General features: G+C 39.6%; 462 protein-coding genes, 1 tRNA gene, 1 other RNA gene, 9 pseudogenes, 4 riboswitches and 2 other annotated features (1 of these 479 running past the window's edge). Of the genes and pseudogenes, 416 read left to right on the top strand and 57 right to left on the bottom strand.

Annotated features, from left to right (window positions below; all coding sequences use genetic code 11):
• From thiC to NSR00_RS07610, 3 pseudogenes are all read right to left on the bottom strand, one after another.
• Window positions 1–1,358, bottom strand: a pseudogene (thiC, locus tag NSR00_RS07625) (phosphomethylpyrimidine synthase ThiC); it reaches 385 nt to the left of the window's first position.
• A 135-nt stretch (window positions 1,359–1,493) separates the two neighbouring features.
• A riboswitch (TPP riboswitch) is annotated at window positions 1,494–1,609 on the bottom strand.
• 197 nt (window positions 1,610–1,806) lie between these two features.
• Window positions 1,807–2,916 (bottom strand): annotated as a pseudogene (locus NSR00_RS07620) (IS4 family transposase).
• A 314-nt stretch (window positions 2,917–3,230) separates the two neighbouring features.
• Window positions 3,231–4,356, bottom strand: a pseudogene (locus tag NSR00_RS07610) (IS4 family transposase).
• A 272-nt stretch (window positions 4,357–4,628) separates the two neighbouring features.
• On the opposite strand from NSR00_RS07610, the gene NSR00_RS07605 reads away from it, so the two are divergent.
• The 23 genes from NSR00_RS07605 to NSR00_RS07495 all read left to right on the top strand — a co-directional run bounded on the left by NSR00_RS07605 (window position 4,629) and on the right by NSR00_RS07495 (window position 27,177).
• Window positions 4,629–5,912 carry an NfeD family protein gene (locus tag NSR00_RS07605; protein WP_340787943.1) on the top strand — a complete coding sequence of 428 codons (1,284 nt, stop codon included), beginning with the start codon at window positions 4,629–4,631 and terminating at the stop codon, window positions 5,910–5,912.
• A 16-nt stretch (window positions 5,913–5,928) separates the two neighbouring features.
• Complete coding sequence (gene floA / locus NSR00_RS07600; protein ID WP_063388037.1) at window positions 5,929–6,921, top strand: flotillin-like protein FloA; 993 nt, start codon at window positions 5,929–5,931, stop codon at window positions 6,919–6,921.
• A 28-nt stretch (window positions 6,922–6,949) separates the two neighbouring features.
• Window positions 6,950–7,327 carry a hypothetical protein gene (locus tag NSR00_RS07595; RefSeq protein WP_066247542.1) on the top strand — a complete coding sequence of 126 codons (378 nt, stop codon included), beginning with the start codon at window positions 6,950–6,952 and terminating at the stop codon, window positions 7,325–7,327.
• A 63-nt stretch (window positions 7,328–7,390) separates the two neighbouring features.
• Window positions 7,391–7,675: a sporulation protein YqfC gene (gene yqfC, locus NSR00_RS07590; RefSeq protein ID WP_063388039.1), complete on the top strand. Its 285-nt coding sequence runs from the start codon at window positions 7,391–7,393 to the stop codon at window positions 7,673–7,675.
• 10 nt (window positions 7,676–7,685) lie between these two features.
• The gene (yqfD, locus tag NSR00_RS07585; protein ID WP_340787936.1) at window positions 7,686–8,879 is read left to right on the top strand and encodes a sporulation protein YqfD; all 1,194 of its coding nucleotides are present in this window, start codon (window positions 7,686–7,688) and stop codon (window positions 8,877–8,879) included.
• Between the two features lie 3 nt (window positions 8,880–8,882).
• A complete protein-coding gene (locus NSR00_RS07580; RefSeq protein WP_339196858.1) occupies window positions 8,883–9,845 on the top strand; it encodes a PhoH family protein in 963 nt (320 codons plus the stop codon).
• A gap of 59 nt (window positions 9,846–9,904) precedes the next feature.
• Window positions 9,905–12,037: an HD family phosphohydrolase gene (locus NSR00_RS07575; protein WP_063388042.1), complete on the top strand. Its 2,133-nt coding sequence runs from the start codon at window positions 9,905–9,907 to the stop codon at window positions 12,035–12,037.
• Complete coding sequence (gene ybeY, locus NSR00_RS07570) at window positions 12,034–12,510, top strand: rRNA maturation RNase YbeY (protein WP_063388043.1); 477 nt, start codon at window positions 12,034–12,036, stop codon at window positions 12,508–12,510. Before NSR00_RS07575 ends, ybeY begins: the two co-directional genes overlap by 4 nt.
• A gap of 2 nt (window positions 12,511–12,512) precedes the next feature.
• Entirely contained in the window at window positions 12,513–12,872 is a 360-nt protein-coding gene (locus NSR00_RS07565; protein ID WP_063388044.1) for a diacylglycerol kinase family protein, read from the top strand.
• A 98-nt stretch (window positions 12,873–12,970) separates the two neighbouring features.
• A complete protein-coding gene (locus tag NSR00_RS07560) occupies window positions 12,971–13,369 on the top strand; it encodes a cytidine deaminase (protein WP_063388045.1) in 399 nt (132 codons plus the stop codon).
• Window positions 13,362–14,267, top strand: a complete 906-nt coding sequence (era, locus tag NSR00_RS07555; RefSeq protein ID WP_063388046.1) for a GTPase Era — start codon at window positions 13,362–13,364, stop codon at window positions 14,265–14,267. The genes NSR00_RS07560 and era overlap by 8 nt, the downstream gene beginning before the upstream one ends.
• A 112-nt stretch (window positions 14,268–14,379) precedes the next feature.
• Window positions 14,380–14,520, top strand: coding sequence for a YqzL family protein (locus tag NSR00_RS07550; RefSeq protein WP_065095532.1), 141 nt, complete (start codon window positions 14,380–14,382; stop codon window positions 14,518–14,520).
• 30 nt (window positions 14,521–14,550) lie between these two features.
• On the top strand, window positions 14,551–15,303 hold the full coding sequence (gene recO / locus NSR00_RS07545; RefSeq protein ID WP_066247548.1) for a DNA repair protein RecO: 753 nt from the start codon (window positions 14,551–14,553) through the stop codon (window positions 15,301–15,303).
• A 115-nt stretch (window positions 15,304–15,418) separates the two neighbouring features.
• Window positions 15,419–15,592 (top strand) — a binding site (T-box leader).
• A 69-nt stretch (window positions 15,593–15,661) separates the two neighbouring features.
• On the top strand, window positions 15,662–16,552 hold the full coding sequence (glyQ, locus tag NSR00_RS07540; protein WP_063388048.1) for a glycine--tRNA ligase subunit alpha: 891 nt from the start codon (window positions 15,662–15,664) through the stop codon (window positions 16,550–16,552).
• Window positions 16,545–18,608: a glycine--tRNA ligase subunit beta gene (gene glyS / locus NSR00_RS07535; RefSeq protein WP_144596771.1), complete on the top strand. Its 2,064-nt coding sequence runs from the start codon at window positions 16,545–16,547 to the stop codon at window positions 18,606–18,608. The genes glyQ and glyS overlap by 8 nt, the downstream gene beginning before the upstream one ends.
• A gap of 765 nt (window positions 18,609–19,373) precedes the next feature.
• Window positions 19,374–20,012: a helix-turn-helix transcriptional regulator gene (locus tag NSR00_RS07530; RefSeq protein ID WP_094246231.1), complete on the top strand. Its 639-nt coding sequence runs from the start codon at window positions 19,374–19,376 to the stop codon at window positions 20,010–20,012.
• Window positions 20,013–20,027: 15 nt separating this feature from the next.
• A complete protein-coding gene (locus NSR00_RS07525) occupies window positions 20,028–20,837 on the top strand; it encodes a pyruvate, water dikinase regulatory protein (protein WP_063388051.1) in 810 nt (269 codons plus the stop codon).
• A 260-nt stretch (window positions 20,838–21,097) separates the two neighbouring features.
• Entirely contained in the window at window positions 21,098–21,586 is a 489-nt protein-coding gene (locus tag NSR00_RS07520; RefSeq protein ID WP_340789186.1) for a YaiI/YqxD family protein, read from the top strand.
• Between the two features lie 24 nt (window positions 21,587–21,610).
• Window positions 21,611–23,407, top strand: coding sequence for a DNA primase (gene dnaG / locus NSR00_RS07515; RefSeq protein ID WP_340787930.1), 1,797 nt, complete (start codon window positions 21,611–21,613; stop codon window positions 23,405–23,407).
• Window positions 23,408–23,439: 32 nt separating this feature from the next.
• Window positions 23,440–24,567 carry an RNA polymerase sigma factor RpoD gene (gene rpoD / locus NSR00_RS07510; RefSeq protein WP_340787928.1) on the top strand — a complete coding sequence of 376 codons (1,128 nt, stop codon included), beginning with the start codon at window positions 23,440–23,442 and terminating at the stop codon, window positions 24,565–24,567.
• 322 nt (window positions 24,568–24,889) lie between these two features.
• The gene (gene cccA / locus NSR00_RS07505) at window positions 24,890–25,255 is read left to right on the top strand and encodes a cytochrome c550 (protein WP_340787925.1); all 366 of its coding nucleotides are present in this window, start codon (window positions 24,890–24,892) and stop codon (window positions 25,253–25,255) included.
• 89 nt (window positions 25,256–25,344) lie between these two features.
• A complete protein-coding gene (locus NSR00_RS07500; protein ID WP_340787922.1) occupies window positions 25,345–26,055 on the top strand; it encodes a tRNA (adenine(22)-N(1))-methyltransferase in 711 nt (236 codons plus the stop codon).
• Window positions 26,056–27,177 carry a Nif3-like dinuclear metal center hexameric protein gene (locus NSR00_RS07495; protein WP_340787920.1) on the top strand — a complete coding sequence of 374 codons (1,122 nt, stop codon included), beginning with the start codon at window positions 26,056–26,058 and terminating at the stop codon, window positions 27,175–27,177.
• Window positions 27,178–27,239: 62 nt separating this feature from the next.
• On the opposite strand, the gene NSR00_RS07490 is transcribed toward NSR00_RS07495, so the two are convergent.
• Together NSR00_RS07490 and vrrA are read right to left on the bottom strand one after the other, a co-directional pair.
• Entirely contained in the window at window positions 27,240–28,187 is a 948-nt protein-coding gene (locus NSR00_RS07490) for a 4-hydroxy-3-methylbut-2-enyl diphosphate reductase (RefSeq protein WP_327863377.1), read from the bottom strand.
• A gap of 226 nt (window positions 28,188–28,413) precedes the next feature.
• Window positions 28,414–28,618 (bottom strand): annotated as a pseudogene (gene vrrA / locus NSR00_RS18060) (VrrA/YqfQ family protein); the annotation flags it as partial.
• Window positions 28,619–28,930: 312 nt separating this feature from the next.
• Between vrrA and NSR00_RS07480 the strand changes: the two are divergent.
• Both NSR00_RS07480 and NSR00_RS07475 read left to right on the top strand, forming a co-directional pair.
• Entirely contained in the window at window positions 28,931–30,232 is a 1,302-nt protein-coding gene (locus NSR00_RS07480; protein ID WP_340787917.1) for a DEAD/DEAH box helicase, read from the top strand.
• A gap of 23 nt (window positions 30,233–30,255) precedes the next feature.
• Window positions 30,256–31,149, top strand: coding sequence for a deoxyribonuclease IV (locus tag NSR00_RS07475; RefSeq protein WP_066247561.1), 894 nt, complete (start codon window positions 30,256–30,258; stop codon window positions 31,147–31,149).
• A gap of 39 nt (window positions 31,150–31,188) precedes the next feature.
• Here the strand turns inward: NSR00_RS07475 and NSR00_RS07470 are convergent, their stop codons facing one another.
• Complete coding sequence (locus NSR00_RS07470) at window positions 31,189–31,455, bottom strand: DUF2624 domain-containing protein (RefSeq protein WP_063388062.1); 267 nt, start codon at window positions 31,453–31,455, stop codon at window positions 31,189–31,191.
• Window positions 31,456–31,600: 145 nt separating this feature from the next.
• Between NSR00_RS07470 and NSR00_RS07465 the strand changes: the two genes are divergently transcribed.
• The 5 genes from NSR00_RS07465 to NSR00_RS07445 all read left to right on the top strand — a co-directional run bounded on the left by NSR00_RS07465 (window position 31,601) and on the right by NSR00_RS07445 (window position 35,257).
• Window positions 31,601–32,482 (top strand): YitT family protein, encoded by an 882-nt coding sequence (locus NSR00_RS07465; protein WP_340787915.1) that lies wholly within the window; start codon window positions 31,601–31,603, stop codon window positions 32,480–32,482.
• 114 nt (window positions 32,483–32,596) lie between these two features.
• Entirely contained in the window at window positions 32,597–33,355 is a 759-nt protein-coding gene (locus NSR00_RS07460) for a metal ABC transporter ATP-binding protein (RefSeq protein WP_066247563.1), read from the top strand.
• 15 nt (window positions 33,356–33,370) lie between these two features.
• Window positions 33,371–34,210, top strand: coding sequence for a metal ABC transporter permease (locus NSR00_RS07455; RefSeq protein ID WP_063388065.1), 840 nt, complete (start codon window positions 33,371–33,373; stop codon window positions 34,208–34,210).
• Window positions 34,207–34,629 (top strand): Fur family transcriptional regulator, encoded by a 423-nt coding sequence (locus NSR00_RS07450; protein WP_063388066.1) that lies wholly within the window; start codon window positions 34,207–34,209, stop codon window positions 34,627–34,629. The genes NSR00_RS07455 and NSR00_RS07450 overlap by 4 nt, the downstream gene beginning before the upstream one ends.
• A 241-nt stretch (window positions 34,630–34,870) precedes the next feature.
• Window positions 34,871–35,257, top strand: coding sequence for a DUF4190 domain-containing protein (locus NSR00_RS07445; RefSeq protein ID WP_340787912.1), 387 nt, complete (start codon window positions 34,871–34,873; stop codon window positions 35,255–35,257).
• A 35-nt stretch (window positions 35,258–35,292) separates the two neighbouring features.
• On the opposite strand, the gene ispG is transcribed toward NSR00_RS07445, so the two are convergent.
• Both ispG and NSR00_RS07435 read right to left on the bottom strand, forming a co-directional pair.
• On the bottom strand, window positions 35,293–36,399 hold the full coding sequence (ispG, locus tag NSR00_RS07440; RefSeq protein WP_094246222.1) for a flavodoxin-dependent (E)-4-hydroxy-3-methylbut-2-enyl-diphosphate synthase: 1,107 nt from the start codon (window positions 36,397–36,399) through the stop codon (window positions 35,293–35,295).
• Window positions 36,400–36,494: 95 nt separating this feature from the next.
• Window positions 36,495–36,797: a hypothetical protein gene (locus tag NSR00_RS07435; RefSeq protein ID WP_063388069.1), complete on the bottom strand. Its 303-nt coding sequence runs from the start codon at window positions 36,795–36,797 to the stop codon at window positions 36,495–36,497.
• Between the two features lie 494 nt (window positions 36,798–37,291).
• On the opposite strand from NSR00_RS07435, the gene NSR00_RS07430 reads away from it, so the two are divergent.
• Window positions 37,292–38,506 (top strand): MFS transporter, encoded by a 1,215-nt coding sequence (locus NSR00_RS07430; protein ID WP_340787909.1) that lies wholly within the window; start codon window positions 37,292–37,294, stop codon window positions 38,504–38,506.
• 77 nt (window positions 38,507–38,583) lie between these two features.
• Window positions 38,584–40,281 (top strand): methyl-accepting chemotaxis protein, encoded by a 1,698-nt coding sequence (locus NSR00_RS07425; RefSeq protein ID WP_340787907.1) that lies wholly within the window; start codon window positions 38,584–38,586, stop codon window positions 40,279–40,281.
• A 52-nt stretch (window positions 40,282–40,333) separates the two neighbouring features.
• Here the strand turns inward: NSR00_RS07425 and NSR00_RS07420 are convergent, their stop codons facing one another.
• Window positions 40,334–41,116, bottom strand: a complete 783-nt coding sequence (locus NSR00_RS07420; RefSeq protein WP_340787905.1) for a DUF1189 domain-containing protein — start codon at window positions 41,114–41,116, stop codon at window positions 40,334–40,336.
• 361 nt (window positions 41,117–41,477) lie between these two features.
• Between NSR00_RS07420 and NSR00_RS07415 the strand changes: the two genes are divergently transcribed.
• From NSR00_RS07415 to phoU, 10 genes are all read left to right on the top strand, one after another.
• The gene (locus NSR00_RS07415; protein WP_340787903.1) at window positions 41,478–43,109 is read left to right on the top strand and encodes a Na/Pi cotransporter family protein; all 1,632 of its coding nucleotides are present in this window, start codon (window positions 41,478–41,480) and stop codon (window positions 43,107–43,109) included.
• A gap of 56 nt (window positions 43,110–43,165) precedes the next feature.
• Entirely contained in the window at window positions 43,166–43,648 is a 483-nt protein-coding gene (locus NSR00_RS07410) for a DUF456 domain-containing protein (protein ID WP_063388073.1), read from the top strand.
• A gap of 56 nt (window positions 43,649–43,704) precedes the next feature.
• Window positions 43,705–43,778, top strand: a tRNA-Ile gene (locus NSR00_RS07405).
• Between the two features lie 138 nt (window positions 43,779–43,916).
• Window positions 43,917–44,525, top strand: a complete 609-nt coding sequence (gene sodA, locus NSR00_RS07400; protein WP_063388074.1) for a superoxide dismutase SodA — start codon at window positions 43,917–43,919, stop codon at window positions 44,523–44,525.
• 1,044 nt (window positions 44,526–45,569) lie between these two features.
• Complete coding sequence (locus NSR00_RS07395; protein WP_340787900.1) at window positions 45,570–46,850, top strand: MFS transporter; 1,281 nt, start codon at window positions 45,570–45,572, stop codon at window positions 46,848–46,850.
• Window positions 46,851–47,010: 160 nt separating this feature from the next.
• Window positions 47,011–47,997 (top strand): PstS family phosphate ABC transporter substrate-binding protein, encoded by a 987-nt coding sequence (locus NSR00_RS07390; RefSeq protein ID WP_340787898.1) that lies wholly within the window; start codon window positions 47,011–47,013, stop codon window positions 47,995–47,997.
• A gap of 73 nt (window positions 47,998–48,070) precedes the next feature.
• Window positions 48,071–49,012, top strand: a complete 942-nt coding sequence (gene pstC / locus NSR00_RS07385; RefSeq protein WP_063388077.1) for a phosphate ABC transporter permease subunit PstC — start codon at window positions 48,071–48,073, stop codon at window positions 49,010–49,012.
• A gap of 1 nt (window position 49,013) precedes the next feature.
• Window positions 49,014–49,892: a phosphate ABC transporter permease PstA gene (gene pstA, locus NSR00_RS07380; RefSeq protein WP_340787895.1), complete on the top strand. Its 879-nt coding sequence runs from the start codon at window positions 49,014–49,016 to the stop codon at window positions 49,890–49,892.
• 84 nt (window positions 49,893–49,976) lie between these two features.
• Window positions 49,977–50,768, top strand: coding sequence for a phosphate ABC transporter ATP-binding protein PstB (pstB, locus tag NSR00_RS07375; RefSeq protein ID WP_269467022.1), 792 nt, complete (start codon window positions 49,977–49,979; stop codon window positions 50,766–50,768).
• Window positions 50,769–50,809: 41 nt separating this feature from the next.
• Entirely contained in the window at window positions 50,810–51,463 is a 654-nt protein-coding gene (gene phoU, locus NSR00_RS07370) for a phosphate signaling complex protein PhoU (RefSeq protein WP_063388079.1), read from the top strand.
• A gap of 546 nt (window positions 51,464–52,009) precedes the next feature.
• Here phoU and NSR00_RS07365 read toward each other — a convergent pair.
• Both NSR00_RS07365 and NSR00_RS07360 read right to left on the bottom strand, forming a co-directional pair.
• Window positions 52,010–52,555: an endolytic transglycosylase MltG gene (locus tag NSR00_RS07365; RefSeq protein ID WP_340787892.1), complete on the bottom strand. Its 546-nt coding sequence runs from the start codon at window positions 52,553–52,555 to the stop codon at window positions 52,010–52,012.
• On the bottom strand, window positions 52,552–52,917 hold the full coding sequence (locus NSR00_RS07360; protein WP_339193061.1) for a DUF6115 domain-containing protein: 366 nt from the start codon (window positions 52,915–52,917) through the stop codon (window positions 52,552–52,554). Before NSR00_RS07360 ends, NSR00_RS07365 begins: the two co-directional genes overlap by 4 nt.
• Before the next feature lie 219 nt (window positions 52,918–53,136).
• Here NSR00_RS07360 and rpmG point away from each other — a divergent pair, with 219 nt between their 5' ends.
• From rpmG to ltrA, 10 genes are all read left to right on the top strand, one after another.
• On the top strand, window positions 53,137–53,286 hold the full coding sequence (gene rpmG, locus NSR00_RS07355) for a 50S ribosomal protein L33 (RefSeq protein ID WP_063388082.1): 150 nt from the start codon (window positions 53,137–53,139) through the stop codon (window positions 53,284–53,286).
• Window positions 53,287–53,353: 67 nt separating this feature from the next.
• Window positions 53,354–53,923: a 5-formyltetrahydrofolate cyclo-ligase gene (locus tag NSR00_RS07350; protein ID WP_063388083.1), complete on the top strand. Its 570-nt coding sequence runs from the start codon at window positions 53,354–53,356 to the stop codon at window positions 53,921–53,923.
• Window positions 53,920–54,711 (top strand): DUF92 domain-containing protein, encoded by a 792-nt coding sequence (locus tag NSR00_RS07345; RefSeq protein WP_130156347.1) that lies wholly within the window; start codon window positions 53,920–53,922, stop codon window positions 54,709–54,711. Before NSR00_RS07350 ends, NSR00_RS07345 begins: the two co-directional genes overlap by 4 nt.
• 310 nt (window positions 54,712–55,021) lie before the next feature.
• On the top strand, window positions 55,022–56,551 hold the full coding sequence (locus NSR00_RS07340) for a rhomboid family protein (protein WP_063388085.1): 1,530 nt from the start codon (window positions 55,022–55,024) through the stop codon (window positions 56,549–56,551).
• An 86-nt stretch (window positions 56,552–56,637) separates the two neighbouring features.
• Window positions 56,638–56,868 carry a YqgQ family protein gene (locus NSR00_RS07335; protein ID WP_066247571.1) on the top strand — a complete coding sequence of 77 codons (231 nt, stop codon included), beginning with the start codon at window positions 56,638–56,640 and terminating at the stop codon, window positions 56,866–56,868.
• Entirely contained in the window at window positions 56,858–57,826 is a 969-nt protein-coding gene (locus NSR00_RS07330) for an ROK family glucokinase (RefSeq protein WP_130156351.1), read from the top strand. The genes NSR00_RS07335 and NSR00_RS07330 overlap by 11 nt, the downstream gene beginning before the upstream one ends.
• Window positions 57,827–59,604: 1,778 nt before the next feature.
• Window positions 59,605–61,515, top strand: a complete 1,911-nt coding sequence (locus tag NSR00_RS07325) for an LTA synthase family protein (RefSeq protein ID WP_340787882.1) — start codon at window positions 59,605–59,607, stop codon at window positions 61,513–61,515.
• Between the two features lie 108 nt (window positions 61,516–61,623).
• The gene (locus NSR00_RS07320; protein WP_340787879.1) at window positions 61,624–62,745 is read left to right on the top strand and encodes a M14 family metallopeptidase; all 1,122 of its coding nucleotides are present in this window, start codon (window positions 61,624–61,626) and stop codon (window positions 62,743–62,745) included.
• A gap of 69 nt (window positions 62,746–62,814) precedes the next feature.
• Window positions 62,815–63,933, top strand: a complete 1,119-nt coding sequence (locus NSR00_RS07315; RefSeq protein ID WP_117016741.1) for a YqgU-like beta propeller domain-containing protein — start codon at window positions 62,815–62,817, stop codon at window positions 63,931–63,933.
• Window positions 63,934–64,601: 668 nt separating this feature from the next.
• Window positions 64,602–65,861 carry a group II intron reverse transcriptase/maturase gene (gene ltrA, locus NSR00_RS07310; RefSeq protein ID WP_339199937.1) on the top strand — a complete coding sequence of 420 codons (1,260 nt, stop codon included), beginning with the start codon at window positions 64,602–64,604 and terminating at the stop codon, window positions 65,859–65,861.
• A gap of 73 nt (window positions 65,862–65,934) precedes the next feature.
• Here the strand turns inward: ltrA and NSR00_RS07305 are convergent, their stop codons facing one another.
• Window positions 65,935–66,108 carry a DUF2759 domain-containing protein gene (locus NSR00_RS07305; protein ID WP_065095533.1) on the bottom strand — a complete coding sequence of 58 codons (174 nt, stop codon included), beginning with the start codon at window positions 66,106–66,108 and terminating at the stop codon, window positions 65,935–65,937.
• 245 nt (window positions 66,109–66,353) lie between these two features.
• Here NSR00_RS07305 and NSR00_RS07300 point away from each other — a divergent pair, with 245 nt between their 5' ends.
• Window positions 66,354–66,998, top strand: coding sequence for an MBL fold metallo-hydrolase (locus NSR00_RS07300; RefSeq protein ID WP_063388091.1), 645 nt, complete (start codon window positions 66,354–66,356; stop codon window positions 66,996–66,998).
• 54 nt (window positions 66,999–67,052) lie between these two features.
• Here NSR00_RS07300 and NSR00_RS07295 read toward each other — a convergent pair whose 3' ends face one another.
• The gene (locus NSR00_RS07295; RefSeq protein WP_063388092.1) at window positions 67,053–67,298 is read right to left on the bottom strand and encodes a DUF2626 domain-containing protein; all 246 of its coding nucleotides are present in this window, start codon (window positions 67,296–67,298) and stop codon (window positions 67,053–67,055) included.
• A 316-nt stretch (window positions 67,299–67,614) separates the two neighbouring features.
• Between NSR00_RS07295 and comGA the strand changes: the two genes are divergently transcribed.
• The 9 genes from comGA (at window position 67,615) to NSR00_RS07250 (ending at window position 73,261) form a co-directional block, all read left to right on the top strand.
• Complete coding sequence (comGA, locus tag NSR00_RS07290; protein WP_130156359.1) at window positions 67,615–68,682, top strand: competence type IV pilus ATPase ComGA; 1,068 nt, start codon at window positions 67,615–67,617, stop codon at window positions 68,680–68,682.
• On the top strand, window positions 68,675–69,706 hold the full coding sequence (gene comGB, locus NSR00_RS07285) for a competence type IV pilus assembly protein ComGB (RefSeq protein WP_340787874.1): 1,032 nt from the start codon (window positions 68,675–68,677) through the stop codon (window positions 69,704–69,706). Before comGA ends, comGB begins: the two co-directional genes overlap by 8 nt.
• Window positions 69,707–69,710: 4 nt before the next feature.
• Complete coding sequence (comGC, locus tag NSR00_RS07280) at window positions 69,711–70,022, top strand: competence type IV pilus major pilin ComGC (RefSeq protein ID WP_063388095.1); 312 nt, start codon at window positions 69,711–69,713, stop codon at window positions 70,020–70,022.
• The gene (comGD, locus tag NSR00_RS07275; RefSeq protein ID WP_066247587.1) at window positions 69,991–70,452 is read left to right on the top strand and encodes a competence type IV pilus minor pilin ComGD; all 462 of its coding nucleotides are present in this window, start codon (window positions 69,991–69,993) and stop codon (window positions 70,450–70,452) included. The genes comGC and comGD overlap by 32 nt, the downstream gene beginning before the upstream one ends.
• Entirely contained in the window at window positions 70,436–70,762 is a 327-nt protein-coding gene (locus NSR00_RS07270) for a hypothetical protein (RefSeq protein WP_063388097.1), read from the top strand. Before comGD ends, NSR00_RS07270 begins: the two co-directional genes overlap by 17 nt.
• A complete protein-coding gene (comGF, locus tag NSR00_RS07265) occupies window positions 70,692–71,183 on the top strand; it encodes a competence type IV pilus minor pilin ComGF (protein ID WP_327856456.1) in 492 nt (163 codons plus the stop codon). The genes NSR00_RS07270 and comGF overlap by 71 nt, the downstream gene beginning before the upstream one ends.
• Entirely contained in the window at window positions 71,180–71,551 is a 372-nt protein-coding gene (gene comGG / locus NSR00_RS07260; protein ID WP_327874156.1) for a competence type IV pilus minor pilin ComGG, read from the top strand. The genes comGF and comGG overlap by 4 nt, the downstream gene beginning before the upstream one ends.
• Before the next feature lie 227 nt (window positions 71,552–71,778).
• Window positions 71,779–72,894, top strand: coding sequence for an IS4 family transposase (locus NSR00_RS07255; protein WP_340786899.1), 1,116 nt, complete (start codon window positions 71,779–71,781; stop codon window positions 72,892–72,894).
• Between the two features lie 187 nt (window positions 72,895–73,081).
• Entirely contained in the window at window positions 73,082–73,261 is a 180-nt protein-coding gene (locus NSR00_RS07250) for a YqzE family protein (protein WP_063388100.1), read from the top strand.
• Window positions 73,262–73,351: 90 nt separating this feature from the next.
• Here NSR00_RS07250 and NSR00_RS07245 read toward each other — a convergent pair whose 3' ends face one another.
• On the bottom strand, window positions 73,352–74,149 hold the full coding sequence (locus tag NSR00_RS07245; RefSeq protein ID WP_340787871.1) for a YqhG family protein: 798 nt from the start codon (window positions 74,147–74,149) through the stop codon (window positions 73,352–73,354).
• A 51-nt stretch (window positions 74,150–74,200) separates the two neighbouring features.
• The gene (locus tag NSR00_RS07240; RefSeq protein WP_066247594.1) at window positions 74,201–75,868 is read right to left on the bottom strand and encodes a DEAD/DEAH box helicase; all 1,668 of its coding nucleotides are present in this window, start codon (window positions 75,866–75,868) and stop codon (window positions 74,201–74,203) included.
• 284 nt (window positions 75,869–76,152) lie between these two features.
• Window positions 76,153–76,240: riboswitch (glycine riboswitch) on the top strand.
• A gap of 213 nt (window positions 76,241–76,453) precedes the next feature.
• Here NSR00_RS07240 and gcvT point away from each other — a divergent pair.
• The 3 genes from gcvT to gcvPB are packed head-to-tail and all read left to right on the top strand — an operon-like array spanning window position 76,454 to window position 80,382.
• Window positions 76,454–77,569 (top strand): glycine cleavage system aminomethyltransferase GcvT, encoded by a 1,116-nt coding sequence (gene gcvT / locus NSR00_RS07235; RefSeq protein WP_082829399.1) that lies wholly within the window; start codon window positions 76,454–76,456, stop codon window positions 77,567–77,569.
• 18 nt (window positions 77,570–77,587) lie between these two features.
• Window positions 77,588–78,931, top strand: coding sequence for an aminomethyl-transferring glycine dehydrogenase subunit GcvPA (gene gcvPA / locus NSR00_RS07230; RefSeq protein WP_340787868.1), 1,344 nt, complete (start codon window positions 77,588–77,590; stop codon window positions 78,929–78,931).
• On the top strand, window positions 78,922–80,382 hold the full coding sequence (gene gcvPB, locus NSR00_RS07225) for an aminomethyl-transferring glycine dehydrogenase subunit GcvPB (protein WP_130156377.1): 1,461 nt from the start codon (window positions 78,922–78,924) through the stop codon (window positions 80,380–80,382). Before gcvPA ends, gcvPB begins: the two co-directional genes overlap by 10 nt.
• Window positions 80,383–80,422: 40 nt before the next feature.
• Here the strand turns inward: gcvPB and NSR00_RS07220 are convergent, their stop codons facing one another.
• Window positions 80,423–80,797: a rhodanese-like domain-containing protein gene (locus NSR00_RS07220; protein WP_063388106.1), complete on the bottom strand. Its 375-nt coding sequence runs from the start codon at window positions 80,795–80,797 to the stop codon at window positions 80,423–80,425.
• Between the two features lie 193 nt (window positions 80,798–80,990).
• On the opposite strand from NSR00_RS07220, the gene NSR00_RS07215 reads away from it, so the two are divergent.
• The 3 genes from NSR00_RS07215 to NSR00_RS07205 all read left to right on the top strand — a co-directional run bounded on the left by NSR00_RS07215 (window position 80,991) and on the right by NSR00_RS07205 (window position 86,337).
• Window positions 80,991–81,827, top strand: a complete 837-nt coding sequence (locus tag NSR00_RS07215) for a lipoate--protein ligase family protein (protein WP_063388107.1) — start codon at window positions 80,991–80,993, stop codon at window positions 81,825–81,827.
• A 323-nt stretch (window positions 81,828–82,150) separates the two neighbouring features.
• Window positions 82,151–84,712: a vitamin B12-dependent ribonucleotide reductase gene (locus NSR00_RS07210; RefSeq protein WP_063388108.1), complete on the top strand. Its 2,562-nt coding sequence runs from the start codon at window positions 82,151–82,153 to the stop codon at window positions 84,710–84,712.
• Window positions 84,713–85,458: 746 nt separating this feature from the next.
• Window positions 85,459–86,337 carry a patatin-like phospholipase family protein gene (locus NSR00_RS07205; protein ID WP_063388109.1) on the top strand — a complete coding sequence of 293 codons (879 nt, stop codon included), beginning with the start codon at window positions 85,459–85,461 and terminating at the stop codon, window positions 86,335–86,337.
• On the opposite strand, the gene NSR00_RS07200 is transcribed toward NSR00_RS07205, so the two are convergent.
• Together NSR00_RS07200 and NSR00_RS07195 are read right to left on the bottom strand one after the other, a co-directional pair.
• The gene (locus tag NSR00_RS07200; protein ID WP_066247602.1) at window positions 86,334–86,705 is read right to left on the bottom strand and encodes an SA1362 family protein; all 372 of its coding nucleotides are present in this window, start codon (window positions 86,703–86,705) and stop codon (window positions 86,334–86,336) included. The two genes, NSR00_RS07205 and NSR00_RS07200, sit on opposite strands and share 4 nt — an antisense overlap.
• A gap of 57 nt (window positions 86,706–86,762) precedes the next feature.
• Window positions 86,763–87,701 carry a DUF1385 domain-containing protein gene (locus NSR00_RS07195; RefSeq protein WP_066247604.1) on the bottom strand — a complete coding sequence of 313 codons (939 nt, stop codon included), beginning with the start codon at window positions 87,699–87,701 and terminating at the stop codon, window positions 86,763–86,765.
• 243 nt (window positions 87,702–87,944) lie between these two features.
• On the opposite strand from NSR00_RS07195, the gene NSR00_RS07190 reads away from it, so the two are divergent.
• From NSR00_RS07190 to NSR00_RS07170, 5 genes are all read left to right on the top strand, one after another.
• Window positions 87,945–88,439, top strand: a complete 495-nt coding sequence (locus NSR00_RS07190) for a YqhR family membrane protein (protein WP_063388112.1) — start codon at window positions 87,945–87,947, stop codon at window positions 88,437–88,439.
• A gap of 140 nt (window positions 88,440–88,579) precedes the next feature.
• On the top strand, window positions 88,580–89,032 hold the full coding sequence (aroQ, locus tag NSR00_RS07185; protein WP_340787865.1) for a type II 3-dehydroquinate dehydratase: 453 nt from the start codon (window positions 88,580–88,582) through the stop codon (window positions 89,030–89,032).
• The gene (locus NSR00_RS07180) at window positions 89,022–90,083 is read left to right on the top strand and encodes a M24 family metallopeptidase (RefSeq protein WP_340787863.1); all 1,062 of its coding nucleotides are present in this window, start codon (window positions 89,022–89,024) and stop codon (window positions 90,081–90,083) included. Before aroQ ends, NSR00_RS07180 begins: the two co-directional genes overlap by 11 nt.
• Window positions 90,084–90,133: 50 nt before the next feature.
• Window positions 90,134–90,691 carry an elongation factor P gene (efp, locus tag NSR00_RS07175; protein ID WP_063388115.1) on the top strand — a complete coding sequence of 186 codons (558 nt, stop codon included), beginning with the start codon at window positions 90,134–90,136 and terminating at the stop codon, window positions 90,689–90,691.
• A gap of 514 nt (window positions 90,692–91,205) precedes the next feature.
• Entirely contained in the window at window positions 91,206–92,579 is a 1,374-nt protein-coding gene (locus NSR00_RS07170; protein ID WP_044899598.1) for an IS1380-like element ISGsp2 family transposase, read from the top strand.
• Window positions 92,580–92,908: 329 nt separating this feature from the next.
• On the opposite strand, the gene NSR00_RS07165 is transcribed toward NSR00_RS07170, so the two are convergent.
• Both NSR00_RS07165 and NSR00_RS07160 read right to left on the bottom strand, forming a co-directional pair.
• On the bottom strand, window positions 92,909–93,268 hold the full coding sequence (locus tag NSR00_RS07165) for a sigma-70 factor domain-containing protein (RefSeq protein ID WP_340787860.1): 360 nt from the start codon (window positions 93,266–93,268) through the stop codon (window positions 92,909–92,911).
• 196 nt (window positions 93,269–93,464) lie between these two features.
• Window positions 93,465–93,935: a hypothetical protein gene (locus NSR00_RS07160; protein WP_340787858.1), complete on the bottom strand. Its 471-nt coding sequence runs from the start codon at window positions 93,933–93,935 to the stop codon at window positions 93,465–93,467.
• Between the two features lie 191 nt (window positions 93,936–94,126).
• On the opposite strand from NSR00_RS07160, the gene lepB (NSR00_RS07155) reads away from it, so the two are divergent.
• From lepB (NSR00_RS07155) to spo0A, 27 genes and pseudogenes are all read left to right on the top strand, one after another.
• Window positions 94,127–94,690 carry a signal peptidase I gene (gene lepB, locus NSR00_RS07155; RefSeq protein WP_340789182.1) on the top strand — a complete coding sequence of 188 codons (564 nt, stop codon included), beginning with the start codon at window positions 94,127–94,129 and terminating at the stop codon, window positions 94,688–94,690.
• 290 nt (window positions 94,691–94,980) lie between these two features.
• Window positions 94,981–96,099 (top strand): hypothetical protein, encoded by a 1,119-nt coding sequence (locus NSR00_RS07150; RefSeq protein WP_340787855.1) that lies wholly within the window; start codon window positions 94,981–94,983, stop codon window positions 96,097–96,099.
• 14 nt (window positions 96,100–96,113) lie between these two features.
• Entirely contained in the window at window positions 96,114–97,082 is a 969-nt protein-coding gene (locus NSR00_RS07145; protein WP_340787852.1) for a hypothetical protein, read from the top strand.
• 765 nt (window positions 97,083–97,847) lie between these two features.
• Window positions 97,848–98,264 (top strand): annotated as a pseudogene (gene secA2 / locus NSR00_RS07140) (accessory Sec system translocase SecA2); the annotation flags it as partial.
• A gap of 177 nt (window positions 98,265–98,441) precedes the next feature.
• Window positions 98,442–99,359, top strand: a complete 918-nt coding sequence (spoIIIAA, locus tag NSR00_RS07135) for a stage III sporulation protein AA (RefSeq protein ID WP_063388116.1) — start codon at window positions 98,442–98,444, stop codon at window positions 99,357–99,359.
• A gap of 2 nt (window positions 99,360–99,361) precedes the next feature.
• Window positions 99,362–99,874: a stage III sporulation protein SpoIIIAB gene (gene spoIIIAB, locus NSR00_RS07130; protein ID WP_066247606.1), complete on the top strand. Its 513-nt coding sequence runs from the start codon at window positions 99,362–99,364 to the stop codon at window positions 99,872–99,874.
• 27 nt (window positions 99,875–99,901) lie between these two features.
• Window positions 99,902–100,108, top strand: a complete 207-nt coding sequence (gene spoIIIAC, locus NSR00_RS07125; protein WP_063388118.1) for a stage III sporulation protein AC — start codon at window positions 99,902–99,904, stop codon at window positions 100,106–100,108.
• Window positions 100,109–100,114: 6 nt separating this feature from the next.
• Window positions 100,115–100,513, top strand: coding sequence for a stage III sporulation protein AD (gene spoIIIAD, locus NSR00_RS07120; protein WP_340787847.1), 399 nt, complete (start codon window positions 100,115–100,117; stop codon window positions 100,511–100,513).
• A gap of 13 nt (window positions 100,514–100,526) precedes the next feature.
• Window positions 100,527–101,744: a stage III sporulation protein AE gene (gene spoIIIAE, locus NSR00_RS07115; RefSeq protein ID WP_094246192.1), complete on the top strand. Its 1,218-nt coding sequence runs from the start codon at window positions 100,527–100,529 to the stop codon at window positions 101,742–101,744.
• 12 nt (window positions 101,745–101,756) lie between these two features.
• Window positions 101,757–102,374 (top strand): stage III sporulation protein AF, encoded by a 618-nt coding sequence (spoIIIAF, locus tag NSR00_RS07110; protein WP_063388120.1) that lies wholly within the window; start codon window positions 101,757–101,759, stop codon window positions 102,372–102,374.
• Window positions 102,367–102,999, top strand: a complete 633-nt coding sequence (spoIIIAG, locus tag NSR00_RS07105) for a stage III sporulation protein AG (protein ID WP_340787844.1) — start codon at window positions 102,367–102,369, stop codon at window positions 102,997–102,999. Before spoIIIAF ends, spoIIIAG begins: the two co-directional genes overlap by 8 nt.
• Before the next feature lie 15 nt (window positions 103,000–103,014).
• Complete coding sequence (locus NSR00_RS07100; protein WP_340787841.1) at window positions 103,015–103,635, top strand: SpoIIIAH-like family protein; 621 nt, start codon at window positions 103,015–103,017, stop codon at window positions 103,633–103,635.
• Between the two features lie 186 nt (window positions 103,636–103,821).
• On the top strand, window positions 103,822–104,313 hold the full coding sequence (gene accB, locus NSR00_RS07095) for an acetyl-CoA carboxylase biotin carboxyl carrier protein (protein ID WP_066247610.1): 492 nt from the start codon (window positions 103,822–103,824) through the stop codon (window positions 104,311–104,313).
• A gap of 10 nt (window positions 104,314–104,323) precedes the next feature.
• On the top strand, window positions 104,324–105,673 hold the full coding sequence (accC, locus tag NSR00_RS07090; protein ID WP_340787838.1) for an acetyl-CoA carboxylase biotin carboxylase subunit: 1,350 nt from the start codon (window positions 104,324–104,326) through the stop codon (window positions 105,671–105,673).
• A gap of 17 nt (window positions 105,674–105,690) precedes the next feature.
• Window positions 105,691–106,092, top strand: coding sequence for an Asp23/Gls24 family envelope stress response protein (locus NSR00_RS07085; protein ID WP_063388124.1), 402 nt, complete (start codon window positions 105,691–105,693; stop codon window positions 106,090–106,092).
• 158 nt (window positions 106,093–106,250) lie between these two features.
• Window positions 106,251–106,649: a transcription antitermination factor NusB gene (gene nusB, locus NSR00_RS07080; protein WP_063388125.1), complete on the top strand. Its 399-nt coding sequence runs from the start codon at window positions 106,251–106,253 to the stop codon at window positions 106,647–106,649.
• A 10-nt stretch (window positions 106,650–106,659) separates the two neighbouring features.
• On the top strand, window positions 106,660–107,514 hold the full coding sequence (gene folD, locus NSR00_RS07075; protein ID WP_340787836.1) for a bifunctional methylenetetrahydrofolate dehydrogenase/methenyltetrahydrofolate cyclohydrolase FolD: 855 nt from the start codon (window positions 106,660–106,662) through the stop codon (window positions 107,512–107,514).
• 22 nt (window positions 107,515–107,536) lie between these two features.
• Window positions 107,537–108,883 carry an exodeoxyribonuclease VII large subunit gene (gene xseA, locus NSR00_RS07070; protein ID WP_063388127.1) on the top strand — a complete coding sequence of 449 codons (1,347 nt, stop codon included), beginning with the start codon at window positions 107,537–107,539 and terminating at the stop codon, window positions 108,881–108,883.
• Window positions 108,880–109,119, top strand: a complete 240-nt coding sequence (locus NSR00_RS07065) for an exodeoxyribonuclease VII small subunit (protein ID WP_063388128.1) — start codon at window positions 108,880–108,882, stop codon at window positions 109,117–109,119. Before xseA ends, NSR00_RS07065 begins: the two co-directional genes overlap by 4 nt.
• Entirely contained in the window at window positions 109,119–109,997 is an 879-nt protein-coding gene (locus NSR00_RS07060) for a polyprenyl synthetase family protein (protein ID WP_130156396.1), read from the top strand. Before NSR00_RS07065 ends, NSR00_RS07060 begins: the two co-directional genes overlap by 1 nt.
• A gap of 761 nt (window positions 109,998–110,758) precedes the next feature.
• Window positions 110,759–111,379 (top strand): hypothetical protein, encoded by a 621-nt coding sequence (locus tag NSR00_RS07055; RefSeq protein ID WP_340789177.1) that lies wholly within the window; start codon window positions 110,759–110,761, stop codon window positions 111,377–111,379.
• Window positions 111,380–111,389: 10 nt separating this feature from the next.
• Window positions 111,390–113,291: a 1-deoxy-D-xylulose-5-phosphate synthase gene (gene dxs, locus NSR00_RS07050; protein WP_063388130.1), complete on the top strand. Its 1,902-nt coding sequence runs from the start codon at window positions 111,390–111,392 to the stop codon at window positions 113,289–113,291.
• Window positions 113,284–114,117: a TlyA family RNA methyltransferase gene (locus tag NSR00_RS07045; protein WP_340787831.1), complete on the top strand. Its 834-nt coding sequence runs from the start codon at window positions 113,284–113,286 to the stop codon at window positions 114,115–114,117. Before dxs ends, NSR00_RS07045 begins: the two co-directional genes overlap by 8 nt.
• Window positions 114,118–114,184: 67 nt before the next feature.
• Window positions 114,185–114,634 carry a transcriptional regulator AhrC/ArgR gene (gene ahrC / locus NSR00_RS07040; protein WP_063388132.1) on the top strand — a complete coding sequence of 150 codons (450 nt, stop codon included), beginning with the start codon at window positions 114,185–114,187 and terminating at the stop codon, window positions 114,632–114,634.
• A 21-nt stretch (window positions 114,635–114,655) separates the two neighbouring features.
• Window positions 114,656–116,380, top strand: a complete 1,725-nt coding sequence (gene recN, locus NSR00_RS07035; protein ID WP_340787828.1) for a DNA repair protein RecN — start codon at window positions 114,656–114,658, stop codon at window positions 116,378–116,380.
• 115 nt (window positions 116,381–116,495) lie between these two features.
• Window positions 116,496–117,785, top strand: a complete 1,290-nt coding sequence (gene spoIVB / locus NSR00_RS07030; RefSeq protein ID WP_340787826.1) for a SpoIVB peptidase — start codon at window positions 116,496–116,498, stop codon at window positions 117,783–117,785.
• 1,037 nt (window positions 117,786–118,822) lie between these two features.
• Window positions 118,823–119,617: a sporulation transcription factor Spo0A gene (gene spo0A / locus NSR00_RS07025; protein ID WP_063388135.1), complete on the top strand. Its 795-nt coding sequence runs from the start codon at window positions 118,823–118,825 to the stop codon at window positions 119,615–119,617.
• Window positions 119,618–119,637: 20 nt separating this feature from the next.
• Here spo0A and NSR00_RS07020 read toward each other — a convergent pair whose 3' ends face one another.
• Window positions 119,638–119,886 (bottom strand): DUF2627 domain-containing protein, encoded by a 249-nt coding sequence (locus NSR00_RS07020; RefSeq protein ID WP_340787823.1) that lies wholly within the window; start codon window positions 119,884–119,886, stop codon window positions 119,638–119,640.
• A 212-nt stretch (window positions 119,887–120,098) separates the two neighbouring features.
• Here NSR00_RS07020 and lpdA point away from each other — a divergent pair, with 212 nt between their 5' ends.
• The 6 genes from lpdA to NSR00_RS06990 all read left to right on the top strand — a co-directional run bounded on the left by lpdA (window position 120,099) and on the right by NSR00_RS06990 (window position 126,407).
• The gene (gene lpdA / locus NSR00_RS07015; protein WP_340787821.1) at window positions 120,099–121,520 is read left to right on the top strand and encodes a dihydrolipoyl dehydrogenase; all 1,422 of its coding nucleotides are present in this window, start codon (window positions 120,099–120,101) and stop codon (window positions 121,518–121,520) included.
• 17 nt (window positions 121,521–121,537) lie between these two features.
• Window positions 121,538–122,530: a thiamine pyrophosphate-dependent dehydrogenase E1 component subunit alpha gene (locus tag NSR00_RS07010; RefSeq protein WP_340787819.1), complete on the top strand. Its 993-nt coding sequence runs from the start codon at window positions 121,538–121,540 to the stop codon at window positions 122,528–122,530.
• A 13-nt stretch (window positions 122,531–122,543) separates the two neighbouring features.
• Complete coding sequence (locus tag NSR00_RS07005) at window positions 122,544–123,527, top strand: alpha-ketoacid dehydrogenase subunit beta (protein ID WP_063388139.1); 984 nt, start codon at window positions 122,544–122,546, stop codon at window positions 123,525–123,527.
• Window positions 123,528–123,557: 30 nt separating this feature from the next.
• On the top strand, window positions 123,558–124,793 hold the full coding sequence (locus tag NSR00_RS07000; RefSeq protein ID WP_340787815.1) for a dihydrolipoamide acetyltransferase family protein: 1,236 nt from the start codon (window positions 123,558–123,560) through the stop codon (window positions 124,791–124,793).
• Window positions 124,794–124,914: 121 nt separating this feature from the next.
• Complete coding sequence (locus NSR00_RS06995; protein ID WP_063388141.1) at window positions 124,915–125,352, top strand: BrxA/BrxB family bacilliredoxin; 438 nt, start codon at window positions 124,915–124,917, stop codon at window positions 125,350–125,352.
• Between the two features lie 77 nt (window positions 125,353–125,429).
• Entirely contained in the window at window positions 125,430–126,407 is a 978-nt protein-coding gene (locus NSR00_RS06990) for an aromatic acid exporter family protein (RefSeq protein ID WP_340787812.1), read from the top strand.
• Window positions 126,408–126,831: 424 nt separating this feature from the next.
• On the opposite strand, the gene prli42 is transcribed toward NSR00_RS06990, so the two are convergent.
• The gene (gene prli42 / locus NSR00_RS06985) at window positions 126,832–126,927 is read right to left on the bottom strand and encodes a stressosome-associated protein Prli42 (protein ID WP_153028099.1); all 96 of its coding nucleotides are present in this window, start codon (window positions 126,925–126,927) and stop codon (window positions 126,832–126,834) included.
• 150 nt (window positions 126,928–127,077) lie between these two features.
• Between prli42 and NSR00_RS06980 the strand changes: the two genes are divergently transcribed.
• On the top strand, window positions 127,078–128,199 hold the full coding sequence (locus tag NSR00_RS06980; protein ID WP_340787804.1) for a tripeptidase T: 1,122 nt from the start codon (window positions 127,078–127,080) through the stop codon (window positions 128,197–128,199).
• A gap of 190 nt (window positions 128,200–128,389) precedes the next feature.
• On the opposite strand, the gene NSR00_RS06975 is transcribed toward NSR00_RS06980, so the two are convergent.
• Window positions 128,390–129,292, bottom strand: a complete 903-nt coding sequence (locus NSR00_RS06975; protein WP_340787802.1) for a LysR family transcriptional regulator — start codon at window positions 129,290–129,292, stop codon at window positions 128,390–128,392.
• A gap of 128 nt (window positions 129,293–129,420) precedes the next feature.
• Here NSR00_RS06975 and gltB point away from each other — a divergent pair, with 128 nt between their 5' ends.
• The 7 genes from gltB to NSR00_RS06940 all read left to right on the top strand — a co-directional run bounded on the left by gltB (window position 129,421) and on the right by NSR00_RS06940 (window position 141,930).
• Entirely contained in the window at window positions 129,421–133,980 is a 4,560-nt protein-coding gene (gene gltB / locus NSR00_RS06970) for a glutamate synthase large subunit (protein ID WP_340787799.1), read from the top strand.
• Between the two features lie 45 nt (window positions 133,981–134,025).
• Window positions 134,026–135,507: a glutamate synthase subunit beta gene (locus NSR00_RS06965; protein WP_063388146.1), complete on the top strand. Its 1,482-nt coding sequence runs from the start codon at window positions 134,026–134,028 to the stop codon at window positions 135,505–135,507.
• A gap of 268 nt (window positions 135,508–135,775) precedes the next feature.
• Window positions 135,776–136,996, top strand: coding sequence for a DNA polymerase IV (locus tag NSR00_RS06960; protein ID WP_063388178.1), 1,221 nt, complete (start codon window positions 135,776–135,778; stop codon window positions 136,994–136,996).
• A 110-nt stretch (window positions 136,997–137,106) separates the two neighbouring features.
• Window positions 137,107–138,519, top strand: coding sequence for an NADP-dependent phosphogluconate dehydrogenase (gene gndA / locus NSR00_RS06955; protein ID WP_063388147.1), 1,413 nt, complete (start codon window positions 137,107–137,109; stop codon window positions 138,517–138,519).
• Between the two features lie 227 nt (window positions 138,520–138,746).
• Window positions 138,747–139,298: a hypothetical protein gene (locus tag NSR00_RS06950; protein ID WP_063388148.1), complete on the top strand. Its 552-nt coding sequence runs from the start codon at window positions 138,747–138,749 to the stop codon at window positions 139,296–139,298.
• A gap of 161 nt (window positions 139,299–139,459) precedes the next feature.
• A complete protein-coding gene (locus NSR00_RS06945) occupies window positions 139,460–140,962 on the top strand; it encodes a hypothetical protein (RefSeq protein ID WP_063388149.1) in 1,503 nt (500 codons plus the stop codon).
• A 296-nt stretch (window positions 140,963–141,258) separates the two neighbouring features.
• Window positions 141,259–141,930 (top strand): ABC transporter ATP-binding protein, encoded by a 672-nt coding sequence (locus NSR00_RS06940; RefSeq protein ID WP_063388150.1) that lies wholly within the window; start codon window positions 141,259–141,261, stop codon window positions 141,928–141,930.
• A gap of 194 nt (window positions 141,931–142,124) precedes the next feature.
• On the opposite strand, the gene NSR00_RS06935 is transcribed toward NSR00_RS06940, so the two are convergent.
• Window positions 142,125–142,592, bottom strand: coding sequence for a CBO0543 family protein (locus tag NSR00_RS06935; protein WP_327019718.1), 468 nt, complete (start codon window positions 142,590–142,592; stop codon window positions 142,125–142,127).
• Window positions 142,513–143,664, bottom strand: coding sequence for a DUF2515 family protein (locus NSR00_RS06930; RefSeq protein WP_063388151.1), 1,152 nt, complete (start codon window positions 143,662–143,664; stop codon window positions 142,513–142,515). Before NSR00_RS06930 ends, NSR00_RS06935 begins: the two co-directional genes overlap by 80 nt.
• A gap of 90 nt (window positions 143,665–143,754) precedes the next feature.
• On the opposite strand from NSR00_RS06930, the gene shc reads away from it, so the two are divergent.
• From shc to NSR00_RS06895, 7 genes are all read left to right on the top strand, one after another.
• Window positions 143,755–145,617 carry a squalene--hopene cyclase gene (gene shc / locus NSR00_RS06925; RefSeq protein ID WP_340787781.1) on the top strand — a complete coding sequence of 621 codons (1,863 nt, stop codon included), beginning with the start codon at window positions 143,755–143,757 and terminating at the stop codon, window positions 145,615–145,617.
• 210 nt (window positions 145,618–145,827) lie between these two features.
• Entirely contained in the window at window positions 145,828–146,943 is a 1,116-nt protein-coding gene (locus NSR00_RS06920; RefSeq protein WP_340787778.1) for a sugar-binding protein, read from the top strand.
• Window positions 146,940–148,373: a sensor histidine kinase gene (locus NSR00_RS06915; RefSeq protein ID WP_340787775.1), complete on the top strand. Its 1,434-nt coding sequence runs from the start codon at window positions 146,940–146,942 to the stop codon at window positions 148,371–148,373. The genes NSR00_RS06920 and NSR00_RS06915 overlap by 4 nt, the downstream gene beginning before the upstream one ends.
• Window positions 148,366–149,640, top strand: coding sequence for a response regulator (locus NSR00_RS06910; protein WP_066247636.1), 1,275 nt, complete (start codon window positions 148,366–148,368; stop codon window positions 149,638–149,640). Before NSR00_RS06915 ends, NSR00_RS06910 begins: the two co-directional genes overlap by 8 nt.
• Window positions 149,641–149,861: 221 nt before the next feature.
• Window positions 149,862–150,950 carry a D-xylose ABC transporter substrate-binding protein gene (xylF, locus tag NSR00_RS06905; RefSeq protein ID WP_063388155.1) on the top strand — a complete coding sequence of 363 codons (1,089 nt, stop codon included), beginning with the start codon at window positions 149,862–149,864 and terminating at the stop codon, window positions 150,948–150,950.
• A 91-nt stretch (window positions 150,951–151,041) separates the two neighbouring features.
• Window positions 151,042–152,541: a xylose ABC transporter ATP-binding protein gene (locus tag NSR00_RS06900; protein ID WP_130157813.1), complete on the top strand. Its 1,500-nt coding sequence runs from the start codon at window positions 151,042–151,044 to the stop codon at window positions 152,539–152,541.
• Window positions 152,542–153,723 (top strand): sugar ABC transporter permease, encoded by a 1,182-nt coding sequence (locus NSR00_RS06895; protein ID WP_063388156.1) that lies wholly within the window; start codon window positions 152,542–152,544, stop codon window positions 153,721–153,723.
• Between the two features lie 351 nt (window positions 153,724–154,074).
• Here NSR00_RS06895 and NSR00_RS18055 read toward each other — a convergent pair whose 3' ends face one another.
• Entirely contained in the window at window positions 154,075–154,143 is a 69-nt protein-coding gene (locus NSR00_RS18055) for a LuxR C-terminal-related transcriptional regulator (protein ID WP_412674568.1), read from the bottom strand.
• Window positions 154,144–154,541: 398 nt separating this feature from the next.
• Between NSR00_RS18055 and NSR00_RS06890 the strand changes: the two genes are divergently transcribed.
• Window positions 154,542–154,814, top strand: coding sequence for an acylphosphatase (locus NSR00_RS06890; RefSeq protein ID WP_094246179.1), 273 nt, complete (start codon window positions 154,542–154,544; stop codon window positions 154,812–154,814).
• A gap of 85 nt (window positions 154,815–154,899) precedes the next feature.
• On the opposite strand, the gene zwf is transcribed toward NSR00_RS06890, so the two are convergent.
• Window positions 154,900–156,375 carry a glucose-6-phosphate dehydrogenase gene (zwf, locus tag NSR00_RS06885; protein ID WP_340787773.1) on the bottom strand — a complete coding sequence of 492 codons (1,476 nt, stop codon included), beginning with the start codon at window positions 156,373–156,375 and terminating at the stop codon, window positions 154,900–154,902.
• 177 nt (window positions 156,376–156,552) lie between these two features.
• Between zwf and rnz the strand changes: the two genes are divergently transcribed.
• Window positions 156,553–157,482 carry a ribonuclease Z gene (gene rnz, locus NSR00_RS06880; RefSeq protein WP_130157788.1) on the top strand — a complete coding sequence of 310 codons (930 nt, stop codon included), beginning with the start codon at window positions 156,553–156,555 and terminating at the stop codon, window positions 157,480–157,482.
• Between the two features lie 263 nt (window positions 157,483–157,745).
• On the opposite strand, the gene namA is transcribed toward rnz, so the two are convergent.
• The gene (gene namA, locus NSR00_RS06875; protein WP_340787770.1) at window positions 157,746–158,771 is read right to left on the bottom strand and encodes an NADPH dehydrogenase NamA; all 1,026 of its coding nucleotides are present in this window, start codon (window positions 158,769–158,771) and stop codon (window positions 157,746–157,748) included.
• 128 nt (window positions 158,772–158,899) lie between these two features.
• Window positions 158,900–159,736: a pyrroline-5-carboxylate reductase gene (gene proC, locus NSR00_RS06870; protein ID WP_130157792.1), complete on the bottom strand. Its 837-nt coding sequence runs from the start codon at window positions 159,734–159,736 to the stop codon at window positions 158,900–158,902.
• 325 nt (window positions 159,737–160,061) lie between these two features.
• Here proC and NSR00_RS06865 point away from each other — a divergent pair, with 325 nt between their 5' ends.
• From NSR00_RS06865 to NSR00_RS06850, 4 genes are all read left to right on the top strand, one after another.
• Window positions 160,062–161,030: an MBL fold metallo-hydrolase gene (locus tag NSR00_RS06865; RefSeq protein WP_130157794.1), complete on the top strand. Its 969-nt coding sequence runs from the start codon at window positions 160,062–160,064 to the stop codon at window positions 161,028–161,030.
• On the top strand, window positions 161,031–161,825 hold the full coding sequence (locus tag NSR00_RS06860) for an SDR family NAD(P)-dependent oxidoreductase (protein ID WP_094246172.1): 795 nt from the start codon (window positions 161,031–161,033) through the stop codon (window positions 161,823–161,825).
• Window positions 161,826–162,164: 339 nt separating this feature from the next.
• Complete coding sequence (locus NSR00_RS06855) at window positions 162,165–163,421, top strand: Y-family DNA polymerase (RefSeq protein ID WP_340787763.1); 1,257 nt, start codon at window positions 162,165–162,167, stop codon at window positions 163,419–163,421.
• Window positions 163,422–163,459: 38 nt separating this feature from the next.
• On the top strand, window positions 163,460–163,789 hold the full coding sequence (locus tag NSR00_RS06850) for a YolD-like family protein (protein ID WP_340787760.1): 330 nt from the start codon (window positions 163,460–163,462) through the stop codon (window positions 163,787–163,789).
• 478 nt (window positions 163,790–164,267) lie between these two features.
• On the opposite strand, the gene NSR00_RS06845 is transcribed toward NSR00_RS06850, so the two are convergent.
• Together NSR00_RS06845 and NSR00_RS06840 are read right to left on the bottom strand one after the other, a co-directional pair.
• Window positions 164,268–164,639, bottom strand: a complete 372-nt coding sequence (locus tag NSR00_RS06845; RefSeq protein WP_130157796.1) for an iron chaperone — start codon at window positions 164,637–164,639, stop codon at window positions 164,268–164,270.
• Window positions 164,640–164,661: 22 nt separating this feature from the next.
• A complete protein-coding gene (locus NSR00_RS06840) occupies window positions 164,662–165,033 on the bottom strand; it encodes an iron chaperone (RefSeq protein ID WP_130157798.1) in 372 nt (123 codons plus the stop codon).
• A gap of 402 nt (window positions 165,034–165,435) precedes the next feature.
• Between NSR00_RS06840 and NSR00_RS06835 the strand changes: the two genes are divergently transcribed.
• The 4 genes from NSR00_RS06835 to NSR00_RS06820 all read left to right on the top strand — a co-directional run bounded on the left by NSR00_RS06835 (window position 165,436) and on the right by NSR00_RS06820 (window position 167,217).
• Window positions 165,436–166,218 carry a class I SAM-dependent methyltransferase gene (locus NSR00_RS06835; protein ID WP_340787758.1) on the top strand — a complete coding sequence of 261 codons (783 nt, stop codon included), beginning with the start codon at window positions 165,436–165,438 and terminating at the stop codon, window positions 166,216–166,218.
• Window positions 166,219–166,426: 208 nt separating this feature from the next.
• On the top strand, window positions 166,427–166,750 hold the full coding sequence (locus NSR00_RS06830) for an iron-sulfur cluster biosynthesis family protein (RefSeq protein ID WP_066247658.1): 324 nt from the start codon (window positions 166,427–166,429) through the stop codon (window positions 166,748–166,750).
• A gap of 10 nt (window positions 166,751–166,760) precedes the next feature.
• Window positions 166,761–167,003 carry a DUF2552 family protein gene (locus NSR00_RS06825; RefSeq protein ID WP_063388346.1) on the top strand — a complete coding sequence of 81 codons (243 nt, stop codon included), beginning with the start codon at window positions 166,761–166,763 and terminating at the stop codon, window positions 167,001–167,003.
• Between the two features lie 34 nt (window positions 167,004–167,037).
• Window positions 167,038–167,217 (top strand): DUF3886 domain-containing protein, encoded by a 180-nt coding sequence (locus NSR00_RS06820; protein WP_340787755.1) that lies wholly within the window; start codon window positions 167,038–167,040, stop codon window positions 167,215–167,217.
• Window positions 167,218–167,619: 402 nt separating this feature from the next.
• On the opposite strand, the gene cyoE (NSR00_RS06815) is transcribed toward NSR00_RS06820, so the two are convergent.
• Window positions 167,620–168,537, bottom strand: a complete 918-nt coding sequence (cyoE, locus tag NSR00_RS06815) for a heme o synthase (protein ID WP_340787753.1) — start codon at window positions 168,535–168,537, stop codon at window positions 167,620–167,622.
• A 170-nt stretch (window positions 168,538–168,707) separates the two neighbouring features.
• Between cyoE (NSR00_RS06815) and NSR00_RS06810 the strand changes: the two genes are divergently transcribed.
• Complete coding sequence (locus tag NSR00_RS06810) at window positions 168,708–169,313, top strand: TetR/AcrR family transcriptional regulator (protein ID WP_327873324.1); 606 nt, start codon at window positions 168,708–168,710, stop codon at window positions 169,311–169,313.
• A gap of 264 nt (window positions 169,314–169,577) precedes the next feature.
• On the opposite strand, the gene NSR00_RS06805 is transcribed toward NSR00_RS06810, so the two are convergent.
• Both NSR00_RS06805 and mciZ read right to left on the bottom strand, forming a co-directional pair.
• Window positions 169,578–170,498, bottom strand: a complete 921-nt coding sequence (locus NSR00_RS06805; RefSeq protein WP_311066299.1) for an aldo/keto reductase — start codon at window positions 170,496–170,498, stop codon at window positions 169,578–169,580.
• A gap of 5 nt (window positions 170,499–170,503) precedes the next feature.
• Window positions 170,504–170,683, bottom strand: a complete 180-nt coding sequence (gene mciZ, locus NSR00_RS06800) for a Z-ring formation inhibitor MciZ (RefSeq protein WP_145976098.1) — start codon at window positions 170,681–170,683, stop codon at window positions 170,504–170,506.
• Between the two features lie 78 nt (window positions 170,684–170,761).
• Between mciZ and NSR00_RS06795 the strand changes: the two genes are divergently transcribed.
• From NSR00_RS06795 to lysA, 18 genes are all read left to right on the top strand, one after another.
• Complete coding sequence (locus NSR00_RS06795) at window positions 170,762–171,316, top strand: NUDIX hydrolase (RefSeq protein ID WP_063388341.1); 555 nt, start codon at window positions 170,762–170,764, stop codon at window positions 171,314–171,316.
• On the top strand, window positions 171,313–172,482 hold the full coding sequence (locus tag NSR00_RS06790) for a TIGR00375 family protein (RefSeq protein WP_311066297.1): 1,170 nt from the start codon (window positions 171,313–171,315) through the stop codon (window positions 172,480–172,482). Before NSR00_RS06795 ends, NSR00_RS06790 begins: the two co-directional genes overlap by 4 nt.
• Window positions 172,483–172,578: 96 nt before the next feature.
• Window positions 172,579–173,217 carry a stage II sporulation protein M gene (gene spoIIM, locus NSR00_RS06785; protein WP_066247667.1) on the top strand — a complete coding sequence of 213 codons (639 nt, stop codon included), beginning with the start codon at window positions 172,579–172,581 and terminating at the stop codon, window positions 173,215–173,217.
• Between the two features lie 111 nt (window positions 173,218–173,328).
• Window positions 173,329–173,787, top strand: coding sequence for a ferric iron uptake transcriptional regulator (gene fur / locus NSR00_RS06780; RefSeq protein WP_311066296.1), 459 nt, complete (start codon window positions 173,329–173,331; stop codon window positions 173,785–173,787).
• Window positions 173,788–173,894: 107 nt separating this feature from the next.
• Window positions 173,895–174,122, top strand: a complete 228-nt coding sequence (locus NSR00_RS06775; RefSeq protein ID WP_063388337.1) for a YqzK family protein — start codon at window positions 173,895–173,897, stop codon at window positions 174,120–174,122.
• A 6-nt stretch (window positions 174,123–174,128) separates the two neighbouring features.
• On the top strand, window positions 174,129–175,022 hold the full coding sequence (gene xerD / locus NSR00_RS06770) for a site-specific tyrosine recombinase XerD (protein ID WP_063388336.1): 894 nt from the start codon (window positions 174,129–174,131) through the stop codon (window positions 175,020–175,022).
• Between the two features lie 99 nt (window positions 175,023–175,121).
• The gene (gene deoB, locus NSR00_RS06765; RefSeq protein WP_327873322.1) at window positions 175,122–176,312 is read left to right on the top strand and encodes a phosphopentomutase; all 1,191 of its coding nucleotides are present in this window, start codon (window positions 175,122–175,124) and stop codon (window positions 176,310–176,312) included.
• 3 nt (window positions 176,313–176,315) lie between these two features.
• Entirely contained in the window at window positions 176,316–177,134 is an 819-nt protein-coding gene (locus NSR00_RS06760) for a purine-nucleoside phosphorylase (RefSeq protein WP_327873321.1), read from the top strand.
• A gap of 15 nt (window positions 177,135–177,149) precedes the next feature.
• Window positions 177,150–178,454, top strand: coding sequence for a pyrimidine-nucleoside phosphorylase (locus NSR00_RS06755; protein WP_311066294.1), 1,305 nt, complete (start codon window positions 177,150–177,152; stop codon window positions 178,452–178,454).
• Between the two features lie 182 nt (window positions 178,455–178,636).
• Window positions 178,637–179,803, top strand: a complete 1,167-nt coding sequence (locus NSR00_RS06750; RefSeq protein ID WP_063388332.1) for a D-alanyl-D-alanine carboxypeptidase family protein — start codon at window positions 178,637–178,639, stop codon at window positions 179,801–179,803.
• Between the two features lie 97 nt (window positions 179,804–179,900).
• Entirely contained in the window at window positions 179,901–180,254 is a 354-nt protein-coding gene (spoIIAA, locus tag NSR00_RS06745; RefSeq protein ID WP_063388331.1) for an anti-sigma F factor antagonist, read from the top strand.
• Window positions 180,251–180,691, top strand: coding sequence for an anti-sigma F factor (gene spoIIAB, locus NSR00_RS06740; protein ID WP_063388330.1), 441 nt, complete (start codon window positions 180,251–180,253; stop codon window positions 180,689–180,691). The genes spoIIAA and spoIIAB overlap by 4 nt, the downstream gene beginning before the upstream one ends.
• A gap of 12 nt (window positions 180,692–180,703) precedes the next feature.
• Window positions 180,704–181,462, top strand: a complete 759-nt coding sequence (gene sigF, locus NSR00_RS06735) for an RNA polymerase sporulation sigma factor SigF (RefSeq protein WP_063388329.1) — start codon at window positions 180,704–180,706, stop codon at window positions 181,460–181,462.
• A 101-nt stretch (window positions 181,463–181,563) separates the two neighbouring features.
• Window positions 181,564–182,181, top strand: coding sequence for a stage V sporulation protein AA (locus NSR00_RS06730; RefSeq protein ID WP_063388643.1), 618 nt, complete (start codon window positions 181,564–181,566; stop codon window positions 182,179–182,181).
• A complete protein-coding gene (locus tag NSR00_RS06725) occupies window positions 182,171–182,593 on the top strand; it encodes a stage V sporulation protein AB (protein WP_063388663.1) in 423 nt (140 codons plus the stop codon). The genes NSR00_RS06730 and NSR00_RS06725 overlap by 11 nt, the downstream gene beginning before the upstream one ends.
• Before the next feature lie 37 nt (window positions 182,594–182,630).
• Complete coding sequence (spoVAD, locus tag NSR00_RS06720) at window positions 182,631–183,638, top strand: stage V sporulation protein AD (protein WP_340789174.1); 1,008 nt, start codon at window positions 182,631–182,633, stop codon at window positions 183,636–183,638.
• 55 nt (window positions 183,639–183,693) lie between these two features.
• Entirely contained in the window at window positions 183,694–185,169 is a 1,476-nt protein-coding gene (locus tag NSR00_RS06715; RefSeq protein ID WP_327855896.1) for a spore germination protein, read from the top strand.
• 74 nt (window positions 185,170–185,243) lie between these two features.
• On the top strand, window positions 185,244–186,566 hold the full coding sequence (lysA, locus tag NSR00_RS06710) for a diaminopimelate decarboxylase (protein WP_340787744.1): 1,323 nt from the start codon (window positions 185,244–185,246) through the stop codon (window positions 186,564–186,566).
• Window positions 186,567–186,609: 43 nt separating this feature from the next.
• Here the strand turns inward: lysA and NSR00_RS06705 are convergent, their stop codons facing one another.
• On the bottom strand, window positions 186,610–187,476 hold the full coding sequence (locus NSR00_RS06705) for a DUF1002 domain-containing protein (protein WP_066247675.1): 867 nt from the start codon (window positions 187,474–187,476) through the stop codon (window positions 186,610–186,612).
• A gap of 164 nt (window positions 187,477–187,640) precedes the next feature.
• On the opposite strand from NSR00_RS06705, the gene NSR00_RS06700 reads away from it, so the two are divergent.
• The 6 genes from NSR00_RS06700 (at window position 187,641) to NSR00_RS06675 (ending at window position 192,702) form a co-directional block, all read left to right on the top strand.
• The gene (locus tag NSR00_RS06700) at window positions 187,641–188,078 is read left to right on the top strand and encodes a peptidylprolyl isomerase (RefSeq protein ID WP_063388640.1); all 438 of its coding nucleotides are present in this window, start codon (window positions 187,641–187,643) and stop codon (window positions 188,076–188,078) included.
• 392 nt (window positions 188,079–188,470) lie between these two features.
• A riboswitch (FMN riboswitch) is annotated at window positions 188,471–188,622 on the top strand.
• A gap of 152 nt (window positions 188,623–188,774) precedes the next feature.
• The gene (gene ribD / locus NSR00_RS06695) at window positions 188,775–189,890 is read left to right on the top strand and encodes a bifunctional diaminohydroxyphosphoribosylaminopyrimidine deaminase/5-amino-6-(5-phosphoribosylamino)uracil reductase RibD (protein WP_311066292.1); all 1,116 of its coding nucleotides are present in this window, start codon (window positions 188,775–188,777) and stop codon (window positions 189,888–189,890) included.
• Entirely contained in the window at window positions 189,863–190,507 is a 645-nt protein-coding gene (gene ribE, locus NSR00_RS06690) for a riboflavin synthase (RefSeq protein ID WP_094246158.1), read from the top strand. Before ribD ends, ribE begins: the two co-directional genes overlap by 28 nt.
• Before the next feature lie 13 nt (window positions 190,508–190,520).
• The gene (locus NSR00_RS06685) at window positions 190,521–191,714 is read left to right on the top strand and encodes a bifunctional 3,4-dihydroxy-2-butanone-4-phosphate synthase/GTP cyclohydrolase II (RefSeq protein WP_063388637.1); all 1,194 of its coding nucleotides are present in this window, start codon (window positions 190,521–190,523) and stop codon (window positions 191,712–191,714) included.
• Between the two features lie 21 nt (window positions 191,715–191,735).
• A complete protein-coding gene (gene ribH, locus NSR00_RS06680; RefSeq protein ID WP_063388660.1) occupies window positions 191,736–192,206 on the top strand; it encodes a 6,7-dimethyl-8-ribityllumazine synthase in 471 nt (156 codons plus the stop codon).
• 127 nt (window positions 192,207–192,333) lie between these two features.
• Complete coding sequence (locus tag NSR00_RS06675; RefSeq protein WP_063388636.1) at window positions 192,334–192,702, top strand: GNAT family N-acetyltransferase; 369 nt, start codon at window positions 192,334–192,336, stop codon at window positions 192,700–192,702.
• Here NSR00_RS06675 and NSR00_RS06670 read toward each other — a convergent pair whose 3' ends face one another.
• A complete protein-coding gene (locus tag NSR00_RS06670) occupies window positions 192,703–193,227 on the bottom strand; it encodes a DUF309 domain-containing protein (protein ID WP_063388635.1) in 525 nt (174 codons plus the stop codon).
• A gap of 183 nt (window positions 193,228–193,410) precedes the next feature.
• Here NSR00_RS06670 and NSR00_RS06665 point away from each other — a divergent pair, with 183 nt between their 5' ends.
• The 15 genes from NSR00_RS06665 (at window position 193,411) to NSR00_RS06595 (ending at window position 206,693) form a co-directional block, all read left to right on the top strand.
• A complete protein-coding gene (locus NSR00_RS06665; RefSeq protein WP_063388634.1) occupies window positions 193,411–194,175 on the top strand; it encodes a segregation/condensation protein A in 765 nt (254 codons plus the stop codon).
• Window positions 194,156–194,740: an SMC-Scp complex subunit ScpB gene (gene scpB / locus NSR00_RS06660; RefSeq protein ID WP_063388633.1), complete on the top strand. Its 585-nt coding sequence runs from the start codon at window positions 194,156–194,158 to the stop codon at window positions 194,738–194,740. Before NSR00_RS06665 ends, scpB begins: the two co-directional genes overlap by 20 nt.
• A 124-nt stretch (window positions 194,741–194,864) precedes the next feature.
• Window positions 194,865–195,995: a D-alanyl-D-alanine carboxypeptidase family protein gene (locus tag NSR00_RS06655; protein WP_063388632.1), complete on the top strand. Its 1,131-nt coding sequence runs from the start codon at window positions 194,865–194,867 to the stop codon at window positions 195,993–195,995.
• On the top strand, window positions 195,992–196,582 hold the full coding sequence (locus NSR00_RS06650) for a nucleoside recognition domain-containing protein (RefSeq protein ID WP_063388631.1): 591 nt from the start codon (window positions 195,992–195,994) through the stop codon (window positions 196,580–196,582). Before NSR00_RS06655 ends, NSR00_RS06650 begins: the two co-directional genes overlap by 4 nt.
• Before the next feature lie 2 nt (window positions 196,583–196,584).
• A complete protein-coding gene (locus NSR00_RS06645) occupies window positions 196,585–197,115 on the top strand; it encodes a spore maturation protein (RefSeq protein ID WP_063388630.1) in 531 nt (176 codons plus the stop codon).
• A 99-nt stretch (window positions 197,116–197,214) separates the two neighbouring features.
• Entirely contained in the window at window positions 197,215–197,952 is a 738-nt protein-coding gene (locus tag NSR00_RS06640) for a pseudouridine synthase (protein ID WP_063388629.1), read from the top strand.
• 171 nt (window positions 197,953–198,123) lie between these two features.
• Window positions 198,124–198,645, top strand: a complete 522-nt coding sequence (resA, locus tag NSR00_RS06635; RefSeq protein WP_063388628.1) for a thiol-disulfide oxidoreductase ResA — start codon at window positions 198,124–198,126, stop codon at window positions 198,643–198,645.
• Window positions 198,646–198,661: 16 nt separating this feature from the next.
• Window positions 198,662–200,293 (top strand): cytochrome c biogenesis protein ResB, encoded by a 1,632-nt coding sequence (gene resB, locus NSR00_RS06630; protein ID WP_130157473.1) that lies wholly within the window; start codon window positions 198,662–198,664, stop codon window positions 200,291–200,293.
• Between the two features lie 24 nt (window positions 200,294–200,317).
• On the top strand, window positions 200,318–201,493 hold the full coding sequence (gene ccsB, locus NSR00_RS06625; RefSeq protein WP_144598193.1) for a c-type cytochrome biogenesis protein CcsB: 1,176 nt from the start codon (window positions 200,318–200,320) through the stop codon (window positions 201,491–201,493).
• A gap of 90 nt (window positions 201,494–201,583) precedes the next feature.
• Window positions 201,584–202,306 (top strand): response regulator transcription factor, encoded by a 723-nt coding sequence (locus tag NSR00_RS06620; RefSeq protein ID WP_340787741.1) that lies wholly within the window; start codon window positions 201,584–201,586, stop codon window positions 202,304–202,306.
• Complete coding sequence (locus tag NSR00_RS06615) at window positions 202,303–204,069, top strand: ATP-binding protein (RefSeq protein WP_094246154.1); 1,767 nt, start codon at window positions 202,303–202,305, stop codon at window positions 204,067–204,069. Before NSR00_RS06620 ends, NSR00_RS06615 begins: the two co-directional genes overlap by 4 nt.
• Window positions 204,070–204,119: 50 nt before the next feature.
• A complete protein-coding gene (locus tag NSR00_RS06610) occupies window positions 204,120–204,704 on the top strand; it encodes a cob(I)yrinic acid a,c-diamide adenosyltransferase (RefSeq protein WP_094246153.1) in 585 nt (194 codons plus the stop codon).
• A gap of 92 nt (window positions 204,705–204,796) precedes the next feature.
• Window positions 204,797–205,387, top strand: coding sequence for an RNA polymerase sigma factor SigX (sigX, locus tag NSR00_RS06605; RefSeq protein ID WP_094246152.1), 591 nt, complete (start codon window positions 204,797–204,799; stop codon window positions 205,385–205,387).
• Window positions 205,362–206,474 carry a GerMN domain-containing protein gene (locus NSR00_RS06600; protein WP_340787735.1) on the top strand — a complete coding sequence of 371 codons (1,113 nt, stop codon included), beginning with the start codon at window positions 205,362–205,364 and terminating at the stop codon, window positions 206,472–206,474. Before sigX ends, NSR00_RS06600 begins: the two co-directional genes overlap by 26 nt.
• Window positions 206,475–206,558: 84 nt before the next feature.
• Window positions 206,559–206,693 carry a hypothetical protein gene (locus tag NSR00_RS06595; RefSeq protein WP_261308724.1) on the top strand — a complete coding sequence of 45 codons (135 nt, stop codon included), beginning with the start codon at window positions 206,559–206,561 and terminating at the stop codon, window positions 206,691–206,693.
• Here the strand turns inward: NSR00_RS06595 and serA are convergent.
• Window positions 206,684–208,255, bottom strand: a complete 1,572-nt coding sequence (serA, locus tag NSR00_RS06590; protein WP_340787733.1) for a phosphoglycerate dehydrogenase — start codon at window positions 208,253–208,255, stop codon at window positions 206,684–206,686. The genes NSR00_RS06595 and serA overlap by 10 nt on opposite strands.
• 170 nt (window positions 208,256–208,425) lie before the next feature.
• Window positions 208,426–208,923 carry an inorganic diphosphatase gene (locus NSR00_RS06585; protein WP_063388619.1) on the bottom strand — a complete coding sequence of 166 codons (498 nt, stop codon included), beginning with the start codon at window positions 208,921–208,923 and terminating at the stop codon, window positions 208,426–208,428.
• Window positions 208,924–209,063: 140 nt separating this feature from the next.
• A riboswitch (FMN riboswitch) is annotated at window positions 209,064–209,215 on the top strand.
• A gap of 157 nt (window positions 209,216–209,372) precedes the next feature.
• Between NSR00_RS06585 and NSR00_RS06580 the strand changes: the two genes are divergently transcribed.
• Complete coding sequence (locus tag NSR00_RS06580; RefSeq protein WP_082829402.1) at window positions 209,373–209,954, top strand: ECF transporter S component; 582 nt, start codon at window positions 209,373–209,375, stop codon at window positions 209,952–209,954.
• Between the two features lie 134 nt (window positions 209,955–210,088).
• Here NSR00_RS06580 and NSR00_RS06575 read toward each other — a convergent pair whose 3' ends face one another.
• Window positions 210,089–210,337 (bottom strand): ferredoxin, encoded by a 249-nt coding sequence (locus NSR00_RS06575; RefSeq protein WP_063388618.1) that lies wholly within the window; start codon window positions 210,335–210,337, stop codon window positions 210,089–210,091.
• A gap of 273 nt (window positions 210,338–210,610) precedes the next feature.
• On the opposite strand from NSR00_RS06575, the gene NSR00_RS06570 reads away from it, so the two are divergent.
• From NSR00_RS06570 to NSR00_RS06535, 8 genes are all read left to right on the top strand, one after another.
• Window positions 210,611–211,672 (top strand): helix-turn-helix domain-containing protein, encoded by a 1,062-nt coding sequence (locus tag NSR00_RS06570; protein WP_340787729.1) that lies wholly within the window; start codon window positions 210,611–210,613, stop codon window positions 211,670–211,672.
• Entirely contained in the window at window positions 211,669–213,165 is a 1,497-nt protein-coding gene (locus NSR00_RS06565; protein ID WP_340787727.1) for a RecQ family ATP-dependent DNA helicase, read from the top strand. The genes NSR00_RS06570 and NSR00_RS06565 overlap by 4 nt, the downstream gene beginning before the upstream one ends.
• A gap of 4 nt (window positions 213,166–213,169) precedes the next feature.
• Window positions 213,170–213,793, top strand: a complete 624-nt coding sequence (locus tag NSR00_RS06560; protein ID WP_066247708.1) for a CPBP family intramembrane glutamic endopeptidase — start codon at window positions 213,170–213,172, stop codon at window positions 213,791–213,793.
• Entirely contained in the window at window positions 213,768–214,418 is a 651-nt protein-coding gene (locus tag NSR00_RS06555) for a LysM peptidoglycan-binding domain-containing protein (protein ID WP_157728008.1), read from the top strand. Before NSR00_RS06560 ends, NSR00_RS06555 begins: the two co-directional genes overlap by 26 nt.
• A 70-nt stretch (window positions 214,419–214,488) precedes the next feature.
• Window positions 214,489–214,941, top strand: a complete 453-nt coding sequence (locus NSR00_RS06550; RefSeq protein WP_063388613.1) for a DUF2663 family protein — start codon at window positions 214,489–214,491, stop codon at window positions 214,939–214,941.
• Between the two features lie 130 nt (window positions 214,942–215,071).
• Window positions 215,072–215,653 (top strand): genetic competence negative regulator, encoded by a 582-nt coding sequence (locus NSR00_RS06545; protein ID WP_094246149.1) that lies wholly within the window; start codon window positions 215,072–215,074, stop codon window positions 215,651–215,653.
• Between the two features lie 235 nt (window positions 215,654–215,888).
• Window positions 215,889–217,145, top strand: coding sequence for a Glu/Leu/Phe/Val family dehydrogenase (locus NSR00_RS06540; RefSeq protein WP_063388611.1), 1,257 nt, complete (start codon window positions 215,889–215,891; stop codon window positions 217,143–217,145).
• A gap of 90 nt (window positions 217,146–217,235) precedes the next feature.
• On the top strand, window positions 217,236–218,204 hold the full coding sequence (locus tag NSR00_RS06535; protein ID WP_066247690.1) for a YpdA family putative bacillithiol disulfide reductase: 969 nt from the start codon (window positions 217,236–217,238) through the stop codon (window positions 218,202–218,204).
• Between the two features lie 257 nt (window positions 218,205–218,461).
• On the opposite strand, the gene NSR00_RS06530 is transcribed toward NSR00_RS06535, so the two are convergent.
• Entirely contained in the window at window positions 218,462–219,430 is a 969-nt protein-coding gene (locus NSR00_RS06530) for an asparaginase (RefSeq protein WP_340787723.1), read from the bottom strand.
• Between the two features lie 225 nt (window positions 219,431–219,655).
• Here NSR00_RS06530 and prsW point away from each other — a divergent pair, with 225 nt between their 5' ends.
• The 16 genes from prsW (at window position 219,656) to spoIVA (ending at window position 234,121) form a co-directional block, all read left to right on the top strand.
• Complete coding sequence (prsW, locus tag NSR00_RS06525) at window positions 219,656–220,327, top strand: glutamic-type intramembrane protease PrsW (RefSeq protein ID WP_066251976.1); 672 nt, start codon at window positions 219,656–219,658, stop codon at window positions 220,325–220,327.
• Between the two features lie 92 nt (window positions 220,328–220,419).
• Window positions 220,420–221,373, top strand: coding sequence for a spore cortex-lytic enzyme (gene sleB / locus NSR00_RS06520; protein ID WP_094246145.1), 954 nt, complete (start codon window positions 220,420–220,422; stop codon window positions 221,371–221,373).
• A gap of 14 nt (window positions 221,374–221,387) precedes the next feature.
• Window positions 221,388–222,731, top strand: coding sequence for a germination protein YpeB (ypeB, locus tag NSR00_RS06515; RefSeq protein WP_340787721.1), 1,344 nt, complete (start codon window positions 221,388–221,390; stop codon window positions 222,729–222,731).
• Window positions 222,732–222,826: 95 nt separating this feature from the next.
• The gene (locus NSR00_RS06510; protein WP_340787718.1) at window positions 222,827–223,474 is read left to right on the top strand and encodes a flagellar brake protein; all 648 of its coding nucleotides are present in this window, start codon (window positions 222,827–222,829) and stop codon (window positions 223,472–223,474) included.
• A gap of 44 nt (window positions 223,475–223,518) precedes the next feature.
• Window positions 223,519–223,704, top strand: coding sequence for a DUF5359 family protein (locus tag NSR00_RS06505; RefSeq protein WP_232515564.1), 186 nt, complete (start codon window positions 223,519–223,521; stop codon window positions 223,702–223,704).
• A 79-nt stretch (window positions 223,705–223,783) separates the two neighbouring features.
• Window positions 223,784–224,455 (top strand): (d)CMP kinase, encoded by a 672-nt coding sequence (gene cmk, locus NSR00_RS06500; protein ID WP_063388604.1) that lies wholly within the window; start codon window positions 223,784–223,786, stop codon window positions 224,453–224,455.
• A gap of 3 nt (window positions 224,456–224,458) precedes the next feature.
• Window positions 224,459–225,043: a lysophospholipid acyltransferase family protein gene (locus tag NSR00_RS06495; RefSeq protein WP_340787715.1), complete on the top strand. Its 585-nt coding sequence runs from the start codon at window positions 224,459–224,461 to the stop codon at window positions 225,041–225,043.
• A gap of 150 nt (window positions 225,044–225,193) precedes the next feature.
• Window positions 225,194–226,339 (top strand): 30S ribosomal protein S1, encoded by a 1,146-nt coding sequence (gene rpsA / locus NSR00_RS06490; protein ID WP_094246143.1) that lies wholly within the window; start codon window positions 225,194–225,196, stop codon window positions 226,337–226,339.
• Between the two features lie 846 nt (window positions 226,340–227,185).
• Complete coding sequence (locus NSR00_RS06485; RefSeq protein WP_063388601.1) at window positions 227,186–227,782, top strand: YphA family membrane protein; 597 nt, start codon at window positions 227,186–227,188, stop codon at window positions 227,780–227,782.
• Window positions 227,779–228,681 (top strand): YIEGIA family protein, encoded by a 903-nt coding sequence (locus tag NSR00_RS06480; protein ID WP_063388600.1) that lies wholly within the window; start codon window positions 227,779–227,781, stop codon window positions 228,679–228,681. Before NSR00_RS06485 ends, NSR00_RS06480 begins: the two co-directional genes overlap by 4 nt.
• Window positions 228,672–228,860 carry a capping complex subunit for YIEGIA gene (locus tag NSR00_RS06475; protein ID WP_066251964.1) on the top strand — a complete coding sequence of 63 codons (189 nt, stop codon included), beginning with the start codon at window positions 228,672–228,674 and terminating at the stop codon, window positions 228,858–228,860. The genes NSR00_RS06480 and NSR00_RS06475 overlap by 10 nt, the downstream gene beginning before the upstream one ends.
• A 189-nt stretch (window positions 228,861–229,049) precedes the next feature.
• Window positions 229,050–230,360, top strand: a complete 1,311-nt coding sequence (der, locus tag NSR00_RS06470; RefSeq protein ID WP_063388598.1) for a ribosome biogenesis GTPase Der — start codon at window positions 229,050–229,052, stop codon at window positions 230,358–230,360.
• 19 nt (window positions 230,361–230,379) lie between these two features.
• Window positions 230,380–231,423: an NAD(P)H-dependent glycerol-3-phosphate dehydrogenase gene (locus NSR00_RS06465; RefSeq protein ID WP_340787711.1), complete on the top strand. Its 1,044-nt coding sequence runs from the start codon at window positions 230,380–230,382 to the stop codon at window positions 231,421–231,423.
• Window positions 231,424–231,537: 114 nt separating this feature from the next.
• The gene (locus NSR00_RS06460; protein ID WP_063388596.1) at window positions 231,538–231,738 is read left to right on the top strand and encodes a DUF2768 domain-containing protein; all 201 of its coding nucleotides are present in this window, start codon (window positions 231,538–231,540) and stop codon (window positions 231,736–231,738) included.
• Window positions 231,739–231,758: 20 nt separating this feature from the next.
• On the top strand, window positions 231,759–232,472 hold the full coding sequence (locus NSR00_RS06455) for a hypothetical protein (protein ID WP_082829632.1): 714 nt from the start codon (window positions 231,759–231,761) through the stop codon (window positions 232,470–232,472).
• Window positions 232,473–232,642: 170 nt separating this feature from the next.
• Window positions 232,643–234,121, top strand: a complete 1,479-nt coding sequence (gene spoIVA, locus NSR00_RS06450) for a stage IV sporulation protein A (RefSeq protein ID WP_063388595.1) — start codon at window positions 232,643–232,645, stop codon at window positions 234,119–234,121.
• Between the two features lie 606 nt (window positions 234,122–234,727).
• Here the strand turns inward: spoIVA and NSR00_RS06445 are convergent.
• Window positions 234,728–235,411 (bottom strand): annotated as a pseudogene (locus NSR00_RS06445) (CotH kinase family protein); the annotation flags it as partial.
• 724 nt (window positions 235,412–236,135) lie between these two features.
• Between NSR00_RS06445 and hbs the strand changes: the two are divergent.
• From hbs to ypjB, 29 genes are all read left to right on the top strand, one after another.
• Entirely contained in the window at window positions 236,136–236,414 is a 279-nt protein-coding gene (hbs, locus tag NSR00_RS06440; protein ID WP_063388591.1) for a non-specific DNA-binding protein Hbs, read from the top strand.
• Window positions 236,415–236,630: 216 nt separating this feature from the next.
• A complete protein-coding gene (folE, locus tag NSR00_RS06435; protein WP_063388590.1) occupies window positions 236,631–237,197 on the top strand; it encodes a GTP cyclohydrolase I FolE in 567 nt (188 codons plus the stop codon).
• Window positions 237,198–237,214: 17 nt separating this feature from the next.
• Window positions 237,215–237,442, top strand: a complete 228-nt coding sequence (gene mtrB / locus NSR00_RS06430) for a trp RNA-binding attenuation protein MtrB (protein ID WP_063388589.1) — start codon at window positions 237,215–237,217, stop codon at window positions 237,440–237,442.
• Window positions 237,443–237,555: 113 nt separating this feature from the next.
• The gene (locus NSR00_RS06425) at window positions 237,556–238,332 is read left to right on the top strand and encodes a heptaprenyl diphosphate synthase component 1 (RefSeq protein WP_158640198.1); all 777 of its coding nucleotides are present in this window, start codon (window positions 237,556–237,558) and stop codon (window positions 238,330–238,332) included.
• Between the two features lie 3 nt (window positions 238,333–238,335).
• Window positions 238,336–239,061 (top strand): demethylmenaquinone methyltransferase, encoded by a 726-nt coding sequence (locus NSR00_RS06420; RefSeq protein ID WP_063388587.1) that lies wholly within the window; start codon window positions 238,336–238,338, stop codon window positions 239,059–239,061.
• Window positions 239,062–240,024 (top strand): heptaprenyl diphosphate synthase component II, encoded by a 963-nt coding sequence (gene hepT / locus NSR00_RS06415; protein ID WP_063388586.1) that lies wholly within the window; start codon window positions 239,062–239,064, stop codon window positions 240,022–240,024.
• An 84-nt stretch (window positions 240,025–240,108) separates the two neighbouring features.
• Window positions 240,109–240,555, top strand: coding sequence for a nucleoside-diphosphate kinase (gene ndk, locus NSR00_RS06410; protein ID WP_063388585.1), 447 nt, complete (start codon window positions 240,109–240,111; stop codon window positions 240,553–240,555).
• 68 nt (window positions 240,556–240,623) lie between these two features.
• Window positions 240,624–241,400, top strand: a complete 777-nt coding sequence (locus tag NSR00_RS06405; RefSeq protein WP_063388584.1) for a CheR family methyltransferase — start codon at window positions 240,624–240,626, stop codon at window positions 241,398–241,400.
• Between the two features lie 105 nt (window positions 241,401–241,505).
• The gene (aroC, locus tag NSR00_RS06400) at window positions 241,506–242,678 is read left to right on the top strand and encodes a chorismate synthase (protein WP_063388583.1); all 1,173 of its coding nucleotides are present in this window, start codon (window positions 241,506–241,508) and stop codon (window positions 242,676–242,678) included.
• Window positions 242,679–243,773 (top strand): 3-dehydroquinate synthase, encoded by a 1,095-nt coding sequence (aroB, locus tag NSR00_RS06395; RefSeq protein WP_144598136.1) that lies wholly within the window; start codon window positions 242,679–242,681, stop codon window positions 243,771–243,773.
• On the top strand, window positions 243,770–244,135 hold the full coding sequence (gene aroH / locus NSR00_RS06390; protein WP_063388656.1) for a chorismate mutase: 366 nt from the start codon (window positions 243,770–243,772) through the stop codon (window positions 244,133–244,135). The genes aroB and aroH overlap by 4 nt, the downstream gene beginning before the upstream one ends.
• 237 nt (window positions 244,136–244,372) lie before the next feature.
• Complete coding sequence (trpE, locus tag NSR00_RS06385; RefSeq protein WP_066251940.1) at window positions 244,373–245,887, top strand: anthranilate synthase component I; 1,515 nt, start codon at window positions 244,373–244,375, stop codon at window positions 245,885–245,887.
• Window positions 245,884–246,900, top strand: a complete 1,017-nt coding sequence (gene trpD / locus NSR00_RS06380; RefSeq protein ID WP_063388580.1) for an anthranilate phosphoribosyltransferase — start codon at window positions 245,884–245,886, stop codon at window positions 246,898–246,900. The genes trpE and trpD overlap by 4 nt, the downstream gene beginning before the upstream one ends.
• Window positions 246,893–247,660: an indole-3-glycerol phosphate synthase TrpC gene (trpC, locus tag NSR00_RS06375; RefSeq protein ID WP_327873672.1), complete on the top strand. Its 768-nt coding sequence runs from the start codon at window positions 246,893–246,895 to the stop codon at window positions 247,658–247,660. Before trpD ends, trpC begins: the two co-directional genes overlap by 8 nt.
• Window positions 247,657–248,295, top strand: coding sequence for a phosphoribosylanthranilate isomerase (locus NSR00_RS06370; RefSeq protein WP_117016815.1), 639 nt, complete (start codon window positions 247,657–247,659; stop codon window positions 248,293–248,295). The genes trpC and NSR00_RS06370 overlap by 4 nt, the downstream gene beginning before the upstream one ends.
• Window positions 248,295–249,491 (top strand): tryptophan synthase subunit beta, encoded by a 1,197-nt coding sequence (gene trpB / locus NSR00_RS06365; protein ID WP_412674490.1) that lies wholly within the window; start codon window positions 248,295–248,297, stop codon window positions 249,489–249,491. The genes NSR00_RS06370 and trpB overlap by 1 nt, the downstream gene beginning before the upstream one ends.
• A complete protein-coding gene (gene trpA, locus NSR00_RS06360; RefSeq protein ID WP_445659559.1) occupies window positions 249,481–250,275 on the top strand; it encodes a tryptophan synthase subunit alpha in 795 nt (264 codons plus the stop codon). Before trpB ends, trpA begins: the two co-directional genes overlap by 11 nt.
• 21 nt (window positions 250,276–250,296) lie before the next feature.
• Window positions 250,297–251,379: a histidinol-phosphate transaminase gene (gene hisC, locus NSR00_RS06355; protein WP_066251925.1), complete on the top strand. Its 1,083-nt coding sequence runs from the start codon at window positions 250,297–250,299 to the stop codon at window positions 251,377–251,379.
• A gap of 55 nt (window positions 251,380–251,434) precedes the next feature.
• On the top strand, window positions 251,435–252,535 hold the full coding sequence (locus NSR00_RS06350; RefSeq protein ID WP_063388575.1) for a prephenate dehydrogenase: 1,101 nt from the start codon (window positions 251,435–251,437) through the stop codon (window positions 252,533–252,535).
• Between the two features lie 16 nt (window positions 252,536–252,551).
• Window positions 252,552–253,847: a 3-phosphoshikimate 1-carboxyvinyltransferase gene (aroA, locus tag NSR00_RS06345; protein ID WP_340787701.1), complete on the top strand. Its 1,296-nt coding sequence runs from the start codon at window positions 252,552–252,554 to the stop codon at window positions 253,845–253,847.
• 75 nt (window positions 253,848–253,922) lie between these two features.
• Window positions 253,923–254,834 carry a hypothetical protein gene (locus NSR00_RS06340; RefSeq protein ID WP_340787699.1) on the top strand — a complete coding sequence of 304 codons (912 nt, stop codon included), beginning with the start codon at window positions 253,923–253,925 and terminating at the stop codon, window positions 254,832–254,834.
• Between the two features lie 21 nt (window positions 254,835–254,855).
• The gene (locus tag NSR00_RS06335) at window positions 254,856–256,121 is read left to right on the top strand and encodes a tetratricopeptide repeat protein (RefSeq protein WP_340787697.1); all 1,266 of its coding nucleotides are present in this window, start codon (window positions 254,856–254,858) and stop codon (window positions 256,119–256,121) included.
• Window positions 256,122–256,193: 72 nt separating this feature from the next.
• Entirely contained in the window at window positions 256,194–256,736 is a 543-nt protein-coding gene (locus NSR00_RS06330; RefSeq protein ID WP_340787694.1) for a ReoY family proteolytic degradation factor, read from the top strand.
• 83 nt (window positions 256,737–256,819) lie between these two features.
• Window positions 256,820–257,263 (top strand): YpiF family protein, encoded by a 444-nt coding sequence (locus NSR00_RS06325; protein ID WP_063388570.1) that lies wholly within the window; start codon window positions 256,820–256,822, stop codon window positions 257,261–257,263.
• A 140-nt stretch (window positions 257,264–257,403) separates the two neighbouring features.
• Window positions 257,404–257,916, top strand: a complete 513-nt coding sequence (locus NSR00_RS06320; RefSeq protein WP_063388569.1) for a QcrA and Rieske domain-containing protein — start codon at window positions 257,404–257,406, stop codon at window positions 257,914–257,916.
• A gap of 3 nt (window positions 257,917–257,919) precedes the next feature.
• Window positions 257,920–258,594 (top strand): menaquinol-cytochrome c reductase cytochrome b subunit, encoded by a 675-nt coding sequence (gene qcrB / locus NSR00_RS06315; RefSeq protein ID WP_063388568.1) that lies wholly within the window; start codon window positions 257,920–257,922, stop codon window positions 258,592–258,594.
• A gap of 64 nt (window positions 258,595–258,658) precedes the next feature.
• A complete protein-coding gene (locus NSR00_RS06310; protein ID WP_063388567.1) occupies window positions 258,659–259,426 on the top strand; it encodes a menaquinol-cytochrome c reductase cytochrome b/c subunit in 768 nt (255 codons plus the stop codon).
• A 70-nt stretch (window positions 259,427–259,496) separates the two neighbouring features.
• Window positions 259,497–260,096 (top strand): DUF1405 domain-containing protein, encoded by a 600-nt coding sequence (locus tag NSR00_RS06305; RefSeq protein WP_327856242.1) that lies wholly within the window; start codon window positions 259,497–259,499, stop codon window positions 260,094–260,096.
• 64 nt (window positions 260,097–260,160) lie between these two features.
• Complete coding sequence (ypjB, locus tag NSR00_RS06300; protein WP_063388562.1) at window positions 260,161–260,940, top strand: sporulation protein YpjB; 780 nt, start codon at window positions 260,161–260,163, stop codon at window positions 260,938–260,940.
• 109 nt (window positions 260,941–261,049) lie between these two features.
• Here ypjB and NSR00_RS06295 read toward each other — a convergent pair whose 3' ends face one another.
• Entirely contained in the window at window positions 261,050–261,919 is an 870-nt protein-coding gene (locus NSR00_RS06295) for a YitT family protein (RefSeq protein ID WP_094246122.1), read from the bottom strand.
• A 141-nt stretch (window positions 261,920–262,060) separates the two neighbouring features.
• Between NSR00_RS06295 and NSR00_RS06290 the strand changes: the two genes are divergently transcribed.
• From NSR00_RS06290 to NSR00_RS06215, 16 genes are all read left to right on the top strand, one after another.
• Window positions 262,061–262,384, top strand: a complete 324-nt coding sequence (locus tag NSR00_RS06290; RefSeq protein ID WP_063388560.1) for a nucleotide pyrophosphohydrolase — start codon at window positions 262,061–262,063, stop codon at window positions 262,382–262,384.
• Window positions 262,385–262,399: 15 nt separating this feature from the next.
• Window positions 262,400–263,179: a 4-hydroxy-tetrahydrodipicolinate reductase gene (gene dapB, locus NSR00_RS06285; RefSeq protein WP_094246121.1), complete on the top strand. Its 780-nt coding sequence runs from the start codon at window positions 262,400–262,402 to the stop codon at window positions 263,177–263,179.
• A gap of 11 nt (window positions 263,180–263,190) precedes the next feature.
• Entirely contained in the window at window positions 263,191–263,595 is a 405-nt protein-coding gene (gene mgsA, locus NSR00_RS06280) for a methylglyoxal synthase (RefSeq protein ID WP_063388558.1), read from the top strand.
• A gap of 44 nt (window positions 263,596–263,639) precedes the next feature.
• Window positions 263,640–264,782 (top strand): N-acetyl-alpha-D-glucosaminyl L-malate synthase BshA, encoded by a 1,143-nt coding sequence (bshA, locus tag NSR00_RS06275; RefSeq protein WP_340787688.1) that lies wholly within the window; start codon window positions 263,640–263,642, stop codon window positions 264,780–264,782.
• The gene (locus NSR00_RS06270; protein ID WP_340787683.1) at window positions 264,779–265,990 is read left to right on the top strand and encodes a CCA tRNA nucleotidyltransferase; all 1,212 of its coding nucleotides are present in this window, start codon (window positions 264,779–264,781) and stop codon (window positions 265,988–265,990) included. Before bshA ends, NSR00_RS06270 begins: the two co-directional genes overlap by 4 nt.
• Window positions 265,960–266,940: a biotin--[acetyl-CoA-carboxylase] ligase gene (locus tag NSR00_RS06265; RefSeq protein ID WP_340787680.1), complete on the top strand. Its 981-nt coding sequence runs from the start codon at window positions 265,960–265,962 to the stop codon at window positions 266,938–266,940. The genes NSR00_RS06270 and NSR00_RS06265 overlap by 31 nt, the downstream gene beginning before the upstream one ends.
• A 247-nt stretch (window positions 266,941–267,187) precedes the next feature.
• Window positions 267,188–268,021 (top strand): 3-methyl-2-oxobutanoate hydroxymethyltransferase, encoded by an 834-nt coding sequence (gene panB / locus NSR00_RS06260; protein ID WP_340787677.1) that lies wholly within the window; start codon window positions 267,188–267,190, stop codon window positions 268,019–268,021.
• Window positions 268,018–268,866 carry a pantoate--beta-alanine ligase gene (gene panC / locus NSR00_RS06255; RefSeq protein WP_340787674.1) on the top strand — a complete coding sequence of 283 codons (849 nt, stop codon included), beginning with the start codon at window positions 268,018–268,020 and terminating at the stop codon, window positions 268,864–268,866. Before panB ends, panC begins: the two co-directional genes overlap by 4 nt.
• A gap of 15 nt (window positions 268,867–268,881) precedes the next feature.
• Window positions 268,882–269,265, top strand: coding sequence for an aspartate 1-decarboxylase (gene panD / locus NSR00_RS06250; RefSeq protein ID WP_063388552.1), 384 nt, complete (start codon window positions 268,882–268,884; stop codon window positions 269,263–269,265).
• 278 nt (window positions 269,266–269,543) lie between these two features.
• Window positions 269,544–269,714 (top strand): YpmA family protein, encoded by a 171-nt coding sequence (locus tag NSR00_RS06245; protein WP_065095534.1) that lies wholly within the window; start codon window positions 269,544–269,546, stop codon window positions 269,712–269,714.
• Between the two features lie 12 nt (window positions 269,715–269,726).
• The gene (locus NSR00_RS06240) at window positions 269,727–270,230 is read left to right on the top strand and encodes a cell wall elongation regulator TseB-like domain-containing protein (protein ID WP_063388550.1); all 504 of its coding nucleotides are present in this window, start codon (window positions 269,727–269,729) and stop codon (window positions 270,228–270,230) included.
• A gap of 18 nt (window positions 270,231–270,248) precedes the next feature.
• Entirely contained in the window at window positions 270,249–271,433 is a 1,185-nt protein-coding gene (locus tag NSR00_RS06235; protein ID WP_340787671.1) for a pyridoxal phosphate-dependent aminotransferase, read from the top strand.
• 125 nt (window positions 271,434–271,558) lie between these two features.
• On the top strand, window positions 271,559–272,851 hold the full coding sequence (asnS, locus tag NSR00_RS06230) for an asparagine--tRNA ligase (RefSeq protein WP_340787668.1): 1,293 nt from the start codon (window positions 271,559–271,561) through the stop codon (window positions 272,849–272,851).
• 104 nt (window positions 272,852–272,955) lie between these two features.
• On the top strand, window positions 272,956–273,648 hold the full coding sequence (locus NSR00_RS06225) for a DnaD domain-containing protein (RefSeq protein WP_340787665.1): 693 nt from the start codon (window positions 272,956–272,958) through the stop codon (window positions 273,646–273,648).
• 41 nt (window positions 273,649–273,689) lie between these two features.
• Window positions 273,690–274,340, top strand: a complete 651-nt coding sequence (nth, locus tag NSR00_RS06220) for an endonuclease III (RefSeq protein WP_063388548.1) — start codon at window positions 273,690–273,692, stop codon at window positions 274,338–274,340.
• 3 nt (window positions 274,341–274,343) lie between these two features.
• Complete coding sequence (locus tag NSR00_RS06215; protein ID WP_133309192.1) at window positions 274,344–274,859, top strand: YpoC family protein; 516 nt, start codon at window positions 274,344–274,346, stop codon at window positions 274,857–274,859.
• 109 nt (window positions 274,860–274,968) lie between these two features.
• On the opposite strand, the gene NSR00_RS06210 is transcribed toward NSR00_RS06215, so the two are convergent.
• On the bottom strand, window positions 274,969–277,593 hold the full coding sequence (locus tag NSR00_RS06210) for a transglycosylase domain-containing protein (RefSeq protein ID WP_340787662.1): 2,625 nt from the start codon (window positions 277,591–277,593) through the stop codon (window positions 274,969–274,971).
• Window positions 277,594–277,633: 40 nt separating this feature from the next.
• Window positions 277,634–278,230, bottom strand: a complete 597-nt coding sequence (recU, locus tag NSR00_RS06205) for a Holliday junction resolvase RecU (RefSeq protein ID WP_340787659.1) — start codon at window positions 278,228–278,230, stop codon at window positions 277,634–277,636.
• A 106-nt stretch (window positions 278,231–278,336) separates the two neighbouring features.
• Between recU and NSR00_RS06200 the strand changes: the two are divergent.
• The 3 genes and pseudogenes from NSR00_RS06200 (at window position 278,337) to NSR00_RS06190 (ending at window position 280,234) form a co-directional block, all read left to right on the top strand.
• Window positions 278,337–279,281 (top strand): annotated as a pseudogene (locus NSR00_RS06200) (DUF2515 family protein).
• Window positions 279,282–279,590: 309 nt separating this feature from the next.
• The gene (locus NSR00_RS06195) at window positions 279,591–279,818 is read left to right on the top strand and encodes a hypothetical protein (RefSeq protein ID WP_066251875.1); all 228 of its coding nucleotides are present in this window, start codon (window positions 279,591–279,593) and stop codon (window positions 279,816–279,818) included.
• A 50-nt stretch (window positions 279,819–279,868) separates the two neighbouring features.
• On the top strand, window positions 279,869–280,234 hold the full coding sequence (locus NSR00_RS06190) for a YppE family protein (RefSeq protein WP_063388542.1): 366 nt from the start codon (window positions 279,869–279,871) through the stop codon (window positions 280,232–280,234).
• Window positions 280,235–280,478: 244 nt separating this feature from the next.
• On the opposite strand, the gene yppF is transcribed toward NSR00_RS06190, so the two are convergent.
• Window positions 280,479–280,664 (bottom strand): YppF family protein, encoded by a 186-nt coding sequence (gene yppF / locus NSR00_RS06185; protein ID WP_063388541.1) that lies wholly within the window; start codon window positions 280,662–280,664, stop codon window positions 280,479–280,481.
• 158 nt (window positions 280,665–280,822) lie between these two features.
• Between yppF and NSR00_RS06180 the strand changes: the two genes are divergently transcribed.
• Window positions 280,823–281,149 carry a YppG family protein gene (locus NSR00_RS06180; protein WP_340787657.1) on the top strand — a complete coding sequence of 109 codons (327 nt, stop codon included), beginning with the start codon at window positions 280,823–280,825 and terminating at the stop codon, window positions 281,147–281,149.
• A 739-nt stretch (window positions 281,150–281,888) separates the two neighbouring features.
• Here NSR00_RS06180 and NSR00_RS06175 read toward each other — a convergent pair.
• A complete protein-coding gene (locus tag NSR00_RS06175) occupies window positions 281,889–282,356 on the bottom strand; it encodes an Hsp20 family protein (protein ID WP_144598152.1) in 468 nt (155 codons plus the stop codon).
• A gap of 147 nt (window positions 282,357–282,503) precedes the next feature.
• Between NSR00_RS06175 and NSR00_RS06170 the strand changes: the two genes are divergently transcribed.
• The 9 genes from NSR00_RS06170 to NSR00_RS06130 all read left to right on the top strand — a co-directional run bounded on the left by NSR00_RS06170 (window position 282,504) and on the right by NSR00_RS06130 (window position 292,633).
• Window positions 282,504–284,786, top strand: a complete 2,283-nt coding sequence (locus tag NSR00_RS06170) for a DEAD/DEAH box helicase (protein ID WP_340787654.1) — start codon at window positions 282,504–282,506, stop codon at window positions 284,784–284,786.
• A complete protein-coding gene (locus tag NSR00_RS06165) occupies window positions 284,777–286,036 on the top strand; it encodes a ribonuclease H-like domain-containing protein (RefSeq protein ID WP_063388537.1) in 1,260 nt (419 codons plus the stop codon). Before NSR00_RS06170 ends, NSR00_RS06165 begins: the two co-directional genes overlap by 10 nt.
• A gap of 359 nt (window positions 286,037–286,395) precedes the next feature.
• Window positions 286,396–286,623 carry a CotD family spore coat protein gene (locus NSR00_RS06160; protein ID WP_340787650.1) on the top strand — a complete coding sequence of 76 codons (228 nt, stop codon included), beginning with the start codon at window positions 286,396–286,398 and terminating at the stop codon, window positions 286,621–286,623.
• Window positions 286,624–286,774: 151 nt separating this feature from the next.
• The gene (gene gpsB / locus NSR00_RS06155) at window positions 286,775–287,074 is read left to right on the top strand and encodes a cell division regulator GpsB (protein ID WP_063388535.1); all 300 of its coding nucleotides are present in this window, start codon (window positions 286,775–286,777) and stop codon (window positions 287,072–287,074) included.
• Window positions 287,075–287,139: 65 nt separating this feature from the next.
• Window positions 287,140–287,515, top strand: an RNA gene (gene rnpB / locus NSR00_RS06150) — RNase P RNA component class B.
• A 76-nt stretch (window positions 287,516–287,591) separates the two neighbouring features.
• Window positions 287,592–288,737, top strand: coding sequence for a THUMP domain-containing class I SAM-dependent RNA methyltransferase (locus NSR00_RS06145; protein ID WP_340787648.1), 1,146 nt, complete (start codon window positions 287,592–287,594; stop codon window positions 288,735–288,737).
• A 58-nt stretch (window positions 288,738–288,795) separates the two neighbouring features.
• A complete protein-coding gene (locus tag NSR00_RS06140) occupies window positions 288,796–288,969 on the top strand; it encodes a hypothetical protein (RefSeq protein ID WP_157728005.1) in 174 nt (57 codons plus the stop codon).
• A 200-nt stretch (window positions 288,970–289,169) separates the two neighbouring features.
• Entirely contained in the window at window positions 289,170–291,083 is a 1,914-nt protein-coding gene (locus NSR00_RS06135; RefSeq protein WP_445659558.1) for an ATP-dependent DNA helicase, read from the top strand.
• Window positions 291,084–291,109: 26 nt separating this feature from the next.
• The gene (locus tag NSR00_RS06130; protein WP_340787645.1) at window positions 291,110–292,633 is read left to right on the top strand and encodes a carboxypeptidase M32; all 1,524 of its coding nucleotides are present in this window, start codon (window positions 291,110–291,112) and stop codon (window positions 292,631–292,633) included.
• A gap of 144 nt (window positions 292,634–292,777) precedes the next feature.
• Here NSR00_RS06130 and NSR00_RS06125 read toward each other — a convergent pair whose 3' ends face one another.
• Window positions 292,778–293,683 carry a COX15/CtaA family protein gene (locus NSR00_RS06125; RefSeq protein ID WP_063388531.1) on the bottom strand — a complete coding sequence of 302 codons (906 nt, stop codon included), beginning with the start codon at window positions 293,681–293,683 and terminating at the stop codon, window positions 292,778–292,780.
• A gap of 383 nt (window positions 293,684–294,066) precedes the next feature.
• Here NSR00_RS06125 and cyoE (NSR00_RS06120) point away from each other — a divergent pair, with 383 nt between their 5' ends.
• The 6 genes from cyoE (NSR00_RS06120) (at window position 294,067) to ctaG (ending at window position 300,743) form a co-directional block, all read left to right on the top strand.
• Entirely contained in the window at window positions 294,067–294,984 is a 918-nt protein-coding gene (gene cyoE / locus NSR00_RS06120; protein ID WP_445659557.1) for a heme o synthase, read from the top strand.
• A 105-nt stretch (window positions 294,985–295,089) separates the two neighbouring features.
• Window positions 295,090–296,172, top strand: a complete 1,083-nt coding sequence (coxB, locus tag NSR00_RS06115; protein WP_340787642.1) for a cytochrome c oxidase subunit II — start codon at window positions 295,090–295,092, stop codon at window positions 296,170–296,172.
• 31 nt (window positions 296,173–296,203) lie between these two features.
• On the top strand, window positions 296,204–298,072 hold the full coding sequence (gene ctaD, locus NSR00_RS06110) for a cytochrome c oxidase subunit I (RefSeq protein ID WP_340787639.1): 1,869 nt from the start codon (window positions 296,204–296,206) through the stop codon (window positions 298,070–298,072).
• Window positions 298,072–298,695, top strand: coding sequence for a cytochrome c oxidase subunit III (ctaE, locus tag NSR00_RS06105; RefSeq protein ID WP_340787636.1), 624 nt, complete (start codon window positions 298,072–298,074; stop codon window positions 298,693–298,695). Before ctaD ends, ctaE begins: the two co-directional genes overlap by 1 nt.
• A 2-nt stretch (window positions 298,696–298,697) precedes the next feature.
• On the top strand, window positions 298,698–299,027 hold the full coding sequence (ctaF, locus tag NSR00_RS06100; protein WP_063388526.1) for a cytochrome c oxidase subunit IVB: 330 nt from the start codon (window positions 298,698–298,700) through the stop codon (window positions 299,025–299,027).
• 816 nt (window positions 299,028–299,843) lie between these two features.
• On the top strand, window positions 299,844–300,743 hold the full coding sequence (gene ctaG / locus NSR00_RS06095) for a cytochrome c oxidase assembly factor CtaG (protein ID WP_063388525.1): 900 nt from the start codon (window positions 299,844–299,846) through the stop codon (window positions 300,741–300,743).
• A 33-nt stretch (window positions 300,744–300,776) separates the two neighbouring features.
• Here the strand turns inward: ctaG and NSR00_RS06090 are convergent, their stop codons facing one another.
• Window positions 300,777–301,136, bottom strand: coding sequence for a YugN family protein (locus NSR00_RS06090; RefSeq protein ID WP_063388524.1), 360 nt, complete (start codon window positions 301,134–301,136; stop codon window positions 300,777–300,779).
• A gap of 200 nt (window positions 301,137–301,336) precedes the next feature.
• Between NSR00_RS06090 and NSR00_RS06085 the strand changes: the two genes are divergently transcribed.
• The 7 genes from NSR00_RS06085 to NSR00_RS06055 all read left to right on the top strand — a co-directional run bounded on the left by NSR00_RS06085 (window position 301,337) and on the right by NSR00_RS06055 (window position 304,990).
• Complete coding sequence (locus NSR00_RS06085; protein WP_094246106.1) at window positions 301,337–301,693, top strand: CBS domain-containing protein; 357 nt, start codon at window positions 301,337–301,339, stop codon at window positions 301,691–301,693.
• A 135-nt stretch (window positions 301,694–301,828) separates the two neighbouring features.
• On the top strand, window positions 301,829–302,860 hold the full coding sequence (locus NSR00_RS06080; protein WP_340789163.1) for a CAP domain-containing protein: 1,032 nt from the start codon (window positions 301,829–301,831) through the stop codon (window positions 302,858–302,860).
• Between the two features lie 82 nt (window positions 302,861–302,942).
• The gene (locus NSR00_RS06075; protein ID WP_340787631.1) at window positions 302,943–303,317 is read left to right on the top strand and encodes a YlbD family protein; all 375 of its coding nucleotides are present in this window, start codon (window positions 302,943–302,945) and stop codon (window positions 303,315–303,317) included.
• A gap of 5 nt (window positions 303,318–303,322) precedes the next feature.
• Window positions 303,323–303,559, top strand: coding sequence for a YlbE-like family protein (locus NSR00_RS06070; RefSeq protein ID WP_063388520.1), 237 nt, complete (start codon window positions 303,323–303,325; stop codon window positions 303,557–303,559).
• Between the two features lie 181 nt (window positions 303,560–303,740).
• On the top strand, window positions 303,741–304,178 hold the full coding sequence (locus NSR00_RS06065) for a hypothetical protein (RefSeq protein ID WP_063388519.1): 438 nt from the start codon (window positions 303,741–303,743) through the stop codon (window positions 304,176–304,178).
• 64 nt (window positions 304,179–304,242) lie between these two features.
• On the top strand, window positions 304,243–304,683 hold the full coding sequence (locus NSR00_RS06060; RefSeq protein WP_063388518.1) for a YlbF family regulator: 441 nt from the start codon (window positions 304,243–304,245) through the stop codon (window positions 304,681–304,683).
• A 34-nt stretch (window positions 304,684–304,717) separates the two neighbouring features.
• Window positions 304,718–304,990 (top strand): YlbG family protein, encoded by a 273-nt coding sequence (locus NSR00_RS06055; RefSeq protein WP_063388517.1) that lies wholly within the window; start codon window positions 304,718–304,720, stop codon window positions 304,988–304,990.
• A 30-nt stretch (window positions 304,991–305,020) separates the two neighbouring features.
• On the opposite strand, the gene NSR00_RS06050 is transcribed toward NSR00_RS06055, so the two are convergent.
• Complete coding sequence (locus tag NSR00_RS06050) at window positions 305,021–305,410, bottom strand: DUF7147 family protein (RefSeq protein ID WP_130156241.1); 390 nt, start codon at window positions 305,408–305,410, stop codon at window positions 305,021–305,023.
• A gap of 409 nt (window positions 305,411–305,819) precedes the next feature.
• Here NSR00_RS06050 and rsmD point away from each other — a divergent pair, with 409 nt between their 5' ends.
• Together rsmD and coaD are read left to right on the top strand one after the other, a co-directional pair.
• Entirely contained in the window at window positions 305,820–306,371 is a 552-nt protein-coding gene (gene rsmD, locus NSR00_RS06045; RefSeq protein WP_066251986.1) for a 16S rRNA (guanine(966)-N(2))-methyltransferase RsmD, read from the top strand.
• Between the two features lie 21 nt (window positions 306,372–306,392).
• Window positions 306,393–306,887 carry a pantetheine-phosphate adenylyltransferase gene (gene coaD, locus NSR00_RS06040; protein WP_340787628.1) on the top strand — a complete coding sequence of 165 codons (495 nt, stop codon included), beginning with the start codon at window positions 306,393–306,395 and terminating at the stop codon, window positions 306,885–306,887.
• Between the two features lie 40 nt (window positions 306,888–306,927).
• Here coaD and ylbJ read toward each other — a convergent pair whose 3' ends face one another.
• On the bottom strand, window positions 306,928–308,148 hold the full coding sequence (gene ylbJ, locus NSR00_RS06035) for a sporulation integral membrane protein YlbJ (protein WP_340787626.1): 1,221 nt from the start codon (window positions 308,146–308,148) through the stop codon (window positions 306,928–306,930).
• 153 nt (window positions 308,149–308,301) lie between these two features.
• On the opposite strand from ylbJ, the gene NSR00_RS06030 reads away from it, so the two are divergent.
• Window positions 308,302–309,096, top strand: coding sequence for a patatin-like phospholipase family protein (locus NSR00_RS06030; RefSeq protein ID WP_063388513.1), 795 nt, complete (start codon window positions 308,302–308,304; stop codon window positions 309,094–309,096).
• Window positions 309,086–310,108: a SepM family pheromone-processing serine protease gene (locus NSR00_RS06025; RefSeq protein WP_094246099.1), complete on the top strand. Its 1,023-nt coding sequence runs from the start codon at window positions 309,086–309,088 to the stop codon at window positions 310,106–310,108. The genes NSR00_RS06030 and NSR00_RS06025 overlap by 11 nt, the downstream gene beginning before the upstream one ends.
• On the opposite strand, the gene NSR00_RS06020 is transcribed toward NSR00_RS06025, so the two are convergent.
• A complete protein-coding gene (locus NSR00_RS06020; RefSeq protein WP_340787622.1) occupies window positions 310,105–311,331 on the bottom strand; it encodes a nucleotidyltransferase in 1,227 nt (408 codons plus the stop codon). The genes NSR00_RS06025 and NSR00_RS06020 overlap by 4 nt on opposite strands.
• Before the next feature lie 131 nt (window positions 311,332–311,462).
• Between NSR00_RS06020 and NSR00_RS06015 the strand changes: the two genes are divergently transcribed.
• Window positions 311,463–311,987 carry a YceD family protein gene (locus NSR00_RS06015; protein WP_063388510.1) on the top strand — a complete coding sequence of 175 codons (525 nt, stop codon included), beginning with the start codon at window positions 311,463–311,465 and terminating at the stop codon, window positions 311,985–311,987.
• Window positions 311,988–312,015: 28 nt separating this feature from the next.
• On the top strand, window positions 312,016–312,189 hold the full coding sequence (gene rpmF / locus NSR00_RS06010; protein WP_063388509.1) for a 50S ribosomal protein L32: 174 nt from the start codon (window positions 312,016–312,018) through the stop codon (window positions 312,187–312,189).
• A gap of 302 nt (window positions 312,190–312,491) precedes the next feature.
• Here the strand turns inward: rpmF and NSR00_RS06005 are convergent, their stop codons facing one another.
• Together NSR00_RS06005 and tnpA are read right to left on the bottom strand one after the other, a co-directional pair.
• A complete protein-coding gene (locus NSR00_RS06005) occupies window positions 312,492–313,772 on the bottom strand; it encodes an RNA-guided endonuclease InsQ/TnpB family protein (RefSeq protein ID WP_094246128.1) in 1,281 nt (426 codons plus the stop codon).
• The gene (gene tnpA, locus NSR00_RS06000) at window positions 313,773–314,189 is read right to left on the bottom strand and encodes an IS200/IS605 family transposase (RefSeq protein ID WP_094246129.1); all 417 of its coding nucleotides are present in this window, start codon (window positions 314,187–314,189) and stop codon (window positions 313,773–313,775) included.
• A 328-nt stretch (window positions 314,190–314,517) separates the two neighbouring features.
• On the opposite strand from tnpA, the gene NSR00_RS05995 reads away from it, so the two are divergent.
• Window positions 314,518–315,060 (top strand): RsfA family transcriptional regulator, encoded by a 543-nt coding sequence (locus tag NSR00_RS05995; RefSeq protein ID WP_340787619.1) that lies wholly within the window; start codon window positions 314,518–314,520, stop codon window positions 315,058–315,060.
• 149 nt (window positions 315,061–315,209) lie between these two features.
• Here NSR00_RS05995 and NSR00_RS05990 read toward each other — a convergent pair whose 3' ends face one another.
• The gene (locus NSR00_RS05990) at window positions 315,210–315,689 is read right to left on the bottom strand and encodes an N-acetyltransferase (RefSeq protein ID WP_063388507.1); all 480 of its coding nucleotides are present in this window, start codon (window positions 315,687–315,689) and stop codon (window positions 315,210–315,212) included.
• A 187-nt stretch (window positions 315,690–315,876) separates the two neighbouring features.
• On the opposite strand from NSR00_RS05990, the gene NSR00_RS05985 reads away from it, so the two are divergent.
• The 51 genes from NSR00_RS05985 to NSR00_RS05735 all read left to right on the top strand — a co-directional run bounded on the left by NSR00_RS05985 (window position 315,877) and on the right by NSR00_RS05735 (window position 368,839).
• On the top strand, window positions 315,877–316,761 hold the full coding sequence (locus NSR00_RS05985; protein ID WP_340787617.1) for a 2-dehydropantoate 2-reductase: 885 nt from the start codon (window positions 315,877–315,879) through the stop codon (window positions 316,759–316,761).
• Window positions 316,761–317,144 carry a DUF3397 family protein gene (locus tag NSR00_RS05980; protein ID WP_340787614.1) on the top strand — a complete coding sequence of 128 codons (384 nt, stop codon included), beginning with the start codon at window positions 316,761–316,763 and terminating at the stop codon, window positions 317,142–317,144. Before NSR00_RS05985 ends, NSR00_RS05980 begins: the two co-directional genes overlap by 1 nt.
• Window positions 317,145–317,211: 67 nt before the next feature.
• Window positions 317,212–318,867 carry a bacillithiol biosynthesis cysteine-adding enzyme BshC gene (gene bshC, locus NSR00_RS05975; protein WP_340787611.1) on the top strand — a complete coding sequence of 552 codons (1,656 nt, stop codon included), beginning with the start codon at window positions 317,212–317,214 and terminating at the stop codon, window positions 318,865–318,867.
• Window positions 318,868–318,990: 123 nt separating this feature from the next.
• The gene (mraZ, locus tag NSR00_RS05970; RefSeq protein ID WP_063388503.1) at window positions 318,991–319,422 is read left to right on the top strand and encodes a division/cell wall cluster transcriptional repressor MraZ; all 432 of its coding nucleotides are present in this window, start codon (window positions 318,991–318,993) and stop codon (window positions 319,420–319,422) included.
• A gap of 54 nt (window positions 319,423–319,476) precedes the next feature.
• Entirely contained in the window at window positions 319,477–320,412 is a 936-nt protein-coding gene (rsmH, locus tag NSR00_RS05965; RefSeq protein ID WP_340787609.1) for a 16S rRNA (cytosine(1402)-N(4))-methyltransferase RsmH, read from the top strand.
• A gap of 10 nt (window positions 320,413–320,422) precedes the next feature.
• Complete coding sequence (gene ftsL / locus NSR00_RS05960; RefSeq protein ID WP_340787607.1) at window positions 320,423–320,782, top strand: cell division protein FtsL; 360 nt, start codon at window positions 320,423–320,425, stop codon at window positions 320,780–320,782.
• 5 nt (window positions 320,783–320,787) lie between these two features.
• Window positions 320,788–322,944, top strand: a complete 2,157-nt coding sequence (locus NSR00_RS05955; RefSeq protein WP_340787604.1) for a penicillin-binding protein — start codon at window positions 320,788–320,790, stop codon at window positions 322,942–322,944.
• A 148-nt stretch (window positions 322,945–323,092) separates the two neighbouring features.
• A complete protein-coding gene (locus NSR00_RS05950; RefSeq protein ID WP_340787602.1) occupies window positions 323,093–325,030 on the top strand; it encodes a stage V sporulation protein D in 1,938 nt (645 codons plus the stop codon).
• A gap of 109 nt (window positions 325,031–325,139) precedes the next feature.
• The gene (locus NSR00_RS05945; RefSeq protein WP_327847741.1) at window positions 325,140–326,618 is read left to right on the top strand and encodes a UDP-N-acetylmuramoyl-L-alanyl-D-glutamate--2,6-diaminopimelate ligase; all 1,479 of its coding nucleotides are present in this window, start codon (window positions 325,140–325,142) and stop codon (window positions 326,616–326,618) included.
• 102 nt (window positions 326,619–326,720) lie between these two features.
• The gene (gene mraY / locus NSR00_RS05940) at window positions 326,721–327,695 is read left to right on the top strand and encodes a phospho-N-acetylmuramoyl-pentapeptide-transferase (protein ID WP_340787599.1); all 975 of its coding nucleotides are present in this window, start codon (window positions 326,721–326,723) and stop codon (window positions 327,693–327,695) included.
• Entirely contained in the window at window positions 327,696–329,051 is a 1,356-nt protein-coding gene (gene murD, locus NSR00_RS05935) for a UDP-N-acetylmuramoyl-L-alanine--D-glutamate ligase (protein WP_445659556.1), read from the top strand.
• Window positions 329,052–329,092: 41 nt separating this feature from the next.
• Entirely contained in the window at window positions 329,093–330,193 is a 1,101-nt protein-coding gene (gene spoVE, locus NSR00_RS05930) for a stage V sporulation protein E (RefSeq protein WP_340787596.1), read from the top strand.
• Between the two features lie 109 nt (window positions 330,194–330,302).
• Window positions 330,303–331,409: an undecaprenyldiphospho-muramoylpentapeptide beta-N-acetylglucosaminyltransferase gene (gene murG / locus NSR00_RS05925; protein WP_340787593.1), complete on the top strand. Its 1,107-nt coding sequence runs from the start codon at window positions 330,303–330,305 to the stop codon at window positions 331,407–331,409.
• Window positions 331,410–331,425: 16 nt separating this feature from the next.
• Window positions 331,426–332,337 (top strand): UDP-N-acetylmuramate dehydrogenase, encoded by a 912-nt coding sequence (murB, locus tag NSR00_RS05920; protein WP_340787591.1) that lies wholly within the window; start codon window positions 331,426–331,428, stop codon window positions 332,335–332,337.
• Window positions 332,338–332,509: 172 nt separating this feature from the next.
• Window positions 332,510–333,301, top strand: coding sequence for a cell division protein FtsQ/DivIB (locus tag NSR00_RS05915; protein ID WP_063388493.1), 792 nt, complete (start codon window positions 332,510–332,512; stop codon window positions 333,299–333,301).
• Window positions 333,288–333,995, top strand: a complete 708-nt coding sequence (locus NSR00_RS05910) for a DUF881 domain-containing protein (RefSeq protein WP_063388492.1) — start codon at window positions 333,288–333,290, stop codon at window positions 333,993–333,995. Before NSR00_RS05915 ends, NSR00_RS05910 begins: the two co-directional genes overlap by 14 nt.
• A 49-nt stretch (window positions 333,996–334,044) precedes the next feature.
• Window positions 334,045–334,767 (top strand): DUF881 domain-containing protein, encoded by a 723-nt coding sequence (locus tag NSR00_RS05905; protein WP_232515562.1) that lies wholly within the window; start codon window positions 334,045–334,047, stop codon window positions 334,765–334,767.
• Between the two features lie 2 nt (window positions 334,768–334,769).
• Window positions 334,770–335,141: a small basic family protein gene (locus tag NSR00_RS05900; protein ID WP_063388491.1), complete on the top strand. Its 372-nt coding sequence runs from the start codon at window positions 334,770–334,772 to the stop codon at window positions 335,139–335,141.
• A gap of 129 nt (window positions 335,142–335,270) precedes the next feature.
• Window positions 335,271–336,557, top strand: a complete 1,287-nt coding sequence (ftsA, locus tag NSR00_RS05895; protein ID WP_094246090.1) for a cell division protein FtsA — start codon at window positions 335,271–335,273, stop codon at window positions 336,555–336,557.
• 41 nt (window positions 336,558–336,598) lie between these two features.
• Window positions 336,599–337,732, top strand: coding sequence for a cell division protein FtsZ (ftsZ, locus tag NSR00_RS05890; protein WP_340787586.1), 1,134 nt, complete (start codon window positions 336,599–336,601; stop codon window positions 337,730–337,732).
• A 716-nt stretch (window positions 337,733–338,448) separates the two neighbouring features.
• Complete coding sequence (gene spoIIGA / locus NSR00_RS05885) at window positions 338,449–339,387, top strand: sigma-E processing peptidase SpoIIGA (RefSeq protein ID WP_340787583.1); 939 nt, start codon at window positions 338,449–338,451, stop codon at window positions 339,385–339,387.
• A gap of 38 nt (window positions 339,388–339,425) precedes the next feature.
• Window positions 339,426–340,145 (top strand): RNA polymerase sporulation sigma factor SigE, encoded by a 720-nt coding sequence (sigE, locus tag NSR00_RS05880; RefSeq protein ID WP_327856267.1) that lies wholly within the window; start codon window positions 339,426–339,428, stop codon window positions 340,143–340,145.
• Window positions 340,146–340,276: 131 nt separating this feature from the next.
• A complete protein-coding gene (gene sigG / locus NSR00_RS05875; protein ID WP_063388486.1) occupies window positions 340,277–341,053 on the top strand; it encodes an RNA polymerase sporulation sigma factor SigG in 777 nt (258 codons plus the stop codon).
• Between the two features lie 95 nt (window positions 341,054–341,148).
• Window positions 341,149–341,400, top strand: coding sequence for a YlmC/YmxH family sporulation protein (locus NSR00_RS05870; RefSeq protein ID WP_063388485.1), 252 nt, complete (start codon window positions 341,149–341,151; stop codon window positions 341,398–341,400).
• 82 nt (window positions 341,401–341,482) lie between these two features.
• The gene (gene pgeF / locus NSR00_RS05865) at window positions 341,483–342,310 is read left to right on the top strand and encodes a peptidoglycan editing factor PgeF (protein ID WP_063388484.1); all 828 of its coding nucleotides are present in this window, start codon (window positions 341,483–341,485) and stop codon (window positions 342,308–342,310) included.
• 3 nt (window positions 342,311–342,313) lie between these two features.
• On the top strand, window positions 342,314–342,985 hold the full coding sequence (locus tag NSR00_RS05860) for a YggS family pyridoxal phosphate-dependent enzyme (RefSeq protein WP_063388483.1): 672 nt from the start codon (window positions 342,314–342,316) through the stop codon (window positions 342,983–342,985).
• Window positions 342,986–343,007: 22 nt separating this feature from the next.
• Complete coding sequence (locus tag NSR00_RS05855) at window positions 343,008–343,469, top strand: cell division protein SepF (RefSeq protein ID WP_063388482.1); 462 nt, start codon at window positions 343,008–343,010, stop codon at window positions 343,467–343,469.
• Between the two features lie 9 nt (window positions 343,470–343,478).
• Entirely contained in the window at window positions 343,479–343,742 is a 264-nt protein-coding gene (locus NSR00_RS05850; RefSeq protein ID WP_063388481.1) for a YggT family protein, read from the top strand.
• A 78-nt stretch (window positions 343,743–343,820) separates the two neighbouring features.
• Window positions 343,821–344,597, top strand: coding sequence for a YlmH family RNA-binding protein (locus NSR00_RS05845; RefSeq protein ID WP_063388480.1), 777 nt, complete (start codon window positions 343,821–343,823; stop codon window positions 344,595–344,597).
• 95 nt (window positions 344,598–344,692) lie between these two features.
• On the top strand, window positions 344,693–345,202 hold the full coding sequence (locus NSR00_RS05840) for a DivIVA domain-containing protein (RefSeq protein WP_063388479.1): 510 nt from the start codon (window positions 344,693–344,695) through the stop codon (window positions 345,200–345,202).
• Between the two features lie 51 nt (window positions 345,203–345,253).
• Window positions 345,254–345,478, top strand: a binding site (T-box leader).
• A gap of 53 nt (window positions 345,479–345,531) precedes the next feature.
• Window positions 345,532–348,306 (top strand): isoleucine--tRNA ligase, encoded by a 2,775-nt coding sequence (ileS, locus tag NSR00_RS05835; protein WP_144597715.1) that lies wholly within the window; start codon window positions 345,532–345,534, stop codon window positions 348,304–348,306.
• A 300-nt stretch (window positions 348,307–348,606) separates the two neighbouring features.
• Window positions 348,607–348,897, top strand: coding sequence for a hypothetical protein (locus NSR00_RS05830; protein WP_063388477.1), 291 nt, complete (start codon window positions 348,607–348,609; stop codon window positions 348,895–348,897).
• 109 nt (window positions 348,898–349,006) lie between these two features.
• Window positions 349,007–349,468, top strand: a complete 462-nt coding sequence (lspA, locus tag NSR00_RS05825; protein WP_412674429.1) for a signal peptidase II — start codon at window positions 349,007–349,009, stop codon at window positions 349,466–349,468.
• 3 nt (window positions 349,469–349,471) lie between these two features.
• The gene (locus tag NSR00_RS05820; protein WP_327847739.1) at window positions 349,472–350,386 is read left to right on the top strand and encodes an RluA family pseudouridine synthase; all 915 of its coding nucleotides are present in this window, start codon (window positions 349,472–349,474) and stop codon (window positions 350,384–350,386) included.
• A 163-nt stretch (window positions 350,387–350,549) separates the two neighbouring features.
• Complete coding sequence (pyrR, locus tag NSR00_RS05815; RefSeq protein WP_063388474.1) at window positions 350,550–351,095, top strand: bifunctional pyr operon transcriptional regulator/uracil phosphoribosyltransferase PyrR; 546 nt, start codon at window positions 350,550–350,552, stop codon at window positions 351,093–351,095.
• 143 nt (window positions 351,096–351,238) lie between these two features.
• A complete protein-coding gene (locus NSR00_RS05810) occupies window positions 351,239–352,534 on the top strand; it encodes a solute carrier family 23 protein (protein ID WP_063388473.1) in 1,296 nt (431 codons plus the stop codon).
• Between the two features lie 154 nt (window positions 352,535–352,688).
• Entirely contained in the window at window positions 352,689–353,603 is a 915-nt protein-coding gene (locus tag NSR00_RS05805; protein ID WP_340787575.1) for an aspartate carbamoyltransferase catalytic subunit, read from the top strand.
• Window positions 353,587–354,864, top strand: a complete 1,278-nt coding sequence (locus NSR00_RS05800; RefSeq protein WP_063388472.1) for a dihydroorotase — start codon at window positions 353,587–353,589, stop codon at window positions 354,862–354,864. The genes NSR00_RS05805 and NSR00_RS05800 overlap by 17 nt, the downstream gene beginning before the upstream one ends.
• 1 nt (window position 354,865) lies before the next feature.
• Window positions 354,866–355,957, top strand: a complete 1,092-nt coding sequence (locus NSR00_RS05795; RefSeq protein WP_063388471.1) for a carbamoyl phosphate synthase small subunit — start codon at window positions 354,866–354,868, stop codon at window positions 355,955–355,957.
• A complete protein-coding gene (carB, locus tag NSR00_RS05790) occupies window positions 355,950–359,138 on the top strand; it encodes a carbamoyl-phosphate synthase large subunit (protein ID WP_066246575.1) in 3,189 nt (1,062 codons plus the stop codon). The genes NSR00_RS05795 and carB overlap by 8 nt, the downstream gene beginning before the upstream one ends.
• A gap of 13 nt (window positions 359,139–359,151) precedes the next feature.
• Entirely contained in the window at window positions 359,152–359,928 is a 777-nt protein-coding gene (locus NSR00_RS05785; protein ID WP_063388469.1) for a dihydroorotate dehydrogenase electron transfer subunit, read from the top strand.
• Window positions 359,922–360,857, top strand: a complete 936-nt coding sequence (locus NSR00_RS05780) for a dihydroorotate dehydrogenase (protein ID WP_063388468.1) — start codon at window positions 359,922–359,924, stop codon at window positions 360,855–360,857. The genes NSR00_RS05785 and NSR00_RS05780 overlap by 7 nt, the downstream gene beginning before the upstream one ends.
• Window positions 360,826–361,542: an orotidine-5'-phosphate decarboxylase gene (pyrF, locus tag NSR00_RS05775; protein ID WP_063388467.1), complete on the top strand. Its 717-nt coding sequence runs from the start codon at window positions 360,826–360,828 to the stop codon at window positions 361,540–361,542. Before NSR00_RS05780 ends, pyrF begins: the two co-directional genes overlap by 32 nt.
• Window positions 361,539–362,174 carry an orotate phosphoribosyltransferase gene (pyrE, locus tag NSR00_RS05770; RefSeq protein ID WP_063388466.1) on the top strand — a complete coding sequence of 212 codons (636 nt, stop codon included), beginning with the start codon at window positions 361,539–361,541 and terminating at the stop codon, window positions 362,172–362,174. Before pyrF ends, pyrE begins: the two co-directional genes overlap by 4 nt.
• A gap of 277 nt (window positions 362,175–362,451) precedes the next feature.
• On the top strand, window positions 362,452–363,165 hold the full coding sequence (locus NSR00_RS05765) for a phosphoadenylyl-sulfate reductase (protein ID WP_340787571.1): 714 nt from the start codon (window positions 362,452–362,454) through the stop codon (window positions 363,163–363,165).
• 475 nt (window positions 363,166–363,640) lie between these two features.
• The gene (sat, locus tag NSR00_RS05760) at window positions 363,641–364,783 is read left to right on the top strand and encodes a sulfate adenylyltransferase (RefSeq protein ID WP_340787567.1); all 1,143 of its coding nucleotides are present in this window, start codon (window positions 363,641–363,643) and stop codon (window positions 364,781–364,783) included.
• 12 nt (window positions 364,784–364,795) lie between these two features.
• Entirely contained in the window at window positions 364,796–365,392 is a 597-nt protein-coding gene (gene cysC, locus NSR00_RS05755) for an adenylyl-sulfate kinase (RefSeq protein WP_340733938.1), read from the top strand.
• 23 nt (window positions 365,393–365,415) lie between these two features.
• Window positions 365,416–367,041: a nitrite/sulfite reductase gene (locus tag NSR00_RS05750; RefSeq protein WP_340787563.1), complete on the top strand. Its 1,626-nt coding sequence runs from the start codon at window positions 365,416–365,418 to the stop codon at window positions 367,039–367,041.
• Window positions 367,013–367,261, top strand: a complete 249-nt coding sequence (locus NSR00_RS05745) for a DUF3906 family protein (protein WP_445659555.1) — start codon at window positions 367,013–367,015, stop codon at window positions 367,259–367,261. Before NSR00_RS05750 ends, NSR00_RS05745 begins: the two co-directional genes overlap by 29 nt.
• 28 nt (window positions 367,262–367,289) lie before the next feature.
• On the top strand, window positions 367,290–368,069 hold the full coding sequence (gene cobA / locus NSR00_RS05740; protein WP_063388460.1) for a uroporphyrinogen-III C-methyltransferase: 780 nt from the start codon (window positions 367,290–367,292) through the stop codon (window positions 368,067–368,069).
• Window positions 368,066–368,839 carry a sirohydrochlorin chelatase gene (locus tag NSR00_RS05735; protein WP_340787559.1) on the top strand — a complete coding sequence of 258 codons (774 nt, stop codon included), beginning with the start codon at window positions 368,066–368,068 and terminating at the stop codon, window positions 368,837–368,839. Before cobA ends, NSR00_RS05735 begins: the two co-directional genes overlap by 4 nt.
• A gap of 142 nt (window positions 368,840–368,981) precedes the next feature.
• Here the strand turns inward: NSR00_RS05735 and NSR00_RS05730 are convergent, their stop codons facing one another.
• Window positions 368,982–370,688, bottom strand: a complete 1,707-nt coding sequence (locus NSR00_RS05730) for an Rqc2 family fibronectin-binding protein (protein ID WP_063388458.1) — start codon at window positions 370,686–370,688, stop codon at window positions 368,982–368,984.
• Window positions 370,689–370,816: 128 nt separating this feature from the next.
• On the opposite strand from NSR00_RS05730, the gene NSR00_RS05725 reads away from it, so the two are divergent.
• The 15 genes from NSR00_RS05725 to spoVM all read left to right on the top strand — a co-directional run bounded on the left by NSR00_RS05725 (window position 370,817) and on the right by spoVM (window position 387,276).
• A complete protein-coding gene (locus NSR00_RS05725) occupies window positions 370,817–373,489 on the top strand; it encodes a calcium-translocating P-type ATPase, SERCA-type (RefSeq protein WP_340789157.1) in 2,673 nt (890 codons plus the stop codon).
• Between the two features lie 94 nt (window positions 373,490–373,583).
• The gene (locus tag NSR00_RS05720) at window positions 373,584–374,459 is read left to right on the top strand and encodes a YicC/YloC family endoribonuclease (protein WP_339192956.1); all 876 of its coding nucleotides are present in this window, start codon (window positions 373,584–373,586) and stop codon (window positions 374,457–374,459) included.
• 22 nt (window positions 374,460–374,481) lie between these two features.
• The gene (gene remA / locus NSR00_RS05715; protein ID WP_063388456.1) at window positions 374,482–374,745 is read left to right on the top strand and encodes an extracellular matrix/biofilm regulator RemA; all 264 of its coding nucleotides are present in this window, start codon (window positions 374,482–374,484) and stop codon (window positions 374,743–374,745) included.
• 12 nt (window positions 374,746–374,757) lie between these two features.
• Window positions 374,758–375,381 carry a guanylate kinase gene (gene gmk / locus NSR00_RS05710; RefSeq protein ID WP_063388455.1) on the top strand — a complete coding sequence of 208 codons (624 nt, stop codon included), beginning with the start codon at window positions 374,758–374,760 and terminating at the stop codon, window positions 375,379–375,381.
• Window positions 375,381–375,581, top strand: coding sequence for a DNA-directed RNA polymerase subunit omega (gene rpoZ, locus NSR00_RS05705; protein WP_063388646.1), 201 nt, complete (start codon window positions 375,381–375,383; stop codon window positions 375,579–375,581). Before gmk ends, rpoZ begins: the two co-directional genes overlap by 1 nt.
• A 73-nt stretch (window positions 375,582–375,654) precedes the next feature.
• On the top strand, window positions 375,655–376,866 hold the full coding sequence (gene coaBC / locus NSR00_RS05700) for a bifunctional phosphopantothenoylcysteine decarboxylase/phosphopantothenate--cysteine ligase CoaBC (RefSeq protein ID WP_130158138.1): 1,212 nt from the start codon (window positions 375,655–375,657) through the stop codon (window positions 376,864–376,866).
• A 3-nt stretch (window positions 376,867–376,869) separates the two neighbouring features.
• A complete protein-coding gene (priA, locus tag NSR00_RS05695; RefSeq protein ID WP_339192955.1) occupies window positions 376,870–379,281 on the top strand; it encodes a primosomal protein N' in 2,412 nt (803 codons plus the stop codon).
• Between the two features lie 77 nt (window positions 379,282–379,358).
• A complete protein-coding gene (fmt, locus tag NSR00_RS05690) occupies window positions 379,359–380,294 on the top strand; it encodes a methionyl-tRNA formyltransferase (protein ID WP_063388452.1) in 936 nt (311 codons plus the stop codon).
• A complete protein-coding gene (gene rsmB / locus NSR00_RS05685) occupies window positions 380,291–381,637 on the top strand; it encodes a 16S rRNA (cytosine(967)-C(5))-methyltransferase RsmB (RefSeq protein ID WP_327847732.1) in 1,347 nt (448 codons plus the stop codon). Before fmt ends, rsmB begins: the two co-directional genes overlap by 4 nt.
• On the top strand, window positions 381,637–382,698 hold the full coding sequence (gene rlmN, locus NSR00_RS05680; RefSeq protein ID WP_340787549.1) for a 23S rRNA (adenine(2503)-C(2))-methyltransferase RlmN: 1,062 nt from the start codon (window positions 381,637–381,639) through the stop codon (window positions 382,696–382,698). The genes rsmB and rlmN overlap by 1 nt, the downstream gene beginning before the upstream one ends.
• Before the next feature lie 4 nt (window positions 382,699–382,702).
• The gene (locus NSR00_RS05675) at window positions 382,703–383,461 is read left to right on the top strand and encodes a Stp1/IreP family PP2C-type Ser/Thr phosphatase (protein WP_340787547.1); all 759 of its coding nucleotides are present in this window, start codon (window positions 382,703–382,705) and stop codon (window positions 383,459–383,461) included.
• Complete coding sequence (gene pknB / locus NSR00_RS05670) at window positions 383,455–385,422, top strand: Stk1 family PASTA domain-containing Ser/Thr kinase (RefSeq protein ID WP_327856280.1); 1,968 nt, start codon at window positions 383,455–383,457, stop codon at window positions 385,420–385,422. Before NSR00_RS05675 ends, pknB begins: the two co-directional genes overlap by 7 nt.
• An 18-nt stretch (window positions 385,423–385,440) precedes the next feature.
• Window positions 385,441–386,325: a ribosome small subunit-dependent GTPase A gene (gene rsgA / locus NSR00_RS05665; protein ID WP_340787544.1), complete on the top strand. Its 885-nt coding sequence runs from the start codon at window positions 385,441–385,443 to the stop codon at window positions 386,323–386,325.
• A gap of 2 nt (window positions 386,326–386,327) precedes the next feature.
• A complete protein-coding gene (rpe, locus tag NSR00_RS05660; RefSeq protein WP_327847729.1) occupies window positions 386,328–386,975 on the top strand; it encodes a ribulose-phosphate 3-epimerase in 648 nt (215 codons plus the stop codon).
• A gap of 220 nt (window positions 386,976–387,195) precedes the next feature.
• Window positions 387,196–387,276 (top strand): stage V sporulation protein SpoVM, encoded by an 81-nt coding sequence (gene spoVM, locus NSR00_RS05655; protein WP_063388445.1) that lies wholly within the window; start codon window positions 387,196–387,198, stop codon window positions 387,274–387,276.
• A 676-nt stretch (window positions 387,277–387,952) separates the two neighbouring features.
• Here the strand turns inward: spoVM and rpmB are convergent.
• The gene (gene rpmB, locus NSR00_RS05650) at window positions 387,953–388,141 is read right to left on the bottom strand and encodes a 50S ribosomal protein L28 (RefSeq protein ID WP_063388444.1); all 189 of its coding nucleotides are present in this window, start codon (window positions 388,139–388,141) and stop codon (window positions 387,953–387,955) included.
• Window positions 388,142–388,379: 238 nt separating this feature from the next.
• Between rpmB and NSR00_RS05645 the strand changes: the two genes are divergently transcribed.
• From NSR00_RS05645 to fabD, 6 genes are all read left to right on the top strand, one after another.
• Complete coding sequence (locus tag NSR00_RS05645) at window positions 388,380–388,742, top strand: Asp23/Gls24 family envelope stress response protein (protein ID WP_063388443.1); 363 nt, start codon at window positions 388,380–388,382, stop codon at window positions 388,740–388,742.
• A 17-nt stretch (window positions 388,743–388,759) separates the two neighbouring features.
• Window positions 388,760–390,427, top strand: a complete 1,668-nt coding sequence (locus tag NSR00_RS05640) for a DAK2 domain-containing protein (protein ID WP_066246543.1) — start codon at window positions 388,760–388,762, stop codon at window positions 390,425–390,427.
• A 127-nt stretch (window positions 390,428–390,554) separates the two neighbouring features.
• A complete protein-coding gene (recG, locus tag NSR00_RS05635) occupies window positions 390,555–392,600 on the top strand; it encodes an ATP-dependent DNA helicase RecG (RefSeq protein WP_340787540.1) in 2,046 nt (681 codons plus the stop codon).
• A gap of 91 nt (window positions 392,601–392,691) precedes the next feature.
• A complete protein-coding gene (gene fapR, locus NSR00_RS05630) occupies window positions 392,692–393,294 on the top strand; it encodes a transcription factor FapR (RefSeq protein WP_063388440.1) in 603 nt (200 codons plus the stop codon).
• Window positions 393,278–394,279, top strand: coding sequence for a phosphate acyltransferase PlsX (gene plsX, locus NSR00_RS05625; protein ID WP_340787538.1), 1,002 nt, complete (start codon window positions 393,278–393,280; stop codon window positions 394,277–394,279). The genes fapR and plsX overlap by 17 nt, the downstream gene beginning before the upstream one ends.
• 2 nt (window positions 394,280–394,281) lie before the next feature.
• Window positions 394,282–395,238: an ACP S-malonyltransferase gene (fabD, locus tag NSR00_RS05620; RefSeq protein ID WP_339196579.1), complete on the top strand. Its 957-nt coding sequence runs from the start codon at window positions 394,282–394,284 to the stop codon at window positions 395,236–395,238.
• Window positions 395,239–395,365: 127 nt separating this feature from the next.
• Here fabD and NSR00_RS05615 read toward each other — a convergent pair.
• A pseudogene (locus NSR00_RS05615) lies at window positions 395,366–396,593 on the bottom strand (IS110 family transposase).
• Between the two features lie 432 nt (window positions 396,594–397,025).
• Here NSR00_RS05615 and fabG point away from each other — a divergent pair.
• From fabG to NSR00_RS05270, 70 genes and pseudogenes are all read left to right on the top strand, one after another.
• On the top strand, window positions 397,026–397,769 hold the full coding sequence (gene fabG / locus NSR00_RS05610; protein ID WP_063388437.1) for a 3-oxoacyl-[acyl-carrier-protein] reductase: 744 nt from the start codon (window positions 397,026–397,028) through the stop codon (window positions 397,767–397,769).
• A gap of 63 nt (window positions 397,770–397,832) precedes the next feature.
• The gene (locus NSR00_RS05605; protein WP_063388436.1) at window positions 397,833–398,066 is read left to right on the top strand and encodes an acyl carrier protein; all 234 of its coding nucleotides are present in this window, start codon (window positions 397,833–397,835) and stop codon (window positions 398,064–398,066) included.
• 113 nt (window positions 398,067–398,179) lie between these two features.
• Window positions 398,180–398,920: a ribonuclease III gene (rnc, locus tag NSR00_RS05600; protein WP_340787533.1), complete on the top strand. Its 741-nt coding sequence runs from the start codon at window positions 398,180–398,182 to the stop codon at window positions 398,918–398,920.
• Window positions 398,921–399,006: 86 nt separating this feature from the next.
• The gene (smc, locus tag NSR00_RS05595) at window positions 399,007–402,573 is read left to right on the top strand and encodes a chromosome segregation protein SMC (protein ID WP_340787531.1); all 3,567 of its coding nucleotides are present in this window, start codon (window positions 399,007–399,009) and stop codon (window positions 402,571–402,573) included.
• 15 nt (window positions 402,574–402,588) lie between these two features.
• A complete protein-coding gene (gene ftsY / locus NSR00_RS05590; protein WP_327873756.1) occupies window positions 402,589–403,572 on the top strand; it encodes a signal recognition particle-docking protein FtsY in 984 nt (327 codons plus the stop codon).
• A 94-nt stretch (window positions 403,573–403,666) separates the two neighbouring features.
• A complete protein-coding gene (locus tag NSR00_RS05585; protein ID WP_063388432.1) occupies window positions 403,667–403,999 on the top strand; it encodes a putative DNA-binding protein in 333 nt (110 codons plus the stop codon).
• An 11-nt stretch (window positions 404,000–404,010) separates the two neighbouring features.
• A complete protein-coding gene (gene ffh / locus NSR00_RS05580) occupies window positions 404,011–405,351 on the top strand; it encodes a signal recognition particle protein (protein WP_066246533.1) in 1,341 nt (446 codons plus the stop codon).
• Between the two features lie 96 nt (window positions 405,352–405,447).
• Complete coding sequence (gene rpsP / locus NSR00_RS05575) at window positions 405,448–405,720, top strand: 30S ribosomal protein S16 (RefSeq protein ID WP_063388430.1); 273 nt, start codon at window positions 405,448–405,450, stop codon at window positions 405,718–405,720.
• 12 nt (window positions 405,721–405,732) lie between these two features.
• Window positions 405,733–405,963, top strand: a complete 231-nt coding sequence (locus tag NSR00_RS05570; protein WP_063388429.1) for a KH domain-containing protein — start codon at window positions 405,733–405,735, stop codon at window positions 405,961–405,963.
• A gap of 184 nt (window positions 405,964–406,147) precedes the next feature.
• Complete coding sequence (locus tag NSR00_RS05565) at window positions 406,148–406,528, top strand: YlqD family protein (RefSeq protein ID WP_063388427.1); 381 nt, start codon at window positions 406,148–406,150, stop codon at window positions 406,526–406,528.
• A gap of 10 nt (window positions 406,529–406,538) precedes the next feature.
• A complete protein-coding gene (gene rimM / locus NSR00_RS05560; RefSeq protein WP_066246531.1) occupies window positions 406,539–407,060 on the top strand; it encodes a ribosome maturation factor RimM in 522 nt (173 codons plus the stop codon).
• Window positions 407,057–407,791 carry a tRNA (guanosine(37)-N1)-methyltransferase TrmD gene (gene trmD, locus NSR00_RS05555; RefSeq protein ID WP_340787527.1) on the top strand — a complete coding sequence of 245 codons (735 nt, stop codon included), beginning with the start codon at window positions 407,057–407,059 and terminating at the stop codon, window positions 407,789–407,791. Before rimM ends, trmD begins: the two co-directional genes overlap by 4 nt.
• 129 nt (window positions 407,792–407,920) lie before the next feature.
• Window positions 407,921–408,262, top strand: coding sequence for a 50S ribosomal protein L19 (rplS, locus tag NSR00_RS05550; RefSeq protein WP_063388424.1), 342 nt, complete (start codon window positions 407,921–407,923; stop codon window positions 408,260–408,262).
• A gap of 211 nt (window positions 408,263–408,473) precedes the next feature.
• Window positions 408,474–409,025 carry a signal peptidase I gene (lepB, locus tag NSR00_RS05545; RefSeq protein ID WP_063388423.1) on the top strand — a complete coding sequence of 184 codons (552 nt, stop codon included), beginning with the start codon at window positions 408,474–408,476 and terminating at the stop codon, window positions 409,023–409,025.
• Between the two features lie 9 nt (window positions 409,026–409,034).
• Window positions 409,035–409,889, top strand: coding sequence for a ribosome biogenesis GTPase YlqF (gene ylqF / locus NSR00_RS05540; RefSeq protein WP_063388422.1), 855 nt, complete (start codon window positions 409,035–409,037; stop codon window positions 409,887–409,889).
• A 277-nt stretch (window positions 409,890–410,166) separates the two neighbouring features.
• The gene (locus tag NSR00_RS05535) at window positions 410,167–410,949 is read left to right on the top strand and encodes a ribonuclease HII (RefSeq protein WP_094246058.1); all 783 of its coding nucleotides are present in this window, start codon (window positions 410,167–410,169) and stop codon (window positions 410,947–410,949) included.
• A 5-nt stretch (window positions 410,950–410,954) separates the two neighbouring features.
• Window positions 410,955–412,442 carry a hypothetical protein gene (locus NSR00_RS05530; RefSeq protein ID WP_340787524.1) on the top strand — a complete coding sequence of 496 codons (1,488 nt, stop codon included), beginning with the start codon at window positions 410,955–410,957 and terminating at the stop codon, window positions 412,440–412,442.
• The gene (locus NSR00_RS05525) at window positions 412,439–412,708 is read left to right on the top strand and encodes an EscU/YscU/HrcU family type III secretion system export apparatus switch protein (RefSeq protein ID WP_063388419.1); all 270 of its coding nucleotides are present in this window, start codon (window positions 412,439–412,441) and stop codon (window positions 412,706–412,708) included. The genes NSR00_RS05530 and NSR00_RS05525 overlap by 4 nt, the downstream gene beginning before the upstream one ends.
• 118 nt (window positions 412,709–412,826) lie before the next feature.
• A complete protein-coding gene (sucC, locus tag NSR00_RS05520; RefSeq protein WP_063388418.1) occupies window positions 412,827–413,987 on the top strand; it encodes an ADP-forming succinate--CoA ligase subunit beta in 1,161 nt (386 codons plus the stop codon).
• Between the two features lie 17 nt (window positions 413,988–414,004).
• A complete protein-coding gene (gene sucD / locus NSR00_RS05515; RefSeq protein ID WP_066246522.1) occupies window positions 414,005–414,907 on the top strand; it encodes a succinate--CoA ligase subunit alpha in 903 nt (300 codons plus the stop codon).
• Complete coding sequence (dprA, locus tag NSR00_RS05510) at window positions 414,885–415,850, top strand: DNA-processing protein DprA (RefSeq protein ID WP_340787521.1); 966 nt, start codon at window positions 414,885–414,887, stop codon at window positions 415,848–415,850. The genes sucD and dprA overlap by 23 nt, the downstream gene beginning before the upstream one ends.
• A gap of 160 nt (window positions 415,851–416,010) precedes the next feature.
• Window positions 416,011–418,089 carry a type I DNA topoisomerase gene (topA, locus tag NSR00_RS05505; protein ID WP_340787519.1) on the top strand — a complete coding sequence of 693 codons (2,079 nt, stop codon included), beginning with the start codon at window positions 416,011–416,013 and terminating at the stop codon, window positions 418,087–418,089.
• Window positions 418,090–418,206: 117 nt separating this feature from the next.
• A complete protein-coding gene (gene trmFO, locus NSR00_RS05500; protein WP_340787517.1) occupies window positions 418,207–419,514 on the top strand; it encodes an FADH(2)-oxidizing methylenetetrahydrofolate--tRNA-(uracil(54)-C(5))-methyltransferase TrmFO in 1,308 nt (435 codons plus the stop codon).
• A 63-nt stretch (window positions 419,515–419,577) separates the two neighbouring features.
• Window positions 419,578–420,489, top strand: coding sequence for a tyrosine recombinase XerC (gene xerC, locus NSR00_RS05495; RefSeq protein WP_094246052.1), 912 nt, complete (start codon window positions 419,578–419,580; stop codon window positions 420,487–420,489).
• Window positions 420,490–420,503: 14 nt separating this feature from the next.
• On the top strand, window positions 420,504–421,046 hold the full coding sequence (gene hslV / locus NSR00_RS05490; protein ID WP_082829323.1) for an ATP-dependent protease subunit HslV: 543 nt from the start codon (window positions 420,504–420,506) through the stop codon (window positions 421,044–421,046).
• Between the two features lie 10 nt (window positions 421,047–421,056).
• Window positions 421,057–422,460: an HslU--HslV peptidase ATPase subunit gene (gene hslU / locus NSR00_RS05485; RefSeq protein ID WP_340787511.1), complete on the top strand. Its 1,404-nt coding sequence runs from the start codon at window positions 421,057–421,059 to the stop codon at window positions 422,458–422,460.
• Between the two features lie 32 nt (window positions 422,461–422,492).
• Window positions 422,493–423,272: a GTP-sensing pleiotropic transcriptional regulator CodY gene (codY, locus tag NSR00_RS05480; protein WP_066246516.1), complete on the top strand. Its 780-nt coding sequence runs from the start codon at window positions 422,493–422,495 to the stop codon at window positions 423,270–423,272.
• A 346-nt stretch (window positions 423,273–423,618) separates the two neighbouring features.
• Window positions 423,619–424,008 carry a flagellar basal body rod protein FlgB gene (gene flgB / locus NSR00_RS05475; protein WP_063386658.1) on the top strand — a complete coding sequence of 130 codons (390 nt, stop codon included), beginning with the start codon at window positions 423,619–423,621 and terminating at the stop codon, window positions 424,006–424,008.
• Entirely contained in the window at window positions 424,008–424,451 is a 444-nt protein-coding gene (gene flgC / locus NSR00_RS05470; RefSeq protein ID WP_066246514.1) for a flagellar basal body rod protein FlgC, read from the top strand. Before flgB ends, flgC begins: the two co-directional genes overlap by 1 nt.
• A gap of 16 nt (window positions 424,452–424,467) precedes the next feature.
• The gene (fliE, locus tag NSR00_RS05465) at window positions 424,468–424,764 is read left to right on the top strand and encodes a flagellar hook-basal body complex protein FliE (protein WP_066246512.1); all 297 of its coding nucleotides are present in this window, start codon (window positions 424,468–424,470) and stop codon (window positions 424,762–424,764) included.
• A gap of 46 nt (window positions 424,765–424,810) precedes the next feature.
• Window positions 424,811–426,415 carry a flagellar basal-body MS-ring/collar protein FliF gene (fliF, locus tag NSR00_RS05460; RefSeq protein ID WP_340787506.1) on the top strand — a complete coding sequence of 535 codons (1,605 nt, stop codon included), beginning with the start codon at window positions 424,811–424,813 and terminating at the stop codon, window positions 426,413–426,415.
• Between the two features lie 13 nt (window positions 426,416–426,428).
• Window positions 426,429–427,430 carry a flagellar motor switch protein FliG gene (gene fliG, locus NSR00_RS05455; RefSeq protein WP_063386662.1) on the top strand — a complete coding sequence of 334 codons (1,002 nt, stop codon included), beginning with the start codon at window positions 426,429–426,431 and terminating at the stop codon, window positions 427,428–427,430.
• Window positions 427,423–428,175, top strand: a complete 753-nt coding sequence (fliH, locus tag NSR00_RS05450) for a flagellar assembly protein FliH (RefSeq protein ID WP_340787503.1) — start codon at window positions 427,423–427,425, stop codon at window positions 428,173–428,175. The genes fliG and fliH overlap by 8 nt, the downstream gene beginning before the upstream one ends.
• Before the next feature lie 5 nt (window positions 428,176–428,180).
• The gene (gene fliI, locus NSR00_RS05445) at window positions 428,181–429,497 is read left to right on the top strand and encodes a flagellar protein export ATPase FliI (RefSeq protein WP_311066231.1); all 1,317 of its coding nucleotides are present in this window, start codon (window positions 428,181–428,183) and stop codon (window positions 429,495–429,497) included.
• The gene (gene fliJ, locus NSR00_RS05440) at window positions 429,494–429,937 is read left to right on the top strand and encodes a flagellar export protein FliJ (RefSeq protein ID WP_063386665.1); all 444 of its coding nucleotides are present in this window, start codon (window positions 429,494–429,496) and stop codon (window positions 429,935–429,937) included. Before fliI ends, fliJ begins: the two co-directional genes overlap by 4 nt.
• A 9-nt stretch (window positions 429,938–429,946) precedes the next feature.
• Complete coding sequence (locus tag NSR00_RS05435) at window positions 429,947–430,570, top strand: MotE family protein (RefSeq protein ID WP_063386666.1); 624 nt, start codon at window positions 429,947–429,949, stop codon at window positions 430,568–430,570.
• Window positions 430,571–430,614: 44 nt separating this feature from the next.
• Window positions 430,615–431,886, top strand: coding sequence for a flagellar hook-length control protein FliK (locus NSR00_RS05430; protein WP_340787495.1), 1,272 nt, complete (start codon window positions 430,615–430,617; stop codon window positions 431,884–431,886).
• Window positions 431,887–431,895: 9 nt separating this feature from the next.
• Complete coding sequence (flgD, locus tag NSR00_RS05425) at window positions 431,896–432,339, top strand: flagellar hook assembly protein FlgD (protein ID WP_063386668.1); 444 nt, start codon at window positions 431,896–431,898, stop codon at window positions 432,337–432,339.
• 35 nt (window positions 432,340–432,374) lie between these two features.
• Window positions 432,375–432,437: pseudogene (locus NSR00_RS18050) on the top strand (hypothetical protein); the annotation flags it as partial.
• Window positions 432,438–433,904: a flagellar hook-basal body complex protein gene (locus tag NSR00_RS05420; protein WP_445659576.1), complete on the top strand. Its 1,467-nt coding sequence runs from the start codon at window positions 432,438–432,440 to the stop codon at window positions 433,902–433,904.
• Between the two features lie 25 nt (window positions 433,905–433,929).
• Complete coding sequence (locus tag NSR00_RS05415; RefSeq protein ID WP_063386670.1) at window positions 433,930–434,148, top strand: flagellar FlbD family protein; 219 nt, start codon at window positions 433,930–433,932, stop codon at window positions 434,146–434,148.
• Window positions 434,141–434,569, top strand: a complete 429-nt coding sequence (gene fliL, locus NSR00_RS05410; RefSeq protein WP_066246495.1) for a flagellar basal body-associated protein FliL — start codon at window positions 434,141–434,143, stop codon at window positions 434,567–434,569. The genes NSR00_RS05415 and fliL overlap by 8 nt, the downstream gene beginning before the upstream one ends.
• Window positions 434,570–434,602: 33 nt before the next feature.
• Complete coding sequence (fliM, locus tag NSR00_RS05405) at window positions 434,603–435,601, top strand: flagellar motor switch protein FliM (protein WP_340787489.1); 999 nt, start codon at window positions 434,603–434,605, stop codon at window positions 435,599–435,601.
• The gene (fliY, locus tag NSR00_RS05400; protein ID WP_327862752.1) at window positions 435,594–436,673 is read left to right on the top strand and encodes a flagellar motor switch phosphatase FliY; all 1,080 of its coding nucleotides are present in this window, start codon (window positions 435,594–435,596) and stop codon (window positions 436,671–436,673) included. Before fliM ends, fliY begins: the two co-directional genes overlap by 8 nt.
• A 21-nt stretch (window positions 436,674–436,694) precedes the next feature.
• Window positions 436,695–437,057, top strand: a complete 363-nt coding sequence (locus NSR00_RS05395; protein ID WP_063386674.1) for a response regulator — start codon at window positions 436,695–436,697, stop codon at window positions 437,055–437,057.
• A gap of 12 nt (window positions 437,058–437,069) precedes the next feature.
• On the top strand, window positions 437,070–437,711 hold the full coding sequence (locus tag NSR00_RS05390) for a flagellar biosynthetic protein FliO (RefSeq protein WP_340787484.1): 642 nt from the start codon (window positions 437,070–437,072) through the stop codon (window positions 437,709–437,711).
• A complete protein-coding gene (gene fliP, locus NSR00_RS05385; RefSeq protein ID WP_063386676.1) occupies window positions 437,708–438,373 on the top strand; it encodes a flagellar type III secretion system pore protein FliP in 666 nt (221 codons plus the stop codon). Before NSR00_RS05390 ends, fliP begins: the two co-directional genes overlap by 4 nt.
• A gap of 17 nt (window positions 438,374–438,390) precedes the next feature.
• The gene (gene fliQ / locus NSR00_RS05380; protein ID WP_063386677.1) at window positions 438,391–438,660 is read left to right on the top strand and encodes a flagellar biosynthesis protein FliQ; all 270 of its coding nucleotides are present in this window, start codon (window positions 438,391–438,393) and stop codon (window positions 438,658–438,660) included.
• 5 nt (window positions 438,661–438,665) lie between these two features.
• Entirely contained in the window at window positions 438,666–439,442 is a 777-nt protein-coding gene (fliR, locus tag NSR00_RS05375) for a flagellar biosynthetic protein FliR (RefSeq protein ID WP_066246491.1), read from the top strand.
• Complete coding sequence (gene flhB / locus NSR00_RS05370; protein WP_063386679.1) at window positions 439,439–440,521, top strand: flagellar biosynthesis protein FlhB; 1,083 nt, start codon at window positions 439,439–439,441, stop codon at window positions 440,519–440,521. The genes fliR and flhB overlap by 4 nt, the downstream gene beginning before the upstream one ends.
• A 23-nt stretch (window positions 440,522–440,544) precedes the next feature.
• Window positions 440,545–442,578 (top strand): flagellar biosynthesis protein FlhA, encoded by a 2,034-nt coding sequence (gene flhA, locus NSR00_RS05365; RefSeq protein ID WP_063386680.1) that lies wholly within the window; start codon window positions 440,545–440,547, stop codon window positions 442,576–442,578.
• Window positions 442,578–443,666 (top strand): flagellar biosynthesis protein FlhF, encoded by a 1,089-nt coding sequence (flhF, locus tag NSR00_RS05360; RefSeq protein ID WP_094246036.1) that lies wholly within the window; start codon window positions 442,578–442,580, stop codon window positions 443,664–443,666. The genes flhA and flhF overlap by 1 nt, the downstream gene beginning before the upstream one ends.
• 6 nt (window positions 443,667–443,672) lie before the next feature.
• Window positions 443,673–444,548 (top strand): MinD/ParA family protein, encoded by an 876-nt coding sequence (locus tag NSR00_RS05355; protein ID WP_340787479.1) that lies wholly within the window; start codon window positions 443,673–443,675, stop codon window positions 444,546–444,548.
• Window positions 444,549–444,553: 5 nt separating this feature from the next.
• Complete coding sequence (locus NSR00_RS05350; RefSeq protein ID WP_340787477.1) at window positions 444,554–445,606, top strand: protein-glutamate methylesterase/protein-glutamine glutaminase; 1,053 nt, start codon at window positions 444,554–444,556, stop codon at window positions 445,604–445,606.
• 19 nt (window positions 445,607–445,625) lie between these two features.
• Window positions 445,626–447,686: a chemotaxis protein CheA gene (locus tag NSR00_RS05345; protein ID WP_340787475.1), complete on the top strand. Its 2,061-nt coding sequence runs from the start codon at window positions 445,626–445,628 to the stop codon at window positions 447,684–447,686.
• 25 nt (window positions 447,687–447,711) lie between these two features.
• Window positions 447,712–448,185, top strand: a complete 474-nt coding sequence (locus NSR00_RS05340; protein ID WP_063386685.1) for a chemotaxis protein CheW — start codon at window positions 447,712–447,714, stop codon at window positions 448,183–448,185.
• Window positions 448,169–448,795, top strand: coding sequence for a chemotaxis protein CheC (locus NSR00_RS05335; RefSeq protein ID WP_066246481.1), 627 nt, complete (start codon window positions 448,169–448,171; stop codon window positions 448,793–448,795). The genes NSR00_RS05340 and NSR00_RS05335 overlap by 17 nt, the downstream gene beginning before the upstream one ends.
• Before the next feature lie 4 nt (window positions 448,796–448,799).
• On the top strand, window positions 448,800–449,297 hold the full coding sequence (locus NSR00_RS05330) for a chemotaxis protein CheD (RefSeq protein ID WP_063386687.1): 498 nt from the start codon (window positions 448,800–448,802) through the stop codon (window positions 449,295–449,297).
• A gap of 35 nt (window positions 449,298–449,332) precedes the next feature.
• Entirely contained in the window at window positions 449,333–450,103 is a 771-nt protein-coding gene (locus NSR00_RS05325) for a FliA/WhiG family RNA polymerase sigma factor (RefSeq protein WP_063386688.1), read from the top strand.
• Between the two features lie 21 nt (window positions 450,104–450,124).
• Entirely contained in the window at window positions 450,125–450,604 is a 480-nt protein-coding gene (locus NSR00_RS05320; RefSeq protein WP_340787471.1) for a DUF6115 domain-containing protein, read from the top strand.
• Between the two features lie 149 nt (window positions 450,605–450,753).
• Entirely contained in the window at window positions 450,754–451,455 is a 702-nt protein-coding gene (gene rpsB, locus NSR00_RS05315; RefSeq protein WP_063386690.1) for a 30S ribosomal protein S2, read from the top strand.
• Between the two features lie 76 nt (window positions 451,456–451,531).
• A complete protein-coding gene (gene tsf / locus NSR00_RS05310; RefSeq protein WP_063386691.1) occupies window positions 451,532–452,413 on the top strand; it encodes a translation elongation factor Ts in 882 nt (293 codons plus the stop codon).
• A gap of 109 nt (window positions 452,414–452,522) precedes the next feature.
• Window positions 452,523–453,245 (top strand): UMP kinase, encoded by a 723-nt coding sequence (gene pyrH / locus NSR00_RS05305; RefSeq protein WP_063386692.1) that lies wholly within the window; start codon window positions 452,523–452,525, stop codon window positions 453,243–453,245.
• 2 nt (window positions 453,246–453,247) lie between these two features.
• Entirely contained in the window at window positions 453,248–453,805 is a 558-nt protein-coding gene (gene frr / locus NSR00_RS05300; RefSeq protein WP_063386693.1) for a ribosome recycling factor, read from the top strand.
• A gap of 118 nt (window positions 453,806–453,923) precedes the next feature.
• Window positions 453,924–454,697, top strand: coding sequence for an isoprenyl transferase (locus tag NSR00_RS05295; protein ID WP_340787469.1), 774 nt, complete (start codon window positions 453,924–453,926; stop codon window positions 454,695–454,697).
• A gap of 14 nt (window positions 454,698–454,711) precedes the next feature.
• Window positions 454,712–455,524 carry a phosphatidate cytidylyltransferase gene (locus NSR00_RS05290; protein WP_063386695.1) on the top strand — a complete coding sequence of 271 codons (813 nt, stop codon included), beginning with the start codon at window positions 454,712–454,714 and terminating at the stop codon, window positions 455,522–455,524.
• Complete coding sequence (gene dxr, locus NSR00_RS05285; protein ID WP_063386696.1) at window positions 455,521–456,669, top strand: 1-deoxy-D-xylulose-5-phosphate reductoisomerase; 1,149 nt, start codon at window positions 455,521–455,523, stop codon at window positions 456,667–456,669. The genes NSR00_RS05290 and dxr overlap by 4 nt, the downstream gene beginning before the upstream one ends.
• Window positions 456,670–456,913: 244 nt before the next feature.
• A complete protein-coding gene (locus NSR00_RS05280) occupies window positions 456,914–458,140 on the top strand; it encodes an IS110 family transposase (RefSeq protein ID WP_044897903.1) in 1,227 nt (408 codons plus the stop codon).
• A 136-nt stretch (window positions 458,141–458,276) separates the two neighbouring features.
• Entirely contained in the window at window positions 458,277–459,536 is a 1,260-nt protein-coding gene (rseP, locus tag NSR00_RS05275) for an RIP metalloprotease RseP (protein ID WP_063386697.1), read from the top strand.
• Between the two features lie 35 nt (window positions 459,537–459,571).
• On the top strand, window positions 459,572–461,272 hold the full coding sequence (locus NSR00_RS05270) for a proline--tRNA ligase (protein ID WP_066246473.1): 1,701 nt from the start codon (window positions 459,572–459,574) through the stop codon (window positions 461,270–461,272).
• Window positions 461,273–461,373 lie beyond the last annotated feature (101 nt).

Below are 461,373 nucleotides of genomic sequence, written 5' to 3'. Positions count from 1 at the left end.
AAATGCTCTTTCGGAGTTACATAACATAGCATGGCCGTTCCGTACCAGCCGATCATGGCTGCTCCAATGGCTGACGTAATATGATCATAGCCGGGAGCAATATCGGTCGTTAATGGACCGAGGGTATAAAAAGGAGCCTCCTTGCAAATTTCATTTTCTAAATCAACATTTTCTTTAATTTTATGCATCGGAATGTGCCCAGGGCCTTCGATCATGACTTGGACATCATGTTTCCAGGCGATTTTCGTCAATTCACCGAGCGTTTTCAATTCGGCAAATTGCGCTTCATCATTGGCATCTCGAATAGATCCGGGACGCAAGCCGTCACCTAATGAAACGGCAATATCATATGTTTTTAAAATTTCGCAAATCTCTTCAAAATGAGTGTATAAAAAGTTTTCTTGATGATGCGCCATACACCACTGCGCCATGATCGAACCGCCGCGGGATACGATTCAGGTCGGCCGTTTGACGGTCAAAGGGATATAGCGAAGCAGCACGCCGGCATGTATAGTAAAATAATCGACCCCTTGTTCTGCTTGCTCAATTAATGTATCACGGTAAATTTCCCATGTTAACTCTTCAGCAACGCCATTTACTTTTTCGAGCGCTTGGTAAATCGGGACGGTTCCAACCGGCACGGGCGAGTTGCGGATGATAAATTCTCTTGTTGCATGAATATTTTTTCCTGTTGACAGGTCCATAATTGTGTCAGCGCCCCAGCGGATGGCCCAAAGCATCTTCTCAACTTCTTCTTCGATTGACGATGTTACAGCTGAATTGCCAATGTTGGCATTAATTTTTACATGAAAGTTCCGGCCGATGATCATCGGTTCACTTTCCGGGTGATTAATGTTGGACGGAATAATGGCCCTGCCGGCAGCGACTTCTTGACGAACGAATTCAGGATCCATGTTTTCACGAATCGCCACAAACTCCATCTCTGGGGTGATGATCCCCTTTTTTGCATAGTGCATTTGTGTAACGACAGCACCTTTTTTTGCTTTGAAAGGCTTTCGATGAAAAGGTGTGGCAATATTGTGATCTTCCCAATTGCGAAATCCATTATCTTCAGGCTTTACCTGGCGCCCATCATATTCTACAACATCATGACGGTCTAAAATCCACTGTTTGCGCACAGCCGGCAAACCTTTATGAATATCTGCCTGAAAATCAGGATCTGTATAGGGACCGCTCGTGTCATAAACCTTTACAGGTTCATTTTCAAACGTTCCCGCTTCCGTTTTCGTGGGAGTTAATTGAATTTCCCTCATCGGAACCCGAATATCGGGTCTTGACCCAGTCACATAAATTTTTTTGCTTGCTGGAAACTGCATGTTTTCGAAATAATGTTTCATTTTTCTCCTCCTCCATTTTTTTATCTGAAGATGTGCATAGAAAAATAGGAGGGGAGATGGGATGTGAAAAATAAAAACGGGTTCGCTTTAGCACGAACCCGATCAATTCAATATAGAAAAAGAAGGCAATACAAATACTCCCGCTACCTACTTCCCTACGCTGGCATCATCCAGATCAGGTTCAAAGGGTTGAAGAACTTCAGGCGCGTTCTTCTCTCAGTCCAGCTAATTGGACACCCCTAGTAGATGGTTATATATTTTTTTTAATAGTAACCAGTAGCGTTGCATAAAAAATAAAAACATTTTATGCAGAATTTTCTGAATAAAATATTTTATGATAAACGAAAAACAAGGCAGTAACCAACTAAAGGTGATCACTATCCATTTGGTAATAAATGTATTTGTTTTATTGTTACATGGCTACTGCGCTTCGCCGACTTTTTTCAACTCATTCCCGTTGAATTCGTTCCACCCACACGGTACTTGGTTTCCAAAGAAAAACGCGAAGCCAACGATAAATCTGGGTGAGAGAATGTTTCGATTTCATTTCAAGTTGAATAAGAATGAGTAAACAGTAAGAAATCAGAGCTAAGTAAACCTGATTTTCTACAGCTTCTGGACTCGTTCCATAAAGATGTTTGAGTGTTAAACGTTGCTTAATCCACTTAAAAAATAGTTCAATGGCCCATCGAGAACGATAGATATCACCAAGTTCTTCTGGATCTAGGTCGAATCGGTTCGTAATGATTCGAATTCGATTCCCGTCCGAATCGAATGTTTCGATTAATCGAAAGACATTTTCCGTTCGTTTTTGTGGTGTCCCAATGACCACCATCGAATCAGATAAAATAGAGGAATTGGATGGGACAGAGAACGATTCAAGAAATCGAACATAGGCATTCTTTTTCAGACGGGAGGCGAAAAAGAGGCCTTTATCACAGTAATAATCGAACTTTTCGTAGTCTACATAACCACGATCAAACACGTACATGGCATCTGTTTCGTCGATCAGTTGTTCCATTTGTGTTCGATCATTGTTCCCTGCTGGGGTCATGACCATTTTTTCCGGATAAACCGTATCTTCATTGACAAACACCAGTCGTAAATGAACCTTAATTCCCGACTTCGTTTTGCGAAACGTAGCCCATTGATATTTTTTCAGATTCAGTGAAATGGTCGTAGAATCCACGATTTTTAAGCCACTCACCTGACTGGAGGAATTCGTGGACATCTGGCGGATTTGATTCACTAAATCCAGAAAGATTTCTGCGGGTCATTCGGGTTTTACTTGGCGATGTTTTCGAGAAAGTTGTGAAGCACTAATAGATGTCAATCCTAATTCTCGCTGAAAATCATCCAGTAACGCATCATCGGCGATGGCGCGCAGTCCTTCTCGTTGTTGAAGTTGAGCATGCAAAAACAAAAGTAAATACGCTTTTGTGGTTAATTTTTTCGTATATTTATCTTGTTTCATCTCTTCAATTCTTTGTGTAAATTTAACAGAATTGAGAGGAGTGACCCATTTACCAAATGAAGAAAATAGTGTATCCTTGTCCATAGGCTTCATCCTTTATATTGGATTTGGACAGGGACCACCTGTACCATCCATTATAAAGGATTTTTTTATGGACTTTTTTCAATTCGGAATTTTCGAATTAAATTAATGCAACGCTAGTGAATAGTAACATAATATGAAAAATAATGAAAATATTTTTTCGTTTCATGATCACTACCGTCGCATAAATGATGTCTGAATTTTCAGTTTTATTTTTTCTGGACTTTAGAGAAAAAACGAAAACACCTAAGCGAGGGTAGTAAACATCCATTTTTTTACTATAACCTATGACTTGTGCAACAACGACTGGCAAACCTTTATGGGACGCCGTTTCCTTCGATTTTTCGTAACCAAATGTGAGCGGATTTCCACAAAGAAGCCTTCAAATAGCGACTAATTTGTAAGTAACTGCGTTCGCTATTTGTGTTCAACTGAGCTAAAACATTCAGACAGTACACTATCATGGCTACGTACACTTGATTGTGTACAGCTTGTTCACTGTGACCAAAAAACTTTTTAATGTTCAGATGTTGTTTCATCCATTTGAAAAAAAGTTCGATTGCCCAACGTGATTGGTAGGTTTCTGCAATTTCATCTGCGTCCATGTCAAACCGATTTGTCAGTAAATGAAGCTCATTTCCTTTTGTATCATGCAATTTGAGTAAGCGAAACACGTTTTCAGAACGATTTTGTGGTGTTCCAATGACAACCATTTCATCAGAGAATACGGGTGAATCTTCTGGTAACGAAAAGGATTCTAACACTCGGACAACAGCGTTTTTACGCAAACGGGTCACAAAGAAATAGCCATCTTCCGTCATTTGATCAAAGCGCCCATAATCCAAGTAACCACGATCAAACACGTACATGCATTCTTTGTCATCCACGAATACTTCTAGTTGACCACGATCATGTTCGTTGGCATTCGTGAGTACGGCTTGATCTGGATAGGAGAGTCCTTTTTCCATAAAAACAAGTCGTAAGTGAAGCTTTACTCCTGATTTTGTTTTTCGAAACTCTGCCCACTTAATGATTGGTCAAATTAAGCGGTAATGTACTCGAATCAATGATTTTCAAAGGCGTTGTCACTTTTCTTCTTGTTTGGAAATTGGTTTTCCGATGAATTTGTGCCACTAAATCGAGAAAAATCGTTTGAAAGAACTCAGTTGGGATGGTATTGATTCGTCTCCCTAACTGTGAAAAACTAATCGATTCCAATCCCGTTGCTTGTTGTAATTCTTCTAAAAAGACAGCGTCACTCAACGCCCGTAAACTCTCGGTTTCATGGAGTTGGGCATACAAAAGCAGTTTCATAAATGAAGCCATATAAAGTTTCTTGGTATAGTGATTTAATTGATGTGTTTTCACTAGGTCGTCAAATAATGGACGATTAATCGGTGAAAACCATTGTTCAAATGATGTTTTTCGTGTAAACTTATCCATGGTTTTGTCCTTTGTATTGGATTTGGATGGTTTACTACCACCCAACCATTATAAAGGATTTTTTTGTGTTTGGATTATATTTCAGAAAATTCTGTTTATTTTAAGGTGTTAAATTACTTTAATGCGACGCTAGTGTTTCATGATGTTTGTAGAATTGTTGATTTTTGAAACTTTCTGCGCAATTGTCCGTAATAATATTAGGCAAAAAATAAGGGGGGAGAGGCCTGAAATCAAACAATAAGTTTTTCGCTATTTGCGCTCTGCTGCTCATCTTGTCGATTATTTGTGCGTCTTTTGATGCCAAATCAGCTGAAGGGAAAACCGTTTATTTTATTCCGATTGAAAATACAATTGAAAAAGGATTGGTGCATTTTATTAAACGATCCATTCAGGAGGCGGAAAAAGAGAAGGCGGATGTCATTGTTTTTGAATTGAACACTCCTGGCGGTGCTTTAGAGGCAGCGATAGAAATAGGCAAAATGATTATGGATACAGATATCAAAACAATCGCTTATGTAAATAAACATGCGATTTCTGCAGGGGCTTATATGGCATTAAGGGCTGATCAAATATATTACCATCCTGGCGGTACCATTGGGTCAGCGGCTGTCATTGACTCCAATGGCAATGCTGCAGAAGTAAAAGTGCAATCGTTTTGGAAAGCAGAGATGAGAAATGCTGCTGAGGTTCATGGCAGAGACCCTATGTTCGCTGAGGCGATGGTAGACAGCAGCTTGGATATGCCCGAATATGGTGCAGAAAAAGGAGAATTACTAACATTAACAGCAAAACAAGCGATGGAAGTCGGGTATGGTGAAGGCATCGCCAAAAGCCGGGCAGAGCTTTTGAAATCGATCGGAATGGAAGGTGCAAAAGTCCAGGAGACTGAGGAGACGTTTGCTGAAAAAATAGCCCGTTTTGTAACAAACATGTATACCATTCCGATATTATTAACGATTAGCGGTTTAGGGTTTGTGTTAGAATTGTACACTCCTGGGTTTGGCATTCCTGGTTTTATTGGACTATTGGCACTGTTTTTGTTTTTCTTCGGTCATTTTATTGCAGGGCTTGCGGGATTGGAAACGGTTGTTTTGTTCGTGCTTGGGGTTCTGCTTATAATTGCAGAGTTGTTTGTTCCAGGAGGAATTATTGGAGCAATCGGTTTTCTTTCAGTCCTTTTAAGTTTATTTTTAGCAGCTGATCATATAGGACATATGGCGGTTTCTCTTTTTATTGCCGGTTCCATTTCGATATTCACAATATTCATCATGTCAAAGGTGATTGGTAAGCGTATGAAATGGTTTAAAAAAATTATTTTAAATGATTCAATCAGCACGGAGAAAGGTTATGTATCCAATCAAAATCGTACAGATTTAATTGGGAAAACGGGTGTAACTGTGACTGCTTTACGACCGGCAGGAACAGTAATGACCGATGGAGAGGAAAGATTGGATGTTGTGACAGAAGGAACGTATATTGAGAAAGGAAAAAAAGTGAAAATTGTTAAAGTAGAAGGCTCACGAATTGTTGTAAGAGCTATTAATGAAAATGAATAGGAGGTAGGTATATCACATGGATGTATCATTTTTTCTTTTACTAGGTCTTATTGTATTAGGTCTTATTTTGCTTGGCATCTTGTTCTCTTTTGTGCCGATTATGCTCTGGATTTCCGCTCTGGCAGCTGGCGTTCGCATCAGTATTTTGACTCTTATTGGAATGAGGCTGCGCAGAGTCATTCCAAGTCGAGTGATCAATCCGTTAATTAAAGCGCATAAAGCCGGCCTTGATGTCACAACAAATCAATTGGAAAGCCATTATTTGGCAGGGGGAAATGTCGATCGAGTTGTCAACGCATTAATTGCAGCTGAAAGAGCTAATATTGAATTGAGCTTTGAACGTTGTGCTGCGATTGATTTAGCGGGAAGAGACGTGCTTGAAGCCGTTCAAATGAGCGTAAATCCGAAAGTAATCGAAACCCCGTTTATTGCAGGGGTTGCCATGGACGGAATTGAAGTGAAAGCAAAAGCCCGCATCACGGTGCGAGCCAATATCGACCGGCTTGTTGGCGGTGCCGGGGAAGAAACGATTATCGCACGTGTAGGTGAAGGAATTGTCAGCACCATTGGTTCTTCTAATGATCATAAAAAAGTGCTGGAAAACCCTGATATGATTTCGCAAACAGTTTTAAACAAAGGACTCGATTCAGGAACAGCCTTTGAAATTTTATCCATCGACATCGCGGACGTTGACATCGGCAAAAACATCGGTGCGATCCTGCAGACAGATCAAGCGGAAGCAGACAAAAACATCGCGCAAGCTAAAGCGGAGGAACGCAGGGCGATGGCGGTGGCAAGAGAGCAGGAAATGCGCGCTAAAGTTGAAGAAATGCGGGCAAAAGTTGTTGAGGCGGAAGCGCAAGTTCCGCTGGCAATGGCGGAAGCTTTAAAATCAGGAAATATTGGAGTTATGGATTATATGAACATCAAAAACATTACCGCTGATACAAATATGCGTGATTCTATCGGAAAAATGACAAAAAACTCTGCTGGTGATGAAGAAGAATGATCTTTCTGTCCATCAAAGGAGGTGTCATATGGAAATATTTGAAAATCCGCTGTTCATTGTTATTTTAATCGGGATTATTTCTTCTTTGTTTGGCAGAAATAAAAAAGATCAAGAGCAGCAGAAAAAAAGGAAACAAGCTGCAAAACAAATAAAACAAAGGGTTAAAAATGTTTCGACAAGCCCTCCAAATGAATGGAATCAAATTCAAAATGTACACACAGGCCTATCCAGCCAAATAAAAAAAGCTGAAAAAGACAAATCGAATATGAAATCTTTTCATAATAAAAATAAAAAACAGAAACCATCAGCTTTACACATGCATTCAGCTGCAAAAGGAGTCATTTGGAGCGTCATTTTAGATGAACCCCGATCCAAAAAGCCCCATCGGTCGAATTTCATAAAATAAATGAATTAATGGTGTTAATCCCCTTTTGTCTCTCATAAATATGAGGATGGAGGGGGTTCTTTTATGGGCAAAAAATGGCATCAGCGAATAAAAAGCATATTGACAGAAGGATTGCAAATACCAGCTGACGTCATGATGGATCTTCCCCGTGTTACGATGATCGGTACATTGCATATATATATAGAAAATCATAAAGGACTGCTTTCCTTTACAGATAAAGAGATTCGAGTTTTGCTGCAGCAAGGCCAGATGCTCATTAAAGGAAGCGATTTTGTGATGAAAGCGATATTGCCAGAAGAGCTCCTTGTAGAAGGGAAAATTGAACAAGTATTATATATTGATCAGTAGGGGGATCGGGATGCGGAACAATTGGTTGTTATATTTTACAGGCTTCGTTCAGGTAATAGCGGAAGGAACCGGCTCAGAAAGAATGTTGAACGATTGCACGCGGCTTGGCATTGTCACAATAAATGTAAAGCGGCTGGAAAACGGTGCAATTTCTTTTTTTATACGCCTTAAAGATGTACAGGCTTTACGAAAAGTAGTTCGTAAACATGAATGTAAGTGCACCTTTCACCAAAGGATAGGATTTCCATTTTTATTAAAAAAATCATGGAGAAATTTTGGATTTGTTATTGGAATTGTTCTGTTCATTGCCATTACATTTCTTTTATCCAACATGATTTGGCATATTGAAATAAAAGGGGCTAGTCCGAAAACAGAGCATTTAATACAAAAAGAATTGGACAAAATAGGAATTAAAAGAGGGACGTTTCAGTTTTTGACATCGAGCAATCAAACAGTTCAAAATCGTTTGATGAGCCAAATAGATGATATAACATGGATCGGTGTCAAATTAAAAGGAACGACATATTCTCTGGAAGTAGCCGAAAAGAAAAAAGAGCAAAAAAGCAAAGTGGAGGGGCCGAGGCATTTAGTGGCCGCGAAGGAAGCTGTTATAGCAAAAATGTATGTTGAAAAAGGACAACCTTTAGTAGACGTTCATGATTTTGTGAAAAAAGGACAAATATTAGTTTCCGGTGTAGTTGGAGAAGGTGATAAAATACGAAAAGTGGCAGCAGACGGAGAAATATTAGGCGAAACTTGGTATATTTCAACAGTGGAGGTGCCGCTTCAAACAACTTTCCAGTTATTTTCAGGAAGGTCAGTCACGAAGCATTTTCTCTCCTTTCGTTCTTTTTCCCTTCCTATTTGGGGGATGTTTCGCAATGATGAATCGGAATATCCGCAATATGCGGTGGAGCGAGACGAGCGTCCATTAAAATTTTTAAAATGGGATCTTCCAGTTAACTATAAGAAAGAAACGATTCGTGAGACGGAAACCTTTCACAGAAAATATTCTGTGGATGAAGCGAAACGGCAAGCGATTGCTGCCGGGAAAAATGACTTATTTCGAAAACTTGGAAAAGATGTCAAAATTGTTGGCGAAAAAGTTTTGCACGAAGACGTCGAGAATGGTAAAGTAAGATTGAAAATACACTTCCAAGTTATTGAAAACATTGTAAAAATAAAACGGGTTCAGGGAGATTAGAGAATGACAGAAGATTTAGTCACAATCAGCCAGAGTTTAGAAAATCCGAATGAAGCCATTAATTTATTTGGGATTCATGATGTTCATTTAAAAAGAATTGAAGAAGAGTTAAACGTATCGATTATTTCGCGCGGTGAAGCGGTATATGTTTCAGGAGATAAAGAAAAAGCTGAACTGGTTGAAGACATCTTGAAATCCCTTCTTTCGGTTATTCGAAAAGGAATTTCGATTAACGAACAAGACGTGCTTTATGCAACAAAAATGGCGAAAAGTGGGAAGATCGATGAATTTGAATCCCTATACGATGAAGAAGTTGCGAAAAATGCAAAAGGAAAAATCATTCGTGTAAAAACGCTAGGTCAACGAAAGTATTTTCAAGCAATTAAAACGCATGATTTAGTATTTGGAATCGGTCCAGCAGGAACAGGAAAAACGTTTCTCGCTGTTGTCATGGCCGTCCATTGCTTGAAAAATGGGCTTGTAAATAAAATCATATTAACGCGGCCGGCCGTTGAAGCTGGTGAAAATTTAGGTTTTTTGCCCGGCGATTTAAAAGAAAAGGTAGATCCTTATTTAAGACCTTTATATGATGCTCTACACGATATTTTAGGCGTGGACCATACAGAGCGCTTATTAGAAAGAGGAGTTATTGAAATTGCTCCATTGGCGTATATGCGCGGAAGAACACTTGAGGATGCGTTCGTTATTTTAGATGAAGCGCAAAATACAACAACTCAGCAAATGAAAATGTTTCTAACCCGTTTAGGCTTTGGATCCAAAATGGTCATTACAGGCGACCTGACACAAGTGGATTTGCCCAAAGGAGTAAAATCAGGACTGCTTGAAGCGAATGAAAAATTATCAGGCATTCGAGGCATTTCATTCGTATATTTAAAGGAAACTGATGTCGTGCGGCACCCGCTCGTTTCAAAAATTATTGAGGCTTATGAAAAAGATGATCAGTAAGACCCGCTCATCATGACCGGGTCATTTTTGCATAGAATTGATCGGAGGTGCTGTGACAAATGAAAAGAAAAATGGATCGCAAAGACAGGAAACAGCCGATATTCCATTTTTTGAAAAAAATGCAATCCCTTCATCTTTTCTTATATCCCGTTATTGGAGTAATTTTGTTTACCGTTTTATACAGCAATGTAGAACCGGACACGTTTGATGCCAAATTATTTTCAGTATCCGACCAAACGATTTACGCACCTGTTACCGTTGTCGATAAGGAAATGACGGAAAAGAGAAGAGAAGAAGCTGCTGAAAGCGTGGAAGATCAATATGTGCTAAAAAAAGAATATGCGGACAACAGTGTGGATTTGGTCGAATCTTTATTTGATGCCATCATGGAGGCTTCTTCTAATGCCGAAATGAGCAGCAAAGAGAAGCTTGACAGGCTTAAAAGCAGTTTAGGAGATATGTATGATAAATATCCTGAAAGCGTATATACATCGTTGTTAAGTGCAAATGAAGGACAGCTTACGCTGGCGAAAGATGCGGTTGTTACGGCTGTCAATGAAACGATGAGCGAGCCGATTCCGGCTGAAAAATTAGAAGAAGCGAGAAACAAAGTGAAAGAACGGCTTCAAAACGTGAATTTGCCGGATAAGATACGCTCAGCAGCTGAAGAGATTGGACGCAGCGCAATTATTTCCAATTATGTATTTGACCCTAAATCAACAGATGAAAAGCGGGAAGAAGCAAAAGAAAAAGTGCAGGAGGTTCAAATTAAGCAAGGTCAAATTATAGTCGAAGAGGGCCAATTAATTGACAGGGAAGTATATAGAAAGCTGGAATTGTTGGGCCTTTTAGATAATAAGTACACATTTCAGCCGATCATTGGTCTTTTCATTTTAGTCTTATTAGTGATGATCTATCTTGCATATTTTTTTGAAAAAGAAAAGAACTCGTTCTTTACGAGTAAAAACCAGTCATTGCTTCTCTTTACCATCATCCTGGCGATAACGTTAACGGTCATGAAGATTATCAGCTTATTTCAAAAAATGGACTATTCTCATATCGGCTTTATTGTCCCGGTGCTGATGGGAGTCATGTTGACAAAGCTTTTGATTAATGACCGCCTTGCGTTCGTGACAAGCATTATATATGCTTTTTGCGGAAGCTTGATTTTTAATGATGGAGTCACTGGCACATTTAATTTTACAATTGGTCTTTACTACTTATGCGGGTGCATCGCAGCCATTCTGTTTCTAGGGGAACATAACGTCCGTTCGAAAATTTTACAAGCTGGTCTTTTCGTTTCGGCTGTTAATATTGTTGTGATCACCGCTATTTTATTCATTCAAAATGGAATTTATTCGAATCTAGAGATCGGTTCTTATTTTCTTATGGCGATTGTATCAGGTGTTATCTCTTCCGTCTTGACAATCGGTTTAATGCCTTTTTTTGAATCAGGTTTTGGCATTTTATCGACGATGAAGCTGATTGAACTGTCGAATCCGAATCATCCTTTATTAAGGAAAATATTAACGGAGGCGCCTGGTACTTATCATCACAGTGTAATGGTGGCCAATCTAGCCGAGGCTGCTTGCGAAGCGATCGGTGCGAATGGATTGTTGGCAAGAGTTGGAAGCTACTATCACGATATCGGCAAGACGAAACGGCCGCGCTATTTTATTGAAAACCAAATGAACATGGAAAATCCGCATGATAAATTGTCCCCTCAGCTAAGCAAAAACATTATTATTGCTCATGCTGAAGAGGGAGCAGAAATGTTAAGGAAGCATAAAATGCCGAAAGAATTTATCGATATTGCTCTGCAGCATCATGGAACATCGCTTTTAAAATTTTTCTACCATAAAGCCCAAGAAAATAGTGATCAGCCTATTTTGGAAAGTGAGTTTAGATATCCGGGTCCGAAGCCGCAAACGCGGGAGATTGCCGTTATTTGTATCGCTGACAGTGTAGAAGCAGCTGTTCGTTCAATGAAAAATCCGATGCCCGAAAAAATTGAAAAGCTTGTTCGTTCCATCATAAAAGATAAACTTCAAGACGGGCAATTCGACGAATGTGATATAACGTTTAAAGAGCTTGAAACGGTGGCAAAAATATTGTGTGAAACATTGAAGGGGATTTTTCATTCAAGAATTGAATATCCGGAATTTCATGAAAAGAAGGTGAAGAAAACATGACATTATCCATTGACATTTTCGACCAGACGGAAACACTCTCTTCTGAGGAAATAGAAACGATCGAAAATTTGCTGCAATTTGCTGCTTTAGAAGAACGTGTTCCCAAAGATTCGGAAGTATCTATAACCTTTGTTACTAATAAAGACATTCAAGAGATCAATCGGGATTACCGGGGAAAAGATCAGCCGACAGATGTGATTTCATTTGCGCTTGAAGAAACAGGAGAAGATGAAGTGGAGATCCAAGGTGCTGATCTCCCCCCTCATTTAGGGGATATCATTATCTCAATAGAAAAAGCGAAAGAGCAAGCAGAAGAATACGGCCACTCATTTATGAGAGAGCTCGGATTTTTATCTGTTCACGGCTTTTTGCATTTATTAGGTTATGATCATATGACAAAAGAAGAAGAAGAAAAAATGTTTTCAAGGCAAAAGGAAATTTTAGAGAAATTTGGATTGAAAAGAACAGGATAAACATGAAGACTTTGTTGAAAAGCTTTTATTTTGCCGTACAAGGAATAGCTGCAGCCTTCCAATCCGAGCGGAACTTTAGAATTCATGTGACAGCTGCGATCATCGTGATCGCAGCCGGATTATTTTTCAACATTAGCTTAATTGAATGGATTGTCATTCTCCTATTAATTGGCGGAATGTTAGCTTTAGAGCTGGTCAATACTGCCATTGAGCGAATCGCTGATGCTGTGTCGAAAGAATTTCATCCTCTGCTTAAAACTGCAAAAGATGCAGCTGCAGGAGCAGTATTGGTTTATGCAGCCGTTTCGGTTGTTATCGGATTCATCATTTTTGCCCCCAAAATAATTGAAGTTTTTTCGTGAAAAATGTAGAATTTTCTGAAAAAATAAACGTGAAATTAAATGAAAAATGATGTAAAATAATGAGTATAAGCTGCAACGTAAACGAAAGGAAGGAAGCTATGGACTCCCATCAACTAATTGAAGAAGCAAAAAGAGCAAGAGAATTTGCTTATGCACCTTACTCTCGATTTAAAGTAGGTGCAGCACTTCTGACAAAGGATGGAAAAGTATACAAAGGATGCAATATTGAAAACGCAGCTTATTCCATGTGCAATTGTGCCGAGCGCACTGCTATATATAAAGCGGTTTCAGAAGGTGAAAATGAATTCGCAGCTATTGCCATAGTTGCGGATACAAAGCGCCCTGTATCGCCATGCGGCGCTTGCAGGCAAGTCATAGCAGAGCTCTGTCCTAAAAATATGAAGGTGATTTTGGCGAATCTTAACGGAGACTATAACGAGCTAACAGTTGAACAACTATTACCAGAAGCATTTACATCGGAGGATTTACATGAATAAGACAAAATTTAAATCAGGATTTGTATCAATCATCGGCCGTCCGAATGTCGGCAAATCGACTTTTATTAACCGTGTAATCGGTCAAAAAATTGCGATTATGAGCGATAAACCTCAAACAACGAGAAACAAAATACAAGGGGTTTATACGACGGAAAACTCACAAATTATTTTTATCGACACTCCCGGTATTCATAAACCAAAGCATAAATTGGGCGATTTTATGATGAAAGTCGCTCAAAATACGCTCAAAGAAGTGGATCTAATTCTGTTTATGATTAATGCTGAAGAAGGATTAGGCCGCGGTGATGAATATATCATGGAACGATTGAAGGAAACCGATACTCCTGTATTTTTAGTTGTCAATAAAATCGATCGGGTTCATCCTGATGATTTATTGCCGCTTATTGACCAATACAGGGAAAAGTTCGAGTTTCAGGAAATTGTTCCAATTTCTGCCCTGCAAGGAAACAACATTGAAACGTTGCTAGGGCAAATTGAAGCGTATTTGCCGGAAGGTCCGCAATATTATCCTAGTGATCAGGTGACAGATCACCCGGAACGTTTTATCATTTCTGAACTAGTTCGCGAAAAAGTATTGCATTTGACAAGAGAAGAGATCCCGCATTCTGTCGCAGTTGTTGTTGATTCTATTGAAAAAAGAGAAAACCATGCAGTATATATAGCTGCAACAATTGTTGTGGAACGCAACTCTCAAAAAGGTATTATCATTGGGAAGCAAGGAAGAATGTTGAAAGAAATTGGGAAAAGGGCAAGGGTTGACATTGAAAACTTGCTCGGATCAAAAGTCTTTTTAGAGCTGTGGGTCAAAGTGCAAAAAGATTGGAGAAATCGCCTGTCGCAATTGCGAGATTTTGGATTTAGGGAAGACGAATATTAATTGACTTGAAGGAAGTTAGAAATATTTTCAAAACATGAAAATGAGTCAAAAAGGCTATGATAACAATGAATTGGATATAGCTTAGGAACAACGACAGAAAGGTGGGGACAATATGTTAGATTTTACCTGGAAAGTATTCACGTTTACAGGTAATATTGACACATATCTCCTTTTTAAAGAGCTTGAAAAGGAGCGGACGAAAGATTGTCAAATGAAGGAAGAAGAGCGGACTGAGGTTGATCTCCCTGTTTAGTAGTGCTGTATCCAATAGGATGGTGGAGAAATGCTTGTAAAGACGGAAGGAATTGTCATTCGTACAACGGAATATGGTGAGACCAATAAAGTTGTTACAATATATACAAGGGAGTTTGGGAAAGTTGGTGTAATGGCACGGGGCGCAAATAAACCGAACAGCCGCCTCGCAGCTGTTACCCAACTTTTTACGTATGGAAATTTTTTGTATCATCAATCTTCTGGATTGGGCAATTTAAGCCAAGGAGAAATCATTTCCGCTTTTAGAGAGATTAAGGAAAATATTTTTTTGACTGCATATGCTTCATATATTGTAGAGCTCCTTGATAAAGGAACAGATGAAAAAGACAGAAACCCTTTTTTGTTTGAGCTCTTATTTCAAACACTTCATCTGCTGAATGAAGAAAAGGATGCGGAAATTTTGACCAATATATTTGAAATAAAGATGCTCAACGTTCTCGGTTTATATCCCGAATTAAACAAATGTGCAGTAAGCGGCGAAACAAACGGACCGTTTCATTTTTCATTAAAAGAAAACGGATTGATTTGCAGCCGCTGTTTTGAAAAAGATCCTTACAGGCTCAATATTTCTCAGAAGACAGTGAAGCTGTTGCGGCTGTTTTATTCTATTGACTTAAACCGCATTGGTCAAATATCCGTCTCCGCTGAGACAAAAAAAGAACTGAGATTTGTTCTTGATCAATATTATCAGGAATATGCAGGTTTATCGCTGAAATCGAAAAAATTTTTAAATCAGCTTGACAGTTTAAAAGAAATGTTGTAAACCATATACATGGATGTGAAACCTTTCAAATGAAGGATTTATCCCCCCTCATGCTGTTAGAAAAAGCGATTTAATGTCATGTAATGAGCGGAAATGTACGTGTCAAATTGAATAATAAAATGCGATGAAGGAAAAGAGTACCTGCAATCTTCATAGAAAGCGACCTTAGGATGGTGCGAGCTAAGGTATGAGGATGCAGGGAACGGCGTTCCAGAGCAATAACGGTTTACGAGAGGCTGAAACGTTTTTCAGCAAATAGGGTGGAACCGCGGGTCATCCCGTCCCTATGCAACTTTGTTGCATTAGGGACGGTTTTTATTTTGTTCGAACATAACTTAATTGTGGAGGTGCATGATGAATGAACATTCAAGAAATGATTTTGACGCTGCAAAAGCATTGGGCCGATCATGGATGTATTTTGATGCAGGCATATGATGTAGAAAAAGGTGCCGGAACCATGAGCCCATACACATTTCTTCGCTCCATCGGGCCAGAACCGTGGAATGTTGCTTACGTGGAGCCGTCAAGAAGACCTGCTGACGGAAGGTATGGGGAAAATCCGAACCGCCTTTATCAACACCATCAATTCCAAGTCATTATGAAGCCGTCTCCGAAAAACATACAAGAAATTTATTTAGATTCATTAAAGGCTCTTGGAATTGATCCGCTTGAACATGACATCCGCTTTGTGGAAGATAACTGGGAAAATCCTTCTCTCGGCTGCGCAGGGCTTGGCTGGGAAGTTTGGCTTGACGGAATGGAAATTACTCAATTCACGTATTTTCAGCAGGTCGGAGGACTGGAATGCAAACCGATTTCTGTTGAAATAACTTATGGAATTGAGCGTTTGGCGTCTTATATTCAAGAAAAAGAAAATGTATTTGACCTTGAATGGACAAACGGATTTACATATCGGGACATTTTTTATCAGCCTGAATATGAGCATTCCAAGTATACGTTCGAAACATCCGATACAAACATGCTATTTGAACTGTTTAATACGTATGAAAAAGAAGCGCACAGACAGATGGAATTAGGTCTCGTTCATCCAGCGTACGACTACGTTTTAAAATGCTCGCACACATTTAATTTGCTTGACGCAAAAGGAGCTATTTCTGTTACAGAACGAACCGGATATATTGGCAGAGTGAGAAAGCTGGCAAGAAAAGTTGCCAAAACGTTTTATGAAGAACGGGAAAAACTCGGTTTTCCAATGCTGAAAAACAAGGGGGCCGAAAATCATGAATAAACGGGATTTACTTATCGAAATCGGGCTTGAAGAAATGCCTGCCGGCGTCATCCTGTCTTCGATTGATCAGCTGGCTGACAAAGTAGGAGCTTGGCTGGATGAACATCGCATTTCTTACGCCAAAATAAAAAAATATTCAACTCCTAGACGTCTTGCCGTCCTTGTAGAGGATGTAAATGAAAAACAGGAAGATTTGCTTGGCGAAGCAAAAGGACCGGCAAAAAAGATTGCGGTTGATGAGAATGGAAATTGGACAAAAGCAGCGTTAGGCTTTGCACGGAGCCAAGGAGCTTCCACAAACGACATATCCTTTAAAGAAGTAAACGGTGTTGAGTACGCTTTTGTTCAAACATTTCAAAAAGGGAAAGAAACGAAAGAACTGCTCCCAGGGTTAGAAGAGATTATTCAAACCATCCATTTTCCGAAAAATATGCGTTGGGGAAATTGGAATCTTCGCTATATCCGTCCGATCCAATGGTTAGTTGTCTTATTTGGACAAGACATCATTCCGTTTTCCATTACCGATGTTCCGACAGGAAATGTTACGTATGGCCATCGCTTTTTAGGAACGAAAGCGGAAATTTCCACTCCACGCGATTATGAAAATACTTTGTTGAACCAGTTTGTTGTCGCCGATTATGAAAAACGAAAACAAATGATCATTCAACAGCTGGAGGAACTGGAAAGAAAGGAAAACTGGATCATCCCTGTTGATGAAGATTTGCTCGAGGAAGTTACAAACTTGGTGGAATATCCGACCGCCCTGTACGGTTCATTCGAAGACCAGTTTTTAACATTGCCTGAAGAAGTGTTAGTGACGACGATGAAGGAGCATCAGCGATATTTTCCTGTCAAAAATAAAGATGGAAAGCTGCTTCCGTTTTTTGTTACCGTAAAAAACGGGAATGATCAAAACATTGAAACGATTGCCAAGGGGAATGAAAAGGTCCTTCGGGCAAGACTTTCCGATGCAAATTTCTTCTACGAAGAAGACAAAAAGCTTGCCATCGATACCGCACTGGAGAAGCTTGAAAAAATTGTTTTTCATGAAGAACTGGGCTCCATCGGTGACAAGGTTCGCCGAATTGTAAAATTATCAGAAAAGCTTAGCGAAAAGCTTGAATGCTCCAATGAGGAGAAAGCTTATATTAAACGGACTGCTTCCATTTGCAAATTTGACATTGTTACGCAAATGGTTTATGAATTTCCTGAGCTTCAAGGAATTATGGGAGAAAAATACGCTCTTTTAAAGGGTGAACAGGAAGAGGTTGCAAAAGGAATAAATGAGCATTATATGCCGCGGCATGCTTCCGACAAGACGCCTGAAACGTTGAGCGGAGCCATTGTAGGGCTTGCGGACAAGCTGGATACAATTGCAGGATTTTTTTCGATCGGTTTGATTCCAACTGGCTCACAAGATCCGTATGCATTAAGAAGACAAGCAAGCGGCATTGTTCAAATTCTTCGAGCTAAACAATGGCGGCTTGAATTGGAGGAATTGTTCGACCTTGCTATAAATGTATATGGTTTAGAAAATAAAGACAATTTGAGAAAAGAATTGCTGTCGTTCTTCCAAATGAGAGTCAAATTTGCGCTTCATGAAGAAAATGTCCGCCATGATATAATTGAATCGGTATTACAATCCAATTACCATGAAGTTAATGCATATTTTGAGCGGGCTGCCGTTCTGTCAGAAGAAAGCCAAAAGGGTGACTTTAAAGAAGTAATTGAATCGCTGTCTCGTGTTGTCAACATCTCGTCTAAGGGCCAAGAGGGCAATATTAAAGAAGAGCTGTTCGAGAAGGAAGAAGAAAAAACATTGTATCAAGCGTATTTACGGCTTGAAGAAAATTTTGTAAAATTGCAAAAAGAGGGTAATTTTAAAGAAGCATTTTTGGAAATGAAAGCTTTAAAGCCGGTGATTGATCGTTATTTTGATAATATTATGGTAATGGCAGAGGATGAGTCGGTTAAACAAAACAGGCTGTCCCAAATGGTACAATTAACAAAGATAATCACATCTTTTGCCAAAGTGAATGAAATTATCGTAAAATAAATGCAAATGGACGATTATCCCGAGGATAATCGTCTTTCCTTGTGCGCCCGGCATGGGTGTAATCTATAGGGTGAAAGTCCCGAGCTGCGAAGGCAGAAGTAGCAGTTAGCTTAACGCAAGGGTGTCCGTGGTGACGCGGAATCTGAAGGAAGCGAGCGGCAAACTTCCGGTCTGAGGAACACGAACTTCATATGAGGCTAGGTATCACTGGGTGAGTTTGCAAGACAAAACAAAGCCCTTTCTGCCGAAGGTGATACAGAGTAAATGAAGCAGATGGATGGAAGGAAAGATTACACTCTTACCCGGGGAGGTCTGGCTGGCACGCCAAGTAACCTTGGTAACCTATCTAGTGATAGATAGCTGAACAGTCAGAAGTCAGCAGAGGTCATAGTATTAGTTGGTCTAGAACAACTAAGAAGGACCGAACAATTAAGAGAGAATAGCCCTTGGCATTCAGTGAGTCATGATGAACACAGAAAACGTAGTACCTCACTTGAGGGAGGAAGCGGTGAATCCCGTGGGAGATCTCTTGGAGGGTGGAGTGACCACTGGCATAAAGAGAACAGCTATTCACGGAAGTTATAAAGACTTGCGTCAATTATCTTAATTGAACCGCCGTATACGGAACCGTACGTACGGTGGTGTGAGAGGACGGGAGTTAATCGCTCCCTCCTACTCGATTCGCCGTAATGAGCAATAGAAAACCTTTTCAAAATATTGAAATCATATATAATATTTTTATAATGCAGCCTCTTTTTCAAGGTGGTGAGGACAATAGAGCTTAATAAACGGCAAGAACAAATATTGCAAATCGTTAAGGAGCATGGGCCAATTACAGGTGAGCATATTGCAGATCGTTTAAACTTGACAAGAGCTACGCTAAGACCTGATTTAGCAATTTTAACAATGGCTGGATACCTTGACGCAAGGCCGCGAGTCGGCTATTTTTATACAGGGAAATCAGGCGCCAATTTGCTTGCAGAGAAATTAAAAAAGCTCCAAGTAAAAGATTTTCAGTCGATCCCAGTCGTTGTCAACGATAATGTTTCTGTTTATGATGCAATTTGTACAATGTTTTTGGAAGATGTCGGGACATTATTTGTGGTAGATAATCAATCGTTGCTAGTGGGAGTGCTGTCGAGAAAAGATCTCCTCCGGGCAAGCATCGGCAAACAGGAATTAACCCAAATCCCCGTCAATATTATTATGACTAGAATGCCAAATATAACCGTATGCAAAAAGGAAGATCTTATTATTGATGTAGCAAGGATTTTAATTGAAAAGCAAATCGATGCACTGCCCGTTGTAAAAGAAGTGGACGGCGGTTTTGAAGTGATAGGAAGAATTACGAAAACAAACATTACAAAAATATTGGTAAGATTAGTTGATGACGATATTATGTAAGAATGGGGGATCCGAATGAATAATCGTACGATCTATATTGTTTCAGACTCAGTCGGGGAAACGGCAGATCTCGTTGTAAAAGCAGCTATCAGTCAATTTAACGGCTCTCAATATGAAACGAATGTGAAAAGGGTGCCTTATGTGGAGGATGCAAATACAATCAAAGAAGTTGTCGCATTGGCGAAAATGGATAATGCGATCATTTGCTTCACAATCGTTGTCCCCGAACTTAGGAATCTTCTTATTCAAGAAGCGGAAAAAGAAGGTGTGATCTACCACGATATCATTGGTCCTTTAATTGATAAAATGGAAACGTCATATGGAATAAAAGCGAAGTATGAGCCCGGAAGAGTTCGGAAGCTTGATGAAGACTATTTCAAAAAAGTAGAAGCAATTGAGTTTGCTGTTAAATATGATGACGGCCGCGATCCGAGAGGAATTTTGAAAGCCGATATTGTTTTGATCGGTGTATCGCGGACTTCCAAAACGCCTTTGTCGCAATATTTGGCGCTAAAACGATTAAAAGTAGCTAATGTTCCTATTGTTCCAGAAGTAGAACCCCCTGAAGAACTTTTTAAAGTTTCCAAAGAGAAATGCGTCGGTCTAAAAATCAGTCCGGAAAAGCTGAATTATATCCGAAAGGAAAGATTAAAGCAGCTCGGGCTTAATGATCAGGCTATATATGCCAATATAGACAGAATTAAAGAAGAATTAGCTTATTTTGAAAAAATTGTTCAAAAAATCGGCTGTCCAGTTATAGATGTATCGAACAAGGCAGTTGAAGAAACAGCCAATCATATCCAAAATTTATTCTTAAAAAAATAACATGTGATAAAACCTGCTTATTCCGATCTTAAGAATATAGTAGGTTTTTTTCATGGTGAAAGATAAAATGATGGAATAATGCAGTGTATTGTATTATAATAAAAAATTGTGATAAAATTATGCTTTTTAGGTTTAGACTAAAAAAAATACGAATAAACTATTTACAGGAAGATGTCAAGGGGGTTGGAGAAAGAAAATTCGACAAATCACTTTTTGTAAAAAGTTTAAATTGCTGGCAGGATTCTTTGAGGTGATGAAGAATAGAGAAATATGATGGGAAAAATATCACTATTTTTGTCGATGCTGATGCATGCCCCGTCAAAGAAGAAATTGCATCAGTCGCAAAAAAATATAAAGTCCCGGTTTGTTTCATTGCATCATATGCTCATGTAGGTAAAAAGGATGACGGGAATAGCTGGGTATTTGTCGATCAAGAAAAGGAATCTGTCGACTTATACATTTTTAACAACTCAAAAAAACATGACATCATCATTACACAAGATATCGGACTAGCCGGTATGCTGCTTAAGAAATGCACACATGTTCTCTCTCCAGGAGGAATGCTGTTTACAGAAGATACAATCGACTCTGTTCTCCATCTCCGGTATATTTCGGCAAGGGAAAGAAGAAACGGCAATTATATCAAAGGGCCAAAAAAATTCCAAGATAAAGATCGTCATCATTTTATCACAGCACTTGAAAAAATATTGTCGAATTATGCAGGAAATTTTAAAATTCATATTGAATAAATTTTAAGGCACGGAGTTGTTCATATGGGGAAAATGCTTCCCGAGGAATTGATAGAAAAAGTGCAACATGCTGTTGATATAGTAGATGTTGTGAGTGAATATGTTCAATTAAAGAAGCAGGGTCGAAACTTTTTTGGACTATGTCCTTTTCACGGCGAAAATACACCTTCATTTTCTGTTTCACCTGAAAAACAAATTTTCCACTGCTTTGGCTGCGGTTCTGGCGGAAATGTTTTTACCTTTCTCATGCAAATTGAAGGATGCAGCTTTACAGAAGCTGTACAAATGACAGCAAAAAAAGCTGGTTTGGACATTCCAGGGGGCTCGGCACTTTCTCAAGAATCGACATACCCAAACAACAGCGAAGCAGAGAAAATGATTAAAGTGCATGAACTGCTGAAAAAAATGTATCATCATTTATTACTAAATACAAAAGAAGGGCAAAACGCGTTAAATTATTTGCTTCATCGGGGTTTTACGAAAGAATTAATCGATCAATTTGAGATTGGCTACGCTTTAGATTCTTGGGACTTTTCTTTAAAGTATTTGCTGAAAAAAGGTTTTGAACTTCCGTTGTTGGAAAAAACAGGGTTAATTATCCGAAGCGAATCTAACGGTTCTTTTTTTGATCGGTTTCGCAATCGGATCATGTTTCCGGTTAAAGATGCACAAGGCCGTACAGTCGCTTTTTCCGGAAGGTCGCTAGGAAACAAACAGCCAAAATATTTAAACAGCCCTGAGACAAAAATATTTAACAAAGGACGGATTCTTTATAATTTCCACCAAGCAAGACCTTTCATTAGACGAAAACAGGAAGCGGTGTTGTTTGAAGGGTTTGCGGATGTTATATCGTCCGTTCACGCAGGAATCGAGCATAGTGTAGCAACAATGGGAACAGCGCTGACGGAAGAACAGGTCAAGCTCTTAGCCAGAAGCGGAGGAACAGTTGTCATTTGCTACGATTCCGATTCCGCTGGAATTGAAGCTGCCTTCAGAGCTTCTAAATTGCTTGTTGAAGCAGGATGTAATGTAAGGATTGCTAAAATGCCTGAAGGGTTAGACCCTGATGACTACATTCGGACATACGGAAAGGAAAAATTCAAAAACGATGTAATAGGGGCAAGTCTCTCATTAATGGCATTTAAGATGGAATATTTTCGAAAGGGGAAAAATCTCCAGGATGAAGGGGACCGAGCGAGATACATTCAAGAAGTGCTTAACGAATTAAGCGGCCTTCCGAGCGGGATCGAACAAGAACTGTATATTACGCAGCTTTCTGAAGAATTTTCCGTATTAAAAGAAACGTTAATGGCAGAGCTTCGAAGCATAAAAAAACGGAAAAGAAGAAGACCTGAAAAAAACAGCCTCAAAACGGATGTATTGCAACGAAATGCACTGATGCCTGCCTATCAAAAGGCAGAACGCCTTCTAATTGCTTACATGTTGAAAAGCAGGGAAGTGACAGAAAAGGTTCTTCATGCGATTGGTGGAAACTTTAACGTGGAGGAGCATCGGGCTATTACCTCCTATTTATACGCCTATTATGAGGAAGGGAATGATCCGGACATAAGCCACTTTTTAACAAAGCTCAAAGATCCTTCATTAAGCCGAATCGTATCCGAAATTGCCATGATGACAATTGGCGAAGAGATCACTGAACAAGAGCTTCAAGACTATGTAAAACATATCTTGAACCATCAAAAAATGCTCATCCTAAAGGAAAAGGAAGCTGAGAAGAAAGAGGCTGAAAAACGAAAAGATTATGTAAAAGCTGCCCAAATTGCAATGGAAGTAATTCAGCTGAAAAAAGGATTAATGTGAAAGCTTGTATAACTCTGGAAGGAGGGGATCCAATGGCTGAAAAACAAGCCCATTCAAAAGATTTAGAAGCTGATGGAACTGTTGAGGAAGTGAAAAATCAGCTTATTCAATTAGGAAAGAAACGTGGAGTATTAACATATGAAGAGATTGCTGAGAAAATGGCAAATTTCGATATTGATTCAGATCAAATGGATGAGTTTTATGAATACGCTAATGAGCAAGGAATCGAATTAATGAGCGAAAACGAAGATGTTGATTCCAATTTGCCGGATTTAGACAAAGAAGATGAAGAAGAATTTGATCTAAATGATCTTAGTGTACCGCCGGGTGTGAAAATAAATGATCCGGTTCGAATGTATTTAAAAGAAATCGGCCGGGTTGATCTCTTATCGGCTGATGAAGAAATCGAACTTGCCAAGCGTATTGAACAAGGGGACGAAGAAGCGAAAAGAAGGCTTGCAGAAGCCAACCTGCGCCTAGTCGTCAGCATTGCAAAACGCTACGTCGGCCGCGGAATGCTCTTCCTCGATCTCATACAGGAAGGCAACATGGGGCTGATGAAAGCTGTTGAAAAATTTGATTATCGAAAAGGATACAAATTCAGCACATATGCAACATGGTGGATTCGCCAGGCAATTACACGGGCAATTGCAGATCAGGCGAGAACGATCCGCATCCCTGTCCATATGGTTGAGACAATCAATAAGTTAATTCGAGTCCAACGCCAATTGCTTCAAGATTTGGGTCGTGAACCGACACCAGAAGAGATCGCTGAAGATATGGATTTGACTCCTGAAAAAGTTAGAGAAATCTTAAAAATTGCCCAAGAACCTGTATCATTAGAAACGCCGATTGGCGAAGAAGACGATTCGCACTTAGGTGATTTTATTGAAGACCAAGAGGCTACTTCTCCATCAGAGCATGCTGCATATGAATTATTAAAGGAGCAGCTTGAAGATGTTCTCGATACCCTTACAGACAGGGAAGAAAACGTTCTGCGCCTTCGTTTTGGACTGGACGATGGAAGAACTCGGACTCTGGAAGAAGTAGGAAAAGTTTTCGGTGTCACTCGAGAACGCATTCGACAAATTGAAGCGAAGGCTCTGCGAAAATTGCGCCATCCAAGCCGAAGCAAGCGGCTGAAAGACTTTTTGGAATAAAAATAAAAATGTCTTTTTCTTTCCTTGGGCAGACTTATTCGTCTGCCTTCCCTTCAATATATGTAAACGCTAACAACAATAACTATTTGTACTATATTTTACTGAATCTTCTTTCATTTTGCAAATGACATTTGTTGAAAAAACATAAGATCTTTTTAAATTGTTTTTTTGTCTAATTCGTGAACATCACAAGGAACTTATATAGAAAGACTTTTCCTTCAAAGAAAATTCAAGTACAATAGAGATTGTTTAGGTTAGTTTCAGCTCGTCCATGTTGAGCGAAAAAAGCAAATGTACGGTTATACATAAGGGAGGTTACAAAATGAATCGTAATCCGCTTATTCCATTTGCATTAATCATTGTGTTTGGAATTGGACTAATGGTTGCATTTTCTTTCATCGGACTGGATAATATGAAAGAGATGGCTGAAGAAAAAGAGGGGGGCGGACAAAAAACGGAAGACGTCGCTAATGCAAAGCCGGAGGATATATTCAAGCAAAGCTGTGCAAGCTGCCACGGTCAAAACTTTGAAGGCGGAGCAGGTCCTTCATTAAAAGGTGTTGGCGACAAATTGTCTGTTGATGAAATTAAAGAAATAATTAAAAACGGCCGCGGTGCGATGCCTGGCGGGCTAGTACCTGAAGAAAAGCTTGATGAAATGGCCGAATGGGTTTCTAAAATTAAATAATAAAAAACATATTGGTTGAAAAGTCTTCCTTTTGGGGGACTTTTTTCGTATTTTCATGTTTACCAAATTGGAATAAAGGGTGAAATAAATTGAACAGTGTCCAACTTTCAAAAAGACTGTCGGCTGTGGCAGAATTTGTTCCGAATAATCAGGTGACAGCAGATATTGGATCAGATCATGCATATTTGCCATGTTATTTAGTGCTTGCCAAAAAAACAGTGAAAGCGATTGCCGGTGAAATCAATGAAGGCCCTTTTCAAGCGGCAAAAAAGCAAGTGGAAAAAAACGGGCTCCAGCATGTAATTTCCGTTCGGAAAGGGGACGGATTGTCCGTATTACAAAAGGATGAGGCAACATGCATCACGATCGCTGGCATGGGCGGCTCGCTTATTAAAACGATTTTGGAGGAAGGAAAAGAGAAGCTCGGGAAGGTTGAACGGCTTGTACTTCAGCCGAATATTCATGCAATTGAAGTTCGAAAATGGCTGATTGACAATGGTTGGGAGCTCGAAGGAGAAACAATTCTAGAAGAGAGCGGAAAAATATATGAGGTGCTGTCCGCTAAGCGTGGAAATGCAATGAAACCGTACGAAGCTTTGCCATTTGAAGCAGCTTTGTTAATGGGTCCATTTTTGTTAAAAGAAAAGAACAACGTTTTTTTAAAAAAATGGAGACACGAGCTTTCTCATCGGAAGGACATTCTACGGCAGCTGGAGCAATCCAATGGAAATGAACAGCTTATGCAAAAAAAAGAAGAAATAAAAAAGGTGATCGAGATCATTGAGGAGGTCATAAAATAAATGAAGAAAATCGCTAACGGCCAACATATTATTCAATTATTTGAACGGTTTTCTCCAAAGCATTATGCATTGGAAGGAGACAAGATCGGGCTGCAAATCGGCACATTAAACAAGCCTGTCCGAAAAATTATGGTCGCTCTGGATGTTTTGGAGGAAGTCGTTGATGAAGCAATCAATCAAAAGGCTGATTTAATTATCGCTCATCATCCTCCCATTTTTCATCCTTTAAAGCATATTAGAACAGATGATCCGGCAGGACGTATTATAGAAAAATGCATCAAGCATGAAATTGCCGTTTATGCGGCCCATACAAATTTGGATGTGGCTCCAGGCGGAGTGAATGATCTTTTGGCCGACCGCTTACAACTGGTGAATCAAAAAATACTTGTCCCAACTTATCAAGACCCATTAAAAAAGCTTGCTGTATTTGTACCAAAAGACTATGAGGGGGACGTTCGGGAGGCGCTTGGCAAAGCGGGTGCTGGATTTATCGGCAACTACAGTTATTGCACTTTTTCCTCGGCAGGAACAGGAACATTTTTACCTTTGGAAAATGCAAATCCCTTTATCGGAGATACTGGAAAGCTTGAAATGGTTGAAGAAGTCAAAATTGAAACGATCTTCCCGCAGTCAATCCAAAAGAAAGTCATTCAAGCGATGTTGAAGGCTCATCCTTATGAAGAAGTTGCTTATGACATCTATCCATTAGAAAACGAAGGGAAACAGCTTGGATTAGGGAAAATAGGAGAGCTTGAAAAAGAAATGACATTGAAGGAATTTGCAGAGCATGTTAAGAAAGCTTTAGAAGTGGAAAAAGTAAGAGTAGTCGGGGATTTACAGGCAACTATAAAAAAAGTAGCCGTTTTAGGCGGAGACGGAAATAAATACATTTATCAGGCAAAAATGAGAGGCGCAGATGTTTATGTAACTGGTGATGTATATTACCACACAGCTCACGATGCTATGATGATCGGCTTACATGTAGTTGATCCAGGCCACAACATTGAAAAGGTGATGAAAGCGGGAGTGGCGGAAAAACTAACAAAGCTGTGTGCTGAAGAAAATCTGGAAGTAGAAATTATTCCTTCCCTTGTTCCTACAGATCCGTTCAAGTTTCTATAATTAAATGGGGGATCAGTCCTTTTTAGCGGACCGATCCCCTTTAAGCATTAAAAAGGTTTTGTCTATGATTTTTTGACTTTTACCTTTGGCAATATTTTTTCAAGAGGGACATTTGAAGTTAAATCCCATGTTTCTGGATTTTCTGGATCATAATTCTCCAAAAATCGAATGACCTCTTTGACAATCGGCGTTGGGGTTGATGCACCGGCTGTAACGGCAACTTTTTTAACGCCTTTAAGCCATTCCAGTTTGATTTCACTTACATTCGCCACACGATAAGCTTTCGTGCCCGCAATCTCTTCAGATACTTGCGCAAGCCGGTTTGAATTGTTGCTGCGCGGATCGCCGACGACAATGGTTAAATCAGCTTCTTTTGCCTGTTCGGCCACAGCTTCCTGGCGAACTTGTGTTGCGAGGCAAATTTCTTTATGAAACTCGACATGCGGATATTTTTCCTTCACTTTTTCCATTATATCAGCTACGTCCCATTGGCTCATTGTCGTTTGGTTCGTAACAATGATTTTGTCGTTGGAAATATCGAGCTCTTCAACATCGTTGACAGTCTCGACTAAATGAACGATATCCGGCGCTACACCAACTGCTCCTTCCGGTTCTGGATGCCCTTTTTTTCCAATATAAATGACGTCATACCCTTCTTCTTTTTTTTGTTTAATAAGTTCATGGGTTTTTGTGACGTCAGGGCATGTAGCATCGATCGTGACAAGCCCTTTTTCCTTCGCTATTTTGCGCACTTCTGGCGAAACGCCGTGAGCAGTGAAAATAACGGTTCCTTTATCAACTTTTTTCAAAATCTCAAGTCGATTTTTTCCGTCTAACGTAATAATCCCTTCTTTTTCAAAAGCATCTGTTACATGTTTATTATGAACGATCATTCCTAAAATATAGATCGGTCTAGGCAGTGATTTATCCATTGCTGCATTTTTGGCTATCACCATTGCATCAACAACACCATAGCAGTATCCTCGAGGGGAAATTTTAATAACCTCCATGTTTTTTCCTCCTGATATTTAGTAAAGGAAAATAAAAAAGCCGTCAAGCGGCTTGACTATCTAACATCATTATACCTAACATGGAGGAAGAAAACAAAACACAATTAAATATAAAGCTTAGGTTTTGATTCGCCCGACGTATTTTCATCTGAAGGGCTGTCATCGGCTGTCTGTTCCTTCAATCTTTTAGAAGACGAATTTTCTTTTATATCATCTTCTTCGCTACTGTCTGTATCAGCATTTTTTAATTCTCTATAAATTTTGAACATTGCCGGGAGATTACGGATTAGAGGACCGTATTGCTGAACCATCGGTGTGACTTGCTGAGCGACACCGAGAACTTTTTGGACATTCGTCAACATGTTTGAAAGATTGGCAGGGTTTGTTAAACTTTGAACAGCACCGCTTGACGGTATACTTCCTGCATGCATTGTGCTCGATGGAAGAAAACGCGAAAAAAGCGATTGTAATCCTCCCCTAGGCGGAATCGGCCATTGCTGAACAGGTGGCTGCCCCCAAAAAGGATGGTAGCCTCCGCCAAAAAAAGGGCGGATCAATGGCTGCTGCCGGAAGGGAGGAAAAGCTCGATAAGGATGCATAAACTTTTCCCCTTTCTTTTCCTGTTTTACCTACATTAAACTATGCGGCGTTTTAGGAAAATGTTTTATTAAAATTGGAGTTTTTCCATTATATTGTTTATAATCAAAAAATGGGTTGATTGATTATGAAGGAGTTGTTTTGCAATGGCAGCTGACTTTAAAGATTTTCCATTTCAAGATTTTATTATAGATGCCGTTCAGTCGTTAGGTTTTAAAGAACCGACTGAAATTCAAGCACAAATGATCCCAATCATATTAAGAGGAGCAAGTGCCATCGGCCAATCACAAACAGGTACAGGCAAAACACATGCTTATTTGCTACCGTTAATCAACAGCATTTGCGGAGAGGAAAAGCGTGTTCAAGTTGTTGTTTTAGCACCTACGAGAGAGCTTGCGACTCAAATTTACGAAGAAACGTTAAAAATCATAAAATTTGCCCCGCCAGAAAAAGAATTACATGCAAAACTTTTTATTGGCGGTACAGATAAAATGCGGGCGATCGAAAAGCTAAAAACTCAGCCCCATCTTGTGATCGGAACACCTGGCAGAATTCTTGATCTTGTCAAGGAAGGGGCGCTAGATTTATATTCGACCAAAAGCATAGTTGTGGATGAAGCCGATTTAATGCTAGATTTAGGCTTTATTTATGAGGTCGACCAAATAGCTAGCCGCATGAAAAAAGAACTGCAAATGCTTGTGTTTTCTGCCACCATTCCTGAAAAATTAAAGCCTTTTTTAAAAAAATATATGGAAAATCCTGAGTATGTTCATGTATCTCCAAAACAAGTACATGCCAAAAACATCACGCATGTTCTTGTTCCGCTGAGGCATCGAAACAAAATAGATCTTTTATACAATATGGTAGTTTCCTTAAACCCTTATTTAGCGTTAATTTTTGTGAATACAAAAGCGAATGCCCAAGATGTGGCATACGGTCTTGCCGAAAAGGGATTAAAGGTTGGGCAAATCCACGGCGGTCTTACCCCGCGTGAACGAAAAAAAGAAATGCGTCAAATAAAGGATCTTGCCTATCAAGTTGTAGTAGCTACTGATTTAGCTGCAAGAGGAATTGATATTGAAGGTGTTTCCCATGTAATCAATGCCGAGCTGCCGACTGATTTAGATTTTTATATTCACCGAACCGGAAGAACGGCTCGGGCTGGCTTTTCAGGATTTGCCTATACAATCTATGAAGACGATGATGAACAAATGCTGCAAAAGCTTGAAAAAATGGGGATAATCTTTGAAAATCGAGATATTGAAAACGGAATATGGAAAACGCTCGATGACCGAAATCGCAGACAAAAAAGAAAAAAACAACCAATGGAAACAAACGCGTTTATCGGAATCATCAAAAAGCCAAAATCGGTAAAACCAGGATACAAAAAAAAGATGAAAAAACAAATCGAAAAGCTAAAGAAAAAGCAAGCAAGAAAAAATAAATAAAAGGTTGTAAGGAGAGGAAAAACATGTTAAAAATTGGCTCGCATGTATCGATGAGCGGCAAGAAAATGTTGCTTGCGGCAAGTGAAGAGGCAGTTTCATACGGCGCTAATACGTTTATGATTTATACAGGAGCCCCGCAAAACACGAGAAGAAAAAAAATTGAAGATTTAAATATCGAAGCAGGTTTGGCGCATATGAAAGAGCATGGCATCGAAGAAATTGTCGTCCACGCACCATATATTATTAACATTGGCAATACAACAAATTTAGCGACCTTCCAGCTTGGCGTTGATTTTTTAAAATCGGAAATTGAACGCACGGAAGCAATCGGTGCAAAACAAATCGTGCTCCATCCGGGAGCTCACGTTGGAGCCGGTGCAGAAGCCGGAATCAAAAAAATTATTGAAGGTTTAAATGAAGTGCTGGAGAGGGGGCAAAAAGTGCAAATCGCCCTTGAAACGATGGCCGGCAAAGGTTCAGAATGCGGAAGAACGTTTGAGGAGCTTGCGATGATCATTGATGGTGTTACCTACAATGAACATTTGTCCGTTTGTTTCGACACTTGCCATACTCATGATGCCGGTTATGATATTGTCAATGATTTTGATGGGGTTTTAAATCAATTTGATAAAATCATCGGCATCGACCGTTTAAAAGTTGTTCATATAAACGACAGCAAAAATCCGCGCGGGGCCCAAAAAGACCGTCATGAAAATATCGGATTCGGCCATATAGGATTTAAAGCAATCAATTATATCGTCCACCATCCGCAATTAAAAGACTTGCCAAAAATTTTAGAAACTCCGTATGTCGGTGACGACAAAAAAAATAAAAAGCCGCCTTATAAATTTGAAATTGACATGCTGAAGAACAAGACGTTTGATGAAAATGTTTTGGAAAAAATTGCAAATCAATAAAAAAAGGACAAGCTCCCTTTTTTAGGGAACTTGCCTTTTTTATTTCCAATTGCCATTGAAGAATTGCAAAAATAATTGATTTGCTTTTTTGGCTGTTTCCGGCGAAGTGATTTTGGCAATTTGTTTTAACAAAGCAATTCTTTCTTCTTCATGAAACACGTTGATTTTTTTTCCCTGTACGAGTTGAAGCAGCTGTTTTGCTTCGTTAATCGAAATGGATATATCATATTGCTTTGCATATGACACAAGTTCTTCAGGTTTTAAACTGTTAATTTTTTGTTGAATAATTTTTTCAAATAAAATCAAAGATCTCGCCTCCCCTCTTATTCGTATGAACAGAGGGGGAGATAGTTGCCTTTTTTTAAAAAAAATGGGTGGAGAAAATCACATAAATATCGTCTCAGCAAAATTTTTATAATACAATATGATTAAAAAAAACTAGGAGGAGAAGATGAGTAAAAAACATCATAAAAAAGAAAGCTTAAGACACATCATTTATCGATTGTTAATGATTGTGATCGGAGCTGTTCTGGCAGCCGTAAGCATCAAGCTGTTTTTAGTCCCAAATCATATGATTGATGGCGGTATCATCGGTATTTCGCTTATTTTAGACCACATATTTTCGAATCATATTAAAATCATCAATTTCGCTACATTAGTTATTGTGTTAAACCTTCCTTTTATGTATTCCGGTTATAAGCAGATTGGGAAGACATTTATGTTTTCGTCCATATTTGGCATCATTTGTTTGGCCATTGCGGAAAGGCTGGCCCATGATTTTGAGGCCTTTACTACAGAGCCTTTGCTAGCCACTGTATTTGGTGGTTTTTTGCTCGGTGCAGGAGTGGGACTTGTCATCCGACACGGAGGATCTCTGGACGGGACAGAAATTTTAGGAATTCTTTTAACGAAAAAAATTCCCTTTTCCGTTGGTGAAATCGTGATGTTTTTGAATATTTTCATTTTTGGAAGCGCAGCGTTTGTCTTCGGGATTGAGCAAGCCATGTATTCCATCTTTACATATTATATTGCCTTTAAAACAATTGATGCGGTTGTTCAAGGTCTTGATGAAACAAAGGCCGCCATCATTATATCTGATCATTACGATGAAGTGTCTGATGCCATATTGTCACGCTTAGGACGCGGAACGACAAAATTAAAGGGAAAAGGCGGATACACGGATACGGAAAAAGACGTCATTTATGCAGTTGTTACAAGGCTTGAAGTGGCAAAATTAAAATCGATTGTACATGAGATTGACCCTAACGCGTTTATTACCATTATGAATACACAAGAAACGAAGGGCGGAAAATTTAAATCTGCCATCCATTAATCAACACATTGAAGTAGAGGGAGAACACATTTTTCTTTACAAATGTGCTCTTCTCCTGTATACTTTAATGACAAAAATAAATCGTAATGATTCCTAATAAAATAGGTGAGAAGCATGGGGGAAAAAATAGTAGAAGTAAAGAACCTTTTTTTTCAATATGAGAGAAAATATGTGCTCGAAAATATCAATATTTCCATTGAAAAAGGAGCATTTTTAGGTTTAGTTGGGCCGAACGGCTCCGGAAAATCGACATTATTGAAATGTCTGCTCGGGCTTTTAAAGCCTCAGAAAGGGACGATTCATTTATTTGGTGAAGATATTCATCAATTTAACGATTGGCATAAAATTGGCTACGTTTCTCAAAAGGCAAACAGCTTTAACTCTTCGTTCCCAGCTACTGTTTTTGAAGTAGTAGCGAGCGGCTTGACTCCCAAACTCGGTTTGTTTAAAAAAATGAAAAAAGCTGATCGGGAAAAGGTAATGGAAGCGATCCGGGCAGTTGGAATGGAAAAGGCAGTTCACCAAAATATTGGTGAGCTTTCAGGAGGACAGCAGCAACGGGTATTTATTGCTCGCGCACTTGTCAGTGAACCTAAATTATTGATTTTAGATGAACCAACTGTAGGTGTAGATAGTCAGACAGTCAATCATTTTTATCAGCTTTTGCATCATTTGAATAAAGAATTGGAAATCACACTAATACTTGTTACCCATGATATTGGAGCTATTACAGATAAAGTTACGCATGTTGCTTGCTTGAACAAACAACTTTATTTCCATGGAAATAAAGACGAATTTGAACGCCTGAAAGAAACGGAATTGACCTCATTGTACGGGCATCCAGTTCAGTTAATAACACATGATCATGAGTAGATGGAGGAAATGAAGATGTTTAGCAGTATTTTACAATTTGAGTTTTTGCAAAATGCATTTCTTTCAGGTATTTTAATCGGTTTTATCGCACCTCTTTTAGGTGTTTTTGTGGTGGTCAGACGATTATCACTAATTGCAGATGCACTGAGTCATGTGACCTTGGCTGGAATTGCGGGCGGTCTTTTTTTATCTTCAAAAATATCCTTCTTTTCTTCATTGAATCCAATTTATGTCGGAATGGGTTTTTCTGTTTTAGGCTCACTTGTGATTGAAAAGCTGCGAGCTTTTTATAAATTTTATGCGGAATTGGCCATTCCGATAATTATGTCGGCTGGAATCGGTTTTAGCGTTGTATTTATCTCTTTGGCAGACGGGTTTAATACAGATCTTTTTAATTACTTATTTGGAAGTGTTAGTGCGGTTTCTAGGACGGATTTATATATTATTACTGGTGTTGCAGCATTGGTTATTTTATTGATCGTATTGTTTTATAAGGAATTGTTTTTACTGTCGTTTGATGAAGAATATGCATCTGCATTAGGTCTGCCGGCAAAAGGTTTGCATCTTTTGTTTATTTTAACAGTTGCTTTAGTGATAAGCGTTTCCATGAGAGTTGTTGGAATTTTGTTAGTTTCCTCGCTTATGACCCTTCCTGTTGCTGCAAGTATTAGAATAGCAACCGGTTTTAAAAAGACAATTTTTCTTTCCGTTATAATAGGAGAAGCTTCCGTTTTAATCGGTTTAGTATTATCTTATTATTTAGATATTGCTCCGGGAGGAACAATTGTCATTTTAGAGGTATTGGCTTTGATTTTTTCCATTATTTTGTCAAAAGCTAGGAGGGGCAAAATATGAATGTCGAACAAGCTTTACAATATTTAAAAGAAAAGGGATATAAATATACATCCAAAAGGAAAGAAATGCTTCAACTAATTGCCGATTCTGATAAATATTTGACAGCTAAAGATGTTTTGGAAAAAATGAATAAGCGCTATCCCGGTTTAAGTTTTGATACGATTTACCGGAATTTATCATTGTTTGCAGAGTTGGGTATATTGGAAACGACAGAGCTTTCAGGTGAAAAGCACTTTCGCTTTCATTGTGACTTAGGACATCATCACCACCATTTTATTTGTATGGAATGCGGAAAAACGAAAGAGATCGAATCATGCCCAATGAATACGATAGAGGAGTATTTGGACGGATATAAAATTAATGGACATAAATTTGAAATTTATGGGTTATGCCCGAATTGCCATGAACAAACCTTGTGAAATTTGATCACAAGGTTTGTTTTTTTATGGGAATTCGTGATAAGAAGGGATGAACTCGAGTTTTGTCATTTCTTAAAAAAAGAATAAAATTTCACAAATAGTAAAAAAATAAAGGATCAACATATTGCTTCCCGTCCTCTGATCCAACATTAGATCCTATTTGAAAACATTTCCATAATAATGGGAATTGATTTGCTTATACTATAAATGCTCCTATCTTTTGAAAGCGAGGGATATGGCAATGGCAAACAAAAATTTCCCACATGCCGGCAAATCAACTGAAATAAATGCCATTCAGGAAAACCGAAATTTTGAAAACCGGAATAATGAAAACCGAGATTATCTAGAAGAAACTGCAGCAGAAGCTGGAGCAGTTGAATCTAGAAATACAAATGAAACATATAATTATAATAATGACGCCGATGAAGCTGGCGGCCGCAATTTAGGATGGCTGGCGCTGGCACTATCGATAATTTCTTTATTTGTTTTGCCCGTTTTATTAGGAGCAGCGGGTATCATTATTGGGTTTATCGCCCGTCGTCGCGGTGCGGAAAATCTGGGAGCATGGGCGATCGGAATAGGTATCGTTTCCTTGCTGCTTGGAATTTTCGTATTGCCGTTTTTTTAACAAAAACAAAAAGCTTGGGGCATCCGCTCCAAGCTTTAAACTTTTTCCTTTTCTTGTTTTTTGAAATATTCTTCAGCGATTAAATCCACTTCTTTTTTTAATTCTTCGACCATTGTTTCTTCCGGAACTTTCCGAACAATTTTTCCTTTTCTAAAAAGCAATCCTTCGCCTCGTGCACCAGCAATTCCAATATCGGCTTCTCTCGCTTCGCCTGGACCGTTTACTGCGCATCCTAAAACAGCTACTTTGATTGGCGCACGAATTTTTGAAATATATTCTTCGACTTCATTCGCGATTTTAATGAGATCTATTTCAATTCTTCCGCATGTAGGGCATGAAATAAGTGTTGCTGCATTGGCAGCCAGGCCGAATGATTTCAGCAATTCCCGGGCAACCTTCACCTCTTCGACGGGATCAGCGCTTAATGATATACGCAAAGTATTGCCGATGCCTTTGCTTAAAATGGCTCCAAGGCCGGCAGCGCTTTTGATTGTTCCCGCAAACAAAGTGCCAGATTCGGTAATCCCTAAATGGAGCGGATAATCAAACGCTTTTGCAGCTTTTTCATATGCTTCGATTGAAAGCCGTACATCAGACGCTTTTAAAGAAACGATAATATCGTGAAAATCAAGGTCTTCTAAAATTTTTATGTGATGCAATGCACTTTCAACCATTCCGTCAGCAGTAGGATAGCCGTACTTTTCTAAAATCCTTTTTTCAAGTGAACCGGCGTTTACTCCAATTCTGATTGGAATGTTTCTTTCTTTCGCAGCCTTCACAACGGCTTCTACTTTTTCCCTTCGCCCGATGTTCCCCGGGTTAATCCGTATTTTATCTGCTCCGCCTTCAATCGCTTTTAAAGCGAGCCGGTAATCGAAATGTATATCGACAACTAGAGGAATGTTAATGCGTTTTTTGATTTCTGGAATTGCATTTGCAGCCCGTTCATCAGGACAAGCAACACGAACGATTTGACAACCTGCTTCTTCCAGTCTGTGAATTTCTTTTACTGTGGCTTCAACATCATGCGTTTTCGTTGTGGTCATGCTTTGAATGACTACTTCATTATTTCCGCCAATTTGAATGTTGCCTACTTTGACTGGACGTGTTTTCGTACGATGTGTGATTTCGCCCACGTTTATCGCTCCTTAAATATAAATACGTTTGATGGAACATTTGCCATCCTATGATATTGTACCAATCATAGCCAAGCAATGACAAGAATTAAAAACTTTAACTAATTGTTATATAAGGGGAATTTGTATGTTTTTCCTGCTTGTATACTGTACACATCTTCATTTGAATTTAATTCCCCAAAATCTTTAATAATCTCTTCAATGCTTGCTGGAACAGGCTTATTGTGTATTTTTTCAACAATGGAAAGAACCGTATCTCCTTCCTTCACTTTTACCTCCATAAATTGTTCTTCAGCATGCTGTTCATTTTGTATGGAAGATACAGGTAATGTACCGTTTTTTAAATCATAATAAATAACAAAACTGAAAAAGATAACTAGTAAAGCGGAAAATAAACGTTTCATCTCTATGTTCCCCCGTTTTGTTCTTTATTAACATATATGTTTTTTTATGTACAAACATACCAATTATGTCTTTGCTGGCATACACAAGTGAAAAGTTAGCAAGTTCGGAGGACCTGGGGAGAAATCAACATCTCTTTTCTCGCTTGAGACAAGCTGCTGAAGCTGTTGCAAAGCGAGTTCGCTGCTTTTTTCGATCTTTCTTCCTTCTCGAATGGAAAATTTATACAGATTAAAGCTTTCAGGCAATGCGGGCTCAAATTTATGAATTCAGATCCTTTCCAGCTATTCTTTCCGAAAATATGTTCAAGCTGAAGCCAGTGCCTGAATTAATGCGAGAGGGAAGCTCAGTTAAACCTAAAGGGTAGAAGAGGCTGCTTTACGATCGAAGAGCATTTTGAAAACGTCCAAGATATTCTTCGGTTTAACGCATTCCCTGCTGTCAACAATGAATTCATGCATCAATTCGAAATTCGAGTAAACGAAGGGAGATAAATATGAGAGAGCATATCATCATTATGTTATTAGGGATGCTTCCGTTTATGATGGTGCTAGGGAATTCGATGCTGATCCCGATATTGCCGGAATTTGGACAAGCGCTTGAAATTACAGCTGCACAGACGAGCTTTATTTTAAGCATATTTAATATACCTGCAGCGATCATCATCCCAATCGTAGGTTTCCTTTCCGACCGTTACGGCCGAAAAACATTTATTTTATGGTCGCTTTTATTGTTGATCATAGGGGGGGCTATCTGTTTTTTCAGCGGTTTTGTCAACAAATCTATTGCTTTTTGGACATTGTTAGCTGGACGTTTGGTGCAAGGGCTTGGCACAGGAGGAATATCGTCTCTAGCCATGTCATTAGCAGGAGACATGTTTACGGGCGAAAAACGGGATCGAGCTCTTGCCGTTTTAGAAGTGTTCAACGGAACTGCAAAAGTAGCCGCTCCCATTTTAGGGGCTTTGTTAGCCCTTGTAGCATGGTATTTTCCATTCATTCTTTTCCCTATTATTGGAACTCTCTTGCTTTTTTTCATTCTTTTTTTTATAAAGACTTCTCCATCAGGCGAGGAAAAAATATCGCTTCACGAATATGTGCAAAGAATAGCTGATGTGTTAAAGGTGCAAAAAGTGCGATTGTTATCTCTTTACCTGTATGGCGGTACAAGTATGTTTTTGCTTTTTGGGCTGCTGTATTATTTAGCCTATTTAATTGAAGAGTTATATCATATCGATGGATTCTTTAAAGGATTTGTATACTCTTTTCCGTTAGGCGCATTATCTATATCGTCTTATTGGACAGGAAAGCGATTGGACTATGTAAAAAACCGTTTTCTTTTTTTATTGGTAGGGATGTTCATGACGTTTTTATCATTTTTCAGCTTTTTGATTTTTCAACAATTTTCGCTATTTTTGTTTTTTATCACTATTTCATTTGGCGGCTTAGGTTTTGTGCTGCCGGTTATTAATTCGTTGATTATATCAAGTGTTGATGATGCAGAAAGAGGGATTGTAGTTAGCTTATACGGGATGGCGCGTTTTTTAGGGGTTGCGCTCGGACCGGTTGTTTTTAGCTTGTGGATTGGCAATGAACAGTTGTTGTTTAAGCTTTTATTTTTTATGTTGGCACTCGTTCAATGTATAATCTTATTTGTATTTAAGAGAGAGTGGAAAATATTATATATTAAAATGTGGAGGAATTTACAATAAAAATAAAAAATCATTAAATTCCCTTAATATTCTTTTGGCATAATGCTGTTAAGCTTATAAAGGGGGAAATAACAATAGTGAAGAAGAAGAGAAAGAACATGTCGATGGGAGAGCGAATACCTCTATCTGTGAGATTGATTTTGTTTGCGCTCATACTTCTTATTAGTTCGATAACTGTTGTCGGTTATACTGCCTACAAAAAAGCGAGTGAAACAACTTTTAATTTGATAGAGGATCGATTAAAAAGGGAAGTATACATGACAGAGATTGCTGCCAGTAATCTAATGTATGCTTATGTAAATAGCTCTGATGACTTTTTCGAAAGATTTGATAAAGAAGTTGTTCAAAGGCAATCCTCGCAGCTGATTCAGGACGGTTTGAACGCTGACTTTTTTTTCGTACAAAATGAAAAGGCCACACCATTTTCGGTTAGTAATAAAACAAAAATTCAAATATCAGCTGCAATTGTAAAGGAAATAACGAAAAAAAATGAAGGAATTATTCATAAATCCATCAATGGACAAGATTATACGTTGGCTTTTAAAGAGATGCAGGAACTGAAAGGGATTTTTTTGCTCGTCGTTCCGACAGAAAGCTTTATAAAGCCTGTGCATGAACTAGCTTACAATACAATCTGGATTGGAATAATCAGCGTCCTTTTTATGATGGGAATTTTGTTTTTAGCTGTCAGAAGTATGACAAAACCGTTGACGATTTTGAGGGAAAAAATGAGAAAAATGCGTGAAGGAGATATTCAGCTTGATTTAAACATAAATACAAATCTTCCAGAAATCCTTTCGCTCATCAAAAGCTTTAAGCAATTGGCAGGCTATTTGGGGATGATGATTCAAAGGATTAATACCACAACAGAAAATTTGTTTTCGACAGGCCGGAAGCTTAAACACTCTTCTGATGACGTATTAACATTACATACGAATCTTGTTGAAGCGATTGAAATGGTGAAAAACGGTGCGCAGCAAACAGCTTCAAGCTCTGAAGAAAGCGCAAAAGTATTTCATTCCATGAAAAATACAGTTCAAACTGTGCTGGAGAGAATAGAGCGCCTTTTCTCAAGCGCACAAGGCATGAACCGATCAGCCAACACGGGAGAACAAAATATGAGACAGATGATCGAATCGTTAAATCGCTTTGAAAAAGAATGCAAAACTATGTCTAAAACGATCCAAAGTGTTCGGGATCATTCGACGGCGATTGAAAAGGTTGTGGAAATGATATATGCAATATCTGAGAAAACAAAGCTATTGTCATTAAATGCAACAATTGAAGCAGCAAGAGCTGGAGAAGAAGGCAAAGGATTTGCTATCGTTGCTGAGGAAGTCCGAAAATTAGCTGAACAGTCATCCAAAGCGACGGAAGACATAGCACAGTCTGTAAAAATGATGGATGATATTTCTCAGAGCGCTTATCAGCAGTTTAAGCTAATTTTGGAGCTTGTACAAAACCATTTAGAAGTTGCAGGTAAATCGCGGCTTTCATTTGATCAACTGGTAGATGAGATTGGAAAAGTGAATGAAATATTGTCTGAAACAAGACACAGCTTACATACTTTAGATGATTGGCTGCCTAAAATGGAGCAATCTGCTGAAAATTTTTTATCAGTCTCTCAAGAAACGTTTGCCAGTGCAGAGCAAATGCAGTCTGTGGCAAAAGTACAGATGGAACAAATTCGCGAAACCCATGCTATTGGACTAACTTTAATGGAACTGTCCGAATCTCTAAAGTCCACTACAAACAAATTTCAGTTTAAATCATAGTGTTAATAACCCCCTTAAGGCAGAGTTGGAAATTCTGCCTTAAGGGGGTTTTCTATGCAGCTTTTATTGGCTGTTTCGGGCTCGGGATTTCTTTTAATACAAGATATAAAACAGTTATATGTACAAACCAGTTTATATAAAGAGCAAAGGATATATCGATGAGAAAAAAGTTCATAATGGCAAAAAACACGGTTGCAAGCGTGACGCTGTAGGCTGAAATAGTCCAAAGCTGTTTAAAATTTAATCTTTTTCCCATCCTTTTTTTAAACAACAGCCCGACAATAGCTAAAAACGTAATTTCCACAAATTTAGAAGTGGCTGACATCACAAATAGTGTGATAGATATCACGGGAATGATAATCGGAGCAACTTCAGACAGCTGTTTGATGGCAGCTGTCAAATCCTCTTTTGTTATCTCTGTTTCCTGAAAAAAGTTATACTCGAGCTGCTGCATTGTGCCATTGGAAACGAAAACAAATTCATTCGATAAGATGCCGATGACGTTTTCCTGCCATTTCAAGTCATCCCTTGTGAAAGTTCCTTTTGGGTCAAAAATAATTGTATATTGATCATGCTTTGCTTTCACAACCGCATTTTCCTCGGATTTTAAAGTTCCGTTATGAATGGTGAATTCAGGGATTTTTTCATTTATCGTTTGGTCAAGCCCGTTTATAGCATTTACAATAGCTAAGTTTAAATATATGCAATTGGGCAGGGCGGCAAGAAAGGCCAATAAAAATCCATAAAGAATGGGTTTGCCGATTTTTTGAAATCTAGTAAGAGCGATCGTTTTTGGAGAGTATATGCTTTTAAAAAGGAGGACAAATAAATTCATTGATCGAAACACTTCCTTTTATAACATTTCTATTTGATTGTACCAATGAAACAAAAATAATGAAAATAAGTTATATAGGCGATTCGGCAATAAGAATAACAATTGTGAACAAAATGTAAAATTTTTTTGTTAAATTTAAAATATAAAAGTAACATGTGTGGGAGGAACATGTTAAAAATTAATTTTGTTTGCGGGGCATATCGGCTTCATCCATTATTATAGATAGAAGCTGCAGGAGCCTGCACCGATTGCAAAATAAAAAATTTGATTTGAAGGAATTTGGTAATGGGAAATGTAAACGTTTCTTTTTCAAAAATGATTGAACCGTTAATATATTTGGAAAAATAAGGAGGTGAAACGAGTGGATGTAGATGTTCAAAAAATATTATTTGAATTTCTTGGCGGGATTGGAATTTTTTTATTTGCGATTAAAAGTATGGGAGAAGGTATGCAAAAATTCTCCGGAGATAAATTACGAGATATTTTGGATAAGTTTACGACAAACCCTATTATGGGTATTTTTGCTGGAATGTTTGTGACAATGTTAATTCAATCGAGCAGCGGTACAACTGTTTTAACGGTTGGTCTCGTTTCTGCCGGCTTCATGAGCTTAAAGCAAGCAATAGGCGTGATCATGGGAGCAAATATCGGAACGACTGTTACGGCATTTATTATCGGATTCGATATCGAAGCTTATGCCTTGCCAATTTTATTTATAGGTTCTGTTCTTTTATTTTTTTCTAAAAACAAAAAAATAAACAGCATCGGGCAGGTGATCTTTGGATTTGGCGCTTTGTTTTTTGGGCTTGAATTGATGGGAGACGGCATGAAGCCGTTAAGATCATTAGAAATTTTTCATGACTTGACTGTCAGCATAAGTGCAAATCCGCTGCTTGGCGTTGTAATTGGAACCGTTTTTACAATCATCGTTCAAAGTTCAAGTGCGACGATTGGGATTTTACAAATGATGTTTTCACAAGGGTTAATTGATCTCAACGCTGCGCTGCCTTTATTATTCGGTGATAATATCGGAACAACCATCACAGCAGTTTTGGCATCAATTGGAGCATCGATTGCTGCCAAACGGGCTGCTTTGACGCATGTAATGTTTAATTTAATCGGAACGGCAATTTTTCTAATTATTTTACCAATTTTCAAATATTTTATCGAATCATTGCAAGCTCATTTGTATTTAAATCCTGAAATGACCATTGCCTTTGCTCATGGAATATTTAATGTTGTCAATACGATCGTTCAAGCGCCGTTCATCGGTGCATTTGCACTGCTTGTCACAAAAGTTATACCTGGTGAAGATTTAGCGATAGAGTATAAAGCGAAGCATTTGGATCCAATTTTTATTGAACAGTCACCAACCATTGCTTTAGGGCAAGCGAAGGAAGAAGTGATTCGGATGGGTCAATATGCATCATTAGGGCTAGAGGAAACGAGACAATTTTTGATGACAAATCAGCAGAAGCACGCACAAATGGCGATGCAGCTTGAAGAGGCGATCAATAATTTAGATAGGAAAATAACAGATTATCTCGTATTGATTTCTGGAAAAGATATGTCGCAAAATGATTCACGCCGACATTCCATTTTAATGGATACTGTTCGAGATATTGAACGAATCGGCGACCATTTTGAAAATATAGTGGAGCTGATTGATTATAAAAATAATAATAAAGTCACCATTACTGAGCAGGCATTGGAAGATTTATTGGAAATGTTTGAAATTACCTTGCAAAATGTGAAGGATGCGATCGACGCTTTAGATGATAACGATGTTGTATTAGCAAAAAAAGTATTGAAATCTGAAGAAAAAATCGATAGAATGGAACGCACTTTACGCAAAAAACATATTATCCGCATTAATGAAGGGATTTGTACCGGACAAGGCGGAATAGTATATGTAGATATTATCAGCAACTTAGAACGAATTGGCGACCACTCGGTGAATATTGCGGAAGCTGTTTTAGGATACCGTCAATAATCGCTTCAAGTGGATTAAATTGTTCATTGATTTCTAATTTCTAGGAGGATAAGCAAATGGATGTAATCATTTGGATTTTGATCATTGCTCTTTTTATCTTATCTTTTGTCGGGCTGCTTTTCCCCATTTTACCGTCAGCGTTATTGATTGTAGCAGCCTTTTTTATCTATGGGATTTGTTTTAGCTTCAGCCAGTTAACCATTTCATTTTGGGTTGTTGAAAGTATGTTCATCATTCTTTTATTCCTATCGGATTATTTGGCAAATATGGTAGGAGTTAAACGGTTTGGTGGAAGTAAAGCAGCCGGATGGGGAAGTACGATTGGTTTAATTGCCGGGCCATTTATCATCCCGTTTGTTGGCATTATTTTAGGCCCTTTTTTAGGGGCTGTTGCGGCAGAGCTTCTCGTACACCGCAAAACATTTAGCGAGGCTGTAAAGGTTGGAGTCGGTTCTTTATTGGGGTTGTTGGCGAGCACAGTAGCAAAAGGGCTGATTCAGCTGTTGATGATCATTCATTTTCTTTATACAATATTCTAAATTAGCCATTGACTTCAACCGCTATTTAGTGATAATTTACTTATGTGTTTGGAAAAGGACCCTTAGCTCAGCTGGTTAGAGCAGACGGCTCATAACCGTCCGGTCGCAGGTTCGAATCCTGCAGGGTCCATAAAATTAGTCGAATAATGTAACCGCTTTTTTTATTGCACATTAATTGCATCATTTTAATAAGTTTGGTAATCTGAATATGAAAGCTTCAAGGCAGAAAGCATTTAGTACATATTAATCATTAAGGAGGAGATTCATTATGGCTTATGAATTACCTAAATTGCCATACGACTATGATGCATTGGAACCTCATATTGACAAAGAAACAATGACGATTCACCACACAAAACATCATAACACATATGTGACGAACTTGAACGCTGCTTTGGAAGGTCAAACTGAACTTTTATCTAAAAGTGTAGAAGACTTAATCTCTAATTTAGACGCTGTTCCTGAATCTGTTCGTACAGCTGTTCGAAATAATGGTGGAGGACATGCAAATCACAGCTTGTTCTGGACCATCCTCTCACCGAATGGAGGCGGCGAGCCAACTGGAGAATTAGCAGAAGCAATTAACAAAAAATTTGGAAGTTTTGAAGCTTTTAAAGAAGAATTTGCTAAAGCTGCTGCTGGTCGTTTTGGCTCCGGCTGGGCATGGTTGGTTGTAAACAACGGCGAGCTTGAAATTACAAGCACTCCAAACCAAGACAATCCTCTTATGGAAGGGAAAACTCCCATTTTAGGTCTTGATGTTTGGGAGCATGCTTATTACTTAAAATACCAAAACCGTCGTCCTGAATATATTGCAGCGTTTTGGAATGTTGTGAATTGGGACGAAGTGGCAAAACGCTACAGCGCTGCAAAATAAACTGTAACAAGAGGCTGAGATATTCGAATCTCAGCCTTTTTTTATGTGCGCCCGGCATGTACATGAACTATAGGGTGTAAGTCCCGAACCCCGAAGACAGAAGTAGAGGTTAGCTCAACGAAAGGGTGTCCGTGGTGACGCGGAATCTGAAGGAAGCTGGAGGCAAAACACCGGTCCGAGGAACACGAACCTCATATAAGGCTAGGTATGATTGAGTGAGTTTGCATAACAAAACAAAGCTCTTTCTGTCGAAGGTCATATCGAGTAAATGAGGCGGATAGATGGTGTGAAAGTGCATGTACTTACCCGGGGAGGTCTGGCGGATATGTGAAGTACTCTTCATAACCTACTTAGTGATAAGTAGCTGAACCGTCAGAAGTCAGCAGAGGTCATAGTATTAGTTGGTCTAGAACAACTAAGAAGGACCGAACAATTAAGAGAGAATAGCCCTTGGCATTCAGTGAGTCATGATGAACACAGAAAACGTAGTACCTCACTTGAGGGAGGAAGCGGTGAATCCCGTGGGAGACCTCTTGGAGGGTGGAGTGACCACTGGCATAAAGAGAACAGCTATTCACGGAAGTTATGAAAACTTGCGTCAATTATCTTAATGGAACCGCCGTATACCGAACGGTACGTACGGTGGTGTGAGAGGACGGGAGTTAATCGCTCCCTCCTACTCGATTTGCCGCGCCCAGCTAAGCTGTTATCTGCTAGTTGGTGCAAGTCCAACCCAAGTAAATGGCAGGAAGCTCGGTAGCTGACAGGCAACTGGTGGAGAAACTAGACCTTGAAATCAACAAAGAAAAATCCAAACTGGTCAGCCTATGGGACGACACAAACGGATTTGACTTTCTGGACAGCCCCTTGAAATCAGTTTTCTACTCTACTATTTTTTGGAAATGACTGACCTAATTCGCGTTTCAGCGGTTTCTGTGCATTTTTTTGAGGTTGATCACTGAAAGGTAACGAAAACACCTTTCTTTATACATAACTCCCCTTTAGCTAGGAAAAATAGTAGTAGCAAGTAAAGGGGAGTTTTATATGATAAACGTCAAAAAATGGATTGGATCAAGAAAAACAGACCATGATTTCATGCTGCTGTTGATGATCGGCGGTTTTTATTCATTAAGCATTGCACTTTCGAATACGTTCGTAAATGTTTATTTATGGAAACAGTCAGGGGAATTGATTGATTTAGGATTATACAATTTATTTATTGTCATTTTTCAGCCGCTTGCTTTCATTATTGCTGGGAAAGTATCCAAAAAAATTGATCGAGTCGTTGTACTTCGCCTAGGAGTGTCCTTTTTAGCCGCATTTTTTCTAACCGTTTTAGTTTTAAAAGATCAAGCTGTCAACTACATGTATTTGTTAGGTGCAATCATTGGCATCGGCTACGGTTTTTATTGGCTGGCCTTTAATGTGTTGACATTTGAAATTACTGAACCGGAAACACGGGACTTTTTTAATGGCTTTCTTGGGATATTAACTTCCCTTTCAGGGATGATTGGACCGATGTTAGCTGGTCTGATTATTTCAAGACTTACAAATACTATTGGGTATAAAGTGATTTTTGCAGTTTCGTTAATGTTATTTACTGTTGCTGTCATGTTGAGCTTCTTTTTTACGTCTAGAAAAGCTCACGGAGATTACATTTTATTGAAAATCATTCAAGAAAGAAAAAGAAATAAAAATTGGCGATTAATTACAAACGCTCATGTGTTTCAAGGATTGCGTGAAGGAACATTTACATTTTTCATTAATGTGTTTGTATACATCGTGACCAAAAGTGAGATGGCTTTAGGTACATTTAGTTTTCTAAATTCTTTCGTAGCCTTTTTCACTTATATTGTGGCTTCTCGGTGGATCACGAAAAAAATGAGGAAAAAAGCTATTCTAGCCGGCGGGCTTATGCTATACTTTTCCTTGTTTCTCATTTTATTTCAAATTTCCTATGAAAGATTGTTAATATATGCTATTGCAATCGGAATTGCCTATCCAATTTTGCTTGTTCCGTACTCTTCGATCACGTATGATGTGATTGGAAAAGGGTGGAATATTGCGCAAGCAAGGATCGAATATATTGTTGTTCGAGAAATTTTTTTAAATGCAGGAAGAATCCTATCGATCCTCTTTTTTATTTTTACAGTTGCTTTGACAAATGAAACAAAAACCATTCCTTTTTTATTGCTCTTAATAGGTTCAGGCCATGCGTTCATATATCTGTTTGTTAAACAAATTAGGCTGAAAGAAAGCAACCGCCTGTTAAAACAAGAAAAGCGCATACACAGGCCAAATCTAGCGGATGGAGAGAAGGGATAAAATAAATGCGGAATGCCGTTTACGCAGCATCATCTGTTTTTTATACACACAAAAACAAGCTTTACAAAAGCTTTACATTCTATTAAAACTTGTTTAATACTTGAAAGTTAATCTTATATACGTAAGATGAGATCACGAAATAATAGGGGGAAGTAACCGAATGAAAAATTTTAAATTTTTGGCGTCATCTATTATGATCAGTTCTGTATTAGCTTTTACAGCAGCCTGTGGTAATTCGGATGATGCAAACACAAATGGTTCAAACTCCGGACAGCAATCATCTTCAGAAAGCGGATCAAGCGAGCAAAAATTAGAAGGTGAAATCGCTATTGATGGATCATCAACTGTTGGTCCGATAATGGAAGCTGTTTCTGAAGAATTTGCTGCAGAACATCCTGATGTAAAAGCTCCAATTGGAATTTCAGGAACAGGCGGGGGCTTTGAAAAATTTACAGCTGGTGAAACTGATATTTCTAACGCATCTCGCCCAATTAAAGACGAAGAGAAAAAAGTTGCTGAAGAAAATGGTATTGAATATACAGAATTCAAAATTGCTTTTGACGGTTTATCCGTTATTGTAAACAAAGAAAATGACTGGGTCGATAAACTTACGATCGAAGATTTAGCAAAAATTTGGAAAGGCGAGCCGAAAAAATGGTCTGACATCAACCCTGAGTGGCCGGATGAACAAATTAAATACTTCTCGCCTGGTACAGATTCCGGTACGTATGATTATTTTGATGAAGTTGTTTTAGGCGGTGAGCCGATTGTAAAAGATGCGACATTGTCCGAAGACGATAACGTACTTGTAAAAGGAGTCGCTAACGATAAAAATGCAATAGGTTATTTAGGCTATGCATACTATTTAGAAAATAAAGACCAGTTGAAAGTTGTACCGATTGTAAACTCTAAAGGGGAAGCAGTCGAGCCGACAAATGAAACGATTGAAAAAGGAACTTATGAACCGCTTTCCCGTCCGCTATTCTTTTATGTGAACAACAAATCATTAAAAGAAAAGCCGCAAGTGTATGAATACGTGAAGTTTGCCTTGGAAAACGCTGGGCAATTGGCAGAGGAAGTTGGCTATGTAAAACTTCCGCAAGAGCAATATGATGAACAGTTAAAAACGCTTGAAGGTTTAAAATAAAAATAAATAGACTGGTTGGATGAGAAGCATCCTTGCTTCTCATCTTCCTATTGGCATGAAAGGGGTTTTCATGATGGCTTTATCTGCAGGAAAATCGGTTCGGGAAATGATCAAAGAGAAAAAAACAAAAAAATCCACGCGCGATTTTATGGAAAAAATGGTCCCAGCCGTTTTATTTGTTGCAGCAGCTATTTCCATCTTAACAACTATCGGAATCATTGCTACTCTTGCTACAGAAACAATCATGTTTTTTTCACGAGTTTCTTTTTTTGAATTTATCACTGAAAAAGAATGGTATCCGTTTTTAAAAGATGATGCCTCATATGGAATCATGGCTCTTGTTTCTGGCACGCTTTTAGTAACGGTTATTGCCATGATTGTTGCACTTCCAGTCGGTCTTGCATCTGCTATTTTTTTGAGTGAGTATGCGTCAGATCGGACAAGAAGGATTATCAAACCGATTTTAGAGGTTTTGGCAGGAATTCCAACTATTGTATATGGTTTTTTTGCTCTGACGTTTGTTACTCCTCTCTTGCAAAAATTGATCCCTGATATTGGCTTTTTCAATGCATTAAGCCCGGGCATTGTTGTTGGAATTATGATTATTCCGATGATTGCTTCCCTTTCAGAAGATGCGATGAGCTCTGTTCCGAATTCCATTCGCGAAGGCGCACTTGCTTTAGGTGCGACAAAATTTGAGGTGGCTTTAAAAGTAGTACTTCCTGCTGCCACATCGGGAGTCGTTGCCTCGTTCGTACTAGGAATTTCCCGTGCGATTGGCGAAACAATGATTGTCACATTGGCTGGAGGAGCCACTCCAAAATTAACGTTTGATCCAACTGAATCTATTCAAACGATGACGGCTTATATCGTTCAAGTCAGCACGGGCGATGCGGGATACGGAACAACAATCTACTACAGCATTTATGCTGTTGGTGCCACGCTTTTTGTCTTTACAATGCTGATGAATTTATTAGCTCAATTTATCTCGCGCCGATTCAGGGAGGAATATTAACATGAAGTACATTGATCAAACGGTTGTTCGAAAAATGATGGGCAAAAGGACTTTAAAAAATCGTTTTTTTCAAACGCTGTTTTTTATATCGACCATCTTCGCTTTAGTAGTCCTTGCCATCCTGTTATATCGGATATTCACTCAAGGAATTAGTTATGTAACACCGGAGTTTTTCCAAAATTTTGCCTCAAGGAGAGCTTCTGCTTCAGGAATAAAAGCTGCTTTGATCGGCTCGATCTGGGTTATGGGAGTGGTCATTCCAATTTCCCTCCTGCTTGGTGTAGGAACAGCTATTTATTTGGAGGAATACGCGAAAAAAAATAAATTCACAAATTTTATTCAAGCAAATATTTCGAATTTGGCTGGTGTCCCATCTATCGTCTTTGGTTTGTTGGGACTTACAGTATTTGTTCGGGCGATGGATTTAGGCAGAAGCATTTTGGCAGGCGGTTTAACGATGAGTTTATTAATATTGCCTGTTATTGTCGTGGCGGCACAAGAAGCGATCCGTTCGGTTCCGAAAGAACTGCGTGAAGCTTCTTATGGAATGGGAGCAACGAAATGGCAAACAATTTATCGAATTGTTCTTCCAGCTGCAATTCCTGGAATTCTTACCGGAAGCATTTTAGCTTTTTCACGAGCTATTGGAGAAACAGCCCCTCTTCTTGTGGCGGGTGCATTTGTATTTGTTAACTATTTACCAGAGAATTTATTAAGCTCCTATACGGTTATGCCGATTCAAATTTACAATTGGGCGTCGCGACCTCAAGCAGAATTTCAAAATGTAGCAGCTGCCGGAATCATTGTGTTGTTTATTTTCTTAATAGTAATGAATTCGGTTGCGGTGTTGATTCGAAACAAATTTCAAAAGCGTTATTAAATGGGTTTTCCTAAAAGGATGAAGGAGGTTTTTATTTTGGCAATTACTGAATTGAAAAAAACTGAACTGAAAAAAGAACAAGAAATTGTTTATGAACAAAATAGCGAAGACAAGAATGAAAAGAAAATCGTCTATAAAACGAACGGCTTAAATTTATGGTACGGTGATGATCAAGCTCTAAAAAACATTGATTTAGACATTTATGAAAATGAAGTAACTGCAATCATCGGTCCTTCTGGGTGCGGAAAGTCGACTTATATCAAAACATTGAATCGAATGGTCGAGCTGATTCCATCCGTTCGAATCAACGGTGAAATATTATATCGTGGAAAAAATATATTTGATAAATCTTATCGTGTTGAAGAACTGCGCACTCAAGTCGGCATGGTTTTCCAAAAGCCGAACCCGTTTCCGAAATCTATTTATGATAATATTGCGTATGGACCGAGAATACACGGCATCCGTGATAAAAAAATATTGGATGAAATCGTCGAAAAAAGTTTAAGAGGCGCGGCTATATGGGATGAAGTAAAAGATCGGTTGAAGGAAAACGCGTATGGCCTGTCAGGAGGACAACAGCAGCGTTTATGTATTGCGCGTTGTTTAGCAATTGAACCTGATGTGATTTTAATGGACGAACCAACGTCAGCGCTTGATCCGATTTCTACGTTGAAAATTGAGGAATTGGTTCAAGAATTAAAGAAAGATTACAGCATTATTATTGTAACGCATAACATGCAGCAAGCTGCACGTATATCTGATAAAACTGCCTTTTTCTTAAACGGAGAAGTTATCGAATTTGGCGAAACCGACCAAATTTTTTCTAATCCGTCAGATAAGCGGACGGAAGATTATATTACAGGACGCTTCGGATAATAATTGTTTTGAATAACACGGTTCATGTTGGAGGAAAAAAAATGAGAGAAAAATTCGAACTTGACTTGAACACGTTACACACCAAGTTAATTGAAATCGGCAGTTTGACGGAAGTTGCATTAGGCAAATCAATCCGCGCATTAGAAAAGCAGGATATCGATTTGGCTATTGAAGTATTAGAGCAAGATGTGAATGTCGATCAGCTCGAAGAGGAAATTAATGACTTTGCAATTCTTTTAATTGCAAAGCAGCAGCCCGTTGCGATTGATCTAAGAAGAATCATTGTTTCCATTAAAATAGCTGCTGATATCGAACGAATGGCAGATAACGCAGTCAACATCGCAAAATCAGCAATTCGAATTGGAAATGAACCGCTTATAAAACCGCTTGAACAAATCACAAAAATGCACAAGCTGGCATCAGAAATGCTGTCTTTATCGCTGAAAGCTTACCATGAGGAAGATGTTGCATTAGCAAGAAAAATAGCCGAAATAGACGATGAAGTAGATGATTTATATGGTGAAGCAATTAAGGAGCTTTTGCAAATTATTCCTGAGAACTTAGAGTATATGAATCAAATTACCCAGCTCTCTCTTGTAGCAAGATTTATTGAACGTACTGCTGACCATGCGACGAATATCGCGGAAAATGTTTTATATTTAGTTAAAGGCCGCCATTATGCTTTAAATGATTAAAGGTTTGCCGTGTTTTCAGGCAAACCTTTTTTATATAAATAAAATCGCTATGTTATTCGTAAATGGTTCCGCGATACTAAAAAGCCCCTCCTAGTGCTAAAATAAATTTTGGTTCGCCGCCCAAATTTATCTAAATAGGAAGGGAACTTTTTATGTCTTTCGATTTAAATAGTTTATCGCATATAAAATGGAATTGTAAGTTTTATATCGTGTCTATGTCTGAAATATAAGAGACAAGTGTTATGGAAAAATTTCGGGCAGACCATAAGGCAATTTTGTGAAAGAAAAGGCATGGAATTTTGGTGGGCTTTTATAAGTACTATTGATTAAAAAAAGACAATTTAAAAGCCGAGAAAAGCACAAAATTGAGGCTGGGACAATGATCTTGGAATGACAATAATCAACACGGTCGGGAATGGGAGAAAAATGATAAGGGCAATCTTTTTGTGGTTCTGAACTTCACCATTTTGAGTTTTGAAAAACTTCCTTTTTTTACAAACGGCTGGTTTCAAACCTTATTTATAAAAAAACGGATCGCAGCCCCTTTTATCTTGTAAGGGCTTCTGCGATCTCGTAGTAGCTCATCCCTTTTTTTACTTCAAAAGTTCCAATTTGTACACGCTTATGATAATCGTGTTTAATTAAGTATTGATTAAATTTGGAGGCGGAATCAATAATGCCCGATTGTTCAAGTATTTTTGATACGTCGCTTGTCGTCATTCCTTCTTTAATATTTACTTTTACAGGTTTTACCTCAGCTTGTTGGTTATTGTTCTTTTGTTCTTGGTTTTGATTTTGTGAATTTTGGTTTTGTGCATTTTGATTTTGCTGCTTCTGCTGCTGTTCATTTTGTTGAGGGGTTTTATTCAGATTTTTTACTTTTGTATCTTTGTAAGAAAGAAATTCTTCATATTCTTTATTGGATACAGCAATTTTATTATTTTGAGCTAAATACTCGTTAACTGATTTGTCCGTCAACTCTTTTTCAGCCACAACCTTTTGATCATAGTTCCCTAAATAAAAAGTGAGGGTCAAAATTGAGGTGGAAACGATCATCCCTGCTGAGAATGCTTGTAAAATTCGTTTATTCATGATAGTTCCCTCTTATTTTGTTCGATTATTAGCTTTACTTCATCGGTTGTGGCATTTTCCGATTTTGCAATTTCAGCAATTGACATGCCTTGCTGATATTTTGATAGAATTTTGTTTTTCGTGTAATAATCAAAGTGTATAACGGACTGTGTGTCTTGCGAAACAGGTTTTGTGTTTGTTCCTTGCAGCAATTCTTCTTCCAATACCCTCATTTTCTTTTTCATTTTGTATATTTCTTGCATCGCAGAAACGGATAAATGCTCAACTTCTTGTTCCAACTCTTTTATATCGTCACGCTGAGTATAAGCAATTCCTAATAAAGCAATGCTGACAAGGAAAAGAATAATAATCACAACTTCCATGCATCTCACCTTCCATTAGTTGTCCCTTTATTGTTATATCATATATTTTAATAGAACAAAACGGCTTTTAACGAAATTTCATGTTAACTTAAAAAAAATGTAATTTGAAACGACTTGAAACTTTGTGTTCAAAAATAAACATAATGTAGATTTTACAATGCAAAAATGATATTATATAAAAGTCTGAATTTGAACATGAAATAGTTTGGAGGGAAAGATATGCGTGTAAATATTACTCTTGCTTGCACAGAATGCGGCGATAGAAATTATATCTCTACAAAAAATAAACGTACAAACACAGAACGCATCGAATTGAAAAAATATTGTCCAAGATGCAAAAGTCATGCTTTGCATCGTGAAACGAAGTAAAAGCAGTGGGAAGATATTTCCTGCTGTTTTTTTATTATAAAAAAGGTAAATGGGAGGAATTTTTAAGTTGGAAAAAAAATTTGAAATCAGAAATGAAGTGAAACGGATGTTAAAAAACATGGGGCATGAATTGCATGCGGACTGGTCAAACAAAATTGCTGAAACTCTTTTTGAAACAGACTATTGGCAGGAGGCGAATACCATTGGCCTTACAGTATCCAAAGGCTTCGAGGTCGATACAAAAAGTTTATTTTTTCGCTGCTGGCAGGAAAAGAAAAAAACAGCTGTGCCTAAATGCGACCCAAATATAAAAGAAATGGAGTTCAGGGAAATAAAATCGTTTGATCAATTAGAGAATGTTTATTTAGATTTACAGGAGCCGATCTTTGAGCAAACAACACTCATAACGCCAAAAGAAATTGACTTGCTCATCGTCCCTGGCATCTGCTTCGACCGGCGTGGGCACAGGATCGGATATGGCGGGGGTTATTTTGATCGTTATTTACATAAATACGCAAATGTAACTATTGCGCTTGCTTTTTCCTTTCAAATAGTTGAGGAAGTGCCGATTGAATCCCATGATATTCCGGTTGATATCATCATTACTGAAAAAGAATTGGTGGAGTGCAGGAAATGATCATTCCTTTATTGTTCATTATTTTTATTGCGACTATCGCTTATATTTCCTATAAGTCAAAAGCTTTGTCGATTTCTGGAGCAATAAGCTCCGTATTTGTTGGCGCCAGCATCTATTTTAGTTTTGGTTTTCCAGGGCTGGTCCCCCTTGGATTATTTTTTGCGTCATCAAGCATGATCAGTAAATGGAAGAAGGAACGAAAAGCGCAAATGGCATCAATTCTTGAAAAAGGGGAAAGACGCGACTATGTTCAAGTGCTGGCAAATGGCGGGATTCCAGTATTGATCAGCATTTTCAATATAGTGGATCATGATGACCGCAATTTTTGGTTCATTCTTTTAACCATTTCATTCGCTTGCGCCAACGCGGACACATGGGCTTCCGAAATTGGCAGCTTAAGCCGAATAAAACCGATTCTTTTATTTCCTCCAAAATTTGTCGAAAAAGGAACATCAGGTGCTGTTACCGTTCTCGGAACTTTTGCTTCCATCCTCGGTTCTTCGTTTGTTGCGCTGGGGAGTTCTTTTTTTATAAAAAATGATGCTCAAATTTTACCTTTCATTATATTATTTGGATTTATTGGAGCTTTGATTGACACGCTGTTCGGATGCTTTTTTCAACGAAAAAATAAATGTCTCGTCTGCCATGCTGAAACGGAAAAAAGAATACATTGCGGGGAATATACGGTAAAGACGAAAGGTTTTGTCTGGATGAATAATGACGCAGTCAATTTTTTATCAATTTTCATTGCAACAGTAATTGCGTATTTTATTTTGGATAAAAATTGAGCAAAAAGTTTATTTTAATTAATGGAGGGATTAAATTATGAAGCGATTAAAAAGAATTCTTCTAGTATTCGGCATTTTCTTCATATATTCAAATCGATACAAAATTATGAACGTATGCCTAAAAAGCAAATGGATGCGTGAGAAATTTATTCAACTGACAATGCAGATACCGCTAATTGGCAGGAAATTTCTCCAAGGTGCTTTTAAATAGGTGGAAATGGAAAGCTGAATCGTTTTTGATTCAGCTTTTTTCTTCAAACTGCCCTTCCACATTGGTATAATAAAGGAAAAACATGCGGAGAGATTTTAAATGGGGACTCAGCTAGATTTTATTTTTTGGAAAATTTTGCGAAGTCTTGTGGTGGAGCATAATTACAGGCTAATCAATATATCCGGCGATCATTCGGAGGTTTGGCTTGAGCCGTTTCGCAACAAATATTTTCAGCTTGTACGATTTGTCAGAAAAGATATTGACTGGGGAAATTGGATCTCTCAAGACATTGAACATACGGCGCATATTTTTGAAACGATCCGAAAACAATCTATGAGAAGGGACTTAAATATTCTTAACATTTATGTGACCACATTTCCTCCTGTTGATGATTGGGAATTTCGGATTAAAGAACCTTTTGCGCATGGGAAAACAGTCGTCAAAACAATGCTGCTGGATCAAGAGCATATAATGGAAAAAACAGGTGATTTGGAAGATGCTCTTTCGGCTTCGTTGAAAAAACTTGATTATGCAGCAGAAGAATCAAATTTTGAATCAGTTGAACGAATAAAAGAAGAAATATTTTCTTATATAAAAAGGCAGGAAAGGCTGGAACGCTCCTTTTTTGAAAATGGCAGGCCTTTCTTTACATATGTTTTTTTAACAGCACAAATTGTGATGTTTTTTCTTCTTGAATGGTACGGGGGAAGCACAAATTCTGATACTCTTATAAAATTTGGAGCGAAATACAATCCTGCCATTTACGATGGCGAATGGTGGAGATTTTTTTCACCAATTTTATTGCATATCGGTTTTTTGCATTTGATTATGAACTCTTTAGCCCTTTATTATATTGGAATGACTGTTGAAAAAATGTATGGTTCGATTCGATTTTTGCTTATATACTTGTTTGCCGGATTTACTGGTTCGCTTGCAAGCTTTGCTTTCAGCCCCTTTTTGTCCGCAGGTGCATCAGGTGCGATATTCGGCTTGTTCGGTGCGCTCTTGTTTTTAGGAGTGTTAAACCCTAAATTGTTTTTCCGTACAATAGGACCCAACATCTTGATTGTAGTTTTAATTAACTTAATGCTTGGCTGGGCGATTCCGAATGTGGACAACGCTGGTCATATAGGCGGTTTAATTGGCGGATTTCTGGCAGCTTTTGTTCTTCAGATTCCAAGGATGTCAAAATTTTTCACGAGAGCAGTGGGGCTTATTTTATCGATCATCTTCGTTTTCGGTCTTGGGTATTATGGATATGAAATAGCCCCTAAGCGCAATTCGGAAATGGCTTTAGCAAGGGCGCAGGCACTAATTGAGAACAAGGAGTTCCAAAAGGCTTCCGAAGTGCTTTCGGAAGCGAAGGAGCTTGATGATGCAAAAGTTGAAATCATCTATTTACTTGCTTATACGGAATATCGTTTGAACAATGTGGCAAGCTCAATTGAATATTTAAACAATGTATTGGAAAAAGATCCGACATTTCATCAAGCTTATTATGTACTTAGCCTAATATATGCGGAACAGAATGATGTTGTGAAAGCACAAGAAGCGATTGATAAGGCATTGAAGCTTGATCCGGGAAAAGCGGAATATCAGCAGCTAAAACAACAGCTTGACAATCTATAGCTCGATGACTTGTTCGGAAGTTTTCAAAAAAAGAACTTTAGCAATATGTGCAGCTTATCCGCATTTTTATTTAGAAGGTGATGTTTTTGAAAACGATTTACGACATACAACAGCTTTTAAAACGTTTCGGTACTATCATATACATCGGAGATCGTGTGGCTGATCTTGAATTAATGGAGGAGGAGGTCAAGCAGCTGTTTGAGTCGCAGCTGATTGACGCAAAAGAATTTGAAATGGCCATGCTATTGTTAAGACGAGAAATAATGATAGAAAAAGATAAGAGAAAAAGAGTAAAGGATGAAAAATATGATCGATAATTGGCTAGTTGGTGTGGACTTAGGGGGAACTACGATAAAAATTGCATTTATCAATATAAATGGAGATATTATTGAAAAATGGGAAATCCCTACCGATAAATCAGGAAAAAATATTGTTAGTGATATTTCTCAATCTATATACGAAAAGTTGAAAGAACTTGGTGAATCGAAGCAAAAGCTGATTGGAATCGGCATGGGGGCGCCTGGCCCTGTCGATTTAACAGAGGGAATCATTTCTAGAACTGTCAATATTGGATGGGAAAATAATTATCCGCTTAAGAAAAATCTTGAAAAAGAAACTGGTTTGCAAGTAATCGTTGATAATGATGCCAACCTTGCAGCTCTTGGTGAAATGTGGAAAGGAGCGGGGAATGGAGAAAGGGATTTAATATGCGTCACACTCGGAACGGGAGTCGGCGGAGGAATCATTGCAAATGGAGAAATAATCCATGGGAAAAATAGCGCAGGCGGAGAAATCGGCCATATAACTTCCGTTTTGCATGGAGGTTTTCCGTGCAACTGCGGAAAAACGGGCTGCCTGGAAACGGTCGCCTCTGCAACTGGAATAGTTCGAATGGCTATAGCCAAAATGGAAGAGTTTAATGGGAGATCAACGCTGAATCGAGAATTGGAAAGAAAAGGATCGATCACTGCAAAAGATGTGTTTGATGCTGCGAAAAACGGCGATGAGATGGCATTGCAGGTTGTCGACGACATGACGATGCATCTTGGTCTTGCTCTTGCCAACTTGGCTACTGCTTTAAATCCTTCCAAAATTATCATTGGCGGTGGAGTATCAAAGGCTGGGGAATTTTTAATAAAAAGAGTTAAAAATGTTTTTCAACAGTTCGTTTTTCATGAAGCTTCCGCAGCAGATATTGCTCTTGCAACGCTTGGCAATGATGCAGGTGTAATTGGCGGCGCATGGCTGGTTAAAACGTACATACTTGAAAATTGAGAAAGACTAAAAAGGAATTGTCCGATAAGGTCCCTAAAATGAAGTAAGTGGAGAAAAACAATGTGTTTCTCTCCACTTGCTTGTGCGCCCGGCATGGGTGTAATCTATAGGGTGAAAGTCCCGAGCTGCGAAGGCAGAAGTAGCAGTTAGCTTAACGCAAGGGTGTCCGTGGTGACGCGGAATCTGAAGGAAGCGAGCGGCAAACTTCCGGTCTGAGGAACACGAACTTCATATGAGGCTAGGTATCACTGGGTGAGTTTGCAAGACAAAACAAAGCCCTTTCTGCCGAAGGTGATACAGAGTAAATGAAGCAGATGGATGGAAGGAAAGATTACACTCTTACCCGGGGAGGTCTGGCTGGCACGCCAAGTAACCTTGGTAACCTATCTAGTGATAGATAGCTGAACAGTCAGAAGTCAGCAGAGGTCATAGTATTAGTTGGTCTAGAACAACTAAGAAGGACCGAACAATTAAGAGAGAATAGCCCTTGGCATTCAGTGAGTCATGATGAACACAGAAAACGTAGTACCTCACTTGAGGGAGGAAGCGGTGAATCCCGTGGGAGATCTCTTGGAGGGTGGAGTGACCACTGGCATAAAGAGAACAGCTATTCACGGAAGTTATAAAGACTTGCGTCAATTATCTTAATTGAACCGCCGTATACGGAACCGTACGTACGGTGGTGTGAGAGGACGGGAGTTAATCGCTCCCTCCTACTCGATGTGCGCCCGGCATGGGTGTAATCTATAGGGTGAAAGTCCCGAGCTGCGAAGGCAGAAGTAGCAGTTAGCTTAACGCAAGGGTGTCCGTGGTGACGCGGAATCTGAAGGAAGCGAGCGGCAAACTTTAAGGTCTCTCGGAACACGAACTTCATATGAGGCTAGGTATCACTGGGTGAGTTTGCAAGACAAAACAAAGCCCTTTCTGCCGAAGGTGATACAGAGTAAATGAAGCAGATGGATGGAAGGAAAGATTACACTCTTACCCGGGGAGGTCTGGCGGATATGTGAAGTACTCTTCATAACCTACTTAGTGATAAGTAGCTGAACCGTCAGAAGTCAGCAGAGGTCATAGTATTAGTTGGTCTAGAACAACTAAGAAGGACCGAACAATTAAGAGAGAATAGCCCTTGGCATTCAGTGAGTCATGATGAACACAGAAAACGTAGTACCTCACTTGAGGGAGGAAGCGGTGAATCCCGTGGGAGACCTCTTGGAGGGTGGAGTGACCACTGGCATAAAGAGAACAGCTATTCACGGAAGTTATAAAGACTTGCGTCAATTATCTTAATTGAACCGCCGTATACGGAACCGTACGTACGGTGGTGTGAGAGGACGGGAGTTAATCGCTCCCTCCTACTCGATTTATATTTGTTCGATTTTCATCTGAAAGTAGCTGGCGGATGCCGGCTACTTTCAGTATGTGTGCGCTAAAGCCACAATCCCAAACTCGACATGTACCTTGTCGTAGTCCAGCAAAGAAAATCTGATAGCTCTTTTAAAAAAGGTGCTATTTTTTTGGCAGCCCAATTTGGATTATAACAAATTCTGTTTATATGAAACTTTTTTAATTTTTGTCCGTCTAAACATAATAGGTACTGAGATAAAATAATATATAAAAAGCTAGCATCTTATTGTAAATATATTGTAAAAAAACATTGATTTTTTTTGGAAGAAGTATTAAGATAATCTTTAGTTATTCACTAAGATGCCTAAAAAATGGAAAAAAACACTTAAGTGTAGAAATGCGCAGGTCCACCGTTTGAGGAGGTAAAAAAAATGCGTAAAAGCACATTTTCAAAAATTTCTTTTTTGTTATTAGCGACATTTTTTATGTGGATTAAAACGTACATTGTCTACAAAACTAGCTTTGATATAAAAATAGAAAATTTTAAGCAAGAGATTATTTTATTCATCAATCCGCTGAGCTTTTTGCTGTTTGTTTTTGGTATTGGATTATTTATGAAAGACAAAAACCGGAATCGCTGGGTGATCGGTGCCAGCATTGTGATGACCTTTCTCTTATTAGCTAATGTTGTTTTTTATCGGTTTTATAACGACTTTTTGACTATTCCCGTGCTCTTCCAAGCTAGCAATATGGGAGATTTGGGAAGCAGCATAACCGAGCTGATTCAGCCTGTCGATATATTAATGTTTGTTGATATAGCCATTTTAATTTGGCTTTCACGGAGACCTGTTTTCCGCAAACAGGAAAAATTAATGCGCAAAGAAAAAACAGCATATTATTTAATGGTTGCAGCTGTGTTTTTCTTTAATCTTGGATTGGCTGAAACAGAGCGTCCGCAGCTTTTAACAAGAACGTTTGACAGGGAGATGCTCGTCAAAAATATCGGTGTATACAATTTTCATATTTACGATTCTTTGCTGCAGTCCAAAACGTCTGCACAACGTGCGTTAGCTGACAGCAATAACTTGGTCGAAATTCAAAATTATTTAAATGCGAACAAAAAAGAACCTAGTAAAGAAATGAATGGAATTGCAAAAGGTAGAAATGTCATTATCGTCTCTATGGAGTCGTTCCAAAACTTTGTTATCAATCAGAAATTGAACGGACAAGAAATTACTCCGTTTTTAAATGATTTTATTAAACAAAGCTACTATTTTGATAATTTTTACCATCAAACAGGACAAGGCAAAACGTCAGATTCAGAATTTTTATTGGAAAATTCTTTGTATCCGTTGGGAAGAGGCTCAGTCTTCTTTACAAATGCGAACAATGAGTACAATGCAACTCCGGAAATTTTAAAGGATTACGGTTATTACTCAGCTGTATTTCATGCAAATAACCGCACATTCTGGAATCGCGATGTGATGTATAATTCTCTTGGATACGACCGTTTCTTTGATGTCAGATATTATAATGTGACGGAAGAAAATTCGGTAGGATGGGGATTGAAGGATATTGACTTCTTTAAGCAGTCGGTACAATTATTGAAAAATGTTCCTCAGCCTTTTTATACGAAATATATTACATTAACGAACCATTTTCCGTTTGAGTTGGGTGAAGAAGATAAATTGATTGATGAATTTGATTCCGAAGATGGAGTCGTGAATCGCTATTTTACGACGGTTCGTTATACAGATGAAGCCTTGAAAGTGTTCATCGAAGATCTAAAAAAAGCTGGACTATATGAAAATTCAATTATTATATTGTACGGCGACCATTACGGTATTTCCGAAAACCATAACAAAGCGATGGCACAATTTTTAGGAAAAGAGGAAATTACGCCGTTTGATACGATTCAGCTGCAAAGAGTTCCGTTAATTATCCATATTCCGGGGGTTACCGATAAAAATCCGAAAGTGTTCCATCAAGTCGCCGGGCAAATTGACTTGAAGCCAACTATTTTAAACCTGCTAGGCATTGATACGAAAAACGATATCGAATTTGGTACAGATATTTTTTCAAAAGACCGTATTCCGTTTGCTGTGTTAAGGGACGGCAGCTTTATTACGGATCAATATGTGTATACAAGAGGAATATGCTATGACAAATCAACAGGCGAAGCTGTTGAGGATAAAAATGCATGTGAACCATATATGGAAAAAGCGAAAAATGAGCTTGATTATTCGGATGAAATTATTTATGGTGACCTGCTGCGGTTTTTTGACAAAGAGGATGAATCATCTCCGAATTCAACCGAGCAGCAAGCTGCAAAAAAACAGTAAAAGGCTCTGGCCATTAGGTCAGAGCTTTTTTATACGTTTTATTAATGAAACATGATGTCGTTCATATAATATGTTATGTACTGAATAAAAAGGGGAGAGGGGTTTTTTATGGAAATCTGTATGAATGAAACAGCGGATTTGGAGCACTTGGGAAAAAAATATCAACTTTCAAAACGATTGTTGTTGGATTCAAATCCCTTCTTCGAAAACGAAAAAATCTTTAAAGGGGAAAAAATCGTCATTCCCGGATGGGGTTTCGTACAAAATAATCCGTTTCATCCTTCATCAAGCTTGACTAAAAATACATACAATGCTGTCCCAATTTCATGGCCTGTAATTGATCCAAAACGGCCCTATCATTTTTTTGCTTTGACAAGCGATATTGCGGTGTTAAAAAAAAATTACCCGTTTATTAAAGAGAGGATTATCGGCCGCAGTGTTCTAGGGAATCCTTTAGTTGAACTTCTTATCGGTTCCGGAACGAAAAAAGTTCATATGAACGGTTCGTTTCATGCAAATGAGTGGATTACGACAGCCATTATGATGAAATGGCTCAATGAGTATGTTCGGAAGCTTATTTTAAACGAATCGATTAATGGAATTTCTGTAAGACAGCTTTATGAGCAGATAACTTTATCGTTTGTTCCGATGGTGAATCCGGATGGAGTGAATCTTGTTTTAGCAGCCGAATCGTTTGATCCTCAAGTGAAAGAACAGGCCGTCAAGTTAAATAATAACTGTGAAGATTTTTCCGATTGGAAAGCAAATATTCGCGGCGTTGATCTGAACAATCAATTTCCTGCCTTTTGGGAAATTGAAAAAGAAAGAAAAAGCCCAAAATCCCCGGCTCCTCGTGATTATCCAGGTGATTATCCTCTCTCAGAGCCGGAAGCAATTGCTATGAGTGAACTAGTCAAGCAGTCTCAATTTGATCTCATCGTAGCCTTCCACACACAAGGAGAAGAAATATATTGGGGGTATTTAAACTATGAACCAGAGGAGTCGGAAGAAATCGTAAAAGAGTATGAGTTGTTAAGCGGATATAAAGGAATCCGAATGATTGATAGTCATGCCGGCTTTCGCGATTGGTTTATTAAAGAATACAGAAAGCCGGGATTTACCGTTGAATTAGGCAGAGGAAGGAACCCTTTGCCGCTTGACCAATTTGATGAAATTTATCGGAAAGCAAAGGGAATATTTTGGGCGTCGCTATATTTGCTGTGCAAATAAATTTTTTGAAACATTTTTTTGAAAAATTCGTAAATTATAAGTGAAAATCGGATGAGAAGGATGAGGGTGATGAGGGCAGCCTTTTTTTTCGTCATGTGCTTTCCGATTCTCCTTTTGTCGTCTTGTGAATTTCATCAGCTTACGAATGAAAAGAAACAAGTGACAAAAGAGAAAAAAATGGAAAATGAGTTTGAAAACTTTAAAGCAGAACAGAATCTTTTAGAGAACATTCAACCGATTGAAGCAGAGGAAAATACCTTTCAAAATATTACTGGATGGTTTCATGAAACGGCTGTGCTTTACATTAAAAATCTTGAAGACCGTTCGGAAGTTATTTGTCACGATCTTCAAAGCGGAAAAGATGAACTATTTTTTCAGACAAAGCATCCGATTATTCAAACAGTGCCCAATGATCGCCGAACAATTTTTCTCATTCATTCAAGCCCTGAAACCAATCAAGCCATCCTAACATTTGTAAACACCGAAGGAGAGGAATTATTTCATTGGGAAATCAATGCGTTTGAACTTCAATACACATGGAATCCCTATAATGAAAACGAGCTGATGGTTACAGCATTTGCTGAAGATTGGTCATATAAGACTTATTTGCTTGATTTGAAAGAGAAAAAAGTTGTGGATAGTCCCTATCAAATACCTTTTTTTCAATGGACAGATGAAGATCGCATTACATATGTAAAATGGAATAACGATGAGCCTGAGTTAAGCGCTCCGCTTTATGAAGCAAACTTAATGAAACATCACGAAAAAAAAATCGCTGATCATGTCATCGGAAATGGAAATTTTTCATCGATTGTCATGTATTTGCAGGAAAATCAACAGGAAAAAGGATTCGGTCAATATGTTTTTATAAATTCTTCATCAAAAAAAGTGTTGTCTACATTTCGTGTCCCTTTGGCTTCCGATTACTCTCAATGGATTTTTCCCTACTATGACTTCAATGCTCAAAATCAGCAGTTTTATACATTTGTGCCCGTTGCCAAATCCCAGGACGGTTCCTTTGAACTGCAGAGATTTAACCTTATCACTAAGAAAAAAGAAACCATCTTCAAAAACGTGACAAACGATCCTATCCTCATTTCGCCATCCGGTCATTATGCTTTGTATGGGCCGAGATTGGAAAAAATCATGGATTTAAGTAAGGAAAAGATTCAGGAGATTGTAAAATAAACAGGAGTGAAAGCATCTTTTTTGGCAATATGAAGCGGAGGTTAAAAGACGGGTGTGTGACAACTGAATGTTTATTTATTCATAAAAAAAAGAATGGCCCCGCCATTCTTTTTTTGTGCGCCCGGCATGTACATGAACTATAGGGTGTAAGTCCCGAACCCCGAAGACAGAAGTAGAGGTTAGCCAAGAGCAAGGGTGTCCGTGGTGACGCGGAATCTGAAGGAAGCTGGAGGCAAAACACCGGTCCGAGGAACACGAACCTCATATAAGGCTAGGTATGATTGAGTGAGTTTGCGAAACAAAACAAAGCTCTTTCTGTCGAAGGTCATATCGAGTAAATGAGGCGGATAGATGGTGTGAAAGTGCATGTACTTACCCGGGGAGATCTGGCTGGCACGCCAAGTAACCTTGGTAACCTATCTAGTGATAGATAACTGAACAGTCAGAAGTCAGCAGAAGTCATAGTACTCTTTTCGAGCTCGAGACGAAAGAGGAAGGACTGAACAATTAAGGAGAACGAATCGCTAGGCGTTCACCTTCTGTGTGGAAGCAGACAATCCGATAGGACTTACTTGAAGGAGGAAGTGGTGAATCCCACGGGGGACTTCAAGAGGGTGGAGCAGAAGATGGCACAAATAGAAGAATTCGTTCACGTGGAGAGGATATCAATGTTGATGGAAATGATTTTGTCACGGGAAAATCTCCTGGCGGCACTGAAACGAGTCGAACAGAATAAAGGAGGTCACGGAGTAGATGGCATGTCCGTAAAAGACCTACGAAGACACCTCTACGAAAATTGGGACTCCATTCGACAGTCGTTGAGAGAAGGAACCTACAAGCCCTTACCCGTCCGTCGAGTCGAAATCCCGAAACCGAACGGTGGAGTAAGGCTTCTAGGGATCCCTACCGTGACGGATCGTTTCATCCAACAAGCGATTGCCCAAGTGTTGACGAAAATCTTTGATCCGACCTTCTCGAACCATAGCTATGGTTTCCGCCCAGGTAGAAGGGGACATGATGCGGTTAGGGAAGCAAAGGGTTATATCAAAGAAGGATATCGTTGGGTAGTCGATATAGACCTAGAGAAATTCTTTGACAAGGTGAATCACGACAAACTGATGGGGATCTTGGCGAAAACGATCAAAGATCGAATTCTACTGAAGGTAATCCGCCGGTATCTTCAATCAGGCGTGATGATCAATGGAGTGGTAATGGAAACGAACATGGGAACGCCTCAAGGCGGCCCGCTTAGTCCACTTTTATCAAACATCATGCTTCATGAATTGGATAAGGAGCTTGAGAAACGTGGACATAAGTTTGTTCGGTATGCGGATGACTGTAACATCTATGTGAAAACAAAGAAAGCAGGAATTCGTGTCATGAACTCCATTACGAACTTTATAGAGAAGGAGTTAAAGCTCAAGGTAAATAAAGAGAAATCGGCGGTAGACCGTCCTTGGAAACGGAAGTTTCTCGGTTTCAGCTTCACACTCAATAAGACTCCAAAGGTACGGATTGCGAACGAAAGTGTGAAACGTTTGAAGAACAAGATCCGTGAAATTACATCAAGGTCGAAACCGTATCCAATGGAGAAAAGGATTGAGAAACTGAATAAGTATTTAATGGGATGGTGCGGATATTTTGCCTTGGCAGAAACACCAAGTAAGTTCAAAGAATTTGATGAATGGATTAGACGAAGGCTTCGGATGTGTTTGTGGAAAGAATGGAAAACCCCGAAAACAAGAATTCGGAAACTCAGAGGATTAGGAGTTCCAAGCCATAAAGCATTCGAATGGGGCAATACACGCAAGAAATATTGGCGGATTGCCTGCAGTCCCATTCTACACAAAACCCTCGACAACTCCTATTGGAAGCGTCGAGGGTTAAGAAGTCTATTCGAAAGATATCAAGCACTACGTCATACTTAATTGAACCGCCGTATACCGAACGGTACGTACGGTGGTGTGAGAGGTCGGGGGTTAGTCACCCCCTCCTACTCGATTAGTGTGGCACTGGTATACCGTGGTGAACAATCGTTTTATAGGTAAACCATCCAAAAACAGCGACTGTTCCAAGCGCAAACAAAATTCCCAATATGTTTTTTTGTTTTAAAGAACGGAAAATAGCATAGATACCAAGCAAAGTTACTAAAGTAAAGATAATGACAGTACCCATTGTATAGCCCCCAATCTTTTATACGTTGAAGTGCGGCAAATATCTTCCCCTTCATATTTTAATCTCTTTTACTAGATTTGTCGAGGTAGGAACGGTACGTTTGCATAAAATGACTATGTCAATTTTATGAACGGTATGTCCTGCACATTTTAGGTTTGGCCAAAAATTTTCTAACTATTCCTTTTGCGCCAAAAAAGAATGTTTTGTATGATGGAAATGAAAAGAAAATGACCTGAGGTGAGAGCATGAAATGGATGAGAATCCCGCTCGGATTGCTGCAAACAAATGCGTATATTTTAACAAATGACAAAAATGAGTGTATTTTATTTGATCCAGGCGATGAAGGAGAAAAGCTAATTGAAGTATTGCGCAAACATCAGTTGACTCCCCTTGCCATTTTGTTGACACATGCACATTTTGATCACATCGGAGCGATTGATGATGTTCGAAAAGTTTGGAATATTCCAGTATATGTCCACGAAAAAGAACAAAAATGGCTTGGCGATCCTTCTTTAAATGGATCTGGTCATTTTATGAATGGAAAAAATGTAACGGTAGAGGAAGCGGACGAAATCATTCGGGAAGAAGGAAGCTTGACAATTGGTTCTTTCCAGTTCTCTTTATTTGAAACACCGGGGCATTCTCCTGGAAGCATCTCCTACTATTTAGAAGAAGCAAATGCTGTTTTTTCAGGCGACGTATTATTTAAAGGAAGCATTGGCCGTACGGATTTGCTTGGAGGGAATCATGAAGAACTGCTGAAAAGCATTCATGAAAAACTGCTAGTGCTGCCGGAAGAAACCATTGTGTTGCCTGGCCACGGTTCAGAAACAACCATTATAGAAGAAATGGAAACAAATCCTTTTTTAAATGGATTTTCGCTTTCGTAAAAATTGAAGAAGGCCAAAAAACAGGCAATTCCATTGCGGAATTGCCTGTTTTTATTAATGGCCGCCTTGTCCAGGGACCATCATAAACGTCGTCCAATATGTAAACCCGACGAAGAAAATGGTCAAATATGCTCCGAAAATATAAATATACATACGTTCAGTTAATTTTAAATAAGATAGTAAAACAAAAAATCCAGTTTGACCAAAGAAAAGTAAAGACGTCGTCTTCATATCGCCTAAATAAAACATAATAGCAAAAATACCTGTCCAAAAACCGAGTACACGGAACATGCGATCCATTGTGTTTCCCTCCTTTTCCCTCAATCGGTCGCTTTTTATATTATAATGTACAGCTTGATACATTGTAAATATACCGTTTCCAATTGTTATTGTATCCACTTTGTTTTCAAACATGTTGTAAAAAAATGTTCAAAAATTATGAGTTTATAGCAAAAAATTGTTTTCTAAACAGTCTTTGCAAACAATTGTTATTTTTCGGTTATGCTCAATTAAATTTTGCAAAAGGAAAGGGAAAAGAAAAATCCATTATCTACGTTCGCATTTTTCTCTTCAATTCGTTAAGATGAATCCTAAGAAAAGAAAGGGGGGATATGGAATGATTGAAATTGAAAAGCTTAGCGAAAAACTGATTGAACTGGCGTGTTCATTTAGTGCCTCAGACATCCATATTGTTCCGAAAAAGAAAAAAGCAGTTATTCAATTTCGAATTGACGATGACATCAAAGAAATATTTCATCTGCCAAAAGCTATTTGTGAACGCTTAATTTCTCATTTTAAATTTATGGCCCAAATGGATATTGGCGAAAAAAGGCGTCCGCAAAACGGTGCTTACTCCTTCCATACGATTTACGGAGAGGTGCATCTTCGTTTATCGACATTGCCTACAGTATTCGATGAAAGTCTAGTCATCCGAATATTGCTAGAGCAATCGATTCAAACGCCTGAAAAACTTTCATTGTTCCCGTCAGAATCCAAAAAAATGCTTTCATTTTTAAAGCATTCTCACGGTCTCCTGATCCTTACCGGTCCGACCGGTTCGGGAAAAACGACCACTCTTTATTCGCTTCTCCATTATGCAAAAAAACATTTTAAAAGAAACATCATCACACTTGAAGATCCTGTGGAAACGAAAAGCGATGAAATGCTTCAAGTGCAGATCAATGAAAAAGCTGGAATTACGTATGCAAATGGGTTAAAAGCAATATTAAGACACGATCCCGATGTGATTATGGTCGGTGAAATTCGAGATCATGAGACAGCAAGGATTGCGGTCCGGGCTGGGCTTAGCGGACATTTAGTACTGACCACCATGCATACGCGGGATGCAAAGGGAGCTATTTACCGATTATTAGAATTTGGTGTAACCTTTTCCGAAATTGAGCAAACTTTGATCGCTGTTGCTGCGCAGCGTCTCGTTCATTTAATATGCCCGTTTTGCAAAGGGAATTGCCCGCCTTATTGCAAAAAATTAAAGGAAATTAGGAGAATTGGGGTCTATGAACTTCTTTACGGCAAAAATTTAACCGCCGCTATTCGGGAAGCAAAAGGAGAGGAGCAGAGTGAGTTAGATTATATGAAGTTAAAAGATGTAATTAAAAAAGGAATCGCTCTTGGATATTTATATCCGGACATATATGATCGTTGGGTGTTTGAATATGAATAGGCATCGATGGAACAAAAAGATGCAGGCACAATTTTTGAAGAAAGTGAGTGAGCTGCTTTCAGAAGGGTATGCATTAAATGAAGCTATTCGCTTTATGAGTTTTCATGTAAAAGAAAAATACCGACAAGATATTGAGGCTTGTATACAGATGTTGACAAAAGGAGATTCACTATACACGGCTTTTGAGAAGCTTGGATTTCATCGAGATGTACTAAGCTATCTTTTCTTTGCTGAAAAGCATGGTGATATACATTTTGCTTTAAAAGAAAGCTCAGTAATGCTGGAAAAACAACTCCTCCATTTGGAAAAATTTATTCAAGTTCTCCGTTATCCGCTCTTTTTAATTGCTCTTCTTTTAATTATTTTATTTGTCATCCAAGCAGTTGTTACCCCGCAATTTTCGTATATGTATGAAGCAGTTGATTTGAACGCCTCCTTCTTTCTGACATTTGTCATGTTTACCATTCAAGGGATCAAAACGTTTTTTTTCATTTTGTTTAGTTTCTTATTGCTCCTTTTTTTCTACTATTGGGTCTCTTTCAAAAAAAAGCCTCCGCTTGAAAAACAGAAGCTGCTTATGAAAATTCCGATCGTGTCAAAAGGTTTGCGGTTATTTCACAGCTACTATTTTTCTTTGCAAATGAGCAATTTGTTGAAGGGAGGATTGTCCGTTTTTGAATGCTTTACTCTGTTTCAAGAACAACATTTTCTCCATTTTTATAGGGAAGAGGCCAATCTGTTTATCGAGAAATTAAAGAAAGGAGAATCGCTAGAGATCATATTTGCTGAAAGTCCATTTTTTGAACAGGAACTTTCCTCTGTTGTTCAACATGGACAAGCCGTCGGTCAATTGTCTAAAGAGTTGTATATGTACAGCCGGTTCGTATTGGAGCGGATGGAACAAAAAATAATGAGAATCATTAGTTATATTCAGCCGGTCGTTTTTCTGATGATCGGGGTCTTCGTATTGATCATTTATTTATCGATTTTGCTTCCAATGTACCAAATGATGGGTCAAGTATAGGAGGATGAAAATAGTGAAAAATGAGCATGGATTTACATTGGTGGAAATGCTGGTTGTACTGTTAGTGATCTCGATTTTGCTTATTATAACGATTCCGAATGTTATGGCTCATAATAAAAATATTCAAAATAAAGGGTGCGAAGGTTTAATTGATATGGTGCAGGGTCAAGTCGTCGCATATGAAATGGAGTTTCATCAAACACCAACAATTAATGATTTAATCACGAAAGGGTACTTGCCGAATAATTCTGGAAAATGTCCAAATGGTGATGAGATTGAAATTGATGCAAATGGAAACGTCATTAAGAGCAACTAGGCAAAGTGGTTTTACTGTTCTGGAGATGCTTCTTGTTCTTTCGATCTTTTTGTTGATCAGCTCTTTTATATGGATTGGAGCAGCAAATATTTACAGAGAAAAAGTCATCGATCAATTTTTCGTTCAACTGGAAAAAGATTTGCTATATGTACAACAGCACGCATTCGTTAATAAAGAAAAAATTTATTTGTTTTGGTATCCTGACAAACATTACTACGAAGCTGAACGATCCGGCTTTAAAGGGGAACTGTTTGAAAGAGCATACGATCAAAACATAAAAGTCGAATCAGGAAACATAAAATTTCCAATCGAGTACTCTCCTTCCGGCTATTTTTATCAAGCTGGAACAATCTTCATTTCGTATGATAAAAAAACGTACAAAATCATTTTTAATTTAGGGAGAGGAAGGTTCCGTGTGGAAAAATTATAGCGGATATACGATCACAGAAATATTAATAGCATTTTCCATATGGTGTTTGCTTTCGCTGACGCTGGTCCCTGTGTCAACAGCCTTATTGAAACAGCAAAAAGAAGCAGCAGCATCTGTGCTGGCTTATCAACTGCTCAAAGAAGAACTTGAACGTTTTGTATTTGAAAAGAAAAAAACAAATGGCCAAGTTGAGCGGCAAGGGATGATGTTCGAACTGGTGTGGGGAAAGGAGGGGCAATTTGCTGAATTATGTGTTCTTTCGGATGAAAATGCAGAACAAAAGGTTTGCGGCTACATTTATGAACAATAAAGGATATACGGCAGCAAACATGCTGATAGCCTTTCTAGCGACAACCATTATCATCTCTTCCTTTGCACCCATGCTCTCATTTTTTCTCAAATTGAATGCGAGACAGCAAGATTTACATCCAAGCGAGTGGAATTTATTTCTAATTGAGCTTCATCGTGAAATCAAAACATCTCAACAAATAATGGTGAAGCAAAATGTTTTACAATATAAAAATCAAAAAGGAGAAGTAGTCACACTCAGCCAATATAATGATTTGCTGCGCTATCAAGTTGACGGAAAAGGACATGTTATTGTGCTGCGCGGTGTTCAAGCCTCTCATTTTATTCCAATAACACATGGTGTGAAAATTGAAATCACAAGCTTAGAAGGTAAGCGGTTTGAAGGAACCATTCGCGATGTGAAAGGAGTGATTCCTGATTGAAAAATGAAGATGGTCATATTTTTCCAATGACGATCGGCATATTTCTGCTTTGCATAATGATTCTTACCGCATATGCTTCCTCATATATTCAAGAGCAAAGATTTCGGCATGATGCGAAAGAGTTTTATTTGCAGGAAACGTTAATGCTTGCCGGTGTTCAATATTCGCTGAAAAAAGCTGACTATTCTGATACCCAGGAAATACTTGAACTCCCAAATGGAACCATTTCGTATAAACGAACGAAAAAAGAAAACGGAATCGTCAATATTTCCATTACATGCAAGACGATAAAAGGAACGGAGTATACGGCAAACTTTCATTATGATTTGAACAATCAACAGATTATGAGCTGGAATGAATATTCATAGCTTTCATCGTTCAGCGCCTTATCAAAGCTTCAACCAATCGTTTATTTGCCAGAATGTCTGTTTAAATGAACAGAGTTTAGGAAATAACACTAGCATTGCAGTAATTAAATCTGATGATTCAAAATACTAAGAATGTTCAATTTTTTATTGATTTCGAAACAAAAAAATCCTTTACAATGGAAGTACAGGTGGTTCCTGTCCAAATCCAATCGTAAAGGATAACTATTATGGACAAGAATACACTAATTTCATCATTTGGTAAATGGGTTTCACCCATAAATATTCAAAAACTTAGCGAACAAGTCAAAGAATTGAAACAGGACTATTACACAAAAAAGCTGACAACAGAAGCCTATATTAAACTTTTATTGGTAGCCCAACTGCTCGAATTTAAGAGCTTAGAGGAAATGAGTGATGCACTTGTAGACGAAGATCTTCAAAAAGCACTCGGATTTGAATCGATAAGTGCCTCTCAGCTATCCCGAAAAAACCATCAGATCAACCCACTAATTCTTGCAAATTTGTTCTTGGATCTTGTTTGGAAAATTCAACGGTACCATTATCAAAACGGAAAGAATATGCCACTGAAAATCATTGATTCCAGTACACTCCCGTTGAATTTGACCCATTATAAATGGGCAAAATTCCGTCAAACAAAAGCTGGTGTAAAGCTACACTTACGGCTCGTTTTCATGGATAAAGACACCGTCTATCCTGAAAAAGCAGTGATTACGACAGCAAAAGAACATGACCGAAATCAACTCGAAGTCCTAGTGGATGATCAAGAAGCCATGTATGTGTTTGACCGCGGTTATGTGGACTATGAACGTTTTGATCGGATGACAGATGATGGCTATTTCTTCGTTTCAAGACTGAAGAAAAACGCAGTCATTCGTGAAGTCTATACATTTTCACTTCCTGATGATTGTCACGTTCTATCCGATAAAATGGTCTACATTGGTACCACACAAAATCGTACTGAAAATGTCTTTCGTCTACTAGAAGTTATGGACACAAAAGGGAACTTACTTCGTTTCATCACCAACCGATTTGATTTAAAACCAGAAGAGATAAGTGATATTTACCGATCTCGCTGGGCTATTGAGCTCTTTTTCAAATGGCTCAAGCAACACGTGGAAATTAAGCACTTTTATGGAATGAGTGAAACAGCTATTCAAAATCAAATTTTCTTAGCCCTTATCACGTATTGCTTACATGTTCTCATTCAATTGGAGATGAAAAGTAAGAAATCCCTACTTCGAATTACTCGTTGGTTAAAGAGAGCTCTGTGGAAACCAGCTTATGTTTGGTTGCGAAAATTTGATGGGCGAGCCAGTCCATAATCTCCCTTTTGTCGTTGTCGCTCTGGTTTAACTGTATATATTTACCAAATGGGCAGTGCCACCTTTCTTTAGGTTTTGTCTTTTTGGCACAAATTCACAAAAAATAATTAACAGAAAATTCTAACTATATTTATGCAATGCTAATGAGGAAATAATATAAAAAAATTTTATTTCGAGGTGCCCGCTTATGTCTGGTAATGATTATGTGAAATATGTAACCGAACAGTTTGTAAAGTTTATTGACACCCCAAAAGAAGCAAGGAAACAAAGGCGTGAGGAACGGAAAAAAGATCGTCTTCCATTATCAATGAGATGGTTTGGATTTTTGCCGATGGCGTTTTTAATTTTGATCAAGAAAAAGAAATAAAGGAAAAGGAGCCGTTCACCAGCTCCTTTTTTAATGAAAAGTGATGAGATCATCCAATTTCTTGTGTATTTTCTGCGTCTTGATTTTATTTTAATGAATCAAAGAATCCGATGATAAATAAAAAATTCCTCCATTGTGGACTTCTATTTCAATGCGCGGTTCATACAGCTCTTGAATCGCCTTCTTTTCTGTCCAATAAACAGAAGGTTTTTCATCTAGATCTTCATAAAAATGCTCCAACAATGCTAAATCGGCATTCATTCGTTCTCTCGCTTCTTCCGCCCACCGATGGTCATCTTCTTCAATTTTTTTTATCACGTAATGCTTCAATCGAGTTAATCCGCTTTTTGGTGTAATTAATGGTGTAATGGTAAAACAAAAATCAGGAATTTTCGGTGTCAATTGAATTTTTTCTAGCAGCTCCTGAAAATTTTCAACAATCCTTCCGTTGATTAAATGCAGTCCTAATGAATAAGTTTGATCCTTCTTTTTGTCACAAATATACGAAATCGTTACATTCATTCCAATCCAAGGGTGAAGCGGCACGTTTGTTTTGGAAGCTGCTGTCTGTTCATATAACCGAATATAAGAAGACATTTTCTTCGTTGCCGCAAAAATTTGGTGCAGTCTCGGCGATCCGAAATGAATCCATTCACCTTTTACATCTTCCGGAGCCTCCTTTGAATCCGTGATGAAAGTAAGTTTCATCGGATTTGGAGTTCCACCGGTTTTTTCTAAATAATGCCAGTAAAAAGGCCGGTTCATTAATTCTTTATCCATTTCAACAGTTAATTGAACGGTAAAATATCCGTTTTTTTCTTCAATAATTGGACAATTGGTCGCCTGAAAAAAGCGTTTTAAAAATGTGGAAATTTGAGCCTGCTGCATCATTCCGCCTCCTATTTAAAAATTTTGCAAGCAGCTATGAAAATAAAGAAATTAGTTATTCTCGGCCTGTTGTAATTGTTCACCAAAGTTAAGAATAGCCGCTAAATTTTCCATTTTAATTTTCATTTCTCCTTCCGAACTCGACTGAATCATAATATCTTCTATATGTTCATGAATATTGCGGAGGTCAAGTTTTGCTAAAATACTGTCCAATTCCCCAATAACACGTTCAAACAGATTTATTTTTTCATATAATAGCTTTAAGATATGCTCCTCTACTGTATTTTTTGTCGCCATGTTATAAATGAACACGTCTCGTTCTTGTCCGAGACGGTGGATGCGCCCGATTCGCTGCTCCAAACGCATCGGGTTCCAAGGCAGATCATAATTAATGATATGATTGCAAAACTGCAAATTTATCCCTTCCCCTCCTGCCTCTGTCGCGATCAGTACTTGCGCCCTATTTTTAAATAAATCCTTCATCCAATCCTTTTTGCCGCGTTTAAATCCGCCGCGGAACGGAACAGATGTTATGCCGTGCTGTTTTAAAAACCATTGTAAATATAATTGTGTTGCCCGGTATTCGGTAAAAATAATCACTTTATCGTTAATGTTTTGAATGAGTTCGACCGTTTTTTCTGCTTTCGAATTTTTTGTTACTTGATCGATATAGCCCATTAGATTGCGAATGATCTTTTCAGGCAATTGTGGAGCTTCATCCTTTTTATCAAGCATTTTTTTTAATGTTATGTACACTGCTTCTCTGCTCGAACATGCTTCACGCTGAAGCGTTAAAATGGAGAAACTGCTTGTCGGAATAGAGAATGACGACCGAATTTGGCTGATGGCATCATATAAAGCCTGTTCAGCTTCCGAAAATTGAATCCAAATCGTTTCCACATGTCTTTTTGACCATTCAATTCCTGTATCAATGCGGCGGTTTCGTATCATAACTTTATTGACAAGTTCTCGTAAATGCTCATCGTCACGAATATTCCGTCCTTTTTTCTTAAACATATCGTGAAAGAGCTGTTCATTGCCGAGATGTCCAGGTTTTAAAAGAGAAACAAGGTTGAAAATTTCTTCAATGCGATTTTGAATAGGCGTTGCCGTCAATAATAAACAAAATTTTTTCTTTAAATTTTGAACAAACTCATAGTTTTTTGTTTTGTTATTTTTTAATTTATGCGCTTCATCAATGATGACCATGTCATAATCCAATCCGTGAATAATTTCTTTATGGGGGCTTCTTTTTGCTGTATCAAGGGAAGATACGACAACATCGCATTGCTCCCAAACATAGCTTTTCTTTTGCTCAACGGCAGGAATGTAAAATTTTTCATTTAATTCCCTCACCCATTGGGAGACGAGTGAAGCTGGAACTAAGATGAGCACTTTTTTGACAAGTCCGCGAATCATATATTCTTTTAATATTAATCCGGCTTCAATTGTTTTGCCGAGACCGACTTCATCAGCTAATATTGCTTTTCCGTTTAATTTTTCTACTACTGTTTGTGCGACCTCCAATTGGTGGGGAAGAGGGGTTACATGATCAAGATGCAAAGGAGCTACTAAACCTTCAAATGATGGAATGGTCAAATAATTCGTAACTTCATAAGCTAATTTGTATAATTCCCAGTTTGCCCACGGACCGTCTTCCTTTAATCTTTGCAAAAATTCTTCTTCCCATGTTGTTTTATAGCGGATGTTTATATTCATTGCCCACACCCTATCCTTTATTTTTATATTCAAAGTGAAATGTTCATTTTTTTTATCGCTAATTCAAAAACCGTCCCGTTTTTTGATTATAAATTTTTATAAACACGAACAATTAACAATGATTTTTTTAAAATTATTTGGGAAAGGTATTGCTGAAACCGTTTAAAGATGATACCATTAAAATACGTTTGAAGTCTTTTTCTTTTGTTTTCTACTCATCTTTTTCCTTTTTGTCGAATATGTCATTTGTTATTTTTTCACAATTTACAAGAAAATATGTGCGGATGAGAGCAAGGGGAGAGACCTCCTTTGTGAGGCGCCGAAGGAGCAAGCATATGTGAATCTCTCAGGCAAAAAGACTCTTGTTTGACGCAGCTCTGGAGAGTGTTTGCATATTGTGCAAACCACCAAAGGGGAAAGCCTTTATAAGGTAAACTTTCAGGTGCAAGGACAGAGACGGTGTAGCAAAATCTTGTCGATTGGAATAGACAAGACGATACTAGGCCGTTTTCTGTCCTTTTTTCTGCTTTTTAAGCTGAAAAATTTTGAGAGAAACTAGATGCAAAAAATAGATCAGGAGGGGAAATGATGAATGAATTAAAACGCACTCCTCTTTTTGAAGTGTATAAACAATATCGAGCAAAGACGATCAATTTTGGAGGATGGGAATTACCTGTGCAATTTACTTCCATTAAAGAGGAGCATTACGCTGTCCGCACCAATGCAGGTCTATTTGATGTTTCTCATATGGGAGAAATCATTGTAAAAGGGAAAGATAGTCTTCAGTTTTTGCAAAAGGTATTAACTAATGATGTTTCAAAGCTTCGGGATGGAAAGGCTCAATACACAATTATGTGTTATGAAGATGGAGGCTGTGTAGACGATTTAATCGTTTATCGGCTAAACGAGGAAAAATATCTTTTAGTAGTCAATGCAGCGAATATTCAAAAAGATTTTCAATGGCTCATGTCTCAAAAACACGGAGATGTTGAATTGCAAAATATTTCTGAAAGCTGTGCTCTCCTTGCATTGCAAGGCCAGAAAGCGGAAAAGGTGCTGCAAACTTTAACAGACGTACACTTATCTGAGTTGAAATTTTTTGAATTTATTGAAAGTGCTGAGATCGCAGGTAAAAAAGCGCTCATTGCCCGAACTGGTTATACCGGGGAAGACGGCTTTGAAATCTATTGCCAAAGTGAGGACGCCGTTTATTTATGGGAGAAGATTTTGCAAGCAGGAGATAAAGAAAAAGTTGTTCCATGCGGATTGGGCGCTCGTGATACTTTGCGGCTGGAAGCAGCTTTGCCGTTGTACGGTCAAGATCTTTCGGAAGACATTACTCCGATAGAAGCAGGAGTCGGATTTGCAGTGAAGCTTACGAAAAAAGAGAATTTTATCGGAAAAGATGTATTGCAAATACAAAAAGAACAAGGGGTATCGAGGCTGGCGGTCGGCTTGGAAATGATCGAAAAAGGCATTCCCCGTTCAGGCTATAAATTGTTTTCTGGAAATCAACAAATTGGAGTTGTTACATCAGGGACGCACTCTCCTACTTTGAATAAAAGCATCGGGATCGCTCTCGTCAAGAAAGAATTTTCGGAGATCGGGAATGAAATCGAGGTGGAAGTTCGGACAAAACGATTAAAAGCAAGAGTAGTACCAACTCCATTTTATAAACGACCAACAAAAAATGGAAAATAAAGAAAGGAGAAGCTTTCGATGAAGCATCGCTATTTACCGATGACAGAAACTGATCGAAAAGAGATGTTGGAGGCGATCGGAGTCGAATCGATCGATGACCTGTTTGCCGACATTCCAGAAAGTGTACGGTATAAAGGAAAATACAACATAAAGGCTCAGAAACCGGAAACCGAGCTGTTTCGCGAGCTATCTCAACTTGCTGCTAAAAATAAAGATGTAAAAACAAACGTTTCCTTTTTGGGAGCTGGAGTGTATGACCATTATATTCCGGCAATTGTCGATCATGTCATTTCCCGATCAGAGTTTTATACGGCTTATACGCCATACCAGCCAGAAATTTCTCAAGGCGAGCTCCAAGCAATATTCGAATTTCAAACAATGATTTGTGAATTGACAGGAATGGATGTCGCCAACTCGTCGATGTACGACGGAGGGACAGCTTTAGCAGAAGCTGCATTATTAGCTGCAGGTCAAACAAAAAAGAAAAAGGTGCTCGTTTCGCAAACGGTGCATCCTGAAACGAGAGATGTGCTAAAAACTTATGCAAAAGGACAAAACGTTGAGGTAGTGGAAATCCCTTACCGAAACGGAGTGACCGATGTAGAGGCATTAAAAGAAATGATGAACGCCGAAGTAGCATCAGTCATTGTACAGCATCCAAATTTTTTCGGCCAACTTGAACCGCTTCACCAAATCGAAGAGATCTCCCATTCCGAGAAAAGCTTATTGATTGTTTCAAGCAATCCTCTTGCTTTAGGTGTGCTTTCACCGCCTGGTTCATTTGGTGCGGATATCGTAGTAGGCGATGTTCAACCGTTTGGAATTCCAATGTCTTTTGGCGGTCCAACTTGTGGATATTTCGCCGTAAAAAAAGAGCTGATGAGAAAAATTCCTGGGCGACTCGTCGGTCAAACAGTAGATGAAGAGGGGAAACGAGGCTTTGTTCTCACTCTGCAGGCAAGGGAGCAGCATATCAGAAGGGATAAAGCTACATCAAACATTTGCTCCAACCAAGCGTTAAATGCTCTTGCCTCTTCTGTTGCCATGACTGCTCTTGGAAAAACAGGTGTAAAAGAAATGGCTTATCAAAATATCCAAAAAGCAAACTATGCGAAAAAGATGTTTGAGAAGAAAGGTTTTTCCATTCCGTTTCAAGGTCCAATGTTTAATGAGTTTGTCGTGAAGCTGTCCAAACCAGTTTCTTTGGCCAATAAAAAGCTGCTCGAAAAGGGAATCATCGGCGGCTACGACCTTGGCAGAACGTATCCGGAACTTGAAAAACATATGCTTGTAGCGGTAACAGAGCTTCGTTCGAAAGAAGAAATCGATTTATTTGTGAACGAGTTGGAGGGATGGCAATGAAGGATCAACCGTTAATTTTTGAAATATCAAAACCAGGACGGATCGGATACAGCCTGCCTGATTTAGACGTACCGGAGGAAAATATTGATCAGCTGATTCCTAGTGACTATTTGCGGACAGAAGATGCCGAGCTGCCGGAAGTATCAGAACTTGACATTATGCGCCATTATACTGCTTTGTCGAAGCGGAACCACGGTGTGGATTCCGGTTTTTATCCGCTTGGTTCCTGTACAATGAAATATAATCCGAAAATAAATGAAAATGTGGCAAGATTAACTGGCTTTTCTTATATTCATCCATTACAGGATGAAGCGACGGTTCAAGGAGCAATGGAATTAATGTATGATTTATCAGAACATTTAAAAGAAATTACAGGTATGGATGCTGTTACATTGCAGCCGTCTGCAGGGGCGCACGGAGAGTGGACGGGGCTCATGATGATTCGCGCCTACCATGAGGCAAATGGAGAAAAACATCGAACACAAGTGATTGTACCTGATTCAGCCCATGGAACAAATCCTGCTTCAGCGACCGTTGCCGGTTTTGAAACTGTCACGGTGCGATCTGATCAAAACGGACTTGTCGACTTAGACGACTTAAAGAGAGTGGTAGGAGAAAATACAGCTGCTCTTATGTTAACAAACCCAAATACGCTCGGTTTGTTTGAAGAGCATATTGTAGAGATGGCGGAGATTGTTCATTCAGTTGGAGGAAAATTGTATTATGACGGAGCGAATTTAAATGCAATTTTAGGCAAAGCGAGACCAGGGGATATGGGCTTTGATGTCGTTCATTTAAATCTTCATAAAACGTTTACAGGCCCCCACGGGGGAGGGGGTCCCGGTTCAGGACCTGTCGGTGTCAAAAAAGAGTTAATTCCTTTTTTGCCGAAGCCTGTGCTCGTCAAGGATGAAAATGGATTTCGTTTCGACGAAGACAGGCCGCAATCGATCGGACGAGTAAAATCATTTTATGGAAATTTTGGAATCAATGTGCGGGCATACACATACATCCGCTCCATGGGTCCGGACGGTTTAAAGGCGGTTTCTGAAAATGCGGTATTAAATGCGAATTATATGCTGAAAAAATTAGCGCCTTATTACGAAATGCCGTATGACCGCATTTGTAAACACGAATTTGTCTTGTCTGCGAAACGGCAAAAGAAGCTCGGTGTCCGTGCGCTTGATATTGCAAAAAGGCTTCTCGATTTCGGGTATCATCCGCCGACAATTTATTTTCCGCTCAATGTTGAAGAATGCATGATGATTGAACCGACTGAAACGGAATCAAAGGAAACATTGGATGCTTTTATCGAAGCGATGATTCAAATTGCTAAAGAAGCGGAGGAAGAACCGGAAATCGTTCAAGAAGCTCCTCATACAACAGTCGTCAAAAGGCTCGATGAAACACTCGCAGCAAGAAATCCGATATTAAAATATGAAAAAAAGTAAGGATTCGCGTTTTGCGAATCCTTATCTTTTATACTTCATTTTATTTCCCTTTTTTAATTTTTCCAGTCCACTTTTTAAAGCCGCCCTTTAAATAATAGAGCTCCTGATAGCCTTTTTTCTTCAGCATTTGTGCGGCTCGCCCGCTTCTTGCACTTGACTGGCAATATAAATAAACCGGTTTGTCTGGGCGGATTTCTTTATAGCGCTGTCTCAATTGGGAAAGGGGAATATTTCTTGCTCCTAAAATGTGGCCACCTTCAAATTCATTCGGCTCCCGCACATCGATGAGCTGCGCTTTCCGATAGCCGGCTTTAAATTCTTCCTCCGTTAATCCTTTCATAATCTTTTTTTGATATAAAAATGTGGCCAAAAAATAAATGATAATAGCTGCAAGAATGAGCAATGACCATTCCACGCTTGTTCGACTCCTTTTTATTTGTTTGAATTTATTTGTTTGAAGTTCATGTGAACATACATACGAATGTTGGACAACATTTATTATATAAAACAAGAATGGAAATGTCATTTCTTTTCGGGCGTTTTATTTAACAATATCCTCTTCATTTGATAGACTAAAAAAGCAAATATAAAATAAAGAGGGTTGCGATATGGGAAAAGAAATATGGAATTATATTGATTCTGGCTTTTCATCCCCTTTTTACAATATGGCTCTTGATGAAGCTTTATTGGACTGGCACAGTGAAGGAAAAATCGCTCCGACGATTCGTTTTTACGGATGGAATCCGCCGACATTATCCATCGGCTATTTTCAAAAGGTTGAAAAAGAAATTGATATGGATGCTGTAAGACGGCACGGCCTTGGCTTTGTACGAAGACCAACAGGCGGAAGGGGCGTGCTGCATGACAAGGAGCTTACATATAGTGTCATCGTATCCGAAGATCATCCGCGAATGCCCAAAACCGTGACAGAGGCTTATCGTGTAATTTCGGAAGGAATTTTGCATGGATTTCGCTTGTTAGGCTTAGACGCTCATTTTGCAATTCCAAGAACGGATGAAGAAAAACAGCATTTGAAAAATCCGCGGTCATCTGTATGCTTTGATGCACCGTCTTGGTATGAGCTGGTAGTTGAAGGAAGAAAAGTTGCCGGGAGTGCCCAAACTCGCCAGAAAGGCGTTATCCTGCAGCACGGCTCGATATTGCTAGATTTAGATGAAAAGCTGCTGTTCGACTTGTTTAAATATCCTAATGAGCGAGTCAGGGAAAGATTAGAGAAAAACTTTAAAAATAAAGCGGTGGCGATCAACGACCTTAGAGAAACTCCAGTCACAATGGAAGAGGCATGGAGCGCCTTTAAAAAAGGGTTTGAATACGGGCTTGATATTGAGTTGAGACCGTACCAATTGTCTAGCGAACAAGAAGAGTATGTGAAAAAACTGGCTAAAGAGAAATATGAAACTGAAGAATGGAATTTTAGAAGATGAAGCGGCGAACATGCCGTTTTTTGTATGATCAAAATGAAATGGATCGTTGCTTGTAAATCAAGGTGCCGATGTGTTTTCAAAAACTGCAACTGACAAATTTCTTCAAATACCGCCGGAATGATTCTAAGATCATTAAATTTCTTTTCCTTGCTTCTTTTTTTGGTTAGTTTTACATTTGACATTTTCATAATGTAGTGTATATCATACAATATATAGAGCAAACAAATGTTCTTTAGCACAATATATTGTTATTTTTTCGTTGATAATATCATCTAAATGTGGTAACGTATATCAAGTACGATATTTTTAAGGGAGTTGTGAATATGACAGTGGCGCTGAATGAGAAAATGAAAATTGATGTGGAGAAGCTGAATAAAGATATCAGCCTTTTCCCGCAGGTGCATCCGATTACGGAAGATATGAAAATCACGCACAAAGGTGTTTCGCGCCTTGTAATGCTGGACAGGTATTCATTTAAAGACACTGAAAAAATTACGCTATCTGAAGGCGATTTTGTAGTGCTGACGATCAAGGAAGATCCAAAATTTCCTGCAAGAGGGCTAGGCTACATTAAAGAAATTGATTGGGAAAATAAAAAGGCAAAGGTTCAGGTCGAAGAAGAGTTTCGTCATACTCTTGAAAAGCCTGAAGAACGGGAGACGGGAATCATCGTTCGCTCTTTAGATGTCATCGAAAAACCGCTTGAAATTTTTTATGAACAAATTGCCAAAAGAAATGCAACAGGTCTTGCTGCTGTTGAAAAAACAGAAGAAAAAAGAAAAGAATGGTTTGAAAAATTTTATCAAGAGCTCGTCAATCTGCATTTTATTCCGGCTGGCCGGGTTCTTTACGGCGCAGGAGCAGGAACCGAAGTGACGTATTTTAACTGCTATGTCATGCCCTTTGTAAAAGATTCCCGTGAAGGGATCTCTGAACACCGCAAACAAGTAATGGAAATTATGAGCCGCGGAGGCGGTGTCGGCACGAACGGTTCAACATTGAGACCAAGAAACACATTAGCTCGTGGTGTAAACGGCAAATCATCAGGATCTGTGTCGTGGCTGGATGACATTGCAAAATTAACCCATCTTGTTGAACAAGGTGGCTCACGGCGAGGAGCCCAAATGATTATGCTGGCCGACTGGCATCCTGACATCATTGAATTTATCGTTTCCAAAATGCAAAACCCGCGCATTTTGCGCTACTTAATTGAAAATACAAATGATGAAGGAATTAAGAAGGCGGCTGAAGACAAGCTCAAATTTGTTCCTCTTACACAGCAAGAGCGCGACATGTATCAAGGAATTGTCAACTTTAAAAATGTTCCGGGCAAAGGAGGCTTTTCAGACGCTGTTATTAGAGAGGCGGAATTAAAGCTTCGAGTCGGAGGAACATATACTGTTCATAATCCGGAATTTTTAACTGGCGCTAACATTTCTGTCTGTTTGACGAAAGAGTTTATGGAAGCAGTGGAAGAAGATCGGGAGTATGAGCTTCGCTTCCCAGATGTGGAAAGCTACAATGATGAAGAAATGAAGATTTACAATGAAGAATGGCATAAAGTTGGCGATGTGCGCGAGTGGGAGAAAATGGGGCATCGCGTGCGCGTGTACCGCAAAATTCGCGCAAGAGAGCTTTGGAAGCTGATTAACATTTGTGCAACCTATTCAGCGGAGCCAGGTATTTTCTTCATTGACAATGCCAATGATATGACGAACGCAAGAGCATACGGTCAAAAGGTTGTTGCAACAAATCCGTGCGGTGAACAGCCTCTTGCACCATATTCCGTCTGCAACTTAGCAGCAGTAAACTTGGCGAAGATGGTCGACAAGGAAAAGAAAGCTGTTGACTATGAAAAGCTCAAACGAACTGTGGAAATCGGCGTCAGAATGCAAGATAATGTCATTGATGCTACGCCTTATTTTCTCGAAGAAAACAAAAAGCAAGCGCTGGGTGAACGGCGCATCGGCTTAGGCGTTATGGGTTTGGCGGACTTGCTTATCTACTGCGAAAAAGAATATGGAGCAGAGGACGGCAACAAGCTTGTTGATGAAGTGTTTAAGGTAATTGCAACGACCGCATACCGGGCATCAATAGAACTGGCAAAAGAAAAAGGCAGCTTCCCGTTCCTAGTCGGCGAAACGGAGGAAGAGACGCAAAAATTAAGACAAGCCTTCATTAATACAGGATATATGAAAAAAATGCCGGAAGATATTCGCGAAAACATTTTAAAATATGGTATTCGCAACTCGCATTTGCTGACGGTAGCACCGACAGGATCAACTGGCACTATGGTTGGCGTTTCTACAGGTCTTGAGCCATATTTCTCCTTCTCGTACTACCGAAGCGGGCGTCTTGGCAAATTTATTGAAGTAAAAGCGGATATCGTTCAAGAATATTTAAACGAACATCCGGAAGCTGATCCGAATCATTTACCGCATTGGTTTGTGTCAGCGATGGACTTGTCGCCTGAAGCTCATGCCGATGTGCAATGTATCATTCAACGATGGGTCGATTCAAGCCTTTCCAAAACAGTAAATGCGCCGAAAGGCTATACAGTTGATCAAGTGCAAAAAGTATATGAGCGCCTATGGAAGGGCGGAGCAAAAGGCGGAACTGTTTATGTAGACGGAAGCCGTGATACCCAAGTCCTGACATTAAAAGCGGAAGAAAATGTATTGAATGACGACATTCCGGAATCGACGAAAGAAAATGAAGGTAAAGTTGTGTTAATGAACACTGTTCAAGATTTGCGCTCAACTGATGTCACATATGGCAACGAAGTCGGCAATACATGTCCTGTTTGCCGGGAAGGAAAGGTTCAAGAAATCGGCGGCTGCAATACTTGTACAAAATGCGGTGCCCAATTGAAATGTGGATTATAATAAAGCGGCAGACTTGTTCTGCTGCTTTATTCTTGTGCGCCCGGCATGGGTGTAATCTATAGGGTGAAAGTCCCGAGCTGCGAAGGCAGAAGTAGCAGTTAGCTTAACGCAAGGGTGTCCGTGGTGACGCGGAATCTGAAGGAAGCGAGCGGCAAACTTTAAGGTCTCTCGGAACACGAACTTCATATGAGGCTAGGTATCACTGGGTGAGTTTGCATGACAAAACAAAGCCCTTTCTGCCGAAGGTGATACAGAGTAAATGAAGCAGATGGATGGAAGGAAAGATTACACTCTTACCCGGGGAGGTCTGGCTGGCACGCCAAGTAACCTTGGTAACCTATCTAGTGATAGATAGCTGAACAGTCAGAAGTCAGCAGAGGTCATAGTATTAGTTGGTCTAGAACAACTAAGAAGGACCGAACAATTAAGAGAGAATAGCCCTTGGCATTCAGTGAGTCATGATGAACACAGAAAACGTAGTACCTCACTTGAGGGAGGAAGCGGTGAATCCCGTGGGAGACCTCTTGGAGGGTGGAGTGACCACTGGCATAAAGAGAACAGCTATTCACGGAAGTTATAAAGACTTGCGTCAATTATCTTAATTGAACCGCCGTATACGGAACCGTACGTACGGTGGTGTGAGAGGACGGGAGTTAATCGCTCCCTCCTACTCGATTGAAAACAAACTTCTAAACATCGTTTTCCCTTCTTAAAATGTAGTAACGGAATAGTAAGGAGGGAATGCTTTGAAAATTGACGGTGTTTTTTCTGGTGGAGGGATCAAAGGCTTCGCTTTTATTGGAGCATACAAGGCCTTGGAGGAAAAAGGATTTGAATTCGCCAGGGTTGCTGGCACGAGCGCCGGTTCGATCATTGCCGCTCTCATTGCAGCCGGCTACAAAAGTGATGAAATCCTTTCTTTGATGGACAGCTTAGAGCTGCGAAAGTTTTTAGATAAAAGAAAAGGAATTATGTCATTTATGCTCATGAAATGGATCAGTGTTTATTGGCGGATGGGACTATATAAAGGACAATTTTTAGAAGAATGGATGGAAGAAAAATTAAAAGCAAAAGGAGTTTCAACATTTGCAGATTTGCCGAAAGGAAAGCTTCGTGTGATTGCCTCCGACCTTACGAACGGAAAAATTGTTGTATTGCCGGACGATTTAAGCAAATATGGAATCAATCCTAATAGATTTTCTGTTGCAAAGGCAGTCAGAATGAGCTCATGCCTCCCGTATTTTTTTGAACCTGTCAAACTATGGACGAAGGATGGCGTCAGTATTGTTGTCGATGGAGGAGTGCTCAGCAATTTCCCGATTTGGCTTTTTGATGGAAAAATAAAAAAAAGACCGATCCTCGGTTTTCAGCTTAGCGCGCATATAGAGGAAAGGCCAAAAAATGAAATAAAAAACGCTTTATCAATGTTTCATGCGTTATTTGAAACGATGAAAGAAGCGCACGATGCAAGGCATATTGCTACAAGGCATGAACGCAGCATCGTTTTTATTCCGGTTGAAAATATTTTAACGACGGAATTTAAAATTACGAATGAGAAGAAACAGGAATTAATTCAGCTCGGCAAAGAAAAAACGGAAACCTTTTTAAAAAAGTGGTCCTATTAGAAAAGAGCTCTATTTTTCTTTTTTCCTTTTTTACCTTCGATGACTGTCAAATGATTGTTTTCTCTCCGCCTTTTAGCAGAGATAGCCGTTTTGTTTTTTTTGTGGAGTACGTGCTTTTGAGCATAATGTATCTTTTTGTCTTTAAATCTTTTTTTCGATCTTTTCGCAGCTTTTAAAAACTGTGAATACTCATTATTTGTACGTTTTTTCATCACTAAGCGATAAATGAGGATGATGATCCCGATGACAACCGCCCAAATAAACAATTTGAAAAAAGTCTTTGGATTGAAAAAGAGCATATAAATAAGCCCTAAACCTCCTAAAGTAGCGATAACGGCGAATACGGGATGGACGGGAAAACGATTCATCTAAAGGCCACCTCCATCAGTCATTTTCAAGAAAAAGAAAAGCTCTCGTTTATCAAATCAACCAATACGCTCCATTTTTTCCGTCTCTTCTTCCAATAAAAGCAGCTTTTGAAAGCTTGCAATCGCTACTTCCACTTGATCGTCTGTAGGTTCTTTTGTCGTCAGCAGCTGAAGCCATAGTCCTGGATAACCAAGATATTTTAAAACAGGCTTATGCCGCAGCTTATTTGTAAACTGCAATACTTCAAATGAAATGCCGAGAACAACCGGTATAAGAGCGATTCGGTCAACAACGCGAAGCCAAAGCGGGTCTGTCGGAACGAGCAGATACACAAATACTCCAACAATAACCGTAAACAAAATGAAACTGGAACCGCATCGATAATGAAGTCTTGATTGTTTTTGTACATTTTCAACAGTTAAAGCGAGCCCGTTTTCATAGGCGTTAATCACTTTATGCTCAGCCCCATGGTATTGAAAAACACGCTTTACTAAAGGAGTCATCGAGATGAAATAAATATAAGCAAGCAACAGCAAAAGCTTAAAAAAGCCTTCGAGCAAAATTTGCCCCACATCCGATGAGATGATCGGCCTGAACCATTCTGCGATAAACACTGGAATTAAAGTAAAGATAAATTTGCCAAGCAAAAATGACAGCACTCCGACAGCAGCAGCTCCTAAAATGAGTGAAAGCTTAGACTCTTTTTTTTCTTCTGACAATAATTTTTCATCATCGGCTGGATCAACATCGTATCGATCTGAAGAATAGCTTAAATGCTTGGAGCCGTTTGCGCTTGCTTCAATAATGGCGGCAATTCCGCGAATAAAAGGAATTTTTTTAAAGCGGGATAATATAGGATGTTTTTTTCGCGGCAATTGAAAAAAATCAATTGAATTGTCTTTTCTCCTGATCGCTGTGACGAAATGATGCTTCCCTCCAAACATAACTCCTTCAATTACCGCTTGCCCGCCATACATAGTCTTTTCGTTTTTCATGACGCACCAACCTGCCTATCTATATAATAAAAAAGCTATTGAAAAGTTTTATTTATTACTATTCTACAAAAAATTAGATGAAACCTCTAGGTTGGATGTGTCTTTTTTCCAATAGAGCGGCGTGAAAAACTTTATCATTATTTAGTATGAATGAAATAAATTTTTTTATACAAAAAATAAACTTTTCATGAAAAATTCATCAAGAAAAGAAAAGTGGACATATTAAAAAAGGGAGGTGGACGGATGCTTAACAGCGAAAAAAAGAATTCTACTGGTAAGGAAAAGAAAAAAGAACCATTCCGATCCTTTTTTCTGAAAATTGTTGTCATTGGTTTTACTGGCGGAGTATTATGGAGTTTGATAGGATATTTAGCGTATGTGTTGAACTTTACGAAAATCGGGCCAAATCGAGCTCTCATGTTATTTGCCTTTGATAATTGGAAGAACGGAGTCGCTGGGCATTTTGCGGGAGCTGCATTCATAGGCATCATTTCTATACTTACTGCATTTTTATATTATGTTCTGTTCAAAAAAGTTCGGTCAATATGGGGAGGCATTGTTTTCGGAGTCGCGCTGTGGGCCGTTGTTTTTTGCTGGCTGGGACCGGCTTTTCTAAAAATCGATCCGCTCGGTCGGCTTGGTACAAATACCATTGTCACCTCCATCTGCTTGTATGTGCTGTTTGGTGTTTTTGTCGGGTATTCCATTTCCTACGAATATGGGGAGCGTCAATCATAAACTAAATGATGAGATTATAGAACTGTGTCAGGGTCACAAGATCCAATCATAAACTAAATGATGAGAGATCAAGAATCTTATGGTAGAATGTTCATAATACTGGACATTCTTTTTTAATACATGATAGAAAGGTGTAATCGATGGAGAGAATACTTGTGATCAATGGCCCGAATTTAAATTATTTAGGCGTGAGGGAGCCGCATATTTACGGAAAAAAAACATTGGCAGATTTGGAAAATGAATTGAAATCTCTCGGTGAAAAAAAACAAGTTCAATTTTCTTTTTTTCAATCGAATCATGAAGGAGAGATTATCGATAAGCTTTATGAAGCCGATCAACAATTTGATGGAGTGATTTTAAATCCAGGAGCTTTTACTCATTACAGCTATGCGATACGGGATGCAATTGCCAGCATTTCAAAACCGGTAATTGAAGTCCATATCTCCAATACAAATCAACGGGAACCGTTCCGGCATCATTCTGTCACAGCACCGGTGACACAAGGGCAAATAATTGGCTTAGGGTTTTACGGCTATCAATTGGCAGCTTTATATTTACTACATTTGATCAGGGAGGAAACACATGAAGCTTGAAAAAGTTCGTTCACAAATGGAACAGTTAAATATTGACGGCATGCTCATTACAAACGAATATAACCGCCGCTATTTGACGGGATTTACAGGTACGGCCGGGGTCGCACTAGTGGCAAAAGAGGATGCATGCTTTATTACCGATTTCCGGTATGTAGAACAGTCAAAAAAACAAGTAAAGCATTTTAGAATTGTGCAGCATTCAGGATCGATTTTTGAAGAAGTCGCTGCGCAGGCGAAGAAAATGGGGATCAAAACGCTCGGGTTTGAGCAGGATCATCTTTCTTATTCAACATACACATCGTACAAGGATGTTTTAAAAGGGATTGAATTCGTTCCTGTCTCAAATATTGTGGAAAAGTTGCGCTTGATAAAGACTGATGAAGAGATTAAGATATTAAAGGAAGCCGCTGAAATCGTTGATGCTGCCTTTACACACATTTTACATATGATCCGTCCAGGTGTGAGAGAGATTGAACTAGCGAATGAGCTCGAATTTTTTATGCGAAAAAAAGGAGCAGCTTCCTCATCTTTCGATACGATTATCGCGTCAGGCTATCGGTCAGCCCTTCCCCATGGTGTAGCAAGTGAAAAACCAATTGAAAAGGGAGAGCTTGTAACGTTTGACTTTGGCGCCTATTATAAAGGATACTGTTCAGATATGACGCGGACAATTGCTGTTGGAGATCCTGGAGATGAAATGAAAGAAATTTATAACATCGTGCTTGAAGCACAAAAGAAAGGCGTGCGCGAAATCAAGTCTGGAATGACTGGAAGGGAAGCGGATGCTGTTACACGTACCTACATTGAGGATAAAGGGTACGGGGAATATTTCGGTCATTCAACTGGACATGGAATCGGACTTGAAATCCATGAAGGACCGACACTATCAGCTCGCTCTGATACCGTTCTTCAGCCAGGCATGGTGGTCACGGTTGAACCTGGTATATACCTTCCAGGAAAAGGCGGGGTAAGAATTGAGGATGATATTTTGATCACTGAGCACGGAAATGAAGTGTTGACTCATTCGAAGAAAGAGCTCATCATTCTCTAGCGAGTGCTCCAAACAATGTTGTTAAAGAAAATGTAATAGGAGGACCAAATATGATTTCTGTAAATGATTTTCGTACAGGTTTAACGATTGAAGTCGATGGGGGGATTTGGCGCGTTCTTGAATTCCAGCATGTAAAGCCTGGTAAAGGGGCGGCGTTCGTTCGTTCAAAATTGCGCAACCTTCGGACAGGTGCCATCCAAGAAAAAACGTTTCGGGCTGGCGAAAAAGTAGCACGTGCTCAAATTGACACCCGGAAAATGCAATATTTGTATGCAAATGGCGATCAGCACGTTTTCATGGACACAGAATCGTATGAACAAATTGAGCTTACTTCAAAACAAATTGAATATGAGTTGAAGTTTTTGAAAGAAAATATGGAAGTATACATCATGATGTATCAAGGCGAAACAATCGGAATTGAGCTTCCGAACACGGTTGAATTAACTGTTACGGAAACAGAACCTGGCATTAAAGGGGACACTGCATCAGGCGGCTCTAAACCGGCTACGCTTGAAACAGGGCTTGTCGTGCAAGTGCCGTTTTTCGTTAATGAAGGGGACGTTATTATCGTCAATACTTCTGACGGTTCTTATGTTTCCCGTGCGTAATTATTCTTAAAAAAAATAATGAAAAAAGACAAAGAAAACGAAAAGACCCGCAGAATTCATAACTGATTTCTGTGGGTTATTTTTTTGAAAAGAAAGATTTTATAGCTATTTTCGTAATCGTTTATAAAAGATGAGAATACACAAGCTTTCCAACCTGGCCTTTTTTTGAACAGGATTCAATTACAGCTTGTCCACCTTTAATGATCCATCCACGCTTTTTTCTTTTTCCTCAATTCATTGAAAACGGCAAAAGGTATAACAATATAAATAAAAGCCGCAAGAAGCCATACAAGTCCATCATAAATTTGAACCAACATTCACTCACCACCCCCTAACTCCATTATAACTGTTAAAATCAGAAAATTCTATCAAATTCTATTGAAATGATAAATGCAAAAAAAAGGAAAATATAATAAATCCTGAATCCGTGACAAAACATCTTTACAATGGTCGCAAACCGTTGATACGATAAGGGAAAACGACGTTGACGATTCTTCATCAAGTAGGTGATGTGATGAAAGATTTCCCGATTCGGTTTGTATTGACAGATGAAGCGATTACCCCAAGTGCTGGGCTTGCTCTCGTTGGCTACTTACTCCATCGAACGAAACTGGATAAACGGGTAAACGCACTTCGGCTTCCAACGGTTCGTCGAGAAGTGCACATTTCCCATAGCGATGTCATTCGCTCGATGATTGGCTTGCTTGCCACAGGAAAAACGGATTTCGATCATATCGAAGCGTATCGTCAGGACGATATCTTTTCGGCATCGATGGGGATTCAGCACGTGCCTTCCTCTCCAACCTTGCGACAACGACTCGATCAGCTCGCTTGTCTTCCGATGACCGAAACGATTCTTTGGGAGGAGTCCATACGTCTGTTGATTCAACGACATGCCACTTTGTCCCCTTGTTGGACCAAAGGAAAGACGACATGGCTTCCCCTTGATATAGATGGTTCCCCATTTGACAACTCCGATACGAAAAAAGAAGGAGTCAGTCGAACGTATAAAGGATTTGACGGTTTTACACCGTTGTTTGCGTATGCAGGGAAGGAAGGGTATCTCGTTCATGCCGAGTTGCGTCCAGGGAAACAACATGTGCAAGACAACATGCCCTCGTTTTTAGTCACCGCTATCCGTCGAGCTCGTCAACTGACTTCATCTCGTCTGCTTGTTCGCATGGATGCAGGAAACGATGCAGAAGCGAATGTGCACGTATGCCTAAAGGAAGACGTGGACTTTGTCATCAAGCGAAACTTACGCCGAGAATCGAAAGCGCTTTGGTTCCAGATCGCTTCGCAAAAGGGCAAACGTGTCGATGATGGACAAAGCGAAGGAGTACAAACCTATGAGCTATGCCTTCCACAGAAGGCAGCGATCGATGGAAACACGTATACGTACGTTCAAGTCACCCAAGTGACGGAACGGACGATGGAACGCAATGGACAGCTGATGCTCGTTCCTGATTATGAAGTGGAAAGCTATTGGGTGCGGCTCAAAGGATACGAGCATGTTCGAATGAGCGATGTGCTCGCGTTGTATCATGACCATGCGACATGCGAACAGTTTCATAGCGAACTGAAGAGCGACTTAGATTTAGAGCGGCTTCCATCTGGGAAGATGAAAACGAATGCGCTCGTGTTGGTCATGGGAGCCTTCGTTTACAATCTTCTTCGTCTGATTGGACAAGATCTATTAAGCGATCCGAGACATCCGTTGCACCACAAAGTGAAACGCCGCCGCATCAAGACGATTATTCAGACGGTGATCACGATGGCAGGGCGACTCGTCCGTCGATCACGACAGATCTGGATGAAACTGACGCGAAGGAGTGGCTATAGCGAGCCCCTACTGAACGTCTATCAGAAATGGAGAGAGGCAAGATAACGAACGAATGTTCGGGCACTGATGTCCAACGTCACTCCCTGTGCTTTTTTGTCTATTTTTTTGGTTCGTATACCTAAAAAAGAGATTTGTTCCATTTTCGGAAATAGAGATGACATAGGTCATAAGCATAAAAAGGGTTTTATGGATTATCAATCCATCAAAATTACAACAAAATCAAAGTCGATTTCAATTCATCACGGATTCAGGTAAATCCAATGGTTCGATTTTCATCAAGTTCTGCTTCTTCCTTGGCTTTATGCAACAAATGAGTCATGTAATGTTCTTTATTATCAGGAATGACGGGTACAGCTAAAACAGAAGAGCAAGAATCATTCATCGCCTTCAGCAGCTCTAAGCGCTAATTCTTTTTCTTCTTCTTTTGTTAATAAATCGAATTGTCCTATAGTTTGAAGATACATTTTAATACTATCGGTTAGTAACTCGTCAGGAATATTGAAATCATCTACGATATCTACATCTTCGAAATCTTCCTCTGAAAATTCATTGTCTGTTTCAAATTCTGCTATATCCGCGTCCTCTTCATAATCATCTTCTAAATCAATTTTTATCAAAGAGGTACAGTCTGGTTCTGCCAAATTTCTTGCTTCCAGGTCTAAATCATAAAAAGATAATTGTTCGTAACTGATTGGTTCATGATACAGAGAATCTTCTACCACTCTTAATGACATCCGCTTTCCCTCCAAACCTTATAGAGCAGTGTCCTATGTAATCAAAAAACCCCAAACCAATACTCTTACTCCAAACAAGTAAGAATATGATTTGGGGTTTTCCCTTTGAAAACAAGATTTTCAGTTTTTCAGTTTAAAAGGTTTATTATTAACTACTCTATTATAACATAAATATGCCTCTTTTGTTAAGATTTTATTAAAAAAAAGACAAATTTTCAATTGAAACGACTTGATCTGTATCGGTTTCCATTAAAACAATGAATTCTTTCTCATTTACAGTGACTAAATAGAATGGTAGATTTACGTTTATTTCGCTATTTTCTCTTGTACATTTGAAAAAGACTGTGATGATATCTACTACATAGTCTCCAACTTGTTGCCCTTTAGGAACAAATAGATAGCGGATACTATCTTCTATAACATGGTCATATCCAAACTTGCTAGGATCGAATAAAGAATGAACCTGTAAGGATTCTAAAAGAATTCGATTCATTTTCCCTTCTACTTCAGTTGCGACAGAAAGAAGCGAATCATCCTCCATCGCCGCGTTTAACTTGCTGAATAAAGTATGAGTTTTCAATAAAGGTTCTTTAATTTTGACCGGTAACGATACTCTTTTGGCTTCATCTTTCATACCTTTCAATACTTGTTCATCGTAAATAATCAACTCATCCACCTGCTTTCAAAGTCTTATTTCTCATAAAATGCCTCTGCTTATATAATTAATATTACCCATTCGTTATGGATTGGCAAATGAGAGTTTATGATCTATTAAAATCTCCATCATTTGAATGTAAAATATCAGAAATGTTTTGTACAACAGGAGTGATATGTTTGAAAGGGATAGCAAAAACATTTATGTTGGAATTATTCGATTTCGGAAAAACAGTTCTCTTTTTTATGGTTATTGTTGTGTTGTTACGGGTGTTTGTTTTTGCTACATACGATGTGAGCGGGAAATCTATGGAACCTAATTTCCATGATGGAGAACGTTTAATTGTTTCTAAATTGTCCTATCAAATTGGAGAACCAGAACGATTTGATGTTGTCGTTTTTCATGCAACCAAAGGTAGTGACTTTATTAAACGGATCATTGGTTTACCGGGGGATGAAATTCGATATGAAAATGACGTTTTATATGTGAATAATCAACCAATAGAAGAGAATTTCATAGATGATATGAAAGAACAAACAGATGGAAATTATACAGAAGATTTTACCCTTGAAGAAATTTTACATCACAAAAAGGTTCCTGAAGGGTATGTCTTCGTGATGGGAGATAATAGACCGAACAGCGTGGATTCCCGGTATGCTCCATTAGGCTTCATACCTATTGATAGTATTGTGGGTGAAGTTGTCATTCGATTCTTACCACTAAACCAATTTGATATCCGTGTAAGTGGAAATAAAGCTCTATATTAAGAAAAGCTGTCCATAAGAGGATTTTTCTCTAAGGACAGCTTTTTTATGTGCATATTTTTTGTTTCTACTAAGTACCACCTCTTTGACAAAATAAAAAACTCCCTCGCATTTTCGAGGAAGCGTTTATTTTTGCAACCATTTTTTGATTTTATTGCAATACAAAGGAATACCGCCTCAACAACTTACCCTCTTAATAAAAAATATATTCAAATTTTTCCTTATATTGTTAAACTATTTATTTAAAAAAACCGATAATAATAATGAATACCATTTTAGGAGGGAAGTATGAAATGAATTCATTTTTTGGAAAATCAGGTAAGGTATTGTTGCTGGTTTTCACTCTAATTTTCACTTTGGTGATGATTGGAGTGCAGAAAAGCTATGCGAATGAATTACTTGGAACCAAGCCAAACATGAATTCTATCATTGAACTCCAAAAAAGTCTGGAGTTTACCGAAGAATCATTAGCGGTAGACATTGATAAAGCGAAAATAGAAACAGAAATAAAAATCAACAAAGATGAAGCTATAAAAATCCAAAGCGATAATAAATTCAAACCTCAATCCCAATATGGTGTAGACGGATTAATCTTAAATACGCAGGATTCCTTAACAGAAGAGGATCCGATGGATTTATTTTTCTTTAGTCCGACTTCCGATAAAATTTTAGTTTCTAGAATATTATCTGGGAACGAAGATTATATATTGCAACTTTATGTTGTAGATTATGAAAATGGACTAGCGTATCCAACGGAATTTACCACTTCACCGGGAAAACTAATGCTAATCAATATACCGGCAGGTGATTATGCATTAGGTGTGTTATCAAAAGGAACTTTGGGAGATTCATACACCATTCAAATGAATGCTTCCAATCCTGCTAATTTTAATGAAGCATTATATATTTCACAAGATCTCACAAAATTCGTTGCAAAATATAGTGATGGTTCTTTGTATTCAAACGGCCAATTTGTGTTGAATGTAAACGGAATTAACAACGAACATCTTAATTGGGAAAGAAAATATTATTTTTCATACAATGGGGGATATTCACAAAGAACACATTCCCTATCGGATATAAAAATATCTTCCATTTCAAGTCCGATTTCCTACTCTTCCAATTATGCAAGTTCTGATTTTGCAATTATGGTATATCTAGATGTGGGGACGCTTTTCACATACCATGAGTCGCAATATCAATCTGGTCCAAACCCTTACTACTACAGTTCATTTGTCGATACTTTAGGTAAAGAGACACCACGTAGACTGGAAGCTGACGATTTTAACTATGGTGATCACATCTTAATCGTCGATTTAACAACGGGGAAATCAATCGACTTCTTCAGTGTGTTGAATTTTTACTATGCAAGTGGTGTAGAACCATTACCTTCTATTGATTATTTAGAATAGGAGGGTATGACCCCATGAAAATTGATCTTGGATATATCGGAGCGATGATCGCCCGAAATGATGCCAGAATGCCATCCATACATGAAATCAAAAATCCATTAGCTGGAAAGCAAGTAGAAGTCATCAGAAATGGAGAGGCTTATAAAATCACCCTTTCGGATGAAATCAAACAGGTTCAAGGCCTGATGAGCATGACGGTAGAAGAGTTTTTTTCAAAAGATATTAACGTACAAAACGCAGACCCTACCGATATTTTTTCTTATCGGCCACAGGATCAATGGCTCGTTTTCAGTCAATATTTACATGAGTCCAAATACTTTGATTCGCTAAGCGATGAAGAATTGAAGAAAGTGGAATCCATCTTACAACACATTACGGATGGCATGGATAGTTTAGCGAAATATGCGGGGATTAACCTTTTTGGAATAAAGAAGCAACAGCTTAACTCTTATGAAGCACATCTTGAACTTGCTTCTTCGACAGCTGCGCTTCAACACTTCAGTGATACGTTTTTAAGTGGCGACGTAAAAGCTGGATTTGATCAACTGATTCAAGATTATGTTCGTCACAATACGAAAAAAGTGATGGATTATCAATCCGTAGAGGAAAGATTCTATGCAGCACGAGCCAAAATCAAACCGCTGAATGTTCCTCTGACATACGAACAATCACGTCATTTATCTATGACAAACAAACTAGGAAAAACCATTTATACACACAAAGAAATTGAATTGGTAATCAAAAATTATCAAGAAATGTTTAAGGAAATTAAAAATGAAGAGGATTTATCCTCTGTTCTATTAAAAGTTAAAGAACAGCTGCTCGAATTTGTAACGAAAGGTATCTCACCAAAGGATGCGGATTACCAATTGGCAAGAGATTTTGTTACACAGCGTTCCGATGACACATTTAAACGAATCGAGAATTACTGGAAAATGATATGGCAAGGAAAACAAGAGTTACATAGTGCTTTTCAGAGATAGCCAATCGGCTATCTCTTTTTTTATGTGCGCCCGGCATGTACATGAACTATAGGGTGTAAGTCCCGAACCCCGAAGACAGAAGTAGAGGTTAGCCAAGAGCAAGGGTGTCCGTGGTGACGCGGAATCTGAAGGAAGCTGGAGGCAAAACACCGGTCCGAGGAACACGAACCTCATATAAGGCTAGGTATGATTGAGTGAGTTTGCATAACAAAACAAAGCTCTTTCTGTCGAAGGTCATATCGAGTAAATGAGGCGGATAGATGGTGTGAAAGTGCATGTACTTACCCGGGGAGGTCTGGCGGATATGTGAAGTACTCTTCATAACCTACTTAGTGATAAGTAGCTGAACCGTCAGAAGTCAGCAGAGGTCATAGTATTAGTTGGTCTAGAACAACTAAGAAGGACCGAACAATTAAGAGAGAATAGCCCTTGGCATTCAGTGTGTCATGATGAACACAGAAAACGTAGTACCTCACTTGAGGGAGGAAGCGGTGAATCCCGTGGGAGATCTCTTGGAGGGTGGAGTGACCACTGGCATAAAGAGAACAGCTATTCACGGAAGTTATGAAAACTTGCGTCAATTATCTTAATTGAACCGCCGTATACGGAACCGTACGTACGGTGGTGTGAGAGGACGGGAGTTAATCGCTCCCTCCTACTCGATAAGAACCTCTTAGAATATTAAGATTTTCAAAGTACCATATTTAAGACTGAATCAAACCATACGAAAATTTATAAGTAAATGATGAAATAGGAGTGAAATTTATGGGATTATCTATGGGATTATCTGCATATTTTGATAGACGATATCGAAAAAAACTAGAAAAAATTGCACAAAAGGTAATGGCGTTGGAAGAAAAGTTCAAACAATTATCGGATGAGGAACTGAAAGAGAAAACAGAGTATTTTAAAAATGAATTAAGAAACGGTAAAACGATTGATGATATAAAAATTGAAGCATCTGCTACCGTACGCGAAGCCGCATACCGTGTTCTCGGAATGCGGCATTATTTTGTCCAAATTGTGGGCGGTTTAGCTTTATTAGAAGGCGATATTGCCGAAATGGCAACGGGAGAAGGAAAAACATTAGTCGCCTCTATCCCAAGCTATATTCGTGCTTTAGAGGGAAAAGGGGTTCATGTTATCACATCAAATGAATATTTAGCAAAACGAGATAAAGAACCCGGTTTCATCTTTTTTTAGTTTTTTCTTAAAGGATTCTAATATCACCAGAAATAAAGATGTTATTACCTGACAAAACGTATTTTGTATAATACATGTTTAAGAGAAACGGTAGTCATAAAGTGGCCAAGCTTGCATACATTGAAAATAAATAAGGTATTAAAGGGGGAAGGAAGATTGAAAGAAATCATCTCAATTTTTCCCGAAACAATTGCAAATGAATTAAAGCAGCTTCCTTCTTCTTTTTTTGAACAGATGGAAGAAATTCGCATACGTTTGTACAAGCCGATTGAAATCATCGCATTCGGCAAACCGCACTTTCTTCACTACGAGGCGACAAAAGAAGACGGGATGATGATTTTAAACAAGATCAGCCAATATTCGATTTACACACTGGAGGAAGAATTAAAGAGAGGTTTTATTACGATTGGAGGAGGGCACCGGATCGGCCTTGCTGGAAAAGTGATTACAGAAAACGGCAATGTCAAAGCCATACGGCACGTTACATCTTTTAATATTCGGATAGCAAGGGAGAAAATAGGCCTGGCTGAGCAATATATTCCTTATGTATATGAAAAAAAATGGTTAAATACGCTTATTTTTGGACCTCCCCAATCAGGAAAAACGACGCTGCTGCGCGATTTTGCCCGGATCATAAGTACTGGGGTTAAAACGATCCCGCCTCAAAAGGTCGGCATTGTGGATGAAAGATCAGAAATAGCCGGCAGTGTAAAAGGAATTCCGCAATTTACTTTTGGTCTTCGCATTGATGTATTGGACGGATGCCCGAAAGCAGAAGGGATGATGATGTTGATCCGTTCGATGAGCCCTGACATCATTATTGCTGATGAAATAGGGCGTAAGGAAGATACCGATGCATTAATGGAAGCTGTGAACAGCGGTGTTCAGCTGTTTGTGAGCGCTCATGGCGAATGCTTTGAAGATTTGCTGCACCGTCCGACCTTAAGAGAACTTATTCAATTAGGCATTTTTGACCGATACATGGAATTGGAGAAAAAAGGTACTCCAGGGACGGTTTCCCGTATATTTGGAAAAAAAGAAAAAGAGATTGTGTATAAAGCAGGTGTGAAATAGCGATGAAATTGCTAGGGTCTTTATTCATCTTATTAGCAACAACATGGATTGGGTTTGATTCGGCTAAAAGATTGACAGAGCGGACAAGACAATTGCGGCAATTAAAGGTTTCTTTGCAAAGCTTGGAAGCTGAGATCATGTACGGCCACACACCATTGCAGGATGCATCGCTTCATATTGCCAAACAGGCAGCCCCTCCGCTTTCTAATCTATTTACATTATTTTCTGAGAAATTATCGCAAGGCGACATGGATGTGAAAAGCGCATGGGAAAGCAGTCTGCTTGAAATATGGCCTTATACATCGCTGAAGGAAGGGGAATTGGAAGTTTTAAAGCAATTTGGAGAAACATTGGGGCAGCATGATTTAATCAGCCAGCAAAAGCATATTAAATTGACAATGGCTCATTTGGAAAAAGAAGAAAAAGAAGCGCTGTTTAATCAAGAGCATTACGGAAAAATGACGAAAAGCTTAGGATTTTTAGCGGGATTGCTCATTATCATTCTTTTGATGTAGCGATATAAGCTGGGAGGAGAAAGGGACATGGGTGTTGACGTCAACACAATTTTCCAAATCGCTGGAATCGGAATTATCGTTGCGTTTCTTCATACCATTTTAGATCAAATGGGGAAGAAAGAGTACGCCCAATGGGTTACATTGTTGGGATTTATTTACATACTTTTTATGGTTGCTTCCATTGTCAACGATTTGTTCCAAAAAATTAAAGCGGTTTTTCTTTTTCAAGGATAGGAGGTTTTGGAGATTGAAATTTTTCAAATTGTCGGGCTAGGATTGATTGCAACTTTGCTCGCTCTTGTCATAAAAGAACAAAAGCCGACCTTTGCCTTTCTATTAATGGTCTTTACCGGTGTCTCCATTTTTCTTTTTTTAGTGGATCAAATTTATGAATTGATTCGAATGGTCGAAAGAATTGCGAATGAAGCAAGCATTGATTTGATTTATGTCGAAACCATTTTAAAAATCATCGGAATTGCCTATATTGCTGAATTTGGTGCGCAAATTACGAAAGATGCCGGACAAGGCTCTATTGCATCCAAAATTGAATTGGCAGGGAAAATTTTAATCTTATCTATGGCAATTCCGATCATGACGGTGATTATACAAACGATGATTAAGCTTCTCCCAAATATATAAGTTTAAGGGGGTGATGGGGATTCAGTCATCATTTTTTCGCGGCATCCTTTTTTTGGCGTTTTTTGCTTTCGCTGTGCCAAACATGGTACAAGCCTCTCAAGAGCAAAATTCCTCGGCAGATCCTCCAAAAGAAGAAGCGATTCAACAAGAATATATGGCAGAACAAATGGACGAGCTTGGGATTGAGGAAATTAAAAATTTTTGGAATGACATTATGACGACATACGGAGGACTTCTTCCGGAAAGCCAGAAGGGAAGTTTGATGGATTTTATTAAAGGTGAAAAACAATTTTCTATAAAAGAGTGGGCCGTTGGCATTTTGAAATTTCTTTTACATGAAATCTTGGCAAACGGAAAGCTTCTTGGAACCATTATCATTTTAACGATATTTAGCGTTCTTCTCCAGCATTTACAAAACGCTTTTGAAGAAAAAAATGTAAGCAAAGTTGCTTACTCCATTGTTTATATGGTGCTTGTCATTTTAGCTTTAAACAGTTTTCACGTAGCCATTTCCTATGCAACGAATGCGATTAACGGGATGACAAGCTTTCTTCTAGCCTTAATTCCGATGTTAATAGCTTTAATGGCGTCATCTGGAGGAGTTGCTTCGGCTGCATTTTTTCACCCCATTACCATTTTCTTGATGAACGGAAGCGGTTTGTTGATTGAAAAAATTGTTCTCCCTCTGCTGTTTTTGTCTTCTTTGTTATTTTTAATCAGCACGATGACGGATCAATATAAAGTTACTCAGCTTGCTCAGCTGTTCAGAAGCATTAGCATCTGGCTTTTAGGCATTTTCTTAACCATTTTTTTAGGAGTGATCTCTGTCCAGGGGGCGACGGCAGCTGTGACAGACGGGATCGCCTTGCGGACGACAAAGTTTATAACGGGAAACTTTATACCTGTGCTTGGAAAAATGTTTACGGAAGCGGCTGATACGCTCTTCAGCGCATCGATGCTGTTAAAAAACACAATTGGCGTCATTGGTGTTGCCATTCTCTTTTTGATCACCATTTTTCCGGCAATGAAAGTACTGGCGATTGCCTTCATCTATAAATTTGCCGCTGCCGTTTTGCAGCCTTTAGGGCCGGGAGAGATTATCTCCTGTTTAGACATCATCTCCAAGAGCATCATCTATATACTAGCGGCACTGATCCTTGTATCGTTCATGTTTTTTTTAAGCATTACAGTTATTATCGCAGCGAGCAATGTCACCATGATGGTTCGATAGGAGTGGTGGTATATGTCATTCATCACCGAATGGGTCACTAATATCATATTATTTATTTTTATTGCCATTATTTTAGATATGCTGCTGCCGAGATCCGCAATGCAAAAATATGTAAAAGTCGTTGTTAGTTTATTATTAGTGTCTGTCATTCTTACGCCAATTTTAAAAATATTTTCCTATGATTTCCCGAACTTGTTATCCGAGGAGCTGCTGAACTCGGAAGCAAAAGAAGATTCAATAAAAAAATCAATAGAATTTAAGAAAAATGAAATACAAGCTAACAACCGTGCATATATTTTAGAACAAATGGCTGTCCAAATGAAAAATTTAGCGGAAGAGGAGCTGGTAGAAAACTATGGTTTAAAGGTTCAAAAAATTCATCTTTCGGTTGATGAAACAAAAGAGAAGATTGAATCAGAAAACGATTTAAAGCAAGTTACAGTTTTCGTGGAAGAAAAAGATCTTCCCCACACGGTTGAAACGGTTAAACCGGTTGAAATCAACATGAACGAAGAAGACAAAAAAATGCTCGCAAATGAAAACGAAATAATTGCCCAGCTTGCAGAAACATGGGGAGTATCGAAAGAAAAAATTTCGATTGAAATGGAAGGAGGCGGCCTAAGTGAATGATAGGAAAAATTTTTTGCAGCGACTAGCCTCTCTTCTTCCCGGACGAGATATGCTCAAAAAATCAGCCACCTATCCATTCATGCTTATACTTTTGACGCTTGGAATCGCTTTTATGCTGATCGGCAGTTTTTTATCCGGCGAAAGCAAAACAGTAGAAACGATAAACACCGCAGAAGAAGAGGATGTTGAGCCCGCATTTAAACAAACAACAAGTGAAAAAGGAACAATTGAACGTTATGAACAGCAGTATGCAAATGAGCTAAAAGGAGCGCTTCAGTCCATTTCAGGCGTAGGTGAGGTAGAAGTTATTGTCAATGTTGACTCTTCATCTGAAAGTGTGTTGGAAAAAAATCGCTCGATTCAAAACCAAACGACAGATGAGACGGACCGTGAAGGCGGAAAGCGGCAGGTGGAAGATAAATCTGTTGACGAACAAGTGGTAATCATTCGAAAAGGGGATCAAGAATCGCCCATCGTTGTAAAAACCGAAAAGCCGAAAATACGCGGAGTGTTAGTAGTAGCAAAAGGTGCTGAAAACGTTCAAATTAAAAAAATGATCACCGATGCAGTTACAAGGGTGCTTGATGTTGATAGTCATAGAGTAGCCGTATTGCCAAAAAAGTAAAGGAGGATGCTTGACATGTTAAAAAAACAAACTGTTTGGTTATTAACCATGTTAAGTTTAGTTGTTGTGCTGTCCGTTTATTACATTACATCTCCTGAAGGAGGATCTTCCCCTGATGTGGTGTTGACGGATACAGAGACGAATTCGAATGAAAAAGAAAGCGGAAATGACAATAATAAAGAACAAACAGAGCAACAAAAAACTGATGCGAAGCAGCAAGAAAAAGAACAATCGAGCAAGCAGTCCAGCGCAGAAGATGGATCGGTAGTCTCCACAATAACGGACGATGATTTATTTACTGCGCTGAGAATGGAAGTGGAAGATGAAAGAAGTGAACGCAAGCAGGAGCTGGAGACAATTATTGGGTCCAATGATGTCTCATCTGAGGAAAAAAACAATGCATATGAGGAGATGCGCGAATTATCCAAGCTGTCAGAGAAAGAGAAGGTATTAGAAACACTTATCAAAACAAAAGGCTACGAGGATGCATTAGTTCGCGCTGATGGAGACAAGGTGAGAATTACCGTAAAAGCGAAAGAACACTCCCCGCAGCAAGCAAACGAACTGATTCAATTGGTGAAGGATGAAATCCAGTCCATGGAAGATGTTGCCGTAACATTTGAAATAGCAAAGTAACATGACTCCCCGAGAAAAATCGGGGATTTTTTTCATGTAAAGAAAAAGCTGCTTTGAATTGTTTGCTCATATTTTTAATAGTTATTGAATTTTAGCAAAAAGTTATCGTATCATAAATGATAGTTACTTTTAATACTTGATGATAATATCTAGCAAATTGGAATTCATTTTAAGGAGTGTTTTTTCATGTTAAATTTTAAGGAAATAAAGGAAATCATCAAATTGATCGATGATTCATCCATTGATGAATTTACATATGAAAGCGAAGGGGCAAAGGTCCAATTAAAAAAAACTGCGGCTCGCGCTAATCAGCATGTTGTCTATAACAATGCTTCTGAAATTCAAGCTTTGCCAAAGCAGCCAGCTGCTGAATCTTTAGAACAGCCGAAAAAAGAGGTGCATTTGCCGAAAGAAGAAAGCGAGCAGAAAACAGAAAATTTACATAAAATTACTTCGCCGATGGTCGGCACATTTTATGCTGCTCCAAACCCAGATGCAGATCCTTATGTTACAATAGGATCAAAAGTAAAAGAGAATACCGTTGTTTGCATTGTAGAGGCAATGAAATTATTTAATGAGATTGAAGCGGAAGTAAAAGGCGAAATTGTCGACATTTTAGTTGAGAACGGTCAGCTTGTTGAATACGGACAACCATTATTCCTTGTAAAACCAGAGTGAGGGAAAGAAAATGTTTAAAAAATTGCTGATAGCAAACAGAGGAGAAATTGCAGTAAGAATCATACGCGCCTGCAAGGAATTAGGGATCGAAACAGTCGCCGTATATTCTGAGGCGGATAAAGACTCCTTGCATGTTCAGCTTGCAGATGAAGCGTATTGCATAGGACCGACTGCATCTAAAGACAGCTATTTAAACTTTACGAACATCGTGAGTGTAGCGACGCTGACTGGATCAGAAGCCATTCATCCAGGCTACGGATTTTTGGCAGAAAACGCTGATTTCGCCGAGCTTTGCAATGATTGCAACATTGTTTTTATAGGCCCTAGTCCAGAAGCAATCACAAAAATGGGAAAAAAAGATGTTGCTAGGGAAACAATGCGGCAGGCGGGTGTTCCGATTGTGCCTGGGTCAAAAGGGATCATTAAAAGCGAAGAGGAAGCAGTTGAGATCGCAAATCAAATCGGTTATCCAGTCATTATTAAAGCAGCCGCCGGAGGCGGAGGAAAAGGAATACGCGTTGCGAATGACGAAGAAAGCTTGCGGAAAGGGATCCAAATTACTCAGAAGGAAGCGCAAACAGCATTTGGAAACCCAGGCGTTTACATTGAAAAATGTATTGAAGATTTCCGCCATGTTGAAATCCAAATTCTTGCCGATCACCATGGAAACGTCGTTCATTTAGGTGAAAGGGACTGCAGCATTCAAAGGCGCTTACAAAAGCTGGTGGAAGAAACTCCTTCTCCTGCACTATCTGATAAAATGCGACATAAAATGGGGGAAGCGGCTGTAAAAGCAGCCAAAGCGGTGCGTTATTCCGGTGCAGGTACAGTGGAATTCATTTTTGATTATAAAAATGAACAATTTTATTTCATGGAAATGAATACCCGCATTCAAGTTGAGCATCCTGTTACTGAAATGGTCACAGGCATTGATCTGATCAAAGAGCAGATCAAGATTGCAGCAAACGAACCACTAAGCTTTGAACAGAAAGACATTACATTTAACGGCTGGGCGATCGAATGTAGAATTAACGCAGAAAACCCAGAAAAGAATTTTATGCCTTCAGCTGGTAAAATCGAAATGTACCTGCCTCCGGGCGGACCGGGTGTCCGCATTGATTCTGCCTGCTACCCTGGCTATTCCATTCCGCCATATTATGATTCAATGGTCGCAAAGCTGATTACACACGGAGCGACAAGGGAAGAAGCGATAGCCAAAATGAAAAGAGCTTTAAGTGAATTTGTTATAGAAGGAGTGCATACAACCATACCTTTCCACCTGAAATTAATGGATCATGAAAAATTTATCAGCGGGGAGTTCAACACTAGATTTCTTGAAAATTATAAAATCATGTCATAATTTTGGAGGTGTACTATTTGAAAGATACAGGATTGGAAATGAATCATGAAGCAAGTTTTGGAAAAGTGGAAATCGCTCCGGAAGTCATTGAAGTCATCGCCGGAATTGCCGCATCTGAAATAGAAGGGGTAGCCCAAATGCGCGGCAATTTCGCTTCAGGAGTCGCAGAACGCTTTGGCAAAAAAAATCATGGTAAAGGCGTAAAAGTAGACTTAGGTGAAGAAGGCATTGTCATTGATGTATATTGTGTCATGAATTTCGGGGTTTCCATTCCGGCTGTTGCACAGAAAGTACAAGAAAACATTCGTCAAACGCTTTTAACGATGACGGCGCTTGAAATCAACGAAATCAACATTCATGTAGTGGGCATTCAGTTTGAAACGAAGACGGAAGAGCCTGAAATTCAAGAGGAAATGTAAAGGCGGAGGATATCCTCCCCTTTTTTGTTTAAAATAAAGAATAATAAGAAAGATTCTGAAATTTCTTTTCGGATGAACTTTCATATGTGATACAAGAGACAGTTATGATATGATTCATATATGACATTTCGACATAGTTTGAAAAAAGGAGCAAAAAGATGAAACGGAGAACAGCTAGGAAAAAGGCATTGCAGGCACTGTTTCAAATTGACTTGGCTGAAGCGCTTCCTGAGGAAGCCATCAATCATGTTTTGGACGGTAATGAACATGATCCATTTTTAAATAAGCTTGTACTCGGAACGGTTGAACATCAAAACGAAATTGACGAATTGATAAAAAGGAATTTAACCAATTGGAAATTGGAAAGATTGGCTAACATTGACCGTGCCATTTTGCGTTTAGCTGTATATGAGATGAAATATGAACCGGATATTCCGTTCAATGTAACAATTGATGAAGCGATTGAACTTGCTAAAATGTTCGGAGATGTTCAGTCGAGCAAATTTGTAAATGGTGTCCTCTCAAGTATAAAAGAAGAGTTAGAAAAAAAAGCTTAGGAGGAAAAAGATGGTGGCGACGATTATTGACGGAAAAGAATTGGCAAAAGAAATGCGAAGCGAGTTAAAGAAAGAAGTGGAACAATTAAAGGAAAAAGGGGTAACACCTGGCCTTGCCATTATTTTAGTTGGGAACAATCCTGCTTCCCTTTCTTACATTAAGGGGAAGCAAAAAGCTTCGGAGGAAATCGGCGTTTCTTTTAAGCTGGAACATTTGCAGGAGTCGATTTCACAAGAAGAACTGCTTGAAGTGATAGAAAAATATAATCAGGACGATCGTTATGACGGAATTCTTGTTCAGCTTCCGTTACCTGACCATATTGATGAAACAGCAGTCATTGAAAAAATTTCTCCAGAAAAAGATGTGGATGGCTTTCATCCGATTAATGTTGGACGCATGATGACGGGACAGGATGCGTTTTTGCCGTGCACACCGGCCGGAATTGTTGAAATGATCAAATCTGCAAATATCGAAATTGCCGGAAAGCATGTTGTCGTTGTTGGCAGAAGCAATATTGTCGGAAAACCGGTCGGACAATTGCTTCTAAACGAAAATGCGACGGTTACATATTGCCATTCGAAAACGAAAAATTTACGGGAGCATACGATCCAAGGAGATATTTTAATCGTTGCTGTCGGGCGTCCTCATTTCATAGGTGCTGATCATATTAAAGAAGGTGCAGTTGTAATAGATGTTGGCGTCAATAGACTTGAGAACGGAAAACTTGTAGGCGATGTAAAATTTGATGAGGCAAAAGAAAAAGCAAGCGCCATTACTCCTGTTCCCGGCGGAGTAGGTCCAATGACGATTACGATGCTGGTTTATAATACGGTTAAATCCGCAAAGAAGCGGGTACGTCCATAAACTTGCTTTAAAGGAGTTGTTCATGAGTAACAAAAAATTTGTAACCGTTTCGGCGTTAACAAAATACCTTAAGCGAAAATTTGATGTTGATCCACATTTGCGCGATATTTGGGTAAAAGGCGAATTATCAAACGTAAAAATTCATGACAGCGGACATATTTATTTTACGTTAAAGGACGAGCATGCCAGAATACAGGCGGTTATGTTTTCAAGTTTTAACCGTTCTCTTCCATTTCGCCCAGAGGACGGGATGAACGTATTGGTACGCGGTGAAATTACCATTTACCAGCCCGGAGGAATATACCAAATTTATGCAAAGGAAATGGAGCCTGATGGAGTAGGAGGGCTTTATCTTGCATTCGAGCAGCTGAAAAAAAAATTGGAGCAAGAAGGGCTGTTCGATGTCAAGCATAAAAAAACGATTCCTGCCTTTCCAAAGACGATCGGTGTGATCACATCGCCGACAGGTGCAGCCGTCAGGGATATCATCACAACGATCAAACGAAGATACCCTGTGGCAAAAGTGGTGGTTATTCCCGCAATTGTTCAAGGTGTACAAGCGGGAAAATCGATTGTGAATAAAATACAGCTTGCCAACTCCCTCGGTTATTTCGATGTCCTCATTGTTGGAAGAGGAGGCGGATCGATTGAAGAGTTGTGGGCTTTCAATGAAGAGATGGTGGCAAGGGAAATTTTTAAATCAAAAATACCCGTTATATCTGCTGTAGGCCATGAAACAGATTATACAATCGCAGATTTTGTCGCCGATCTTCGGGCGCCGACTCCAACCGGAGCAGCAGAGCTGGCTGTTCCTAATATAACGGATTTAATCGAAAAGATTCGGGAACGGAACATTAGAATGACGAACGCTTTAAAGGAACGGATCAAAAAGGAAAAGCTCAAGCTTTTCCGCTTAACCAACTCATATGCATTCAAATATCCGAAAAAGCTTTATATGCAAAAGGAACAGGAGCTGGACATTTTATTCGAAAGGTTTAAAAAAGCAGGAAAACGTTACTTAAGCGATCAAACGAACCGATACTTGTTATTGACGAATCGTCTTAAAAACGAACTTCCATATGACCAAATTGAGCGGGCGAAGACAAGAATGAAGGATCTGGACAAAAAAATGCTGCGCGAGATGACAGCTTTATATCAACAGAAGCTGAATCGCTTTCAAGCATTGGCTTCTAAACTTGATGCGCTCAGCCCATTAAAGATTATGGAACGTGGATACAGCCTTGTGTATAAACAAGATAAGCTGGTAAAGAGCGTAAAACAAACGGCTGAAGGGGATTTTATTCAAATTAAATTGCAGGACGGGACCATCCATTGTGAAGTATCTGAAATTGAGGAGAGAAGATCATGAATGATCAAAAAGAATTAACGTTTGAAGAAGCGATGAAAGAGCTGGAAGCAATTGTTTTAAAATTAGAAGACGGGGATGTTCCATTAGAACAGGCTATCCAATATTTTCAAGAAGGAATGAAGCTTTCAAAGCTTTGCCATGAAAAATTAACGCAAGCTGAAAAGCAATTGGATTTTATTCTTGATGAAGATGGAACGATCAAACCTTTCCAAGCACAGGAGGAAGAACAAAAGTGATGTCTTTTCCGGAATACTTAAAAACGCGCAAAGCTGCCATTGATTCCGTTCTTCCCACATATATTGAAAGATTAAATGCCCCGAAAATTATTAAAGAATCGATGCTTTATTCCTTAAATGCCGGCGGGAAACGTCTGCGCCCTATGCTCTTGCTTGCCGTTCTCCATTCGTATGGAAAAGAAGAGAAAATTGGTTACCCGGTCGCATGTGCGGTGGAATTGATTCATACGTATTCGCTCATTCATGATGACCTTCCATGCATGGACAATGATGATTTTAGAAGAGGAAAGCCGACCAATCATAAAGTATATGGAGAAGCCATAGCCGTGCTGGCAGGTGACGGATTACTGACTGAAAGCTTTCGGCTGATTGCTGATGCTGAAGAGCTTTCAGATCGCGTAAAATTGACGCTCATTTCAGAGCTTTCAAAGGCGGCTGGTGCAGAAGGAATGGTTGGCGGACAAGTTGCCGACATGGAAGGAGAAAACAAACAATTAACTTTAAAACAGCTTGAATATATTCATGAGCATAAAACAGCAAAGCTTCTGGCTTTCAGTATTATTGCAGGTGCCATCATTGCTGAGGCGTCGATTGAAGAAATAAATAAATTAAAGGAATTCGCATACCATATAGGCATTGCCTTCCAAATTAAAGATGACATATTAGATGTTGAAGGAGACGAAGAAAAGATCGGAAAGCCTGTTGGTTCCGATGAAGAGAATAAAAAAACAACGTATTTGTCCGTACTGTCTTTGGAAGGCGCAAAGAAAAAATTGTCGGAGCATATTGAAACATCAAAGGCTATTTTGCAAACATGCTCCATAAACAATGAGCTTCTATTATCGTTTTGTGATTTAATTGGGGAGCGCGAACATTAAACGATGAAAATTCGGTGCACCTCCAACGGGTCGACAAAATGAGGAACGGGATTCGCATTTGAATGTGTGCATTCTCCAACAAGTTGAGGAAAACACTCTTATATGATATAATTCTGTCAGAAAACATGATGGAGTGGTGCAGTATTCTAGTCAGCCCTCCGGTTCTGAAGGCGGGCCTAAAAATCCGCTAAAGGGCACATCGATGAAGTTCCTGGTGTTGGCTTGAGGCGCCCAGCCTTGGGTTGATGCTGGGGGTTAAGGTTAGAGGGCGATCCACAATGGCATGTGGGCGTTGACCCTCTTTCCGCGGAGGCCCATTTTATGTGCAAAATGGGTATGAACCTGTCTACGCGCTTTATAGTGCAATGAGGCGCGGACAGCGTAGCCTGCCTTGAGTGGAGGCCGAGGGGATTATGGAAACAAGGAACTTTTTCATATGGCCAATGAAAGAGTTTCTTATGTGACATATGAAATCGGCTCTGCAAAAGAGGCTAGGAACCGGCTAAAGGCTGTTTGAGGAAAACTCCTAGACTGTTCACATGACATATATAGAGGATTGTAGTACGGACTAAGTGGCAATCCAGTCTAGCGTTTGGCGACAGCGCTAAGTCAGGTTTAAAGGGAAACCGCCGGGGCGGCAACGCCTGGTACTTGACTGGGAAAACCTACTGGACCTAAGCCGTAATGTTTACTCTATATATGACCACTCCATTTCGTTATATATAGTTTTTACATAGAAATCAGGTGTTATGCATTTCATGATGAAAGAGCTAATTCGATATTCAATACGATGGAGTTTAGGAATTGCCGTTATCACATTCGTGTTAGCGGCTCTTTTTTCAATTGTATCAACTGTTCTCCTGGAAGGCGTCGGATGGGCTGCCGGTATGATGATCGTTTTTGTGATCGTTTTAATCGGCATTTTTTTTGATATGCTCGGCATTGCTGCGACATCAGCAGATGAGGTACCGTTTCATGCGATGGCGTCAAAGCGTGTGAGCGGTGCCAAGCAGGCCATTCAAATTATCCGAAATGCCGATCGCTTTTCGAACTTTTGCAACGATGTTATTGGCGATATTTCCGGCATAATCAGCGGAACAGCTTCAGCTGTTGTCGTAGTGCAGCTGGCGGTGACGTTTGCCGACCGTCAAACTTCGGTGCTTGAGTTTACGATTTCAATCGTATTCACAAGCATTGTAGCCGCTCTTACTGTCGGAGGAAAAGCGTTTGGAAAGGCGTTTGCAATCCGTTTTTCAACTCCGATTATTTTTTATGTCGGAAAGATATTTTATTTTTTTGAAAAAAGATTTAATATTGTTTTGATGAAAGAGAAAAAAGGAAAGAATCATAAAAAAGCAAGCATATCTAAAAAGCGAAAGTGAGTGATCCGTTTTGGATCTATTGTCCATCGAAAATCCAAAATTTCTGAAAAAGTTTTCAATAAAAGAACTGGAGCAATTGAGCGCGGAAATTCGCCAATTTTTAATTGAAAAGCTGTCAGTGACCGGCGGACATATTGGACCAAATTTAGGAGTAGTTGAGCTGACAATATCTTTACATAAAATGTTTGACAGCCCGAAAGATAAATTTATTTGGGATGTAGGTCACCAGGCGTACGTTCATAAAATTTTGACAGGCAGGGCGAAAGAGTTTGATACGTTGAGGCAGTATAAAGGATTGTCCGGTTTTCCGAAGCGTTCAGAAAGCGAGCACGATGTTTGGGAAACGGGGCACAGTTCAACTTCACTTTCTGCGGCAATGGGAATGGTTATTGCCCGCGATTTAAAAGGAACGGATGAATATATTGTGCCGATTATCGGCGATGGTGCTTTAACCGGAGGCATGGCGCTTGAAGCATTGAATCACATCGGCCATGAACAAAAGGATATTATTGTTGTGTTAAACGATAATGAAATGTCTATTGCTCCAAACGTCGGTGCTCTTCATCATATACTTGGAAGATTAAGAACAACGGGCAAATATCACTGGGTAAAAGAAGAGTTGGAATACTTGTTAAAAAAAATTCCAGCTGTCGGAGGAAAGCTTGCCTCAACAGCAGAACGGCTTAAAGACAGTCTGAAATATTTATTCGTTTCGGGCATGTTTTTTGAGGAGCTTGGCTTTACCTATTTTGGCCCGATTGACGGACATGATTTTCAGGCATTGATGGAAAACATTAGTTATGCCAAAAAAACAAAAGGCCCTGTTTTGCTGCATGTTATCACGAAAAAAGGAAAGGGCTATTTGCCTGCCGAAAAAGACAAGGTTGGAACATGGCATGGAACAGGCCCATATAAAATTGAAACAGGCGATTTTGTTAAACCGAAAATATCGGCTCCGTCTTGGAGTGAATTAGTAAGTGAAACAGTTCGAAAATTAGCGAGAAACGATGAAAGAATTGTTGCAATTACACCAGCCATGCCGGTTGGTTCGAAACTTGAAAAATTCCGAGAAGAATTTCCGGACAGAATGTTTGATGTCGGTATTGCCGAGCAGCATGCGGTGACGCTTGCAGGAGGACTTGCTGCTGCCAATATGAAGCCGTTTTTGGCAATCTATTCAACCTTTTTACAGCGCGGTTATGACCAAATGGTTCATGACATTTGCCGACAAAACTTAAATGTGTTTTTCGGAATTGACCGCGCAGGACTCGTCGGAGCTGACGGAGAAACCCATCAGGGAGTATTTGACATCGCTTTTTTGCGCCATATACCAAACATTGTATTAATGATGGCGAAAGACGAAAATGAAGGACAGCATATGGTTTATACGGCTCTGAAGTACGATGAAGGGCCGATCGCTCTTCGCTATCCGAGAGGAACAGGATTGGGTGTGCCTCTTGATCCTGAGCTGAAAGAAATTCCGATCGGTACGTGGGAAGTTCTTTTACAAGGTAAAGATGCTGTCATTTTAACATTTGGAACGACGATTAAAATGGCATTGGATGCAGCGAAAGCACTTGCCAAAAATAATGTTTCCGTTCGAGTCGTCAATGCCCGCTTTTTAAAGCCGCTTGATGAGAAAATGCTTCTTGAGATTTTCAACGAAGGAATACCGATTTTAACAGTAGAGGAAGCAGTTCTTGAAGGCGGTTTTGGCAGCTCGGTATTAGAATTTGCTGAAAAGCATGGCTTTACAAATCTTACAATGAAAAGAATGGGAATTCCAGATCGCTTTATCGAGCATGGAAGCGTGGAAAAACTGTTAGAAGAGATTGGATTAACAAAAGAAGGAATAATCAAAAATGTGCTCGAAGTAATACCAAAAAAAGAAAAAGGAATCAAATATGGGTAAAAAGGAACGTTTAGATGTATTGCTTGTAGAAAGAGGACTTGCAGAAACGAGAGAAAAAGCAAAAAGGGCCGTTATGGCCGGGCTTGTTTATTCAAATGAAAAACGATTGGATAAGCCTGGCGAAAAAATTGATCGCGACATCCCGTTAACTGTAAAGGGAGATGCGATCCCTTATGTTTCAAGAGGCGGTTTAAAGCTGGAAAAGGCGTTGAAACAATTTGAAATCAGTGTGGCAGGAAAAATTATGGTAGATGTCGGCTCTTCTACGGGAGGATTTACCGACTGCGCCTTGCAGAACGGCGCAAAATTATGTTATGCGGTGGATGTCGGGTATAATCAATTGGATTGGAAGCTGCGTCAAGATGAACGTGTCATCGTGATGGAACGGACAAACTTCCGTTATGTAAAGCCGGAGGATTTTCAAAAGGGGCTTCCGGAATTTGCTACCATTGATGTATCGTTTATCTCTTTAAAATTGATCCTCCCTGTTTTAAAAACCATTTTGGTGCCCACTGGTGAATGCGTAGCGCTAATTAAGCCGCAATTTGAAGCAGGAAAAGAAAAAGTCGGGAAAAAAGGAATTGTGAAGGATGCTCGGGTTCATGAGGAAGTTTTGCATGACATAACGGCCTTTGCAATCAGTGAAGGATTTGATTGCTTACATTTATCGTACTCTCCGATTACTGGCAGCAACGGGAATATAGAGTTTTTGCTCCATTTGTATTGGGGAGGGGCAAAAGAAAAAGGTAACATAAAATTTACGGAAACAATTGAAGAAATTGTGAAAAACGCTCATTCGACGTTAAAAATAAAGAGACAGGGATAACGAATACAAGTTATTCCTGTTTTTCTATGAGATATCATAACAGGAAAGAGAATAGGGGTGGTCGCTAATGACAAAAGGACAGCGTCTTATTAAAATTAGAGAGCTTGTCACAAATTACGAAATCGAAACGCAGGATGAACTAGTTGAAATGCTGAAAAATTTAGGTTTTAATGTCACCCAAGCAACCGTATCCCGCGACATCAAAGAGCTCCATTTAGTGAAGGTTCCGACATCTGATGGACGTTATAAATACAGCTTGCCCGCAGATCAGCGCTTCAATCCCCATCAAAAGCTGAAAAGAGCATTGATGGATGCATTTGTTAAAATCGATTCTGCCGGACATTTGCTTGTGATGAAAACAATGCCGGGAAATGCTCATGCAATCGGTGCATTAATTGATAATTTGGACTGGGAAGAAATATTAGGGACAATTTGCGGCGATGACACGATTTTAATTATATGCAGGAAGAATGAAGACACCAAAACGTTGACGGAAAAATTTTTGGACATGCTTTAACAAGTTTGGGGTGAAAATGCGATGTTAGCGGAATTGTCGATTAAAAATTTTGCCATTATTGAATCCCTATCTCTTTCTTTTGAAAAAGGGCTGACAGTGCTGACGGGAGAAACAGGTGCTGGGAAATCGATCATTATTGATGCAATATCTCTTCTTGTAGGAGGACGTGGTTCTTCTGAATTTGTCCGAGCCGGTGAAAAGCGCGCTGAATTGGAAGGGTTGTTTATATTGGAAGAAGAGAACCATCCGTGCTTGAAAAAGTGCCATGAATTAGGAATAGATGCTAGTGAAGGCATGATTGTTTTAAACCGGAATATCTCCGCTAACGGAAAAAGCATTTGCAGAATTAATGGAAAGCTTGTCACAATCGGAATTCTCCGGGATATTGGGAGCACATTAGTCGATATACATGGACAGCACGATCATCAAGAGCTGATGGACGAGCAAAAGCATCTTCATCTTCTCGACGAATATGGCGGTGAAGAAGTGAAAAAAGCAAAGGATGCATACGTAAAGCTTTATAAAAAATACACGGACTTAACAAATCGGTTAAAAGCCCTTTCAGAAAATGAGCAGCAGATGGCGCATCGATTGGATTTATTGAAGTTTCAATTAAAGGAAATTGACGATGCCGATTTAAAAATGGATGAAGATATAAAGCTTCAGGAAGAACGGCAGGAAATGTTAAATTTTGAAAAAATTTATGAAGCCTTGAAAAATAGCTATGAATCGCTGCAGGGAGAGCAGCGCGGGCTTGATTTTTTACGACTTGCCATGAATCATTTAGAAGAAGCAGCAGAATTTAATAAACAGTTAAAAGAAATGTCCGAAACACTGTCGAACAGTTTTTACGTTGTAGAGGATTTAACATTTCAGCTTAGAAATGAATTAGAACGCATGGAATTTAATCCTGATCGGTTAAATATGATAGAGGACCGCCTCCATGTCATTCATCGGTTAAAACGAAAGTACGGGCAATCAATCAAAGACATTTTGCAATATAGAGATGAAATTGAAAAAGAGATCGATACGATTGAAAACCGTGAAAGCCATATTCAAATGCTTAGAAATGAGCTTAAATCTGTCGTCGAAGAACTGCTGACAAAATCCCAACATTTAACAGCAATAAGAAAAAAATACGCAAACAAGCTAACCGCTCAAATCACATCTGAATTAAAACAGCTGTACATGGATAAAACTACATTTAAGGTTCAATTTTCGCAGAAAGAGGCCCAAGATTCCGCTTTGATCGATGGAATTCCAGCGAAATTTGGAAGTGACGGTATGGATTTTGTGGAATTTTACATTTCCACCAATCCAGGCGAACCTCTTAAGCCTCTTGCGAAAATTGCTTCCGGCGGGGAATTATCAAGAATCATGCTTGCCTTAAAAACGATTTTTTCCAAGCATCAAGGAATTACTTCCATCATATTTGACGAGGTGGATACTGGTGTAAGCGGCCGTGTCGCCCAAGCGATCGGAGAAAAAATTTATCAGGTGTCGATTAACTCTCAAGTGCTATGCATCACGCATCTTCCTCAAGTTGCAGCGATGGCTGACAACCATCTATTAATTGCTAAGGAAGTAAGCAAAGAGGGAAGAACGAAAACAAAGGTTATTCCGCTTTCTGAAAAAGAAAAAATTGCAGAAATCGGCCGGATGATTGCTGGAGCGGAAGTGACGGAATTGTCGAAGCAGCATGCAAAAGAGCTGTTGGATCTGGCTATATCGGTGAAATCCTCCTAGCGGAAATAATTTCTTTAAGAAAAAGTTATAAATGGCCTCGCTCAAGGAAAAATTATTAGATGTAGCCATGTGAAATAGTCATATGGTGTGGGTTAGGAGCGAGGAGAGTGAAGAAATGACTTTAGAATACATCAGAAAAATAATTGGTACGATTCTCCTTGTTTCTTTAATCAGTTTAGGCTTTTCAAAAGAGGTGCGACAATATTTACACATTCCGAAAACAATCACCATTTTTGAACATGACGTTTATACAATAGAAAAAAATGTTATTCCAGCTCAAGCTCAAGTTCAGGATGTTCAGAACGCTTTAAAAGTGTCGGAAAGCGGGGACGAATTGCTGCTAAAAGGCACGAAATCTGGAGATGGACAAATTCTCTATGAAATAAAAGGCATGCCGGTTAAAAACGTGAATGTCAAAGTTCTCCCGGAATTAAAGGTAATTCCTGGAGGCCAATCGATCGGTGTTAAGTTAAATACACTTGGTGTTTTAGTAGTCGGCTTTCACCAAATTGAAACTGAAGCCGGAAAAAAATCACCGGGTGAATCGGCAGGTGTAGAAGTCGGCGATATGATAACAAAAATTAATGGGACAAAAATAGAAAAAATGAGTGATATTATTCCATTTATACAAGAAGCAGGAAGAACAGGCCGCCCTTTAGCGATCGAAGTAAAACGCAACAACAAAGTTCTCAACACGAAATTGACACCAGTCAAAGACAAAAGCGACAAAACGTATCGTATCGGTCTCTATATACGGGATTCTGCAGCAGGCATTGGAACGATGACGTTTTATGATCCGAAATCAAAAAAATACGGTGCTCTTGGGCACGTTATATCAGATATGGATACAAAAAAACCGATTGTGGTTGAAAACGGAAAAATTGTCCGGTCTACGGTAACGTCGATTGAAAAAGGAAGAGGCGGAAGTCCAGGTGAAAAATTAGCAAGATTTTCAGAAAAACATGAAGTGATCGGCTCTATTTCAAAAAACAGTCCATTCGGCATATTTGGCAGGCTGAATCTAGAAGTGAAAAACGGAATTATGGACAAACCGATACCAGTTGCTTTCTCACATCAAGTAAAAGAAGGTCCTGCACAAATTTTAACAGTGGTAGATCAAAATAAAGTGGAAGCATTTGATGTGGAAATTGTCAGTACAGTGAATCAAAAGTTTCCTGCAACAAAAGGTATGGTCATAAAAGTGACAGATAAGGAATTGCTTAAGAAAACAGGAGGCATTGTTCAAGGAATGAGCGGCAGTCCAATCATTCAAGATGGAAAACTGGTTGGCGCTGTGACTCATGTATTTGTCAATGATCCGACATCTGGTTACGGTGTTCACATTGAATGGATGCTGCAAGACGCAGGGATTAGTATGGACGAAAAGCAGCAAAAAGCGAGTTAACGCACTCGCTTTTTCTTATGTGCGCCCGGCATGTACATGAACTATAGGATGTAAGTCCCGAACCCCGAAGACAGAAGTAGAGGTTAGCTCAACGAAAGGGTGTCCGTGGTGACGCGGAATCTGAAGGAAGCTGGAGGCAAAACACCGGTCCGAGGAACACGAACCTCATATAAGGCTAGGTATGATTGAGTGAGTTTGCATAACAAAACAAAGCTCTTTCTGTCGAAGGTCATATCGAGTAAATGAGGCGGATAGATGGTGTGAAAGTGCATGTACTTACCCGGGGAGGTCTGGCGGATATGTGAAGTACTCTTCATAACCTACTTAGTGATAAGTAGCTGAACCGTCAGAAGTCAGCAGAGGTCATAGTATTAGTTGGTCTAGAACAACTAAGAAGGACCGAACAATTAAGAGAGAATAGCCCTTGGCATTCAGTGAGTCATGATGAACACAGAAAACGTAGTACCTCACTTGAGGGAGGAAGCGGTGAATCCCGTGGGAGACCTCTTGGAGGGTGGAGTGACCACTGGCATAAAGAGAACAGCTATTCACGGAAGTTATAAAGACTTGCGTCAATTATCTTAATGGAACCGCCGTATACGGAACCGTACGTACGGTGGTGTGAGAGGACGGGAGTTAATCGCTCCCTCCTACTCTTATTACATGATGCAGCGTTCTGACATAAATCCTTTTGCGAAAAACGTCACGTTCACATAAAGGAATTTTGTGAAGTGGGCTGTTTGCTTTAAAAGCAAGGGAAGTGTACTGGCTGAATCAAGCGAAAATTTATGTATAAACTTATTTAATTCGACATACATATTTATTACAAAAACGCTGTTTATGTTTGTTAGAGGAGAAATTTGGTTGAAATCTAAGACTTTATTCATAATAAATAGAAGAAAAAAGAAGAACTTTGAAAAAACACATAATTTTTCATTTTTTTTTAAAAAAGGAAAAGGATTCTCTGTAAAGTTGTCGAAAATATCTTGTAGATCAAACAATGTATAATTTTGTAAAGAGGATTGGGAGGAGTGCGTGTGGAAAAAATTAAAGTATGTATTGTTGATGATAACCGAGAGCTTGTTGCCCTTTTGGATGAATATTTATCCAGCCAAGAAGATATGGAAGTGATCGGTGTTGCTTACAATGGTCAGGAATGTTTAAATATTTTAAATGAAAAAAGCCCGGACGTTCTTGTATTGGATATTATAATGCCCCATTTAGATGGTTTAGCAGTGCTGCAAAAGCTCAAGGAGCTAAACAAAGCGAAAAAACCGAACGTAATCATGTTAACTGCTTTTGGCCAGGAGGATGTAACGAAAAAAGCGGTCGACCTAGGGGCTGCTTATTTTATTTTAAAACCGTTCGACATGGAACAGCTGGCTGGAAATATTCGTCAAGTGAGTGGAAAACCTTCACCTTTAATGAAAAATATATCTTTACATAAATCTGGCTCTGCTGTTTCTGAAAATAAAAATGACAATCTAGACGCTAGTATTACAAGCATTATTCATGAAATCGGGGTTCCTGCGCACATCAAAGGATATTTATATTTAAGAGAAGCGATTTCCATGGTTTATAATGATATCGAGCTGTTAGGATCGATTACAAAAGTGCTTTATCCAGATATTGCGAAAAAATTTAACACAACGGCAAGCCGTGTGGAACGTGCTATCCGCCATGCTATTGAAGTAGCATGGAGCCGCGGCAACATTGAATCTATCTCATCGCTGTTTGGCTACACAGTCAGCATGTCAAAAGCCAAACCGACGAACTCAGAATTCATCGCAATGGTGGCAGATAAATTGAGATTGGAGCATAAGGCCTCCTGAAAAAAAAGTAACCGCTGAGCCTAACGGCGGTTACTTTTTTTCTGAAAACGCGGCTGAACTCGATTGCGTTTTCTATCTCTATGCAAAATAAATCCTCCTATAAAGAACAATCCTGCTAGGAAAAATAATAAACCCATTAAAAATTGCAGCCATAAGTAAGGAAACGGGGGCTGTAAAATGCCAAAAAGCATGTCTCTCATTAATTTAATTCCGTAAACCGCCAGAATCCCTGGAATCACCATAATCATCAATGCAATAAGCCTTATCATTTGACTTTATATCCCTTTCTGTTAAAATAGTACGGATCAATTTCATTTTTACGGTCATCTAACAATTTGTCAATACAAATAAACATGTTATGATGAAGGTATGCCATTTTATTAATGGTGAATGGACAAATAGCAGACGTCTTTTCTATTTAAATATTTATAAAAATCGGTTTTTTAGCATACATAGAAGAGATTAAAGGAAGGAGAGTTTCATGGCCAAGGAATATGATGTAGTGATTTTAGGAGGAGGAACAGCAGGATATGTCGCAGCGATCCGGGCATCCCAGCTCGGTATGAAAACAGCTATTGTAGAAAAATCAAAGCTTGGGGGGACCTGTTTGCATTCGGGCTGCATCCCGAGCAAAGTTTTATTGCGAAGCGCTGAAATATTTGCTCAATCAAAAAAAAGCAGCGACTTTGGAATCGAGCTGTCCAATGTTCAAGTCAATTTTGATAAAGTGCAGGAGCGGAAGGAAAAGATAGTTTCTCAACTTTATCAAGGGGTCAGGCAATTAGTCAAAAAGGGAAAGATCGATGTGTTTCATGGCATCGGACGAATTTTAGGTGCGTCCATCTTTTCTCCGCAGCCTGGAACAGTTTCTGTAGAGATGGAAAACGGGGAGGAAAACCAAATTTTACTTCCGAAATACGTTATTATTGCAACTGGATCGCGCCCTCGTGAATTGCCTGGATTAACGATTGACGGCGAGACTGTTTTGACGTCAGATGAAGCATTGCAATTACAACGCCTTCCTTCATCTATGATCATTGTGGGCGGCGGAGTGATTGGAATGGAATGGGCATCTATGCTCTCTGATTTCGGAGTTGAAGTCACGATCCTTGAAATGGCGGATCGAATTTTGCCGTCAGAAGATATTGAAATAAGTAAAGAAATGGAACGGCTAATGAGGAAAAAAGGAGTCCGCATTTTTACGAATATATCGATTTTGCCTGAAAAAACAGAAATACAAAACGGAATCACAGTGTTCATCGAACAGGATGGACAAGAAATCAGTTTGCACAGTGAAAAACTGCTGTTGTCAATAGGGAGAAAAGGGAACACAGAAGGAATTGGATTGGAAAATACCGAAATTGAAATCCATAATGGCTATATTGTGACAAACGAGTTTTATCAAACAAAGGAATCAAACATCTATGCAGTCGGTGATGTCATCGGCGGTCTTCAGCTTGCCCATGTCGCATCGCAAGAAGGAATACGCGCCGTAGAACATATTGCAGGAGAGAATGTTTTGCCAATTGACTACAAAAAAGTCCCTAAATGTATTTATTCGAATCCTGCAGCTGCAAGTATCGGTTTAACAGAACAAGAAGCGAGGGAAAAAGGCTATACCGTCAAAATCGGAAAATTTCCTTTTCAAGGAGTTGGAAAAGCGCTCATTTATGGAGAACCGCAAGGGTTTGTCAAAATTGTCGCAGATGAAAAGACCGATGATCTTTTAGGAATTCATATTATCGGACCAAATGCAACAGAGCTGATTTCTGAAGGAAGTTTAGCAAGCTTTCTCGATGCAAGCTCTTGGGAACTCTCCCGTACGATTCATGCCCATCCAACATTGTCAGAAGGGATAATGGAAGCGGCTCTTGCGGTAAATGGCAAAGCAATACATATATAAGCTAGGGAGGTCTTGTCATGCCCAAAAATCGTCATCAGTCTTTAGGTTTAACGGATCAGGACGTATTAAACATGTATGAAACGATGCTTCTTGCAAGAAAAGTGGACGAACGGATGTGGCTTTTAAACCGAGCAGGAAAAATCCCATTTGTCATCTCATGTCAAGGGCATGAAGGCGCTCAAGTTGGTGCAGCCTTTGCCTTGGACAAAACAAAGGATTATATTTTGCCTTACTACCGTGATCTAGGCATTGTCCTGCACTTTGGAATGACCGTGAAAGAATTAATGCTGTCAGCATTTGCAAAAGCGGAAGACCCGAATTCCGGGGGCAGGCAAATGCCGGGACATTTCGGCCAAAAGAAAAATCGGATTGTAACTGGTTCATCCCCTGTTACAACTCAAGTTCCTCATGCAGCTGGAATCGCCTTAGCAGGAAAAATCGATAAAAAGGATTTTGTCACATTTGTTTCCTTTGGGGAAGGATCTTCGAACCAAGGAGATTTTCATGAAGGGGCGAATTTTGCTGGAGTACATAAATTACCTGTCATTTTGATGTGTGAAAATAACCAATACGCCATCAGCGTTCCGATTCAAAAGCAATTAGCTTGCGAAAAAGTGTCAGACAGAGCAGCAGGGTACGGCATGCACGGGGTGACTGTAGATGGAAACGATCCTCTTGAAGTGTATAAAGTTGTGAAGGAAGCGAGAGAAAGAGCTGTCCGAGGAGAGGGACCGACATTGGTTGAAACGCTTGTGCACCGCCTTACACCCCATTCGAGCGATGATGATGATCGGAGCTACCGGACAAAAGAAGAAATCGAAGAAGCTAAGAAAAAAGATCCGATTTATACGTTTGCATCCTATTTAAAAGAAATTGGATTGTTAACAGAGGAATTGGAACAAAATATGCAGACGAAAATTGCAAGCGTAATCGATGAAGCAACTGATTATGCAGAAAATGCGCCTTATGCGGCTCCGGAACATGCACTGAAACATGTGTATGGAAACTGAAGGAGGAAAAAAGATGCCAATTATGTCATATATCGAAGCAGTTACAGCTGCACTTCGTGAGGAAATGGAGCGAGATGAAAAAGTATTTCTACTAGGAGAAGATGTCGGGAAAAAAGGAGGAGTTTTTAAAGCGACTCAAGGGTTATATGAACAGTTTGGAGAAGAGAGGGTAATCGATGCTCCCCTTGCTGAATCTGCTATCGCTGGCGTTGGAATAGGAGCGGCCATGTACGGAATGCGCCCTGTTTGTGAAATACAATTTGCTGATTTTATTATGCCGGCTGTCAATCAAATTATTTCAGAAGCAGCGAAAATACGGTATCGCTCCAACAATGACTGGAACTGTCCGATTACGATTCGGGCGCCGTTTGGCGGAGGAGTGCACGGTGCTTTATACCATTCTCAGTCTGTTGAGGCGGTATTTGCCAACCAGCCTGGTTTGAAAATTGTCATACCTTCTACGCCGTATGACGTAAAAGGATTATTAAAAGCAGCGATACGCGATGATGATCCTGTCTTATTTTTTGAACATAAGCGGGCATACAGGCTCATTAAAGGGGAAGTTCCGGCAGATGATTATGTTTTGCCGATTGGAAAGGCGGATGTCAAGCTGGAAGGGGATGACATTACCGTTATTACATATGGATTGTGCGTTCATTTTGCTCTGCAGGCAGCTGAACGATTAGAAAAAGATGGAATTTCTGTCCACCTTTTAGATTTAAGAACGGTATATCCGCTTGATCAGGAGGCTATTATTGAGGCCGCTTCAAAAACCGGCAAGGTGCTTCTCGTGACTGAGGATAATAAAGAAGGCAGTGTAATGAGCGAGGTATCCGCCATTATTGCAGAGCATTGTTTGTTTGATCTTGATGCACCAATTAAACGGCTTGCAGGCCCGGATGTACCTGCAATGCCATTTGCACCGACAATGGAAAAATTTTTTATGATGAATGCAGAAAAAATTGAAAAAGCGATGAGAGAATTGGCAGAGTTTTAAAGTTGACCCTAATCTCAAGGAGGAATCAACGTGCTAATCGAAGAAATGAAAATGCCTCAATTAGGAGAAAGCGTGACAGAAGGAACAATCAGCAAGTGGCTCGTCTCCATCGGCGATAAGGTCAACAAATATGATCCCATTGCAGAAGTTATGACGGATAAAGTAAATGCAGAAGTTCCTTCATCATATACAGGTGTAATTAAAGAGCTTGTAGCTGAGGAGGGAGATACTCTCCAAGTTGGCGAAGTTATTTGCAGAATTGAAGTGGAGGCTGTGGCGGTTGAACAAGAAAAAAAAATTCAGCCAAAAGACAGTCTTTATGCTAATGACCATCAGCCGGCTGAAAAAGAAGAAACGGAAAAGAAGACTATGAAAAACAGGTATTCTCCGGCAGTGCTCCGGCTAGCTCAAGAACATGATATTGATTTAGAAAAAGTCAACGGAACGGGAGCTTTCGGAAGAATTACCCGAAAAGATGTGTTGAAACTGATTGAAGCAGGTAATATACCGAAAAAGGGCTCCTTGATCCAAGAAACGAAATCCTATAAATCACCTAAAACAGCCGGTGATACTGAAATTCCTGTTTCTGGGGTGCGCAAAGCCATTGCTCAAAATATGGCGCGAAGCAAAACAGAAATTCCCCATGCTTGGATGATGATTGAGGTCGATGTAACTGGGTTAGTTGAATTAAGAAATTCGATCAAGGAAGAATTTAAAGCAAAAGAAGGTTTTCCTTTAACATTTTTCCCGTTTTTTGTGAAAAGCGTTGCAGAAGCGTTGAAAGAATATCCGCAAATGAATTCGACTTGGGCGGGGGATAAAATTCTTCAAAAGAAAGACATTAATATTTCGATCGCTGTTGCAACAGATGATGCGCTTTATGTACCAGTTATTAAACATGCTGATGAAAAATCCATTAAAGGAATTGCTCGAGAAATTAACGAGCTTGCTTTAAAGGTTAGAACGGGAACGATAGAAGCGAAGGAAATGGAAGGCGGCACATTTACCGTTAACAACACAGGTTCATTCGGCTCTATTCAATCAATGGGAATTATTAACTATCCACAAGCGGCTTTGCTGCAAGTAGAAACGATTGTGAAAAGATTAGTTGTCATGAAAAACGGAATGATCGCCGTGCGCGATATGGTGAATCTCTGCCTTTCTCTCGATCATAGAGTATTAGATGGGGTAGTATGCGGAAGATTTTTGCAAAGAGTAAAACAAATATTAGAAGGTATTTCGAAAGAAACGACATCCGTATATTAGTCCTTTGAGTTATTAGAAATAATGCTTAAGCAGAATTGAATTGGTTAACATTTGCTTCAAAGATTGCTGTTATTGTAAGATAACAATATAATGGTGAAAAAAGGGAAAGGGGTGCGAATGAATGAGCATCGATTTTAATTTCTTCATGAACGACATAGTTCGCCAAGCGCGTGAGGAAATCGTCGCCGCTGGCTATACGGAATTGAAAACACCGGAAGAAGTGGATGAAGCTTTAACGAAAAAAGGAACCACTTTAGTAATGGTTAATTCTGTTTGCGGCTGTGCAGGCGGAATCGCAAGACCGGCTGCATATCATGCGCTTCATTATGATAAACGTCCTGATCAATTAGTGACTGTATTTGCAGGTCAAGATAAAGAAGCTACGGAACGAGCTAGATCTTATTTTACCGGTTATCCGCCGTCTTCTCCATCTTTTGCGCTGCTCAAGGATGGAAAGCTCGTTACCATGATTGAACGCCATGAAATCGAAGGACATGAGCCGATGTCTGTTGTCCAAAAATTACAAGAGGCATTCGAGCAATATTGTGACGAAGTATAAAAAGAAAAGGCTGCCATTTTTAGATGTGGCGCCTTTTTTATTTCGAAAAGAGAATAGGCAAATGATGGTGATGAGTAATGAGAAAATTTAAAATCGGTTATCGTACGTTAAAAACAGCGATAGGTGCTCCTCTAGCGATATTTTTAGCACAGCTGATGGATTTAAACCATTTTGTTTCCACCGGCATCATCGCGATTCTTTGTATTCAAGTAACAAAAAAGAAATCATTGAAAAGCGCTTGGTCCAGGTTTTTTGCTTGTATAACGGGAATGATGTTTTCTTTTCTTTTTTTTGAAATTTTTGGTTATCATCCAATTGTCATTGGATTTCTGTTGCTTTTTTTCATACCGACAATGGTGCTTTTTAAAACGACAGAAGGCATTGTAACGAGCGCTGTTATTATTTTGCACTTATATGAAGCAGGTCAAATAACGCTGGATATTGTTCAAAACGAACTTTTGATTATTGTGACAGGGATCGGAGTAGCGCTCTTAATGAATCTGTATATGCCGAGCCTGGAAAATGACCTTAATGTTTATCGAAAAGAAGTAGAAAAAAACTTTGCGGTTATTTTTGAAAAAATTGTAGCTTTTTTAAGAGAAGGCGACTATACGTGGGATGGAAAAGAAATTCCTGAGACAGCCGATCTCATTGAAAAAGGGAAAGGATTGGCGCTCCGAAATGTAGAAAATCGTTTGCTAAGACATGAAGACCAATATTATGCATATTTTAAAATGAGAGAAAAACAATTAGAAATCATTGAACGAGTGCTGCCGACGTTCACGATGATCACCGCAAACGTAGAACAAGCGCACCTTATTGCACAGTTTATTGAAGAGTTAAAAGACAACATTCATTCCGGAAATACAGCAAAGAAATTTTTAAAAAAGCTAGATGACATCAAAAAAGAGATGGAAAGGGCACCGCTTCCGAAAACAAGAAAGGAATTTGAAACGAGAGCGAGGCTTTATCATTTTTTATATGAAATGGAGCAATATTTAATTATTAAAAGCCAGTTTAAAGGTCTTGCCGACGGCAAAAAAGGAAAAGGATGAAGCGCTTGTCATTGAGCACAATAAAACGAGAGATCGTGTCAATGCTTTTTTCATACATATGTTTAGAAGAAACGCCTTTACGAGCTGCACTTTTCAAAATACAAACAGAAGAATGGACCGTGTCTGCTGAAAAAAATCGGCTAAGAATGTTCACCATATCGGTTCGCATGATCTGAAAATATTCGTGAACAGCTATGGAATAAATCAGCGTGATCTGTAAAAAAATTCTCGGCAACGATGCCAAAATTCCGCAGCGGACGAGATTGATTTTCGAAAATGAATGTGCGGAATTCATGGACTTTATCGGAAAATATGTAACAAAAGGTAGTATGAGGACGAGCAATCGAGAGGAGGAAGCACCGATTTGAAAGAAATTGTTTTTCACCAAACAGCCTATGTGGTGTAAAAAGTGCATGTTGAATTTTTAAAGCCACATAGTGATGCCTGTTAAAATTGAGGTGATCAGCAATGAACCTAACATAATATAAACAACCCACTTTTGCATTTTTTTGCTTGTCATCATGATTCCCTCCACATACATGATTTATAAAACATTGTACAACGATTTTTTAGAGGGGACAACCTTCATCGACAGCTTCTTTTTGATTTCACAAGCGGAATCAAAATCGGTTACACTAAACATGAATACATAATTAGGAGGAAAGACAAAATGGTTCAGGAAAACCGGCTAGTGAATGAATTTTTAGAACTCGTGAAAATTGATTCAGAAACAAAATTTGAACGGGAAATAGCAAATGTATTAAAGCAAAAATTTACCGAGCTTGGACTACAAGTAATAGAAGACGAATCAATTGAAAAAACAGGACATGGAGCAGGAAATTTAATTTGTACGCTAGAGGCGACGAAAGAAGGCGTTGATACGATTTATTTTACCTCTCATATGGATACGGTCGTACCTGGAAAAGGGGTAAAACCTTCTATACAAAACGGATATATTGCGACGGACGGAACAACGATTTTAGGCGCTGATGATAAAGCGGGCCTTGCCGCAATGCTGGAAGCGGTGCGTGTATTAAAAGAAAATAACATTCCTCACGGGAAAATCGAGTTTGTCATTACGGTTGGAGAAGAATCAGGTTTAATTGGGGCAAAAGCGCTTGATTCAAAACTGATTACCGCGCAATACGGGTATGCATTGGACAGTGACGGAAAAGTTGGAGACATTATTGTTTCGGCGCCGACACATGCAAAAATTAAAGCGACGATTCACGGAAAAACCGCTCATGCCGGGGTTGCGCCAGAAAAAGGAATTTCCGCTATTACGGTTGCAGCAAAAGCAGTTGCCAATATGCCTTTAGGCCGAATCGATGAAGAAACAACGGCAAATATCGGCCGTTTTGAAGGGGGAACGCAAACAAATATCGTATGCGACCGCGTTGATATTTTAGCTGAAGCGCGTTCACTTGTACCTGAAAAATTGGAGCAGCAAGTACAAAAAATGAAGGAAGCTTTTGAAACAGCTGCTGCCGAAATGGGAGCAAAAGCAGAAGTGGATATTAACGTAATGTATCCCGGATTTACGTTTACCGATGAAGATAAGGTCGTTCAAATTGCTAAAAAAGCTATCAAAACAATCGGCAGAGAGAGCAGATTGTTAAAAAGCGGGGGCGGAAGCGATGCGAATATTATCGCTGGCTTCGGTATTCCGACTGTTAATCTTGCTGTTGGTTATGAGGAAATTCATACAATAAATGAAAAAATGCCGATTGAGGAGCTTGTCAAAACAGCAGAATTAGTTGTCGCCATTATAAAAGAGGTAGCAAACCAATAGAGCTTTGAAAATTTGAAGCCGGAAGCTTGTCACTCAGCAAACGATCCGATGTGCCAGGCCTTAGGCTTCATAATAAGAATTGACAGCTCCAAAACATCTGCAAGACCTCTGATAGTTTTTACAACCTCCGGCTTCTATAATATTGACAGCCGTTCCGCTCTTCCGGCATCATGCTGGAAGAGCATCTTTTTTATTGATATTTTTCTAATACAGAGAAAAACTCTTTTGCAAATTGATAAAACACTTTAACGGACGGGGCCAGCTCGTAATTTTTCGATATAATAATGCCGACATTTCTGCTTACACGAGGCATTTCAATCGGAATTTTTACCGTAAAACGAGGCATTGTTTCATAAAAAGTGCTTTCAGGCAGCAATGTTACGCCAATTTCTGCCGATACGAGCCCTTTGATGGCATCTAAATCTTCCCCTTCCGATGAAATAATTGGGGAAAATCCAGCCTGTTGACACGCTTCATGCACGATTTTATGCAAAATATAACCTTCTGGAAACGTCACAAACGGTTCATTACGTAATTCAGTCAGCACTAAGCTTTTTTTGTGCGCAAGCGGATGATTGTGCGGCAAAAGGGCTGCAAAGGATTCCGTAAATAAAATATCCCCTTTCACATCGTTGTCATCCGTCGGAATAGGACCGAGAAAAGCTAAATCGATTTCTCTTTTTTTGACGGCTTCAATTAAATATTTATAAGAACCTTGTCGCAAATGAAAGGAAACGTTCGGGTGTTTTACTTTAAAAGCGGAAATAACAGTCGGCATTGTATGGCTTGCCAAGCTGGTCGGAAAGCCGATTTTAACTGTTCCTCTTTCCGGATCCAAAAATTCTTCAATTTGCTGTTTGGCGTGTTCGATCGCTTTTAAAGCCGTCTCGACATGGGGCAAAAAATGACGTCCAATTGGAGTAAGCTTAACATTCCTTCCTTCCCTTTCAAAAAGCTCCACTCCGAGCTCCGCCTCTAAATTTGCTATTTGCCTGCTGATAGCCGACTGTGCGACATGAAGGGCTTCAGCAGCTTCTGAAACATGCTCCCGCTTTGCAACCTCCCAAAAATATATAAGCTGTCTCAGTTCCATTTGACTCACCCCCAAGTAATTTATATCAAAATGAGATTATTATTATCTAAATTATATATTGTTAATATTATTTTTGAAAACTACAATTAAACATACAGACTTATCGGCATGAGAATGGGGGAGAAGAGATGAAACAGATAGGATTACCAAAGGCACAAGGTCTCTATCGTCCTGAATTTGAACATGATGCATGTGGGATCGGTTTATATGCTCATCTGAAGGGGAAACCTTCTCATGATATTGTCAAAAAAGGCCTTCACATGCTTTGTCAATTGGAGCACCGCGGTGGACAAGGAAGCGATCCAAAAACTGGAGACGGTGCAGGCATTATGGTTCAAATTCCGCACAATTATTTTAAAGTTGCTTGCGAACGAATGAACCTTCCAGAAAAAGGACGATATGGAGTCGGAATGGTCTTTTTGCCGAGTCGTGAACATGATCGGATACATTATGAAACAGAAATCAACAAAATCATTGAAAAAGAAGGACAAATATTATTAGGTTGGAGAACTGTGCCGGTAAATTCTGAAAAGATCGGTTCGCTTGCAAAAGAGAGCAAACCTTTCATCAGACAAGTATTTATTGGGGCGAGCGATGATATTCAAGACGAGCTTACTTTTGAGAGAAAGCTGTATGTTATTCGGAAACAAGCAGAACGTCTTGTTCAAAATAATGAATTTTATTTTGCAAGTTTATCAAGCCGGACAATTGTTTATAAAGGTCTCTTGACGCCTGAACAATTAGATGAATTTTATGTAGACTTGCAGGACGAGAGATTTCAATCAGCTTTTGCTCTAGTCCACTCCCGATTCAGCACCAATACGTTCCCAAGCTGGGAAAGAGCGCATCCAAACAGATATTTAATCCATAATGGCGAGATCAACACATTGCGCGGCAATGTGAATTGGATGGCTGCAAGGGAAAAGCTGTTTGTTTCAGACGTTTTCGGGGATGATTTGACAAAAATCACACCTATTTTAGATATGAACGGAAGCGATTCATCCATTTTAGACAACGCTTTTGAATTTTTTGTGTTGGCAGGGAAAAAGCTGGCGCATGCGGCGATGATGCTTATTCCTGAACCATGGTTTTGGGATGATGAAATGGATGATGATAAGAAAGCATTTTATGAGTTTCACAGCTGTTTTATGGAGCCGTGGGACGGTCCAACGGCCATCTCGTTTACAGACGGAAAGCAGATCGGAGCTATTTTGGACCGCAATGGACTTAGACCAGCCCGCTACTATGTGACGAAAGATGATTACATTATTTTCTCATCAGAAGTCGGTGTGATTGATGTTGAACCGGAAAATGTGCTTTATAAAGACCGGCTGAGTCCAGGAAAAATGCTGTTGATTGACTTGGAAGAAGGAAGAATCATTTCTGATCAGGAAATCAAAGAAGAAATCGCCAAAGAAAAACCGTATCGCCAGTGGATCAATGATCAGATAATTTCTATTTTCGACATCAATGTTCCTGAAGATGTTGAAAAGGTTGACGATCTAACCAAACTCCAAAAAGCGTTTGGTTATACGTATGAAGATGTTGAAAAAACAATTGCAGCAATGGTGATCGATGGAAAAGATCCGATCGGCGCAATGGGAAATGATACTCCTCTTGCAGTGCTGTCAGATCGCCCGCAAAGCTTGTTTAATTATTTTAAACAATTGTTTGCCCAAGTAACGAATCCTCCGATTGATGCGATTCGTGAATCGATCGTCACTTCTACGATGACACTGTTAGGAAAAGAAGGAAATATTCTCGATCCTGATCCATCAGCAGCACGACGCATTCGCTTAGAATCTCCAATTCTTTCGAATGAAGAACTCGCTGCTTTGAAAAATAATCCGTATCCTGAATTTAAATGCGTCACTTTGCCGGCTTTGTTTAAAGATGATTTGAAAAATGCATTAGATCAGCTCTTTCAAGCTGCTGATGAAGCGGTGGAAAACGGCGCTACACTTCTAGTTTTATCAGATCGCGGAGTAAATGAAGAATATGCAGCAATTCCAGCACTGCTTGCCGGAAGCGCTCTGCATCAATATATGGTGAAAAAAGGAACCCGTACGAAAGCAAGCATTATTGTTGAATGCGGAGAAGCGAGAGAAGTGCACCATTTTGCGGCTCTAATAGGATATGGTGTAGATGCGGTCAATCCTTATTTAGCTTTAGAAACAGTGCGAAATGCTGTTCAAAAGGGAACGATTCCATATTCATATAAAGAAGCAGTAAAAAGATTTAAAAAAGCGGTGACAGACGGGGTCGTCAAAGTCATGTCAAAAATGGGAATTTCTACGATTCAAAGCTACCGCGGAGCCCAAATTTTTGAAGCGGTCGGCATTGGAGAAGAAGTTATCGAGGAATACTTCACTGGAACAGCCTCGCAAATTGGAGGAATCGGATTAAAAGAAATTGAAAAAGAAGCGAAAATGCGTCATGCTCAAGGATTTAAAACAACTTATCGAGATGAAACGCTCGATCCAGGCAGCGAATTTCAATGGAGAAGAAACGGAGAACACCATGCATTCAATCCGAAAACGATCCATACGCTGCAATGGGCATGCCGGAAAAACGATTATAAGTTATTTAAAGAATACTCGAAGATGGCCAATGAAGAGCAAGTGACGTTTTTGCGCAACTTGTTTGAATTCAATGAATCTAGAAAACCGATTCCTATTGAAGAAGTTGAGCCGGTGGAATCGATCGTACGCCGCTTTAAAACAGGAGCAATGTCCTTCGGTTCCTTAAGCAAGGAAGCGCATGAAGCATTGGCGATTGCGATGAACCGCATCGGTGGAAAAAGCAACAGCGGTGAAGGTGGAGAAGATCCGAACCGCTATGTTCCAGATGAAAATGGTGATTTGAAGCGAAGCGCCATAAAACAAGTAGCTTCCGGCCGCTTCGGCGTGAAAATCCATTATTTAGTCAATGCTGACGAGCTGCAAATTAAAATGGCTCAAGGAGCAAAGCCAGGTGAGGGCGGACAGCTGCCAAGCAAAAAGGTGTATCCTTGGATCGGAAAAGTTCGCGGCTCTACACCGGGTGTGGAATTGATTTCACCGCCTCCGCACCATGACATTTATTCAATTGAAGACTTGGCGCAGCTTATTCATGATTTGAAAAACGCGAATAGAGATGCCCGAATCAGCGTCAAGCTTGTTTCAAAAGCTGGAGTAGGAACGATTGCTGCTGGAGTTGCGAAAGGTGCAGCGGACGTTATTACAATCAGCGGCTATGACGGCGGTACCGGGGCATCTCCAAAGACGAGCATTAAGCATGCCGGACTTCCGTGGGAGCTCGGCCTTAGTGAAACACATCAAACGCTTATGCTCAACGGATTGCGTGACCGAGTCGTTCTTGAAACAGACGGCAAGCTGATGACAGGCCGTGATGTTGTGATGGCGGCATTGTTCGGGGCAGAAGAATTTGGTTTTGCAACCGCTCCTCTAGTCGTTCTAGGATGTGTCATGATGCGTGTATGTCATCTTGATACATGTCCAGTCGGAGTGGCAACGCAAAATCCTGAACTTCGTGAAAAATTTATGGGCAAGCCAGAGCATGTTGTTAATTTCATGTATTTCATCGCGCAGGAAGTTCGCGAAATCATGGCAAGCCTCGGATTCCGAACTATTGATGAAATGGTTGGAAGAGTAGATGTATTGAAGGTTAGCGACCGTGCAAAAAAACATTGGAAAGCAAAGCATCTTGACCTATCCCGCTTGCTTTATCAAGTGGAGGGTCCGCGAACATTTGCACGTCCGCAAAACCATAAAATCGACCAGTCATTAGACGTGAACGAAGTATTGCCGAAAGTTGAAGAGGCAATTAAACGGAAAGAAAAAGTTGAACTCCATTTGAACATTAAAAATGTGAACCGCGTCGTTGGAACCATTACAGGCAGCGAAATTGCAAAACAATATGGCGAAGAGGGGCTGCCGGAAGATACGATCAATCTTCATTTCTACGGCTCAGCAGGTCAAAGCTTTGCTGCGTTTGTACCGAAAGGAATGACGATGACGCTTACTGGCGACGCCAATGATTACATTGGAAAAGGCTTATCCGGCGGAAAAGTAATTGTCCGTCACCCGAAAGAAGCATCTTTTGCATCAAGTGACAATGTCATTATTGGAAATGTGGCGTTCTACGGTGCAACGAGCGGTGAAGCATATATTCAAGGGCGAGCCGGCGAAAGATTTTGTGTAAGAAACAGCGGTGTGAATGCTGTTGTTGAAGGTGTCGGCGATCACGGTTGTGAATATATGACCGGAGGACGTGTTGTCATTCTCGGATCTGTCGGCAAAAACTTTGCAGCTGGTATGTCCGGAGGCATTGCTTACGTATTGGCGGATGATCAGGAGAAATTCAAACGAACAGCCAATAAGGAATTAGTGTTATTTGAATCTCTTGAAGATGAAGAAGAAATCCGCACTGTATATGACATGATTTCGAAGCATTTCCAATATACAGAAAGTCCAAAGGCCCGGCATATATTAGATCACTGGGAAGAGTATGTCGGAAGATTTATTAAAGTGATACCTAGAAACTACAAATTAATGATCAGCACGATTGAAAAAATGGAAAATTCAGGTCTTACGAAAGAAGAAGCTGTACTTGCAGCATTTGAAGCGGTTGCGAATGAGAAAACAACCGCCGGTGAACCATTCGCTTTACAGGCTGTTGCAAATTAACCTCATTGCACACCTAGTGAATGGATGAAAAGGAGGGGGAGACTCGTGGGAAAAGCAACAGGTTTTATGGAGTATGTACGCGAAGAAGAGAAAAAACGTGATCCGCTTTCCCGCCTTGATGATTGGAAGGAATATTCATTCCCGTTTTCAAATGAAACACTTGCCAGACAAGGTGCCCGCTGCATGGACTGCGGGACTCCTTTCTGTCATATGGGAATGGAGATCAACGGCTTAACATCAGGTTGTCCGATTCATAATTTAATCCCTGAATGGAATGATCTTGTTTATAGAGGTAGATGGAAGGAAGCGCTGGACCGTCTTTTAAAAACAAATAATTTTCCTGAATTTACCGGAAGGGTTTGCCCTGCACCGTGTGAAGGATCTTGTACGGTTGCGATTTCAGATCCTGCTGTTGCCATTAAAGGCATCGAGCGCGCAATAATCGATAAGGGCTTTGACGAAGGATGGGTTCAGCCGAGAATTCCTGAAAAGCGCACAGGTAAAAAAGTCGCTATTGTTGGGTCAGGTCCTGCCGGTCTGGCATGTGCGGATCAATTGAACCAAGCGGGACATTCCGTTACGGTTTATGAGCGGGCTGATCGAATCGGCGGGTTATTAATGTACGGTATTCCGAATATGAAGCTTGAGAAGGAAATTGTTGAAAGAAGAGTGCGTCTTTTAGAAGAAGAAGGAATTACGTTTATAACTAATACGGAAGTAGGCAAAGACATCACCGCTGATGAGCTTCGCTCCCAATATGATGCTGTTGTTTTATGCACAGGAGCGCAAAAGCAGCGTGATCTTGTGATTGAAGGAAGAGAATTAAACGGCGTGCACTTTGCGATGGATTATTTAACAGAAACGACGAAAAGCCTGCTCAATTCTAATTTTGCAGACAAAAAGTTTATTGATGCAAAAGATAAGCATGTCATCGTCATTGGCGGCGGTGATACAGGTGCTGACTGTGTAGCGACAGCATTGCGGCAAAAGTGTAAAAGCGTTGTGCAATTTGGTAAACATCCAGCCTTGCCGAAGGAGCGGGCAGAAGGCAATCCATGGCCTCAAGCTCCGCTGGTTTTTACGTTAGATTATGCATATGAGGAAGCCAAAAGCAAATTCGGACAGGATCCTCGTCAATTTTGCATTCAAACAAAGAAAATTGTCGGCGATGAAAATGGCAATGTAAAAGAATTGCATACGATTCAAATGGAAAAATCATTTGATGAAAACGGCAATGCGGTGTTTAAAGAAATACCCGGCACAGAAAAAGTATGGCCGTGCGATTTAGTCTTTATCGCAATCGGCTTTGAAGGGCCGGAACAGCCTGTTCTGAAGCAATTTGGCGTTGAAACGGTAAACCGGAAAGTGAACGCTCCGTACGGCAAATTTACAACAAATGTAGAAGGCGTATTTGCCGCAGGTGACGCAAGAAGAGGACAGAGCTTGATTGTCTGGGCGATTCATGAAGGAAGAGGTGCCGCAAGGGAAGTGGATCGTTTCTTAATGGGAGCGACGAATTTACCTTAAAATTATATTTTGAAATCCCGGGGCTGTCTAGAAAGTCCAATCGCCATTGAAAATAAAAATCATAAACACCGATATATCAACGTTTCTAACACATTAATGGGGGCGTCAATAAGCCGTAAAAACGACTTATTAGACACCCCCTTTCCTTTATTTTTAAAGCATTTGCATAGCAGGCTGCAAGAAATGCCAGCTTCATTCAGCTCTGTCCGCCCATTCAAAAGAACAAGGGAGCCTCTTTTATTTATGTATGGTACAATGATATTGGGTGATGTGTATGAGCCGCGTTATTTTGCATATTGATATGAATAGTTTTTACGCATCTGTTGAGGCTGCCTTTGATCCGTCGTTAAAAGGGCTGCCGCTTGCGATAGCTGGCAACCCGGAGGAGAGGAAAGGAATTGTTGTGACTTGCAGCTATGAAGCTAGAGCGTTTGGGGTAAAGACGACCATGCCAGTATGGGAGGCAAAGAAGCTTTGCCCGAATTTAATTGTCAAAAAGCCCCGTTTTGATCGTTATCGAAAAGCATCGAAAGCAATGTTTGCGATTTTATCTTCATACACACCGATTGTAGAGCCGGTTTCTATAGACGAAGGATATATGGATGTCACAGACGTCGCAAGACATCCGCTCGATCTGGCAAAAGAAATTCAACAGCGGCTTCTTGATGAGCTGGAGCTGCCGTCCAGCATCGGAATTGCCCCGAATAAATTTTTGGCTAAAACAGCTTCTGATATGAAAAAGCCTTTAGGCATAACGGTTTTAAGGAAGAGGGATATTAAAGAGAAATTGTGGCCTCTTGATGTAGAAGAGATGCATGGCGTAGGGGCGAAAACAGCTGAAAAATTAAAGAAGATCGGAATTCGGACAATCGGTGACCTTGCAAGAGGAAACGACGTTCAACTAGAAAAAATAATTGGCATTAATGGATTAAGGTTAAAAGAAAAAGCAAACGGCATTGACCATCGCCCGGTTGATCCATCGTCCGTTTATGATTTTAAAAGCGTCGGAAATCAGATGACGCTGCCCGAAGATGCAACAAATGAAGAAGAGTTAAAGAATGCCCTGAAAAGTTTGGCGAAATCGGTAAGTCTCCGATTGAAGAAAAAAGAGGCGGTAGCGACAAAAGTTGCAGTGATGCTTCGCTATAAAGACCGGACGACTGTAACAAAAAGTATGAAATTAGAAAACCCAACCGATGATGAAAGAACGATTTTCCAGCATGCTTTGATTGTTTTTCAAAAGCTGTGGAAAAACGAGCCTGTGCGCCTGCTCGGCATAACAGGGCAGGATGTGATGCACAAAAAAAATGCTTTTAAACAGCTTGATCTATTTACTTTTGAAGAAGAAGCGAAAAATGAACCGCTCCATCAGGCGATAGAAAAATTGTCTGAAAAATATGGAGAAGGAATTATCAAAAAAGGACTGAGCATGCATAAAGAGATTGATTCTTTCGGCTCGAGCTTCGGGAAAGATTTTTTCTTTAAATAAGTTTTTTAAGCCTGTACTTTGTATATGGCTTTGACTTGAAAACAATCTATTAATTATGGTATTTTCAGTTCTGTAGAATAGTTATTCGAAATAGAAAGGGACGTATTCATATGTCAAAACAGCAAATAGGTGTTATCGGATTAGCAGTAATGGGAAAAAATTTAGCATTGAATATTGAAAGCAGAGGCTACAGTGTTTCTGTCTACAACCGTTCTTCAGAAAAAACAGACGAAATGCTAAAAGAAGCAGCAGGAAAAAAAATCGTCGGAACGTATAGTATAGAGGAATTTGTCAATTCTCTTGAAAAGCCTCGAAAAATTTTACTGATGGTTAAAGCGGGTGCTGCGACTGATGCAACTATTGAACAGCTTCTTCCATATCTCGATGAAGGAGATATTTTAATTGACGGCGGAAATACATATTATAAAGATACTCAACGCCGCAGCAAACAGCTCGCTGAACGCGGCATCCATTTCATTGGCACAGGGGTTTCCGGCGGAGAAGAAGGAGCTTTAAAAGGCCCTTCCATCATGCCGGGAGGACAAAAAGAGGCTCATGAGCTGGTGCGTCCAATTTTTGAAGCGATCGCCGCTAAGGTGAATGGTGAGCCGTGCACCACCTACATTGGTCCAGACGGAGCAGGACATTACGTAAAAATGGTGCATAACGGCATTGAATACGGAGATATGCAATTAATTTCCGAAGCTTACTTCATTTTAAAACATGTTCTTGGGTTAAATGCTCAAGAGCTTCATGAAGTGTTTGCTGAATGGAATAAAGGAGAGCTCGACAGTTATTTAATTGAAATTACAGCAGATATTTTCACAAAAATCGATGAAGAAACAGGAAAACCGCTTGTCGATGTCATTCTTGACACCGCCGGGCAAAAAGGAACAGGAAAATGGACAAGCCAAGACGCGCTTGATTTAGGAATCCCTCTTCCGATCATTACTGAATCGGTATTTGCCCGTTTTATTTCCGCCATGAAGGAAGAGCGTGTTAAAGCAAGCAAACTGTTGAGCGGACCGAATGTACGGCCTTATGAAGGAAGCAAGGAAGAACTCATTGAAGCCGTTCGAAAAGCGCTGTACATGAGCAAAATTTGTTCTTATGCTCAAGGGTTTGCGCAAATGAAAGCAGCAAGCGAAGAGTATAATTGGAATTTAAAATACGGCGATATTGCCATGATCTTCCGCGGCGGCTGCATCATCCGCGCAGCGTTTTTGCAAAAAATCAAAGACGCTTACGATCGCGACCCTGATCTTCCAAACCTACTGTTGGACCCTTATTTTAAAGAAATTGTTGAAAGCTATCAAGGAGCTTTACGACAAGTTATTGCGATTGCCATCGAAAGAGGAATTCCAGTGCCGTGCTTCTCTGCCGCTCTTGCTTATTATGACAGCTACCGCACTGAAACATTGCCGGCAAACTTAATTCAAGCACAGCGCGATTATTTCGGCGCTCATACGTATCAGCGCGTTGACAAAGAAGGCATCTTCCATACAGATTGGCTGAATAAATAACGATAAAAAGCATCGGTTTTAACCGATGCTTTTTCATTTCGCCTGATTTTCCTTTCTCGTGAGCACCGTTCTGCTATTTTTCATTTTGAAAAAGGAAAATACAAAATTTTTCTTGATAAAAATTTCAACATAAATTACTATAAATTCAAATAAAGGTTATATATTCCATTAAGATATAAAACTAGACTTATAATTCATTTGCTAAAAAGCGAGATGAGTGATAAAAAATGATCCAATGGATAAAGGATAATAAATTTTCCAGCTATGTATTGTTTTTTATTGCTTTTACATTGTCGTTCATTTCGATCATTCTGTCCATCTATATATCGATGGGCTCAGAGGCGGAAAATATTCCAATCGTGCTGAAAAAAGAAGGGGCGCCGGCTTATGCAATTTTCGGAATTGTCCTCGTGTTTATTATATTATCAGTCATAATGCAATTATTTGTAGGAGCTTCCATTACTCATTTTTTCGTAAAATTTCTATTTAGAATTCCTTTACAATTTTCTTTATTTTATAGAGTTTATCTTATTTTCACTTCTTTTTTAGCGCTATCGATTATTTGGCAATTGTTTATGTTCCGAGATACTTCGAATATTTTTTTCATTGTAGCCAATCCGTTTTTACTCTCAGGTCTTTTTGCTCTTTTTATTCTATTGAAAAGAATGGCGAATTTAAGCTGGAAAAAGCCGCTCCTTTTCACCATTTTTTCTTTATTCGTCTATTTGGCTTTTACATTTTTAGGAGGTTACGTATTTGATGAAGAATACATTATGTGACGTGATCTTTTCTAATATGGCATCAGGATGAAGTTATGCAGTTTATTATAAAGGGTGCCCTAAAAGCGGCTTTTAAAATTTAGTGCTCTTAAAATATCACATGATTCATCCTTATTCACGAGAAAACCGATCTAAACTTGTGTAAGCGAGTATGATAAGACATGTATTTAAAATTATGCTATTTATTAACGAATAAAATCATCAAAGTATTTATAAACAGGCTTTTTTATTTAAGCGATGGAATTGGATTGAAGTCTAATATTTTTAATCCGATCCTTCAAATACTGAAAAGATATGCTGTTTTTGTATGTTTGGCTGCTTATATATTCTGGTTTGTACTTGCGGTCTTATTCCAAATCTTGTTTCACCATATTTCCTTGCCCATAAAAACATTGAATTTATTGATTATCTTATATATTTTGCAGCTGTGTATAATTCAGGCTGGAAGCGGTGTTAGCGATGAAATTCGCAATTTTGCAATTGAAAGCAGATTTTCAGCAGACATAAAGAAGAAATTGATCATCACTAATGAATTTTTAGGCTTCTTTTTAATATGGCTGTTTCTTTTGCTCATGTCATTGCCTTTTTTTATCGTACAGACATATTACAACTCCTATGCAGGCTTTGTTTTTCTTCTGCAAATCTTTTCATTTTTGTTCTTCTATGGGTTTGTGCTGGCATTTATAAAATTTTTATTATTTGTGTTCAAGCGAAGCTACCCCTTTGGAAGCAATCGGTTCATTATTTCTTTCATTTATTTGCTTCTCTGTTTATTCATCAATGGAAAAAAAGAAGATCTTGAATTTTTTGTTGGTTCTGCCGTTCGTTATTTTATTCACGGAGATTTTGCGGATTTTGTAATAAAATTTGTCCCTACCGAAGTCAATTTATATGAGTTGAGAATACATGGATGGCTGTTTTGGCTGGGCATTGTTTTAATAGGAATTTGCTTGTTTTTCTTTCATAAAGCCTGCGATTATTTATTCATTGAAAAGCAAGTAATACGATCTTTTTCTAAATACCATTTGCCTAAAAAGAAGTCATTATATATTTTTTTCAATTATATAAGATCAAATGGGATCATCAACAGCCATTTTTTCGTGACGTATACATTAACTGTTCTGCTGTTTCTATTTGCCGAATCTCTTCCTATAAGGGTGAATGATATATCTCTTTTTACAGTTTTTCTATTTATTTCTCTATTCATGAATCATAATCATTCGAATATCATTTTGCTTTGTAAAAGACATAAACTTTCGATCATTCAAACGTCTGTTATGTTTTCGTATATTTTATGGGTTCAATACTTCATTGTGGTGATTTTACTAATTTCTGCGAAGTTGATATCAGCTGATCTGGCAGCATTATCCTTTATTTTATTAGGATTTGCCTTTATATTTTCCAGTCTAATCATTTATTGTACGTTTATTTATCAATTTGAAAAATATTTTATTGACGAAAAAGCGTTTGAAAAATTAGGCGGGATTTTAATCGTTCTCTTTTTTGCCTTCGTTGCTTCTATAAAATCCTTGCTGCGTCTAATAGGTTTAAACAATTTATTTTTTGGAGAAATGCTAAGTCTCATTTGTGTTTGTACAATTTTATTTTTAATTTTTCATAAAATCGATCGAATAAGAGTCTTCTTTTATGAGCGATTTCATTGATTTTTGAATTATGGCGTGCTTGGAATTTACCTAAACAATTTGCTTCTACGAAAATCTATTTGATGAACGCACCATTTTTGTCGCATTATTCACTATGCTAATTTTTGCTGCTTTTTCAACAGGATCGGTCATGGACAGCTTATCAACATTTCGCTTCATTTTATATAAGCTAAGAAGACAGCGGTCGCGTTGGCTTGCAGTCAGCTTCAATTAAGAATCAACAATGGGATTATTTTGTCTTCTCTTTAAATATAGAGGGGAATGTTAAAAATTAACATAAAGTAGGGTTGAAAAAGATGATTCAAGTTGCGGATTTAAAAAAGTCGTATCGGGCGAAAATGGAAATATTAAAAGGAGTTCAATTTACATTAGAACCAAATAATATCTATTGTCTATTAGGGAGGAATGGTGCGGGAAAAACGACATTGATGAAAATTTTGTCCGGCATTCTAGCTTATGATTCCGGCACGATTATAGTAAAAGATAACAAAAAGCTTAATGAGCTTGTTCATTATGTTTCAGAGAAGCCAAATTTTCTAGATTTTTTATCTGGCTTTGACAACTTAGATTTTATTCAAAAAATCTATCATTTGAATATGTCGAAAGATGAATTGGAAAGGTTTTGTGAAGAACAAGGAATTCAGTCGTTTATCCACGAACTGGTCATCAATTATTCGCATGGAATGAAGCACCAGTTGGCTTTAGCCGTTGCTTTTTTAATAAAACCGAAGGTATTGCTGTTGGATGAGCCGCTAGTATCTTTAGACCCGATTAACATTGCTGAAACTTATAAGAAGCTCGTTTCTTATGCCAGAAGGGGAAATATTGTTCTTCTTTCCACGCATATGATCCCGATCGCCCATAAATTGGCCGATGAAATATTATTGCTGAAAAACGGGAAAATTCATCAAGTTGCCAATCAATACAGCGAAAGCGAACTGGAACATTATGTGTTAAATCAAATATAAAAATATTTTTGCTAGATGCTTCAGCCATTTCAAAATCGATGCCGTTAATTATGCTGTCGGGCATAAAACATCAATTATTGTCAAGACCGAAAAAATCACCGATTTATCATTCTCCAGAAAGATCTCATTGATCCTTTTATTGGGAGCCTCTTTTCCCGTAATCGACAGCTTCAAAAGGGCTGAACGTTGCAGCCCTAATTGTTTTGGGGAGAATTCACCAGTATGCTGTAAAATCTCCATATAATTATAAAGAAAAGGATATATCCAAAAAAAGAATAGAAATGATTCCAATTAGAAGAATGGATAAACACGCCCGCTCGTTCAGCGGCTTGTTCAAAAATGCAGGCTAAAATACCAATCAAGCAAAATAGGATTGGGCGAACAAAAGGACGGATTTTATGCATGACGATTAAAAATGAGACGGTGATAATAGGTAGAATGACGAGCGTAAACAAGATGTTAATAGAGAAGATTTTCGGGAACAATCGTTTTGGAAAGGCGTAAAATCTGCATTCAACAAAAATCAAATCTAAGTATGTTCCAAGTAAAGAGGCAAAAAGTGTTGCAGCAAGTAAAGCAATGTTATTCCTTTCTAAGAAAAATTGCTTTTTTCGCCATGATGGTAAGTTCAATTTTTTCGATTGTTTTACAATAATCTTCATAAATATCCCCGCCTGAAAATGTTTCTTCTTTTAAATAGTGGATGACCTTCCAATCATGGAACCAATCTCCACTGTCCGCGACTTCGTGTTTGATATTTCCCCAAGCGAATTTTAATTGAGGGCTGTAAATGCGCGGCTCTCCATTTTTCAACTCGCACTTTTTTGTCCTTCGTTTATAGATTGTGCCTGGCAATGATTCTTTCACATGATGAAAGAGGTGCCCCCAGTAATCTGCTCTCGAACCTGTATGCTTATTTTTTTTGGCCCAACGCAGCACTCCTTGTAAAACGTTCTCTTGGTGAAAAAGCAAAGAATATAAACGTTTTCCTAACATAATTCGTTCATGAAGCGATGCAAAATGCTGCAGCGTCGCTCCGATTAAAGCAGGCTTTGTTTCATTTTCAACATACGGAAAGATGATGTGATTAAATCGCAAAAAATCATAAAGCTTGAAACCAATTGTGTTTAATACGGTCTTTTGAAAATGATGATTTTGAATAACATGTTTTTCTAAATAGTTTTGTTCATTGATGACCGTTGCGATTGCCAGTAAATAATAGTTTCTGTTTTCCCAATAGTGATTCCAGATTGTTTCCATAAATGTTGATACGTTTAAATAGGGGAGGAGGTAAAATAAGTTTCGTTTCATGCGTAAGCTGTGGTGATAAAGTAAAAATTGCGGGAATACATCTTGAAAGATTAACCAATTTCCACGTTCTAAAAATAAAAAGTAGTTTTTTTGCTCCTTTTCTGATATTAGCCTTGTTAACAAGTCTCCTTTTAAATCGGTCATATGCCATCCTCCATTCCGGGAAACCATATGTCCTAAGAGCGCCCAATGGATGTCTGGATGCCTGATATAAAAATTTAAATATGCAGCTGTTCTAGTTACGTTGTTAGTGTTGAGTGTATTTGTCACGTTCACAATGGAATCAATGATGTTTTGTTCCCATGTTTGTAAAGGAGGCATAGGCTGATTTACGTTATATTTCATTTTTTCGACGAGATCTTCCTTAATTTTCAAAAGCTGTTGATCAATCAATTTATTGTTGTTCAACCATGGAAAGACCATCCTATTCCTCCCTCATCGAATAGCTTCCATAAAAGCTGAATATGTATAGGAATAAGCTAAAACTTACTACATGAAGTGGTGGTGAATAGGATGCAACAACGAATTGAAGCTGAAATCAATCGATTGGCGGAATTCATCCTAAAGAGGCAAAATTTTGACGGAGCTTGGGATTTCCCATTTGAAACGGGTATTGCCACAGATTGTTATATGATTATCTTATTACGAACATTGGAAATTCATGATGAACAATTCATTCAATCACTCGTTGAAAGGATATTAAGTAAACAGGAGAAAAACGGAGCATGGAAGCTGTTTTACGATGAAGAGAAGGGAAATCTATCCACAACAGTTGAAGCATGCTATGCTTTACTTTATTCGGGATTCATCGATCAAAACAATACAAACATGCGACTAGCTAGGAAGTTTATCATAAACCATGGTGGCATTGGAAAAGTAAATATGTTTACGAAAGTCATGCTTGCTTTAACGGACCAAATCAAATGGCCTAAATCCTTTCATCTGCCGATCGAATTCATTTTATTTCCAACTACTTTTCCTGTAAATTTTTTTGACTTTTCCGTTTATGCAAGAGCCAATTTAACACCGATATTGATTGCTGCTGATCGCAAGTTTAGTATAAAGACAAAGCATACTCCTGACTTATCAGACTTATATGTTCATAGAAATGAAGACCTTTGGGACTTTGACTCTTCTGAATGGCGTTCTTTTTTTTCGTTTATATATGACGGCATGAAACAATTAGTAGGTACTCCTTTTGAGCTTCATCGATTGGCATTACATCGAGCAGAACAATATATGTTAAATCGAATTGAACAAGATGGTACCTTTTATAGCTACTTTAGTTCAACATTTTTAATGATTTTTGCTCTGATGGCTCTAGGATATTCGAAAAAGCATCCAGTTATTGTTCGGGCTGTTCAAGGGCTAAAGTCAATGAAGACAACAATAGATGGGCACACTCATATTCAATACACGACGGCAACTGTTTGGAATACGGCATTATTAAGCTATTCATTACAAGAAGCTGGTGTGCCATCTGCGTCAGCTGCTATTCAAAGAGCAAATCAATATTTGCTTTCTCGCCAGCACTATCTATATGGTGATTGGGCTGTTCATAATCCGTATCAAATACCGGGGGGATGGGGATTTTCAAATATTAATACGATGAATCCGGATATTGATGATACAACAGCGGCTTTACGCGCGTTGCGAAAAGAAGCATTAAATAATCGCTCCTTTTGGGATCGAGGAATGAAATGGCTCCTGTCTATGCAAAACGATGATGGGGGCTGGGGATCGTTCGAAAAAAATGTCAATAAGTCATTGCTATCTTGGCTTCCGATAGAAGGCGGGGAAAAAATGCTTCTTGACCCATCAACTCCTGATTTAACGGGAAGAACGTTGGAGTTTTTAGGGAATTTTACACGATCAAGCTACAATCAAACGTTTATAAAGCAAGGGGTAAAGTGGCTTTTAAAAAATCAACGAAGCGATGGTTCTTGGTATGGACGATGGGGAATTTGTTATATTTATGGATCATGGTGTGCATTAACAGGCTTAATCGCAGTAAAGGTGAGAAGAGATCACCCTGCCGTACGAAAGGCTGTGAAATGGTTATACTCCATTCAAAATGACGATGGGGGCTGGGGAGAGTCTTGTAAAAGTGATATGCAGAAAAAATTTATCCCTTTACCAGCTAGTACGAGAGTGCATACCGCATGGGCATTAGACGCTTTGGTAGCGGCAGAAGAAACGGTTACACCACAAATGAATCAAGCAGTGAACTATTTATTAAATTCAAAAGATGAAAATTCATGGACAATCACATACCCAAAAGGTCAAGGCTTACCTGGCGGATTTTACATTCATTATCCAAGCTATGAATATATTTTTCCTTTGCTGGCATTGGCTCATTATGTAAAGAAATGGTGATTAGAGGATGGAAATTTGTACGCAAAAAGCTGCGGCCGTAACATTTTTGATAATTAATTTTTAACCTTTCTACCGAAAAATAGTAGAACGATGTTTCAATGGAAAGCTATCCTCATTTAAAGTGAAATTCGCGAGACTCCTAAAAAAGCGATCAGTGTAAGACAAAAGCTATGAATTATTTCCCTATGAGGAGTCATACATGAGAAATTTATGAAAAATAAAAAGGAAATCGCACTAGTTTATAATAATATTAATAGATATAAGGCTTGTAGATTATCAAAATATTTAATCGGATTAACTGTAAACGATTACAATTTATTTGAGCTAAAGGTGAAATATATGTCAAACAAAAGATGGACATTAACTTTTTTATTCTTAATTATTTTGTTTCTATATGTTTTTATTCAATTTATATGGACGTCAAAGCAGATGGAAGAGACAGTGGAAGCTCTTGACAAAAGGGTTTCCCTACATGAAGAACCTCCGCATTTTATTCTTATTGCTCAAGAATTCGATAATCCATACTGGCGGAAAGTAGAAAAAGGTGCTCAGGATGCTGCAAAAAAGTTTCAAGTAGAAGTTGAATATGTCGCTCCGTTACGAACAAGTATTGAAGAACAGATTAAGCTATTAGAAAAAGCAATTGCTTCTAAAGTAGATGGAATCATTGTTCAAAGTTTGGATGAAGAAACATTTACTCCAATCATTAATAAAGCAATATCCAAAAATATTCCAATTATCACAATTGATACAGATGCTAAAGCGAGCCGTCGTCTTTCCTATGTAGGGACAGACAATTTTGCAGCTGGTCAATTGCTTGGGAAAACCGTGGTAGATATGACAACAGGGCAGCATAAAATTGGGGTTATTATTGGGAGTGAATCATCTGACAATCAACTGGAGCGGCTAGATGGTTTTTTGTCAGTTATTAAACAACATCCAAGGTTAGAAGTAGTGGAAGTCCAAGCATCCAATATTTCAAGAATACAAGCGTCCATTCAAGCTGATATTATGTTAAGAAAATATCCCGATATTTCAGTGATGGTTGGGACAAGTGCTTTAGATGCAATTGGTATGACAGTGGCTGTGAAAAATTTGCAACGATCCGATATTCAAATTTTTGGATTTGATGACGTCGAAGAAACATTATTGGCAATAAAAAAAGGAGAGATTACAGCAACCATCATTCAAAAACCATATGAAATGGGTTTTATTGCTGTTCAATTAATGTCCAAGCATTTGCAAGGACAACCTATTCCAAACGTATATTTTACTTCAAGCAAAAAAGTAGATGCATCAAACGTACAAATGGAGGTAACACCGTGAATATACGGACAAAATTGTTTATCTTTATTCCATTGCTCGTCATTTTACTCAATACTATAGCATTTTTTATTTTTGATAGTGGAAAAAAAGTTCAAAAGAGCTATGACTTCATGGTCCATCGTATTTACTTATACAAACAAATTTCCAATGAAACTCAAGAAAATCTTCGCTATTTAAGCAGCTATCTCATATATCAAGATAAAGAAAATCTTAACTTGCTAATTAAACATAAAGCTAATTTAGAAGCTCTGCAAAGTAATTTAAGCAACAATTCGGCCAGTAATGCTTTAGTAGTTGATAATTACAAAAATATGATCAATACTTTTCTCCAACTGGAAGAAGCTATTTTAACAAACTTAAAAGAAAAAAAATTTCTGGATCAAGCTGATCAATTCAAAGAAATAGAAAGAGTTGCTTCTTTCATTCGGGAGGATAGTCAACAACTAGTAGACATGGAATTGAGTGAATACCAGCCTGTGTATAATAGTATGTTGGCAATTAACGAAAATATGAATAAATGGGGAGGAAGTTTGTTTATTGTAACCACAGCATTAAGTATCGTATTTGCTATCTGGCTGTCTCGAAGTATCGTCATTCCCATTCAGCAGCTTGTTCAAACAGCTAAACAAGTCGCTGCGGGAGACTTAAATACGAACGTGCCGATATACCAGCCAAATGATGAGGTTGGGGTACTAGGAAAAGTGTTTAATCAGATGATTGAAAATTTACGAAAATTAATCTCTAAAAATATGGAAATACTAGAAAAAGAAAAATTAATGAGAGAATTAGAGTTAAAAGCACTTCAAAGTCAAATTAACCCGCACTTTTTATTTAACACATTAAATGTGATCTCAAAGCTTGCATATATTGAAGGAGCTGAAAAAACGAGTGAACTAACCATTTCTACTTCCAATTTATTACGATATAATTTGCGAAAATTAAACGAACCTGTCATGCTGCGTGAAGAAATTGAAAATGCAAAAGAGTATTTTGCCATACAAAAAGCACGATTTCGTGACCGTATTTCATTTCGAATGGAGATTGATAATCATTGTTTAGACCAATCAATACCAGCTCTTACGATTCAGCCTTTGCTTGAAAATGCTTTTGTCCACGGGATCGAATCAATGGAATCAGGAGCCGTTATTGAGTTAAGCGTCAAAGAAAAAGAAGGAAGAGTGTTGGTGAAAATTTCGGATAATGGTGTAGGGATGGATGAAAAGATTGTGAAAACAATACTCGAGTCACCATCTTTTTCAATTAAAAAATCAACAGGACATTCAACAGGATTAGGAATGGAAAATGTATTTCGACGTTTGCGATTATTTTACCAAGTACATGATATCGTGGATATTAAAAGCAAGCAAGGTCACGGCACCACGATTTTGTTGTCATTACCAAGAGTAAGGGGGGAAAAGATGCATGTATAAACTTCTCATTGCAGATGATGAACCTCTAGAGCGTGAAGGGTTAGAATTGATGATTCAAAAATGTTTGCCCAATCAATTTCAAATTTTTCATGCTGAAAATGGCCGATTGGCGATACAACAGATGGAAAAGCATCAGCCGGAAATTATATTTATGGATTTAAAAATGCCTGGTATTCAAGGACTGGAGGCGATTGAAGAAATAAAAAAACAAAATCCTAAGATTAAAATCATTATATTAACTGCATTTGATTATTTTTCCTATGCAAAAGAAGCCATTGAACTCGGTGTGAATGATTATATTTTAAAACCAGCTAAAAAAGAGAAAATTGTCTCTGTGTTGAAAAAATGTATATCAGAATTAGAAGAAGAATTGCTAAATCGTGAGAAGGAACTGAAAATGAAAGAAAAGCTGGGACACCTTTTTTCAATTAGTGAATCCGAATGTGCCCTAATGATTATGATGGATGCAGTATCAGAAACAGACGTGGATGAATTGCTTTCTCTGTTAAAAATCCCTCACCGAACTAGTGTAGCCTTTGTCATTGAATTTTCCGATATAAAGATGGAAGAGAAACAAGATTTATACCAAATTGTCAAAAGGTATATGAAAAATAAACAAGAGTGTATATGCAGTCCTTTAATCGATCATCGTATGACGATATTTTCTTTTCCTTCCGATCAGGATATGACGAGAAATCAATGGATTACTCTTTCCATGAAATGGTTGAAGGAAATCGAAAAACGAACAAACAAAAAAATTAAAATAGGAATTGGTACTTTGCAAAAGGATATTCAAGGCTTTAAAAAGTCGTATCAAGAAGCTCTTCTGGCTGTAACATCTCAACCGTATTTTGGACGGGTAAAACATATTTCAGAAGTAGAGGCTGCACACGATTCAGACAAGAAAGAAAAGAATCGAGCTTTACTAAATTCAGAGAATACGAAGGGACTAGATATAGCACTTCAATTTATTTCTGATCATTTTCACGAAGATATTACATTAGAGGAAGTCGCTCAATTGATGAATTTTCATCCACACTATTTTAGTAAACGATTTAAACAGGAAACGGGCCAAACGTTCTCTGATTTTTTAACACATATGCGTATTGAAAAAGCGAAAGAACTGATGAAACAATACCATCTTAACGTAAAAGAAATCTCTTATTATGTTGGTTATAACGATCCTAACTATTTTAGCCGAGTTTTTAAAAAAGTTACAAAAATGACGCCAAAAGAGTATCGAAACCAACTGCAGAAAAATAAATGATAAATTCGATCACTTCTCCTATACGTGCAGGAGGGGTGATCTTTTTTTAGCACTTTTTTGACAAATATTAAAAGAATCCTATTTTGGTAGTCAGTAAAATTTTTACAGGTGAAAAATGTCTCTTTATAAGTCGAAAAAGTGAAGGAAATAAGAAAGAAATCGTTTTCATATGCGTGATAGGCTTAAAAATGAAAGCGTAAACATTACGAGGGGGGTTTCAAATGAAGAAATGGTGGAAAACTTTATCGATGGCAGCTGCATCACTTGTTTTAGCTTCTGCTTTAACAGGATGCGGCGTTGTTTCATCGGGAGGCGAGGACAAAAGCAGTCAAGCAAAAGAAGATGGCGACAAAATTGTGGTTGGTTTCTCAATGGATACGTTAAAGGAGGAGCGCTGGCAGCGCGATAAAGACCTGTTTGAAGCAAAGGTAAAAGAATTAGGAGCAGAAGTAAAAACGCTTGCGGCTAATGGCGATGATGCCGCTCAATTGAATCAAGCAGAACAATTAATTTCCGAAGGGGTAGATGTGTTAGTTGTTGTACCACATAATGCAGAAGCTACAGCAGCTATTGTTGACAAAGCGCATAAAGAAGGAATTAAGGTTATTTCGTATGACCGCCTGATTAAAAATGCAGATGTAGACTACTATGTATCTTTTGACAATGTTCGAGTTGGGGAAATGCAGGCGAAAGAGATTGTTAAGCAAGCACCGACTGGAAACTATGTATACATCGGTGGTGCCGATACAGATAATAATGCTCACCTATTCCGTGAAGGAGCTATGAATGTGTTAAAACCGCTTGAAGAAAAAGGGGATATTAAGATTGTTTATGATCAGTTCTCAAAGGACTGGAAGCCTGAAGAAGCATTGAAAAATATGGAAAACGCTTTAACAGCAAATAAAAATAATATTCAAGCAGTTATAGCAGCAAATGATGGCACAGCTGGCGGCGCCATTCAAGCATTAGCGGCTCAAGGACTGGCAGGGAAAATCCCTGTGTCTGGTCAAGATGCAGAGCTGGCTGCGCTGCAACGCATCGTGGAAGGAACGCAAACAATGACGGTTTATAAACCAATTCATGCTATTGCCACGAAAGCGGCTGAAATAGCTGTAGCTGTTGCAAAAGGAGAAAAAATCGAAACAGATCAAAAAATACCGAACGGTAAAATCGATGTTCCATCTGTCCTTCTCGATCCTATTGCTGTAACGAAAGAAAATGTTCTAGATACTGTCATTAAAGATGGATTTCACAAATTAGAAGATGTCTATCAAAATGTTCCAAAAGATCAATGGCCAAAACAGAATTAAATGTTATAAAGGCTGACTCTTACAAAAGAGTCAGACCTTTCTCATTCTATCATGCTGCGAATGGGAGGGAAGATGGTTGTATTCGTTAGAGATGGATCAAATAACAAAAGAGTTTCCCGGAGTGAAAGCATTAGACCGTGTAACATTTAAAGTGAAAAAAGGTGAAATTCATGCGCTCTGTGGTGAAAATGGAGCGGGTAAATCGACGTTAATGAAAGTATTAAGTGGATTATATCCAACTGGAACATATTCAGGAGAGATTCGTATAAACGGAACCCCTGTACATTTCCGCAATATTAAAGATGCAGAAAAGGCAGGGATTGCAATTATTCACCAAGAACTTGCACTCGTTAAAGATTTGACAGTTGGAGAGAACATTTTTCTAGGAGCAGAACCGAAAAAATATGGCGTCATCCAATGGGATCAATTGTTTTATGAGTCATCCGAATGGTTAAATGCAGTAGGTTTAAATGTGGCTCCTCAAACGAAAATCTATTCACTTGGCATCGGGCAGCAACAACTTGTGGAAATTGCCAAAGCTTTGTCTAAAAATACGAAGATATTGATTTTAGATGAACCGACAGCTGCTTTAACAGAGAGTGAAGTCGAAATATTAATGGGAATTTTAGAGGAATTAAGAAAAAAAGGGGTAACATGTATTTACATTTCTCACAAAATGCCTGAAGTTTTTCGTTTAGCTGATTCCATAACCGTCTTACGTGATGGAAAATCCATTGCAACTCTATCCAAAGATGAAACAAGTGAAGATGAAATTATTTCTTTAATGGTCGGCAGAGAATTAACGGAACGATATCCGCAAGCTGAACGAACTCCAAAAGAAACGATTCTTGAAGTGAAAAACTATTCTGTCTGGCATCCAGATATGCCAAAAATGAAGGTAAATGATAATATTTCCTTTTCACTTAGAAAAGGAGAGATCCTTGGAATAGCTGGATTAATGGGGTCTGGTAGATCAGAGCTTGCCACAAGTCTTTTTGGAGCATATGAGGGAAAACGGGAAGGCGAGGTATGGATAGAAGGTAAAAAGGTTCACATTCGCAACGTTCAAGATGCTATTAATGAAGGGATAGCATTAGTGACAGAGGATCGAAAACGCTTTGGTCTTGTTTTAAGTATGGATGTGAAAACAAATACCACTCTTGCCAGTTTGAAAAAAATTAGCAAATGGGGCGTTATGAACCATAATGAAGAAATGAAATCAAGCCAACAGTTTGTCCAGAAGTTAAAAACTAAAACGGCATCTCTTGAAACGAAAGTTGGAGCATTATCGGGAGGGAATCAGCAAAAAGTCGTTATTGCCAAATGGTTGATGTCTAAGCCGAAAATTTTAATTTTAGATGAACCTACACGGGGAATTGATGTAGGGGCAAAATATGAGATTTATCAATTAATGAATCAGCTGGTTAATGAAGGAGTCGCAATCATTATGATCTCATCAGAGCTGCCTGAAATACTTGGTATGAGCGATCGAATTCTGGTCATGAACGAAGGCAGATTTGTGAAAGAGCTGACGAAAGAAGAAGCCACACAAGAAAAAATTATGTCAGCAGCAACGGGAGGAGGGAAATAAATGGAATTAAAAGTGACGGCTCAACAAAAGACAAATGTCAAAAAAAAGTCGTTGAAAGATATAATCGGAAAAATTGACGTACGGGCTTATACGATGATTGGTGCCATAGTTGCGATTTGGCTGTTCTTTGGAATTTTGAACGATACATTCTTAACAGCGCGTAACCTTTCAAATTTATTCACTCAAATGTCTGTTACTTCTATTTTAGCGATTGGAATGGTCCTCGTTATTGTTGCCGGACACATTGACTTATCTGTCGGATCCATTGTAGGTCTTACAGGAGGTATTGCTGCCATATTTAGTAACTGGATGGGAATGCCAACGATTGTTGTCATTGTTGTCACGTTAGTTGCTGGTGCAATTGTTGGCCTACTTCAGGGTTGGCTAGTTGCCTATCAGGCAATTCCTGCATTTATTGTCACTTTAGGCGGTATGATGGCATTTCGCGGCATTTTAATGGGAATAACGAAATCAACAACCATTCCTATTTTTGATGCGAATTTTATTGCCCTTGGAAGTGCCTATTTTACAAATATGTTTGGGATTGTGTTGGCCATACTAGCAGTAGTCATTTTGGTTATTTTAACAATAAGAAAACGAAAAACTCGCTTAAATTATGGATTTGAAGTAATGCCTCTTTCATTGGAAATCATGAAAATACTTTTTCTTAGCTCACTCATTGTTTTATTCGTCATCACGATGAACAGCTATAAAGGAATTCCGTTTCCCATTATATTTGTTATCGGTTTGGCAGTCATTTTTTCATTTATTGCGAATAACACAACATTTGGCCGTCATATTTATGCAATTGGCGGAAATTCAGAAGCTGCGCGTTTATCAGGAATTAATATTAAAAGTCGCACGATGATGCTGTTTGTATTTAGCGGATTGTTATCAGCCGTTGCAGCAATTGTGTTAACAGCTCGTCTTTCTTCTGCTACCATTTCGGCTGGCCAGATGTATGAATTAGATGCTATCGCTGCATGTGTCATTGGCGGAACCTCTTTAATGGGCGGATCTGGAACGATTATTGGTGCGATTATAGGGGCCATGGTCATGACATCGCTCGATAATGGAATGTCCCTTATGGGGTTGGACACCTATTGGCAGTACATTGTGAAAGGAAGTATTCTTGTACTAGCAGTCTGGATAGATATTGCAAGCCGTAAAAAAAATAAGTAGTTAAAAATCTGCGACAAAAGGGCTGAACTTTGGATATCATTCATAGTTTCAGCCCTATTTGTGTTGGTAAAAAATGTACCAGTATGCTGTAAAATTTCCATATAATTATGAAGACTATATCAAACTATGCAAAGCTTGGAATAAACCTCGTTTCATTTCCTATCCTTGTGGTCATTTAGGCATCGTGTTTCAACGAAGGAAAATCACTAAGGACGGAATGTGATTTATTAAATGTAAAATCACATAAATAAAAAAGCCTATTGGTAATTCCAGAAGCAATTAAGAAGTTCGATAACTAAACTTACCTTTTAAATAAGCCTAATTTTTTTGCTGCTTTTTTCTTCCATTTTTTTAAATGTTGTTGACATGGTTTTTGACCGTTCGGATGGAAATGAACATTTCATCTGCAATTTCACGTATTATCTATGAACTCTAATATTTTTCATTCGGTTGGCGTTAGTTGTGATTGGATTTTTCCCATCTTATATTGATTTTCTATCTTTTTAACTTGCAAAATTCTTTGGTCAAGTCCAAATTATTGTGTAAATTCCCCCCTATGAACTTTACTTTCTATAATTTGGATGGGGATGTTTAATAAGTCGTTTTTCGGCTTATAGACGCTCTTTTAATGTTTTAGAAATGTTGATAGATTGATATTTTTCAATGAGGATTTGACTTTTTAGACAGCCTCTATTGGATATATTTTTTAACTATCACTTTTTTGATTAATTCTTTCACAAACCGTTTCGTTTATATCTAAATTCGGTAAAAAATAAATTAAGATAGAAATGAAGAATATTTATGAAAGGAGTGAAAAAATGAAGCAATACCATATCATTGTTTCAGGACGTGTGCAAGGAGTGGGGTTTCGATATTTTACGCAATCAAAAGCGGTCGAGCACCAAATTTCCGGTTGGGTTCGAAACAAGATGGACGGAACGGTTGAAATCGTTGCAGAAGGAGAGGAGCAAAATTTACAGAACTTTCTTGCCTCTATTCAAAAAGGTAGTCCTTTTTCAAAAGTTGAAAATATACAATTAACGGAACATGATGAAGTGGAAGGCTTTCAAAAGTTTGATATTCGTTATTAATTATTAAAGCATTAATATGATAAAACACCCCTATTTGTACAAGGGGTGTTTTAATAAGGCAACACTTTTAAATTGAAAAATGTCATTAGATCGGCCACCAATGGAAGCCGTCTTTGGCAAGAAGTTCATCCGCTTCTTTAGGACCCATCGAGCCTGCCTCATAGTTAGGGAAGGCCGCTTTTTTACGGGACCATGCATTTGAAATCGGATCAACATATGCCCATGATAAGGCGACTTCATCCCAGTGGGTAAAATTCGTGGCATCGCCTTGCATGCAATCATATAGCAATCTTTCATATGCCTCCGGAGTGTTCATACCGTCGATGCCGTTATTGTTGTAAGAAAGCTTAATTGGTGTAGCCTCTGAGCTTACTCCCGCTTTTTTGGCATTGAGATGAAGCGTAATCCCTTCATCAGGCTGGATATGGATGACAAGCAAGTTTGGAACGCGGTCGCTTTCCTTTTTAAAGTATAGGTTCATTGGAATATCTTTAAATTCGACAACAATTTTTGTTGATTTTTCTTTCATCCGCTTTCCTGTGCGAATGTAAAAAGGAACGCCTGCCCAACGGTAATTGTCAATCAAAATCTTTCCGGCCACAAACGTTTCTGTATTGGAATCGGGATCTACATTTGCTTCTTCTCGGTAGCCGATAACCTCTTTTCCATTAATTATTCCCTTTGTATATTGGCCTTTTACAAAATAGCTGTCGACTTCATTTTCCTGAATTGGCCGTAAAGCACGAAGCACTTTAATTTTTTCGGAACGAATTTCGTCAGTCGTTAATTTAATTGGCGGTTCCATCGCAAGCAAGGCCACCATCTGCAGCATATGGTTTTGCACCATATCTCTGAGCGCACCGGATGTTTCATAATAGTTGCCCCGGTCTTCCACGCCGAGTGATTCGCTTGAAGTAATTTGAATATTGGAAATAAAACGGTTATTCCATAAATGTTCAAAAAGCGCATTGGCAAATCGAATGACTTCAATATTTTGCACCATTTCTTTTCCTAAATAGTGGTCGATTCGGTAAATTTGCTCTTCATCGAATGCGGCGCGGATTTCATCGTTTAATTTTTGGGCGGAAGCTAGGTCATGGCCGAACGGCTTTTCAATGACAAGTCTTGTCCATCCGTTTGTATCTTTTAAACCGTGCTCTTTTAAATTGTTAGCGATGATTCCGAAAAATTCAGGCGCCATCGCCAAGTAAAAGACTCGGTTCCCTTCCGTTTGATATTTTTCATCCAAGTCGGAAAGTAAGCTTTTTAAGCTGTGATACGAAGACTGGTTCGATACATCAAACGGATGATAATAAAAATGCGAAGTAAAGGATGTTAGATCGCTGTTGACGGAAACTGCATTTTCAACGGAATCTTTAACATTTTCCCTGAACGTTTCGTTCGTCCATGGTCTTCTTGCCACGCCAACGACCGCGAATTCTTCGCTGATCTTACCGCTTTGATATAAACGGTAAATGGATGGGAATAATTTCCTTTTCGCTAAATCTCCTGTTGCTCCGAATATAATGATGATTGCTTTTGGTAACTGGATTGTATTCACTGAACGTACCTCACTTTATCGTTTTGCTATAAATTTTGCTAAAAATATGTACCCGTTCAAATATTTAATTTTAAAGGTAAACGTACTGTAACGCAAATAATATTTGCTGATTTTTCTGCTAAATATTGAATGAATGTATTATAATAACAGATAAAAAGACATTTGGAGGAGCGAACGTTGAATCTTTATTTTTTAGGAACAGGTGCTGGTCTGCCGGCCAAACATCGAAATGTGTCTTCCATTGCGCTTGAATTGCTTGAAGAACGCGGTTCTATTTGGCTGTTTGATTGCGGCGAGGCGACACAGCACCGGATTTTATATACGAACATCAAACCGGCAAAAATTGAAAAAATTTTTATTACGCATTTGCATGGTGATCATATATACGGACTTCCCGGTTTGTTAGGAACAAGATCCTTTCATGGCGCCGAGAGCCCGCTCGTAATTTACGGTCCTCCCGGCATTAAAGAATTTGTGGAACAAACTTTGAAGTTAAGCTTTACTCATCTTAAATATCCGCTTATTACAAAAGAAATATTTGACGATGAAACCGTTTTTGAGGATGATCAATTCATCGTTAAGGTAAAGAAATTGGAGCACGGTATCCCTTCATTCGGTTATCGGATTATAGAGAAGGATCTGCCCGGAACACTTTTAGCGGATCGATTAAAAGAAATTGGAGTAAAACCTGGACCTATATACAAAAAATTAAAAAATGGCGAAACAGTCCAACTTGCTGATGGAAGAGTTTTGAATGGAAAAGATTTTTTAGGTCCTGTCAAAAAAGGACGGATTGTTTCGATTTTGGGTGATACAAGATATTGCAAGCAAAGCGTCGAATTATCAAAGGATGCGGATGTTTTAGTGCATGAGGCGACATTTGCAAAGGATGAAGAGCTTTTGGCCTACAATTATTTTCATTCGACAACAGTTCAAGCAGCGCAAATTGCTTTAGAGGCAAACGCAAAAACGTTATGGCTGACGCATATTAGCTCGCGATATCAAGGCGAAGAGGATTGTCAAATGCTTCTTGCTGAAGCAAGGGCTGTATTTCCAGAAGCAAGCCTTGCCCATGATTTTTTATGTGTCCCAATTCCTAAAAAGTAGAAAATGGTATGGGGATGCCAAAAATGAAACTTTCGCCGCCTTTTTTACATAGAATAAAAGAATCGTCTACAGGCATATTTAGTCCTATAATCGGGCAAAAAAATCGTCGACATGATTCTTGCAGAATCTCTGAACTTTCAAAATTTTTTCGGTTGCGGCAATGAAAGAATTATATGTTGATTCAACACTCACTGTATGCTTTGGAAAATGCAATATGCAAACAAAAGCTGCCTCAAAAGGCTTTTTTGAGACAGCTTCTTCTTTTATACGCGCCATCCGCGTTCATATTGTGTCGGCGATTCAATTTTTGCGTTTAGTTCATTAGCTGCATGGTAAGGCCAATATGGATTTCTCAATAATTCGCGGGCGACAAAAATAAGATCCGCCCGGTTGTTTTTTAAAATCTCTTCCGCCTGCAAAGGTGAAGTAATTAAGCCGACTGCCCCTGTCTTGATGTTTGCTTCCTGTCTGATTTTTTCGCTAAATGGCACTTGGTACCCGGGATAAACATCTATATTTGCCGGGACAAGCCCTCCTGAGCTGACATCAATCAAATCGACACCATCCTCTTTCAGCCATTTAGCAATTTGTACGTAATCATTTATCGTCGATCCGCCTTCAACATAGTCACTGGCGGAAACACGAACAAACAACGGGCCTTCCCACACTTTCCTTACGGCTTGGATAACCTCTTTTAAAAACCGGTAGCGGTTCTCTAAGCTTCCTCCGTACTCATCATTGCGCTTGTTTGATAGCGGAGATAAAAATTCGTTAATGAGATAACCGTGGGCTGCATGGATTTCGATGATATCAAAGCCTGCGTCCTTAGCTCGTTTTGCTCCTAATTGAAATTTTTCAACCGTTTCTATTATTTGTTCTTTTGTCAGTTCTTTCGGTGTACGGCTGTTTTGATCAAAAGGAATTGAAGATGGGGCGAATATGTCTCCGCTCACATTTGACTTTCTTCCTGCATGAGCAAGCTGGATGCCTGTTTTCGCTCCGTATGATTTGATTTGCTGCACAAGTTCAGCCAATTTTATAATATGGTCATCTTCCCATATACCGAGGTCCAATTCAGAAATTCTGCCTTCCGGCGAAACAGCTGTTGCTTCAAGAATGATGAGGCCCACCTGTCCCACCGCTCTTGAAATGTAATGTGTGAAATGAAAATCTTCAAGAAATCCTTTTTTATTTGCGGCTGAGTACATGCACATCGGCGACATGACAATTCGATTTTTCAATGTGACATCTTTAATCGTAAATGGAGAAAATAATAATCGGTCTTTCATCTTTTATTCGCCTCCCTAAATATTTCCTTTAAAATTTTAGCAATTATGATTATTTTTGTCATATGATCTGCTTGGTAAATATAAAAAAGGGTTCAGTATTGCTCGCTGAACCCGAGTCCGATTTCAGATTATTGTTCGTTCACCAGTTTTTCCTCCAAAGCGCTGTTTAATTCTTTTGACCGTTCGACTGCCCGTTTCACACAGCTTATAATAGCTTCATCTACGTGATGATTGTTTAGGACGCTTAAGCCGGCTTCAGTTGTGCCGCCTGGGCTCATTATTTCTTTTCTTAGAGTAGACGGCTCTTTGTCAGACGTTTTTAACATTAATGCTGCCCCATAAAGTGTTTGAACAATGAGGGAGCGCGCCATGGACTTTTCTAAACCGATTTCTTCTGCTGCTTTTTCCATTGCTTCTACTATGTAATAAATATAGGCTGGTCCGCTTCCTGCCAGTCCTGTGACGGCATCGAGCTTGTCTTCTTCAACAATTTCAACTGTTCCGATCAATTGAAACAGTTCAACAGCTGCTGACAGGTCACCATCCGTTGCATATTGTCCTTGTGCCAAGGCGGTTGCTGATTGTCTGATGGTAGCGGACGTATTCGGCATTGCTCGAATGACGGGAATACGTTTGTTGAATAATGTTTCAATTGCTTTCGTTGAAACGCCTGCGAGCATGGAAATAACAAGATGGTTTTCTGTTGCGTATTCGCGGACTGTTTTTACTGCCTCGTCAACGTCCTTCGGCTTCATCGCGAAAAAAATCGTTTTTGTGTTGTCAAACAAATGCTTTTTATCTTTTGTAATCGTGACGCCGTATGTTTTTTGCAGCTCCTCGAGCCGCTTTTCATTGGAACGGTTTGTCACAACGATCTCTTCTCTCCGGCACTTGTTCCCGTTGATCAATCCGGATATAATAGCTTCCGCCATAGATCCGGCTCCGATAAATCCAAACTTGTACATAAAAAGAGACTCCTTCCTGATCGTTTTATATGTTTCTTTTGAACTTCTTCCCTATAAACTTAGTTTAAAAGAGAAGAGATTCAGTGGGAAAGGTAGCGAGAAAACGTTTTACCATTCATCTGTTAAGCAACAGAAGCGCATGCTTTGGATGGGCTTGTATGATGAAATGTTTCCCTGCCTTAAATTCTAAAAGCGTTGTAGAATTAATTTTTTATCAGTTCCAACGGCTTGTCAAGTATACTTATGAATTATTCGAATAAAATGACAAATTGATTTATCATGTGTAAAATAAGTTATATTAAAAAATTAAAGGCGGTTTGCAAAAATGTTCAGCAAAGATGCAATTTATAAAATAACGATCCCTATACCTTATCCGATTAAAGATGTGAACGTGTATGTTGTAAAAGGGGACGCATTGACATTAGTGGATGCAGGGATGAAAACGGAGGAAGCGTGGAGAGTTTTTGAACATAAGCTGAAGGAAATAGGGCTTGTGCCTGAGGATATTGAGCAAGTCATTCTTACCCACCATCATCCTGACCATATCGGTTTGCTCGATTTTTTTGATGGCGATCTTCGTGTTTTGGGCCATCGTTTGCTTGCTCCTTGGCTTTCTCATGATGTGCGTTTTTTTGATCGGCAAAAGGAATTTTTTTTAGAATTATTGAAGCAGTTTGCTGTCCCGGAGTCGTTTGCGTCACACTTAGATCATCTTGATCTTTCCTTATATCCACGCAATCATCCGCTGACCTCCTCCATTCAAGAAGGAGATGAAATAGACGGGATGCCTGGGTTTACAGTCATTGAGACTCCTGGACATGCCCAAAGCCATATCGTTTTGTACAATGAGGAAGACTGCCGAATGATCGGCGGCGATCATTTGCTGAAAACCATTTCCTCCAATCCTGTTCTTGAAATGCCGTATGAAGGAAAAGAGCGTCCAAAACCTCAGCTGCAATATAATGAATCTTTGAAAAAGCTTTTGCATATTCCGATTTCTGTTGTCTTTCCGGGTCATAAAGATGAATTTTTCGATCCTCACCTGTTGATTCGGAACCGTTTAGACAAACAGCATGAACGCGCGCTCACCGTATTAAAGCATTTAGAAAAACAGGAAATGACGGTGTTTGCTCTTTGCAAGCTTCTTTTTCCGTCTGCTTATCAACAAGAGCTTTTATTTGCTATATCAGAAACTGTTGCTCAGCTTGATTATTTAGAACAATATGGAAAAATTAACAAAAGAATAGAAAATGGCGTTTTACTTTTTTCCGCGCAACGAAGAGGTGACAAATAAATGAATTCGCGGCTTAAAGATCGATTGGTAGTTATTACGGGGGCATCGAGCGGGATCGGGGAAAAAATCGCAAGGATCGTTGCAGAAAGCGGTGGACATTTAGTTTTGCTGGCTAGGAGGAAGGATCGTCTCAAGAAACTTTCGGATGAGCTTCAAGCCTCTCACTCTATTTCTTGTACATATTACGAACTGGATGTCAGTGACCTTGACGCAGTTTCCGAAGTATTTACGGACATCACAGAGAATTTTGACCGAGTGGATGTTTTAGTCAATAATGCTGGTTTTGGTATTTTTCGAAATGCAGAGGAAGCAACATTCGAAGAGATGCAGCAAATGTTTAAAGTAAATGTGTTCGGATTAATTGCTGCGACAAAGCTGGTTCTTCCGAAGATGCTGGCCCAACGGGAAGGGCATATTATTAATGTCGCCTCTCAGGCTGGCAAAATAGCTACTCCGAAATCAAGCATCTATTCTGCTACAAAACATGCTGTTTTAGGCTTTACGAACAGCTTGCGGATGGAAGTGGCGGACCGCGGGATTTTTGTAACATCTGTCAATCCGGGTCCAATTGAAACGGATTTTTTCAATCTTGCCGATACGTCAGGGGATTATGTGAAAAACGTCCAACGCTGGATGCTTAATCCGGAAGCTGTTGCACAAAAAATCGTGAGCGTGATGCTGACAAATAAACGGGAAATTAATATGCCTGTTTGGATGGAGCTTGGCGGGCTTGTTTATCGTCTCATGCCCTCCCTATTTGAAAAAGTTGCCGGAAATTTGTTTCGGCAAAAATGACCGGGAGCATTATGCAGGAAATGAACAGAAAGCTTAAGGCGGACTTTTCGCTAAAATCTCCGCTCTCACTTCTGAAAAGGCGCGTCAAGCGTCTTTTTATTTTGATAAAAAATTCAGCTCTTTCACCGATTTGTCTCCAACTTAAATCTTCTAAAAAACGCGGCTGTATTTTGAATAAGCTTTCCAAGCTTAATATCTGTTTTTCGATGCCGTACTTCGTTGTTATGCTCCTTTTGTACCGCGAAAAATGGCGCAAATTCCCATTGAAACCGAACGTATATTCCCATACAATAAAAATAAAATAAAACCGAACATACATTCTCATGAGGGGATGATGGAATGAATTATGAATCGTTTCCAAACCGGCATATATTATGCATCGATATGAAAAGCTTTTATGCGAGCTGTGCGGCGGTCATACTTGGGCTTGATCCTTTAACAGCCCACATTGCTATCGTTGGGGACAAAGAGCGGACAGGAAGCATTGTATTGGCCGCTTCACCAAAACTGAAGGAAGATTTCGGAATTCAAACCGGATCCCGCTTATTTCAAATTCCAAACGACCCCCGCATCCGCCTCATCACTCCGAAAATGGCGACGTATTTACGGATTTCTGCTGAAATTACTCGGCTGCTGAACCGCTATGTTCCGAAAGAAAACATCCATGTTTACAGCGTAGATGAATGTTTTATTACTGCAGATGGAACAGAAAGACTTTGGGGGGATGCGCATAGTCTGGCCGAAAAAATTGTGGAAGATTTACGAAATGAATTTTCTCTCCCATGTGCGGTCGGGATCGGTCCAAACATATTGATGGCGAAGCTTTGTCTAGATTTGGAGGCGAAAAAGAAAGGTATAGCGGAATGGACGTATGATGATGTCAAAACGAAGCTGTGGAGCATCAAGCCGTTGCGTAAGATGTGGGGGATTGGGGCAAGACTTGAAAAAACGTTAAATCGAATGGGAATTTTTACAGTCGGTCAGCTCGCAAATTATCCGTTAGAGCTCCTTGAAAAGAAGTTCGGCGTCATGGGGAATCAGCTTTATTACCACGCATGGGGAATAGATCTTTCCGACATAGGCTCTCCGATTATGCTGGGGCAAATCAGTTTTGGAAAAAATCAAATATTGCTTCGCGACTATCCGGACCCCGAAGAGGTGAAATGCGTCATCTTAGAAATGTGCGAGGAAGTGGCAAAAAGAGCGAGGGAACACCGGATGGCGGGGAGAACAATCAGCCTTGGAATCGGCTACAGCCAAAAGGAAGGCGGAGGAGGATTTTACCGTTCAAAAACGATGGATGTCTCAACAAATATTACGATGGATCTTTATCGAGCCTGCCTTTCGCTGTTTGATCGTTTTTATGAGGGAAAGACAGTCAGAAAAATTTCCATCTCTCTTTCCAACGTGGAAAAAGACAGCGGCATGCAGCTTGATTTGTTTAGGCCGAACCGCATAAAAGAGCATCGTTTAGGATATGTAATGGATGCGATTCGGAACAAGCACGGCTCCAATGCACTGCTGCGCGCTGTTTCGTATACGAAGGCAGGAACGAGTCTTCACCGCAACAAGCTGATCGGCGGGCATTATGCGTAACGAATATGAAGAAAAGAAAGCAAAGGATGGGATAAACAATGATTCAGGATCGTGGAGGCATAAAATGGACAGCTATGATGCTGCCCGAGCATGTGAAATTACTAAGGGAATACAATGAAAGTTTAGATAAAGTCGAAAAACCGGTTTTAGATGAACAAAAATATGAAGAATTTAATGAAGTTATCTGTGAGGCTATGGAAGAGAACATTACTCTACAATTCACCTATTATCAAAAAGGTGAAATAAAGAAGCTTGTCGGCAATATTCATTATATCGATCAGCTAAAAAGAGAATTACGAATTGTTGATTACTTGACTAAAAAACATGTTTTAAAATTAGGAGATATTATTGAAATTGAGCAATACTAAGAAAACAGCATTAGAAATACAAATTTAATAGGGGTAGCGTAAGGTCAGGAAAATGCAGATTTACAACGCTTAGAAAATGACGATAATTAACAGCCCAATTTCTAAAAATTTGAGAAATTGGGCTTTTTGCGTGCGCCCGGCGGCGCCCTATAATGGAATAACTAAAACATAATCTCAATCTTAAAATCAATTAATTTTTCTTTCACTAAAAAAGCACCCGTTAGTGAATAAGTGAAATTCACGGTTAACTAAAAACAATTAAGTTTCACTCTGCCACTATAGGGTCATTTTCTGGAATAAGTAAGAGAATTATTTTCTTAGCTCCTGTAATAATTTACACTTATTAAAAAAGCTTTGACATTAGCTGTGTCAGGGCGTCCACAACAAGAGTGTTGGGGCATGAAAAAGCGTTTTTGTAGCTATCAACTTCTTAAAGCCTCTCAGAAGCCCTCACAGGCTTTCTAAGGGCTATCCTATTCTATTTCCGCCAAAAAGTTGAACAGTCTGCTTTATCCTGAATATTAAATTCAATCATTTTCTCAAGCAATTCGTAATTTACCGGCTCATTCCACGGAATTCGAAACAAGCCTTTGGTAGCGCTGTAGCCAGCTTGGGCGATTTCATCGGCAAAATGCATCATTGTCTTTTCTTCAGGTGAAACGCTCAAATGATGCTTCGCTGTGGAAAAGCCGATGATAAATGTGCCGTGATCGGTAAACATTGGCGTATTCCACTTGATTTGCGGTTTCAAATTTGGGAATTTATTGGCAACCCACGCCAAAATTTCCTCTGTTCGGTCGCGGTGGTCGGGGTTATCGATACCTGCTAAATATTTTGCAAAAACTTCCATGTCTTCCTCCTTCGATATTATGCTATTTCCGCCAAAAATTCGAATTCTCAGCCTTATCCTTGATATTAAATTCAATTATTTTCTCAAGCAATTCGTAATTAACTGGTTCAGACCATTGAATTCGGAACAAGCGTGAAGAAGCGCTGTAGCCAGCTTGAACGATTTCATCAGCAAAATGCACCATTGTTTTTTCTTCGGGTAAAATGCTCAAATGATTCTTTGCTGCGGCAAACATAATGATGTATGTGCCGTGATCGGTAAATGTGGGTTTGTTCCACTTGATTTGCGGTTTCAAATTTGGAAATTTATTGGCAACCCACGCCAAAATTTCCTCTGTTCGGTCGCGGTGGTCGGGGTTATCGATACCTGCTAAATATTTTGCAAAAACTTCCATGTTATTTCCTCCTAAAATAAAAATCGTTCAGAGAAGTTCCTCAAACCCATTCGTCGTTAAAACTCCTCACAGAACCGCTCAGAACACGACACCTATTTCCACTATATATTTTACAACCTGAATAGTCAAAATGGCTTAAAATGCAAATTAGTTTTGAAATTTTCCATCCGAATGTAGAGTTAAAAAAAGGTTCGACCATTTAAAGCAAAACTTGATTATTTATAATAAAGATTGATAAAACCATGATATTGTGAAACAATTTACTTAAACTGAAGGAAAGGATACAGCACCAAATTAAATGAATATTAGTTTAATTTATGCTGTATCTTTTCGCTAGTCAACTACACGAGCCGTAGCAATTCAATGACCGAATTGCTACGGTAATCAGTTTATGATTTAAGGATGGCTGATAACTTGAAAACAAATGCTAGGTATCAAACTTGGATTCGAATGAATAAACTACTAATTTTTTTGCTTTTTTCACTTTTATTCATTTTGTTGACATTCTTACCTATTAATTTATATCTGCGAGTTTTGTCAGGTATTATAGCGTTACCATTAATTTATATTGCATTTATCCTTTCTTATTCTTATTACCAATTCGCAGCATTTGGGGGAAATTATCAGTCAAAAATACATGACTTAATTGTTGCCAAGGTGAATTGGGATGGGCAAGGAAAAATACTGGATATAGGAACAGGCAGCGGTTCACTGATTATAAAACTTGCAAAGGCTTTTCCTGAGTCCCTATTAACTGGAATTGATTATTGGGGCGACGATTGGGAATATTCGAAAGATCAATGCCAACGAAACGCTGAAATTGAAGGGGTTTCTGATCGAATAAATTTTCTGAAAGCAAGTGCCACAAAACTGCCTTTTAAAAATGATGAATTCGATATAATTGTAAGTTGTCTAACATTTCATGAAGTTAAAGATGAAAGAAATAAAACAGAAGTAATGAAAGAGGCATTAAGAGTGTTAAAACCTGGTGGTAGATTTGTCTTTTTAGATTTGTTTATGGATGAAAAAATATTTGGGGATGAAAAAGAGCTCTTAAATTCCTTAAAGAAACATGGTGTATCTGAATTGAAAAGCTACAAACTCGCTAAAGTAATGAAACTGCCAAAGCTTTTATTGAACAAAAAAGTATTAGGGAATGCAATGATATTGATTGGAAGAAAATAGACGTGTCATCATTTGCTTGTGAAAATAACGCTGATTTCTTACAAATAAAAACAACACTTTATTCAACTAACCCGGCTAATAGTTTGTCAATATTTCTCTATAAATGTTTAAAAAACGTTAATCGGTTATGTTCATTCTGCTTCAATAAGCGGAGAGAGCTAAAATATGATAGAATGGAGGCAAAATTAAAAAAGGATGATTTTAGCCTATGAACATTTCGTTTACAAACGCAGCGAAAGCAAAACTTAAAGAGATATTGGAAATGAACGAAAACCGCTATATAAAGCTGAAATATGATACAGATGGCTGCGGCTGTGTCATGAGCGGTGTTACTGTTCTTTGGCTTGTGAAAGATCTTGATGAGGATGATATGAAAATTGATACAAATTTTGTCCCGGTGTACGTGGAGCGATCAAAGCTTGTTTTTTTAGATGATGAATTGCAAATCGATTATCACGGGCAAAAACAAATATTCATGCTCAAAAGTCCAATGCAAATTTACAATCCAAGAATGAGCTGCATTGTGAAATGAGGGAACAAAATTGAAGGAACGTCTAGCTTCTTTAAAGAACATTGCTTTAAATAAAACATGGGTGTCCTTTCTCCATGACAATCATCCGTACACCCTTCTGCATTGGTCTGTAGGAGGAATGGGATATGAAAAAAAGGATGTGTGGCTGATTCAAGATGAAATGACGTTTGAAGCGGAAGAGTTTGCCACGATCGATGAAGCAATTGCATGGATGGAAAAAAACATGCAGAATATTCACGATGTATTAGGATAAAAAAGCATGCATTGGTCAAAGGAAGGGAAAAAATATGAAAGATGCATGGAATCTCAAAGATCAGATCGGCGAAGAAAAAGCGAAAAAGCTTATAGATATGAAGAAGCAAATTGAAGAAGAAAAGGAGAAATTAAAAAAACTGGAATTGGAGCGTAAAAGAAAAGAGGAACAAAAGCGGGAAAAACAGAAAAGCTTTGCTGAATTGCTCGCATAAAGCGACTTGAAATGGGAAGATTTTAAATAAAAAGCTGGAAAGGAGGCTGTCCAAAAAGTCAGGGTTCACTGACTTTTTGGAGCCCCTTCATTTTAGGGACTTATCGGATAGACCATTTTTCCTGTCTTGTTTATATCCTCCAGAAGTCTTATGAAGGACTTTTCTTATGCTTTTTTTCTTCATTAGGTTCTTCAAAAGTTGTATGACGGACATTCAGCATATACAACTGCTTCTTGTTGGACTTCATTGCCTCTATGAAGGACATTTACAAATTTTATTCGATTATTTTTGTCCTTCACAGTAGTATTTTTCCCCGATCCTTCATTTTAGGAACTCATCGGACAGCCCCTTAATTCCCAACATTTATTATGCCGCCATGAATTTGTTTAGAAACACTTTCTTTTATAAATGAAAAAGAATTCCCACAAGAGAATAGATAATGACAGTTGAAAATAAGATTGTCATATGAAACAGAGAATAAAGAAACATTGATTTTGCCCATTTCTCTGAATCCATCTTTTTATAGCCGAAAATGCTTAACATAAGCCACAGAACGCTTAAAAGAAGGGCTACTAGCATAAGACCGAGGCTTAAAGGCCCAAAAAGAAAGCTTGCTACAATTAAAATAATTAAATAAATATTCGTTTGTATATATGCTCTTTTAACACCTTTGACAACTGGGAGCATAGGGACCTTCGCAGCCTTATACTCATCGTGCTTGCGAATAGCTATAGCATAAAAATGAGGCATTTGCCAAATAATTGAAATCACAAACAAACCAAGAATGGCTGGATGTGTCACGTCCGGATGAACAGCAGCCCATCCGATGAGAGGGGGCATTGCTCCAGAAATACTGCCAATTTCCGTATTATAAATTGTTCTTCTCTTGCTCCACATCGTATATGGGACAACATAAAAAAACAAACCTAGAAACCCTAGGAATGCTGCTAGAGGAGTTGTTAATGCAAGAGCTGCAATTCCTAAAATAGACATACAGATTCCAAGCCATAATACTGTTTTAGGCTTTATTGCTCCTGTCACAGTCGGTCTGTTTTTCGTCCTTTCCATGATAGAATCTATATCTCGGTCATATAAGTTGTTAAAAGCTCCAGCTGCCCCCATTACGAAAATCGATCCAATCAAAGCAAATAACATTTCCGGCAATTTCTCAAACAGGCTGATCTGATACGTATACAATGCCAATGTCAATCCAGCCAACATCGGAACGAGATTTGATTGAATAATTCCAATTTTACAAGTTTCAGCCAAAATTTGGGGCAAAGTTGGTTTCTGTGTTGTAAGGCTTTCTTCTTTTCGCATTCTTCCCCTCTTCCTTTTTCACTCATGATCTATAAATCTAGGAGGACATTGTTGATAGTTGCGTCCAGCATAATGAGAAATTATAATTTGTATACTGATTAGAATTTATATACTATTTGGTATGTTAATGCTATATGGTATGATTGTCAAGAGAGAGGGAGGATAGCAAATTGGTCAGACGAAGATTAACCCAAGAGGAGCGAAAAAAAGAAACGCGGCAATTACTTTTAGAGTCAGCTGTTGAAATCTTTGCTCGATTCGGCTTTCACGGCGCTTCTGTTGATAAAATTGCAGAACATGCCGGATTTAGCAAAGGGGCGGTATATGCCCATTTTCGTTCCAAAGAAGAGCTCTTTTTAGCTATTTTGGAGCAACAAATGCAATTGCATGTAGACAACATTCTTCAAGTCATAGACGGACAGCATTCGCTTTCACATTTTATCGAAACGATGGATGAATATTTCCTGTCAGTTAGGCAGAAAAATCGAACGTGGAGCATGCTTAACATGGAATTTTTTCTTTATGCGATGCGTGAAGAATCGATACGCCGAAAATGGTCTGACATGATAACGGAAGCGGTACAACAAATTTCCAAGGCGATTGAAAAATTGAAGTCGAAAGAGAATAACGATTCTGCTCTATCTGCGGATGAAATAGCATGGACTATTCTTTCGTTAGAAAACGGTTTAGCGATATTTTATTATATTAGCGAAGACCGTGTGCCCCTTCATTTATATGGAAAAGCACTGCAAAATTTGCTTAGATCCCCTCATTAGAAAATATTCAAGCTTAAACGGATTTCAAAATATATTAGTCCAAAAATTTTTCAAGATAGGAATGGACGGCGCTGTTCAATGAACCGATACATATAGTTGTAAATCCGGTTTATGTGCTATGAACAATCGTTTAGCCATTGAGATTGCAACACGATCGTGCGAATCCCATCCGTTTCGGTAGGAACATCAACTGGATAGATAAATTGAATTTTCAACAGTCATGTGAATCCGAAAATAAATAAGCGGGGATCGTCCCCGCCTGTTTTAATCGCGATGGATTGTATAAAGAGACTGTTTTGTTGCGTTTATAAGCGCTTCGTATTCTTCTTCCAGCAGATCTTTTGCTTTCGCTGCTTGGACATTTTCAAGCAGCTGCTCTTGCTTGCTCGCTCCGGCAATGCAGGAGGCTACAACACGCTGATGAAGAACATATTTTATGGCTGTTTCCGTCCGAGTGCGATCCGGGCATGCTGAATCGATGCTGTGCAAAGCTTCTTTTAATTCATCGAACGTGTAGTCTAAATACCCATTGTTCTTGACGCGCTCAGAGGCTTTTTCGAGCGGGCGCTCTGTCAAGAGGCCTTGAGCCAACGGCCCTCTGGCAATAACAGAAACGTTATGCTCCTGAATCAAAGAAAACCATTCTTCTGGGCGCCGGTCAAGAAGGCTGTATTGCATCATGATTGAAACGATATTGGAGCGTTTCAACCATTCTTTAATAACGTTCGGCCGAATCGAAGAAATGCCGTAGTAGCGGATGACGCCTTCCTGCTTTAACTCTTCGAACGCTTCAATCGTTTCATCGATCGGGTCGTCGATTGTTCCTCCGTGAAGCTGATATAAGTCGATATAATCTGTACCCAGCCGTCTGAGGCTTTCTTTCACTTCTTCCTTTATGTATTTCTTGGATGGATCCCACCACCATCCGTCTTTGCCAACTTCAAACCGATTTCCTACTTTTGTTGCTAAAATGATATCGTTTCGACGCGATTTAAGAGCCCTTCCGACAAATTCTTCATTCAGGCCTTGATCATAAAGATCTGCTGTATCAAAAAAATTAATCCCCAATTCAAGAGCTTGGTCAATCAGCGAACGCGCATGCTTTTCGTCGCGGCCAAGCGACATGCATCCAAGACCGATTTCGCTCACATACAGCTCGGATGTTCCTAATCTGCGCTTTTTCAAAAAGATCACCTCTCTTTTTCTCTTCTAATTTGAAAGTAGTATAAACTTTTTGAAAAAGCAAATGTTTCATATTCATGATGAAGCCATTCATAGACTGTTTTATATCGTTTTGCGGCTTCCTTTAAGCTGTAAGCAATTTCCTTCGGCTTTCCGATCATCACGACCCGGTTATAATTCCGATACATGAGCAATCGCTCCGCCTCCTTTTTAATTATGGTAGAATGTATGAAGAATGATTGGATAATAGAACAGGAGTTGAATATATGAACCGTTTAAACGAGGAAACGATTGCGAAGGAAAAAATTTTTTCAGGGAAGATTATTGATGTATATGTGGAAGATGTCCGTCTCCCAAACGGAGAAAATGCGAAACGTGAAGTCGTGAAGCATCCGGGTGCAGTTGCCGTGATTCCTATTACAAACGAAGGGAAAATTGTCATGGTGAGACAATATCGCAAAGCTTTAGAACGCCAGCTTGTGGAAATTCCTGCCGGAAAGCTTGAAAAAGGGGAGTCACCTGAAATCACAGCAAGAAGAGAGTTGGAAGAAGAAACGGGCTATGGATGTGAATCATTAAAACATGTCATTTCGTTTTATACTTCACCGGGCTTTGCTGATGAACTCGTTCATCTTTATTTAGCTGAAGGATTGATAAAGCTGGAAAATAAAGCGAGTTTGGATGAAGACGAGTTTGTCGAGGTGCTGGAAGTAACCCTTGAGGAAGCGAGAAAATTGATAGAAGAAAAAGAAATTTACGATGCAAAAACTGCTTATGCAGTTCAATATTTAACATTAAAACAATTGAGTGAGGAGATATGAACGCTTTTTTCGCAGATTTGCACATTCATATTGGCAGAACAAATACAGGAAAACCGGTAAAGATTACGGGGGCCAAGTCGCTGACGCTTGAAAATATTTTTATAGAAGCAGCTGAGAGCAAAGGTATGGATATAATTGGCATCATTGATTGCCATGTCCCCGAAGTAATCAAGGAAATTGAAGATGGCATCAGAAGGGGAAAGTATGAGGAATTAATGGAAGGGGGAGTCCGCTATCAAAATTCGACACTTATTTTAGGTACGGAGCTTGAAATATTTGATGAACATTGCAATGGGCCGATCCATGTTCTATGCTTTATGCCGACTTTAGAAAAGATGAAGGAATTTTCCCATTGGCTCAGCTCCCATTTAAAAAATATTCATTTAAGCTCTCAACGGGTATATGTTGAAGGGAAAAGACTTCAGCATAAAGTGAAGAGCTTGGACGGATTGTTCATTCCGGCGCATATTTTTACTCCTTTTAAAAGCTTGTACGGAAAAGGGGTTCAGCGAAGCTTGACAGAAGTTTTTGATCAAACACTCATCGATGCGGTCGAGCTCGGTTTGAGCAGCGATACTAACATGGCAAGCCGTATTCGTGAACTAGCTTCCTATCCATTTTTAACGAACTCAGACGCCCATTCATTGCCAAAAATCGGGCGGGAATATCAGAAGTTGTTGTTAAAAGCGCCGACGTTTCAGGAATTGGTGATGGCGATCAAAAAAGAAAACGACAGAAAAATTGAGGCGAATTACGGATTAAACCCGAAACTTGGAAAGTATTACGAAACGTTTTGTGAAGCGTGCCAAAAAACAGTAGGCTTGACAGATGAGGGATGCTGTCAAATATGCGGAGGAGTAAAAATTACAAAAGGTGTAAAACAGCGGGTTGAAGAACTGGGGGATAAAACAAATCATGTGGAGAAAAGGCCCCCTTATATTCATCAAGTCCCGCTAGCTTTTCTGCCTGGCATTGGCCCTAAAACATTAAAAAAATTAAAGCATTATTTTGGAACGGAAATGAATATTTTACACAAAGTTCCGTACGCCGATCTTGTCGAAGTGGTTCCGGAAAAAATCGCCGCTTCCATCATCTCGGCAAGAGAAGGCACCCTTTATGTGCAATCAGGGGGAGGAGGAAAATACGGAAAAGTGGAAGGTGCGTAAATTTTCGCGCCTTTTCTTTTTTTCTAGTAAAAATACGAATATGTACCATCCGTTCTCTCATACAATCTAGTAAAGAAAGACAGGAGAGGATAGGATATGCAGAATATTCAGCGTTTTTTACTAAAACAATTGAAAGATCAATCAACCGTCTATTTATTTGTGCTTATATTGTTCATAATGGGAGTAATTTTTGGCGCAATCATCGTAAACAGCATGAGCATTACGCAAAAAGAAGATCTGTATTATTATTTAAACCTGTTTTTTGGACAAGTATCGGACGGAAAACTTGCCAGCTCGTTTGAAATGTTCAAGCAAAGTTTTTTCCACAATACAAAATATGTAGGGCTTATGTGGCTTCTAGGCATTTCGATCATTGGTCTGCCGATTATTTTTATCATGTTATTTTTAAAAGGAATGGTCGTTGGATTTACAGTCGGATTTTTAGTAAATCAAATGAAATGGGGCGGATTTTTGCTGTCATTCGTTTCCGTTTTGCCGCAAAATTTGCTGCTGATACCTGTGTTTCTTATTATGAGCGCATCGGCAATTTCTTTTTCCTTCAAGCTCATTAGACAGCTTTTTGTAAAAAAGTTCCACGATCAGCCGTTTAGAATGTTTGCAGGCTATGCAGTCACATTTTCTTGCTTGATCGCCGTTATATTGCTCGCTGCAATGTTAGAAGCATATGTTTCCCCGATCCTGATGAGAGGGACGATCGATTTTATTTATAAATAATAATTATTATTTAATATAAATTTTATTTTTTAATTTAAAATTATTTCAGTTGGACACTTTCTTTTATTTTGTTATAATATATGAGGAATGCGGCGAGGGAGGGAAAGTGTCATGGAAAACCGCATAGAGCGTATAAAAAAGCAGTTGCATTCTTCAAGCTATAAATTAACCCCGCAAAGGGAAGCAACCGTTCGTGTTTTGCTTGAACATGAAGAGGATCATTTAAGTGCCGAAGATGTTTACCTCCTCGTTAAGGAAAAATCGCCTGAGATCGGGCTCGCAACAGTGTACAGAACGCTGGAATTGTTAACTGAGCTGAAAATTGTTGATAAAATAAACTTTGGAGACGGGGTTTCCAGATATGATTTGCGCAGGGAAGGAGCCGCTCATTTTCACCATCATCTCGTATGTATGGAATGCGGTTCCGTTGATGAGATTCAGGAAGATTTATTAGAAGATGTTGAAAAAATTGTCGAACGAGATTGGAAGTTTAAAATTAAAGATCATCGTCTAACTTTTCACGGCATATGCCACCGCTGTCAGGAAAAAGAAGATAACAAGAAAGAATAAAGCCTTTTCCGCGAGGGGAAAGGTTTTTTTATATTATATACGTATAAAGATTGTCCAGACGGTCATATCTTTAAATATAAGAAAATATGGCCTTGTGGAGGACGAACATGGAAAAATGGACGAAAACCGTAAAGAATATGCTTAAAATTTTTATCTTGTTTACAGGATTTACGATTTTGTTCTACTATGCTATTATATGGGTTAACTTGGAATATCAAGATTACCATCGCTATGACGAGCCTGAAGGATCTGCCGTAAAGGTGACAAGCGTTGTGGAAGAACAGAACGATAATTGGCTGAATCGCTTAATATTCTTTTATTTAAACGGGGAGTAGAGAAGATTGAACGATCATATCCAAGATTTTATTCATTATTTGACCGTTGAGAGAGGACTTGCGAACAATACGATCGTTTCATATGAGCGAGACTTGAAATCGTACAAGCAATTTTTGAACGAAAAACTGAATATTCAAGAAGTGCAAAATATTCAACGCTATCATATTTTGCAATATTTGCATTTTTTGAAAGATCAAGGGAAATCCAGCAAGACAATCGCCCGGCATATCGCCTCAATCCGCGCTTTCCATCAATTTTTGTTAAGGGAAAAAGCTGCGGATGAAGACCCGTCCGTCCATATTGAAACACCGCAGATTGAACGGAAGCTTCCGAAAGTGCTGTCTCTTGAGGAAGTGGAGCGGCTTCTTGAAACGCCTGAGCTGACCTCACCGATTGGATATAGAGATAAAGCAATGCTTGAACTTTTATATGCGACAGGTATTCGGGTGAGTGAAATGGTTCATTTGAATCTTTCAGACGTCCATTTGATCATGGGATTTATCCGCTGCTACGGAAAAGGGAAAAAAGAACGGCTCGTTCCGATTGGAGAAAAAGCAACAAAAGCGCTGGAGGAATATTTGGAAAAGGGCCGGCCAAAGCTTGTAAGACAGAAGCATAAAACGGATGCCTTATTTTTAAACCATCATGGAAAAAGAATTTCCCGCCAAGGATTTTGGAAAAATTTAAAATCGATTGCGGTTAAAGCAGGAATACAAAAAGAATTGACTCCTCATACATTGCGACATTCCTTTGCCACCCATCTGCTTGAAAACGGCGCTGATCTAAGAGCGGTGCAAGAAATGCTAGGTCATGCTGATATTTCAACCACGCAAATTTATACTCATGTGACAAAAACACGTTTAAAAGATGTATATAAAATGTACCACCCCCGTGCTTAATGCCATCGTCATGCTAAAAATCAAGTTGCTCGTCTGTTTCGGCAAGCATTAGGAAAAAATATAATCATCACCGCTTTCAAATGGCAGGAGGAATTTAACATGCAGCATACATATAAACGCGTCTTTTTAATTGTAATGGATTCAGTTGGAATCGGCGAAGCACCGGATGCAGAGCTTTATAACGATAAAGGTGCTGACACGCTTGGCCATATCGCTGAACATCTCGGCGGTTTGCATTTGCCGAATTTAGCGAAGCTCGGATTGGGGAATATACGTGAAATAAAAGGTGTTCCAAAGACAGACAAGCCGCTCGCCTTCTATACAAAAATGAAAGAAGCTTCAGCAGGAAAAGATACGATGACTGGTCATTGGGAGCTGATGGGGTTAAAAATCGATTCTCCTTTTCAAGTATTTCCAGACGGCTTCCCAGAAGAACTGATAGAGGAGCTTGAAAAAAGAACCGGGCGAAAAGTGCTTGGCAATAAGCCGGCAAGCGGTACGGCAATTATAGAAGAGCTTGGAAAAGAACATATGAAAACAGGAGCCATCATTGTCTATACGTCGGCAGACTCTGTTTTACAGATTGCTGCACATGAAAAAGTCATTCCTCTGAACGAATTATATCAAATTTGTCAAATTGCCCGCGAACTGACTTTGGATGAAAAGTACATGGTTGGGCGAGTTATAGCTCGTCCGTTTGTCGGGGAGCCGGGGAATTTTGAACGGACTGCCAACCGGCATGACTATGCTTTAAAGCCTTTCGGCCGAACAGTTATGAACGAGTTGAAGGACGGAGGATTTGATGTAATTGCCCTTGGGAAAATTTCCGATATTTATGACGGCGAAGGCATTACAGATGCAATCCGGACAAAGTCGAATATGGATGGATTGGACAAATTGATCCAAACATTCGACCGGGATTTTACAGGTCTTTCCTTTTTGAACCTTGTCGATTTTGATGCAAAATTCGGCCATAGAAGAGATCCTGAAGGGTATGGACAAGCGCTTGAGGAATTCGATGCTCGTCTTCCTGAAGTGTTCGAAAAAATGAAGGAAGAAGACCTGCTCATCATCACAGCAGACCATGGAAACGACCCTCTTCATCACGGTACAGATCATACTAGAGAATATGTTCCGCTGTTAGTTTATAATTCAACCTATACAAAAGGAAAAGAACTGCCAATCAGAGAAACATTTGCAGATGTAGGAGCCACCATTGCAGAAAATTTCAGCGTGCAAATGCCAAATTACGGAACAAGCTTTTTAACAGAATTGAAGCAGGGGGATTGATCAATGTCAATTGTGGAAGAAGTTGAAAAGGCCTCTCAATTTTTAAAAGATAAATGCAAACAAACTCCAGAGATCGGTCTCGTTCTAGGATCAGGTTTAGGAGTTCTCGCTGAAGAAGTGGAGGATGCTGTAACCATTCCATACAGCGACATTCCTTATTTTCCGGTTTCCACTGTTGAAGGGCATAAAGGCCAATTCGTAATTGGGGAGCTAAATGGCAAAACAGTAGCGATCATGCAAGGCAGATTCCATTTTTACGAAGGGTATAGTGTAAAGCAAGTGACATTTCCTGTGCGAGTCATGAAGGCGCTGGGTATTCATTCCTTAATTGTGACAAATGCAGCCGGAGGGATCAATCAGTCATATCAGCCAGGTGATTTAATGCTGATTACCGATCATATTAACAACATGGGACAAAACCCTTTAATTGGCGAACATAGCCCTGAGCTTGGCGACCGTTTTCCCGATATGTCGGAAGCGTACGATAGCAAACTAATCCAGCTGGCAAAAGAAGCAGCGAAAGAGCTTGGCATCGAAATAAAAGAGGGGGTTTATGTTGCCAATACTGGACCGTCCTATGAAACGCCGGCTGAAATACGGATGTTAAGAGCGATCGGGGGAGACGCAGTTGGCATGTCAACAGTTCCAGAAGTAATTGTGGCGAATCAAGTCAAAATGAAAGTGCTTGGCATTTCATGTATTACGAACATGGCGGCTGGTATTTTAAAACAGCCTTTGACGCATGAAGAAGTCATGAAAACGGCGGAAATGGTTCGGGCTGATTTTATAGCGCTAGTAAAATCCATCGTAGCCAAAATGTAGAAAAAGGTGATTTGCATGCGAATGGTCGATTTAATAGAGAAGAAGCGGGATGGGAAAGCGCTCACAAAAAAAGAAATCCGTTATATCATTGAAGGATATACGGCCGGGGAGATTCCGGACTATCAAATGAGCGCTTTCGCCATGGCCGTTTTTTTTAGAGGGATGACGGAAGAGGAAATGGCGGAGCTCACAATGGCGATGGTTGATTCTGGAGAAAAGATCGATCTTAGTGAAATTAAAGGAATAAAAGTGGATAAGCATTCGACCGGAGGAGTTGGCGATAAAACTACGTTGGTGCTTGCGCCGCTTGTGGCTTCAGCTGGTGTTCCTGTTGCCAAGATGAGCGGAAGAGGTCTTGGCCATACCGGCGGAACGATTGATAAACTAGAATCGATCCCGGGGTTTCATGTTGAAATAGACAATCGACAGTTTGTCCATTTAGTCAATCAAAATAAAATTGCAGTCGTTGGACAAACGGGGAATTTAACTCCCGCTGATAAAAAACTGTACGCATTAAGAGATGTGACAGCGACGGTTAACAGTATTCCTCTTATTGCCAGCTCCATCATGAGCAAAAAAATCGCTGCCGGAGCGGATGCCATTGTTTTAGATGTTAAAACCGGATCGGGCGCTTTTATGAAAAATATAGAAGAATCAAAAAAACTGGCAAAAGCGATGGTGAAAATAGGGGAAAACGTCGGCAAAAAAACGATTGCCGTGATCTCCGATATGAGTCAGCCGTTAGGGTTTGCGATCGGAAACGCTCTTGAAGTCCAAGAAGCGATTGATACATTAAAAGGTGAAGGTCCTGAAGATTTAACTGAACTATGTTTAACGCTTGGCAGCTATATGGTGTATATGGCGGAAAAAGCAGACAGTTTAGAAAAAGCGCGTAAACTGCTCGAGCAATCCATTGCTTCCGGAAAAGCTTTAGAGACTTTTAAAACATTTGTCTCTGCCCAAGGGGGAGATGCTTCAATTGTGGACGATCCATCAAAATTGCCGCATTCTTCGTATACATTCGAATTAAAGGCGAAAGAAGAAGGCTATGTAAACGAAATTGCAGCTGATGCAGTCGGGACTGCCGCCATGTGGCTTGGTGCCGGAAGAGCGACGAAAGATGCTGCAATTGATTTGGCAGTCGGCCTCATCCTCCATAAAAAAATAGGCGATTACGTAAAAAAGGGAGAAACATTCGTTACGATTTACAGCAATCAACAAGATATTGAAAAGGTGAAACAAACTTTATACTACAGCATTAAAATTTCGAAAAACAAAACAAAAAAGCCTGTCCTTATTTATGAAACAATAACAAATTAGGAAAGAAAAAAAGAATCGGGTAATCCCGATTCTTTTTTTGTATAACTTTTTAATAATTGGAAAAAATGGGTTTTATACAGATAATTTTACCAGTAAAAAATTCATTCTCATTTCATTTTTAGAGTCTTTTACATTTCATTAGATTAGATTGCAGTTACATATGAGGAATGGAGGATGTGGAGATGAAACAATTACTACTGTCTGTCATGGCAACATTTGTTCTTTTTTTTGGGGTTTCAACGGCTGCGTGGGCAGAAGAAAAAAATGTCAAACTAGTAGATGGAGTGAAATCGGCTATATTGATTGAGCGGGATACAGGTCAAGTACTATATGAAGAAAATTCAGATACACCGCTGCCGCCCGCCAGTATGACGAAAATCATGACGCTTCTTCTTATTATGGAAGCTCTTGATAAAGGAAAGATTCAAATGGATGAAAAAGTAAGAGCGAGCGAATATGCAGCATCCATGGGGGGATCGCAAATCTTTTTGGAGCCTGGGGAAGAAATGACAGTGGAAGATTTATTAAAAGGAATTGCGATTGCTTCCGGCAATGATGCGTCTGTCGCGATGGCGGAGAGAATTGCAGGATCAGAAGAACAGTTTGTATCCATGATGAATCAAAAAGCGAAAGAGCTCGGACTAAAAAATACGCATTTTAAAAATTCGACCGGATTACCTGCAAAAGGACATTATTCGTCGGCAAAGGACATGGCGGTTATTGCCAAAGAGCTATTAAAATATGAAGAAATTACGAAATTTACGGGAACATATGAGGATTATTTACGAGAAGGAACAGACAAAAAATTTTGGTTGGTCAATACAAATCGGCTTGTGAAATTTTACGACGGAGTTGACGGTGTAAAAACAGGTTATACAAACGAAGCGAAATACTGTTTAACGGCAACAGCCAAAAAAGGGAATATGCGGGTTATTGCTGTTGTATTTGGAGCTAAAACGCCAAAAGATCGAAATGCTCAAATCACGAAGCTGTTAGACTATGCCTTTTCCCAGTATGAAACCCATCCTCTGTTTAAACGAAACGAAGTGGTGACAAAAGCAAAACTGAGCAAAGGAAGCGATAAAGATGTACAGCTGATTACTTCGGAGCCTGTTTCCATTATAACCAAAAAGGGCGAAAGCATTGATGATATTAAACAAGAAATTATGTTTAAAAACCACCTGGTAGCGCCAGTGAAAAAAGGAGATGAGCTTGGAACCCTCGTGCTGAAAAAGAATGGAAAGGTTTTTGCTGAAAGCAAGCTTGTGGCTAAACAAGATGTTCGCGTTGCGAGCTGGTGGAAGCTGTTCAAAAGGGTTCTAGGCGAATGGACGAAGGCCGAAAAATGATATTTTTGGCGAAATTCCACTAGTTTTGTCTTCAGGCAGGAAATATGAAAGGTCAACTCGAAAGATTCAATATCATAGTTGAAGGAGGAATATGATCTTGAGTCTAGCGGTTGACCTTGAAGTAAAAGAAAACGTGTTATTGATACGTCTGTCAGGGGAGCTCGACCACCATACAGCAGAGGAACTTCGGCAAAAAGTCAATGATGCCATCGAAAATAACTCTATTCAACATATTTTATTAAATTTAGAACAATTAACTTTTATGGATAGCTCTGGACTTGGAGTGATTCTCGGGCGTTATAAGCAAATAAAACATCTCGGCGGTGAAATGATTGTTTGCGCCATCTCCCCGAGTGTAAAGCGTCTTTTTGACATGTCAGGTTTATTTAAAATTATTCATCTGGCCGAGACAGAGAAAGCGGCTTTGCAAACGTTGGGGGTGGCGTCATGAAAAACGAAATGAAGCTTCAATTTTCCGCTGTAAGTCAAAATGAATCATTTGCAAGAGTAGCTGTAGCTTCCTTTATCGCACAGCTGGATCCGACGATCGATGAACTAACCGAAATCAAAACAGTAGTTTCCGAAGCTGTGACAAATGCGATCATTCACGGTTATGAAAATAATCCTGACGGTATTGTGTATATTTCCTGCACGCTAGAGGACCATATCGTTCATTTGACGATTCGAGATGAAGGGGTAGGAATTGACAACATTGAAGAAGCTAGACAGCCGCTTTTTACAACAAAGCCTGAGCTGGAGCGTTCAGGAATGGGATTTACCATCATGGAAAATTTTATGGATGAAGTGAAAATAGAATCGGAAAAAAATAAAGGCACAATCATTCGATTAACAAAACATCTTACAAAAAGCAAAGCTTTATGTAATTAAGGAGATTAGCTTATGGATGTGGAGGTCAAGAACGAACATTCGAATGGACAATTGAAGGATCAGGAAGTCAGGGATTTGATTAAAAGAAGCCAGCAAGGCGATCAGGCAGCCCGCGATTTGCTTATCCAAAAAAACATGCGGCTCGTTTGGTCAGTTGTGCAGCGATTTTTAAACCGAGGCTATGAGGCGGATGATCTATTTCAAATCGGCTGCATTGGCTTAGTGAAATCGGTCGATAAGTTTGATTTGTCGTATGATGTTAAATTTTCCACTTATGCTGTTCCGATGATTATAGGAGAAATTCAACGATTCATCCGGGATGACGGAACAGTAAAAGTGAGCCGTTCATTAAAAGAGCTCGGAAATAAAATTAGACGGGCTAGAGAGGAACTGTCCAAAACACTTGGCAAGGTGCCAACAGTAGGGGAGATCGCTGACTACTTAGATATTTCACCTGAAGATATCGTTCTTGCACAAGAAGCTGTACGTGCACCTTCCTCCATCCATGAAACGGTTTATGAAAATGATGGCGATCCGATTACATTGCTGGATCAAATTGCAGATCAAAATGAGCAAAAATGGTTTGATCAAATAGCATTAAAAGATGCTATGAACGATTTAGGCGAGCGGGAGCGGCTGATCGTTTATTTGCGGTATTATAAAGATCAAACACAGTCGGAAGTCGCAAAACGGTTAGGAATCTCACAAGTTCAGGTGTCCAGACTGGAAAAGAAAATATTAAAGCAAATGAAAGACCGAATGAGCGGATAGCTCTTTGGTCTTTTTTTGTGGAAATAAATGGTCTTGATCATTTTGCATGAGGGAGTGGCGAACGTTTCATACTATTAGAAAAAAGTAGGATGTGACAGGGCGTGAATAAAACGGTTTATGTGCGTCTAAAGCATCGTATTCAGGCAAAACCGAACGAAAGGATCACGCTTAACAAAATCGCGAAAATAATTGCAGACGAAGCGTTAATCAGCAAAATGGGGGATCAAATCATTCATCAAATTCAATCAAAAGATAAAACATATGTTGTCATTGATGTCATCAACGTCATAGAAAAAATCCAATCCATTGATCCTTCCCTTGATGTCCAACCTGTTGGGCCGACGCAAACAATTGTTGAAATTCAAAATCATCGAAAAAAATTTGCTCCCGTCCTTTTTTTTCTTGTATGGCTGTTATTATTTGTCGGATCGGCTTTAACGATTATGAACTTTCATGAAGATGTCAGCATGCAGCGGATGCATCGCAATTTGTATCAGTTTTTCACTGGCAATAAGATCGATAAGCCGTTAATTTTGCAAATCCCCTACTCCATCGGTTTGGGGCTGGGAATGGTTCTGTTTTTTAATCACGTTTTTAAAAAGAAATTTAATGAAGAGCCGAGTCCGTTGGAAGTCGAGATTTTTAATTATCAAATGGATCTCGACCAATACATCGCCATAAACGAAAACAAAGAAAGCGTGAAAAATGATGATGATTAAATGGTTCATGCTTTTGTTTACGGGGTTTGCAGGGGGCTTGGCTGTCGGGTGTGGATTTGTTGCGTTTTTATCTGTTCTCGGAATCATTCCAAGACTCATGCAGCTGACGAAGACAATAAAATGGATTCGTTTGTATGAATGGGCTGTTATTCTTGGCGCCGTGTCCGGCGGTTGGTTCAGCCTCTCTCCCGTCTATTTGCATGCTTCGCATTATTGGTTTATCCCGATCGGTCTCCTTTACGGAATATTTGTCGGAATGCTTGCAGCAGCATTAACAGAAGTGCTGAATGTATTTCCGATATTAGCGAAAAGGATCGGCATTGATGACAAAATCGTTATGTTGATGATGGCGATCGTTTTAGGAAAAATTTGCGGCTCTTTGTTTCATTGGCTTTATTTTGCTGGTCTGTAAAGGCAATTTGTCATATGATCGGAGGAAACATAGCATGATGCGGTTAACGGGAAAGCAAACATGGGTGTTTCAACATAAATTGTTTGTCAATAAAACGGCAACTGTCGTTGGGCCGAAGGAAGCGAAAGGACCGCTTAAGGAAACATTTGATGCTCATTTTGATGATATGTACTGCGGTGCGCCGTCTTGGGAATTGGCCGAGCGGAATTTAATGGAGCAGGCGATCAGCCGCTGTTTAAAAAAAGCTGAATTAAAGGAAGAGGATATTGATTTGTTTTTGGCGGGGGATTTATTGAACCAAAATGCTACATCGAACTATACAGCTAGAATGCTCAATATTCCGCTGTTATGTATGTACGGGGCCTGTTCGACTTCAATGGAAACAGTCGCTGCGGCATGCGCGCTGATCGATGGAGGGTTCGCGAACAAAATTATCGCTGCCACAAGCAGCCATTATGGCGCAGCTGAAAAGCAGTTTCGGCATCCAACGAATTTCGGCGGACAAAAACCAGAAACAGCGACGACAACCGTAACAGGGGCAGGTGCTGTATTAATCAGCAAAGACGAAAGTGAGATTGCCATAACGGCTGCAACGATCGGCAAGGTGATCGATGTTGGCAGGAAAAACCCTTATGATATGGGGTCCGCAATGGCGCCGGCAGCTGCAGATACAATTAAGCAGCACTTTCGTGATTTAAATCGGACTCCTTCTGACTACGATTTAATTCTTACCGGCGATCTTTCGGGAGTCGGCAGTCCGAAGCTGAAGGAATTATTGCTTGAGGATGGGTACGACATCCGAGGCAACCATTCAGATTGCGGGCTGTTAATTTTTCATCCAGCACAAAGAGTATTTGCCGGCGGGAGCGGATGTGCTTGTTCAGCAGTTGTAACTTACGGTCACATATTCCAAGAAATGAAAAAAGGAAATTTAAAACGAGTATTGATGGTGGCAACCGGGGCTCTGTTAAGTAAAACGATGATCAAGCTGAACGAATCGATCCCGGCCATAGCTCACGGAGTAGTTTTTGAAAGACAGAGATAGAAAGGCGGGAAAAGGTGAGCTGAACATGAATGATGAAGAGAAAGGATTCGATAGCATGACGAAATTAACCGATCAAGAAAAAAGTCAAATCTCTCCCAAGCTGCAAGATACCGAAAAATTTTTTCGAGATCATATTGGCTTAGGAACAAGCTTTGATTTAGGCGTGCGCAAATTTATGCTTCTCGGAAAACAAGTGCATTTATATTATGTGACAGGACTTTGCGATTCACTTTATGTCATCGAACTGATCAAGGAGCTTTTGAAAATCAATGATCATGAAACGGAAGCCAATCGTTTAAAGGAAATTGTCAAAAACCGTCTCGTTCATCAGCAAGTAACATTGGTTCAAACGCTTGATGAAGCAGTCGATCAAGTGTTGTCAGGCTTAGTCGTTTTTTTTGTCGAAGACAGCGATTTTGCTTTTGTTGTCGATGTCCGCAACTATCCTGGAAGACAGCCGGAAGAGCCGGATACGGAAAAAGTGATTCGCGGCGCACGTGACGGTTTTGTGGAAAATATCGTTGTCAACACGGGACTGATTCGGAGAAGAATAAGGGACGAACGTCTGAGATATGAAATCATGAAAATCGGCGAGCGATCAAAAACCGACATTGCGATCGCGTATTTGGAAGATGTGGCGGATCCAGGATTAATTGAAGTGATCAAAAAGGAGTTAAAAACGATAAAAATTGACGGGCTTCCAATGGCAGATAAAACAATTGAAGAATTTTTAGTAAAGCAAGGCTTTAATCCGTTTCCGCTTGTCCGCTATACGGAAAGAGCGGATGTCGCTGCAGTTCATTTGCTGGAAGGACATGTCATTATTCTTGTTGACACGTCCCCGAGTGTCATTATTACGCCAACTACTTTTTTTCACCATGTTCAGCACGCCGAAGAATACCGTCAGGCGCCAGCGGCCGGAACGTTTGTCAGATGGGTGCGCTTTTTTGGCATGCTAGCTTCTATTTATTTGCTTCCTCTTTGGATGCTGTATGTAGTGCAGCCGTCTTTACTGCCGGAGGCTATATCTTACATCGGACCAAACAAAGAAAAAAATATTCCGATTGTTGTTCAAATTTTTCTTGCTGACATAGGGATTGAGCTTTTAAGAATGGCAGCCATTCATACACCGACAGCTCTTTCAGTGGCGATGGGTTTAATTGCAGCAGTTCTCATAGGACAAATTGCCATCGATGTCGGTTTGTTTTCGCCGGAAGTTATTTTGTACGTTTCCATTGCGGCGGTCGGTACTTTTGCAACCCCGAGCTATGAATTGAGCGTAGCCAATAAAATCGTTCGTTTTGTATTGCTGCTATTAGTAGTGATCTTTAAAGTGCCCGGATTAGTGATCGGCTGCACACTGTTCATCCTTTTCCTTGCCAGCATTCGATCGTTAAATACGCCTTATTTATGGCCGTTTATCCCTTTTAATCCTCAAGCCTTTTGGCAGATCATCGTCAGATCGTCGGTGCCTCATATAAAAGTAAGGCCAAGCATTGTTCATCCGCAGAACGTAAAAAAGCAGCCTTAAAAAAATTTGAAAGAGAAAATGTTTTATGGTAATGTATTTTTAACTTTTACGTTCACGAAAGCGGGGGCTAGTCTTTGTATTTACAGGGAACAAGTAAAATCAACCAGTTAGGGCATTTAGAAATCGGCGGTGTCGATACAGTTGAACTTGTCAAACAGTATGGGACACCGTTATATGTATACGATGTCGCACTCATTCGCGAACGAGCCCGTTCTTTTAAAAATACATTTGAATCATTAGGAGTTCCATATCAAGTTGCTTATGCAAGCAAAGCCTTTTCTTCCATTGCAATGGTGCAGCTTGCAAATGAGGAAGGGCTTTCTCTTGATGTCGTTTCAGGCGGTGAACTGTATACGGCATTAAAAGCAGGATTTCCTCCGGAAAAAATTCATTTTCATGGAAACAATAAAAGCATCGACGAGCTTGCAATGGCTCTGGAGGCAAATATCGGTTGCATTGTGATTGATAATTTTTATGAAATTGATGTTTTATCTTCTCTTTGCCGGCAAATGAATAAAAAAGTTGCGGTATTGCTTCGCGTTACACCGGGCGTCGAGGCACATACACATGATTACATTACAACCGGGCAGGAAGATTCGAAATTTGGATTCGACCTTCATAATGGTCAAATCGAAAAAGCGATTGAGCTTGTAAAAAATCAATCGCATTTACAGCTATTAGGAATCCATTGCCATATCGGTTCGCAAATTTTTGGCACTGAAGGATTTGTTTTAGCAGCAGGAAAGATTTTTGGGAAAATTTCTATTTGGAAAGAGAAGTTTCAGTTTGTTCCGAAAGTTGTAAACTTAGGGGGAGGATTCGGAATTCGATATACGAAAGAGGATGATCCTCTGCCAATGAATGTATATGTTGAAAAAATGGTGGAAGTTGTGAAAGAACACTCTGAGAAGCTTCAAATTCCTCTCCCTGAAATATGGATTGAGCCAGGACGCTCTCTCGTCGGGGATGCAGGAACAACCTTGTACTCGATAGGATCTCAAAAGGTCGTCCCTAACATTCGCAAATATGTTGCGGTGGACGGAGGCATGAGCGACAACATCCGGCCTGCTTTGTACCAGGCAAAATACGAGGGGGCTCTTGCCAACCGGATGAATGACGAATGTTCTGAGACTGTATCGATTGCTGGAAAATGCTGCGAAAGCGGGGACATGCTCATTTGGGATTTATCCCTTCCTACCGTAAAAGCAGGCGATATATTAGCTGTTTTTTGTACGGGAGCTTACGGATATTCTATGGCAAATAATTATAACCGGATCGCTCGGCCTGCTGTTGTATTTGTTGAAAACGGCGAAGCGAGACTTGTCGTCAAAAGGGAAACATACGAGGATTTAGTCAGTCTCGATTTGCCTTTAAAAGCGGAAGTCGGTCAACCGTAAACGAAAAACGGCGTCTCAACATTAGTTGAAGACGCCGTTTTCATTATTGGAAAAACGATGCGATGGCATCAATGATCGAAGAAAAGAATTCTTTCAATTTTTGCAAAAAGCTTTGTCCTTCTTCGGATTCGAGAAATTTAGAAATTTTGTCTTTTGCTTTGTCAAGCTGGTTTCCGACTTCATCCCAATTGATATTGACGTTAATCATATTGTTAAATAAGAGGATTAAATTGTTTATATCATCTTCGGAAAGATTTATTTGCAAATCTTTTGCTGCTTGTTCAATCATTTCTCTTAACTCTTGGTCATTTTTCGGAACGCCGTTTTCGGACATCTGTTCTTTTACTTTTGCAATTAATGCCGAAGCATTTTCGTCACCAATCTTATCTCCAAGCTTTGCTGTTTCCACCAGCTCTTGGTTGGCGACCTGTTTCACGTCTTCAGGGATCGCTTTATCAGTCGAAACTTCATAAGCTTTTATCAACCCTGTTAAAGCGGCTGTTCCGGAAACTTCAAAAGGCGCGGTGACATAAACATTTGCATCTTTGACACCAGCTGTCATGAGCGCATTTAAGTACATTTCATCCGTGACCCAGTTTATGTTGTTTGTTTGGACTTCTAAACCAGATCCCTTTTTCTCAATTTGTATTTTGGAAGAAGAAATCGCTTTTGAACCGATTTGCGCTTTCGGAATATAATCCCCTAAATATTTGTGCTCCTCTTCGTTTGTCACGGTGACCGTTTGCACGTTATCTGGTACGCCCATTTCCTTTAAGAGATCCTGCTTTTGCTGCTCCGTTAAATCGCTGCCTAACGTGACAATAACATCTCCAACGACAGAATCAGCAAAACTAGTAGTTGGTGTTGCCAACCCAATAGCAAGTAATATGGATAAAACGATTTTTTTCATCACTTAACCTCCTAAGCGAACATGACTTCGAATATATGATTATAGAGTGCAAAAACTTTCAACCATTTAAGACGTATATATATACTAAAACGTTTCATCTGTATTTTATGTTTTACTCTATGATAAAATAAAGAGAAAATTTTTTCATGAAAGGGAGCTGTTTTATGAGCAAAAAAGGCTACATTTTAATGGAAAACGGAGAAAAAATTGAATTTGAGCTTTTTCCGAATGAAGCTCCAAATACAGTGAAGAACTTTGAAAAACTTGCGAATTCAGGCTTTTATGACGGTTTGACTTTTCATCGTGTTATTCCAGGGTTTGTAAGCCAAGGCGGATGTCCGAATGGCAACGGCACTGGTAATGCAGGATATACGATCAAATGCGAAACAGATGGCAATCCACATAAACATGTAACCGGCGCCATTTCTATGGCTCACGCAGGCAGGGATACAGGCTCTTGTCAATTTTTTATCGTTCATGAACCTCAGCCTCACTTGGATGGAGTTCATACTGTTTTTGGCCAAGTAACTTCAGGCATGGAAACTGTGTTGAGCATGAAAAACGGAGATGTAATGAAAAAAGTAGAAGTGTATGAAAATTAAATTCCTCTTTCAAATAGAAAGGGATGTACAAAATGAGAATGAAAAACTGGATATTATTTATTGTTCTTGTTGTATTGAGCATTATTTGGGGACTCGTCTATTGGATGTTCATTGCTGACTAGCTGAATACCGCTCAGCTTTAGTTGATAATATAATTTTTGTAGATGCGGTCAAGTGTAGGAGAGAAATAATCGATAAAAAGGCACTTTTTCATATTGTTCAAAGATTGCTTTCTTGACAGAAGACCGTTTGAAGGGAGATAATAGTAAAATAATTGGCTGTTTTCTTCAGCTTTGTTTTTTTTTCAAAAACTCGTGAATGCTTCAAAATGGAAGGTGGGAAGCAAGAGGAAGCAGCCGTTTTTCCCATTGAAAATAACATAAAATGAATGATGCATCCTTCGGGGCAGGGTGAAATTCCCGACCGGCGGTGATAAAAGCTTTTAAGCTTTTTTAGCCCGTGACCCGCATTGGCGGAACGCCTTTGCGGTGGATCTGGTGAAAATCCAGAGCCGACAGTATAGTCTGGATGGGAGAAGGATCACTTTTGAAGGTGAGGAGTATAAACTGTTCAAAAAGAACAGATTTTATACTCTTATTTGAGTATACCTTCTTTTCGTTAAAGTGATCATCAAGCCCTGGGGGAACAAACCCGGGGCTTTTGTTTTGAAATCAACAAAAGGGAGGTGTGTCCTTTATGAATGACGAAAAATGGATGGAATTTGCCTTTCAGCTAGCGAAACAAGCAATCGGCCAAACGAGCCCTAACCCGTTGGTGGGAGCGGTCGTTGTGAAGGATGGGGAACTGATCGGGTTTGGAGCGCATTTAAAGGCTGGGGAACCCCATGCGGAAGTTCATGCTTTAAATATGGCTGGGGAAAAGGCAAAAGGTGCAACGCTGTACGTCACGCTTGAACCTTGCAGCCATTTTGGCAAAACTCCTCCCTGCTCTGAGCTTATTATCAAAAGAGGGATTAAACGGGTCGTTGTAGCTGCTTTGGATCCGAATCCTCTCGTAAGTGGACGCGGTGTGAAAGCTTTGCAAGATGCTGGAATCGATGTGGAAGCCGGGATATTGCAAAAAAATGGACATGAACTTAACAAAGTTTTCTTTCATTACATTCAAACAAACACTCCGTTTGTCACATTAAAATATGCCGCAACATTCGATGGGAAAATTGCTACAAAAACAGGTGACAGCAAGTGGATTACCGGAGAGGAAGCAAGACAGGATGTGCACCGTTACAGAGAAATACACGACGGCATTTTAGTGGGTGTTAATACAATTATAAAAGACAATCCAAGTCTGACTTGTCGGCTGCCGGATCGCAAACGAACACCGATACGGATTATTTTAGATACCCATCTGCGAATTCCGCTGGATGCCAATGTGATAACTGACAAGGAAGCAGAAACTTGGGTCATTTGCCAAGATGGGGATCTCAATAAAAAAGCGGAACTGAAAAAATTAGGAATAGAAGTGTTGACTTTACATGATCAATGGAATATCCCAAATATTTTAAAAATATTAGGCGAGCGAGGCATCACCTCCCTGTTCGTTGAAGGAGGAGCAAGAGTCCATGCTTCATTTTTAAAAGCGGAAGCAGTGAATGAATTAATCGTGTATTTTGCACCCAAAATATTGGGAGACCCTGAAGGAATATCAGCCGTCATGGGCGATGAAGCATTAAAGATGAGCATGGCACATTCATTTGAAATTCAGTCCGTTACGAAAATAGGAGAAGATGTGAAAATTGTCTCCGTTCCGAAAAGAGGTGGACAAGATTGTTTACTGGAATCATTGAAGAAATAGGGGAAATCAAATCAGTAAAAGGAACGAATCAAGCAGTAATTTTAGAAATTTATGCAAAAAACATTTTGCAAGATGTAAAAATAGGCGACAGCATTGCCGTCAACGGAGTCTGTTTAACGGTCACCGACTTTGAATCGAATTATTTTTCTGTGGATGTCATGCCTGAGACGATGGCGGCAACGACATTAGGTACATTAAAAACCGGATCAAAGGTGAATTTGGAAAGGGCAATGGCCGTTGGCGACCGATTTGGCGGCCACATCGTTTCAGGACATGTTGATGGCGTTGGCACGATCGTCAAAAAAGAAAGAAAGGAAAATGCTGTTTATTATCAAATTAAAGCTCCTAAAGATTTGCTTTATTACATGATATTAAAAGGTTCAGTTGCAGTTGACGGAACGAGTTTAACCATTTTTGGCTTAACAGAACAAACCTTTACGATTTCGATTATTCCTCACACATATTCAGAAACAATTATTGGGGAAAAGGAGATTGGCGATAAGGTCAATATTGAATGTGATTTGATCGGGAAATATTTAGAAAAGTTTGCTCGCAAAGAGGCGCCAACCGGAATTACCGTTGATTTTTTGCAAAAGCACGGTTTTTACAGTGAATAGAGGTGATAGAATAATGTTTCATTCCATTGAGGATGCCATCGCAGATTTAAAACAGGGGAAAGTGATCATTGTCGTGGATGATGAGAATCGGGAAAACGAAGGAGATTTTGTCGGTCTAGCTGAGTTTTCCACCCCTGAAATGATCAATTTTATGATTTCGAAAGGAAAAGGTCTCGTTTGTGTGCCGATCACGGAATCGTTAGCGCACCGTTTGCAGCTTCACCCTATGGTAGCGGAAAATACAGATTTGCACCAAACCGCGTTTACTGTCAGCATCGATCATCAAACAACAACGACGGGAATCAGCGCATATGAGCGAGCTAAAACGATTCAGTCGCTCATTCAGCCGGATGCAAGGGCGGAGGATTTTAAAAGACCCGGACATGTTTTCCCGTTGATTGCAAAGAACGAAGGAGTATTAAAAAGAGCCGGCCACACGGAAGCAGCCGTTGATTTGGCAAAGCTGGCAGGATGCTTTCCAGCTGGCGTCATTTGCGAAATTATTAATGAAGACGGAACAATGGCTCGGGTTCCTCAATTAAAAGAAATAGCGGAACAATACAATTTAAAAATGATCACGATTCAAGATTTAATTCAATACCGCAGAAAACGGGAGGAATTAATCAAAAAAGAAGTGGAAATCGAGCTTCCGACAGGTTTTGGCCGTTTTAAAGCCATCGGTTATACCAGCTTGTATGATGGAAAAGAGCATATTGCGCTGGTGAAGGGTGAAATTAAGCCGGAGCATCCCGTTTTAGTTAGAATCCATTCAGAATGCCTGACAGGAGACGTCTTTCATTCTCACAGATGCGACTGCGGCCCGCAGCTTCATTCTGCATTGAGTGAAATTGAAAAAGAAGGAAGCGGAATTTTGCTCTATTTGCGCCAAGAAGGCAGGGGGATCGGGCTAATAAATAAATTGAAAGCATATAAGCTTCAAGAAAAAGGTTATGATACGGTCGAAGCAAATGAGGAGCTCGGCTTTCAGCCGGATCAAAGAGAATATGCTGTTGCAGCACAGATGCTGAAGGATATTGGAGCCAAGTCTATTCGTTTAATGACAAACAATCCGAGAAAAATGAAAGAAATGCAAGAATACGGACTTGAAATATTGGAGCGGGTTCCAATTGAAATACCGGCAAACAAGGATAATGAAAAATATTTGAAAACAAAAAAATCGAAACTAGGACATCTACTTCATATTTAGCGGGAGGTTATACTAATGAGCATAAACAAAATTGAAGGACATTTAGTCGGAAAAGATTTGAAAATCGGAATTGTCGTATCAAGATTTAATGAATTTATTACAAGCAAGCTGTTAAGCGGAGCAATCGATGCTCTCATCCGCCACGGCGTTTCGGAAAGCGACATTGATGTTGCATGGGTTCCGGGGGCTTTTGAAATCCCGCTTGTATCCAAAAAACTGGCTGAGTCCAAAAAATACGATGCGGTCATTGCCTTAGGAACAGTTATCCGTGGATCCACTACGCATTACGATTACGTATGCAATGAAGCGGCAAAAGGGATTGCGAACGCTTCTCTGCAAACAGGAGTGCCGGTAATATTTGGCGTCGTCACGACGGAAAATATCGAGCAAGCGATTGAACGAGCAGGAACGAAAGCGGGCAATAAAGGCTGGGACGCAGCACTATCGGCAATTGAAATGGCAAATTTAATCAAATCCCTCGCCCAACTTTAAAGAAAACAGTTTAAAATTCATAAGAAAATGTATATAATGTTAAGAGCAATATGATAAATGGGATTCAACACCAGTTGCCCATAAAATCTTTCTTGAAAGAATGTTATATATTAACGAGGGATCCAGCATGTTAGTTCGATATAAGAAAGCTTTTGAAAAAATTGCGATGGGGCTTCTTTCCTTTATGCCGAGTGAAAAGGATTTAAAGCAGCTCCAGCAAACGATGAAAACGTATGAAAATGACGAAAATTGGCAGCTTTTCTTATGGAAGGAAGAAGATGTTATCGGAGTGATCGGCGTTGAATTGAAAGATAAAGGAATAGTGGAAATTCAGCATATTTGCGTAAACCCGTCCCATCGTCATGAAGGAATCGGCAAAAAAATGATCAATGCCGTAAAAGAGCTATATAAAGATAAACATGTTATTCCTAGCGAACAAATTCAATCCTTTTTTGAAAAATGCGACCATGAACAATTAGAAAAAGAAGAGAGCTGATCACTCTCTTCTTTTTCTTTTTTTATGCCAATTTTTCAATCTCTCCTCAATGATGTCCGTTCGATCCCTTGTTTTATGTTTATGTATTAAAAAAACGTTTGAAATATCGCTAGGCTCACCGAACGTTTTTCCTCGTTCCTTTGCTGTTGTTAAGCAAATTTCGTAAAGGTTTTGATCAAAAATCGGCAGCTGAATGCTTTTATATGGTTCTCTTTTTTGAATTCGACCAAAAGTGTTTTGTAAAATATGTAAGAGCTGTTCATCATCCAAACCGAGTTTGTTAAGAGACGCCGTTTCATTTTTTAAAATGCGAATAGCATTTTTCATCATCCGCTCAGCACCATTGAAATTTTTTCTCCTGTAATGATAAAAGCTAACGGCAATTTGTATGAGCCCGACCCAGATTTGTTTTCTCTCTTCTTTAGGATCTTTTTTCCACAATTCTTCTAAAATTTCATGACATTCAAAATAATCCCGGTCACAATGAAAATGATATAAAAACTCAATATATTCAGGTGGGTACATATTGAGAAAACTCCTTTTTTCTACTATATATGTTATAGTTTATGAAAATGGCTGCAAAAAAGAAAGTATTCATGCCTGATTTAAAAATAAACAAAATGAGCTTTGTTGAAAAAGAGTATTGGATGTATTTTTCTATTGGTCTATACTAAAAATTAGCCATTTATCGAGGGTGATGATCAGATAATGTATCTAGTAAAGTTAGAAGCTTTTGAAGGTCCGTTAGATTTGCTTTTGCATTTAATTCATCGTTTAGAAATTGATATATATGATATCCCTGTCAGCGAAATAACAGAACAGTATATGGAATATATTCACACGATGCAGGAGCTTGAGCTGGATGTTGCCAGTGAATATTTAGTGATGGCAGCCACATTATTGTCGATTAAAAGCAAAATGCTCCTTCCAAGACAGGAGGAAGAGTGGTCAGACGAGGAAATCATCGAAGAAGAGCAGTCCGATCCGAGAGATGAGCTTGTTACCCGTTTAATTGAATACAAGAAATATAAAGAAGCAGCAGTAAAGCTGAAAGAACTGGAAAGTGAACGGGCGCTTGTCTATACGAAGCCTCCAAGCGACTTGAGCGAATATTTGGAGGAAAAAGAGCCGATTTTGCAAAAAGGAAACGTAACGGTTTATGATATGATCGCTGCCTTTCAAAAAATGCTAAAACGAAAAAAAATTGAAAAGCCAATCGAACGAACCGTAGCAAAAGAAGAAATCCCGATCGAAAAACGAATGAAAGAAATGATCATGGAGCTGAAGGCATCGAAAAAGAAAAAGGAGTTTCACGATTTCTTTCCAGCTGACAGGAAGGATTATATGGTCGTGACTTTTTTAGCTTTGCTTCAGCTGATGAAAAATGAATACGTTCATGTAGAACAAGAACATAATTTTTCAGAAATTTATATTTACGGGAGTGAAAAGCTGCATGAGTTTAGGGATTATTGAATGGAAATCCATTTTGGAAGGGCTCTTATTTGCGGCTGGAGACGAAGGCCTTTCCATCAAGCAATTAACTTCCGTTCTTGAAATTGACGAAGCAACGGTTTTAAGCATTATTGAAGATTTAAAAGAGGAATACCAAAAAAAAGAACGGGGGATCGACCTTGTAGAAGTAGCAGGGGTTTACCAGCTCACAACCAAAAAGGAGCATGCACCATATTTAAAGCGGCTGATGGAAACTCCTATGAACCAATCACTCTCTCAGGCTGCGCTTGAAACATTGGCCATTATCGCTTATAAACAGCCGATTACCCGGATTGAAATAGAAGAAATTAGAGGGGTAAAGTCAGAAAGGCCGATCCGGACCCTTTTAGCGAAAGGGCTTATTCAAGAAGTCGGCAGAGAAGAGGGAGTGGGAAGAGCTATTTTATACGGAACGACAAAAGAGTTTCTTGAATATTTCGGATTAAAAACGATCGAAGAATTGCCTTCATTGACAGAGATCGAGAATGAAGAGCATTTTATTCAAGAAGAGGCAGATTTATTCTTTGAAAAATTAAATAACTTGTAAGTCGTCTCAGGCGGCAGTCTGAGACTTATTTTTATTTCACATTCTTTCAAATTCCGTTCATACGGTTGTCTTCTTTGCATAAACTTGTACAAAACGAATCGAATAAAGGGACGTGAAAGCATTAATGAACAAATGGACATCACGTATTAATGTATTCATTCTTTTTATATTGATAGGCCATTTTTTTATCCCGACAGCTCATGCAACTCATACGATTGAAGTTAGTGCAGAAAGCGCCATATTAATGGATCAGGAGAGCGGCCGGATCCTTTTTGAAAAAAACCCACATAAAAAAATGCGCATTGCAAGCATTACGAAAATCATGACGGCGATTTTAGCAATTGAATCAGGAAAAATGGATCAAAATGTGACTGTCAGTGACCGCGCTGTCCGAACTGAAGGGTCTTCCATATATCTTAAGCAAAAGCAAAAGGTGAAGCTGGAAGATTTGGTTTATGGTCTTATGCTAAGGTCCGGAAATGACGCTGCGGTGGCGATTGCTGAATTTGTCGGAGGCAGTTTAGATGGTTTCGTATTTATGATGAACGAAAAGGCGAAGGAAATCGGCATGACAAATTCTGAATTTGCCAACCCGCACGGTTTGGATGATCACGAAAACCACTATTCTACCGCATATGATATGGCTCTTTTAACGAAATACGCCATGGAGAATGAAACGTTCCGCAAAATATTTGGAACAAAAGTTTATAAAAAAGACGGATTTCAGTGGAAAAATAAAAACAAACTTTTAAATTTATATGAATATTGTACAGGCGGTAAAACCGGGTACACAAAGAGGGCAAATAGAACATTAGTCTCCACTGCGGAAAAAGATGATTTACATTTAATTGCTGTTACGCTAAATGCTCCCGATGATTGGAACGACCATATGTCGATGTTTAACAGCGCGTTCAGCGAATATGATCAAGTGACGATCAAAAAAGAAGGATACCTTGCCATTGACAACAAGTTTTACAAAGACCGCATCTTCATTAATCGCGACATTGTTTATCCGCTGATGGAGGAAGAAAAAAACAAAATAAACATCCGTTTATTCCTAGCAAAACCGAAGGCTTCGTGGAAGAACCATCCTGAAAAGGTTCCAGAAAAAGTAGGAACATTGAGAGTGTTGCTCGATGGCGAAACGATTGAAGAAGTGCCGATCTATTTTGAAAACGGTGATGTAGAGCCTCCGCATGGCTGGTTTGGAAAGATGATCGATCTATTTTTTGATATGCTGGGTGTTTCCGCATGATTCATATTATTTGGGTTGCCTTAACTTTGATCGGCGTCGTATTTGCAATGTTCAACGGAACAATGGAGGAAGTGAATAAAGCCGTCTTTTCAGGTGCAAAAGAGGGTGTCACCATTGCCTTTGGCTTCATCAGCGTGCTTGTATTTTGGTTAGGCTTAATGAATATTGCTGAGAAAAGCGGTCTGTTAGAAAAGCTAGGGAATCTGTTCAAACCGCTGATGAGGAGAATTTTTCCTGATGTTCCCCCTGAGCATCCTGCGATGGGCTACATGCTGTCAAACTTGCTCGCCAATATGTTTGGGCTAGGAAACGCAGCTACACCGTTGGGAATTAAGGCGATGGAGCAGCTGAAAAAATTGAACAAAAATAAAGACCAGGCGTCCAGAAGCATGATCACCTTTCTAGCATTAAATACAACTGGATTGACTCTTGTTCCAACAACTGTAATTTCTATACGAATGACATACGGTTCGCATAATCCGACTGATATTGTCGTGCCAACGCTTCTGTCGACTTTCTTTGCTACCATAGCCGCTATTATGATTGACCGCTATTTTTACTATTTACGAAAAAGAAAAGGAGAATAACGATGGTGTTCATTAGTGCTGTTTCGATATGGCTGATCCCATTGATCATCGGTTTTATTTTGTTGTACGGGACTTTTAAACGCATTCCAACTTATGAAGCGTTTGTTGAAGGTGGAAAAGAAGGAATCGAAATTTCTTTTTCCATTATTCCGTATCTTGTCGGCATGCTCGTGGCAGTGTCTGTTTTTCGCGCTTCAGGGGCTCTCGATTTTTTTATGGACCTGTTAAAACCGATGTTTCAAGCTATCCACGTCCCGGCGGAAATTGTTCCGCTGGCGTTAATTCGGCCCATCTCTGGAACAGCTTCGTTAGGAATTATGAGCGATTTAATTTCAATGCATGGAGCGGATTCGTTGATCGGCCGACTGGCAGCCACCATGCAAGGGAGCACAGACACGACTTTGTATATCATTACAGTATATTTCGGTGCTGTTGGGATCAAGCGAATGGGCGATGCGATAAAGGTTGGGCTGCTGGCGGATTTTGCAGCCATCCTTTCTTCCATAATAATTGTTACGCTCCTTTTCGGTTAAGCTTTAATGAGCTTAGCTTTTTTATTTGCAAAAAAATAAATGCGTTCATCTTGTGTAACCAGACCGAAAGAAGGTAATATTTTTAGAGAGGTGAGATCAATGGAACGTTTGCAAAAGGTGATAGCGCGTTCGGGAATTGCTTCAAGAAGAAAAGCGGAGCAATTAATTTTGGACGGAAAAGTTACTGTAAATGGACAAGTTGTAACAGAGCTCGGAACAAAAGTATCTGACGAGGACAAGGTGGAGGTAAACGGGATTCCGGTAGAAAGGGAAGAACCGATTTATATTTTGTTTTATAAGCCTAGGGGAGTTATTTCGAGCGTGAAAGATGAAAAAGGGAGAAAAGTCGTCACCGATTACTTTCGAGATTTTGAGCAGCGCATCTTTCCGGTCGGCAGACTTGATTATGATACTTCAGGCCTTCTAATCCTGACAAACGATGGCGATTTTGCTAATTTGTTAATGCATCCACGATATGAAATTGATAAAGTGTATGTAGCGAAAGTTAAAGGAATTCCAGAAAGGAAAGAATTAAAACAACTGGAGCAAGGGATCATGCTGGAGGATGGAATGACAAAACCAGCAAAAGTCAAAATGCTTTCTTTAGATAAAAGAAAAAAAACGTGTATAATCGAAATTACCATTCATGAAGGAAGAAACCGGCAAATTAGAAGAATGTTTGATAAAATCGGCTATCCTGTGCTGAAGCTGAAAAGAGAACGGTACGCATTTTTAGATTTAAAAGGGCTCAATCCGGGTGCGTTCCGCGAAATTACTCCCCACGAGGTGAAGAGATTGCGGGCGCTGGCCCAGCACGGCAAGCATGCGAGAGTTTAGCCTAAAATCGGTTAAGCTTTCGCATTTATACCGACAAAACGTTGCAAACAATGTACTGCTTTAGGGGCTTACACGTTTTTATGTCACATAAACGTCAAAATTATTTTTCTGAATGAACGGAAATTCAATGATATAATAACAAGCGAATGAAAAACAAAGGGAGTACACACGATGAAAAAAAGGCGACTCATTACTCGCTCGATTATTCTTGTTATTTTATTAGGTGCTCTTGGATATACACTCTATTCAAATTTTTTTATGAGCAAAGAAAAAGTGAAAGTCGGATCAGCTGCGCCTGATTTTGTTCTTACTGATTTAGAAGGAAAAAAGCATCAATTTTCCGATTATAGAGGAAAAGGGGTATTTCTCAATTTCTGGGGAACGTGGTGCAAACCTTGTGAACGTGAAATGCCTTACATTGAAAGACAATATCAGCACTATAAAAATTTAGGCGTGGAAGTTTTAGCTGTCAACGTTGGCGAATCAAAATTAGTAGTGGAAAAATTTGCGGAAAAATACGGACTCAATTTCCCGATTGTCATTGACAAAAATCAGCAGGTGCTTCATGCATATGATGTAGATCCGCTGCCTACTACGTTTCTCATCGATAAGAACGGGAAGGTTGTCAAAATCATTACTGCACCAATGACGGAACGGGAAGTTCGAGATTACATGGAAATGATAAAACCATAGTTAGGGAGTTTTCAACATGAATCATGTGAAATGTGAATGCGGTCATGTAAATCCGTTCGGTACTGTGCTGTGTGAAAATTGCGGACGGGCCTTGGCAGCAGAGGGCGAAGGCAATTCGGAAAAACTTCATGATATGCGTTATGACGGAAGCGCCAGACGTTCTCAAACATATAATAAAACGATCGTCGATAAAGTATGGAATTTTTTCTCTTCTGTTAAAGTTGGAGTCTGGCTGATTGTGATAACGCTGATCGCATCAGCAATCGGAACGATTTTTCCGCAAGAATTGTACATACCTTCCAACGTAACGCCAGAGCAATTTTATAAAGATGAATATGGAATTTTAGGCCAGCTTTATTATCAATTAGGCTTTCACCGCCTATACGGTTCTTGGTGGTATATGACCTTGATCGCATCGATTGGAATATCGCTTGTGATTTGCTCGCTTGACCGGGTTATTCCACTTTATCGTGCCTTGAAAAATCAAGGTGTGTCTCGGCACGAGTCTTTTTTGAAAAGACAGCGCCTTTTTAGCGAATCATATGTGGACAATATTGAAAAAAATGTAGAACAAGTTAAAAAAAATTTAACAGCGCGCCGTTATCGCATTCGAGAAGAAAATGGAAACATTTTGGCAGAGAAAAATCGATTTTCCAGATGGGGTCCGTATGTCAATCATATCGGATTGATTATTTTTTTAATTGGAGCCATGCTCCGCTTTTTCCCGGGGATGTATGTGGATGAGGTTCTCTGGTTAAGAGAAGGGGAAACGAAAGAAATACCCGGGACAAATGGCGAGTATTATTTGAAACATCATCAATTCATTTTGGAAACTTATCAAAAGGAAAAAGAAAAAGATGTGTTTCAGGAAGCGATTGACCGTGTCGGCGATGGAAGCGTAGCTAAAAACTTCCAATCAAATGTGACGCTTTATAAAAAGCAGGGAGACAGCCTGCCGGGTGAAGAACCAAAATTAAAAGAGGTAAAAGACTTCAGCATTCGCGTCAACGAACCGTTGAAATTTGATTCTTATGCTGTCTATCAAGTGAATTACAAGCTGAATGAGTTAAATAAAATGACGTTTGATCTTATCGATAAAAAATCGGGGAAAAGCTTCGGGAAAGTTGTCATTGACCTCTTAAATCCAGAAAAGAAATATGATTTAGGAAACGGCTATGCTGTTGAAATTGCTAGCTATCTTCCAGATTTTTATTTTGATGACGAAGGCAATCCAGCCACGCGGTCGAGAGTGCCAAACAACCCGGCATTTGTTTTTAAAATGATTGCACCTGACAGACCGAAGGGAGAAACGAGTTTCGTTGCCATCCAGCAAACGATTGAACCTAACGAGAATAACAAATACAAAATGAAATTTTCAGGAATTGAAACGAAAAACTTAACGGGTCTAGTTGTAAGAAAAGATTTAACTTTATGGGTGCTCGGTGTCGGCGGAGCCATTTTTATGATAGGCTTAATTCAAGGATTGTACTGGCAGCATCGCCGCATATGGCTGAAAGCGGATAACGACAAAATCATGCTGGCGGGGCATACAAACAAAAACTGGTTTGGATTAAAAAATGAATTGGACATCATTTTGCGCGATACTGAAATTCAAAAGCCTGTTGACCAAAAACAATTAAAAGAATAGAACCTCATGAAGGAGGGGAAGTTTGTGGCTGAACTTAGCAGCACTTTATTATACATTGCGTTTATTTTGTATTTAATAGGAACATTCTTTTTTGGCGGTTCCATCCGTGACAAAAGAGGAAAGGATGAAAAAACGAATAGATGGGCGCGATTAGGCATTGCGGCGGCGATCCTCGGTTTTTTGTCTCAACTGGGATACTTCGTTACGAGATGGATCGCTGCTGGACATGCCCCGGTTTCGAACTTATTTGAATTCACGACATTCTTTGGTATGATGCTAGTAGGAGCATTTATCATTATTTATTTTATTTATAAGCTGTCTGCACTTGGCTTATTTACATTGCCAGTTGCACTTTTATTGATTGCATATGCCAGCATGTTTCCGACAGAAATCAGCCCTTTAATACCAGCTCTTCAAAGCGATTGGCTGAAAATCCATGTAACAACAGCTGCTGCCGGACAAGCTATTTTGGCGATCAGCTTTGTAGCCGGAGTCCTGTATTTAACAAAGGTTGTGGATCAATCAAAAGCAACAAAAAAGACGTTTTGGCTTGAATTTGTCATGTTTGTATTAGTCACAACACTAGCATTTGTCATTGTCACAACCGTGTTCCGAGCAATGGATTATGAATCAGTGTTTAAATGGATCGATAAAAATGGACAAGAGGCGGAAATGGAATTTCATTTGCCTGCTCTCGTTGCGCCGCACGAAGGAGAATTGTTGACAAAAGATCGGCTTGCAGGCTTTGTGGAATTGCCGGCGATTTTATCGGCCAGAAAGGTGAACACTGTTTTATGGTCCACATTTGTAGGACTGATTTTATACGGAGTGATCCGCCTAATATTGAGAAAGCGTATTTCTGCAGCGTTGCAGCCTTTAGTGAAAAATTTAAATTTGGATGTGGTGGATGAAATTGGCTACCGTTCAGTAGCGATTGGATTCCCAGTATTTACGCTAGGTGCTTTAATATTTGCCATGATTTGGGCGCAGATCGCTTGGACCCGATTTTGGGGCTGGGATCCGAAAGAGGTTTGGGCATTGATCACTTGGCTGTTTTACGCGGCATATCTTCATTTACGGCTTTCGAGAGGATGGCATGGAGAAAAATCAGCATGGCTTGCGGTTATCGGATTTGCGATCATCATGTTTAATTTAATTTTTGTAAACCTTGTGATAGCTGGTTTACATTCATATGCATAAACGGATTGGCTGACTCATGATACATGCTGGAATTGGATCATTATCATTTGAGTCAGCTCTTTTTTAACCTGATCAAGGGAGGAAGAAAATATGTCTGAGAAGCAGGATGTAACGATTTTAGTGGTAGATGATGAAGAAAGAATTCGCAGGCTTTTGAAAATGTACTTAGAAAGGGAAAATTATCAAATTGATGAGGCGGAAAATGGTGATGAAGCGCTTGAAAAGGCTCTTTGTGCCGATTATGATTTGATTATTCTGGATATTATGATGCCCGGAATTGACGGAATCGAAGTGTGCAAGCAGCTGAGAGAAAAGAAAGCCACTCCTGTCATTATGCTGACAGCAAAAGGAGAGGAGGTAAACCGTGTTCAAGGGTTTGAGGTCGGTGCGGACGATTATATTGTAAAACCGTTCAGCCCGAGAGAGGTTGTTTTACGTGTGAAAGCGATTTTAAGAAGGGCGTCACAAACAAGCTATTTAAAAACCGATTCATCGGCGAAAAATGTGATCGTATTCCCGCACTTAACAATCGATCATGATGCTCATCGCGTGACGGCCGACGGCAAGGAAGTCAACTTAACCCCGAAAGAGTACGAGCTGCTTTATTTTTTGGCAAAAACTCCTGATAAAGTATACGACCGGGAAAAGCTGCTGAAGGAAGTATGGCATTACGAATTTTTTGGAGATTTACGAACAGTTGACACTCATGTGAAAAGACTTAGGGAAAAATTAAACAAAGTTTCGCCTGAAGCCGCCAAAATGATCGTGACTGTTTGGGGTGTCGGCTATAAATTCGAGGTCGTTGAAGAATGAAATTTTGGAGAAGCGTTGTTGGCAAGCTTTGGATGACCATTTTATTTCTTGTGATAGTGGTTCTGTCGATTTTAACCATTTTGCTGCTCGAGTTTATGGAAAATTATCATATAAAAGATGCCGAGCAAAAATTGACCCAGCTTGCCAATAAAGCAGCCATTATTATGGAAAATCATCAAAATACACCATTAGCCGGCTCCATCGCAACTGAACTTTCTGATAAACTAACAAGTGTGTATATCGTTGATGGTGGAAAAACATATTGGCAAAAGCAAAATGACGGGGCGGGTGTCGCTCAATATTCATTAAATGAAATCATCAGTGAAAAAGAGCTGTCAAAAGTATTGGAAGATCAAGAAAAAATCAGTCTTGTAAAAAGCTTTCCGCAAACGAATGATCACAATAAATTCAACAATGAAATGATGATCGTCGGAGTGCCTTATCAATCTGGAGCGATATTTGTCGTACAATCTTTGTCTGCCATTAATGAAACAACAAAACAAACAACTAAATATATTTTTATGGCAGCATTTATAGCTATTATATTAACGACCGTTTTTGCCTTTTTTTTATCAACCCGCATTACTTATCCGCTCCGAAAAATGAGAGAAGTCGCGATTGAAGTGGCGAATGGAAAATTTGATACGAAAGTTCCGAAGCTGACAAGCGATGAAATTGGTGAATTAGCTGTTGCCTTTAACCAAATGGGCCGGCAGGTGAAATTCCATATTAACGCTTTGCGGCAAGAAAAAGAACAGCTTTCAAACATTTTAAGCAGCATGGCTGACGGTGTCATTACGTTAAATATCGATGGAACGATTTTAGTCACAAATCCTCCTGCTGAACGTTTTTTGCAGGCATGGTATTATGAAAACGGAATGGATCCGAAAAAGGAACATGAGCTTCCGCCGGCTATTGAAGAGCTATTTAAACGAGTGACGACGACTCACCGCGAGCAGGTTACTGAGATTACTTTGCAAGGCAGAACATGGGGAGTGATCATGAGCTCTCTTTATAATCAAAATCGTGTTCGAGGAGCGGTCGTTGTTTTGCGCGATATAACGGAGGAAAGACGTCTCGACAAATTAAGAATTGATTTTATTGCCAATGTGTCCCACGAGCTGCGGACGCCTATTGCCATGCTGCAAGGATACAGCGAAGCTCTTCGCGATGACATTGCAGGAAGCGAAAAGGAGCGGAAGGAGATTGTTCAGGTTATTTATGACGAATCATTGCGAATGGGCCGATTGGTGAATGATTTATTGGATTTGGCCAGAATGGAGGCAGGACATATTTCCTTAAATATACAAGATGTCAAATTGAAGCCTTTTATTGAAAAAATTATTCGCAAATTTCAAGGCATTGCAAAAGAAAAACAGATTCACCTCGAATATTTGCTGAATGTTCAAACGGATTCCTTTTCGTTTGATCCGGACCGCATTGAGCAAGTACTGACCAATTTAATTGACAATGCTATCCGCCATACGAGTGCACAAGGATTTGTAAAAGTAATTATTTCAGAAAGCAATGGTTTAAAAATAGATGTTCAGGACTCAGGAAGCGGAATCAGTGAAGAAGATCTGCCGTTTGTGTTTGAACGCTTTTATAAAGCTGACAAAGCGAGAACGCGCGGAAGAGCAGGTACGGGTCTTGGGCTTGCCATTGCGAAAAATATTGTCGATGCCCATAAAGGGGTAATACAAGTTCACAGCAAATTAAATGTTGGAACGACATTTACCGTACTATTGCCGCAAACATCGTAAAAATTTGCCGATCTTTATTGTTTCACACGTAACAGAAGGGAGGTTTGGCAATGAATTTATATACGCGTACAGGGGATCAAGGACAGACGAACGTTATTGGTGCGCGCGTCGATAAAGATGATCCAAGGGTGGAAGCTTACGGAACGATTGATGAATTGAACGCTTACATAGGCTATGCAAGGACGTTTTTAACAGATAAAGCGTTTCAAGATATTTACGAAGAGCTTGAAAAAATTCAGCATCATTTGTTTGATTGCGGATCTGACATAGCGGTTGTGTACGAAAAGCAAAAACATCCGTTTAAAACGACGGAGGATATGATCCGTTTTTTAGAGGAACGAATCGATCATTATGTGGAAGAAGCTCCTGCATTAGAAAAATTTATTTTGCCCGGAGGAACGGAGGCGGCCAGCGTTTTACATATTGCGAGAACAGTTGCCAGAAGAGCAGAGCGTTTAATCGTTTCTTTAATGAAAGAGGTTAAAATTCATCATCCGGTCCTCATTTACATGAACCGTCTGTCTGATTATTTATTTGCTGCTGCTCGGGTTGTAAATTACCGCCTAAACGTGAAGGATGTCGAATACGAACGAAGCGGGAAGGTGTTCCGGACAAATAATAGCAAAAAAAATTGACACCGAGGGTCTCTTTTATAAGACCCTTTCTTTTTTGTTTGTAACATGTCATGCGTCTCTTTCGACAAATATTTTAAACGGAGGGTATGTGCATGGATGAATCGTTTCAAAGATTATACGAAAAGTATCATCAAGATATTTTTCAGTTTTTATATTATTTGGTGAAGGATCGGGAACAAGCGGAAGATTTGGTGCATGAAGTGTATATAAAAGTTTTAAAATCATACTCGAGCTTTGAAGGACGAAGCAGTGAAAAAACATGGTTATTTTCCATTGCTCGGCATGTAGCGATTGATTTTTTTCGAAAGCAAAAAACTCTCCGTCAGCGAATAATGGAAAAATTTGATTTAGATCAAGCACAAATTGCGGATCAAGAGCCCCTCCCGGAAGAAATAGCTTTACAACGAGAAGAAATACAGATGCTATACAAAGCAATGAATGACTGTAATGTGAATCAAAGAACCGTTTTAATTTTACGGTTTATAAAAGAATTATCTGTTGCAGAAACAGCCGAGGTGTTGGGGTGGACGGAAAGCAAAGTCAAAACAACCCAGCATCGGGCTTTAAAAGTGTTAAAAAATTATATAGATAAAGCTATGAAAGAACAAGGTGTCACGAAAGATCAGGGAGCTATGACAGAACAGGAGGTAGTTTCAAGTGAAAAACTCTCGGTGGAGCGATGAACAAATCAAAAAATGGATAAGCGAGTTTCCAAAAGTAGAAGATTCCCGCAGTTCATTCGAGATTTGGAACAATATTACCGAGAAAAAAAGAAAAAGAACAATATTGAAATTCATTGTTCCATCAGCTTCGATTGTTGCTTTGACAGCAGCCGTCACTTTTGTAGTTTTTCCGCTAAGCAACAGCAAAAATGAACAAACCCAATATTCATACAACAAAAAGGCCGAAAACGCAGGAAACAGTCATTTAACCGAAAGTCAAACGATGGAGGCTTCGCCGAAGTATCGTTCCATAGTTCCAAATTCTTCAACTGAACAAATTATCACAGTAGGGCTTTTAGATGAAAGCAAACAGCATGTCGTTCCTCTAAGCTTTAAAGGAAATCAATTCGAGCCTGCCGTCAAGCAAATAAATGACGTCTTAAACAAGATCGATGTGAAACGTTTCAATCTTTCAGCTTTTGCCTTTCAAGATGCAGACATTTATGAAAGCAAAAGCCGAAGTGACGAGGTGATCATAAATTTTGAAAAATTGAATATAAAAGACCGTTTCCATAATGAACAAAATTTTAAAGAAGTATTAAAAGAAACATTTCGGTGGCAAAATTATAAAAAGGTGCGCTTATTTACAAATGAAAAGCAGCATGTTCCTTCTGAGCATTTTGTTTCCGAATTTCAAATAAAGAAGCTGCTGAAAAAAGCCTATTTCTTGTTTTTTCCTAAAAATAGCAGCAATCCTTTGCTCGTTCCATCAAAAAATGAATATGAAACAATTGAAGAGGCAATGAATGCCATGCAAAAAGGGAAGGAAGATGGGCTTGAACCTTCCATTAATAATTCCGTTAAAATTAAGCAATTGAAAAAGGATGATGAGCTGCTTACGGTCACTTTTGACAATGCTTCAAAAATGAAAAACACAGAGCATACTGAAGTTATGCTGGAAGCGATTTTAATGACAGCGAAAGAATTCGGCTTTAAGAAAGTGAAGTTCGAAGGCTTTGATGCGAAAAAAATCGGAAATATTGATATTTCAAAACCGGTGGAAGTGCCTTTTTCGCCTAATTTTATTGACCTGAAAGTTGATGCATAGCAAAAGGAACGGAAATAGGTCTAAACATAAAGACACCATCATAAATATTGAGAATGTATGAAAGGAGGAAAGGAGGATGAATGGATGCTGGATTTAATGAGGAGGCTGGGTATTGCCCTAATTATGGGGCTTTTCATCGGTCTTTTGTTTTTGGGAGGATTAAAAACAGAGGAGCCAGGAGAGATAAGCCCTCCCAGCACCTTTAAATATTATAAATGAATAGTTTTGGCAGAAACGATGTCATCGAACTGGACTAACGCTTCAATAAGCTGATCATCAATCAGTTTATCACAAGTTAAAACCATGATTGCTTCGCCGCCGATGTTTTTACGTCCAACCTGCATTGTTGCGATGTTTACGCCATGGTCGCCCAGTACTTTTCCGACGCGTCCAATAACACCTGGTTTATCGATGTGTTCTACATATAATACTTCCCCTGCCGGGTAAAAATCGATATCGAAACCGTTTAAATCAACAATTCGTTCACCGTAGTTTGGAATATACGTTGCTTTTACGGAAAAAGTCCGATGATCTCCATCTACTTGAACAGCGATGCAATTTGCATATCCAGAACCGTTTGAAGTAATTTTTTCGCTGAAGCTGATGCCGCGTTCTTTGGCGATGAGGCCAGCATTCACTTCGTTAACAGTTGAATCAACCCGTTCTCCTAAAAATCCAGCAAGAAATGCTTTCGTAATAAAAGATGTTTCGAGTTCAGCAACCGTTCCTTCGTAAACGATTCCGATATGTTGAACAGGTTCTTTCATGTATTGAGAAGCAAGCTGACCCAATTTTTTGGCCAATTTATAAAACGGCTGTATTTTGTCAAATATATCTTTTGTTAATGTTGGTAGATTAATAGAATTTGTAACAGGTTTTCCATTTAAAAATTTTAATACTTCTTCAGCAACTTGAGAGGCAACGTTTAATTGGGCCTCTTTCGTTGATGCTCCAAGATGCGGTGTAGCAATGACCTGTTCAAAATCAAGCAGCTTCCGATTTACTGGAGGCTCGACTTCAAATACATCAAGTGCAACGCCTTTCACATGTCCAATTTCTAAATAATGAATTAATGCTTCTTCATCGATGATGCCGCCCCGGGCGCAGTTTAATAAATAAACTCCTTTTTTCGTTTTTCCGATATTTTCTTTTCCTAATAAACCTCTTGTTTCTTTTGTCAATGGTGTATGAACAGTAATGATATCAGCTTGCGCTAAAACTTCATCGAGCTTGCAGCTGTTTACTCCCAATTTTTGCGCCCGGTCTTTTGTTAAAAATGGATCAAACACTAAGACGTTCATTCCAAAAGCTTTTGCTCTTTTGGCAATTTCGCTGCCGATTCGTCCTAAACCGATGATTCCTAAGCTTTTGCCGTATAGCTCAGTACCGAGAAAGGCGGAGCGGTTCCATTCACCTGATTTAACGGAAACATTTGCTTGTGGAATATGACGAACAAGCGATGCCATCATGGCAAATGTATGCTCGGCAGTTGAAATCGTATTTCCGTCAGGTGCATTAATTACGACAACTCCGTATTTTGTCGCTGCTTCAACATCGATATTATCGACTCCGACGCCTGCTCTTGCAACAATTTTTAAATTTGTCATTTTTTGAAGCAGTTCTTCTGTTACTTTCGTTGCACTGCGGACGAGCAGAGCATCATATTTTTCCAGGTCGTCAACTTCACTTACTTTTTTCTGAACGACATTGATGTTTTCATCGTTCAATAATGGTGCTAATCCATCGCTTGATATTGAGTCAGAAACAAGAACATGAAACATTTTCTAAGATCCCCCTAGTGAACGAATTAAAAATGAAAACAAAATTTCTGATTATTTTATCTTAACTGATCTATGTTGTCAAGGTTCAAAACTTTACAGTTTGAAAACGTTTACTGTGTGTAAAAAGGGAAAAAGAGAGTTGCTTCTGAAGAAACAGCTCTCTTTTTTGTTTAATTGTTAGATTCATTGTATCGTGCAATACATTCGTCAATTAGTTTTGCCGCTGCTTCAGGTCCTTCCCAGCTGCCGATCTCTGTTCGTTTTCCTTCCAAATCTTTGTAACGTTCAAAGAAATGGGCAATTTCTTTTAATTTGTGCTCCGGCAGATCTTCAATCGATTGAACATGGTCAAAACGAGGATCATCTACAGGAACGCCGATTAATTTTGCATCTTCTTCACCGCTGTCGATCATGTTTAAATAGCCAATGACACGCGATTCTATGACGCATCCAGGGAAAGTCGGATTGGTGACGATTACGAGAATGTCAAGAGGATCGCCGTCAAGTGCTAAAGTATTTTCTAAATAACCGTACTCTGCAGGGTAAAACATAGGCGAATAAAGAACCCGGTCTAGTTTAAAAACGCCTTTTTCCTTGTCATATTCATATTTGTTTTGGCTTCCTGTCGGAATTTCAATAAAAGCTTCGACAACTTTATTGTTTGCCATCGACAAAATCCTCCTTTATTATGTATGCCTTTTTATTATAGAGGATGTAAAAAATATTGGCAATTGTAGAAAAAAGACAATGAAATAAAATAAGTTTCTTTTTTTTTTATTATTGTATATAATGAAGATAAAAAATATGGATTCATCTTCGGGGCAGGGTGAAATTCCCGACCGGCGGTGATAAAAGCTTTTAAGCTTTTTTAGCCCGTGACCCGTAAAGGTGTTTTTCCTTTACGGTGGATCTGGTGAGAATCCAGAGCCGACAGTATAGTCTGGATGGGAGAAGATGAGGGTTCAGGCGTTTCAAAAAATATGATCATTGAAACGTTTATTTTAACCTGCTTACAATTCTCCCTCTGCGTCAATGTAGAGGGTTTTTTTATTGAAGCAGGAGATGGACCCTTCCTTCTTTTCAAGATGGATCACAGAAAGAAAAGGAGAGAAGGACTGTGTTAAAAACAAAGGCATTTAAACTTGTTTTTGTAGGAATGTTGAGCGGGATTTCCTACTTGCTTATGGCTCTTAACTTTCCGCTTCCGGGACTTCCGGCATTTTTAAAAATTGATTTCAGCGAAATTCCTGCTATGCTGGCGACGATTTTATTAGGGCCGATTGCAGGATTGGCTGTAGAAGCGATTAAAAATACGCTTCATTACATCATTCAAGGAAGCGCGACAGGAGTTCCGATTGATCAGTTGGCAAATTTCTTGGCCGGATTGTTTTTCCTTTTGCCGTTTGCATTCGTGTTTCAAAAAGTTCGTTCGATGAAAGGGGTTCTTTTCGGTTTAGCTGCCGGGACCATTTCGATGTCAGTAGCCATGAGCTTATTGAACTATTATTTCATTTTGCCGGCATATACGCTGTTTTTAAATATGCCGCAAATGTCGATTGCAGAAGTGAAGCAAGTCATTATTGCCGGGATTTTGCCTTTTAACCTCATTAAAGGAACAATTATTGCCATTGTCTTTTTAATGATTTACGGCAGAATAAAAGAATGGCTTCAACATAAATTTAACGTGCAAAATGCATAAATTTATATGCAAAAAAGCGGAGATCAGCCGCTATGATGTTTCGCATCATAACGGTGCTCCGAATTATGATACACAAAACCCCCACAGAAATTCGTTTTTCCGTGGGGGTTGTTCTTTTAAAGCTGATGAAACAGCTATTCAAATTTTAAAGGATCGCCGTCAAAGGGTTCATCAGCAATTTTAATGGAATCTGTTGGGCAACCTTCAAAAGCATCCATTAAATCATCTTCTAAAACTTCTGGAACTTCAACCGTCCCTTGGTTATCATCTAGAATAACGTATGCGATTCCTTCGTCGTCATAATCATAAATATCTGGCGCTGCTGCCCCACATGCACCGCATGCAATGCATGTTTCTTTGTCAACGATTGTATATTTTGGCATTGTCTAACCTCCTGTATAAATGAAATGAGTAGAAGTCATAAAAGAGAAAGAAACATTTATCTTCCACTTCAGAATGTTTTATATAATAATCAGAATACCACATAATTATTGTAAGATGGAATATTAAACATTTCAATAAAAAAAGATGAAAAGTCATAGTATTTCGATAAACTTACTTAAATCAATCATTCATTATATATTTTTCGACAATTATTGGATAAATTTTGATAAAATAAGGATTGAACAGAAGGTTTCAATTTTTAAGGTGATCAAATGCCTCTCTCTTATTTGGAAGGAATTATCCTTTATTGTTTTCAACAGCTCAAATGCGAGCGATCGAAAGCAGCTGTTTTTCATTTATTAAAAGGAAAAAAATCTTCTCAAACGATTCAAGATAGCATTATTTTTCATTTATCGAACTTATTTGGGATTTGCCGTGAGCTCGAGCTTGAAGAATATAATCACTTGTTAAACAGATTGGTTCAGCTGTCATATGTCAAACAAGTAAAAGGCGAGTTTTATATGGTCACAATGAACGGCGAACGGGTGCTGCAAGAATTTTTGTCAGAAAAACCGTTTCCTGATAAGCTGGATGGGGCCACCTACAATGATATAGGAAAAATTTTTTGGCAGCGTTTATCTTTATTTGTTCAAACGGTTTCCCATCTAGTTTATAACCATTCGAAATTTTTACCTATAACAAATAATGGTCAGCTGTTGCATTTTGTCAAAACATACATATTACAGATGAAAGAGACAAAGAAAAATATCGGAAATCGAACGTTTTTGGAAATGAACCGTTTGCTTGAATGTTTAGATGAAAAGGGAGCTATCTTAGTTGTCAATCGTTTGTCCGGCTTTAAAAAAAATGGAATCACCTTTGAACAGCTTGCAGCAGCTGCGAATGAAGATCCTTTTTATTTGAAGCTTATGTTTCAAGCTGCCGTCATTCAAATGGTGAACGAATTGCAAAAACGTTCTGATCAATATCCGATATTATTCGGTCTTTTAAGAGATTTGATAAAAAAACACCCGCTAACCGCATCGGCGGAAAAAACGTACCGCTTGTTGGCGGAGGGGTTGGGCATTGATGAAATTGCAGCATTCCGAAAGCTTAAAAGAAATACGATTGAGGACCATATTGTTGAGATTGCTTTAAACATGCACGATTTTGCCTTCGAACCTTATGTAAGCAAAGAAGATGTGGTCAAAATCGGGCAAGCGATTGAAAAGCTGCAAACGAACAAGCTGAAAACAGTTAAAGAATATCTTCAAGATCAATACAGCTATTTTCAAATTCGGCTGGCAATGGCTGCAATAAGGAGATGGCAATGACGAAAGATCTTTTTACTTTGCTGAAGGAAAAATTCGGTTATTCAAGCTTTAAAACAGGCCAAAAGGAAATAATTGAAGATGTTATTAGCGGACATGACGTAGTTGCCATGCTTCAGACAGGCGGTGGAAAATCATTGTGCTATCAGCTTTCTGGCTATTGTTTACAAGGTGCTGTATTAATAGTGTCCCCGCTATTGTCGCTCATGCAAGACCAGGAACAGCAGATGAAAATGTTTGGAGAAAAAAGAGTCATTGCATTAAACAGCTTTTTAACCCGATATGAAAAAGAAAAAGCTTTTCGGCAATTGCACCGTTACAAATTTATATTTTTATCGCCTGAAATGTTTAAATCAAAAAGGCTATTGGATGCATTGGCGCAAATCCAAATATCTTTATTTGTCGTCGATGAAGCGCATTGCATTTCACAGTGGGGACATGATTTTCGGCCTGACTATTTAAAGCTCGGAAAGGTAAGGGAGATGATCGGTTCTCCTCCTTGTTTGGCGATGACCGCCACAGCCACTAAAGAAGTGCTGAACGATATCGCGAAATGCTTGCATTTAACCGATGCAACATTTCATATTCATTCTATTGACAGGCAAAACGTTGCCATTAATGTTGAAGCCGTAAGCAGCCAAGAGGAAAAATTGGAGCGATTAGCCGAATGGCTGAAAATGTTAGAAGGGCCGGGTATCATTTATTGCTCCACAAGAAAGTGGGCGGAAGAGCTTGCCAGATGGATTGAACAAAAGGGAATGACAAATGCGGCTTATTATCATGGCGGAATGGAATATGAAGATAGAATGTTGATTCAACAGCAATTTTTAAATGACGAACTTTCGGTTATAACGGCGACAAATGCTTTTGGAATGGGAATAAACAAAAAAGACGTTCGATTTGTCATCCATTTCCATTATCCTGCTGACATGGAATCATACGTACAAGAAATAGGCCGGGCAGGAAGAGATGGAAACCAAAGCATTGCAATTGCACTTGTAGCAAAGGGTGACGAGGAGTTTCCCCGGTCGATAATACGTTCTGAATTTCCTGAAAAAAAAGAGATTGAGTTGATTGTAAAAACGATTCGGTTAAAGGGAAGCTTTGATTTAACAGAAGAAGAGTGGAGCAGCTTCGGCTTGTCTGATGTACAGAGGAGATTTTTACAATATAATTTCCAAATGTTGGATGAAAACATGTATCATTGGACGACTGATCAGATCGTAAATTATGTATGGAGCAAGATTGAAGATCGAATGAAAATGAAATTTAAAAAATTAGCCGACATGGAAGCATTTTTACGAGCAAAAGCATGCAGGCGGAACATGATTTTAAGCTATTTTCAGGAAAAATCTTCAACAAAGGTTTCGATTTGCTGCGACAATTGCGGAATAAACGATCGTTTTTTTATCCGAAAAAAAATTCATTCATCCCAGCCAATGATAAAGTGGGATTGGAAGCAAGAATTAAAAAGGCTGTTTCGTCAAAGTGGGTGAAGGCGTGATTAAAAGACAAGAAGAATTGATAAAGAACATGACCGATCGAGAGCTTTTATTTCATCTCATGGTCACTCAGTCGCTATTTCTTCTTATATCGATTATTTTAGGGTTCATTTTTTTTGACCGTGCGGAGGATTTTTTTCAATTATGGGAATTGAGTTGGGAATCGATAGCTGTTGGCTTGCTTGCAACAGTTATCGTTCTGCTCATTAATTTGGTAATTATGAAATGGGCGCCAAAAAGCTGGTACGATGATGGAGGAATCAATGAAAAACTGTTTCAAAACAGAAGCTTGCCGGAAATTTTTTGGATGACCCTTATCGTTGCTTTTGCGGAAGAAATATTGTTTCGCGGAGTTCTGCAAACCCATTTCGGACTGTTTATCGCCAGTTTGATCTTTGCCTTCATGCATTTTCGTTATCTTTCAAAATGGCTGTTATTTGCAACGGTTTTGTTCGTCAGTTTTTTTCTCGGAGTGATATTTGAACTGACTGAGAATATTTTAACAACAATTTTCGCTCATTTTCTTATCGACTTTGTATCGGCAGTGCAAATTCGCTTTCAATATTTGAAAAATAGTAAAGGCGATGGGAGGGACGATGAAGAAGATGACAAGTCCGTATGAACATGACCAAGCTGAGCGTTTAAGGGAAAAAATGATTGATGAAATAAAAGAGAGAACGGGGACATATCCGTCTCGGAGTGAAGTGCATAAAAAAAGGCGGAAGAAAAAAAAGAAAATGAACTATCCGCTTTTGCGTATTCTCGTCTTTCTTTTTATATTAGTGCCAGTCGTTGTTTTATTTTTAACTTCTTATTTGGAACGAAATCAATCAAACCGCAGCGGGGAAAATCTTTCAGATTTTGACTCTGTAATTATTAAAAATAATAGCGGGAAGTCTGTTCAAGAAGAGAGAGTGGAAGAAAATAATTCCTCTAATTCAGACAAAGAAGAAGGAAATCAGAATGAACAGGAAGCTTCTCCAACGACTGAAGAACAATCCTCTTCCAACAGCACAAGAGACGAAACCCGAAAAGAAATTTCTGGAAATGAAAGCGATGGAAACATGGAAGAGAACAGACGCATCATTACTCATGTTGTCCAGCCGAACGAAACGCTGTATAAAATCTCGATGAAGTATTATAAAAGCCGAAATGGCGAAGAGCTTATTCGAGAATGGAATCATCTTCAAGATTCCAACATTTATGTCGGACAAGTTTTAAAAATCCCTTTAGATAATCCCCAATAACTAAAAATTTTTCATATTTGAAAAAGATCATGCATAACTTGTACAAAAAACTTTGGGGGATTTTAAACGAATGGAAAGGCAAATTAAAGATCTGCCCTATACAGATCAACCTACCAAGCATATGCTGCAAGGGCTCATTGAGCGTAAAAGAGAATTCGAAACATATAAACAGAAATGTTTGGTTTGGCAAATAATTACATTTGTGGAAGTGATCATTTTTATAGTGTTTATTTATTTCAACGTATATCAACGATTGGAAACAGATCTTTTGTTTGTTTTATTCTATTTTTTCCAATCATCACACTTATTCGCCGTTTTGCTGATTGCATTCAGCTATTCAACAGCCGTTTATTTTAAAAAGAAAGAAGAAAAAGCGGAAAAAGAATATCATGAGCTTAGATGGGAAATTATTGATAAAAGCACTGATTTTTGGAAAAGTGAAGAAGAGTGGATGAATCGCGACAAGGTTTTTTCTGTTATGAAAAAAGAATTTGATATTAATCTCTATTATAAAACGAAATAAAAATGTGATTTGTGAGTAAAAATGCTTGTCTTCACCCCCTCGTAATTGTAAACTGTTTACTAACTAAAGAACCATCTTTTAGAATCAACATACAATATCGTATGATGTATTGACGGCAGGAGGGAAGAAGATGCGGCTCGAGCGTCTTAATCATAATAAAATTAAAATTTTCCTGACTCTAGATGATTTGTCGGATCGCGGCTTAACAAAAGAAGATCTATGGAACAACTCTTTAAAAGTTCATCAGCTTTTCCGGGAAATGATCAATGAGGCAAGTGAAGAACTCGATTTTCATGCAAACGGTTCGATTGCGGTCGAGGTTTATTCACTAAAAGCACAGGGAATGGTGATTATTGTTTCCAAAAATAATGATGAAGAACTTGAAGATGAATTTTTAGATGATTATATTGAAATGCAAGTAAAAGTGGATGAACATCAAGATATATTGTATGAGTTTTTGAATTTCGAAGATGTCCTCGATCTTGCAAAAGTTCTTCAACGTTTCAAAATAACAGAAGGCGCGCTTTATTCATATCAGGGACGATACTACCTGCTGTTTGATGACATCTCTAAGATTGAAACGGAGCATCTTGTTGCAATTTTAGCGGAATATGGAACGCCGACACATATGACAACTCATAGACTGCATGAATATGGAAAATTATTGATAAAGGATCACGCTGTTCGTCTTTTGAATGACTATTTTTCCTGAGGCTGACAAAACATCGCCTTTCAGCGATGTTTTATCAGCTTTTTTTGCGTAGATTCAGTATTTTATTTGATAAAAAACAAGCGGTTTGCCGCTTTCTTTTTTTAACAAGAAATTCAGTATCCCTTTATTTTCTATGAATTAATGATTGAATTAATTTATAGAAGGTGTATACTAAGTCATGAAAGGTGGACTTTTCCTTTTCATTATTAAAGAACATATAGGAGGTTTACTTATTATGGTAGCCGAAGGCAATGACAAGCATGATGTGCTAAAAGCTACGCAAAAGGTAATACATAAAGCGTTAGGAAAACTAGGTTATCCAGAAGAGGTGTATGAATTATTAAAAGAGCCGATTCGCATGCTGACAGTGAAAATACCTGTTCGCATGGATGACGGTTCTGTTAAAATATTTACTGGCTACCGGGCGCAGCATAATGATTCTGTAGGACCTACAAAAGGAGGCGTTCGCTTCCATCCAAATGTAACTGAAAACGAGGTAAAAGCGCTTTCAATTTGGATGAGTCTAAAATGCGGAATTATTGATTTGCCTTACGGTGGTGGAAAAGGTGGAATTGTTTGTGATCCAAGAGATATGTCGTTCAGGGAATTAGAAAGATTAAGCAGAGGATACGTTCGGGCAATTAGTCAAATTGTTGGCCCTACAAAAGATATACCTGCACCTGATGTATTTACGAACTCGCAAATCATGGCTTGGATGATGGATGAATACAGCCGGATTGATGAATTTAATTCGCCAGGATTTATTACCGGCAAGCCTCTCGTTCTCGGCGGTTCACATGGCCGTGAATCGGCAACGGCAAAAGGCGTGACCATTTGCATTCGCGAAGCAGCGAAAAAGCGTGGAATTTCTTTACAAGGGGCTAGGGTCGTTGTCCAAGGATTTGGAAATGCAGGCGGTTATTTAGCAAAATTTATGCATGATGCCGGAGCAAAAGTTGTAGGTATTTCCGATGCATACGGCGGTCTGTACGATCCAGACGGACTTGACATCGATTATTTATTAGACCGGCGCGACAGCTTCGGAACTGTTACGAAATTGTTTAATGATACGATCACTAATAAAGAATTGTTAGAACTTGATTGCGAAATTTTAGTTCCTGCGGCGATTGAAAACCAAATTACAGAAGAAAATGCCCATAATATTCGGGCTCAAATTGTCGTAGAAGCAGCCAACGGTCCGACAACTGTTGAAGCCACTCAAATCTTAACGGACCGGGGAATTTTACTCGTGCCTGACGTATTGGCAAGCGCGGGAGGAGTAACGGTTTCTTATTTCGAATGGGTTCAAAATAATCAGGGCTACTATTGGTCTGAAGAAGAAGTGGAAGAAAAATTGGAAAAAATGATGGTGAAAGCATTTAACACTGTATATGAAACGGCGCAAAACAGAAGAGTAGATATGCGGCTTGCTGCATATATGGTAGGCGTAAGAAAAATGGCAGAAGCATGCAGATATCGCGGATGGGTATAATATTTGCATCGTTTTGCAGTTTCCCCTATGATAATGTAGGGGAAATTTTTCTTTTGTCACCAGCCGCTTAATGCTATAGGAGTGATCATGATGCAAGAAGAAAAAGTGATCATTGTCGGCGGAGGTCCATGTGGACTATCGGCTGCGATCGAATTGAAGGAAAAAGGAATAAATCCTTTAGTTATTGAAAAAGGAAATATTGTTGATTCCATTTATCGCTTTCCAACACATCAAACCTTTTTCAGCACAGCAGACAGGCTTGAAATTGGCGGAGTCCCATTTATCACAGAAAACCGAAAGCCTGTCCGCAATCAAGCGCTTGCTTACTACCGGGAAGTTGTGAAGCGAAAAAATTTGCGCATTCATACATATGAAAAAGTAGAGAAGGTAGAAAAGCAGCAGGACGGAACGTTCATGGTAACGACGGAAAAAGGAAAATATCGTGCGTCATTTGTTGTGATTGCTACAGGTTATTATGATAATCCAAATTACATGAATGTTCCAGGCGAAAATCTGCCCCACGTTTTCCATTATTTTAAAGAAGCTCATCCATATTTTGATAAAGATGTCGTTGTGATCGGCGGGAAAAACTCAAGTGTTGATGCCGCGCTTGAGCTTTATAAAGCCGGGGCTAGAGTAACTGTGTTGTACCGAGGAAGCGGGTATTCTTCAAGCATTAAGCCTTGGATATTGCCGGAATTTGATTCTCTTATCAAAAAAGGCTATATAAAAATGGAATTTCGGGCAGATGTAAAAGAAATTAAAAATGACTCTATTAGTTATATTGTGAACGGAACAGAAGAAAAAACTATTCCTTGTGATTTTGTCTTTGCCATGACTGGCTACCATCCAGATCATAACTTTTTGAAAAAAATGGGTGTACTTATTGATGAGCAGACAGGCAGACCTTACTACAATCCCGATACAATGGAAACGAATGTAAACGGGATTTTTATAGCCGGTGTCATCGCAGCTGGAAATGATGCGAATGAGATTTTTATCGAAAACGGCAGATTTCACGGGGAATTGATCGCAGAAGAAATTATCAAAAGAGTATAAAAATAGGGGATGTCCCGAAAATAATCAAGTAGAGAAAAACAATCCGTTTTTCTCTACTTGATTTTGTTGCTTTCATAAGTTGTGGGGCCGTCCAGAAATCAAATCGCCATTGAAAACAAAAAATCATAAACACCGATATATCAACGTTTCTAACACATTAATGGGGGCGTCAATAAGCTGTAAAAACGGCTTATTAGACACCCCCTTTACTTGTAACATTTTTTAGTAAAATTTGTGTTGATCATCACAACAGCTTATTATTTCGAAAACATTTCTTCTATTTCAGTTAAATCGCTCGTTTTTTCTAAAGCCACTAAAAGCTTTATTCTAGCTTTTTGCCCGTTTAATCCGTTCGAAAATATAACGCCAAGCTGTTTTAAATGTTTTCCTCCGCCCTGATAATCATAGACATCCTGCACAATGCCGTTAAAACATCGTGAGACAATGACGATCGGCACTTTCTTCTCAATAAGCCGTTTCATGCCGGGGACTAAAGCCGGCGGCAAATTTCCTTGCCCTAAAGCTTCAATGACGATTCCATCCGGATTCAGTCCTTCAACTGCTTCCATTATTTTTTCATCCATGCCTGCATACGCCTTTAAAAGGAGCACATGTTTAGAGATTTTCGTTATATTATATGTTTCTTTTCTTAACGGATAGTGATGAAATGTCAGAATTTTTTTGTTCACAATACCGATCGGTCCGTATTGCGGACTTTGGAATGTAGCGATATTGCTTGTATGCGTTTTTGTGACGTTTTTTGCTGTATGAATCTCGTCATTCATGACAACTAACACACCAAGGTTTTTCGCTTCGTCGGAAGCAGCAACTTTTATGGACATTAATAAATTATATAATCCGTCTGATCCGAGTTCGTTATTTGACCTCATCGCACCCGTTACAACAACGGGGATGGGAAGGTCAAGAGCCAAATCTAAAAAATAAGCTGTTTCTTCTAAAGTATCCGTTCCATGAGTGACGACGACACCGTCGATGCTTCCATTTTTGGCATGATGTTCGATTTCTTTTTTAATTTCCAGCATTTCCTTAGGAGTTATATGCGGGGAAGGTAAGTTAAAAAGCTCTTTTACGATTGTTTGTACATTGTTTACATTCAATGAAAAATTTGTTAGTGGATTGGACCCTTCTGGTCTCACTGCACCGCTTTGTTCATCTTCCAGCATTGAAATTGTACCGCCTGTATGTAAAATCAATACTTTCTTCATCTTTTTATCCCTTTCATTAAAGTTTCATTTTTTTCATGCTTATTTTTGATTTTCATTTTGTCATATACATGTTACCATTTTATCAAAAGGATGTTTTTAACAACTTACAGCTGCTCTAACATGAATCATCATTTCTCATTCTTTTATTTTGTTTTATTTTAAAAGGAATATTCTGATAAATCTATACATAAATAAGGAGATACTAGAAGAAAAGAGGCTGTCATTATGATCGCGATTATTACAGCAGGCATTGCACCAGGGCTGGCAATACTTTCATATTTTTATTTGAAGGATCAATATGAAATGGAACCCCTTTACATGGTTGTTCGGACGTTTATTTTCGGTGCGCTGCTTGTTTTTCCAATTATGTTTATTGAATACGTTCTCGAAACAGAAAATGTATTTCCCTCTTCTTTTTTACAAGCTTTCTTTGCTTCGAGTTTATTGGAAGAGTTTTTTAAATGGTTTATTTTTTATTTTACAATTTACTCCCATTTTCATTTTGATGAACATTACGATGGAATCGTTTATGGTGTGTCCATCTCTCTCGGCTTTGCGACATTGGAAAATATTTTATATTTAATTGCGAACGGTGTGGAGTTTGCATTCGGGCGCGCAATTTTTCCAGTCCCAAGCCATGCATTGTTCGGTGTCATCATGGGGTATTATTTAGGAAAAAGCAAATTTTCGAATGATAGGCTTAAAAAAAGATGGCTCTTTTATTCTCTAGTTATTCCGTTTCTTTTGCACGGAACGTACAATTATATCTTGCTTTCCAATGAAGACTGGAAGTTTTGGGTCACTCCGTTTATGGTGTTTTTATGGTGGTTTGGGCTTCATAAAGCAAAAAAAGCGCGCATGGTATACAAGCAAAATATCGAAACAATATCAGGATAAAAAAATTTTTGAACCGGCATGAGCCGGTTTTTTTGTTGTATAAAATGACATCTACTACAGAAAATACATGTAACGATATAAAGTGAGGAGGCATGATGATGGGAAAAAACATGAAATATCTGCTCGCAAACGCTTTTGTTTTAATCGTTTTTCTTATTCTTTCTAACAATCAGCTGCATGTTCATGCTTTTAGCGAACAAGTGATTCAGAGAGGTGCGACAGGTGATGATGTCATTGAACTGCAGGCAAGACTTCAATATAACGGATATTATCATGGGAAAATTGATGGGGTATATGGATGGAATACTTATTGGGCAGTTAGAAAATTTCAAAATAATTTCGGACTTAAAGAAGTAGATGGTTTAGTTGGTCCTGAAACAAAACAAAAGCTTATCAATACGACAAAATATTATAAGTCTTTTGTCCACGAACAAATTCGAAAAGGCAGAGACTTTACCCATTATGGCGGAGTGCCGCTAAAAATCCAAACAGCGCCTTCTGAGGAGCTGCGCGCAAAATGGCGGAAGCAAACCGAAAAAAATCTCGCAAAAAATGTACCGCCAAAAAAACAACAAGCTGGTCAGGCTGGACAAGGGCAAAAGCAGGCTGCTCCTAAACAGCAAGCAGCCCAAAATAAACAACAAACAGGGAAATCGGTACAGCCGATGGCGGTGAATATGCCTGGAGGCTTTTCACAAAATGACTTAAATCTTTTAGCCAATGCCGTTTACGGAGAAGCCCGCGGCGAGCCTTATATTGGTCAAGTAGCAATTGCGGCAGTTATTTTAAACCGACTGAACAGCCCGACATTTCCAAATACGGTTGCTGGTGTTATTTTTGAACCGGGTGCTTTTACAGCTGTCAGCGATGGACAAATATATTTGACACCAAATGAAACAGCGAGAAAAGCGGTGATGGACGCCATTAACGGGTGGGATCCGACAGAAGAAGCTCTCTATTATTTCAATCCGGATACAGCAACAAGCCCATGGATATGGACGCGGCCGCAAATAAAGAAAATCGGAAAACACATATTCTGTGAATAGTGAGGTGATTCAATATGTTTCGGGGATTATTAATCGGGTTGCTAACAGTGGCCTTAATCGGAACAGGCTACTGGGGATATAAAGAACATCAGGAAAAAAACGCCGTATTAATTCATGCAGAAAACAATTATCAGCGGGCTTTTCACGATCTAACTTATCAAGTGGATCAGCTTCATGACAAAATTGGTGAGACACTCGCCATGAATTCAAGAAAGTCGTTGTCACCGGCGCTGGCGGAAGTTTGGAGAATTACATCGGAAGCGCACAATGATGTCGGTCAGCTTCCGTTAACTCTTTTGCCATTCAATAAAACAGAGGAATTTTTGTCAAACATTGGGAAATTTAGTTATCAAACAGCAGTGAGAGATTTAAACAAAAACCCGTTAACGGATCAAGAATATGAGACGTTAAAAAAATTGTATAAAAATGCAAAAGACATACAAGACGAATTGAGAAACGTCCAGCATTTAATCTTAAAAAACAATCTGCGCTGGATGGATGTTGAACTCGCACTAGCATCAGGGCAAAAACAAATGGACAATACGATCATTGATGGATTTAAAACGGTAGAAAAAAATGTTGAAGGCTATTCCGAAACTAATTTCGGTCCAACGGCAACAGCGCTGCAAAAGCCTAAAAAAGGATTTGAACAATTAACAGGAAAGGAAATATCAGAGCAAGAAGCAAAACAAATCGCAAAACGATTTGCCCCTAAAAATGTAGAACGAGTAGATGTAACAACAAATGGTAAAGGATCAAACATTCAGTTTTACAGCATTACTATGCATGATAAAGGAAATAAACATGATGTTTATATGGATATCACGAAAAAAGGCGGTCATTTAATTTATTTATTGCACAACAGAGATATTAAACAACAAAAAATCAGCTTAAATGAAGCATCCAACCGAGCAACGGAATTTTTGAAAAAGCTAAAATTTAAGGATTTAGAGCTTTATGAGAGTGCACAATATGACAACATTGGTGTTTTCACATTTGTTTCTAATTACAAAGGTGTACGTCTATATCCTGATGCAGTTCGTTTAAAGGTAGCGTTGGACAACGGAGAAATTATAGGTTATTCTGGACATGATTATTTAGCAGCGCACAAAAAAAGAAATTTGCCGAAACCGGCTATTACAAAAGAAGAAGCGAAAAAATCAGTCCATTCTAACGTTGAAATTCAGGAGGATCGATTAGCTGTTGTGACAAATGATGCCGGCGAAGAAGTGCTGTGCTATGAATTTTTAGGAACGATTGACCAAGACACGTACCGCATTTTCATCAACGCAATGGACGGAACGGAAGAAAAAGTGGAAAAATTGCAAAGTGCTGAACCGTTATTCAGAGAAATTTAATCACAAAAAGGGGAGTCGATTTTTAGGCTTTCCCTTTTTTTCATTTCATGCTTTAATAAATGTAGAGCGCTTATTACATTGAAAGAGTGGTAACGTTGATAAAAATTGGTACGATGATCACATTGGAACTTTCTGGCCAAGATCAAATACTAAAATGCAAACTTGTGGACCAAGAAGAAAACATTCTTTATATTGATTTTCCTATAAATAGCAAGACAGGAAAAACTGTTTTCTTACCAGACGGCACCGAGCTCGTTGCAACATTTGTGAACAGCGAAAAAAAACCGTATAAATTTCGTACTAAAGTTCTTGGCAAGAAAAAAGATAACCTCCCGATGATCATGCTTCAGGCACCTGAGTATATGGAGGAGATCCAAAGGCGGCAATTTGTCAGAATCGAGACAGCCGTTGATGTAGCCATACACGCCATTAATCAGGAATTCGCCCCATTTACAACAGTTACAAACGACATAAGTGCTGGCGGCATTTCAATCATTATTCCAAACGGAGCGGAAGTACCGCTAAATGAAAATATACATATTTATATGGTACTAACTTTTATGGATGGCACAATTGAATATTACAAATTAACAGGGAAGGCGCTCAGAGTTATGGAAGCGGATCATCAAAAATTCGCATCCATTGCATTTATCGACATTGACGAAAAGACGCGGCAAAAATTGATTCGCTTTTGCTTTGAACAGCAGCTGCAAATGAAAAAGAAAGGAATTTTGAATGAATAATACCGGCAAGGCTGTCCATACTATTTATAAAAAATGGCAAAAGGATGTTTTTTGTGAAGCGCTTTGAACAAATATTGATCAAATTGATCATTATACAATTCATTATGTTAATTGCCGCTCAGCTTTTTTTGCGCCATTCTGAATTGAAGCCATATTTATCAAAAGCCGTGCAATATGAAGGTGTTGGAAACATGTCCATCTCCGAATGGGTGGAAACTATCAGCCGCTAAAAGAGCAGGAAACCCCTGCTTTTCTTTCTGTATTCCAAAAAAATAGATACATATTTTTTGAAACTAGCTAGGAGGTATTATGAGTAAAAAAATTTCCATTGCAATCGACGGTCCGGCAGCTGCCGGGAAAAGCACAGTTGCCAAAAAAATCGCAAAAGATTTAGGCTATACATACATTGATACGGGTGCGATGTACAGAGCTCTCACTTTGAAAGCTTTACAGAATGGAATTTCTTTGGAGGATGAAAAAGCGCTCACCAAGCTTTTGAATGAAATGACGATTGAACTGAAGCCGGTAAATGAAGGTCAGCAAGTGCTAGTAAACGGTGAAGACGTAACGGCGATTATCCGTTCCAATGAAGTAACAAAGCATGTTTCCACTGTTTCCAAACATCCTAATGTACGGGAGGAAATGGTGAAAAGGCAAAAACAGCTTGCAGGAAACGGCGGCGTTGTCATGGATGGCAGGGATATCGGCACTCATGTGCTGCCGAATGCGGAGTTGAAAATATTTTTAAAAGCTTCTGTAGAGGAAAGAGCAAAAAGAAGGTATGAGGAGAATTTAAGAAAAGGTTTTACATCCGATTTAACACAATTAAAGAAAGAAATTGAAGAAAGAGATAAGCTTGATTCCACGAGGGCAACTGCCCCATTAAAAAAGGCGCCGGATGCCGTCGAAATCGATACAACTTCATTGACGATTGAAGAGGTGGCGGAATTAATTAAAGAATTGGTAAAAGAAAGGCTGTAAGAAATGGGTAAATTTTATCAATTTGCAAAGGCAATTGTTTACTGCTTTATTAAACCGCTCTTTCGGGTCGAAGTGATCGGAAAGGAACATTTTCCAATGGATGGTGCCGTGCTGCTTTGTTCCAATCATATTAATAATTTGGACCCTCCGACGATTGGTATCGTTTCACCAAGGCAGCTCCGTTTTATGGCTAAAGAGGAGCTGTTTAAAATTCCGGTTTTCAGCCTGATCGTCCGGGCATTAGGGGCGTTTCCGGTCAAAAGGGGCTTTTCCGATCGAGAGGCGTTAAGAACAGGCTTGAAAATATTAAAAGAAAGAGAAGTTTTAGCCATTTTTCCGGAAGGAACGAGAAGCAAAACAGGTGAACTCGGAAAAGGTTTGGCTGGTGCAGGTTTTTTTGCCTTAAGATCAGATTGTGTCGTCTTGCCATGCGCCGTCGTCAGTTCTTACAAACCGTTTCGGAAAACGAAAGTCATTTTCGGCCCAGCCATTGATTTTACATCTTGTCGAAACAAAAAAATTTCAGCTGAAGAAGCGACCGATAAAATCATGACAGAAATTAGAAATTTGCTCGAAAAATATAGGTAATCAATGGATTTAACTTGACAAACGGAATTTTTTGTTAGAACTTATAGAAAAGAGGTATTTTTCATTCTATTTAGAATAGCTTGTGACATACTAAATAGAATGGTACATATTTTGTTGAGTTGCTATGGCTTGACCAAGGAGGTAAATGGTATGGTAGAGGACATCAATCAAGGTGAAGTTTTTGTGCCTGAAGTGGGAGACGTTGTAGAGGGAACTGTAACAAAAGTGGAAGATAAGCAGGTGATTGTTGATATTAAAAATTGCAAACAAATGGGCATCATTCCGATTAGTGAACTGTCTAGTTTGCATATTGAAAAAGCTTCAGATGTTGTAAAGGAAAATGACAAGCTTGAACTAGCGGTCATTAAAGTTGAGGAAGAAGCAGTCATTTTATCGAAAAGCAAAGTGGCTGCGGATAAAGCTTGGGTGGAATTAGAGAGAAAATTTGAAAATAAAGAAGTATTTGAGGCAGAAGTGAAGGATGTCGTAAAAGGCGGTTTAGTGGTAGACCTGGGCGTCCGCGGATTTATTCCTGCTTCATTGGTTGAACCTCACTATGTTGAGGATTTTTCAGATTATAAAGGAAAAACATTGACATTGATGGTTGTGGAGCTAAACCGTGAAAAAAATCGAGTGATTTTGTCTCATCGTGCTGTAGTGGAAAAAGAGCAGGAAGAGAAAAAACAGCAAGTGCTTCAGTCGATTCAGCCTGGTGATGTATTGGAAGGAACAGTCCAACGTTTAGCCGATTTCGGAGCCTTTGTTGACATCGGCGGGATTGACGGTCTTGTACATATTTCTCAGATCTCTCATGCTCATGTAGATAAACCGTCAGATGTGCTTCAAGAAGGCGAAAAGGTAAAAGTGAAAGTTTTGTCTGTCGATCGGGATAATGGACGGGTTTCACTATCGATTAAAGAAACATTGCCTGGTCCATGGGAAAACATTTCTGAAAAAATCAAATCCGGTGATGTTGTCGAAGGAACTGTACAACGCCTCGTCTCATTCGGAGCTTTTGTTGAAGTTTTACCTGGAGTAGAAGGTCTTGTCCATATATCGCAAATTTCTAAAAAACATATAGGCACTCCTCAAGAAGTATTAGAAGAAGGACAAAAGGTAAAAGTAAAAGTGCTTGATGTAAATGAAGAAGAGAAACGGATTTCCTTAAGCATAAAGGAATTGGAAGATGATGGGACCGGTAGTGAAGAAGATTTTCGCAAATATCGTCCGAAAGAGGAATCGACAGGATTTCAACTAAGCGAAATGATCGGAGAGCAATTAAATAAATTAAAATAAAGACAAAGGCGATCATCACGAGCTGCCCCTTGTCAAGGTGACAGCGGAATAAAAAATGTTCTAAGCGGCTTTATCTCTATATTCCATAGGGCTGAGGCCGTTTAGTCGTTTTATGAGGGTAATTTGTATCGATTGCCAATCCTCAAACGAAATCTACGTTTCGTATTTGAGCGTTCTCCATAAAGACTCCATAAGCACCGCCCAGCATATAACGAGCTGTTTTATCATCTTCTCCACTGCTGTTCTTTTCATAAATCCTTGAGAATGATACGCTCCATCCTCGCTGTAATAAGCTGTTATTGTTCGAAGCCTCGCCTAGTATATAGCTTCCATATCACTTCAATAAGCTGTATTTTGAGTTCTGCAGTACCGGTTCTATTTTTGCTAAGCTGCTCTATATCGTGATTATATGTGCGAACAAAATTCTTCGCTGCTTTTAATAAGCAAGCGATACGTCCGTTTTGCGTTCGTATCTCTATTAAAAATCAAAACTTGTGCAGATAAACAAGTGATACATCCAGCCTGTATTCATTAGCCCACAATTTTTTTGCAGAAAAACTCCCTCCTAAAAAACAAATAATGATTTAGAAGCCTTTTTTTATGAAAAGAAATTATACGGACATTCTGCCATTAAACAGATCGGCTTATGAGTTCTAAAAAAATAGCGAAAATTCATTTCTTGACGGGCAGTGAAATGTTTACATTTTTCTCTCACAGCAATCCATCAGCAATCAATTCTCCCACAGCCCTTTAACTGCTTTTTATACGTTTTTAGCTTTGATTTCAAAATTTGTACGGTTAGCATCCATAAATTTTTCACATAATGGAAATAGTAGGAGGTTGGAGATGGAAGGAATATATTATTATTGGTTCATGTGGATGATTTGGGTAATTGTAACATTTTGGCTTCCAAAAACGGATGCTCGTTTTTGGCTCTCCTTTTTTATATTGTTAAATATTTTAGGAAGTGCAACGTTTATACACTTTACACAAATACATGTTGGTTTTTCGTATATCTTATTTGCTTTGCTTAGTTTTTTCATCTTGTATAGAACTAAGCGTTTATTTTATTCATTATTTTCCGTTTTGATCATTACGGTTGCCTATGCAGGAGTCAAGCTGTTTTATTTATTTGATCCTGTCTGGTTTTTACTTGACGTTCAGATGTATTTATCTATATTAGGAGTCATTTTATCCAATATGCTGAGCAAAGATTTTTTTGAAGGAATGGCATTTTTTATATTGGGATCTTGTTACGGAGAAGCTCTTTTTTCGTCTGCAGTTTATTCTTATTATCGGCCGATTGTAATAGGCGACTTTCCTTTTCTTGATATGCTGTCAATCGGAATCTTTTCATTGCTCATATGGGCTTCATTCAAAACATTCGCTGCTTCTTTAGAACATATATTCAAAAAACATGCAAGGGAGAGGCAAGGGTCATGAATGAATACACGCTTCCTATTTTTTATGGTGTCTTCGTAGGTGTGTTAGCCCGTCTTTTTATGCTAAAAACCGATTATCGCCAATATCCCACATATTTGCACGGAAAAATTATTCATATCGCACTTGGATTTATAGCAGCGGGACTCGGCACGATTGCTGTTCCGGCCATAATGGAAAAGGAGTTTACTGCCATTACTTTTTTAACGTTGGCTGCATCGCAGTTTCGCGAAGTCCGCAACATGGAAAGAAATACACTGTCAGAGCTCGATCAATATGAGCTTGTTCCTCGGGGAAGTACATATATTGAAGGAATTGCAATCGCCTTTGAAAGCAGAAATTATTTAGTGATTTTCACATCTTTATTTGTTACGCTTGCTTATTTAATCTTTGGCTTTTGGATGGCTCTTGTGATGACGGTCGTTTGCTTTATCATTTCTAAAGTGTTAATGTCTGGAGGCACATTGAAAGATATTGTTGACATTCAATATGTAAAGCCGCATTTTGACGGTGCAGGCTTGTATGTCGATGACATTTATATTATGAATATCGGCATCCCGGAAAAACGTGAACTAGTTTTAAAATATGGCATGGGGTTTATTTTGACACCAAAATCATTTGATGCGAGAACAACGATTGCCAACATCGGACAACGTCAGGCGATTCTCCATGATGTCTCAACTGCGCTGGGCGTAAACCGCGATGCGGGTGAACCATCATTAGTCCCATTGGCAAAACGAGATCTTGAGGATGGAAGAGTCGGCGTGTTTGTGCTTCCTCAAAAACATGATTTGGATATTGCCATTCGAGTGATCAGCAACGTGCCAACGCTTGAAAATGCCATTCGCATGCCGACGGAGTCGAAGGCAAATAGGAAAGGTGAGAAAAAACGATGGTTTTAGAGAAAGCGGTTTTAGCGGTCGTTACGACAAATGAGAAAAAAATAAAAGGCGGTGCACCTGTTTTTATTTGTGATAACCAAAAAGAAATGGATTCGATTGCAAAAAATTTAGAAGCGATTCTAGATGGAATTGCTCATGCCATAAGCGAGGAAATATATATCATTGTGAAACATTTTTAAGGCAGTTGTTCAATTTCATAAACTGCTATATAATAGGGTAGTTGGAAAAAAGCTTGGTAAAAAACTTCCGGGGCATGCCGAAAAAGGAGTTAGGCGAAAACATGCTGCGATTTCTTGAAGGCGTAGCCCCTTTAACATTATACATAGTGAAAAATGTGATGAGTTTTAAATTAGGAAGGAAGTTTTAGTATGCCGAAACCTGTTGTGGCTATTGTCGGTCGACCAAATGTCGGCAAATCGACGATTTTTAATCGAATTGTCGGTGAACGTATTTCAATTGTAGAAGATATACCTGGTGTTACCCGTGACCGTATTTATGCACCTTGTGAATGGCTGAATTTCCAATTTAACTTGATCGATACAGGTGGAATTGAAATTGGGGATGAACCGTTTCTAGCACAAATTCGCCATCAGGCGGAGATTGCGATTGAAGAAGCGGATGTAATTATTTTCATTACTAACGGTCGAGAAGGCGTAACTCCCGCTGATGAAGAAGTTGCAAAAATATTGTACCGCTCAAACAAACCCGTTGTCCTTGCCGTTAATAAAATGGACAACCCGGATATGAGGGAAAATATATATGAATTTTATTCTCTTGGCTTTGGAGAACCGTACCCGATATCAGGAGCGCATGGGCTCGGACTGGGAGATCTTTTGGATGCAGTATGCAAACATTTTCCAAAACCCCAATCAGAAAATGATGATGAAGGCATCATTAAATTTTCTTTGATTGGCCGACCAAATGTCGGCAAATCTTCCTTAGTAAATGCTATTTTAGGAGAAGAAAGAGTGATCGTCAGCGAAATTGCTGGAACAACACGAGACGCTATTGACACTAAGTTTACGTATAACAAGCAGGAGTTTGTCATCATTGATACAGCTGGCATGAGAAAAAAAGGAAAAATTTATGAGACAACAGAAAAATACAGTGTTTTACGGGCGCTTAAAGCGATTGAACGCTCTGACGTAGTGTTAGTTGTTTTAAATGCAGAGGAAGGAATTATTGAACAAGACAAGCGAATTGCTGGCTACGCCCATGAAGCCGGGAAAGCCGTTGTCATTGTAGTAAACAAATGGGATGCAGTGGAAAAAGATGAAAGAACGATGAGAGAGTTTGAAAAAGATATTCGCGATCAATTTTTATTTTTAGACTATGCGCCAATCGTCTTTTTGTCCGCAAAAACGAAGAAGAGATTGCACACATTAATGCCTCAAATTATTCTTGCCAGCGAGAATCATGCGATGCGTGTCCAAACAAACGTATTGAATGATGTGATCATGGATGCCGTTGCTATGAATCCGACTCCAACGGACCACGGTACGAGATTAAAAATCTATTATGCAACACAAGTTTCTGTTAAACCGCCTACATTTGTCATATTTGTAAATGATCCGGAGCTTCTTCATTTTTCATATGAACGTTTTTTGGAAAATCGTATTCGCGATGCATTCGGGTTTGAAGGAACCCCTATTAAAATCATTGCGAGGAAAAGAAGATAAATAAAAGGAAGTGAGTAATTTGACGAAGGTGGCAATATTGGGAGCTGGAAGCTGGGGAACAGCGCTTGCAATTGTTCTTTGCGACAATGGTCATGAAGTGCATCTTTGGGGACATCGGAAAGAACATATAGAAGCGATCAATCGTACAAAAAAAAATGAGAAATATTTGCCAAATGTCCCATTGCCGGACAATTTAACCGGATTTTATTCCTTAAAGGATGCGGTTGAAAATGTGGAAACGATTGTCTTGGCAGTCCCGACAAAAGCGATAAGAGAAGTGCTGAGTCAATTAAGAGAAGCCATTGATCGGCCGATTTTAATTGTCCATGTTTCAAAAGGGATTGAGCCGGGTTCATTAAAAAGAATTTCCGAAATTATTGAAGAAGAAATGCCTCCTCACCTTTTGAAGGACGTAGTTGTATTATCAGGTCCAAGCCATGCGGAAGAAGTGTCTTTGAGACAGCCGACAACAGTGACTTCTGCGAGCAAAAATATTCAAGCAGCAAAATTTGTTCAAGATTTATTTATTAACCGTTATTTTCGTGTGTATACGAATCCGGATATAATCGGGGTTGAAATTGGAGGAGCGCTGAAAAACATTATTGCTTTAGCTGCCGGAATCAGCGATGGCCTTGGATACGGGGACAATGCGAAGGCTGCTTTAATAACTAGAGGATTGGCGGAAATTTCAAGATTAGGCTGTAAAATGGGTGCCAATCCATTAACGTTTTCTGGTCTTGCCGGAATCGGCGACTTAATTGTCACTTGCACAAGTGTGCATTCCCGCAATTGGCGTGCCGGCCATTTGCTAGGAAAGGGCAAAAAACTAGATGAAGTTTTAGAAAGCATGGGAATGGTTGTCGAAGGAGTAAGAACAACAAAAGCAGCTAAACAGCTCTCTGAAAAATATTCAGTAAAAATGCCGATTGCCAATGTCCTTTATGAAGTGCTGTTTCACGAAAAAGATCCGAAAGAAGCAGTCGAAGCGCTTATGGCGAGAGTTAAAACGCATGAAATGGAAGATCTTGTGAACATATTAGAAAATCGAAATGAAGAACTGTAGCACATTTCCCAGCTGCTTCAGTTTTTTTTTGAATTCGATTCTTATATGGAAAACAATTGCGTGAAAAAGAGCATATGTTAAAATGATTGGTAGGAATAGAAGGAGTGGATCACAATGTCAGAAGGTCTAATGAAAATGTGGATTGCCCTCACAGCGATGGCCTTTATGTTTATCGCGGTCTTTTCCATATACTTGAGCCGTTTTAAACTAAAAGGATTTTTGAAATCTATCACAGCAGTGATTGCTTATTTTTTTATGATTTTAGCAGGAATTATCATTTTTTTCGTAGTCTTTTCCGGACCGACAAGCGAGTAGGCAAAGTGAGGAAGACGAGGATGAACAAGAAAAGCATAATGAAATCTTTCATCTCTATCATGTTTGTTTTGCTTTTATCTGGATGTTTATACCCAGAAGAACGATTACATAAAAATGAAATACCTTATGAAGCGCAAATACAATCCGTGCAAAAAGCAGTAGAACAATATAAAGCTGATACGGAAGGGCTTTTGCCGATTAAAACGAGAGACAAATCAACTCCTATTTATGAAAAATACCCTATTGATTTCAATCTGTTGATTCCTGAATATTTGCCTGAGCCCCCTGGCACCGCGTTTGAAAATGGAGGTATTTACTTATATGTTTTAGTCGATGTGGAAAAAAATCCAACCGTAAAGCTGATCGATTTACGAATAGCAGAGGCGATCCGTGAACTAAAGATGAGGATCAATGCTCATGAATATCCTCCTTATGAAAAGCAAATAGCGAAAAATGTATTTACACTGAACTATAAAAAGCTAGGATTAAAAGAGCCTCCTCATGTGAAGAGTCCGTACTCAGGGGAAAATCTTCCGCTTGTGATCGACAACAATCGAGAAGTTTACGTTGATTACAGCTTAGATTTATACCGTGCCATTAAGGAATCAAAAAGATCATTCAAAGAGGGGGAAGATATCCGTCATTTGCTAGTAGAAAACTCCCCGTTCGTCCCTGCATTTTCCCTTCCATATACTGTGAATGAAAAAAATGAACCGGTATTTTTAATAAAATAAGTCATGAACCTTTTTCTTAAGAATACAATTTAAGAGAAAGGTTCTTTTCTTTTTGGAAGAAATTCTTTTTTTACAGTCATAACTAGATAGGACAACATCATAAATATGTAATGACTAAAGAATTGTAAATGTATGGATGTTATAAGACTTGAAAGTCGGGAGGGAATCACTTGGAAAAGGTAGATATTTTCAAAGACATTGCAGAGCGAACTGGCGGCGATATTTATCTAGGGGTCGTTGGTGCAGTTAGAACCGGTAAATCAACATTCATAAAAAAGTTTATGGAATTAGTTGTTCTTCCCAATATTGAAAATGAAGCGGATAAAGCACGTGCTCAAGATGAGCTCCCTCAGAGCGCAGCAGGCAAAACCATTATGACAACGGAGCCAAAGTTTGTCCCGAATCAAGCGGTCACCGTCCATGTTGATGAAGGCCTTGATGTCAATATAAGATTAGTAGATTGCGTAGGATATACAGTGCCTGGTGCAAAGGGATACGAAGATGAAAATGGGCCGAGAATGATCAACACTCCATGGTATGAGGAGCCGATCCCGTTTCATGAAGCAGCGGAAATTGGCACCCGCAAGGTTATTCAAGACCACTCAACAATCGGTGTAGTCGTCACAACAGACGGTTCAATCGGCGAAATTCCTAGAAAAGATTACGTAGAAGCGGAAGAACGAGTAATTGAAGAGTTAAAAGAAGTCGGAAAACCATTTATTATGATTATTAATTCTGTGCATCCTCATCATCCGGATACGGAGGCTTTAAGAAAAGAATTAAATGAAAAATATGATATTCCAGTTCTTGCTATGAGCGTGGAAAGCATGAGGGAAATTGATGTAACGAATGTATTGAGAGAAGCGCTTTTCGAATTTCCAGTCTTGGAAGTCAATGTGAATTTGCCCAGCTGGGTGATGGTGCTGAGAGAAGATCATTGGCTTCGCACGAGCTATCAAGAAACGGTGAAGGAAACAGTAAAAGATATCAAACGTCTGCGTGATGTCAATCAAGTTGTCCAGCAGTTCAGTGAGTATGATTTTATTGAGCGGGCTGGACTAGCTGGTATTCAAATGGGCCAAGGGATTGCGGAGATCGATTTGTTTGCGCCGGATGAGCTGTACGATCAAATTTTAAAAGAAGTTGTCGGTGTTGAAATACGCGGGAAGGATCATCTGCTTGAGCTCATGCAAAATTTTGCACACGCTAAGGCGGAATACGATCAAGTAGCCGATGCTTTAAAAATGGTAAAACAGACAGGTTACGGCATAGCAGCACCGGCTTTATCAGATATGAGTCTGGATGAACCGGAAATTATCCGCCAAGGATCGAGATTCGGCGTCCGGCTCAAAGCAGTCGCACCTTCCATTCATATGATTAAAGTAGATGTTGAATCTGAATTTGCGCCGATCATTGGCACAGAAAAACAAAGTGAAGAGCTTGTGCGTTATTTAATGCAAGATTTTGAAGAAAATCCTTTGTCCATATGGAATTCCGATATATTCGGAAGAAGCTTAAGCTCGATCGTCAGAGAAGGAATACAGGCAAAATTGTCGTTGATGCCTGAAAATGCCCGCTACAAATTAAAAGAAACATTGGAAAGAATCATCAACGAGGGGTCAGGCGGGCTCATAGCAATCATATTATAAAAGATCAAAAGGTCAAAAACAACGGTTTTTTGGCCGTTGTTTTTTTCACAAGGGGCAAACGAGTGAGCCCTGTTTTTTTTTGACAAGAAGTTCTGCCCTGCGTTTTCCGGCCTTTGAAAAGACACATCATTTTTTTTTAAAGGTTAAACAACTTAGCGAAAAAACCGAATTTGAAGGTATTCGTACTGAAATAATTTTATTAGGCGGCGGAAGCTGTCGCTTTTCGATGCGTTTTGTTCAACATCTTCCAGTCGAAAAGGTTTGAAATTTGTCTTAGAATTTTCCGTAATGCTTTTAATGTGTTTCAATTGGTAGTAAACAACATTGTTTGATTCGAATAAATAGAGGGTCAAATAATCAGTTTTTACATCAAGCAGCAAACCGCTTTTGCTTTCAGGGCCGCCTCTATTCACCTTAATCATTTTTCCAACAAGCGACTTTACATATTGATAAAAATTTTCTCAAGTTGCGGTCATTTTCTTTAACCTCCCTTGGCATTCAATCATACAGGTCAATTATTTTATACGTTCAAAATGGGAGAAAGCAACAGAACATTTACCTAATTCATGAAAAATAAGCGATCGTCTATTTGCGTCGTTCAGCTTGCTAAAACATTAAATGTGAAGCGATAAATGGATTTCTTTTCGAGATAAAATAGAGAATTTGTGAAGGCTGTTGATTAAATTCGTCAAGGGTATATTGGAAATAAGGATCTTTGCTAATAAACTTTTTCACTTGTTCATAATAACCGTATACAGCATCTATCAAATTTTTTACCGAAAATTGATGTTGTATAGTGTCATATAAAAGTTGTTGGTAAAGTTTTTTATACTTTTGGACGTCTAGCAGCCTTGCCGTTAAAGTGTTAAATCCTTCTACCCGAACATAGTCATGTCGCATTTTTTCTCCGTTGACATCAATTCCCCATGTCGCATCGTAATCCCAGGGAATAATATGAAAACGGCTTGTTTCTCCATGTAAGTAAAGTGCGTAATTGTGAACAAAACCATCGTAATTTTGTGTGCAAATTACACCTGTCAGCCATTTTAAATATTGCTCCACGTCTAAATATTGTTCAATTTCTTCAGAAAATTGGGACGAAGTGCTTGTATTAACAAAATAAATAAATTGTTCGAGCTTGCTAAAATCGTCATTTTCCCCGTATTTTAGCTCATATCCTTTTTTTACCTTTTGGTCTAAATCACTGTATAACGAAAAATTAGCATCACCATCTATTGCATAAAAAATTGGGCCTTTAGGCAGTTTTCTTTTTGCTAAAAAATCTTCATTGACGGATTCAAGGAAATTTTCTCCAAGCCTTTTTCCATTTGATCCCTCTTTTTACTGTTTTTCATTTAAATAGTATGAATGTGGATAAAACATGCCACTGTTGGTAAACGCACATTTTTTTAACGATTTAAAGGTCCAAACGAATTAATGTAAAGACACATATGCTATACAAAATAAAAGGGGAGGGCAGAATAGTGATTTCCGAAAAAGTGATTAAAGAAGCATTTCATAGGGGGGGAAGAAAAAGGGTTGAAACATTTTTATTTCCAAGAACCTGAAGGAAGAAGAAGATCGGATAAAACAAGCGGGAGCCGGGATTTTAAACATACGAAAAGAAAAAAAATTCGGCGCTTTGAAAACGGAAATATGTGGGAGATGCGTTTTTAAATGATGGAAGGGTTGACTGCTCATGCAGTCTCCCCCTATTGTTTTGGCGAACTTTTTGCCAAATCGATTGAAAAATGACTGAAATTAATAGAATTGTGCTTGATTCTGCCATTATTGTTATGATAATCTTTTTACAGAAATTCTTCTCTCATAAGGATGAATCATCCTTTGCAACCAATTTGAAAATGAAAAACTGTTGAAATGAAATATTGTTTCATTTATGATAAGCTAGTCACCAACTTCTTGTTGTTGCATGTATAGAATTCTTAAAAGCTGTGAAGAAATGTATAATAGCTGGATTTTCATGAAACTTTTTTGGGAGGAGGTGAAACATTAAATGAACAAAACAGAATTAATCAACGCTGTAGCAGAAGCTAGCGAATTATCCAAAAAGGATGCAACGAAAGCTGTAGATGCTGTTTTCGATACAATTTTAGAATCTTTGAAAAAAGGTGACAAAGTTCAACTCATCGGTTTTGGAAACTTTGAAGTGCGTGAGCGTTCAGCGCGCAAAGGTCGCAATCCTCAAACTGGTGAAGAAATTGAAATTCCGGCAAGCAAAGTGCCTGCGTTTAAACCAGGCAAAGCTCTTAAAGATGCAGTTGCTGGCAAGTAATGAAATGAACGCACACAATTAAGAAATGAGTAGCGACTACATATGCTCGCTGCATTTCTTCACAGAATAAGCCCCTTTTTGGGGCTTTTCCTATTTAGGCGAGATTGTTCAGAAAAGTTTTCTGTTCTATTTGCGGGAAAGGAAGCTTCATTTTGCTTTTTTTTCATTAATTGTGCTAGAATCGGTATGAATGAATGACAATAGGAGGAGCCGAGTATGCCAAAAATTAATAAAGAGCAAATAGAACAGGCAGTACGTTTAATTATAGAAGCTATAGGGGAGGATCCTAATAGGGAAGGATTGGCTGATACACCTAAGCGGGTTGCCAATATGTATGAGGAAATTTTTTCAGGTATAGATCAGGATCCTAAAGAATATTTTCAAACCGTATTTGAAGAGGATCATGAAGAGCTTGTTTTAGTAAAGGATATTCAATTTTTTTCAATGTGCGAACACCATCTAGTTCCTTTTTTCGGTAAAGTACATATTGCATACATACCAAAAGGCGGCAAAGTGACTGGACTAAGCAAACTAGCCCGCGCTGTTGAAGCGGTTGTAAAAAAACCACAGCTGCAAGAACGGATTACATCAACGATTGCCGACAGCATAGTCGAATCATTGGATCCTCACGGTGTGATGGTTGTTGTTGAAGCGGAGCATATGTGCATGACAATGCGCGGAGTGAAAAAGCCTGGATCAATCACTGTAACGTCAGCAGTCAGAGGATGTTTTTTGAATGATGCTGCGGCAAGAAGCGAAGTGCTGTCATTAATAAAAAAATAAACGGTAGGTGTTGATAGATGAATCCGAATCAAAATGATTATGTGGTTATTAAAGCAATTGAAGATGGCGTCAATGTGATTGGTTTGACAAGAGGTTCCGATACTAGGTTCCACCATTCCGAAAAGCTTGATAAAGGAGAAGTAATGATTGCTCAATTTACGGAACACACTTCTGCCATTAAAATTCGCGGCAAGGCGCTTATTCAAACAAGCTATGGAGAGATTGAGAGCGGCGAGAGAAAATAAGCAGGATTTCTGCTTTTACTTTTTCGACAAAGCCTAATGAAAAAATGTGGTTATGATATAATAAAATTTGTAAATGTTAGTATAGAGATATATGGGGGACAAGGGTGATAATGATGGAAATCTATCAAAAGCTGGAGCAAATAAAACGTTCGCTAGACCAATATTTTTCACATCCTGTGCTTAAACAATATATTCAAAAGCCTGTAATTGATGAAGACAAGCTGCTATTGTTTTACGCGCTTTTTGAAGAAGCGGAAATAGCAGATGAAAAGAAGGAAAAATATGTTGTGACCGCCATGCTTGTTCAATCAGCCCTTGATACCCATGATTTAGTAACGACAACGGAATGTGAAAATAAGAAGCTTTTTGTTGAAAGACAATTAAATGTCATTGCAGGTGATTATTTCAGCGGACTATATTATTTTATTCTTTCTGAAATTCAAGACTTGAAAATGGTTCGTGCGCTTGCAACCGCGATTAAAGAAATTAATGAGCATAAAATTCGTCTTTACGACCGAAGCTGCCAGTCGATTGAAGCAATAGTCGAAAGCATCGTCATTGTGGAAACCGCGTTATTTCAACGGATCGGAGAGCATTTTCAAATTGAGACGTGGCCGGAAATTTCCAAAACATATTTAACATATAAACGTTTATGTGAAGAAAAACATAAATACGATAAAAATAGCCAGTCCGTTTTAACACAATTTCAAAAGAAATCTAAAAGCCCGATTGATTTAGTTGGAACTTTCATAGAATGCTGCAATCATTATTTCTGGGAAATTAATAAACTGTTGGAAAAAAGTCTGAAATATTCGCCTGCCGTAAAACAATTTATTATGAACCGAATTCATGTATTACGGTTTTCGCATATGATAGTGGAGGAAGGTTAAAAAATGCAGCAATCGAAAGAAGAACGTGTGCACCGCGTATTTGAAAAAATTTATAAAAATTATGACCGGATGAATTCTGTGATCAGCTTTAATCGTCATATTGCATGGCGAAAAGAAACGATGCGGAGAATGAATGTGAAAAAAGGTTCCTACGCACTCGATGTTTGCTGCGGAACGGGGGACTGGACGCTTGCGCTCGGGGAAGCAGTCGGGCAAAACGGAAAGGTCATAGGACTTGATTTTAGCCAAAATATGTTAAGCATCGGTGAGGAAAAGGCAAAGGAAAGACAATTTTCCAATATTTCATTTATTCACGGCAATGCGATGGATTTGCCGTTTCCTGAAAACGAGTTTGATTATGTGACCATCGGGTTTGGCCTCAGAAATGTTCCTGATTATATGCAGGTTCTATCGGAAATGTACCGCGTATTGAAACCCGGAGGAATGGTAGTTTGTTTGGAGACATCACAGCCGACCTTGATTGGCTTCAAACAGCTTTACTATTTTTATTTTCGCTTTATCATGCCTTTATTCGGCAAGATATTTGCTAAAAGCTATGAAGAATATTCTTGGCTGCAGGAGTCCGCGCGTCAATTTCCTGGCATGAAAGAGCTGAAAAAAATGTTCGAGCAAACTGGTTTTATAAATGTAGAAGTGAAGCCATTTACAGGCGGTGTTGCAGCAATGCACTTAGGTTATAAACCGAAATTGGAAACAAAGGTGAAATAAATGAAGTTAAAATCATTCTATTCCTTTTTAACAAAAGACCTTGAAGTGATTGAAAATGAATTGCTGTCTTCCGTACAAACAAAAGATCCGTTAATACGTGAAGCCGGGATTCATCTTCTTCAAGCAGGGGGAAAACGGATTCGCCCTGTTTTTGTATTGTTGTCAGGAATGTTCGGAGATTATAACATTGACCGTATGAAACCGGTTGCCGTCGCTTTAGAGCTGATTCACAGCGCCTCATTGGTACACGATGACGTCATCGACAATGCTGAGCTGCGAAGAGGAAAACCAACAGTTAATGCAAAATGGGACAATCGCATTGCCATGTATGTTGGAGATTACTTATTCGCACGGGCTCTTGAAATCATAACAGAGCTGGACGAGCCGCTTATTCACCGAGTTCTTTCGAAAGCTCTTGTTGAACTCTGTTTAGGAGAAATCGAACAAATCAACGATAAATACAATTTTGATCAGTCTTATCGGACGTATGTCAAACGAATTAAAAGAAAAACAGCTTTATTAATTGCTGTCAGCTGCCAATTGGGCGCTCTTGCCTCCGGCGCTCCAGAATCCGTTTGTAAAAAGCTTTATTTGTACGGTTATTATGTTGGAATTTCGTATCAAATTATTGACGATCTTTTAGATTTTACCTCTACGGAAGAAGAGCTTGGAAAACCAGTTGGGAGCGATTTACTTCAAGGAAACATTACCCTTCCTGTTTTGTTTGCCATGCAAAATGAAGAATTAAGAAAAAAAATTGTCAAAATCAATAATCAAACAACTGCTGAAGAAATCAAGCCGATTATTTATGAAATTAAAAAATCAAGAGCAATCGAACAGTCAATGAATATTAGTGACCGCTATTTGCAGAAGAGCTTTCATCAATTGGAAGGCCTCAAGCACGGGAAAGCGCGAACTTCGCTATACAATATTGCCAAATATATTGGAAAAAGGAAATTTTAGTTTGCGTAACCGCTTTAATAATGATACTATTTTCTTGTGGATTTTGTACTTATACATAAAGAAATTTTCGAGGTGGATGTGTTGATGGAAAAGACGTTTTTAATGGTAAAGCCTGATGGTGTACAACGGCAGCTGATTGGACAAATCGTTTCAAGATTTGAGCAAAAAGGGCTGAAGCTTATCGGTGCAAAATTAATGAAAATCTCTGAAGAATTGGCCCAGCAGCATTATGGAGAACATAAAGAAAAACCTTTTTTCAATGAACTCGTTCAATTCATCACTTCAGGACCGGTTTTTGCAATGGTTTGGGAAGGCGAAAATGCAATCGAAATTGCCCGTCAAATGATGGGAAAAACCAATCCAAAGGATGCCCTTTCTGGAACAATTCGCGGCGATTTTGGTTTAACAGTAGGGAAGAATGTAATTCACGGTTCTGATTCACCTGAAAGCGCTGAGCGGGAAATTCAATTGTTTTTTAAAGCTGAAGAGCTTGTAGAATATGACCGTGAAATTGATGCATGGATCTATTAACATCTGACCCTAATCAAACAATGGTTTGATTAGGGTTTTCTACATTACATTCGGGGGAAGATCGGAAAGTGACAGATAAGGACTATGTTGCATTTATCGAAAAGATAAAAAGAAAAAGTGGGATTGACCTGTCGTTATATAAAGAGACTCAAATGAAAAGAAGATTAAAATCATTGTATGAAAAAAAAGGCTTTCAATCCTTTCACGAGTTTTTTTTAGCGATGGAAAAGGATAAATGTTTATACAATCTGTTTTTAGATCGGATGACTATTAATGTTTCTGAATTTTTTCGCAACTATCAGCGTTGGAACATCCTTGAAAAAAAATTGCTTCCGCGTTTGCTGAATGGTAAAAAACATATAAAGGTTTGGAGCGCTGCCTGCTCAACGGGAGAAGAACCTTACACAATTGCAATGATTTTAGCACAAAATTCGCTATTGAAAGACTCATATATATTAGCCACAGATATAGATGAACAAGCGATTAAAACAGCACAAATTGGAATTTATCCGGAAAGATCGCTAAAAGAAGTACCTCTTGAATATAAAACTAATTATTTTCAGCAAGAAGGCTCTTTCTATCATGTAAAAGAAGACATTAAACGCTCGGTTACTTTTAGAAAGCATAATTTGCTGTCAGACCGCTTTGAAACAGATTTTGATTTGATCGTATGCCGAAACGTTCTCATTTATTTTACTGAGTCTGCGAAAAAAGAGCTTTATGAAAAATTCAGCAACTCACTTAGACGAAACGGGATTTTATTTGTTGGCAGCACAGAGCAAATTTTCACTCCGGAAAAATATGGATTAAAAACGATCGAAACGTTTTTTTATACACGATTGTAGCAATAGCAAAGATCTTTCTATTCAAACAAAAAATCTTATGGTATAGTTACGTAAAAGCATAAAAGCGTAAAAGCGTTAAAGTGTTATGGGAAGGAGTTTGCTAGTATGAGATATTTGACAGCAGGGGAATCTCACGGCCCGCAATTAACGACGATTATAGAAGGAGTTCCGGCAGGGCTTCCTCTAACGAAAGAAGACATCAATATTGAGCTTGCAAGAAGACAGAAAGGCTATGGCCGCGGTCGAAGAATGCAAATCGAAAAAGACCAGGTGCAAATTCTAGGCGGAGTGCGCCATGGCGAAACGCTAGGATCACCAATAGCGCTAGTTGTAGAAAATAAAGACTTTGCCCATTGGACGAAAATTATGGGGGCAGAGCCGATTTCCGAATCGGAGAAAGCGGAAATGAAACGAAAAATTACGAGACCTCGCCCAGGCCATGCCGACTTAGTCGGGGCGATCAAATACGGACATCGTGATATGCGCAACGTGCTTGAACGCTCTTCTGCCCGGGAAACAACTGTCAGGGTGGCAGCAGGAGCTGTTGCGAAGAAAATTTTGTCTGAACTCGGCATTCAAGTGGCAGGACATGTCATTGAAATTGGCGGTGTCCGTGCGCAAAAATTGGACTATTCGACGCTTGCTGAGTTGAAGGAAAAGACAGAGAACTCACCTGTGCGTTGTTTAGATGAAAATGCGGCTCAGCAAATGATGAAGGCGATCGACGAAGCAAAAGAAAAGGGTGATTCCATCGGCGGCATTGTTGAGGTGATTGTTGAAGGAATGCCGCCTGGTGTCGGCAGCTATGTTCATTGGGACAAAAAGCTGGATGCCAAAATAGCGCAAGCGATCGTAAGCATCAACGCGTTTAAAGGGGTTGAATTCGGCTTGGGATTTGAAGCGGGACGGAGTTTTGGCAGCGAAGTTCATGATGAAATCCTTTGGAGCGAAGAGAAAGGATACTATCGCAAAACAAACAATCTGGGAGGCTTTGAGGGCGGCATGACGACCGGCATGCCCATCGTCGTCAGAGGAGTCATGAAGCCAATTCCAACACTGTACAAACCTTTGCAAAGCGTTGACATTGATACGAAAGAGCCTTTTTTGGCGAGCATTGAACGATCGGACAGCTGCGCAGTCCCGGCTGCAAGTGTTGTGGCGGAGGCAGTTGTTGCATGGGAAGTAGCCAAAGCGATCGTTGAACAGTTTGGTCTTGATCGCATTGACCTTATTCGGGAAAATATCGAACGTATGAAACAATATGCGAGGGAATTTTAAATGGAACAGATGATGATTCAAACGAAAAGTCGCCCGTATCCAGTTTTTTTAGGAGACGGAATTATCGATAATGTCGGAGAATGGCTTCTGTCTGTTTGCAATAATCCTTCGAAAATTTTGATCATTACTGATCAAACAGTCAAGGATCTGTATGGCGGAAAATTAGAGTCGGTATTAAAAGCATTTGATTTGGACGTATTGACATGTGTTGTTCCGAGCGGCGAACAGTCTAAATCATTTGAAACGTACTATAAATGCTTGACCTTTGCTTTAGAAAACAATCTGGACAGAGAATCCGTGATCATTGCTTTTGGCGGCGGTGTAGTGGGTGATTTAGCAGGCTTTGTAGCTGCAACATTTATGAGAGGAATTCCGTTCATTCAAGTGCCGACGACCCTTTTGGCTCATGACAGTGCTGTCGGGGGAAAGGTGGCCATTAACCATCCGCTCGGAAAAAATATGATCGGGGCTTTTCATCAGCCTCATGCCATTATTTATGATACACAGTTTTTAAAAACACTGCCTCTTCTAGAAATCCGCTCAGGATTTGCGGAAGTGGTGAAGCACGGCTTCATCAATGATCGTTCATTTGTTGAAAATTTAATGAAAACGATCCATTCGTTGAATCATGTAACAAGCGAACAGCTGCAATGGTTTATACGAAAGGGAATTGAAGTGAAAGCAGAAATTGTCGCTGAAGATGAAAGAGAAACGGGAAAAAGGGCGTTTTTAAACTTCGGTCATACTCTCGGCCATGCGCTCGAAGCGGAGTTAGGTTACGGGAAGATTTCCCACGGAGATGCCGTTGCATGCGGCATGCTGTTTGCTCTATGGCTGAGTGAAAAGATGTTCCGCAAAGATTTTCAATATAAATCGATCAAAAATTGGTTTAACGAAATCGGCTTTCCTGTCAAAATCGATGAAACCATTCAAACCGAATCGCTTCTTGAACGAATGAAAAAAGACAAAAAAACGGTACATAGCCAGATTCGTTTTGTGCTTCTCGAGGATATCGGCAATCCGGTACTTAAGACGTTTGACACGCATACATTATATTCATTTCTTAATGAGTGGAGAACGGAGGGATGCGTTTGATAAGAGGTGTTAGAGGGGCCATCACCGTTTCGGAAAATAATGAAGAACAGATTGTAGAAAGCACGGAGAGGCTCTTAAGGGAGATGATTCGATTAAACAACATTGCCCCTGAACAAGTAGCTTCCGTGTTTATTTCGGCGACAAATGATTTAAATGCCTGCTTCCCTGCAAAAGCATTAAGAAATATTGAAGGCTGGAAATATGTTCCTGTGACATGCATGCAGGAAATAGCCGTTGAAGGCGCCCTTGAGAAATGCGTAAGGGTGATGATGCATATTAATACAGAAGCCGCCCAAAACGATATTTGCCATGTTTATTTAGAGAAGGCAAAAATTTTACGACCGGATCTTGTTGACAAATAATGCTGTATCCGATAATATGGCGAATAAGAAAGTTTTTATATGACCTGAAATGAGCTGAGTTTAGTTAAGGGTAGTTGAGAATGAGTCGAGGAAGTAATAGATGAGTGGTTTAGGAAGATAGATTGATCGACTGCCCAAAAACGTAATGTTTTTGGGCATTTTTATTATCAATTTCATCCCTCAAAAACGATCCTCTATGACTCATTCTCCAAATACTTTGGAGGAGTGAGTACTTCAATGGCAACAACCTTTCAAGATTTTTTGCAGGATTGCCGCAAATATAAGACGGTTCCCATTATCGAGCAATATCATGTCGATATGCTGACACCTATCCAAATATTTCAAACGCTGCAAACCGATGCTTGTTATATTTTAGAAAGCAATGACAGCGAGTCGAACTGGTCCAACTACTCGTTTATCGGTCTTGAGCCGATGTATTTTATCAAGGAAGAAAATGGAACGTTCCAGCTGCAAAATCGAAAACAGATGGTCATGGACAAAGATGTTTCGTTATCAGCATTGTTTCATAGAATGACGATAAGCTTCAATGTAAAAAAAGTGGCGATCGATGTGCCGTTTTCAGGCGGAGCTGTCGGAAAAATCGATTATGATGCGGTCAGCCTATTTGAAAAAATTCCAGCTCATCGTCATGCTGACAGAACCCATTCTGTATGTGAACTGGTCATTTGCCAAACGGTCATTGCATATAGCCACAGGGAAAAACTGCTGACATTTATTCATTACAGAGAGCTAGAAGGAAACGAAAGCGAACAAGAGCTGAAGCAAATATTTGAGGCGGGAAAGGAACGCATTTTTCAATATCGCAATGAATTAAAAAACGTCAAGCCGGAAGGAAATATTTTCATCCCGTCAAACAAAGAACCGGTTTCTTTCGCCGGATTTGAATCGAATTATACAAAAGAACAATTTTTGCATCATGTTGAAAAAATGAAGGAATATATTCGTTCTGGCGATATATTTCAAGGAGTTCTTTCGCAGCGCTTTGAAAAACAAGTATCGGTAACCGGTCTGCAATTATATCGAATTTTAAGAATTATCAATCCTTCCCCTTATTTATTTTATATAAAACTATCAAACCAAGAGCTTATCGGCAGTTCACCGGAAAGATTGATTCATGTTCGCGACGATTATGTTGAAATTCATCCTATTGCCGGCACGAGAAAGCGGGGCAAAACAAAGGAAGAAGATAGAAGACTCGTTCGCCAATTGCTGCAGGATGAAAAAGAACTAGCGGAGCATTATATGCTTGTTGATTTAGCAAGAAATGATATCGGCCGAGTTGCTGAATACGGGACGGTCAAAACACCTGTACTTCTGGATGCAGCTTATTTTTCACATGTTATCCATCTCATTTCAAAAGTGAGAGGAAAATTGAGAAAAAGCATTCATCCGATTGATGCGTTAATTTCGGCTTTTCCTGCCGGAACCGTTTCAGGCGCCCCAAAAATACGCGCGATGGAAATTATTCATGAGCTGGAGCCGACTGCCAGGGGGAGCTATGCGGGGGCTGTTGCATACATCAGCTTCGATGGAAGCATTGATTCATGCATCACAATTCGGACGATCACGCTGAGCAATCAGAAGGCATATGTCCAGGCGGGGGCTGGGATCGTTGCCGATTCTGTTCCTTTAAAAGAATGGGAAGAAACAAGAAACAAAGCGAGTGCGCTCATTCAAACGATCGAATTAGCAGAACAATTGTTTTTAGAAAAAGGGAGGAAGAGGGCATGAAGCATATATTGGAGAAGTGCATTAATGGTGAGACTCTTTCAGCATCTGAAGCAGAAGATATTATGAAAAAAATCATGGAAGGAAAGGTTCCGGACAGTCAAATTGCCAGTCTCATCACTATTTTACGATTTCGCGGCGAAACGGTCGAAGAGATGACGGGATTTGTGAAAGCGATGAAGGAAAATATGACTCAGCTTGAAGGATTTGAAAATGCAGTTGATACTTGCGGAACGGGCGGAGATGGAGCATCAACTTTTAACATTTCAACCGCATCTGCCATTGTTGCTTCATCGTTGGGAGTGAAAGTCGCAAAACACGGAAACCGCGCTGTTTCTTCAAGAAGCGGCAGCGCTGATGTGCTCGAATGTTTAAACATCCCAATCCAAACAACGCCTGAAGAAGCAAGAAGAAGCCTGGAAGAAACGAATATGAGCTTCTTGTTTGCTCCTCTCTATCATTCATCGATGAAGCATGTTGCCAAAGCAAGAAAAGAAGTGGGATTCCGAACGATTTTTAATTTGCTCGGGCCGCTGGCTAATCCGGCCAATACAAAACGACAAGTGCTTGGCGTTTCATCATTGGAGCATGCGGAGAAAATGGCTGAAACATTAAAACATTTTCGTTCAGAGCATGTGCTGTTAGTATCAGGAAGGGACGGATTGGATGAAATTTCGATCAGTGATGAAACGGATGTCGTAGAACTAAAAGATGGGAACATAACAAAATATACGATTTCTCCGGAGCAATTTGGAATGAATCGAGGGAAGCTTGAAGAAATACAAGTCTCAGATGCTAAAGAAAGTGCTAAAATGATAGAGGAAGTACTGAAAAATAAAGGAAATGAAAGCGTGAAGAACATTGTAGCATTAAATTCGGCTGCAGCTCTGTACGTAGCAGGAAAAGCAAAAAACATTTCTGAAGGGGTACAGATGGCTTTAACAGCCATAAAAGACGGGACCGCCTATCAGCAATTAAAGAGATTGGCCATCCGAAAGGAAGAGAGCTATGCTTGATACGATCATAAGAGTTAAAGAACAAGAAGTGAAAGAACTTGATTTGACACAATTAGACCAAAAAACATTCGAAAAAAGATCATTTTTCGATGCTCTTCAAAACCCGAACCGTTTTCTTGGGCTCATTGCGGAAGTGAAGAAGGCATCGCCGTCCAAAGGTGTCATTCGTGAAGATTTCGATCCTGTCGATATTGCAAAAAAATATGAGAGAGGGAAGGCAGACTGCTTATCTGTTTTAACCGATCAAAAGTTTTTTCAAGGGTCAACCGCATTTTTGTCTGAAATTAAAGAAAAGGTGAAACTTCCTGTTTTGCGCAAAGATTTTATTATCGATAAAAAGCAAGTGTATGAATCGAAATGGATCGGAGCGGATGCCATTTTGTTAATCGGGGAGGCTCTTCCGCCCAAAAAATTAAAGGAGCTTTGGGATGAAGCGGTCAGCTTAGAGCTGGATGTGCTGGTGGAGGTCCATTCTGTCGAGACTCTTGAAAGAATACTAGACATATTTGTACCGAATATATTAGGGGTGAACAACAGGGATTTAACAACCTTTCATACGGATATTCATCATCTGGAAACGATTCAAAAATATGTGCCGAAAGATATTTTATTGATCAGTGAAAGCGGCATAAGCACGATGGCAGATTTGCAAACGGTGTATGAATATGGAGCAAAAGGCGTGCTTGTCGGGGAGGCGCTCATGCGGAAAAAAGATCCGGAACAAGGAATTTATGAGCTGTTTAAGGAGAGTGTAAAGTGAGACTCGTCAAAATTTGCGGCAACCGCACATTTGAAGATACAGCCGTTTCCATCAATCAAGGAGCCGATTATATCGGCTTTATCTTTTCCTCTGAAAGCAGACGGCAGGTGAAGGCAAATGATGTCGGCAGGTGGATGGAAGCTTTTCCAAAAGAAATGCGTCCAAAACTAGTAGGCGTATTTGTTCATCCGACGATTCAATTTTTAGAGGATGTGCTAGCAGCGGTCGAATTAGACTGCATACAGCTGCATGGCGATGAAGATGAAGAATTTGTAAAACAGGTAAAGGAAAAGTTCGGTCTTTCTGTTTGGAAAGCTCTTCCTCATCATGAACATGTGATAGAGGAAATGGAAAAATTTTCGCGTTGGGTGGATGGATATGTGATTGACAGCCGTGTGAAAGGAATGTGGGGCGGAACAGGCGTTGCTTTTGACTGGTCAAATGTGTCTGATTATATAATATGGGCGAAAAATCACCGGAAGCTTTGTTTTATTGCGGGCGGCATTACACCTGAAAACATAACAGAGCTGCTTGAAAAAGGCGCTGAAAACATTGATGTTGCAAGCGGTGTTGAAACAAATGAAAAAAAAGATGTCGAAAAAATAGCAAAATTAATAGAGAAGGTGAAAGGCTGATGAAATATCCTGATGAATATGGCAGATTTGGAGAATTTGGAGGAAAATATGTACCAGAAACGTTAATGAAGCCGTTGTATGAATTAGAAGAAGCATTAAAGGATGCATTAAGTGATTCTTCTTTTCAACAGCAATATCATCAAATGCTGCAAAAATATTCCGGCAGACCGACCGCTTTAACATTTGCAGACCAATTAACAAAACATGTCGGGGGAGCAAACATTTTTTTAAAACGGGAGGATCTCAACCATACTGGTGCCCATAAGATCAATAATGCCATTGGTCAAGCGCTTCTTTCGAAAAGAATGGGAAAAAAGAAGCTTATTGCTGAAACAGGTGCCGGACAGCACGGTGTAGCATCAGCAACTGTCGCTGCGAAATTTGGCATGGACTGCAAAGTATTTATGGGAGAAGAAGACATCGATAGACAGCGCCTCAACGTTTTTCGGATGCAGCTGCTAGGTGCTGAAGTAGTGCCTGTTACAAGCGGAAATAAAACATTAAAAGACGCTGTGAATGAGGCGATCCGATATTGGGTTCAGCATTGTGAAGACCATTTTTATTTAATGGGCTCAGCTGTCGGTCCGCATCCATATCCGATGATGGTAAGAGAATTCCAGCGGATCATTGGAGATGAAGCGAAAGAGCAGTTTTTCAACGAGTTTGGCAAGCTGCCGGATGTTGTCATAGCTTGTGTGGGCGGAGGAAGCAATGCGATCGGGATGTTTACACCGTTTTTAGAAGAAGATGTAAAGCTTATTGGAGTGGAGGCAGGAGGAAAAGGAGTGGAAACGGGTGAACATGCGGCAACAATTACAAAGGGGACGAAAGGCGTTATTCACGGTTCGATGACGTACTTATTGCAAAATCAATACGGTGAAATTATTGAGCCTTATTCGATTTCTGCCGGCCTCGATTATCCGGGTGTCGGTCCGGAGCATGCTTATTTAGCAAAAATAGGGCGTGTCGTTTATGAATCTGTTACAGATGAAGAGGCGATTGCAGCACTCGAAACATTGGCGAAAACAGAAGGAATATTAGCCGCAATTGAATCTGCTCATGCCGTTGCAAAAGGAATTGAAGTAGCAAAAACTTTATCAAATGAACAGTCAATTTTAATTTGTTTGTCCGGACGGGGCGATAAAGATGTTCACACTTTGATGAAAACGAAAGGGGGAGTTGAAAATGGTTTCTAACAAAAGCATGTTTCAACAGTTTGACAAGCTTTTTATTCCTTTTATTACAGCTGGAGATCCGAATGAAGAGTTGACCATTGATCTCGCCCTTACTTTAGAAAAATGCGGGGCGTCAGCCATTGAGCTTGGCGTTCCCTATTCGGACCCGCTTGCTGACGGCCCCGTTATTCAACAGGCATCCATCCGGGCAAGAAGAAATGGAATGAATATTGAAAAGGCGATGGAATTAGCATATAAAATGAAAGAAAGAGGTTTAAAAATTCCGATCATTCTCTTTACTTATTTCAATCCTGTGCTACAATTAGGAGAAAAATACTTTTTTACTTTAATGGAGAAAAATCGATTAGAAGGACTTCTCATTCCTGATCTCCCGTTCGAAGAAAGCGGATGGATGCGAAAAAAATGTGACGAGCATGGGATTTATTTTATCTCTATGGTTGCTCCCACTTCCTACAATCGAATAAAAAAAATTGCTGAAAACGCCGCAGGATTTTTATATTGTGTTTCATCTCTCGGGGTGACGGGTGAGCGCCAATCATTTGATGAGCGCGTTTCTGATTTTATCTCTCATGTAAAGAAGTATGCGGAAGTTCCGGTGGCTGTCGGGTTCGGCATTTCGTCGAATGAGCATGTAAAAAAATTTTTCAAAATAAGTGACGGCGTCGTTGTGGGCAGTGCGATTGTTAGACAAATTGAAAAGCTTATTCCGCTTCTCACAAATGCGAATACAAAACAGAGCGGGTTACAGGAATTTGAAAGGTTTATTAACGGTTTGCTCCATTAGGGGATGAAAGAGGTGTTAAGGTTGGAGGTAAAAGAACAGTTAAAGTCGCTGAAACCATACGAACCTGGAAAACCAATTGAACAAGTAAAAGAACAGTTTGGTCTAACAAAGGTGATCAAGCTTGCATCAAACGAAAACCCGTACGGTTGTTCTGATAAAGTGAAACAAGCGATACAAGAAGAGCTTGAATCTCTTGCGATCTATCCTGACGGCTATAGTGCAGAGCTGCGAAAACAGGTGGCAAAGCATGTTGGCGTAAAAGAAAATCAGCTCATTTTCGGAAACGGATCAGATAATATTATACAAATTCTGTCACGTTCACTTTTGAGCGAAGGCTTCAATACCGTAATGGCGTCACCGTCATTTTCCCAATATCGGCATAATGCGGTGATCGAAAATGCCGAAATTCGCGAAATTGAACTTGTAGATGGGCGGCACAATTTGGATAAAATGGCAGACTCTATTGATTCCAAAACAAAAATTGTATGGTTATGCAATCCGAATAACCCTACAGGAGTTTACATAAGTGAAGAAGAGCTTATTAATTTTTTAAACAAAGTGCCGAAGGATGTCCTTGTCGTATCTGATGAAGCGTATTACGAATATGTGACGGCGGAAGATTATCCGAATTCAGTCGCCTTATTGGATCAATTTCCAAATCTATTAATTTTACGGACGTTCTCAAAAGCATACGGCCTAGCTGCACTCCGAGTAGGATATGGAATTGGAAATGAAGAACTCATCCGCTTAATTGAGCCAGCAAGGGAACCTTTTAATACAAATCGTCTTGGACAAAAGGCTGCTATTGCAGCGCTAAACGATCAAACTTTTATCGAAACCTGCAAAAAATTGAACCGGGAAGGGCTCAAACAATACTATGATTTTTGTGAACAATTTGGTCTTGAGTACTTCCCTTCGCAAACGAACTTTATTTTAATAGATTTTCAAAGGGATGCGGATGAGCTTTTTCAACAGCTGCTTGAAAAAGGATTCATCGTCCGGTCAGGAAAAGCTCTCGGATTTCCGACATCGCTGAGAATTACTGTCGGAACAGAAGAGGAAAATGAAGCACTGATTCAAACTTTAAAGGAACTACTTTCCTAAAAGAGGTGAACGCTCACCTCTTTTTTTACCAAAAAGCAGAAACAGGTGGTTTTTTGTGGAAAAAGTTTTTATCATTGGTCTTGGCTTAATCGGCGGATCGATTTCGCGTGCAATTAAGAAAGAACATCCATCGGTTCAATTGGTTGGATATGATATAAAAAATGATCAAGTGCAAATGGCAAAAAAATTGGGAATCATTGATCAATCAGCGGAATCTATTAAGGAAGGCGCTGAATCAGCGGACGTTATTATTATTTCAACTCCCGTTGAACAAACATTGAACGTTTTAACGTTTTTGGGAGAGCTAAGCTTGAAAGAAGGAGTCATTATCACTGATGTCGGCAGCACAAAGAAAAAAATTGTCGATCATGCGAGCTTTTCTTTGCCGAAAACAGTAACATTTATTGGCGGTCACCCAATGGCGGGCTCACATAAATCAGGCGTTGCGGCAGCGAAAACTCATTTATTTGAAAATGCGTTTTATATTTTAACGCCTGGCAGCAACGAACGTCCGGAAAAAATAGAACAATTAAAAAAGCTTTTAAAGGGAACAAAAGCGCAATTTATTGTCATGACACCTGAAGAACATGATTCCATTACCGGGGTCATTAGCCATTTTCCGCATTTAATCGCGGCAAGCCTCGTCCATCAGGCAGAAAAGAAAGAAGAAATGTTTCCAATTATTAAGCGGCTTGCGGCCGGAGGATTTCGCGACATTACCCGAATTGCGTCAAGCAACCCGGTTATGTGGCGCGATATTATTGTTCACAACCATGATGTATTAATCGAGTTATTTGATGAATGGATTCAAGAAATGAAGCAAATTAAACAATTCATTGAGAAGCTCGATAAAGAACAGCTTTATACATATTTTGAAAAAGCGAAGACATATCGAGACGGATTGCCTGAAAGGGAAAAAGGAGCCATTCCGTCCTTTTATGACCTTTATGTCGATGTTCCGGATTATCCGGGTGTTATTTCTGAAATTACCGGTTATTTAGCAAAAGAGGAAATTAGCATAACAAATATTCGAATTTTAGAAACGCGTGAAGAAATTTTTGGTGTTTTGCGCATCAGCTTTCAGTCGGATGAAGACCGGATGAAGGCGAAACAATGCATTGATCGCTACACGAATTATGAAACATATATACTGTAGTTGGGGTGATACAGATATGAATCAAGGGCTTGTCTTGACAAAAAAACATTTGCTGAATGGAACTATTGAAGTTCCCGGCGATAAATCGATCTCCCATAGGGCGGTTATGTTTGGGGCAATTGCGGAAGGAAAAACAACTATTCAAAACTTTTTAACTGGAGAGGATTGCTTAAGCACCATTTCATGCTTTAAAGAGATGGGGGTGTCGATCAAACAGGAAGGAACGAATGTAACAATTGAAGGGAAAGGATTTTCCGGACTGAAAGAACCTGTTAACATTTTAAATGTTGGGAACTCAGGCACCACGACAAGATTAATGCTGGGCATTTTAGCGGGACGTCCTTTTCATGCATGCATTATTGGGGATGAGTCAATTGCGAAAAGACCGATGGATCGTGTAACAGCTCCTTTAAGACAAATGGGAGCTCATATTGATGGACGGAATAACGGATCTTTTACCCCGTTGTCTTTGCGCGGCGGGAATTTAAAGAGCATTTATTACAAATCCCCAGTAGCGAGTGCTCAAGTGAAGTCATCGATTTTGCTTGCAGGTCTTCAAGCAGATGGAACCACAACAGTTGAGGAGCCGTATCAATCAAGAGATCATACGGAACGTCTTTTGTCAGCCTTTGGCGTCCATGTGAAAAAACAAAATTTGACCGTTTCGGTAGAGGGAGGACAAACATTAAAAGGCGCCAATATTTATGTGCCTGGTGACATTTCTTCCGCTGCTTTTTTCCTTGTTGCGGGAGCCATTGTTCCGGACAGTTCGATCAGGCTGAAAAATGTCGGCATTAACCCAACAAGAACAGGGATTTTAGATGTTTTAGAAAATATGGGTGCAGAAATCGAGATTATACCGACATTAGATTCTGCCGAACCGATGGCTGATATATCGATCAGGACATCAGAGTTAAAAGGAATCGAAATTTCAGGAGAGCTGATTCCGAGACTGATTGATGAAATTCCGATCATTGCCCTTCTTGCGACACAGGCTGAAGGAACGACAGTTATTAAAGACGCCGAAGAATTAAAGGTAAAAGAAACAAATAGAATTGATACAGTTGTCGGCGAGCTGAAAAAGCTTGGCGCGGATATTGAAGCTACAAACGATGGAATGATCATTTGCGGAAAAACAAAGCTGAAAGGAGGAACGAATGTTTCCAGCCATGGAGATCACCGCATCGGCATGATGCTCGCGATTGCCAGCACTATTTGTGAAGAACCTGTGGCATTAATGCAGCACGAGGCAGTCAGTGTATCCTATCCTGCTTTTTTTGACCATTTGAATTTGCTTTCCAAAACCATCTGAGTTTGTCAGATGGTTTTTGTCATATTTTTATCAACCTTTTCATAGCTTGTCTAAAAAAGCTATTGAGGTGGGAAAATGGCATATATTATTGATCAAATTCGTTTAATGGAAGACAATCAAATTGTGACGCGCTCAATACTCGTTGACGGAAATCAGTTTCGTTTTAAAGAAAAGCAATTAGATCAGTTTCGATTTATGAAAATGGACGGATCGTCCTATTTCATGACACCGGGCTTTGTCATGCTTGATCAAAACATTCAATATTTAGACCAAAGCCATTCATTCAAATTATATGTGAAGAATTTGATCCAAAAAGGCTGCACTTTTTTAATTGCTGCTGTTGATTTGCCGTTTGAAAGACAATGGGATGAAAAGAAAAAACATATTCGCAAAGTGATGATGAATTCGCCGATCGATTATGCGATCGCTGCAAAAATCCCAATCGAACGGCTGACCCCTTCAATCATCAGAATGCTAAAAAGAGAAAAAATTACTGTGATTATCGTGGAAATTAAGCAGATTGCTGAGCTTGATGATGTTCCATGGGAATGGATTCGTGAGACTTTATTTCCAAAGCAAACTCCAATTTTTCCCCATTTTTCTTCAGAAGATCAATCCATCTTCCATCAGTTGAAAAGCAAATGGCGGCAAATTGTAAAAAAATATAAATTGCCATCATTGGAAGAATGTCCTGAAAACGGTGTCCCACTTACGAAAGAAGCATTAATGAAAATTGGTCTTTATCCGATTCGCGGCGAAATTTTATGCGGAAGCAATGTTGATTATAATTTATTTTGGATGATCGATTTAGTTGAAGAAAATAATTATCTAGATTATTATAATCATAACCCAGAAGTGATCGTTCACAACGGAAGCGTTTTGAAAGCAGGAGAACAAATATTTTATAAACCAGGGTTCGGAAAAGAAGTGCAACTGAATGCACCAGGACGCTTCAATATGTATTCGCAGCCAATAAACAAGTACTGAATTTAGAAGGGGAGTTTTAGGTTGAATAAAAAAATGAGCGAAGCCGTTCAATTGGTTGAAAGCGGCCAAGTGGAAAAAGGATTGAAAAAACTTTCATCCATTGAAAAAGAGTTAAATGATGAAGAAAAGTTTGAGCTTGCGGAAAAATATTTTCAATGGGGCAGGACAGATGAAGCGCTAAAAATAGCCGAGGAACTGTCGCAGTTATACCCTGATGAATCTGCCATCACTCTTTTTTTGGCGGAAATATACATTGAGCTTGACGATGAAGAAAAAGCGATTGATCTGCTGAATGAAATTGATCAAGAGGATGAATCATATCCGCAAGCCCTTCTTCTTATGGCTGATTTGTATCAATTGCAAGGCTTATATGAAGTCAGCGAACAAAAGCTGAAGGAAGCAAAGAGAAGGTTGCCTGAAGAGAAAGTAATTGATTTCGCATTAGCCGAGCATTATTTTCATCTCGGAAAATATCGTCAAGCAATCGACTTTTATAGAGTAGTCCTAGAGGAATTTGAAAATATAATGAATGTAAATATTCATAAACGAATAGGCGAGTCTTTATCTGCTTGCGGTGAATTTGAAGAAGCCCTTGCTTATTTTGAGAAAGCGGTGGAAGAAGAGGATTTGGACACATATTTCGCTTATGGGATGACAGCTTTAAATGCAGGCCAGACAAAAACAGCGATTGCACAATTTGAACGAATAAAGGAATTGGACACTACCTACCACTCACTATATTTATATTTGGCCAAAAGCTATGAACAGGAAGGGATGGTGGAAAAAAGTTTTCAAATTGTTCAAGAAGGTTTACAGGAGGATCCATTTAATAAAGAGCTTTATTTATTCGGCGGAAAAATTGCCTTAAAGCTCAAAGATGTAGACAATTCAGTAAAATTGTTAAAAAAAGCGCTGGAGCTGGATCCGGGTTATATAGAAGCAATCATAACACTTTCAGGAGTTTTGTTAAACCAAGGCAAATATATGGAAACGATTGAGATGTTGACGGAAATCGTGGAAAGACATGAAGAATATGATCCTCATTTTGACTTCAATTTAGCGATCGCTTATCATCGCACCGAACAGTACGAAAAGGCATTAAAGCATTATGAAAGTGCATATAATAATTTTAAAACAGACCCGGAATTTTTGGAGAATTACGCTTATTTTCTGCTTGAAGAAGGGGAGCGGGCAAAGGCTAGGAAGCTTTTTGAAAAAGCGCTGGAGCTTGATCCAGGCAACATTGAATATGAAAATATGCTGCTCGAATTGGAGGACAATTTTTAGGCGGAATTGGAAGGAATTCAACGCAACTATGTTGAATTTTTGAATTAGATGGAAAGCAGAGGAGGGTTAAAGATGAAAGCCCCTGTTTCTGTTAACGAGAAGAAAGAATTTATTCGCTGGTTTTTAAATCATTATCAGTTGAAAAGACGGGAATGCGTATGGATATTAAATTATTTAATGAGCCATGATTCATTAATGGAAAACGTCCACTTTGTAGAGCATGCCAAATTTTGTCCGAGGGGAATGGTCATGTCCACCCACTGTGTGGACGATGTTCCGTTTAGATTTTATAAAGAAAATGTGATGACAACAGATGCAGAAAAGTCTTTTCACGATATTCGCTTGAATAAAGATGAAGACTTGTATATCCAGTTAAACTTTCGCGCTCAATACCGTTCCCCGGAATATGCTGCCGTTTTAGTTGAAAATCCATATTTGCCTAAAGATATGCAAAGAAATGAGAAAGACCGGCTGCTTGCGGAAAAAATTTTGGAGGAGTCAATTAAAAAATTTCAAAAAGAAAAACTCCTCCGCTTAATTGATGAAGCGTTGGATGCTCACGATGAAGAGACGTTTCGAAAGCTTGTAAAACAATTGAACAATTTAGGATGTTAGGCAATGTGTACAGCATTGCTTTTTTATTTTGCTTATCAGTTTTATAATGAGTAAGGAAAAATAAAAAATAGGGGCTGAAATCAGTGAAATGGCAAATGGTTGATATCGATTCTTTTCTTCAATCAAGGGAGTACGTTGATACTGCAGTTGTTCCTATCCTATCGGTATCTTTTGATGAGGAACTGAAAAGAAGTGCGTCAAAAGCAGATTTTATTACAATTGTTTCACAGGAGCTTGAACGGCAGTTAAAGGGGCGGATCATGCTGTTGCCTCCGTTTGTTTCTTTAAAAAATGACGACATTGATTTGGATAAACTGTTAAAAAAGTGGAAAGATACGATTAAACAGCATTTTCAGCATGTAATTTTTTTAACATGTGAAGAAAGATGGCGCAAAGAAGGTGATGAATTTATATGGATTCCGTCAATCCCAATAGAACATATGGATCAGGATGTAAAGCGAAAGGTTGTTCAGGACCAAATCGAACAAATTATGAACATTTTATTACAATATTGGAATCGAACCTAAAAACCCTTTCAATCCCTTGTTTCTAACGATATGATTATATTGACCTTCTACAAAGATTGATATATCATGAGTATGTCCTAGTTTTATATGTTTCTGTATATGTCCATTATGGACTAGCTTGAGATAGAGGGGGGAAAAAGATGAGCGAGAATAAACACCGTGTTTCAAGACGTCAATTTTTAAACTATACGCTAACGGGTGTAGGCGGCTTTATGGCTGCGGGCATGCTCATGCCGATGGTTCGTTTCGCTGTAGATCCTGTATTGCAGCCGAAAGCAGCTGGAGAATTTGTTAATACAAATGTAAAGGAATCAGACATTAAAGAAGAACCGACACGCGTTGACTTTACCATTAAACAGAAGGACGCGTGGCATGAAGCTGAAGAGCCAAAATCCGCGTGGGTTTATAAAAATGAAAAAGGAGAAATTGTTGCACTTTCTCCAATTTGTAAACACCTTGGCTGCACAGTAAACTGGAACGGGGATAAATCAAACCCTAACATGTTCTTCTGTCCTTGCCACGGAGGATTGTATGAGAAAAACGGCGACAATGTCCCTGGAACACCGCCTTCTGCTCCGCTGGATGAATATGAGTACAAAATTCAAGATGGATTTTTATATTTAGGAAAAGCTAAACCAAGAGGGGGGGCGTAATAAGTGCTCAACAAATTGTATGATTGGGTTGATGAACGGTTAGATATCACCCCTTTATGGCGCGATATCGCAGACCATGAAGTTCCCGAACATGTTAACCCAGCCCATCACTTCTCAGCATTTGTATACTGCTTTGGGGGGTTGACGTTTTTTGTTACAGTGATTCAAGTGTTGTCTGGCATGTTTTTAACGATGTATTACGTGCCGGATATTAAAAATGCATGGGAGTCTGTCTATTATTTGCAAAATGAAGTGGCGTTCGGACAAATTGTTCGCGGTATGCACCATTGGGGAGCAAGCTTAGTCATCGTCATGATGTTTTTACATACTTTACGTGTATTTTTCCAAGGAGCATACAAAAAGCCACGCGAGCTTAACTGGATTGTCGGTGTACTCATTTTCTTCGTTATGCTAGGTTTAGGTTTGACAGGCTATTTATTGCCTTGGGACATGAAAGCGTTATTTGCGACAAAAGTTACCTTGCAGATTGCTGAATCGACACCGCTTATTGGAGAGTACGTCAAAATTTTGCTTGCAGGGCATTCCGAAATTGTCGGTGCGCAAACATTGACTCGCTTCTTTGCGATTCATGTATTTTTCTTGCCTGCTGCATTATTCGGATTAATGGCAGCTCACTTCTTAATGATTCGCAAACAAGGGATTTCAGGTCCGCTATAAAATCCGGCTTATTCTTTTTTAGTAAGTTGTTCGTGGCGAACCGCTTAACAAAGGAGGGGAAACAATGCATCGCGGAAAAGGTATGAAGTTCGTTGGAGACTCTCGTGTGTCGGCTGAAAGAAAGCCGAACATACCGAAAGACTACTCCGAATACCCAGGAAAAACTGAAGCTTTTTGGCCCAACTTTCTTTTAAAAGAATGGTTAGTTGGCGCGGTCTTTTTAATTGGCTTTTTATGTTTAACCGTTGCCCATCCGTCACCGCTTGAGCGGGTTGCAGATCCTACGGATACTGGTTACATACCGCTTCCTGACTGGTACTTCTTATTTTTATACCAGCTTTTAAAATATTCTTATGCATCAGGTCCTTATACCGTTATCGGTGCAATCGTAATACCTGGACTGGCATTTTCTGCGCTACTTCTTGCTCCATTTTTGGATCGCGGGCCAGAACGCCGTCCGCATAAGCGTCCGGTTGCTGTAGGAATGATGCTGCTAGCTGTAGCTTCCATCGTTTATTTAACATGGGAGTCGGTTGAGCATACGGACTGGGAATTAAAAGAGGAACAAGGGAAAATTAAAGCGGAAGCTAAAATTGATACAAATTCGGAAGGATACAAAATATTTCAGGAACAAGGCTGCGTCTCCTGCCACGGTGATAACCTGCAAGGCGGAGCGGCTGGACCTTCTTTAGTTGATAACGGATTGTCTCCGGAAGAAGTTGCGAAAATTGCTAAAGAAGGCGTAGGAAGCATGCCTCCTGGAATCTTTAAAGGTACGGATGAAGAGTTGAAAGTATTAGCAGAGTTTGTTTCTAGTGTTACATCGAAATAAAAAGAGCTGACATCGTATTTGTCAGCTTTTTTTTATATAAAAAATTTTTAAAAAAAGAGAGTGAACTTGGATGGGTTGGTTATTTTTTTTATTAAGGCAGCGATCATTTTTATATTTGATGCTTTTAATCAATACAGCAGGAACAATTTATGGTTATATTTGGTATAAACAGCAGCTTTCCGAAACACCGCCACAGTTTATTGCGTTTGTTCCTGACAGTCCAACCGCTAGTTTGTTCTTTGTTTTCGTTTTGATTGGGTTTCTTGTTGGAAAGCATTTTAAATTGTTTGAAGCACTAGCGATGATTACGCTATTTAAATATGGAATTTGGGCGGTTGCCATGAACCTGTTTGTATATTTGGAAACGGGTGTTTTATCCATTTACGGAATGATGCTCATTTTGTCCCATTTAGGAATGGCAATAGAAGGGCTGTTGTATGCACCGTATTATCGGTTTGAAATGAAGCACTTGATGCTGGCCTCCATATGGACGCTTCACAATGAAATTATTGATTACGTGTTTGATATGATGCCTCAATATAGCGTTTTAAATCAATATTCTGCGCTAATCGGTTACTTTACGTTTTGGCTGAGTATTATTTCCATTGCGATCGCTTATTTTTTTGTTATAAAAAATCAAACATACAAATTTGAATTGAAAGAATTGTAAGAAACATGGTCTACTCTTGTCCACTCTTGAATAACTATTACTAGTAGTTATAGGGGGGACAAGAATGAAAAAATGGATCAGTACGTTGATTGTTCTCTTGCTTTTTTTCCTGCTTCAAATACCGATCAATGCAAAAGAAAAAAACAATTGGGAAACATTGGATGTCATGACGAACTATGCGTGGCAGCTTTCAAAGCAAAAAAAGTTTGATGAAGCGAAGCAGCTGTTATTATTTCTTGAAAACGAATTTAAAGAAAATAATGTTGAAAACCGTTTATCAATTAATGAGCTTCGGGTCATTTCTGCTTCTTACGAAAAAGCGTTGGATGCCGTTGAGAACGATGGAATGAGCTATGAAGATCGGATCGACAAAGTCACTCAATTCCGGCTTGTTGTTGATGCAATTCTGTCTGAACACCAGCCGCTCTGGAGCACAATGGAAGAACCGATCATGACGACATTTGCAGAATTAAAAACGGAAATGGAAAAAGAGGATTGGGCGGCTTTTCAGCATGAGTGGAATCGTTTTTTGTCACTGTATTCCGTTATTTATCCAAGCCTTACCGTTGATGTTGACAGCAAAAACATTGATAAGATTGAAACACATATTTCAGCAGTAAACGACAAAATGTTTTTTGAAATTTCGAAAAAGACAAGACAGAAGCATATGATGGAAATCGAAAAAGACTTAAAAAACATTTTTGATCGCGTCAAAAACGACGAAGCAGATCCATCGCTGTTATGGGTGATGTTTTCAACGGGCAGCGTCATTTTTATTGCACTAGCTTATACAGGATGGAAAAAATACAAAGGAGAAAAAACAGATAAAAGAAAAGAGAACTAGAGTGCGGCCAACGAATATGTTGGCCTGTCAGTGCTTAAACAAGTTTTTGTTTTCATGAAGGGTAAATCCTTCTTGAGCATCATAAACATCGTTGACGACAAGAAACGCGTTAGTGCTCAATCGGATTTTTATTTTCATCAAGGGTAAAGCCCTCACCGAGTACATCATGAACGTCGCTGACGACAACAAACGCATGAGGGTCGACAGCTGTAATAACTTGTTTCAGCTTGACAAATTCATTTTTGGCAACGACGCAATATAAAATATTCCGATTCTGTTTTGTAAACGAACCTTGTCCTTTTAAAATGGTCACTCCGCGATCCATATCCTTCATGATTTTTTCGGCAATTTCCTCATGTTTCTCCGATATGATGGTCGCTGCTTTTGCTCTATAGGCACCTTCCTGAATAAAATCAATGACTCTTGTTCCGATAAAAACAGCCACTAATGTGTACATGGCTTCGCGATAGGATAAATAAAAAATGGACGATAAAGTGATCACGCACGCGTCAAATAAAAACATTGTTTTTCCCATGCTGATGCCGAAAAATTTATAAACAAGACGAGCAATGATATCAACTCCACCTGTTGTTCCGCCATAGCGAAAAATAATCCCTAGTCCAACGCCGATGAAAACTCCTGCAAACAGAGCCGCCAATGTTAAATCTTCATGTAGAGGAATATGAAATGGATGCAGCTGAAAAATCCATAAAAAGAACGAAACCGAAATCGTTCCAATTAATGTATACAAAAAAGTCGTCTTCCCTAAAAGCTTCCATCCAATAAAAAAAATGGGTACATTCAATACAAGATTGGAAATAGAGGGGTTGATTTGAAACAAAAAAAATAAAAGGAGCGTAATACCAGTAAAACCGCCTTCAGCTAAATTGTTTTGCATATTAAAATGAACGAGTCCAAACGAGAAAATAGCGGATCCGAGCAATATAAAAAAAAGGTTTTTCAATTTAAAAGGCAACAAACTCCCACCTCCTATTTTTTTCGATGTTTTTAATTATAATGGATCAGATTGTATGTTACAATTCAATCGACATTTCTTTTCATTGTCAAATGGTAAGGAATTAGCTAACATGAAAGAGAAGACAAATGAGGTGGTTGCCTAATGGAACGTAAAACAATTAAAGACCTGCAAAAAGAAGTAGATGATTACATATCCCAATTTAAGGAAGGCTATTTCAGCCCGCTGGCGATGCTTGCGCGATTAACAGAAGAGCTTGGTGAGCTTGCAAGAGAAATTAATCATTACTATGGGGAAAAGCCAAAAAAAGAAACGGAGAAAGAGAAAGAAATTGAAGAGGAAATTGGCGATTTATTGTTTGTCATCATTTGCTTGGCCAATTCTTTAAACATTGATCTTGAGAAGGCGCACGATCGCGTCATGCATAAATTTCAAACTAGAGATCGAAACAGATGGACAAAAAAATAGAAAGGTGATGGAATAATGGAACAAATTAAGATCGTCATTGCCGGTCCAAGAGGACGCATGGGGCAAGAGGCAGTAAAACTGGTAAATGAAACAGAGCATTTTACACTTTCAGCTGTAATAGACAAAATAAATGATGGCGAATGGTTTCAAGATCAAGTCCGCACCTATACAAACCCTGAACAATGCTTTGCAGAAACATCGCCAGACGTGTTGATTGATTTGACAACACCAGAGGTTGGAAAAATACATACAAAGCTTGCGCTGGAGCACGGTGTCCGCCCTGTAGTGGGAACTACCGGCTTTCAGGAAGAAGACTTGCAGGAATTGAGAAAATTAGCGGAAGAAAAAGGAATCGGGGCAATTATCGCGCCAAATTTTGCGATTGGAGCTGTACTGATGATGAAATTTGCAAAAATGGCGGCCAGATACTTCCCTGATGTTGAGATCATCGAAATGCATCATGATAAAAAGCTTGATGCACCTTCTGGAACTGGAATCAAAACGGCTGAAATGATTTATGAAGTTCGCGGAAATAAAAAGCAAGGACATCCGGAGGAAAAGGAAACGATCAAAGGAGCAAGAGGCGGCGAATGGAATGGCATTCATATCCACAGCGTTCGTCTTCCAGGGTTAGTGGCTCATCAAGAGGTTTTGTTTGGCGGTGACGGTCAAACGCTGAAAATTCGCCATGATTCCTATAATCGTGCGTCTTTTATGTCAGGAGTAAAGCTTTCCGTTGAAACGGTGATGAAGATCGATACGCTCGTTTACGGGTTGGAAAACATTATTGAATGAGGGGGAAATATATGAAGATTGCACTCATTGCTCACGATAAGAAAAAGGACGATATGGTTCAATTTACCATTGCTTATAAACATATATTAGAAAAGCATGATTTATTTGCAACAGGCACAACAGGCTTAAGAATACAGGAAGCAACTGGACTGAAAATTCACCGCTTCCAATCCGGTCCGCTTGGAGGCGACCAAGAAATTGGTGCATTAGTCGCGAAAAACGAAATGGATGCCGTCTTCTTTTTTCGCGACCCGCTGACTGCCCAGCCTCATGAACCGGACGTTTCTGCCCTTATCCGTCTATGCGATGTGTATGCAATCCCCCTGGCAACCAATATGGGCACTGCGGAAATATTAGTAAAGGGGCTTGAACGGGGAGATTTTACATGGAGAAACATCATCCACGAGAAAAATTGAGCAGAAATCATAGTTTTGAAAATATCCTTTCCTGGTGATAATGAATGAAAAAATTGAAAATTGGCATTACTTGCTACCCGTCTGTTGGAGGATCAGGCGTGGTGGCGACAGAGCTTGGAAAATTGCTTGCAGAAAGAGGGCATGAAATTCACTTTATTTCCTCCAGCATGCCATTCAGGCTGAATAAGGTTTATCACAACATTTATTTTCATGAAGTGGAAGTAAATCAATACTCTGTTTTTAAATATCCTCCATATGATCTCGCTTTATCCAGCAAAATTGCCGAAGTCATTGAGAGGGAAAATTTAGATATTTTGCACGTTCATTATGCTGTGCCTCATGCGATTTGCGCTTTTTTGGCTAAACAAATGGTTGGGGGAAAAATAAAAATCGTCACAACTCTTCATGGTACTGATATTACTGTGCTAGGATATGATCCGACGCTCTCCATAGCGATCAAATTTGGGATTGAAGCTTCGGACCGCGTTACAGCCGTATCAAAGGCGCTCGTTGAACAAACATATGATTTATTGGAGCCTAAAAAAGAAATTGAAACGGTTTACAATTTTATTGATGAACGAATTTATCATAAAAAACATTTGCCTTCATTAAAAAGAGAGTACAGGATTCAAGATGATGAAAAAGTGCTTATACACGTATCAAATTTTCGGCAAGTGAAGCGAGTTCCTGATGTCGTCAAAGCATTTGCCCTCATCCGACAGGAAGTCCCATCGAAGCTGTTGCTGGTCGGCGACGGACCGGAAGTGTCGATTGTCATGAAATTAGTGAAACAGCTGCAATTGGAAGATCATGTGCTGTTTTTGGGGAAGCAAGAAAACTTAGATCAATTGTATTCCATCAGTGATTTAAAATTGCTGCTGTCAGAAAAAGAAAGCTTTGGATTAGTTTTATTGGAAGCGATGGCTTGCGGAGTTCCCTGTATTGGAACGAGGATCGGCGGCATACCGGAAGTAATTGAAGATCATAAAACAGGCTATATTGTTGAGCTTGGCGATATTGAGGATACCGCCGAAAAATCGATTCGCTTATTGGAAGATCAAACACTTCATCAAAAAATGTCAGAAAATGCGATACTGCTTGTCAGAGAAAAATTTCATTCTGAAAAAATTGTGTCAACATATGAGCAAATTTATTTTGAATTACTATCTGAAGGAGTTCCAACATGAAAGCAGAATTTGTGGAGGCAATACCGATTATAGAACAATTAAATGAGCATGGCCATGAAGCGTATTTTGTCGGCGGTTCTGTTCGTGATTTATTGCTGAATCGGAAGATCGGGGATATCGACATTGCCACATCAGCAAAGCCTGATGAGATTCAAAAAATTTTTCCGAAAACAATTGATGTTGGGGTGCAGCATGGTACAGTCATTGTTCTTCATAATGGAAAGCCGTATGAAGTGACGACTTTTCGGACGGAAGGGGAATACGAAGAGTATCGAAGACCTAAATATGTCCGTTTTGTCAGCTCGCTGCAAGAAGATTTAAAGCGGCGCGATTTTACAATTAATGCTTTGGCGATGGACAAAAACGGGCGCATTTTAGATTATGTCAATGGCATGGAAGATTTAGAAAACCGCATGATTCGTACAGTGGGAGATCCGTATGAACGCTTTTCCGAAGATGCGTTAAGAATGCTGCGCGCTTTAAGATTTGTCAGCCAATTGTCCTTTCGGCTTGAAGAAAAAACTTTGCAAGCCATAACCGTTTGGCATAAGCTTCTTCAGAACATATCGATCGAGCGAATAACTGCTGAATTTGAAAAGCTTCTGGCTGGAGCTTCCGCAAATGATGCGATACAACTATTAACTCTTACGAATGTTTATCAACATATGCCTGGATTAAAACAAAAGAAAGAACAGTTGCACAAGCTGCTCAGCTATCCAATGCATAATTTGTGTGAGCGGGAAGAATACTGGACTGTTTTGTTATTCGTTTTAGAAACGGATGATGGTGAATCATTTATGCGGAATTGGAAGCTTCCTAGAAGGGTGATCAAAAAAGTATGCAGACATCTTGAGTTGCTCAATTGTCTCTTCGAGAAAGACTGGACAGCCTTTCTTTTATATAAGACAGGGCTTGAGGATGCTCTTCAGCTGGAAAGAATAAGGCAGGTGCTGCAAAAAGAAAAAAACGAAGAAGCCATTCAGAAACTGCAAAAGTCGTACGAACAGCTTCCAATCCATTCTAGAAAAGAATTGGCCGTAACGGGGAATGACATTTTAAACATCGTGCCGAAAAAGCCGGGCAAATGGGTGGAGGAATATTTAACGCTGGTTGAACAACAGGTTGTCAATGGATTGATTGAAAATAATAGCGGCAAAATAAAGGAGTGGTTAAAAAATTGCAATCAGAAATTAGGCGAAAGCTGTTAGCAGCTTTTTCTGAAGCTGATGGAGGATATGTTTCAGGCCAAAAAATCAGCGAATTGCTCGGTTGTTCAAGAACGGCAGTATGGAAGCATATTGAGGAATTGAGGAAGGAAGGATTTGTCCTCGAGGCGGTGCGAAGAAAGGGGTACAGAATAGTCAAGACGCCGGAAAAAATTACAGCCAACGAAATACAATTAGGTCTAGAAACGGATTTTATAGGACAAAACATTGTATATTCCGATACGGTTGATTCTACTCAAAAAATTGCCCATGAATTGTCACAGAAAGGTGCTGAGGAGGGAACGCTCGTAGTTGCGGATGAACAGACAGGCGGAAGAGGGAGAATGGCTAGAGTATGGTATTCGCCAAAAGGTACAGGGATTTGGATGAGCATCATTTTGCGGCCGAACATACCTTTACAGAAAACTCCTCAGCTTACTTTATTGACAGCCGTTGCTCTCGTAGAAGGGATTGAAGAGGCAACAGGGCTTTCTCCGACCATTAAATGGCCCAATGACATTTTGATTAATGGAAAAAAAGCAGTCGGAATTTTAACAGAGCTTGAGGCGGAAGCTGATCAAGTGCATTCGGTGATCATCGGCATCGGTATTAATGTAAATCAGCAAATTGATGAATTTCCTGAAGCGATTCGCAATACTGCCACCTCCATAGCGATTGAAAAGGGAGAGAAAATTCATCGCGCCCTTATCATTCAAAAGTTTCTCGAACGTTTTGAAAAATGGTATACTACATATTTAGAGCATGGATTTAAACCGATTAAACTTTTATGGGAAAGCTATTCCATTAGTTTAAACAAAACGATCCATGCCCGGACATTATCCGGAACAGTTGTCGGCAAGGCTCTTGGCATTAATGAAGAAGGGGCGCTTCTCATTGAAACTTCTGAAGGAAAAATAGAAAAAGTGTATTCAGCAGATATTGATATCAAATAAATATATTTTACAATGAAATTTTGTTATACTTAACGAAAGGGCAGTATCCTGTTTGGAACTGCACCAAAAAAGTTTCATGTTGTCATTATTAAAAGATTGATTCTGCCTTGATCCAAAAGGACTGGGACAGAGGGATGAAGAAGCCGATAATAAGGAAATGGTAAAAATCCTTCTTTCTCAGTGAAAGAAGGTTTTTTTTAATCGGTTCGTTCTTATCCTCTGCAACTACAAAAGAGGGGGAGTTTTTATGAAAACAAAGCTGGATTTTATTCAAATGAAACAAAAGCAAGAGCCAATCGTGATGATGACGGCGTACGATTATCCGTCCGCTAAGCTTGCTGAACAGGCAAATGTTGATATGATCCTTGTCGGCGATTCGCTTGGAATGGTCGTTTTAGGGTATGATTCAACCGTACCTGTAACGGTGGAAGATATGATTCATCATACGAAGGCTGTAAAACGCGGAGCAAAAAATACATTTGTTGTGACGGATATGCCCTTTATGTCGTATCATATTTCGACAGAAGACACGCTGCAAAATGCAAAGAAAATGGTGCAGCAAAGCGGGGCAGATGCCTTAAAGGTGGAAGGGCCTGTTTTTGACGTCATATCTCTGTTAACAAATGCCGGCATTCCTGTTGTTGCCCACCTCGGATTGACTCCTCAGTCAGTAGGTGTATTAGGCGGATATAAAGTACAAGGAAAAGAAGCGAAAAGTGCAGAAAAGCTGTTGCTAGATGCGAAAAAATGCGAACAGGCTGGCGCGATTGCCATTGTATTGGAATGCATCCCGTTTCAGCTGGCGGAAAAAATAACAAAAGAGCTGTCCATTCCAACCATCGGCATCGGCGCAGGAAAATATACAGATGGACAAGTGTTAGTGTTTCATGATTTGATTGGATTTGGAGTGGAAAGAGTGCCGAAGTTTGTTAAACAATATGCAAATGTAAATGAAAGCATTGTAAAAGCGATTGAAGCTTATAAAGATGAAGTGAAAAATCGGGACTTTCCATCGTTGGATCATTCGTTCCGCATGAATGAAGAGGAACTTGCAAGCTTATATGGAGGACAAGGAAAATGAAAATCGTCACTACGATAGAGGAAATAAAAAAAGAAATCGATCTCAAGAAAAAAGAAGGAAAAACGATAGGGTTCGTGCCAACGATGGGATATTTGCATGAAGGTCATTTATCATTGGTTAAACGGGCCAAACAGGAAAACGACGTAACGGTGATGAGCGTTTTTGTGAATCCGCTTCAATTTGGACCGAATGAAGACTATCAAACATACCCTCGCGATATCAAACGCGACGAAGAGCTGGCAAGACAAAAAGGGGTTGACCTTTTTTTCGCGCCGACAAAAGAAGAAATGTACCCGGAAGAACCTGCCGTCACAGTAAAAGTCACGAAGCGCGTTGACGTTTTGTGCGGAAAATCAAGACCGGGACATTTTGACGGAGTGGCAACGGTTTTAACAAAGCTGTTTCACATCATAACTCCAGACAGAGCCTATTTCGGATTGAAGGATGCCCAGCAAGTTGCCGTTGTTACAGCACTTATAAAAGATCTTAATTTCCCAATTGAAATTGTTCCGGTGGAAACGGTTCGTGAAGAGGACGGATTGGCCACAAGCTCTCGAAACGTACGGTTAGACGAACAGGAACGAAAAGAAGCCGTTCATTTATATCAATCGTTATTAATGGCAAAAGAAATGGTTGAGAACAAAGTGCATGATCAAGAAGCCATCATCGAAAAAATGAGAGCGTATATAACGGAAAAGACGAGCGGAGAAATTGATTATATAGATATTTTGACTTATCCTGACTTGAAAAAACCAAACGCACTTACGGGAAAAATTATCGTTGCGATTGCTGTAAAATTTAAGCATGCTAGGCTGATCGATAATATTATTATCGATTTGACCTAAAGGGGGGGTTCATACATGTTCCGTATGATGATGAACGGAAAAATTCATCGTGCAAGGGTGACGGAAGCAAATTTGAACTATGTCGGTTCCGTTACGATCGACCAGGATATTTTAGATGCCGTTGGGATTGTCCCGAATGAAAAAGTGCAAATCGTGAATAATAATAATGGCGAACGCTTTGAAACGTATGTGATTCCTGGAAAAAGAGGAAGCGGTGTCATTTGTTTAAACGGTGCGGCTGCCCGGCTTGTTCAGGTCGGTGATGTGGTCATTATCATTTCCTATAAGCTTGTGCATGAAGATCAATTAAAAAACCACCGTCCAACGATAGCCATCATGAATGAAAACAATGAAATCATCGAGTTAATTAAAGAGGAACCGGCGAACACGATTATGTGATAAACAAGGGTCAGGCTCTTAAGCTTTCGATAGGGCTTGACCTATTTTCTATTGCGGACGTAATTGGCCATAACTTTTCTGTACATATAAAAAAAAGAGGAGCAGCGATGGCTCCTCAAAAAATTAGGTGTGGACTAGGAGAAATTTTATTTAGTGTGAGCCGTAAAGCTGTTATAATGGGTACAGATAACAACATATTGCTGTTGTATCTGTATTGTTTCCTAGATGCTTTGTAAGTATGAATTACAAATTTTGTTTTTGTAAAGGAGGAAGCTGACATGGAAAGCAAAATCGAAATTATATCTTCCGTTACGGTTGAGCATTCCGACGATTTGTATAAAATAGTTGATTTGCTAAATCGGACATTAAAAAGAGAACATTTATTATTCGGATTAGCCCTTGACAGCAAAGATCCAAATAAAGCGGTTTTTACTATTTATAGAACATAATCGGTGATCATAATGAAAGGAAAAATTTTTATTTCTTTTATATGCGCTCTTATCTTTTTAGTGGTGACGTTTGCTTTTCTTTATAATAGTGCAAAAGAAGATAAAACAAAAGGACACGAAACAGCTATACAAGCTGCGAAGGAGCATGGCTTTGCATCGATCGATGAAGTCAACACATTTTATAATCGAAATGTTTACTATATCATTCAAGGGAAAAATAAAAAAGGCGAAAAAATTATCGGCTGGATGAAAAAGGGGAACACGGATAAAATTTTAATTAAAAAAGCGAAGGAAGGCTTGAGCAAAGACGACGTACTTCAATTGATTCAAAACATTGACAACAGCAAGCCGAAGAAAATAAAGAAAATCATGCTTGGGTATGATGATACAGATTCGAAAAAATGGGATATACCGGTTTGGGAGGTCCAATATATTGACCAACAAAACCGTTATACATATTTTATTGTTAGCTTTACGGATGACAGAGTTTATAAAATGTACAGCATTAAGCAATAAGAAGGGAGCATTGTAAAAGTGAATTTATCTAAACGCGTATCAACTTTAACACCTTCATCTACACTGGCGATCACTGCAAAAGCAAAAGAATTGAAAGCAGCCGGGCATGATGTGATTGGCCTTGGGGCAGGCGAGCCGGATTTTAACACTCCTGATCATATTTTAGACGCTGCAGAAAAAGCGATGAAAGAAGGGCATACGAAGTATACGCCTTCTGGAGGACTTATATCATTGAAAGAGGCAATTATAGAAAAATTTAAAAAAGACCAGCATTTAGAATATAAACCGTCTGAAATTATTGTTTCAACAGGCGCTAAACACGCTTTATATACATTGTTCCAAGCTATTCTTGACGATGGTGATGAAGTGATCATTCCTTCTCCATACTGGGTAAGCTATCCGGAACAAGTGAAGCTTGCAGGCGGAGCTCCAGTATTTGTAGAGGGAAGGGAAGAAAATCAATTTAAAATTACGCCTGATCAGCTGCAGCAAGCGATCACAAACAAAACAAAAGCGGTGATTATCAATTCTCCGAGCAACCCGACCGGCATGATCTATACGCGGGATGAGTTGAAAGAATTGGCGGAGGTTTGCCTTAGCCATGATCTTATTATCGTTTCCGATGAAATTTATGAAAAATTAGTATACGGAGAAAATGAACATGTGTCCATCGCTGAAATTTCTCCTGAAGTAAAAGAAAAAACAATTATTATTAATGGTGTATCGAAATCCCATTCAATGACAGGATGGAGAATTGGTTATGCGGCGGGCAATGAACGCATCATTCAAGCTATGACGAACCTTGCGAGCCACAGCACTTCAAATCCGACTTCAATTGCTCAATATGCTGCGATCGCGGCGTATGAGGGACCTCAAGAACCGGTCGAAATAATGAGAAGAGCTTTTGAAGACCGTTTAAATATCATTTACGAAAAACTTGTGCAAATACCAGGTTTCTCGTGCATTAAACCGCAAGGAGCATTTTATTTATTTCCAAATGCAAAAGAAGCAGCAGAGTTAACAGGTTTTCGTAATGTTGACGAATTTGTCGAGGCGCTCTTGGAAGAGGAAAAGGTAGCGCTAGTACCAGGAAGCGGCTTCGGTGCCCCAGATAATGTAAGATTATCGTATGCGACATCGCTAGAACTTTTAAATAAAGCGATTGAACGTATTGATCGCTTTGTCAACAATCATAAACAGTAAAGATTGTCAATAGCCGGTGGTTCAGCCGGCTTTTTCGCTGGTTTCCTTTATTGAAAAAAAAGGAATAACATATGTATAATAGAAAGCATCGAATAAAAAGGCGGTTTCATATGGAGGGTAAAGCTGTGAAAACAACAATTTCAAATGTTAAAAACCATGTCGGAGAACAAGTAACAATCGGCTGCTGGTTGGCGAATAAGCGATCAAGCGGAAAAATTGCTTTTTTGCAGCTTCGGGATGGAACAGGCTTTATTCAAGGGGTTGTTGAAAAATCGAAGGTGGATGAAGAAATATTTAAAAAAGCAAAACAACTCACACAAGAAAGCTCTTTGTATGTCACAGGAGTTGTGAGAGTGGATGAACGTTCACCTTTTGGATATGAGCTTGGCGTTGAAAATATAGAAATTATTCATGAAGCAAGCGATTATCCGATTACGCCAAAAGAACACGGTACTGAATTTTTAATGGACAATCGCCACCTTTGGCTTCGATCAAAGCGCCAGCACGCCATTATGAAAGTGCGCAACGAACTCATCCGTGCCACTTATGAATTTTTTAATGATCAAGGGTTTGTCAAAGTGGATCCCCCTATTTTGACCGGAAGTGCGCCTGAAGGAACGACGGAATTATTTCATACGAAATATTTTGATGAAGATGCTTACCTTTCGCAGAGTGGTCAGCTGTATATGGAAGCAGCTGCTATGGCCTTAGGCAAAGTATTTTCATTCGGGCCGACATTCCGGGCTGAAAAATCGAAAACGCGCCGTCATTTAATTGAATTTTGGATGATTGAACCGGAAATGGCGTTTTATCAATTTGAAGACAATTTGCAGCTGCAGGAGCAGTACGTTTCCCATATTGTGCAATCGGTATTAAAAAATTGTTCACTTGAATTGAAAACATTAGAACGTGACATTTCCAAGCTGGAGCAGGTTGTTCCTTCGTTTTCGAAAATAACATACGACGACGCTATCGCGCTGCTGCATAAGAAAGGATTCAACGACATCGCATGGGGGGACGATTTTGGTTCGCCGCATGAAACAGCGATCGCGGAAAGCTTTGATAAACCAGTTTTCATTACACATTATCCGACAAGCTTAAAACCTTTTTATATGCAGCCTGATCCAAATCGACCAGAGGTTGTTCTGTGCGCGGATTTAATCGCTCCTGAAGGGTACGGAGAAATCATCGGCGGATCTGAACGCATCCATGATTATCATTTATTAAAAAAACGTCTTGAAGAGCATCATCTGGATGAAGCAGCTTATAAATGGTATCTTGAGCTGCGGCAATACGGATCCGTACCTCATTCCGGCTTCGGCCTTGGACTTGAACGAACTGTTGCTTGGATATGCGGTGTCGAACATGTTCGTGAAACGATTCCATTTCCGCGTTTATTAAATCGTTTATATCCGTAAACTGCATGAAGCCTCCTATCTTCAGGAGGTTTCGTTTTTCAGCCATGCATTCTGAAGCCATGAATGGCCGCAATCATGGTATACTTATTTTGAGGTGTCGAAATATGAAGAAAAAACAGTTCACCGAATTAGTGGAAGATGGATCACTGACCGTTCCCAATATACTGCTGCGGAATTATGCCGATTTAGGTTTGTCAGAAAAAGAATTTGTTCTCCTTTTGCACGTACATTCCCACATTCAAAAAGGAAATGCTTTTCCAACTCCTACAGAACTTTCCGACCATATGACAATCACAACGGCGGAATGTGTCAAATTGCTTCGGAGTTTAGTTCAGAGAGGTTTTTTAACGATAGAGGAATTTGAGCAAAACGGGATGATTTATGAGAAATATTCTTTAAAACAGCTATGGGAAAAGTTGTATGATGTAGTCGTCATGGACCAAGATCAAGAAAAAGTAGAAAAGGAAAATCAATTATACACCATCTTTGAACAAGAATTTGGACGACCTCTTTCCCCGATTGAGTGCGAAACGTTAGCTTTTTGGATCGACCAAGATCATCATGATCCCGATATTATCATTTCTGCATTAAGGGAAGCGGTGATCTCCGGAAAATTAAATTTTCGATATATTGACCGGATTTTATTTGAATGGAAGAAGAATGGAATCAAAACAATTGAACAAGCTAAAAAGCATTCACAAAAATTTCATGAATTCAATCAAAAACAAAAGCAGTCTACTCTAGAGGAGCAAGAATATAAAAGGAAGGTGCCTTTCTACAACTGGCTGGAAAACTAAAATTCTTTTCCTCGTTCAAGCTGATTGAAAGGTGATGGTACATGCTATCAAAAAAGAAAGTAAAAGAATGCTTAGAGGTTATCGGGAAAATGTTTCCTGATGCTCATTGCGAGCTTGTGCACAGCAATCCTTTTGAACTGGTCATTGCTGTCGTTTTGTCTGCTCAATGCACGGATGCGTTAGTCAATAAAGTAACAAAAAATTTGTTTCAAAAATATAAAACACCTGATGATTATTTGTCTGTCCCGTTGGAGGAATTAGAACAAGATATTCGCTCCATCGGTCTTTATCGTAACAAAGCGAAAAATATTCAAAAATTATGCAAAATGTTAATTGAAGAATTTGACCGAAAAGTGCCGGAAACTAGAGAGGAATTAATGAGCCTTCCTGGAGTAGGAAGGAAAACGGCAAACGTTGTTTTATCTGTTGCGTTTGGAAAACCTGCCATCGCCGTCGATACACACGTTGAACGGGTGTCGAAGCGGCTCGGAATTTGCCGTTGGAAGGATTCTGTATTGGAAGTGGAAAAAACATTGATGGAAAAAGTTCCTGAGGACGAATGGGGAATCACCCACCATCGGCTTATTTTTTTTGGAAGGTATCATTGCAAAGCCCAATCACCAAAGTGTCATGAATGTCCTCTTCTTTATTTGTGCAGAGAAGGGGAAAAAAGAATGAAAGGAAAGGCATAAAAAATGCACGATAGGAAGATGTTTCATCTCCCTGAGCAATTTCAAAATACTGCGTTTTTTGACGAGGAATCTGTATATTTGCATCCAACTGATTTTTTTTATTATGATCTTCAATATTTGGCTGGAATGGATGATACGAGACCGTGGGAGGCGAGCGAGCAATTTTTGCCCAAGCTTTTTAAGCAGTGGAAGGAAATTCAAACCGAGATTCAACGCACGATAACAAAACCGTTTAAAATGGATCGACAAAAAATGATGACAGGGATCTGCCTCTATATCCAACTTCTTTATTGGCTCAATGAAAAGCCGGTTCATTCACTGCAATTAGACGAAATAAAGAAGCTGGATATAGCTCCCGTCAATATTGAAGATCGTCTAACGTTTATTTTAAAAAAGCCTACTCAATATCATGCATATATTCAATTAAATGAACTATTTACAGAAACGGAAAAATTGTTTTATAAACATCAGGCGATCAAAAAAGCAAAACAAAAGGGGGCTTCGAAAAATTCAGGGTAACTGAATTTTTCGAGCCCTCTCATTTTTTTATAACAAAAGCCAATGGAGAAAAACGAGCTGTTTTTCTCCACTGGCTCCATTTAGGAACTTATCGGACAGTCCCTTATTTTCATTGCTGAACAGCAGGCGTTTCGGTTTGTGAATTTCCGTTTCCACCCGTTTGTGAACGATTGAAGTTATTGCCTGGATCTTGAGGAGGAGTAGGTCCGCCGCCTTGATTGCCGTTTTGTATACTGTCATTTGGCGTCTGCGGCTGTTCAGGATTCTCGTTTTGATTTTCCTCTTCATTTTGCCCGCTATTTTGTTCATTGTCATTTTCGTTCTCCAATTGATCCTCTTCATCTTGTCCTTCATTTTGTTCCTGTTCAGGCGGTGTTAATTCATCTGGTAATTCTTCTTGCTCCTCTTCCTCCACAGAAGGTATTTCGATCATTGCGCTTGCAGGATCGCTTCGCATGCTGTCCCTTACAGCTGTAACGCTGAATTTATATACAGAACCAGGTTTCACATTTGACAAGACATACGATTTGTCTTTTGTAGTCGTTAATACTTTGGAAGCAGCGTTATCGATCGAGGCGCTCACTTCAAATGAAACGTCCGATTCACTGTGATTCCAGCTAAGCTTCACTGCATTCGTTTTTTGATCATAATTGATGGATAGGCCTGACGGTTTGTCCAGCTTTTCATATTTCGTTGAAACTTTTGTCGGCTCTTCGCCTCTTACAAAATATTCGTACGTAATCATATTTTTTGGCGTATATTTGCTTGCAAGCTTCGCCGGATTAGATCCTTTTTCGATTGCCTTTTTCACCACGCTTTTCGGCTGTTTGAAATCGGATGAATCCCCGTCAGATACATGCCGCATTAGCTTTCTAAAGATGTCTCTGGCAATTTGTTGTTCCCTTTTTGTTATATACATTTTCTCTTCATTTTTCTCATATCCAGTCCAAACAGCAGCTGTGTATTTTGGTGTATAGCCGACAAACCAATTGTCTTTTGCTGCACCGCGCTCCGGATGATATTTTGCTTTTTCTTGCTCTGTAAAGTTCGTTGAACCCGTTTTGCCGGCAATATTCAAGCCAGGCACCCGAGCTCTTGTACCGGTTCCTCGTTCTACAACGGTTTTTAACATATCGGTGATCATAAATGCTGTGTAATCGCTCATTGCTTCGACCGGATCTGGTGTTAAATCAGCTTTTGTTCCATCAACAAAAACAACCTTTGTTACGGAATATGGTTCATTGTATATACCGTTGTTGCCAAAGGCGCTGTAAGCCCCCGCCAATTGAAGAGGGGATATGCCGTGTTCAAATCCGCCGATTGCGTATGCTTCTGTAATTTTATCGATTTTAATTCCCAATTTCTCGGCAAATGCTTTTGCCCTCGATTCACCAACCTCTTGAAACGCCTTTAATGCTGGGATGTTTCTTGAATCAGCCAATGCTTCTCTGATTGACATCTGCCCTTTATAGCTGCGGTCATAGTTGTTTATTGGATTTCCGTTTGAATACGTGTACGGCTCATCAACGATTTGGTGATACGTTGACCATTTTAAATGCTCAATGGCAGGGCCGTAATCTAAAATAGGCTTAATGGTTGAACCAGGCTGCCGTTTTAAATCGACAGCATAGTTAAATCCGCCAATCGGTTGGTTTCTCCCGCCGCCGATGGCGCGTATTTCACCTGTTGTCGTGTCGATTAGAGCAATTCCAGCCTGAAAATATTTGCTCGGATAACTGATTTCGTCGCCGTTCAATAATTGTTCAACATATTCTTGAGCATCTGTATCGATTGTTGTATAGATTTTTAATCCTGCTGAGCTCGGATCAACGCCAAGCTTTTTTCTTACTTCTTCAATCGCATGTTCAATAAAGGCATGATATTTGTTTTGCTGCTTTTTTGGTTCTACTAATGATTCTGTGATGGATGTTTGTTTAGCTTTTGCCGCTTCCTCTTCACTGATAAATCCGTTTTTAACCATTAAATTTAAGACAACATTGCGGCGTTTTTCCGCCAGATCGGGATTTTTTCTAGGGTTGTATAGATCAGGATTTTTAATCATCCCAGCCAGCATTGCCGCTTCAGACAGCGTGATGTCTTTAAGATCCTTCCCAAAGAAAGCTTCAGTAGCTCTTGCGACGCCGTAATAGTTGCCGGGATAATAAATTCTGTTTAAATACATTTCAAGTATTTCATCTTTTGAATATTTTTGCTCCACTTGTAAGGCAAGCCATGCTTCTTGAGCTTTTCTTTTTAATGTTTTGTCAAGAGATAAAAAGGAAAGCTTGACAAGCTGCTGCGTAATTGTACTTGCACCTTCAGAACCGAATCCTTCTTTAAAGTTGGCAATTGCAGCGCCTCCAATACGAATTGGATCGATTCCGTTATGTTTATAAAATCGAACATCTTCCGTAGCAATAAACGCATCTTTTACAACTTGCGGAATATCATCGATTTTCACATATGTCCGTTTTTCCGAACCGACCTCACCTATTTCATTTCCGTCCTTGTCATATACTTTTGATGACATATTTCCTTTTAAAAGATCATCATTTAGAGGAGGTGCCGTTGCTGCAAAATAAGCAAATGTCGATGTTCCTCCAATGATGCCTACAAGCCCTAACAAAAGAATGAAAAACACAATTTTTCTTGCGATTCCTTTTTTCTTCGGCTTTTTTTTCTTACTTGCTAAAGCTTTTCGTCTTTCTTCCCTCGATTTATATTGTTGACTCATTATAAATCCAACCTTTCATTTAGAATGAAAAGGGCAGTAGCTAAAAATATAACTTGTCTATTATACTAATATAATCAACTCTTGGGCAATAGCCAAGAGGGATATGGTGACCGCATTCTACAATTTCTTGATGCGAAATCGATTTTCTTCCCCCGTTTTTCTGTCTTTCCCAAAAATGCATCAATTTTTCAGCCTCTAAGAAGTATATTTGATTTAGTTTAGTGAATCGTATAATTAGAAAACATATTCCGTTTTGTTCGAGCACAGCCTTCATATGCTCGATTTGATGATCATGAATATTTTTTAGTGGAAAAGAGCTGTTTTTTGTCTCTTTTGCTTCAAAGTCAATATATTTGCCTTTATAAACTCCGTTGTAGTCGGTTGTTGAAGTCTGTTTAAAATAAGCTTCTTTAATGACTGCTGCGCTCCGTTTCGGATAATCAACCGAAACGATTTGGATCGGAGTCGGTTTTTTATGGATGACAGCTATTCCATTTTCCCTGTAATAAAGATTTGTCTCATTTAAGTCGTCCTCGAGGGTCATCCCTCTATTTGAATATTGTATTTCAACTGGGACTGGATTCGCTACATTTTGTTTAGCTTTCCACAACTTTCCGTTAGGATAACGAATAGCCAAGCGATCTCCTCCTTTTTCCGGCTATTTATATCTTAACAAAAAATGTTAACCTTTTTTCGATGAAATGACTTCATTATACATGATTTAAGTTGAAAGAGGGAATACTATGTCACTACATGATATAATATTACAAACAAAATTAAAAACAGATGACGGAAATGTTGATAATATTTCACGGACGGAACGATATGCAAAGTTTTATAAAAAACATCCGGAAGTAAAATGGGCGTTGCTGGCAAGCATGGTCTAAAGAAACGCCGGCTGGTTTATGACAGATTTAGAAGGTATTCCCCTCAAACAGGCTTTGCCTTATGAAAAACGGCAATGGCTCTTTTTATCAGTTGAAACCGCAAACTGGCTCATTTTTGCTGATGCTTATCCACAGCTTTTACTATATGAATATTCCAAGCGTTACAACAAACCGATGTTTTATTTGCTCGAAGCTTTTCATGTATCCGCCTTTATGATGGAGGAGTGGGAACGCTTTTTCCGCACAAAAGATGAGAAAAGGCTTTTAACCTCCCTTATTATTAATGAGCAGCATGTTATTCAAAAACCGGTTATTGATCATCCATTATTTAAAAAATTTGTCTTTCACAGCTTGCCGTTTATTTTTCAAGATCTATTTCATTTTCGCGTTATACTGTTTCCGACGTTAACAGGAAAATTGTACGGATTTTCCACCCATCAATTCAGCCATGTCAAAAAACGGATTGAATTGGGAAAAAGGCTGGCATGGCTTTTATTTCATCCTCTTTACCATGGACAGTTTCTAAAATTTTCAAATCGTGTAATACATACAGGATCACGGTATGATTATGAAAAATATATGAAAAAAACAACAAAAAGAAAATCCCCATATTTAAGGACGGCTTTTCCGATAATCTCACACGAAATAGACGAAAAAGAAAGAGAATGGTTTCATGGACAGCGGCTCGGAAAGTATTATAAAGATCCAGAGATTCCGAAACGAATTGAATTAACTGACTGGTATGAGAAAAAACAGTCCCAGCTACATTTATTATGTATGATGAAGCAATACTTACAATAATGGTCAGGCAATGAGCCTGACCATTTTTAAGTAGAGGGTCTGTTTGGACCTTCAAGCTTTTTGTCTCCAACTCCTCGCTTTTTTTCTTTTTGACTATCATTTTGAATGGTTTTTTTATCGTTTTTCATCATAACACCTCCCATGTTTATTTTTTCTAACCTGAAAAAATACATGCGCACAATGAAGCGGATTTTTGAATGCAGGGAATTTACACTTTTTTTGCCGAATCACAACTAGTTTTGTCAAACAGGCAGGACTCATATTTAGGAAGAAGAATTTTTTAGCAAAAATAAGAAAAGAGGGATGCTGATGAGTTCGTTTATAGAAAAGCAAGAGGCATTAAAAAAATTGCAGGAAATTGAAAAACAAATTGATCTTTTAGAGCAGCAATTGACGCAAAATATAGATAAAGAAATTCATCGGACAAAACAAGCCGTTTCAAACTTTATAGAAAATGGAGAAGAAAAGATGAATAAATTTGAGAAAATGTGTGCAGAAAGGAAATTCGTGCGGAGCTTGAGAAAAAAGGTAGTATAAAATTTGGTAAAACAAAAAAAATTTGCTATGATGAATCTGAGGTGAGAACCTTGGATGAAGAACAAGTTCGGAAAATCACGGAGCAATTGCTTCAAGTGATCCAAAAAAGTGCTCAACGCTTCGAGAGAACCAAGAAGGAAGGACTGGAATACGATTTTTTTGCCGAAATTAAACCGAGTGTTGACAAGATTTTGCCAATATTGGATGAATGGGAAATTGTTGCGAAAAAATGGATCAATAAGTACCATCCTAGATACCTGCATTCGCAACAAATTGATACGGCAAAAGAGCATATTGAAAACATTGTGATCCAATCTTTTTTTCAAGATACAAGCAAGGTGAGATTTAAAAATATAAAAGAATCTGCTGAATACACATTAAGAAGCATGATTCGTGAAATGGAAAAAAATGAATGAAAAAGGGGAAGCGGAGAAGCGAACAGTTTCTCCGCTTTATTATGTGTGAAATATATAGACACAATCTATTGGGCTTTCGATTTACGCAAAACCTTACTTCGTTTGAAGAAATCTTGGGGCTAAAAGATTCTATCTAAAAAATATCCGTTCTTTTTTGTCAATCTATGCTATTGAACTGCCGTAAACGGTACTATTCGTAAGCGGCAAAAAGAGGCCGGAGAAAATTCTCCCGCCTCTGCTTGATTTAAAGGATGTATTCAGGTGTAACGGCTCCTTGCTGTTCTAGCGTTTTGACAATATTTCGAAAGTCTTTGATGCTGATGTTTTCATAAAGATACAATCTGCGAGCAAAGTCCAGCAATTCATTTGCACATTCTGCTTCGTATTGCTTCTCCATTTTAAATCTTTCCCTCAATGTTTGAACCGTCATAAAACATCCCCCCCTAACACTTATATTAATATGTTACCATCTCTTTTGTAATTATCAATTTTAAAAAAAATAAAAACTTCCGACACTATTTGACATCTCACCCTTTAAAAGGCAAAAACATATTTTATGTTAGTTAAGTTTTTATTGGAGGGATCAAAATGTATCATGATCATGCTTATGATTGGTTAAGACCTGTTTCTTACGATCAATATTTCATGATGAATCAACATGTAGTTCCTTATTTCCAATCTCCATATTATCAGCCATTTATGAATCCGTATCCTCAGCCTTATCCTCAGCCTTATCCAAGCACGCTGCCTATGATGATGCCAAAAGGGTCAAATCCTTCATTGCTTTCTTCATTTAAAAAAGCGGACGGACAGATGGATTTTAACAAAATGATCGATACAGTAGGACAAGTTGTTCAAACGATGAATCAAATGAGCTCCCTTTTAAAAGGAGTCACGCAAATTTTTAAAGCTTGATGCTGAATAATGAGCTTTGAAACGATGTAAGGCGCTAGGGATGCCGTTCGCCGCAAGTCAAGGCTGTTTATGCTTTGTTGGATATACGAAAAAATCCTTTTTATACCAAAAACTTATTTTTGGAAAAAGAATATTTCCAATCGGGAACAACAGGCTGATGACATGATTGCCCGGGGAATGATGAGTTCCGATCACAAAACAGACAATTACAGGATGCAATAGGAAAAATGGGACTGCCCGATAAGTCCCTAAAAGGAAGCAAGTAGAGAGAAACAACGCGTTTCTCTCCACTTGCTTTTATATTTTTCGATTTTTATCTGAAAGTAGCTGGCGGATGCCAGCTATTTCAGGAAGTGTGAGCTAATGAGAAAACAATACCCCTCATCTTGCATCGTCTCCACCATTTTGTCTATGACACGTGCCACGTGATGTTCTGGTATGAGCAATACAATATCCAAATTTACTTGAACTTGACGGTTGTCATATAGTTTGAAAGTAGGAGGGAATGTTAATTTCTTTTGTCAGGAGTATTTTCTTCTTTTACATCTAGTGAAAGTGCTGTTTCCGTAGTAATCATTTGATTGGTTCATAAAAAATCGTCCTTTCTGTGATGTTGGGTCCCAACTACATTTTATTTAGAAAGGACGATTTTTTTTTGCTTTTTTAAAAGTGGAAAAATGAGGGACTCCAAAAGTCAGTTACCCTGACTTTTTGGACAACCTCTTTGATTAGAAGCATATTAGTCAATATTTATTTTTGTTTTTTTGGAAGGGATCACAATTTTCAGCTTTTCATTTTGAAACGATGCTTTAATACGTTGTACATCTAAGTAAGCTGGCAAATAAAAGGATTTCGCAAATTTGCCATGAGACTTGAACATTTGCGTCATCTGTTTTTCATCATTTGTTTGTTCAATATGTTGATCTTGCTGAATGGAAATCGTTAATACATGATCATACGATTCGATGCGTATTTGCTCTTTTTTCACTCCTGGAAGCTTTCCCTCTAACACCCATTCTTGATCGGTTTCATGAGTGTCAAAATGAAAAAAGGGAAGGGACATTGCGGTATCAAACAAATCATGAAACGGTTTTAATAGCGATTGAATGTAGGCAGGATCGAAAAATTGTGAAAACCTGCCTGGAAGCGGATCTAGTTGGGAAAACACGGGCAAAAATTCATCATGTTCCTTTTTGTCTTTTTTCATCTTGCTCTCTCACTCCCTTTCTTTTTTTCACATTTATATGCAAAAGAGTTTCGAAAAGTTTATACGAAAGCTTCCAATGAAAACATGCTTTATTTACGAACGTTTATTCGTTAGAATAGATGTAGTGAATTTGAGGAGGAATGGGTTATGCTTGGGCGGAAACCTTTTGAAAAAGTCATCCATGATTTTAGACATGACGAGCGTTTTCGGGATCAGATTGTATATTGGCACACAATACCTGAAAAAGAAGCAATCACAGTTCCTTTTCCAGAAGATATGGATAACCGATTGAAGGAAATGTTGAAGAAAAAAGGAATTGAACAATTATACAGTCATCAAAAAGAAGCGTTTGAATTAGCGTTAAATCATCACAACATTGTCGCTGTAACCCCGACAGCGTCGGGAAAAACGTTGTGCTACAATTTGCCTGTTTTAAACGCAATATTAAAAAACAATAACACGAGAGCATTATATCTTTTTCCGACAAAGGCGCTAGCTCAGGATCAAAAAAGCGAACTGAATGAATGGATTGAAGGAATAAAAACGGAGATAAATTGCTATACATACGATGGAGATACTTCTCCAACGATCCGTCAAAAGATTCGAAAAGCTGGTCATATTGTTATGACAAATCCTGATATGCTACATTCAGGTATTTTACCGCATCATACGAAATGGGTGTCGCTTTTTGAAAACTTAAAATATGTCGTCATCGATGAATTGCATACATATCGCGGAGTATTTGGAAGCCATGTTGCGAATGTAATCAGAAGGCTGAAGAGAATTTGCCGATTTTACGGAAGCGACGTTCAATTTATATGTACGTCGGCAACGATTGCAAATCCGTTGGAATTTGCTGAAACATTGATTGGAGAGAAAGCGGTTCTTATTGATCGAAACGGAGCCCCAAGAAGCAAAAAACATTTCATCTTTTACAATCCGCCTGTTGTTAACAAGCCTCTCAATATCCGCAGAAGCGCCATGATTGATGTAAAAGAGATTGCGAAAGAATTTTTAAAAAACGACATTCAAACGATTGTGTTTGCTAGAAGCCGGACAAGGGTTGAAATTATTTTAACGTATCTTCAAGAGATGACGAAAAAGGAATTGGGATCGAAAACGATTCGCGGATATCGCGGAGGTTATTTGCCGAAGCAGCGAAGGGAAATTGAAAAAGGCCTAAGAGAGGGAAAAATTAAAGGTGTCGTCAGCACCAATGCTTTGGAGCTAGGGGTTGATATCGGTCAGCTGCAGGTTTGCATTATGACAGGATACCCCGGATCGATTGCCAGCGCGTGGCAGCAATCAGGCCGGGCGGGCAGAAGGGAAGAGGAGGCAGCAATTATTCTCGTCGGAGGATCGAGTCCATTAGATCAATATATTTTAAAGCATCCAGAATATTTGTTTGAAAAAAATCCGGAAAGTGCGATCATTCATCCAGATAACTTAATCATTCTCGTAGATCATATAAAATGTGCGGCGTTTGAGCTTCCATTTCAGTCAGGTGAAACGTTAGACGGGGTGGAGGTTGACGATATACTTGATTTTCTGAAAGAGGAAGGCGTTCTTTACGAAAACGGAGGCAGATGGTATTGGATGAGCGATTCGTTTCCTGCACATGGGATCAGCTTGCGTTCTGCTTCTCAAGAAAATGTCGTAATTATTGACACTACAAATGGCGCAAATGTCATCGGGGAAATGGACCGATTCAGCGCCATGACGATGCTTCATGAAGAAGCGATCTATTTGCATGAAGGAAGGCAATTTCAGGTTGAAAAGCTCGATTGGGAAGAAAAAAAAGCATATGTTTCTGAAGTCAATGTTGACTATTTTACGGATGCGAACCTAGCTGTTCAATTAAAGGTGCTTGAGGTGGATCAGGAAAAGGAAAGCAAGAGCATGGAGATTGGATTTGGAGATGTCATGGTGCTTGCCCAACCGACGATATTTAAAAAAATCAAATTTGGCACACATGAGAACATTGGTTCTGGTCCTATTCATCTGCCGGAGGAAGAGCTTCATACAACAGGTGCTTGGATTAGCTTTCAAAATGACGTTTTTTCTGTTTTATCGGAAGAACAAATGGAAAAAGCTTTAGTCGGTATCAGCCATGCTTTAAAATATGTGAGTGCTCTTGCAGCAATGTGCGATCCAAACGATCTTGACGTTGTATTTCAAGTGAAATCCATTCACAACGGAAAACCGACTATCTATTTGTATGACCGATATCCAGGCGGAGTTGGGCTGGCGAAGAAAGTATTTGATGAGTTTGAATGCTTGCTTGAAAGAACGGAAGAAATGGTAACAAACTGTAAATGCGATGATGGCTGCCCTTCCTGCATCGGTCTTGATGGAGAATCGAGCGGAAGAAAGGAAGCGGCGCTTCGGCTGCTTCAATATATAAAGAAAGGACAGATTCTATGTCCATAAAACAAAAATTAAACAGATTAAAAAATCATATCGTTCATGAAGACGTATTGAAAAAGGAACAGGATATAGAGATTCCATACTTAAAACGCTGGGAAAGCGTTGGAGTCAAGCCGTTTTTCTTTGATGGCCAATATATTCTCATCCGTGAAGTAGAATATCCGCTCAATTATCGCCATGGATTGTATGAATTGAGCGAAGTAATTGATGTTGTAGATTACTGGAATGACAATGAAATGGAGCATCCGCTGTCAGCAAAAGGGCATAAACCTTATGAACTTTTCTTTTTCGATACGGAAACGACTGGTTTAAAGGGCGGAGCAGGCAATATGATCTTTTTACTTGGATTTGCCCGGATATTATTCGATAAAGTGGTGATCAAACAGCTTTTTTTGCCTGCTCCTGGCCATGAGGTTGCTTTATATCAACGGTTTTTAAGTGAAGTAAATATAAAAACATTAGTCACATACAATGGAAAAGCATTTGATTGGCCTCAAGTGAAAACGAGGCATACTCTCATTCGCAATATGGTGCCGCAATTGCCTGAGTACGGCCATTTTGATTTATATCATGCAGCTAGACGTCTCTGGAAAAATAGCTTGGAGTCGGTAAAATTATCAAATGTTGAAAAAGATATTTTGCAAGTGAACCGAAAGGAAGATACTCCCGGCTATTTAGCGCCGATCCTTTACCATCATTTTTTGAAAGATCCAAATCCTGATAGTGTGATCGGAATTTTTCAGCATAATGAGATGGATATTCTCTCCTTAATTTCACTTTATATTCATTTGTCAAAAAAGCTTTTATTTCCCGATGACAACCATGATGATAAAGAACTGTTTGAAATGGCAAGATGGTTTCAAGCTCAAGGAAATGAAAAGCTTGCTTATTTTTCATATGCGAAAATAAACGAGCAGTCAAGCAGCCTTCACCTCAAGGCAAAATTTGAAATGGCAATGCTGGCAAAACGAAACGGACGTTTGGATGAGGCAGTGAAACTATGGAGCGAAATTAAAAAACATGGACAAGGCTTTTTGAAAATAAAAGCTTTAGTCGAACTGGCCAAATTTTATGAGCATTATGAAAAAAATATTGATGCTGCATATATAGACACAAACGAAGCGATTCAAATTTTGAAACAGCTGGAAAGAATGGGAGTATCCAAACATTCAACACAAAAAGAAGAGCTGCTGAAAAGAAAATGGAGGCTGGAAAAGAAAAAAAATAAGTTGGAAGATTTGGAAGAAAGATGAAACAATTACTCGATCACAACCGTCTAATATAAGGATTTGTTAAAAGGAATAGATGCCGGCGGCAACATATTTTGGTATTATATTCGAGTAAAAACGGCATCGCCTATTAGATGCTTTTTCTGTCAAATATAAAAAAAAGAGAAAGATTGACTAGCAAGACCTTCCATCGAACAAGAAGGTCTTTCTCTTTCAAATTTTTAATATAGTGCCTTAATCAATCGGTTATGAAGGAAATGCCTATACATGATAAATATCGCGCCTGCTTTTTTTTGAAAATAGGTATTTGAATTAGTACATGTACACTTTTATATTCATAGGCTAGTATTGTAAAAATAATAAATAGGAAGGAGTTATATAATATGAAATGCAGACCGAACGTTCTTCAGCCGATTGTTCATCCGACGAAATGCTGCGTCAATCATACACATTCAACAACAATCGTTCCTCATATCCATCCAATTCATACAACAAATGTTAATCATCAAATGTATCAACATTTGCATTATTTCCCGCATACTCAATCTGTGGTAAATAACGTGTCACATCAACATTTTCAGTGCATGGGACCTGGTCCGTTTCCGAGATAATCTTTGAGAAGGGGCTGAGTAACCAGCTCCTTCCGTTTATAATCATTATTTTTAAACCTCTGAAGGCTTCATTAAAGAATAAATTGACATTAATCAGGAAGTTTGAAAAAATATAGCCTAGGAGGACTTCTGACGATTGAGGTGAACCGAGTTGATTTCAGATAAAATTAGATTAACGGCGAAAGAAATTTTGGAAAAAGAGTTTAAAACTTCGATGCGCGGTTATAAACAAGAAGAAGTTGATAAATTTTTAGATATTATCATTAAAGATTACGAAACGTTTTACCAGGAGATTGAACAGTTGCGGCAGGAAAATATGCGGCTGAAAAAGCAGCTCGAAGAAGCATCGAAAAAACAACCGACGATGCAGGCGAATACAACGAACTTTGACATTTTGAAGCGTTTATCGAATTTAGAAAAACATGTATTTGGAAGCAAATTATATGAATAATGTTCATGGATGCCACTTGAATTTTTTATTCATTTTCACTATACTACATAATGCGGTTTAGCATAACGTTCGGGTAATCGCTGCAACGGATCATCCGTTGTAGAGGAAAGTCCATGCTCGCACGGTGCTGAGATGCCCGTAGTGTTCGTGCCTAGCGAAACCATAAGCTAGGGCAGCCTTTTCGGCTGACGGCGGGGAACGTGCCTAAGCTATTGATTAGTATGGCACTATTACCCTGAAAGTGCCACAGTGACGTAGTCTTGCGAGAAATCGCAAGAGTGGAACGCGGTAAACCCCACGAGCGAGAAACCCAAATGATGGTAGGGGCACCTTCTCTGAGGAAATGAACGAGGAGAAGGACAGAAGGGCTAAAACCCTTCTGTAGATAGATGATTACCACCCATGTACAAGCTGCATGGGGACAAAACATGGCTTACAGAACGTTATGGAATAAACCGCAATTTTTCGTGCTCTCCATTTGGAGAGCTTTTATTTTCTGAAAAAGACAGGTGAAAAAATGAGCAAACGGTTTACATTGATTGCAACAGCTGCAATGGGAATTGAAGCGATTGTTGCATCAGAAGTGCGCAATCTAGGATATACATGCAAAGTGGAAAACGGAAAAGTAACGTTTGAAGGCGATGAACTGGCGATTTGCCGAGCGAATTTATGGCTTAGAACGGCTGATCGAGTGAAATTAAAAGTGGCTGAATTTCCGGCAACGACATTTGAAGAACTGTTTGAAAAAACGAAAGCCATTGATTGGGCGGAATTTTTGCCTGAAAACGCTCAATTTCCTGTCATCGGAAAATCGGTGAAATCAAAACTGGCAAGTGTTTCTGACTGCCAGAAAATTGTGAAAAAAGCAATAGTTGAAAAATTGAAGCAGCAGTACCGAAAAACGACCGATTGGTTAGAAGAGACAGGGGCGGTTTACAAGATTGAGATCTCTTTACATAAAGACATTGCTACACTGACCATTGATACGAGCGGAGACGGCCTCCATAAACGAGGATATCGCGCTCGAAAAGGAAATGCCCCTTTAAAAGAAACGCTCGCTGCTGCACTTATTTTGCTAACGAATTGGACTCCTGACAGACCTTTCTTTGATCCATTTTGTGGTTCAGGTACGATTCCGATTGAAGCGGCGTTAATTGGGCAAAATATCGCGCCCGGCTTCAATAGAGATTTTATTTCAGAGCAATGGGACTGGATCGGCAAGGATGTATGGAGAAGGGCAAGAGAAGAAGCAGAGGATTTAGCTAAATATGATATTCGCCTCGACTGCATCGGGACGGACATTGATCATAAAATGATTGAGATTTCAAAAGAAAATGCCATGGAGGCCGGGCTTTCGGATGTCATTACTTTTAAACAAATGCAAGTTAAAGATTTACGTACGATGAAGGAATTTGGGGTAATAGTCGGGAATCCACCGTATGGTGAGCGACTCGGAGAACGAGAAGAAGTGGAGCAATTATATAAGGAAATGGGGAAAACATTCTCGCTGTTAGATACTTGGTCGATTTACATTTTGACAAGCAATAAAAGCTTTGAACAGTTTTACGGAAAAAAGGCGACAAAAAAACGGAAACTTTTTAACGGGTTTATCGAAACGCACTATTATCAGTATTGGGGACCTAAACCGCCCAAAAAAGCATAAATAATACCAGCTCTGCATAAATTAAAATGGATAAAATTTATACGGGGTTGGTTGATTTATGACAAAGGAAGAATATGCGATTATTTCTCGCGCATTAAAGAATACGTATACTGCGTTGGTAGAAAGAGGTTCAACAGAAAAAGCGCTCAGTCAAATCTTTGAAGCGGAAGGGCAATTGAAAAAGGCTATTTTTCACGGATCTCTTTCCGTTCGAGAGAAACGGCTTCCCTGAAAATGGGAAGTTTTTTCTGTTTTTAAATGATTTCGTTTCAACCGAGTCAATCGCTTATGCTTCAAACCTTACCGCTCGCTTCCTACAAAAGCGAGGTTGACATGATTCTAATTGAATCGCGCGCTGCCAGAAAAGATATTGACGTTAAGCGTAATAAGTGAAATAATTTTACTCTATGAATAATCACGGAGGTTGGAGTCATGATGTTTCAAGGTTTACCTTTCCCGCTGACAAAAAATGAAAGCTTTTATGAAGCGTTAAACAAATGGATCGGAGATGTTCTGTATGATATTTTGCCTGAAAAAGGCTTTGAATTGCGCGACGAACAAATTTTTATGGCTTTCCAGCTTGACAGAGCTTTTAAAGAAAAGAAAGTTATGTTTGCGGAAGCGGGAGTAGGGACAGGAAAAACGATTGTTTATTTGCTTTATGCGATTGCATATGCGCGATATACCGGAAGACCTGCCGTCATTGCCTGTGCGGACGAAGCTCTAATTGAACAGCTTGTCAAAAAACAAGGGGATATAAAAAAGCTTGAAGAAGCTCTAGGTCTAAAAGTGGATGTGCGATTGGCAAAATCGATGAACCAATATTTATGTTTGGACAAGCTTGAGGATTTGCTTGGAATGGACGATGATGAGGACTTTTTTGATCTTTATGAATCTCTCCCTGAATTCGTGCATGATCAGAGCGGATTGCAATCTTACTATCATTATGGAGACCGGAAGCAATACCCGTTTTTTTCCGATGAAAAGTGGGAAAAAATCAGCTGGGATCCTTTTAAAAACTGTTTGTCATGCAGCAAAAGACATCGGTGCGGCTTAATTCTTTCCCGCGATTATTATCGGAAGGCGAAGGATTTAATCGTTTGCTCCCATGATTTTTATATGGAGCATATTTGGACGAAAGAATCCCGGAAACGCGAAGGACAGCTCCCGCTTCTCCCAGAGCACAGCTGCGTCGTGTTTGATGAAGGCCATTTATTAGAATTTGCGGCTCAAAAGGCACTTACGTATCAAGTGAAAAAAGAAACGCTAGCAGCATATTTAGAAAAAATTTTAAAGAACAACATTCGTGAACAACTTGCTGAAATGGTCGAAGAAGCGCTTTTAGCGAACGATCATTTTTTTCATATGCTGTTTAAAAGTGCACATCAAAAGGAAGGCTCCAATCGGATGACAATCACGAGAACAGACGATTTGTTAGAAGCGGCCGGAAATTTGTACGAACGATTGAATCAGCTGTCTGAAGCTTTAGTTTTTGAAAGTGAACTATATACCATTGATGAATATAGCTTAAAGATTGTGGAAGAATACCTTGATCAAATGGAATTTTCTTTTCGCTTGTTTTTACAATTTGACAACACAATTACCTGGCTTGAACAAAACGTCGCGTCATCTTCTTTTGTGATCATGCCGCAAAGGATAGAAGATATTTTAAAAGAAAAAGTGTTTTCTCATAAAATACCTTATATCTTTTCATCAGCCACTTTATCGGATCAAAACGGATCGTTTGCTTATTTGGCGAATAGCCTTGGTATAAAAGATTATCTATCATTCTCCGTTTCCTCTCCTTTTGACTATGAAAAAAATATGAAAGTGTTTGTAAAAAAAGGTACGAGCGAGGAAAAATTGAACTGGACGGAATCTGTCATAAAATCAAACAAAGGGCGCACGTTAATTTTATGCAGAACGAAAGAGGAGCTGCTTTTCTTAAAAAAACATTTACCAAGCTTTTGGCATTCATGTTTATTTGAAGGAGATTATGAAATCAGCGAATTAGTGGCATCTTTTGAAAGAGATCCGGAAACCGTTTTGTGCGCTGTGCATTTATGGGAGGGGCTTGACGTTCCAGGACCGTCGCTTGAACATGTGATCATTTGGTCGCTACCATTCCCGCCGGATGATCCTGTATTTGATGCGAAACGAAAATCCGCAACAGATCCTTTTTATGAAGTGGATCTTCCGTATATGATACTGCGGCTGAAGCAAGGGGTTGGACGCCTCCTTCGCACGAAAGATGACCATGGTACTGTAACGATTTTTATCAGCAAAGATGAGGGAGAAAATATTGTTTCGGAGGTCGTAAAAGCGTTGCCTGTCAAACCGAGCTGAAATATATTTTCAATTGGAAGAAGGGGATGATCAAAATGGGCTTAAAAGAAAAAGAACAAAAATTTTTCGATTACTTAAAGAAAATGGAAAGCTATGAAGAAGCATTAAATTTAATGTATTGGGATTTACGGACGGGTGCGCCGAAAAATGGATTGGAGCGGCGAGCTGAAACAATCGGCATTCTTTCTGAAGAGTGGTTCCAGATGTCCGTTTCAGATACTATGAAAGAGTTTCTTGATGAATTAACAGAAAAACATGTTTATGACAATCTCTCTTCGGTGACAAAGAAAGCTCTTCAGGAATGCAGAGAGGAGTATGAAAAAAACATTAAGATTCCGAAAGAGGAATATAAAGAATATGTCATTCTCCAATCAAAAAGCGAATCAGTTTGGGAAGAAGCGAAAGCAAATGCAGATTTCAATCAGTTTGCTCCGTATTTAGAAAAATTAATAGAATTCAATAAAAAGTTTATTTCCTATTGGGGCTATAAGGGACATAAATATAATACGCTCCTTCATTTGTATGAACCAGGAATAACTGTGGAGACGCTTGACAAGGTTTTTGCAGAGCTTAAAAAACATATCGTCCCATTAGTACAACAAATTGTACAATCATCAAAAAAAATCGACGTTTCGTTTTTGCACAAACCGTTTCCGAAAGAAAAACAGCGAAAGTTTTCCGAATATATTTTAAAGGAAATAGGCTACAATTTTGATGCCGGCCGCCTTGATGAAACCGTCCATCCTTTTGAAATTCGAATGAACCGGGGCGATGTTCGAATTACAACAAAGTATGATGAAACAGATTTTCGAACGGCCGTTTTCGGAACCATTCATGAAGCCGGACATGCGATTTATGAGCAAAACATAAATGAAGAACTGGAAGGAACTCCTCTTGCTGACGGCGCTTCAATGGGGATTCATGAATCTCAATCATTATTTTATGAAAATTTAATTGGGCGAAACTATCATTTCTGGAAGCGATATTACAACCAACTTAAAACGTATGCTCCAAACCAATTTACTGGGGTTTCTTTAAATGATTTTTACAGAGCGATCAATGAAGTTAAACCATCGCTGATCCGTATTGAAGCAGATGAATTGACATATTGTCTTCATATCATTGTACGCTATGAAATAGAAAAATTGCTGTTTGAAGGAAATTTGGATGTGTCTGATCTTCCAAAAGTTTGGAATGATAAATATAGCGAATATTTAGGTATTGCTCCAGATCATGATGGAAACGGGGTGCTTCAAGATGTTCATTGGGCGGGAGGAAGCTTTGGCTATTTCCCTTCATATGCTTTAGGATATATGTATGCAACGCAATTGATGCAAAAAATGGAGCAGGATCTTTCGAATGTTGAAGAACTTATTGAAAACGGAGAATTTCAGCAAATTCAAAACTGGCTGACAAAACATGTTCATCTATATGGCAAAATGAAAAAACCGCTGGAAATATTAAAGGATGCGACTGGCGAATCGTTGAATCCGGCATATTTTATTCAGTATTTAGAAAAGAAATATAAAGACATTTACAGTCTTGATTAAAAGATTCGTTTGGAAAACTTTCCATCGTCAATCAGGGAAAAATTGTTTCGATTTTTAAAATGACATCCCACATTCTTAAAAAAAAATAAAAGATGGCGGATATCAGCTCTTTCGCCGATTTCCGCCATCATCAATTCTAAAGGTTTAATCATTCGAAGCTTTTGCCCGGCCTGCAAGAAGAACAAAATAGCACAACAGCCCGAACAAGCAGGAAATAAATAAAGCATGTGCCAAGGCAAGATAAAGATTTAAATCAGACAAGATCACGGATATGCCGGATAATGCTTGGAGAAGAATGAGAATGAAAGCTATAATCCAACCCCAATACATCACTTTTTGATCTTTATAATGTTTTATCGCATGAATAGTGGCAACCGCAATCCAAATAAACAGCAAGCCTGCTGCAAAGCGGTGGCCCATTTGCACCCATTCATGGACGGTTTGCGGGAACAAGCGATTTTCGCTGCAAAAAGGAATGCTTGGACAAGCTAGACTTGCGCCTTTATGCCGAACATATGCACCTGTGTAAATGACAATATAACTGTAAGTAATAATGCCATAAATATGAAATCGCATTTTTTTCCCAATGACAGCATTATCTGCGTCAAATTTTTTATCAACTTCAAAAATCAGCAGAGTAAGCAGCAAAACAGCTGCAAATGAAATGAGGGAAATTCCAAAATGAAGTGCAAGAACGGCATCGGATTGCCCCCATACGACAGCTGCAGCACCGATTAGCGCCTGCAAAACAATAAAAAAGATGGCCAGAAAACAAAGCAGCTTTGTTTCTTTTTTATGCCCGATCGCTTTCCAAGCCCAAATAACAAGACATAAAACAAGGATTCCTGCAATTCCGCTCACAAGTCGGTGTGAAAGTTCAATGATTGTTTCTAATGTCAAAGGGTCTGGAAGAACTTTTCCGTGGCAAAGCGGCCAAGACCGGCCGCATCCTTGAGATGATCCTGTTTTTGTTACGAGTGCTCCGCCAATTAAAACGAATAGCATGACGATTGTTGTCACGACGCCAAGCCACTTTAATAAATAGTGCATGTCTCATTCACCTTCTAACATCTTTAATAAGTTTAAAAAGCCGAAAGAAACTCCATAATGGGTATAGAAACATCAAACTTCGAAACAAATAGTTTCTTGTAGAATCAGAAAAAGCTTGAATATTCAAAAGGAGTTTGCTAGAAATATTATGGGGAAGGCATTTTGCCGAAACGTTCGACCAACTATTATTATAATCGGAAAATATTTTATTTTTAACCGCTTCACAATTTCGACAAACTTTATTCGCGAAATGTACACAAAAAATTGACGAATTATGGTTTAATACTATATGAATGCTTTTTTGTCTCGTGTTTTTTTTATATGATAGAGGCAAACGCTAAATGGTCTCAGATAGGAGGCCGTCCCAGAGGAGGTCATTCAATTTGGGTAATACAAGGGGCGAAGTTGTTTTAAACGATCGGCAAGAAATAGAAGTGGTAACTTCCGCTTGGAAAGATTTTTTATCATTAATTAAAATCGGAATCGTCAACTCCAATTTAATCACCACTTTTACCGGAATATGGTTGGCATTATATTTCAGCGGTAAAAGTTTTCTTGAAAATATTGATATTGTTGTGTTTACATTGCTTGGAACAGCAGCTATTATTGCTGGATCTTGCGCAATCAACAATTTTTATGACAGAGATATTGACCATGTAATGGAAAGAACAAGATTACGCCCAACCGTAACGGGCCGTATAAGCTCGTTTCAAGTATTGCTGCTGGGGACCGGCTTCATTTCCATTGGAACGATTTTGCTTCTAATGGTTTCTGTTTCCGCAGCCGTCATTGGTTTGTTAGGCGTGTTTTCCTACATAGTGCTATACACGATGTGGACAAAACGCCAATATACGATCAATACGGTAGTCGGCAGCATCGCTGGAGCTGTTCCGCCGCTGATTGGATGGGCTGCAGTTGAAGATTTAAATATCATTGCATGGATTTTATTTCTAATCATGTTTATTTGGCAGCCGCCTCATTTCTTGGCACTTGCGATGAAGCGTTCGGAAGAATACCGTAAAGCTGGAATTCCGATGCTTCCAGTTGTTCATGGCTTTGAGGTGACGAAAAGACAAATCATTGTTTGGGTTGCCTGCTTGCTGCCCCTTCCTTTTTATTTGTTTAGCTTAGGCATTGGCTTCATCGTTTTGGCTACTGTATTGAACATTATTTGGTTGATTTTGTCATTAATTGGACTGAAAATGAAAAATGATTTAAAATGGTCTAAGTGGATGTTTATCTATTCAATTAACTATTTAACCATTTTGTTTGTGGCTATGGTTGCCTTTTCAATAATTTAACGTTCGGTAGTAATTCTTTCTAGATAAGAATTTATTCATAGAAGGAATTCTTCATTTTTTCTTTATGAACAGGATTTAACAAAGAAAGAGGGGTTTGATTTAGCGATGAAAAAGCTGAAATGGCGTCTTTTGTTACTACTTTCAGTCATGACGCTCGTATTGTCAGGCTGCGGCGAACCGTTTATTTCCACGCTGATTCCAGCTGGAGAAGTTGCCGATGAACAATTTTCGCTCATGATGTTGAGTACGGCAATCATGGTGATTGTTGTTGCAGTCGTAACGATTATTTTTATTTATGTCTTAATGAAATTCCGCCGGAAAGGAAGCGATAAAATTCCGGTACAAGTGGAAGGAAGCCATAAGCTTGAAATCATTTGGACTGTTATTCCTATATTATTGCTGATTGTATTGGCAGTTCCGGTAGTTGCTTCCACCTTTCATTTGGCGGATACCGATCCAATGAAAAAAGCGTTGGCAGATGATAAAAATGGAGGAAAAGATCCTCTTGTTGTCAATGTAAGAGCAAGTTTGTATTGGTGGGAATTTGAATATCCTGGCTATGGAGTCATTACAAGCCAAGATTTAGTCTTGCCGACTGATGAAAAAGTTTATTTTAACTTAAAAGCATCAGATGTGAAGCACTCATTCTGGATTCCTCCAGTTGGTGGTAAAATCGATACAAACACAGATAATGAGAACCAGTTCTGGTTAAAAATTGATTCAAAACGTGCAAAGGAAGCTGGAAACATTTTTTACGGGAAATGTGCTGAATTATGCGGACCATCTCACGCGTTGATGGACTTTAAAGTGAAGGCGGTTTCCCGAGATGAATTTAATTCTTGGATTAATAAAATGAAAAATTTCAAAGCTGAAACTGTTGCTCAAACAGCGTCTGCAAAACAGGGAGAACAAGTGTTCAAAGATAAAGGCTGTATCGGCTGCCATGCAGTATCACCAGCTGATAACCGACCTGAACAAGCACGCACGGCACCTAACTTAGCTAACTTTGCTGATCGTGAACGAGTAGCCGGCATCTTGGAGCACAATGAAGAAAATATTAAAAACTGGTTGAAAGATCCTGAAAAATATAAACCTGGCAACACAATGACAGGCACATACGGTAAGTTGACTGAAGAAGAACTTCAAGCATTAACAGATTATTTACAAAGCCTATCAGTTGAAAAGTAATGCTCACTAATTATAAAAGGGAGGTTACATCGTGAGTACGTTAGCTCGGAAAAAAGGGTTCTGGCCAACGGTTTGGGACTATTTGACAACTGTTGACCATAAAAAGATTGCCATCCTTTATTTAATCGCTGGAGGACTCTTTTTTGTAATTGGTGGAATTGAAGCGCTTTTGATGCGTATTCAATTGGCCATCCCAGAAAATGACTTTGTCAGTGCAGGTACGTTTAACGAATTGATGACAATGCACGGTACAACGATGATATTTTTAGCAGCTACGCCGTTATTGTTTGCATATATGAACGCAGTTGTTCCACTCCAAATTGGGGCTCGTGACGTTGCGTTTCCGTTTTTGAATTCTTTAGGCTTTTGGTTGTTTTTCTTTGGCGGTGTTTTCTTAAATTTAAGCTGGTTTTTAGGCGGGGCACCTGATGCTGGCTGGACGGCATACGCTTCAGTGGCCTTGAATTCTCCTGGACATGGAGTAGACTTTTATATACTAGGCTTGCAAATTTCCGGATTAGGAACATTAATTTCCGGGATCAATTTTCTTGTTACGATTATTAATATGCGTGCACCCGGAATGACATACATGCGGATGCCATTGTTTACATGGACTACTTTTGTAGCATCAGGACTTATTTTGTTTGCGTTCCCACCGCTGACTGTTGGAATTGCGCTTTTAATGTTTGACCGTTTATTTGGCGGGAACTTTTTCAATCCGGCTTTAGGCGGGAATACGATCATTTATGAACATATTTTCTGGATTTTTGGACATCCTGAAGTTTATATTTTAGTTTTGCCGGCATTCGGAATTTTTTCAGAAATTATTCCAACTTTTGCTCGGAAAAGATTGTTTGGGTACACATCAATGGTGTTTGCAACAGTGTTGATCGGATTTTTAGGATTCATGGTGTGGGCGCACCACATGTTTACAACAGGTCTTGGTCCGATTGCCAATGCGATTTTTGCAGTTGCAACTATGACAATTGGTGTGCCGACAGGAATTAAAGTGTTTAACTGGCTCTTTACAATGTGGGGCGGAAGCATCCGCTTTACAACACCGATGCTTTATGCAGTCGGCTTTATTCCATCATTTGTTATGGGTGGTGTAACTGGAGTCATGCTCGCTGCTGCTCCAGCCGATTATCAATACCACGATACTTACTTTGTTGTTGCACACTTCCACTACGTAATTGTTGGTGGTGTTGTATTTGCTATTTTGGCTGCTGCCCATTATTGGTGGCCAAAAATGTTTGGAAAAATGTTAAATGAGACGCTTGGTAAAATAACATTTGTATTATTTTTCATCGGTTTCCATTTAACGTTCTTTATCCAGCATTTCCTTGGTTTAATGGGAATGCCGCGCCGCGTGTTCACATTCTTATCAGGCCAAGGCTTTGACACTGGAAACTTGATCAGTACAATAGGTGCGGTTCTGATGGGGGTAGCAGTAGTCGTTCTCTTGATCAATGTTGTGGTTACTTCTGTGAAGGGAGAAAAAGTAGGTGCAGATCCTTGGGAAGATGGACGTTCACTAGAGTGGGCAGTCGCATCACCTCCACCTGAATACAACTTTAAACAAACTCCGCTTGTTCGCGGATTAGATCCTTTATGGATTGAAAAAATGGAGGGCAAAAAAGGCTTAACACCTGCTGAACCGCTAAGTGATATTCATATGCCGAACTCTTCAATCTTGCCGTTTTTTATTTCATTAGGCTTATTCATTGCCGCTTTCGGCATCATGTACCACAATGACTATTCGTGGGGTGTGCCGGTTGCGATTATCGGCTTTATCATTACGTTCGGTACGATGTTTTTACGCTCGGTTATTGATGACCACGGATACCATATTCATAAAGAGGATCTTTTAAAAGATGATAATGGGGGGGTTCGGGCATAATGCAAGTAGAAGAAAAATTAACGGCTGAAACGTTTCCTGAGCAGCCAGAAAAGGCCACCCTCGAAGGGAAAAATAAGTTTTTAGGTTTTTGGGTTTTCTTAGGCGGCGAAACAGTATTGTTTGCCACGTTGTTTGCTACGTTTCTAGCGTTGAGAGATTCCACCGCTGGTGGTCCCTCAACGCAGGAGCTCTTTGACATCAAATTAGTATTTGTAGCGACAATGCTTTTATTAACAAGCAGTTTGACAAGCGTCTATGCAATTTATCATATGAAAAACTTTCAATTTGGTAAAATGCAGTTCTGGTTTGGTGTCACCGTTTTATTAGGTCTTGCATTCTTAATTTTGGAAATTTATGAATTTAACCATTATATGCATGAATATGAATTTAAGTTGACAAGCAGTGCGCTTGGTTCAGCCTTTTACACATTGGTAGGAACACACGGTGCACACGTTGCCTTTGGGCTTCTCTGGATCACAACGCTGATGATTCGAAATGCAAAACGCGGATTAAACTTATACAACGCTCCTAAATATTACGTCGCAAGCCTTTATTGGCACTTTATCGACGTTGTTTGGGTATTTATATTCACAGTTGTATACTTAATGGGAATGGTGGGATAACGATGGTGAGTGAAAATTCTCGTAACCCAAAAGTTGATTTAGCGTTTCGCCGTAAAAAAAATGCGGAAGAAATGAAGCACCAAGTCGTTTCATTTGCGTTAATGATCTTTTTAACGATTGTAGCTTTTATTACAGTAGGATATGATGGAATCGATGAATGGTTGAAAGTTCCATTTATTGTACTGCTTGCATGCATTCAAGTCATTTTCCAGCTGTATTATTTCATGCATATGAATCATAAAGGACATGAAGGACCACAGTTTTTCATATGGTCAGGTATTTTTGTCACATTTCTGACGGTTCTTGCCTTTATGACAATTGTCTGGTGGTAAAATACTCTTTATGGAAGCAATCAGTTTTAACTGGTTGCTTCTTTTTGTGCGCCCGGCATGGGTGTAATCTATAGGGTGAAAGTCCCGAGCTGCGAAGGCAGAAGTAGCAGTTAGCTTAACGCAAGGGTGTCCGTGGTGACGCGGAATCTGAAGGAAGCGAGCGGCAAACTTTAAGGTCTCTCGGAACACGAACTTCATATGAGGCTAGGTATCACTGGGTGAGTTTGCAAGACAAAACAAAGCCCTTTCTGCCGAAGGTGATACAGAGTAAATGAAGCAGATGGATGGAAGGAAAGATTACACTCTTACCCGGGGAGGTCTGGCTGGCACGCCAAGTAACCTTGGTAACCTATCTAGTGATAGATAGCTGAACAGTCAGAAGTCAGCAGAGGTCATAGTATTAGTTGGTCTAGAACAACTAAGAAGGACCGAACAATTAAGAGAGAATAGCCCTTGGCATTCAGTGAGTCATGATGAACACAGAAAACGTAGTACCTCACTTGAGGGAGGAAGCGGTGAATCCCGTGGGAGATCTCTTGGAGGGTGGAGTGACCACTGGCATAAAGAGAACAGCTATTCACGGAAGTTATAAAGACTTGCGTCAATTATCTTAATTGAACCGCCGTATACGGAACCGTACGTACGGTGGTGTGAGAGGTCGGGGGTTAGTCACCCCCTCCTACTCGATTTAAAGGCAATATAAATCTGCTTGCTGAAAGAAATGTAAATTCATAGAACGTTCATTGAAAAAAGAAAAGGAAAGCATGTATAATGAAATGGAATCGACTAGATCGATGATTGAAAGGATTGATTCAGTTGAGTTTAGATATATTTGGCTTTCGCGCTATGTGGAGTCCGCTGTTTTTTATATTTTGTGTTATTTTAATTGTGCTTTACTTATTATTAACCGATTCGCTTCGTCACTATTTTAAAAATTCTGAACCGGTCAGCCTAAAACAAAAATTAGTGTTTATATTGGCAATCGTTCTCCTTTATGTCAGCAAAGGAAGCCCGCTTGATTTGCTGGGGCACATTACATTTACAGGGCATATGGCTTCAATGGCAATTTTGTTTTTAATCGTAGCACCGCTTTTGATTATCGGCGTTCCTGAATGGTTATGGAAGGCTGTTATGGAAAAGCCGGTCATAAAACCTGTTGTAAAATTTTTTACTAAACCGATATTGGCTATGATTTTGTTTAATTTATTTTTTTCCTTGTATCATGTGCCGTTTATTTTCGATACATTAAAATCAAATTATATTTATCATGAGGCGGCTACTACTTTTATTTTCGTTTTTGCCTTTTTTATGTATTGGCCATTGATTGGAAAAAGTCCAAATTGGCATCCAATTGGGGGTCTGAAAAAAATTGCCTACATTTTAGGAAACAGCGTTTTAATCACACCAGCCTGCGGTTTAATCATTTTTGCAGGTGCGCCGCTGTTTGAAACATATTCGAATCCGGAGGCGTGGGTAAAGACTTTAAGCTTATGTGTTCCTTCTGATACGTTGGCTGGGTTGTCTTTGTCAGGCCCGCAAATGTTTAGCGGAATGCCGCTGCTTGAGGATCAGCAGCTTGGCGGCATTATTATGAAAGTGATCCAAGAGCTTGTGTACGGAACATTTTTAGCTCATGTATTTTTTGAATGGGCGAAAAAAGAAAGAGAAAAAGACGACATCGATGTGCAAAATTTGTCTCCTGAACCAAATAAATAAAAAAAAAACTGCAGGTTATTTGCCTGCAGTTTTTCAAACAGTTAAGCTTTCAATCGCTTCTTTTGCCCGCTTTAACAGTTTTTCGCTCGACTCAACGATGACAGCTGGAAAATGTTCATCCTCTCCATATTCGACACCATGAGGATAATAATGTTTCCCTAATATTGGAGTTAGCAATTTAATAAGTGCGTAGCGGCCTCCCACATCGCCTTCAATACAATATCCTTGTACTCTTAAATAAAAAACATCGCCCTTATGCTCAAATTTCTTGTCAAACGTCACACGGTCATAATCCCATTGGCCGGCAAGGATAAAACCTAATTCTGACAACGCATCCTTAAGGTGAGACAATTCCACCGTCAGCCCTTCCAGGCCGATTTGTTCAAATTTCATATGTATTTCCCTCCTAAGCGCTTCGAACAAAAAATTGATTTCTCTCTACTGTTTAATAATAGTATGAATAATTAAAACATGCAATGTTATATATATAGCATTTACACAATGTTCAAATAAAATTCGGTATTCAAATGGAGAGCGAATAAAGAAAATCGAAATTTCCCATAATAGATCAAAAAGCATAAGAGGTGTCCTCATTGAAAAAGGTAAAGGAAATTATGTCAACAAATTGTATTTTTTGCACACCGTTAGATAATGTGTTTGAAGCGGCTGTGAAAATGAAAGAGTCAAATGCTGATGCCGTTTTAATCGTTGAAAATGATCAATTAGCAGGAATCATAACCGATCGTGATCTTGTGACAAAAGGAATTGCAGAAAAACGTCCTGGTTCTACGAAAATTACGGATGTAATGAACGACGATGTTGTTACGATCACTCCTGATGCATCAGCAGAAGACGCAGCTGAGATGCTTGCAGCTCATCATATTCATCATTTGCCGGTTGTTGAGGATGGAAAGGTTGTTGGCATTATAACAGAACGTTGTTTTACATGATGAGAAGACAAAAACTACACCATTTAAATGAAAGAAGTGAATTTTTCATGAAATGTTTGCAAAATTTCCCCATTTTTGATTAAAATGACTTAAAACAGAATATATAAGAAACAAAGAAAGAAGAGGGGAATTGAACTGAAAAGAGTTACAAGAATTATATTGATATTTGTAATTATTACATTAACATATATCGTATATGTCACCTTTCAAAAGGAACCAGTACTGCCTCCGGAACAGCAAAATTTTCAAGAGAAAACGGACAAAGAAATAAAAGTGGGGGAAGGAGTTATCTCATTTGTCGGGAGATCTTCCAAAGAAGTACTAAAAACTTTTGGCAAACCTGATCGGATTGATCCATCAAGATATGATTATGAATGGTGGATATACCGAGATGATTTGCAGCAATACAAGCAATTCGGTGTTTTAAACGGAAAGGTCGTTACAGTTTTTGCTATTGGAAAAGAAGTAAATGTAGATCCGTTTCAAATCGGCCAGCCGTCTACCCAAGTATTTCATATTGTCGCTCCCAATTCATATGTCACAGCAGATATTGGTTTAAACTCATACCGGTTCGAGCTGTCGGAGGATGATCTGAATGTCAGGCCGACAGTCCGTTTGAATGATGATCTTTATGTTCAGTTGTATATGGATAAATTCACTGGAACGTTATCGAGCATTAGAGCTTTTGATGTTCAAACATTAGTAAAACAGCGTCCATATGAAGTTGTATATAGAGGCGAGCTTTTAGAGGCAGAGCCTATAACAGAGGAAGAGCAGCGGAAAATTGAATACGGGGAAGAACAACAAATTGTTGACATAACAAATGTAATTCGAACAATAAATGGTTTAAGTCCTCTTAAGCAGGAAGAAAGCACAGCGAAAGTCGCTTATTCTCACAGCAAGGAAATGAGTGAAAAAGGATATTTTTCTCATGTGTCGCCTGAGAGAGGCTCTCTTTCCGATCGTTTGACATCGGCTGGGGTTCATTTTGAAATGGCTGGTGAAAATATTGCGCATGGATATATGGATGGAATTGACGTGGTCGAAGGCTGGCTGAATAGTGAAGGACACCGAAAAACGCTTCTTGATGAACGGTTCACACATATAGGGGTCGGAGTGTATGAAAAATTTTATACGCAAAATTTTATTGCAAAGCGGGCCAAATGAAGAGGCTCGCTTTTTCATTTTATCACCAATTTTTCCGTTATCGATATATTAAATATAAGAAAAACGTTTATGAGGTGATCGCATGAAAACAAAATCGTTATCAAAACTCGAATTGTTTAAACAATTTATTAAAAAACATCCAAAATTAATAGAAGAAGTCCGCAAAGAAAAGAAAACATGGAAGGAGATTTATGAAGATTGGCAGCTTTTAGGTGAGGAAGATCCTTTGTGGAATAAATACCGATCAAACAGTATGAAAAGCCGTAAACATCAACAAGGTGACTTTCTGAAAAATATTTTAAAAACTTTTCAGCATTTAGATGTGGAGACGGTAAACGAACATTTATATAAAATGAATGATGCGATTTCAAACATTCAAAATCTTTTAAAAGAGATCGAGAGCAGCCGCAAATCAGATCCGAATCATTCGCATCCCTTATCGTTTAGAAAGGATTAATAACGATGAGAAAGGACTTGTATTTATATATTCAACAAAATCCCCTTTTAAAGCAATACATTCGCGAAAAGCCATATTGGTACCGCACCTTGACTAGACATCCTGAATTTCTTGAGAAAATGGAAATTAGCATGGCAAATGACTATTATCTAACTCTGCCGCATAAAATAGAAAAATTTTCGAATTCTATTCAAATGATGTCGATGATGCTGGCGATGCTGCAAGCATTTCGCGAAAATTAACGGTTCAAATGTGTTTGTACGAAAGTAATCATTTTTCCTAATGGAATGAAAAAAACGGGTTTTTGTTTGTATTCCGCATTCAGCAGCTTCCGAATTTGTGAATGACGCGTCAGCGTCTTTTTTATTTTTAAGCACATGTTTTTACATAAAGTGTTGAAAATATATGAAAAAGGAGGCATCAATGATTATGCAAATGAAATGGCTCGCAATGCTGACGCTTCTCACGGTTATGGCGGCTTGTTCCCCAGAAAAACCGGTACCGGAAGGAAATAAAAAAGACAGCATCGTTCCGACAGAAATTCATGAATCCGACAGAAATGCCATTGAAACGATGAACAGCCAAATAAGAAAATTTCAAGTTCGTCATCATGTAGAAGGAAACAACGTTTATGTAGAATGCTATGTGCCTGATTTTACATTTAACGGTGAACGGAACACGAAAAAAGAAGGAGAAGGTCATATCGTATTATATATTGATGGAAAGAAAAAAAGTGATATTTATTCTGCTGCATTTATTATAAAAGGATTGTCTAAAGGGCGGCACACAATCAACCTGGAATTAGTATATAATGATTCAACCAGCTATCAATTGAAAAAAGAATGGATTGTAAATATATGAGAAACGCAGGCGTTGTAAATAAGATGATGTTCGTGCTACAATCAATATTGGAGGTGTGATCTTAATGGTTACGTCAATGGAAAGCGTTCTGCTTTTAGATGAAGCGGAAGCTTTAGCAAAAATGATAACAGAATCAGAACTTGCGATCGAATATCGGCGTTCATTATATAATTTGCAAAATGATCAAGAAGCTCAAACAATCATTCAAAAATTTGTCAAAATAAAAGAGCAATACGAAGATGTCATGAGATTTGGCAAATATCATCCTGATTATAATCGAATTAAAAGCGAAATGAGGGAAATTAAAAGAGAACTTGATTTAAATGATAAAGTCGCTGCATTTAAAAAAGCGGAAAAAGAAATTCAAAAACTTCTCGATGAAATCAGCATGTATATCGGACGAGCTGTTTCAACAGCCATTAAAGTTCCGACTGGAAACCCTTATTTTGAAATGATGCCTAGCTGTGGATGCGCATCAGGCGGAGCATGCGGCTGTTCAGCTTAAACGGGTTTAGAAGCAAAGGAAAAGGAGAATCGGGATGTTTGAAAAAAGACAAGGAATTATTGTTTGGCTGCATTCTTTAAAATATGTAAAAAGTTTGCGGAAATTTGGAAACATTCATTATGTTTCAAAAAAAATGAAATATGTTGTTCTTTATTGTGATAGAGAACAAATAGACGAAATAATGGACACCATTGCATCATTTTCTTTCGTAAAAAGGGTCGAACCTTCTTACAGGCCGCTTTTAAAAATTGAATTTGAATCAAAAGTGGATAAAGCAAAAGAATATGATTATAAAATTGGATTATAAATAGGACAGCCGAGAATTTAGGCTGTCCTACTATTGTAAAGAAGGTATGTATCGGTTCATCCGCAATATGCCGATTAAATGCTGGTAATACAATTCAACATCAGAAAATTGGTCTGAAGGCTTTACAACAAGCTCGATCAGCTCATGACCATATGTTTCGGCAGCCTGTTGAAAAAGTTCAAATCGTTTGTTCGTTTTTTTCTGCGGATTTGGGATCCCTTCCCGGCAAATATAAAGAGGCTGGAAATCACCTATCTCCGTCGGTTTTAACACAATGACGAACGAACAAACCTCTTTTCCATTTTTTACTGTATAAAGGACTAGAAAGTGCGAAATCCGGTCTTGATTTCTTTTTGCGATTTCCAATAATTCGTATATATCTGAATATCCTTCTCCTAGTTCAATAAATCGCTGGATCATTTTTATCCTTCCTCCAATGGGTATTTGGTTGCTAAATTCATAAGCTAAATGTATTGCGCTTTTGTCCGTAAATAAATGTATCATGAAAATGGAAGAATTGAAAGAATAAAAAAAAGCCTGCAGATTGGATCTGCAGGATCCTTCCTAGCTTTGAAGCAAAATCTTCAAAGCAGAAGGGAAAGGGAGAGGAGAAACCGGAGGAAGAACTTATGGGGAAACGTAAGTCTTCTCCGCGGTTGGCAACAACACCATCACAACTGATGTTGTCACTTTCATTATGGTCAATTGGCAAAAAATTATACTCGCTTCTGCAAAAAAAACAGCTGTCAAATTTAATTGATGATCTTACATTTTCTATGTTAATATTATTCCGAGCCAAAAGGAATTTTGTCAAGTTGTGGTGAATGGTATGAGAGTGGTTTCCGGTGCATTAAAAGGACGAGCATTAAAATCGGTTCCTGGAAAGACGACAAGACCGACGACAGATAAAGTAAAAGAAGCAATATTTAACATGATCGGACCATATTTTGAAGGGGGACTTGCTTTAGATTTGTTTGCCGGCAGCGGCAGTCTTGGAATAGAAGCTTTATCAAGAGGGATAGAATGCTCTATTTTTATTGATAAAGATATGAAAGCGATTCAAACGATTCGAGAGAATTTAGAAAATTTAAAGTTAAACGACTGTTCTGAAGTATATCGCACCAGCGCTGATCAAGCGTTAAAAGCTGTCAGCAAACGCGGGCTGAAGTTTCGGATCATATTTCTGGATCCGCCTTATAAAAAACAAAAATTAGAATCTATTCTAAAGGTAATTCATGAGCAGTCTTTGTTGTCAACGGATGGTGTCGTTGTGTGCGAGCATAGCTATGAAGTAACATTGCCAGACCAAGTTTTATCACTTGCAAAAACGAAGTCTGAGAGATATGGTATAACAAGTGTATCTTTGTATCAAAATGTTTGAAGTCGGATGGGGGTATTTATTTTGGCAAGCATTGCAGTCTGTCCGGGAAGCTTTGATCCCGTTACATATGGACATTTAGACATCATAAAGCGGGGGGCAAATGTATTTGAAAAAGTGTATGTTTGCGTTTTAAACAATTCTTCAAAAAAGCCGCTATTTACTGTAGAAGAAAGATGTGAGCTGCTGAGAAAGGTAACGGGCAACTTACCGAACGTATACATTGAATCCTTTCAAGGGCTGCTCGTTGATTATGCGAGAAGCAAAAATGCGAACGCTATATTGAGAGGGCTTCGGGCTGTTTCTGATTTTGAATATGAAATGCAAATCACATCAATGAACAGAGTGCTGGATGAAAATATAGAAACTTTTTTTATGATGACAAACAATCAGTATTCGTTTTTAAGTTCAAGTATTGTTAAAGAAGTCGCTAAATACGGCGGAAAAGTTTCTGAGCTTGTACCGTATGAAGTGGAAGAAGCATTAAAGAAAAAATATGAGCATATGTATAAAAAATAATTTTTTGAGGTTCGGAAAATTTTGGTTTCCGAACCTTTTCTTATGTGCCACTTTTATTTCTTAAACGAAAGTAGTAAATCAAAATATACACAATGAGCGTGCAAATCGTGATAACGGGGCCGACTTTGGAAAGGAGCAGCCAATACTCCGTGAGAAAGCTTGGAGTTTTTTCAAATATAAATGCCGGTGCATAACCTTCATTCTTTGACAATAGATCGATATATAAAGGCTTGAATAAGATCAAAGCAGAGAGGCTTGAAAAAATCCCTTGCATAATGCGGGCAAAGAAAAAAGGCTTAAAGCGGATGTCTGTTTCTGCTAAAATGCTTGCCACTTGTGCTTGAACGGAGAAGCCGCTGAATGCCAATATAAAGCTTGTGATGATCACCTTATCCAGCATGGCGGCTTGTGCCTGGCTTGTAAGCTGGCTGCCTAATGTTATTTCAAACAGTCCGGAAAAAAACGGAACGGAAAGCTCAGTCGGTATATGAACAAGAATAAACAAAGACGATATGAAAGTTGCTGCTATGTCCGCCACATGAACGATGCTTAAAATTTGATTTAATACCGAAAACAAAATGATAAAGCCCCCGATGACGAGCAGCGTTTGGACAGAATTGAGAACGGCATCCCCGAGCATTTTTCCAATAGGTTTTTCATTTTGCATTCTCATTTCGTGCATAAGCTGAAACGCTTTTTTAAATGATGGCTTCGAATGTACTGTTTCCTTTTGCGGCTTTTTTTCATCTTTTCCCCAAAATCTCATCGTTAGCCCGACGAAAACATTTCCTAAATAATGAGAAACGGCCAGCAGCAATCCGAGATTTTTATCTTGAAAAAAACCTATTGACACAGCTCCGAAAATAAATAGCGGATTTGAAGAGTTGGAAAAAGACACAAGCCTTTCCGCTTCATGTCTTGAGATCTGGTTTTCTTGTCTTAATCTTGCAGTTAATTTTGCCCCGGCGGGGAATCCCGAAGCCATCCCCATTGCCCAAACGAATCCCCCTGCTCCTGGAACTTTAAAAACGGGCCGCATAAGCGGTTCTAAAAACACGCCGATAAAACGGACCACACCGATTGATATAAGAATTTCCGAGACAATAAAAAAAGGTAGCAAGGAAGGAAAAACAATGTTCCACCACATATGTAATCCCCGCTTTGATGCCTCAAGTGAGGCGTCAGGAAAAAAAATAATCGCGCAGGTGATAAAGAAAATAACGGTTGCGTATAAAGCAGTTTTAATTTTTGCCTCTTTCAATTGTTATGCCCCCTATTGAAAACTGCACACGTATAAGCTGACATGATAGAATGAATAAGAGGTTTTCGTACAACCTATAATTCAATATACGTGAATAGGGTGGCATTTTAGACCATATGATGAATAACAAATTCATGAAAGGGGGCTCCGTTTATGCCGAAACATCCAACAATTGGTGTGGCGTTAGGTTCCGGGGGAGCTAGAGGGTTTGCTCATCTGGGTGTTTTGAAAGTGTTGAAGCAGCATGAAATACCGATTGATATGATTTCCGGTTCGAGCATGGGGGCCCTTGTAGGAAGCTTTTATGCCTCAGGCTTAACTGTTGAACAAATGTATAAATTGGCGGCAGCATTTAAACGAAAATATTTTATCGATGTGACCGTTCCAAAAATGGGGTTTATTCAAGGAGACCGCATTAAACAGTTAATTCGAATTTTTACCCGAAATCAAAATATAGAAGATTTGCCGATTCCTTTAGCGGTCGTTGCAACCGATTTAAATGAAGGGAAAAAAGTTGTTTTTCGAAAAGGTCCTGTTGCGGATGCCGTTCGGGCAAGCATTTCGATTCCGGGAATTTTTGTTCCTTTTTCTTATAACGGCTCGTTATTAGTTGACGGAGGAGTGATTGAACGGGTTCCCGTTTCAGCGGTGAAAGAAATGGGGGCTGATATCGTAATAGCGGTCGATGTATCACATGTCAAAAAAGAAGCTCGCATTCAGTCCATTTTTGATGTCATTATGCGGAGTTTAGACATTATGCAAAATGAGTTAGCGCAGCATCGAATAACATCAGATGTAGTGATCTGCCCGCGTGTTGAACATTTTCACAGCGGAGCGTTTACGAAAATTGATGAAATTATTAAACTCGGTGAAGAGGAAGCAACGAAACATATTGATGAGATCAAGAATAAGATCAACCAATGGAAGGAGACCAATCATGAAAAGTAAACGCATTATTATTTCTCTTATCATCAGCATCATTGTCGCACTCTCCGGTTCCTTCATCAAGCTCCCTTATTATATTACAAAACCGGGATTGGTCAATGATTTATCCAATATGATTCATGTTGAAAACGGATATAAGGAAGAGGGCAGCTTTTCGTTAACAACAGTCCGTTTCGGGAGAGCAACATTATTTACGTATTTATGGGCGAAAATGCAGAATGATTATGAGATTATGCCGATTCAACATGTCCGCCAAGAAGATGAATCTGATGAGGAATATATAAAACGTCAAATACATATAATGGAAGCTTCACAAAAAGCTGCGATTACCATCGCCTATAAAGAAGCCGGCAAAAAAATTACTATTCAAAATAATGGCGTTACAGTATTGGAGGTTATGAAAGAAGTACCGGCAAGGGAAAAATTAAAAGTTGGCGACCGAATCGTCGAAGCCGATGGAATGAATATAAAAACTTCAGAGCAATTCACTGATTATTTAAAAGGGAAGAAAAAAGGCGATCATATATCACTAAAAATAAACAGAGATGGAAAAATAATTGAAACATCAGTAGAACTTGTCCAAATTCCTGGTTATCCTAATAAAACGGGTCTCGGTGTTGGCGTCGTGACGGATAAAAAATTGACGACTTCACCAGGTATTACTATCAATACAAAAGATATCGGCGGTCCTTCAGCAGGTCTGATGATGGCTCTCGAAATTTACGATCAGCTGACGGAAACGGATTTAACAAAAGGATTAGAAATTGCTGGAACAGGAACGATTAATGAAAAAGGGGAGATAGGTCCGATCGGCGGCATTTCACAAAAAGTGATAGCAGCAGACCGTGCTGGGATTGATATATTTTTTGCCCCTAACGAAAACGGCAAGAGAGGCTCCGATTATGAAGAAGCGCTGAAGACACGAGACTCCATTCATTCTGATATGAAAATCATACCGGTGGATACATTTGATGATGCCGTCCATTATTTAGAAACAATGAGGACTTCCGGTTAAGGAAGCCCGTAACGTATAGGAGGCATTGTATACTCGAGCTTCATAAACTCGGTTGCGGCAGGTTCGTTGAGGATAAGCGCATAAACATTTGTCGCTCTGAGATCCATTTCCAATACATCTGAAGAATAGGACGAAACTTTAGAAATAAGCGGCAGCTCCAACTGTTTTTTAACAGCTTGCAAATAGCTTTGCCCCCGCCCTGACATTCCGAGCAAACGAATATACGGGGCTTTTTTCGTTTTTAATATGCTCGCCATTTCTTCTTTTTTCGTATTGGTCAAAAGATAGGTGCATAATCTTTGCAATCTTGTCCATGTGTATCTTTTCGTTTTCAAGAGAGATAGAAACTGGTGGAATGATGCAGCCCTTTTAATATGGTGAACAACGCGGTGTTCCAAGCCTTCGTCCATTTCATATATTTCTTTTAATTCTGTTAAAGTTTTGGACAATATAGCATATTTTAAAAATGGAAAGTAAAGCTTCCAATCGTGAAAGGCTGAATAAGTTTGTTTATAATTCAGTAAAATGCGAAACGAACTTTCCGGAACATAATGTTTCATGGAAGACAAGTTTTGTTCATGAACAATGTTTTTTCGGATGCTTGTTGCGCTGGCAATGCTCGGGTGATGGTATGATTCATCATGGTAGCCGGCGCCAATTCTCTCGATTGTAAGAGGCTTCATCGAGCTTTTTTGTTGAACAATGGCTTTGACATATTGAAATCCTAATATATTGTTCGGTTTGCTTAAATCTAATAGCGTTTTTTCCCCGGAAGCAATTTTTTGAAAAGCAATGGAAACGGCCTTTGGATAACTGTTGCCTTTCGAAAGCGCTGTTTTCAAAAGATGAACGAAATCATCGCTTCTTTTCTCCAGCAGTTCATATGTTTCAAGAAAAGCGTCAATATTTCCGACCTCGCTTCCGAAACATAGTGAATCACAGCCAAGCGCATCTAAAATCGACACGGCGCCGCTGGCGAAAATTTCTGCGCTTTGCGATGAAAAGGCAAACGGAAGTTCAAAAACTAGATCTGCGCCGCTTGCTAGAGCCATTTCTGTTCTCGCCCATTTTGAGACGAGTGCCGGCTCTCCCCTTTGCAAGAAATGACCGCTCATCACTGCAATGACAATATCAGCATTTGCTTTCTTCTTTGATTCGGCTAGATGGTGTAAGTGACCGTTATGAAATGGGTTATATTCAACAACAATTCCGACCGCCTTCAACTCCATCACCTTCTTTTTCAATTCATCAATATATTTGTGAAATAATGCCTATATTATAGTGTAAAGGAAAAATATTGACAAATACTTATTTGAAAGCTATAATAACCTTTGTTGTCTTGAGGTGATATATGTTGAAATGGTCTGTGCATCAATTATATAAACTGCAGAAAAAAGGCTTACAAATCAATGAAGATGTCGATCTATATGATCTTGTCCAAAATCATCCTGATTTGCGGGAGATAACTCCTGTTCATGTTCAAGGACATGCAGATATAAGCTCTATGAAAGTCATCTTTCATTTAACAATTACTGGCGAAATGACGCTTCCTTGCGCAAGAACACTTGTTGATGTTAAATATCCATTTGAAATCCGCACATCGGAAACGTTTTTGTTTAGCTCCGACGAGTATGAAACGAGTGAGCAAACACATGTTGTTCAAGGAGAAGTCATTGATTTAATGCCAATCATTCATGAGCTTGTCCTTTTAGAAATTCCGCTTCAAGTGTTTAGTGATGAAGAGGAAAACAAGCAGGAAGCAGCACCTCAAGAAGGAAAGTTTTGGAAGTTAATAAAAGAAGAAGAACAACAAAACAAAATTGACCCAAGATTAGCTAGCTTAGCTAAGTTATTGGATAAGAAAGAAAATGATTCTTAAAGCTTTGCTCTGTAAGGAGGTGGGAAAAATGGCAGTACCTTTTAGAAGAACATCCAAAACGAAAAAAAGATTGCGCCGTACACATTTTAAATTACAAGTTCCAGGTATGGTAGAATGTCCAAACTGCGGAGAAATGAAGCTGGCGCACCGCGTATGCAAATCTTGCGGAACATACAAAGGCAGAGAAGTAGTAAACAAATAATGAAAAGTGACCATACCCGTGTCAAGTAGACAATTTAGCTGCGGCCTTTTCTCGATATTCAGTCGGGGAAAGGCCGTTACATTTTGTGAAAGCAAATGCGGCTTAAGATCTGCTTGAACGGCTTGATCGTTTTTGGAGCTTTCTGTATTAAAGCGCGAGAAAAAGCTTTTCAATACATACATATTTTTTTCTCCTGGCACAAAGGCTTCCTTGAATCTTTGAAAATTTCTTAATCCATTCTGTAATCTGTGCATCCTCTTTATTCGTGAACTACTCGTCATTGAAATGACGAGCTTCCTGTTCTACGCAACGAACTGTTGTCCGTTAAACGTATACACAGTCGGCGTGTCCAACACCACTACTGATTGAGATAAAGCCTTAATCTCTTTCAGATACTTTTTGCTGATATTGATAGCACCATTCACATCCGCATTGATGGTTGTATGACAGTCGTTACATACATATAACCCTCGATGAATCCGATTACTCGGCTTTGCGTTTTCTTCACAAGGGAACATTTGGCATACTGAACATGCTTGAGAGGTGTATTCTTCGGTTAATAAACGAACATCTATTCCTTGCTCCTGCGCTTTATACCGTATCATTTGAATGATTTTCGCATACGGAAAACCATGCAATTTTTGATTCGTTTTCTTGTTGAATTTCGCTTGTTCTCGTATACCTGTAATGTCACCAATCACAATCGTTTCGACTCCTTGTTGCAGAGCAATATCAATCACTTTTCTTGTCATACAATGCAACATGTGATGCACTTGTTTTCTTTTCTTTTGATAAAGTTGTAACACACGTCTGGAAGGTTTCGGGTATTGTATTCCTTTAGCACATTGTTGAGCGAAACCAATCGCTTGAAAATGGGCGATTTGTTTATGAAAGTAGCGTTCAACGGATAGCCATTGCCTTCCTGAAATGATGTGTGCTTTTCCTTGATAATCATAACAAGTCATCGCATTGGCAATCCCTAAGTCAATCGATAAAAATTTCGTGCTATTCTTTTGTTTCAATGGTACATCTTTGTATTCTTGAATCAGATAAATCGTATATTCTTTTCGACTGATGGGTTTCACTTCAATCAGTTTTATCTTTTCGATTTCGATATGTTTCGGAATCGGGATATAAAGATAACTTTCTTCCAATCCATACGTTTCTTTTAAAAAGGCTTTTTGAGCCTTTGGAATGGGTAAACGAATTTTGGTATTGTTCTCCACCAATTTGAAACTGTTATTTAGAAAACGGACATTAAAGTTTTGATGTTTGAATCGTGGTGGTTGTGGATTATCTATTCCATTGCTTTCCTTTAGTTTGAAAAAAGACACCCACGCTTCTTGCAAGACTTTTAAGACCTCTTGTGCTGATTGAGCAGGTAATTGTTTATACCAAAAATGTGTTTTTAATCGTTTTTTCTGTTCATACCAATTCGGGAACGGTACACCTTGTTCTTTCGACCAATTCCGTTTTTCATAGTTCCCCACATTCCATAACTTACGACTGGCATAACACAAGTGATATAAGATGATTTGATTGGTTCGATTCGCTTTATAGGTGAAATACGATACCTTTTTCATTTAGTCACCACCTTTCTTTTGGTTAGCAATATAGCGTTTTATGACATCCTCACTAATAGAGCCAACGGTTTCAATATAATAACTAGAGTTCCATAATACTCCTTTCCATAATTTTTGTTTGATTTCAGGAAATTGCAGAAAAATTTTTCTCCCTGAAATCCCTTTTAACATTTTGACAATATAAGAAGGTGCTATTTTTGGATGAGCTGATACAAATACATGAATATGATCTTGTTCACCCACCTCTACCATCTGCAACAGAAAACCTTTTTCTTCTGCAATCTCTTTAAAAATTTTCTTGAGATATAACTCAACCTCTTGTGTCAAAACCTTCTTTCGATATTTCACAGACCATACAATATGATAATTAACATTATAAACACAAGTTCTTGCGTGAATTAAATTTGTTTTCTTCATACATATAGTATATCAAAAATATACAAAAAAACCAATTATTTCAATCTTTAATAAACCACATATAGTCTTTATAAAATATAAAAAAAGCAATTCATCTCCCCTTTAAAAAGGGGAGGATTCTCGCTTCAACTAAAACTGTGCTTCTATTGTTTCTATTACAGGCATATATATTATTAAAAATTGCATGAAATAGTTGAGATGAGGTAAAAAGCTCGCATCACAAAATTTAGAAAAGAGAATGGAAGCAACAATTGATTTGTTACATCTCATTCTATTTTTAAAAAATCATTTTTAAGAAAAAGTCAAATCAAAACGGAGGGATGAACAAATGGCGGTGACACGGCAAGATGCATGGACAGAGGATGAAGATCTGCTCTTGAAAGAAATTGTTTTGCAGCATATTCGCGAAGGCGGAACACAACTAAAGGCTTTTGAGATCGTTGCGGAGAAACTTTCAAGAACGGCTGCTGCATGCGGTTTTCGCTGGAATTCATATTTGCGAAAAATATATGAAACAGACATTGAACTTGCGAAACAGGAACGTAAAAAATTTAGACAGCAAAAAGAGAAGAAAATTTCCGAAAAAAAGCTGCTTCATTATGAGGAAGCAGGTGGAAGATCGGAAATCACTATCGATGATGTGATTGCTTTTTTAAAGTCTACACAACACCAACCGGTGAACAATCGGTTGGAAGAAGAAAATAAAAGCTTGCGTGAAAAAATCTCTTTTCTAGAACAAAAAGTAGAAGAATTTAAAAACGAAAATGAACAATTACATGAACAATTGAAAAAGATTGAAAATGAATTTTACGCTTTTATTAAAATGATGGAAAAAGTGAGGGAACGAGCAGGATTGAAAGAAGAGGCGTAGGAAGAAAAAATGAAACATAAAAAAAGACCGTTTCAGTTCGGTCAGGAATGAAAAAAGGGAGATTCTAAAAATAGATGAAACCGACAAAGCGTGCCGGTTTCATCAACTATCGACTTCTGACTTTGAAAAAGACGCTGCCAGCGTCTTTTTTAATGAGCGCCCTTTTCTTTGACAGTGACACCGTTAGGATACCAAACGAGAGGATTTTCTCCACGATCTCGTTTCATATCATACTTTACAGGGACAAAGCCCATCTTTTCCCAAAAGCCAGCCGATTTCATACGCGGATTTGTTTTTATAGGCAAGCCGAACGATTTGGCAAAATCAACTAGCGCTTTTCCATACCCTTTTCTTTGGTATTCAGGAAGCACTTCCAATTTCCATAACTCAAGATAGTCCTGTTTTGGCTCAAAATATTGATCATATTTTTTATCCACCCGATATAAACTCATCCGGGCAATTAATTTGTCTCCGTAGTAAATCCCGTAAAAGGGCGAATCGCTGTTATTTTCGATAATATTTGCTTCTAAATCCTCCAGCATGGATAATTCTTGTAAACCGTATTCTTTAAATTTTTTAAATTCCTCTAAAGTTTTATAATTGACTAATAATTTTTCCACTTTTACCATGGCGAATCTCCCCCAATTGCCGCTATAATGATAGACGCCTTTTCACTCACATTATACTAAACATAAAGAGAAAATAACATTGAAAAAATAATAAAAAAGCAAATATAATCAATTTTTAATTATATTCAGGAAAAAGAAGAATTTTTAGTTTTTGTTTGTTATGATACATATGAGAGAGGTGGAGAACTTGAAGATCGGTGTAATTGGCGGAGGAGCTGTAGGCTTGTTAATATCGGCATACCTTAGCCGAAAACATGACATTACCCTTTATACAAAGACGGAAGAGCAGGCAATTTCGGTAAGGACAGAAGGGATACATGTCATAGGCCCGAGCCCTTGGACTGCATATGTAAAATCACGTGCAGATGTATTATATAATGAAGAATTATTAATTATTGCTGTCAAGCAATATAGTCTGCCGTCATTATTTGGAAATCTAAAGCAATTGCCGCCGAAAAAGATTGTATTTGTTCAAAACGGCATAACTCATATCGGCAGAATGAAAGAGCTTGCCCAACATGAATTGTATATAGGTGTTGTAGAGCACGGCGCCTTAAAAAAATCCCCCAATACCGTTCACCATACTGGTATTGGGAAAATTCGCATCAGCCCGTATGACGGCGGTGGGGCGCGGGAATTTATTGATCAGTTAAATACGTCTGATCCTTTATTTTTGATACAATATGAAGAGGATTGGGAGCCGGTTGTATTGAAAAAATTGGCCGCCAATGCAGTTATTAATCCATTAACTGCCTTATTTCGAATGCCGAATGGCCACATTGTCAGCAATCCTTATGTTGCAAAGCTTGCCAAAAAGCTATTTCACGAAGTATGTGATGTTCTTGAAATAAATGATAAGGATGATTTATGGGAATATATTGAAAGTATTGCAATAAAGACAAAAAACAATCGTTCATCAATGCTGTCGGATATTGAACATCATAAAAAAACAGAAATTGATTCAATATTAGGGGATCTCATTCAAAAAGGGGAAGAAAAGGGTGCTCATACTTGTACAATGGAATTTTTGTACAATGCGATTAAAGGGTTGGAAAACCGGGAGGAACGTTGATGGGAATTGTTATAGGAATCATCGCCTTTTTTGCGACGTTTCCATTGGCCGCGTGGCTGCTGTTTTTGGTTCTTTTTCGTGTTTTATTAAAGAGTAAGAAAAAATCTTTCCTTTTGAGCGTGGATGTGGCTGCTGTATTTTTTGCCTTTTCATTTTGGATCAAGCTTTCTGTTATTTGGCATCATCAATCGTTTTTATGGCTGCTTTGTTTATATTTGCTGCTTTTTTTGGCGACAGCTGGACTTCAATTCGTAATCACTGACGAGATCAAATGGATGAAAGCATTGAAAATGATGTGGAGAAGCTCTTTTTTAATATTTTTTCTACTGTCTGAGAGCATGGCGATCATCGGGGTGTTTATGTACATAATGAATCAAATGTGAATAAATAAAAAGCAAATTTTTTTTGTTTGAAAATATTACATGCTATACTCTTGTCGGGGTAATGATAATGAACGAAGAAAGGAAGTTAATAGATATGGAGGCGTTTGAACTCTTCCTTCCTCAATCCAATCCTTTTGTGAACAATTATATAAATCGGCGATTAGAGGTTGAAAAATATTTTGATTATGATCCATTTCAAGAAGATGTATTCCAAAAAAGATATGACGATATTTTACCAAGGACTTATAAGAGGGATGAGCTGGCGGATGTTTTAATCCAATATCATAAGCGGCTGAACGCAACAGAACAGATAATGGAGAATATTTTAAAATTAAAAAATCCGAATAGTGTCGTCGTTGTGGGCGGTCAGCAAGCTGGACTCTTAACAGGACCTTTATATACAATACATAAAATCATTTCCATATTGGCATTGGCGAAAGAGCAAGAGAAAAAGCTGAACATACCTGTTGTTCCCGTTTTTTGGATCGCGGGGGAGGATCATGACTTTGACGAAATTAATCATCTCTATGTGACAGACAGAGGGCGTTTGAAAAAGAAAACGATCATGCAAACACAGCGGAAAAAAACAATGATATCGGAGTTATCAATTGATAAAAACGCTTGTCGCATTTGGCTGGAAGAAGTTTTTGCGGCATTTGGCGAAACGAAATATACGAAACATTTGCTTGCTTCTTTGTATCATGAGCTTGACCAATCTGCCACTTATGTTGAATTTTTTGAACGATTACTCATCTCCATGTTCGGAGATGAAGGAATTGTACTCATCAACTCTGGATCAAAAGAATTGCGGGAATTGGAAAAATCTTATTTCGAACAAATGCTCATGGCAACTGACAGCATTTATCATCAAGTCGTCAAGCAGCAGCAAATTTTAAAAGAAGAAGGATATCCATATCAAGCAATTACAATGAGAGAAAACTGCGCCAATCTGTTTTATCAAATAGAAGATGAGCGCTATTTGCTCATAGAAAAAGAGAAGAATCTGTTTTCGATCCCTGAAATCAATTGGACATCTTCGTTGTCTGATCTTTTAGAAGAAGTCAGAATGAATCCATGGAAGTTCAGCAATAATGTAGTGACAAGACCGGTCATGCAGGAATATTTGCTTCCGACTTTGGCTTTTATCGCCGGACCAGGAGAAATTGCGTATTGGGCAGAATTAAAAGGGGTATTTCATTTATTCTCGATGAATGTGCCGCCAGTTATTCCGAGAATTCATTTGACGATTTTAGAAAGAAACATAGAGTCGGACTTGCTAGAATTGGACCTGCCGTTGGAAGAGGTTCTTAAGCAGGGGGTTGAACCGTTAAAACATAGGTGGTTTAAACAAAAGGAGCCTTTTGATGTCAGCGCATATGTGTCGAAAGCAAAAGAAGAGATTGAGGACATTCATCGGTCATTGCGAGAAAAAATAGAGGATTTCGACCAAAGCTTAGCGCCCGTATTGCGGAAAAACGCACAATTTATCGAACAGCAGATAGATTTTGTGGAAAGGATCGTTCAAAAAAAGGTACATGCAAAATATGAAGCAGAGCTGCAAAAGTTCAGGCGTATTGAGTATTCACTGAAACCGAATAATCAATGGCAAGAAAGAGTATGGAATATTTATTACTATTTAAACAAATATGGGCCGAATTTTGTAAAAGATTTGCAGCAGTTGACATATACTTTCAATGGAAAACATAAAATTGTCAAATTATAAAACTATTTTTTGAAAAATCCTGTGTCATACAGGGTTTTTTTTTATGTCCATTAATAGTACAATAAATTTGTGGTGAAAAGTGGGGGGAAGTGGTGGGAAAGAAATGAAAGTGGGGCCAACGTGATGTTTATGGGAGAATACCAACATACGATCGATTCAAAAGGAAGATTGATCGTACCCGCAAAATTCAGGGAAGGCCTTGGCGAAAAGTTTGTTCTCACGAGAGGTCTTGATCAATGCTTGTTTGGATATCCCCTCAGCGAATGGAAAGTGATTGAAGAGAAACTGAAAGCTCTCCCATTAACAAAAAAAGATGCCCGAGCTTTTACACGATTTTTCTTTTCCGGCGCTATTGAATGTGAAATGGACAAGCAAGGACGGATTAACATTGCGGCTCCACTTCTTGCTTACGCGAAATTGGAAAAAGAATGTGTCGTCATCGGCGTTTCCAGTCGGATAGAAATTTGGAGCAAACAAAATTGGGAGCAATACGTGGCTGAACAAGAAGAATCATTTGAAGAAATTGCAGAAAACATGATTGATTTTGATATTTGATGTTCATCCTATCCATGATCAAAACTTCTTCCGTTGGAAACGAGGTGCTGGATATTGTTTGTACATAAGACAGTTTTGCTGGATGAAGCGATTGAAGGTTTGCGAATAAAAGAGGACGGAATTTATGTTGATTGCACATTAGGAGGGGCAGGCCATAGCCAACAAATTGCTAGGAGGCTGACATCTGGACATTTATACGCCTTTGATCAAGATGAAACGGCAATTGCTTTTGCGAAGGAAAAACTCGCGCCCTTCCAAGATAAAGTGACCATCATCAAAAGCAATTTTAAACATTTAAAAGAAGAGCTTTTCTCTAGGGGTGTTCATAAAGTAGACGGGATTTTATTTGATTTGGGAGTATCTTCGCCTCAGCTGGACACGCCGGAACGAGGCTTCAGCTATCAATATGACGCTCCTCTTGATATGAGAATGGATCAAAAACAAGAGCTTTCCGCTTTTACCATTGTCAACACATGGCCTTATGAAAAGCTTGTAAAAATTTTTTTTCAATACGGAGAAGAAAAATTTTCAAAACAAATTGCTCGAAAAATTGAGCTTGCCCGCAAAAAAAAGGCCATTCAAACAACTGGCGAGCTGACGGAAATTATAAAAGAGGCCATCCCTTCCGCCTCTAGAAGAAAAGGGGGGCATCCTGCCAAACGCATCTTTCAAGCGATTAGAATTGCCGTCAATGACGAGCTTTCCGCTTTTGAAAGCGCGGTTAGTCAGGCAATTGAACTGTTAGCTCCAGAAGGGCGGATATGTGTCATTACGTTCCATTCTTTAGAAGATCGAATTTGCAAACTGGCGTTTAGAAAAGCTGCCAGCCAAGCAGAAATTCCGCGCAACATACCGATAATCCCCAACGAAATGCTGCCAGAAATCAAAATTATAACAAAAAAACCGATCGTCCCGTCGGAAAAAGAAATTGAAGAAAATCGAAGGGCGAGATCCGCTAAACTTCGTATAGCAGAAAAGATTAAAAAATAGGAGGTTTTCTATGAGCAATTTAGCTGTCAAAATTCAAGAAAGGCGACAAGAAGAAAAGAAGCATGCAAAACAACCCCTCGTTGTTAGGCGAAAAAGATCCTCCATTACATTAGGCGAGAAACTGTTATTTGTTGGTTTTTTATTTTTGATGCTGGTATGCTCCATTTGGATTGTCTCAAATAGTGTGAAATTGTATCATGCAAATATAGAAATGCAGAAAATCGAAGCTAAAATTGAAAATCAGGAAAAAATCAACAGCGATTTAAACCTTCAGGTCGATGAATTGAAAAGGCCTGAAAGAATTTATAAAATTGCTAAAGACTTAGGCTTCACATTAGATCCAAGCAAAGTAAAAGGCATACAGGACTGATTGGGATGAAGAAAAGCAAAAATATGAATCGGGGAGCAGCAATATTATCTGTAATATTTGTTCTGCTCTTTTTTATCTTATTTGGGAGGTTTTTCTACATTCAAGCGACAGGAACTGTCGATGGTCAAGTGCTAGCTGTTAAGGCAAAAGAAAAATATGAAAAAAAGCGCACGCTTGAAGCCCGCCGCGGCCAAATATTGGATCAAAAAGGAAACGTGCTCGCTGAAGATACTGTTACCTATACATTAGTAGCTGTATTGGATGAAAAAATGACAACGGATCCCGACCATCCGAATCATGTTGTCGATCCTGAAGAAACGGCGGAAAAATTAGCTCCCATTCTTGGGATGAAACAGAAAGAAATAGAGGCTATTTTGAAAAAAGACAAATTTCAGGTCGAATTCGGAGAAAAAGGAAGAAACATCAGCTTTGCCAAAAAACAGCAAATTGAAAAGCTTCAATTGCCAGGCATCGGTTTTATTCGCGATACAAAACGTTTTTATCCAAACGGAAAATTTGCATCATATGTGATTGGCTATGCCAAGCAAGATGAAAAGACGGGAAAAACAACCGGGCAGTTAGGGATAGAAAAAAGCTTAGATAAATATTTGCAGGAAACAGACGGATATGTGATATATGACAGCGACCGAAGCGGCTACAAGCTGCCGGGCAGCAAAGACAAAATTGTTGCGCCAAATAATGGAGCCAACGTGTATTTAACAATTGACCAAAAAATTCAAACGTTTTTAGAAGATGCGTTAAATGAAGCGGAAAAACAATATAAGCCGACGAAAATGATCGGTATTGTCGCAGACCCAAAAACGGGGAGAATTTTAGCGATGTCTCAGCGGCCAAGCTTTGATCCTAACAAGCGCGATATTCAAAACTTTTACAATGATGCTGTTTCTTACCGCTATGAACCTGGTTCGACAATGAAAATTTTTACATTGGCTGCAGCGATTAATGAAGGGGTTTATAACGGCAACGAAAAATATAAGTCGGGAATGTATAAAGTCAAAGGCGCAAGTCCTATATACGATCATAACCATGTCGGATGGGGCACCATTACATTCGATGATGCTGTTCAGCGATCATCCAATGTCGGCTTCGCTATATTAGCGCATAAAAAAATAGGGCTTGATCGGTTTTATCAATATTTAAATCGTTATGGGTTTTTAGAGAAAACAGGTATTGATTTGCCGAACGAAGAGAACAGCAAGTTGAACTATAAATGGGAGAGAGATAAAATTTCGACTGCATTTGGACAAGCGTCAGCTTTCACACCGATCCAGCTCGTTCAAGCTGCAACAGCGATTGCTAACGGCGGAAAGATGATGAAGCCTTATGTCATTGATAAAATTGTAGACCCTGACACAGATCGAGTGCTAAAAAAGACAGAACCAACGGTAGCAGGCGAACCGATCACAAAAGAAACTGCTGCGAAAACACTAGATATTTTAGAAACTGTTGTGACATCCGAACACGGAACAGGGAAACCTTTTCAAATACCAGGGTATCACATCGCTGGGAAGACTGGGACAGCTCAAATAGCAGGAGAAGGAGGGCGCTATTTAACGGGCCGGGAAAATTATGTATTCTCCTTTTTAGGAATGGCTCCAAAAGAAAATCCAGAGCTTATTGTCTACGTTGCCGTGCAGCAGCCGAAGCTGAAGCCGACAGAAACAGGTGCAGCTCCTGTTTCCATGATTTTCAAATCAGTAATGAAAAATAGTCTTGAGTATTTAAAAATTGAACCGACGACTGCTGCTGCGAAGGAGGAAAAAAATGTTAAAAATGAAAAAGAAGTCGGAGTTTCACTGCCTGAATATAAAGGCCAGCCGGTTCAACAAGCTGTTCAAGAGCTTGAAAAACAGCAAATTCAACCAATCGTACTAGGCGGCGGGGGCACAGTCACCTCCCAATATCCAAGCTCGACCTCACAGGTGATCGATAGAGAAAAAGTTTTTCTTTTAACAGATGGTACTGTGAAAATGCCGAACATTACTGGATGGTCTTTGCGAGATGTGATGAAGCTGTGTTCCATCATGGATCTTGAGCTGAAATATGAAGGAAGCGGATATGTTAACGCACAAAATATTAAACCAGGCACTGAAATTCGAAAAGGAGATCAATTAACTATTAAATTAAAAAAGCCTAAGTAGTACCACAACAGGAGCCCGCTTTTGAAAAAAATGTATCTGGGAACGGTTCGGCAAGCGGGCGCCTGTTTCCGATGGAAGCTTGTTCTATATTAAATGGACGAGGCATATATTTTGATAGCGAAACTACATGAGGGGAGTTATCAGATATATGCGCGTTTCAAATGTAACAGTCAGAAAACGGCTCGTTTTCGTTCTATTGGCAGGTTTTTTGATTTTCGCCGTGATCGAAGTAAGACTAGGATATGTTCAATTTGTGTTAGGCGGGCAATTAACCTCTCTTGCCAAAGATTTATGGAGCCGAAATATCCCATTTGAACCAAAGCGGGGAGAAATCGTGGACAGGAATGGGGAGAAGCTTGCGACAAATGTCAGTGCTCCGAGCGTTTTTATCATTCCCCGGCAGGTCGAAAATCCAGCAGAAACGGCACAAAAGCTTGCTTCTGTCTTAAATATGCCGACGGAAAAAGCTTATCAATATGTAACGAAAAAAGAAATGATTGTCCGCATTCATCCAGAAGGACGGAAAATATCTGACGAAAAAGCGAGAGAGATACGCGGTTTAAATTTAAAAGGTGTTTATATTGCGGAGGATTCCAAAAGGTATTATCCGTATAAAAGACTTTTAGCGCACGTTTTAGGCTTTACAGGGATCGACAACCAAGGGCTAAGCGGGCTTGAATTATATTATGATCGGCAATTGAAAGGGCAAAAAGGATATGTTAAATTTTATTCTGATGCCAAAGGAAAAAGAATGCCAAATGAAGTGGAGGAATATATGCCTCCTGTGGACGGCTTAAATTTAAAGCTGACGATTGATGCAAAAATTCAATCGATCATTGAAAGGGAATTGGACATTGCCGAATTGAAATACAATCCGGACGGAATAATTGCCATTGCCATGAATCCGAACAACGGGGAAATTTTAGGCATGGCATCAAGACCGACATTTGATCCGACAAAATATCAACATGTCGATCCGAAAGTATATAACCGAAATTTGCCGATCTGGAGCACGTATGAACCTGGTTCGACATTTAAAATTATCACGTTAGCTGCCGCTCTTGAAGAAAATAAAGTTGATCTTTATAGAGAGCATTTTCACGACCCAGGTTATGTAAAAGTTGCTGGTGCGACATTAAGATGTTGGAAAAAAGGCGGCCACGGAGATCAAACGTTTCTTGAAGTTGTTCAAAATTCATGCAACCCGGGATTTGTTGAACTTGGACAAAGGCTGGGAACATCGACTTTGTTTGAATATATTAAAAAATTTGGCTTCGGTGAAAAAACGGGGATTGATTTATCGGGTGAAGGAAGCGGCATCCTGTTTCGTCAAAGTCAAGTTGGACCTGTTGAGCTTGCAACCACAGCGTTCGGCCAAGGGGTCTCTGTAACGCCGATCCAGCAAGTGGCCGCTGTTTCAGCCGCAATCAACGGCGGTATTTTATATACGCCGAATATCGCAAAAGAATGGATCGACCCGGATACAGGAGATGTTGTATCAAGAAAGACACCTGAGGCAAAAAGACGCATTATTTCCGAGGAAACATCCAAACAAATTCGCGCTGCTCTTGAAAGTGTCGTTGCAAAAGGAACTGGAAGAGGAGCGTTTGTTGAGGGGTACCGGGTCGGAGGAAAAACGGGGACTGCGCAAAAAGCTGCTCCCGGCGGAGGATATTTGACAAACAATCATATTGTATCGTTTATTGGATTTGCACCTGCAGACAACCCTCATATAGTTGTTTATGTCGCCGTTGACAATCCGAAGGGAACGGTACAATTTGGCGGTGTTGTCGCCGCACCCATTGTAGGAACAATCATAAAAGACAGTCTCCGAGAGCTCGGTGTGAAGCCTAGAACGAAGCAAATGGAAAAAAAGGAAACTTGGTTGGATGAAAAGTTTGTTACAGTGCCGGACGTTTTAGGACTCTCAAAACAGGAGCTGGCCCAGCAGCTTATAAATTTAAAACTTGATGTAAACGGCGACGGCAAGGTAGTCGTTGAACAATCGCCAAAAGCAGGCGTAAAGGTAAAAGAAGGATCTACTGTACGAATTTTATTAGGAGACGAGGCGGCAGCAGACGAATAATTTTCTAAAAAAGGGCTTTTTGAAACAACTGCTTTTGAAAAGCCCTTGTCGCTCATTTTAAGCTAAGATAAAATAATGGAGAATGTTTTTTTGAGAAAGGACTATCGTTATGAAATTAGATGCAATTCTCACTGCTCTACATCATTATAAACGTTATGGTAATGGGAATCCTGAGATTACTTCATTGGAAATGGATTCGCGTGCTGTGAAGGAAGGAAGCTTATTTATTTGCATCAAAGGCTTTACGGTAGACGGTCATGAGTTTGCTTTAGAAGCTGTAAAAAAAGGCGCGGCCGCTCTGTTATCAGAAAAACCGCTGAACCATCTGCCGGGTGATATCCCGGTAATTGTCGTAAATGATACAAAACGGGCAATGGCTGTGCTTGCTGATTATTTTTATGACCAGCCAACACATAAGCTTCACCTCATCGGTGTCACGGGCACGAACGGAAAAACGACTACGACTCATCTGATTGATCATATTTTTCGCAATGCCGGCTATAAAACCGGTTTAATCGGAACAATGTATACAAAAATAAATGATCAACAATACGAAGTAAAAAATACAACGCCTGACAGCTTAACCCTGCAAAAAACATTTAAAAAGATGATCGAGGAGAACGTGACCCACGCCAGTATGGAGGTTTCCTCTCATGCGCTGCATATGGGACGAGTCCACGGCTGTGATTTTGATGTTGCAGTATTTACGAATCTCACCCAAGACCATTTAGACTATCACCAAACAATGGAAGAATATCGAAATGCGAAAGGATTATTGTTTGCTCAGCTCGGAAATAAATATGATCATCATCATCCAAAATTTTCTATATTGAATGGTGATGATCCAGCCTCTGACTATTACAGACATATGACTTCTTCCCATATCGTTACATATGGAATTGAAAACGAATGTGAGATTATGGCGAAAGATTTGAAAATGAATGCAAGCGGGACTTCTTTTCTCCTCGTTACTCCTGAAGGTACATTTCCTGTACAAATGAAATTAGTCGGGAAATTCAGCGTTTATAATGTTCTTGCTGCTATTGCGGCTTCTTTAGTTTCAGGAGTTGAGATCGAGAAGATCATCGAAGCGGTCGAATCGATGGAAGGTGTGCGCGGCCGATTTGAGTTAGTAGATTGCGGACAAAATTTTTCCGTCATTATTGACTATGCACACACACCAGACAGCTTGGACAATTTATTGAAAACGGTGAAGGAGCTTGCCAAAAAGAAAGTCATTTTAGTCGTTGGCTGCGGAGGAGACCGCGATCGAACGAAGCGTCCGCTTATGGCGAAAATTGCTGTTCAGTGGGCGGACATTCCAATTTTTACTTCCGACAACCCTAGAAATGAAGATCCGCATCAAATATTAAAAGATATGACAGCTGGTGTCGACGGAGAACCTTTTCATTCAATTGTCGATCGAGAGGAAGCCATCCAATTTGCAATCAGCAATGCAGAAGAAGGAGATGTCGTCGTCATTGCAGGAAAAGGCCATGAAACATATCAACAAATCGGGGACAAAAAATTTGACTTCGATGATCGAAAAGTGGCTATTCGCGCTATTCAATTGAAAGAGAATAAATAATCAAGCAGGAAGAGGATTTGTTATGAAATTGGAATGGTTTAACATCAATAATCATATGGATATAAAGGCAAATGTTGGTTTTGGTGGGAGGAGGAAGTATCGATGCTAGAACAAGTCGTGCTTTTTACCATCTTAATGGGCTTTTTAATCAGTGTATTACTTTCTCCCATTTTTATTCCATTTTTAAGAAGGCTGAAATTTGGCCAAAGTATTCGGGATGAAGGACCAAAATCCCACCAAAAAAAATCCGGAACTCCGACGATGGGCGGAGTCATGATTATTTTATCCATCATCATCACCACTATTGTCATGACCAATAAATTTTCGGAACCGGGGATCGAAACGTTTTTGCTGTTGTTTGTAACGATCGGTTACGGACTCCTCGGATTTTTAGACGATATGATTAAAGTGGTGTTAAAAAGAAATCTCGGTCTGACTTCAAAACAAAAATTAATCGGTCAAATCATTGTTGCGGTTATTTTTTATTTTGTTTTAAATCAATTTGAGTTCTCTACAGAAATTCGATTGCCGGGGACGGAACTTTCTTTTGATCTTGGCTGGCTCTACCCGGTTCTTATTTTGTTTATGCTTGTAGGCGGCTCAAATGCCGTCAATTTGACCGACGGTCTCGATGGATTGTTATCCGGCTCAGCTGCAATTGCTTTCGGAGCATTTGCTGTATTGGCATGGAACAATAGTCAATATGATATCGCCATCTTTAGTGTTGCAGTGGTCGGTTCCGTATTAGGCTTTTTAGTGTTCAACGCTCACCCTGCAAAAGTGTTCATGGGAGATACTGGCTCATTGGCTTTAGGAGGAGCGATTGTCGCTGTAGCCATTTTGACAAAATTAGAAATTTTGCTTATAGTGATTGGCGGCGTGTTTGTTATTGAAACATTATCAGTCATTATTCAAGTAATTTCCTTTAAAATGACTGGAAAAAGAGTGTTTAAAATGAGCCCGCTCCATCATCACTATGAATTAAACGGATGGTCGGAATGGAAAGTCGTCGTGACATTCTGGGCGATGGGTTTGCTTTTTGCAATACTAGGAATTATCATCGAGGTGTGGTTATAATTGAAAAATGTACAAATGTATGTCGATCAAAACGTTCTCGTATTAGGTTTGGCAAAAAGCGGCTTGAGAGCCGCTAAATTATTGCATAAACTAGGTGCTCGTGTTACCGTAAACGACATGAAACCATACGAAGCAAATGATGATGTAAAAGAACTTGAAAGTTTAGGGATCAAACTTATTTTAGGAGAACATCCGGAACAATTGCTCGAGGAGCATAATATTGATATTGTTGTAAAAAATCCAGGCATTCCATACACAAACCCGATCGTACAAAAAGCAGCGAGCCAAAATATTCCCGTTATAACCGAAGTCGAGCTTGCGTATCAAATTTCTGAAGCGGAAATTATTGCGATAACTGGATCGAATGGAAAAACGACGACGACAACGTTAATATACGAAATGCTGAAGGCAGATGGAAAACAGCCGCTGTTGGCAGGAAATATCGGAAATGTGGCTTGTGAAGTTGTACAGGAAGCGACAAAGGAACAAATTGTAGTTATGGAGGTATCCTCGTTTCAGCTTTTAGGAACCATTCATTTTAAACCTTCAGTCGCGGTCTTGTTAAATATTTTTAATGCCCATCTAGACTATCATGGAACTCGCGAAAATTATATGCAAGCGAAAGGGAAAATTTTTTCAAACCAAGATGACCAATCGGTTGCGGTTATCAATTCGGATGATCAAGATGTTGTGCGTCTGTCTGAGCTGTCAAAAGGAAAGAAAATTTATTTTTCAACCAATAAGGAAGTATCAAATGGTGCTTATATCCAAAATGAATCCATTTGGTATGATGGTGAAAAAATTATTGATATAAAAGATATCGCTCTTGTCGGCAAGCATAACTTAGAAAATATTTTGGCCGCTATTTGTGCAGTAAAGGCGAAAAATGTTGGAAACAAAGCGATTCAAAAGGTGCTGGCATCGTTTTCAGGTGTAAAGCATCGCTTGCAATATGTCGGCGAAGTTTCAGGAAGAAAATTTTATAACGATTCGAAAGCCACGAATATTTTGGCAACAACAAAGGCTCTCGAAGCTTTTTCATCCCCTGTTGTATTGTTGGCCGGAGGGCTTGACCGGGGGAATGAATTTGATGAATTAATCCCGTATTTCAAACATGTGAAAGCAGTCATCACCTTTGGACAAACTGCCCCAAAAATAAAGAAGGCTGCAAAGAAGGCTGGAATAGAACTGATAGAACATGTCGATAATGTGGAACAAGCAGTCTTTGCGGCGTTTCGCATATCGGATATAGGTGATGTCATTTTGCTCTCTCCGGCCTGTGCAAGCTGGGATCAATATAAAACATTCGAAGAGAGAGGAGACATTTTCATAAACGCCGTGCATAAGCTAAAATAAGGGCTCGTACCCTTAAGCTTAAAAAAGATGGGGTGTTCGGCGTGTCGACAAAAAGCAAATCTCCAGATTTCATTTTAATTTTGATCACATTTTTGCTGCTTTCGATCGGTTTAATCATGGTATATAGCGCAAGCGCCATATGGGCAACGTATAAATTTGACGATTCATTCTTTTTTGCAAAGCGGCAGCTGCTGTTCGCCGCCTTGGGCATTGTTGCCATGTTCTTTTTTATGAATATAGACTATTGGACATGGAGAACGTGGGCAAAGGTGCTTTTAATCGTATGCTTCGTTTTGCTGATTGCCGTGTTGATTCCTGGAATTGGCGTTGTACGAAATGGCTCCAGAAGCTGGATCGGTGTCGGGGCATTTTCCATTCAGCCTTCTGAGTTTATGAAGCTAGCGATGATCGCCTTTCTGGCTAAATTTTTGTCCGAAAATCAAAAATTTGTAACAACCATTAAAAAAGGGCTTTTCCCGTCCTTAGGATTAGTCTTTTTAGCATTTGGGATCATTATGCTTCAGCCGGATTTAGGAACAGCAACGGTGATGATGGGAGCATGTGTCGTCATGATCTTTGTAGCAGGAGCGAAAATTAGCCATTTTATCGGACTGGGATTGATAGGTGTACTCGGTTTTGCCGCTCTTGTGTTATCAGCTCCTTATCGTATGAAAAGGATCACTTCGTTCCTCAATCCATGGGAGGATCCGCTTGGGAGCGGGTTTCAAATTATTCAATCGCTTTATGCTATTGGCCCTGGAGGCCTTTTCGGATTAGGATTGGGTGAAAGCAGACAAAAGTTTTTTTATTTGCCCGAGCCACAAACAGATTTTATTTTTGCGATCGTTGCGGAAGAATTGGGGTTTATAGGCGGTTCTCTTGTGCTTTTATTATTCTCACTTTTGCTTTGGCGGGGAATTTTAATCGCGTTGAACGCGCCTGATTTATTCGGCAGCTTGCTAGCTGTCGGCATTGTTGCAATGGTTGCGATTCAAGTGATGATCAATATCGGGGTTGTCACAGGATTAATGCCTGTAACGGGCATCACCCTTCCGTTTTTAAGCTATGGAGGATCGTCACTGACGTTAATGCTGATGGCAATCGGGGTGCTTTTAAATATTAGCCGATATGCAAAATATTAAGCTTTCCAATCCGGATACATATGGAAAAAAAGGGGCTTTTCGGCTTGTTTGCTCAGCCTCTTTTAACTGTTTTATAAAAAGTTTCTAACATTTCAGGGGGGCTTTTTGAATGAACATTGTCGTAAGTGGAGGAGGAACCGGCGGTCATATTTATCCTGCGCTTGCTTTCATAAAAGAAGTGAAAAAATATGACCCTCATGCCAATTTTTTATATATTGGGACGGAAAATGGACTGGAAAAAGAGATTGTGGCACGGGAAGGGATCCCGTTTAAAGCGATTAAAATTAGCGGTTTTAAACGAAAGCTGTCGTTTGATAATGTTAAAACAGTTTATCGATTTTTCAACAGCTTCGCCATCTGCAAAAAGCTGCTAAAAGAGTTTCAGGCGGATGTTGTAATTGGGACTGGAGGATATGTTTCGGGACCAGTCGTTTATGCAGCCAGCAGACTCGGAATACCGACAATCATCCACGAACAAAACAGCGTGCCTGGTTTGACTAATAAATTTTTAGCAAAATATGTTGATAAAGTCGCCATTTCTTTTGAAAGCTCCAAAAAATTTTTTCCGGAAGAAAAAGTTGTTCTAACAGGAAATCCTCGCGCGCAGGAAGTGATTGGCGGCGATCGGGCAAAAGGTAAATCATCTTTAAATTTAACAGAGAATGTAAAATCCGTGCTCATCTTTGGAGGAAGCCGTGGGGCAAGACCGATTAATGAATCTGTCCTCAGCATCCTTGACGAATTATCGAAAAAGCCGTATCAAATTGTTTATGTCACCGGTGAGGTTCATTACAAGCAAATAATGGAACAAATAGGTGATTCTGGCCGGTTGAAAAATATTATTATCAAACCGTTTATCCACCAAATGCCGGATGTGCTGGCAGCAGTTGATTTAATCGTATCAAGAGCAGGTGCTACGACTTTAGCGGAAATCACAGCGCTTGGTCTTCCAAGCATATTAATTCCAAGCCCGTATGTTACAGCCAATCATCAAGAAGCAAATGCCCGCACACTCAGTGAAAGAAACGCTGCCGTTTTATTGCTTGAACAAAATTTAACAGGGCATCGTTTGTTAACGTTGATCGATCAAATTTTACTGAATCCGGAAACGTTGAAGAGCATGAGCGAAGCTTCTTTTGAACTGGGAGTTCGTGATGCAGCCAAAAGGCTTTATCAAGTCATGAACGAACTTGCCGCTGCTAATAACAAGATTTGAAAATGGGGGGATACATGTGAAGCAGCTGTTGGAAGAGTTAATTCGAGCTGATATAGGAAAAGTGCTTGAGAATGAGCCGTTAAAAAAACATACAACGATGAAAGTCGGTGGACCGGCAGATGTGTTTGTCGAGCCAAAAAGCATTGAAGGCTTAATGAAAACAATGGAAATCATCAAAAAGCATCATGCAGATTGGCGCGTAATAGGGAGAGGATCCAATTTACTTGTTTTAGATGAAGGAATTGCCGGGGTCGTAATTAAATTAGGGAACGGCATCAGCCATTTAACCATTCAAGATGAGGAGATCACAGTAGGGGGAGGCTATTCATTAGTCAGCCTGTCAACATTGATCAGCCGAAAAGGATTGTCTGGTTTAGAATTTGCCAGCGGCATTCCCGGATCTGTAGGCGGTGCGGTCTATATGAATGCGGGTGCGCACGGCTCGGATATTTCAAATGTTCTCAAAAAGGCGCATATTTTGTTTGCAGATGGGACATTAGAATGGCTTTCCAATAAAGAAATGGAATTTTCATACCGCAGCTCCATCTTGCAAAAAAAGCGCCCGGGAATATGTTTAGAAGCGGTATTTCAATTAAAAAAAGGAGATAGAGACAGCATCGTATCGACGATGCAAAAAAATAAAGAATATCGCCGTGAAACACAACCTTGGAACCATCCTTGCGCAGGAAGCATTTTCCGAAACCCCCTTCCTCATTATGCTGGTCAGCTCATTGAAAAAGCCGGCTTAAAAGGCTACAAAATCGGAGGCGCAAAAATATCGGAGATGCACGGGAATTTTATTGTCAATGAAGACAATGCAACAGCTTCAGATGTTCTGGCCCTCATCGATTTTGTAAAAAAGACGATTTACGAGCAATTCCAAATCAAAATGGAAACGGAAGTTGAAATTGTTGGAAGGAATAAATAGGAAAAATCTTTCTCCCTTTCAGCTTGTACATTATGTTATAATATTTCAACAAGATTTTTTTAAAACGGCATGCTATTGCCGTTTTTTCACCTTTAAACATTTTTTGCTCCTTTTGGACAAGCTTATATATTAAACCTGGATTCAATGAATCTAGGATGGGGTGAACATAGACTTGGAAAAAGAAAAAATCGTTTCAATCGAGGATCGGATACCGAAGCTCAAGCAGCAGCGCAAACAAAAGGCAAATAGGAGATTTATACTATTTATTCTCACCTTCTCCTTGCTTATTTTATTAATTATTTATTTAGAAACGCCGTTAAGCAAAGTGAAAAACGTAGAAGTGAGCGGAAATGTCAATGTTCCCAGCGATGAAATCATTTCGCTTTCCGGTATCGATCAACAGACGAATTTTTGGAGTGTTAATAAAGAAAAAACGATCAAAGCTTTGAAAAAACATAAAGAAGTGAAAGGTGCGAACATAGTCAAAATTTTCCCTCACACCATTCGGATTGAAATTGAAGAAATGAAACGAGTAGCCTACGTGTCCAATGGATCATCCTTTTACCCGGTTTTGGAAAACGGGGAAACTTTAGATGGACAAAAAAGCGTAAAAGTGCCTGATGCTCCGATCTTATTCGGTTTTGACGATGCTGAATTTGCTCATCTCATGACTGAACAATTGACAAACCTTCCGCATTCCATTTCCAATTCCATTTCTGAGGTTCACTATACGCCGGAAAAAATGGATCCGTACATAATTACATTATTTATGAACAACGGCTATGAAGTGAGAGCTTCTATGAAAACTTTTGCTGAAAAAATGCGTTCATATCCAATGATTGTAAAAGAACTCAACCCGAAAGTAAAAGGGATTATCCACTTAGAAGTCGGTTCTTATTTTGAGCCTTACAGCAAGAAAGGATCACAGAAGAATAAAGGGGACAAAGCCGATGAGGAAAGCTAATGCCAGCCATGTCATGTTATTTTTTATTATGCTCGTCGTCGGTTTCTTAATTTCATATTCTTTTCAATGGACAAAAGAAAGAAAAGATTTGAATGTATCACCAGAACAGTGGGAAAAAGAATATGAAACAAGAAAGCTGCTGATCAATCAAGAAGAAACAAACCGGAAGCTCCAGGAGGAGCTTTTTCAAAAACAAAAAAAAGTTACAGAAATTGAAGAGCAATTGAAAAAAGAGAAAGAGCTTTATTATAACTTAGTTGAAGATGTTGAAAAATTGAGGATGTTTGTAGGAGAGGTAGGGGTTGTCGGCGAAGGGATTGAAGTGACGCTCGAAGACTCTTCTTATGTTCCAGAAGGGGAAAATGTGAACAATTATATTGTTCATGAAAGCCACATCTTTAAAGTTGTGAATGAATTGCTCATTTCAGGTGCGACCGCTGTAGCGATCAACGGACAAAGAATATTCCATCATTCTTATATCATCTGTAACGGCCCCGTCGTAACGGTAGATGGAAACCAATTTCCCGCTCCATTTGTTATTTCTGCCATCGGAGATGCTGAGGTATTGACGCAGGCGCTAAACATTGCAGGAGGCGTTTTGGATCAGCTTGCCTATGAAAATATTGTTGTAAAGGTGGAAAAGAAAAAAGAAATTAAAATGGGGCCCTATTTGTCAAATGAACTGGATGATTAGCGGAAACCCTAGCTAACCTAGCTCTAGAAAAAAGAAAGGTGATGGACGATTGATTAAACCAAAATGGAAATTTGCCTTTACATTTTCCATCATTACAACAATTTTTGGGTTTATGCTTGGCGTGCAATATCGATCCATAGAAGAACCGGACGAGCGTGATACGAGGGATATGTGGGAGCTCCGTGAAGATTTAAAAAGAGAACAGAAGCTTCAAGTGGAATTGTTAGAAGAAATCCGCAAATATGACCAAATGCAAAGGGAAATGGAAAAAAACGAAAGTCCTGAAAAAGCGTTGAAAGATACTTTAGAAGAGCTGAAGGCGAAAGCGGGTTTAACCGAAGTAAAAGGTGAGGGTGTCGTTCTCACAGTTGAGCCTTTGTTTGACAGCAACCTGCTCGGAAAACCTATTCAGCCGATTTCGCCAGAGCTTTTAAAGCGTCTGATCAATGAAGTGAACTCTTATGAAGCAAAAGAAATTTCAATAAACGGATACAGAGTTGTCAACACAACCGTTATCCGCGATATTAACGGAATAACGAAAATTGACGGAAACAGTCTGAACACTTACCCGATTGAAATCAAAATTTTATCAAACGACGCTGAAAAACTTTACAGTAAAATAAATGGATCTGCATTGAAAGACGATTTTGCGATTGATAATTTGAAATTGACCGTATCTGCACCGCAGAAACAGCTAATTATACCGCCTTATGAAAAATCGATCCGCATTCAAAATATGGCACCTCTTAAAGATGAAAAGGAAGGGAATTAGTTATGTGGCTCCCGGTTATCGGAATTCTTTTAGGTATCATCTTAGGTCTGTACAGCAACATTCAAATTCCAGATGAATATTCCAACTATTTATCAATAGCCATACTTGCTGCGCTTGATACTCTGTTCGGGGGATTCCGGGCATACTTGCAAAATTCTTATGATGAGCTTGTGTTTGTTTCCGGATTCTTTTTTAATATACTTTTAGCTGCAAGTTTAGCTTTTCTCGGCGTTCATCTTGGTGTAGACTTGTATTTAGTAGCAATGTTTGCTTTTGGAGTTCGGCTTTTCCAAAATATAGCGGTTATTCGCAGAATTTTAATCGCAAAATGGAACAGCGGCAGAAATACGCACAAAAAAAAATCCAACTTTTAAAAGGGAAAATAGATCAAGTGTTGAATTTACACATATACAAATTGAAACAAATATGTAACGTTCGTTTCATTGTATTGTTCTATTGGACGTAATAGAATAGTAGTATTGGATAAGGAGGTGCCAAAAGCATTGAACAGCAATGAAATATTTGTCAGTCTTGACATCGGTACATCCAATGTAAAAGTAATCATTGGCGAAATGATGGATGAATCGTTAAACGTTATTGGTGTTGGTAATGTGAAATCAAAAGGCTTAAAAAAAGGATCAATTGTTGATATAGATGAAACCGTTCATTCTATTAAAAAGGCTGTGGAACAAGCGGAAAGAATGATCGGCATGCCCCTCCATAAAGTTGTTGTCGGTGTGAGCGGCTCTCATGTAAAACTTCAAGATTGTCAAGGAGTAGTGGCAGTTTCAAGTGAAAACCGAGAAATTCAAAATGAAGATGTAAGGCGTGTCATTGAAGCTGCACAAGTTTTATCCATTCCCCCAGATCGGGAAATTATAGATTGCATTCCGAAGCAGTTTATTGTAGACGGTCTTGACGGGATACATGATCCAAGGGGAATGTTGGGAGTAAGGCTGGAAATGGAAGGACTGCTCATCACCGGATCAAAAACTATTCTACATAATTTACTGCGCTGCGTTGAACGTGCAGGTCTTGAAATTACGGATATTGCACTTCAGCCTCTCGCATGTGGTTCAGTTGCTTTATCCAAAGACGAAAAAAATTTAGGCGTAGCTCTTATCGATATTGGCGGGGGATCCACTACCATTGCAGTTTTTGAAAACGGAGAGTTAAAAACAACTTCCGTTCTACCGGTTGGGGGAGAACACATTACCAACGATTTATCAATTGGTCTTAGAACTTCCACAGAAAATGCTGAAAAAATTAAAATTAAACATGGACATGCCTTTTATGATCATGCATCTGAAGACGAGGTGTTTGATGTTCCGATTATAGGCAGTGATAAAATGCAAAAATTCAATCAGCTTCAAATAGCTGATATTATTGAGGCTAGAATGGAGGAAATTTTTCTTCTTGTAGCTCAAGAAATTGCAAAACTGGGCTTCAAGGAATTGCCCGGAGGTTTCGTGTTAACTGGCGGAAGTGCAAACATTCCTGGTGTGCTTGAACTTGCTCAAACTGTACTCGCCCACAATGTTCGGATTGCTAGCCCCGACTACATAGGTGTTAGAAATCCTCAATACATGACAGGTGTCGGTCTCATCCAGTTTGCCTACAAAAATGCAAAAATTCAAGGGAGACGGATTGGATCGAAGGTGGAGGTGGAACAGATTAAGCAAACTGTTCCGAGTGAAGCGAATGAAGTGACTTTAAAGCAAAAAACGAAGCGTCAAAATGAAGAAAAAATGAGCAGAGTGAAGAAATTTTTTGGGTACTTTTTCGAATAAATTTCGTCAATAGAGCATTGATGGATTAGGGAGGATTTTGCATGTTGGAGTTCGATACGAATATTGACGGCTTTGCAACAATTAAAGTTATTGGAGTAGGAGGCGGCGGAAATAATGCCGTCAACCGGATGATTGAACATGGTGTGCAAGGTGTAGAGTTCATTGCTGTCAACACTGATGCACAAGCATTAAACCTTTCAAAAGCAGAAACAAAAATGCAAATTGGCGCAAAATTGACAAGGGGCCTTGGTGCAGGAGCAAATCCAGAGGTCGGAAAAAAAGCTGCTGAAGAAAACAAGGAACAAATTGAAGAAGCTGTAAAAGGTGCAGACATGGTGTTTGTAACGGCTGGAATGGGAGGAGGCACCGGAACTGGTGCAGCACCTGTCATTGCGCAAATTGCCAAAGATTTAGGAGCACTGACGGTCGGCGTTGTCACGAGGCCGTTCACGTTTGAAGGAAGAAAACGCGCTATGCAGGCGGCTGGTGGAATTGCAGCCATGAAAGAAGCCGTTGACACTCTTATTGTGATTCCGAATGACAGACTTCTTGAAATTGTTGATAAAAATACGCCGATGCTTGAAGCTTTCCGTGAAGCGGATAACGTTCTTCGTCAAGGAGTGCAAGGTATTTCTGATTTAATTGCTGTGCCGGGACTCATCAATCTAGACTTTGCGGACGTGAAAACGATTATGTCGAACAAAGGTTCTGCATTGATGGGAATCGGAGTAGCAACGGGAGAGAACAGAGCGGCTGAAGCTGCCAAAAAAGCAATCTCAAGTCCGCTTCTTGAAACTTCAATTGACGGGGCGCAAGGAGTATTGATGAACATTACCGGCGGAACAAATTTAAGCCTATATGAGGTTCAAGAAGCAGCCGATATTGTTGCATCAGCCTCGGACCAAGATGTCAACATGATCTTTGGATCTGTTATTAATGAAGATTTGAAGGATGAAATTGTTGTAACAGTGATTGCAACTGGATTTAGAGAAACTGAAATAAATCCTAGCAAGCAAGAAGCGAGACCATTTGCTCCTAATAAGAAGCCAAATGTTGCAACTATGCGTGAAGTGAAAAAGGAAGAGTCGACTCACGACATTACGAGCCGTGCATTGCAGCAGGCAGAAGATACGCTTGACATCCCGACATTTTTAAGAAACAGAAAGCGCCGCTAAAAAAAGCATGGGTGACAATAGACGTCATCCATGCTTTTTTCTTAAAGCTCATCAAGCGGGCAAAATGGAAGGTTTTTAATATTTGCATGCGTGAAACAGTTTAAATATTGGACTGGAACATAAATATTTGCAGGATTCAGAGATTCCTATTAGGCATGATTTGTTCAAAAATCGCATTACGGCGGAATGAATCAAAACATTATGTAAAAATAGATAAACAGATTTGAACGCGTTCCCGAAAATAGCAAAACGAATGAATCAAAACATTATGTAAAAATACGACATGCCATTTAAAAAAATGCGGATCCTTGCTGAAAATGAAATGCCAAGTATATGGTAAATTCTAATATTTTTTGTGGAATATAAATTGCAGATATATACGCGAAAGGACCTGGCTTTTTAGCCAGGTTTTTCCTCGTTCTGAAAAAGCATAAACATTTGCGCAGCTTTTTTAAGAAAAGATCTCCTGTAATTTCCTCATCGTCGCTTAACGAAAGTGTTTACAACTTCAGCAATTTAGCTTTCTTCCTCTAAAAGGCTTGTACCGTTTTTTTCTTTAACCATTTTTCCATTCGACGAAAACATTAGGAATCCGTCAAAAATTGTATGCTGTACTCGGCACTATTTGACACAATTTGGAATGAATAGCGTTTATACTACCTATTAATAGCAAGTCAGAAGCCCAGAAAATTGAATGGTGGGAGAGGAAGAGGCGGTTGACCATTTATTTGGATGCTATTTGGCTGATGAATTTTTGCTTTGATATCATGCTCCTTTTTCTTACAGCAATCATCTTAAAGAGAAACATTGTATGGAAAAAAATAATGATTGCTTCGCTCATCGGCTCCGCTATTGTGATATTGCTTTTTTCGCCTTTCGCACAGCTGGCGAGCCGTCCGGAATCAAAACTAATCCTCTCATGTGTGATGGTTCTTTATGCTTTTGGCTTTAAGAAGTTTCGCTACTTTATAGAAAATTTATTGACTTTCTATTTTGTCACTTTTGCAGTTGGGGGAGGTATGCTTGGCACTTATTATTTTTTTCAAGTAGGCTTTTCATTTCAAAATAACATGATTTTAACAAATGGAAATGGCTTCGGAAATCCTGTCAGCTGGTTATTTATCGTGGTCGGCTTTCCGATTATTTGGTATTTTTCCCGCTTGCGGCTTGAACAGGTTGAAGCAAAAAAAATCCACTATGATCAAATTGTCGATGTTTCGATCACGATGATGGAGAAAAAAGTAATAGTAAAAGGATTGATTGACAGCGGCAACCAATTGTATGATCCCATCACTAAGAAGCCAGTCATGATTGCCGAAGCGGAAAAATTAATGACCGTGTTTCCTGAAAGTATGCACCAAGTCATTTCTAATCGAAATCCTATGGAGGCTGTGACAGCGATAGAACAGAAAGAATGGATCGGCAGGCTGAAAATTATTCCGTACCGGTCAGTTGGCCAGGATCTTCAGTTATTATTAGCTGTAATAGCAGACGAAGTGGTGATTCATACAAAAGAAGAATCATTAATGCTGTCCCGCCCGCTTATTGGACTAAATCATTCGCGGTTTTCAAGCGAAGACGATTATCAATGCATTATTCATCCAAAAATGATCCAGACGGGTAAACAAAAAGATGCTCTTAGCCTTTATTCATAGCATACTCATAAACCAATTTGTTTAGAAGGGGGAACAACATGAAAAAAATTAAGCTTTACCTCACGTATATATGGTACAAGTTTTTAACAAAATTAGGGATCAAAACAGATGAAATTTATTATATCGGCGGAAGCGAAGCGCTGCCGCCTCCGCTTTCGAAGGAAGAGGAAGAAATGCTATTAAAAAAACTTCCGAGCGGCGATAAGGCTGCCCGTTCGATTTTGATAGAACGAAATTTGCGCCTTGTCGTGTATATTGCCCGAAAATTTGAAAACACCGGCATCAATATTGAAGATTTGATCAGCATTGGGACGATCGGGCTAATTAAAGCAGTCAACACCTTTAATCCCGAAAAAAAGATCAAGCTTGCGACATATGCATCTAGATGTATAGAAAATGAAATATTAATGTATTTGCGCAGAAATAATAAAACAAGATCTGAAGTTTCTTTTGATGAACCGTTGAACATTGATTGGGATGGAAACGAACTGCTTCTTTCGGATGTTCTCGGAACAGAAGACGATATTATTACAAAGGATTTGGAGGCTAATGTTGACCGAAAGCTATTAATGCGGGCGCTGCAGCAATTAAATGAACGAGAAAAACAAATAATGGAGCTTAGGTTTGGATTGCATGGCGGAGAAGAAAAAACGCAAAAAGATGTGGCTGACATGCTCGGGATTTCTCAATCTTACATATCAAGATTGGAAAAAAGAATTATTAAGCGTCTTCGAAAAGAATTTAATAAAATGGTGTAATTTTTGCTTGCTAGTCGCATGTATAGCGAAAAATCAACAGCGTGTTCACTCTGAAAAGCTTGTGCATATTTTTCCCCTTCAGGGAGATACTTAACTTAAGACAGCAAGAACTCCTGTAAGGGGGAAACGAAATGACAAGAAATAAAGTTGAAATTTGCGGTGTTGATACTTCGAAGCTTCCTGTTTTAAAAAATGAAGAAATGCGAGAATTATTTAAACAAATGCAAAGTGGTGATTTATCAGCCAGAGAAAAGCTTGTCAACGGAAATTTGCGACTCGTTTTAAGCGTCATCCAAAGATTTAATAACAGAGGCGAGTTTGTCGATGATCTTTTTCAAGTAGGATGTATTGGGTTGATGAAATCTATAGATAATTTTGATCTGAGCCAAAACGTAAAATTTTCTACTTATGCTGTACCGATGATCATCGGTGAAATTCGTCGATATTTGCGAGACAACAATCCGATACGTGTTTCAAGATCATTGCGTGATATTGCCTATAAAGCTTTGCAGGTGCGTGAAAAACTCATGAGCGAAACGTCACGTGAGCCGAAGGCAGAAGAAATTGCTAAAGAGCTGAATGTGCCGCATGAAGAAATCGTTTTTGCTTTAGACGCCATTCAAGATCCAGTTTCATTATTTGAACCGATTTATAACGACGGCGGTGATCCGATCTTTGTTATGGATCAGTTAAGCGACGAGCGAAACCGCGATTCCAAGTGGATTGAAGAAATTGTTCTAAAAGAGGGGATCAGACGATTGAATGATCGGGAGAAGCTGATATTGAAAAAAAGGTTTTTTCAAGGCAAAACACAAATGGAGGTAGCAGAAGAAATCGGCATTTCCCAAGCTCAAGTTTCTCGGCTTGAAAAAGCTGCCATTAAACAAATGACCAAAAATATTCAATAATCATTGGGCCACATTCTTTTGAATGTGGCCCTTTATCATCATTCAAAAAAAAACTCATATACTGATTGTAAAAATACTTGAGGGGAGAAGCCGGCATGATCCATATTTCCGATTTGCAAATAAAAGATGTTGTGAATGTCCATGACGGAAAAAAATTAGGAAGCATTGAAGACGTTGACATCGACTTAAAAACTGGTAAAATTCAAGCGATCATGATCACTAGTCAAGGGAAGGTTTTAGGTTTTTTTGGAAAAGGGGAAGAAATTGTCATTCCTTGGAGGAACATCGTAAAAATCGGAAAAGATGTTATTTTAGTAAGAGTTTCGAAAAATGTTGAAACAGAATAAGAATCGCACGAATTTTGGTTAAATGTTGGCTTAAAGATATGTTAAAATAAAAATAAGAGAATTGTCGAAGAGGAATGGTACAATGAAACATGAACCGTTTCAATTAACAGATGAATCTTTTTTCTCCATACCTGCTTGGGCGAAGCTTCATTCTCAGATTACAGCAGGTTTTACGACGAGAAAAGGAGGATTTTCCAAGAATGGTTTTGCTTCATTAAATTTAGGTCTTCATGTGAATGATGAAAAGGAAACGGTGATCAAAAATCGAAAAATCATTGGGGACAAAATTCGTTTTGATCTACCAAACTGGGTATGTGCCGATCAAGTCCATGACAAACAAATTGTCAAGGTAGTAAATAAACATAAAGGATCAGGGGTTTTTACATATCGTCAATGCATCACTCAAACGGACGGCCTATACACATCGGAAAAAAATATATTACTTTCCCTTTTTTTTGCTGATTGTGTTCCGATTTTCTTTTTTTCTCCAAAAGACTCACTGATTGGCATCGCACATGCGGGCTGGAGAGGGACTGCGAAAAATATAGCAGGTGAAATGATCGACAGTTGGGTTTTGCACGAAGGTGTGCAAGCTCAAAATATATTTGCAGCCATAGGTCCTTCAATCGGCGAATGCTGTTATGTCGTCAATGACGATGTGATCGATGCGATCAAACCTCTTTTTGACAATGAGACGACATTTTATAAACAGCTTGAGAACGGCCTTTATTCTATTCATCTTGCAGAAATCAACAAAAGATTGTTAATGAAAAAAGGAGTGCCGGAACATCAAATCCTATTGACCTCATATTGTACAAGCTGCGATCAAGATTTGTTTTTTTCCCATCGAAGAGATCAAGGGAAAACAGGACGAATGATGGGATTTATCGGTTTGAAGGAGGGATACTAAGCCTTGTCAGTGAAAGAAAATTTAGCACGAATCCAACAGGAAATCGAACAAGCATGCAAAAAATCAAATCGAAAAATAGATGATATCCAAATTATTGCAGTGACGAAATATGTAACGGTAGAACGGGCTATAGAGGCGATAAATTCAGGCATTTTACACTTAGGCGAAAACAGGGATGACGGTTTTTTATCGAAATATAACAGCATTGGATCAAAAGCTGTCTGGCATTTCATCGGCACACTTCAAACTCGAAAAGTGAAAAATATTATAGACAAGGTGGATTATATTCATTCGTTGGATAGAATATCGCTAGCAAACGAAATTGAAAAAAGAGCAGATCGAACGATCAAATGCTTTGTGCAAGTAAATACATCTGGCGAACAGTCAAAGCATGGCGTGGCTCCTGAACAATGCATTGATTTTATTCAACAGTTGAAGGAGTATCGCCATATCGAAGTTGTCGGATTAATGACAATGGCTCCATTTACAGACGATGAAGAAGAAATCAGAAGATGCTTCCGAAGTTTAAAGCAACTGCAGGAACAAGTGAAAGCACTAAATATACCGAATGCACCATGTACAGAGCTATCAATGGGGATGTCCAACGACTACAAAATCGCGGTTGAAGAAGGGGCTACTTATCTTCGCATCGGCTCCTCGCTAGTAGGTACATAAAACGAAACTGGAGGTAAATCAGATGAGCTTAAAGAATAAATTTAAAAGCTTTTTTGCCCTCGATGATGAAGATTATGAGATTGAAGATATGGAAGCTCCGGAAGAGAAACACCAACATGAACCGATTATGTTCAATCACAACAGCAGCGTTGAAAAAAATGCCGCTTTCGGAAAACAAAATGTTGTAAGTTTGCAAAGCGCCCAAAAATCTACTAAAGTAATATTATGTGAGCCAAGAACGTATTCAGAGGCGCAAGAAATTGCTGATCATCTGAAAAACCGCCGTTCATGCATTGTCAATTTGCAGCGGATCGGGCATGATCAGGCAAAAAGGATTGTTGATTTTTTAAGCGGCACTGTTTATGCCATTGGCGGAGACATCCAGCGTGTTGGAACAAACATATTTTTATGTACCCCAGATAACGTAGATGTCGCCGGCTCTATTTCCGATTTCATGGCAGATGATGAAAATAAAAGGTGGTAGAAATGATTGATGGGAACAATATATAACATATTAAGTTTTTTGCTCGATATTTATTCCTATGCGATTATCATTTATATTTTGATGTCTTGGTTTCCGAATGCAAGGGAAACGTCCATTGGACAATTTTTAGCGGCTATATGTGAGCCTTATTTAGAACCGTTTAGAAGAATCATTCCTCCATTAGGGATGATTGATGTATCTCCTATTGTTGCATTGATTGCCCTGCATTTTGCAGATTATGGGCTGTATGCTCTTTTTAGTATGATTTCATAAAATTCATTCGCCGATTGACATTCGAATTGTTTTGTATGCCAATCGGCTCTTTTCATATCATAATTGGAGTTGTCTCTTATGGAGAGTGTTTATCAGCATTTTCGCAAAGAAGAAAGGGAGTTCATTGACAAAGTCTTTGGATGGAAACAAATTGTGACTGAGCAATATCGGCCAAAATTGACCGATTTTTTAGATCCGCGGGAACAGAAAATCATTAAGACATTGATCGGTGAAAATCCGGATGTTCACGTGCAATTTTTCGGAGGCTATAAAAATGCTGAAAGAAAGCGGGCTTTTTTTTACCCTGACTATATTCAACCGACATTAGATGATTTTTCAATGTTCGCATTTGAAATCATGTTCCCGAAAAAATTCGTGACATTATCACATCGCGAAGTGCTTGGATCGCTTATGTCGCTCGGCTTAAAACGGAGCAAGTTCGGCGACATTATCATTCATGATGAAACGGTGCAAGTCATGGTTGCGCAAGAAATTGCCAATTTCCTGCAGCTGAACTGGAATAAAATTGGAAAGATTTCCGTTCGTTTGAAACAGATTCCATTCGAAGATGTGTTTTCTCATGAAGAAGAAATGGATATTTCTTTGATCACCGTTTCTTCGCTTCGGCTCGATGCTGTTCTAGCAAATGTTTATCACCAATCTCGGCAAAAAATAAAATCGCTTATTGAAAATAGTCTTGTCAAAGTCAATTGGAAAATTGTTGAGGATGCTCATTTTGAAATTGCGGAAGATGATGTGTTATCTGTCCGAGGATTCGGAAGAAGCAAAGTTTTGGCAATTGAAGGGAAAACAAGAAAAGATAAGTGGCGCATTAAGATCGGAATACAAAAATAATATTACAAATGGAAAGATTTTTGCCCATTCTGTCGAAAAATCGTTTATAATTGGATTAGTGTTTTGCGAAAAACATACATATGGAGGTGGAATTTGTGCCTTTAACCCCGCTGGATATTCATAACAAGGAATTTACAAAAGGCTTTCGCGGCTATGATGAAGATGAAGTAAATGAGTTTTTAGATCAAGTGATTAAAGATTATGAAATGGTCATCCGCGAAAAGAAAGAATTGGAATTAAAGGTGAAGGAATTAACCGAGAAGCTGAATCACTTTACAAATATAGAAGAAACGTTAAATAAATCGATTTTAGTTGCGCAGGAAGCTGCGGAAGATGTGAAAAGAAACGCTCAAAAGGAAGCGAAGCTGATCATTAAAGAAGCGGAAAAAAATGCTGACAGAATCATCAATGAAGCACTTGCTAAATCGCATAAAATTGCAATGGAAATCGAAGAGATGAAAAAGCAGTCAAAAGTATTCCGCACCCGTTTTCAAATGCTCATCGAAGCACAGCTTGATCTGCTAAAAAATGATGATTGGGATCACTTAATGGAATACAATGTCGAGCCAATCTTAGGAGAAGAAGCGGAAGAACCGAAAGTATAACTTGACTTTTTTGTTCGTGATTTCATATAATACGAAAATAAAACGGAATATGACAAAACAATGAGAGGGACAGTAGTCCTTTCAAGCCCTTTATGACAGCGAACCGGGGACGGTGGAAGCCCGGGTAAAGGCGAAAGGATGAACATCACCCTTGAGTCCATAGCTGAAACATGCTAGTAGGCTGTGGCGGCCAAGTCCGTTATGTTTATGAGTGGATGTGCATGATTTGTGCGCATCTAAAAGGGTGGTACCGCGAGATTCCTCCTCGTCCCTTAGGGATGAGGAGTTTTTTTTATTTTAGTGAACAAATATTATGTGGAGGAATGGGAATGGATTATAAAGAGACGTTACGAATGCCGAAAACAGACTTTCCAATGAGAGGGAACCTTCCGAAAAAAGAACCTGAGATCCAGAAAAAATGGGAAGAGATGGATATTTATGAAAAAGTGCAGGAGCGCACGAAAGGACGGCCTCTTTTCATATTGCATGATGGTCCGCCGTTCGCAAACGGGGATATTCATATGGGGCATGCCTTAAACAAAATTTTAAAAGACATTATTGTCCGTTATAAATCCATGAGCGGATATTGCGCACCGTATGTTCCTGGATGGGATACGCACGGTCTGCCAATTGAAACAGCACTTTTGAAGAAACAAAAAATCAATCGAAAAGAGATGGATGTCGCGCAGTTTCGAAAACATTGCGAGCAATATGCATGGGAGCAAATTGAGCGCCAGCGCGTGCAATTTAAACGCCTTGGAATTCGAGGCGACTGGAAAAATCCATATGTCACCTTGAAACCAGAATATGAAGCCCAGCAAATTCGCGTCTTTGGAGAAATGGCGAAAAAGGGATATATTTATAAAGGCTTGAAGCCGGTTTATTGGTCTCCATCGAGCGAATCTGCCTTGGCAGAGGCGGAAATTGAATATTATGACAAACGCTCGCCTTCTATTTATGTTGCATTTGAAATAAAGGACGGAAAAAATATATTAACAGATGGAGAAAAAATCGTCATTTGGACGACTACTCCGTGGACTATCCCTGCAAACTTAGGAATTGCTGTTCATCCTGATTTGGAATATTCTGTAGTGAAGGTTGGAGCTGACAAGTTTGTGATCGCATCTGCTCTGCTCGAAGAAGTGGCAAAAGAGCTGGACTGGACAGAATATGAAGTAGTGAAATCGTTTAAAGGCAAAGAGCTGGAATATGTGGTTGCGAAACACCCGTTCTATGACCGCGATTCATTAGTGATCCTTGGCGAACATGTAACGACCGACGCTGGTACAGGATGCGTCCATACAGCGCCAGGCCATGGGGAAGACGATTTTGTCGTCGGACAAAAATATAACCTAGGCGTATTATGTCCTGTCGACGAAAGAGGGTACATGACAGAAGAAGCTCCAGGGTTCGAAGGATTGTTTTATGATGACGCAAATAAAAAAATAACGGAAAAATTAGAAGAAGTAGGGGCATTGCTAAAGCTTTCATTTATTACACACTCCTATCCACATGACTGGCGGACAAAGAAACCAACGATTTTCAGAGCAACAGCGCAATGGTTTGCGTCCATTAAAGATTTTCGAGATGAATTGCTGCAAGCAATTAAAGAAACGAAATGGATCCCTAATTGGGGAGAAATTCGCATTCATAACATGATCCGCGATCGAAGCGATTGGTGTATTTCCCGTCAGCGGGCATGGGGCGTGCCAATTCCAGTGTTTTATGGTGAAAATGGGGAGCCGATCATAACAGATGAAACGATTGAACATGTGGCAAAACTGTTCCGCGAGCACGGCTCGAACGTTTGGTTTGAACGCGAAGCAAAAGACCTGCTTCCAGAAGGATTTACACACCCTTCAAGCCCGAACGGCATTTTTACAAAAGAAACAGACATTATGGACGTTTGGTTCGATTCAGGCTCTTCTCATCAAGCAGTTTTAGTTGAACGGGAAGATTTGCAGCGTCCTGCTGATCTTTATTTAGAAGGCTCTGACCAATATCGCGGCTGGTTTAATTCATCGCTGTCTACAGCAGTTGCTGTCACAGGAAAAGCTCCATATAAAGGCGTTTTAAGCCATGGATTTGCGCTGGACGGCGAAGGACGGAAAATGAGCAAATCGCTAGGAAATGTTGTTGTTCCTGCCAAAGTGACGGAACAGTTTGGAGCAGATATTCTTCGTCTATGGGTAGCATCAGTTGATTATCAATCGGATGTTCGCGTCTCTGATGCAATCTTAAAACAAGTATCTGAAGTATATCGGAAAATTCGCAACACGTACCGTTTCTTGTTAGGAAATTTGTTTGATTTTGATCCAAATCAGCATCGTGTTTCTGTAGAAAAATTAAGAGAAGTGGATCGCTATATTCTCATTAAACTGAATAAACTAATTGCCAAAGTGCGAAAAGCATATGAAGAATATGATTTTGCATCCATCTATCATGACGTTCACAATTTCTGTACGATTGAGCTAAGCTCATTTTATCTTGATTTTGCAAAAGACATTCTGTATATTGAGGCTGCTGACAGCCATAATCGACGTTCTATCCAAACGGTTTTATATGAAGCGCTTCTTGCTCTTGTAAAGCTGATGACACCGATTTTGCCGCATACAACAGAAGAAGTATGGGGACATATTGAATCAGTTGAAGAAAAGAGCGTACAGCTTGTCGATATGCCGGAAGCTGTAGAGATTGAAGGCAGCAAAGAGATTGAAGCGAAATGGGATCAGTTTATGTCAGTTCGCGATGATGTATTAAAGGCCCTGGAAATCGCCCGAAATGAAAAAGTGATCGGCAAATCGTTAAATGCTGCTCTCATCCTTTATCCGAACGAAGAAATAAAAGAATTGTTCAATTCAATACAAGAGGACTTAAAACAGCTGTTTATTGTTTCCCAGTTAGAAATTGCCGGTGATTACAAAGATGCTCCAGAAGAAGCGCAAACATTTGATAGCATCAAAATAATTGTGAAGCAAGCGGATGGTGAGACTTGTGAAAGATGTTGGGTTGTTTCAACAGATATAGGCACTGATCAAGACCATCCGACATTGTGCAAAAGATGTGCAAGCATTGTGAAAGATCACTACAGCCATCTAGCATAGTTTTATCAGCTCCCTGTGCAAACAGGGAGTTTTTTCATTTAGCAATGCTTCCTCATAAAGAAGTGTCATAAAAAGAACGATCTTTCATTGAAATCCGTCATAGTCAATTGGAAAAGTTTTCTCGGATGCTTTTTCAAAAATGAATACTTTGCTCAAAATTGAAAGAAGAATTCAGCTTTTAGCTTTTAAAGTGTGAATCATTTCCAAGCCGCTATTTACGTGTGTGGAAAAACTTGAATGTGATAGGAGGCAGTACGGCGGTTACAATATAAATACAAAACAGACGAGGGGGTTTTAATAATGAATCCGCTCGATCAAATCAAAGACGAATTAACGTTAATGAAGGACGAACTCAATGCGCGGCTCGCCAAAAGTCAATTGGATGACCCGATTTTTATCCGGGATGTAAAAAATGAGCTCAACGATGTTGAGCTTGCATTGGAAAAAATGGAATATGGACTTTATGGCATATGTGAAGAAACATTGCAAAAATTGCCGCTCGAACAATTGGCACAAATTCCGACAGCCAGAACGATTCATGATTTTCTCAATATGAAATCATATTTAAAAAAAACACTAGAATATCATTAAGAAGTGAAGTGAACAAGCTTCACTTTTTTGCTTGTTCCCCTTCTTTACTGTTTGTCAAAAAATGTGCTAAAATTTGATGGAAACTTGCCAGTGAGTGGAGGAACGCAGTGTGCTTAAATATTTGATTGCATTATTTGTCATCGCTCTCGACCAATGGACAAAATGGCTGATCGTAAAAAATATGGAAATTGGTGAAAGCATTGAAATTATCAACGGATTTTTATACATAACGTCTCACCGCAATAAAGGAGCGGCTTGGGGAATATTGCAAAACCAGATGTTGTTCTTTTATGTGATTACCATTATTGTTGTCGTAGCGATTATTTATTATATGCAAAAATATGCGAAACAAAATGCAATGCTGGGGGTTGCTCTCAGCTTAATGCTCGGCGGAGCGATTGGGAATTTTATTGACCGCCTTTTCCGCAAAGAGGTGGTGGACTTTATCCATACATATATTTTCGGTTATAATTTTCCAATTTTTAATATTGCCGATTCATCTTTAACAATCGGTGTTATTTTACTTTTCATATATTTTCTGTTTTTTGAAGAAAAGAAGCAAAAGGAGTAGAAAATGGAGCAATTTACTTTTGTTGTGACGGAAAAAGAGGAACATGAACGAATAGATAAATTTTTGGCCAATAAAGATGAGAATTGGTCAAGAACGTTGGTCCAAAATTGGATCAAGGACGGGGTTGTTTCAGTAAATGAAAAATCGGTGAAGGCCAATTACAAGTGCCAAATTGGTGATGTCATCATTGTATCTGTTCCAGAACCGGAAGAGCTGGATGTCAAGCCTGAGCCGATGGAGCTTGATATATACTATGAGGATGAAGATGTCATCGTTGTCAATAAACCGCGTGGGATGGTCGTCCATCCAGCGCCGGGACACACTTCAGGAACACTTGTGAACGGTCTTTTATATCATTGTAAAGATTTGTCCGGAATTAACGGAGTCCTTCGACCGGGAATTGTTCACCGGATTGATAAAGATACTTCAGGTTTATTAATGGTTGCCAAAAATGATTACGCTCATGAATCATTAGCAAATCAATTAATGGAAAAGAGGGTTGAAAGGAGATATAAGGCGATTGTACACGGGGTAATTCCGCACGATCATGCCACAATTGATGCTCCGATCGGCAGGGATCCAAAGGATCGGCAAAAAATGACGGTAACAAAAACAAACAGTAAAGAAGCTGTCACCCATTTTCATGTGCTGGAACGATTTTCGGATTATACATATATTGAATGTCGACTGGAAACCGGAAGAACGCATCAAATCCGCGTGCATATGAAATATATCGGTTTTCCGCTAGCCGGCGATCCAAAATATGGACCGAAAAAAACACTTCCGATTCATGGACAGGCTCTTCATGCAGGCGTACTTGGTTTTGAGCATCCAAGAACAAAAGAGTTTTTGAAGTTTGAAGCATCGCTCCCGGAAGAATTCGAAAAGATTTTGCAAATGTTAAGAAATGATCGTTGACATTTACGAGCTGCTCTGTCATAATACGTTTAGACAATACAGCATCCTTTAACTGCAGTCCCGTGAGGCTGAGAAGGAATCGTATGGCAATAGGTGAGCTATGCACAAAACCTCTCATCCTCAGGATGAGAGGTTTTTTTAACCGAAATTTGAGGTGATGAGCATGCCGGAAAAAGCGGTTGTTTTAGATGAGCAGGCGATCAGAAGGGCGCTAACTAGAATAGCCCACGAAATTATCGAACACAATAAAGGTATAGACAATTGTGTTTTGGTCGGAATCAAGACAAGGGGAATTTATCTTGCCAAACGTCTTGCAAAAAGAATAGAGGACATTGAAGGAAAAGAGATACCTGTCGGCAACCTTGACATTACTTTTTACCGGGATGATTTAACACAAAAAACAGAAAGCGGCGAACCGCTCGTTAAAGGTTCAGATATCCCGATCGATATTAACAATCGAAAAGTCATTTTAGTAGACGATGTCCTTTACACGGGAAGAACGGTACGGGCAGCGATGGATGCCATTGTTGACTACGGCAGGCCAGCGCAAATCCAGCTCGCTGTACTTGTTGACCGCGGCCATCGCGAACTGCCGATCCGAGCGGATTATGTCGGGAAAAACATACCTACTTCAAAATCAGAAAAAATTGTTGTACAGCTTTTGGAAGTAGATGAAAAAGAAAAAGTATCCATTTATGAAAATGAATAGATGTCCCTTTTAATAGCAGTCCCGTGAGGCTGCAAAGGGGTCCGAAAGGTGTATACGCTATTTGTATGCACTTTGGTAAAACCTCTTTGTGCCTCATCGGCCAAAGAGGTTTTTTTGTGCAAATTCCATAAGGAGGAAAAAACATGAAAAGAAATATTATACTAGATGTTCATGATAAACCTGATTTTATCACATGGCTCGCCTTAAGCTTCCAACATTTATTTGCCATGTTTGGAGCAACGATTCTCGTACCGTTTTTAGTCAAAATTGATCCTTCTGTTGCTTTGATTTCCAGCGGTCTCGGCACACTCGCATTTATTTTGATAACAAAAGGAAAAGTGCCGGCATATGTCGGCTCCTCCTTTGCCTTCATCACACCGTTAATTGCGGCTAAAGCTGCCGGCGGTGTAGGAGCGGCGATGATCGGCAGCTTTTTGGCAGGCCTAGTTTACGGGGTTGTCGCGCTTATCATCAAACAGACAGGATATAAATGGATTATGAAATTACTTCCAACTGTTGTCGTCGGTCCAGTAATTATGGTAATCGGACTTGGCCTTGCATCAACAGCTGTGAGTATGGCCATGAACGATCCTAAAGGACATTACAGCTTGCTTCACTTTTCAGCAGGCCTTGTTACGCTTCTGATCACCATTATAACAATGGCATTTTTTAAAGGATTTTTTAACCTAATCCCTGTATTAATCGGAATTTTCGGCGGATATGTATACTCGCTTATAATCGGTATTGTCGACTTTCAAAAAGTGGCGGAAGCCAAATGGTTTCAGCTCCCGAACTTTATCATTCCATTTGTTGATTATACACCTCACATTACATCTGAAATCATTCTGCTGATGGTTCCAGTCGCAGTGGTGACATTATCCGAGCATATCGGTCACCAAATGCTGCTAAGCCAAGTAATCGGAAAAGATTTAATCAAAGACCCTGGACTTGCCCGTTCCATTCTCGGCGACGGAGCGGCAACCATGATTGCATCTTTTATCGGTGGACCGCCGAACACGACATATGGCGAAAATATCGGCGTATTGGCGATTACAAGGATTTACAGCGTTTATGTCATTGCCGGTGCAGCTCTATTTGCAATCTTGTTTGGCTTTATTGGAAAAATTTCCGCCTTGATCAGTTCGATTCCAACTCCAGTAATGGGTGGCGTTTCAATACTGCTCTTCGGGATCATCGCATCTTCAGGATTAAGAATGATGATTGAGCATAAAGTTGATCTGAACGAAAAAAGAAACTTAATCATCACTTCCGTCATTTTAGTAATAGGAATTGGCGAAGCGATGATTAAGTTCGGGGAAAGCTTTGAGTTACACGGAATGGCATTAGCTGCAATCATTGGCGTCATTTTAAACTTTGTGCTCCCAGGTAAAAAAGAAGAACATATTTTTGACACAAATGAAGAAGATTCAGTAGCGTAGCAATCACCTTTTAAAAAAGTCCAGAGAGGCTTTCAAGGGTGTGTGGGACAAATCATGCTTCGTCATTTGCTTACACCCTGTCATGCCTTGGCAGGGTGTTTTTTTAAAATTCAAACGTCAATCGCTTTTATTTAAAGGAAAGGGGAAGAAAGCGATGAAACATTTAGTGACAATGAGCACGCTGTCAACTGAAGAGATTATTGCCATTTTGGATGAAGCGGAACGCTTTAAAATGGGAAAACGATGGAAAGTCGGAGAACAAACATTTATCGCCAACTTGTTTTTTGAGCCGAGTACGAGGACGAGGTTTAGTTTTGAAGCTGCTGAAAAAAAACTTGGACTTGACATTTTAAATGTGGATGGAGCTTCTTCAAGCATTCAAAAAGGAGAATCGTTGTACGATACTGTAAAAACTTTAGAATCAATCGGTGTCGAGGCGGTCGTCATCCGACATCCCGAGGACCGGTATTTTGACGAGCTTATCGGCCGTGTCCAAGTATCCATATTAAATGCTGGCGATGGGTGCGGACACCATCCAACGCAATGTTTGCTCGATTTGATGACAATTCGTGAAGAGTTTGGGAGTTTTAACGGATTGACGGTTTCCATCATCGGTGACATTCGCCACAGCCGTGTAGCAAGATCTGATGCAGAAGTGCTGACAAGGCTCGGGGCAACCGTATTGTTCTCTGGACCTGAAAAATTTCGGGACGACACCAATCCATACGGTACATACGTATCGATCAATGAAGCAATCGAAATGTCAGATGTTGTGATGCTCTTAAGAATCCAGCATGAACGCCACAGCGAAAAATGGACAGCTGATCAATATTTGGAGCAGTACGGATTGACAAAGGAACGGGAAAAAATGATGAAGGACCATGCGATTATTATGCACCCTGCACCGGTCAACAGAGGAGTTGAAATCGACGGAGATTTAGTAGAGTGCAGCCGATCGCGAATTTTTAAACAGATGGAAAACGGTGTATTTGTCCGCATGGCAGTTATAAAACAGGCGATTGAAAGTAAAGCACAAGGGGGAGAGAAGAAATATGTCCATTCTATTTAAAAATGCGCAATTGTTAACAGAGGAAGGCGAATTGACAAAACGGGATGTTCTTGTGGAAAACGGAATAGTCAAACAAATATCGGAAGAGATAGCTGATGGAGCGGGAGACGTGATCGATTGCAACGGAAAGCTTCTTTCCCATGGATTCATCGATCTTCACGTTCATCTGCGTGAACCGGGTGGAGAAGCGAAAGAGACGATTGCCACCGGCACGCTGGCTGCAGCGAAGGGCGGCTTTACAACCGTTGCCTCCATGCCTAATACGAAGCCGCCTATTGATACGAAAGAAAAAATGATCAATTTACAAAAGCGAATTAAAGAAACAGCAAAGGTTCGCGTTCTTCCTTATGCAGCGATCACACTTGGGCAAAGCGGAAGCGAATTAACGGATTTTGATGCATTAAAAGAGGAAGGTGCTTTTGCCTTTACGGACGATGGCGTAGGTGTCCAGTCGGCCGGCATGATGTTTCAGGCAATGAAAAAAGCGGCGGAGAAAGGATATTCAATTGTCGCGCATTGTGAAGACAATACCCTTATCAACGGCGGATCCTTCCATGATGGAGTTTTTGCAAAAAATCACGGTATATCCGGCATTCCATCTGTATGTGAATCCGTTCAAATTGCAAGAGATGTTCTGCTGGCAGAAGCTAGCGGCTGCCATTACCACGTGTGCCATATTAGTTCAAAAGAATCCGTCAGAGCCGTCAGAGACGCCAAAAAAGCAGGCATCCGCGTGACATGCGAAGTGACCCCGCATCATCTTCTTTTATGTGATGAAGATATTCCGGAGCTTAATCCGAACTTTAAAATGAATCCGCCGCTTAGAGGCAGAGAAGACAAGAAAGCATTAATCGAAGGGCTGTTGGATGGAACAATCGATTTTATTGCTACGGATCATGCGCCTCATACGATGGAGGAGAAATCTTTAGAGGTCGATAAGGCGCCGTTTGGGATCGTCGGGTTGGAAACTGCCTTTCCTCTTTTGTACACATATTTTGTCGAACGGGGCATTTTTACATTGAAACAACTTGTTGATTGGCTGACGGTAAAGCCTGCTAGAGCTTTTAACTTGGATATGGGGGAATTAAAAGAAGGCATTTCTGCAGATTTGACGCTCATTGATTTACAGGAAGAAAAAAGAATAGATGCCTCAACATTTGCATCAAAAGGAAAAAATACGCCGTTTAACGGCTGGCTTGCAAAAGGCTGGCCTGTTTTAACAATGGTGGACGGCAAAATCGTTTGGAAAAGGGGAGAGTAATATGAAACGGCAATTAGTGCTTGAAAACGGCGATGTTTTCATCGGCGATGGCTTTGGAAGCGATCGTGACATCATCGGAGAGGTTGTGTTCACAACCGGAATGACAGGCTATCAAGAAACACTTTCAGATCCTTCATATTGCGGACAAATCGTAACGTTTACTTATCCATTGATCGGCAATTACGGCATCAACCGCGACGATTTTGAGACGATCCGCCCGTTCGTGAACGGGATGATTGTGAAGGAAGCCTGTGAAGCACCCTCCAACTGGAGAAGTTTATATTCAATCAATGATTTTCTCATAGAAAACGATATTCCTGGCATCAGTGGAATCGATACAAGAAGGCTGACTAGAATTATCCGCAACTACGGAACGTTAAAAGGTGCAATCTGTTCAGCTGAGGCGGATCCAAAGCAAGTGGCTGAGAAATTAAGAGAAACGGAGCTGCCGCGCAATCAGGTGGAAATTGTATCGACGAAAAGACCATATCAAAGTCCAGGAAGAGGAAAAAGAGTGGTTGTTGTAGATTTTGGCATGAAGCATGGAATCTTAAGAGAATTAAACAGCCGAAATTGCGACTCGATCGTCGTTCCATATGATACATCTGCGGAGGAAATATTGCGATTGAAGCCTGACGGCGTTTTGCTTACAAACGGACCTGGAGATCCGCAAAACGTTCCAGAAGCAATTGAAATGCTGCGCGATCTTATCGGGAAAACCCCTATCTTTGGAATATGTTTAGGGCATCAGCTGCTCGCTTTAGCATGCGGTGCGAAAACAGAAAAATTAAAATTCGGCCACCGCGGCTCAAACCATCCAGTGAAGGATTTAAAAACTGGGAAAGTGTATATGACTTCCCAAAATCACGGCTATGCTGTAAGCATCGAATCCATTAGGAATACAGAGCTTGAAGTAACACATGTTGCACTGAACGACGGAACAGTTGAAGGATTGAGACATCGCGTGCATCCTGCTTTCGCTGTTCAATACCATCCGGAAGCATCGCCGGGACCTGAGGATGCCAATCCATTGTTTAATCAATTTATCGAGCTGATGGAAAAGACTGCTCAAAGGGGGAATCTCAATGCCTAAGCGGAAAGATATTCAGAAAATTTTAGTTATCGGATCAGGACCGATTATTATCGGACAAGCGGCGGAGTTTGACTATTCGGGAACACAGGCGTGCTTAGCATTGAAAGAGGAAGGATATGAGGTTGTTCTTGTCAACTCGAACCCAGCGACAATTATGACGGATACGGAAATTGCCGACAAAGTGTATATGGAGCCGCTCACTCCGAGCTTTGTTGCCAAAATCATCCGCAAGGAAAGGCCGGATGCGATCCTGCCGACTCTCGGCGGACAGACTGGACTAAACTTGGCGGTCGAGCTTCATAAAATGGGTGTTTTAGAAGAGTGCGGCGTTGAAATTTTAGGAACTAAGCTTTCAGCCATTCAAAAAGCTGAAGACCGTGAACTGTTCCGCGAGCTTATGAAGGAGCTGAATGAACCGGTGCCGGAAAGCGCCATAATTCATGAGCTTGAAGAAGCGTTTCATTTTGTGGAGCAAGTCGGCTATCCGGTGATCGTCCGGCCTGCATATACACTTGGCGGGACCGGAGGCGGCATTTGTCACGATGAGGAAGAACTGATTGAAATTGTGACGAACGGTTTAAAGCTCAGCCCTGTTCATCAATGTCTGCTCGAAAAAAGCATTGCCGGCTACAAAGAAATCGAATATGAAGTGATGCGGGACTCAAAAGACAATAAAATCGTTGTCTGCAACATGGAAAATATTGACCCCGTCGGCATTCATACAGGCGATTCGATCGTTGTGGCGCCCAGCCAAACGATTTCAGACAGAGAATACCAGTTGCTCAGAAACGTGTCATTAAAAATTATCGGAGCTCTTGGCATCGAAGGCGGCTGCAATGTTCAGCTTGCTCTTGATCCGGATAGTTTTCAATATTACGTTATCGAAGTGAACCCGCGGGTTAGCCGCTCATCTGCCCTTGCATCAAAAGCGACAGGATATCCGATTGCGAAACTCGCAGCGAAAATTGCCGTCGGTTTGACGTTAGATGAAATCATCAATCCAGTGACAGGGAAAACATTTGCTTGCTTTGAACCGGCGCTTGATTATGTTGTCACGAAAATACCGCGATGGCCGTTTGATAAATTTGAATCAGCCAACCGTGTGCTTGGCACTCAAATGAAAGCAACCGGTGAAGTCATGGCGATCGGCCGCACGTTTGAAGAATCGTTGTTAAAAGCTGTTCGTTCTCTCGAAGCAAGCGTCTACCATTTAACATTGAAAGAAAACGATGTCTCAGATGAAATGATTGAAAAGCGAATCAAGAAAGCAGGGGATGAACGAATCTTTTACATCGGCGAAGCGCTGAGAAGGGGTTTTTCCGTTGAGCAAATTCATCAATGGAGCAAAATCGACCGCTTTTTCTTGAATAAGATAAACAACATTATCGAATATGAACGAGAACTGAAAAAATCTCCATTTGATGTAAATGTGTTGAGAAAAGCAAAGCAACTCGGATTTTCTGATCACTTTATCGCTTCGTTATGGAATACAGATGAATCGGAAGTTTATGAGTTTCGGAAAAAACAAGGAATTGTTCCAGTTTACAAAATGGTTGATACGTGCGCAAGCGAGTTTGAATCCGAGACGCCTTACTTTTACGGCACATATGAAGAAGAAAATGAATCGATTGTGACTGAACGAAAAAGTGTTGTCGTGTTAGGTTCAGGGCCGATTCGAATCGGGCAGGGTATTGAGTTCGATTATGCAACAGTTCACTCTGTTTGGGCGATTCGCGAAGCAGGATATGAAGCAATCATTATCAATAACAATCCAGAAACGGTGTCAACGGATTTCAGCATTTCCGACAAGCTGTATTTTGAACCGCTGACGATCGAAGATGTCATGCATATTATCGACTTGGAGAAACCGATTGGCGTTGTCGTCCAATTCGGCGGGCAAACGGCAATCAATTTGGCAGGCAAGCTGGCAAAACGAGGTGTCAAAATATTAGGAACAAGCCTGGAAAATTTAGATCGGGCGGAAGACCGCGACAAGTTCGAACAAGTGCTTGAAGCTTTGGAAATACCACAGCCTGTAGGGAAAACGGCTCTATCCGTCGCTGAAGCGGTGGAAATTGCGGAAGAAATCGGCTATCCGGTGCTTGTCCGTCCTTCCTATGTGCTTGGCGGCCGGGCGATGGAAATTGTCTACCATAAAGAAGAATTGCTCCATTATATGGAACATGCAGTAAAAATTAATCCGGAACATCCCGTTTTAATTGATCAATATTTAACCGGAATAGAAGTGGAAGTTGATGCGATTTCAGACGGTAAACATGTGCTCATTCCGGGCATTATGGAGCATATTGAGCGGGCAGGCGTGCACTCAGGGGACTCGATAGCGGTTTACCCGCCGCAAACGTTATCTGATCAGTTGAAAACAGAACTTGTTGATTATACGATTCGTTTGGCAAAAGGGCTGAATATTGTCGGACTGCTAAACATTCAATTTGTAATTGCTGACGGGCGGGTATACGTATTGGAAGTGAACCCAAGATCAAGCAGAACAGTTCCGTTTCTAAGTAAAATTACCGGAATTCCGATGGCTAAGCTTGCGACAAAGGTGATACTCGGTGCTAGCTTGCCGGAACTCGGTGTGAAAACAGGGCTTGCAAAAGAGCCGAAAGGTGTATTTGTGAAGGTGCCGGTATTTTCATTTGCGAAGTTGCGCCGTGTAGACATTACGCTTGGACCAGAAATGAAATCAACTGGGGAAGTAATCGGAAAGGATGCCACCTTTGAAAAGGCTCTTTATAAAGGCTTTGTTGCAGCCGGTACGAATATTTACGAGCACGGATCAGTGCTGCTTACGATTGCTGATAAGGACAAAAACGAGGCTTTAGAAATTGCGGGCAGATTTCGCAATATCGGCTATCAACTGCTGGCGACGGAAGGAACCGCAAAGTTTCTAGAAGAGAACGGCATAAAAGCAAAGGTTGTCAGCAAAATCGGATCACGCGGCGACAACATTTTGGATGTGATACGCAATGGAAAAGCGCAATTTGTCATCAACACGCTGACGAAAGGAAAGCAGCCTGAGCGCGACGGCTTCAGAATCAGAAGGGAATCGGTTGAAAACGGTGTGCCGTGCCTCACTTCTTTAGACACTGCAAGGGCAATTTTACGCGTGCTTGAATCGATGGCTTTTACGGTTGAAAATCTCTCCGAACATAATAGGTAAAGAAGGTGATCCAATGATCAAAGCTTGGATGGAAATCATCAGCAACAGGCCAATTGCGAAAAACATTTATAAAATGGAATTAAAAGGAGAGCTCGTTCAACGCATTACTCGTCCGGGACAATTTGTTCAAATAAAAGTGGATGACAGTTTTGATCTGTTATTAAGAAGACCGATCAGCATTGCCGAATACAATGCCGAAAAAAACACGATGACATTAATTTATCGGGCAGAAGGCGCCGGAACGAAAAGATTGTCCAGAAAAAAAGCAAGTGAGCTTGTCGATGTTTTCGGACCGCTCGGAAACGGTTTTCCGGTTGAAGAAACGAAGGAAAAAGCATTGCTTGTCGGTGGCGGCATTGGCGTTCCCCCTCTTTATGAATTGTCGAAGCAGCTTGTTCAAAATGGAGTGGAAGTTGTCCATGTATTAGGATTTTCAACAAAAGCGGCGGTGTTTTACGAACAAGAGTTTAAGGAGCTGGGCGAAACGTTTGTGGCGACAGTTGACGGCACATTCGGCGCAAAAGGAACCGTTATGGATATCATCAATGAACAACGCTTCACATTTGAAACGCTCTATACATGCGGACCAACTCCAATGTTAAAAGCGATAGAAGAAGCATTTCCGCATAAAAAAGTGTTTTTGTCCCTGGAAGAAAGAATGGGCTGCGGAATCGGCGCTTGCTTTGCCTGTGTCCGCCGTACGAAAACCGATGCAAATGATTCGGGCTATAAGAAAATCTGTACCGACGGGCCTGTTTTTCGAATCGGGGAGGTGATGTTGGAATGTTAACTGTTAAGCTTCCTGGTCTTGAGTTAAAAAATCCGATCATGCCCGCATCAGGATGCTTCGGCTTTGGCCGCGAATTTGCCAAGCTGTACGATTTATCCAAGCTTGGAGCGATCATGATCAAAGCAACAACGCTTGAGCCTAGATTCGGAAATCCAACACCAAGGGTGGCGGAAACGCCGTCGGGAATGCTCAATGCCATCGGGTTGCAAAATCCCGGATTAAAAAAAGTGATGGAGGAAGAGCTTCCTTGGCTTTCTCAATTTGATGTTCCGATCATTGCGAACATTGCCGGCTCGACTGTTGAAGAATATGTGGAAGTGGCAAAAGAAATCAGTAAAGCGCCTAACGTAAAAGCACTTGAACTGAACATTTCTTGTCCGAATGTTAAACAAGGGGGGATCATGTTCGGAACAGTTCCTGAAGTAGCCGGACATTTAACAGAAGCTGTGAAAAACGTTTCTTCAGTACCGGTTTATGTCAAGCTTTCTCCAAATGTAACTGACATTGTCGCCATGGCAAAAGCGGTGGAAAAAGCGGGAGCAGACGGAATTACGATGATCAACACGCTCCTCGGCATGCGGATCGATGTGAAAACAGGCCGGTCGATTATTGCTAATGGAACAGGCGGGCTTTCTGGACCTGCTGTCAAGCCGATTGCCGTTCGTATGATCTATCAGGTTTCCCAAAGTGTAGAAATCCCGGTCATTGGCATGGGAGGAATTATGAATGTCGATGATTGCATAGAATTTTTGCAGGCAGGAGCAAAGGCAGTCGCAATTGGTACAGCGAATTTTGTCAATCCTTACGTCTGTGTTGAACTTATTGATGCGTTGCCGAATCGGCTGAAAGAATTAGGCTTTGATCATGTGAATGAATGTGTCGGAAGGAGCTGGAAAGATGAAAAATCGTCCTCTAATTCTTGCCCTTGATTTTGATACGAGAGAAAAAGCATTGCAGTTTGTGCAAATATTTGAGGAGCCTTTATTTGTTAAAGTGGGGATGGAACTTTTTTATCAAGAAGGCCCTTCTATCATTGAAGAATTACAGCGAAGCGGTCATCAAATATTTCTTGATTTGAAGCTGCATGATATACCAAATACCGTGAAACAAACGATGAAAGGACTTGCCAAGCTCGGAGTCGATTTGATCACTATTCACGCTGCGGGAGGTAGAGACATGATGGAAGCAGCGATAGAAGGGCTGGAGGCGGGAGCTCAGAGCGGAAATAAGCGTCCAGATGTTGTCGCTGTCACCCAGCTGACAAGCACTTCCAGCGAGATGCTAAAAAATGAACTTCTCATTGAAAAGCCGTTGCTTGAGACGGTTTTACATTATGCGGAAAATGCAAAAAAAAGCGGGATGAGCGGTGTTGTTTGTTCTGTCCATGAAGTAAGCGAAATAAGAAAAACGTGCGGTCCATCTTTTCTGACTGTTACGCCTGGAATTCGTTTAGCAAAAGATAGAGCACAGGATCAAGTCCGCATTGCGACGCCAAAATTTGCAAAGGAACAAGGCGCATCAGCCATTGTAGTCGGCAGGACAATTACAAAAGCAGAGGATCCTGTTGCAGCCTACAATGAGGTAAAAAAAGAATGGGAGGGTAAGGTGGAATGAAAAAGGAAATCGCCAAACATTTGCTAGAAATTGAAGCAGTTACTCTCAGACCAAATGAACCGTTTACGTGGGCAAGCGGAATAAAATCGCCCATTTATTGCGACAATCGTTTGACTCTATCGTATCCGAAGCTCCGCAAAATCATTTATAAAGGACTAGCTCAACTAATCAGTGAGCATTTTTCCGATGCTGAATTAATTGCTGGAACTGCAACAGCCGGTATTCCCCATGCGGCATTAGTTGCTGAAGAGCTGGGATTGCCTATGTGTTATGTGCGCAGCACACCGAAAAAGCATGGGAAGGGAAACCAAATAGAAGGAAAAGTGAGGGAAGGACAAAAAGCTGTTGTAATCGAAGACTTGATTTCAACAGGGGCAAGCTCCTTAAAAGCTGTTGAAGCACTAAGAAATGCTGGCTGTCAAGTACTAGGTGTCGCCGCAATTTTTACCTACGGTCTTCCTCAAGGAAAGCAAAACTTTGCCAATGCTGGCATTCCTGCGATCGCATTAAGTGATTATGACACTTTAATCCAAGTGGCTTTGGAAGTGCAAATGATTTCAAAAGAGGATCTCGACCGCTTGTCATTATGGCGAAAAAATCCTGAAAACGACAGTTGGCTCGAAAAAGTTTAACCGCCTTTTCATATAATATTTAATTCCAATCAAAAAACTCGGGTTGACTTTTAGGAAAATTATGATAAAATTTGATAGCATATAGCACGTTCTTGAAAGGAACACTGTGAATCTTCTAACCTAATTTTTAAGTACAAAATGTCATTTGTACAAATGAAAGAAAAGAAGGATTATATAAAAAGCTGTCTCAATAAACCGCTGACTAGACGACTAGAGGCGGTTTTCAATCCTTTTATTGAACGCGCTCTATTCCTTTTCTAATAAGGGGGAAAGGCGAATGCTTACGTACGAAACCTGGGCGGAACCTGATCTCGTGTTTGATGAGACATCGGACACAAAAGGTGCCCTAGAGGTGTTGGAATGGGCATATTCAACATATAAAGATGATATTGTGTATTCGTGCAGCTTTGGAATTGAAGGGATTGTACTCATTGATTTAATATCGAAGGTCAATCCGACCGCACGGATTGTCTTTTTGGACACGGGGCTGCATTTTAAAGAAACCTATGATTGCATAGAAAAAGTAAAAAATCGATACCCAGATTTAAATATAGAATTGAAAAAACCAGAGATCACATTAGAAGAGCAAAAAGAGCAATATGGGGATAAGCTTTGGGAGAGAGATCCGAATCTTTGCTGCCACATCCGGAAAGTGGTTCCTTTAAGGGAGACACTTGAACCTGTAAAAGCATGGATTTCAGGATTGAGAAGAGAACAATCGCCGACAAGAAAACATATAAACTATATTAATAAAGATGAGAAATTCCAAAAGGTAAAAATTTGCCCTCTCATCCACTGGACATGGAAGGAAGTTTGGCGATATGTTTATAAACATGATTTGCCTTATATCGTCTTACATGATCAAGGTTATCCTTCCATTGGCTGCCAGCCTTGCACTCAGCCAGCCATTAACATGGATGATCTGCGTTCTGGAAGATGGGTCGGCCATCAAAAGCTTGAATGCGGATTACATGAGAGTGTGACAAAATAATGGAAGCCTATAACCATTAGAGGAAGCGGTGCGGCGGCAGCGGGTGCTGCCTGTCGTACAGGAGCGGTAAAAACATATCGCTTTTTCCTCCATTCGGACTGCTGGAAATGTTCTCTGTTCAATGGTCGGTGGAGGTGAAGGTGCCTAAACCGTCTGCTTCGGCTTCATCGATAGTTGATTCAATCATTTTATCTTTGGTGTTTGTTCAATCAAAATATGAATATCACTTACAAGTGAAGTGATAGTTTGATCTACAGCAGGCCTTTTTCCGCATATAATGCTTTATAAAAACTCGTCATAAAAAATAAAGTTTTGAAGACTCGTTTCATGAAATGATTCTTTTTACTCGTTTTTGATGATGGCGTATCGCAACGATTTAGATTTATTTAGCGGCTAAGGCTAAAAATTTTTTCAACAAAAGCCTAGTAAATAAATATGAATATAGGAATATATGGCGTAGCAAGGAGGAGATCAAATGGGGATTGCACCGCACGGAGGAACATTAATCAATCGCTATAATCCAGAATACAATTATTCTCATATTCAAGAAGCAATTGAATTGGATAATATCGGGCTCTCTGACTTAGAGTTAATCGGTATTGGAGCATTTAGTCCATTAACGGGTTTTTTAACTAAAAAAGATTATGATAGTGTTGTCGAAAACATGCGTCTTGCCAATGGTATAGTTTGGAGCATTCCAATTACACTTCCTGTTGAAGAAGAACAAGCTGATCGCATCGACATTGGAGATGAAGTTAAGCTGACATTTAACGGAGAAGTATACGGTGTGATCAAAGTGGAAGATAAATATAAGCCGGATAAACAAAAAGAAGCGGAATATGTTTATCGGACAAAAGATGAAGAGCACCCAGGAGTTGCTAAATTGTATGAGCGTCCTCCTGTCTATCTTGGCGGGGATGTCGTGTTAGTAAAGAAAACGGAAAAGCCGTTTCCAAATGAAACATTTGAGCCAGCAGAATCTCGAGCCGCTTTTGAACGTTTTGGCTGGAATACAGTCGTAGGGTTTCAAACGAGAAATCCTGTTCACCGTGCGCATGAATACATTCAAAAAACAGCTCTTGAAACCGTAGACGGATTATTTCTGCAGCCGCTGGTCGGCGAAACAAAAAAGGATGATATTCCTGCAGATATTCGCATGGAAAGCTATCGAGTCCTGTTAGAAAATTACTATCCAAAAGATCGTGTTCTGTTAGGAATTTTTCCAGCCGCCATGCGCTATGCCGGACCGAGGGAAGCGATATTCCATGCTATGGTCCGAAAAAATTATGGGTGTACGCATTTCATCGTTGGAAGAGACCATGCAGGGGTTGGAAATTACTATGGAACATATGATGCGCAAAAAATCTTTTCCAACTTTACAAAAGAGGAATTAGATATTACGCCGCTGTTTTTTGAACACAGCTTTTATTGCAAAAAATGCGACGGCATGGCCTCCCATAAAACATGTCCGCATTCCGATGACGACCGTGTCATTTTATCAGGCACAAAAGTAAGGGAAAAACTGCGAAACGGCGAGCCGCTGCCAAACACTTTCAGCCGTCCGGAAGTTGTTGAAGTGCTCGTAAAAGGACTGCGCCAAGAAGAATTGCAAAAATGAGGTGGAATAAACGTGACAAGTAAAAATATTGTTTGGCATCACCATTCCGTCACAAAAGAAGAGCGGAGGAAAAAGTTGGGGCATCACAGCTTTGTTCTATGGTTTACCGGATTGTCTGGTTCCGGCAAATCAACGTTAGCCAATGCATTAAACCAAAAACTGTTCAATGAAAATATTTCGTCTTACGTATTAGATGGGGACAACGTTCGCCATGGGTTGAACAAAGATTTAGGCTTTTCGGAATTGGACCGAAAAGAAAACATTCGGCGCATTGGAGAAGTAGCAAAATTATTTGTGGACAGCGGCCAAGTTGTTTTGACAGCCTTTATTTCACCATATAGAGAAGATCGGGAGTTAGTAAGAAATTTGCTCGAGCATGATGAGTTCATTGAAATATATGTTAAATGCTCATTATCAGAATGTGAAAAACGAGATCCGAAAGGGCTGTACAAAAAAGCGAGAAACGGTGAAATTAAACATTTTACAGGCATCGACGATCCATATGAAGAGCCGGAAAATCCTGAAATCATTGTTCATACTGAGGAATGGTCAGTAGAAGAAAGTGTTGAACATATTTTTCAATATTTAAAAAATCGAAAGTTCCTATAATCTTAAACATTGGGGGAGTTGCAATGGCACAAGAAAAAGTATGGGCAAACAATGAGAATTTAAATAAGTTTGAATTAAAAAAGCTTGAAAAAGACGGATTGGACATTTTGGAAGAAATCGACACCTTTGCGAAAAACGGCTTTGCTTCCATTCCGGAAGAAGATTGGGATTTGCTCAAATGGGCCGGGCTGTATCTTCAACGTCCAAAAAAAGACGGTTATTTCATGATGCGGGTGAAAGTGCCGACGGGAATATTAACCTATGATCAAGTCGTTGCGCTCGCAGGGATTTGCAGAGATTTTGGCCGGGATCTATTTGATATTACAACTCGTCAGGCCATTCAGTTCCATTGGCTGGAAATCGAGAACATTCCGGAAATATTTAGACGCTTGGATGAAGTCGGCCTAACAACGGTAGGCGCCTGCGGCGACATCGCCCGCAACGTGATTGGAAATCCTCTTGCTGGCATTGACCCGGAAGAGCTTTTGGACACAGAGCCGATTGTGCGAGAAATTCATCAATTTTTCTATAAAAATAGAGATTTTTCCAATTTGCCAAGAAAATATAAAATTTCGATTAGTGCAAGCTACTATAATTCCGGACATGCAGAAATCAATGATTTAGCTTTCACACCAGCTACAAAAGAGATTGACGGAAAGCTTGTGAAAGGCTTTCATGTAAAGGTCGGCGGCGGACTATCATCAAAACCGCATTTGGCCCAACCATTGAACATTTTCGTAACCCCGGATAAAGTGAAGGATGTTGCCATTGCGGTGACAACCATCTTCCGCGATTACGGCTATCGTGAGAAAAGACACCGCGCCCGTCTAAAATTTTTAGTTGCCGATTGGGGTGTAGAAAAATTCCAAGAAAAACTGCTTGAACTGACAGGTCCGCTTCCGGAGAGAGGAAACGATGAAACAAAAGGCTGGAATGCAGGATATTTTTACGGCGTTCATCCGCAAAAGCAAAAAGGCTTGAATTACATTGGCTTTAATGTTCCGCTCGGAAGACTTTATTCCGAGGAAGTGCTGGAGATCGCCAGAATTTCCAAAAAATACGGAAATGGACAAATCCGAACTTGCAATACACAAAATATTGTGATTCCAAACGTTCCGGATGATCAAGTTGAAGCTTTGCTGGCAGAAGAAATTTTTCAAAAGGGCAGAATTACCATCAAGCCGAAATCATTCATTGGTTATGCCGTTTCCTGCACTGGAACGGAATTTTGCAACCTTGCGCTTGTTGAAACGAAACAGCGGATGAAAACAATTGTCGAATATTTGGATCAAGAATTAGAATTGGATGTACCTGTTCGGATGCACATCACAGGCTGCCCGAATTCATGCGGTCAGCGGCAAATCGCGGACATCGGTCTGCAAGGCGTTTTGATGAGAACAAAAGATAAAAAAATGGTCGATGCCTACGAAATTCATGTTGGCGGAACGCTTCTTGACGGCGGTCGATTTAATGAAAAATTGAAAGGAAAAATTGAGGCAGAGAAGCTTCATTTAGTGTTGAAAGATTTTCTGCAATATTTCAAAGAAACGAAGCTGGCCGGCGAAACCTTTTTAGAATATTATGATCGCGTCGGCATTGAACCTTTGCAGGCGAAGCTCGATGAGATTTTGGAACCTCTCGGAGCTTAAATGGGGTGTCAGCATGTATTTGTATCGCTTTCTTGTAAAAACGAAGGAGAAGGAAATTCCAGTAATCATCGCGGCCGAAAATGATTTGAAAGCATTCGAGCAAGTAGATGTTGAGCTTGAAAAATTTTATTTAAAGGTTCTTGATATTGAAGATGTTACGTTGTACGAAAAGAAAAAAATACGAAAAAGTGCAGGGTTTGTGATTGATGAAGCGACGTGACGCTCTGTACGTAGTGGGGGAGATCAGCGTGGGAAAAGTGTATATTGTCGGAGCAGGCCCAGGAGATCCAGAATTAATCACAATAAAAGCGATGAAGGCGATTCAGAAGGCGGATGTGATTTTATATGACAGGCTTGTCAACAAAGAGCTCCTTGCTTATGCAAAAAAAGAAGCGGATCTCATTTATTGCGGCAAATTGCCAAATTACCATACGATGCGCCAAGAGACGATCAATAAGTTTTTAGTGAAGTATGCCCAGGCAGGCAAAATCGTAACGCGGTTAAAAGGAGGCGACCCCTATCTGTTTGGCAGAGGGGGGGAGGAAGCGGAAGTATTGGTGCAAAAACGAATTCCTTTTGAAGTGATCCCCGGGGTTACGGCTGCTTCCGCCGCTTCCGCCTATGCTGGCATCCCGCTTACGCATCGCAACATCAGCGCTTCGTGTGCATTTATTACCGGACATAGAGCAGGGGATTTGACAATTAAAGAGGAAACGATTCGTTTAATGAAAGCAGCGGACACCGTTGCGGTCTATATGGGTGTGAAAAATATTGCGGAAATCCAAGATATGATTATACGAAGCGGGAAGGATCAAAATACGCCTGTTGCCTTTATTGAATGGGCGACTACGGAAGAACAACGGACAGTAACGACAACCGTGAAGGAAATGGCGAAATCGGCAGAAGAAAATTGTATTTCCAATCCATGCATGATTATTATCGGCGAAGTCGTTCGTTTTCATGACCAGTTGAACTGGTTTGAGAAGCAGATGAGCAACATCGATTTTACAACAGGGGTTTCGTTATGAAAAAAGGGGTTCTGTATATCTTTCACGGCAGTCGGTTGCGAGATTCTAGAGAAGAGGCGATTCATTTTTTCAATGAAGTGAAGGCGAGCCTGCCATACGAGATTCAAGAAATCTCTTTCCTTGAGCTTGCAAAGCCTACCATTGAGGAAGGATTTGCATCCTGTTTCGCAAAAGGAGCTGCTCATATTGCGGTAATCCCAGTGCTGTTACTAGCTGCCGGCCATGCCAAACAAGATATACCAGCTATTCTTTCGACATTGCAGACAAATTATCCGGAAGCAATGATCTCCTATGGCATGCCTTTTGGCGTTGATGAATTGATGCTAGAGGCAGTGGAAGACAGAATTAAACGCGTTTTGAATAGACCGAAAAAGTCTAGAATGATTTTGATCGGTCGAGGAAGCCGGGATGTGGAAATGCAGCAAGATTTTTTAACGATTGGCCGCATGCTTGAAGAGCGATTGGAAGTACCGGTGACGTGCTGCTATTTAACCGCAGCTTCTCCTCTTTTTCAAGATGTTGTTCAATCCGTTCCAAAAATGACGGAAGAAGAAATAATTTTTGTGCCTTATTTATTGTTTACAGGTCTATTGTTAAAAGGAGTTCAAAAGCAAATCGAGCAATTGAAAAGGGTAACAAATAAAAAGATTATGTTAACTGATCATATCGGAAACCATTCAGCTGTTAAAGAGCTGCTTCGCGTCAGAGTTGAAGAGGCGTTTGCAGCAAGAGCAGAGAATAAATATTTGAAAAAGGAAACCGTGTTATGAATGGTTTCCTTTTTCTCTGTACTGAAATGAGGCGTACATAATTTTTCGAGATTAGAGCTATTCCAGATGATCAACGTTGTTAATGGAGTAAGAGTTTCATAAAAGAAGCTTATAAAAGCAGAAGGAGAAGCAGAAAAAACGTCTATTGTTTTTTCAACTTCAGCACGAGCTCTTCATCAGGCGTCACATAGACCGTTTGCTGATTTTCATATATGACAAACCCAGGCTTGGCGCCATTCGGTTTTTTTACATAGCGCACTTTTGTATAATCGACAGGTACGGAGCTTGATTGGCGCGCTTTGCTGAAATAAGCTGCCAGATTCGCTGCCTCTAAAATGGTCTGTTCAGACGGATCTTTTTTCCGGATGACAACATGGGAGCCCGGTATGTCCTTTGTATGAAGCCAAATATCGTCTCTAGCAGCAACCCGGTTCGTCAAGTATTCGTTTTGCTTGTTGTTTTTGCCGACTAATATTTCAGCTCCGTCGCTGGACAGATAAGCTTCTAAAACAGGTTTAGCATTTTTTTTCTTCTGGATGTTCGCTCTTTTTTTCAAATATCCCCCTTCAATCAATTCTTCTCGAATTTCCTCTAAGTCTTTAGGAGAAGCTGTTTCAAGCTGCTGGAGAAGCCGGTCAAAATATTCGATTTCTTGTTCTGCTTTTTCGATTTGCGATTTGACAACTAAAACGGAATTTTTGGCTTTTTGATATTTTTGGAAATAACTTTGGGCGTTTTCAGAAGGAGTTTTCAAAGGATCAAGCGGAATTTTGATCTTTTGTCCATCCTCGTCATAATAGTTGATAACTTCGACTTCTTTATCCCCTTTTTTCACTGCATGCATATTCGCTGTCAATAGTTCGCCGTAAAGCTGTAGCGTATTTGCTTTTTCAGCCTCTTTGAGCGTGTGTTTTAGCTTTTGGATTTTCGTTTCATTCTTTTTTCGTTCGTTGATGATGAAGCGTTCTAAATCCTGCCCTTGCTGCTTCACTCGATCGCGTTCCGCTTTCGAGTAAAAATATCGGTCTAGCAATTCGCTTATGGTAGAAAATGTTTTCCTTTCTCCTTTTACGTGCTCTAAAGGCAAAATATAAAAATATTCTTTATTTAAAGTTTTTGTCATTTGCGGAACAATGCTTCCGCTTTTTATTTGATTTAAAACGGACATAAGCGTTCTGGCAACCGATTCCTTATTGGCGATTCCAGAGCGGTAGACGATTTCTTTTGCCAACAGAGGCGAGATGCCAGCAAATTGGTCGACAATTTGTTTTTCAAATTTTCCTGAAAACAGATCAATTTTTTTCAAAACCGTTTCTTCTGAAGCATGAAAAGGATTCAATTTGCCTTGGTCTGGAGGAAAAACATATGCGTGTCCGGGCAAAACAGAGCGATGGCGATTGACTGCAGCTGATACATGTTTGATGCTGTCAATGATCATCTTCTTTTCTTGATCGACTAAGATGATGTTGCTATGTTTTCCCATGATCTCGACAAATAATTGTTTCCTGGTGATATCCCCTAATTCATTGCGGGATCTCATTTGCAGCATGACGATTCGATCAAGTCCGACCTGGCTGATTTCCTCAATGATGCTTCCTTCCAAATGCTTTCTTAAAACCATACAGAACATCGGCGGTTCTTGCGGATTATCATAGTTGGAGGCTGTAAGATGAATGCGCGCAAAATTGGGATGATTGGATATAAGCAGACGATAATTTTTACCTTTCTGACGAATTTGCAAGATAAGATCGTGCTTAGAAGGCTGATGAATTTTTGTGATTTTTCCGCCTTCAAGCTCTTGTTTCAATTCTCTTTGAACACAATATGTAAAAATGCCGTCAAAAGACATATTTGCTCACCCTTTTTCCATGAAGTCCAAGAAAAAACTTACTAAATTATAACATGTTTTAGGACAAGGCTGAATATGTTGTTCTTAGAGCGTGTATCAAAAGGTGAAAAGGGGTGAAACAGAAATTCATGAAATGGCATGAATTGACAGAACAAGAAGCAATTCAATCATTGAATGTCGATATAAAAAAAGGATTATCAGAAAAAGAAGCAGAAAACCGCAGAAAAAAATTAGGATACAATGAGCTTGCAGAAGGAAAACGGCAATCAAATCTTTTGTTATTTTTCGGCCAGTTTAAAGATTTCATGGTTCTTGTTTTAATTGCGGCAACCGTCATTTCCGGCCTTTTAGGAGAGTATATTGATGCAGTTGCCATTATTGCGATTGTGATTTTGAACGGAGTTCTTGGATTTATTCAAGAGAAAAAGGCAGAGAAGTCTCTTGCTGCATTAAAAGAACTGTCAAGCCCGCAGACTACTGTATTGCGCAGCGGGAAGTGGGTGAAGATCCCTTCGAGAGAAATTGTCGTAGGGGACTGCATTAAATTTAAAAGCGGCGATCGAATCGGAGCTGATGTGCGTCTCATTCAAGTATCAAGCCTTGAAGTCGAGGAGTCGGCACTAACTGGCGAATCCGTCCCTGTTGGAAAACATACACGCCCATTAAAAGGGAATCAAGGATCCGTTGGCGATATGCAAAATATGGCCTTTATGGGCACGCTTGTAACAAGAGGAAGCGGAGTCGGCGTTGTCGTGGCTACAGGCATGAAAACGGCAATGGGGCAAATTGCAGATTTGCTGCAAACCCAGGAGCAGCAATTGACACCGATGCAGAGAAAATTAGAAGAGCTGGGCAAAGTTTTAATTGTTGTAGCTCTTCTCTTGACGGTATTAGTAGCAGGAATCGGAGTCATGCAAGGACATGCTGTTTATGAAATGTTTTTGGCGGGGGTCTCGCTGGCAGTGGCGGCGATTCCTGAAGGCTTGCCGGCGATTGTTACGGTTGCATTGGCATTGGGCGTCCAGCGGATGATCAAGAAAAATTCAATTGTCCGAAAGCTTCCAGCTGTTGAAACACTCGGATGTGCAACCGTCATTTGTTCAGATAAAACAGGAACAATGACTCAAAACCAAATGACTGTGACAGACATTTGGATAAGCAATAAATCATGGAAGGTAACAGGTGCGGGCTATCAGCCTGCTGGGGAGTTTTTTGAAAACGGAAAAAAAATTGATCCGGCTGCTCATAAACCGTTGAAGCAAATGTTAATGTTTGGAATGCTTGCTTCAACATCTGATATTATTGAAACAAATGGAGAATATTCCCTTGATGGCGACCCGACGGAAGGTGCGTTGATCGTGGCTGGCATGAAAGCGGGACTGGCAAAATCAAAATTATTGAAGCAATTTCATATTATGCGAGAATTTCCTTTTGACTCCGACCGAAAAATGATGTCCGTCATTGTTCAAGATAAAGACGGAAAATGCTTTGCAGTTGCAAAAGGAGCTCCAGATGTTATATTAGAACGTTCGACACATGTTCTTTGGCACGATAGAAAAGAACGTTTAACGGAGCAGCGAAAAAATGACATTCAAAAGGCGATTTTTCATCAGGCAAACGAAGCATTAAGAACGATAGCAATTGCATACAAACCGCTTCATACAGGATCTCTACCCCAAGCTGAAGCGGAATCTTCTCTTATTTTCATTGGCATACAAGGAATGATTGACCCGCCAAGACCAGAAGTGAAACAAGCGGTGAAGGAATGCGGTGAAGCAGGCATTAAAACTGTCATGATAACAGGCGATCATGTTATTACCGCACAAGCTATCGCAAAAGAACTAGAAATATTGCCGCCTAACGGTAAAGTAATGGACGGTTCATCTTTGTCCAAGCTCACGATTGAAGAATTGGAAGAAGTAGTTGATGATATTTACGTATTTGCCAGAGTTTCTCCGGAGCATAAATTGAAAATTGTGAAAGCTTTGCAAAACAAAGGACATATCGTTGCAATGACTGGAGACGGCGTAAATGATGCCCCGGCAATCAAAGCGGCAGACATAGGCATTTCGATGGGAATGAGCGGCACCGATGTGGCAAAAGAAGCTTCCTCTCTTATTCTCGTTGATGATAACTTTGCCACCATTAAAGCAGCGATTCAAGAAGGGCGCAATATTTATGACAATATCAGGAAATTTATTCGCTATTTATTAGCATCAAATGTAGGAGAGATACTAGTTATGTTATTTGCCATGATTTTAGCATTGCCACTGCCGCTTGTTCCGATTCAAATTTTGTGGGTGAATCTTGTAACAGATGGCCTGCCGGCTATGGCGCTTGGCCTTGATCCTGCAGAAGAAGATGTGTTAAAAAGAAAGCCTCGCGATCCGAAAGAAGGGATTTTTTCGAGAGGGCTTGGCTGGAAAATTTTATCTCGCGGGTTTTTAATCGGGCTGTCCACACTACTTGTCTTTTACTTCATTTATGAACGGAATACAGAACAGCTTGCCTACGCGCAAACAGCTGCTTTTGCAACACTTGTTTTGTCCCAATTGATTTTAGTGTTTGATTCAAGAACGGAAAAAACGATTTTTGACCGGAATCCTTTTAGCAACATTTATTTGCTGCTGGCAGTCTTTTCATCCATAATCTTAATGCTTGTTGTCATTTATTATGAGCCGCTTCAACCGATTTTCCATACAACGCCTATCATAGCTCGAGATTGGCTGTTTATTTTCGTCATGTCCGCTCTGCCGACATTTTTGCTGGCAGGATCAATTTTAACAAGAAAAAAACGATAAGTTATGTTATAATTTTTTCAGGTGATAGATGCTATTCTATGACCTTTCTTTTTTTCTTTTGTTTTGAAGGCGACGAAAGAACGGATGTGGTACAATGGTATTAAGCATGACGGGATTTGGCCGCTCGGTAAAAACGGTGCAGCAGATGCAAATAACAGTTGAGATGAGATCGGTCAATCACCGGTTTTGTGAAATCAGCGTGCGGATGCCTAAAAATTTTTTTTCGCTTGAAGAAAAAATAAAGAAAGCCGTACAATCTTATATAAATCGAGGACGTGTGGAATTGTACATCACGGTCAGCGGAGAGGGTCTTTTTTCCAGAACCCTAAACGTTGACTGGTCCCTTGCCGCTCAATACATAGACGCTTTGAACGAAATGAAACGCCGTTTTCATATAGATGATTCCATTCGTTTCATGCACCTTTTGCATGATGAACATATTTTTGAAATTCAAGAGGTTGCGAATGAAAATGAAGAGCTTGAATGTATGATGTTAGAAGCTGTTCATGAAGCGGCCAATCAACTGCTGGAAATGCGGGCTGCAGAAGGAAGCAAGCTAAAAGAAGACTTGCTTGAGCATTTGGAAGCGTTAGAGCAAATCATAGAACATATTCAATCAAGAGCCAGTATTGTCGCAAGCAACTACAGAGATAAATTGCAAAAGCGTTTATCCGAGTTTATAACAGGGAATATTGATGAGAATAGAATATTGTTGGAAGTGGCAATTTTCGCTGACAAATCGGATATTACGGAAGAATTGACAAGATTAGAAAGCCATTTGAGCCAGTTTCGAAAAACGATCGAAAAAGATGAACCGATAGGGCGGAAGCTTGATTTTATCGTTCAAGAGATGAGCCGGGAAGCCAATACGATCGGAGCTAAAGGGAATGATTCGGCCATTTCTGCTTTCGTTGTGGAATTGAAAACTGTTATTGAAAAATTAAAAGAGCAAGTTCAAAATATTGAATAAAGGCTTTTTAGGGGGAAAAATCATGGGAATTAAATTAATTAATATTGGCTTTGGCAACATCGTTTCAGCAAGCCGCATCATTTCCATTGTAAGCCCCGAATCGGCTCCGATAAAGCGGATGATTCAAGATGCAAGAGAACGAGGAATGCTTATTGATGCGACATATGGAAGAAGGACGAGAGCAGTTGTTATAATGGATTCTGACCATATTATATTGTCTGCCGTCCAACCGGAAACAGTTGCTCAAAGGCTTTCCAATAAAGATGAGCTGTCTGATGAAGGGTAGGGTAAATTTGAAATGCAATTAAAGAAAAAAGGTTTGTTAATTGTTTTGTCTGGACCGTCCGGAGTGGGAAAAGGCACTGTTCGCAAAGCGTTGTTTGCACAAAAAGACGTCAATTTTCAATATTCGATCTCAGTGACGACGAGAACCCCACGGGAGGGTGAGAAGGACGGTGTAGATTATTTTTTTAAAACACGCGAACAATTTGAACAGATGATTAAGGAAAACAAACTGCTTGAATGGGCAGAATATGTTGGGAATTATTACGGTACACCCGTTGAATATGTAGAGAAAACACTTGCAGAAGGAAAAGATGTTTTTCTAGAAATTGAAGTTCAAGGGGCTCTTCAAGTTAAAAAGGCATTTCCTGACGGGTTGTTTATATTTTTACTCCCGCCTAGCCTGGAAGAACTGAAAAATCGAATTGTCACGAGAGGAACAGAGTCAGCTGACTTGATCAATAATCGGATGAAAAAAGCAAAAGAAGAAATTGACATGATGGATTATTATGACTATGTTGTTGTTAATGATGAAGTGAATCTTGCCTGTGAAAAAATTAAAGCGATTGTGACTGCTGAACATTGCAGAAGGGAAAGAGTTGCACAAATGTACAAAAAATTTTTGGAGGTTGAGTCTTGATGCTTTATCCATCAATTGATTCCCTATTAAACCGTATCAATTCAAAATATACACTAGTAACTGTAGCAGCAAAAAGAGCGCGGCAAATGCAGCAAAACAATGACCAGCAATTGGAAAACACGGTATCTGTAAAATATGTCGGAAAAGCGCTGGAAGAAATTGATGCAGGGCTGCTTAATTATGAAAAGATTGAGAAATAATAGCTGCTGTCATAACAACCTACTTGATAGGTTGTTATTTTTTTAAAAAGCTGAGAAATAGGAGGAGAACAAAGTGGCACGTCCGAGACGTATTTTATTGTGTGTAACGGGAGGAATAGCGGTTTTCAAGGCTGCAGCTTTGACGAGCAAGCTGACACAGGCGGGTTTTGATGTGAAAGTGATCATGACAGAATCTGCTACGAAATTCGTCACCCCTTTGACGTTTCAAGTACTATCGAGAAATGAAGTGTTTTTAGATACTTTTGATGAAAAAGATGCGAAAGTGATTGCACATATCGATTTAGCCGACTGGGCTGATTTAGTGCTCGTAGCTCCAGCAACTGCCAATATCATTGGGAAACTTGCCTCAGGGATTGCCGATGATATGGTGACAACGACACTGCTGGCGACAACTGCACCGGTTTGGATTGCTCCTGCAATGAATGTACATATGTATGGCCATCCGGCTGTAAAACGCAACATTGAAACGCTTTATCGGGACGGCTATCAGTTTATTGAACCGCAAGAAGGACATCTTGCATGCGGTTACGTTGGCAAAGGCCGCCTGGAAGAGCCGGACAAAATCGTTGAACTCATTCAAAACCATTTTTCCGATCAAACGAAGGTACCTTCCGTCTTGAATCAGAAAACAATTATCATTACTGCGGGGCCGACAAGGGAAAAAATAGATCCTGTCCGGTTTTTCTCCAACCATTCAAGCGGAAAAATGGGCTATGCGATCGCCGAGCAGGCGAAGGAGCTTGGAGCGAGCGTAATTTTAATTTCCGGTCCGACTTCTCTTGCGCCGCCGGCCGGGGTGACATTTGTGCCAGTTGAAAGTGCTGAAGAGATGTATCATGAAGTGATGAACCATTTTGACAAAGCCGACATTGTGATTAAATCTGCCGCAGTTTCTGATTATCGGCCGAAACAAACATTTGATCAAAAAATGAAAAAAAAGGACGGCTCATTAGTCATTGAATTGGAACGTACGGAAGACATTTTAAAAAGACTCGGCGAGAAGAAAGGAACAAAATTGCTGGTAGGATTTGCGGCGGAAACGGAAAATGTTGAACAATATGCGCTGCATAAGCTGAATGAAAAGAACTTGGATTTAATTGTCGCCAACAATGTAAATGAACCAGGAGCAGGATTTCAAAAGGATACAAATATAGTGACGATTTTTCATAGAAACGGAGAAAAGAAGGCGTATCCGCTTATGTCTAAAAAAGAAGTGGCAAATGCAATTTTAAGAGAAATTGAAAAGCTTTTGAAAGGTGAATAGATAATGCGGTATGCAAGCGTTGTTGTGGATGTCCCGGCAAAAGGCACGGACAAGCTATTTGACTACGAAATTCCAAATAAATTCGCTGGCGTAATCCAGCCTGGCATGAGGGTCATCGTTCCTTTCGGCTCCCGCAAGCTTACTGGATTTGTCGTTCAGTTAAAAAATGAAACAGATATTGACAGTGTGAAACTGATCCATTCGCTTTTTGATCCGGAACCGGTATTAAATCATGAACTGTTAGAGCTTGGCGCATGGCTTAGTGAAACGACTCTTTGCTATAAAATCACCGCTTTTCAGGCAATGCTTCCGGCTGCGATGAAAACGAGGTACATAAAAGAAATCAAGCCATCGAGCTCCGCTCAATTGGAGGATTTGCCTGAAGAGATCAGGACTGCTTTCGAAAAAGGAGGGCCGCTTTCATGGGAGGATTTACCTTCATCGCTTGTCGCCGTCGTTCAAAAGGAAATTCGTAATGGGAATTTGCAAATCGATTATCGTGTCGAACAAAAGCAAAAAAAACGGCTTGTGAAATATGTAAAGCCTCTTTTGCCGGTTCGTGAGCTTGAAGAACAGCTTCAGCATTTGCCAGCTCGCGCCCATAAACAGAAAGAGGTTATTCAATTTTTTATTGATCATCCTAATCCGATTTTATTAACGGAGTTGACGAACAGCATACAAGGAGCTTCAATTGCCGTCAAAGCGTTAATTAAAAAAGGCATTTTGACAGAGGAGCAAGTAGAAATTTACAGAGATCCTTATGAGCATAAACAGTTTCCGAGAACGAAGCCTTTACCGTTAACTGACGAACAAAAACGTGCAATGGAGCCGATTTTAGACAAGCTGAATCGACACGAGCACGAAGTATTTTTAATGTATGGGGTCACGGGAAGCGGCAAAACGGAAATTTATTTGCAAGCGATCGAGAAGGTATTGAATGAAGGAAAAGAAGCGATCGTGCTAGTACCTGAAATATCGTTGACTCCTCAAATGGTTCAGCGGTTTAAAAGCAGATTTGGCAGCCAGGTTGCTGTTCTTCATAGCGGGTTGTCCAGCGGGGAAAAGTTCGATGAATGGCGGAAAATTTACCGGAAAGAAGCGAAGCTTGTCGTCGGGGCGAGATCAGCAATTTTTGCCCCGTTTCAAAATATCGGCATCATTATTATTGATGAAGAGCATGAAACTAGCTATAAACAGGAGGAAAGTCCTCGGTATCATGCAAGGGACGTTGCCATTTACAGAGGGAAATATCATCAATGTCCAGTCATTTTAGGAAGCGCCACTCCGACGCTTGAATCATTTGCGAGAGCACAAAAAGGCGTTTATACGTTGTTAACTTTAAAAGAACGCGTCAACCGCCGTCCTCTGCCGGAAGTCCATATTGTCGACATGCGGGAGGAGCTGAGAAACGGCAACCGATCGATGTTTTCAAGAACGTTGTTTGAAAAGCTGACAGATCGCTTGAAGAAAGGAGAGCAATCTGTACTTTTATTAAACAAGCGCGGCTATTCTTCCTTCGTCATGTGCAGAAATTGCGGACATGTCATAGGATGTCCTCATTGCGATATTTCCCTTACTTATCATCGGCATGGGGAAAAGCTAAAATGCCACTATTGCCAATTCGAAACAGCCATGCCGTCTCGATGCCCAGAATGTGGAAGCGAGCATATTCGCTTTTTCGGAACAGGAACTCAGCGTATCGAGGAAGAGCTCAACAGGCTTATCCCGGAAGCGCGTGTCATACGGATGGATGTCGACACGACCAGCCGTAAAGGAATGCATGAAAAGCTTTTAAACGCATTCGGCGAAAAAAAAGCAGACATCCTGCTTGGAACACAAATGATTGCAAAAGGATTGGACTTCCCTGATGTCACATTGGTCGGAGTGCTTTCGGCTGACACGATGCTCCATCTTCCTGATTTCCGGTCTGGAGAAAAAACGTTTCAATTATTAACGCAAGTAAGCGGAAGAGCAGGCCGGCATGAGCTTCCGGGGGAAGTGGTGATTCAAACTTATACGCCTGAGCATTACTCCATTCAATTGGCAAGCTTGCATGATTTTGAAACATTTTATCGACAGGAAATGAAAATGAGAAAATCTTTTGCCTATCCGCCCTATTATTTTCTCATTCTCATTACCGTTTCCCATCCAAATGCGATAAAAGCAGCTGAAGTAACGGAGAAAATTGGACAATATTTAAAGCTTCATTTATCAAATGAGGCGCAGATCCTCGGTCCTGTCAGTTCGCCAATACCGAAGATGAAAGATAGATATCGATTTCAATGCATGATAAAATACAAACGGGAAAAAAACTTGTATAAAACACTGAAATTATTGTTCGAGCATTATGAAGAGGACATGTCGCAAACGGATTTAAAATTGATGATTGATCTAAATCCGTATACCATTCTATAAATTGGTTATGTAAATTGTTAGCATCATATCTAGTTTTTAGATGTTGATGAGTTGGAAACAATAGAAGGGAGATATGTATGGCGAAAATTATATTTATGGGCACGCCTGACTTTGCTGTACCAGTGCTAAATCGAATCGTAAAAGACGGTCATGACGTTTGTGCGGTTGTCACACAGCCAGACCGCCCGAAAGGAAGAAAAAAACAATTGACGCCTCCGCCTGTAAAAGTGGCTGCAGAACAACATAACATTCCAGTGTTTCAACCTGAAAAAATCCGTCACAAAGAAGAAATAGAAAAAATTTTGGCGTTAAAACCCGACTTAATTGTAACGGCTGCTTTTGGTCAAATTTTGCCAAAAGAGATTTTGGACGCACCGAAATATGGCTGTATAAATGTACATGCTTCTCTTTTGCCTGAGCTGCGAGGCGGAGCACCCATTCATTATGCCATCATGCAAGGCAAAAAGAAGACGGGAGTTACGATCATGTATATGGTGGAAAAACTGGATGCCGGAGATATTTTAACACAAGTCGAAGTTCCAATTGATGAAAGGGATACGGTTGCTACATTGCACGACAAATTGAGCGAAGCAGGCGCCAATCTTTTATCACAAACGATACCGAAAATTTTAGAAAACAGTATAACTCCAATTCCGCAAGATGAAACGAAAGCCACATTTGCCTGGAATATTCAAAGGGAACAGGAAAAAATCGATTGGACGAAAAGCGGTGAAGAGGTGTACAACCACATTCGCGGGTTAAATCCTTGGCCAGTTGCCTACACGGTTTTGAACGGAAAGACGATTAAAATTTGGTGGGGAGAAAAAGTGAAGAAAGAACACCAAGCAGAGCCTGGAACAATTGTTTCCGTCGACAAGGACGGTTTCGTTGTTGCAACAGGAAATGACGTTTCCATTAAAATTATTGAGCTTCAGCCGTCCGGAAAGAAAAAAATGAGCTGCGAGCAATTTTTAAGAGGAACGCAAATTGAAATAGGGATGACATTCGAATGAAAAAACGAAATGCAAGAGAACTAGCAATGGATTTACTAGTGGCCATCGAAGAAAAACAAGCATACAGCAACCTGCTGCTAAATACATGGATTGATAAATATAAATTGGAGCAAAAAGATGCTGCTTTATTGACAGAGCTTGTCTACGGAACCATCCAGCGGAAGCTGACTCTTGATTACTATTTATCGCATTTTCTAGAGAAAAAGAAAAAAATTAGCAATTGGGTGATCCAGCTTTTAAGAATATCGCTTTATCAAATGGTGTATTTAGATCGGATTCCTGACCGCGCAGTTCTTTATGAGGCAGTGGAAATCGCCAAAAAGAGAGGACATAAAGGGATTGCGGCTCTAGTAAACGGTGTTTTGCGAAATATACAACGAAAAGGCCTCCCTACCATTAAAGATATACAAGATCCGATTGAGCGTTCAGCGGTAAAGACAAGCGCTCCGAAATGGCTTGTCGAACGGCTTGCGAGTCAATACGGGTTTGAGACTGCGGAAAATATATTATCCTCGCAGCTTTTGCATGCTAAACAGACAGCTAGAGTGAACAAGCTGAAAACGACAGTTCCTCAGGCGATCGCTGCTTTGGAAAAAGAAGGAATAAAGGCGGTAAAGGGAAAGCTGGTTGATGAGGCCATCGAAGCTGTAAAAGGAAATTTAGCGAATACGAGCCTCTATCAAAAAGGTTGGTTCACCATTCAAGATGAAAGCTCGATGCTCGTCTCGCTAGCTTTACATGTAAAAGAAGGAGAGCAAATTTTGGATGCATGTGCAGCTCCGGGAGGGAAGTCAACTCATATTGCAGAGCTTTTGAATAATACGGGTAAAGTCGTCTCCCTAGATTTGCACGAGCATAAAATCCAGCTCATCGAAAAACAAGCATCAAGGCTTGGGCTCTTGAATGTAAACGCAAAAGTGCTGGACAGCCGCAACGCCTCGGAGCATTTTCCGCCAAACAGCTTCGACAAAATTTTAGTGGATGCACCGTGCAGCGGATTCGGTGTCATAAGAAAAAAACCGGAAATAAAATATACGAAAACAGAAGAAGATATTCTTTCTTTAACATCAGTGCAAAAAAAGATATTAGCTTCCGTAGCTGATTTGGTGAAGCCTGGAGGTTTGCTTGTTTATAGCACTTGCACAATAGATAAACAAGAAAATGAGGAGATGATAAAATATTTTTTAAAGGAGCATGATGACTTTCAATTAGATGAGACGTTAAAAGATCGAATGCCGGAAAAAGTTCGACAATACGTCGAAAACGGCTTTGTGCAAATTTTGCCGCAATATTTCAATACCGACGGATTTTTTATCGCGGCTTTGAGAAGGAAGGTACAATGATGGACAAGATGCAAGTAAAACCATCTATTTATTCGTTAAAATATTCCGATTTAAAAGAATGGCTTGAACAACAAGGCGAAAAAAGCTTTCGAGCAGCACAAATTTTTGATTGGCTGTATAAAAAACGCGTTGCCTCTTTCGATAAAATGACCAATTTGCCAAAGTCATTGAAGGAAGCATTGGCGGAGCATTTCGATTTGACAACATTGAAAACAATTGTTAAGCAAACGTCAAAAGACGGCACGATGAAATTTTTGTTTGAGCTCCATGACGGCTATTCCATTGAAACGGTGTTAATGAGGCATAATTACGGAAACTCAGTATGTGTGACAACACAAGTTGGCTGCCGAATCGGGTGCACCTTTTGCGCTTCCACATTAGGTGGATTAAAACGAAATTTATCTGCGGGGGAAATTGTAGCTCAAGTCATAAAAGTTCAGCAAATATTAGATGAAATCGGCGAACGAGTCAGCCATGTCGTCATAATGGGGATTGGAGAGCCTTTTGACAACTATGAAGAAATGATGTCATTTTTAAAAATCATCAACGACGAAAAAGGATTGAACATTGGCGCCCGCCACATTACTGTTTCAACGAGCGGAATTATCCCTAAAATTTATCAATTTGCTGATGAAAATTTACAAATCAATTTAGCTATTTCCCTCCATGCACCGAATACAGAACTGCGCACAAAGCTAATGCCGATCAATAAAGCTTTTAAGCTTCCTGATTTAATGAAGGCAGTCAAATATTATATTGACAAAACAGGGCGGCGAATTTCATTTGAATACGGACTGTTTGGAGGCGTAAATGATCAAGTGGAGCACGCACTCGAGCTTGCTGAGCTAATAAAAGATTTAAAATGCCACGTGAATTTAATTCCAGTCAACTATGTTCCGGAGCGGAATTATGTTCGCACGAGCAAAAATCAAATTTTTCGTTTTGAACGGACATTAAAGGAACAAGGGATTAATGTCACGATCCGAAGAGAACATGGACACGATATTGATGCAGCTTGCGGACAGTTAAGGGCAAAAGAGCGAAAAATAGAGACGAGGTGAATAAATGAAAACCGCTGTTTTTACTGACAAAGGGAAGGTCAGAACCCATAATGAAGACGCCGCAAGTGCCATTCTTAACCGACAGGGGCAAATTTTAGCTGTCGTGGCTGACGGAATGGGTGGCCACCTCGCAGGCGATGTCGCAAGCAGAATGACGATCGAGCATTTTGAAAAAAGCTGGAACGAAGCGGAAAAAATGGAACATCCCGAGCAGGCGGAGCGCTGGATAAACGATCATATTGCCGAAGTCAACGAAGAACTTTTGACATATGCGAATGAACATAAGGAATGTAAAGGAATGGGCACGACGTTTGTCGGCGCCATCTGTACTGAAAGCTTTGCTACAATCGCCCACATTGGCGACAGCCGATGCTATTTGTTAAATAAAGCCGGTTTTGCTCAAATTACCGATGATCATTCATTAGTGAACGAGCTTGTGAAATCGGGACAAATTTCAAAAGAGGATGCGAAAGAGCATCCGCGAAAAAACATTTTATTGAAGGCTCTCGGCACAGAACAATCTGTCGATGCAGATATTAAAACAGTCGGCCTAGAAGTAAACGATTATTTGCTTCTTTGTTCTGACGGTTTATCGAATAAAGTGCAGGAACATGAAATGGAATCAATTTTATCATCCGACCAATCACTGGAAGAAAAAGCGAAGGAATTAATACGGCTAGCAAATGAAAACGGCGGCGATGACAATATTTCTGTCATTATTTATAAACATGTCATCGGCCACGAGAGTGATGGAACATGCTGATCGGCAAGCGGATTAGCGGCCGTTATAAAATTTTGAAAGTGATTGGCGGAGGAGGAATGGCAAACGTTTATTTAGCAAGAGACATTATTTTAGAACGCGACGTTGCCATTAAAATTTTACGATTAGATTTTTCAGATGATGATGAGTTTATACGAAGATTTAGGAGAGAGGCACAATCGGCAACAAGCCTTGCCCATCCGAATATCGTCAGCATTTACGATGTCGGCGAAGAAGATAACATTTACTACATCGTGATGGAGTATGTGGAAGGCAAGACGTTAAAGCAGTACATCCAGCAAAATGCACCTTTGCATCCTAGAGAAGCATTAAATTTAATGGAGCAAATCGTATCAGCCATTGCTCACGCACACGAAAATCAAATTGTCCATAGAGATATAAAGCCGCACAATATACTTATTGACAACCTCGGGAACATTAAAGTGACCGATTTTGGGATTGCTATGGCTCTGACATCAACAACCATTACCCACACTAATTCCGTGCTGGGCTCTGTACATTATTTGTCGCCTGAACAAGCGAGAGGTCAGATTGCAACAAAAAAATCTGACATTTATTCGCTCGGCATCGTCCTGTATGAAATGCTGACAGGCAGGCTCCCTTTTGACGGGGAATCGGCCGTATCAATCGCTTTAAAGCATTTGCAATCAGAAGCTCCGTCTCCAAAGAGATGGAACCCTGAGATCCCCCAAAGCGTCGAAAATATTATTTTAAAGGCGATGGCGAAAGACCCTCTTCACCGTTATTCCTCTGCGGAAGAAATGGGAGAAGATATTCGCACTGCCTTTAATACAGACAGATTAGATGAAAAGAAATTTGAAATACCTGATAACGACGAAAAAACGATCACCCATCCGATTATTTTACATGATATACCTGAAACTGGGGAACAAACAATCATTCATCATGCAAAGGATCGAAAGTCGACGGGAGCAGAAAAGGAACAAAAGCATGAAAATATTGTAAGCCCTAAGAAAAAAAGAAAATGGCTGAAAATGTTATGGATGGCGACAGCTGTAGTCATCATAGCCATCATTTTAGCACTTCTCGTTCTTCCTAAACTAATCCTTCCAAAAGATGTAGAAGTGCCTGATGTGAGAGGGAAAACATATGAGGAAGCTGTCAACCAATTGCTGAAGGAAGGATTTGATGTCAAAGACACGATTTTGTTGGAAAACGATGAAATTGAAGAAGGATATGTCATAAGGACAGAACCAGAAGCAGGAGAAATGGTAGAAGAAGGTTCTTCTATTATCATTTATGAAAGTGCAGGCAAGAAAAAGGTGACGCTTGATAATTATATCGGGAAGGATATCGAAAGAGTAAGACAGCTCCTTGAAGTAAAAGGATTTTCCAACATTACAGTATTGGAAGAATATAGCGGAGAAGAGGAAGGAACTGTCATTGACCAATCTCCGAGTGAGGGAGCAGAGCTCATTCCTGATGAAGATGAAATTACATTAACCGTGAGCAAAGGACCGAGAAAAATCACGCTTGCAGATTTAACGGGATACACAGAAGAAGCTGTTAAAGACTATGTGGAAAAAGAAGGTTTATCTTTTTCAAAGAAAGAAGAACATTCCGATGAAGTTCCTGCCGGTCAAGTGATTTCCCAATCACCGAGTGCAGGAAAAAAAGTGCTTCCGGGTGAAAAAATAGAAGTGGTTATTTCCTTAGGTCCGGAAGAAAAGCCGGACAAAAAAGTCGTCCGTGAAGTAGAGATCCCGTTTGATCCCGAAATTCACGGCGAAGAAGCGGAAGTGGGTATTTATATCAATGATGCTGAGCATTCTATCGGTGAACCTTATGAAACATTTAAAATATCAAAGCCTACCAAAAAGAAAATTGAGTTGACGATTCAACCTGGTCAATCCGCTTATTATCAAGTTTTGCTGAATAATGAAGTGGTGAAAACTGAAACGGTTCCTTATCCTGAAAATTAATGAAAAAGGAGGTCATGTATGCCAAAAGGCAAAATTGTTAAAGCGTTAAGCGGATTTTATTACGTATTGGCTGAAAATAAGCTTTATCAATGCAGGGGAAGAGGGGTGTTTCGAAAAAATAAAATTTCCCCTCTAGTAGGAGATGAAGTTATTTTTCAGGCGGAAAATGAAAAAGAAGGCTACATTCTAGAAATTTTGCAAAGAAAGAATGAATTGATCCGTCCGCCCATTTCAAACATTGATCAAGGGATCTTAGTTTTTTCCGCTGTAAGTCCAGATTTTAGTGCCAAGCTGCTGGATCGCTTTTTGGTGTTAATGGAAGCCAAAAACATTCGCCCGATCATTTGTATTACAAAAATTGACTTAATTGCAGATCATGTAATAGATGAAAAGATTCGTCAGTTTGCCAAAGATTATGAAAAAATTGGCTATCCTGTCTTTTTGATGACTACAAAAGAGCCTGAAACAGTTAAACAGGTCATTCCTTATTTAAAAGACAGCATTTCAGTGATTGCCGGGCAATCTGGAGTTGGCAAATCCTCCATGTTGAACTGCCTGGATCACCGTTTGCAATTGAAGACAGGAGAAATTTCCGATCATTTGGGGAGAGGAAAGCATACAACGAGACATGTAGAGCTCATTTCATTGGGAGGGGGACTAGTCGCCGATACGCCCGGATTTAGTTCGCTGGAGTTTACGGGTATAGAAGCTGCTGACTTGCCGAATTGCTTTCCAGAGATAAAAGAATTTAGCATTCAATGTAAATTTCGAGGCTGTCTTCATCAGAAGGAGCCAAAATGCGCCGTTAAAGAAGCGGTTGAAAATGGCGATATTTCCTCCTACAGGTACGAACATTATCTTCAGTTTTTAGAAGAGATAAAAGAAAGAAAGCCGAGGTATTGAACATGGTTAAAATTGCACCTTCGATTTTATCCGCAGATTTTTCTAGGTTGGCAGAAGAAATTATTGATGTGGAAAAAGGAGGAGCGGATTACATTCATGTTGACGTGATGGACGGCCACTTTGTGCCGAATATTACGATCGGTCCGCTCATTGTGCAAGCGATCCGCCCAGTGACCAAGCTGCCGCTTGATGTTCATTTAATGATTGAACAGCCTGATCGTTATATTCCTGCTTTTGTTGAAGCAGGAGCCGACTTGTTGTCCGTTCATGCGGAAGCCTGCCCGCATCTTCATCGAACGATCCATTTAATCAAATCGAATGGAGTGAAAGCAGGTGTTGTTTTAAATCCACATACTCCTGTATCGATGATCGAGCATGTAATAGAAGATGTTGATCTCGTGCTTTTGATGACGGTTAACCCTGGATTTGGCGGACAAGCGTTTATTCCATCAGTCATCAAAAAAATTCAGCAAGTTTCTAGCATCTTGAAAGAAAGAAATTTGCAAGTTGAGATCGAAGTGGACGGCGGCATCAACGCTGAAACAGCCAAATTGTGTGTGGAAGCTGGAGCAAATGTGCTTGTGGCAGGATCAGCCATTTATAATCAAAAAGATCGCAAACAAGCGATCAAATCTATAAGAGGAATGTGAAAGAACCGTTTATATGCGGTTCTTTTCACATTTAAAGGAAAAAATTTTTCATTTTTATGTTGATTCTTCAATAGATGTCAAGTACTTTTTTATTTTTTTCATGCATAAAGATATTGTAAGAAAAGTTGATGAAGACGTTCTAATTAGTATCTAAAATACGGATGATGAATATGCTACTTATAGACGTTTTTTAGATTTCTCATGGGGAGGGTAAATATAAATGAGATTTTATACAATTAAGCTTCCGAGGTTTTTAGGAGGAATTATACGGGCAATGCTCGGTTCATTTAAGAAAGATTAAAGAAGCACCTATCAAGGTGCTTTCTGCTTGTAGACAAAGCCAAATGGTGTGAACTCTACAAGCTTTTTTTATACCAAATTATATTGTGGGGATTTACCATTCTGTTAGAATGTTCATCTTCAACTGGAAAAAATAATAGAGGACCCCGATTAAGTGCATGTTGCCTTCGTTTTTAGCAAACTTTTAACAAATACAGTAAATGGCAGGGATTTTTGTCTTCAATACTAAAAAGCTGCCTCATTTTTCTTCCATCTTTTTTGTGTAAAAAAGAATTTTTTTTAATTTAAAGTAGACTTTATGCGGTTGATTTTGTTTATGCCAAAAGGAACACGGATCGCGCTGAAGAAAGGCAAACTGTTTAAGAAAGTGGAATGTATTCCGATCGTTAATATGTAGTAAATAACCTATGTAGTTTTTTTAGCAGTTTGAAAAAATTTCATGTTAACGTGGATTTTATAGTTGTAGGATTCGCCTAAAAAGAAGAATGTGCTTGAAGAAATGTGACATTGGAAGTGCTTCAAAAGGTGAATAAAGAGTATTGAAACAAAACGGGCAGAAGTTTGTTAAAGCGCCGATTTTTTAAACGCTTATTTTCGAAATACTTTTGATCAGAAGATATCGGGATTCGCCGATTTCTTCTGATCATAATCCAACCTCTTGTCGTCTAACTTTTGTTTTATACACGCTCAACTTTTCCAGATTTAAGAGCACGTGCAGAAACGTATACACGTTTTGGCTTTCCATTCACAAGAATTCGCACTTTTTGAAGGTTCGCTCCCCATTTGCGTCTTGAAGCGTTCATAGCGTGAGAGCGCGTATTGCCAAAGCTTGTTTTTTTGCCAGTAATTACGCATTTACGAGCCATTTCTATACCTCCTAACTTGCAAGGAAATTGCTATTTTGACAATGTTTCAAGATACTATAATAATGTAACATACACCCTTGATCATTGCAATATAAATTCACCTCACTTTCAAGAATTTACGCTTGACATCATCATGTATTAATGCTCTTATTATGTAGGGAGCCATGACATTTCTTTAAATCCAAATCATCATATAGTAAAATGTTTGTAATGAACGTATGCTAAAGGAGGAACTCGAATGTCCATCGAATTAAAAACGAAATATGGCCAGATCGAAATTTCGAATGATGTAGTCGCACAAGTTGCCGGCGGTGCAGCTGTTGATTGTTACGGAATTGTCGGAATGGCTTCCAAAAATCAAATTAAAGACGGACTCTCAGAAATTTTACGGCGAGAAAATTTCAGCCGTGGAGTGATCGTCCGCCAAGAACAAGAGAGCGTTCATATTGATATGTATATTATTGTCAGCTATGGAACAAAAATATCAGAAGTTGCTCATAATGTTCAAACAAAAGTGAAATATACATTAAATCAAATTCTTGGATTATCTGTCGATTCCATTAACATATATGTGCAAGGGGTTCGTGTTACGAATCCGTAGAGAAGGAGGAAACATTTGTGGCCAATACTTTGCTTGATGGGAAGCGCTTTGCGGAAATGGTGATTCAAGGAGCGAATCATCTATCTAATAATGCGAAAGTGGTGGATGCGTTAAACGTTTTTCCTGTTCCGGATGGGGATACGGGAACAAACATGAATTTATCCATCACAGCTGGAGCAAAAGAAGTACAAAAACATGTTTCATCAAATATCGGTTCTGTAGCTGGAGCATTTGCAAAAGGTCTGTTAATGGGCGCGCGTGGAAATTCTGGGGTTATTTTATCCCAGCTTTTTCGTGGGTTTGCAAAAGCAGTTGAAGGAAAAGAATCGATCAATGCGGATGAATTTGCTAAAGCTTTTCAAGCAGGTGTTGATACTGCCTATAAAGCTGTTATGAAGCCTGTTGAAGGGACTATTTTAACGGTTGCAAAAGATGCTGCGAAAAAAGCTGTTAAAACAGCTAAATCAACCGATGATCTGACAATTGTTATGGAAGAAGTGGTAAAAGAAGCAAAGGAGTCATTAAAGAGAACGCCTGAGCTTCTGCCTGTCCTAAAAGAAGTGGGCGTTGTGGACAGCGGTGGACAAGGACTTGTATTTATTTACGAGGGATTTTTGGCAGAATTAAAGGGAGAGAAAATTTCCGAATCCCCTAAGCTTCCTTCGATGGACAAACTGGTAAGTGCAGAGCATCATAAAAATGCACAAAGTCATATTAATACAGAAGATATTAAATATGGATATTGTACAGAATTTATGGTTCGGTTTGAAAAAGAAAAAGAGCCGTTTTCTGAAAAGAAATTTCGCGAAGATTTATCCCGGTTCGGAGATTCGCTTTTAGTAATTGCCGATGATGAACTTGTCAAAGTACATATCCATTCTGAACAGCCTGGCGAGGTATTGACATACGGGCAGCGCTACGGCAGCTTATTGAATATGAAAATTGAAAACATGCGCGAGCAGCATAGTACAATTGTCAATAATCAAACGGAAAATGTATTATCTACTGAACCGGCGGCACCCAAAAATGAAAAGTACGGTATTATCGCGGTTGCCATGGGCTCGGGAATTTCCGATCTTTTTACATCAATTGGTGCAACAAAAATTATTGAAGGCGGCCAGACGATGAATCCAAGTACGGAAGATTTTGTAAAGGCTGTCGAACAGTTGAACGCAGAGAATATTATTATTTTGCCGAACAATTCCAATATCATTATGGCAGCCAATCAAGCAGCACAAATAACTGATAAAAATATAAGAGTCATTGAAACGAAAAGCGTTCCTCAAGGATTATCCGCCCTGCTGGCTTTCAATCCTGAACTCGGTTTAGAGGAAAACGTAAAGGCGATGGAGGAAGCAAGCAGGAATGTGAAAACAGGACAAGTCACATATGCTGTAAGGGATACAAGTATTGACGGACTTGCGATAGAAAAAGGAGACTTCATGGGGATTTACGAGAAAACCATCGTCGCAAAAGATAAAAGCAAGCTTGAAGCTGCCAAAAAGTTGTTGGATCAAATGATCGATGAAGAGGATGAAATATTGACGATTCTCCAAGGAGAAGATGCATCCGAAAACGAAGTAGACCAATTAGTCCAACATGTTGAAAATCATTATGAACATATCGAAATTGAGGTTCATAATGGAAATCAGCCATTATATTCTTATATTTTTTCAGTTGAGTAGAGCAGGAGGGCTTCGGCCTTCCTCTTTTTATTTCACGGTTTAAGTATTTTTGGTAAACTAAATATCGATATTTCAAACGGTTTTAAAGGAGGTTTCCCGCGGCTAAGTTCAAAGCTGCAAACAGAACATGAACCAATTGCTACAACCGGTCACAGCGGTTAAAGGGGTAGGAGAACAAACAGAACGTTTGCTGCATGATATGGGAATACATACTGTTTCTGATTTGCTTTATTATTTTCCTAATCGCTATGAAGACAACCGTTTAAAGGATCTTGCTGAAGTGAAACATAAAGAAAGGGTGACAGTCGAAGGAAAGGTTTACAGCGAGCCATTGCTGACCTATTACGGAAAGAAGCGGTCGCGTCTTTCCTTTCGCATGCTTGTCGGCCGTTATGTTGTCACTGCAGTATGTTTTAATAGACCATATTACAAACAGAAGCTTGCTATCAATCAAGTTGTTACCGTCTCTGGCATTTGGGACCGCAATCGGCAAACTGTCAATGTTCAACAGATTCATTTTGGGCCTCATAAGCAAAATCAAGAAGTAGAACCCGTTTATTCAGTCCGCGGAAAGTTGACTGTTTCAGAGCTAAAACGGATTATCAGGACCGCCATCCAGTCGTATTCCAGTTTTATTCCAGAAAATTTGCCGGAAATGCTCAGGAAGCGATATAAATTGCCGATGAAAGAAGAAGCGGTAAGAGCCATGCACCTTCCCAAAAATGCCGATGAACTGAAACAAGCAAGAAGAAGATTTGTTTACGAAGAATTTTTATTATTTCAATTGAAAATGCAGGCGATTAAACATTTTCGCAGGTCTTCCTCAAGAGGAATTTCTCATCATTTTGATCGAAAAGAATTGCAATCCTTTATCGACACGCTTCCTTTTTCATTAACAAACGCACAAAAGCGTGTCGTTTCGGAAATTTTATCCGATATGTCTTCACCCTACAGGATGAACCGCCTTCTTCAAGGAGATGTTGGATCAGGGAAAACCGCAGTTGCTGCCATTGTGATGTATGCCGCTGTGTTAAGCGGCTATCAAGCGGCATTGATGGTTCCGACGGAAATTTTAGCTGAGCAGCATGCGAAATCATTGTCAAATCTTTTTTCGCATACGTCTGTCCGCATCGCTTTATTAACAAGCTCAATCAAAGGGAAAAAACGAAAAGAACTGCTTCTTCAGTTGAAATCCGGGGACATTAACATGATCATAGGGACGCATTCCCTTATTCAGGAGGAAGTGAATTTTTGCCGTTTAGGGCTTGTGATTACGGATGAACAGCATCGGTTCGGCGTCAATCAGCGAAGAATATTGCGGGAAAAAGGAGAATTCCCAGATGTGTTATTTATGACGGCAACTCCTATTCCAAGAACTCTTGCTATAACTGCATTTGGCGAAATGGATGTTTCCATCATTGATGAAATGCCTTCCGGAAGAAAGAAGGTAAAAACATATTGGGTTCGGCCGGAAATGTTAACCCGAATTCTAATATTTATTGAAAAAGAAGTGAAAAAGGGCCATCAAGCGTATGTGATTTGTCCGTTAATTGAAGAATCGGAAAATTTGGATGTTGAAAATGCTGTGACAGTGCACAGTCAATTAACTCAATTTTATCAGGGCAGAATTCAAATCGGCCTTTTGCATGGACGCATGTCACAAGAAGAGAAAAATCAGGTGATGATGGATTTTAGCGAAAATAAAGTGCAAGTTCTTGTCTCCACGACAGTAGTGGAAGTGGGCGTAAACGTACCGAATGCCACGGTCATGTTAGTTTACGATGCGGAGCGGTTTGGTCTTGCCCAGCTCCATCAGCTGAGAGGAAGAGTTGGCCGGGGAAATTTGCAATCCTATTGCATACTGCTTTCAGATCCGAAATCAGAAATAGGAAAAGAAAGAATGAGAATTATGACGGAAACAGATGACGGCTTCCGTTTAGCTGAAAAAGATTTGGAGCTTAGAGGTCCAGGAGATTTTTTCGGCAAAAAACAAAGCGGCATACCAGAGTTTAAAATCGCCGACATGGTCCATGATTACAGAGCGCTTGAAACTGCGAGATCTGACGCTGCCAAACTGATTCAGTCTGATGCTTTTTGGAAAGATGAACAATTTGCGCCGCTCCGCGATGATTTAGAGGCTTCCGGAGTGTTGAGCGGAGAGAAGCTGGATTAGCCAAAAAAGAATTCATGGTTGCAAACTTATTTCTTTGATTATATACTTGTTATTAGTACCTAGTCTTAATACTAGTCGGACGGTGTAAAAAATGAGACGCAGTAAAAAGGAAAGACAGCGTTTATTGTTGGAAACAATTCAAGAAACGCCTTTTATTACAGATGAAGAATTAGCTGAAAAATTTGGCGTCAGCGTCCAAACCATCCGTTTGGACAGACTAGAACTGTCGATCCCGGAATTAAGAGAACGAATCAAGCATGTCGCTGAACGAAAACTTGAAGATGAAGTCAAATCCCTTCCGATTGATGAAGTGATCGGTGAAATTATTGATCTTGAGCTCGATAAATCGGCTATTTCGATTTTTGATGTTAAAAAAGAGCATGTTTTTAGCCGAAATCAAATTGCACGCGGCCATCATCTATTTGCACAAGCGAACTCTCTTGCCGTTGCTTGCATTGATGATGAATTGGCATTAACGGCTAAAGCGACAATCCGTTTCACACGGCAAGTAAAAGAAAATGAGCGCGTTGTCGCAAAAGCAAAAGTCACTCGCATTGACCGAGATAAAGGCCGCACGTTTGTTGAAGTAAACAGCTATGTCGGCAACGAACTCGTTTTTTCAGGTGAATTTGAAATGTTCAGATCTGCGAATCAATCTAAAAAGGAAGGGGCAAAACATGAAGATAGCCATTGATGCAATGGGGGGAGACAACGCGCCTCAAGCGGTTGTAAAAGGAGCATTAAGAGCGCTTGATGAATTTTCTGATTTGGAAATTGAATTAATCGGAAATGAGTCGCTGATCACTCCATTGTTAGAAGGTAGACATACAAACGTTTCTATTTTTCATACAGAAGAAAAAATTGAAAATGACGACGAACCTGTTCGGGCTGTGCGCAGAAAAAAAAATGCGTCGATGGTCATTATGGCTGAAAGAGTTCGCGGCAAAAAGGCGGATGCCTGCATTTCAGCTGGGAATACAGGCGCGCTTATGACTGCCGGTCTGTTTATTATCGGCCGTATAAACGGCATCGACCGGCCGGCGCTGGCACCAACGCTGCCGACCCTTGATGGAAAAGGCTTTGTGATGCTCGATGTCGGCGCTAATGCAGATGCGAAAATGGAACATCTGCAGCAGTATGCAATCATGGGCTCCGTTTATGCAGAAAAGGTGAGAGGGATCAAATCTCCGAGAGTTGGCTTGCTCAACATTGGAACGGAGGAGAAAAAGGGGAACGAATTAGCTAAACAGGCTTTTCTACTTCTATCTCAATCGCCGATCAACTTTGTCGGCAATGTAGAAGCGCGCGACCTGCTGTCAGGAGCGGCTGATGTTGTAGTAACGGACGGTTTTTCAGGAAACATTGCTTTGAAAGCCATTGAAGGCACAGCACTTTCGGTATTTGCCATGATGAAAGATGCGTTGACAAGCTCTTTTACAGCGAAAATTGCTGCAGCTGTTTTGAAGCCGAAATTAAAAGGACTAAAGAAAAAAATGGATTATTCAGAGCATGGCGGGGCTTGCTTATTCGGGCTGAAAGCACCGGTGATCAAAGCCCACGGTTCATCCGATGAGCTGGCTATTTTTCATGCTATTCGCCAGGCTCGGGAAATAGTGGCGAACTCCGTATCTTCAACGATAGAAGAAACGATTCAGAACATGCAATTGAAAGGGGATTGACAATGGGGAAAACTGCTCTTCTGTTTCCGGGACAAGGCTCTCAGCAAGTCGGTATGGGAAAAGATTTTTTTGATCAAGTTCCCATTTCCAAGGAAATTTTTCAAAAAGCAAATGAACGTTTAGACTTTGATTTAACTTCTATTATTTTCAACGGTCCGCAAGAAGAATTGACGTTAACATACAATGCACAGCCTGCACTGCTGACGACAAGCGCTGCGATTTTTGAAGCATTGAAACAGTATGAAGTCGTTTTTGATTATGTTGCCGGACACAGCCTGGGTGAATATACAGCATTAGTGGCGGCAAACGTCATGACAGTTGAAGATGCAGTCTATGTTGTAAGAAAGCGCGGTGAACTGATGGAAAAAGCGGTTCCTGCAGGAGAAGGATCCATGGCTGCCGTTTTAGGTATGGTGCAGGAAGAACTTGAAAACATAACAAAACAAATCTCGAATGAAGGCACACTAGTACAACTGGCAAATTTAAATTGTCCCGGGCAAATCGTTATTTCTGGAACAAAAGAAGGAGTACAAAGAGCTGGGGAGCTTGCTAAAGAAAAGGGCGCCAAGCGGGTAATCCCGCTGGAAGTAAGCGGTCCATTTCATTCTGAATTGATGAAGCCGGCTGCCAGCGAGCTGTCAAAAGTGCTTGATGAAGTGACCATTCAAGATGCATCCGTTCCTGTCATCGCAAACGTGACTGCTGCTCCTGTTCAAAATAAAGATGAAATCAAGAGCCTTTTGATTGAGCAGCTTTATTCTCCTGTTCGATGGGAAGAAAGTGTACGGTCGATGATTCAAGCAGGGGTGACAACGTTTATTGAAATCGGTGCTGGAAAAGTTCTGACAGGTCTTGTCAAAAAGGTGGATCGCAGCGTTAAAACATACAATATTTTTGATTTGTCATCATTAGAAGCAGTTGTTCATGACATAAAGTCCTGCGGTAATATGTCAAGGTGAAAAATCATAGAAATTGGAAATTCCCTTGTCCGATGATCCGAAAAAAGGCAATACTGAAGAAACCCAGTATTGGTACATGTAATAAACTGGGTCTAAAGGTTGATATTGGTATACCAGATCGATCCTCTTATCGATCTTCCCCCTTTCTTGGCGTGTAGATTTGACCGTTGCGTAGCAGCGCATCGATCACACGCACGAGTTTTCTAGCGGTGAGGACGAGGGCTCGTTTATGTTGGTGTTTGGGCACTTCCTCATACTTCTTCCGGTAGTACGCACGAAACGTCGCATCATGCCGTTGCACCGAGTTGGCAGCCTCCACTAGGTAGTAACGGAGATAGCGATTGCCGGAACGAATGAGGGAGGTGTCCTCGGCTTGAAAACGGCCCGATTGGTGCTTGGACCATGTCAAGCCGGCATATTTTGCCAAGGCGGCCTGGTTGTGAAACCGCTCGATTTGCCCGATTTCGGCCAGGATGCCTGCGGTATAAACCGGTCCGATGCCTGGGATGGTTTGCAGTGTGTTCGGAATGCCTTCAAGATGGCGGGTAATGGCTTTATCGAGCTCTTTGAGCTGCGATTGCAGGCTGCGGATTGATTGAATCGACAGCCCTAACAGCAAGTCGATGGAATCCTCGACACACTTGGACAACCGATACGACGAACGGGCCGCCTTTTGAATCGACTTGGCGATGCACCGGATCGGCAAAGCGATTGCGCCCTTTTTGGCGCAGGAAGTCGGCCAACTGCTTGACATCCATTTGGCAGATGTCATCGAGGCTCCACGACTCAAGCAGCAGTTCGAGAATGGCATGTCCGAAGATCGAACTGTCCACCTCTTGGGTAAAGGAACTGCATTTGTAAAACAAGTGCTGGAGAAAATACTGTTTCTCACGGGTTAACTGGTGGACGAGATGATATCGCATGCGTGTCAGTCGCTGAAGCGCGAGAAACTGCTCCTTGAGGACAGCCGTCATCTTCAGACGGCCGAAGCGAAGCCGATCCGCAATGATCCAAGCATCGATGTCATCCGTTTTCTCCAAGTCGACATAGGCTTCTTTAAACTTGCGAATGAGCTTTGGATTGATCGTAAACACCTTGACGTTCCAAGCCTGCAAGGCCTCCTGCTGGTGGAAAAACATAGCTGGATGCCAACTGTAGACCGAGGTGGCTTCCATCCCGATCAGAATTTCGGTTGGCTTTCGCTTGTTAGCCCACAGGAGGATTTGATCCCGAAGGAAGGTGGCGCCCAGAAGATGATTATCCACTTTGAAGCGTGCGCACGTATTTCCTTCATGATCCATAATGCAGGTGGCTAAGTCGCGTGAGCTCACGTCGATCCCGACGTAGAGTTTCATGAGATCACCTCCTATTGTTGTAGGATCGAGGGGTAGGACTCTTCGGGATGCCCCCGGATCGCGCCTGTTGACCAGTCACCCTCGCATATGAGAACTCACGTTGGACCATGGGCTGCCCTGGAAGCTGCTCCTTCCAGCATGGGGAAAACCAACGGGAACAGCCTGCGGGTTAGACGTCCAAACAGGGGCCGAGGAGACAGACTTTACAAGTAGTCAAAGCTACAGGAGTGAGAAGAGTATCCCCGATGATCCTAAGACCATTATCCAGGAACATTGCGAAAAGTCCAACCCCGGTACGCTCAACCCTTTGTGGGAGGGGCGCGCCCCTCCCACAAAGGCAACCACCCAAGATATGCGATTGTCAAGGAGCGTATCGGACTGGAAATTCGATAAAAAAACTTTCTGAAACTTAGTATACGAGGAGGTATGATTATGCTTTCAGGGAAAACGGCCCTTGTAACGGGAGGAAGCCGCGGAATCGGCCGAGCGATTGCTATTGATCTTGCCAAAAATGGCGCGGATGTTGCTGTAAATTACTCTGGTAATGAGGAAAAAGCCAATGAAGTGGTAAAAGAAATTGAATCCTTAGGACGGAAAGCTTTTGCCATTCGCGCTAATGTTGCAAATGCTGATGAAGTAAACAGCATGGTCAATGAAGTAATCGAACGATTCGGCCGTCTCGACATTCTTGTAAATAATGCCGGAATCACGAAAGATAATTTGCTTATGCGAATGAAAGAATCAGAATGGGACGACGTGATCAACATAAATTTAAAAGGCGTTTTCAATTGTACAAAAGCGGTCACAAGACAAATGATGAAGCAGCGTTCCGGCAGGATCATCAACATCGCATCGATCGTCGGTATAGCTGGTAATGCTGGCCAGGCAAACTATGTAGCGGCTAAAGCCGGGATTATCGGACTGACGAAGACGACTGCGAAGGAGCTGGCGGGCCGAAATATTACAGTAAATGCTGTAGCGCCAGGTTTTATTTCAACCGATATGACGGATCAGCTTCCTGAACAAATAAGAAATGAAATGCTCAAACAAATTCCGCTCGGACGTTTCGGCGAGCCGAATGATATTGCCAATATGGTAACATTCATTGCTTCTGATAAAAGCTCCTATATGACAGGGCAAACACTTTGTCTCGACGGCGGAATGGTCATGTATTAATTTTGAATTCGTTGTAGTAATATGAAGACAAATCTTCTATAATACTGGAGGGAGGTGAAAGTTATGGCAGATGTATTGGAGCGTGTTACGAAGATCATCGTCGACCGTCTCGGAGTTGATGAATCTGAAGTAAAGCTTGAATCCTCTTTTAAAGACGATCTCGGCGCTGATTCCCTAGACGTTGTTGAACTTGTTATGGAATTAGAAGATGAGTTCGGCATGGAAATTTCCGACGAAGAAGCGGAACAAATTGTGACTGTAGGGGATGCAGTTAATTACATACAGAGCAAACTATAATTGCATGTTTTTAAAAAGTCCCGTATCTTTGCGGGGCTTTCTCCCTTTTCATCCCTTTTTTTGTTAACATAAAGTAGAGGTTGTTTCATTTGTTTAGAAAATGGAGGTAACGTATGCCTAACAAAACAAATTTTAAAAAAAATTTTTTAAAAAAAATAGAAAAGTTTCGTGATTTCCAAGCAAAAATCGGCATTACGTTCACGAATGAAAAGCTCTTATTTCAGGCTTTTACACATTCATCCTATGTGAATGAGCATCGCAAAAAACCGTATGAAGACAATGAACGGCTGGAATATTTAGGTGATGCAGTATTGGAGCTGACGGTTTCGGAGTACTTGTATAAAAAATATCCGACAATGTCTGAAGGCAATTTAACAAAGCTGAGAGCTGCCATTGTTTGCGAGCCATCGCTTGTTACTTTTGCCAACGAGCTTTCTTTTGGCGAACTCGTTTTGCTCGGAAAAGGAGAGGAAATGACTGGGGGACGCGGTCGTCCAGCTCTTTTAGCTGATGTCTTTGAGGCATTTATCGGCGCTTTGTATTTGGATCAAGGTCTTGAGTCAGTCACTTCTTTTTTAAATAAGTTCGTTTTCCCGAAAATCGACGAAGGTGCTTTTTCTCATGTGATGGATTTTAAAAGCAGATTGCAAGAGCTTATTCAACGTGACGGAAAAGGTGTTTTGGATTATAAAATTTTGGAAGAAAAAGGCCCCGCTCATAATAAAGAATTTGTTGCAACCGTATCTTTAAACGGAGAGGTGATCGGTTCAGGAGTGGGCCGTTCCAAAAAAGAAGCAGAACAGCATGCAGCTGAACAAGGATTGCAAAAATTAGGCGAATTCCCCCAAAAATAAACGGGGGATTTTTTATTGATATTGCTCCGATCATTTTTTGTTATGGTAAAATAGGAAAGACTTATTTGGAATGAAAGGGGATCACCATGTTCCTCAAACGTTTAGATATCGTAGGATTTAAATCTTTTGCAGATCGGATCAGCGTTGATTTTGCTGGCGGTGTTACCGCTGTTGTCGGCCCAAATGGGAGCGGAAAATCGAATATAACAGAAGCTATTCGATGGGTTCTTGGGGAGCAATCAGCAAAATCATTAAGAGGATCCAAAATGGAGGATATTATTTTTGCTGGAAGCGATACTCGCAAACGTTTAAATATGGCGGAAGTCACTTTAATTCTTGATAACGGCGATCAGTTTTTGCCGATCGATTATCATGAGGTAAGTGTGACAAGAAGAGTTTACCGCTCTGGAGAAAGTGAATTTTTTATAAACAAGCAATCTTGCCGCTTAAAAGATATTATCGACCTGTTCATGGATTCCGGTCTCGGAAAAGAAGCGTTTTCAATTATCAGCCAAGGAAAGGTTGAAGAAATTTTAAGCGCGAAACCGGAAGATCGGCGGACAATTTTTGAAGAAGCGGCTGGTGTGCTAAAATATAAAACCCGAAAAAAGAAAGCTGAAATAAAACTTGCTGAAACTGAAGAAAATTTAAATAGAGTTCAAGACATTTTATATGAACTGAATGTGCAAATTGAGCCCCTTAAAATGCAGGCATCTATTGCAAAGGATTATTTGGATAAAAAGGAAGAACTGAAGCAGCATGAGGTCGCTCTTCTCGCGCATGAAATTGAAGAGCTTCATGATAGATGGGAAGCATTGAAGCGTTCGGTCGAAGAAAATCGCGATCGCGAACTAGAGCTGACATCGCAAATACAAAAAAAAGAAGCGAATCTGGAAGAAATGCGGGATCAAATCAGTGCATTGGATGAATCAATCAATGATTTGCAGCAAGTTCTTCTTTTGGCAAGCGAAGAACTGGAGAAGCTTGAAGGGAAAAAAGAAGTTTTAAAAGAAAGAAAAAAACATGCGGCGCAAAACGAACAGCAGTTGAAAGAGCAAATCGCTGAGCTGACTGAACAAATAAATCAATTATTAAAAGAAAAAGAAGAGCAAAAAAGCGTCTATGAAACATGCGAAAAAGAAGTAAAAGAACTAAAATCCTTCCTGCAAAAAAAAGAAAACGAGCTGCTAAGCCTGGATGGAAACATCGAGGAAAAGCTTGAGCAGCTAAAAAGTGACTATTTTGAAAAATTAAATGAGCTGGCAAGCGCTCGAAATGAAATCAATTATATTGAGGAGCAGCTAAGCTTGCGAAAAGTCAAAGCAGACCGCTTAGACGAGGCAAACGAAAAATATATTTCCGAAAGAAAAGAGCTGAAAAAAGAGAAAGGGAAAATAGAAGCACAGCTTTCTAAAATCGGAAAAACATTGCAAAATCAGCTTTCCTCTTATCATACAGGCTTAAAAACGTTGGAAAGCCTAAAACAACAATATGAAAAGAAGGAATCGCTGCTTTATCAAGCATATCAATATTTACAAAAAGCAAAATCAAAAAAAGAAATGCTAGAGGCGATGCAGGAGGATTATACCGGTTTCTTCCAGGGTGTCCGTGAAGTTTTAAAAGCAAAAAACAAGCTAAAAGGCATACATGGTGCTGCTATCGAGCTGTTGACAACGAAACATGAATATGAAACAGCCATTGAAATTGCTCTTGGCGCGGCAAGCCAGCATATAGTCGTTGACGATGAAGAATCGGCAAGACAGGCGATTGCGTTTTTGAAGAAAAATGCATTCGGCAGAGCGACGTTCCTTCCTTTATCTGTCATCAAAGGCCGCTCAATCCCGAAATATCAGCTTTCGATTGCAGAAAGCCATCCTGATTTTATCGGGATAGCGTCTCAACTCGTGGAATATGAATCAGCATATAAGCCGATCATAGAAAATCTGTTAGGAAACGTTATTATTGCAAAAACGTTGGAAGGGGCAAATGCGATTGCCAAACAAATTCAGTACTCGCACCGAATTGTTACGCTTGAAGGCGATGTAGTCAATCCAGGCGGATCGATGACAGGAGGAGCGGTGAAGCAGAAATCACCTTCTTTCCTTACTAAAAACCGAGAGCTTGAGTCGATTCGCGACAAAATTGCGGAAATGGAAGAAAAGACAGCTTCGCTCGAAAAAGAAGTAAAAAATCTGAAGCAATCGATTGCCAAAAAAGAGAAAGAACTTGATGATCTGCGGGAAGAAGGATCTTCTTTGCGAATGGAAGAGCAAGCTTTGAAGGGCAGCTTGAGGGAAATTGAATTAAAAGAGCGAAATATTAATGATCATTTGAAGCTTTACGATGCTGAAAAAATCGCCTATGTAGAAGAACAGGAGAAGTTAGATGAAAGAAAAACAAAATTGCTGTCCTCCATCGAACAAATGGAAGGACAAATACAACAGCTAGATTCAGAGATTCGTCAGCTGGCCGAGAAGAAGGAGAAACAGCAAAAATCAAAGGAAGAATGGATGCAGGAAATAACAGAGCTCAAAATTATTCTTGCAGGAAAAGAGGAATCCTTTAAAAATAGTAAGGAACAATTAGCACGCCTTGAAAAAGAATATCATCTGGCGATTCAAAAAAAGAAAGAGGCGGAAAAAGATTTACAACTATTATTGGATGAAATCAACCGCGATCATTCCGGTGAAATCCAATTGGAAGAAATAAAAAAGGAGAAGCTTGAGGACAAAAATAAAACAATTGAATTGATCGCATCCCGCAGACGCCAGCGAATGAGCATGCAAGAAGAGCTGGAACGAGAAGAAAAAGAATGGAAAGAACTGAAGCGCGCTCATAAACAACTGACGGACGTTCTAAAAGATGAAGAAGTGAAATTAAACAGGCTGGATGTGGAGCTTGATCAGCTCTTGAATTATTTGCAAAATGAGTATAAGCTAACTTTTGAAGCAGCAAAGGCCCGCTTTCCTTTACAGATGGAGAAAGAAGAGGCGAAGAAAAAAGTAAAGCTGATTAAACTGGCATTAGAAGAGCTTGGAACCGTAAACTTAGGGGCAATTGATGAGTACGAGCGGGTGCGTGAACGGCATGAGTTTTTAACAGAACAGAGGGACGATTTATTGAATGCAAAAGAAACTCTTTTTAAAGTCATCGCCGAAATGGATGAAGAAATGAAAAAGCAGTTTTCCCAAATGTTTGCCAAAATACGTTCTCAATTCGATACCGTTTTTAAAGAACTGTTCGGAGGCGGAAAAGCGGATTTAATTTTGACAAATCCCGACGATCTGTTAAACACCGGAGTGGACATTATTGCTCAGCCTCCAGGGAAAAAACTGCAATATTTAAGCCTGCTGTCCGGAGGCGAACGCGCTTTGACTGCAATTGCCCTTCTATTTTCCATATTAAAGGTACGTCCTGTTCCGTTTTGTGTTCTCGATGAAGTAGAGGCGGCATTGGATGAAGCAAATGTTCAAAGATTTTCTAAATTTTTGAAGCGTTTCAGTGAGAATACTCAATTTATTGTCATCACCCACCGGAAAGGGACGATGGAAGAAGCGGATGCTTTATATGGTGTGACAATGCAAGAATCGGGAGTGTCAAAAGTTGTATCCGTCCGCTTGGAAGATACAGTTAGATATGTGAAATCGTCGTGAAAGGAAGAAAAATAAATGAGTTTTTTTAAGAAATTAAAAGAAAAAATTTCAAAGCAGAAGGATTCAGTAACGGCAAAATTTAAAGAAGGGCTTGAAAAAACGAGAAGCTCTTTTACAGAAAGCTTAAATGAACTTGTTTCGCGCTATCGAAAGGTTGATGAAGAATTTTTCGAGGAATTAGAGGAAATTTTGATTACTGCCGATGTCGGCGTTCAAACGGTCATGGACTTGATCGATGAATTGAAAATGGAAGTGAAAAGGCGAAACATTCAAGAACCGAAGGAAGTGCGCGCTGCCATTTCCGAAAAGCTTGTTGAAATTTACCAAGGAGATGACGGCGCTCCTAACGACTTAAACATTGAAGACGGCCGGTTAAACATCGTATTGTTTGTTGGCGTCAATGGTGTTGGAAAAACGACGACGATCGGAAAGCTTGCACATCGATTAAAAGAAGAAGGAAAATCTGTCCTTCTTGCTGCCGGCGACACGTTCCGAGCAGGTGCCATCGAACAGCTGGAAGTTTGGGGGGATCGGGTTGGCGTAGATGTGATTAAACAATCGGCAGGCTCTGATCCTGCTGCCGTCGTGTATGACGCCATTCAGGCCGCTCGCTCTCGCAAAGTAGACGTCTTATTATGTGATACTGCTGGACGGCTTCAAAATAAGATGAATTTAATGAAAGAGCTTGAGAAAGTAAAGCGGGTTATCGAACGGGAAATTCCAGGTGCTCCGCATGAAGTGCTGCTTGTCCTTGATGCGACAACCGGACAAAATGCAATGAGCCAGGCAAGACAGTTTTCGGAGGCGACAAATGTCACTGGAATTGCCTTGACAAAATTGGACGGCACTGCGAAGGGAGGAATTGTTCTAGCCATTCGAAATGAGCTGAACATTCCTGTAAAACTGGTGGGGCTTGGCGAAAAAATGGACGATCTTGAGAAATTTGATGCAGAGAAATATGTTTATGGGCTGTTTGCCGATTTAGTAGATGAAGCGTAACGTAATTGTGTTAAGAAAAAAACTTGACATCTATAGTTAGAATCGATACACTAAAAACATGTAAAGGCAATTCACTTAACAACAGGGGGTGTTGATGTTGCTTGAAAAAACAACGAGGATGAATTATTTATTTGATTTTTATCAGTCGTTGTTGACGCCAAAGCAAAAAAGCTACATGTCTCTGTACTACTTGGATGATTACTCCCTAGGTGAAATTGCTGAAGAATACAACGTCAGCCGCCAGGCAGTGTACGACAACATAAAACGGACGGAAATGATGCTGGAGGAATACGAGCAGAAGCTTCAGCTGTTCAAGAAATTTCAAGAGCGTAAAAAAATAATTGAAAAGCTGAAAGGTCTGCCTTTCCAATCGGAAATGAAGGAAGAATTTGACCGACTACTTCATCTTTTGGAAAAACTGGATTAGGAGGAGCCGCCATGGCTTTTGAGGGATTAGCCAACCGACTGCAAAACACGATGGCTAAAATCCGCGGCAAAGGAAAGGTTTCTGAAGCGGATGTCAAAGAAATGATGAGGGAAGTTCGTCTTGCTCTTTTGGAAGCGGACGTCAACTATAAAGTCGTCAAAGACTTTATTAAGAAAGTCAGCGAAAGGGCTGTTGGCCAGGAAGTCATGAAAAGCTTGACACCAGGCCAGCAAGTTATCAAAGTAGTGAAAGAAGAGCTGACCGAGCTGATGGGCGGCGAGCAGAGCAAAATTGCCGTAAGCAAACGGCCGCCGACGGTGATTTTGATGGCGGGCCTTCAAGGTGCAGGGAAAACGACTACGACTGGAAAGCTTGCCAACTACTTGCGAAAAAAACATAACCGAAACCCGCTTCTTGTTGCAGCTGATATTTATCGTCCTGCAGCCATTAAACAATTAGAAACATTAGGAAAGCAGCTTGGCATGCCTGTATTTTCACTCGGCGACAAGGTAAGCCCTGTTGAAATAGCCAAACAGGCGCTGGAATATGCCAAAAATGAGCATCATGATTATGTTCTCATTGATACAGCCGGACGCTTGCATATCGATGAAAATCTGATGGATGAATTAAAGCAGGTGAAGGAAGCTGCAAATCCTGATGAGATTTTTCTCGTTGTCGATGCCATGACTGGACAAGATGCCGTCAATGTGGCAAAAAGCTTTCATGATGAGCTTGGCATTACCGGTGTTATTTTGACAAAGCTTGATGGGGATACACGTGGCGGTGCTGCGCTTTCCATTCGTGCGGCAACAGGTGCTCCGATTAAATTTGCCGGGATGGGCGAAAAACTGGATGCGCTCGAACCGTTTCATCCCGAACGAATGGCATCGCGTATATTAGGAATGGGAGATGTCTTGACCCTGATCGAAAAGGCTCAAGAGAACGTCGATCAGGAGAAAGCGAAGCAGCTGGAAGAAAAAATGAGGACGATGTCTTTTACCTTCGATGATTTTTTAGAGCAGCTTGAACAAGTAAGAAACATGGGTCCTCTTGATGAGTTGATTTCCATGCTGCCTGGTGCAGGGAAAATGAAAGGCTTGAAAAACATTCAAGTTGATGAAAAGCAGCTAAGCCACGTTGAAGCGATCATCCGCTCCATGACAAAAGAAGAAAAAGAGAAGCCGGAAATTATTAATGCAAGCAGAAGAAAACGGATTGCTAAAGGGAGCGGTACTTCTGTCCAGGAAGTAAACAGGCTTTTAAAGCAGTTTGAAGAAATGAAAAAAATGATGAAGCAAATGACTTCAATGACAAAAGGCAAGCGAAAAGGATTTAAATTTCCTTTTATGTAATAAAAATTTATTCTGTTAAGAAAAAACACTTTACAAACTTTTTGATCATTGATAATATTCTATTTTGTTGAAAATATTTCGGAGGTGTAAAAAAATATGGCAGTTAAAATTCGTTTAAAACGCATGGGTGCAAAAAAATCTCCATTTTATCGCATTGTTGTAGCTGATTCCCGTTCTCCTCGAGATGGACGTTTCATTGAAACGATCGGTACGTACAATCCAGTAAAGGATCCTGCTGAAGTGAAAATTGACGAAGAATTGGCTCTTAAGTGGCTTCAAAACGGTGCAAAACCGTCTGACACTGTTCGTAACCTGTTTTCGAAACAAGGGATTATGGAAAAATTCCACAATGCGAAATATAGTAAATAATGTGTGATTATTATGGAACAGTTAATAACAACAATTGCCAAAGCTATTGTTGATCATCCGGATGAAGTCAAGGTGAACAGAGAGGAGAAAAAAGGTGAAATTGTATATACTCTTTCTGTTCACCAAGACGATATTGGCAAAGTGATTGGAAAACAAGGCCGTATTGCAAAAGCGATCAGGACGGTCGTTTATGCAGCGGCTAGCGGCAAATCAATGAGAGTAACGCTTAAAATTAATGATTAAAAGGTGAGGGGATTGCTCCTCGCCTTTTTTACAAAAGAAGAAAAGCTGATTTCGCAGGATCAAAAAATCACATTTGAAATTGCGACGATTCCAGACCTCCCTCTTCTGGCCAGAAGGGAAAAGCCGGGAGGGATCTTCCATGAATATACTCCTCGGAGCAATTTTATGACTGGAGGAGAGAGGAATGAAAATCATTTATCCGATCACAGTAAAGCAAATATTGACGGAAAACAGCAAGGAAAAACTGATTCATAAATGGCAGGCAAAAAAAGAAGAAATGAAACGGGAATGCGATCAATTATATTTTCAGCTGAAAAAAGCTGAAAAAACAACAAAAAACCAGTCCATTATTTCCCAGTACCATCAGGAAATCAACAAAAGAAAGGAAAAAATGAAGTTGATGGAATTTAAGCTTCAGCAAATCGATATGCTCCCTCTAGGCAGCGAATTAAAAGAACGGGAAGTGAACGCAGTAATCGAAGTAAAAGAAGGCGACAACTGGGATCAATTGCTGAATGAAAAAACGATTGTGATCGAAGATGGAGTAGTAAAAGAGATTCGCTAGAGGTGATCATATGGCCGAAAAATGGTTTCAAGTCGGAAAAATTGTCAATACGCACGGAATTCGCGGCGAAGTGCGCGTCGTTTCCGTAACTGATTTTCCTGATGAGCGATATAAACGCGGAAACCGTTTATACATTTTTCAAAAAGACAAAGAGCCTGTTGAAGTTATTGTCAAATCTCATCGAATTCATAAAAATTTTGATTTATTGTCTTTTGAAGGGTATGATTCGATCAATGAGGTTGAGCCGTTTAAAGGCTCAGACATAAAGGTTCCAGAAAGCCAGCTTGGCAGCCTGGATGAAGGAGAATATTATTTTCATGAAATCATCGGATGCTCCGTGTATACCGAAGACGGCGATGAGCTGGGGATCATAAATGAAATTTTAACGCCCGGTGCCAACGATGTGTGGGTTGTCAAACGAAAAGGCAAAAAAGATTTGTTGATTCCATATATCGAGGATGTTGTGAAACATATTGATGTGAAAGAGAAGCGAGTCATCATTTTTCCTATGGAAGGGTTATTGGACAAATGATTATCGATGTACTGACTTTATTTCCTGATATGTTCGCTGGAGTTTTTAACCAATCGATTTTAAAAAAAGCTCAGGAGAAGGATGCTGTTTCGATTAACGTTATTAATTTTCGAGACTATTCAACAGACAAGCATCAGTCGGTCGATGATTATCCGTACGGTGGCGGTGCCGGCATGGTATTAAAGCCGGAGCCGATCTTTCATTCTGTTGAGGCTATAAAAGAAAAGCGAAACGCACAGCATTCGAAAGTCATACTTGTTTGTCCGCAAGGAGAACGCTTTACCCAAAAAAAAGCAGAGCAGCTGGCTCAAGCAGATCATCTAATATTTATTTGCGGCCATTATGAAGGCTACGACGAAAGAATCCGTTTTCTTGCGACAGACGAAATTTCAATTGGAGACTTTGTCCTGACAGGCGGCGAGCTTGCCGCGATGGTCATCATTGACTGTGTTGTGCGTCTTCTACCAGGTGTTCTCGGAAATAAAGAATCGCACCAAAATGATTCTTTTTCAACGGGACTGCTTGAACATCCGCATTACACCCGCCCTGCTGAATTCAGGGGGATGAAGGTGCCTGATGTGTTATTGTCAGGCCATCACGAAAAAATAGCCGAATGGCGGGAAAAAGAATCGCTCCGAAGAACATGGGAGCGCAGACCTGACTTATTGGACGGCTATTCTTTAACGGAAAAGCAAAAAAAATGGCTGGAAGAAATAAAAAAGGCGAAATGAATGCTTGCAAATGGTTTGTTTCCTATGATAAGATACGTTTTGTGACATAGACAGCCGGTCTTGTCTTTTTAAAACGATGTTCCGCTGCAAGCATCTTGTATGAGCATCTGTTGGAAGGAGATGATTGCGATGCAAAAATTAATTGAAGAAATTACGAAAGAACAACTTCGCACAGATTTGCCTGAATTTAGACCTGGGGATACCGTCCGTGTTCACGTGAAGGTTGTTGAAGGCTCCCGTGAACGGATTCAGGTTTTTGAAGGAGTTGTGATTAAACGCCGCGGCGGCGGTATTAGCGAAACATTTACTGTTCGTAAAGTTTCTTACGGCGTAGGTGTTGAACGCACATTCCCGCTGCACACTCCAAGAATTGCGAAAATCGAAGTTGTTCGCCGAGGCAAAGTGCGTCGTGCAAAACTTTACTATTTGCGCAATCTACATGGTAAAGCAGCTCGCATTAAAGAAAGATAAACATTCGAACATAAAAAGGGCTTGTATTCAATACAGGCCCTTTTGTCATGTGAGCAGTCATTCACTTATGAATTCATTTAATATTTTTGGAAAAAATTATTTAACGAAAGCATAATCTGTTTAAAAATAGGTGGACATGTTCTTTTGTTAAGCCAATAATTGTATTAAAATAAATAAAAAACCATTTTAAAAACATAAAGGTGTGAAAGAAATGTCACGTAAAAAAAATGAATTTTTTGAGTGGATGAAAGCTCTAGGTGTCGCCGTCTTGTTGGCGGTCGTCATTCGGACGTTTTTCTTTGCTCCGATTGTCGTTGATGGAGTTTCCATGATGCCGACATTACAAGACCAGGACCGAATGATCGTGAATAAAATCGGAACGAAGCTTGGTGAAATAAAACGCTTTGACATTGTCGTCTTTCATGCAACGGAAGAGAAAGACTACATTAAGCGTGTCATCGGTTTGCCTGGCGATCATATAGAATATAAAGATGACACCCTCTACATTAACGGCAAGAAGTATGAAGAGCCATACTTGGAAAAATATAAACAAAACGGCGTGGATGGCCCTTTAACAGAACCATTTAAACTTGAAGACATTATTGGAAGATCAACTGTGCCTGAAGGCGAATTGTTTGTTATGGGTGATAATAGAAGATACAGCAAAGACTCGCGGCATATAGGGACCATTCCGATTGAATCAGTTATGGGGAAAACTAATTTTGTTTATTGGCCGCTTTCTGAATTTGGAGTTGTAAAGTAGGTGAAGTAGATGACGATTCAATGGTTTCCAGGGCATATGGCAAAAGCGAGACGGCAAGTTGTTGAAAAATTGAAACTGATAGATATTGTCTATGAACTTGTCGATGCCCGAATCCCTCAGTCATCGAGAAATCCGATGATTGATGACATTATTGCCAATAAAAAAAGAATTTTAATTTTAAATAAAAAGGATATGGCAGACGAAAGCATTACGAAAGAATGGATTCAGTACTACAAAGAACAGGGCATTGCATCAATAGCCATCGACTCGCAAACAGGATCAGGACTAAAACAAATCGTGCAGCTTTCAAAAGAACTGCTCGAAAAAGAACGTGAAAAAATGAAAGCAAAAGGGGTAAAACCAAGGGCGATCCGCGCATTAATTGTTGGAATTCCGAATGTCGGCAAATCAACGCTGATCAATCGCCTTGCAGGAAGAAACATTGCCAAAACCGGCGATCGTCCAGGCATAACGAAACAGCAAAGCTGGATCAAGACAGGAAAAGAATTGGAGCTGCTCGATACCCCAGGCATTCTTTGGCCGAAATTTGAAGATGAAGAAGTCGGGCTGAAGCTGGCTGCGACAGGCGCCATTAAGGATGAGATTTTAAATTTGCAGGATGTAGCAGCTTATGCGATGCGATACTTGATCAAGCATTATCCAGATCGTTTAATGGATCGCTATCAAATCGACAATCTATCGAATGAAAATGAAATCGTCGACTTATTTGATCATATTGGAAAAAAAAGAGGCTGTTTATCAGCTGGCGGCCTGATAGACTATGACAAGACGGCGGAAGTGTTCATAAGGGATGTTCGGACATTGAAGCTGGGGAAAATAAGTTTTGACAGGCCAAATGAATAAAGGCACGCATTCCGCGTGTCTATATTTTATTTTTAACAAAACTCGTTCACTTGAGAGAAGCGGTGCAATCGGCGCTTAACCGGTTAATCGGTTTTCCTTTCTTGACGGGTAAAGAGCTTCCAAAGAAGCTTTCGGGAAATAGTAAAAAAGTCTTGAAAGTCATTTGAGCATGTGAAAAATAGACGCTTAATCAAATTGCAGCCGAGGAAGCCGTTCATGTACAAACTATTCGAACGAAATTTACAAATGCAAATATTAAGGGAGAGGTTGAAGAAAGTTGAATTTAACGGCGAAGGAAATTGAAGAAAAGCTCAGTGCCATCCATGATATAAACGACCCTTTTTTTCTTGCCTGCCAAAAAGATGAGCGGAAAACCGTCCAAAAATTAGTAAAAAAATGGCTGAAGCAATATGAAAAAGAGCAGCAATTGAGACAGCAGTTTCAAAACATGTGCAAATACGAAAGAGAATTGAAAGAAAAGGGATTTCGAATGCTGGCAGGCATTGATGAAGTGGGAAGAGGGTGTCTTGCAGGTCCGGTCGTTGCTGCTTGCGTGATTTTGCCTGATGAATTTTATTTGCCGGGGCTGACGGACTCGAAAAAAATTTCGAAGCAAAAACGGGAAGAGTTTTTTCAATACATAATGGATCTGGCAGTAGATGTCGGGATTGGGTTTGTGTCGGCAAAAGAAATTGATGAACTAAACATTTACAATGCGACAAAAAAAGCAATGCTTTTAGCCATTGATCAATTAAAGCAGGGAAAGCCGGATCATTTATTGATTGATGCTCTTGAATTACCAATTAATATTCCGCAGCTTTCCATCATTAAGGGTGATGAAAAAAGCATTACGATTGCAGCAAGCTCCTGCGTCGCAAAAGTTGTGAGAGACAGGTACATGGAAGAGCTGGGAAAGCAATTTCCGGAATACGGCTTTGAACGTCATGTGGGCTACGGTACAAAGCAGCATTTGGAAGCGATCGAGAAGCACGGTGTGACGGAGCATCATCGGAAAAGCTTTGCTCCGGTACAAGATGCGTTAAACTTTTTTAACGGGTGATAAGAATGAATGAAATATCTGCTCTTCTTAGGAAGATAAGTCTTCAATCTCTTTTTGATCCCGCGGCCAAAACATTTCAAGATCAAGAGATTGTGAAAGGAAAAGTGTTGAAAATTTATCCTAATTCTCATGCATTGCTTGCAATTGGAAAAATGAAATTAACCGCTGCTGTTGAGGCGGATATTCAAGCAATGAAAACTTATTGGTTTCAGACTGAAGTAACGGAAAGCGGAATCAGACTGAAGCTTTTGTTTCCGGAAAAAGATGAAGGTCATACAGGCCGAGCTATTCTTGAACATTTCCGCCTGCCTGCTGACAATACGGCCTCGCAGCTTATTGATTTGCTGCTTGAAAATGAAATTCCTTTTTCCAAAAAAGACTTGGCTCTTGCCATCAACATTTTGCAGTCCTTTAAGGGAAAAGCTCCTCGTGAAAGTTTATTTCAGGCGCTTCTCATCGCTTTTGAAAAAAAACTGCCAATTGCGGAGCATGTCATCCGTCCTTTGCTGGCTGTTCAAGATGAGAAGAAGCTGTCTCAGCTCCTTTTTCAATTAGACGAAATGTTAAACAATAGCGGAAGAGCCGAGGACATGAAAGATCTAAACCGAAACCTGTTTCAGCTTACAAACCTTCGTTTTCTATATAAAGCCGAAGAAGTGAACCAAATATTGCGAGAAAGAAATGACACCTTTTCCAAGCAATTGTTGAATAAGCTTGAATTTTGGATGAAAGAAAATCCGCTAGCCATTAAGCAGCTTATATTGAATGAAAACAGTGAGCAAGCATTGCTTCAACCATTCACAAAAGACAAGGCGGACGGAAGTAGAATTGGACAAATGCTGAACGCGGAAGAAAAAAATATGCTGAAAGCGATGTTTCAGCAAAGCATCCACAACGTTTCCGCTCAAGAAGTAAAACAATTGTTAAAAACAGCGATAGCCAAAATCGGCTTATTTGAACATGCTGAAAGCAGTAGCGGTCAGAGTGAATGGCCATTAAAGACACTGCTTATAAAATATTTGCAAAATATGGAACATTCAAGTTTAAGAGGGGCGATGGAGCGCGCTTTAGATTACATAAACGGACAGCATTTTATGCGGGAACAAAAAGGACCTGTTGAACAATTTTTTATTCATGTCCCCATTCAGTTAGGAGAGCAATGGACGGATATTACAATCCAAATCAACGGAAAAAAAGACGAAACAGAAAAAATAAATCCTAATTTTTGCCGAATCGTTTTTTCATTGTATTTAAAAGAAATAAAAGAAACAGTAGTGGACGTATTCATTCAAAATCGCGCTGTAAAAGTTACGATTTACAACGACATTCTTGAAGAAAGCGATATTGTTCAGCATTTGGGAAGCCTTCAGGAAAATTTAAAACAAATCAATTATGTTTTAACAGGAGTTTCTATCCAAAAGGGAAAAACGGATGAACAAACTCAAAAGGTCATTTCCGGACAACCTTACCAGAAGGTGGACATCAAAATATGAAAAAGGAAACAAAAGATTTAAAAGCTGTTGCCCTCAGCTATAACGATGAAAAGGACGCCGCGCCAAAAGTATCGGCAAAAGGTAAAGGGTATGTCGCTGAAAAAATCATTGAAAAAGCTAGAGAAAACAATGTTCCGATTCAAGAAGATCCCTCGCTTATTGAACTTTTGTCAGAAGTGGAAATAAATGAGCAAATTCCCGAGGAGCTTTATGAAGTGGTAGCTGAGCTTTTAAGCTTTATATACCGCTTAGACCAGCAAAGATGAAATAAACGACGTCTTTTTATAAAGAATGGTAGACAATGATGAAACATTTTTATACAATGAAAGCGCAGTCTAAAATTGCCTCGAAAAGGCTAAGATACATAAGTTAGGAGGATGGGATATGAATATCCATGAGTACCAGGGGAAAGAAATCCTCAGAAAATACGGCGTCACGGTACCGAACGGCAAAGTTGCGTTTTCCGTTGAGGAAGCGGTTGAAGCTGCAAAAGAGCTGGGTACTGACGTAGTGGTAGTCAAAGCGCAAATTCATGCTGGCGGCCGCGGGAAAGCTGGCGGAGTAAAAGTAGCGAAAAGTTTAGAAGAGGTTCGCGAGTATGCTAGTGAATTGTTAGGAAAAACGCTCGTTACACATCAAACAGGACCAGAAGGAAAAGAAGTCAAACGTCTTTTAATTGAAGAAGGCTGTGACATTAAAAAAGAATATTATGTTGGTTTTGTTGTTGATCGCGCAACCTCCCGCGTTGTTTTGATGGCGTCTGAAGAAGGCGGCACCGAAATTGAAGAAGTGGCAGCGAAAACACCGGAAAAAATCTTCAAAGAATATATTGATCCGGCAGTAGGACTTCAACCTTTCCAAGCTCGCCGAATCGCATTTAACATTAACATTCCGAAAGAATTAGTCGGACAAGCTGTTAAATTTATGTTGGGACTTTATCAAGTATTTGTCGAAAAGGATTGCTCCATTGCGGAAATTAACCCGCTTGTCGTTACAGGCGACGGAAAGGTTATGGCTTTGGATGCCAAACTAAACTTTGACTCCAATGCATTATACCGTCAAAAAGATGTGTTGGAATATCGTGATTTAGATGAGGAAAATCCGAAAGAAATTGAAGCTTCAAAATATGATTTAAGCTACATAGCTCTTGATGGCAATATCGGGTGCATGGTAAACGGAGCAGGTCTTGCCATGGCAACGATGGATATTATTAAATATTACGGCGGTGAACCAGCAAACTTCCTAGATGTCGGCGGCGGCGCAACGGCAGAAAAGGTTACGGAAGCGTTTAAAATTATTTTGTCGGATGAAAACGTAAAAGGGATTTTCGTCAATATCTTTGGAGGCATTATGAAATGCGATGTCATCGCACAAGGTGTCGTTGAAGCGACAAAACAAGTTGGCTTGACGATCCCGCTAGTCGTTCGTCTTGAGGGAACGAATGTTGAGCTTGGTAAAAAAATACTAGAAGAGTCAGGCCTAAATATTACATCTGCAGAGTCTATGGCAGACGGGGCGCAAAAAATCGTTTCATTAGTGAAATAGGAAAGCGAGGGAGAAGAATGAGCGTATTTATTAATAAAGATACAAAAGTAATCGTTCAGGGGATTACTGGATCTACTGCATTATTCCATACGAAACAAATGCTTGAATACGGAACGAAGATTGTCGGCGGGACATCCCCAGGCAAAGGCGGTCAGGAAGTCGAAGGAGTTCCGGTTTTCAACACGGTTGAAGAAGCGGTGAAACAAACCGGTGCCAATGCTTCCGTTATTTATGTCCCAGCTCCTTTTGCAGCGGATGCCATTATGGAAGCGGTTGATGCGGAGCTTGACCTAGTCATCTGTATTACAGAACATATCCCGGTTTTAGACATGGTCAAAGTAAAAAGATACATGGAAGGAAAGAAAACTCGATTAATCGGACCGAACTGCCCGGGAGTCATCACACCTGGCGAATGTAAAATCGGCATTATGCCTGGATATATCCACACTAAGGGACATGTCGGAGTCGTTTCCCGTTCAGGAACTTTGACATATGAAGCGGTTCATCAGCTTTCGCAAGCAGGCATTGGTCAGTCAACGGCTGTTGGAATTGGCGGGGACCCTGTAAACGGCACAAACTTCATTGACGTGCTAAAAGCATTTAACGAAGATCCGGAAACATATGCCGTCATTATGATTGGTGAAATCGGGGGTACAGCGGAAGAAGAAGCAGCTGAATGGATTAAAGCAAACATGACAAAACCAGTCGTAGGATTTATCGGCGGACAAACAGCACCTCCAGGAAAACGCATGGGACATGCGGGCGCAATTATTTCCGGAGGTAAAGGAACAGCAGCGGAAAAAATTAAGAAAATGAATGAATGTGGTATTAAAGTCGCAGATACTCCTTCCGTTATTGGTGAGACGTTAATCTCAGTTTTAAAAGAAAAAGGTTTATATGAAAAATGCAAAACTCATTAAAACAAAAGGAGTAGCCACAAGGCTATTCCTTCTTTATAGAATTGAGGTGAGGGCTATTAATCCTAGAAATTTATTAATAAAACTCGCTCATTGCCAAGGTGCGGCAAAGAGAAGAATCGTTCAGCTTTTTGAACAGGAAGGCATGTATGAAGAAGCTCTGCATCTAACGCCTCAAACATTAGCCACCCGTCTGTTTATTCCTCCTAAAAACTATTCAACGTTTATAGAAGATTACCAATCCATTTCAACGGAGAGCCTGCTAAACTATTATAAAAACAGGAATATCCACCTGATTACGATCATTGATTCCCATTATCCAACGTATTTAAAGCATATTTTTGATCCGCCTCCCGTTTTATTTTGCCAAGGGGATATTAGTCTATTAAAAAATATCCGAAATTTAAGCGTTGTCGGAACCCGTCATGCATCGAAATATGGCTGCGACCTTGTTCAATATTTTGTTACGCATTTGGCGAAGCAAAAATTTACGATAATCAGCGGGCTTGCCCTCGGTATTGATGCGAAAGCCCATTGGACGGCCATTGAGGAGAATTCGAAAACAATTGCCGTAATCGCTGGCGGATTTGATCATATTTATCCGAAGGAAAACATGGAGCTGGCTAAAATCATCCAAAAGGAGCATCTTCTCCTCTCTGAGCATCCTCCATATAAAAGACCGGAAAAATGGATGTTTCCAATGCGAAATAGAATTATTAGCGGATTAAGCTTAGGAACCTTTGTTGCTCAAGCTTCCAAACGAAGCGGTTCTCTTATCACTGCCCAGCATGCTTTGGAACAAGGGAGAATCGTTTTTTCACCCCCGGTGCCATTATTTGATCCATTATTTCAAGGGAATATACAATTGTTAAAGGAAGGGGCAGCGCTTGCCCTGTCACCTGATGAGATTATAGAAGAATTAAAGCCGATGTATGAAGAAAAATAATTTTTTTGCGTCTAAAGGCGGAAGCTGATGAATACTGTTTGACAAAATGCATTGGAATATTTAATAATAGTGAAGATTATTTTAACAGTTGAATGATCAACAATCATTTTCATAAACTGATGCAAAAAAAGAGAGAAAACCTCTTAAGGAGGAAAAATGAATGTCGGACTACTTAGTCATTGTGGAGTCGCCAGCAAAGGCGAAAACAATTGAAAAGTATTTAGGAAAAAAATATACCGTGAAGGCTTCAATGGGCCATGTTCGGGACTTGCCTAAAAGTCAAATGGGAGTTGACATAGAACACAATTTTCAACCAAAATACATCACGATAAGAGGGAAAGGGCCGGTTCTGAAAGAGCTCAAGAACGCTGCCAAAAAGGCGAAAAAAGTTTTTCTTGCAGCCGACCCGGACAGAGAGGGAGAGGCGATTGCGTGGCATTTAGCGCAAAGCTTAGATATTGATATCCAATCCGATTGCCGCGTTGTGTTTAATGAAATTACAAAAGATGCGATCAAAGATTCTTTTAAATCGCCAAGAGCTATTAACATGGATTTAGTTGATGCCCAGCAGGCAAGAAGGGTATTAGACAGGCTGGTCGGCTACAATATCAGCCCGATCCTTTGGAAAAAGGTAAAGAAGGGTTTAAGTGCCGGGAGAGTTCAATCTGTTGCTGTCCGTTTAATTATTGATCGTGAAAATGAAATTAAACATTTCAAGCCTGAGGAATATTGGACGATTAAAGGAGACTTTCTTAAAGGAACGGAGTCGTTTGAAGCTGCTTTTTGGGGTGTTGAAGGTAAAAAAAAGGATTTGAAAACCGAAGAAGATGTAAAACAGGTGCTCCAAAAAGTTATTGGAAATGAGTTTACCGTAACGAAAGTAACAAAAAAAGAACGGAGAAGAAATCCTGCACCTCCATTTACAACTTCCTCTTTACAGCAGGAAGCTGCAAGGAAACTCAATTTCCGTGCGAAGAAAACGATGATGGTAGCACAACAGCTGTATGAAGGAATTGACCTCGGCAAGGAAGGCACTGTCGGATTGATTACTTATATGCGTACCGATTCCACGCGAATTTCAGACACAGCGAAATCGGAGGCAATCAGTTATATTGAAAAGATGTTTGGCAGTGAATATGCGCAAGCAAAAACGAGAGGAAGTCAGAAATCAGGCAATGTTCAGGATGCTCACGAAGCGATACGGCCGACCAGCGCTTTTCGAAATCCGGATGGAATAAAAGACTTTTTAACAAAAGACCAATATAAATTATACAAACTGATTTGGGAACGATTTATCGCGAGCCAAATGTCGCCGGCTGTCATGGATACGATGAGCGTTGATTTGGAGAACAATGGTGTTATGTTCCGTGCAAACGGTTCAAAAATCAAATTCCATGGTTTTATGAAAGTATATGTAGAAGGGACGGACGATCAAGAAGAAGATAAAAGCAATCGTCTTTTGCCTGATCTTCAGGAAGGGGATAAAATCTTTTCAAAAGATTTAAAACCGGAGCAGCACTTTACACAGCCGCCTCCAAGGTATACGGAAGCGAGGCTTGTCAAAACGCTGGAGGAATTAGGCATAGGACGTCCTTCTACATATGCACCGACGCTCGATACCATTCAAAGAAGAGGGTATGTTGCGCTTGAAAACAAACGATTTGTCCCAACAGAACTTGGCCAAATTGTCCACGAGCTGATGATGGAATTTTTCCCTGAAATTTTGGATGTGGAATTTACTGCGAAAATGGAGCATGATTTAGATGATATTGAAGAAGGAAAAGTAAATTGGGTAAAAATTATTGATGAATTTTATCATGATTTTTCAAAGAATGTTAAAAAAGCCGAAAATGAAATGGAAAAGGTAGAAATAAAAGATGAATATGCCGGTGTAAAGTGTGAAAAATGCGGAAGCGAAATGGTTTACAAAATGGGAAGGTACGGAAAATTTTTGGCTTGCTCCAATTTTCCAGACTGCCGTAATACAAAACCGATTTTAAAAGAAATCGGTTTGAAGTGTCCGAAATGCCATGAGGGAAATATTGTGGAGAGAAAGTCGAAGAGACGCCGCGTATTTTATGGATGTGACCGTTACCCAGAGTGCGATTTTATTTCTTGGGAAAAGCCGGTTGAAAGAAAATGTCCGAAATGTGGAGAAATTTTGGTAGAAAAACGTTTGAAAAAAGGTGTTCAAGTGCAATGTTCTTCTTGTGACTATAAAGAAGAACCGCAACGTTAACAAATATCTTCTCTTTGGTGAGCAATGTAAAGCTCACCTTCTTCATGGAGATATTTCGGCAGCTTTTCACGAAAACACAACAAGAAGAGAGCTTTTAAAAAACGGAGGAGTGCTAAAATGAACAATCAAGTTGTCAACGTTATCGGTGCTGGGCTAGCTGGAAGCGAAGCGGCATGGCAAATTGCCAAAAGAGGCATTCAAGTTCGCTTGTACGAAATGCGTCCAAAAAAGCAAACTCCAGCCCATCATACGGATAAATTTGCTGAACTGGTCTGCTCTAATTCGTTGAGAGCCAATTCTTTGACAAATGCAGTCGGAGTATTGAAAGAAGAAATGAGAATGTGTGACTCCGTAATTATTTCGGCTGCTGATCAATGTTCCGTTCCGGCTGGGGGTGCACTTGCCGTTGATCGCCACGAATTTGCGGATATCGTCACTAAACGGGTGAAAGAACATCCCAATATTACCGTCTTTCACGAAGAAGTGACGGACATTCCAGAAGGGCCGACGGTAATAGCGACAGGACCTTTAACTTCAGAAGCATTATCGGAAGCATTAAAAAAGCTTACTGGCGAGGAATATTTATATTTTTACGACGCAGCCGCACCGATAATTGAAAAAGACAGCATTGATATGGAAAAAGTATATTTGAAATCAAGATACGACAAAGGTGAGGCTGCATATTTAAACTGTCCGATGACAGAGGAAGAGTTCGACCGCTTTTATGAGGCATTAATCAGCGCGGAAACTGTTCCTCTAAAAGAATTTGAGAAAGAAATCTTTTTTGAAGGATGCATGCCGATTGAAGTCATGGCAAAGAGAGGAAAGAAAACGCTTCTTTTCGGACCGATGAAGCCTGTCGGCTTGGAGCATCCCGAAACAGGAAAGCGTCCTTTTGCCGTCGTCCAGCTGCGGCAGGATAATGCGGCAGGGACTTTGTATAATATCGTCGGCTTCCAAACTCATCTAAAATGGGGTCCGCAAAAGGAAATCATTCAGATGATTCCGGGGCTTGAAAAGGCGGAAATTGTCAGATATGGAGTGATGCATCGAAATACGTTTATCAATTCCCCGAAACTGCTTAGACCAACTTATCAATATAAAGGGCGCGAGGATTTGTTTTTCGCCGGACAAATGACTGGCGTAGAAGGCTATGTTGAGTCAGCTGCTTCCGGATTAATAGCAGGCATTAATGCGGCATGCCTCGTTTTGGGAAAGGAATTGATTGAATTTCCTGATGAAACAGCAATGGGAAGCATGGCAAAGTATATTACAACGGCAGATCCGAATAATTTTCAGCCGATGAATGCGAATTTTGGTCTTTTTAAACCGCTTAACACCCACATTAAAGTGAAAAAAGAAAGAAATGAACAATTGGCAAAAAGAGCACTTCAAACTATTCAAAAAATTTCGAAAAAATTATAAAATGGATTGAAAGGGCTACTGCAAATGTGATACGATTTAGTAGCCCTTTGTGAGGTGCTAATAGTGGAAAATGTTAAGAATTTTTTAAATTTATTCATTGAATATTTACAAATTGAAAAAAATTATTCACAATATACAATTGTGAATTATCTGCATGACTTGAATGATTTTTTTTCTTTTATGGAAAAAGAAGGGTTAGAAAGGCTGGATGACGTTCAATATTCAGATATACGTATTTTTTTGACGGATTTAAGCAAAAAGTATTCCAAAACATCCATTTCCCGTAAAATTTCAAGCATTAGAACTTTTTATCATTTTCTTTTGCGGGAAAAATATGTAACGGATAATCCTTTTTCTTTAGTGTCACTTCCGAAGCAAAAAAAAGCGATCCCTAGATTTTTATTTGATGAGGAGCTGGAAATGCTGTTTTCCATTTCCGACCTGAATGATCCGCTCGGGCAGCGGAATCAATTGATTTTGGAATTTTTATATGGAACGGGAATCCGTGTAAGCGAATTATGCCAAATTCGCCTTGAAGACCTGGATTTTTCCATTGAGACCATTTTAGTAAATGGAAAAGGAAACAAACAGCGCTATGTGCCTTTCGGAAGCTATGCACGTCAGGCAGCGGAACGATATATCCATGATGGCAGAAGCAAGCTGATGAAAAATCAGTCCGGACAGGATCATCGCTTTTTGTTTGTAAACCATCGGGGAAAGCCTTTAACAGCAAGGGGAGTTCGGTATATCTTAAAACAGCTGATAGATGCTTCAGCAAAAAATCTGCATCTTCATCCGCATATGTTTAGGCATACTTTTGCGACTCACCTCTTAAATGCTGGAGCTGACTTAAGAAGTGTTCAAGAACTTTTGGGCCATGTTCATTTATCATCAACGCAAATTTATACCCATGTGTCAAAAGACCATTTGAAAAATGTTTATATGGCCTACCATCCACGGGCAAAAGATTCTTAAAGGGAGGCTTGCAATTGTCAACATTTCATGCGACAACGATTTTTGCCATTCGCCATAAAGGACAATGCGCGATGGCAGGTGATGGACAAGTAACACTTGGCAATCAAGTTGTGATGAAGCATACAGCACGAAAGGTCCGAAAAATTTATAATGGAAAAGTGCTTGCTGGATTTGCGGGATCTGTTGCTGATGCGTTTACGCTGTTTGAAAAGTTTGAAGGCAGCTTGGAAGAGTATAACGGCAATTTGGCAAGAGCAGCTGTGGAAATGGCAAAAGAGTGGCGAAGCGACAAAGTATTAAGACAATTAGAAGCAATGTTAATTGTGATGGATGCCCAAAAGCTTCTGCTCCTTTCTGGGACGGGTGAAGTAATCGAACCGGATGATGGCATTTTAGCTATCGGCTCAGGGGGAAATTATGCCCTTGCTGCAGGCCGTGCATTGAAACAATATGCCGGTGAACAAATGTCTGCCAAAGAAATCGCTAAATCCGCTCTAGAAATAGCAGCAAATATTTGCGTTTTTACGAACAATAACATTATCGTTGAGGAACTTTAGAAAGGAGCGAATGAAAAAAATGCAATTATCTCCGAAACAAATTGTTGAACGATTAGACCAATACATAGTCGGTCAGGAAGAAGCGAAAAAAGCGGTTGCTGTTGCGTTAAGAAATCGATACCGAAGAAGCTTATTGGATGAAAAAATTCGCGATGAAGTAGTTCCGAAAAACATTTTAATGATTGGTCCGACTGGGGTTGGAAAAACTGAAATTGCTAGGAGAATTGCAAAGCTCGTCGGCGCGCCCTTTGTAAAGGTGGAGGCAACAAAATTTACAGAAGTAGGGTATGTCGGGCGAGATGTGGAATCGATGGTTCGCGATTTAGTGGAAACTTCCGTCCGGCTTGTGAAGGAAGAAAAAATGCAGGAAGTAAGAGCTCAAGCGGAAGAAAACGCCAATCGCAGGCTGGTCGAGCTCCTCGTCCCGAGTAAGAAAAAACAGGCTGCTTACAAAAATCCTTTAGAAATGCTTTTCGGAGGAAATCAACAAACAAATTCGTTCGAAACTCAGGGAGAAAATGAACAGGATCTAAAGGAGAAGCGGAGAGAAATCGCGCGCAAATTAGCAGCAGGCGAACTGGAAGATCATTTTGTTACGGTTGAAATTGAGGAACAGCAGCCCTCTATGTTCGATCTCCTGCAAGGGACAGGGATGGAGCAGATGGGCTTGAATATGCAGGATGCTTTGAACAGTCTTCTTCCAAAAAGGAAGAAAAAAAGAAAGCTTACTGTGAAAAACGCCCGAAAGGTTTTGACGAATGAAGAAGCAGCAAAACTGATTGATATGGACGAAGTGACACAGCTTGCCATTGAACGCGCGGAACAATCAGGCATCATTTTTATCGATGAAATCGACAAAATCGCCAAAAACGGCCACAACAGTTCTGGTGCTGATGTTTCCCGCGAAGGTGTGCAAAGAGATATACTTCCAATCGTGGAAGGATCTGCAGTTGTAACAAAATATGGCACCGTAAAAACCGATCATATACTCTTTATTGCAGCTGGCGCTTTTCACATGGCGAAGCCATCGGATTTAATCCCTGAATTGCAAGGACGTTTTCCGATTCGCGTGGAATTGAAAAAGCTGACGGCAGATGATTTTGTCCGAATTTTAATTGAACCGGATAATGCTTTATTAAAACAATATGAAGCATTATTGGAGACGGAAGGTATAAAATTAGAATTTTCTGACAAAGCTATTCGTAAAATTGCTGAAATTGCTTACCAAGTGAACCAAGATACAGATAATATTGGAGCAAGAAGGCTTCATACCATTTTAGAAAAACTGTTGGAAGACTTGTTGTTTGAAGCGCCGGATATAAATTTAGAAAAGGTTGTGATTACACCGAACTATGTGGAAGAAAAATTAAATAAAATTGTTCAAAACAAAGATTTAAGTCAATTTATTTTATAAAAAGATGAAATTTTTTAGGAGGATTTGAGATCATGGAGTTATTAGAAAAAACAAGAAAAATTAATGCGATGCTGCAAAAGGCGGCAGGAAAACCTGTTAATTTTAAAGAAATGGCGGAAACATTAAGTGAAGTCATTGAAGCAAATATTTTTGTGCTCAGCCGCCGAGGAAAAGTATTAGGCTTCGGCTTGAACAAGCAAATAGATAATGACCGCATGAAAAAAATGCTGGAGGAAAGAAAATTTCCTGAAGAGTATACGAAAAGTTTATTTAATATTACCGAAACGTCACCAAATTTAGATGTATATAGCGAATATACTGCATTTCCCGTTGAGAACCGCGAGCTCTTTAAAAACGGATATACGACCATTGTTCCGATCATCGGAGGCGGAGACCGCTTAGGAACCCTTATATTATCTAGACTGGGAACCCAATTTAATGATGATGACCTAATATTGGCTGAATACGGGGCAACTGTTGTTGGAATGGAGATTTTAAGAGAAAAAGCTGAGGAAATTGAAGAGGAAGCGAGAAGCAAAGCGGTTGTCCAAATGGCAATCAGCTCTTTATCATACAGCGAACTCGAAGCAATCGAACACATTTTTGAAGAATTAAGCGGCACAGAGGGATTGCTAGTTGCAAGCAAAATTGCTGACCGCGTCGGCATTACCAGATCTGTGATCGTCAATGCGCTTCGCAAGTTAGAAAGCGCTGGTGTCATTGAATCTCGTTCTCTTGGTATGAAAGGCACATATATTAAAGTGTTAAACAACAAATTTTTAGTTGAACTAGAAAAATTAAAAAACCATTAAAAGAAAGCTGCTCAAAAGGTTTGCTAGCAAACCTTTTGAAGCAGCTTTTATGAGTGCTTTCTACAAATTTCTTCTTGGAAATCGGCTGATTTGTCCAATTTCAATAAGTTCTAACCTCCTACTTATCCCTCTGAAAAAGCTGCAGAATCAAATTCCAATGTTAAAAAAGTGATAGTCATTTAGAACTAGAAAAAAAATAATCGCAATGTACGACGTTTTTTTACAATTTATACATAGACTTTAAGCTGTTTCTTTTTTAAAATAATATTTATAAATTAGCAAATTTCGACATTTTTACTTCTTATTTCTTTTGTAATACAAGATCATCATACTTTTGGAGGGAACAATGAAAATATTTTCTAATTCAATAGCCAATTTGGAGCAGGCGATTCGAATTTCTTCCTTAAACGGAAAAGTTATAGCCAATAATATTGCAAATGTGGACACTCCAGGGTATAAAGCGAAAACAGTTAATTTTAAAAACGTTTTGGATCAACAAATAAAACTGGATGCATATCGGACCAATCCGCGTCATCTTCCTTTTGTGGGCAGCGAAAGCACATCGATTGTGGAAACGAGAACAAACAGTGCTTATCAGCATAATGGCAATAATGTCGACATTGATCAAGAAATGGCAAAGCTTGCGGAAAATCAAATTTTCTACAATGCATTGATTGACAGATTGAATGGCAAATTTAATTCATTAAAAACAGTAATAAAAGGTGGTCGTACATAATGGGGATTTTTCAGTCTTTGAACATTTCCGCATCAGCTTTAACAGCTCAGCGGCTGAGAATGGATGTCATTTCATCGAATATGGCAAACATGGAGACGACTAGAGCTGAATATGTGGACGGGCAATGGCAGCCTTACCGCCGGAAAATGGTTGTAACAGCAGAGGATACAAAACCTTTCTCAGCTTTTCTGAATCAAGAGCTGAACGGCGTTGGAAACGGCGTGAGAGTTCAAGCCATTGTTGAGGACGAGACGCCTTTTAAAATCGTTTATGATCCCGACCATCCTGATGCAGACGAAAATGGCTATGTTTCTTTGCCAAATGTAGATCCTTTAAAAGAAATGGTCGACTTGATCAGCAGCACGCGCTCATATGAAGCAAATGTTACAAGCTTTAATGCATCGAAAAACATGCTGCTGAAAGCATTGGAAATAGGGAAATAGAATAGGAGTGATGTAAATGATTGAGCAAATTTCTTTTCCGACTCAATCGATCCAGCTCGAAAACCGAGCACAAAGTGCGGAAAATTCTGGGAAATCATCCTTTTCAGATATGTTGAAAAAATCGCTGGAAGCTGTCAATGAAGCTCAATTAAATTCCGATCGGCTGACAAATGCTCTTGCAGCAGGACAAAATGTAGAGCTTCATGATGTCATGATCGCAGCACAAAAAGCGAGCATTTTACTTGAAGCAACTGTTGAATTCAGGAATAAAGTCATTGAAGCTTATCAAGAAGTGATGAGAATGCAAATATAATTAGTCTATTTAGAAATGGAATGTCATTATCGGGGGATTAGAAAGAATGAATCAAAAACTACTGCAAATAAAGGATACAATTTTGTCATTTTGGAGGCAAAGGACAAAATGGCAAAAAGCCCTCATCATCGGAGGCGCATCGCTCATCATCATTGCCATTATCGTTTCGTCAATAGTTTTGTCAAAACCGAAAATGATACCGCTATATACGAATTTATCATTGGAAGAAGCTGGCCGAATCAAAGAAACCCTCGATAACAAAGGGATTCAATCGGAAATAGCCGATAACGGAACAACTATTAAAGTGCCGGAAAGCGAAGCAAATGCACTGAAAGTGGAGCTTGCTGCTGAAGGTATTCCTGAAAGCGGAAATATCGATTATTCGTATTTTGGACAAAATATCGGTTTTGGCATGACAGATAATGAATTTGATGTATTAAAATTAAAAGCTACACAAACAGAACTGGCCAATTTAATTAAAGAAATCGAAGGCGTAAAAAACGCTAAAGTGATGGTCAATTTACCTAAAGAAACGGTATTCGTCGGCGAGGACGCAGGAGAAGCATCAGCTTCCATTGTTTTAAATTTGGAGCCGGGGTACAAGCTTGACCAATCGCAAGTGAACGCACTCTATCACCTTGTTTCCAAGAGCGTACCGAATTTACCTGTTGAAAACATTGTTATAATGGACCAAAATTTTGATTATTATGATTTGAAACAAGAGGATACACCTGGCACTAATTTTGCTTCCCAGCTTGAAATCAAATCGGAAATTGAAAAAAATATTCAACGGCAAGTGCAAAGAATGCTGGGTACGATGATGGGCCAAGACAAAGTGGTTGTCAACGTATCAGCTGATATTGATTTTACCCAGGAAAAGCGGGAAGAAAACTTAGTGGAGCCAGTTGATGAGGAGAACAATGAAGGAATTGCCATCAGTGCAGAACGGATTACGGAAACATACACAGGTACTGGGGCGCAAGCTGCCGGCGTTGCTGGAACAGGTCAAACAGATGTCCCGAATACATATCAACAGGCTGCCGGTGTAAACGGAGAAGGAGAATATGAAAAAATTGAAGACCGAATTAATTATGAGGTAAACCGGATCAAACGGGAAATTGTTGAAAGTCCATATAAAATTAGAGATCTGGGCATTCAAGTCATGGTTGAGCCCCCGAATCCGGAAAATCCAAATTCGTTGCCGCAGCAGAGTGTAGATGATATTGAACAAATTTTATCAACAATTGTTCGGACAAGCATCAATGAAGATCCGGAGGCCGAGCCGTTAACGGATCAAGACATTGAGGATAAAATCGTAGTTTCTGTTCAGCCGTTTTCAGGCAAAATAAATGCGGATGATTTAAAGGAGCCATCATCATTCCCAATTTGGGGCTATGTGTTAATTGGAGCAGGCATTCTGCTTCTTGGCTTGTTATTCCTATGGTGGTGGAAAAGACGGAGAGACGAAGAAGATGAGTATGAAGATGATGAATATGACGAAATAGAAGAAGTGGTGTCGCAGCCTGTGCAAGAAGAAGAATCTGTCGAGCAAACGAAAGCAAATGAGCAGCGCAGAAAGCTTGAGGAGCTTGCCAAAGAGAAGCCTGACGAATTCGCTAAACTATTGCGCACTTGGCTCTATGAAGACTAGGGGGAAATGACATATGAAAAAGTTAAACGGTAGGCAAAAGGCTGCTATTTTATTGATCTCCTTAGGTCCGGAAGCTTCTGCTTCCGTTTATAAACACCTCACGGAAGAAGAAATTGAAAAGCTTACATTAGAAATATCGAGTGTACGGAAAGTGGATTCGCAAAAAAAAGAAGAAGTGATTGAAGAGTTTCATCAAATCGCCCTTGCGCAAGATTATATTGCCCAAGGGGGGATCCAATATGCGAAAGAGGTGCTTGAGAAAGCATTAGGAGGGGAAAAGGCAAGTGAAATAATCAGAAGGCTGACATCTTCTCTTCAAGTACGGCCGTTTGATTTTGTTAGAAAAGCAGATCCGGCTCAAATTTTAAACTTTATACAAAACGAGCATCCGCAAACGATCGCTTTAGTTTTGTCTTATCTAGATGCCAAGCAGTCGGGACAAATTTTATCGAGCTTGCCTCAGGAAGTTCAAGCGGATATTGCAAGAAGAATCGCCATTATGGACCGCACATCCCCTGAAGTAATTAATGAAGTTGAACAAGTTTTAGAGAAGAAGCTTTCTTCTACTGTAACGGAAGATTTCACAGAAACGGGTGGAATCGAAACAGTAGTGGAAGTGTTAAACGGTGTCGACCGCTCGACAGAACGAACGATACTGGAAGCACTAGAAGTACAGGACCCCGAGCTGGCCGAAGAAATCAAAAAGCGGATGTTTGTATTTGAAGATATTGTTACCTTGGATAACCGCGCCATTCAGCGCGTCATTCGCGAAGTGGATAATAATGATCTCATGCTGGCGTTAAAGGTTGCGTCGGATGAAGTGAAAGAAATTGTCTTTAAAAATATGTCAACTAGAATGGCGGAAACATTCAAGGAGGAAATGAATTACATGGGTCCTGTTCGGCTTCGTGATGTAGAAGAAGCGCAATCAAGAATTGTTGAAGTGATAAGAAGATTAGAGGATGCTGGCGAAATTGTGATCGCTCGAGGACAAGGAGATGAAATCATTGTCTAGAGTCATAAAATCCGGCCATGCTTGGTCATTGCACAAGCCGCACAAATTGACGATCAGAACGATCCAAATTCAGGAAGAGTTCGCCGCTTCCGATCAAGAAGAGAACACACAGCGCTCACAGTTCCTTGAGGCAGCCCATTTGGAAGCAGAGAAAATTTTAGAAAAAGCTGAAGAAGAAAAAACGCGATTGCTTAAGGAGATCGAAAAAGAAAGGGAAGCTTGGCAGGAAGAAAAAGCGCGCCTAATAGAAGAAGCAAGAAAAGAAGGGTATCAAGCCGGTTTTGAAAAAGGGAAAAAAGATGGGCTTCAAGAGTATGAAAATGTGATTGAATCTGCCAGACAGATAGTCCAGCTTTCCAAAAAAGATTATGAGAAAAAAATAGAAGCTTCCGAGGAAACCATTATTGAAATTGCTGTAAAAGTAGCGGAAAAAATTATTGCAGCCAACCTAAAGCGAGAGCCTGAACTGTTTACTGGATTGGTTCGCGAAGTGATTTGTGAAGTAAAGGAATATCCAGAAGTCAAAATATACGTTCACCCTGACAAATATGAATTTATGCTTGAACAAAAAGAAGAATTAATGGAACTATTTACAACCAAAACGGAGCTCTATATTTTTCCGGATGTAAATTTGCCCGAAAACGGAATTTGTGTAGAATCGCCATTTGGAAAAATTGATGCGAGCATTGATACACAGCTGGAGCAATTAAAAAGCAAGCTGTTAAATCTTGTCAGGGAGGATTGAAGCGATTGAAACTAGCTCAATTGATCGACCATATAGATCGGCTGGACTCTTATAAGAGATATGGAAAAGTGAAAAAAGTAGTCGGACTCATGATTGAATCACGCGGACCTGAATGCTCCATCGGCGATGTTTGCTATGTACATGTAGGGAAAAATGAAAAAACGCTGGCAGAAGTTGTCGGATTCAAAGAAGAAAATATTCTATTAATGCCGTTTACAAAGGTCAACCAAATTGCACCTGGCTGTGTCGTAGAAGCAACAGGCTCGCCCCTGAAAATAAAATCGGGAATCAGCCTGATCGGAAAGGTATTAGATGCATTTGGTCATCCAATGGACGGATCCAATCTTCCAAAAGGTTTAACGACTATTCTGTCTGAAAATGAGCCGCCGAACCCGTTAACCCGGCCGCCGATCATCCAAAAAATTGAAGTGGGTGTGAAAGCAATTGACGGTTTTTTAACGATTGGGAAAGGTCAGCGGGTAGGTATTTTTGCAGGAAGCGGCGTTGGAAAAAGTACTTTGCTCGGAATGATCGCAAGAAGCTCAGGAGCAGATATAAATGTGATTGCCTTAATAGGTGAAAGGGGAAGAGAAGTTCGAGAATTTATTGAGAGAGATTTAGGGGAAGAAGGGCTAAAGCGGACGATTATTGTGGCGGCAACCTCCGATCAGCCGGCTTTAATGAGAATTAAAGCTGCCTATTCTGCAACGGCGATTGCAGAATATTTTCGAGATAAAGGATATAATGTCATGTTTATGATGGATTCAGTCACGAGAGTAGCGATTGCGCAAAGGGAAATTGGACTGGCTGTTGGGGAACCGCCGACGACAAAAGGATACACCCCTTCAGTGTTCGCCATGCTTCCTCGACTTTTAGAAAGAACAGGAAATAATGAAAAGGGTTCGATCACAGCCATTTATACTGTCTTAGTTGATGGCGATGATATGAACGAACCGATAGCGGATACTGTGAGAGGAATTTTGGACGGGCACATTGTGCTCGATCGTGAGTTGGCGAATAGAGGACATTTTCCTGCAATTAATATTTTAAAAAGCGTCAGCCGCCTTATGAACCATATTGTCGAACCGGCGCATCTGGAAGCTGCGAACAAACTGAAAGCATTGTACTCTACATATACCGAGTCAGAAGATTTAATTAAGATCGGCGCATATAAAAGAGGCTCTTCAAAAGAAATGGATCAAGCAATGGATTATTATCCGAAAATAAACGGATTTCTTCAGCAGCATATGAATGAAAAAATAACATTTGAGGAAAGCGTACAGCAATTAATTTCGCTACTTGAAGAAGGTGACAAGACATGACATACCATTTCCGCTACCAAAAAATATTGGATGTAAAGGAAAATGAGAAACGAAAATCATCAAAAGAATATGAAGATTCCGTTGAAAATTTTAAAAAAGTTGCAACAAAGCTGTATACATTTTTAAAGCAAAAAGAGGAGTTCGTAAAGCTTCAAGAAGAAAAATTGAACAAAGGGATGTCCGTTCAAGAAATTAAGCAGTATCAACAGTTTGTTCAAAATTTGGAAAAAACAATTGAGCATTACCAGCAGCTTGTCATTTATTCTCGTAATGCAATGAATGAAAAACAGTCGATTTTGATGCAAAAACATATAGAAGTAAAGCAATATGAAAAAATAAAAGAAAAAGATTACAAGAAATTTATGGAGCTAAGGAAACGAGAAGAAGGAAAAATGATGGATGAAATATCAATCATTACATATTCGTTTCATAGAAATTAGGTGGAAATGATGGCGAAAAAAGAAAAGAAACGAGGCGGTTTGAAAACTTTCTTGACCATATTTTTATCACTTTTAAGTCTTGGGCTTGTCGCCGTAATCGTCATGTTTTTTCTCGGCATTCTGCCGGCCCAAAATATTCCGATTATTTCGGACTTAGCGCAAGGAGGTCAGAAGCAAGAAAATCTTGAAAGGCTGAATGAGCAGCTGGAAAAAGAGCAAGAAGAGCTCAAGCAAAAGATTGAAGAGCAGGAAAGCACAATCAATCAGCTGCAAGAACAGCTGAAAAGCAAGGATGAAGAAATACAAGAGCTGACACAGCAAATCAACTCATTGGAAAACGCAGCTCAAACCAATCCGCAAAAAAATCAACAACAAGCCGTTGATATTGCGAAAGTATATGGAGAAATGTCAAGTAAAAAAGCAGCTGCCATCATTACAGAGCTTTCTGATGATGAAGCAATCAGCATACTATCATCTTTAAAAAAAGCCGTGCTTGCTAGAATTTTAGAAAAAATGACTCCCCAAGACGCTGCCAAATATACGAAGTTGTTATCCGAGCAAGCAGCAGCTCAATCTGAACAACCAGCAGCCGAATCTGTACCATCAGCAACTGAAGAGGCAGCTGCTCAATAAATAATTTACATGAACATTCTGATCATATTACAGGAGGTGAACAAATGGATGCCATTAAATTGCAGTTTTTCCAATTGAACACGCGAAACATACAATCAACAAACGGAGAAGAAAAAAAGGAAGAGTCAACTTTTCAAACGTTTTTTGATCAGCTTGTGAACAGGAAGCCAGCCGATCAGGTGAAAGGAAATGAACCGCAAAAATTTGAAATCGAAACAACTATCTTAGAAGAGTTGAAAAATGCGATCAAAAATTGGCTCTCTCTTGACATTTTGCACGATCAGGAAATAGACGCTCAAGACAAACAGGAGAGAGAAGACAGCAGTTTATCTTCTGTCAGCCAACCTTCTTCTGAAAATTTGGAATTGACATTTGCGAGCAATATGGAACTGAATGTTGATCATACGGAGCAAAGTCCGGAAAAAACTGTACTTTTTCAGCAAATCACTGCTATTTTAGCTTATTTGCAACGAAATGAGCCGAACGAGTTTATTCGAATGCTCGAAGTTTTTGAAACCATTACTAGAAAGTATGGAGATCTAGGCAGCACGATGCTTCAAAATATTTTAACAGCTGTTCGGATTGGACGATATGAGAATCACAGTACTACCATAGCTGACATATTGCCTAATGATCTAGAAACATCAGAGCCGCTTCATTTTATACAACAAATGGACACGAATAAGAAACCATTTGTGCAGCGTGAGGAAATATTGGCAAGAACGCATCCTCTAATGGAGTTTGTTCAACAAGAGAGCCGTGCTGAACAAAAAAGTGTTGGAAATTTCCTAACGGGCCAAACGAAGGATACGTTTGAGTTGACTCTTACATCATACATAAACAAATTTGGCTCAGAAAATCCGGCTTCGCAAATTGATTCTGAACTGAGTATAGACGTCCAAGAGGAATTTTTTCAAAAGTTAAATGACGTAATAAAAACAAGTCGATTTGGCCAGCTTCCCAATGGCGCACAAAAATTGACGATACGGCTCACTCCGGAGCATTTAGGGACCATTACCATTCAATTAATAAAAGATGGCGACCAAATGAGCGCCAAAATTAAGACATCGACTCAATCAGCGAAAGAATTGTTAGAGCATAGTATTCAGCAGTTAAAGCATTCGCTGCCGAATGTAACATTGCAAATTGACCGCTTTGATATTTTTGACGAAGAGCATTATTTCTTTCAAGAAAAAAGAGGACGTGGCAATTCGCAGCAACATAACGGGGAAGATCAAGAAAAGCATCAAAATGAACAGCAGAACGACCAAACTTTTATGGAAAAATTAAAAGAGTATGTAAATGCCATTATATAGGAGGTTCTTATGAGCGGAATTTCCATCGACAGCTATTTGTTATCGACCTATACAGAAAACAAAGCAAGGGAAGCTAAGTCAACTCTTGGAAAAGATGATTTTTTGAAGTTATTGATTACCCAATTGCAATATCAGGATCCGCTAAATCCAATGGAAGATAAAGAGTTTATTGCTCAAATGGCGAATTTCTCAACATTGGAACAAATAACAAACATGAATAAATCGCTTGAAGCCTTTTTAAAATCGGATGCACTCATCAAATATTCGCAGCTCATCGGCAAATCGGTAGAATACTCAAAAGAAGGTGAGCAAAAGCAGAGCATTGTCAAAAGCGTGCGGATGAATGGAGATACAGTCATCATTGCGCTTGCCAACGGCGATGAAGTGGAAAGCTCAAGTATTACGAAAGTATCCGAAGCTGGAGAAAACGATTCATCTGATCAGGAAGGATAATAATATTAAAATTTTAAAGAAAGGGAGAGGTTCATATGTTGCGTTCCATGTATTCAGGTATTAGCGGAATGAAAAATTTCCAATTAAAATTGGATGTCATTGGCAACAATATCGCGAATGTCAACACGTACGGCTTCAAAAAAGGACGTGTCACTTTTAAAGAATTAGTCAACCAGCAAATTTCAGGCGCTAGCGCCGCTGTAAATGGACGAGGAGGTATAAATCCAGCACAGGTAGGTTTGGGTGCGGCAATCGGAACAATCGACACTGTTCATACATCTGGACCAACTCAATCAACGGGAAGACTTCTTGATGTAGCGATCAGCGGAGACGGTTTTTTTCCTGTCGGAGTGATTACCGATTTAACGAGAGTCAACATTGATTATGCAGGACAATTTGGAGACAATAAAATTTTGGGCGCCATTGATAGAGCTATTGATTTAGCATACACCCGCGCTGGAAACTTTTATTTGGATGCAAACGGATATTTAGTAACTGGCGAAGGGCTTTACTTAATTGGCGAAACAGGTGAAAAAATTCCTCCGACAGATCAAGGAATTCAAAAAGCAAATGCAGCGCTTCAGCAAATCACGTCTTTCAATACACCTTATAAAAATATGTATGAATCGTTGAGAGACATTTCAAAAAGAGCGAATGCATTGATGGAAGCTTATGAAGCATATAATGATGCGGTGGAAATATGGGAAAAAGCCGAACAACCAAACCCATCACCTTTATACACCTCTATGCAAAATGCACGTAATGCTTTAATTGATATATGGACAGAGTTTAATGCAGCCATTACAAACCCAACGTCAGGGTTTGGGAATATTCGAAACCAGTTTGAAACGGCAATCGTACAATTAAATGATTCTATTAATAATTTTAACACTACACCGCCATATACTGACGTCATTACAACAATCACGAATCCGATTCTGCCGATTACAGCGGGGGATTATCCGCAAAATCCGTCAACAGCTATCCCGTTGGGTTCAAGTGCTGACACGAATACGCTTGATTTAATGACGAAGTTGATCGGGACAATTGAGAATTATAAAGTTGCTCTTAACAATGTTGGGCAAGCAGTCATTAAATACGAAGATATTGCCGAAAGTTTAAAAGAGGCGCAATGGACGGATTCGTTGAGCGGAGAAGCCGGTCTCATCCAAATTCCGCTTTCGGCTAAAAGCTTTAGCATCGGGCCTGATGGAAAGGTTACGTTTATTGATCGAAACGGTCAGTTAAAAGTCGCTGGACAAATCCGGCTTGCGAACTTTCCAAATCCAGAAGGATTAGAAAAAATCGGAAGCAATCTTTTTAGAGAAACGCCTAACTCTGGTTCTATCGACAAAAATGGCAATGGGCTGCAGCTTAACGAACTTTCCGTTCCAGGAGAGGATGGAGCAGGCTCATTGATTAATAGTTCACTAGAAATGTCCAATGTGGACTTGGCGGAAGAATTTACGGAAATGATTGTGGCACAAAGAGGTTTTCAATCAAATACGAAAATCATCACAACTTCTGACGAAATTTTGCAGGAGCTCCTTGGCTTAAAACGTTAATAGGAAGAACGGGGGAGCTTGAAACGTGATCAAATTAACAAAACTGAATGGCGAAGCTTTTTATCTGAATGTGTTGTTAATCGAACGGATTGAATCGTTTCCTGATACGACTATTACGTTAATATCCGGCAAAAAATATATAGTAAAAGATTCACAGACGGAAGTAGTAACAAAAATCAATGAGCTTTATAAACAATTTGGTTTTGGGAAAGCTTTCTATTTCGGGGGACAAGAAAATGAGTAAAAAATTTATAACTGCATTATTAATCGTCATTTCAACCGTTGGAATTGCTGCACTGACTACGTTTGTCGTCATGGAATTTTTTACGAAGGATCCGGTAGAAGCGAAAAACCGCTCCATCGACGAGGTGGTGGAATCGTCATTTGATGTTCCTGAAATTACGACAAACTTAAAAAGTAAAAATATTGTAAGACTTTCTTTCAAAATTGAAGCATCTGACAAAAAAGCGAGAGAAGAATTAGAAAAGAGAGAATTTCAAATAAAAGATATTATTATAACCGAACTGGCAAATATGGAAGCAAAAGATTTGGAAGGGCAAGCTGGAATGGACCGCTTTAAAGATACGATTAAAAAGAAGGTCGATGCGCTTTTACAAGAAGGAGAAGTGAAACAAGTGTACACGACTTCCTTTATCCTTCAATAGACAAAAAAGGGATAAGGAGGTGATGTTCTCATTATGTCAAATGAAATTTTATCGCAAAGTGAAATTGATGCGCTATTATCTGCATTAACAACCGGTGAAATGAATGTTGATGAATTAAAGAAAGAAGAAGAAGCAAAGAAAATAAAAGTTTACGATTTTAAACGTGCTCTTCGTTTTTCAAAAGATCAAATTCGCAGCATTACTCGAGTGCATGAAAATTTCGCAAGGCTTTTAACGACGTATTTTGCTGCGCAATTGCGGACATATGTCCAAATAACCGTCACGTCTGTAGACCAGCTGCCCTATGAAGAGTTTGTCCGTTCCATTCCGAAAATGACAGTTTTAAATGTTTTTGAACTTGGGACACTTGATGGAAGAATTATTATGGAAGTGAACCCAAATATTGCGTATGCAATGATGGATCGGTTAATGGGCGGTTTCGGGGCTTCCATGAATAAGATTGAACAATTAACAGAAATTGAAATGAAAATTATTGCATCCATTTTCGAAAAAACTTTGGAGCACTACCGTGAAGCTTGGAGCACCATTTTGGACATTGAGCCTTGCATGCAGGAATTTGAGGTAAATCCGCAATTTTTGCAAATGGTATCTCCAAATGACACAGTTGTTGTTATTTCCCTTAATACACAAGTGGGAGAAGCGAGCGGCATGATAAACCTTTGTATTCCCCATGTTGTGTTGGAACCGATTATTCCAAAGCTTTCCGTCCATTATTGGATGCAATCGGAAAGGAAAGCCCAAAACTCAGTGGAAACGGAAGTAATCAAAAACCGGATAAAGCTTGCAGAAGTTCCGGTGGTTGCAGAATTAGGGACGTCCGTTGTGACAGTTCAAGAGTTTCTTGAAATGCGAGTGGGGGATATGATCCGTCTTGATCAATCGACCAGCGACCCGTTGGTGATTAAAGTAGGTGACGCCCCTAAATTTTTTGGACAGCCTGGCAAAAAGAACAAGAAGCTGGCCGTTCAAATATTAGGCCACATAGAGAGAGGTGACGAAGCTGATGACTGATAACATGTTGTCACAAGAGGAAATCGATTCTCTACTAAAAGGGGGAAATCAAGAATCAACTGAAACTGACAATCTATTGAATGAAATTGAAAAAGATACGATTGGGGAGATAGGAAATATTTCTTTTGGCAGTTCTGCTACAGCTTTATCATCCTTGCTTAATCAAAAAGTAGAAATCACTACTCCGAGCGTGTCGATTATTAATAAGCAAGAACTGGCAAAGGAGTTTCCACATCCATACGTAGCAATAGAAGTAGTTTTTACAGAAGGGCTGTCCGGCAGCAATCTGCTTGTAATTAAACAAAGCGATGCTGCTGTCATTGCTGATTTAATGATTGGCGGGGATGGTTCCAACCCGGACGAATTGGGGGAAATTCAATTAAGTGCTGTCCAGGAAGCGATGAATCAAATGATGGGATCTGCTTCCACATCAATGTCAACCGTTTTAAATAAAAAAATAGATATTTCACCGCCTCGCCTCGAATTATTGAATGTTAAAGAAGGGGAAGGAACCGATGCTATTCCTGATGACGAACTGCTTGTGAAGGTATCCTTCCGATTAACTGTCGGCAATTTAATTGATTCGAATATTATGCAGCTCTTACCCCTTGATTTTGCTAAACAGCTCGTTGTTGAATTAATGAATAAAGCGAGTAAAGAGGCATCAAATAACGTGCAATCAGAACCTGAAGAAGCGCGAGAAAATCAACAGCTGCATATAGAAAAAAGCGAGAAGGAAAAAGCTCAGCCTGTTGAAGTTAAACCTGTTGAATTTGCGACATTTGATGAACAAACGAATCAATCTGTAGACACGCACAATTTGGAGCTGCTGCTCGACATTCCTTTAAATGTAACGGTTGAGCTTGGAAGAACAAAAAGATCCATCAAACAAATTTTGGAATTGTCTAAAGGATCCATTATCGAGCTTGATAAGCTGGCCGGGGAGCCAGTCGACATATTCATAAACAGCAAAAAGGTAGCAAAAGGTGAAGTAGTTGTCATCGACGAAAATTTCGGTGTTCGCGTAACGGATATCATGAGTCAAGCAGATCGGATCATGAATCTAAAATAGTTGATAGGAGTGAGGAGCAAAATGTCAAAAAGGATTTTAGTCGTTGATGATGCAGCATTTATGAGAATGATGATCAAAGATATATTGACAAAAAATGGATATGAAGTAGTAGGAGAGGCTGCAGATGGTGCGCAGGCAGTCGAAAAATTTAAAGAATTGCAGCCTGATTTAGTCACGATGGATATTACAATGCCTGAAATGGATGGCATCACTGCTTTAAAGGAAATACGCAAAATTAATCCAAATGCAAAAGTTGTCATGTGTTCAGCGATGGGACAGCAGGCAATGGTAATCGATGCTATTCAAGCTGGTGCCAAAGATTTTATTGTGAAACCTTTTCAGGCCGATCGTGTACTGGAAGCTATTCAAAAGACATTGGGATAAGGAGCATTTGCATTGAAACGATGTATTACATATTTGTGCTGTTTATGGCTGTTGTTTTTTTATGTTCCAACAAACGCCGATTTCGTGCATGCAGCCGTGAAAAATCCCACCGTTGAGGAATATTTAAAACAGCAGACATCCGATCAACAGGATGAAAAAAAAGAAGAGAAAGCGACGAACGAATTGGTTGAAGATGGTGGCAACAGCACCTCCTTATCAGTATTCGATGTTTTGAAAATGATTTTTACACTTATTCTTGTTTTAGGTCTCTTAATCTTTTTATTAAAATTTTTAAACAAAAAAATGAAGCTTCCGCAAGAAACTAAATACTTACAAAATCTCGGCGGCATTTCCTTAGGACAAAACAAGTCCATCCAGCTGGTGAAGGTGGGGAATCGCATTCTAATCGTTGGCGTCGGGGATACGATTGAACTATTACAAGAAATTAATGATGAAGAGGAATATAAGAAAATTATCGACATGCAGAAAGAGCCCGGCAACAATGCTTTTGAACAAAATATGATGCGCTTCATTCTAAATAATCATAAACAAAAGGGTAGCGAGAAGACCTCCTTCAAAAAAGAACTGGAATCACTATTAAAAGAAAGACGTGAACAGATGCAGCGTCTTCGGCAGAAAGGATCAAAAAAATGAGTGAGTTTTTTAGCTATTTTAATCAAAATGATCCGGAAAATGTTGCGACGACTGTGAAGCTTTTGCTTCTGCTCACCGTTTTGTCAATTGCACCAGGGATATTGATTTTAATGACTTGCTTTACGCGCATCGTCATCGTGTTATCGTTTGTGCGAACTTCGCTTGCTACCCAGCAAATGCCGCCCAACCAAGTGCTCATCGGCCTTGCACTTTTTTTAACCTTTTTTATAATGGGACCGACTTTTCAAGAAATACATGAAAAAGCTTTGAATCCTTTGTTCAACAATGAAATAACCATTGAGGAAGCGTATGAACAGGCGGAAAAGCCGATAAAGGAATTTATGAGCAAACATACGAGACAAAAAGATTTAGCTTTGTTTTTAAATTACGCCAATATTGAAAATCCTGAGACGATTGACGATATTCCGCTCGTGGCTTTAGTGCCTGCATTTGCCATCAGCGAATTAAAAACAGCGTTTCAAATAGGTTTTATGATCTTTATTCCTTTTTTAATCATTGACATGGTTGTATCAAGTGTCCTCATGTCAATGGGAATGATGATGCTTCCTCCTGTCATGATATCATTGCCTTTTAAAATATTGCTGTTTGTGCTCGTGGACGGCTGGTACTTAGTTGTCAAATCATTGCTGCAAAGTTTTTAAAATAAGTAGGTGAGCCAATGAGTACCGAAATGATCCTTTCCATAGCAGAAAAAGCGGTTTATACAACTTTAATGATCAGTGGGCCACTTCTTTTAATATCGCTTGTTGTCGGCTTAATTGTCAGCATCTTTCAAGCAACGACACAAATACAGGAACAGACATTGGCGTTCATACCAAAAATTGTGGCTGTTTTGGTCGGATTGATTATTTTTGGCCCATGGATGCTATCTGTCATTTTGTCGTATACACATAATATTTTCAGCAATCTCAATCAATTTGTTGGATGAGTTGAATGATGATGCTGGAGTATTATCCGCTTTTTTTGCTTGTGTTTACAAGAATAACAGCTTTTATTGCAACGCTTCCATTATTTTCATATCGGAATATTCCGATGCGGTTTAAAATTGGCATGTCTTTTTTCCTTTCCCTTATCATCGTCATGACGATCGATGAGGGGAAGGTTGACTTAGATGCGAATTTCTACCCGCTGATAATAAAAGAAGTTTTAATCGGACTATTCATTGGTCTGATCGCATATATCATCATGTCAGCTGTCCACATTGCAGGAAGCTTAATCGATTTTCAAATGGGGTTTATCATCGCGAATATTATTGATCCGCAGACAGGAGTTCAAACGCCGTTAATTGGACAATTTCTTTATTCTTTTGCCCTATTGCTCATGCTGAGCCTAAACGGGCACCATATGCTGATTAACGGGATTGTATACAGTTTTCAAGTAATCCCTCCGGATCAATATTTTATTCCGATTTCTGATGGAGCTGTTGCCGAACAAGTTTTGAAGGCGTTCAGCAAAATGTTTCTCGTAGCATTTCAAATGGCGCTTCCGATAGTCGCTTCGCTCTTTTTAGTTGACCTTGCTCTAGGGATTGTTGCCCGGACAGTTCCGCAAATGAATGTATTTGTCATTGGGTTTGCCATTAAAATTGGCGTCAGCTTTCTGATGATGGTGCTCGTTTTAGGCATTATATTTATGCTGATTCAGGGGCTTTTCCAATACATGTTCGATGTGATGAGAACCTTAATGAATTTATTAGGTGATGGCGCATGAATTATTTACCGTTAGATTTGCAATATTTTGCCGGAGAAAAAACGGAAAAAGCGACTCCGAGAAAGCGGCAGGATGTCAGGAAAAAAGGGCAGGTTGCCAAGAGTCCCGATTTGAACACAGCCATCACCATGTTTTTAGTTTTTCTGTCATTGCTGTTTTTCGGGAAAACGGTGATTGATAATATTTTAAACATGTTCCATTCTACTTTTGAAGATTATTTGTTGACGGATATCACAGAAGAAAATGTGCATTCAATCTTTAATAAATATGTATTGGAAGGCGCTCAAATTACCGCTCCATTCATGATAGCAGCCTTCGTTGCTGGAGTTTTCAGTAATTATATTCAAGTTGGATTTCTTTTTACAACTGAACCGTTGAAAATGAAATTAAATAAACTGAATCCGATTGAAGGATTTAAACGCATATATTCCATTCGGGCAATTGTCGAGCTTTTGAAATCGATCTTAAAAGTTTTCTTTATCGGCGGGGTAACCTTTGCTTATATTTATTTCAATTGGCAGGAGATTTTGCGACTTCCGCAAATGCCGCTTGAACGAGCTTTTGCTTCAATTTCAAAGCTGGCGGTGCAGATAGGACTATATGCTTCAGGTGCGCTTTTGTTCATCGCATTGCTAGATTACTTGTATCAAAGATGGGATTTCGAAAAAAACATTCGCATGTCTAAGCAGGAAGTAAAAGATGAGTACAAAAAAATGGAAGGCGACCCGTTAATTAGATCGAGAATTAAACAGAAACAAAGGGAAATGGCGATGAGAAGGATGATGCAGGAAATTCCGAAAGCTGATGTCGTCATTACGAACCCTACTCATTATGCAGTTGCCTTAAAGTATGATGAAAAGGAACACGATGCACCTGTCGTAGTTGCAAAAGGAACAGATTTTGTCGCGCAAAAGATCAAGCAAATTGCCAAAGCCCATGAAATCATAACAGTCGAAAACAGGCAGCTCGCTCGTTCTTTGTATGACCAAGTGGAAATTGGCGAGATGATTCCTGAACAATTTTTTAAGGCTGTGGCTGAAATTTTAGCTTATGTTTATCGTCAAAAACAAAAAGTGTAACAATTTTGCTAGGAGGAAGTATCATGTCAGCAAGAGATTTATCGGTTATAGTAGCTGTCATTTTAATTGTTGCCATGCTTATCATCCCGCTGCCTTCATGGCTGCTGAGCATATTGATTATCATTAATATATCTCTTGCCTTGCTCGTCCTCCTTACATCCATGAACATTGAAAAGCCTTTACAATTTTCAATCTTTCCTTCTCTTTTGCTTTTGTTAACGTTATATCGACTCGGCTTAAACGTTTCCACAACGCGTTCGATTTTAGCTAATGGAGAAGCGGGAACAGTCGTGGAAACGTTTGGAACTTTTGTTGTCGGTGGAAATATCCTTGTTGGTTTTGTCGTATTTATCATTTTAGTTATTATTCAATTTGTTGTCATTACAAAAGGATCTGAACGGGTAGCAGAAGTGGCAGCCCGCTTTACGCTTGATGCCATGCCCGGTAAGCAGATGAGTATTGATGCAGACTTGAATGCGGGAATCATCTCGGAAGACGAGGCAAAAAAACGGAGAGAAACGATTGCAAGAGAAGCAGATTTTTATGGCGCAATGGACGGAGCAAGCAAATTTGTAAAAGGAGATGCGATTGCTGGTGTCATAATTGTGCTGATCAATATTATTTTCGGAATTATCATCGGCATGATCCAGCAAGGGCTTTCTTTTCAAGAAGCTGTTTCAAAATTCACGCTTCTTACAGTTGGAGATGGATTAGTCAGCCAAATTCCAGCTTTATTAATCTCAACGGCAACAGGGATTGTTGTCACGAGAGCTGCTTCTGACGGAAATTTAGGACAAGACATTACGAACCAGCTTTTAGCATTTCCAAAGCTGCTGTATGTTACCGCAGGAATCATCTTTATTTTAGGTATTGTTACTCCGATTGGTCCGATCGTAACAACTCCGATCGCTCTCATGTTTGCTTTCTTAGCATTTGCGATGAATCGTACGAAGAAACAAATTGAAAAAGACGAAGAGATTGTTGAAGAAGAAGTGGAAATGAACGAAGCGAAAAGTCCGGAGCAAGTGATGAATCTGTTATCGATGGATCCAATTGAATTTGAATTCGGATATGGTTTAATTCCTCTTGCTGATAGCGGACAAGGGGGAGACCTGTTGGATCGGATCGTAATGATCAGAAGGCAGCTTGCCGTAGAATTGGGCCTTGTCATTCCTGTCGTCCGAATACGGGATAATATCCAATTAAAGCCGAATGAATACAGATTAAAAATTAAAGGAAACGAAGCGGCGAAAGGTGAAATTATGCTCGATCATTATTTGGCGATGGCGCCAGGAATGGATAATGATTTGATTGAAGGGATTGACACAATTGAGCCTTCGTTTGGACTTCCTGCAAAATGGATCAGCGAACATTTAAAAGAACAAGCTGAATTGGCAGGATATACGGTCGTCGATCCTCCTAGCGTTGTTTCTACTCACATTACGGAAACGATCCGGAGGCATGCTCATGAACTGCTTGGACGACACGAAACAAAACAGCTTGTCGATCATTTAAAAGAAACATACCCAATATTAGTGGAAGAAGTTACGCCGAATCCACTTTCTATTGGAGATATTCAAAAGGTTTTGGCGAAACTGCTTAAAGAAAAAATTTCTATTCGAAATTTGCCGGTTATTTTTGAAACATTAGCTGACTATGCCAAATTTACAACAGATCCGGAAATTTTAGCTGAATATGTAAGACAGTCGCTGGCAAAACAAATTACAAGCCAGTATGCAAAAGAAGGGGAGACATTGAAAGTCATTACTCTCTCCGCTCAAGTAGAAAAAGCCATTGCCGATGGCGTGCAGCAAACGGAACGAGGAACCTTTTTGTCATTGGAGCCGCATGTATCACAAAGGATTGTCGAAGCCATTGCAAAAAATGTGGAACAGCTGGCAATGGAAGAGCAAACGCCAATCTTGCTCTGCTCGCCTTCTGTCAGAATGTATGCACGGCAGCTGATCGAGCGATATTTGCCTGATGTACCCGTATTGTCATACAACGAACTTGAATCAAACATTGAAGTACAAAGTGTCGGAGTGGTGAATATTTAATGAAGATTAAAAAATTCAAAGCCCATACTATGCAAGAGGCGATGAAGACGATTCGCAGCCAACTCGGTCAAAATGCTGTCATCCTCAATTCGAAAGTCGTCTATACTGGTGGATTTCTAGGAATGTTTAAGAAAAAAATGATTGAAGTGGTGGCGGGCATTGATGAAGAAGATGAAATGATCAGCGGGTCCCAAAAAGAAAAAATAGAACATCAAACGGGCCAACAATTAGAGATGTCTCCTGTACTGAATGAAATAAAAAAACTGAAGGATCTCGTTCAATCCATGTCCGTAAACAGTACTGTTATTCATCCTGACCTAAAAGAGATCGAACAAAAAATTGATTCGTTAGGTTTGCTGCAGCCGATTAAACAAGATGTGATCGCATCTATACTGGAAACGTATTTGATCCATCAAAAAAAGCTGACAAACGAACAGCTGGAATTTCAATTGAAGAAAGAGTTAAAAAAGAGGATTTCGGACATTCCTTTTCACGGCATTACTTTTTCAAAAAAATTTGTGAATGTTGTAGGACCAACCGGTGTTGGAAAAACGACGACATTGGCAAAGCTTGCCGCAATCTGCAAAATAAATTACAAGAAAAAAATCGGATTTCTTACGACGGACACTTATCGAATTGCTGCGATCGATCAATTAAAAACATATGCCGAAATTTTAAATGCCCCGCTTGAAGTTTGTTATAACTCATTTGATTTTCAGGAAGGGAAAAAGAAGCTGAATGACTGCGACATCGTTTTTATTGACACGGCGGGCCGGAACTTCCTTGAACAGCAATATGTGCAAGATTTAAGCGAAACCATTGACTTTCAGGATGAAATGGAAACATTTTTAGTATTTTCTCTAACTTCAAAATTTGAAGATATGGAAAAAGTTTATAACCAATTTTCTCATTTGCCGATTCATCAATTTATTTTTACTAAACATGACGAAACCTCCTCTTATGGAGCTATGTATAACATCGTCTACAAAACAAAGATTGGTGCCGGATATATGACTGACGGTCAAGATGTTCCAGACGACATTCATAAGCTGGATCATGAAACTTTTATTCAATATTTAATGGGGTAGCAGGATATGGATCAAGCAGAACAACTCAGAAGGATTATTCAGCAAAACAAATATGCGGTGATAAAAGACTCTCCGCCTAACCGTCATGCAAAAACAGTGGCTGTGATTAGCGGAAAAGGGGGAGTCGGCAAATCGAATTTCGTTTTAAATTTCGCTTTAAACTTGATCAAAAAACGAAACGACCGTGTACTGCTGGTAGATTGCGATATTGGGATGGCAAACATCGATCTTTTGCTTGGACAGAAGTATCAAGAAAGATCAATTGTCGATTTGCTGAAAAACCGCATTGGAATTGAACAAATTATCAAAAAAGGCCCTTTAAATTTGCAGTATTTGTCAGGAGGAATGAGCCTTTCCAATATTGTCACAATCGATGAAGCAGAGTTTCAATTTTTTCTTTACGAGCTTGAAAGAATAATAGAGAAATACGACACCATCTTATTTGATATGGGGGCAGGAATTTCGAAAGACAGCTTGAAATTTTTGCTTGCAGTGGACGAAATTATCGTCATTACGACACCTGAACCGACATCGATTATGGACGCCTACAGTGCGATAAAGCTCATTCACCAGTTCGATCAAGAAAAGGTGATGAAAGTAGTTGTCAATCGATTCAAGAAAAACATTGAAGCGAAAGAAACATGGGAGAAAATTAGAACCACTGCAGAGCGTTTTTTACATAAAACAATTGATTTGCTCGGCAGTTTGCCGGAGGATGATCATGTGCAGAAATCAGTCATGGAACAAATTCCATTTATTTTGCGTTTTCCGAATGCTCCTATATCGAAAGCACTAGAAAATATAACAGAGATGTACTTAAATGGTAAAATAAAAAGAAAAGGATTTATTCATTCTCTTAGATCTTTGTTTTCAAGTAGGTGATGTTTTTGAGTCGTGTAAAGGTTTTGGTTATTGATGATTCGGCATTTATGAGAAAGTTGATTTCCGATTTGCTTTTAGAGAGTCCTTCCATCGATGTGATTGGCACAGCTAAAAATGGAAAAGAAGGAATTGAAAAGATCGCAGAGCTTGATCCTGATGTTGTGACGTTAGATATTGAAATGCCGGTTTTAAACGGGCTTGATACTTTGCAGATTATCATGGACAAGTTTCCAAGGCCAGTCATTATGCTTTCAAGTTCGACGAAAGAAGGAGCCGAAAACACGATAAAATCTTTAGCTTTCGGGGCGTTTGATTTTATTCCGAAACCTTCCGGCTCCATATCTCTTGACATATTTAAAGTGAAAGAAGAATTAATTGCAAAAGTTCTAGCAGCAAAACGGGCAAAAGAAAAAGTTCAGATGTTAAAAAAAGAGATCGACACGTTTCCTCGAAAGGAGATGATGAGAGAAAAGAGCCATCGACAGCGAAAAAAATCTTTAATTGCCATTGGAACTTCTACTGGAGGACCGAGCACCCTTCAAAAAATCGTTCCATGCTTCCCGAAAAACCTGAATTCGCCGATTTTCATCGTACAGCATATGCCGCCAGGATTTACAAAATCGTTGGCTGAACGATTAAATGAAATGTCAAACATTGAAGTAAAGGAAGGCGAGCATCAAGAAATCGTCAGAAATGGGGTAGCATACATAGCGCCTGGAGGCAGCCATATGAAAGTAATAGAAAAACAAGGGAATTTATTCATTGAACTGGATCAATCGGAAAAAAAGAGAGGGCACAGACCTTCTGTCGATGTACTGTTTGAGTCTTTATCGAATTTAAAATATTATCACACGATTGCTTGTATTTTAACGGGAATGGGTTCTGACGGGACAAAAGGATTGAAAGCATTAAAAGAAAGGACAGATGCGACAGGGATCGCACAGTCCGAAAAAACCTCCATTATATTTGGGATGCCAAAATCCGCCATCCAAGCGAATGTGGTTGATTACGTGGAAGACTTAATGGAAATTCCGTATTTAATTCAAAAGCTGATCTAAATCCAAGGAGTGTGTTGCCATGGAAATGAATCAATATTTGGACATTTTTATTGAAGAAAGTAAAGAACATTTGCAGTCGTGCAACGAAAAGCTTTTGGAACTTGAACAAAATCCGGATGATTTAGGAATTGTGAACGAAATTTTTCGCTCCGCCCATACATTAAAAGGAATGGGCGCAACGATGGGGTTTGAAGATTTAGCGGATTTAACCCATAAAATAGAAAATGTGTTTGACGCCATTCGCAATCAAAAATTAGAAGTAACGCCTGAAATTATGGATGTCCTTTTTGAAGCATTGGAGAATTTGGAGGAAATTGTTTTATCGATTGCGCAAGGAGGAGACGGCAAAAAAGATGTTTCGGCCATTGTGAAAAAACTGCAAGCGATTGAAAGCGGAGAACCAATTGAAGATGAGACAGCTGAAAATGAAACATCAAGAGAACAAGTGCAGGATGTGAAAAAACTGAAGTTTGATGAATATGACAGGACGGTCATTCTTCAATCAATTGAACAAGGATTTCAAGTATACGAAATCAACATTCGGCTTCGGGAAGACTGCATCTTAAAAGCAGCGAGAGCATTTATGGTTTTTGAATTGCTTGAGAAGCACGGGGAAGTGGTCAAATCATCGCCTTCTGTTGATTTACTTGAAGAAGAAAAGTTTGACAACAATTTTTCGGTTGCCTACATTACGAAGGAAGATAAGGACTTTATCCGGAACAGCCTATTGAAAATTTCAGAGGTTGAAGAAGTACTAGTAGAAAAAGTGAATGTAGAAAAGCCAAGTACTGAAAGAGTACAGCAGTCTGTTTCCAGCATACAATCTAATGCCAGCCAACAAACTGCTGCTAGCAAACAAACTACTGTTTCCAGCAAGCAAAGCCGTCAGCAGAAGGACAGCTCGAAAGACACTAGCCAAAAACAGAAGAAAAACCAGCAAAAGACGATCCGCGTCAACATTGAGCGCCTCGATATTTTAATGAACTTGTTTGAAGAATTAGTCATCGACAAAGGGCGTTTAGAGCAAATATCAAAAGAATTAAATCACTCGGAGCTGAAAGAAACGGTTGAGAAAATGTCCAGAGTTTCAGCTGATTTGCAAAACATTATTTTAAATATGCGCATGATCCCAATCGAAACCGTTTTTAACCGCTTCCCGAGAATGGTGAGAAATCTCGCCCGCGATTTAAATAAAAAAATCAATTTAGTTGTCACTGGCGCAGAAACCGAATTGGATCGGACCGTCATTGATGAAATTGGCGATCCGCTTGTGCATCTAATCCGAAATGCGATCGACCATGGGATTGAAACGCCTGAAACCCGCCTGAAATATGGCAAAAAAGAAGAAGGAACGCTGCGGCTCAGCGCATATCACAGCGGAAATCATGTCTTTATCGAAATCGAAGACGACGGTGCAGGAATTAATCAGAAAAAGGTATTGCAAAAAGCTATTGAGCGGGGAATCGTTACAAAAGAGGCAAGCGAAACATTAACGGAAAAACAAATTCATGAACTCATTTTCGCATCAGGCTTTTCAACGGCTGAAAAAATTTCAGATGTCTCTGGACGGGGTGTAGGGCTTGATGTAGTGAAAAATACAATCGAATCGCTCGGAGGAAGCATCACCATCGAGTCGGAAGAAGGAAAAGGATCTTTATTCTCGATCCAGCTCCCGCTGACATTAACGATTATTTCCGCCATGCTCATTGAAGTTGGAAATGAAAAATACGGTATTCCGATTTCGTCTATCATTGAATCCCTTGTTATTAAAAAAGAAGATATTTTACAGACACATCAAAACAAGGTGATTGATTATCGCGGAAAAATTGTACCTCTAGTGTTTTTAAAAGAAATTTTTGAAGTGGACGCCGAGGATGACCAAGATTATGTTTCAATCGTCGTTGTCAAAAAAGGAGATAAAATGGCTGGTTTAGTTGTCGATTCCTTCATCGGTCAGCAAGAGATTGTTTTGAAATCGTTAGGACAATATTTGACAAATGTATTCGCCATCTCAGGTGCCACAATTTTAGGAGACGGTCAAGTTGCATTGATCGTTGATTGTAATGCATTAATCCAGTAATGCTTGATGGAAGGGGAAGATGAGAATGGCAAATAGTGTATTTAATGAACAGAAGGTCATAGTTTTTCAGCTGCAAGACAAAGAATACGGGGTTTTTGTACAAAATGTGAAATCGATTGAAAAAGTTGACCATATCACCCGCGTTCCGAAAACAGCTGACTATATAAAAGGAGTCATCAATTTGCGCGGTGTTGTCACTCCGATCATAGATTTAAGAAAAAGATTGAATATGCCGGAAAAAGAAATAACGGATCAGACGAGAGTGATTATAGCTGTTCAAAATGAAATGGAAGTTGGATTGATTGTTGATTCTGCCAATGATGTCGTCGATATATCTGAAGACAGTATTGAACCTGCTCCAAGCGTCATCGAACAAGTAGAAACCGAGTTTATAAAAGGAATTACAAAATTGGATAAACGGCTGATTATGCTCCTTGACCTTGAAAAAGTGCTGAGCAAAGAAAATCAGAGGGTAATAGAGCATGAGCAAGTTGTTTGATTTATCAAACAAAAGGATCGATATATTAAAGGAAATTGCCAATATCGGAGCGGGAAATGCCGCAACGAGTCTGTCCCAACTTCTTAATAAAAAAATTGAAATGAAAGTTCCGAACGTTTATGTCGCCTCTTTTAACGATGTGATGGATTTAGCAGGCGGTGCGGAAACAGAGGTTACGGCTGTATACATCCGCATTCAAGAGGATATAACTGGATCGATGTTTTTCATTTTGCCGATCCCGCAGGCTAAAAAATATGCAAAAGCATTAATGAATGATTATGTTCTTCAGGATGCTTCAACTATGAAAGAAATGGAATGCTCTGTTTTGCAGGAGCTCGGCAACATCCTGATTGGATCCTATTTATCTGTTTTATCGAACATGACCAATTTGATGGTTAATCCGTCCGTTCCTGCCATCCAATGTGATATGTTCGGCGCGATTATCAGTCATGCTCTGATCGAGCTTTCGCTTGAAAGTGATGAAGCACTTGTCATCGATGCTGTTATAAAAGAAGAAGGGCATCAAGATTCCGAATTAATAAGAGGGCATATTTTCTTTCTGCCCGACTCACAGTCATATAAAAAAATTTTTGACATATTAGAGGTTTAGTGAAATGGGGCATTTTGAAAATGTTGTAAAAGTCGGTATTTCGGAAATGAATGTTGTGAAAGCTCCGTGGAAAATTCGAACAACTGGATTAGGATCTTGCGTCGGACTCGTCATCTATGATGATGTAAATAAATTGGCAGGACTTGCTCATATAATGCTGCCTGATTCTTCGCTTTCAAACAAGGAGCCTTTAAATTGTGCAAAATATGCGGATACGGCTGTAACAGAATTAATTCGTCTTTTAAAAAACTATGGAGGAAACATCATGTTTTTTAAAGCGAAAATAGCTGGAGGAGCTGAAATGTTTCCGCATCGGCCATCTTCCAAAATCATGCGAATAGGTCCGAGAAATGTTGAAGCGGTTAAACAGCATTTGTTGAGCAGTAATATCCCTATCGTTAGCGAAGATGTTGGCGGTAAAAATGGAAGAACCATTGAATTTGATACGAATTCATTCATTTTGACGATTCGCACCGTCAATCTTGGAGTGAAGCAAATATAGCCGGAGATTGACATTTTAGAAGGAGGAAAAAGGCAATGGTCCAATCGATGACACTGAATGATGAAAGGGTGTACTGGGACAAGTGGTTTCGTCACCGTGATCAAGATGCGGGCAACATGCTCGTCAAAAAATATATGCCGCTTGTCCGCTATCATGTCAGTCGTATTTCAGTGGGTCTTCCAAAAAATGTCGATAAAGATGATTTAATAAGTTTTGGATTGATGGGATTATATGATGCACTGGAAAAATTTGACCCTACACGAGATTTAAAATTCGATACGTATGCATCCTTCCGCATACGCGGAGCCATTCTTGACGGACTAAGGAAAGAAGATTGGCTTCCAAGAAGTTTTCGGGAAAAAGCAAAAAAAGTGGAAGCAGCCATTGAGCGGTTGGAGCAAAAATATCATCGCAATGTGACGCCTAATGAAGTTGCGGAAGAGTTGGGTATGACACCCGAAGAAGTCGTTCATGTCGTCAATGAAAACTTTTTTGCCAATGTCTTGTCAATTGATGAACAATTGCATGACCAAGAAGAAGGGGAACAGATGAACATTGTCCTTAAGGATGATAAAACATTAACTCCGGAAGAGCATCTGTTAAAAGAGGAATTATTTGAGCATTTAACAAAATTGATCTCACAATTAAACGATAAGGAGCAGCTCGTATTAAGCTTGTTTTATAAAGAAGAGCTGACATTAACAGAGATAGGAAACGTGCTGAATTTGTCCACTTCGAGAATTTCGCAAATTCATTCGAAAGCATTATATAAATTAAAAGGAACGCTCGTTAAGCTTTTATCTTAAAAAGTTAAATGAGGTTGAAACATGGCGGTATTTCTTTTACTGAGCTTTGTTTTGCACATCGTTTCGTTTTACTTTATCATTCTCCTTTATACTCGCTATCAAAATGTAAAAAAAATAGAAGAAAAGCAGGAACAATTATTAAAAGAAGCAGAAGATTCGCTCGCGATGTTTTTATTGGAATTAAAAGAAGAAAACAAACAATTTCTTGAACAGCTCGAGCAAAACAGCGCCAAGCCCGGTTCTTTTGATCTCGAAAAATTAGTTGCGCAGCTGGAAGACAAGGTGGAAGTGAGCACAATCCAGAAAGACACGAGCGCGGATGCAGAGCCTATCGACAAGGATGCAGAGCTTATAGAAGAGCCTAAAGATAAAAGAAAAAATTTGCATAAACAAGTATTCCAATTATTAGAGAAAGGATATACTATAGACGAAATCGCACAAACATTACATGTCGGCAAAACAGAAATTGAACTCGTCATGAAATTTCAACAAAACGATTGAATTCTTTCTTGATTGCCAAACTTCCATATGTTATATTTGTTTTTGGTGCTAATACACACGTCTGTTGATTTAAGCATCGGTGCTGTTTTGTGCAGTCATGCTTAAAAATGAAGCGGGCGGAGGATGAAAAACCATTAGGAGGAATGAAAATGTCAGTTATTTCAATGAAACAATTATTAGAAGCTGGTGTTCATTTCGGTCATCAAACACGCCGTTGGAATCCGAAAATGAAACGCTATATTTTCACTGAACGGAACGGAATTTACATCATTGACCTTCAAAAAACAGTAAAAAAAGTTGAGGAAGCGTATCAATTTGCAAGAGAGTTAGCTGCAAATGGAGGCAACATTTTATTCGTTGGTACGAAGAAGCAGGCGCAGGAATCTGTTAAAGAAGAAGCAGAACGTGCAGGAATGTTTTACGTCAATCAGCGCTGGCTGGGAGGAACATTAACGAACTTTGCTACAATTCAAAAACGAATTGCTCGTTTAAAAGAAATTGAAAAAATGCAAGAAGACGGCACATTTGATGTATTGCCGAAAAAAGAAGTAGTTCGTTTGAAAAAAGAATTGGAACGCCTTGAGAAATTTTTAGGCGGCATTAAGGAAATGAAACAGCTGCCTGATGCTGTTTATATTATCGATCCTCGCAAAGAGCGCATCGCTGTATCGGAAGCTCGCAAATTAAATATTCCGATTATCGGCATCGTTGACACAAACTGCGATCCGGATGAGATCGATTATGTAATCCCTGCAAATGATGATGCAATCCGCGCCGTCAAATTGTTAACTTCCAAAATAGCAGATGCTGTTTTAGAAGGCAAACAAGGCGAAGAAACTACAACTGCCTAAATGACAAAAGGTGATAAGAGGGGATTTTAGCCTTTTATCACCTTTTTTAAGCATACGAATTGAAGGAGGAACTTTTATGGCAATTACTGCTCAAATGGTAAAAGAGCTTCGGGAAAAAACCGGTGCAGGCATGATGGACTGCAAAAAGGCATTGACTGAAACAAATGGTGATATGGACAAAGCAATAGATTATCTTCGTGAAAAAGGCATAGCGAAAGCTGCGAAAAAAGCTGACCGAATCGCTGCAGAAGGCTTGACATTAATCAAAACTGACGGCAATACAGCTGTTATTTTGGAAGTGAATTCCGAAACAGACTTCGTTGCAAAAAATGATTCTTTTAAACAATTAATTGAAGATTTGGCTAAACACTTGCTGGCAAGCAAACCAGCTGATTTAAAAGACGCATTGGCTTCCAAAATGGAAAACGGTTCAACAGTGGAAGAATACATCCATGCTGCTATTGCTAAAATTGGCGAAAACATTACTTTACGCCGTTTTGAAGTTGTCGAGAAAAATGATCAAGATGTCTTCGGCGCTTACTTGCACATGGGCGGACGCATTGCAGTATTAACGGTGCTTGAAGGCACAAATGATGAATCTGCTGCAAAAGATGTAGCAATGCATATCGCAGCGGTTAATCCGCGTTATATTTCTCGTGAAGATGTTCCTCAGGCTGAAGTGGAGCACGAACGCGAAGTTCTTAAAAAACAAGCTCTTCAAGAAGGAAAACCTGCAAACATTGTAGAAAAAATGGTTGAAGGCCGCCTCGGCAAATTTTTTGAGGAAATTTGCCTTTTAGAGCAAAATTTTGTAAAAAATCCTGATCAAAAAGTACGCGATTTCGTCAAAGCACAAAACGCAAACGTAAAAGCGTTTGTTCGCTATGAAGTTGGAGAAGGAATTGAAAAGCGTCAAGAAAATTTTGCTGAAGAAGTTATGAATCAAATTAAGAAATAAAAGTCATGAAAATGTTAAGAAGGGAACACAAGCGAGTGTTCCCTCTTTTTGAAAACCCTTTGTTTCAACTTTTCTATATATAGCGTCAAGAAATAGCTTGGAGGTTAATATGAGTACGCCAAAATATCATCGTATCGTGCTGAAATTAAGTGGAGAGGCGCTTGCTGGAGCTCAAGGCTTTGGAATTAATCCTTCCGTCATACAGTCAATTGCCAGACAAGTAAAGGAAATTGCTGAAATGGGTGTAGAAGTCGCAGTAGTTGTTGGCGGCGGAAACATTTGGAGAGGCAAAATCGGCAGCGAGATGGGGATGGATCGGGCAACAGCAGACTATATGGGAATGCTGGCGACTGTTATGAATTCTTTAGCTTTACAAGATAGTTTGGAAGGACTCGGCATTCCTACCCGAGTGCAAACTTCAATTGAAATGCGACAAGTCGCAGAACCGTACATAAGAAGAAAAGCCATTCGCCATTTGGAGAAGAAAAGAGTAGTCATTTTCGCAGCAGGAACAGGAAATCCTTATTTCTCAACAGACACAACGGCTGCGTTAAGAGCCGCTGAAATCGAAGCAGATGTCATTTTAATGGCGAAAAATAATGTAGATGGTGTATATAGCGCAGATCCAAAAAAGGACGCCTCAGCGGTAAAATATGATGAGTTATCTTATTTAGATTTATTAAAAGACGGGTTGGCTGTCATGGATTCAACAGCTTCTTCATTATGCATGGACAATAATATTCCTTTAATTGTTTTCTCGATTATGGAAGAAGGCAACATTAAACGTGCTGTTTTAGGAGAAAATATTGGAACAATTGTAAGGGGGAAATAAACATGTCTAAACAAGTTCTTTCACAAGCGAAAGAAAAAATGGAAAAAGCTTTATCAGCTTTCAAACGTGAATTAGCAGGTGTTCGTGCAGGCCGGGCAAACGCGTCTTTGCTTGATAAAATTCAGGTCGACTATTACGGAGTTCCAACTCCTGTAAATCAATTGGCATCGATTTCCACGCCAGAAGCACGTTTGCTTGTTGTTCAGCCTTATGACAAATCGACAATCGGTGAGGTTGAAAAAGCAATTTTAAAATCTGATCTTGGATTAACGCCGACATCGGACGGATCCGTCATCCGCATTGCCATTCCTCCATTGACGGAAGAGCGAAGAAAAGAACTGACAAAAGTAGTTCGCAAATATTCAGAGGATGCAAAAGTCGCTGTGCGAAACATTCGCAGAGACGCAAATGATGAATTAAAAAAATTAGAAAAAGCGGGCGACATTACAGAAGATGAACTGCGCGGTTTTCAAGATGATGTACAAAAACTGACGGACGAATACATTAAAAAAATTGATTCCGCAACAAAAGAAAAAGAAAAAGAAATCATGGAAGTTTAAACAAAATGAATGTACAATAGAAATGTGCTAAAAACCCTCTTTTCTCACAGGGGGTTTTTTTGTTCAAGAGGATTTGCTACATTTTTTAATGTCATATTATTCTCGGTGGAGGATTCTTATGTTTAATTTTCCTTATAAAAAAAAGAGCAGCAAAGGTTCCAAAAACTTGGTGGCGAAAGAAAACATTTTAGTAAATGAAATACCGGAACATGTGGCCATCATCATGGACGGAAACGGAAGATGGGCGAAAAAAAGATCGCTGCCTAGGATGGCCGGCCATCGGGAAGGAATGAAAGTAGTTAAAAAAATTACGAAATTAGCGAGCGATATCGGCATCAAAGTTTTGACCTTATATGCGTTTTCAACAGAAAATTGGAAAAGGCCAAAAGATGAGGTTAATTATTTAATGCGCCTTCCGGTCGAATTTTTATCGACTTTTTTGCCGGAATTAATACAGGAAAACGTGCAAGTTCGGGTTATCGGCGATCAATCTATGCTCCCCGATTATACGGTAAATGCTGTGAAGAAAGCTGTGAATGAAACGAAGCAAAACACCGGGCTGATTTTAAATTTTGCGTTGAACTATGGCAGCAGAACAGAAATTGTTGAAGCAGTAAAAAACATATTAAGAGACCGCGAAGATGGAAAACTACATATAGATGACATAGATGAACAATTGTTTTCCAACTATTTAATGACGAAAAAGCTCAAAGATCCTGACCTGTTAATTCGGACAAGCGGAGAAATTCGGCTAAGCAACTTTATGCTCTGGCAGCTGGCTTATACTGAATTTTGGTTTACGGATGTGCTCTGGCCGGATTTTAATGAACACCATTTTTTGGAGGCAATCCGCGAATATCAGCAGAGAATCCGCAGATTCGGCGGCGTATAGAAGGAGCTAAAAAAATGAAAACACGAATCATTACAGCAATTTGTGCTTTAGCCTTATTTGTACCAATTGTCATTATTGGCGGACTTCCGCTGACAATTGCTATTTATGTGCTTGCATCAGTTGGATTGTTTGAATTATTTAGAATGAAACGATTTCATTTATTTTCATTTCCAGTTTTGTTCAGCTTTATCCTTTTATGGATTTTAATTTTCCCAAACCGTTATATTGATTTGCTTCATCAAATACATATAAGTAAAACTGGCTTTCTTTTTTTTGGCGCGATCCTGTTATTGATCTATACAGTGTTTTCAAAAAACCAATTTTCTTTTGATGACGTTGGATTTGCGCTCATTGCGATCATATATGTGGGAGTCGGATTTTATTTTTTTATTGAAATGAGAGTGTTAGGTCTAGACAAGCTTTTGTTTGCTCTGCTAACGATTTGGGCGACTGATTCAGGCGCTTACTTTATCGGCCGAGCCTTCGGAAAGAAAAAACTATCAGCTGAAATCAGCCCTAATAAAACAGTCGAAGGATTTTTCGGAGGGATTTTCTCGGCAATTTTGGTTGGATTAATTTTCCACTATTTTGCAAATTTTTTACCGACATATGTTCAAACCGTTTTTGTGTCCGTCATTGTTTCTATTGTTGGACAAATGGGGGATTTAGTACAGTCCGCTTTTAAACGCCATTACGGCACAAAGGATTCCGGAACGATTTTTCCAGGCCACGGGGGAGTTCTTGACCGTTTTGACAGCTTGATTTTTATTATGCCGATTTTATATTTCTTCATCCAATTGATCAGTAGACAAGGGGTGACAATGTGAAAAAAATTATTTTGCTGGGTGCGACAGGATCTATTGGGCAGCAAACTCTCGATGTGATTCGAGCAAATCCGGATTCATTCAGGCTAGTTGCGATGTCATTTGGAGAAAATATCGAACTTGGATTGAAGGCTGTTCATGAATTTAAACCAGAGCTTGTTGCTGTCAAAAATCGTGAAATTTATGATCAAATTCGTTTGAACATCCCTTCTAACTGTCAGCTTACATACGGACATGACGGGCTGTGTGAAACGGCTGCTTATCATAAAGGCGAGATAGTAGTGAATGCGGTCATTGGGAGCGTTGGGCTTATTCCAACACTAAAAGCGATCGAAGCGAAAAAAACGGTCGCTTTAGCGAATAAGGAAACACTTGTTACAGCTGGACAAATTGTGACCGACTATGCTCGAAAACACAATGTGCAAATTCTTCCTGTGGACAGTGAACATTCCGCGATTTTCCAATGCTTGAACGGGGAAAAAAAGGAAAGCGTCGAACGGCTTATTTTAACGGCTTCAGGAGGAAGCTTTCGGGATAAATCGCGAAATGAATTAAAGCATGTTACAGTTAAGGAAGCGTTAAACCATCCGAACTGGTCAATGGGCGCAAAAATAACGATCGATTCTGCGACGATGATGAACAAAGGGCTTGAAGTCATTGAAGCACATTGGCTGTTTTCTGTTTCATACGACCAAATTGATGTGCTGCTGCATAAAGAAAGCGTCATTCACTCGATGGTCGAATTTCATGATGGCAGCATCATAGCGCAGCTTGGAACTCCTGATATGAAAATACCGATTCAATATGCGCTTACATATCCAAATAGAATTCCTTCTTATGAAAGCGAAAGATTGGATTTAACAAAATATGGACAGCTTCATTTTGAAAAAATTGATTTTGATCGATACCGTTGCTTAAAATTTGCTTTTGATTCGGGTAAAATAGGAGGTACAATGCCTGCTGTTTTAAACGCAGCGAACGAAGTGGCAGTCAATGCTTTTTTGGAAGATAAAATTCCGTTTTTAAAGATAGAAGAACTTGTGGAAAGGGCATTAGAAGAACATGCTCCGCTTTTCAATCCGACCTTGGAGGATATACAAGAAGCGGATGGAAGGACAAGACAGTTTGTTCAATCTTTAATTAATTAGACCCCCATGCCGCAAAAGCGGCACCAGCAGATGATGAAAATAGTTCGTCCATGTATACTTAATCTTAGGCTGGCCAGCGAGGTCGTCTTACCTTGGTGCCATGAGCCCGTTAATTAGACAGACCCCGACGACCTGGTGCACCACAGACTGTTGCTCCCTGGGGAAGCACGCGGGATAGAATGACGTGTATGGTCGTTGCACCGCCAGCCTGTGTTTATTACATGTTAGGCATGGGGGAACGAACATGGACATTATCCATACTCATGTTTGTGGATTAGACGTTCATAAGAAGAACGTCGTCGCTTGTATTATTACTCCGGATCATCAAGAGATCCGCACGTTTTCTACCATGACTGAAGACTTGCTTATGCTTGTAGACTGGATCAAGGCGCATGGCGTCACTCACGTGGCCATGGAAAGTACAGGTTCCTACTGGAAGCCAATTTATAACCTGTTGGAGATGGAAGACATCAAGATTTTAGTGGTCAATGCCAAACATATCAAAAATGTGCCTGGTCGCAAAACAGATGTAAAGGATGCCGAGTGGATCGCTGGACTCTTACGCCATGGATTGCTACAAGGTAGTTACATCCCTGACCGCCAGCAACGGGAGTTGAGGGAACTCATCCGTTATCGTCGCAGCCTGATTGAAGAGCGGGCTCGCGAAATCAACCGCATCCAGAAGGTACTGGAAGGGGCTAACATCAAACTCTCCTCGGTGGCGACCAATGTGCTGGGCAAATCGGGTCGAGCCATGATCGAGGCTTTAATTAATGGTGAAACTGACCCCGATGTGCTATCCGAACTGGCTCAGCGCCGTCTCAAACGGAAGAAAGAGGAGTTGAAAAAGGCCCTGAAGGGCCTCATCGGCCCTCATCAACGCCTGATGCTTAAAACCCAGCTTGAGCATATTGATCACTTAGATGCCTTGATTGAAGAACTGGATGCTGAAATCAAGGAGCGGATGCGCCCTTTTGAAGATGACCTGGAGCGGTTAGATACGATCCCCGGCGTTGGTCGGCGCACAGCGGAGCATATTTTGGCTGAGATTGGCCCTGACATGACACAGTTTCCTTCGGCAGCTCACTTGTGTTCATGGGCAGGAGTCGCCCCAGGGAATAACGAAAGTGCCGGAAAACGAAAGTCAGGGAAAACCCGCAAGGGAAACCAGAAGCTTCGTAGCACCCTGGTGGAAGCCGCCCGTGCCGCTGCTAGGTCCAAACACACCTATCTATCCAGCCAGTACCACCGTATTGCTGCACGCCGGGGGGCCAATCGTGCAGCGGTTGCGGTCGCTCATAGCATCCTGACTATTGTCTACCATCTCCTCAAAAAGAAGCAGACTTACATCGAACTTGGTCCACATTACTACGAAGAACGCAAGCGCCATCAAGTCGCCAGACAAGCGATTCGGAAGTTGGAAACACTAGGGTTTAAGGTCATGGTAGAGCCGTCAAATCAAACAGCGTAGTTAACCGAAACAGTAACCATCAGGTGCATAAACATGACTTATTCCAGCAAATACCAATCTGCTGGTGTTAACACCCCCTGGATTTTTTGTGCTTTTTTCATGGACTTAAATTTTCGGGATAGAGGTGGTAAAATAAGTGAACACGGTGATCGCATTTGTCGTTATTTTTGGCGTATTGGTGTTTTTCCACGAATTAGGGCACTTAGTTATGGCGAAAAGGGCAGGCATTTTATGCCGTGAATTTGCAATCGGCTTCGGGCCGAAAATTTTGTCGTTTAAACGAAAAGAAACGGTCTATACGATCAGGCTTTTGCCTATCGGCGGCTTCGTGCGCATGGCGGGGGAAGACCCGGAGATGATTGAGGTCAAACCTGGCTATCAGGTTGGACTATTGTTTAATCAGAAAGGACAAGTTGAAAAAATTATTTTAAACAGAAAAGAAAAGTATCCTAATGCAAAAGTGATTGAAGTTGAACAAGCAGATTTGGAACATGGAATGTTTATCACAGGCTATGAAGATGGAGAAGACAGCGGTCTAAAAAGGTTTGAAGTAAGCGAAACATCCTTTTATGTAGTTGACGGTGAAGAAATTCAAATTGCACCTTATAACAGGCAATTTGCTTCAAAAACGCTCGTTCAAAGAACGCTCGCCATTGCTGCCGGACCTTTTATGAATTTTCTATTAGGGTTTTTAGTTTTGTTTTACCTCGGTCTAAGCCAAGGAGTGCCCGTGAATGAACCGGTTTTAGGAGAAATCGTCCCTGACAGCGCGGCTGAACAAGCAGGATTACGGGAAGGCGATGTTGTAAAAGAAATAGAAGGAACGCCGATGAATTCGTGGAAAGATGTCGTTGAAATGATCAGAGCAAATCCGGAGAATGAGCTTCTTTTTTCAATTGAACGTTCCGGAGAAGAATTGGAAATGACGGTAACGCCGGATTCTGTGAAATCCGAAAACAAAACGATCGGCCAAATAGGAGTTTATTCCCCGGTTGAAAAAACATTTTTCGGTTCTTTGAAATATGGCTTAGTTGAGACCTATACATGGTCGAAAGAAATAATATTTGCGGTTGGGAAGCTGATAACCGGACAATTTTCAATTGATATGCTCTCTGGACCTGTCGGCATATATGATATGACAGGAAAAGTTGCAGAAACAGGCTTGACAAGCCTATTAAGCTGGACGGCTCTCTTAAGCATTAACCTTGGCATTATGAACTTGCTTCCAATTCCAGCTCTAGATGGAGGACGCTTATTGTTTTTTGCCATTGAAGCGGTCCGGGGAAAACCGATTGATCGACAAAAAGAAGGGATCGTCCACTTTATCGGATTTGCACTTCTAATGCTGTTAATGCTCGTTGTGACATGGAATGACATCCAAAAGTTTTTCCTTTAAAAAATAATATAGAAATCAAATTCGAGGTGCTTTAAATGAAACAGAGTCAGTCATTTATACCCACAATGAGAGAAAATCCAGCAGATGCGGAAGTTAAAAGCCACCAGCTGCTGTTGCGTGCCGGATACATTCGGCAGACAGCTAGCGGTGTTTATTCGTATCTGCCTCTTGCTCATAGAGTGTTAACCAAAATTGAAAATATTATCAGAGAGGAAATGAACCGGATCGGAGCGGTGGAGTTGCTAATGCCGGCTTTGCAGCAAGCAGAACTTTGGCAGGAGTCTGGCCGCTGGTATTCATACGGATCAGAATTAATGAGATTGAAAGACCGTCATGAACGTGATTTTGCTTTAGGTCCGACTCATGAAGAAGTTATAACAAGTTTGGTAAAAGATGAGATCAAATCTTATAAGCGTCTGCCGCTCACCCTTTATCAAATTCAAACGAAGTTCCGAGATGAAAAGCGTCCGCGGTTCGGACTTTTGCGGGGACGAGAGTTCATTATGAAAGATGCTTACTCTTTTCATGCTACACAGGAAAGCTTAGATGAAGTGTACGAACAGGTTCGAGAAGCATACAGCCGCATCTTTACTCGATGTGGGTTGAACTTTCGCGCAGTCATCGCTGATTCGGGAGCAATGGGCGGTAAAGATACTCATGAATTTATGGTGCTTTCGGAAATCGGAGAAGATACGATCGCATATTCTGATTCGTCCGATTATGCAGCAAATATTGAAATGGCTCCGGTAGTTGCATCTTATGAAAAGGTTGACGAACCGCTCATGGAGCTTGAAAAAAAAGAAACGCCAAACAAAAAATCCATTGAAGAAGTGGCGCAGTTTTTCCAAGTTCCGAAGGAAAAATTAATAAAATCCGTTTTATTTAAAGTAGATGAAAAGTTCGTTCTTGTTCTTGTCCGCGGTGATCATGAGGTCAATGACGTGAAACTGAAAAACCTTTATCAGGCATCAGTTGTTGAACTTGCTTCAGCTGAAGAAACAGAGCAGGTAATGGGAGTTTCACCCGGATTTTTAGGACCGATCGGCGCATCCGACAAAGTGGAAATTGTCGCAGATTATGCAGTTCAAGCAGTCGTAAATGGAATATGCGGGGCAAATGAAAACGATTTGCACTATATCGGAGTAAACCCTGATCGGGATTTTACCGTTACCAAGTATGAAGATATAAGATTTATTCAGGAAGGGGACCCTTCGCCGGACGGAAAGGGACGGATCAAGTTCGCGAAAGGCATTGAAGTCGGCCACGTCTTTAAGCTTGGCACAAGATACAGTGAAGCGATGAAGGCAGAATTTTTAGATGAAAAGGGAAAAACAAACCCTATCATCATGGGATGCTATGGTATCGGTGTTTCACGCTTACTGTCTGCGGTGGTCGAGCAATTTCATGATGAAAATGGAATTATTTGGCCTAATAAATTAGCTCCGTTTGAAGTCCACCTTATTCCGGTTAATATGAAAAACGAAGAACAAGTCAAGGTTGCAGAGCAAATTTATCACGATTTGCAGGCGAAAGGATACGAAGTCCTTTATGATGATCGTGCTGAACGGCCGGGTGTGAAATTTGCTGACAGTGATTTAATTGGCATTCCTGTCAGAATAACGGTCGGAAAAAGAGCTGGTGAAGGGATTGTAGAAGTGAAAGAAAGAAAAAGCGGAAATAGTATAGAAGTTTCTGTTGATCAGCTAAAAGAGCAGCTTGCCAAACTTCTCCGCTAATGAAGCTGGATGCCGCAGATGAAGCTGGCATAGGTAAAGAGTAGGGGGTCTTGCCTTTATGATAATTTGTCAAACGGGTCAAGCCCCCTATTAACTTTTTG

Origin of the sequence: Aeribacillus sp. FSL K6-8394 (assembly GCF_038008865.1) — a bacterium.
Classification (GTDB): domain Bacteria; phylum Bacillota; class Bacilli; order Bacillales; family Aeribacillaceae; genus Aeribacillus; species Aeribacillus composti.
The sequence above is the reverse complement of the archived record's forward strand: the minus strand, read 5'-3'. Positions and strand labels throughout refer to the sequence as shown.

Excerpts from the sequence above, each read along its gene's own strand:
- ffh (WP_066246533.1), top strand. The coding sequence starts at position 404,011 with ATGGCTTTTGAGGGATTAGCCAACCGACTGCAAAACACGATGGCTAAA.
- pyrF (WP_063388467.1), top strand. The coding sequence starts at position 360,826 with ATGAAAAATCGTCCTCTAATTCTTGCCCTTGATTTTGATACGAGAGAA.
- serA (WP_340787733.1), bottom strand. The coding sequence starts at position 208,255 with ATGTTTCATGTTCTTGTTTCTGACTCAATATCAAGCGATGGATTAGCA.
- lepB (WP_063388423.1), top strand. The coding sequence starts at position 408,474 with ATGTCACGTAAAAAAAATGAATTTTTTGAGTGGATGAAAGCTCTAGGT.
- fabD (WP_339196579.1), top strand. The coding sequence starts at position 394,282 with ATGGGGAAAACTGCTCTTCTGTTTCCGGGACAAGGCTCTCAGCAAGTC.
- sigG (WP_063388486.1), top strand. The coding sequence starts at position 340,277 with ATGACAAGAAATAAAGTTGAAATTTGCGGTGTTGATACTTCGAAGCTT.
- NSR00_RS07475 (WP_066247561.1), top strand. The coding sequence starts at position 30,256 with ATGTTAAAAATTGGCTCGCATGTATCGATGAGCGGCAAGAAAATGTTG.
- fliE (WP_066246512.1), top strand. The coding sequence starts at position 424,468 with ATGATTGAGCAAATTTCTTTTCCGACTCAATCGATCCAGCTCGAAAAC.
- NSR00_RS05765 (WP_340787571.1), top strand. The coding sequence starts at position 362,452 with ATGCTTACGTACGAAACCTGGGCGGAACCTGATCTCGTGTTTGATGAG.
- NSR00_RS06795 (WP_063388341.1), top strand. The coding sequence starts at position 170,762 with ATGAACCGTTTAAACGAGGAAACGATTGCGAAGGAAAAAATTTTTTCA.
- NSR00_RS05675 (WP_340787547.1), top strand. The coding sequence starts at position 382,703 with ATGAAAACCGCTGTTTTTACTGACAAAGGGAAGGTCAGAACCCATAAT.
- NSR00_RS05335 (WP_066246481.1), top strand. The coding sequence starts at position 448,169 with ATGAGCAAGTTGTTTGATTTATCAAACAAAAGGATCGATATATTAAAG.
- spoIIM (WP_066247667.1), top strand. The coding sequence starts at position 172,579 with ATGCAGAATATTCAGCGTTTTTTACTAAAACAATTGAAAGATCAATCA.
- ctaE (WP_340787636.1), top strand. The coding sequence starts at position 298,072 with ATGCAAGTAGAAGAAAAATTAACGGCTGAAACGTTTCCTGAGCAGCCA.
- NSR00_RS07575 (WP_063388042.1), top strand. The coding sequence starts at position 9,905 with ATGAAAAGAAAAATGGATCGCAAAGACAGGAAACAGCCGATATTCCAT.
- flgB (WP_063386658.1), top strand. The coding sequence starts at position 423,619 with ATGAAAATATTTTCTAATTCAATAGCCAATTTGGAGCAGGCGATTCGA.
- NSR00_RS06540 (WP_063388611.1), top strand. The coding sequence starts at position 215,889 with ATGGTAGCCGAAGGCAATGACAAGCATGATGTGCTAAAAGCTACGCAA.
- NSR00_RS07580 (WP_339196858.1), top strand. The coding sequence starts at position 8,883 with ATGACAGAAGATTTAGTCACAATCAGCCAGAGTTTAGAAAATCCGAAT.
- NSR00_RS07330 (WP_130156351.1), top strand. The coding sequence starts at position 56,858 with ATGATCGATAATTGGCTAGTTGGTGTGGACTTAGGGGGAACTACGATA.
- NSR00_RS06480 (WP_063388600.1), top strand. The coding sequence starts at position 227,779 with ATGAATGAATACACGCTTCCTATTTTTTATGGTGTCTTCGTAGGTGTG.
- nth (WP_063388548.1), top strand. The coding sequence starts at position 273,690 with ATGCTATCAAAAAAGAAAGTAAAAGAATGCTTAGAGGTTATCGGGAAA.
- NSR00_RS05910 (WP_063388492.1), top strand. The coding sequence starts at position 333,288 with ATGAGGAAAGCTAATGCCAGCCATGTCATGTTATTTTTTATTATGCTC.
- floA (WP_063388037.1), top strand. The coding sequence starts at position 5,929 with ATGGATGTATCATTTTTTCTTTTACTAGGTCTTATTGTATTAGGTCTT.
- NSR00_RS06090 (WP_063388524.1), bottom strand. The coding sequence starts at position 301,136 with ATGAAATTTGAACAAATCGGCCTGGAAGGGCTGACGGTGGAATTGTCT.
- NSR00_RS06140 (WP_157728005.1), top strand. The coding sequence starts at position 288,796 with ATGACAAAGGAAGAATATGCGATTATTTCTCGCGCATTAAAGAATACG.
- NSR00_RS06990 (WP_340787812.1), top strand. The coding sequence starts at position 125,430 with ATGAGAAAATTTAAAATCGGTTATCGTACGTTAAAAACAGCGATAGGT.
- aroC (WP_063388583.1), top strand. The coding sequence starts at position 241,506 with ATGAGATATTTGACAGCAGGGGAATCTCACGGCCCGCAATTAACGACG.
- NSR00_RS05345 (WP_340787475.1), top strand. The coding sequence starts at position 445,626 with ATGGAAATGAATCAATATTTGGACATTTTTATTGAAGAAAGTAAAGAA.
- NSR00_RS05730 (WP_063388458.1), bottom strand. The coding sequence starts at position 370,688 with ATGTCTTTTGACGGCATTTTTACATATTGTGTTCAAAGAGAATTGAAA.
- NSR00_RS05280 (WP_044897903.1), top strand. The coding sequence starts at position 456,914 with ATGGACATTATCCATACTCATGTTTGTGGATTAGACGTTCATAAGAAG.
- remA (WP_063388456.1), top strand. The coding sequence starts at position 374,482 with ATGGGAATTAAATTAATTAATATTGGCTTTGGCAACATCGTTTCAGCA.
- NSR00_RS05435 (WP_063386666.1), top strand. The coding sequence starts at position 429,947 with ATGGCGAAAAAAGAAAAGAAACGAGGCGGTTTGAAAACTTTCTTGACC.
- NSR00_RS06135 (WP_445659558.1), top strand. The coding sequence starts at position 289,170 with ATGATGTTTCAAGGTTTACCTTTCCCGCTGACAAAAAATGAAAGCTTT.
- NSR00_RS05530 (WP_340787524.1), top strand. The coding sequence starts at position 410,955 with ATGAATGAAATATCTGCTCTTCTTAGGAAGATAAGTCTTCAATCTCTT.
- NSR00_RS06960 (WP_063388178.1), top strand. The coding sequence starts at position 135,776 with ATGTGTATGAGCCGCGTTATTTTGCATATTGATATGAATAGTTTTTAC.
- ltrA (WP_339199937.1), top strand. The coding sequence starts at position 64,602 with ATGTTGATGGAAATGATTTTGTCACGGGAAAATCTCCTGGCGGCACTG.
- NSR00_RS07250 (WP_063388100.1), top strand. The coding sequence starts at position 73,082 with ATGTCTGGTAATGATTATGTGAAATATGTAACCGAACAGTTTGTAAAG.
- NSR00_RS06060 (WP_063388518.1), top strand. The coding sequence starts at position 304,243 with ATGGTTACGTCAATGGAAAGCGTTCTGCTTTTAGATGAAGCGGAAGCT.
- NSR00_RS07395 (WP_340787900.1), top strand. The coding sequence starts at position 45,570 with ATGATAAACGTCAAAAAATGGATTGGATCAAGAAAAACAGACCATGAT.
- fur (WP_311066296.1), top strand. The coding sequence starts at position 173,329 with ATGGAAAACCGCATAGAGCGTATAAAAAAGCAGTTGCATTCTTCAAGC.
- NSR00_RS05800 (WP_063388472.1), top strand. The coding sequence starts at position 353,587 with ATGTCCATTCTATTTAAAAATGCGCAATTGTTAACAGAGGAAGGCGAA.
- xseA (WP_063388127.1), top strand. The coding sequence starts at position 107,537 with ATGAGTAACAAAAAATTTGTAACCGTTTCGGCGTTAACAAAATACCTT.
- phoU (WP_063388079.1), top strand. The coding sequence starts at position 50,810 with ATGAGAGAAAAATTCGAACTTGACTTGAACACGTTACACACCAAGTTA.
- rsmD (WP_066251986.1), top strand. The coding sequence starts at position 305,820 with ATGAGAGTGGTTTCCGGTGCATTAAAAGGACGAGCATTAAAATCGGTT.
- frr (WP_063386693.1), top strand. The coding sequence starts at position 453,248 with ATGTCTAAACAAGTTCTTTCACAAGCGAAAGAAAAAATGGAAAAAGCT.
- recN (WP_340787828.1), top strand. The coding sequence starts at position 114,656 with ATGTTAGCGGAATTGTCGATTAAAAATTTTGCCATTATTGAATCCCTA.
- trmFO (WP_340787517.1), top strand. The coding sequence starts at position 418,207 with ATGAACAATCAAGTTGTCAACGTTATCGGTGCTGGGCTAGCTGGAAGC.
- NSR00_RS06930 (WP_063388151.1), bottom strand. The coding sequence starts at position 143,664 with ATGGTCTTTCCATGGTTGAACAACAATAAATTGATTGATCAACAGCTT.
- NSR00_RS07045 (WP_340787831.1), top strand. The coding sequence starts at position 113,284 with ATGGGTAAAAAGGAACGTTTAGATGTATTGCTTGTAGAAAGAGGACTT.
- NSR00_RS06565 (WP_340787727.1), top strand. The coding sequence starts at position 211,669 with ATGACGAAAGATCTTTTTACTTTGCTGAAGGAAAAATTCGGTTATTCA.
- NSR00_RS05430 (WP_340787495.1), top strand. The coding sequence starts at position 430,615 with ATGGATGCCATTAAATTGCAGTTTTTCCAATTGAACACGCGAAACATA.
- NSR00_RS07065 (WP_063388128.1), top strand. The coding sequence starts at position 108,880 with ATGAATGATCAAAAAGAATTAACGTTTGAAGAAGCGATGAAAGAGCTG.
- NSR00_RS07195 (WP_066247604.1), bottom strand. The coding sequence starts at position 87,701 with ATGAAAAACGAAAAGACTATGTATGGCGGGCAAGCGGTAATTGAAGGA.
- glyS (WP_144596771.1), top strand. The coding sequence starts at position 16,545 with ATGAATAAACGGGATTTACTTATCGAAATCGGGCTTGAAGAAATGCCT.
- NSR00_RS05990 (WP_063388507.1), bottom strand. The coding sequence starts at position 315,689 with ATGGTAAAAGTGGAAAAATTATTAGTCAATTATAAAACTTTAGAGGAA.
- NSR00_RS07455 (WP_063388065.1), top strand. The coding sequence starts at position 33,371 with ATGTTTAGCAGTATTTTACAATTTGAGTTTTTGCAAAATGCATTTCTT.
- NSR00_RS06290 (WP_063388560.1), top strand. The coding sequence starts at position 262,061 with ATGGAACGTAAAACAATTAAAGACCTGCAAAAAGAAGTAGATGATTAC.
- NSR00_RS05805 (WP_340787575.1), top strand. The coding sequence starts at position 352,689 with ATGAAACATTTAGTGACAATGAGCACGCTGTCAACTGAAGAGATTATT.
- rpmB (WP_063388444.1), bottom strand. The coding sequence starts at position 388,141 with ATGGCTCGTAAATGCGTAATTACTGGCAAAAAAACAAGCTTTGGCAAT.
- NSR00_RS06935 (WP_327019718.1), bottom strand. The coding sequence starts at position 142,592 with ATGAAGATTATTGTAAAACAATCGAAAAAATTGAACTTACCATCATGG.
- rpoZ (WP_063388646.1), top strand. The coding sequence starts at position 375,381 with ATGCTTTATCCATCAATTGATTCCCTATTAAACCGTATCAATTCAAAA.
- NSR00_RS06460 (WP_063388596.1), top strand. The coding sequence starts at position 231,538 with ATGTCAGAAGGTCTAATGAAAATGTGGATTGCCCTCACAGCGATGGCC.
- NSR00_RS05850 (WP_063388481.1), top strand. The coding sequence starts at position 343,479 with ATGGGAACAATATATAACATATTAAGTTTTTTGCTCGATATTTATTCC.
- NSR00_RS05355 (WP_340787479.1), top strand. The coding sequence starts at position 443,673 with ATGGATCAAGCAGAACAACTCAGAAGGATTATTCAGCAAAACAAATAT.
- NSR00_RS07005 (WP_063388139.1), top strand. The coding sequence starts at position 122,544 with ATGCCAATTATGTCATATATCGAAGCAGTTACAGCTGCACTTCGTGAG.
- NSR00_RS06025 (WP_094246099.1), top strand. The coding sequence starts at position 309,086 with ATGAAAAGTAAACGCATTATTATTTCTCTTATCATCAGCATCATTGTC.
- NSR00_RS06270 (WP_340787683.1), top strand. The coding sequence starts at position 264,779 with ATGAAAGCAGAATTTGTGGAGGCAATACCGATTATAGAACAATTAAAT.
- hepT (WP_063388586.1), top strand. The coding sequence starts at position 239,062 with ATGAAGTTAAAATCATTCTATTCCTTTTTAACAAAAGACCTTGAAGTG.
- sucD (WP_066246522.1), top strand. The coding sequence starts at position 414,005 with ATGAGCGTATTTATTAATAAAGATACAAAAGTAATCGTTCAGGGGATT.
- NSR00_RS06005 (WP_094246128.1), bottom strand. The coding sequence starts at position 313,772 with ATGAAAAAGGTATCGTATTTCACCTATAAAGCGAATCGAACCAATCAA.
- comGB (WP_340787874.1), top strand. The coding sequence starts at position 68,675 with ATGAATAGGCATCGATGGAACAAAAAGATGCAGGCACAATTTTTGAAG.
- NSR00_RS06165 (WP_063388537.1), top strand. The coding sequence starts at position 284,777 with ATGTCCATAAAACAAAAATTAAACAGATTAAAAAATCATATCGTTCAT.
- NSR00_RS06715 (WP_327855896.1), top strand. The coding sequence starts at position 183,694 with ATGACGAAATTAACCGATCAAGAAAAAAGTCAAATCTCTCCCAAGCTG.
- NSR00_RS06700 (WP_063388640.1), top strand. The coding sequence starts at position 187,641 with ATGAGCAAAAAAGGCTACATTTTAATGGAAAACGGAGAAAAAATTGAA.
- NSR00_RS07055 (WP_340789177.1), top strand. The coding sequence starts at position 110,759 with ATGAAAGAGCTAATTCGATATTCAATACGATGGAGTTTAGGAATTGCC.
- cmk (WP_063388604.1), top strand. The coding sequence starts at position 223,784 with ATGAGTAAAAAAATTTCCATTGCAATCGACGGTCCGGCAGCTGCCGGG.
- pgeF (WP_063388484.1), top strand. The coding sequence starts at position 341,483 with ATGAAACATGAACCGTTTCAATTAACAGATGAATCTTTTTTCTCCATA.
- NSR00_RS05325 (WP_063386688.1), top strand. The coding sequence starts at position 449,333 with ATGGTCCAATCGATGACACTGAATGATGAAAGGGTGTACTGGGACAAG.
- mtrB (WP_063388589.1), top strand. The coding sequence starts at position 237,215 with ATGAATCCGAATCAAAATGATTATGTGGTTATTAAAGCAATTGAAGAT.
- lepB (WP_340789182.1), top strand. The coding sequence starts at position 94,127 with ATGTTGGAATTATTCGATTTCGGAAAAACAGTTCTCTTTTTTATGGTT.
- NSR00_RS06655 (WP_063388632.1), top strand. The coding sequence starts at position 194,865 with ATGAACAAATGGACATCACGTATTAATGTATTCATTCTTTTTATATTG.
- rsmB (WP_327847732.1), top strand. The coding sequence starts at position 380,291 with ATGAAAAAACGAAATGCAAGAGAACTAGCAATGGATTTACTAGTGGCC.
- NSR00_RS05720 (WP_339192956.1), top strand. The coding sequence starts at position 373,584 with ATGGTATTAAGCATGACGGGATTTGGCCGCTCGGTAAAAACGGTGCAG.
- NSR00_RS07480 (WP_340787917.1), top strand. The coding sequence starts at position 28,931 with ATGGCAGCTGACTTTAAAGATTTTCCATTTCAAGATTTTATTATAGAT.
- sigE (WP_327856267.1), top strand. The coding sequence starts at position 339,426 with ATGAAAAAAATTAAGCTTTACCTCACGTATATATGGTACAAGTTTTTA.
- rpsB (WP_063386690.1), top strand. The coding sequence starts at position 450,754 with ATGTCAGTTATTTCAATGAAACAATTATTAGAAGCTGGTGTTCATTTC.
- NSR00_RS05330 (WP_063386687.1), top strand. The coding sequence starts at position 448,800 with ATGGGGCATTTTGAAAATGTTGTAAAAGTCGGTATTTCGGAAATGAAT.
- dprA (WP_340787521.1), top strand. The coding sequence starts at position 414,885 with ATGAAAAATGCAAAACTCATTAAAACAAAAGGAGTAGCCACAAGGCTA.
- NSR00_RS06775 (WP_063388337.1), top strand. The coding sequence starts at position 173,895 with ATGGAAAAATGGACGAAAACCGTAAAGAATATGCTTAAAATTTTTATC.
- efp (WP_063388115.1), top strand. The coding sequence starts at position 90,134 with ATGATTTCTGTAAATGATTTTCGTACAGGTTTAACGATTGAAGTCGAT.
- NSR00_RS07365 (WP_340787892.1), bottom strand. The coding sequence starts at position 52,555 with ATGAATAAACGAATTTTACAAGCATTCTCAGCAGGGATGATCGTTTCC.
- NSR00_RS07450 (WP_063388066.1), top strand. The coding sequence starts at position 34,207 with ATGAATGTCGAACAAGCTTTACAATATTTAAAAGAAAAGGGATATAAA.
- rpmF (WP_063388509.1), top strand. The coding sequence starts at position 312,016 with ATGGCAGTACCTTTTAGAAGAACATCCAAAACGAAAAAAAGATTGCGC.
- NSR00_RS06175 (WP_144598152.1), bottom strand. The coding sequence starts at position 282,356 with ATGAAAAAAGACAAAAAGGAACATGATGAATTTTTGCCCGTGTTTTCC.
- NSR00_RS06475 (WP_066251964.1), top strand. The coding sequence starts at position 228,672 with ATGGTTTTAGAGAAAGCGGTTTTAGCGGTCGTTACGACAAATGAGAAA.
- NSR00_RS05820 (WP_327847739.1), top strand. The coding sequence starts at position 349,472 with ATGGAGCAATTTACTTTTGTTGTGACGGAAAAAGAGGAACATGAACGA.
- pyrR (WP_063388474.1), top strand. The coding sequence starts at position 350,550 with ATGCCGGAAAAAGCGGTTGTTTTAGATGAGCAGGCGATCAGAAGGGCG.
- spoIIIAB (WP_066247606.1), top strand. The coding sequence starts at position 99,362 with ATGAAATTGCTAGGGTCTTTATTCATCTTATTAGCAACAACATGGATT.
- murG (WP_340787593.1), top strand. The coding sequence starts at position 330,303 with ATGAACATTGTCGTAAGTGGAGGAGGAACCGGCGGTCATATTTATCCT.
- NSR00_RS06850 (WP_340787760.1), top strand. The coding sequence starts at position 163,460 with ATGATTCAGGATCGTGGAGGCATAAAATGGACAGCTATGATGCTGCCC.
- NSR00_RS06420 (WP_063388587.1), top strand. The coding sequence starts at position 238,336 with ATGCAGCAATCGAAAGAAGAACGTGTGCACCGCGTATTTGAAAAAATT.
- mgsA (WP_063388558.1), top strand. The coding sequence starts at position 263,191 with ATGAAGATTGCACTCATTGCTCACGATAAGAAAAAGGACGATATGGTT.
- aroQ (WP_340787865.1), top strand. The coding sequence starts at position 88,580 with ATGGAGAGAATACTTGTGATCAATGGCCCGAATTTAAATTATTTAGGC.
- cccA (WP_340787925.1), top strand. The coding sequence starts at position 24,890 with ATGAATCGTAATCCGCTTATTCCATTTGCATTAATCATTGTGTTTGGA.
- NSR00_RS06530 (WP_340787723.1), bottom strand. The coding sequence starts at position 219,430 with ATGAAGAAAGTATTGATTTTACATACAGGCGGTACAATTTCAATGCTG.
- ybeY (WP_063388043.1), top strand. The coding sequence starts at position 12,034 with ATGACATTATCCATTGACATTTTCGACCAGACGGAAACACTCTCTTCT.
- NSR00_RS05395 (WP_063386674.1), top strand. The coding sequence starts at position 436,695 with ATGTCAAAAAGGATTTTAGTCGTTGATGATGCAGCATTTATGAGAATG.
- pyrH (WP_063386692.1), top strand. The coding sequence starts at position 452,523 with ATGAGTACGCCAAAATATCATCGTATCGTGCTGAAATTAAGTGGAGAG.
- NSR00_RS06195 (WP_066251875.1), top strand. The coding sequence starts at position 279,591 with ATGAGTTCGTTTATAGAAAAGCAAGAGGCATTAAAAAAATTGCAGGAA.
- NSR00_RS05845 (WP_063388480.1), top strand. The coding sequence starts at position 343,821 with ATGGAGAGTGTTTATCAGCATTTTCGCAAAGAAGAAAGGGAGTTCATT.
- sigF (WP_063388329.1), top strand. The coding sequence starts at position 180,704 with ATGGATGTGGAGGTCAAGAACGAACATTCGAATGGACAATTGAAGGAT.
- NSR00_RS06485 (WP_063388601.1), top strand. The coding sequence starts at position 227,186 with ATGGAAGGAATATATTATTATTGGTTCATGTGGATGATTTGGGTAATT.
- hslU (WP_340787511.1), top strand. The coding sequence starts at position 421,057 with ATGAAAAAAATGCAATTATCTCCGAAACAAATTGTTGAACGATTAGAC.
- ahrC (WP_063388132.1), top strand. The coding sequence starts at position 114,185 with ATGACAAAAGGACAGCGTCTTATTAAAATTAGAGAGCTTGTCACAAAT.
- fliM (WP_340787489.1), top strand. The coding sequence starts at position 434,603 with ATGTCAAATGAAATTTTATCGCAAAGTGAAATTGATGCGCTATTATCT.
- NSR00_RS05995 (WP_340787619.1), top strand. The coding sequence starts at position 314,518 with ATGGCGGTGACACGGCAAGATGCATGGACAGAGGATGAAGATCTGCTC.
- pyrE (WP_063388466.1), top strand. The coding sequence starts at position 361,539 with ATGAAAAAGGAAATCGCCAAACATTTGCTAGAAATTGAAGCAGTTACT.
- prsW (WP_066251976.1), top strand. The coding sequence starts at position 219,656 with ATGATCGCGATTATTACAGCAGGCATTGCACCAGGGCTGGCAATACTT.
- NSR00_RS07255 (WP_340786899.1), top strand. The coding sequence starts at position 71,779 with ATGGACAAGAATACACTAATTTCATCATTTGGTAAATGGGTTTCACCC.
- recO (WP_066247548.1), top strand. The coding sequence starts at position 14,551 with ATGCTTGTAAAGACGGAAGGAATTGTCATTCGTACAACGGAATATGGT.
- NSR00_RS07145 (WP_340787852.1), top strand. The coding sequence starts at position 96,114 with ATGAAAATTGATCTTGGATATATCGGAGCGATGATCGCCCGAAATGAT.
- NSR00_RS06070 (WP_063388520.1), top strand. The coding sequence starts at position 303,323 with ATGAGAAAGGACTTGTATTTATATATTCAACAAAATCCCCTTTTAAAG.
- NSR00_RS07360 (WP_339193061.1), bottom strand. The coding sequence starts at position 52,917 with ATGGAAGTTGTGATTATTATTCTTTTCCTTGTCAGCATTGCTTTATTA.
- bshC (WP_340787611.1), top strand. The coding sequence starts at position 317,212 with ATGAACGAAGAAAGGAAGTTAATAGATATGGAGGCGTTTGAACTCTTC.
- NSR00_RS07245 (WP_340787871.1), bottom strand. The coding sequence starts at position 74,149 with ATGCAGCAGGCTCAAATTTCCACATTTTTAAAACGCTTTTTTCAGGCG.
- NSR00_RS07305 (WP_065095533.1), bottom strand. The coding sequence starts at position 66,108 with ATGGGTACTGTCATTATCTTTACTTTAGTAACTTTGCTTGGTATCTAT.
- rsgA (WP_340787544.1), top strand. The coding sequence starts at position 385,441 with ATGCCAAAAGGCAAAATTGTTAAAGCGTTAAGCGGATTTTATTACGTA.
- NSR00_RS05340 (WP_063386685.1), top strand. The coding sequence starts at position 447,712 with ATGGCAAATAGTGTATTTAATGAACAGAAGGTCATAGTTTTTCAGCTG.
- carB (WP_066246575.1), top strand. The coding sequence starts at position 355,950 with ATGCCTAAGCGGAAAGATATTCAGAAAATTTTAGTTATCGGATCAGGA.
- NSR00_RS06330 (WP_340787694.1), top strand. The coding sequence starts at position 256,194 with ATGAAAGCCCCTGTTTCTGTTAACGAGAAGAAAGAATTTATTCGCTGG.
- NSR00_RS07320 (WP_340787879.1), top strand. The coding sequence starts at position 61,624 with ATGGAAATCTGTATGAATGAAACAGCGGATTTGGAGCACTTGGGAAAA.
- rplS (WP_063388424.1), top strand. The coding sequence starts at position 407,921 with ATGCAAAAATTAATTGAAGAAATTACGAAAGAACAACTTCGCACAGAT.
- NSR00_RS06940 (WP_063388150.1), top strand. The coding sequence starts at position 141,259 with ATGATTCAAGTTGCGGATTTAAAAAAGTCGTATCGGGCGAAAATGGAA.
- NSR00_RS07460 (WP_066247563.1), top strand. The coding sequence starts at position 32,597 with ATGGGGGAAAAAATAGTAGAAGTAAAGAACCTTTTTTTTCAATATGAG.
- dapB (WP_094246121.1), top strand. The coding sequence starts at position 262,400 with ATGGAACAAATTAAGATCGTCATTGCCGGTCCAAGAGGACGCATGGGG.
- rnc (WP_340787533.1), top strand. The coding sequence starts at position 398,180 with ATGCCTAACAAAACAAATTTTAAAAAAAATTTTTTAAAAAAAATAGAA.
- ctaF (WP_063388526.1), top strand. The coding sequence starts at position 298,698 with ATGGTGAGTGAAAATTCTCGTAACCCAAAAGTTGATTTAGCGTTTCGC.
- comGA (WP_130156359.1), top strand. The coding sequence starts at position 67,615 with ATGATTGAAATTGAAAAGCTTAGCGAAAAACTGATTGAACTGGCGTGT.
- NSR00_RS06310 (WP_063388567.1), top strand. The coding sequence starts at position 258,659 with ATGCATCGCGGAAAAGGTATGAAGTTCGTTGGAGACTCTCGTGTGTCG.
- NSR00_RS05570 (WP_063388429.1), top strand. The coding sequence starts at position 405,733 with ATGGAACAGTTAATAACAACAATTGCCAAAGCTATTGTTGATCATCCG.
- fliG (WP_063386662.1), top strand. The coding sequence starts at position 426,429 with ATGAAAAAGTTAAACGGTAGGCAAAAGGCTGCTATTTTATTGATCTCC.
- NSR00_RS06920 (WP_340787778.1), top strand. The coding sequence starts at position 145,828 with ATGAAAAATAAAAAGGAAATCGCACTAGTTTATAATAATATTAATAGA.
- yqfD (WP_340787936.1), top strand. The coding sequence starts at position 7,686 with ATGCGGAACAATTGGTTGTTATATTTTACAGGCTTCGTTCAGGTAATA.
- aroA (WP_340787701.1), top strand. The coding sequence starts at position 252,552 with ATGAATCAAGGGCTTGTCTTGACAAAAAAACATTTGCTGAATGGAACT.
- spoIIAB (WP_063388330.1), top strand. The coding sequence starts at position 180,251 with ATGAAAAACGAAATGAAGCTTCAATTTTCCGCTGTAAGTCAAAATGAA.
- topA (WP_340787519.1), top strand. The coding sequence starts at position 416,011 with ATGTCGGACTACTTAGTCATTGTGGAGTCGCCAGCAAAGGCGAAAACA.
- NSR00_RS05945 (WP_327847741.1), top strand. The coding sequence starts at position 325,140 with ATGAAATTAGATGCAATTCTCACTGCTCTACATCATTATAAACGTTAT.
- NSR00_RS05725 (WP_340789157.1), top strand. The coding sequence starts at position 370,817 with ATGAAATGGCATGAATTGACAGAACAAGAAGCAATTCAATCATTGAAT.
- comGC (WP_063388095.1), top strand. The coding sequence starts at position 69,711 with ATGAAAATAGTGAAAAATGAGCATGGATTTACATTGGTGGAAATGCTG.
- NSR00_RS07565 (WP_063388044.1), top strand. The coding sequence starts at position 12,513 with ATGAAGACTTTGTTGAAAAGCTTTTATTTTGCCGTACAAGGAATAGCT.
- NSR00_RS07410 (WP_063388073.1), top strand. The coding sequence starts at position 43,166 with ATGGATGTAATCATTTGGATTTTGATCATTGCTCTTTTTATCTTATCT.
- spoIVB (WP_340787826.1), top strand. The coding sequence starts at position 116,496 with ATGACTTTAGAATACATCAGAAAAATAATTGGTACGATTCTCCTTGTT.
- ileS (WP_144597715.1), top strand. The coding sequence starts at position 345,532 with ATGGATTATAAAGAGACGTTACGAATGCCGAAAACAGACTTTCCAATG.
- NSR00_RS06125 (WP_063388531.1), bottom strand. The coding sequence starts at position 293,683 with ATGCACTATTTATTAAAGTGGCTTGGCGTCGTGACAACAATCGTCATG.
- ftsZ (WP_340787586.1), top strand. The coding sequence starts at position 336,599 with ATGTTGGAGTTCGATACGAATATTGACGGCTTTGCAACAATTAAAGTT.
- hbs (WP_063388591.1), top strand. The coding sequence starts at position 236,136 with ATGAACAAAACAGAATTAATCAACGCTGTAGCAGAAGCTAGCGAATTA.
- NSR00_RS05900 (WP_063388491.1), top strand. The coding sequence starts at position 334,770 with ATGTGGCTCCCGGTTATCGGAATTCTTTTAGGTATCATCTTAGGTCTG.
- sleB (WP_094246145.1), top strand. The coding sequence starts at position 220,420 with ATGATGATGGGAAAAAACATGAAATATCTGCTCGCAAACGCTTTTGTT.
- NSR00_RS06555 (WP_157728008.1), top strand. The coding sequence starts at position 213,768 with ATGAAGAAGATGACAAGTCCGTATGAACATGACCAAGCTGAGCGTTTA.
- NSR00_RS06055 (WP_063388517.1), top strand. The coding sequence starts at position 304,718 with ATGTTTGAAAAAAGACAAGGAATTATTGTTTGGCTGCATTCTTTAAAA.
- gltB (WP_340787799.1), top strand. The coding sequence starts at position 129,421 with ATGAAACAGATAGGATTACCAAAGGCACAAGGTCTCTATCGTCCTGAA.
- NSR00_RS07445 (WP_340787912.1), top strand. The coding sequence starts at position 34,871 with ATGGCAAACAAAAATTTCCCACATGCCGGCAAATCAACTGAAATAAAT.
- gmk (WP_063388455.1), top strand. The coding sequence starts at position 374,758 with ATGCAATTAAAGAAAAAAGGTTTGTTAATTGTTTTGTCTGGACCGTCC.
- plsX (WP_340787538.1), top strand. The coding sequence starts at position 393,278 with ATGAAGATAGCCATTGATGCAATGGGGGGAGACAACGCGCCTCAAGCG.
- NSR00_RS07595 (WP_066247542.1), top strand. The coding sequence starts at position 6,950 with ATGGAAATATTTGAAAATCCGCTGTTCATTGTTATTTTAATCGGGATT.
- NSR00_RS06495 (WP_340787715.1), top strand. The coding sequence starts at position 224,459 with ATGGGTAAATTTTATCAATTTGCAAAGGCAATTGTTTACTGCTTTATT.
- NSR00_RS07020 (WP_340787823.1), bottom strand. The coding sequence starts at position 119,886 with ATGATAAGGCTTATTGCATTGATGATTATGGTGATTCCAGGGATTCTG.
- NSR00_RS05855 (WP_063388482.1), top strand. The coding sequence starts at position 343,008 with ATGAGCTTAAAGAATAAATTTAAAAGCTTTTTTGCCCTCGATGATGAA.
- NSR00_RS05795 (WP_063388471.1), top strand. The coding sequence starts at position 354,866 with ATGAAACGGCAATTAGTGCTTGAAAACGGCGATGTTTTCATCGGCGAT.
- NSR00_RS07490 (WP_327863377.1), bottom strand. The coding sequence starts at position 28,187 with ATGGAGGTTATTAAAATTTCCCCTCGAGGATACTGCTATGGTGTTGTT.
- NSR00_RS07215 (WP_063388107.1), top strand. The coding sequence starts at position 80,991 with ATGGGAAAAGAAATATGGAATTATATTGATTCTGGCTTTTCATCCCCT.
- NSR00_RS07345 (WP_130156347.1), top strand. The coding sequence starts at position 53,920 with ATGATCATTCCTTTATTGTTCATTATTTTTATTGCGACTATCGCTTAT.
- accB (WP_066247610.1), top strand. The coding sequence starts at position 103,822 with ATGTTAAATTTTAAGGAAATAAAGGAAATCATCAAATTGATCGATGAT.
- NSR00_RS05585 (WP_063388432.1), top strand. The coding sequence starts at position 403,667 with ATGTTGCTTGAAAAAACAACGAGGATGAATTATTTATTTGATTTTTAT.
- tnpA (WP_094246129.1), bottom strand. The coding sequence starts at position 314,189 with ATGAAGAAAACAAATTTAATTCACGCAAGAACTTGTGTTTATAATGTT.
- NSR00_RS06640 (WP_063388629.1), top strand. The coding sequence starts at position 197,215 with ATGGAACGTTTGCAAAAGGTGATAGCGCGTTCGGGAATTGCTTCAAGA.
- folE (WP_063388590.1), top strand. The coding sequence starts at position 236,631 with ATGCCAAAAATTAATAAAGAGCAAATAGAACAGGCAGTACGTTTAATT.
- NSR00_RS06895 (WP_063388156.1), top strand. The coding sequence starts at position 152,542 with ATGGAATTAAAAGTGACGGCTCAACAAAAGACAAATGTCAAAAAAAAG.
- tsf (WP_063386691.1), top strand. The coding sequence starts at position 451,532 with ATGGCAATTACTGCTCAAATGGTAAAAGAGCTTCGGGAAAAAACCGGT.
- NSR00_RS07240 (WP_066247594.1), bottom strand. The coding sequence starts at position 75,868 with ATGAATATAAACATCCGCTATAAAACAACATGGGAAGAAGAATTTTTG.
- ribD (WP_311066292.1), top strand. The coding sequence starts at position 188,775 with ATGAATGACGAAAAATGGATGGAATTTGCCTTTCAGCTAGCGAAACAA.
- rpoD (WP_340787928.1), top strand. The coding sequence starts at position 23,440 with ATGGCTGAAAAACAAGCCCATTCAAAAGATTTAGAAGCTGATGGAACT.
- NSR00_RS07165 (WP_340787860.1), bottom strand. The coding sequence starts at position 93,268 with ATGTCATTAAGAGTGGTAGAAGATTCTCTGTATCATGAACCAATCAGT.
- dnaG (WP_340787930.1), top strand. The coding sequence starts at position 21,611 with ATGGGGAAAATGCTTCCCGAGGAATTGATAGAAAAAGTGCAACATGCT.
- NSR00_RS06980 (WP_340787804.1), top strand. The coding sequence starts at position 127,078 with ATGGTTCAGGAAAACCGGCTAGTGAATGAATTTTTAGAACTCGTGAAA.
- flhB (WP_063386679.1), top strand. The coding sequence starts at position 439,439 with ATGAATTATTTACCGTTAGATTTGCAATATTTTGCCGGAGAAAAAACG.
- priA (WP_339192955.1), top strand. The coding sequence starts at position 376,870 with ATGCGGTATGCAAGCGTTGTTGTGGATGTCCCGGCAAAAGGCACGGAC.
- NSR00_RS06910 (WP_066247636.1), top strand. The coding sequence starts at position 148,366 with ATGTATAAACTTCTCATTGCAGATGATGAACCTCTAGAGCGTGAAGGG.
- gcvT (WP_082829399.1), top strand. The coding sequence starts at position 76,454 with ATGATGAATGAATTAAAACGCACTCCTCTTTTTGAAGTGTATAAACAA.
- NSR00_RS06995 (WP_063388141.1), top strand. The coding sequence starts at position 124,915 with ATGAGCATCGATTTTAATTTCTTCATGAACGACATAGTTCGCCAAGCG.
- NSR00_RS06210 (WP_340787662.1), bottom strand. The coding sequence starts at position 277,593 with ATGAGTCAACAATATAAATCGAGGGAAGAAAGACGAAAAGCTTTAGCA.
- NSR00_RS07325 (WP_340787882.1), top strand. The coding sequence starts at position 59,605 with ATGCGTAAAAGCACATTTTCAAAAATTTCTTTTTTGTTATTAGCGACA.
- pknB (WP_327856280.1), top strand. The coding sequence starts at position 383,455 with ATGCTGATCGGCAAGCGGATTAGCGGCCGTTATAAAATTTTGAAAGTG.
- NSR00_RS07180 (WP_340787863.1), top strand. The coding sequence starts at position 89,022 with ATGAAGCTTGAAAAAGTTCGTTCACAAATGGAACAGTTAAATATTGAC.
- spoVM (WP_063388445.1), top strand. The coding sequence starts at position 387,196 with ATGAGATTTTATACAATTAAGCTTCCGAGGTTTTTAGGAGGAATTATA.
- NSR00_RS07315 (WP_117016741.1), top strand. The coding sequence starts at position 62,815 with ATGAGGGCAGCCTTTTTTTTCGTCATGTGCTTTCCGATTCTCCTTTTG.
- glyQ (WP_063388048.1), top strand. The coding sequence starts at position 15,662 with ATGAACATTCAAGAAATGATTTTGACGCTGCAAAAGCATTGGGCCGAT.
- folD (WP_340787836.1), top strand. The coding sequence starts at position 106,660 with ATGGTGGCGACGATTATTGACGGAAAAGAATTGGCAAAAGAAATGCGA.
- NSR00_RS06215 (WP_133309192.1), top strand. The coding sequence starts at position 274,344 with ATGCACGATAGGAAGATGTTTCATCTCCCTGAGCAATTTCAAAATACT.
- NSR00_RS06615 (WP_094246154.1), top strand. The coding sequence starts at position 202,303 with ATGAAATTTTGGAGAAGCGTTGTTGGCAAGCTTTGGATGACCATTTTA.
- ndk (WP_063388585.1), top strand. The coding sequence starts at position 240,109 with ATGGAAAAGACGTTTTTAATGGTAAAGCCTGATGGTGTACAACGGCAG.
- NSR00_RS06030 (WP_063388513.1), top strand. The coding sequence starts at position 308,302 with ATGCCGAAACATCCAACAATTGGTGTGGCGTTAGGTTCCGGGGGAGCT.
- NSR00_RS05290 (WP_063386695.1), top strand. The coding sequence starts at position 454,712 with ATGAAAACACGAATCATTACAGCAATTTGTGCTTTAGCCTTATTTGTA.
- NSR00_RS06570 (WP_340787729.1), top strand. The coding sequence starts at position 210,611 with ATGCCTCTCTCTTATTTGGAAGGAATTATCCTTTATTGTTTTCAACAG.
- cyoE (WP_340787753.1), bottom strand. The coding sequence starts at position 168,537 with ATGCGAAAAGAAGAAAGCCTTACAACACAGAAACCAACTTTGCCCCAA.
- mraZ (WP_063388503.1), top strand. The coding sequence starts at position 318,991 with ATGTTTATGGGAGAATACCAACATACGATCGATTCAAAAGGAAGATTG.
- NSR00_RS06585 (WP_063388619.1), bottom strand. The coding sequence starts at position 208,923 with ATGGCAAACAATAAAGTTGTCGAAGCTTTTATTGAAATTCCGACAGGA.
- NSR00_RS05870 (WP_063388485.1), top strand. The coding sequence starts at position 341,149 with ATGATCCATATTTCCGATTTGCAAATAAAAGATGTTGTGAATGTCCAT.
- NSR00_RS05320 (WP_340787471.1), top strand. The coding sequence starts at position 450,125 with ATGGCGGTATTTCTTTTACTGAGCTTTGTTTTGCACATCGTTTCGTTT.
- der (WP_063388598.1), top strand. The coding sequence starts at position 229,050 with ATGCCGAAACCTGTTGTGGCTATTGTCGGTCGACCAAATGTCGGCAAA.
- era (WP_063388046.1), top strand. The coding sequence starts at position 13,362 with ATGAATAAGACAAAATTTAAATCAGGATTTGTATCAATCATCGGCCGT.
- fmt (WP_063388452.1), top strand. The coding sequence starts at position 379,359 with ATGGCGAAAATTATATTTATGGGCACGCCTGACTTTGCTGTACCAGTG.
- NSR00_RS06160 (WP_340787650.1), top strand. The coding sequence starts at position 286,396 with ATGAAATGCAGACCGAACGTTCTTCAGCCGATTGTTCATCCGACGAAA.
- flgC (WP_066246514.1), top strand. The coding sequence starts at position 424,008 with ATGGGGATTTTTCAGTCTTTGAACATTTCCGCATCAGCTTTAACAGCT.
- NSR00_RS05605 (WP_063388436.1), top strand. The coding sequence starts at position 397,833 with ATGGCAGATGTATTGGAGCGTGTTACGAAGATCATCGTCGACCGTCTC.
- lpdA (WP_340787821.1), top strand. The coding sequence starts at position 120,099 with ATGGCCAAGGAATATGATGTAGTGATTTTAGGAGGAGGAACAGCAGGA.
- NSR00_RS06845 (WP_130157796.1), bottom strand. The coding sequence starts at position 164,639 with ATGGAAGTTTTTGCAAAATATTTAGCAGGTATCGATAACCCCGACCAC.
- NSR00_RS05745 (WP_445659555.1), top strand. The coding sequence starts at position 367,013 with ATGAGATTTTGGAACCTCTCGGAGCTTAAATGGGGTGTCAGCATGTAT.
- NSR00_RS07100 (WP_340787841.1), top strand. The coding sequence starts at position 103,015 with ATGTTAAAAAAACAAACTGTTTGGTTATTAACCATGTTAAGTTTAGTT.
- proC (WP_130157792.1), bottom strand. The coding sequence starts at position 159,736 with ATGTACAAGTTTGGATTTATCGGAGCCGGATCTATGGCGGAAGCTATT.
- rlmN (WP_340787549.1), top strand. The coding sequence starts at position 381,637 with ATGGACAAGATGCAAGTAAAACCATCTATTTATTCGTTAAAATATTCC.
- mciZ (WP_145976098.1), bottom strand. The coding sequence starts at position 170,683 with ATGTATCGGAATTATAACCGGGTCGTGATGATCGGAAAGCCGAAGGAA.
- spoIIIAE (WP_094246192.1), top strand. The coding sequence starts at position 100,527 with ATGGGGATTCAGTCATCATTTTTTCGCGGCATCCTTTTTTTGGCGTTT.
- deoB (WP_327873322.1), top strand. The coding sequence starts at position 175,122 with ATGCAGCATACATATAAACGCGTCTTTTTAATTGTAATGGATTCAGTT.
- yppF (WP_063388541.1), bottom strand. The coding sequence starts at position 280,664 with ATGACGGTTCAAACATTGAGGGAAAGATTTAAAATGGAGAAGCAATAC.
- NSR00_RS06705 (WP_066247675.1), bottom strand. The coding sequence starts at position 187,476 with ATGAAAAAAATCGTTTTATCCATATTACTTGCTATTGGGTTGGCAACA.
- sigX (WP_094246152.1), top strand. The coding sequence starts at position 204,797 with ATGGATGAATCGTTTCAAAGATTATACGAAAAGTATCATCAAGATATT.
- NSR00_RS06830 (WP_066247658.1), top strand. The coding sequence starts at position 166,427 with ATGAACATTTCGTTTACAAACGCAGCGAAAGCAAAACTTAAAGAGATA.
- yqfC (WP_063388039.1), top strand. The coding sequence starts at position 7,391 with ATGGGCAAAAAATGGCATCAGCGAATAAAAAGCATATTGACAGAAGGA.
- bshA (WP_340787688.1), top strand. The coding sequence starts at position 263,640 with ATGAAAAAATTGAAAATTGGCATTACTTGCTACCCGTCTGTTGGAGGA.
- NSR00_RS07465 (WP_340787915.1), top strand. The coding sequence starts at position 31,601 with ATGAGTAAAAAACATCATAAAAAAGAAAGCTTAAGACACATCATTTAT.
- NSR00_RS06760 (WP_327873321.1), top strand. The coding sequence starts at position 176,316 with ATGTCAATTGTGGAAGAAGTTGAAAAGGCCTCTCAATTTTTAAAAGAT.
- NSR00_RS06750 (WP_063388332.1), top strand. The coding sequence starts at position 178,637 with ATGAAACAATTACTACTGTCTGTCATGGCAACATTTGTTCTTTTTTTT.
- prli42 (WP_153028099.1), bottom strand. The coding sequence starts at position 126,927 with ATGACAAGCAAAAAAATGCAAAAGTGGGTTGTTTATATTATGTTAGGT.
- NSR00_RS06535 (WP_066247690.1), top strand. The coding sequence starts at position 217,236 with ATGCAAGAAGAAAAAGTGATCATTGTCGGCGGAGGTCCATGTGGACTA.
- NSR00_RS07010 (WP_340787819.1), top strand. The coding sequence starts at position 121,538 with ATGCCCAAAAATCGTCATCAGTCTTTAGGTTTAACGGATCAGGACGTA.
- NSR00_RS06180 (WP_340787657.1), top strand. The coding sequence starts at position 280,823 with ATGTATCATGATCATGCTTATGATTGGTTAAGACCTGTTTCTTACGAT.
- NSR00_RS05525 (WP_063388419.1), top strand. The coding sequence starts at position 412,439 with ATGAAAAAGGAAACAAAAGATTTAAAAGCTGTTGCCCTCAGCTATAAC.
- panD (WP_063388552.1), top strand. The coding sequence starts at position 268,882 with ATGTTCCGTATGATGATGAACGGAAAAATTCATCGTGCAAGGGTGACG.
- NSR00_RS05950 (WP_340787602.1), top strand. The coding sequence starts at position 323,093 with ATGCGCGTTTCAAATGTAACAGTCAGAAAACGGCTCGTTTTCGTTCTA.
- NSR00_RS06075 (WP_340787631.1), top strand. The coding sequence starts at position 302,943 with ATGAAAACAAAATCGTTATCAAAACTCGAATTGTTTAAACAATTTATT.
- NSR00_RS06840 (WP_130157798.1), bottom strand. The coding sequence starts at position 165,033 with ATGGAAGTTTTTGCAAAATATTTAGCAGGTATCGATAACCCCGACCAC.
- NSR00_RS07420 (WP_340787905.1), bottom strand. The coding sequence starts at position 41,116 with ATGAATTTATTTGTCCTCCTTTTTAAAAGCATATACTCTCCAAAAACG.
- NSR00_RS06865 (WP_130157794.1), top strand. The coding sequence starts at position 160,062 with ATGTTCAGCAAAGATGCAATTTATAAAATAACGATCCCTATACCTTAT.
- NSR00_RS06725 (WP_063388663.1), top strand. The coding sequence starts at position 182,171 with ATGATGATTAAATGGTTCATGCTTTTGTTTACGGGGTTTGCAGGGGGC.
- NSR00_RS06065 (WP_063388519.1), top strand. The coding sequence starts at position 303,741 with ATGATTATGCAAATGAAATGGCTCGCAATGCTGACGCTTCTCACGGTT.
- NSR00_RS07170 (WP_044899598.1), top strand. The coding sequence starts at position 91,206 with ATGAAAGATTTCCCGATTCGGTTTGTATTGACAGATGAAGCGATTACC.
- NSR00_RS07525 (WP_063388051.1), top strand. The coding sequence starts at position 20,028 with ATGAATAATCGTACGATCTATATTGTTTCAGACTCAGTCGGGGAAACG.
- pstC (WP_063388077.1), top strand. The coding sequence starts at position 48,071 with ATGGCTTTATCTGCAGGAAAATCGGTTCGGGAAATGATCAAAGAGAAA.
- gcvPA (WP_340787868.1), top strand. The coding sequence starts at position 77,588 with ATGAAGCATCGCTATTTACCGATGACAGAAACTGATCGAAAAGAGATG.
- NSR00_RS06340 (WP_340787699.1), top strand. The coding sequence starts at position 253,923 with ATGGCATATATTATTGATCAAATTCGTTTAATGGAAGACAATCAAATT.
- mraY (WP_340787599.1), top strand. The coding sequence starts at position 326,721 with ATGCTAGAACAAGTCGTGCTTTTTACCATCTTAATGGGCTTTTTAATC.
- NSR00_RS06595 (WP_261308724.1), top strand. The coding sequence starts at position 206,559 with ATGCTGGATTTAATGAGGAGGCTGGGTATTGCCCTAATTATGGGGCTT.
- NSR00_RS06145 (WP_340787648.1), top strand. The coding sequence starts at position 287,592 with ATGAGCAAACGGTTTACATTGATTGCAACAGCTGCAATGGGAATTGAA.
- NSR00_RS05785 (WP_063388469.1), top strand. The coding sequence starts at position 359,152 with ATGATCAAAGCTTGGATGGAAATCATCAGCAACAGGCCAATTGCGAAA.
- fliF (WP_340787506.1), top strand. The coding sequence starts at position 424,811 with ATGAATCAAAAACTACTGCAAATAAAGGATACAATTTTGTCATTTTGG.
- fliP (WP_063386676.1), top strand. The coding sequence starts at position 437,708 with ATGAGTGAGTTTTTTAGCTATTTTAATCAAAATGATCCGGAAAATGTT.
- flgD (WP_063386668.1), top strand. The coding sequence starts at position 431,896 with ATGAGCGGAATTTCCATCGACAGCTATTTGTTATCGACCTATACAGAA.
- NSR00_RS06820 (WP_340787755.1), top strand. The coding sequence starts at position 167,038 with ATGAAAGATGCATGGAATCTCAAAGATCAGATCGGCGAAGAAAAAGCG.
- spoIIIAF (WP_063388120.1), top strand. The coding sequence starts at position 101,757 with ATGTCATTCATCACCGAATGGGTCACTAATATCATATTATTTATTTTT.
- NSR00_RS06650 (WP_063388631.1), top strand. The coding sequence starts at position 195,992 with ATGATTCATATTATTTGGGTTGCCTTAACTTTGATCGGCGTCGTATTT.
- recG (WP_340787540.1), top strand. The coding sequence starts at position 390,555 with ATGAACCAATTGCTACAACCGGTCACAGCGGTTAAAGGGGTAGGAGAA.
- NSR00_RS06835 (WP_340787758.1), top strand. The coding sequence starts at position 165,436 with ATGGCTGATAACTTGAAAACAAATGCTAGGTATCAAACTTGGATTCGA.
- NSR00_RS05955 (WP_340787604.1), top strand. The coding sequence starts at position 320,788 with ATGAAGAAAAGCAAAAATATGAATCGGGGAGCAGCAATATTATCTGTA.
- fliR (WP_066246491.1), top strand. The coding sequence starts at position 438,666 with ATGATGATGCTGGAGTATTATCCGCTTTTTTTGCTTGTGTTTACAAGA.
- NSR00_RS05780 (WP_063388468.1), top strand. The coding sequence starts at position 359,922 with ATGTTAACTGTTAAGCTTCCTGGTCTTGAGTTAAAAAATCCGATCATG.
- NSR00_RS06455 (WP_082829632.1), top strand. The coding sequence starts at position 231,759 with ATGAACAAGAAAAGCATAATGAAATCTTTCATCTCTATCATGTTTGTT.
- rpsP (WP_063388430.1), top strand. The coding sequence starts at position 405,448 with ATGGCAGTTAAAATTCGTTTAAAACGCATGGGTGCAAAAAAATCTCCA.
- xylF (WP_063388155.1), top strand. The coding sequence starts at position 149,862 with ATGAAGAAATGGTGGAAAACTTTATCGATGGCAGCTGCATCACTTGTT.
- NSR00_RS06545 (WP_094246149.1), top strand. The coding sequence starts at position 215,072 with ATGCGGCTCGAGCGTCTTAATCATAATAAAATTAAAATTTTCCTGACT.
- NSR00_RS06130 (WP_340787645.1), top strand. The coding sequence starts at position 291,110 with ATGATCAAAATGGGCTTAAAAGAAAAAGAACAAAAATTTTTCGATTAC.
- spoVAD (WP_340789174.1), top strand. The coding sequence starts at position 182,631 with ATGCGGTTAACGGGAAAGCAAACATGGGTGTTTCAACATAAATTGTTT.
- NSR00_RS05735 (WP_340787559.1), top strand. The coding sequence starts at position 368,066 with ATGAAAAAAGGGGTTCTGTATATCTTTCACGGCAGTCGGTTGCGAGAT.
- fliY (WP_327862752.1), top strand. The coding sequence starts at position 435,594 with ATGACTGATAACATGTTGTCACAAGAGGAAATCGATTCTCTACTAAAA.
- NSR00_RS06050 (WP_130156241.1), bottom strand. The coding sequence starts at position 305,410 with ATGATCCAGCGATTTATTGAACTAGGAGAAGGATATTCAGATATATAC.
- gndA (WP_063388147.1), top strand. The coding sequence starts at position 137,107 with ATGTCAAAACAGCAAATAGGTGTTATCGGATTAGCAGTAATGGGAAAA.
- ftsY (WP_327873756.1), top strand. The coding sequence starts at position 402,589 with ATGAGTTTTTTTAAGAAATTAAAAGAAAAAATTTCAAAGCAGAAGGAT.
- NSR00_RS06620 (WP_340787741.1), top strand. The coding sequence starts at position 201,584 with ATGTCTGAGAAGCAGGATGTAACGATTTTAGTGGTAGATGATGAAGAA.
- NSR00_RS06610 (WP_094246153.1), top strand. The coding sequence starts at position 204,120 with ATGAATTTATATACGCGTACAGGGGATCAAGGACAGACGAACGTTATT.
- NSR00_RS07430 (WP_340787909.1), top strand. The coding sequence starts at position 37,292 with ATGAGAGAGCATATCATCATTATGTTATTAGGGATGCTTCCGTTTATG.
- aroB (WP_144598136.1), top strand. The coding sequence starts at position 242,679 with ATGGAACAGATGATGATTCAAACGAAAAGTCGCCCGTATCCAGTTTTT.
- trpC (WP_327873672.1), top strand. The coding sequence starts at position 246,893 with ATGCTTGATACGATCATAAGAGTTAAAGAACAAGAAGTGAAAGAACTT.
- NSR00_RS06170 (WP_340787654.1), top strand. The coding sequence starts at position 282,504 with ATGCTTGGGCGGAAACCTTTTGAAAAAGTCATCCATGATTTTAGACAT.
- NSR00_RS07550 (WP_065095532.1), top strand. The coding sequence starts at position 14,380 with ATGTTAGATTTTACCTGGAAAGTATTCACGTTTACAGGTAATATTGAC.
- NSR00_RS06685 (WP_063388637.1), top strand. The coding sequence starts at position 190,521 with ATGTTTCATTCCATTGAGGATGCCATCGCAGATTTAAAACAGGGGAAA.
- NSR00_RS07210 (WP_063388108.1), top strand. The coding sequence starts at position 82,151 with ATGACAGTGGCGCTGAATGAGAAAATGAAAATTGATGTGGAGAAGCTG.
- NSR00_RS06575 (WP_063388618.1), bottom strand. The coding sequence starts at position 210,337 with ATGCCAAAATATACAATCGTTGACAAAGAAACATGCATTGCATGCGGT.
- sodA (WP_063388074.1), top strand. The coding sequence starts at position 43,917 with ATGGCTTATGAATTACCTAAATTGCCATACGACTATGATGCATTGGAA.
- trpE (WP_066251940.1), top strand. The coding sequence starts at position 244,373 with ATGGCAACAACCTTTCAAGATTTTTTGCAGGATTGCCGCAAATATAAG.
- resA (WP_063388628.1), top strand. The coding sequence starts at position 198,124 with ATGAAAAAAAGGCGACTCATTACTCGCTCGATTATTCTTGTTATTTTA.
- scpB (WP_063388633.1), top strand. The coding sequence starts at position 194,156 with ATGAGTTTAGGGATTATTGAATGGAAATCCATTTTGGAAGGGCTCTTA.
- NSR00_RS05980 (WP_340787614.1), top strand. The coding sequence starts at position 316,761 with ATGGGAATTGTTATAGGAATCATCGCCTTTTTTGCGACGTTTCCATTG.
- NSR00_RS06245 (WP_065095534.1), top strand. The coding sequence starts at position 269,544 with ATGGAAAGCAAAATCGAAATTATATCTTCCGTTACGGTTGAGCATTCC.
- flhA (WP_063386680.1), top strand. The coding sequence starts at position 440,545 with ATGTCAGCAAGAGATTTATCGGTTATAGTAGCTGTCATTTTAATTGTT.
- rimM (WP_066246531.1), top strand. The coding sequence starts at position 406,539 with ATGGCCGAAAAATGGTTTCAAGTCGGAAAAATTGTCAATACGCACGGA.
- NSR00_RS07060 (WP_130156396.1), top strand. The coding sequence starts at position 109,119 with ATGTCTTTTCCGGAATACTTAAAAACGCGCAAAGCTGCCATTGATTCC.
- fabG (WP_063388437.1), top strand. The coding sequence starts at position 397,026 with ATGCTTTCAGGGAAAACGGCCCTTGTAACGGGAGGAAGCCGCGGAATC.
- NSR00_RS06665 (WP_063388634.1), top strand. The coding sequence starts at position 193,411 with ATGTATCTAGTAAAGTTAGAAGCTTTTGAAGGTCCGTTAGATTTGCTT.
- flhF (WP_094246036.1), top strand. The coding sequence starts at position 442,578 with ATGAAGATTAAAAAATTCAAAGCCCATACTATGCAAGAGGCGATGAAG.
- trpB (WP_412674490.1), top strand. The coding sequence starts at position 248,295 with ATGAAATATCCTGATGAATATGGCAGATTTGGAGAATTTGGAGGAAAA.
- NSR00_RS07340 (WP_063388085.1), top strand. The coding sequence starts at position 55,022 with ATGGGGACTCAGCTAGATTTTATTTTTTGGAAAATTTTGCGAAGTCTT.
- fliJ (WP_063386665.1), top strand. The coding sequence starts at position 429,494 with ATGACATACCATTTCCGCTACCAAAAAATATTGGATGTAAAGGAAAAT.
- ftsL (WP_340787607.1), top strand. The coding sequence starts at position 320,423 with ATGAGCAATTTAGCTGTCAAAATTCAAGAAAGGCGACAAGAAGAAAAG.
- trpD (WP_063388580.1), top strand. The coding sequence starts at position 245,884 with ATGAAGCATATATTGGAGAAGTGCATTAATGGTGAGACTCTTTCAGCA.
- NSR00_RS05645 (WP_063388443.1), top strand. The coding sequence starts at position 388,380 with ATGTCCATCGAATTAAAAACGAAATATGGCCAGATCGAAATTTCGAAT.
- NSR00_RS06890 (WP_094246179.1), top strand. The coding sequence starts at position 154,542 with ATGAAGCAATACCATATCATTGTTTCAGGACGTGTGCAAGGAGTGGGG.
- NSR00_RS07200 (WP_066247602.1), bottom strand. The coding sequence starts at position 86,705 with ATGAATCGTTTTCCCGTCCATCCCGTATTCGCCGTTATCGCTACTTTA.
- sucC (WP_063388418.1), top strand. The coding sequence starts at position 412,827 with ATGAATATCCATGAGTACCAGGGGAAAGAAATCCTCAGAAAATACGGC.
- NSR00_RS06645 (WP_063388630.1), top strand. The coding sequence starts at position 196,585 with ATGGTGTTCATTAGTGCTGTTTCGATATGGCTGATCCCATTGATCATC.
- NSR00_RS05810 (WP_063388473.1), top strand. The coding sequence starts at position 351,239 with ATGAAAAGAAATATTATACTAGATGTTCATGATAAACCTGATTTTATC.
- NSR00_RS07300 (WP_063388091.1), top strand. The coding sequence starts at position 66,354 with ATGAAATGGATGAGAATCCCGCTCGGATTGCTGCAAACAAATGCGTAT.
- fapR (WP_063388440.1), top strand. The coding sequence starts at position 392,692 with ATGAGACGCAGTAAAAAGGAAAGACAGCGTTTATTGTTGGAAACAATT.
- NSR00_RS06900 (WP_130157813.1), top strand. The coding sequence starts at position 151,042 with ATGGATCAAATAACAAAAGAGTTTCCCGGAGTGAAAGCATTAGACCGT.
- ypeB (WP_340787721.1), top strand. The coding sequence starts at position 221,388 with ATGTTTCGGGGATTATTAATCGGGTTGCTAACAGTGGCCTTAATCGGA.
- NSR00_RS06975 (WP_340787802.1), bottom strand. The coding sequence starts at position 129,292 with ATGGAACTGAGACAGCTTATATATTTTTGGGAGGTTGCAAAGCGGGAG.
- NSR00_RS05830 (WP_063388477.1), top strand. The coding sequence starts at position 348,607 with ATGAATCCGCTCGATCAAATCAAAGACGAATTAACGTTAATGAAGGAC.
- ypjB (WP_063388562.1), top strand. The coding sequence starts at position 260,161 with ATGAAAAAATGGATCAGTACGTTGATTGTTCTCTTGCTTTTTTTCCTG.
- NSR00_RS07295 (WP_063388092.1), bottom strand. The coding sequence starts at position 67,298 with ATGGATCGCATGTTCCGTGTACTCGGTTTTTGGACAGGTATTTTTGCT.
- NSR00_RS05295 (WP_340787469.1), top strand. The coding sequence starts at position 453,924 with ATGTTTAATTTTCCTTATAAAAAAAAGAGCAGCAAAGGTTCCAAAAAC.
- NSR00_RS06320 (WP_063388569.1), top strand. The coding sequence starts at position 257,404 with ATGAGCGAGAATAAACACCGTGTTTCAAGACGTCAATTTTTAAACTAT.
- NSR00_RS05270 (WP_066246473.1), top strand. The coding sequence starts at position 459,572 with ATGAAACAGAGTCAGTCATTTATACCCACAATGAGAGAAAATCCAGCA.
- NSR00_RS06860 (WP_094246172.1), top strand. The coding sequence starts at position 161,031 with ATGAATTCGCGGCTTAAAGATCGATTGGTAGTTATTACGGGGGCATCG.
- smc (WP_340787531.1), top strand. The coding sequence starts at position 399,007 with ATGTTCCTCAAACGTTTAGATATCGTAGGATTTAAATCTTTTGCAGAT.
- NSR00_RS06950 (WP_063388148.1), top strand. The coding sequence starts at position 138,747 with ATGATCCAATGGATAAAGGATAATAAATTTTCCAGCTATGTATTGTTT.
- NSR00_RS06240 (WP_063388550.1), top strand. The coding sequence starts at position 269,727 with ATGAAAGGAAAAATTTTTATTTCTTTTATATGCGCTCTTATCTTTTTA.
- trmD (WP_340787527.1), top strand. The coding sequence starts at position 407,057 with ATGATTATCGATGTACTGACTTTATTTCCTGATATGTTCGCTGGAGTT.
- ylqF (WP_063388422.1), top strand. The coding sequence starts at position 409,035 with ATGACGATTCAATGGTTTCCAGGGCATATGGCAAAAGCGAGACGGCAA.
- NSR00_RS06305 (WP_327856242.1), top strand. The coding sequence starts at position 259,497 with ATGGGTTGGTTATTTTTTTTATTAAGGCAGCGATCATTTTTATATTTG.
- NSR00_RS06550 (WP_063388613.1), top strand. The coding sequence starts at position 214,489 with ATGGAAAGGCAAATTAAAGATCTGCCCTATACAGATCAACCTACCAAG.
- rpe (WP_327847729.1), top strand. The coding sequence starts at position 386,328 with ATGGTTAAAATTGCACCTTCGATTTTATCCGCAGATTTTTCTAGGTTG.
- NSR00_RS06225 (WP_340787665.1), top strand. The coding sequence starts at position 272,956 with ATGAAGAAAAAACAGTTCACCGAATTAGTGGAAGATGGATCACTGACC.
- NSR00_RS07495 (WP_340787920.1), top strand. The coding sequence starts at position 26,056 with ATGAAGAAAATCGCTAACGGCCAACATATTATTCAATTATTTGAACGG.
- NSR00_RS07390 (WP_340787898.1), top strand. The coding sequence starts at position 47,011 with ATGAAAAATTTTAAATTTTTGGCGTCATCTATTATGATCAGTTCTGTA.
- comGD (WP_066247587.1), top strand. The coding sequence starts at position 69,991 with ATGCAAATGGAAACGTCATTAAGAGCAACTAGGCAAAGTGGTTTTACT.
- NSR00_RS07190 (WP_063388112.1), top strand. The coding sequence starts at position 87,945 with ATGCTTAACAGCGAAAAAAAGAATTCTACTGGTAAGGAAAAGAAAAAA.
- rpmG (WP_063388082.1), top strand. The coding sequence starts at position 53,137 with ATGCGTGTAAATATTACTCTTGCTTGCACAGAATGCGGCGATAGAAAT.
- accC (WP_340787838.1), top strand. The coding sequence starts at position 104,324 with ATGTTTAAAAAATTGCTGATAGCAAACAGAGGAGAAATTGCAGTAAGA.
- NSR00_RS06790 (WP_311066297.1), top strand. The coding sequence starts at position 171,313 with ATGAACGCTTTTTTCGCAGATTTGCACATTCATATTGGCAGAACAAAT.
- nusB (WP_063388125.1), top strand. The coding sequence starts at position 106,251 with ATGAAACGGAGAACAGCTAGGAAAAAGGCATTGCAGGCACTGTTTCAA.
- NSR00_RS05750 (WP_340787563.1), top strand. The coding sequence starts at position 365,416 with ATGGCACAAGAAAAAGTATGGGCAAACAATGAGAATTTAAATAAGTTT.
- panB (WP_340787677.1), top strand. The coding sequence starts at position 267,188 with ATGAAAACAAAGCTGGATTTTATTCAAATGAAACAAAAGCAAGAGCCA.
- resB (WP_130157473.1), top strand. The coding sequence starts at position 198,662 with ATGAATCATGTGAAATGTGAATGCGGTCATGTAAATCCGTTCGGTACT.
- NSR00_RS06945 (WP_063388149.1), top strand. The coding sequence starts at position 139,460 with ATGTATTTAAAATTATGCTATTTATTAACGAATAAAATCATCAAAGTA.
- shc (WP_340787781.1), top strand. The coding sequence starts at position 143,755 with ATGCAACAACGAATTGAAGCTGAAATCAATCGATTGGCGGAATTCATC.
- NSR00_RS07150 (WP_340787855.1), top strand. The coding sequence starts at position 94,981 with ATGAATTCATTTTTTGGAAAATCAGGTAAGGTATTGTTGCTGGTTTTC.
- NSR00_RS06755 (WP_311066294.1), top strand. The coding sequence starts at position 177,150 with ATGCGAATGGTCGATTTAATAGAGAAGAAGCGGGATGGGAAAGCGCTC.
- pstA (WP_340787895.1), top strand. The coding sequence starts at position 49,014 with ATGAAGTACATTGATCAAACGGTTGTTCGAAAAATGATGGGCAAAAGG.
- fliL (WP_066246495.1), top strand. The coding sequence starts at position 434,141 with ATGAGTAAAAAATTTATAACTGCATTATTAATCGTCATTTCAACCGTT.
- sat (WP_340787567.1), top strand. The coding sequence starts at position 363,641 with ATGGGGATTGCACCGCACGGAGGAACATTAATCAATCGCTATAATCCA.
- coxB (WP_340787642.1), top strand. The coding sequence starts at position 295,090 with ATGAAAAAGCTGAAATGGCGTCTTTTGTTACTACTTTCAGTCATGACG.
- fliQ (WP_063386677.1), top strand. The coding sequence starts at position 438,391 with ATGAGTACCGAAATGATCCTTTCCATAGCAGAAAAAGCGGTTTATACA.
- spoIIIAC (WP_063388118.1), top strand. The coding sequence starts at position 99,902 with ATGGGTGTTGACGTCAACACAATTTTCCAAATCGCTGGAATCGGAATT.
- namA (WP_340787770.1), bottom strand. The coding sequence starts at position 158,771 with ATGAAAGACCGATTATTATTTTCTCCATTTACGATTAAAGATGTCACA.
- gcvPB (WP_130156377.1), top strand. The coding sequence starts at position 78,922 with ATGGCAATGAAGGATCAACCGTTAATTTTTGAAATATCAAAACCAGGA.
- panC (WP_340787674.1), top strand. The coding sequence starts at position 268,018 with ATGAAAATCGTCACTACGATAGAGGAAATAAAAAAAGAAATCGATCTC.
- NSR00_RS05565 (WP_063388427.1), top strand. The coding sequence starts at position 406,148 with ATGAAAATCATTTATCCGATCACAGTAAAGCAAATATTGACGGAAAAC.
- NSR00_RS06675 (WP_063388636.1), top strand. The coding sequence starts at position 192,334 with ATGTTAGTTCGATATAAGAAAGCTTTTGAAAAAATTGCGATGGGGCTT.
- NSR00_RS07560 (WP_063388045.1), top strand. The coding sequence starts at position 12,971 with ATGGACTCCCATCAACTAATTGAAGAAGCAAAAAGAGCAAGAGAATTT.
- trpA (WP_445659559.1), top strand. The coding sequence starts at position 249,481 with ATGGTTTCTAACAAAAGCATGTTTCAACAGTTTGACAAGCTTTTTATT.
- codY (WP_066246516.1), top strand. The coding sequence starts at position 422,493 with ATGGAGTTATTAGAAAAAACAAGAAAAATTAATGCGATGCTGCAAAAG.
- NSR00_RS06855 (WP_340787763.1), top strand. The coding sequence starts at position 162,165 with ATGAATTATGAATCGTTTCCAAACCGGCATATATTATGCATCGATATG.
- NSR00_RS06505 (WP_232515564.1), top strand. The coding sequence starts at position 223,519 with ATGTTTTTTGTGAAGCGCTTTGAACAAATATTGATCAAATTGATCATT.
- rpsA (WP_094246143.1), top strand. The coding sequence starts at position 225,194 with ATGGTAGAGGACATCAATCAAGGTGAAGTTTTTGTGCCTGAAGTGGGA.
- NSR00_RS06425 (WP_158640198.1), top strand. The coding sequence starts at position 237,556 with ATGGAAATCTATCAAAAGCTGGAGCAAATAAAACGTTCGCTAGACCAA.
- NSR00_RS07435 (WP_063388069.1), bottom strand. The coding sequence starts at position 36,797 with ATGAAACGTTTATTTTCCGCTTTACTAGTTATCTTTTTCAGTTTTGTT.
- NSR00_RS06670 (WP_063388635.1), bottom strand. The coding sequence starts at position 193,227 with ATGTACCCACCTGAATATATTGAGTTTTTATATCATTTTCATTGTGAC.